Here is a 461,373-nt window from a genome sequence, read left to right as displayed (position 1 = left end):
TCTTGATATTATGTCTTGGCTGACAGAGGATAATCTGCGGCATCTGCTGGAACAATATCGTTCGTTTGGGCCCTTTCCGGGCATTGCGTTAACGTTTATGAAATCATTTATACCACCACTACCAACTATTGCGATCGTAGGGCTAAATGGGGCCGTATATGGTTTATGGTTAGGTTTTTTGTATTCTTGGATCGGTCTGGTTGCAGGTTGTGTGACTACCTTTTGGATTATCCGCAAAGTAGCCTCCCATCGTTATTTACGAAAATGGGCAGCGCGGCCCAAAGTAGCCAAAAGCATGACATGGGTACGGCAAAGCGGATTTAGCTATGTTTTTCTGCTTAGTATATTTCCGGTAGGGCCTTTTGTTGTGATTAATATGGCAGCGGGGCTTGCCGGGATGAGGTTCCGTTCGTATCTTCTTGCGCTCACGGTGGGCAAAGCGATTATGGTATTCGCAGTTTCATACATTGGCAACGATCTGGAACGTTTCATTCGCCAACCGTGGGAGATTATCTATGTTCTGTTGTTTATCGGGCTGTCGTTATGGGGAGTCAAAGCCATCGAAGCGCGTTTTGCTAGAACAGCACAGGATGGGAACAAGATAGCTTAGTATAGTATCAGAATTAACTTGAATTCCTAAATCTAAATAGAATAAAGGAGGAAATGATGATGAAATATCGTAAGCTTGGCAGTACAGGAATGAATGTCTCGGTGATTGGCCTAGGGACTTGGCAGTTTGGCGGAGAGTGGGGCAAGGATTTCACTCAGGCTGAAGTCGATGCCATGTTGGATAAGGCTGGGGAGCTGGGGATTAACCTGATTGATACGGCAGAATGTTACGGAGATCACTTGTCGGAGAAGTTCATCGGGGATTATCTGGCGCGCCGCAAACGCGAGGACTGGGTTGTAGCTACGAAATTTGGCCATCATTTTCAAGGGCATTTGCAGCGGGAACAGCTATGGCGTGCTGAGGATGTGCTTAAGCAGCTGGACGACTCCCTACGCGCACTCCAAACAGAGTATGTCGACCTCTATCAATTCCATTCCGGAACGGATGAGCAGTTCGATAATGATAAGCTGTGGAGTATGCTCGACAGACAGAAGCAAGCCGGTAAAATCCGTCATTTAGGCGTGTCGATCAGTGCATCGGGCTCGGGGGTGCATCAGACCTCTGCGGCAGCGGATGTGCAGGCAGAGGCCATACAAGTAGTATATAATCGGCTGGATCGTCAACCTGAAGAAGAGATTCTTCCGCTGTGCATCGAGCATCAATTAGGTGTGTTAGCTCGCGTTCCGTTAGCCAGTGGTTATTTGAGCGGCAAGTATAAGCCAGATGCGATTTTTGCTCAGGGTGATGTGCGAGCGAACCATAAAGAGGATGTAAGACAAAAGCAGCTGCGCGCAGTAGCAGAAATTGCTGCCAATGAAGTGCCATCAGGTCTGGATATGGCGCAGTGGGCTTTGGCTTGGTGCCTCCAGCATTCCGCAGTAACCAGTGTAATTCCGGGCTGCAAAAATGTAGAACAAGTCATCTCCAATGCCAGTGCTGCCGATTTGGACATGGTGAAGGGCAACGTGTGATAAGTTAGAATGTTACACGGTGAAGAGTTCTTGGAGCTTCATCTCGGGTGAATGCTTCACGTAGATATGATTCCAGCTGTTCGTGGAAGTATCGTAAAGATAGTCCTGCTTCCATTGCTGGACATGGGTCGCAATACTCCTTACAGCGGATACAATTCTCTCTACTTCCTGATTAGTCATAATGGGATGTAGAGAGATGCGAATCCACCCTGGTCTGAAGGATTGGTCGCCGCTCATGATTGCTCCGGCAATCTGAGCGGATTGCGTCCACCCTAATCCGAGCAGGTAATGTCCGTATGGACCTGCACAAGAGCAGCCGCCTCGAGCTTGTATGCCGAAACGGTCATTCAACAGCTGGACAGCAAGGTTGTAATGAATATCGCGCAGTGTAAAAGAGACGATTCCATGACGTTCTGTATGATCTCCGGCCAGCAGTGAGCACTCCGGTATGTCGCTGAGTCCTGCCAATAATTGCTGACACAGCTCGTGCTCTCTCATCACCATATATTGACCGTTTCCATTCATCTGCTCCTTCAGCTTCACGCAAAGTGCCGTGCGAAAAGCCTGTAAAAACCCCGGTGTTCCCCCGTCTTCCCGCATCTCAATCGCATTAGTGTAGCGGCGTCCTCCCCAAGGGTTGACCCAGGCTACTGTACCTCCACCCGGTTCGTCAGGAATACGTCCATTGTTCAGCGCTTCATCAAAGATTAGAACGCCGTTTGTGCCCGGCCCACCCAGAAATTTATGCGGAGAAAAAAAGATCGCATCAAGCTTCTCCAATGGGGAAGGTGGGTGCATATTGATAGGCACGTAGGGAGCACTGGCGGCAAAATCCACAAAACACACGCCCCCATGACGATGCATAGCAGCCGCTAGCTTTGCGTAAGGCGTCTGAATTCCAGTCACATTAGAACAAGCTGTAAATGAACCAATCTTGAAACGGCGATTGGGGTATAATCGCAGCTGGTCTTCAAGCTGCTGGGGGTCAATATTTCCGTCCTTTCCGGCGGGAATGGTAACGACGTCACCAAGCCCCTCCTGCCAAGGAAGAATATTGGAATGATGCTCCATATGGCTGGTGAAGATAACGGGGCGATCTTCCAGCGCGCGGTTATTATGTTCCTGTAGCCATTCCGGGAGCCTTAATCCCATGATACGTTGCAGCTTGTTCACGGCTCCTGTTGTTCCATTGCCGCAGAAGAGCAGTACATCCTGAGGGCCGGCATTTACATGGTTCTTAATGATTTGGCGAGCTTCATTATAAGCCTGCGTCATGATTAGTCCGGTGGTGTTGGAATCTGTATGTGGATTGCTGACGTAGGGACCGAAGGCTTCCTGCAACTTGCGTTCGATCGGTTCATATAGGCGCCCGCTTGCGGTCCAATCGGCATACAGAAGCGGTTGTCTGCCATATGGGGTGGTGATCTGATGCCGAATGCCGATGGTGTGACCACGAAAAGTATCAAAATGGTCTTGTAATGAAGCGGGCGTCTCTGCAGAAGAGGCGTGGATGATGTTTAGCACGGATATTCCCTCCAGCCCGTACGCCGTCAGTGCTAAGTTAATGGGGTGTATTTTCGGCGTGCCAGTAGTTTCTATGGCAACAGTATATGCCTGCATGGGGGATTGGGTTAAAGCCTAGTCAGACTTTAAATAAATAACTGTACATCACTTTCTAAAGCATCTTTTAAATATGCCGCAGCATCGATGATTTCGACCTCTGGCAGCAGTTCCTCGGGCTTAAAGCCCATGATCTCCACAGAAAGCTTGCAGGCATAGAATTTGATGTTTTTTTTACGAGCCCCTTTTAGAAAATGAATCAGCTTCGGTGCGCCTTGTTCCTCCATCATTTCCTCCAGCATCATTCGTCCCAGCCCGCTGAAGTTCAGATGAGAGAGCGGCAGCTGCCCAGGACCCTTCGGTGTAATAACATCCATCAGCTTCTCGTAGATACTCTTGTCCTCAAGGGTCATTTTCTCCGGATCACGCACCAAAAATAGACCCCAGAATGAAAAGAACATGGTAACCTCGACATCGATATCTCTTGCGGCATTCGCTAGGATCAGTCCAGCCATCGCTTTGTCGTATTCCCCACTGAACATTAGCAGATTGATTTTTTTGCTCACCCTGATAATCCTCCCGTTACTTTTATTAGAATGTCATTAGTATGGTTGTGGTGGGGAGAACTATGCGAAGAAGCTTTCTGAAATTATAAAAAAAGCCCCCTTTCGGGAGCTTGAGATTTACTAATGTACTTCAGGATCTTTACATTCTGGATCTGCATTGCGACTGATGTCGTAATAACGGGCGGACAGCCAAATAGCTCCGGTAAATAACACGATGAGTCCAAGGACGATAGAAAAGCGCCAATCGCCTGCCTTGAAATTTAATTGAAGCACCGTTAGTACCAGTGAAACTTGGGTCCAAACCAGTGTTCTTTTGCGAAAAGCCGCAATATCGCCAACCATCTTCGGGATATTCCGAATGATCAGATAGGCAATAACTGCGAGAATAAGGGCGAAAATAGCAGTTACCGCTAATTCAGAAGAGGACAGGACATGCATAGTCTCAGCATCCTTTCGGCTTGCAAAAGTATTAGTTTCAGATCAGAACAATTTCTATTTTTTGAAGATGCCCAGCGGAGCTCCAATTGGTAAGAAGCTACGGCCGAAATGAGCGTTTAGCACGGATGCTCCACATCCGTAAAGGGACACAATACCAATACCAAGCTCAGCACAAGCAGCAAGCTTATGGAAGAATTCTGGAGCGATCCCAAAGGAATCAAAGGTTAGTCCGATAAAAAGAAAATCTATCAATACAAAAATGATAAGCAGAACTCTATTTGCCTCAACGGCACCAATCGTCATAAAGAGTGTGAAGATCAAGTAACCCAAAAATACAAATCCGAGCTGCTTAGGATCTACAGCCTCCGCAAGCGTTGGACCAAATACGCCAAGCTTGATCAGCCAGCTGCTAGCCATGCCGAACCAAAAGAAAGCGTAGGCGCCAAAGGCGGTCATACCAAAGGTATTGTTGTGCTTAGCATCCTGAATGGCGGCGAATAGCTGCGCGAATGCTCCCAGGAAGATAGCCCAAGGAATAACATAGCTAAGTCCTGTTGTAAATTCAAGCTTCTGTGAAGAAGCGACCAATGTGACAATAGCCAGTCCGAATAGCCCGATGGCGCTAGGGTCGGCAGTGACGATTTTGACAGATTGGGTGTTAGGGGATTGCGCTGACATGACAGTAAAAGCCTCCATTATTATATATAGTTTTACGCTCTTAAAAACAGCCCGTAAGGGGCGCTGTTCATAGGCTTGCCTATCATATCATATCGGTATGTGCTTGCCTATAAAACAACACTCATTTTTTGTCGTAAAATAGGGGTCCTGCGTGAAATAAGGAATTGTTTACATTTTTATCTTCCATTATCAAGTTACTTGACCAAACAAACGGAAATATTATGTCAAGAATAGACATTATATGCAGTGATAATCTTCACAATCTATCGAAAATTGATGTATAATAGTCAGTGATAATTATTATCAAATCATATGAAAAAGGCGGTAAGCTTGAAGTGAACAAATGGACATTATTTACCAAGGCGACCCGGTTTTGGAGTTTTTCTGTTATGCTCATCCCGATTGTTTTGGGGACCGTTGGGGCATATGTATGGGAAGGGACATTCCATCCGGTTTTATTTATTCTTACATTAATAGGGGCGATTTCGGCGCATTTGTTCTCCAATATGGTGAATGATCTGTGGGACTTCCGCAACGGAACCGATACAGAAGCAAAGAATTCCGCTGGTGAAATCAGCACAAACTCCGGGCTACTGACAGGTGGGATCCTCTCGGAGTCTTTTTATGCAAGGATGACCTGGAGTATGCTGGCGATTGCCCTTATCTGTGGTGGGATTCTTAGTATATATAGCGGTTGGAATATCCTCTGGTTTGTACTTGTTGGTGCTTTAATCGCTTATTTCTATGTGGCTCCGCCACTGCGTTATGGCTATCGCGGCAAAGGTTATAGTGAGATGGCCATTTTTATTGCTTTTGGGATTATGCCTGTATTAGGCTCCTATTTCGTACAAACCGGTCAGTTTAGCATGAAGCCTGTAATTCTCTCGCTGCCTGTCGGATTTTTAACTACATTATTGTTGTTTAATCACCATTTCCTACATTGGAAAGCGGATGAGCAGGCGGGTAAGCTTACGCTTGTTGTAGTATGGGGAGAACAAAAGGCACTTGTATTCTCACGTGTACTTCTTTTCACTGGCTACGCTTCGGTGATAGTCTGTGTGCTGTTGGGTGTACTTCCTGTTTACGCACTGCTGGCGCTGGTTACAGCTTTCTGGCCGCTGCGCATTTACAGTAGTCTCAAGCAACATAATGCTTCGCCGGCTTATATCCCGCTGATGGGTGCTTCACAAAAAGCCTCCGTACGCTGCGGAGTAGTAATGGCAATAACTTTATTAATTCAAGGCTTGATCTGATACTAATAGATGGACTACAGAAGGAGTGAGCTTTCATGGAAAAGAAGGACAAGGTATTGATGGCAGAAGAACAACAAGTTAAAGGCAATCGCATGGTTCTTGGGGATTTCCACTCCATTTTAGAAGAAGGAAAGGTCTGGAAGACGGGTGGATTTACACTGCCTGACGGATCATTTTGGGCTTACCGTGAGCCGGAGGCTGTAGTTATCGTTCGTAATGACACCCTGTATGTACGTGCGAAGTTATCTCGCGAGAATCATCAAGTGCAAATTCTGGACAATGCCAAGCACATGTATTATTCAGCCAAGCCAGTGGAGATTCCGGAAGCAGGAGAGATTAGCATTGAGCTGCAAATTCGTTGCCGTACACAAGAAACTGCACCTGGAGATCTGTATGATGGATATGTATCGCTGAACCTGCTGGATTTCACGACAGGCGCTGCGCTTGATTTCTTCGCGGGAAATGATAAATACGCTAGTGTATATGGTATTTTGCCGTTCCCGGGTGTACAAGTACCAGAAAGCACTGGAACGAAATACTTCTGCATCTTTAAAGAAGATACGGATTTCAAACCACGGGAATTCAATACGTACCGTATTACCTATCACCGTGGCAATGATGAGGCTGTATTCTATTTGAACGGCAAGGAAGTACGCCGCGAGAAAAATATTCCGCTTAAATTCAATAACTTCACTGTAGCGCTCGGAATTATGACAGAGAAGGATCTGAGTCCTGAAGGCAGTGTGTCTGTACATGGACAAACAGTTATTGCAGAATGGTCCCCAGTGACGGTTACAACAACTGAACAGTAATGCCTTGCAGGCTCATTTGACAGATAAGGGTGTATGGTGTGAATATTAAAAGCTTTCTAAGATTTGTGGAGCTGCCGACGAAGGTAGCCAGTATTATTCCGTTTCTAATGGGAACGTTGTACGCCCTGTACCGGTTTGAGGATTTTTACGTACTGCGTTTTGGATTGATGTTCGTGTCTTTGCTTAGCTTCGATATGGCGACGACGGCGATTAACAACTATTACGATTTCAAAAAAGCTTCTAAAACCCACGGCTACGGCTACGAGACACATAATGCGATTGTTCATTTTAAGCTAAAAGAGCGCACCGTCGTGGCGACGATTGTGATTTTGCTGGCGCTGGCAGCAGGGGGCGGGATTGCGCTTGTCACTCAGACGGGTTTGCTGGTCTTTTTGCTGGGTGGACTGTCGTTCTTGATCGGTATACTTTATTCGTTCGGGCCGATTCCCATCTCGCGGATGCCGTTAGGTGAGCTGTTCTCCGGTTTGTTTATGGGCTTTGTTATTATTTTTATCTCTGCCTATATCCATACGGATGAGCATGTGGTTTCACTGCTGCTCCAGAACGGCTGGGTCAGCTTGAATATCAACATCGTGGAAGTGCTGTACCTTTTCTGGTTTTCCGTGCCCGCTATTTTGGGGATCGCAGGGATTATGCTCGCTAATAATATTTGTGATATTGATGAGGATGTGGAGAATCGAAGGTATACGCTTCCGGTGTACATTGGCCGCCGCAATGCGCTTGTGCTTTTTAAATATCTCTACTATGTCTCTTATCTGGATCTTGTAGTGCTGCTGATCTTAGGGATTAACCCTATTCTGGTTCTGTTGATTCTACTTACGCTGATCCCGCTGCGCCGAAATATTGCCTTGTTCACAGAGAAACAGGAGAAGGCGAGTACCTTTATTCTTGCCGTCAAAAACTTCGTATTGATGAACCTTGCGCGTATAGTTGTGCTGGGTGCGGCTGTGCTGTTAAATGCACTAATATAAACATTCATATTTTATAAAAAAGCAGTGTCTATCGGGGTTGGAGCTCCTTTTGGCACTGTTTTTTTGCAATTTGCAGGTTTCTTTCTGTTAGAGAAACGTTTCATTCTATGATAAGGTGGCTTTAAGTATAGTAAGTAATCTATAAGGAAGAAGGTTAGCAACGATGGTGCAAAAACTTCGCTGGGGAATCATGGGCTGCGCGCAGATTGCGACAGGTTCAGTGATGCCGGCTATAATGGATTCGGAGACGGGAATGATCACAGCGGTAGCCAGTCGCGGTTTAGAAAAAAGCAGCGCTGTAGCCGCAGAGTTCGGAATAGATAAAGCTTACGGCAGCTATGAGGAATTACTGGCGGATAAGGATATTGATGCAGTGTATATTCCACTGCCAAATCACCTCCATCGGGAATGGGTAATCCGTGCGGCGGAAGCTGGCAAACATATCTTATGTGAGAAACCGATCGCGCTGAACAGTGAAGAAGCGGCTGAGATGGTAAAAGCTTGTAATGATGCTGGAGTCCATTTGGCAGAAGCTTATATGTATCGGCATCATCCTCGGATTGCGGAATTGCAAGAGATTATCTCTAGCGGTGAAATTGGCGAATTACGCTCCATTCGAGGCACTTTTACTTATAATGACGCTACAGATACCTCTAATATTCGCTTTAAATCCGCTTGGGGCGGCGGCTCGCTTTATGATATCGGCTGTTATCCGCTAAGTGCAGCACGACTGCTGTTCGGAGCTGAGCCGGAAGCCGTGACAGTACAGGCTATGTTCTCTCCGGAGCATGACAATGTAGATATGATGGCTTCAGGGCTGGTAGAGTTTCCGAAGGGGCTAAGCCTGATTTTTGATTGCGGGATGTGGGCATATAACCGCCAGCTGTTAGAGATTCTGGGGACCGATGGAATGATTGAAGTGCCTATGCCTTTTAATGCTAGAGATGAGGATGCCGAATTTTTTGTGCATACGGGAGAAGGGGTAAGACGGGTTGATGCCACCGGGGCGAATCCCTATACACGGGAGGTCGATGATTTTGCCGCCGCAGTATTTACAGGAAAAAAATTATTTGCACCTGAGGATGCAGTGCTGGGCATGCAATTGATCGAGACTTGTCTAGCTTCTGCTAAAAAGCGGGAAAGAATTAGTATGCTATAAGAAGATGAATCCAATATGAATCTATGCAAAAAAAACCTCCGGGCGCTCTCCTTTACGCAGCTTCCGGAGGTTTTTACAGTTTCAGCTTTTAAACAGTGCTCAAGAGAATATCATCGTCATCATTGCTATTAAACGCTTCGCGGTCAAATTCACCTTCGGAATTAGCTACTAACAGAGCTGTTACAGCTGTTCCAGTTGCGTTTACAGCGGTACGGCCCATATCGATGAGCGCTTCAACACCTGCAACGATAGCGATTCCTTCAAGCGGCAGGCCGAGAGCAGTTAAGACTACCGTGGTGGAGATTACGGCAGGTCCAGGTACGCCAGCTACACCAATGGAAGAAATAATACTTACTAATACCAGTGTAATATAGTCGGTCCAGTTCAGATCAATACCGAATACTTGAGCGGTAAATACAGCCACAATAGCTGGCCAAATCCCACCGCACGCATTAAAGTTCACAGATGCCCCTAACGGTGCGATAAAGCTCGCGATCCGTGGGGAGACATGAAGCCGCTTCGTAATAACTTCGAGATTGACCGGAAGTGTTGCATAGCTGCTTCTGGTTGTGAAGGCAACAGTAATGGTTGGATACACTTTGCGGAAGAAACGAATTGGATTCACCTTCGCTACTAATAGAACCAATCCGCCAAAGATAAGTACAAAATGTATAATCATTGCTACGTACGAGGTTATAATTACACTGCCTAGCTCCTGCAACGTCTCCCAGCCATAACGTGCGGTGATTCCGGCAATCAGTGCGAATACGCCATAAGGGGTCAGGCGAATAATGAATTTCACAACCTGATGCAGTATCAGTGTTAGGGATTCAATAAGATCACGTACAGGTTTGACTGCTTCGGGTTTCTTGGAGCCAATCTTGATTATAGCTACTGCTAAGAAGATGGCGAAAATGAGTAGAGGCACAACCTTACCCGTAGCTGCTTCATTAACAGGGTTAGATGGAACAAGATCGAGGATAACCTGGGAGAAGGTCGGGATTTCCCGGGCTGCAAAATCTGCGGGTACATCTTGTTGTATACCTTGGCCGGGATTGAACAGCAGCGCAACCGATAGGCCGATAATAGAAGCGATGCCAGTTGTTCCGAGGAACCAGGCGAAGGTTTTGATCCCGATTTTGCGTAGATACTCCAGATTGGTTAAGGAAGAAATACTGTTTAATACGAGTACGAATACTAAAGGAATGACGAGCATGCGGATCAAGCTGACATAAATGCTGCCGAATGTGCTAATAGCTTTGGTCTCTAAATCGAAGTATTGAAAGAATATACCGGCAATAAGTCCGATGCCAAGTCCGATGAGTACCCGGGTGCCAAATCCAATTCGTTTACGTGCCAGTAGAAACAAAATTGCAAACACAAATATGGAAGCGACAAATCCATACCAGTTCGTTTCGATGGCGGATAATAAGTTGTTATCTATGTTCACTATCAATACCCCCTTAAACCTAGTTTTTTAATGTGATTAATCCTATTGAGATCAATCTATATAGAATTTATAGTAAAGTCAATGTAATTATATGTTAAAAATAATTAATTCCGATAAAAACCATGTGAAAAATAAAAATTGATTGACAAGGCACTATGGCATGAATAATATGGAACTTAATCACAAGCCAATTGGAATCGACTGGACAGCCGGAGATTCAACGAAAGACGCGTAAATTGCGTCCCGTTGAGTCTCTTTTTTTTAACTTTAGAGAAGGGAGAGTTACGGATTTAAGGTACAAGAATGTAATGAAGGGGTCTCTTATTTTATTTGAAAAGGATGGTACACATATGAAAAAGCTTTCGATCTCTTTGGTTGCCGCCGCTATCGTCTTCTCCGCATTGACGTATGCCGCGGTATCCGCTAACAAAAAAACAGCAGAGGCAGCACCCATTCAAGAGAGTAGTAATACAGCAGTAACCGCAGCAGCTTTACCAGTAGCTACTTCTGCAGCAGCAGTTGTTGTTCAGGCAGAAGCTACTGCAGCTCCTGTAACAGAAGCTGTCCAGCCGGAAGCTTCGGCTCCAGCAGCAGAGACAGTCACGGCAGAAGCTACTGCGGCCCCAGCAGCTGTTGATTCTGCGGCGAAGGTTGTTGCTTCAGCAGCTCCAGAAGCGGGCGCAGCTCAGCCTAAAGCAACCGCATCCCCGGCTGCGGACACCGCTAAGACGGCAACAGCTGCAACAACGGTATCTGCATCTGTTAAACCGCAAACCAGCGCGGCAACGCCTGCGCCTACGACTGCTCCAAAAGCAAACGTAACCGCTAAAGCCGTTCAGCCGACCGCAGCTCCTGTTGTATCTGAACAGCCTAAGGAAACCGCCGCTCCTGTAGCAAAAGCAACGGAGACACCTTCCAAAAAAGCTATAACCTTCTCTACAACAGAGGTAGTTAAAGCGACCCCGGCTCCGGTAGTTGAGTCTTCTCAACCGAAAACATCGTCTTCTGCACCTGCATCCACGGTCAGCGCACCAGCAGCTGCTCCAGCGGAAACGGTTCAGGCACCCGCACCGGCACCAGCCGCTGAGGAAGAGGTTTGTCCTTGATGAGCAGCAGGCTCATTCAGGATTCCTTTCAGCCCATTCATCCCATAAACCTATTTAAGGCGAGGTGCACATAATGATACGACCATTAACCTTCAAAAAAATTGTAACGCTGCTGCTGGCAGCCTCCCTGCTAATCCTGCCTACTCAGGCAGGAAGAGCTTATGCTAATCCGGATACCGCAGAAGCGATAACCTCTTCCCAAGGCGGCGTTAACCAGTTTGACTATTTCAGTCATGTCTATGACCGTCTAAATGATGCTAACCATGTATTTAAAACAGCGACGTATGAAGATATCGTTCATCTTTTTGAGAGTGAAGGCACATACGCTGTTCTGGTTGGCGGCGCTTGGAGCGAGAATACACAGGCCGATATCGGCTTTATCAACGAGGCAGCCAAGGAATACGGCATCTCTACGATTTATAACTTTGATACTAAGCTGGACGGGGACACCCTTCAGATTGCAGACAGCAATAATAAATTTGCTTATAAATATGTTGATCTGGTCAACAAGTATTTGAAGAATTTAAATCTGTCTTCCAAAGATGATCCAGAACGCAATGTCAGCTATACCAATAAAAACGGGGAAGTTGTGACTGCTAACAAGTTCGAGTCTCCATTCTTATTGGTATACAACAAGGATCACAAGGATGCACAGGGAAATAGTGCTCCTGTCGTATCCTACCTGGATAAGAGCTATTCGTGGAATGAGTTCCTGACGAACGGAACACTTGATGCGGCGAAGGTTAATGCGTATAAAACATCAGTAAGTGAGGTGCTGGGTGCCGCTTCCCGATATGACACTATCGACGAGTCGGCTTATATCAAGGCTGCATTTAATAAGAACTATGAAGGGGAAAATGAGGGAAAACCTACGATCTTCAACGAAGCGGATGGCACGCTTGTTTATGAACATGTGACCTATCATCAGCTGAAGCAAATTTTAGCGAGTGAGGGAAACTATGCAATTTTGTTAGGCGGGTCGTGGTGCCCTAACACGCAAGCGGTGATTAAATATATCAACGAATATGCCAAAAAACATAATATCAATAAGATCTACTTCTTCGACACTAAGTTGGATGCTGGTGTGACCGTTGCTGAGCCTAATAACAACAGCGGCACTAAGGGCAGTGCAAATCCGCATAATAATAATGAGCTTCAGATTAGAACCACTAATCATCCGTATGCGCAGCTTTATGTTGATCTGGTTCGTACTTATCTGACCAATATCAAGACCGAAAACAATTCAGCTGCCAAACCAACTGTAATTAGTTATGTAGATGGACTTGGAAACACCGTGAGCGGAGACAGACTTCAAGTTCCATATCTGTTCACTTATAACAAGGACAACAAGGATGCAGGAGGCAAAAACTCACCGATTCTAGGGCATGTTGAACTTATGTACAGCTGGACGAATATCCAACCGGATTACGTGCAGGCTAATTACCCAATCGGAGCCAGATACAATAACACTACAACAGCGCTGGATAAAATATTCTCCAGACTCGAAGCTGTACCGGCAGGACTTACCGGTGTAGCACCAACAGCGGCCGACAATAAGGATGGGCAAATTGTAGGCACCAGTGCAGCATTGGAATTTAAGCTTGCTGGAGACGAGGCTTACACCCCAGCTTCGGGATCAGCCATTACAGGGCTTGCACCTGGTGTTTATAAGGTAAGATATGCCGCTACATCGGGCTATCAAGGGCCAACTTCCGCAGCTGGACCCACAATCATTCCTTATAATGCTGGCGAAGACGTAAGTGTGGAAGTTCCTGCTTACACCCATCAACAAGCAGCCCCGACAGGACTGGTAGGCGTAGCACCTACTTCTGAAGCTAATGATGATGGGCAAATTACGGGTTCTGCTGAAGGACAGGAGTATAAAGGCGTTGGAGAAGCTGATTATAAGCCTGTAACAGGTACAGCTATCACTGGTCTTACTCCGGGCTTCTATAATGTGCGATATGCGGCAAAAGAGGGATACAGCGTAGGTAAAGACGCTACAGTTGAAGTCCCGGCATATGGTGAGCAAGCGGCACCTACAGGATTAGTAGGTATAGCACCAACCAGTGCAGCCAATGACGACGGTAAAATTATAGGAACTACGAAAGCGCTGGAATATAAGCTGTCTACGGTTACCGATTATGTCTACGCATCAGATGTAGAGATCGTTGGACTGGTGCCGGGTATCTATCAGGTAAGATACGCAGCTAAAGAAGGATTTAACGCGGGTAGAGCAGCAGATGTAATCGTTCCAGCATTCACTGCGGAACAAGCAGCTCCAACTGGGTTACAGGGAGTTGCTCCTACCTCAGCAGCGAACAATGATGGAAGAATTACGGGAACCACGACAGCCTTAGAATATAAGCTGTCGAGTGTAACTAATTATGTGTATGCACCAGATAAAGAAATCACAGGATTAATACCGGGCACGTATCAAGTGAGATACGCAGCCAAAGAAGGTTATAAGGCAAGTCCAGCGACTGACATTGTTGTTCCGGCCTATGTGCCTATTTCAGATCCTGGAACAGGTGGAACAGGTGGATCGGGTGGATCGGGTGGCAATTCTACACCGAGCACGACTACACCAACACCATCGGCAAGCCCTCAACTGGTTGCTACGGCAACAGCAGGGAGTACCGTGAACCTATCAGCAACAGCAGCAACTAAAACGGATAAAACCACAGGAGTGACTACTGCAACGATCACAAAAGAAACGGCTGCTGAATTCGTGAGTCTCGCTAAGAAGGCAGAAGCTGATGGGAAGAAAGCTGTTCTTGAAATTAGTGTTGCAGCTACTTCAGATACTCAAACCGCTGAACTTACTCTTCCAAGAAGCATAATTAATGAGTTAGCCGCCGGAACGAAGGCGGAGATTACCATTGATTATGAGAATGTGGGTACGATTACGTTTGATGCCAAATCATTGGCAAGCATTAGTGCAGCTTCAGATGCCGGAGACATCATTATTAGAATCGCGAAGGTGTCATTAACGGCAGAAGGCAAGGCTGTTCTCGGAGACAGACCAGTTTATGACTTGTCGGTTATAGCGGGTGAAAGCACGATTTCCACCTTCGGTGGGGGCAGTGTTCGTGTCAGCGTACCGTACGTGCTGCAAGCGGGAGAACGGTCAGATGCGGTTATTGTGTATCACATTAACAGCACTGGAAGTTTGGACAATGTACGTGGAAATTACAATGCCGCTAAGGGAACTGTAGATTTCGTAACCACACATTTCTCCCAATATATTATTGGATATAATCAAGTGAGCTTTGCAGATGTTCCAGATGCCTCATGGTATAGCCATGCAGTAGGTTTCTTGGCAGCACGCAGTATCACATCTGGTACGGATGCTGAGCATTACAGTCCTAATGCCGCAATAACCAGAGGGCAGTTCATCGTCCTGTTGCTTAAGGCATATGACATCGCACCAGATGAGGTTGCCGCAGATAATTTTGCAGATGCGGGCAATACGTATTATACGAATTATCTTGCTGCAGCTAAGCGCCTTGGGGTAGCAACGGGTTCGGGAGATAATCAATTCCAGCCAGAGGTTCAGATCACTAGGCAGGAGCTATTTACACTCTTGTACCGCTCGCTTGTAGCGCTAGGTGAACTGCCATCTGAGAAAACAGCGGCCACGCTTTCCGGCTTTAGTGATGCTGGACAGATCGCTGGTTATGCACAAGAAGCCCTTCAAGCGCTGGTAGAGAGAGGTGTAGTGACCGGAGCGAACGGTAAACTCAATCCGAAGGAAGTCACTACAAGAGCAGAAGCAGCACAGGTTATTTACAATTTGCTATCCAAATAATCAGCCACTAAGACATAGCGGACGTCACGTAAGTAGCGTTCAACTATGAGTGCGGCGACTCGGTTTGGCTAAGACAGCAGAGCAGCGATTCCTCTTTTATTGGAGTATCGCTGCTCTGTTTTTTTTGTTTGTTAGCTGGCTGGTTGCCCTTGCCCTGTCCGCTTGCACGCTTGCCCTCTTGCCCGCTTGATTCAGCAGCTCATTCATTATCGGCGCGGCTTTCGGACCCAGATGACGTTATTTTCCACATTCCAGCCTTTGGGGCATAGTTTCGGACTCCAGCGACGCTATCGCTTAGAAAAAGGTGCGTTTATGGTGTTTTTCATGCTGATAGCGACTATGGGGTCCTTTAGCACTCCAAATGTGGTAAAAATCCGCGTATAAGGTCAGCTGTGTCCGATAGCGTGCTCGCTCTCTTACGCAAAAATGCTACCCCACCAAACGGACTCTGATCTTAGCCCGGTTTACTAAAATAAAGGGGGTGCCAACAGCCATTTCGTGGCATCGGTGGCGCTGCCTTTCGCTATAAATCTCTAGGGGGTGGCCTAATGGCCACTCTTTTTTTAACTAGACATAAGATTAGCAGACTAAATCATGGAAGAGGATTCTACTAAATGATACAATTATTGTAATTACATAAAGTAGTAATATTTCACATTATTGATTAGTTACTAGAAAGGGGACTGAGATATGGGTTTAGCTGACGATCCGGTCATAGCGATTTCAGGTTTATGGATGAACTATACAGACCGAATGGTGCTAAAGGGAATTGATCTTAAGGTATATAGAGGACAAATTATTGGTTATATCGGCCCTAACGGGGCAGGTAAGAGTACAACGGTGAAGATTATGCTCGGTTTGGTAGAAGGATATAACGGTAAAGTGGAGATTTTCGGTAAGGATATTGCTGATGGAGATGTTTCTTACAAGAAACGTATAGGTTATGTGCCGGAGGTAGCCGAATTATATGATAGCCTCACTGCAAGAGAGTATCTAACCTTTGTTGGCGAGCTGTATGGGCTAGGTCGTGCGGAGGCGGACTACAAGGCCAAAAAATTAACCACACTGCTAGGTTTGGAGAAGTCTTACGATATGCGGATTTCTTCGTTCTCAAAAGGGATGAAGCAAAAGGTGCTGCTTATCTCCAGCATGCTGCATGACCCCGATATTTTATTCCTGGATGAACCGCTGAGTGGTTTGGATGCTAATAGCGTGATGATAGTGAAGGAGATTTTTGCATCGCTGGCGGCACGGGGGAAGACCATTTTTTACTCCTCACATATCATGGATGTGGTTGAGAAAATCAGTAGCCGGATCATTTTGATTGATGGCGGGGATATTGTGGCGGACGGAAGTTTTGCGGAGCTGAAGGAGAAAGGCCGCGAAGGGACGCTTGAAGATATTTTCAATCAATTAACCGGATTTGATAAATACCGTGATATCGCTGGTGAATTTGTTGCGGTCATGCAAGAGCAAGAGGTATCCTCTTATGACTGATTTCTTCGTGCTGAGGCTGTTGGATAAGCTGCGGGGTGCATTTATAAGATTTGGAGTCGATTATGACACCATGCGGAGTATTCTGCAGATCAAACTGACCATGGACGGAAGAAGAACGCCTACAGCGCTTGCAGGTATGCAGAAAAAGGAGAACGTTAAAGAAGGTTCGCCTTTGCGATTGCAGTGGATTTACTTACTGTTTGGTTTAATATTAATTCCGCTAACGCTATCCAATGATCACTATATGCTGCAAATGAGCTTAACCTTTGGGATCATTATGTTTTTTGTCTCCACAACCCTGATCTCTGATTTTTCTTCAGTAATGCTTGATTTACGTGATAAAAATATTCTTTTTTCCAAACCCGTCAACCGAACCACCTTAAATATGGCCAAAAGTATACACGTTCTTCTCTACTTAGGGACAGTTACATTGTCGATCACTGGTCCATCTTTGGTATTTAGCCTATTTAAGCAGGGGATCGCTTTTTTTCTGATGTATGCGGTGACAATTGTCTTGTTAGACTGTTTTATCCTCGTAATAACTGCACTGCTCTACCTGATGATCATGCGGTTTTTTGATGGGGAGAAGCTCAAGGATATTATAAATTATACGCAAATCCTTCTAACGATCGGAATAATGGTGGGCTATCAATTCATCTCCCGGTTGTTCAACCTCACTGAGCTTGGCGCTGCTTATCATCCTGCTTGGTGGCAGTACTTTATTTTTCCGGTTTGGTTCGCGGCTCCGTTTGAACTGTTGCTTGGTGGAGCGAGAGAACCCTATTACTTCATTCTCTCATTGCTGGCTTTGATAACCCCACTTGTACTGATCGTAGCTTATATTAAGCTGATGCCGCAGTTTGAGCGGAATTTGCAAAAGCTGGCGGAGCAAGGCTCCGGTGGAAAAGACAAGGGCCAGCTCGCAGAGTGGCTCTCGCGCAGAGTATGTAAGGAACCGGCAGAGGGGATTTTCTTTCGGTTTACTTGGTCCATGATGAAGAATGAGCGCGATTTTAAGCTGAAGGTCTATCCTGCACTTGGCTTTTCTATCGCATTCCCGTTTATTTTTATATTTGGTATATTGCAGAATAGTTATGATGGTTCCCTTAAAGGTTCAAAAGTGTACTTGTTAATCTATTTCTGCACGATGTTAATGCAGACTGTAATACAGATGCTACGCTACTCTACAAGTTATAAAGGAGCTTGGATTTATAGGCTGATTCCTTTACCCGATAGCACACCTATTTACCGTGGGATGCTTAAGGCGGCGCTGCTGCGGCTAGTCTTACCTTTATTTGCTGTAGATGCGGTATTGTTCATTCTGTTGTTCGGTGTGCACATTGTACCTGATTTAGTAGTGGTATTATTCGCCATGCTGATTTTCTCAGTCATCTGCTTTCGTGTTTATCCGCGGAGCTTACCTTTTTCAGAGCGTTATGAGGCAGCCAAACAAAAGGATTACACTGGAGTCGCCTTCATGCTTATGTTTTTGCTGATGGGGATGGCGGGTATTCACTATGTCTTCACTTTATTTACCGGAGGAATTTACATCTATCTGTTAGTTCTGGTAGTTTTGAATCAATGGTTATGGCGAAAGACCTTCCCCAAAACCCCATCAACCACAGGTCACATATCCAACTTTCCGGGGTGAGTGAATGCGTCAAATATGGACATTTTTTGCCGACATAAAAAAAGGGTATAAATTCCAGTATTTTCTTAGACAATCGGCTGAATACAAGGTAGAATACATCTAAAGTTGCTTTTCAGGGATAACCTATAATCTTTACGCACTCTTCCATTTATCTGATATTCGTGTACTGATTTTTTACTTGAGAAATACGCTGCAGCGATTACGGTATTCAAAACCGGTGAAGAGGTTAACTAATGGATAAAATGGGAATCCACTATAACGTTTGGATTGTTTTACTATCATTTGCGCTAGCGGCGACTGCAGCTTATTCCGCGCTGAATCTGATCTCGCAAGTCCCTCGCTCGTTTGGGAAAGTTCGTCGCTTATGGTTAATATCGGGGGCATGTGTACTCGGCAGTGGCATATGGTCGATACATTATGTAGGGATTATGGCGAGCCGTTTTCCTTTTAGCGTGAATTATTATCCAGGCAGGGCTGTATTATCGTTATTGGTTGGTGTATTGTGCTGCTATTCGGCATTCCGGATTACGTTTGTGCCACGTTTAAGAAAAAGTTGTTTAATAGTTAGTGGTGTTCTACTGGGCAGCGGGATCTCTGCTATGCATTATATCGGGATGTCCTCCATGAAGATCGCAGCGGAGATCCATTATGAGATATGGACTCAGACATGTGCTGTAATCCTCGTTATGCTCTCGTCTTTTATCGGATTATTTCTATTTCACAAGTTTAAAGACTATGTGGGTTTTAACCGCTGGAAGTTATACTCTGCTCTCTTTATCGGATTTTCGGTAACTGGATTGCATTATACGAGTGTAAGGGCGACTCATTTTGAATATAACGGTCTGTTAGGCAATACAACTTTTTTTATGGAGACTGATGTTATTCTCTTAATGGGAGTATCCTTGGTAACGCTATTTATGCTTGCGATTTCTGGTGGTGCTGTATTTCTGGACCGGCATGTGCTGGAACGGATGGCTTATTATGATCCACTAACTGATCTTCCGAACAGGCATGGCCTGGTACGTTATTTTAAAGATGAATTTTTCGGGAGTAGATCCGGTGCCGTATTTTTTGTGGATCTGGATCGGTTTAAGTCGATTAATGATACGCTTGGACATGATATAGGGGACTTGTTACTGCGAGAGGTCGCTATAAGATTAAGACGATCTGTAGGAAGTAAAGGCAAGGTCTTTCGTTTGGGCGGAGATGAATTCCTGATCGCTCTTCCAGATTGTACTGTGGAGGATGCGCAAGAGGAAGCAGAGCACATTTTATATGAGCTTAAGAAATACTACAGTATTCAAGGTAATGAGCTATATGTTACTGCAAGTGTGGGGATCAGTATGACCCCTATGCATGGAACTGACCGCTCAGCGTTAATGAAGGCAGCCGATACAGCTCTTTATACCTCTAAGGATTCGGGTAAGAATAAATTCAGTGTGTTCGATCAGGAGATGAACCGCCATCAGCTGAGACGGATGTCGCTGGAGAAGGATCTTCGTAAAGCGCTGGCACGCTCCGAGTTTATGGTTGTTTACCAGCCGAAATGGGATTCGTATATGAACGTTACCGTGGGTCTTGAAGCACTGCTGCGTTGGCGGCACCCTGAACATGGGATAATTTCTCCCGCGGAATTCATTCCCATCGCAGAGGAAACGGGACTAATTGTCCCCATTACCTATTGGATGCTGCATGATGTATGCAGCCAGAACATGCTTTGGCATAAGGAAGAGATAGCAAATGTCGCAGTCTCTATTAATATGTCAGCGCGGATGTTTGAGGGCGGGGGCTTATACGATGTTGTAGAAGAAGCACTCACACGTTCAGGCCTAGAACCACATTTCCTTGAACTGGAGATTACAGAGTCCATTGCGATGAATAACATGGAAGAGACGGTTGCGCAGCTATCCAGACTTCGGGCACTTGGGGTAAGGGTATCACTGGATGACTTTGGGACAGGCTTTTCGTCCCTTGGTAATTTAGATGAGATTCCAGTGAACACACTCAAGATTGATCAAGTGTTTATTCGTAAGAGCAAGATGCATTCCAAGAAAGCTATTATCAGTAATATCATTGCGATTGCCACCAATCTTAATATGGAGGTCGTGGCGGAAGGTGTGGAGACACCAGAGCAGATTGAGCTGCTGCAATCCTTAGGCTGCAGAGTGATGCAGGGTTATTATTATGGGCGGCCAATGCCGGTGCATGAGCTGGGCCAGTGGTTTATAGCGAATACAGCAGTATCGTAGCAGATGATCTCAATACATAGAACAAGGGGCTAGCGTCCAAGCAGAATTTCTCTGCTTGGACGCTAGCCCCTTTGCTATTAAGAAACCTTAAATCGTTCAATCAGAATTTGCAGCTTCTCAGCTAGTGAGGACAGGAAAGCTGCTGCAGACTCAACTTCTTCCATCGCGGCAAGCTGTTCTTCTGAGGAAGCGGATAATGTCTCTGCACTGCTGGCTGTCTGATTAGCGACATTTACGATATTCTGAAGGGTTGTAACGAGACGGTCGGAAATTAGCGAAAGCTGTCGAACTGTTCCGGAGATCTGCTGACTTTGTGAGGCCATTCCCGAGACAGACATTTCTATCTCCGAGAAGGACTGGCCTGCCGTGGCAATCATTTCTCTGCCGTGCTCCATCTCTTCTGTAGAGCGTTTCATTGTTTCTCCTGCTTGATCCATCTGATTCACGATGATGTTTACCAGCTGGCCAATTTGCGCAGCGGAATGGGCTGAGCGCTCAGCAAGCTTACGCACGGAATGGGCAACGACCGCAAACCCTCTTCCTTCTTCTCCAGCTCTTGCGGCTTCAATCGCTGCATTTAGGGACAGGAGATTGGTTTCCTCTGCGATGCTGGCAATAGTACCCACGATATTTTCGATTTCTTTGGAATAACCACCCAAGGTTTCAATAATGATTGCTAGGTCGGTAATGCTGTCACTTACGACTCTCATCTGCTGTGTGGTGGAATCCATTGCTTCACGGCCTGTACGGGCTTTATTAGCGTTGCTGACCGCATTATTCATCGCGTTATCTGCATTGCCTGCAATCTCTGTGATGAAGCGAGACAGGTCTTGTACAGACTTATATTCGCCCTCCATATTCTGCAGCTGTGAATTCGCGCTATCCGCAAGCTCAATTGTAACATTGACGCTGTACTCACCGGCCCGGTTGGTTTCCTGTGCACTGGCAGAGAGCTCTTCGGACGAGGAAGCTACCTGCATGGAAGTCTCATTGACCTCGGTAATAAGCAAGCGCAGGCTTTGGGTCATGTCATTAAAATTACGGGCTAATGTACCAATCTCATCCTTGCTGTTGAATAAAATAGGATTATGAGTAAGGTCGCCTTGTGCAACAAGATTGACCCCTTTAGACAGCTTCGTTAACGGACTTATCATTCGGCGGATTAACAGATAAGCTGCTACGATAGCTATAACCAGAATGGAAGCTCCGATAATAAAGGGCTGAACTATGATATCTTGGGTTCTTTCTTGAATTATGGAGCCATCGAAATTAATGGCCATCAGCGCAACTATAGGTTTGGATGGATCATGATCCTGATAGATGGGGCCGTAACCTGTCTTAAGTGAGGTACCTTCGTATGTATAAACCTTGGAGTAGGAGGAATGCTTATGCTCAGTAATCATTTGCTTATCTTCATCTGAAAAATAAAAAGTATCGCCTGCTTTATAACCTCTAGCCTGGAAGCTTGAATCTGCGGCAAGTACTTTTCCGTCTAAGGATAAGATGAATGCCTCTTTAAAAATAGCCTTATGTGCCACAATCCAACCGATTCGATCCTCTACAGCCTCCAGTTTACTTTGATCGCCTGCCAACAATGCGGAAATATCTGCGGGGTCAATCAGGCCGGTTGTAATATTAGCGCATCCTACCAATTCGATACCTGCGGCTTCGTCTACTTGCTTATAAGCTGTACGGTATCCGAAGAACCCGATGGATGATCCTACAAGAAGTAAGACGATGAACATCATCCAAGTTAATTTAGTTGCTAATTTCATTCTTCGCACCAACCTTGACAAATTATGTTCTCAGTGATAATAGCTCTCACCTCTACGATTATATCGCATTGATATGCTCATAACCTTACATGGAATATAGTATTTCTGTGTCGGAAATTGGAGATTCGTGGAAGTTTGCGCTTTCCAGCATGCTTTCAATGGTTTAGTAGACAAAACCATTGAATCATTACCAGTTCTAGTGGTACGCTTGAGTTATTAAAAACGGATTGGGGTTGAACAAATATGCCACATCAAATAGATCCGTTAATTGATCGTCTTGGACTATCCATGTGGAGAGTACAGCGTAAGATTATGTCTCAAATGTCTTTGCACAAAGAACTCGGACTTACGGTGCCTCAGATGGGTCTGTTAAATATGATAGCGAAAGAAAAGAAGTCGCGGGTGGTACAGCTGGCAGAAAGTATGGAGGTCAAATCCAGTGCAGTGACGGTGATGCTGGACCGTTTGGAGGTGCTGGGTTATATCAAGCGTGAGCCGGATGGGAAGGATCGGAGAGCGGTTGTAGTAACGATCACCGAGAAGGGTCAGCAGGTGCTGGAAGAAGGACATTTCCGGTCCAAAGAACTGCTGGCGGAGCATTTGTCCATACTGAAGCCCGAAGAACTACGCAACTTTGCAGAGTATTACCGTATGATCGAGGATCAGGAGCGTTAGTCAGCTAAGCTTCGGAATGGATATCTTTATAAAAAACAGCAGAGCAGCGGTTCTCCATTATTGGGGAATCGCTGCTCTGCTGTTTTTGTTCGTTGGTTGCCTACGCCCTGTAATTTATTGTTTAGGTTGTTTGTCGGGCAACTGAGTGATATAGCTGTGGGAAAGCTGTAAAAGCCTCAAGGCACGGTTATATTCGTCCTCAGTGGCACTTGGTGTTGTTCCATCGTTATAAATAGAGTACTGAGTGTTGTCTTCAAAGCTGTTACCAGGAATAAGCAATCCTGAGCTGGCAATGAATGAACCAGAAGGTAAATAATATCGTTCTGGCAGCAAATTATAAGTCTGACTGAGTAGATCTTGACCAAAATATACGTTATTCTCTAATGAAATCCCAAGCAGACTTGCAGCGGTTGGCATGATATCCACTTCTCCGCCTACTTCATCAATGGTCTGCGGCGCTACGCCATCACCTGCATGAATAAGCAGAGGGATGTTCATCATATCCGCATAACTGTATTCATGACCATAGATTTCAGTCATCAATTCTTTATCATCATGATCGAGGGAATAAATCGGCAATCCCATATGATCTCCATAAATCATGATTACACTATTGTCCCAGACACCTTTCGCTTTAAGCTCTTCTACAAAATGTCCAAAAGCATCATCCGCATAGTTCTGGGAACGGATATAGTCACCAACAAAAGTACCTTCATAACGCTCTGGCAGCTCCATACGGTATTTTTCTTCCGGAATAGTAAAAGGGTGATGCGCTGACATTGAAATGACTTGAGCGTAAAAAGGCTGCTCCTGTTGGTCCATTTCTTTTAGTTTGTCGGCTGTCTTACTGTAGAGCGTATCATCAGAAGCGCCAAAGAAAAAGACATCATCTTCACCAAAAAATTTGCGATCATAATAATGATCGAAGCCCAGGGAGTCATACAGCTCGCCGCGGTTCCAGAATTCTACGACATTGGTGTGGAAGGTTGCAGTCTGATAACCATTTTCTTTAAGCACACGTGGCAGACTCGGCAGTACCTTATCTACATAGGACATCGTTGCCGCTCCACGTGGAGGGATGTAGAAGGAAGTATTAACTACGAACTCTGCATCCGACGTATTCCCTTGACCAACCATTTGATAAAAATTAGGGAAGTAAAGACTGTCCTTCATCACCTTGTTCAGGTTCGGTGTAATTTCTTGACCGTCTAATTTAAGTCCTAGCAAAAAATTCTGGAAAGATTCCATTTGAATAATAATAAGGTTCTTATCTTTCGCGATGCCTTGAAGTGGAGAACTAGCCGTAGTATTAATCCCCTTCAATTTGTTGATGGCATCTTGTGTAATGTCACTTGAATTGACTAGCTCAGGCTCTTCTTTAGCGAAGATCGTATAGGCTTCATAATTAAGAATTCCCATTTCCTGGGCTTTCTTAATTTCGTTCATGCTGGCCTTATTAGGCAAGATGTTGAACAGGCATAAAGCAAGTGAGACTGCAAACAGAACGCTGTACTTAAGTTTTCCGCCACGGCGGCGGTTGATATTCTCTTTCTTATAGACCCGGCCTTTTTTATTAAAGAAGAAATAAACTCCGAGAATAATGATGTCTGTAAAAATCAGCAGGTAGTATGGATCCATTAGTGAGAATACGCTGTTGCTGACGGCGGTGACTTGATTCACCTGCTCCGCTGCATGGTAAGTCACAATAACACCATAATATTTAAAATACATAATGGCTGCGAAGAAAATGGCTGTCACTAATAAATTTACGGTCATGTAATATCCGAGCTTGCGCTTGGAACCAAAACGTTCAATGATACAGAAGAGCGCCCAAGCAAAGGGGATTTCAGTTAATAATGATTTCCAGGGCAATATATCGTCAAAGATTACGCCCCATGCCAAGAAAGCTTTTAGAATAAAAATTATTGTGAAAAACACAAAAGGTTTAACGATCCACTGTTTAAAGTTAAAGGATGACACAGCTTCGCCTTCTTTCTACATGATAAAACGCTATTTCCCGGCTAGGAAGAAACAGCGCCCCAGACAAAATAATTCCATAGTAATAAAATTTATTATGCAGGGCTAGCTATAGAATGTCAAAAATCGAGATCCTAAGTATAAGCTTAGCGGAGCGCGTAAAGTTAAACACATAGGGTTGAAGCTGACGCTCTTGCTCTCATGCAGGGTTATACAACGAATTCAGGACTAAAATGGTGATTGGGAGCAAAAAGAATATATGGAAAATTAAAGGATGTGATGCCGGATGGGCTCTACAGTAGCTTTATCAGTTAGAACTCTCGTTGAATATGTTTTTCGCAGCGGAAGCATTGAGCCTGGCTTTCATGGAACGGGCGCTATGGTCGAAGGCACAAGAATTCATCAGAAAATCCAAAAGCAATATAAGGAAGGTGACCGCAAAGAGGTTTATTTGAAAACGGAAATTCCTTATGGAAACCTGCTTTATGTTGTAGATGGGCGTTGTGATGGATTGCTTGTCTCGGAGGATGGGAGCTTTACGGTCGAAGAAATCAAGTCAACCTCCGGACTGCTGGATTTACTGGATGAGGGACATGAGGTTCACTGGGCACAGGCGCTGATGTACGCATATATGATAGCTCTGGAGCAAGAGCTTTCTTCTATTCAGGTTAAGCTTACCTATGTCCACCGGGCCACTGATGAGCAAAAAAGCTTGTACCGAACGTTGTCTTTTGAAGAGCTGATTTCATTTGTGAATGACACAGTAGCTAGATATGCTCCGTACGCCGAGATGATGGTTCATCATGAGGCTAAGAAGGAGCAGAGTCTTCGGGAGTTGAGCTTTCCGTTCTCCTCTTATCGAAAGGGACAACGTCATTTTGCAGGAGCCGTATATAAGTCCGTCGTGGAAAAGGTCAGTCTGTTCGCTCAAGCACCCACAGGTATTGGGAAAACAATGTCGACGTTGTTTCCTGTCCTTAAAGCGATGGGCGAAGGACAAGCTAAGGGATTGTTCTATTTAACGGCAAAGACGGTTACCCGTTTTGCCGCGCAGGAAGCCATCTCGCTGTTGCTAACGCAGGGACTTCAGCTGCATGTCATCACTATTACCGCTAAAGAGAAGGCCTGTTTTCGCGAAGAGGGGGTTTGCGGTAAGGATTCCTGTCCTTATACGGATGGTTATTATGACCGGATCAACGAGGCGTTGATGGATCTGTTAGAGCACGAGACGCTCATGAGCAGAGACACCATTGCACTGTATGCTCACAAACACAAAGTGTGCCCATTTGAGTTCTCATTGGATGCGGCCTATGCCTGTGATGCTGTGATCTGCGATTACAATTATATATATGATCCTCGCATCAGTCTGAAACGGCTAACAGAGGAAAGAAAGAGAGAAACGGTACTTCTAGTAGATGAAGCACACAATCTGGTAGACCGGGGACGGGAAATGTTCTCCGCCTCTTTGCTGAAAGCCCCTTTCCTGGAGATCCAGCGCCAATATAAAGAAATGAACCGGAGTTTGAGTAAAACCGCTAAATCGGTGAATGCTTTTTTCATCTCCCTTCGCAAAATTTGCAATGAAGAGGGGCAAGGGCAGTGGGACTCGTTCCCGGAGGAGCTGCCGGCTTTGCTTGAGATATTTTCTTTGGAGGCGGAACAGGAACTTATTCACCCCAGCTCCAGTATTGTCTCACTGAATGGGGAAGGAGAAGGGGAAAATGTCCTCTTGGATACCTATTTTGCAGTTCAGGGCATGCTCCGCACCTTTAAGACCTATGATGAACGCTACATTACCTATGCGGAGGTTCGTAGAGGGGATGTCTATCTCAAGCTATTCAATTTGGATCCCTCGCATCTGCTTCGGCAGATGTCCAAGAGCTTTCGCAGTCAGATCCTGTTCTCAGCTACACTTTCTCCATTATCTTACTACCGGGATATGATTGGTGCGGCGGAGGAAGATTACAGTCTAACCGTTACTTCCCCTTTTCAGAAGGAGCAGTGGGAAGTAACCGTCTTACCTGTCTCCACACGTTATCATGACCGGGAAGCTTCCCTAGTTCCGTTGACTAAAGCACTAAGCCAAATGGTCTCCAAGAAGGGCAATTATCTGGTGTTTTTTCCTTCGTACCTCTATTTACAAAACGTATATCAGGCCTTTACGGAGAATTACCCTGAAATCCGGACATTGATGCAGGATACGGGCATGAGTGAGCAAGCTAGAGAAAGTTTTTTAGCTGCATTTAGTCCAGACAATGACGAGACGTTATTGGGATTTGCTGTACTTGGAGGAATTTTTTCAGAAGGTGTGGATCTGCCAGGGGATCGCCTCAATGGGGTTATGGTTGTTGGCGTTGGCCTGCCACAGCTTGGTCTTGAACGCAATCTGCTGCGTCAATATTTTAATGCCAGAGGAAAAAATGGCTTTGATTATGCCTATGTCTATCCGGGAATGTGCAAGGTACTGCAAGCCGGAGGCCGGTTGATTCGCAGCGAGACGGATACGGGCATTATCGTGTTGGCTGATGACCGTTTTTTGCAGAGTCCATATATGCATTTGCTCCCCGAAGAATGGAGAGATTATCTTATCCGCTCGTAAGAGGTTATAATCTACGAAAGGGTATTCATAATCAATCGGCAGGGGGAAATAATATGACATTAAAAGTGGGTATTGTGGGTACGGGTTGGTTCTCTAAGGTACATGCTGATTTGCTGGCAGGGATGGATGATGTCCAGTTGCAGGCAGTCTGTGGAAGCAGTAAAGCCAAAGGCGAAGATATGGCACGTCCATACGGAGCTGCTGGATATGGTGATATTACAGAGATGTTGGATGCAGAGACGCTTGATGCTGTTTATATCTGTGTGCCTCCACAATCTCATGGTGCGATTGAACGTTCATTAATCAAGAGGGATATTCCTTTTTTTATAGAGAAGCCGCTTAGTATGACTACTGAAATTCCTGCGAGCTTGCTGCAAGATATTAAAGAACATAATTTATTGACCTCGGTAGGTTACCATTTCCGTTATCAAGAGAATGTCAGACGGCTCAAGGAAACACTACGTGGTGATAAGATCGGTATGGTTATGGGCCAGTGGATGGGCGGCATGCCGGGCGTAGCTTGGTGGCGTGATCAGGAGCAATCCGGAGGACAGTTCACCGAGCAGACTACTCATATCGTCGATTTAGTGCGTTATCTGGCAGGAGAGGTAAAAGAAGTATACGGCATGTTCGGAAACCGAATTATGCATGAGCAGCATGAAGGTGTGAGCGTAGCCGATGTAGGTACCGTATCTCTGAAGCTTGAGAATGGAATCATAGCTAATATTTCAAATACATGTGTACTGCCTGATCCGGTGGGAAGTGTAGGACTTAGTTTCTATAATGATCGGGGATTGCTGGATTGGAACCCGGATCGTCTCTTGGAAGTGCGAAGTGGCAATAGCACCGAATTTGAAAACACAGGAAATCCATATTTAGTGGAAAGTGAAGCTTTTCTGCATGCTGTACGGACAGGTGATCGTTCACGTATTCTCAGTGACTATGAGGATGGATTCAAGACGCTTAAAGTAACCTGCGCGGCTTACGATTCAGCACAAAGTGGACTTCCGGTTAAATTCTAGGTTTAGATCTCTTAAAAAAAGGACATGTCGCCTTAGATGTGCTAAAGAGACATGTCCTTGGCTCAAGCTGGGTTAGCCTAGTGGAGGAATACCGCGAGTAAAGCTGGCGCCACACCTATGGATAACAGCGCGGACAGAATCATCGCAATACTGGAGATGGTTCCGGTCAGTGAACTAAGCTCGAAGGCCTTGGATGTTCCTGTACCATGCGCAGCGGTTCCCAGCGATACACCACGCGCGATTTCATTGTCAATGCGGAAGATGCGGAGCACTGTAGGGCCCATCATTGTACCGAGTATCCCGGTAATGATGACGAAGACTGCAGTAATACTCGGTACACCGCCGATACTTTGCGAGATGCTCATAGCGATCGGCGTAGTCACCGAACGTGGAACCAGACTGGCTGCCAGATCGCCGCTGACATGCAGCCATTTGGCGAGCAGAATAGAAGAGATCACCGCTGTTATCGTCCCTGACAGCACGCCTGCCGCAATTTCGGCGGCGTGCTTTTTGAGCACCTTGAAGTTTTTATGCAAAGGGATTGCAAAGGCCATAGTTGCCGGTTGCAGCAAATCCGTCAGCCATTTGCCTCCCGCATTGTAAGAATCATAAGTAATGCCTGTGATGAGTAAGAAGATAATCATAAGCACTGGTGTAATGATCAATGGAGAGGTGTACACTTTGCCACTAGAAGCATAAATGCGTTTCGCCAGTAGATACACAGCAACCGTAAGACCGAAGAATAACAGAGCGTTTAACATGATCCTTTCCGCTCCTTTGCTTTGTAAATTCTACTGGTAAGTAATCCGGAACTGGCCATTACAACAATCGTACCCAAAATGACCACCGCGAGGATTCGTAAACCATCAGTTTCCAGAATATTCGCGTATTTCATTACGCCAATAGCAGATGGAATAAAGAACAGCAAGAGCTCAGCCAGTAGCCAAGAAGCACCAACTTCAACCCAATTCAGATGAATGACACCAAACTCAAGCAAAAGAAACAATATAATCATTCCGAGTATGCTTCCGGGAATAGGGATATGCAATAATGGGGTTACAGCATTGATTAGTAATGAGAATAGGGTAAGTCCTGCTACCTGCAGCAAGCCTATAACAATCTTTTTCATAAGGCTTCGCTCCTTTCATGATAATGAAAGTTTACATCAATTGTTTTCATAGGTAAAATGAATAGATTGAATAAATGACATTCCTTTTGTCTATGTATCGGAGGTTGGAAGATGGATATCCGACAATTAGAATATTTCGTCCAAGCAGCACGAATGAAAAGCTTTACTCGGGCTGCCGAATCCTTATATATTTCTCAGCCAACGATCAGTAAAATGATCCGGAATATGGAGATCGAGCTGGAGGCGGATTTGTTTTACCGTGAAGGGAAAAGTGTCCGGCTTACAGATGCGGGGGAAATTCTGTTCACCAAAGCGCAAAATATCGTGGAGTCGTTCGCCAGCTTGTCTTCTGAGCTGGATAGCTTACGAAATTTGGAGCAGGGCCACATCCGCATCGGTCTGCCTCCAATGGTAGGGGCGAGCTTTTTTCCTTCGGTGATTGGTCAATTTCATAAACGTTATCCGCAGGTTACTATTCGTCTGCATGAGGATGGCGCGAAAAAAGTGGAAGAAGATGTAGAAACGGGCTTGCTGGACATCGGAATGGTTGTGCTGCCTGTAAATACAGCCAAACTTCATTGTTTCACTTTTGTTGAAGAGAAGCTGAATCTTATTTTACCTGTAGGACATCGGCTGGCCGGTGCAGACTTTGTTCCGTTAAGTGAACTGGCCGAAGAGGAGTTTGTGCTGTTCCGGGAGGATTTTACGCTGCATGATCGGATTATTACGGAATGTGTGAAGGCGGGATTTCAGCCTAAGGTAATCTATGAGAGCTCCCAATGGGACTTAATTAGCCGCATGGTGGCTGCCGGTATGGGAATCGCATTGTTGCCAGAGACCATATGCCGGGATATGGATCGATCACGGTTAGTTGTTGTGCCTTTGACGGATCCGGTAATTCCGTGGCAGCTTGCTATGGCGTGGCGTAGAGACCGTTATTTATCTTTTGCGGCACGCGAATGGATTTCTTTTGCAAAGGGACTTTTGCGAGAACAGTATCCCAATGAGCTCCCTGACCAGCATGCGGAGGACTCTGAATAAATAGTAATTCCGTTTTTGTTAGAAGCTCTACAATTTTTCTTTTTTTTGAAAATATGTTTTTTGGTATCATGACTTATGATAGGAGAAGATGTTGATAGAGAGAAGGAGAGAGATGTGACACAAAATCCAAATTCCTCCAAGAATAATCATAGAAAAGATTATAAAGAAGATGAGCTACTTGTAACTATAGAGAGTCTTAGATGTGAATTGCTGGAGGTTGCAGAGCAACGGAGTCTTAGTGACCGTGCTGTTTTAGAGCTCAGTGAGCGATTAGACAGCTATATTTTGCTGGCACAAAATAAGATGATGGAAAATTTGCGCAACCGGAAAGCCGGCATTACATCCTATAGTAGAAGTTCCAAAACCGCCATCACTGTTAGCTAAACTACCAACGACATAGTATTATAATACTATGAAGATGTTACTGATCTAGAGGAGCGTATTAGGCTCCTCTATTTGTCGTACAATCTATTTGTTGTACAATCCATAACTTTCACCTATAATGTCAATTAATAGAATCTTTTCAAGTCAAACTTTGGGGGTGCCGAGTGGAGGGAAAGTTAACAACTATACGCTCAGAAATTGAGAAAAATTTGTCCCGCTCCGGCCATAATCTCGCCTCATTTTCAAAAATTTGTGGCCTGAATCGAGGCAGCCTCAGTGCAATTCTGCATGGAAATCCGCCGAAGCCTATGTCCTTGGGACAAGTAGATGCAATTATAAAAGCCTTTGGTTTTCCAGAAGGTTGGTTATATCCTCTATATGTTGATGAATGCTTCAATGATGAGAAGGTCTCACGCCGTAGAGTGGAGCCTTTTTTGATTCGTTGTGCTGAATTGGGCAAACAGAATTGCATTGATGAAACTATAAGCAGGTTATTAGAGTCTACCAAGCCGCTGGATATCATTTATTCTGTTGCTGATAAATTATTCAATAAAGGCAAAGTTCAGGAATCCATGTTTTTTTACAAGATTGTAGTAGAGAACGAGTCGGATAGTTATAGTGAACGTCTCGCGATCAGTCATTATCGTAATTTTAAATTTTTGCAAACACTTGATATGGAGGAGAAGCTACGCGCAGTCATTAGCTTTAGTCCTTTTAGGGGACGCCTTCCGGAAAATTTGCAATTAGATGGTTTATTGATGCTGACACAGCTATGTTTCGCTCTTCGCAGATGGGAAGAAATGGAGATCTATGCTGATGAGTTGAGAGCTTTAGCCAATGCAGTTTACCGCCAAGAACTGCGGAGGAGCGGAGACAAACGAAGAGAAGAACTCTGTACGGAACGTCCGCTCGTTGTTTATTATGGACACGGATATTTACTTAAAGCAATTTCGTTGACGAAGCAAGGTCAATATGAAGCTGCGAAGAAATATACCGCTGGTTATGCAGACTTAGGCTGGTTTGAGATGTTGGATGAAGTAGGCCAGCAAGCTGTAGAACAATTCCGATTATTTGCAGTTGGGAACAGTTTCACACTGGAAATGCTGGAGGGGAACGTAAAGGTTGTACCGGACTATGTAGCTTTTTTGGCTGAGCACCCCGGAGAAATATTGCCAGGACTCATTATTATTATGGAATCGGCTAATCATTACAGATTTTCTGTAGATGATGTGCTTAAACGTTTTGCACGGGAAATGTTACGATTTGAACAGTTTGAAGATCCCATTAATATTGACCGATTATATCGGTTGTACTATCAAATAGCCATGTATCTAATAAACAATGGACAATATATTACGGGTGTGGACTATATCATACAGTCTTTAGAGTTATCTATTAAGACTAATAATGGAATAGACTTCATTAAGTGCGTGACCTTATTTGAGACCAATAGGGACTATGCAACTCTAAATCAACAGGAGAAATACAGAAAGCTGATAAGGGAGGTGAGAAAAGATGAAAAAATCACTATTGATGATGGCAGGCATTTTAGCATTGTTTAGCTTCATCATTATCGGCCCAGTTGGTTCCGGAAGTAATGGACCAATCACAACTTATGAGCACGGAGCAGGATTCTAAAGGTTATCCTTGGCAATATTTTATATACAGATACATATACGCATAACTACTCCCTTGCACTCGTGCTGGGGAGTTTTCTTTTTCGTAATAATTGATAGCGTATTCATAATTTGACAAAGCAATCCGGCGAAAATATAATTAGGTAGCCTAAATAATATAGTGTTTAATAATTAGTTGACCTAACTAAAATAGAGGTGAAGGAAATTGGGATAAACGGAGGAAATACAGAAAATACTGAAAATTCAGTCGCACACGGGCTTTTTGCGGCGATGAAACGCCTGCATAAAGCTCAATGGCAAAAGGGCGTTGAGGGCCACAAGCCAAGTGAGATGACTTTAATGATATGCATTGAAAAATGGAATCATTCTGATGAAGAGGGTCTTAAGGTGTCTGAAATCAGCCGACTACTTGGATTCACTCCTCCTACCATCACGCAGCTGATTAACAGTCTTGAAGCGAAACAGATGGTGGAAAGACACGCGGATCCTTCGGACCGAAGAGTTGTACGCGTAAAATTGACGGAACGTGGAAAAGAACTCACACGAAAAGCGGAACATTATCGTGATGTGATGCTTGATAAGCTTGTACAACACTTAGGCGAAAAAGACACTAAACAGCTCACTGAGCTATTGCTTAAGGTACATGAATACGTTGAGGATAATCCACCACCTGATTGGGATAGGCTACAAATGAACGGAGATGAGAAGCTTGATTAAATTATTTAAACAACTGAAGCCTTTTAGGGTAGCTATTGGTGCTGTATTAATCCTTGTATTTTTGCAGTCCATGGGTGATTTATACCTTCCTACTCTGATGTCTGACATCGTCGACAAAGGGATCGTTCAAGGAGATCGCGCTTATATTTGGAAAATAGGTAGTTTCATGCTCATGGTTGCAGGTGGCGGTGCTTTATGTTCGGTAATTGCCAGTTACTTATCGGCAAAAGTGGCGGCTGGGTTTGGTAAAATCACGCGTGCTCGAGTCTTTAATCATGTAGAGAATTTCACTCTGCATGAATTCGATAAGTTAGGTACAGCATCTTTGATTACACGTACAACAAATGATATTACACAAGTTCAAACCGTACTTACTATGATGTTGCGCATGATGATCGGGGCACCGATGATGATGATTGGTGGTATCATCATGGCAGTATCTGAAGATGCTAAATTATCATTGATTTTTGTAGTCGTTATTCCTGTACTTGTTGGGGCGATCTTCTTTATTGGGATGAAGGGTCTGCCACTGTTTAAAGCCATTCAGATTAAGCTTGATAAATTAAACCTAGTGCTGCGTGAGCATCTGACAGGTATTCGTGTTATTCGTTCTTTTAACCGGATTGATCATGAGAATAGACGTTTCACCGAAGCTAACCGTGATCTTACGGATACAGCTATCAAGGTCAACAAAATCATGGCCGGCCTGATGCCGCTGATGATGATTGTAATGAACTTTTCTATGATTGCTATTCTTTATTTTGGTGGAATTCGAATTGGTGACGGCGATCTGCAAGTTGGGTCCCTGATGGCATTTATCCAATATGCGATGCAAATTATGTTCTCTCTGATTATGGTATCGATGATGTTCGTGTTAATTCCGCGTGCTTCAGCTTCAGCCGTGCGTATCAATGAGGTACTGGATATGCAGCCTGAATTTACAGATCCTACTGAGAGTGAACTGCATACAACAGCTCAAGCTACTAAAAAAGACGGACGCGATTCTTTACGTGGTTTTGTTGAGTTTGAGAATGTATCTTTTTCCTATCCAGGGGCAGAACAGCCTGCACTTTCGAAAATTAGCTTTAGTGCTCGTCCGGGTGAAGTTACCGCAATTATCGGGGGTACCGGATCGGGTAAATCTACGCTGCTCAGCTTGATTCCAAGGTTCTATGATGTTAATGAAGGTGCTGTACGTGTAGACGGAGTGGATGTGCGTGAGATGACACAGGAAGAGCTGCGGAGCAAAATCGGTTACATCCCTCAAAAAGCAGTATTGTTCTCGGGTACGATTAATGAGAACATCCGCTACGGTAAAGAGGATGCTACGGATGAAGAAATCATTCATGCATCCAAGGTGGCTCAAGCCTACGATTTCGTATCCGCGATGAAGGAAGGGTTTGACTCGGAAATTGCCCAAGGCGGGAATAACGTCTCTGGTGGTCAGAAACAGCGGTTGTCCATTGCTCGGGCGCTTGTGAGAAAACCTGAGGTGTATCTGTTCGACGATAGCTTCTCAGCTCTTGATTTCAAGACAGATGCCAAACTTCGCGCGGCTCTCAAAGCTGAAACTACGGAATCCACCGTATTGATCGTAGCTCAGCGGGTTAGCACCGTTATGGATGCGGACCGGATTATTGTAATTGATGAGGGTGAAATTGCTGGAATGGGCACTCACCGTGAACTGCTCGAGAGCAGTGATGTGTACCGCGAGATCGTATCCTCGCAGCTGTCAGAGGAGGAAATAGCATGAGCGAACAAAACAGAGAACATAAGCCTGCAGCTCCCCGCGGCCATAAAGGTCCGGGTGGACCGGGTGGCGGTCCTGGAATGAGGATGCCGGCAGAAAAGGCTAAAGATTTTAAAGGTACACTTCGTCGCTTGATCAAATATTTACGCCCACGTATGGTTCAATTGATTATTGTACTAATTATGGCGATTGCCAGTACGGTGTTCAGTATCTTCAGTCCGAAGGTTATGGGTAAAGCTACAACCAAACTGTTCGAAGGTGCTTACGGCAAATTGATGGGTGTAGAGGGTGCCTCCATTGATTTTGGATATATTAATGATATTCTGATCCTGCTCGCGGGATTGTATCTGCTTAGTGCTTTGTTTAGTTACATTCAGCAATATGTAATGGCTGGAGTAGCGCAGAAGGTAGTTTATGACATGCGTGAGCAGATCAACAGCAAGCTGGAGCGTTTACCTTTAAAATATTTTGACTCCCGTACACACGGGGAAATTCTCAGCCGTGCTACGAATGACGTGGATAACATCAGTACCACGTTGCAGCAAAGTTTAACGCAGCTGATTACCTCAATCGTCACTATTATTGGTGTTATTGTGATGATGCTTACCATCAGCCCATGGCTGACTTTAATCACGATTACTACGTTGCCACTCAGCTTTATTGTGATTATGGCGATCTCCAAACGTTCGCAGACTTATTTTGTGAGACAGCAGAAATCGCTTGGTCAGTTGAATGGTCATGTAGAGGAAATGTATACAGGGCACCGGATTATTAAAGCTTTCGGCCGCGAACCGCAGTCGCTTAAAGATTTTGATGAAATAAACGATAAGCTATATGATTCTGGCTGGCGCTCCCAATTTATGTCGGGTATGATTATGCCGCTTATGATGTTTATCGGTAACTTGGGTTATGTGCTTATCTGTGTTGTGGGTGGTATTTTTGTTACTAAAAAAATGATTGATGTCGGGGATATCCAAGCCTTCATTCAATATTCACGTCAGTTCACCCAGCCGATTGCACAAACGGCTAATATTGCTAACATTATTCAATCCACCATTGCTTCCGCAGAACGTGTATTTGAACTTCTGGATGAAGAAGAGGAAGTCAAAGAAGTTAATACTACACTTGTGAAGCTTGATGAAGGTGCTCCGGAAGGCTCCGTTGAGTTCCGTCATGTGAAATTCGGCTATAAAGAGGATGCTATTCTGATTGAGGACATGAATATTGAGGTTAGTCCAGGTCAGACTATAGCTATTGTCGGTCCTACTGGTGCTGGTAAAACCACTTTGATTAACCTGTTGATGCGCTTCTACGAGCTTAACGATGGGGAAATTATCATTGATGGCGTCAACATTACCGATATGAAACGGAGTGACCTACGCAGTAAATTTGGTATGGTGCTTCAGGATACCTGGCTCTTCAACGGTACGATTCGTGATAACATTGCTTACGGTCGTGAAGGTGCATCAGAAGCTGATGTGGTGCGGGCGGCCAAGGCTGCGCATGCTGATCACTTTATCCGCACACTTCCGCTTGGCTACAATACGGTGTTAAATGAAGAAGCTTCTAATATTTCACAAGGACAGAAGCAGTTGATTACTATTGCTCGCGCTATTCTTGCTGATCCATCGATCCTCATTCTTGATGAAGCAACGAGCAGTGTCGACACACGGACTGAATTGCTGATTCAAAAAGCGATGAATGCGCTGATGCAAAACAGAACAAGCTTCGTTATTGCCCACCGTCTCTCGACGATTCGTGATGCGGATCTCATTCTTGTCATGAACCAAGGTAGTGTAATCGAGAAAGGCAACCACGAAGAACTGCTGGCACAAGGCGGATTCTATGCGGATCTCTATAACAGTCAGTTCTCTGAAGGGGATTTGGACGTAGGCTAAATTGAAGTGAAGAAAAAAGTATAGTTAATCATAAACCCCTCTTTTCACATGATGCTGATTTTTTATGTGAAGAGAGGGGTATTTTATATGTGATGAGGTGCTTTAATTTTTCTGAAAAATAAAAAAAGTTTGATTAAAAATTAAAGCATATATATGATAGAATAAAAAATGACCCGCGGCTCATTTTTAAGGCTGCAAGGTAAAGGAGAGGATGAAGGGAATGTCAGGCTACGGAAAATGGGTGGCAGGAAAAAAGACGAAGTGGATTACTCTTCTCGTATGGATAGTGCTTGTAGGTGCACTTACCCTGTTATGGCCTGCAGTGAATTCTCAGGTTGCTAATAATGCGCCTAACCTCCCAGATGATTCACAATCGGTACAGGCAGCAGCTATTGCAGAGCAAGAATTCCCTAGTGGAAGTGGAGTGCCTGCGCTGCTCGTATGGCATAGAGAAGGCGGGCTTTCACAAGATGATTTATTACATATCACTGCTGTGTACAAGAAGTTGGAGCAGCAACCATTGCCCCATCAGAATTTTGTTCCACCATTAGGACAACTGCCGCCACAAGCATTACAAGCCTCGTTATCTGAGGATCTTAGTACGCTGGTAACCCCAGTGCTTTTTGATAAAACGGCAGATAGTGATCAGCTCGGCGAAGCTGTGACAGAAATGAAGAAGATCATAAACACGGAGACGGGCGGAGACTCCTCTGCTGCTAAGGTAGATGGAAAAGACCTGAGTTTACGTGTTACAGGTCCAGTGGGCATCTCCATAGATGCTACAGGGCTGTTCAAAAACGCAGACGTTTCCTTGTTAATTGCTACGGTTATGCTTGTTCTGGTGTTCTTATTGGTGATCTATCGTTCGCCGATATTGGCGTTTATTCCGCTTATTGCGGTTGGGTTCGCTTATGGCGTAACTAGCCCGATTCTTGGAAAAATGGCGCAAGAAGGCTGGATCACAGTGGATTCACAGGCGATCTCGATTATGACCGTTTTGTTATTCGGAGCTGGTACGGACTATTGTCTGTTCCTGATTTCACGGTTCCGGCAGTTGTTGAAGGTAGAGGAGAGCAAGAGTCGTGCCCTTCTTCGCTCCATTACCGAATCTTCAGGTGCAATTGCTATGAGCGGCTTCACCGTCGTGCTCGCGCTGTTCGCATTATTGCTGGCTAAGTATGGAGCTTATCATCGTTTTGCCATTCCATTTAGCGTGTCGATCTTCATCATGGGAATTGCCAGTCTAACCCTCGTACCAGCACTGCTGGCGATCTTCGGACGGACCTCGTTCTTCCCATTCATTCCGCGCACACCGCAAATGGAGGTAGAACGGGCTAAGGCTAAAGGCAAACCTGTTCCTGAACCCAAGGTTTCCCGTAAAAAGGGCATTGGCGGCTTGGTAGTAACCCGGCCTTGGGCTATCGTAGGTGTGACCGTTATCGGCCTGGGGATTCTGGCTTCATTCTCCAGTGGCATCAAATTTACGTATGATATCCTATCCTCTTTTCCTAAAAATATGGAGTCCCGCGAAGGGTTCGACCTTATTGGCAAACAGTTCTCTCCCGGAGAATTGGCTCCAGCGAAGCTGATTATTGATACCCAAGGAAAAGCGAGTGGAGAGGATCTAAAGGTCATTCTTGGCGGACTTACCTATGTGGACACGGTTTCCGATCCGCAGCAGGGGGCAGTAAACAAAGATATTGTTGGTTTTGATATTGAATTTAAAAGCAATCCTTATTCACTAGAAGCGATGGGGCATATTCCTACCCTTCTTGCTACCGCAGAGCAGGCATTAATCGATGTAGACGTTGCGAACCCTGCGGATCATGTGTGGGTAAGCGGACAGACGGCAACACAGCACGACACTAAAGAGATTGGAGATCGGGATACCGATCTGATTATCCCCGTGGTCATCGGAATGATCACCTTACTGTTGTTGATATATCTGCGTTCAATAGTGGCCACCATCTATCTGGTCGGCACCGTTATTCTCTCCTTTTTCTCAGCGCTTGGCTTAGGCTGGATTATCATTCACTATGTGATGGGAGCAGATGCCATTCAGGGAGCGATCCCACTGTATTCCTTTGTTTTCTTGGTGGCACTTGGAGAAGACTACAACATCTTCATGATCTCGAATATCTGGAAAAAGCGTAAAACCATGCCGCTTAAGCAGGCTATCGCGGAAGGTGTGAATGAGACCAGCTCGGTAATTACCTCTGCCGGCCTCATTCTGGCAGGTACATTTGCTGTATTGGCAAGCTTGCCGATTCAGGTGCTTGTGCAGTTCGGTATCATCACCGCTCTTGGTGTTCTGTTGGATACCTTCGTGGTTCGTCCGTTCCTTGTACCAGCTATTACGACGCTCTTTGGTCGTTGGTCGTTCTGGCCGGGTAAACATCAAGAGGTGGAGACTCCTCAGCCAGATGTAAGTAAATAATGAGTTTATAAACAACAAACAGGGATGTCCCAGAGCCATATTGGCTCCGGACATCCCTGTTTGTTTTAGGCTTAGGTCCAGGACATCGCTGGATAATAGTGCTGCTTGTACCAACTAACTGAACTGTATCTAATAGGCTAATCAATAAGTCTGCTGGACGATAATCACTCTAAGTTTTTACTGTAGCAATTAGCATTTAGAAGCGATAACTGTGTTAATTAGCGTGCTGTAACGGTTAACCCAGTGTTAAAAGACAATTAGCGCGCTGTATTGGCTAGCCCGGCGGTAAGAGTTAACTAGCGCGCTGTATTGGTTAACCTAGCAGTAATAGTTAATTAGTTACTGTGCTTATCGGACAACAATCCCGTACACACTGCTGGTCCAATCTAGCTACAACTCCGATTGGTTAGTCCTAATACTTAGTTACCAGGCGTGCGGCTGATCATTAGCTCATATTTATCGATGGAAGCACCCAGGATTGCGTCATTACCACCAGCACCACGGTGCGACTGACGGAAGGACTCGCTGGAGGTCCAGCCTTTGAACGCATCCTCATTCTCCCATACGGTGCAGATTTTTAATTCCTCGATACCTTCTTTGGCATTTCCGCGCCATACCTCCATACGTACAAAACCAGGCATATCCTGTACACCATTATTTCCTCCGAAACGTTGAGCAATAGCTTCGCCATGACCTTCTTTTACTTTAATAGTATTAGTTACTACCAGCATGATAGATAAACCTCCGATCAGAAAGTTAGTATATTCTCAGGCCATTGTGAATCGAAAAAATATAACATGAGAACCTTGGAAATTAACATCAAGACCTCAAGGTAACATCGTGATTCTCAAAAGCACAGTACACCCGAAAGTACGGAGCAATGGTATATGACACAAGGCACAAGACACAAGGACAAGGCGCAAGGTACAAGGTACAAGACACAAGGACAAGGCGCAAGGTACAAGACACAAGGACAAGGTACAAGGTACAAGGCACAGAACACAATACACAAACCACAAACCAACTAACAAAATAAAAGACCACCCCAAAAGACACAAGAACGCGGGCGCTTAATTGCACTTTGTACACTTAAATTATCCGTCACACCAGAAACGATCGAATAAGTGTATTCTCTGCAACTAATTTGTGCGAATCTGGTGAATCGACGAGAATAGCCTTTTTTTAACTGTATAGAGTGCAATTAAAATATGATTTATCCTCTAATTACGCTGAATAGATGTACAAAGTGCAACTATTATCTATTTAAACGTTAAGTATTGTGCAAACTCAGGTACCTGCCAAAAATCCAAGTGTCTACTGCAAGTAAAGTGTCTATCGCAAGTAAAAGTACTATCGCAAGTAAAAGTAACTACTGCAAGTAAAGTGCCAACTCAACCGTAACGTTACTCTAAGCCAAAGTGCAACTCAACTCCAAAGTGTTTACTCAAAACCACCATTCCAGCTAGCACCTAATTGCAGTCCCGGTTACCTAATATAGCCCACAAATGAAGTTACATTGCAGAATGTGCAACAGAATAGCCTGAATGTTGTCTGAATAATGCAGTCTGTTGCATTCTGTACAATAGAATCAAGCCCCAATCGCCTAAAAGGAGGGGAGCCACTAAATTGATTGCACAAAGTGCAATCACCCTAGATCACCCGGCTCCCTCCGCGTCCAGCGCGATTTTATTGCGGATTGGTGGTCCATAGTCCTGCTGTTTTTAGGAAGACGCGATCCGGCAGCTTCAAAGCTGTCAGTGCCAATTCAGCAACATCTTCAGGTTGCATCATGCGATCTTCATCACCGATTTTGAGTCCAGCATTGGAAGCTAGGCCAGTGTTGACCGTGCTTGGAGTCAAGGCTACGACGCGAATATTGTGTTTGCGCACTTCTTGTGCGAGGGCTTCGGTCATGCCCATGAGAGCGAACTTGGACGCGCAATAAGCAGAGCCTGTCGCGAAGCCGCGTTCTCCGGCTGTGGATGAAATATTGATGATATTTCCGCCATTTTTCTCAATCATCGCAGGCAGTGCAGCACGGGTTACGTAATAAGTGCCGTAGAGATTAACTTGGATGTGGCGCTCCCAGTCTGCAGGGTCCATTTCTACTAAAGTGCCGAATTTTGCGATCCCGGCATTGTTGATTAATGCATCAAATGCTCCCAGCTCATTTTGCAGGGAAGCAACAGCACGTTCAGCTTCTTCGCGTACGGCGATATCGGCCACGGCAATACTGACTTTAACGTCATATACTTCCGTTAAGGCTGATTTTAGCGCTTCGAGATCACCTGAAGTTCTGGAGATCAGGCCTAAATTAGCACCTTCCTTAGCCAGTGCCATAGCCAAGGCTTTTCCGATCCCTTTGCCTGCACCAGTAATTACAACACTCTTTCCTCTCAAATCCATCTCTATCGTCACTCTCCTTCAAACTTTTTTGAAGCAGCTGCTTCATTCAAGTCTTATTATACCTGAATGCTATAGGGCAATTACAATCGCCCCTTAGAAAAGGGAATGCAATTTTTCATGAATCCGAACTGCCTTTTCATGAAAAGTATTATTCATGGAGTTTCGTCAGCGGTACCGAAGCAGGGCCCTCTAAAACTTCGCCATCGTAGGAGAAACGGGAGCCGTGGCAAGGGCAATCCCAGGAACGATCCCCGTTGTTCCATTCGCATTCACAGCCCATATGGGTACAGGTTCTATCCACCAGATGAAGTTTACCTTCTGGATCCTTATAAGCTCCTACACGTTTGCCATCATGGAACACAACGGCTCCTTCGTCAGCTTCCAAATCAGTTGTCTTTTTATGGACGATTTCCACTTTGCCCGCCACGAGCTCTTTTGCCACATTGGCATTTTGCACGATGAAGTTTTTTAGGCTGGTGCCAGCTTTGAAGCGGGACGGATCGTACAATTCGGTATACGGATTATCTTTGCGCTGAATCTGATCCGAGATGATCTGTGCGGCCAGCGTACCGCTTGTCATGCCCCATTTTCCAAAACCTGTGGCGATATAAATCTCTGCGTTGTCCGAAATCTTGCCGATGTAGGGCACTCTGTCTAGGGTGATTAAATCCTGTGCTGCCCAGCGGTAAGGGATTGTTTTGATGCCGAGCAGATTTCCTGCGAATAGCTCCAAGTTCTCATAATGTCCTATCGTACAGATGCCCTGGCCTGTCTTATGATTGTCTCCCCCGACAATGACCAGATTCCTGCCTTCCCACTCTACTGCACGCAGAGAACGGGTGGGTTCGCTTGCGCTTAGATACATTCCACCCTCAAAATCCGTTTCAGGCTGGATCGCCAGACAGTAGGAACGTTCAGCATGCAGCCGCGAGAAATATAATGCTCCTCCATCGTAGAAGGGGAAATGAGAAGCTGAAACGGCGTAGCGGCAGGTGATCCGATACTCGTCCTTTTCAGTAAAAAGCGTAAGCTTATCGTTCTTCTCCACCTTATCTGCCATCATCGTATGCTCATAGATTACGCCACCTTTATCCTGAATGACCTTCAGCAGGCCCTTCAGATATTGCAGCGGGTGAAAGCGGGCTTGTCCTGGTAATTTAATGGCACCACTGGCCATCAAAGGGATAGAGACGTTATCTAGCCACTCTCCGGGCAGACCCAATTGTTCATAGGCTTTATACTCTTCCTCCAGTTGTTTAAGCGTCTTATGATCTTCAGCATCCGCGTACAGAAAAGCTGCCTCATGTTTCATGCCGCAGGATACTTCAAGTTCCTCAGCAGTATTCTGGATCCAATTCATAGCCTCGCTGTTCGAACGATAATAGAGCCGGGCTTGTTCCTGCCCAAAATGTTTTATCAAATGATGATAGATTAGCCCGTGCTGTGCTGAGATTTTTGCACTGGTAAAACCCGTAGTACCACTTAGAATTTCCCCTGCTTCCAAGAGCGTGACTCTGTAGCCTGCTTTGCTGAGGAGATAGGCTGTTGTAATGCCTGTAATTCCACCGCCTACCACTGCCACATCTGTAGAAATATCTTCAGCCAGCTTTGGAAAAGTCGGTAAATCCGTGGTATCTCTCCATAATGATTCCGGAAATTGTGGAAGACTTTGCGTTATCTTACGGTTTGGGTCCATCTATTATCCCTCCATCTGTACAATCCTCATCTCATTTATTACCACAGTCCTGTGAAAAGAAACTCCCCGTTCAATTGTGCAGTGCATGAATTCAAAGAAACAGTGCCAAAATAAGGGGGGATCCGGGACGTAAAGGACAAATAGGAGGGATGATGTTCCATGTCAGTTCAACAGGATAAGGACAATATTTCTCTGGAATGGATCAAAGACCAGCTGAACGGGTTCGCGGATTTAATCGATAAGACGATCGTTACCTCTTTTGGGCAGGTCGACCTACTTTATATCAAAAGCGTTGCGGATTCGCAGATCCTCAGCCGAAATGTAATCACACCGTTCTATGAGATGGAGAATATCAACGCTTACCAAAATTACATTATGACGTATCCGGGCAGTGAAGAGGCGACTACGAGAGATAAAGCGATCGAGCTTTTGCTCAGCGGTTATATTCTTCTGGGCTTGAAGGATACGTTCTGTTTCTTTGATGCTATGAATACGGAGATTAGTGGGGTTAATGAAACATCTGCAGAAAGCATTTCTCAGGGACCTTCAGATGCACTAACTGAGGATATTGCAGTGAATATGAACATGATTCGTCGGCGATATCAATCCACCAATCTCAAAATGGAGACCATGGTCATCGGCGATGTCTCCAAAACAAAGATAGCGATTCTATACGATGACAGTCGGGTGGATAAGAATGTTTTAAAGGAATTACGTGAGAAAATGGGGACGTTAAAGGTTGATATTTTGCAGGCTACAGGCGAACTTGAGAAGTTTATAAGCAGTGATAAATTAAGAATACTCCCGAAGTCCATTATCACCGAAAGACCGGACAGGGTTGTGTTTAATTTGTCTGAAGGAAAAGTAGCGATAATGCTTGATACTACGGGTTATGCGATAGTGCTGCCGTCTATTTTTAATGACTTTTTCACATCCATGGATGATAAAATCCAATTTCCTATCGTGGGGCGTTTTCTGAAGCTTTTGCGGATTATCGGTGTAGGCATGACACTTTGGCTGCCTGCGTTCTATGTAACCCTCACCTCGTATAATCCAGAAATTATTCGGGTGCAGATTGCACTGCTTATTTCGGGTAGTCGTGCAACAGTACCTTATCCATCTTTTGTGGAAGTGCTTTTAATGCTCATGATGATGGAGTTTCTGACTGAGGCGAGCTTACGGCTCCCCAAGGCGATTGGTCCAACGGCTACAACTGTAGGGGGGCTTATCTTGGGGCAGGCAGCGACGGCAGCAGGACTTGTAGGGAATATCATGATTATATTGGTTTCAGCTGTTGCGATATCCAATTTTCTAATTCCGCTGAATATGATGAGCTTGTCCATACGTGTGCTGAAGTATATTTTTCTTTTTGCCGCAGCTTTTTTAGGATTGGTTGGGGTAGTGGTCTGTGTCGTGGGATTTGCCATGTATTTATGCAAACAGCGCAGCTTCGGACAACCTTATTTCAGATTGTTTTTTCTCGATAATCTCGGCAAGAAGAAGGGTGGAGAGCATTGATGGCCAAAAGCCGTTATTTCTACTGTCTTTTTCTGATGAACAGCCTGATCAACATCATTAATTTTGTTCCAAGGGAACTAATAGACAGACGTTTTGGTGGTGCTTTGATGTCCATCCTAATCGGAACGATCTTGGGCACTTTGTTTGTCTATATATTTACTGTACTGATTGCTAAATTCCCCGGCAAGGGATTTCCGGAAATATTTGACTCTTTGCTTCCTAAGAAGTTAGCCAGACTCTTATTGGTCCTTTTTGCTGGCTTATGGTGTGTGGCCGGGGGAGTTACATTGCTTTCCTTTGTAGATATCACGCTGCGGTTTATCAGTCCGGATTCGAATCCCTATACGGTTGTGATCAGTTTTTTAGTCTTGGTCTGCATCTGCTGTCGCTTCGATTCTTTATCACTCTTGTATGGGCTTGAAATCATTCTCAGCGTAACCTTACCGTTAATTATTTATGGCCTCGTAAAAGCGTTAATCAATCCGGACTTCAATTGGGATTCTGTTCTGCAGGTCACTACATACTTCTGGCATAAGCCGGACCTAATGAGCCTTTCGGCGGCCACCTTTTCGTTTAGTGGTTACTTAAACCTGGCCATATTTAATCGGGTATTTCATGGACTGAAGCTGAAGCATGTCTGGATTTTAGGGGTGGAGGGACTGTTCGTATTGCTCTTGACTTTGTTAGTTCCCATCGGTTATTTCGGAACCGTTGCTATTGATAAACATGTGTATACATGGTTCTCGACGGCCGACAGTATTCGGATGGAATCCTTTATTATTGAACGGATGCTGTTTATTTTTTATTTTGCCTATTTGAGTTTGTCTCTGGTAAGTGTAATTGTTCATTGGCATGGAGGTTTAGAGCTTTTTAAAGGTGCCCTTTCATCTGTAAAAAAACATTCCCCAAAAGCAGAACGCTGGAAAGAGTGGGGCATTCTAAGCTTGTTTAGCGCGATGGTTCTGTCCTTAATGGGGCTGGATCAATATCAGCTTAACATGTTTGGTGCCTGGTTTCTGCAAATTCGCTGGTTTGGTGAGATGTTCATCATCGCTCTGCTGTTTTATTGTTATCGCAAAGTTAGGAGGGGGAAGCTGTGAGAAGAGTACTTGCTGGAATTGGGATTACCTTACTCCTTCTTCTTCCTGGTTGTGACTTCAAGGAGATTGATTTGCGGATTTTCGTGTTAGCAATCGGCGTTGACCAAGGTGCAGAAGAAGGGAATTTTAAGATTAGCTTAAAGCTTGCCATCCCTCAGGGGGATGTTACCAAGATTGATGAGAAGATGCAGATCTTGACGGAGGAGTCTCCAAGCATTTCGGAAGCCCTCCGTAGAATGAAATCCAGAGTGGAAAAGGAGCTTGATTACTCCCATTGTAAATCAATTATTTTGGGGGAGGAGGTTGCCCGTAAAGATATTCTCCATGTTATGGATTGGGCCGTGCGACGTAGAGATATACAGCTTATTATTAATTTTGCAATAGGGCGTCCGGAAGCACTTCAAGTGCTGAAGGTAAGACCCGAATCAGAGCGTATCCCATCGAATTCTCTTATCCTGGCTATGAGTGGACAAGGCACGGAGTCTCCATTTATTTCTAGTGTGTATTCCTATCAGCTGATGAGAAATGTTTTTGAGGAGGGGATTGATCCGATCCTGCCGATTATCGAGACTAAAGGGGAAAAGGAGTTTTTAATTGATAAAATTGCTCTGCTGAATAATGAGAAAATCAAAATGGTTCTTACGCCAAATGAGACCCGGCTATATAATCTGCTGTCACGCCCGAATCTTAGGACTAACTTACCCGCCCATTCCGAGGGAATTATGTTTCAATATTACACAGAGAGGTCATCCTCGCACTATAAAATCGTGACACCAGAGCAAGGGAAAGCTACTATTCGTTATCATATTAAGATAAAAGGTATTCTCGAAGAGAGTAGTAGCCCAGATCTGGTGACTCATAGCATGCTGGAGAAAATTGCAGTTGCTGGGGGAAAAGAACTGGAAGAGGATATCTTAGCATTGCTGACCAAAATTCAAGCAAGTGGCCTTGATCCCTTTGGTTGGGGGCTGCATTATGGAGCAAGACACTTTAATAACGATACGGAAATGAAAGTGTGGAAGGAGCTCTATTCTAAACTTGATTTCCAAGTGAAGGCTGATGTAGATATTAAATATTCAGGAATGATTAGGTAGCTTGTAAAGTAACATGTGGATAAAAATGGGATTGACGTTCCCATCCACAAGATTTATACTTGATCTAAAAATAAGTTAGAGGATGATAGGAATGAAAAGTCTAAATTTGACCTCCCAACGTCAAGCCGTTTACGATATCGTCCTTAATTCACATGACCATCCTACTGCTGCGGAAGTGATGAATCGGCTAGTAGAGCAGGGACATAGCTTAGCATACGGTACTGTATATAACTCTCTGCGTTATCTTTCAGATAAACAAATGATTCGTGAGCTTAAGCTTGGTGAAGCTGCCAGCAGATATGACGCACGTATGGATGATCACCAGCATATCATTTGTGAGGTTTGTGGAGCAGTAGATGAGGTTATGAATCAAGTTCCGCGTGAATGGATGGATACAGTGGCCAAGGATACCGGTTATACCATTGGTCATGCCCATGTAGTATTTGGGGGCGTCTGCCCGAACTGTAAGAACAAAAAGAATAATTAGGATAGAGGTGCCGGAGCCCTGTGCCGCGGCAATAATAAGTATATCGGAAGAGACCGCTTTCATTGAGGCGGCCTTTTTTGTTGCATTTATATGACAATTCTCAAAAAAAATGAGAAAAACGAAGAAAGATAGGAGGAAAATCGGTTCCTAAAACAGATATAAAATTATATATTAAGTCTGGTAAATGTATCCTTGCCTAAGACTCAGATGAGAGAGAGATGATGACATCTATGAAAAAAAATGCGGGTATGACTATCCGTACCAAGTTAATTCTTACATACCTAATAATACTGCTGCTGCCCAGTATTATAATAGGCTGGCGAACCTATCAAGCTGCCAGCCAGGAAGTGGAAGATCAACTGGTGAACAATGCTACCGAAAGTGTGCTGGCCGTAAATGAAATCATTAACTCTAATATTCAATCCAAAATAGATGCGATTTCTTATTTTGCCGCGGAATTTTCATCTGAGGGGATCAACAGTGAGGGATCTGGGGGGACTTCCTCTGCTGTAAAAGCCAGACTGAAGGAATATGTGGCGCTGCATCCGGATGTACTGGACATTTATGTGGGTACAAGCAATGGCAAGGCTATTCATGCTTTAGATGCTAAGCTGCCGGAGGGTTATGATCCAAGGCAGGAAAGCGCCTATATTAATTCTCTGAAGCAAGGGAAAGGGGCTGTGATTTCTCCTGCTTTTCAAACCGTAAATAAGGAAACCGCGGTTGCGATATCAACGGTTCTTATGGGCGGTGATGGGGTGATCACAATGAATCTCAACCTGTCTACTTTAGGGGAGCTGACCTCAATTAAGGTAGGGAAGGAAGGTTATATCCTCATCGTTGATAACAGCAAGAAGTTTCTAGTTCACCCTACAGAGGCTATCGGGCAGGAATCGTCCGATGATTTTGTAAAGAAAATGTTCGAGAAAGAACAAGGGGTCTTCGATTATGTTTTCAAGGATACGTCCAAAAAGATGACCTTTATGGTCAATGAACTGACGGGTTGGAGAATCGGAGGTACGATCAGCATTGATGAGGTTAACTCAGCAACTAGTGGAATCCGCGATACAGCTCTGCTTGTTATTGTAGTTTCCGTTCTGCTTGCGCTGGTTGTGATCTATTTTAATATTCAATCGATTTTGAGACCGCTTTTCCGGCTGCGGAAAGCAACTGCAGTGATAGCCAAAGGTGATCTGTCGGAAGACATGGGTGTTTTCCGTAAAGATGAAATAGGGCTGCTGGCAGAGAATTTTCAATTAATGGTGATTAGCTTGCGCGAGATGATTATTGGCGTGCAGGAGATGACAAGCAATGTATCCTCCTCAGCGGAAGAACTGACGGCTAGTGCGGATCAGACTGCCCAAACGATTGAGCAGGTAACCATAGCGATTCAGGACGTAGCAGCAGGGACGGAGCGACAGGTGGTTAGTGTACGAAAAGGAATGGAGAGCACTGCTGCTACAGCCAGCGAGGTCGAGCAGATTTCCACATATATGGAGCAAGTATCTACAATGATGGACAAGACCTCACTCTCAGCATCAGAAGGCAATGATTCGGTTATCAGCGTAGTGGACAAAATCAATGGTATCCATGAAACGGTCGGAGAGCTAGGCAGTGTAATTGACAAACTGAATGAGAGAACCAGTCAAATTGAGGGTATTGTTGGCGTTATCACAGGGATTGCCCGCCAGACCAATCTGCTGGCCCTCAATGCTTCCATTGAGGCAGCCAGAGCCGGGGAACAAGGGCGTGGATTTGCGGTGGTTGCTGCCGAGGTGCGTAAGCTGGCAGAGGAATCAGAGAGATCCGCACATTTGATTGCCGAGCAGATTACCGCTATTAATAGTGAAATGCTGCTGGTAACTCATACGATGGAAGACACCAGACAGCGTGTATCCGAAGGCATTGAGGCTGTGGATACTTCCGGCCGTTCTTTCTCCCGTATCCGAAGAGCAGTAAAGAGTGCCGCGGAGAAGATTGAAGCCATGGGCGGGGTTGTGCAGACCTTATTGGTGGAGTCTAATCATATGGAGAAGGCTATTGGGGAAATTCGCGGCATATCGGAAGAGGCGGCTGTGAATACGGAAACTATCGCAACTGCCGCACAAGAACAGCTTGCTTCTGTAGAGGAGATGGCATCTTCGTCTACCGACCTTAGCCGTCTTGCAGAAGAACTGCAAAAGCTGGCGAGCCGCTTTAAGATACACGCTTCTGGCAATAAGAATGATTTCTGATAGGAGAACCGGCTTTTTATCTTCCCTTTTCAACTCCTTTGCAAGTATACTGATAAACAATAATGTTGGGTTAGGCAATGGAGAGAGGAGAGATAATAGGAAATGGCAGAGCAATTAAAAGGGTTCACTGTCGCCTTGGCGGGTCCACGCAAATCGGAAGAAATGGCCAAGTTGGTTCAGAATATGGGGGGGACGGCAGTATGCCGACCTGCTCAAGGGACTGTATTTCTTGATGATGAGGCATTGCTGGAAGGTTTGAATGCATGGATCAATCAGCCTCCCTACTTGGCGATCCTGACTACAGGGATGGGACTTGATGCTCTCTTCGATATGGCTGAGCGAATGGGGATCGAAGAACGTTTCTTAGAAGTACTTTCTGGTTCTATTATTGCCGCACGGGGTTATAAGACAGTGAATGCTTTGAAAAAAAGAGGACTTACGCCGGAGGTTCGTGACGACGACGGAAGTACAATCGGATTGATTCGTGGGCTTCAATCCCTGAATTTGCAGGGGAAAGAAGTCGTTCTTCAGCTGCACGGAGATCCAGCTCCTCATATGCTTGCATGGCTGCAGGAGGCTGGGGCTACTACCCGCCAAGTGTTGCCTTATCGCCATACCCCACCTGAGCCGGGCGAACTGGAAAGATTGCTTCTAGAAATCATATCAGGCAAAATTGATGCCGTGGCTTTTACGAGTGCACCACAGTTTCGTTTCCTCTGTCAATTTGCCCGGGAACAGGGAAAGCTGGACGAAATGCTGAAGTCTTTCGAGGATAAAGTGCTTGCTGTTTCTGTAGGGCGGATTACCTCTGAGGCTCTTAAAGAAGAGGGCGTACAGCGTATCATTATGCCTGAGCATGAACGGATGGGAAGCATGATTGTAGAGCTAGGCAAATATGTGGCGGCGAATCGCTAAGTCACAAGTTGCGTCAGCTTTACACGAATGACGTTATCACACAGAAGCATTCCCGCCTGTTATCATGGCCGGGGATGCTTTTTTACCCGGGAAAAATAAGTCCAAAGAGCAATATACCTGCCATCTGCATGGACATTCGCGGCAGTTTTCCTTAGAATATAGGCAACATGTGACGAATAATAACAACGAATAAGGAGGAGGATCCCATGGACAAGAGAAAATGTCTATTACTTGGTGATTACACCCATCCCCGGTTTCATCCACTTCAAGGAGTGGACCAACAAATTAGCGAGATCTTAAATGATTTATTAACCGTGCAATGTTCAGAAAATAAAAAATTAATGCGCATTGAGCATTTAGCAAGTTATGACCTATGTATCGCTTACAATGAATTGTGGAACGAAACAGTCTCCCCTCAACAAACGGCTGGTTTGCTCAGCTATGTAAGTGGAGGAGGAGGACTCATTGTTCTTCATACGGGAGCTTCGTTGACGAAACGTAACGAGCTTGCTCAGCTAATAGGGGGTCGTTTTAACGGACACACGGCTTACGAACCGATGAACTTCAAGGTGCTGGAGCATGACATCACCGAAGGTGTGGAAGATTTCCAATTGGATGAGGAGCCATATCATTTTGAATTTGACCCGTTCACAGAGCGGACTATTCTGCTTCAATATGAATCGGAGGGTCAATGGATTCCAGCTGCATGGTGCCATAGCTACGGTTTAGGACGAGTAGTATTCCTAATGCCTGGTCATCATGAACCCTCCTTCCGTCATCCGGCACTACGTAAACTAATTCTACAGGCGGCTACTTGGGCTGCCCGTATTCCGGTCACTAACTAAGGAATGTTGTGTTTTTTTTGAAATACGTACACAGTGGGGTATACTTTAATCATAAACTCCGTTATGTAATGAAACGGAATCTTTGGGAGGAAAGTGCCATGAGTGATTTGTTTAAAAAAGCGATCTCTTTAGGAGTGGGCCTCACCATTGTCAGTAAGGAAAAAGTAGAGAAGGTTGTTGAAGAACTAGTGAAACGCGGGGAGCTTGCTCCTTCGGAATCTAGGGCTCTCGTCGATCGGTTGATTGAACGTGGTGAGGAAGAACGAGGCATGTTCAAGTCTGCTGTACAAGAGCAAGTACAACGCGTGCTGAAGGAAATGAATGTGCCTGTACAAAACGATATTGCCGAGCTGGAAGGGCGAATTGCAGTATTGGAGCGCCGGTTGGCCGAGCTAGAGGGAATTTCCCATCTAGAGGGAACATCGGCGGAAACGCGTTCGGACTAAATGGCAGTACGCATTAGACATGCCGGACGTTACCGGGCAATCGCCATGGCGCTTATGCGCCATGGTTTTGGCTATATGGTGGAAGAGCTGGGGCTCTATCACTTACTATCCCTTCCACGTCGTCTTGTAACGCAGGAAGCACACACAAGCCTTACGCTCGGGGAGCGGATTCGGCTGGTGCTGGAGGATTTGGGTCCAACCTTTATTAAGCTGGGACAACTCGCCAGTACCCGTTCAGATCTGCTGCCTGATTCTATTATTCAGGAATTGGTAAAACTACAGGATAATGTGCCTCCTTTTCCTGTCGACCGCGTGCGCGCGATCATTGAGCAGGAACTGGATCAGCATATGGATGAAATCTTTAACTCTTTTGAGGATACGCCACTTGCTGCGGCATCCATTGGTCAGGTGCATAGGGCTGTACTTCACAGTGGACAAGTCGTAGCTGTTAAAGTTCAACGTCCTGGTATTCTGCGAACGATGAGCAGGGATTTGGAAATTCTCAAAGATTTAAGCACGCTTGCTGAAAAGCGGCTCAGCTGGGCGAGGCAATATCAGCTGTGCCGTATGGTAGAGGAGTTCTCTAAATCGCTGCTTGGCGAGCTGGATTATAGCCAAGAGGGGCGTAATGCAGAGAAAATCGATCAGCAGATGGATTATGAGGGAGTGTACATCCCGGATATCTATTGGGACTATACGTCAGCACGAGTGCTGACGATGGAATATGTGGTAGGGACAACGCTGAGTCGTCGCGATGAGCTGTTGAGTAACGGCGTTAAGCTTAAAGCCATCGCACAGCAACTTGTGGAGATGATGCTTAGACAAATCTTCATTCATGGTTTTTTCCATGCTGATCCTCATCCGGGCAATGTTATACGGATGGGTGATGGAAAGCTGGCTTTGATTGATTTTGGCATGATGGGTCGGCTGAATGAGGAGATGAAGGAGCAGCTATCTGCACTTATTATCGCTCTAATGCGCAAAAATACGGATGCAATGGTCCGGGCAATTTTGCGTCTTGGAGTCATTCCTGAGGATGCTGATCGAAGCGCGCTGCATGATGATATGGATCGGCTGCGGGATGAATATTATGATGTTCCATTTAGCAAAATGAGTATAGGCAAAGCCCTGAATGATCTGTTTGGCATAGCGCGAAAACATCGTCTAGTGCTGCCGCCAGATTTGACGATGTTAGGGAAGACAATGCTCACGCTGGAGGGAGTTATCAGCAACTTAGATCCAACCATCAGTATTTTGGAAATGGCGGAACCCTTTGGGCGGGAACTAGTAAAGCAGCGCTTTAGCGGCAGTCGTTTGCAGCGCAAGTTTCTGGGAGGCGTAGCGGATTTAACAGAGAGTCTGCTGGAGCTTCCTGGGCAGGCTAAGCAGTTATCCGCGCTGATCAGTAAGGGAAAGATTAAGGTGGAGATTGTGGCACCCGAGATGCAGAATCTGGAGCGTAAGCTGGACCGGGTAGGTAACCGTTTAGCATTCAGTATTGTGATGCTCGCGTTTAGCATCATCATGACAGGACTCATTATTGGTACTGCGATGCGTGGACAGCCTTCAGTGTTATGGAATTTCCCTACAGTGGAGATTGGCAGCGTGGTGGCACTTCTGATGTTCTTATGGCTGATCTATGCGATTTTTAAATCGGGAAGGTTCTAGCTTAAGGGATTTGAATAATTATTCTTCAGCAGTTTCACACAAATGCCTTTCTATCAAGTACAATATAAAAGATAACTTTCTAAGCTTAACTTTACTTCTATTGTATAAAGTGGAATGGAACGCAAATGGAGTGCCGTCTTAACGTCCGGTGGATCGCTGCTGCCCAGAAACCGAACTTTGACCGCACTCTTTTAACGGGTCAAGGGATACATGGGACGGAAGGATGCCGGTGACGGTGTTCTTCCGCTTTTGTTTGAATATAGCTGAATCTGAAGCATATGCCCCAGAACAGGTCAGCCTATGCAGGCTGCCTCATACAGGGCTTTTGAAGACGGAAGTTAAGAAAGAGATGTAATCAAATTAAACCGAGAAAATAGTGAGGTGGAGAATTTGCCGGGATTTAAAGATTTAGGAGTTTCAGAATTACTGTGTACATTGCTTCAAGGTCAAGGCATTGTTAAGCCTACGCCAGTGCAGCAGGAAGCCATTCCGCCATTGGTGCAGGGTTTGGACGTAATAGCTAGAGCGAAGACAGGTACAGGGAAGACTTTGGCCTTTTTGCTGCCAATTATGGACAAGATCCATACGGAGCGGGCTTATCCTCAGGCGCTGATTATGGCTCCTACACGTGAGCTGGCTTTGCAGATTACAGAAGAGGCACGCAAGCTGGCGCGTCATACGGATATCAAAATATTGGCGGTTTACGGTGGTCAGGATGTAGAGAAGCAACTGCGCAAGCTGGAAGGCGGCAGACATCTTATCATCGGTACACCGGGCAGACTTTTGGATCATATGCGCCGGGAGACGCTGGATCTTAGCGGCGTAAAAATGCTCGTTCTGGACGAAGCCGATCAAATGCTGCACATGGGCTTCTTGGAGGATGTTGAGACAATCATTACGGCTGTGCCTTATCGTCGTCAGACTATGTTGTTCTCCGCGACAATGCCTGATCCGATTAAACGTCTCGCTGCTAATTACATGAAAGAGCCACTGGATATCATCATTAAGAGTGGTTCTCCAATTCCGCTGGATAATATCAAACAGCAAGTAGTGGAATGCTCGGACCGTAATAAAGAAGAAGCGCTCAAATCCCTCATTGAACGGGATCGTCCTTACTTGGCTATTATTTTCTGCCGGACGAAACGGCGGGTATCCAATCTGAACGAAGCGCTGCAAGCAGCCGGTTATGAGTGTGACGAGCTGCACGGTGATTTGTCCCAAGGTAAACGTGAAGGCGTGATGAAAAGATTCCGTGATGCGAAGCTGCAGCTGCTAGTAGCGACAGACGTAGCAGCTCGGGGTCTGGATGTTGAAGGTATTACTCACATCTTTAACTATGATATGCCGCTTGATGTGGATAGCTATATTCACCGGATCGGACGGACTGGCCGTGCTGGAGGCAAAGGGCTTGCAATTACTTTCGTATCTCCACGTGATCAAGAGGGTCTGGATTTGATCGAGCATGGCATCTCGCAGCGGCTGGATCGCCGTCGTTACGAGAAGGATGAATTCGGCGTTGGCGAATTCATCCCTGTGCAAGGCGGCGGACGCCACGGCGGTCGCCAAAGCGGCGGCGCTGAGGCAGCGCGCACGGGCCGCGGGCCGAAGACCGGCGGCTCTGGCCGCGGCGGAGCTCCGCGCGGCGAAGGCGGAGCGCGGCAAGGTGGCCGTGGCCGCGGTAAAGAAGCAGGCGGCTGGGGCGCGCCTGCAGAAGGACGCCGCGGTCGTTCCGATGCGGCGGCTGGCAAGCGGGGCGGCAGCGGTTATGACGCTGCTGCTCCTAAGGGCGGCGGCAAGGCTGCCGGTGTAGTGCGAGTAGGCGGCGGCTATGGCGCCTTCGCCTCCAGAGGCGAAGCGTCTGCCAGCGGCAACGCGGCAACGCCTAGCACCGGTTCGCGCGGTGCGAACCGGAAGGGCGGACCAAGCACTGGCTACAGTGAGAACGTAGCTAGAGGTGCGGACGGCGGTGCCTACACTGGAGGCACTCCACGTGGCGGCTTAGGCAGCGGCTATGGTTCAGGCCCGTCTAGAGGCGGCAAAGGTGGTAAAGGCAGCAAAGGTGGATACGGCGGTGCCAAGGGTGGCGCTGCTGGCAAAGGCGGCCGCAACAGCGGTGGTGGATCTTCACGCGGTGGCCGTAGCAATGGATCCGGTGGCTTTAAAAGCGGCGGTCGCGGCACTTCCAGATAAAGTTAGTAGAGTTTTATAGATGAAACTTGTTACCATAGGGTAGTTAGCGCTGAAGCTAATGACCTATGGTAACCTTTATTTTATAGCGTGGAACATATTGATTTTTATTTTTAAATTAGGTTCTTAGTGAAACATTTATGAAGGAAAGCCTGTCTAATAGATAAATAGAATGTTCGGCTTCGAGGAGGAAGAACTTACAGATGTCAAAAAAATTTAAAATTATAATCTTGTTAATTGTCGTTATTGCTGTCGGTTGGGGAATAGGAAAGTACACGTCTCCTTCTGCTTCGGAGAGTAACGGTTCTAATATAAATGTGGGGGATAATCTTCAAGGTGAGCCTGGGAATACGGGGGAAAGTGATGGAGGGGGGATTACAGACCCGGCAGTAGCTGATCCATCTGATACTCCAGATTCATCTAATCCATCTGAACCCTCTAATCCGCCTGAATCAGGCGGTGATAATGCGGGTAGTGTTCCAGATCCTATTTCTGCAGAGCCTGATAGTATTACAGTGATGGTAAATAAGCAGTACGGCTTGCCTGATAATTATAAACCAACGGATCTTGTCTATCCTGATGTCCGTTTTACATTCAAAGAGAAAATCGAAAAGCGTATGATGCGAAGTGAAGCTGCCAAAGCCTTGGAGAAGATGTTCGCAGGTGCAGAGGAAGACGGAATTTATTTAGCAGGCGTTTCTGCATACCGGTCACAGGCAACCCAGACGACTTTGTATAACCGTTATGTGGAGAGAGATGGGGAAGAAAAAGCCCGTACTTACAGTGCAGTCCCCGGCTACAGCGAGCATCAGACCGGGCTGGCTATTGATGTCTCGGGAAGTGATGGAAAATGTGCCGCCGAGAGCTGTTTTGGTGGGACGAAGGAAGCCGAGTGGTTGGCCAAGCATGTAGGGGAATATGGTTTTATCATCAGATATCCTGAAGGTAAGCAAGACATTACCGGATATAAGTACGAGCCTTGGCATATCCGTTATGTAGGCAAGGACATTGCAACTTATATCAATGAGAAGGATATTACGTTGGAAGAATATTATGACGCAATTCCGGTATCGAAATAACACAGACGCAGAGAGCAGTCCTATGAAATGGGTAGGGCTGCTTTTTCTATGGCAATACAAAGAGTTCAGAAGTTGCATTCCCTTACAGTTCGGGTAAGATACGTAGTGTAGTCCAAGTACAAGGAAGGAAGGGGAATAAAGATGTCGATCTACAATTTTGCCGGCGTTACACCTTCGGGTAAAGAAGTGCCGTTTGCGGAGTATGAAGGTAAGGTGCTGCTGATTGCTAATACGGCTAGTAAGTGCGGACTTACACCACAGTATGGAGACCTTCAGAAGCTATACGAACAGTATAGCGATCAAGGACTTGTAGTATTAGGATTCCCCTGCAACCAGTTTGCGGGTCAGGAGCCAGGTACGAGTGAAGAGGCTGAGGAATTCTGTCAGATTAATTATGGAGTTACCTTTCCGGTCTTCGCCAAAGTTGATGTTAATGGACCGGATGCCAGCCCGCTTTTCAATTATTTGAAGGAGCAGCAGCCTGGTGCTGGAGACAGCAGCGACATTAGCTGGAATTTCACGAAATTTCTTATTGATCGCAGCGGCAATGTAGTGGCTCGTGTGGAGCCCAAAGAATCGCCGGAAACGATGAAACAACATATTGAGTCACTCCTGTAGACCCTTTATGGGGTTAGTTGCAGAGTGATCTTCCAAGTATCCCTTCGACTCGGTTTCGACCGATGCTCGCGGGGATTTTCTTTTTTTAAAAGGATTAATGGAGATTGCCTTGAATTTTTATTGTGATAAATTATACTTGACGCTTTAAAAAGACCATGTATCCTTTGAAGAGAATATAGCAACTGTGCGAACATGCATAAAAAAGTGGAGTACAGCAGGATAATAACGGCAGGAGGGTTTTATACAAGCATGAAGTTAATTACAGAGGTAGCAGCACAAGCAGGGATCGACGAGCAGCATCTGGAACTATACGGCAAATATAAAAGCAAACTCTCGCCATCCTTATGGGAGGAAATGAAAAACAAGCCAGATGGCAAGCTGGTTCTGGTCACTGCGGTGAATCCCACCCCTGCTGGCGAGGGTAAGACCTTAACAACCATCGGGTTGGCGCAGGCAATGAATGCAGCAGGTGTGAAGACTGTGGCTGCTTTACGTGAGCCGTCGCTCGGGCCTTGCTTAGGGATGAAGGGCGGCGCAACAGGCGGCGGGAAGTCGCAGATTGTTCCGGCTGATGAGATTAATTTGCACTTTACCGGTGATATTCATGCGGTAACTTCTGCACATAATTTATTGTCCGCAATGATTGATAATCATATCTTCCAAGGCAATGAGCTGGGACTGGATCCGCAGCGTATCGTTTGGAAACGTGTCATGGATATGAATGACCGCAGCCTGCGCAGTATTGTGACTGGGCTCGGAGACGGAAACGGAGCCGTACGGGAAAGTGGCTTTCAGATTACAACGGCTTCTGAGATTATGGCTGTGTTATGCCTATGCGATAGCCTCATTGATCTCAAGAAGCGTTTGAACCGTATTCTAATTGGTTATGACCAAGAGGGACAACCGGTGACAGCCGAGCGAATCGGGGCCGTTGAAGCGATGACAGCGCTGCTTAAGGAAGCAGTTAAGCCAAACTTGGTACAGACTCTGGAAGGTACGCCTGTTATTGTGCACGGGGGTCCGTTTGCGAATATCGCTCATGGCTGCAGCAGTGTTATTGGCACTCGTTATGCCCTTAAGCTAGGGGATGTTGTGGTCACCGAAGCAGGCTTCGGAGCGGATCTTGGTGCAGAGAAATTCATGGATATCAAATGCCAACAGGCCGAGTTAACCCCTTCTGCTGCTGTTCTTGTCGTAACTGTTAAGTCCTTGAAATATAACGGTGGTGTGCCTAAAGGTGAGCTTCTAACCGAGAATCGGACGGCGCTGCGCGCGGGATTGGTGAATTTAGAACGCCATGTAGAGAATCTCGGTAAATTTGGAGTCCCTGTTTTAGTTGCCATTAATCATTTTGAAGGGGACAGTGAGGGCGAGATTAACGATGTACTGGAGGCCTGCCGCAATTTAAACGTGCCGGCTGCAATCTCAAAAGTATGGGCGGAAGGTAGTGCAGGTGGACAGGAGCTGGCTTCTGAGCTGAACAAGCTCTTGAATAATAGTGGCACGAGCCACTTTGCTCCTTTGTATGAGAAAGATCTCGACATTTCATCCAAAATCAACAAAATTGTCCGTGAGATTTACCGCGGGGCAGAAGTGAACTTTTCTCCGGCGGCTAAGCGTAGTCTGGCGGTTATTGAGCGGCTTGGGCTAAATGATCTTCAAGTATGTTTGGCGAAGACGCCTTATTCCTTCTCCGACCAGCCTAGACTCCTCGGAGCACCGGAAGGTTTTACGATTGGTGTCCGAGATATTACTCTTTCGCTTGGTGCAGGCTTTGCGGTAGTTATTACAGGCAATATCGTTACGATGCCAGGTCTGCCAGCTAAGCCAGCTGCTGAGGGACTATGGATGGACGAGGACGGAGAGATTCACGGTCTGGTGTAAAAGTGTTTAATAAAGGGCTTCTCCTTGTTGTATTAGAGGGGAAGCCTTTTTTATGCTTCCTTTGGATTCCTGCAAATGCAGATCATAATGTACCTCTCACGTGGCAAAGCTAATGAGGTCGTCGCATTCGGCAGCAGTGGCGGAAAAAACTTAAAATTGTGAACAATTTGAGGATATAGGCGGAAAAGACTTGTAATGTGATAAATATCACAATATAATCAATTTATAAAGTGAAATAAATCACAACTAACCCATTGTTGATCAGATTCCATCATTGATCGGTCATGCAAGTCAAATATATAACCCGATTGTCCATTTGAAGGAGGAAGAAATAATGAAAGTAGCTGTCATTGGATGTACCCATGCCGGAACCGCCGCAATTGTGAATACTGCTCAGCTTTACCCAGATGCCGAGATTACTGTATATGAGCGTAATGATAATATTTCCTTCTTATCCTGTGGAATTGCCTTGTATGTAGGTGGAGTGGTTAAAGACCCAGAGGGGCTATTCTATTCTTCACCAGAAAAGCTTGCAGAGCTTGGCGTAAAGACCAATATGCGTCATGAAGTAACTGCAGTGGATACGAAGTCCAAAACATTGCGTGTACGCAATCTGGAGACAGGCCACGAGTTCGCTGACACCTACGATAAGCTGATTATGACTACAGGTTCATGGCCGATTGTGCCGAAGCTTGAAGGATTTGAACTCGAGGGGATTTTACTTTCCAAGAACTATGATCATTCCAACACTATTATAGAAAAAGCTAAACAAGCGAATAAAATCACCGTCGTCGGCGCTGGATATATCGGCGTTGAACTGGTGGAAGCTTTTCAAATGAATGGGAAGCAAGTTACGCTAATTGATGGTGAAGATCGCATTCTGAGTAAATATCTGGATCAAGAATTTACTGCACCGATCGAACAATCTTTTCAGGATCATGGGATTAAATTGGCACTGAATGAGAAGGTCAGCTCTTTTGCGGGCAAAGATGGTAAGGTAACAAAGGTTATTACAAGCAAAGGAGAGCATGAAACAGATCTGGTCATTCTCTGCATTGGTTTCCGTCCTAATACTGAACTCTTAAAAGGTCAAGTCGATATGCTGCCTAATGGTGCCATTGTGGTCAATAACTATATGCAGACTAGCTGCCCAGATGTATATGCCGCGGGCGACAGCTGTGCGATTCACTACAACCCTACAGGCAAACACGCCTATATCCCACTGGCAACCAATGCTGTGCGGATGGGAACCTTAGTTGCACGCAACTTGGTAACAGAGACCATTCCTTATATGGGTACACAAGGGACTTCGGGCATTAAGATTTATGAAGATAATATCGCTGCAACAGGGCTTACTGAAGAAGGAGCTAAGGCTGAAGGAATGGACGTGGAAACCGCCATGATTATTGATAATTACCGTCCAGAATTTATGCCAACCTTTGAGCAGGTTCAGTTAAAAGTAGTGTTTGATCGCGCCACACGCCGTATTCTCGGGGCACAAATTATGTCCAAGATGGATCTGACGCAATCGATCAACACAGTGTCTGTATGCATTCAAAATCATATGACAATCGACCAACTAGCCTTTATCGATTTCTTCTTCCAACCGCATTACAACAAACCTTGGAACTTCCTGAATACAGTGGGTCTTCAAGCACTGCCGACAACAGTACCAAGCAAAGAGGCTGTAACGGTTTAAAAAGGAACGTTGTTCCTGAGTGATTTATTGAGGAAAAAGACAACCTTATAAAGCTAGAGAAGCAGCGATCCTCCTGTAACGGGAGGATCGCTGCTTTTTTTGTTAGGTGCAGAATGATTAGCTGCATAGGTAGGTACAATCCAATGGCTTCGGCGATGGTAGCGAGCCAAATGTGCTCGAAAGTTACAGTTAAGGTCATTTGAGTCCGATGTCCGATAGCAAGCCAAATGTGCTCAAAAGTTACGTATAAGGTCATCTGAGTCCGATCGTGCTGAATCACCGCCCTCCTTAGAAGTTTTCGGACTCAGAAGCCGCTATATAGCAAATAATCGCTGTTTGAGTATGATTTCGGACTCCAATGCAGCTATTGCATAAAATGAGGTACAACTAGTGTGTTTTTGGTGGCAATAGCGACTATGGGGTCCGATGGCAAGTCAAATGTGCTCGAAAGTTACGAATAAGGTCATCTGAGTCCGATCGTGCTGAGTCAACGCCCACCGCAGAAGCTATCGGACCCAGAAGCCGCTATTTGGTAATTAATCGCCTATTAAGCGTGATTTCGGACTCCAATGCAGCTATTACATAGAATGAGGTACAGCTAGTGTGTTTTTGGTGGCAATAGCGACTATGGGGTTCGATAGCGAGCCAAATGTGCTCAAATGCTACCAATAGGGTCATCTGAGTCCGATGTCCGATAGTAAGCCAAATGTGTTCAGAAGCTACGGTTAGGGTCATCTGAGTCCGATCGTGCTGAGTCAACGCCCACCGCAGAAGCTTTCGGACTCAGAAGCCGCTATTTAGCAATTAATCGCCTTTTGAGTGTGATTTCGGACTCCAATGCAGCTATTACATAGAATGAGGTGCAACTATTGTGTTTTTGGTGGCAATAGCGACTATGGGGTCCGATAGCGAGCCAAATGTGCTCGAAAGTTAAGATTAGGGGCATCTGAGTCCGATCGTGCTGAGTCATCATCCCTCCGCAGAAGCTTTCGGACTCAGAAGGCGCTATATAGCAATTAATCGCCTTTTGAGCGTGATTTCGGACTCCAGTGCAGCTATTACATAGAACGAGGTACAACTAGTGTGTTTTTCGTGCTAATAGCGACGATGGGGTCCGATAGCAAGCCAAATGTGCTCGAAAGTTAAGATTAGGGGCATCTGGGTCCGATGTCCGGGTGTGGGCCAAATATGCTCAAAAGCTACGATTAGAGTCATCCGAGTCCGATAGAATGCCGATAGTGAGGTATGACTACAGTGAGGTATAGCTACAGTGAGATATAGCTGCATATAAGGACAACTGTGTCCGATAGCTGCTGCGTACGCTCAAATGTAATCCAACGAAACAAGATATGCTGGCTTAGTCGGTCATACATAAACTTCTATTTGTGCACAGGTCGCAGTAAATTTGACATGTCAGTGAAAACTTTCACTTAGTTTTCTCAAAGTGATAATTATCACGTTAATGTGTTTTACGACACGCTACAATGTTCATAAAGGAACAAATTTGAAGTAAATAGATGAAGGAGATAGGAACCATGGCTTATAGCAAACCGCAGCAAATTGCCGAAGTAACTGTAGAGAACGGCATAAAAAAAGCTCATAATCCGCTAAGTACCGTACTTATTCTGGGCTTTTTGGGAGGAGCGTTTATTGCGCTCGGGTTTTTATTGGATATTCGCGTCATTGCTGGCGCACCACAGGAATGGGGTTCCATTGCTAACTTTATCGGGGCAGCAGTCTTCCCCGTTGGGCTGATCATGGTACTCCTTGCGGGTGGAGAACTGCTGACAGGGAATATGATGGCCGTGCCGCTCGCTTTTATGGCTAAGAAGATTTCTTTTTGGGAAGTTGTGAAGAATCTTTTGCTCATTACGATTAGTAATCTGGCAGGGGCATTATTTGTAGCTTATTTCTTCGGTCATGTGGTGGGTTTAACTTCAGAGGGTGTGTATTTAGAGAAATTGGTGGATATGGCTGGTCATAAAATCGATGCAGAATTCTTTCCGGCATTTGTTTCGGGTATCGGCTGTAACTGGCTCGTTGCGCTGGCAGTGTGGCTCTCCTATGGAGCAGATAACTTCAGCGGCAAAATCCTTGGTATTTGGTTCCCAACGATGGCCTTTGTTGCGATCGGATTCCAGCACGTTGTAGCTAACATGTTCCTAATTCCAGCAGCTATTTTTGAAGGTTACTATTCATGGGGGCAATACTTCACTAACTTTGTTCCCGTCTGGCTCGGCAATCTAACGGGTGGAGCAATATTTGTCGCAGCTGCCTATTGGATGGCATACTTGCGTAAAGCACCTACGGCTATTCAATCCGTAGATAGCATGTCCGGCAGCAGTGTCAAAAAACACGCTTAAGCTCGTCTTATAGAGCACTCCATAGAACATTCAAGGTCTGCCTTATTGGTGGCGTTAATGTTTTAGGGGTGCTTTTTGTTATGTAGACACAAAAAAATCCGCCGTGATATATCCGCGCTCGGGGGAACGAAATCGGATCACGGCGAATTTTGAAGGGGGAGTGTTTCTAGGCTCTATTACCCCGTCTTTCTAAAAGCGAATCAGTTTCTTCTTGTTTAGTTTGCTTTACGGACGACAGCCACGGCTTTAAAATAAGAATAGATATTAGAGCTAGGAAGGGCTGCGGACGTGAACCCCAAGGGAGACGGGATAATTCATGCGATATGTGCGTTTTATTCTCTAGATTTCATGCGTACTTTATCGCGATAAAACGTCAATGTGTATGCTTGCTCATAACCCTGTTTTGGGATAATACTGGATGAATTAATGACACATATATAACAGGGGATGTACACTACTTATGAAGTTTTTACAGGCATATCCAAAAGAAGTGAAAATATTTCTAATTGCCAGCCTAATTAATGCAACAGGTAGTGCGCTGATGTGGCCGCTCGTTACGATGTATGTATTTGATGAGCTTGGACGCAGCATGTCAGATGCTGGACTGGTGATTCTTATTCAATCGGTTGGTGGGATCGTGGGTCAACTACTCGGGGGCTCACTCTATCATAAGGTAGGCGTTAACCGGCTGATTGTCGGAGCGCTCGCCATGAATGCTTTGGCACTGTTCACCTTGCCGGCAGCTAGTAACAACTGGACGTTATTTATGGTTGCAATGGGACTGGTAGGATTATTTAATTCCTTATCATTACCTGCCATTCAGGCATTTATCGGCTTTCGTTTCACGAAGCAGCGTGGTGAGCTGTTTAATGTTATTTATGTCGCCAATAATATTGGTGTAGCACTGGGTACGGCATTAAGTGGTTTTTTGGCCGATATTTCCTATATGCTAAGCTTTGTAATGAATGGTGTAACTTCGGCGGTATTTGCGGGTTTCTTTTTTATATATCTGAAGAAAATCGGTGGAGAACCTGCGCATGAGGTAATGGGGCATCAGAAGAATGAACCAGAGAAACAATCCACGTGGAAGCTAATGGGGCATACTCGTATTTATCTTTATATGGGGATCGGTTCTTTGTTCCTGCTTCTCGGTAACTCTATCTGGAATACAGGGGTATCTCCGTTCATTATTTCAGAGGGCTGGCCTAAGAAAACTTATGGTTTTCTCTGGACACTGAACGGTATTTTGATTTTTGCAGCTCAGCCATTGGTAACAATGATTAAGCGCTGGTTCGCGTCTACCTCAACGGCGCAAATGACTGCAAGTGCCCTGTTTTATTTGGGTGGCTATGCGTTTCTTTTGTGGATGCCTAATTATCCTGGCTTAGTGCTCGGAATGGTGCTTGCTACACTGGGAGAAATGCTGATTTCTCCAGCGATGCCATCCTTTATCTCGGATCATGCGGGGCGCAGCGCACCATTTTATTTGGGACTAAGCGGAGGGATTGGTGCAGTCGGGAGAGTCATTGGCCCTTACTTCATGGGCAGACTGTATGATAGCGGTGGTTTGGCACCAACAGCCTGGCTGGCCTGTGCGATGGCGCTGCTGTCTGTAGGATTTTTCGTCATCCATTCTTTAGTCAATCGTAAAGGCCATTCGTTAGAGCGGTCCGTAAGATAACTATACACAGTGGATTCCAACATCTGCTGTGAATTCTATAGAGGTGCAAGGCAAGGGGTGTACATCTTATGAAACAAATCAACAAGGCAAGGTTAACTATTAGACCATCAGAGATTAAAGACGTGCGAGAACTGATTGATCTGGACCATCTGATTTGGACAGAGGACACTAGCCCGGGACCTATGTTGTGGCGCTCACAAGAGGATTTCTTGCTGAATGCTCCTCCGGGCTCTCAGCTCGTAGCGCTGCAAGATGACAAGCTATGCGGATATGTCGGGTTTGGCTGCCCTAGTAGAATGGAGAGCAACCGGCATGTGTGCGAGGTTAATATTGCTGTTCATCCGAACTATCAACGTTTAGGCATCGGCCGGCAGCTCATGGAAGCCATTAAGGAACATGCTGCGGCGCATGCTATTCGTAAGCTTCGCCTGCGTGTATTATCCTGTAATGAATCAGCGATTTCTTTTTACCGGAAATGCGGTTTTGTGGAAGAGGGACGTCTGCGGGAGGAGTTTTATCTTGGCGGCCGTTATGTGGATGAGATATTTATGAGCTGTATGCTGACAGGAGGAAATGGATATGGAGATCGTCTCGCTTAATGTCGGTCGGCCGGTGACGGTGGATTATCGGGGAAAACCTTTGGAGACCGGAATTTATAAAACGCCTGTAGAAGGATCGGTTCGGCTGCATACCAATGGATTTGTTGGAGATGGTCAGGCAGATCTTAAACATCATGGAGGTCCTGACAAGGCGGTGTGCGCCTATCCCATTGAGCACTATCCTTATTGGGAACAGCAGCTGGGAAAGAAACTGGAGTACTCGGCTTTCGGAGAAAATATCACCACAACGGGTCTGCTGGAGACAGAGGTGTGTATTGGCGATGTATATGAAATAGGCACCACTTTGCTTCAGGTTAGCCAGCCAAGATATCCTTGCTTCAAAATCTCACAAAAGCATGGACCCGCAGATCTTCCGGCTCAAGTTCTGGATACAAGGTATAGCGGATTTTACTTGCGTGTACTTCGTGAAGGAATGATTTCAACCGGCGATGCAATTGTCAAAAAAGAAAACGGAGACAGCAATGCTTCCGTGGCGCATGTACTGCATTTAATGCAGGTTGGGCTGCAAGAGGAAGCTGCTCTGGCAGAGCTTGTGGAGCTGGAAGCCCTCTCAGCCGTAGTACGGAACAAGTTTCGAAAACAGCTGGGTATGCCAGAGATCTAATCTTGGTCTGCTCAATAAAATAAACCTGGGGGCGTATGCCAGCCAGGTTTATTTCTGCTTGTGTGTTTGTTTAACTTTGCTTACGTAACTTAGCCGAGCAGCTGCCACTCACTACGCAATAAACCATATACGGCGTGATTCACGTAGCCATCGGGCAGCTTTTCTGCCTGTCTGATCACACCTTCGAGCACAAAACCAAGCCGTTCAGGAATTGCCCGGCTAGTTACGTTGGCGGTCGCGCAGCGAATTTCTACCCGCTGCAACTCCATTTCCAGCAGTGCGTAGTCTACTAGAACTCGGCAGGCGCTGGTCATATAACCTTTGCCTTCATAGCCATCACCAAGCCAATAACCAATCCCTACGGAACGGTTATGCCAGTCAATCTGGTGATACCCAATGACACCGGCGAGCTCGCCGCGGACCCAAAGTCCAGCAGTGAAGGCGCCATTGTCGGTGCCTTGTTTTATAGCATTTTTAATGAAATTAAGGGTGTGATCCTGTTCCGTAACGGCATCAACCCAAGGAAGCCATTGCCTAAGTCGTTCCCGCGAGCGCTCCACTAACGCGAATATGTGCCTAGCATGCTCAGGCATGAGTGGCTTTAAGATAAGCTCTTCGTCGATGACATAATTAAACAAGCAGTTGCCTCCTTTTCGGCACAAGGCCTTATGTATGATTATGGATTTTTTCTTATGATTATCATGCTACTCTATCGCCCGCAGAGAAGTCAAAAGGTCTAAAGATGCTAAAAATTGATCCAGGCCATGTGCCCCCTTTTATTGAACAATCTACAGTTAACGGGTATATTAGTAGGAAACATGTTTATACAAGAAGTAGTGTAACACTACAGAACGAAAGGTTGATAGCTGTGGAGAACCGTACTACCCCCTCCAATTTTATTAAAAATGTTATTACCGAAGACCTCCGTACGGGTAAAGTAAAAGAAGTTGTCACACGCTTTCCGCCGGAGCCGAACGGTTACTTACATATCGGACATGCCAAGGCGATTTGGATTAACTTTACACTGGCGGACGAGTTCGGTGGCAAGACTAACCTAAGATTTGACGACACGAATCCTGCCAAAGAAGATACGGAATATGTGAACTCCATTCAGGAAGATGTAAAGTGGCTGGGTTATGAATGGGAAGAGCTGCGTTTTGCATCGGATTATTTTGAGGAAATGTACAAACGTGCCGAATTATTAATTACTAAAGGTAAAGCTTATGTAGATGACCTCAGCGCGGATGAAATTCGCCAATTGCGGGGAACGCTGACAGAGCCAGGACAGAACAGTCCACATCGTGAGCGCAGCATCGAAGAGAATTTGGATCTGTTCCGCCGTATGCGGGCAGGGGAATTCAAAGATGGTGAGAAGGTTCTTCGTGCCAAGATCGATATGGCATCACCAAATATTAATCTGCGTGATCCTGTCATCTATCGGATTACTCATGCGCATCACCATAATACAGGGGATAAATGGTGCATCTATCCGATGTATACGTTCGCTCATCCACTTGAGGACGCTATTGAAGGAGTAACTCACTCCCTTTGTTCGCTTGAGTTTGAAGATCAACGCCCATTTTATGATTGGGTCGTAGCGGAATGTGAGATGCCTTCAGTTCCGCATCAATATGAATTCGGCCGTCTGAATCTCGCTCAAACCATGACTAGTAAACGTAAGCTGAAGCTGCTGGTAGACGAAAAACATGTGGATGGCTGGGACGATCCGCGGATGCCAACGATCTCCGGCCTGCGCCGCAGAGGATATACGCCGGAAGCGATTCGTAAATTCGTGTACGAAGCAGGGATCTCCAAGAGTCAGGGTCTAGTGGACCTGCAAATGCTGGAGCACTTTATCCGGGAAGACCTTAAGTTAACTGTGCCTCGCACCATGGCTATACTTCGTCCGCTTAAGGTTGTTATCACCAATTATCCGGAAGGCCAAACAGAATGGCTTGAAGCGGAGAATAATACAGAGAATGAAGAAATGGGTGTACGCCAAATTCCGTTCTCTCGTGAGATTTATGTTGAGCGCGACGACTTTATGGAGAATCCGCCCAATAAATATTTCCGCTTGTTCCCCGGCAATGAAGTACGCCTGAAGCATGCTTATTTCATCAAATGTAATGAAGTCATTAAAGATGAGAATGGCGAGGTTGTTGAACTGCATTGTACGTATGATCCGGAAACAAAGAGTGGCAGTGGATTTACAGGCCGTAAGGTAAAAGGTACTCTGCACTGGGTAGAAGCTAGTCAAGCTGTGCCTGCAGAATTCCGTTTATACGAGCCACTGATTTCTGCTGAAGAAGTAGATGAAGCTGCAGAAGTTGAAGGTCTGGATTCCACGGTAGAGAAAGCGGAGCCTAGCTTCTTGGATCAGCTTAATCCTAAATCCATTGAAATCTTACAAGGTTTTGTGGAACCCGCGCTTAAGGACAGTGTGGCTCAGGATAAATTCCAGTTCTTCCGTCATGGCTATTTTAATGTAGATAGCAAATATTCGGCGCCTGGGCATCTCGTATTCAATCTTATCGTTTCACTGAAGAGTTCATTTCAGCCTCCAAAACAAGGCTAACACTTGATTCGTTCAGGTTCTTTATAATAAAACAGGCTCAAACGTCCCGTTTAGGTACGTTTGAGCCTGTTTTTTATATTTTCGCTTATAATATTTCGATGTGAGAGAGTTCTTCCTCATCCTCTGTAGGGGGCCGGTAGCCTCCACGGTTTACAAAGAGCCACATGAAAGTAAAGCCTAGCGTTCCAAACAGTGTCAAGAAGACACCCGCTTGATACATGCTCTGTGCCCCTAGATTTTGATACATCCACCCTCCGAGAACTCCTCCAACAATACCGGCTATACCGCTCCAAGTCAGTGTGTAGAGCGCTTGTCCTGAAGCACGGTAAGGTCTTGGAATAAGAAGCATGGTCAGTTGAGTGCCTACATAGAAGAAACCACCAAATGTTATGCAGTGTAAAATTTGAATGAGCACTACTTGGAGGGCTGTAGTCGCGTCCGCCATGAACCACCATCGTAGTACGAATAAAGCGCTAACCAGTGCAAGCCAGCCGAGCAGAACAGATATTTTACGTTTAAGGAATCGGTCGCAGAGAACAAATACACCCACTTCCAAAATAGAGGAGAGGAATACTGCGAGACCAATCATTCCCTTGGAGCCGCCTAGGTCCGTAATATACAAAGACATGAATGTAGTGTTCATGGTGTTCGGTATGGAAACTAGGATACCAAACAATATGAAACACAAGAAAAAGGGATTATAAATTAGTTTGCTGAAGCCTCTATACGGCATAGGAGCCATGCCAATGGTATGGTTAAGTTTCGGTAATGCAAGAATGGATAACATTGATGCACATAGTAAGCCTGCAAACAGATAGGACAAGATAGATACACCAGCCCAATCTAGGACCAATCCGGCGGCAATTGCAATTAGTGCCCACCCCAATGAACCCCAAAGCCGAAAAGAACGGAAGCGATAGTTAGTTCCGTCAATATAGCTGAGAATCATCGTATTGCTCTGAGCAAATAACGGTCCTTGGAAGAAATAGAACAAAAGAATGGAGATGTAGATCATCTCATATGTATTTGCCCGAAACATAAGCTGGGATAACACTAATGTTCCGATTAACATAAGCAAAACGATTCGCCGGATATTCTGGTATCGGTCAGTCCAGATCGCCCAGAATGGATTTGCAAAGATGGATACTAGCGCACCCATAGAGAATACGGCACCGATCTCTAATTTGTTCATCCCTACATCCAGCAGGTATAGTTGAAAGAAGCTGGAGAAGAGGACCATGGTTCCGTATACAAAAAAATTGAACCATTTTAAAGACGTGAAAGAAGATGGATAGTTAACGCCTTTCCGCAAATGCGTCACTCCTTTCCCACTAGATGTCTTGCATGGATATACTGACCAATATTAGGCCCTTCTATCACTGTAACACGTGTTGAAAAGGGATACAAACTTCCTTTTTTACTTTTTTACATTTTTTTAACGTTTATTTAAATTTGATCCGCTAAGTGACAAAAAACGCATATAACAAGTTTGCAGGTGGCAGAAATGTTAAGAGATCGCTCCTCCTTACTAGGAATATGCCTGAGGATTACCCTATCTACGTCGTACAAAAGCGGATCAACGGGTTTAACTTCAGTTTACAATTCAGGGCTAGGATGGGGTTAAGCGAAACAGAGATGATACACTCTTCTCGCAGAGTCACCAAGAAAAGGGGAGTTTTTGCATGAGAAAATCCGAAGCTAAGGGGAAAACGGCGCTGAAGCCATTCCTCACATTATTAAAAGAGACCAAGCCTTCATACGGCTTATTGGCAATAGCCATTGCACTAAGCATGATCTCGACATTGGTTAGTCTGGTGATCCCAATGTTCACCAAAAATCTGGTGGATGGCTTTTCTTTGGCCTCCGTCAGCAAGCTGCAAATTGCGGGTATAGCGGGTGCTTTTATCGCGCAGACGATCGCCGGGGGAATTTCCATCTATCTGCTGAATTACGTGGGCCAGAAGATGGTTGCAGGTCTACGTGACCGGTTATGGCGTAAATTTTTAGTATTGCCAGTAGCTTATTACAATGATAATCGAACAGGAGAAAGCGTCAGCCGGATGACGAATGATACAGGGATCATCAAAACGCTGATTTCTGAACATCTGGCCAGCTTATTTACCGGAGTGATCTCCATTGTGGGCTCCATTGCTGTGCTGTTATTTTTAAATTGGAAAATGACGCTTGTTCTATTCACCGTTCTTCCACTATCTGCGTTGATTCTGGTGCCGCTTGGACGGCAGATGTACAAAATCTCCAAAGGTATGCAGGACGAAACAGCCTCTTTTACCGCGACACTTAGTGGTGTATTGTCAGAAATCCGTCTGGTGAAATCCTCGGGTGCAGAGAAAAAAGAGTACGAAGCAGGCAAAACCGGAATTATGAACCTGCTCTCCTTTGGTATTCGTGAAGGCAAAATCAGCGCTATGATCAGTCCACTTGTCTCTTTTGTTTTTATGATGTTACTTGTGGTCATTATCGGTTATGGCGGAATGCAGGTATCTTCCGGGGCTTTGACAGCTGGAGAGCTGGTAGCCTTTATCCTGTATCTTATTCAGATTATTATGCCGCTTACTCAATTGACCACGTTCTTTACACAGATTCAGAAGGCTAAAGGGGCATCAGAGCGCATTATTGAAACCCTGGCAGCAGAAGAGGAGGTATATGAGGGCCAGGAAGAGGCGAACGGTGCAGAAGGTCCTATCTCGGTAGAAGATCTAAGCTTTGGATATAAAAATGGTGAGAATGTGCTAACCGATGTAAGCTTTCGGATGCTTCCGGGTCAGGTGACGGCTATTGTTGGACCGAGCGGGGGCGGCAAGACTACATTATTTTCACTGCTCGAACGATTCTATGAGCCTCAGAAAGGTATGGTTAAGTTAGGTGATAAACCAGTGTCAACCTTCTCTTTACGCTCATGGCGGAAACTGATCGGGTATGTCTCACAGGAAAGCCCATTATTGGCAGGTACGATTGCTGAGAATTTAACCTATGGATTGGATCGCGACGTTAGCATGGAGGAGATGCGTGCAGCAGCAGCAATGGCTTATGCAGATGGCTTTATCGATGAGCTTCCTGAAGGATATAATACGGATGTTGGTGAGAGAGGTGTGAAGCTCTCAGGTGGACAGCGGCAACGGATTGCTATTGCTAGAGCGCTGCTGCGGAATCCAAAGATTCTTATGCTTGATGAGGCTACCTCCAGTCTGGATAGCCAATCAGAGTCCGTAGTACAGAAAGCACTGTCCAATTTGATGAAGGGCCGGACTACGATTGTAATTGCGCACCGTTTGGCTACTGTTGTAAATGCTGAGCAGATTATTTTTATGGAAAAGGGCCAGATTACCGGGATGGGAAGACATGAAGAACTGCTGGAAAACCATGAGCTGTATCGTGAATTTGCCACCCAGCAGCTGCAGATGAATAACCTTGAGATTCAAGACAATAAAGAGGAGGCTCCAGTGATACATGACAAAAATACTAGTAGCGGACGACGATCCGCACATCCGCGAATTGGTAGAAGTATTTCTGAGAGCTGAGGGGATGGATGACATCTATGGAGCTTCTGATGGACTGGAGGCTCTTCAGATTCTGGAGAGCCATAACATAGACTTAGCCATTATTGATGTGATGATGCCCAATTTGGATGGCTGGGAGCTGTGCCGGAAGATGCGCCAAACTTATGATTTTCCGATATTGATGCTGACGGCTAAGGGTGAGACCTCCCAAATTGTGAAGGGCTTTGAACTGGGAAGTGATGACTATCTCGTCAAACCCTTTGAGCCAGTGGTGCTTATTGCGCGAGTAAAGGCGCTGCTCAAACGTTACCAAATCTCTGCTGCACAAAGTGTGGGGATCGGCCGGCTGCGAATGAATCGTAAAACCTACGAGGTATCCTCAGAGTATGGAGAAGTCACCTTGCCGCTTAAGGAATTTGAGCTGTTGTTTAAGCTGGGCAGCTATCCGGGGCAGACATTGACTAGAGACAGGCTGATCGAAGAGATATGGGGTTATGATTTTGAAGGGAATGAGCGGACGCTCGATGTGCATATCAACCGTTTACGCGAACGGTTCGCTCCAGATAAATACGGGTTTGTTATTCGTACCATCCGCGGATTAGGCTATCGGCTGGAGGCAGAGGCATGAACCGGTTTAAGGAGCTTCTTAAGCGGATTGGGATGACTTTTATTTACTTCGGTGGCGTTGGGATTAGCTGGAGTGCAGCTTATTTCTTAATGAACTGGATATATGGCAGGGTTGGACGCCCCTCTTCGGAGTATTTGACCCAGTTAATCGGCGTGATGGTCGGAATTGTGATTTTGTTCATGATGGCATTGGTAACCTCCAAGTTATTCCGGGGCTGGGAACGTGTTTTTTATAAATCAATTATCGAAGGTTTAGGGCGTATTGCTAAGGGTGATTTCAATGTGGTACTCGATAATACTAAGGACTATGGTGATTTTGGTGAGATTGTAGAGAGCATCAACGTAATGGCCAGCGAACTGAGTCAGATGGAGACCATGCGTCAAGACTTTATCTCTAATGTATCGCATGAAATTCAATCTCCGCTAACCTCTATTCGGGGGTTTGCTCTTGCGCTGCAGGATGAAACTTTGAGTGTGAAGAGCAGGAGGCACTACCTTAATATTATCGTGGCTGAGAGTACCCGTGTATCTGGGCTCAGTGATAATTTATTGAAGCTGTCCGCGCTTGAATCGGGCAATTTTCCGTTTGAAAATCAGATTTACCGCCTGGATAAGCAGCTTAGAGATACGATTCTGGCTTCTGAACCACAGTGGTTGGAGAAAAATATAGAGGTAGAGGCTGAACTGGAAGAAGTGAATGTATCTGCTGTAAAAGATTTAATGAGCCAGGTCTGGACCAATCTACTGCATAACAGCATCAAGTTTACTCCGCAGAACGGTTACATCCATATTAGCCTTCGCATGGTGGATGAGCAGGTAGAGGTGGAGATTCAAGATAGCGGGATTGGCATCTCGGAGGAAGATCTGCCTCGGATCTTCGAGCGTTTCTATAAGGCAGATAAAGCTAGAACCGCAAGTGGTGGCGGTAGTGGACTGGGTCTGTCACTGGTTAAAAAAATCGTTGAGCTGCATGAAGGTAAGGTAACTGTACATAGTCGTCCGGGGGAAGGAACCGCCTTTAAGGTGAGCTTGCGAGTACGAAAGAAATAAACTTGCTGTATGTGAAAAACAGCTGAAGCTGGTATTCTGGGTGGATTCGAGGATAACACCTTCCGTCCTGAGAATAATGCCACAAGAGCCGAGGCAGGAGCGACTATTTATAAGCTGCTCGAAGCTCTGTCTCTCTAATAGTGATTGAATAGTTCATCGCTAAGCTTTAAACCAAACGCCGCTTTCCCAGATTGTTCAGTGGGAAAGCGGCGTTTTTTGTATTTATGAAATTAAAAGAGGAACTATAATACCGGGATGGACGTTTATCCACCAATTTGAGACATGCGCCGAGCTGTCGGCGTGTGGCTTTGTGCTTTTTTCTCCAGAGCTAAGGCCATTTCATGGTTATGAGGTTTGTTGCCCAGCGCTTTCCGGAATAAGGCCTGCACAGCAGCAGGATCGCTTATTAAAGGACGGACATTGTATTCATCTGCCCAATACAGGCAAGCTTTGATGTGCCCATCTGCGGTAAGTCTCAGGCGGTTGCAATTATCGCAGAAGTGATCGCTCACCGGATGAATCAGGCCGAATGTACCAGGGGCTCCAACAACCCGCCGATTCTGGGAAGGGCCATTCCCGGAGGGCATTTCTGCTGCTTCCGTTTCCCAACCAGCCTCAGTACAAGCTTCTACAACCCTTTCCAGAGGCAGATAAGTTTGGCGCCAAGCATCAGTAGCACTGCCAATCGGCATGTATTCTATAAAGCGTACATTTAGAGGACTCTCCAGCGTAAGGGAGATGAAGTCTTTGATTTCGTCGTCATTAATTCCTTTCATCAATACAACGTTAAGCTTTATCGGTTGAAGTCCGGCGGCTTGTGCGGCCTCGATCCCCTTTAATACCTTGGCGACTTCACCGCCACGAGTAATCATAGAAAATCGATCCTGCCGTAAAGAGTCTAGGCTGATGTTTACCCGTGACAGACCAGCCTCTTTTAACAGCGCGGCTTTGGCTGGAAGCATTAAACCATTTGTAGTCAGCGAAATATCTTCTATACCTGGAATCGCGGATATCATCGCAACAAGCTTTTCCAGATCTTTGCGGACAAGAGGTTCTCCGCCAGTTAGTCGTACTTTACGTAATCCAAGAGGGGCTAGCGACTTAACGACTGCGGTAATTTCCTCGTAACTTAGAATCTCGTCCTGCGGTTGGAATTGCATCCCTTCCGCTGGCATACAATAGATGCAACGCAGGTTGCAGCGGTCGGTAACCGAAATGCGGATGTAATCGTGTAAACGTCCAAAAGGGTCCGTCAGCGGCTCCATGGCGTTGCTCCCTTCCTTTAAATCTGGCTGATAAATTGCTCTTAAATTTTCTCGTATAAACGCCTAACGTCACTAACAGGATAGAACGCGAAGATGTTTATACTTGTTTAGAATTTTAAAGATTGCTTGGATTCACGTCAATGAGCAAAGTTCTGGACGACAGGGTTTCATTACATAAAACTGGACAAACTAGATAAGAAGATAACGCATATTGAATAACGAAAAGTGTGACAAAAGTACGACAAATAAAGTTTTTAGACATAGAATGCTCACGGAAAGCGCTTTTAATTTCCGATATAATCTAGGTGCGGATTAGTTTTAACGTTCACTTTTGCGAAAACAGATAGGATACCGGAAACCGCACGTCGGTAATGTGTGTGACGGAGAGTGACCGGGAAACCATTGAGGAGGATTTGCAAAATGAGTACACATACTGTTCCATCGCTCACCGTTCCGGAGGCTTTTAGCCGTTGGTTGGAAAGTCGGGGATTAATATATCAGCTTTTAGTGGATTTTTTGGGTAGAAAACCATCACTCTCTCTAGTGGCTCAATGGAGCCGCCATCGCCAGATGAGTGTAGCGGCAGAGATGACAGAAGGCGGTCGGGAGCTGAAGCGCTATTTGAGTCAGGAACCGAACAAGCTGCCAATGATATGCGAGAAAGAGAGCAAAGAATATAAACGGCTTATGCAAGAGCAGTCCGTTAGTTCTTTTAAATTGCGCGAAGCAGCGATTTTAGGTCGTTCGGAGGATTTCTGCAACGTGCTTGCGGATGTGTACACCTCCGCTGGAATTGTATTCAATAAGTGTAATGGTGAAGCCGATGATCATATTGCTATTGAGCTCGAATTTATGGCAGTCATGCATGAGCGTATGCTTTACAATAGCTTTTCAATAAGAAGTGCTATGGAACTGCTTGATATTCAGGAATCCTTTTTGGAAAAGCATCTACTTCAATGGACACCGCAGTTCTGTCAGAAACTGAATGCAGCAACAGATAGTCCGCTATATCTAGGCCTCTCTCATATGCTTGAGGAGTTTCTGCCACTTGATCTGCAAATGCTTCGTTCCTGGAGAGCTTCATTGGAGAGTAGTGCAGCTACAAGCATTTAATATTAGAAAGCCCGACCTAATTGATAGGTCGGGCTTTTGCGTGCTATTCAAGTAGATATGAAGCTTTAATAGAAGCTCTGTAGAAGCACAAATAGAAGTACCATGTGAAGCATCCTAGTGATGATCTAGTTAAACTCCGATAGAAGTAGAGGCTGACACACCAACTGAAGTAGTAATTGAAGTACCAACCGAAGCGTCTTATTGTTGCCCAACTGAAGCACCGATAGACTAATTGGGGAATTTCTCCCTGAAATTCTGGGATTTTCAGTCATCAGACTAATAATTAGGGAAAACCTCCCTAAAATATAGCTGATTCGGTGGTAATTAAAGAAATCCCCTTATTATCAGGGAGGAAATCCCTAATTTCGTTCATTTAGAGAAAATATTGGCTTTTTTAAGGGAATTTTTCCCTAATTAGTTTAAGATCCACTCCGCACATCGCCCAAACACAGAACGCAGTAAACACAAATGTACGCCGTCCAAACGACCCACGCAGATCACCCGCTGTATGCCGCGAACCCCACCATAAATCGCACATCGTCCACCGCTCTTCGTATATCATCCAGCGCTCACGGTACATCGTCTGCCACCACAATGCTGCAAATGCTCCACCGCCTGTCGCCACAAATACCGCATATCGCAAACCCCCCACCATAAATTGCATATCATCCAGCACCCACAGTACATCAGCTATCACACATCACGTATTTTTCACCGCTCAACTCTCTCCACTCACCACCCAACCTAATGACGTTGAACATTGGCACAGCACACAGTCTATTGACCAAAGTAGGAATCCGCTGTGCAGTCTTTTACTAAAAAAAAGAAGCTGCCTCATAAGTAGAATTCACTACTTTGGAGACAGCCTCTCGTGTGAGCCTATTTACTTGTTCACATCATAGTTCTAATCAATTACCTTTTTGCTGCGGAATTTCATCAGGAATTCATACACGACTGGCACTACTACAAGTGTCAGCAGCGTGGAACTGACCAAACCACCGATTACGGTCACGCCGAGCCCCTTAGAGATAATTCCTGCACTATTTTCAAGTCCAGTAACCAATGGCAGCAATGCACCAATCGTTGCAAGGGCAGTCATCAGGATTGGACGTAAACGTGTGCCACCTGCTTCAAGCAAGGCTTGACGCGTAGTGAGTCCTTCTTTTTCCTTATGAATAACGCGGTCGATGAGGACAATCGCATTCGTTACTACGATACCAATCAACATCAGCGCACCCATGAGCGAGGACACGTTTAAGGTTTCCCCAGCGATCAGCAAGGCAACGAGTACCCCAATCACTGTGAAAGGAAGTGAGAACAGGATAGCGAATGGTGCTAATCCACCGCCAAATGTAACCACAAGCACGAAGTATACGATGGCAATAGCGGCCGCCATAGCAATTCCTAATTGACCAAACGTATCATTGATCTGCTCGGTTACACCGCCGAAGGTAACAGTTACACCATCAGGCAATTCCATAGCATCTACTTTTTCTTTCACGCTGTTCGAAGCGCTATTCACGTCACTCGAAATAATTTCGGCAGTAACATCTACCTTCATTTTACCGTCCATACGAGTAATCGAGTCAGGGGAGGAGCCATTTTCAATTTTAGCGACTTGCCCGATTGGCACGGAGATGCCTAGTGGCGATGTCAAAGTAGCCTCTTCCATTTCTTTAATGCTCTTGTACGTTTCTTTATCTGTTTCGATATAGACTTTGTAGTTCTTGCCGTCCAATTCTACTTCTGTGAGCACTGGACGCGTGCCTGCTGGACTCAGCTTCATCGCAATTTGTCCGGCTGTAAGTCCAAGGGAGCTAAGCTTCTGTTGATCCGCTACAATCGTATATTGATCGTATGCTTCTTTGAGACTTGTTTCCGCGTCTTTGAAATTAGTGGTGTCAGCCTGTACGATTGAGGCAATCTCATCCGCGACCGGCTTCAGCTGATCCAGTTCATCTCCGAATACATTCACGGTTAGAGTGCTTCCACCCATACCTCCACTCATCAGAGCGGACATGTCACCCCATACACCATCTGGCACTTCTGCGGTCAAACCTTCAATAAGTTTCTCTTTAACAGCTTCGAAATCAGGAGTATCACTATCATAAACGATGAAAAATAGTCCTGAATTGCTGGATCCACCCATACCCATCGGGCTTCCACCGCCGATGGAATATTGCATTTTGTCTATATGCTTCTGCGCTAAAATGTATTTTTCAGCTTTCAGACCTTGTTCTTGAACTTCCTCAATCCGTTGTCCAGCCTTTGGTGAATAAGTAAGCATTACAGTTTTATCCTCTTGGGATGGCATGAAGCTTACACCAATAGGCTTGATTAAGAATAAGCTGCCCGCAAGGAGAAGAACGGCAACTCCAAACGTAACGAGTTTATGAGAAAGACACCAGTTCAGAATCTTTTGATAACCAGCAGAAAGTTTGTCTGGTTTCTCGCTGTGAGTTTTTTTACCTTTCAATCCATTACGGAACAACGAGTGAGCCATTGCAGGAACTAGGGTAATCGCAACTACTAATGAAGCGAGCAGGGCGAAGACCATGGTTAGAGCGAAAGGCAAGAACAGCTCACCAACCATACCACTAACCAAAGCAAGTGGTAAGAACACCGCGATGGTTACAATTGTAGAGGACATGATAGGCACGAACATTTCACGCGTGGCTGCACTGATTAATTCTCTGCCCTTCAGTTTCTCACCAGATAAGGAGAGCCGTCGATATATGTTCTCTATAACTACAATCGAGTCATCGACTACCCGCCCGATCGCGACCGTCATCGCTCCAAGTGTCATCATATTAAGCGTAATGTTCATCTGCCGCAGACACAGCACTGCAATCAGCAGGGATAATGGAATAGAGATGATAGAAATAATCGTCGAACGAATATTCCGCAGGAACACCAAAATGATAATTACTGCGAATAAGGCACCAAACACAGCTTTGGACAACATCGTATTTACGGAGTCCTCAATGGGCTTACCTTGGTCAAGCAGAACAGTAAGGTCAATGCCTTTATATTGTGCTTTTAATTCTTCAGTTTTGTCTTTAACGCCATTTACAACATCAACAGTGTTGGCATCATTGGCTTTGACAATCTGAATACCGATCGATTCTTTACCATTTGTACGGGAGATGGATTCGGAATTCCCCACAACCTCAATCGTGGCCAACTCTCCGAGCTTCACGGTTGGAAGTCCCATACTTGCAGCTCCGCCAGGAGCAGCATTTCCAGCACCTGCACCAGCAGCTCCGTTAGCAGCACCAGCGCCGGTAGCTCCAGCACCTGCAGCACCTGCAGCGTTAGCGCCAGTTGGCATTACCGGTATGGTCACATTTTTAAGATCTTCAACGGTAGTGATGTTGCCGTCCACGACAACTGCCTTTTGAGCCTTGTCCATCTCGAATAGTCCTAGTGGAACACGGAGGGAAGAGCCTTGAATGATACCTTTAACGGTATCTTCAGTCAGTCCATATTGGCTGAGCTTATCTTGATTGAATTTAAGTGATACTTCTTTGACGTATTGACCAGAGATTTGAATAGAAGCCACACCCTCAACATCCTCTAGGGCTGGGCGAATATCGTTCTCAGCAATACGTGTCAATTCCTCAAGGTCCTGGGTATCTCCATTGGAAAGACTGAGCGAAACGACAGGCATTGAGCTAAGGCTAAAACGGGAAATGGAAGGCTTCTGCACATTGTCTGGCAATGAGACCTCATTTAGCGATTCGCGCACTGCTGCTGTAGCATTATCCAGATTTGTTCCGTAATCGAATTCAATTTGGATACTGGAGGCATTCTCCAGAGAAGTGGAGGTGATCGTCTTTACACCATCCACATTGCGGAGCTTTTGCTCCAACGGTTTGCTGACATCATTAACGACGCCTTCTGGTGCGGCCCCCGGATAAATGGTTGTTACGCTAAGATAGGGTATACTAATATTAGGCAAGGTTTCTTGCTTCATCGTCAGTCCGCTATATAAACCGGCAAACACAATAATTATCGTCAGAAGCCAAATGGCAAATTTGTTCCTGAGCGAGAAATTAATTAAGCTTTTCATAAGTTTCGTTTCTGCTCCTCTCGGCCCTTTTCTTTACGAAATAAGGCGCCATTATAAAAATTCATAATACTCACTATCCATGACTTTCTCTCTACCGAACTCTTCTTAGAGTCAATTAACGAAATACACATGAATTGTGCGGAATTGAGGCAATTAGCTTCCTCAGCTCTTCTAATTCTGCTGTGAGCTCAGAGCAGGATTGGAGGTTGGACAGCATCCCCTGAATGATTGCTTTTCGTGGGTGAGGTATAAGCACTTCACCTTCCAGAATATTGAGCGATTCCAGCAGATCGGCTGCTTCTTCGGATTCTATACTATTTAATTTACTGACCACAGTCTTCATTTCTTTAATGAGCTGTAATGGATTCTTTCGTTTATTCTCCTCATTCTCCGCCATCCAGTTCGCTAAAGTAGCAGAGTTGATTAGTGGAACCTGTTTACTAGTGAGTAAGCCAGACACAATCATATCCATTAGATTCATTAGATGATCTGCCATATCGGCAATGGGTACCTGCGTATCCTTACGAAAAATAACCGCAATATAAGACTTGATGAGACCATGTCCGATCATACATAAATCTCCGGTATAGGGAACGACGTCTTTTCCATAGAGCAACTCCATCTTCACCTGGAACCATCTTAAGAAGGAAGCGTTGTTTCTCCGCAGCCAGTCCGGGACTTCAGTATCAAATCCTTTGCCCGCAACCTCCTGAATTTGACGCTGCAAGAACTCGCGCAATTCGTACACGTGACTTAGCAGAATTTCTATCTGATTCCTAAGCTTCTCACGTGGTGTTCGTCGGGTTTCCTGTTCTTCACGTAACAAGGGATCACGAATCATCCGATAACAATAAAGGAAGATACTGCGCTCCAGTTCTTCTTTTGATTTAAATACCAGATACAAACTGCCCTTCGAAATCCCACATAATTCAGCGATCTCTTGCATGGATGTGGACGAGGAGCCTTTCACAGCGAATAACTGCATGGCGATCTTAATAATTTGTTCCTGCTTGTCAATAGTTTTATCATTCATTAAAGGATTAACCTCCTTTCTGACTACTGGGTTCTATAATTGACTAGTTGGTCAAAATTATTATATTCCATCCAACCAGGCAATACAAATATCGGAACAGAAGGGTTACAGTTTTGTCGTAAATAGACTTTTGCACAGTAATTAGCTAGGAAGAAAAGGGTTCTTCATGTAATATATAAAATGTGTCAATTTCGTGTTGCTTGTATGAATAAGAAGGTAGGTAGAGTATGAGAAGAGGACTTCAATCTATAATTATCATTGGGGCATTCATAGCATTTTATTATTTTGGTTTCGGCATTTTTGGGAGTACTGCGGGAACGATTATTAGTATCTTCTCCACTCTGACAGTTATTTCGATTAGCTTGGCTATTTTTATGGAGAACCGTAATCCTTCTACAACAATGTCATGGATCTTATTGCTTGCGTTGATCCCGGTGCTGGGACTGGTCTTCTATTTTCTATTTGGGCAAAATGTGTTCAAACGCCGTAAATATGATAAAAAGGCACAAAGAGACCTTATGGCCTACGAAAGAATTGAGAATGACGCTTTACGTACGCACCAAGATTGGTCAGTCTTTGATCCCTCGCGCCAAAAACTGTTGCTGTTATCCAAGACTTTAGCACGTACTCCTATATCCTTTGCATCAGAAACTCGTATCCTCACTAATGGTGAAGAGACGTTTGGTACGTTATTGTTGGAGCTCCGTCAAGCTAAGCATCACATTCATATGGAGTATTACATCTTCCGGGCGGACCACATTGGAACACGCATTAAACAAATTCTGATCGATAAAGCTCGTGCCGGTGTTGCAGTCAGATTTATGTATGATGCCGTTGGCAGTTTTCAGCTTTCCAAAGCTTTTTTGAAGGAAATGAGTGACGCCGGAGTTCAGGTGGCTTCTTACGGAAATTCAACATCCTTTTTTTCCAGCCGTGTGAATTACCGGAATCACCGTAAAATTGTTGTGATCGACGGAGATGTCGGATTCATGGGTGGTCTCAATGTAGGCGATGAATATTTAAGCCGCAGTAAGACTTATGGATTTTGGCGTGACACACATATGTTGGTTAGAGGCGAAGCGGTACGGACGATGCAAATTATTTTCCTGCAAGATTGGATGCACACTACGGGTGAAAAAATACTGGAGCAAGACTACCTCACTCCACAACTTCGCTTTATGACAGGTGATGGAGCCGTACAGATTATTGCTAGCGGACCGGATAACGAACGTCGTGCGCTCAAAAACATTTTCTTCTCCATGATCACTTCTGCCGAGAAATCGGTGTGGATTGCCAGTCCATATTTTATTCCTGATGAGGACATCTTAACTGCACTGCGTGTAGCCGCTATTTCTGGTTTAGATGTGCGATTGTTATTCCCGGCTAAGCCGGATAAATGGATTCCTTTTCTGGCTTCACATTCTTATTTCCCGGCGTTGCTGGAAGCTGGCGTGAAGATTTATGAATATGAAAAGGGATTTATCCACTCTAAGCTGCTTATCGTCGATGGTGAAATAGCAACAATCGGTACGGCCAATATGGATATGCGCAGCTTCCACCTTAACTTTGAAGTGAATGCATTACTAATTCAGACGGAGAGTGTTGCTCGTATTGTGGCTGATTTTGAGCGGGATTTATTATCTACCAGCTTAATTGAGCATGAGGAATTTATGAATAAGCGTATGGTGATCCGTATACTGGAATCTGCTGCTCGACTTATGTCGCCGTTACTATAACCAAAAACCACCGCAGAGGGTGTTTTGCCTCATCTGCGGTGGTTTTTGCTTTAAAAAGTAGTTAAGCCCAAGGTGGTCTGCAACCGGAACAGGATATATTTGAACCAGGTCACTTCGCCCTGATAAGCCTCAAAAGGTAGGGTATACTCATGGTCCTCGTTATTCCACAGTCGATTGAAGTAGGCTTCCATCTGGGCATAAAGAGGCTGATCTTGTTTTACAGATACCCACAGATTATTCTCCAGGTTGTAGTCATCCAGATTGCGTGTCGTGAAATTGGTGGAACCGCCAAGAATGATGGAACTTCCAGTCTGTTTGGCAATGAAAAGCAGCTTCGAGTGATATTGTTCTTTGGTCGTGTTGTACCAGCGAATAGAGATTTTTCCGTTCGTGCGCTTGTTCAGGTTCATGGCAACTGGACGGTTAGGAATGCCGATTTTATCACGGCCGAAGGCGTTCTGATTGGGGTCCAGTATCAATCTTACCGTAGCCCCTCGTTCGGTAGCTTCTACCAATTCATCGAGAATTGCATCATCGGCAAGGTAGAACATACCCATCCAAATGGTGTCACCCTCCTGTGCAGATTGGAGGGCTTGTCTTGCATATTTATATACCTTTCCTTCCGTTAAATAGCGGACTCCCATAGATTCTTCAGAGTGCTGGTCCTTATCCTTGGTGAAATCCGGCTCATAAGTGAGCAATGGCCCTGCATCCGAAAGATTGACCGCGGCCTGTTCCGTCTGGAGAATATCAGCAATAATTGGACCTTGTACTTCCAGAGCGATATTGGAATGATAGGCGCTGGCATCATGGATATTTCCTGAGGAGATTAGAGCGCTATTCTCACTAACAACCACCTTACGGTGATTAGCTTTTACATTGAGTAGCTTCAAATAAGAACGAGCAGTAATATCCGGTCCGCCGCTGGCCATAAGATTCGGAATCCGGCCTTCGCCCGACTGTCCGAACCATTGAATAAAGGTACGCCAGACAGCAGAATAAGCAGGCGTAGAATCGCGTAGAGCATTTACATCAGTCATAATCACTTTAATCCCTGCAGACTTCATCTCTTCCAGGAGATGATTAGGTGCAGAGTTGTAATTGGTATTAACCTCATCCGTAATGAAGACGATCTCCATCTCAGGATAAGTAGTTTTTTGTAAAATAAGCTTGTCCGTCAACATTCGACTGACTGGAGGAAATGACTGATCTTTATGGGTATAATCATTGAAAAGAAAGAGGTCAATCACCAAAAATTCATCGGACTCCTCGATAATTTGTAGAATCCTCGAAAGAATCTGACTTTCTTGAGTGCCCGTGGCTGTACCGTCCGAATAGGTTAAGTCGTGCCAGAAGGATACATGATTTGTTTTGTATATGGGGCTTTCAAAGGAAATACCGCTGGGTAGAGGTTTGTGCGTCTGATAAATCATTACGCCGGTTAACCAAAGGAGTAGAATGACGAAAGCCCATAACACCCGTGTACGGCGGCGTGAAGTGGAACGTTTCTTCGTAGTTAAACCGGGAGCGTAGTTTATATCTTTAGGTTTATGGGGGTGAACGGGTTGCTGACGATCTGAATTCATGGAAGTTCCTCCTGAAATTATTGCAGAGCACTTCCTTAGGATTGTGATGCTCCGGTGTATTACCAACCTATTAACACCTAGTGGAGCGAAATGAAGCAGCCCAAATATCCTTAACATTAATAAATAACATTCAGCTAGCTATAATGAGTTTGAACGATTAGTACGAAGTTTATGAAATTAATGATTACTAAGCCGGAGAATTGTAATCGCTAACCTCATATTGTAAATTCATCTGTAGGGATATGTTATAATAAATCGAGTTTGGGAATAGGAGGAACGCAGCATGAATCATACGCCAGAAGAGGCCGTGCCATATGATGCGACTAGGCAGTCTGGCGCAGATCATGGCAAGGACCTGCCGGCTGTAGAGGCTTCTGACAAAAGATCTTTATTGCCTACATCGAAGACAGGCGAACGCAAAATTGAACATGTACGCCTTTGCCTAAATGAAGAAGTAGGTGGCGTCGGTGTGACTACAGGGTTTGAACATTACAGATTTCAGCATAATGCTCTTCCAGAGCTGAATTTTGACGATATATCATTGCAGACTACGTTTTTGGATCGCAAGCTGCGTACACCGCTGCTCATCAGCTCGATGACAGGTGGCAGCGCAGCTACAGGAGCGATTAACGCCCGGTTGGCCACAGCTGCACAGCGTCGTGGTTGGGCGCTGGGTGTAGGCTCGGTCCGGGCGGCAGTGGAGCGCTCTGAGCTTACGGCGACCTTTTATGTGCGGGATCAAGCACCTGATATTCCGGTTATCGCCAATATTGGTGCTGTACAGCTGTCCTATGGTTTTGGGATTGAGGAATGTCGCCGGGCTGTGGATATCGCAGGTGCTGATTTTCTTGTACTGCATCTGAATGGGCTGCAAGAGGTCTTTCAACCGGAAGGGAACACTGGTTTTGCCTCTTTGCTATCCCAGATAGAGAAGGTATGCCGTGCACTTGAAGTCCCTGTAGGTGTGAAAGAAGTAGGCTGGGGCATTGATGGAGATGCAGCTGCACGTCTTTATAATGCAGGTGCGGCTTTTATTGATGTTGCGGGTGCAGGCGGGACATCCTGGAGTCAGGTGGAGAAGTTCCGCAGTGTAGATCCTATACGGCGGGCAGCGGCGGAGGCTTTCGCAGATTGGGGTACTCCAACAGCTGATTGTATCACAGAGGTGCGCGCAGTTTCCCCGCAGGGCGCTTTGATTGGCAGCGGCGGACTAAAACATGGCGTGGATGCAGCGAAAGCACTGGCACTTGGAGCTGATCTGGCAGGCTTTGGCCGCAATCTGTTAGGGCCGGCTGTCGATTCTGAAGAGGCGCTGGATGCTGCATTGGCACAGGTTGAGCTGGAGCTAAAAATAGCAATGTTTGGTATTGGCGCTCCAGATTTAGCAACTTTACGTGGTACTTCCCGTTTAATACGTAAATAGGATGGTAAATATTGAAGCGAGGAAGTGAGTAAGATTATGATTAAACTGGTCCATATGGATGAGTCGGCCTTTCAATTTTTCTTAGGTCAAGCTACCCGGGATTATGCGGAAGATAAGATCAGCGCCGGTGCTTGGGATCCGGAGATCGCGATGAAGCTGTCTGAGGAAGCCATAACACGCTCTTTGCCAAAAGGGCTGCACACAGATGGTGCTTATCTATATTCTATAGTAGAAATAAGCAGTGATGAACAGGTTGGTTATATCTGGTTTAACGTAAGTGAAGGCCGAGGCGGCCGCGAGGCTTTCATTTATGATTTTTATGTTTTTGAACCGTTCCAGAGTAAGGGTTATGGCAAGCAGGCTATGATCGCACTCGATGAAGAAGCCCGGGAGATGAATGTTACCAAAATCGGGTTACACGTCTTCGGCCAGAACAATCGCGCATTTGAGTTATACAAAAAAATGGGATATATCGTAACTGACATCACAATGTCTAAAGATCTATAGTCCATAAGTGTGAGGACCTCGAAAGAGGTCCTTTTTTGTTGTTCTACTGAATTATTATGTAAATAATTGTGATAAATATATTTGATTTAGGATGATTAGGAAAATATGATTAAAAAATAAATTCCTGAAAATGGATTAAGTCATAAAGAGAGAAAAGGGGGGATTAAGGTGAGGCCAAGGACTGTATCGTGGGTGGTTGTTTCTGCAGTAGTATTACTATTACTGGTCAGCTGCAACAGTGGCGATTTACCAGGAAAGAAGAAATCTGAGTCTGAGCAAGTCCAGGCAAGTCCGGTTGCACCGCTAGCCTCTTCAGCTGTAGTTGAAGATCAATCAGAAATAGCTTTGCCTTCATTGACGGTAGAACAAAGGCTAGAGGATTTTGATTACATGTGGAAGATTATTGAGGAGAACTATCCTTTCTTAGAGGTGAATAAACGTCTCAATGGAGAGGATTGGCTTGCAAAAAAAGAGGAATACCGCAATAAAATAGCAGCCGTGAAATCGGATGATGAGTTTTTGAAACGTATGAGATTTGTCCTTAGCAGATTAAACAATGGGCATACAAATTTTATATCCAAGGAAGAATACCCCTGGTATCTACATACGTATGCTCAGTTAGGTTTTGGTTTTGAGCCTTGGGTCAACGTGTTTCAGCAGCCTAACGTATTGGCCCGTTACAACCAGAAACCTTTAGCGGAGCAGCAAAGCTCTAATGATATCAATAACGATATGCATAATGGTGGAGATGGAGTAGGAGATGTAACAAAAAAGACTTCTGGGAATGTAAAAAAAGTCATTATAGAGCCCGATCGAATCGCTTATCTCGGCATGCAAAGCTTTGACGGGAGTCTCATGGAGATGGACAGCTCCGAGATCCATGATTTTTTAATAGAGGTAAAGGACTATAAGACATTAATATTAGATATCCGCGGAAATGGGGGAGGAAACAGTAATTATTGGAGAATTCATCTTGTCCCTATGTTGATCAATAAACCTATCGAATACAATACATACTTACTTTATACAAGAGGCAAATATGCGGAGACCTTTATGCAAGCACGTCAGATTACAAAGGGGCAACAACCTATTGCTGGCATCAAAGATGAGCAACTGCCCAAGCTGCCAACCGAAGCTTTAAAGATGTTTAAGACATATAGAAAAACAAATGATGTAGTAACCCCTAATAAATCTGTTGGATTTAAAGGGAAAATCTATTTGCTGGTAGATAGCTCTGTGTATTCATCATCGGAAGGTCTTGCAGCCTTTGTAAAAGGCACCGGGTTTGCAACGGTTGTAGGCGGCAGGACAGGTGGGGATGGACTAGGGATAGATCCGCTTGTTGTTGCATTGCCTAATAGCGGTTATCTCTTCAGGTTTTCCTTTGAAATGGGTCTGAATTCTGATGGAAGTTGTAATGAAGAGGTAAAGACTGTGCCTGATGTGGAGGTTGATCCGGATAAATCTAAGCCATTACTGGACCAGCCGGCGATAAAAAAGGTATTAGAGCTTGCGCGTTCGGACACATCTGCCTGACATCCGGTGTTGCTGGCGAATATGTTCTAATATATAATGGTTTAGATCGTATAGCTTATTCGGATGATCAATTTAGCTGAAAATAGGAGTTGTCATATAAATGGCTTTGAAAGCTGGAATCGTCGGTCTTCCTAACGTAGGAAAATCCACATTGTTTAATGCGATAACGCAAGCGGGTGCAGAATCCGCTAACTACCCTTTTTGTACCATTGACCCTAACGTTGGTGTTGTTGAAGTTCCAGACGAACGTCTTGATAAACTGACTGAGCTGGTACAGCCGAACAAGACCGTACCTACTGCTTTTGAATTTGTTGATATTGCTGGTCTCGTGCGTGGTGCCAGTAAAGGAGAAGGACTAGGCAACAAGTTCCTGGCCCATATCCGTGAAGTAGATGCTATCGTGCATGTGGTTCGTTGTTTTGAAGATGAGAACGTTACCCACGTTGATGGAAAGGTAAATCCGATCAGCGACATCCAGACCATTAATCTGGAGTTGATTCTTGCTGATATTGAGAGCATTGAGAAGCGGATTGAGCGTTCCCGTAAGAATATCAAAGGCGGCGACAAGAAATACGCTCAAGAAGTTGAGCTGCTAGAACGCGTCAAAGAAGTGCTCTACGAAGATAAACCTGCACGTAGTATAGAATTGTCTGATGACGAGAAGCTTATTATCCGTGATCTTCATTTGTTAACATTGAAGCCAGTGCTGTATGCGGCGAATGTAAGTGAAGATGAAGTGGCAAGTGCTGAGGACAATCCTTATGTACAGCAAGTTCGCGATTTTGCAGCTACTGAAGGTGCAGAAGTTGTTCCGATCAGTGCTAAGGTGGAAGCAGAAATTGCTGAGCTTGAAGGTGAAGATAAAGCTATGTTCCTGGAAGAGCTGGGACTGGAAGAATCCGGCCTTAACCGGTTGATTAAAGCGGCTTATAAACTGCTTGGCTTGTATACGTATTTCACAGCAGGCGTTCAGGAAGTTCGGGCGTGGACGATTCGTCGCGGCACCAAAGCACCTGGAGCTGCCGGTGTAATTCATACAGATTTCGAACGGGGATTTATCCGTGCTGAAGTAGTGGCTTACGCGGATCTTGTGGCAGCTGGTTCCATGAACGGTGCGAAGGAACGTGGTCAACTGCGTCTTGAAGGTAAAGAATATTTGGTGCAAGACGGCGACGTAATGCATTTCCGTTTTAACGTTTAAGAAGGTTTAAGTGTACGAATGATATAGGGGTCATCTCGAGCAGTGGGAGTTTCTATTGCTGGGATGATCCTTTTTAAAAATATAAGCTTTTTATTAAGGTATTGTGCGTACGGAACTGTAGCCATTTCACAATATCTTTGGTATAATATAAAGTCGTATATCTATTTTTATGACAGTACAAATTTGATGTTATATTTGCGAATTTGAAATTGAATCAGGAGAGGTGAATTCCCTTGTTGGACCGATTGCAATCCCTGGCGGACCGCTATGAGAAGCTCAGTGAACTGCTTTGTGATCCGGATGTTGCAAACGACAGTAAGAAACTGAGGGACTATTCCAAAGAACAATCAGACCTACAGCCCGCATTTGAGGCGTATACTGAATATAAGAGTGTAATGGAAGAGCTTGAAGCTGCTAAGCAGATGCAAGGCGAAAAGCTTGATGATGAGATGAAAGAAATGGTTAAGATGGAAATTGATGACCTTTCCAAACGTCAAGTGGAGCTGGAAGAGAGAATCCGCGTGTTGCTGCTGCCTAAAGACCCGAATGATGATAAGAACGTAATCGTTGAAATTCGTGGTGCAGCGGGTGGAGATGAAGCAGCATTGTTCGCTTCAGATCTTTACCGGATGTACACTCGTTATGCTGATGCACAAGGATGGCGCGTTGAGTTAATGGATGTTAACGCGAGTGATCTTGGTGGATTCAAAGAGGTAATCTTCCTTATTAACGGCCGTGGTGCATACAGTAAGCTGAAATACGAAAGTGGTGCGCATCGCGTACAACGTATCCCAGCGACCGAATCCGGAGGTCGTATTCATACCTCTACTTCTACGGTGTCCGTGATGCCGGAAGCTGAGGCTTTTGAGATCGAGATCCATGATAAAGATATTCGCGTGGATACCTTCTGTTCAAGTGGTGCAGGCGGACAGTCTGTAAATACGACCAAGTCTGCAGTACGTGTAACCCATGTACCTACAGGCATCGTTGCTACCTGTCAGGACGGTAAGTCACAGAACTCCAATAAAGAAAAAGCGCTGCAAGTGCTTCGTGCCCGTATCTCTGATATGAAACGGCAGGAAGAAGAAGCGAAGTATGCTGGTGAACGGAAGAGTAAAGTAGGTACGGGTGACCGTAGTGAGCGCATTCGGACGTATAACTTCCCGCAGAGCCGGGTTACAGACCATCGTATTGGCCTGACACTGCACCGTTTGGAGCAGGTTATGAACGGAGAAATCACTGAAATTATCTCAGCCCTTTCAATCGCTGAACAAGCTGACTTGATGGATAATATGGATAATGGAGAATAATGCTTTGAACGATGGCGTATATGTCATGTCGGAAGTCAAAAGCATCCGGGAAGCCTTTGCGGAGGCTTCTTCTTTTTTGAGCCGGAGCGGCTGCAATGAACCGCAGCGCAGTGCACAATTGCTGCTGGAGCATGTGCTTGGAGTGTCTGGCGCAGCTTATTATATGGCGTTGGCAGATCCTTTTCCAGCAGCGGTTAAGGAAGCATTTGAGGCGGGAGTTACCCGCCGGGGCGCTGGTGAGCCGGTGCAGTATATCATCGGCGAGCAAGAATTTTACGGGCGGCCTTTTGAGGTGACGCCTGACGTGCTTATTCCGCGGCCGGAGACGGAGCTGCTTGTCGAGGCGATTTTACGTTACGGCGCGGAGCTTTGGCCGAACGGCGTTGTAACGCCGGGCGAAGCGGCGCTGGATAGCGCGGGCGGCGCTGCGGCCCGCAACGGAGGCGCCGCAAGACCGCTGGCCGCCGTCGATATCGGCGCCGGCAGCGGAGCGATCTCCGTCACGTTGGCGGCGGAAGCGCCGGCGTGGCGGGTCTGCGCCGGCGATATTTCGCCGGCGGCTCTGGCTGTGGCCGAGCGCAACGCTTTGCGCAATGGCACAGCTGTGGACTTTCGGCTCGGCGATCTGCTCGAGCCGTTCGCGGGGATGGAGACGGATATTCTCGTCTCCAACCCGCCGTACATCCCCGGTGAGGATATCGCCGGGCTGCAGCGTGAGGTGCGCGACCATGAGCCGCGCACTGCGCTGGATGGCGGAGCGGACGGGCTGGACCCGTACCGCCGTATGATGGAGCAGCTAACGCTGCTCCCGGCACCGCCGCGCCTGATCGGCTTTGAGCTTGGCTTCGGTCAAGCTGAGCAAGTCGCTGCACTCCTTGCGGCAGCGGGCCATTGGACCGAGATTATCACCATTAATGATCTGGCTGGAATCCCGCGTCATGTGCTAGGCATAACGAGATAATATTGCCTGCTATGCAGAGGGTTCATTTTGTCCGGGGTAGAGAAATTGTATTTTCAATCCGACTTCCTTTACAATAGAATTTAGCAGGATTTCTTAGGGGATCATAAAGAAAGCCCAGATATAGAGTAGGGAGGCAGAGCGTGCTTCAGAAGATTAAAAAGATTGATGGTGCTATTGTAGTCGTTCTGTTATTACTCATGGTTGTCAGCATCTTCGCCATATATAGCGTTACTCATGGAAGAGAGAAGCTGGACGGACATCATATTCGTATGATGATGTATTATGCTATTGGTTTTGTGGCTTTTATTGGAATGACCTTTTTGGACTACAGAATTTTAGTGAAATATGCGATATATATTTATTTATTTGGGATAGGGATGCTGGTGCTCGTCAGCTTTTTGGGCGAGACCAAAAATAATGCGCAAGGCTGGTTGACCCTGCCTGGGGGTCTGAGTCTGCAGCCTGCTGAGCTGTTCAAGCTGATATTGATTCTTTTTCTGGCGGCCATGCTTGTCCGCAAGAATAAGAGTAAGCTTCTGTTCTGGCGGGATGTTGTGCCACTCGGCCTTCTGACCTTGTTTCCATTTCTTATTGTTCTTACCCAAAATGACCTTGGGAATGCCTTGTCTTACGTTGTGATTCTTGCGGGTCTGTTGTGGATTGGCAATATTAAATACACGCATGCATTAATCGGGCTGGTCATCGTGGCTAGTTCTGCGATTGCGGGAATTATGAGTTATATCCATTATCACGATGAAATTAAAACCTTTCTTACGGATATTGGGCGATCTCACTGGATTGAACGTTTTGATCCTTGGCTTGTTCCCGAAAAGGCAACAGAAAAGGCTAAGTATCATACCACCAATGCTAGAATTGCTATTGCTTCTGGAGGAATGAGTGGTGATGGCTATATGAAGGGAGATTCCGTTCAAACGAATCGTGTGCCATATACCTACTCGGACTCCATTTTCGTGCAAATTGCCGAGGAATTCGGTTTTGTGGGGGCGGCGCTGCTGCTGCTGCTGTACTTTATCCTCATTCACCGAATGATTCTGATTGCGCTGGAGTGTAAGGATAGAGCCGGGCCGTTCTTGATTGTCGGAATTGTCGCCATGATGCTATATCAGATTTTTGAGAATATCGGCGCATTTATCGGCTTGATGCCTTTGACTGGTATTACGCTACCTTTCATCAGCTTCGGGGGTACATCACTGCTCATCAATATGGCCAGCATCGGGCTGGTAATGAGTGTGCGCCTGCACGGGCAAGAAGTAGAAGAAGATTTTCCTAAACCTACTCCTTATGCAGCTGCCAAACAGGTGTAACCACGAAATAAAATAGAACCGTCAGGTCCTTATTGTTTAATAGGGGGCTGGCGGTTCTTTTTGATGGTGGACGGCTTCGTCGGATTGGTGTAATACGTAATACGGACCGTTTCAGGTAAGCTGGCTGGAAGTAATTCGTATTCGTATTCGTATTTGTATTTGTATTTGTATCCTGACTCGGACTCAGATGCCCTTATATTCGAATATTAACTACTTATTGGATAGTATCGGACCGCAAAGACGTTATTTGATCAAAAAGACTGGATTTACTGCAAAATGGCAAGTAATAACGACTCTGGAGTCCGCAAAAGTTCCCGTGGAGCAATAAATCCATAAATAAAGTCTACTGAGTCCGATAGGTTTGGATTATAGAGTAAAATCACGTCAGAGTGTAATTTTAATAGAAAGATATTTTATAGATTGGCTACATAAATTTGGAATTATATTGACGAATGTTTTACAATAGAAAGGAACGACTTTCCCTGAGAGAGGAGAGTTGAAACCTTAACAGAGTAAGGGGCTTGCAGATGCTTCAAAAGTTCAAAAGGATTGATAAGGTAATTGTTACTGTTCTGATTTTGCTGATGGTGATTAGTATTTTTTCAATATACAGTGTAACTAATGGAAGAATAACGCCTCCGATGAAATTGGATGGCTTTCATTTACAAATGCTTAAATACTATATTTTAGGTTTTGTGGTTTTTATTGTGCTCGCTTTTGTGGACTTTAAGATATTTGTTAAACATGCACTTTATATTTATCTCTTGGGCTTAGTCTTGTTAGTGTCGGTTAGTTTTATTGGTAAAGTAGAGAACGGTGCTCAATTGGGACTTGAGATCGGTGGACTTAGGTTTCAGCCTGCCGAGCTGTTTAAATTGGTATTAATTCTTTTTTTATCATCGATCTTAATTCGAAAACAAGGGTCTACCTTAACCTTCTGGAAAGGAATTGTTCCTCTCACCATTCTTACGTTCATTCCATTTGGAATAGTGATTATGCAAAATGATTTGGGAAATGCCCTTAGTTACATCGTAATATTAATTGGACTTTTATGGATTGGGAACATCAAATTGTCGCATGCGCTCATCGGCTTGCTTATAGTGGGTGGGATTGGTCTTGCTGGGATTTTGAGCTATATAAACTATCATGATGAAGCAGTCAATTTTTTTGAAGGCATTGGTAAGGATCATTTAGTGGAGCGGTTTGACCCTTGGCTGGTACCTGATTTAGCGACAGATAAGGCAAGCTATCACACGAAAAATGCCAAATTAGCTATAGCCTCCGGGGGAATGAGTGGAGAGGGATATATGCAGGGCAGCTCTGTGCAGAATAATCGTGTCCCATATACCTATTCGGATGCGATATTCGTGCAGATTGCCGAGGAGTTTGGATTTGTGGGGTCTGCGCTGCTTCTCTTGCTCTTTTTTATTTTGCTGCATCGGATGATATTGATTGCTCTCGAGAGTAAGGAGCGTAGCGGACCATTTCTAATCATTGGAATTACGGCTATGCTGTTGTATCAAATTCTTGAGAATGTTGGAGCTTTTATCGGCCTGATGCCGTTGACAGGAATAACACTTCCGTTTATCAGTTATGGAGGCACGTCTCTTCTGATTAATATGGCCAGCATGGGGGTCGTGATGAGCGTGCATCTTTATGGGCAGGATGTGGAGGAAGATTTGCAGCTGCATAAGGAGCTGGCATTGAAGTTATAAATTTAATAGATTCATAGGTTTGCAGTCTCTTATCTCCGGGCATACTACTAGCATGAGAGTTAAGAGGAGAGGGGCTGCAACAAATGAACGATAATCATATGAATAAAAGAGATTCCTTACGTGTAACTTTTAAGTATACTGCCATTTTAATTTGTTTTTTTATGGTCCTCATGATGGCTTGGGAAGGTCAAAAAACCGATGCTGCAGTAGCTGAAGTATCTATTCCCCAAGAATCTATCCGGTTACGTATTCTAGCTAATTCTGACGGAGCGCAAGATCAGCTGGTGAAACGGCAAATTCGTGATAAAATTGTGGAGCAAATGAACCAGTGGGTATCTGCTCTTGAGGATCCGCAGAGCTTGGAGCAGGCACGTGCTCTGATTAGAAATCATCTGCCGGAGCTTAATGCGCTGGTTGGATCAGAGCTGGAGAAACGGGGCATTGAATATTCCTACAAAGTGGAGCTCGGCGTGGTTCCTTTTCCCACTAAATTATACGGTGGTACTGTCTATCCTGCTGGGGAGTATGAAGCTGTGCGGGTCACACTTGGTGCGGGCAAGGGACAAAATTGGTGGTGTGTACTGTTTCCTCCGCTTTGCTTTATCGATGCAGGCTCCGGAGATGCGGCAGCGCCTGCTGCTGACAAAGGTACAAAAACAGTGTCCGCTGCTGGTGCGGATAGCAGTGCTAAGGTGAAATCGGCAGCTGCAAAAACAGTGCAGGCTGATTCCACGGCAGGAAGTGCTTCATCAGGAGAAACTGCTGCTGAGCCAGAGGTACGGTTCTTCGTCTGGGAGCTGCTGCAAAACCTTTGGAACTGGATCAGTGGATTATGGTCGTAAGACCCCAGATATGTTACTATTTTATAAGCAGATCTATCACGGCTCCCTACTGGGGCCGTTTTTTTGCTAAAGATAAATTATATCTTCTAGAAAGCCTGTGATGAGAATGAATGAACACAATAATCCTTTATTCGCCGTTCAGCGGCGGAGTGGAAATAGAGATGAGACTGTATACTGGAAGTTGAATTCTGTTGAGGGAACGAACTCTGAGGTATTTCAGCCGAATGAAGCTGACAAGCTGGCGATAGCGGAGGCAGCAACAATGCTTCGCGAAGGCGGAACAGTGGCTTTTACAACCGAAACCGTCTACGGGCTAGGGGCGGATGCCCGAAATACGTCGGCAGTTGAGGCTGTTTTTGCGGCAAAAGGCCGGCCCTCTGACAATCCGTTAATTGTACATATTGCGGATACGGCAGCTTTGGACGAGCTTGTTGCAGAGATGCATCCTAAGGCGGCCGCGCTGATGGCAGCTTATTGGCCTGGTCCGCTGACAGTTGTGCTTCCTGTTCGTGAAGGTGTACTGTCGCCTTGTGTGACGGCGGGTTTGGATACGGTTGGTGTGCGGATGCCGGATCATCCGGTAGCTCTGGCGCTGATAAGTGCAGCGGGTTGTCCAGTTGCGGCGCCCAGCGCTAATCGTTCGGGTCGACCGAGCCCGACATTAGCTTCACATGTGATGGAAGATTTGGCTGGATACATCGATGGCGTCCTTGATGGTGGTGCTGCTGGAGTTGGACTAGAGTCAACAGTGGTACAGGTACAGCCTGACGGAAAAGTTGCTGTGCTGCGCCCCGGCGGGATTACTTCGGAGCAATTGGCTGCAGTGGTGGGAGCAGAAGCTGTAAGCTCAGAGCCCGGTAATGCTGAGGCAACTGTTGCCGCTACCACTACTGTCGTGGCTGATTCGGGGGCTGTAAAGACTCCCGTTGCTAGGTCTGAAACCGTTAAGTCTGCTGCTGGTTTCAGTACTGCTGGCGACAGCTCGGCGCCGCGCGCGCCGGGCATGAAGTACACGCACTACGCACCGCGCGGCTGGCTTGGTGTAGTGCGCGGCTCTTCCCCGCAACGCGTGGCGGACGAAGCCGCAAGTCAACTTCAGGCGGCGCAGCTAAACGGCGAGGTCACGGGCCTGCTCCTCTTTGAGGAACATAAGGCCCTTTATCCCGCCGATCCTGCCGCCTGCGTTCTTTCCCTCGGCTCGTTATCCTCGCCGGAGGAAGGGGCCCGCTCCCTATATGCCGCTTTGCGGCGTTTCGATGAAGCGGGAGCGACTTACATCTTAGCCGAGGCTTGCCCGTATACCGGCCTCGGCGCTGCCATCATGAACCGGCTTATGAAAGCCGCCGGCGGATCCGTCATCGACGCCGGATAACCACGGCGTTGCTTTTTCGTATATGACTCCCATATGAAGTCATGATTACCCCCTTGTCCGCATATCGTTGTTGTACAAGATATTTCGGACTTGGGGGGTTAAGCATGGGCTTAGGAGATGTATATACCGAATGGGGGCAGATTGTTACCATTACTATAATGGCGGTTGCATTAGGGATGGATGCCTTTTCGCTCGGTGTAGGGATCGGGATGAAAGGTATTCGTCTGCTGCATGTTCTGCAAATGAGTCTGCTCATTGCTGTTTTTCATATGCTGATGCCTCTCCTGGGTTTGTTGACAGGAAGTTATGTCGGACACTTGTTAGGTCAAGTAACGACTTATGCTGCTGGAGGTCTTCTAGTTCTTTTGGGCGGGCATATGGTGTACAACTCCTTTCGTCCGGATACGGGAAGCTCGCGAGCTATGGATCATCGAACCTTGTGGGGGATGATACTTCTTTCGCTCAGTGTGAGTATTGACTCTTTCTCCGTGGGTGTATCACTAGGGATGTTTGTGAATGGAGTGCTTTTGACCATCTTAGCCTTCGGTGCCTGCGGGGGACTAATGTCGATTCTAGGGTTGCTAATTGGACGGCATGTCAGTCGTGGTCTCGGGGATTATGGAGAAGCACTAGGCGGTGCAATACTTCTGGGGTTTGGCTTGCTATTCATCTTTTGATACAATAACGGCATTAGAATATTTAATTTCATGGGGGTGCAAAACATGCTGCATATTTTATTCGTCTGCACCGGAAATACATGCCGAAGTCCTATGGCTGAGGGGCTTTTACGAAAGCTCGCGAAGGAACGTGGAATCGACCTGGAAGTGCGGTCTGCAGGTGTATCCGCCATTTCCGGTACTTCTATATCAAGACATGCTGCAGCTATACTGCAGGAAGAAGGAATTCATGATTCAATGGAGTCGTCACAATTGACAGGTCAAGCTGTCGCTTGGGCCGACCTTGTGCTGACCTTGACGGGTGGGCATAAGCAGCATTTGCTGCAGTATTTTCCGGATGCTGTAACGAAAACCTATACATTGAAGGAATACGTGCATGATGAAGATGCGGTGACGGAAGATATCAAGGAATTGGACAGCCTTTACGCAGATGCGGAGTTGAGCTTAGCCCTTGGTGGTGAACCGAATGCAACGGATCTGCAGCGGATGATTGAGATTCGCCAGCGTATTCCGAGCTTCGATATTTCTGATCCATTTGGTGGCACGCGTGAGGACTATGAGCTAACTGCTGCTGAGATTCGCACTGCGCTATTCAGTTTGCTGGATAAGCTGGAAACCTTCCGCCATTTGTAAATGGTTGATTTTCAGTTCACTTTGCTTTAAGATGAAGTTACAAATAATCGGTTCCGATGTAACTGGCGACAAATGTGGATCAAACCACGATGGAGCATCGGAATAAACGGCCGGTCGCCTGGGCAAAAGAGCAAATCCGCAGCTACCTGCGGACTGCTCTTTTTTGTTTAAAATAAGCTTGTTTGAAGTTTGAGGAGGTAGAGTGATGGACGAAGTTGTAGAGCTATCATTAACTGATGCCACCGTCACTGTGTTAAGGGAGTTGGCGGAGGCTGGTAACCTTGGGTCAGGCAAAATTGTTGTCATCGGAGTGAGCACAAGTGAAGTTGCTGGTGTCCGGATTGGAACTGGTGGTGCACTTGAAGTTGCAGAACAACTGCTTGAAGGTGTTCGTTTAGTAGCAGCGGAAAAAGGATTTCATCCCGTGTATCAGTGCTGCGAGCATTTAAATCGTGCACTTGTAATGGAACGCTCTCTACTAGAGTCACTTGGTCTGAAGGAAGTATCAGCTGTACCTATACGAGGTGCTGGAGGTTCGATGGCTACGGCTGCTTATCACGCTATGAAAGATCCTGTTTTGGCGGAAACGATAGAAGCTCATGCTGGTTTGGATATTGGCGAGACACTGATAGGAATGCATTTACGGCGGGTAGCCGTTCCTTTCCGTCCGACTCTACGATACATTGGAGCAGCCAGAGTGAATGCGGCATGGACCAGACCCCCACTAATTGGCGGTGAACGTGCGGTATATCGTGCTCCAGAACAAAGTGGTTCACAGTTTTGTGATTAATGAACTTTAGTTTTATATTTTTTGCAGAAACGAAGACCTAAGTCTCTTTATAGCGGGCAAATCGTTTCTACTTAAATACAACATATCTACACACACTAGGGAGGAAATAAGAACATGGAACAATTGCGTAAGAGTGACCCGGCAGTACTGGAAGCGATGGAACTGGAACTGAAACGTCAGCGTGCCAACATTGAGCTTATTGCCTCAGAGAATATCGTTAGCGAAGCCGTAATGGAAGCTATGGGCTCCGTGCTTACGAACAAATATGCAGAGGGTTATCCAGGCAAACGATATTATGGTGGCTGTGAAGATGTAGATATCGTTGAGAACCTTGCTCGTGATCGTGCAAAAGAATTGTTTGGCGCGGATCATGTCAACGTACAACCACATTCCGGCGCTCAAGCAAATATGGCAGTTTATCTGGCTGCGCTTAAGCCTGGCGACACTGTTCTTGGAATGAATTTGGCTCACGGCGGTCATTTGACACACGGTAGCCCAGTTAATGCTTCAGGATTGCTTTATAACTTCGTTGCTTATGGAGTACAAGAAGATACTTTCCTAATTGATTATGATGAAGTACGTAAAGCAGCCTTCAAGCACCGTCCAAAAATGATTGTAGCTGGTGCCAGTGCCTATCCGCGTATTATTGATTTCGAAAAACTTGGCGCTATCGCCAATGATGTGGGTGCGCTATTTATGGTAGATATGGCCCATATCGCAGGATTGGTTGCTGCTGGTCTTCATCCGAGCCCGGTTCCTCATGCTCATTTCGTTACAACTACTACGCATAAGACTTTGCGCGGTCCCCGCGGAGGTATGATTATGTGCAGACAGCCGTGGGCAGCTGCTATTGATAAAGCGGTATTCCCTGGTTCCCAAGGTGGACCTTTGATGCATGTAATTGCTTCAAAAGCAGTCGCATTTGGTGAAGCATTGCAGCCATCCTTTAAGACTTATGCTCAAAATGTAGTGAAGAACGCTAATGTTCTTGCAGAAACGTTGATCAGTGAAGGGGTTAACATTGTATCCGGAGGTACAGATAACCACTTGATGCTGCTGGATACCCGTAATCTGAACATTACCGGAAAAGATGCGGAAAAAGTACTAGATTCCATCGGGATTACTGTGAATAAAAACGCAATTCCATTTGATCCTACAAGTCCTTTTGTAACAAGCGGTATTCGGATTGGTACACCTGCAGTCACATCCCGTGGTATGGACGAGCAGGCAATGGTCACTATTGGACGTATCATTGCTAATGTTCTAAAGAATCCGAAGGATGAGGCAAACTTGGCAGAATCTGCCCGTCAAGTGGCTGAGTTGACTGACCAATACCCTCTTTATCCAGAGTTGAAATACTAAATTTTTGCTTCCAATAAGAAATGATTCTGCCTCCATTCATACCCTCTTCCGGGTTTGATGGAGGCTTTTTTGTTGCATATTGTTCACAAATATTACTGCAGTTAATAGATGAAATTGAATGAAATTAATCTTGAAAGTTCATGGAACTTTCAATAAAATTAGTGAAAATAATGTGAATAGTATGAAAAAGCCAAAGTTGCACAACATAATCTAGGTTTTATAAGTGATTGGTTTCCTAATTAAGCCAATCATTACCTTTAAAAACAAGGAAATACAAGGGAATATGTTCAATGTGAGTTCAAGTACCATTCTGAGGTGAAATGCAGCGGCGGGAGTGCTATAATAGACAGGATTTAGCCACTGAGAAGCAAAGCGCTTTCTATGGCTATAGACAAGACTTACAATTACCGGAGGGACAGTAAATGGGAAAATTGGTGATTTGCGATCATCCTTTAATTCAACACAAACTAACATTTATTCGCGACGTTAGAACAAACACGAAGGATTTCAGAGAACATGTTGACGAAGTTGCCACATTGATGGCTTATGAGATTACACGTGATATTCCACTAGAGACAATTACGGTACAGACACCGGTCACTGAGACGGAAAGCAAAGTGATTTCGGGAAGAATGCTGGGGCTTATTCCTATTCTTCGTGCGGGTTTAGGTATGCTTGAAGGTGTACTGAAGCTTCTACCTGCGGCTAAAGTAGGACATGTAGGGCTTTTCCGTGATCCAGACACTCTTCAACCAGTGGAGTATTATATCAAGCTTCCAACTGATGTACAGGAACGTGAGTTGATAGTGATTGACCCAATGCTTGCTACAGGCGGATCCGCAATTGCTGCGATTACCTCACTGAAGAACCGTGGTTGTACACAGATCAAAATGATGAACTTGATTGCAGCGCCAGAAGGTGTTGCTGCAGTTCAGGAAGCTCATCCGGATGTTGATATTTATGTAGCAGCGCTTGATGATCATTTGAATGAACATGGTTACATCGTGCCAGGCCTTGGTGACGCTGGTGACCGTCTTTATGGAACCAAGTAATAAGTAATTAAGTATTAAGTATAGTAATGCGAGAATATTTGATGAGAGGGTAGGGGTTATGTCCAAAATCAAAGTAATGACTATTTTCGGAGTGCGCCCCGAGGCGATCAAGATGGCTCCTCTGGTTCTTGAACTGAAGAAGCATCCTGAGCATATCGAATCAATAGTATGTGTAACAGCGCAGCATAGAGAACTGCTCGATCAAGTGTTGGAAGTGTTTAATATCACCCCTGATTACGATTTGGATGTGATGAAGGACCGTCAGACCTTGAACGAGATTACTATTCGTGTGCTTGAAGGTTTGGAACCTGTACTGAGGGAGGTTAAGCCTGACCTCGTGCTGGTGCATGGGGACACCTTAACAACGTTTTTATCTAGTTACGCTTCCTTCCTGCAGCAAATTCAGGTTGGGCACGTAGAAGCAGGACTTAGGACATGGAACAAATTGTCTCCTTATCCTGAAGAGATGAACCGTCAATTAACAGGTGTATTAGCCGATCTGCATTTCGCTCCAACCGATTGGTCAGCTAGTAATCTGAGACACGAGAACAAAAAAGAATCAAGTATTTATATCACAGGCAACACCGTAACTGATGTGTTTCAATATACCGTACAGCCGGATTACCGGCATCCTGTTTTGGATTTTGCTTCAGGAAAAAGACTTATTTTGATGACCGCTCACCGCAGAGAATCTCAAGGTGAACCGCATCGTAATATCTTCCGAGCTATTAAAAGAATCGCTGATGAATTCGAAGATGTCGCCATTGTTTACCCTGTGCATCCGAGTCCTGCCGTTAAGGAACCTGCACATGAGATACTGGGAGGACATCCAAGAATTAAGCTGATTGATCCGCTGGATGTCGTGGACCTGCATAATTTTTATCCGCATACCCACTTGATATTGACCGATTCCGGCGGTCTGCAAGAGGAAGCTCCTTCTTATGGAGTGCCTGTTCTTGTGCTTCGTGATACAACGGAGCGTCCCGAAGGGATAGAGGCTGGAACGCTGGAACTTGTGGGCACGGACGAGGAGAAGGTGTATCAACGGACACATGCTCTTTTGACTGATAATGAGCTCTATCAGTCGATGAGTCGGGCCGCCAACCCGTATGGAGATGGCAAGGCTTCCCAACGAATTGTCAATGCGATTTTGCACCATTTTGGTGTTAATAAGGAACGTCCTGAAGAGTTTCACAGAATGTTCACAAAAAATAAATAATTTCAATTAAACTAATATCTGATCTGATTAAAATCAACATACAGTGAAACTGTACGGTTTATATGGTTTTGGAACGTTTTGCTGTGATTATTTTCATGTTTTCAAGGGTTTTTAGGCAATGTTCAATGAATTGACAAAGACTCAGGAAATTCAGTAAAATTAGTTGGGATTGTAGCCCATGAAAGAACAAAATAGCAAGGACAGCTTGTTACAGACCGCGCTTGTCATTGGAAGTGCAGGCACTTTGCTTGCCGCTTACATTCTTATTGGTTTTTTTGCGGCAAGATGGCTGAAAGACCTGATGGAGGGGCCAAAATATTGGCTCGCCATTGGCACTATAACTGGAATGATTCTGGGAATTGTGAATGTCGCCTTGTTAATTAAAAAATTTTTGGGGGAGCAGAATGGATAATATGACTCCCATGATCAATACCGTCACTAGAGTTACGCTCGTCCTTATGGCAGGACTCTTAATGGGCTGGGTGCTTCATCATGAGACCCGGGCAATTACACTGGGCATGACTCTGGGTCTGGTGGCGGGATTGGTAAACTTTCGTTATCTGGCCGTCAAGGTTCGACGGGTTACGCAGTCGATTGCGAGCAACGAAGGGAATGCCTTCAGCCTCGGTTTTGTTACACGGATTAGCTTCGCAATTTTGGTCACCATGTTCTCGGTCAAGATTGAGCATTTCTCCCTGGTAGCAACTGTTTCGGGCGTATTCATTCCTCAGCTTCTCGCCATTCCTGCGGGGATATATCTGAGTGTGAAGAATAAGCTTTAACCAGATTAAAGAGAAAGGGGGATGATACTATGCATGACATGCCGAAAATATTTGTCGGGGGAATACCGATAGATTTATCCGCCGTGTTGATGCTTCTGATCAGTTGTACAGTGGTATTTGTTCTGGTTATGCTTTCGGTTCGTAAGCTTTCCGTTGAAAATCCATCCAAGCTTCAGAACTTCATGGAATGGGTTGTGGAATTTGTAGAGGGTGTCATAAGCAGTGCCATGGATCTGAAGAAAGGAAAACCTTACATATCTTTAGGGTTGACATTGATTCTGTTTATCTTTGTTTCCAATCTACTTGGATTGCCTTTCTCCGTTGTAACTGAGGCGCATGGACCTGTAACAGTGTTTGGCCACGTGATTGAAGCAACTAAGAACTTGGCGAATGGTGAGCATGCAGAAATTTTATGGTACAAGTCGCCAACTGCTGACATTAATGTCACTGCAGGATTGGCAATCATAGTATTTGTACTGATGAACTTTCTGGGCATTAAGCTCAACGGCAAACATTATTTCAAACACTACATCGAGCCGTTTCCAATCTTTTTGCCACTGAACATTATCGAAAACCTGGCAAAACCTGTAGCGTTGGCTATTCGTCTATTCGCTAACATTTTCGCCGGAGAAGTACTAATTACAGTCATTTTGAAGCTGGGGATTCTCAGTATTCCGTTCCTGGCTGTATGGCAGGGCTTCAGTATTTTCGTCGGGGCACTACAAGCGTTTATCTTTACGATTCTGACGATGGTTTATATCGCACAGATGACGATTCACGAAGAAGAAGCACATTAATGAACTGCTGCGAAGAGAACGGCTATCGTCTGATTTTCCTTCGTGGGAGATATCTTATATCATTAAACACAAATATGAACCGAAATTAAAGGAGGATATTTACAAATGGAATTTTTAGCAGCAGCAATAGCGGTTGGATTGGGTGCACTTGGCGCAGGTCTTGGTAACGGTATGATCGTTAGTAGAACAGTTGAGTCCATCGCTCGTCAACCAGAAGCGAAAAATGCTTTGCAAACAACAATGTTTATTGGTGTAGGTATCGTCGAAGTTATTCCGTTGGCAGCAACAGTTATCGCATTCCTGATTATGTTTACTTAATAAACCGTAGTTACGGTTTGGCGGGGACGGCCGATGCCATCCGCGCCTTACTTTTGTATACGTCCGCATGACGCGGTAACGGAAGGGAGTGACCTCAGTGGATATTGTTTGGACAAACATAGTATTTTCAATTGTCGCCTTTGGGATTTTATATTTCTTGCTTAGCAAGTATGCGTTCAGCAAACTTTTTGCAGTTATGGAGAAGCGCCGTGAGCTGGTAATGCAGCAAATGGACGAAGCTGCGAAGACTAGAGAACAAGCGGTCGCGTATGTGGAAGAGCAGAAGCAAGCGCTGAACAGTGCACGCCAGGAAGCTCAACAGATTATTCAACAATCGCAAATCACAAGCAATCTACAGGTAGAACAAACTTTGGCACAAGCCAAAGCAGATGCAGCACGTGTCAAAGAAGAGGCTGTGCGCGATATCGAGAACGAAAAGAACAAAGCAGTGGAAGAGTTGCGCAGCGAAATTGGAACGGCATCTGTTCGTATTGCTTCCAAACTTCTTAAGAAAGAAGTTAGTGCTAGCGGCGAGCAGGAGCAACTTGTGAACCAATACCTCAAAGAGGTAGGAGGCCAATCATGAGCCGCGATACGGTAGTTGCCAAGCGCTACGCTAGAGCATTGTACAGTGCAGCGGTAGAGAAAGGGATTACCCTTGAAGTAGAAGAAGAGCTCAAGGCAGTGGTTGGGTTATTACATTCCGACCAAGAGATAAAGCGGTTTATTCTTGCACCGCGCATCTCGGAGTCCGACAAGCTGAAAGTGCTGCGCACAGCGCTTCAAGATAAGCTCTCTCCCATCGTGATGAACATTGTAGAATTGTTAGTAGAGCGAGGCAGAACCGATATTTTTGCCGATCTGCTGGATACGTATATCAAGATTGAAGGAGACGCTCTTGGCATTGGTGATGCTAAGGTATACTCTGTTTATTCTTTAAGTGAAGAAGAAAAAGCAGCTGTAGCTGCAGAATTCGGCCAACTCGTAAACCGTAAAATCCGGATTACGAATGTGGTGGACCCAAGCCTGTTGGGAGGACTGAAAGTTTATATCGGCGATAAGCTGTATGACGGCAGTCTGTCTAACAAATTGGAGCGTCTCGAGAAATCCTTTAATGATAAGCATAGAAGATAGGGGTGAGGATATTGGGCATCAGACCTGAAGAGATCAGCACTTTGATCAAAAGTCAAATTGAGGAATATAAAGCCGATATCGAAGTTGCCGAAGTCGGCACCGTCATTCAAGTCGGCGACGGTATCGCCCGTGTCTACGGTCTGGAAAACGCAATGGCAGGCGAATTGCTAGAGTTCTCCAACGGAGTAGTGGGCATGGCGCTCAATCTGGAAGAAAGCAACGTCGGTGTTGTTATTCTGGGTGAGTACAAGGAAATTCGTGAAGGCGATCAAGTAAAACGTACAGGACAAATTATGCAAGTTCCTGTTGGTGAGGCTCTGCTCGGCCGTGTAGTTAACGCACTTGGTATGCCGCTTGACGGCAAAGGCCCAATTGCTACAACTGAATTCCGTCCTGTAGAAAATAATGCACCAGGTGTTATCGATCGTAAATCGGTACATGAACCGATGCAAACAGGTCTTAAAGCCATTGATGCGATGGTACCAATCGGTCGTGGACAACGCGAACTTATCATTGGTGACCGTCAAACAGGTAAGACTGCAATCGCAATTGACGCGATTATCAACCAAAAAGGCAACGGCATGAAATGTATTTATGTTGCCATTGGTCAAAAGCAATCCACAGTAGCACAGGTTGTAGAAACTCTTCGCCGTCATGGCGCTTTGGAATATACAATCGTTGTAACTGCATCGGCTTCCGAGCCGTCCCCATTGTTGTATATTGCTCCATACGCAGGCTGCGCAATGGGCGAATACTTCATGTACAAGGGCGAGCACGTACTGATCATTTACGATGACCTTTCGAAACAAGCTTCGGCTTATCGCGAATTGTCCTTGCTGCTTCGTCGTCCACCGGGTCGTGAAGCATTCCCAGGTGACGTATTCTACTTGCACTCCCGTCTTTTGGAGCGTGCAGCTAAGCTTAGTGATGAGCTTGGTGGTGGTTCATTAACCGCACTTCCATTTATCGAAACACAGGCATCTGACGTATCAGCTTACATTCCTACGAACGTAATCTCGATTACAGATGGTCAAATCTTCCTTGAATCCGATCTGTTCTACTCTGGTCAACGTCCGGCGATCAACGTCGGTATCTCCGTTTCCCGTGTAGGGGGCTCCGCTCAAATCAAAGCGATGAAGAAGGTAGCCGGCTCGCTCCGTTTGGATCTTGCCCAATATCGCGAACTTCAAGCCTTCTCACAGTTCGGCTCAGATCTTGATAAATCTACACTTGCCCGTCTGAATCGCGGGGCACGTATGATGGAAGTTCTGAAACAAGGTGTGAATCAGCCGTTGTCTGTTGAGCATCAAGTGCTTAGCTTGTACACAGCTGTAAAAGGATATTTGGATGATATTCCAGTTAAAGACGTAAAACGTTTTGAAAAGGAATTCCTTGCTTACATGGATAGCAGTGCTGCTGATGTAGCTCAATCCATCAGGGATACAAAAGATTTGACAGCTGATAACGAAGCCGCTCTAAAAGCAGCGATTGATACCTTTAAAAGAGGTTTCGCTACTAGCTAATATAGATAGACTTTAACGGATTTTACTAAGTGAGCTTTGGCTCTGCCGAAGCTCAGGCTGTGCTTATGAAGTAGCTTTGACTCCGTCAAAGCTAAGATGATGCTTACGAAGTTAGCTTTGACTCCGTCAAAGCTTTAAGGTGGTGAAATCATGGCAAGAAGCATGCGTGATATTAAACGTCAAATTAAGAGTGTTCAAAACACAAGACAGATCACAAAAGCGATGGAAATGGTAGCCGCATCCAAGCTGAGAAAAGCTCAGGAGAAGGCAATTGCCGCCCGTCCTTATGCTGAGAAGCTAAAAGAGGTTGTATCGAGCATTGCTGCTGGCACAGAAGGTGTTCAACACCCTATGCTGGTTAGCCGCCCTGTGAAGAAGACTGGTTATCTAATCGTTACCTCTGATAGAGGGCTTGCAGGTGGTTACAACGCTAATATTTTGCGTAAGGTGACGATGCTCATCGCGGAGAAGCATAAGTCCAAAGATGAGTACGCATTGTTTGTTATTGGTCGTAAGGGCCGTGACTTTCTACGTCGCCGTGAATATCCGATTGTACAGGAAGTTACTGAGCTATCGGATGCGCCGAAGTTTGCTGACATCAAGTCTATCGCGAATTCGGCAGTACAGCAGTTTGTAGATGGTACGTATGATGAGTTGTATGTTTGTTACAATCAATTCGTCAATGCTATCACCCAGATCCCAACCGTTGAGCGACTGTTGCCTATGGATGGAGTAGGGAATCAAGAGCATCATGAAGCTTCTGCAAACTACGAATATGAACCTTCACCGGAAGGCGTGCTAGAAGTATTGCTTCCAAAGTACGCTGAAACTTTGATTTATAGCGCAATTCTGGATGGCAAGGCCAGTGAGCTGGGTGCGAAAATGACAGCTATGGGCAGTGCAACGAAGAACGCGTCGAAAATGATCGGAGAACTTACCCTTACGTACAACCGTGCCCGTCAGGCGGCAATTACGCAGGAAATTACCGAGATCGTGGCCGGAGCGAACGCGCAGTCTTAAAATACAAGAAAAGTTAAACCGAGTGCTTAACTTGTCTTGTATTTTACGAGAAACAGTGCCGCTTGCTTAGGGTACATAGTTCCTTAAGAACGGCACTGTAAGTTCTTCTTACAATATAAGAAAGTATAGGTTTTACACTATACAAAATGCTTATATTTCTACGAGAAACGGTTGTCATCTTTATATGACGACAACGTCGTTTCTTCTTGATGTAACAGCTTTCGAGGAGGGAAAAGAAGATGAACAAAGGACGCGTTGTAAGCATTATGGGTCCGGTTGTCGATATTGAATTTGAACGCGGCCAGTTGCCCGAGATTTTCAACGCTATCAAAATTGAAACCGTCTTGGACAATGGTCGTCAGCTTAACCTAACACTTGAGGTTTCCAATCACTTGGGAGACAATCTGGTACGTTGTATCGCGATGTCTTCTACTGATGGTCTGGTTCGTGGACTGGATGCGATCGATCAAGGAGGTCCAATTTCGGTTCCTGTAGGGGAAGCGACATTAGGCCGTGTATTTAACGTACTTGGTAATCCAATTGATAACGCTGGTGAAGTTCTTGCTGAGAAAAAGAACCCGATTCACCGTCTCGCACCAACATTTGACGAATTGTCAACACAAGCGGAAATCCTGGAAACAGGTATTAAAGTTATCGACTTGCTCGCACCTTATGCTAAGGGTGGTAAAGTCGGCCTCTTCGGCGGTGCCGGCGTAGGTAAAACAGTAACAATCCAAGAATTGATTAATAACATTGCCCAAGAGCACGGTGGTATTTCCGTATTCGCAGGTGTCGGTGAACGTACTCGTGAAGGTAATGACCTTTATCACGAAATGACGGATTCCGGCGTTATTAAGAAGACAGCAATGGTCTTCGGACAAATGAACGAGCCTCCAGGTGCACGTCTTCGTGTAGCTTTGACCGGTTTGACCATGGCGGAATATTTCCGTGATGTGGAAGGCCGCGATACGCTGCTCTTTATCGATAATATATTCCGCTTTACCCAAGCGGGTTCCGAAGTATCCGCTCTTCTCGGCCGTATGCCATCCGCGGTTGGTTATCAGCCGACTTTGGCTACTGAAATGGGCCAGCTGCAAGAGCGTATCACATCGACTAAAAAAGGTTCCGTTACATCGATTCAAGCAATCTACGTACCGGCGGATGACTACACTGACCCTGCTCCGGCTACAGCGTTTGCTCACTTGGATGCAACAACTAACCTTGAGCGTAAAATTTCCGAGAAGGGGATTTTCCCAGCGGTTGATCCACTGGCTTCCAGCTCGCGTTTGCTAGCTCCAGAAATTGTTGGCGAAGAACATTACAACGTAGCACAAGGTGTTAAACAATTGTTGCAACGTTATACCGAGCTTCAAGACATCATTGCCATCTTGGGTATGGATGAATTGAGTGAGGATGATAAGGTTATCGTAGCTCGTGCTCGTAAAGTTGAACGCTTCCTGTCGCAGCCGTTCCACGTGGCTGAACAGTTCACTGGCTTTAAGGGTAAATATGTACCAATCAAAGAAACTGTACGCAGCTTTAAGGAAATCCTGGATGGTAAGCATGATGATCTTCCAGAAGCAGCTTTCCTATTTGTAGGTACGATTGAAGAAGCAGTAGAAAAAGCGAAATCGATGTAACCTGAGCTTAGCTAATGCTTTCGATGCAAGCTTTACTTCGTAAAGCTTAGTGCATGCTTTCGAAGCGAGCTTTACTATGTAAAGCTTTAAGGAGGAATGGAAGTGAATACCTTTTTGTTGGAAATTGTCACGCCGGAGCATCTCGTTTACTCCAAGCAAGTGAATAGCTTGATTGTAAGAGGGGTCGAAGGCGAGTTGGGTATTTTGCCGGGACACATTCCGCTTGTGACTCCACTTCAGGTTGCTCCGTTATCCGTCAAATCGGACGGTGTTACGATCTCCATCGCCGTTCATGGCGGATTCGTTGAAGTGCATAAGGACAAAGTAACTGTGCTGGCTGAAAGTGCCGAGCTGCCAACAGATATCGATGTTGAGCGCGCCGAAGCGGCTAGAGAACGGGCTCAGCGCCGTCTCCAGACTCGGAGCAAACAAGATGATATCGATCACCGCCGTGCGGAATTGGCGCTGCAACGCGCTGTTACACGGATTAAAGTGTCCACTGGAAAAGGACAACAGTAGGAAAAAAGCAGTCAAGCCTTATGGGTTTGACTGCTTTTTTATTATAGTAATCTATTGAAAAAGGTTAAAATTTCTTCATTATTTTGGATAATGGCGCTGAATTGTTTAAAAATTTGTAAAAGTACTGGATTCTTTTGCCCTTCACAAGTATGATATAAGAGTCGATTTCCGAGTAATACGAACACGGAGGGTTAGCATGGAGGATATATTGTCGGGTGGGTTGTCTAGTGCAGTTGGAACCAGCAGTATGGTCTCAATGATTGTATCTTTGCTCAGTGTTGTATTATCTTGGTGGGCATTGCAGAACCTTAAGCTCGATTTGGTCATAAGATATCCCAAGAGTCCTCAGGGAAGGCTGCTGCACTTGCTGTTGGCCATTGTACTTGGTCGTTTTGTAGCGGGGTTCTTCCTGGATTACCTGAGCTGGAGTGGGATGATCCGATATATGTTTTAAGGGGATGTAGTTTGGTTATAAGTGTCTTAGGTCGCAGTGGTCAAAAGGTGTCGAATAATAAGGTTTTATTATGTCAACACTGAACTTTAAGGAACATGCCCGAGTAAATGGGCGTATTGATGGAGTAGAGAACTTTTTTGCAATTACTTTAATCTAAAAAAATAATTTAAGAAATAATGGACGCGGAGGGAAACCGAAAATGAGCAAATTTATCGTCCGCGGTGGCAACAGATTGACCGGGAGCGTGAAAGTTAGCGGCGCAAAAAATTCCGTATTACCGATCATAGCCGCCTCTCTATTGGCAGAAGAAGGAGTAAGCGTCATTGTAGACGCACCTCCGCTTGATGATGTGATGACGATATCAAAAATGTTGGAATCTCTGGGTGCAGGGGTTACATATCAGAACGATATTATCCAGGTGGATGCTACAAACATCACTTCCTGTGAAGCACCTTATGAATGGGTTCGAAAAATGCGGGCGTCTTTTTTAGTCATGGGCCCACTGTTATCTAGACTTGGTCAGACAAGAATTTCCCTGCCAGGCGGCTGTGCCATTGGTACACGACCGATTGATCAGCATTTGAAAGGGTTTGAAGCACTGGGTGCGGAGATTAGTCTCGGCCAGGGCTACATTGAAGCGAAAAGCAACGGACGCCTGCGCGGTGCCAAAGTGTATTTGGATGTAGCAAGCGTAGGTGCGACCGAAAATATAATGATGGCAGCTACACTAGCTGAAGGCGTGACCGTTATCGAGAATGCGGCTAAGGAGCCTGAGATTGTAGACCTAGCTAATTACTTGAATGGTATGGGCGCTATCGTGCGTGGTGCGGGAACAGGCGTTATTCGTATTGAAGGGGTAGAACGTCTGCATGGGGTCAAACATCATGTAATCCCTGACCGTATCGAAGCAGGTACGTACATGGCGGCTGCAGCAATTACCGGTGGCGATGTATATGTGGAAGGCGCAATTGCAGATCACTTAGGTCCTGTTATTGCTAAGATGGAAGAAATGGGTGTAACCATTATTCCCGACGAGAACGGTATTCGTGTAATCAGTGACAAGCCTCTCAAAGCTGTTGATTTGAAGACTTTGCCGTATCCAGGTTTTCCTACGGATATGCAGTCGCAAATGATGGCATTATTGCTGCGTTCTGAAGGTACCAGTGTCGTTACAGAAACCGTATTTGAGAACCGGTTTATGCATGTGGATGAATTCCACAATATGAACGCTGAGATTAAGATCGAAGGTCGCTCGGCGATCGTTACAGGTAATGCACAATTGGTCGGAGCTAAGGTTTGTGCTACGGATCTGCGTGCGGGAGCTGCGCTTATTTTGGCAGGTCTGGTTGCTGAAGGCACTACTGAAGTAAGCGGAACTCATCATATTGACCGCGGGTATGTTCATTTGGCTGAGAAGTTGTCCGGACTGGGTGCGGAAATTTGGCGCATTTCCATGGAGGATACTTCAGCGCAAACCGTGAAGGATGAAGTTCTTAAACCGGAAGTATCCAAGAGTGAATCGACTAAAACCGAAGAGGTTAAACCACGCTTTCAGGTTCAACCAACTTGGGTATAATATCACTCATTAAGAGAGACCAGGCTGCAGATTGCAGCTTGGTCTTTTTTTATGGAATCCTCATCTGATGGGGATTTTTTTGTGCGCAATTTAATAGCCTGCGGTCTAGTAATAGATTGAGGACAGGAACTCTCTTTCTCTCAAATTGTGTTCTAGCAGTTGCTGTAATTTCATATCTATAAGAATCGCCAGTGATTCACGGAAGGAGCCATAGAGATGAAAGATTTCCGCTACTTGCGAAGAAACAAGACAACGCGCTGGCATTCGCGTCCCCTTGCTCCCCGGCGCAGGCGACTCATTCCCGTCGCCTGGCTCGCAGCGCCTTTCCTGGCGGCGCTGCTGATTCCGCTGGCGGTTGTCCCGCTACACCGGGGACAACCGGCGCCTGTGGCCGTGCCGGCGGTCACGGCCCCTCCGGCGGCGCCGGAGACGGCTGCGCAGGAAGCGCCGCAGCCGAACGTCTCTGTCTATTTGTCGCACAGCGGACAAATAGAGACATTGCCGCTGGAGGACTACGTCCGCGGCGTGCTAGCGGCCGAGATGCCGGCCGACTTTGAGCTTGAAGCGCTCAAAGCGCAGGCCGTAGCGGCCCGCACCTTTATCATGCGCCGCCTGGTGGCTGGCGACAGAAGCGGCGTACCCGTTCCGGAGGCGGATGTAACCGATACGGTAAGCCATCAGGCTTACATATCTAAGGACACGCTGGAACGGCAATGGAAGCTCGGCGGAAGAAGCGCCGACCTCGCAAAGCTGCAGCGCGCGGTCCTTGAGACGCGCGGAGTGATTATGACTTATAAAGGGCAGCCGATAACGGCCTCCTTTTTCGCCTCCAGTGGAGGATATACTGAGAACTCAGAAGAGTATTGGAATGCAGCGATTCCCTATCTGCGCAGTGTGACGAGTCCTTGGGAGAAAGAGATTACCCCAAACTATGCGTTGACTAACACTTTTACTGTTGCTGAGATACTTACTAGATTGGGTCTAGACGATAAAGTCATTCCTGCCTCCAAAGAAACTACTAATTCAGGAACTACAACGAAGATTTCATCATCTTCGAGATTACCTATGGAAGTGTTGTCTCTTACCACTGGACATCGGATTAAAGAGATCTCAATTGGAGGCTCTATATTTACTGGACGTGAAGTGAGGGAGAAGCTAGGCCTACGATCCAGCCAATTCAGTTGGAGCCGTAAGGGGAATAAGATCTTGATCACGACCTTCGGAAATGGGCATGGGGTAGGGATGAGTCAGTGGGGGGCAAATGGGATGGCCAAAGAGGGTGGAACAGCTACCCAAATTCTCAAACACTATTATAGTGGTATCTCATTTACACAAATCTCAACTCTTCTGAAAAAATAACTTGAAAGATACGTATAAAAGAGAAAAGCCCGGTAACACTGGTTACTGAGGTGATAACCATATGAATGAACAAGACAAAAACAAAACAAACCAAGATGAATCTCTCAAAAAAACTCAGGGAGATTTACCTGGTGCAAAACCTTCTTCATGGAACAGACTGGTATCTAAACGTTGGGTATTCCCAGCAGTCTACACGGCGGCAGCGGCAATTATACTAACCTTGGTGTGGGTCTATCAGGATGCCGGCCAAAAGCCGCTCAACCAGGACACTGCCGCCACTTCGCAGCAAGTAGGAACTTCCGCTAATGAAGCTGGTACAACAACCGGAGGTCCAGATGCACTTGAAGTTGTTGCTTCAACGGAAAGTATGACTTGGCCAGTAGCTAATCCAGGTGAAGTAGAAGTAGTTAAGCCGTATTATGATGAGAATGGTACAGAGGACAATCACGTTGCCGCTATGGTGCAATATAACGACAAATTTATTCCTAATGTCGGAATCGATATTGCCCGTGAAGACAACAATACGTTCGATGTCAAAGCAGCACTCAGCGGTGAAGTGACCAGAGTGGAAGATGTTGCGGTATTAGGTAAAGTGATTGAAATTACCCATCAAGGTAATTTGAAGACTGTATACCAAAGTCTTGGTGAAACAAAAGTTAAACAAGGCGATGTAGTGAAGCAGGGAGATACTCTTGCCACAGCTGGTCGCAGTGAGATCGAAAAGAACCTTGGAAATCATGTACACTTTGAAGTGTACGAAGATGGCAAAGTAGTCAATCCATCGGATTTACTGCCACAGCGATAAAAATTTCTATAGCAGGGGGCGAAAGCCCCCTATTTTTTTGTGTATATAGGGATTTTTAAGGTTATGTTTGTGATGAGCCTTTTGTTTACGCGGGAAACGGTTGTTGACCTAAAGGGACAGCGACGGCTTTTCATCATGCTAATAACACGGGTTATTAGGTTGTCCATTAAATAAAATGAGCCCTCCATAGCTTGTCATGTCTTGAAAGCGCGAATATATAAGCCCGCCCCTCATATAATGTACCAAACTATCCACAGTTGGGAGGCGGGAGCGTGCACGATTACATCAAGGAACGTACGATCAAAATCGGACGCTGCATCGTGGAAACCAGGCATACGGTCCGGACCATAGCCAAGGAATTTGGCGTTTCAAAGAGCACGGTGCATAAAGATTTAACTGAGCGTCTGCCAGAGATCAACCCTGATCTGGCCGATCAGGTGAAGCACATTCTCGAATATCACAAGTCCATCCGACATCTTCGGGGGGGAGAAGCCACAAAAATCAAATATAAAAAATCGACGGGGAAAAAACGTGAGGTTGCTGTAGCATCAAAGCCATGAGATTTTCGGAAATTTAAGGAAATATTCAGCTTTAATACATTGTGTACTTCCCCTAAAGTATGGTATTTTTAAATTTAGTACTAACTGCTGTTTTTTCAATTAAAATAACACTTTGGGGGCTCTTTCATTATGTTTAGCAAGGATATCGGAATCGACCTCGGCACGGCCAATGTGCTCATACATGTTAAGGGAAGGGGAGTCGTTCTGGATGAACCTTCCGTGGTCACACTTGAAAGTGATACGAAGAGAGTCCTTGCGGTGGGAGAACAGGCACGTCGCATGGTTGGACGTACACCTGGAAATATTATAACAATCCGTCCTCTCCGGGATGGTGTCATTGCAGATTTTGAAATCACAGAAATGATGCTTAAGTATTTTATCGACCGCGTTGGCGGCCGGTCCTGGTACGCACGGCCCCGTATTCTGATTTGCGCCCCTACAAATATTACATCTGTGGAACAGAAGTCCATACGGGAAGCGGCGGAGCGGAGCGGGGCTAAGGAAGTTTTTATGGAGGAAGAGCCAAAAGCCGCTGCAATCGGAGCGGGAATGGATATTTATCAGCCTAGTGGGAACATGGTCGTCGATATCGGTGGCGGAACGACGGATGTAGCCGTACTTTCTATGGGCGACGTCGTTACCGCTTCTTCGATTAAAGTCGCAGGAGACAAGTTCGATGAGGCCATTTTAAGATATATTAAACAAAAGTATAAGCTGTTAATCGGCGAACGTACGGCAGAGGATATTAAGGTTACAATTGGCACCGTGCGTCCAGGCCTGATGCAGGCTGAAATGGATATTCGTGGTCGTGATATGGTAAGTGGACTCCCTCAGACGCTCACTATTACTTCAGGCGAGGTAAAAGAAGCACTATGGGATCCGGTTTCTTCTATTGTGGCAGCTGCTAAGTCCGTTCTGGAACGTACACCGCCTGAGCTATCAGCAGATATTATTGACCGGGGTGTTGTTCTAACTGGCGGTGGCGCTTTACTTAATGGATTGGACGAGCTCCTCTCGGAAGAATTACATGTTCCGGTGTGGATAGCGGAAGACCCGATGCATTGTGTAGTTAAGGGAACAGGAATAATGCTGGATAATTTGGACAAGGTCGTTAAGAAAAAGTTCTAAGCAGCCGATATAAAAGGTAGCAAAAGATTCGGAAGGGGACTACCTTCATGATAAGAGGATTATATACAGCCGCTGCAGGTATGGTTACACAGCAGCGTAGACATGATACGGCAACACAGAACATCGCTAACTTGAATACAACGGGGTACAAGCAGGTTGACAGTGTCAATCATGCTTTTCCGGATGTATTGATCTCTGCTATGAGTAATGGCAATACCAAGCCAGTGGGGCGTCTTAACACTGGGGTTTTTGCAGAACAGTCGATATCCCAATATTTACAGGGTGATTTAAGGGAGAGCGGCAAGACCATGGATTTTGCTTTATCTACGGATCTGCAAGTAGCTGATCCTGTGACAGGTCAAAATATCTCCTTTGATGGTTCGGGCAAATATGTAAGCCCTGAGGGTGAGGTTGTTTATCGTCCACAGGCCTTCTTTACTGTACAGGATGCTGAAGGGAATAATCTGTATACGCGAAATGGGAGCTTCTCAATAAACGCGGCTACAGGAGAGGTACTGAGCAGTGGTGGCTTCAAGGTTCTTGATTCCACAGGCAAGCCCCTTGTCTTGACAGGAAATCAGGACACCCTTAAAGTGGACGGGCAGGGTAATTTGCTTAATCCAGTAACAGGACTTCCGACAGGGACCAAGCTTGGTGTGAGTGTAGTAACAAAGCCACAGGAGCTTGTACGTGACGGTAATGGTGTATTTCACGCTGATGATGTAGAGGCGGCAGATATCCGTTTCTCTAACGGAACAGATAACATGCAAGTACGCCAAGGTTACTTGGAAAGCTCCAATGTAGATCCTACTCAGGTTACTGTGGATTTGAATGCCGCCTATCGGGCTTATGAAGCGAACCAGAAGATTGTTCAATATTATGATGGCAGCTTGCAGAAGGCTGTAAGTGAAGTTGGCAGGGTTTAGGCAGTGCTTAGGAAATGAGCTTTACAGGTAGAGCTTATAGGAGGTTTGATCTATGAACAACTCAACGATTAGTGCAGCAGTCTCCATGTCGAGCCTTCAGCAGCGGCTTGATATTATAGCGGATAATCTAGCCAACATGGATACCAATGGTTATAAGAGCAAGCAGGGCTCTTTTGAGGACGTGCTGACTCGTGTACAACAGCAATCGGATGATTATGACCAACCGGGCCGTTCTACACCCCTAGGCTTTAATATGGGTTTTGGGACTTATGTGCCTTCGATCTCAACGAATTGGGAAGAGGGTCCCCTTAAAGAAACAGGGAGTCCGACCGACTTAGCCATTCAGGGCAACGGGCTTTTTGGTGTTCAGGTCAATGGTACTACGGCGTACACACGTCAGGGTGATTTTCACTTTATTCCTGACACGACTGATGCCAAGATGATGGTATTGGTTGATAACACAGGAAACTCCGTTTTAAATACAGAGGGCAAACCTCTAACGGTTCCTGTAGGTGTGAATGCTGCTATCGATGAATCCGGTCGTGTGTTAACGAAAAAGACGGAGAATGGACCTGTTCAGGTAGCGGGTACTATAATGATAGTAGAACCTAAGACACAGAATGCCTTAAAGGCTGTCGACGGGAATTTCTATATGCTTGCAGATGGAGTTACAGCACAGCAGGCTTTTGTACAAAGAGCGGCAGGCGAGGCATCTGGAATTGGAGTGCGCTCAGGATGGCTGGAGCAGTCGAATGTCGATATGACCTCAGAAATGACAGAAATGATGCAGATTCAACGCACGTATCAACTCGTAGCTCGGGCACTTTCGTCCAGTGATCAGATGTTTGGTCTAGCCAATAACATGCGCGCGTAGAGGTGAAGGAATGGATCGACAGGAAAAAGTTAAATCGGAAGAGAAGAAAGAACCCTCTCCACGAGGGATCTCCAAATGGACCATGATACAATGGGTTCTTATTCCCTTGCTTCTCGTAGCTGCACTTGGAGGCGGCCTGGCCGTCGGTTACGTTGTCCTGGGTAAGAAAGAGTTAAGCGATGCTCTGCAGTGGAGCACGTGGAGACATGTATATGATTTGGTTTTTGCTCCATAAATGAAGATGATTTAACCACTCCCTTGTTATACAAGGGAGTTTTCTTTTTTATGCTGAAAAATGTATAATGGTGGGGGGCCTCGGGCAGCAAAAAGGGCCCTCTCCGCCATGCTGCCGCATCCGGTGGAGAAAGCCCCTTATCTCAACCTCCACTTCTGCAGTTGGTGAAGGATAAATATAGTTTTTACCGAACCTGCCTAATTTTATGCATTTCGGCAAAGAATAAAAGAAAATGTGCAACATCCGAAAGGAGTTTTGTCATAATGCTGGATATCAACCAAATTCAAGAAATCATCCCCCATCGGCCTCCATTTCTGCTGGTGGACAAAATTATCGAGATTGAAATGGGCAAAAAAGCTGTAGGAATCAAAAATGTAACGATCAATGAACCGTTCTTTGTAGGTCACTTTCCGGGCTATCCGGTAATGCCGGGTGTACTGATTACAGAAGCCCTTGCACAAGTGGGTGCGGTTGCTATCCTGGGAGTAGAGGCTAATCGCGGCCGAATCGGTTTTTTAGCTGGGCTGGACGGATTCCGTTTCCGTGGTCAAGTGGTACCGGGCGATACACTTACTCTTGAAGTAGAGATCACCCGTCTTAAGGGCAGCATCGGAAAAGGACAAGCTACTGCTTCCGTTGAAGGTAAGGTTGTAGCCTCTGGAGAAATTATGTTTGCTCTGAGCTAAATATTTTATTTTTTTATAAATATATCTAAAGGAGAGATTCATATGACTCAATTAAGTGCAAAAGCGGCAGACACATTATCCCGCTGGTTGCAGGACCCTTCTGTTGACGAGGCTACAAAGGCAGAGCTTCGCGCTCTGGAGAATGAGCCACAGGAGCTTGAAGAGCGTTTTTACAGAGACTTAGAGTTTGGTACAGGCGGCTTGCGTGGGGTTATTGGTGCGGGCAGCAATCGTATCAATCGTTATACTGTTGGCAGAGCTACACAAGGCTTCGCTAATTATATTCTAGAAAAGCATACTGGAGAAGGCAGACCTTCGGTTGTTATCGCGCATGACTCTCGCCGCTTCTCGCCTGAATTCACACTTGAGGCTGCTCTCGTACTGGCTGCTAATGGTATCGAGGCGCATTTGTTTACTTCCCTTCGTTCAACACCACAGCTGTCATTCAGTGTGCGTTATTTGAAAGCAACGGGTGGTATTGTAATCACCGCGAGCCATAACCCTCCTGAATACAATGGTTATAAGGTCTATAATTCGGAAGGCGGACAACTTGTACCACACGAAGCCGAAAAGGTCATTTCTTACATACTAGAGGTTGACACTTTTGATGGTGTAAAGCGGATTTCGCAAGAAGAAGCTGAAGCTCAAGGGCTGTTGCACTGGCTAGGAGAGAAGGATGACGAAGCGTTTACTGATACTGTTGCTGCGGTCAGTCTTGCAAGTGAAGAGATTGCCTCTACGCTTGGAAAAGACTTCAAAATCGTATACACTCCGCTGCATGGTACAGGTAATTTGCCAGTCCGCCGTGTACTTGAGAAAATCGGCTTCACCCAGGTGCATGTTGTACCTGAGCAAGAGCAGCCGGATTCTGAATTCTCTACAGTGAAATCTCCGAACCCGGAGGAACGTGAAGCTTTTACGCTGGCTATGAAGCTGGGCGAAGAGTTGAATGCTGACCTTTTGATTGGTACAGATCCTGATGCAGACCGTATGGGTGCGGTAGTTCGCGACAATGAAGGTAAATTTGTTGTTCTGTCCGGCAATCAATCCGGAGCACTGATGATTCATTACTATTTGAGTCGTTTGCAGGAACAAGGAAAGCTGCCTCGCAATGGTGCGGTTGTAAAGACTATCGTTACTAGCGAAATGGGGGCTGCTGTAGCTTCTCATTATGGTGCAACTGTATTTAATACGCTGACTGGCTTCAAATATATTGGAGAAAAGATGACGCAGTTCGAACAATCCGGAGAATACACATATCTTTTCGGATATGAAGAAAGCTATGGTTATCTTGCAGGCAATTATGCTCGTGATAAGGATGCTGTTCTTGCTGCTATGCTTATCGCTGAAGCAGGTGCTTATTATAAAGCTCAAGGCAAAACATTATATGATGTTCTTCAGGAATTGTACGAGCAGTTCGGATACTTCTTGGAAAGCTTGGAGTCCCGTACGCTGAAAGGCAAAGATGGCGTTGCGCAAATTCAAGGAATCATGAATGATTGGCGTTCTAATGCACCACAAGAAATTGCTGGATCTGCCGTAACAGAAATTCAAGATTATTCCCTGGGCTTAAATGGACTGCCGAAGGAAAATGTACTGAAGTATTTGCTGGCTGACGGATCTTGGTTCTGCCTGCGCCCTTCCGGCACAGAACCTAAGATTAAAGTTTATTTTGCAGTAGTGGGTGACTCCCTGCAGAATGCTAAGGATAAGGTTGCTGCACTGTCGAAACAAGTTATGGCTCGCGTTGACGGGGGACAATAATAAATATAGAGTGCCTTCTATATTGTGAATTATATTTTATGTAGAAACGGGTACCGTCTCTAAAAGGATGACGATCCGTTTCTACTTTTGTTAAAAGAGTTTTTAAAGCGAAAGAGGAGGTACTTTTGGTGCGGCAAAAATGGCAACGTTGGAATATTACTTCCCGAAAGTGGCTGTGGATCATAGTTGTGGTTGGCGTTATAGCAGCCTTGCCTGTGGTCTATGATCGACTGCAGATGGAGAAGTCTTCCAAGACAGTAGAATTTGTATTTGATTATCGTGATCTGGTTGATGTAGCCAGCTATCGTGCAAATCCACAAGATTATATTTCCAAGCAGTTAGATCGCCTTAAAGACGCGGGTGTTCAGAGTATGGCGATTTACGAAAGCACACTGGAAGATTATCGTAAGGCGCGTCGTCTGATGATATGGGGTGCGGCTGATATAGCTAATCTTACGGACACGATCATTCCTGAAAATGAGAACTATACCTATATTCTTTTTACCAGTGCTGATTACAGCGATACTTTAGCGCCTGTAATTAAAGAAGCATTTAGTAATCTTGGGATTAATTCAAGAGACTGGAGTTTCCGCGGACAGCAGGGTCTTATCATTGAGACCCCGCTAGAAGATGCTACATTGAAGCCGCTCCAGCCCGATCCATTTACATTGGAGATGCTGCACAACAAGGGATTCAGTATTGTACCTCGTCTTGTGGATTCTCTGACTTATAATGAAGCCACGGTAAAGAAGCTGTTGGATCGTTATGAGGAATTGGGTGTTAAACGGATTCTATTTGAAGGTGAGTCTGTTAAAGGGTTTAATGATGATGCCGATACTGGCAGTATCACTGACTTTGCTAATCTCCTTAAAGAACGTGGAATGGGGATTGCAGCAATTGAGAATATTAAGAAACAGCAAAAGGGCTTTAACAGGCTCGCTTATTTGCTGGATTATAATGTGACACGTTTATATTCCCTTAGTGAGGGAGATTCTGCCTTAGATCCAAAAGTGATTTCGGACCGTTTCGCTCTGGCAACAAAGGATCGGAATATCCGCATGATCTACTTAAACACGATTCCTGCAAGAAATACTGCTAAGGCACAGGTAACAGATACATTAGATAATCTTATTACCAGCCTAAGCGAACCAGGCGGAGCTGTTGAGCAGATTGAAGATAATGGATTTAAGTTGGGACAAGCTACGGCATTTGAGGTTGTAGATTCCTCTTATCAACGTTACTTTAAGTTAGTTGCGGTGGTTGGAGCAGTGTCTTTAGTGGCTCTGCTGGTCTCTTACTTCATTCCACAGCTCACGCTTGCTGCCTGGGTGTTAGGTCTGATTGGAAGTGCAGGCCTGATGCTAGTGAAGCCTGAAATGTTTGAACAAGCGCTCGCGCTTGCCGCTGCGATAAGTGCACCAACGCTTGCCGTTGTGCTTGCCATTCGTAAGGTTAATGAAATGGGGCCACCTCTACGGAGCAATCCCCTTACCTATAAGGCTATGAGCCCGCAACGCCGGTTTACACATAGCTTAGTGCTTTATTTTAAGACTTCACTGATCTCTTTGAGCGCTGTGCCGTTTATGATAGCACTGCTTAATAATGTTACTTATAGCCTGGTTCTCAACCAGTTCCGTGGTGTCAGTCTGCTTCATATGGCGCCTATCGGTCTTGTGGCACTTTACGTACTTTTGTATCGCGGGGATTTTGTCTTTAACAAGACAGGTAAGCTGCTGCGGACACCAATCACATTTGCGATGATTATCATTGCCTTTGTTTTGGCGGTTGTTGGCTATTATTACATGACCCGTACAGGTAACGGTGGCAGTGTGAGTCCGCTGGAAATGGTTTTACGTACATTCTTGGAGAATACGGTTGGCGTTCGACCGCGTAATAAAGAGTTCTTGCTAGCGCATCCGTTATTAATTCTTGGCGCATTCTTGGCCTTTAGATATCGGAATGCAGCGTTTATCATGATTATTGCTGTAATCGGTCAGCTCTCCATGGTGGATACCTTTGCACATATTCACTCGCCAGTTCTGATCTCGCTCATTCGTGGCTTGCTCGGTCTTGGATTAGGACTGATCATTGGTGTGATTGCCGTAATCGTATGGCAAATTGCAGAAGGGTGTTGGAAACGATGGTCGCCACTCCTAAAAAGATAGTTATTTCCGGTTATTACGGTTTCCATAACAGCGGGGATGAGGCGGTACTGCAATCTATATTGATTGCACTGCAACAACATTCTCAAGCTGCAGGTATAGAGATCGAACCCATTGTCTTGTCCATCGATCCTGAGTGGACTAGCGCCACATATGGAGTGAAATCTGTGCACCGGATGAAGCTGGTTGAAGTCCGTCAAGCTATTTATGAGAGTTCTGGTCTGATCAGCGGTGGAGGTAGCTTGCTGCAAGATGTAACAGGAAGCAAGAGTATTCCTTACTATTTAGGTATTATCAAGCTTGCGCAGTGGATGGGTAAACCGACCTTTATTTATGCGCAAGGAATCGGACCTGTGAATCGTAAGCTTTTCCACCCATTAATCAAATCAGTGTTTCGCAAATGTACCTATATCTCTGTGCGGGATGAACAATCCCGCGAGCTTTTACTTTCTATGGGATTAGAACAGAAGAACATAGAGGTTGTTCCTGACCCGGTGATGGGCTTATCTTTACCTGATGATACTGATGCTGCTGAATTACCAGAGTCTTCAGATTCACTTCCGGTAGTAGGTATTTCGGTACGTTATTGGGAACAAGATCGCAAGGAGCTGGACGCTCTTGCTCAAGGCTTGATTAAGGCGAATCTTGAGAAACCATTGCATTTAAGATTCCTTCCGTTTCATCTTCCATCTGATATTGAAGCCTCACGTTATGTGATGGAGAAGCTGGAAGAAAATATAAGCCAGCATGGGGGTCAGGTCAGTATTTGTGAAGATGCCAGTCATCCGCAACACATGCTGCGGGAAGTAGGGCAATGTGAAGTGCTGATCGGAATGCGTCTTCATAGCCTGATTTATGCCGCAGGGCGGCGAGTTCCGCTGATTGGTATCTCTTATGATCCGAAAATTGATCATTTTCTAGACAGAGTTCGGTGTCAGCCTGTGGGCACGACCCAATCATTAGATGCTGGACAAGTTGCTGCTGAGATAGGCCATCTTTTGGAAACAACAGAGGGATGGAGAAATGAGCGGGAGACGATCCTCTCCTCGTTGATTCAAGAAGCAGGGGCTCCAGCACGGCAAATCGTAGAATATTTCCACCATAAAGGATGATCTAAAGTGAAAGCAGAAAGCGCGGTACCTACAGTTCCTATTTTTGGGATTAGAGTCTCCAAGGTGGATATGGCAGCAACTGTTGCTTATTTGACAGAGGCGGTTCATACCCGTATCCCGCATCAAGTGATTACAGCTAATCCGATTATGGTTATGGCTGCTTTGGAAGATCCAGCTTATATGGAGATAATGAAGTCAGCTGAATTGGTTGTCCCAGATGGAACCGGTGTGGTATGGGCTGCTAATTATTGTAAGGAGCCTGTAACCGAACGGGTAGCTGGGTTTGACCTGTTACATGAATTGATGCAACAGGGTGAAAGATATGGATGGAAGGTATATCTCCTTGGTTCTACACCTGAGGTGATTCAGGAAACCGCTGAAAGGTTACAATTGCAATATCCGCGTGTTATTATTGCAGGATATCATGACGGTTATTTTGGTCCGGAATCGGACGATGAAATTATTGCTGGAATTGTTAAAACCAATCCTGACTTATTATTTGTGGCCAGAGGCGCGGATAGTCAGGAACCATGGATTGCAAAACACAAATCCAAGTTAGGTGTTCCGATCATGATGGGGGTCGGCGGCAGCTTTGATGTAATTTCTGGCAAGAGCAAGAGAGCACCAAAAGTTTTCCAAAAAATGAGAATTGAATGGTTGTACCGTTTATTAAAAGAGCCTACGCGGTACAAAAGAATGCTTGCGTTGCCGAAATTCGCATTAAAAGTGGTGCGTGAGAAAGATAAAGTAACAAAAGTCTAGTCAAATGCCGATATTCACCTAGAAAATCAGATGAATAGCCTAAAAAAGGGATTGGAATTTGTTTTTGTAACAGCGTATAATTCAATGCGGTAGAGAAATGGGGGTCGACTGATCAAATGTTAATCATATACATCGCTGGATTTATCGTATGCATGGGACTCGCACTTGGCCTCACACCTTTGGTGAAAAAATTCGCCATTAAGATTGGTGCGACAGATGTGCCGAATGCTCGTAAAGTGCACACGAAAATTATGCCCCGCCTTGGCGGATTAGCTATTTTTCTGGCGTTTGTGTTAGGCCTGCTTGCCGTATTGCCGATTATTCCATATGAGTTCACTCCGCGGGAGGCCAACTTCATCAAAGCGCTGCTGTGTGGCGGCGGACTGATTGTACTTATCGGAGGGTTGGATGACCGATTTGAATTATCAGCAAAGTTGAAGCTGCTGGGCCAAATTGTCGCAGCATGTATTGTAGTTTTCGGTTTTGGTATTACTGTAGATTTTGTGAATATTCCATTTAACAATACGTATTCTTCATTGGAAAGCTGGATTGCTATCCCGCTTACGATTTTCTGGATTGTTGGTGTCACCAATGCTGTTAACCTGATTGACGGGTTGGACGGGCTTGCTGCTGGTGTATCAGGGATTGCGATTGCTACGATTGCGGTAATGGCTTTCTTGATGGGTAACACGATGGTTGCCATGTTATGCCTGTTGCTTCTGGGTAGCATAATCGGATTCTTGTTCTTCAACTTCCATCCCGCCAAGATTTTTATGGGGGATACGGGATCGCTGTTCTTAGGCTTCTGCTTAGCTTTACTTGCTTTGCTAGGGTTTAAACAGATTGCCGTGGTTTCGTTTATTACACCTTTGCTTATTATTGGTGTACCGTTGTCGGACACGTTCTTTGCGATCGTGCGCCGTAAGCTGCAGAAGAAACCAATCTTTGCACCAGATAAAGGTCACTTGCATCATTGCCTTCGCGAGCTAGGCTTTAGTCATCGTCAGACTGTGCTCATTATTTATGGTATTGCTGCATTTTTCGGAGTTTTAGCTGTTATTCAATCCTCTGCCGCTCTTTACGAGGCGAACTGGGTTACCTTTGTAGTCATCTGCATCATGCTCTTCTTCTTGCAGATCGGTGCGGAAGTTACAGGTTTGATCGGTAAGACTAAACGTCCGCTGATTGATTTCTTTTTAAGAATTCGTATGAAGGCTAATCCGGAAAGAGGTTCCAAATCTTAATTTATTAATGGTATTATTCTAATATTTTCTATAACTAACAAAACTCATCCCTTTTCGGATGAGTTTTTTGTTGTTTTCCCTAAAAATATCGCTTCCTATGACCGATAAAGAACAAAGTGAAGGTTTACGAGAATTTATACTCAAAGGAGAGATATAACACATGCAACGCTTTAAGAGACCGTTCGTTTGGCTGATGCTGGCGGCTTTGATCGTTTCTATGTTCCCAGGTAAATACACGCCCATAGCGGCAGCGGCTACCACGAGCTCCACGACTTTCTTCAGTCCGGATGATCTCACATTACGGAATACTGTTCTGTTGAAACAGGATGTTGTAGCAACAACAGCTAATCCTAATCCTGAGGGACTTATTGACCGTTCTAGTGTTTACAAAGTAAGTAGCCCTACCTTTTCAATTACAGGAACCTACTCTCAGGTAACATCTTCCACGATGAAGGTTACTGTGGAGCAGCTTACAAAAGATAGTCAATCTAATAAATGGGTAACAGATGCTACTCACCTGACTACGGGAGCGGTAACAACAGATACCAATAGCCCAGATAACCGTTTTGTAGCATCTGGTCTTGTTTTGTATACAGGTTTTAATAAGGTGACCTTTTCTGGTATGCAAGGGAATCTCCAACGTTCAGAATCATTTTATGTTCTTTACGATAAAGTTCCCTATGTAACAGAATTGAAAATCTTGGGTGGTCCTTCTGCGCTTAATTTAAATGAAGGAACACAAGTTGTCGTACCAGTATCTACAGTTACTCTTCAAGGTAAAGTAACGAATGCCACTAAAGTCAGTGTCTCCGTGAATGGAGGAACTGCACTACAAACTTCCCTATTGGAAGACGGAACATTTTTCACACCCGCGCTGAACTTGAGTCCGGGATTAAGTACGCTTAAGATTGTTATTCAAAATGCTTCGGATTCAATAACAATAGACAGATCCGTATATTTCTTTGATAAGGATCAACCGTACGCTTCTTTGAACATCAACCACGACAATGCGGACTATAATATCTTAAATGATAATGTGCCTACGTTGACTGCTGATTTGAATGTTGCAGGTTTTACTGGACAGATCTTAGTTCCATATAACGTGGCTCCGTTTGCAACAAATGCTGTGCTAACTCTTAATAAAGGTAATAGTTCCGAAAAAGTTGTAACGATTAGTGCTGTGACAGAAGAATTAACAATTCCTGGTCCTGATGGCGTTACGCCAACGTATAAATTGGTTAAATTTAAGACTGCAGCTGATTTAGAAATCTTGGCGGGTGTAAATGACTTTAAATTGTCTGTAGATTATGGCAGCCACAGCAGTTCTCATCTTTATTCATATAAATTTTTGAAAAATGAGACTGTTATAACAGAAATGTACTACCTTCCTGGATATACAGGCTCAGGTGATCTCACCAATATCTCTAAATTGCCTTTGAATGGCCAACAGTTAGAGACGGATAGTTTCTATATAATGGCGAAGACAAATAGATCAACAACCCCGGCAGATATAACTGCAAACTATTTGCCATTGAGTAATAAACCACTATCCATAGATTATGTAACTGCAGGCACAGGAACAAATGAATATATTTATAAAATATCAGGGTTCTCTAATGGTCAACAAAAGGTACAATTCCGTTATAAAGGATCAGAATCCTTCTATAATGCTGATATTTCATATGTATCGAAAAACTATATATATGTAAGTAATCTGCAAGATGGTCAGACCTACGAATTCGATTCCAGTGTAGAAAGAAAACTTAATGTTTCTGGGGAATATATCGGGTTCGAAAATATAGAAAATGCACAAGTGCAAATTAACGGCACAGACAGTAACTCATTAACTAGCAATCCTTTTAAGCTTGAAGTAGAAAAAAACTCAACAGTAAATAAAACAACTTTTAATTTCACTGTGACAATCAGTCAGACGGGACCACTGGTATACGGTGAGAATAAAATCGTATTTACTGGAGTCTCAAGAGATAATGCTGGTAACCAACGTATTATCAAAAAAGAACTTAAAATCTACATCATTGATACCAATATTTCTGGGGTAAAACAATTCCATCCTACTTTAGGGGATAATCGTTTACCATTTACAACTACAACCCTTTCTAATGAAGTCGAGCGTAATGCCATGCTGGCATTGCCAGCTGAAATTGTATATAAGGATGAAAAATATACAACAAGCAAAGATAAATTCGACTTGGTACTACAAGGTAGTGGTGCTACAACGCTGAATCTTTATCAGGGCTCTACTCTGGTGTTTACTTCGACGGGGCAAGATAAGCTGCTAATTGACGGTACGGAAACCGCTGGACCTATTGGCCCTAAACGTTATCCTGATGAAGTGGCTGCAAATGGTTTGTATTATGACTACATTGGCAGTGCTAAAAACTTTATTTTAAGATTACGTGACATTAAGTTTGATGCCCCAGGAAGTCAAGTTTATACCCTAGAGCTTATTAACAAAACAGGGGCAAGAACTACACAACGTCTTGAAGTAGTGCGGGAAGTTGCTCCATATCGTCTTTTGTCACCTGTAGCGACAGTAGGTGAGCAAATTGTTGTTAACAAAAACTTTGTTCGTTTTGATATTGAGGCTGAAGGTGCCACTAAAGTAATAATTGGCAAAGAAGAAGCAATTAAACGTACGGATTTGCCAAATCAAGATCGCTTCACCTATGATTATGTGGGTTTAAAAGCAGACAAATCGAATCCTATTAAGATACAAGTGGTTCGTGCTAACTCCACAATAAGCGATACCATAAATGTGTATTATGCCAGTGCTGTGCAGATTGATACACAATATATGGCGGAGAAGGTAGCTACGAAGTATAGTGTCTTTAATAAAACCTTGGAATTGAACTTCCCTAAAGGTACGATTATGAAGGGATATACTAGCTCTGGTGCTGCAAAATATTATCCTAATACAAAACTGTTGTTTGGTATCGCGGATCCCGCTGATGGCGTTGTTGAACGTAAGAATGATTACGGGAACATTATCAACGTAACGGGTAGTGACGACAGAACCGAAGGCGGGGGCGGGCAGCTTGTGATTCCACAGGATCTTGCTCTACGCTTTACATCAACCGTCTCTACTAATAACTTTTCGAGAGTATCGGATATCTATTGGCTTAGTGGTGGTCTAGGAAATGATGGCGTTAATCTTGAGACCAACGGGGTTACCCCACATTTCGTGGATGCAAGTGGAAAGACTGGATACTTTACACAGTATAGTCAAACGAGAAAAATCGTACCTTCCCAACGTGGTGAATTGACGCTTACTTTCAACTCCAGCATTGTGGATGAAGTGGGATCGACTATTACAGTATTCCGATATACAGATTCAGGTAAGTGGGAGAACTTGGGCGGGGTCGTAGATACGAAAAAACATACCATCACCGTTCCATTCGATGAATTTGGTTATTACACTGTTATGAAGCTGCGCCGTGGTTTTGTTGATATTACGAATCATCCTTGGGGCAGAAATATAATGAATGGATTGTATTCCAAAGGATTCATGACTAACCTTCGAGCAGATGCATTCGGGGCGGATGATTTGACCACTCGTGGTGAATTCGCTACATTGTTGGTGAAATCATTAAGTATTCCTTTGAACTATGATGCTAATAAACAAACCTTCTTTGATATTGTGCCAGAAGCCGTAGCGGCCACATGGGATTTCAAACACATTGAGACAGCTGCTAGGGCAGGTATTGTTACAGGCCTCAGTGATGGCTTCTTTGGGCCTGATCAAGCCTTAACACGTGAACAAGCTGCAGTAATGATAGCTAGGGCGTTGAAACTCAAGATGTCTTTGAATGACAGTAAACTGCTGGCAAGCTTAAGCAAATCATTTGTTGATACAAGTAACATGGATTTCTACTCACGTCCTGCAATTGAAGCTATATCTAAAGCTAAGATTATGGAAGGAAGCGCTGTGACCGTTACAGGCCAAAAGAAGCCCGTCTATAACTTTAACCCGAAGGGTAAGTTGACTAGAGCAGAGGCCGGTAAGATTACTGTGGCACTCTTACAGAAGAGTACAAGCATCTTCCCTAAGAACTTTAACTAAAGAATAAAAAAAATGCTCCGGCTTGCGAAAAGTATTCGTAGGTCGGAGTTTTGATGTAAAGATAACAATTACCAGCGACATAAATTTTGTAATCTGCACCGATTTACGATACAATAATGTAGAAAATATTATTTTCTGAAAGGTGAAAGCCATCGATGAAACCGATTTTATCAAAAGCACAGTTGGATTACATGAAAGCCAAGAATATGTTTGAGAATAGAGCAAAAGTGTTGGAGAAGGAAATTGCAGCTAAACGGGCACTACAGGAGATCACTCAAGAGGTCATGGAAGAACTGGTGCAAGCAACAGGATTCCACGATTCATACAACGAGCTTGTTGTTGCTGAGAACGCTCTGATCGAATGGTCTCATACTACAATCAAGCATGAGAAGAGCTACCGCGAGAACCGCGCAGCTATTGATGCAATGTATGACAATGTGAACTCAAGTCCTGAGAAACGTCAGGAATTGATCCAATTATCTATGAAGATTCGTTAGAAACAATGTAATAGAAGCAAGCGTCGGCGACGGCGCTTTTTTTGTTTTTTGTAGGAATGTTTAAATTAATAGTACAAGTGTTAATGATTCTTAGTAAATATTGCATAATGACGTTTAGAAAGCGACTATGATATACTATTTTCCGTAGGCACCCATGATTAACAATAGTTAGTAGATCATACATATGTATCTTCTAATGGGATCACACCGGAAAATATAAAAAAGAAGATTTTTTTTGAGAAACCGCAACTTTTTCAAATCTTCTGCGTTTAAGGTGTAGAGTCATTTACACAGGGGCTGAAATTAACCGCTGGTAAAGCCAATTTCAACAAATGGAAAAATTAGCTTTACGTGACTTGAGGCACATTGTATAATACTTAGGTATAATTAGGAATCTAGTATTGTCATGTCCTAAAATCGTTTACCAGTTTCTGTGATACCCGTCACAGACATTATTTATACTTAATTTGCTCAACTCTGGAAAGGGGGTGCATCGGCTAATGAGTGATATGAGCTACTCAACTAAAGAAAAATCCCAGTTTATGAACGTCCAAGGAGGAGAAAAAAAGGTTATGAAGAAAATTTTATCCGTAGCATTATCTACAGCAATGGCATTCTCGATGTTTGCCTCTGTAGCGTTTGGTGACGCAGCAACAACTCCGCAACAAAAATTTGATGCTTTGGCAGCGAAAGGTATTCTCAATGGATACCCAGATGGTCAAGCTCACCTTGAAAAAGATCTTACTCGCGCTGAATTCGCGAAGATCGTTACTAAATTGTTTGATCTTTCAGAAGTGACTAACAAATTGTCTTACAAAGACAAAGGTTACAATGCTTCTAACTGGGCAGTTCCTTACATCGAAGCTGTTACTGCAGCTAACTTGATGCAAGGTAAAGATACTGTTAAAGGTATCTTTGACTACAACGGTAAAGTGACTGTTGAAGAAGTATCGGCTGTATTGTTCCGTGCTTTGAAACTGGAACAACCAACTACAACTGATAACTCTGCATCCGCATGGGCTAAAGGTTACGCTCAAGCAGTAATCGACGCAGGTTTGGTTGCTAAAGACACTAACTTCAAAGCTAACGCTAGCCGTTCTTTGGTAGTTGAAACAGCTTATGCTGTTGATCAAAAGCTTACAGTACCACAATTGACTGTAGCTTCTGCTGAAGCAGTAAGCCCAACTAAAGTAGTTGTTACTTTCTCTGATAAAACTACTACAACTGTAGAATTGACTACTGCTCTTGTAGCAGGTGTTGAAACTACAATCAACTTTAAACACCAAGAAAAAGATTTCACTGCAAAAGTAACTTTACAAGCTCCTAAAGTTGTTTCTGTAACTGCTCCAAACTCTAAACAATTGGTTGTTAAATTCAACCGTGCTGTTGATGGAGATACAGTTGCTGAAGATGGAAAATTGATCAAAGATGTAGTTCAAGTAACTGCACTTAGTGGTGCTCCAGTTGTAACTGCAGCGGGCGCAGAAGTATCTTTCAGCACTGATAACACTGAAGCTACTATCACTTTCCCAGGACTTGAGTATTTGAAAGGTCAATACACTGTTGTTGTTAACGATAAAATCAAAACAACAAGTGGTGAAGTAGTTCCAGCTTTCACTAACATTGTACCTGTTGCTGATACTGTGGCTCCTACAGTAGCTACTGTAAATGCTGTTGCTAAAGCAACTACAAACAAAGTATATGTTAAATTTAGCGAACCAGTTAAACCAGCGGGTATTATCGCTTATGTTAACGGTGCGGCTGCAACTGTTCAAAGAGATACTTATGACACATTTGTTTTGACTACTGGAAACTTGAATAGCGGTACTACTTATGATGTATCTCTGACTAACGTTTCTGACTTCGCAGGTAATGTTGCGAACCCTAACCCAATCAAAACTAGTGTTACTGTAGTATCCGATGTAGCAGCTCCTGTAATTAAGAGCGTGACTCCAGTCGGCGATCGTTATGTTGAAGTTAAATTCGACAAAAAGGTAAACAGAGATTCCCTAGTAGGTAATGTTCGTTTACTTGATGCTAACGGAGAAAGCAAAGGTGTGTTCTATGTGAGCACTTCTTCCGATAGCGACACAATCAAATTGAGATCCCCATTGAGTGCATTGCCTACATCTGGCACATTCACAGGATCCATCGTATTTGGTCAATCCGTACGTGACACTCTTGGTAACACTTTGAGTGCAGCTGCGACTCAAGCAATTACATTCACTAAGGATACTAGTGCTCCTGGTGTAACTTCTGCAACTTATTCCAACAAAGGTTTGGTAATTAAGTTCAATGAAGAAGTAATTCTTGATACTGCTGGAACTAACAACAGACAAATTCTTGTTATCAACAACAAGACTGGTCAACAAGCTGCAACACTGAATGTTAGAGCTGGTTCCTTGTCTGCTGATAAGAAAACATTGACTTACGCTGTTTCCTTGTCTGGTGCAGACTACACTGTACGCCTACCACAAGGTTTGGTTACAGATGATTCATTCTCAACTAATCCGTTTGCATCAACAACAGTTGCTCTAGCTATTGAAGCTGCAAATACTAGTGATGTAACAAGACCAGAAGTAGTTAGCATTACTCCGCATGACAAAGATGCGGCTGGTACTGTAATTGCTGATGTATACTACGACGTAGTTGTTAAAGATTCTGGTTCCGATGCAAGTGGTTTGAATGTAGCTACTTTAACTGATGTTAACAGCTATACTTTGAACAGCAAAGCATTGCCACTTGGTGCTTACCCAGTAATCACTTCAATTGGTACAGGTGATGATGCAGCTGCTCCTAAAACAGCAACTGTAAGAGTCTACATCCCTGGTAACACAATCACCAAAACAGAAGACTATACATTCCAAGTCTTCGGTATCGCGGATAAAGCTGGAAACGGAATTATTGCTGTTGAGAAGAAATCCGAACTTACAGACCGCGTTAAACCTACATTGACAACTGCTGCTGTTTCTAGTGGTGACAACACTGTATTGGTTATCGGATTCAGCGAAGATGTTAAGGCTTCTACAGTTCAACTTGCTGATTTCGAATTCTCGATTAACGGTGTTAGCCAAAACGCAGACAAATCCAACGTTAAACCTGCAAGCATCGCTCCTGGTGCTGGATCTGACGCTGGTAAGTTCTATGTAACATTCGACAAATTGGATGGAACTACTGGTAAACAAAACCTCAACGCTAACGATGTTAACTCCATCGAAGTTAAGGTTAATGCTAGTGCGAACATCACTGATGATGCTGGTAACAAGATCACAACTGGTACTGTAGTTACTGGTAAATAATCATTGCTTTAGGATTACCGAAGCACAGAATAGCCTCTTCGGAGGCTATTCTTTTTTTATAGGTTTTTATCCCCAAATAATGAGGAGGAACTTCTTTGAAATCGGTATGGAAAGTAACAACCGCCGCTGTATTGCTGGCTGGTGGTGTATGGGCTGGATCTTTGCTAAATATTACTGCTGAAGGTGCAGGTGTTGGTTCTCAGCCTGGCACAACCGATGATCCTGTAGTTACGAAAAGCTACGTAGATCAGCAAATTCAGAAAGTACTTTCGGGTGGTACAGTAACGACTCCGGTAGCAACTGCTACACCTGCGCCTAGTGCAACCACAGCGCCAGTAGCTACACCTGGTCAAAATAGTAGTAATGAATCTGTGATCGTTGATGTGAAGCCTGGCCAAACTTTAATTGCTTCTGCAGGCGCTGAGTTTATCGTTCGCGCGGGTAAAGCAGTAATCGTTTCACAAGATGCGAATGGTGTGGCCGATTTAACAGATGGTAAAGATCTTACAAATGGACTAGCTGCACCATCTAACCACTTATTGTCCTTCCCTCGTGATGGTCGTGGTATAGCTGTTCAAGAGGGTCAAACCCTTGGTCTTGTTGTGATGGTTCGTGGTGGATATACCCTGAAATAATGTGTAATGATATATATTCATAATGCCCGTAAACGGATTTAATCATACCTTCAAACTGTTTTCCAAAGTTACAAATCATTGGCGCGATTGAAGATTAAGTGATGGACGCACAATATTCCTGTAATCTTACAAATTCACAGGAGGTGCTGTAACATGGCACGTAATAATCGTACAGTCGTACCTGAAAGTCGGACAATGCTGAAACAAATGCAATATGAAATTGCAGCTGAATTTGGTTTATATGGGGCTCATTATGGAGGCGGGGCAGACACGGAGTTTGCTTCTGAGTTAGGAGCAGTCGGAGGTAGTGGTTCTGGCCGTAGTCAGTACCTTGGGCATCTGAGTTCAAGGGATAATGGGTCTGTTGGAGGAGAAATTACGAAGAGACTCATTAAGCAAGCTGAACAGTCTCTTTTTCAATAATATCAGGGGTTAGGATGCCCGTATTCCTTATCTGATATTGCTTTTTTATAGCGTGAAATCAATATTCATACTCTCATGGGGGGCTCTGTGTTTAATTGACACCACCCCCTAAATAAGATAATATGACTTTTGAGGAAAGCCTTAGACCTTTTCCATATGGAAAAGGTTCATTTTTTGAAGAGTTTAGTGAATGCAGGCATCAAATTTTGCGAAAATCCTTCATAAAAAGAAATCAGGCAAACCTGAATTATTTATATTATTTAGTTTTATTATTTGGCCTGTTATCATTAAGGAATCCCTTATACAGTGTCAGACTAACCATATGGGAGGTTGTTATACTTGTCTATTAAAGGGCGTCATTTGTTTACTTCTGAGTCCGTTACGGAAGGGCATCCGGATAAAATCTGTGACCAGATTTCCGACGCAGTATTGGATGCATTTTTAGTTAATGATCCTAATGCACGTGTAGCCTGCGAAGTAGCAGTAGCAACAGGTCTTGTACTTGTGATCGGGGAAATCAGTACCAAATCAGAGTATGTTGATATTCCTGCCATCGTACGCAATACCATCAAAGAAATTGGATACACACGTGCAAAATATGGTTTCGACTATAATACATGTGCTGTGTTGAGTTCTCTTAACGAGCAGTCCGCTGATATTGCCCAAGGTGTTAACTCTGCTTTAGAACACCGGGATCCTGCTCAAGTAGCTGAAGAAACAGCTAATATTGGTGCAGGCGATCAAGGACTCATGTTTGGGTTTGCTACGAACGAGACACCTGAACTGATGCCACTGCCGATTGCTTTATCACATCGTATTGCACGTCGTTTATCTGAAGTTCGTAAAAATGGAACCTTGGACTATCTTCGTCCAGACGGCAAAACACAAGTTACGATTGAGTATCAAGATGAAAAACCTGTACGCGTAGACGCTATCGTAGTATCTACACAACATGCAGAGGAAATTTCTCTTGAACAAATTCAGGCGGATATTAAAGAACATGTTATTTTGCCTGTTGTTCCTGCGGAACTGCTTGATGCAGAAACCAAATACTTTATTAACCCAACCGGACGTTTTGTTATTGGGGGTCCTCAAGGGGATGCTGGTCTAACTGGCCGTAAGATTATCGTCGATACATACGGCGGATATGCTCGTCATGGCGGCGGAGCATTCTCAGGTAAGGATCCAACTAAAGTGGACCGTTCTGCGGCTTACGCGGCTCGATATGTAGCTAAGAATCTTGTAGCTGCTGGTTTGGCCGACAAATGTGAGATCCAACTTGCCTATGCCATCGGTGTAGCTACTCCTGTCTCGATAAATGTGGATACATACGGAACAGGTAAAATCAGTGAAGAGAAAATGGTTCAACTGATCAGCAACAACTTTGATCTTCGCCCTGCGGGCATCATTTCTATGCTTGATTTGCGTAAACCGATTTACAGACAAACTGCAGCTTACGGTCATTTCGGACGTACTGATGTTGATCTTCCATGGGAACGCGTAGATAAAGCAGAATTGCTAAGAGATCAAGCAGGGTTGTAATTCATCATACGGTCTTATAATATGTTAACCCGCAAGTTGGCCATGGTGTCAGCTCTGCGGGTTATTTTGCGTGCGAAAACGAGCAAGGCTAGTGAATCTAACCATAGAGAAGTAGACTACTAAACTTTGCCAGCCTTTTAGCCGAAATATAAGAATATACATAAAGACGATAGTATGGCTTGAGAGGAGTCTATCACGGAATGAAAAGAAAAATTTCAATATGGACGGCACTTATTCTAGCGGGAGAGTTAGTACTTGGTTCGGGTTATCCTGCTATTGGAATAGGGAATTCAGCAGTGTACGCTGCATCAGAGTTTGGTATAACAGTCTCGCCAGCGCCTGGAGCAAGTTATGTAACTATCGGATCATCTCTTAGACTGAGCTTTGATCGTCAAGTAAACCCGCAGTCAGGTGAAATTACCATCACGGGTCAGGGTGATAGCTCACCTTTTTTAACGATTCCTATTGGTAGTTATGGTCTAATTGGTAGTTCAAAAGATTACGAGCTTAAGCTAAATCAACAGTTTACTTCAAACAAGACTTATACAGTGACAATCCCTAAGGGGTTGTTCAAGGATAATGATGGTAATGAGTCAGGTGTTACTTCATGGGCATTTACCACTGCGCCTGAGAGTAATACAGCGATTACGGCAGGTAACTTTTCACCTGCTAATAATACAAGAGTGGATGCAGGAGCCCTTAAGGAGCTAAGTCTAACCTTAAATAAAAACCTGATAAAAGGTGGAGGTTCCATCCGGATTTTGTCGTCTGCAGATAATGCAACCGTACAAGAGTTCAAAATTAAGGATGATGATACTAGAGTCAACGTTCAGACTGATGCTAACTCTACTACAGTTAAACTAACATTGGATAAAACATTGGCCTCCGGAAGTAACTATTATGTTCTTATAGATTCTTATGCTTTTAAGGATGTTGATAATCGAACGTATTCCGGGATTTCAAGCGGTGATGTGTGGAGCTTCTCTACTAAAGGTGTGGCAGAGATTCCAGTGACTCCTGCACCGGCAAACGGATCAGGTGGGGTGTCTACCACTGGTGCCCTACAGCTTACATTTGATCGTCCTATGATGCCTGCAGCTGGAACCATAACAGTATCTCCAGGTGCTGCTAACGATGCTAGAACGAGATGGCTCAATGTAAACTCCCCGGCCGTTACAGGAGGAGGCAGCAGAACTATAACATTGCTTCCAGCATCTGCAGCATCACCCTTGCTAAACAGTACGCAGTATACGGTGACGATACCGCAGGGAGCTTTTTACGATCAAGACGGAAATGTATTTCCAGCTTCGGGTGCGTATACCTGGACATTTACAACGGCTTCTTTGACAGGACTTAACGTAAGTGCGCTAAATCCAGCTGACCGGAGTGAATCCATAGCTAACAACAGATCATTTTCTGTCACATTCAATCGTAATGTGAATTATAACAGTGCTGTGGAAAATGGTGTAGCGCTTTATAAAAGTGGTGGAGCACTGGTTGCGGTTACTGTTAACCGGAGTACAACTGCTGCAAACGAATATGTAATTACGCCTAAAACAGCTTTAGATAGCGACTCAACCTATTATATTGATATTGCTAAAGGAGCTTTTGTAGATGCTATTGATGCTAGTGTTATCTATGATGGACTAAGCGGCAAAAGTTCATGGAGCTTCCGGACCTTGTCTCAGGATAAAACAGCTCCACAGCTCACATCTGCATCACTCGAGAACAATCGGACCATTCGTTTAAAATACAATGAGAGTCTCAACTCTTCCATTGCACTGTTGATCTCAAGTTTTAGTGCTACGGTGAATGATGAGAGTCGTACAATTGAAAGTGTCTATATTCAAGGGGACAGCGCCTATGTGGTGCTAAGTACTGGGGTAGCGGTTGGACAGAACGTGAAGGTTAGCTATACAGGGGGTCTGCGGACCATTCAAGATCCAAGCGGAAATGCAGCCAGCACTTTTAGCTCAAAGCAGGTTACTAACACGATCGAGTCCTCCATGCCTACACCCAAAGATGGACGGATCACAGGTAGAACTGTAGCGTTGAATTTCAATGACTCCTTAAAGGCAGTTTCCTCTTACGCACATAGTCAGTTTCTAGTGACTTCAGATGGGGGATCCCTAGGGGTCAACTCCATAAGCTCCAGCGGGAACACTGTATATTTAGGGTTAAACAGCGATGCTTCTAATGGCCAGACCGTTCGTGTCTCCTATTATGCAGGCTCTTATCCTTTGCAGAATTCTTTTGGACAAAATATTGCGGATTTCACAGATTTCTACATTCGCAACAGTAACGATACAATTCCACCCGTGTTCCAAAGTGCAACCGGAGGTGGCAATAAAATCCTTCTGAATTACAATGAAGGCTTGTCAACGACAAACCTCCCGATGAACAGCCAGTTCTCTGTGCTTGTTGGCAGCACTCCTAACTATGTTACGAATGTATCCGTCAGTGGCTCACAGGTCACGCTAACGCTCCAGAGTGCTTTGACGGTGAATCAGAATGTTACGTTATCCTATGTTCCGGGGACTACCGGAATAAGCGATTTAAATGGAAACCGTGCAGCTTATATTAACCTGCAGCCTGTGTCCATCTCGGAAAATAGCGGCACTAGCATACCTGAGATTAGTTCTGCCACCATCAATGGCGACGAGCTTACGGTTACATTCAGTAAAAACATGCAGGCATCTGGTTCCCTCTATGCTAATCAGTTCGGAGTTAGAGCAGATGGAAGCAGTATGGGTGTACAAAACTACACTTTGTCAGGGGATATTTTAAAAATAACAACATCCTCAGCAGTAAAAACCGGGCAAACTGTTGATTTGTCTTATATGTCAGGTTCAGGTACGATCAAGGATTTAAGTGGTAATATACTGTCCTCCTTCTCTTCACTTTCTGTTAAGAACCTAACCGGCGTGAGCACCGGAACGGGAAATCGTCCATCCTATCTAGGGACGATTGCAACAAGTGAGTTTGGAAAAGAATACGCGCTGCTGAAGAGTGACTCTTCACAAATCGTGGATGACCGTTCGTTATACAATCAATCTGTCAAAAGATATACCTTAAACACAGATCGCCTGACGGCCAGTTTTGAATATCTGTATAAGGCAAGTAGTGATACATTAGCTTTTGAGGTGCCTGCTACGGAACAATCGGCCTATGTGACTGTTCCTTTAAAGCCTTTGCTTGATGCTGTAAATCGCAGTAAAACCACAAAATTTATGATACGTTATGGCGATCACTTATATAGCGTAGGACTAGACGATATCGATATGAACGGATTAGCGACAAGCTTGATTGCAGACAGTAAAAATATCTCGCTGGTGTTCCGCTTAGAAAAGGTTCCGGCAGGTACGTTCTCCCCATTTGAGCAAAAGCTAAAAACTATGGGGATGCAGAGCGTTACTAGTCTTATGGATGTCCGGGTGACTGCGATAGTAAGCAGCAATTATTCTAATGCTAAGGCATTATCGGTACCTGGAGAATACACTGTGCGTACAACTTCTTCATTGAACAATGCGCAGACATCTGCTGCTAGACTGGATCTTTCCTATTACGATGCAGCCTATCTGCCAACAAAAGTAAGTACGGTAGGTAGCTATACGATTATTCGTGCTCGTACGGAGGGTAATCAAGTGTTAGGAACCTTTATATCAACCCGGGCCTTTTCAGATATGAGTAGACATTGGAGTAATTCAATCGTAGCTGAGCTTAGTGCAAAGACTATCATCGATAGCAGTTACGGGACTACATTTGGTCCAGAAAAAAAGATTACCCGTGCAGAGTTTGCAGTAATGCTTAGCCGGGGACTTGGTTTGCTAGGCGATCGCGAGACCGCACAGCGCTTCCGGGATGTGCAGCCTTCCACACAAACGGGAGACTATATTGGTGCAGCAGCTAAGGCAGGTATTATTACAGGCAACACGGATGGCTCCTTCCGGCCTAATGATAATATCACTCGTGAGCAGATGGCAATCATGATGATTCGGGCAATGGAATACACCAAACATCCTATTACGTTAAGCGGCACTTCTGCCTCAACACTGGCACGCTTCAAGGATAAGTCCAAAATTCAGAATCAAAGTGCAGAATTCGTAGCTAAAGCTGTACAATCGGGGATTATTTTGGGAATGACCACAAGTGAGTTCCAGCCTCAGGGTAATGCCACTCGTGCACAAGCTGCTGTGATGTTGCATCGGATGCTGAAGCAAACAGATTATTTGTAGAATAAATAGATTGGTAAAGCCTGGCATTCTGCTGGGCTTTTTTTATGTTAATAGTTTGTGTTAAGAGACTCTATAAAGCTTGAAATCTCTCAATTTCGCAACTTTTTCGCTTATTTTCAGTCTATTAAAAGAGTACTAGAAAAATAGGAACCAGTTTCCAGACTTTTGATAACGGACTTGAAGAGTAAAAAAGAGATGGGAGAGTTACGTCGAAATGAATGAAGTTTTCATGGAGAAGAAGAGTAGAGAAGTTGTTCGGGGAATGAAATTATCATCTACTAAAAAATGGGTTGCCGCTTCATTGGCAGGTGTGTTGTGGATTATGCCGGTAATTGGCAGTGAAGGCTTAGCTATGTTTGGTCATAGTTCCACACCAATTGCTGCCGCAGCCACATCTAATTTTAAAGTAAGCAAGCTGGGAGAAGAAGTAATTACTTCGGGCGCCATTATGATGAAATACAAATATACGGCTACACGTTCAGGAGCGAGCGCTTCTGGCTTGGCGGATGTTATTCGCGTTGACCTCAACAATCCATATGTTTCTTTAGATGTTATGACAGGTAAAGGTGGAAACCTGACAACACGTCAAAGTACTGGCGGGATGGCTAAGGAAACTGGAGCCGTGGCTGCAGTAAACGGAGATTATTTTAATACAGGCGGGGAAGGTGCTCCGATTGGTGGACAAGTATCCAGTGGAGTATTGGTATCCACCCCTTCGCAATTGGATGGAATGTATGCCTTTGCAGTGACTAAGGACCGCAAGCCTCTTATTGATGAGTTCAGCTTTGAAGGAATGATAACCGCACCTGACGGCGCACAGTTTGAGATATCCGGTATCAATAAAGGTGCTTATAGTCCTGAAGGTGGAAGCTCTACTTATAGCCATGCTAATGCAATGTATATCTATACGGATGTATGGACCGCACTCGATCGTCCCAAAAACAGCTCAACCACACCGACAGAGGTGCTCGTTGAGAACGGCGTAGTTACTCAAATATCTGAAAATGCTGCGCTTCCTACAGCGGTTCCAAAGGGAGCTTATATTTTGCGGGCCCATGGCTTAGCCGCACGGTATGTTACTGCCCATCTGACTGTTGGACAACCGGTAACAAGTGTGTACTCCCTGAAATCCAAGACTACGCAGCAATCGCTAGATCCTGCTAATCTGCAAACAATGATTGGTGGACATACGATTCTTGTAAATAACGGAAAAGCAGCAACGTTTTCTCGCTCGACTAGCAGTATTGGCGGTTATCGTGCACGTACGGCTTTAGGATACTCTCAGGATGGACGTTATGTATATATCATAGCTACTGAAAAAAATGGCAACAGCTCAGGAATGTCATTGACCGAGCTGCAATCTTTTATGACCAATATTGGAGTCTGGAAAGGGCTTAACTTAGACGGAGGCGGCTCTACAACGATGGTAGACCGGCCTCTCGGTGAAACCTCAGCCACACTAACCTTTAATACAGAGTATGGCACAGAGCAGCGCAGCATCGTTAACGCGCTTGGTGTTTATACTAACGCACCACAAGGTGAAGTGAAAGGAATTAAAATTAGCGGAAGCACTTCACTATTAGTTGGACAAAAGGCTACTTATTCGTTAAAAGGTTATGACACTTACTATAACCCTATAGATGTAGCAGCAGGCAATCCTACTTGGACATCAAGTGGAGGAAGCGCAACTGTAAGTGCAGGAGAAGTAACGGCAGTGAAGCCAGGCACCGTTACCTTAACGGCTAAAAGCGGCGTAGCAAGCGCTTCTACAACCCTTACAGTCTTGGGTGGAGATGATCTATCCAGCATGAGTGTAGGCACTGCTACAGCGCCACTGACAGCTGGGACAACTGTATCTGTCCCTGTAAAGGCCGCTACGAAGAGTGGAGCAACCATAAGCGTTCCAGATTCAGCGCTGAAGTGGGAGTTTGTAGGCTTTAAGGGAGTCGTGCAAAATGGCAAGCTTACTGTAAACTCTGTGGATGCAGGGGTTACTACAGGTTACGCTATTGCTCGTTATGATGGGTTTAGCACAGCGGTTGTATTATCGACAGCAGCAGCTACAACATGGGAAGATTTCGAGAAGGTAAGTTATCCAGTCAACTTTACTACCAATGTGCCAGCGGTACAGGGGACTGCAACAATAGTAGACGGATCGGCTGAAAGAGTAGGGTCCAAGGTGCTGTCACTCAGTTATGATATGACGGCTGGCAGCGGTAAAATGTACGCTTATGCTCAACTTAACGGCACAAGTGGAAAAGCCGTTCCAGCGCTTGCAACTTCGATGTCAGTTGATGTGATGGGCGATATGAGCTTAAATTGGCTGCGTGCTGAGTTTGTAGACAATAGTGGAGCTACAGCCTATGTAGATCTTGCGAAGATTATCGATTGGAACGGTTGGAAGAACATAAACATCGACTTGTCAGGATCAGGGATTAAATTCCCGGCTACGCTGAAGAGACTTTATGTAGTCAATGTAGAGGAAGGCCAAGATGAACGGGCGAAGACAGGTACCGTTGCTTTTGATAATATCACCTTCACAATGCCTTCACTTTCCAGTGATGCAGGGTTACCAAAGGGTACGGCTTCGATGAGCATCGGCTCCAAAGCAATGACCGTAAACGGAAATAAGAAGGCTATTGATGTAGCTCCAATTGTGAAAGACGGCAGTACTTATGTGCCGATCCGTTATGTGCTGGATGCTTTTGGAGGGAATGCTACCTGGGATCAGGTGAATAAGAAGATCATGGTGTTGCGCGGAGCCAAGGCACTGGATCTGACGGTAAATAAAAAGGAATACCTGTTAAATGGTAAGCGACAAAGTGCTGAAGTAGCACCTATTATTTTACAGGGTAGGACTTTAGTACCTCTGAGACTGGTTTCTGAACAGTTAGGATTAACTGTAAAATGGGAACAGAAAACGAAGACCGTAACTATCGAATCGTGATATGTTAATATATAAGGAAAACCTTAATACGATCCGATAGAAAAGGGGCAAGCATCCGTGGAATTTCAAGCCGATGCGATTGATCGCGTTATTAAAAATACCATCGACGTGATGGAGAGCAGCAAGTATCAGATTTTTGAAATATTGCAGGTTGCACGTGATGAACTTGCTGCACTCAACAAGGAACTGCAGCGGGTCATGGACGAAACGGATGAAACATTGAAAAAGGTAGACAAGCTGGAGCTACAGTATCACCGCTCCAGAATCCGGCTGACAGAGGTCAGCCGGGACTTTGTCCGCTACTCAGAGAAGGATATCCGTATTGCTTATGAGAAGGCTACGGAGCTTCAGCTCGAACTCATGATGACACGTGAGCGAGAGGTCTATCTTCGAAGCAGACGTGATGAATTACAAATGCGAGTGCGCAGTGTCGAAAATTCTGTAGAGCGTGCAGAGTCAATTGGTTCGCAAATGAGCGTAGTGCTCGAATATTTGTCGGGAGAACTAGGCCAAGTGACGAGAATTGTCGAATCTGCGAAGAACAGACAGATGATCGGACTCAAAATTATCCTGGCTCAAGAAGAAGAACGGAAGAGAATTGCCCGGGAAATTCATGATGGTCCCGCTCAAATGCTGGCAAATCTAGTCCTTAGGACGGAAATTGTAGAAAGAATGCTGGTAAAGCAGGAATTTGGGCTGGTGCAGGACGAAGTAGTAGATTTAAAAGGGCAGGTACGTAACAGCCTGGAAGAAATGCGTAAGGTTATTTTTAATTTACGACCGATGGCTCTCGATGATTTGGGCTTGATTCCGACTTTGCGGAAATATGTGCATGATTTTGAAGAGAAGACGAAACTGCGGACGACTTTGGAAACCCGGGGACAGGAACACCGACTATCTTCAGCGATGGAGGCGGCGGTATATCGTCTGGTTCAGGAAGCATTGTCTAATGCAGCAAAACATGCCTACCCAAGCTTCGTATTGGTGGAGATTACATACCAAGCGCAGTTAATTAAGATTGTGATTAAAGATAACGGATTAGGCTTTAATGTACAAAAGTTAAAAAATCAGCAAGGTAATCGGGAAAGCTTCGGGTTAGTAGGTATGCGGGAACGTGTAGAACTGCTTGAAGGAAGAATGGAAATTGTATCAGCCGAGAATCAGGGGACAACAATCGTGATCCATATTCCGACGAATGTGGAGAAGGGGAAGGAGTAGTGTGATGGAGAACTTAAACTCTAGTAAAACGCCCATTAAGGTTCTTTTGGCGGATGATCATCAGCTTTTTCGTGAAGGGCTGAAACGCATTTTGAATATGGAGGAGGATATCGAGGTCATAGGGGAGTGCGGCGACGGTATTCAGGTATTAGAGTTTTGTAACGGGACTAAACCGGACATCGTATTAATGGACATCAATATGCCTGTTGAGAATGGCGTAGAAGCCACTCAAAAACTTCGGGAAATGTTCCCGGAGGTTAAGGTAATTATTTTATCCATTCATGATGATGAGAGTTATGTATTTGAGACCCTACGTAAGGGCGCCAATGGTTATTTATTGAAGGATATGGAGGCTGAATCCCTTATTAATGCCATTCGTTCGGTCTGTGAAGGACATGCCTTTATCCATCCAAAGGTTACTGGAAAGCTTATCAATCAATTGCGGCGTATGACTTACCTTAACGAGACTGGCGTAACTACAGATACAGTGGTGAAGGAAGCTGGTGTTAAATTTATTGCTGGTGACAACAATCCTCTAACCCGTCGTGAAGCAGAAGTGCTTCGTCTAATGGCTGAAGGTAAGAGCAACAAAATGATCGGTGAATATTTATTCATTAGTGAAAAAACAGTTAAAAACCATGTTAGCAGTATTTTGCAAAAAATGGAAGTGGATGATCGGACTCAAGCCGTTATTAATTCGATTAAATACGGCTGGGTAACCTTGTAGAAGCTTCACAGTAATACGTTACATAAAGGAAAGAAATTAAGTAGACACAGCTTGCTTCCCTGATGGGTATTCTAGGCAGTCACCGACCTTTTAATGCCGGCATATAGTGTTGGTATACAGAGGAGGTGCATCTCCATGGTAGCCCAGTTGATATGGATTGCGGTTGTTTATGTATCCGCTGCAGTGATGATTCATATGTTGCATAACCGGCAGAAGGTGCGTAAAACACCGCAGTCCGGAAAATGGATTCATTATATTTTTATTACCCGCAATCATGAATCTGTTGTGGAATGGTACATTCGGGCACTGACATTTCAAGCTCTTCTAACCGGAAAACGATTGCGAGTAACGTTCATGGATGATGGTTCGAGCGATGGAACACTTGGGATAGTTTCCAAAATGGCCGCTAGTGGCTGCTCTATCGATCTTGCAACATCTATGTACTCTCTTCAGATGAGTGAAGAATTGCAGCATGAAGGAATTGTAGTAGACTTGCGGCTGTCAGGGCAGTCTGTATCGCTGCCTTTTATGGGGATGGCAGGAAGTAGGGGATGCGAATCAAAGCGCAACAGATCTTAAGTAAATATGTAAGTAACGGGTGAAGCACACTCTCCAAGAACTGGGGGAGTGTGCTTTTTGCGTTTGGGGAGACGGAGTCGTGAATTCGGGATCAAATATGGAGTTGCTAAGTACAAGCGAAAGGTAGGAGGGATTATTATGCAAGTCGCTGTATATGCTGTGGAATGCAAGGGGAGCTGGAGGGTTGAAATTTCATTAGATCTTAGCGTGGATAGATGGTGGTGGTCTGTAGCTAGACCGGAGAAGAAAGCTGGGAGTTCCTTAGCGGCGAATAGTTTGGTTCTGCTTTCTTCTGCGTTGCCGCTAGGTTGGGCTGTGAAGCTCCGGGACAACTTTAAACAAAGAAGCGTAATGGGCACCTGGGGGATTAAGGAGTGGGGGCAATATATTAATAGTATGCTTGAGGCTGAGTTGAGAGAGGAGAAAGAGACAGGGGGACTGTGGGAGGCACAGTGGCTGAATGATGGAATATTCATATGGAAGCCTAATGAATCAAGTTTCGGAATAGATCAGGACAATAAGAAGAATGAAAGATACGATTGGTGTGAAAAAGAGGATTTTCAATCTGGATTACTAGAATCGGATTCAGAACAATTATTGGGGGCTGTGGCTGGGCGCTCTTTATTGGAGCCGGAAGTAGAAGCGCTGCTGGCAGAAGAATTGCCAGAGCTAGGGGGATGCTGGCGCCAGGCGGCACAACTGGCGCATCTACAGGGGCGGCTGATGCTTACAGCCGCCGTAGGCAATGCAGCCCCCGCTGCGCATGGGGCGCGGGCCCGCCAGCTCCCTGCGGGTGCTGGCGTTATGATGCGTGCGGCGGCTAGGCTGCCGCACTTATTGTGGCGCGGCGCTGTCGCTCGCCGCGCGGTTTCGCGCTGCCTGCGTTGCGGCAGCGTGCCCACCGGCCGCACGGCATGCGCCGCGTGCGGGCTTATGGGCTGCGCCTATTGCGAGGCCTGCCTCGCGCTTGGGCGCAGCCGGGCTTGTGCGCTGCTGCTGCGCAGCGCAGCACTTCCGGCCGTGCGGTGCACGGCCGCCCTTGACCCCGCCGCGGCCGCAGGCCGGTGGGGGCTGAGCCCAGCGCAGGCGGGAGCCGCTGGCGCTGGGCTGGGTTTTCTGGCGGAGGCGCGCAAGCGCTCCGCCAGTACCTGCCCAGAGCGGTTTCTGCTCTGGGCGGTAACGGGAGCGGGGAAGACGGAGATGATCTTCCCGCTCCTAGAGGTTGTGCTCGCCGCCGGAGGGCGGGCGCTGGTAGCGACGCCGCGCCGCGACGTCGTACTTGAGCTCGCGCCGCGGCTCGCCCGGGCTTTTCCGGCGGAGGACATCGCCGTACTTTATGGCGGCAGCGCAGATCGCTGGGTGAGCGGTCGCTTAACGCTCGCTACCACCCATCAGCTCCTGCGCTTCCATCAAGGTTTTGATCTCGTAATCATTGACGAGCTGGATGCGTTTCCCTACCACAATGATCCTATGTTGGCCTATGCCGCTGAACAAGCCTGTAAAGTGGACGGCTCTTTCATTTATTTATCAGCTACGCCACCACAAGAAATGCAGCGTTTGGTCCGGTTAGGCAAGCTTCCACATGCCAGAGTGCCTGTCCGCTTCCATGGTCATCCCTTGCCTATCCCGCAGCATTTGAGTATGCCCTCTGTTCTAACCTTTCTGAAGCGTGGAAGTTTGCCAAGATCGCTTATACAGAATCTTCAAAAGTCACTGGAGCGAAAAGCACAAATTTTTCTGTTTGTGTCTCGCATAGCTCATATCGAAGGCTTGCTGATCCTACTTCGTCGTAGCTTTCCTGGCGTGGTTATCGAAGGCACCTCGTCCAAGGATTCATTTCGGGCAGAGAAGGTGACTGCTTTTCGCAACCATATCATCTCTTTGTTAGTAACTACTACGATCCTGGAACGGGGAGTTACCGTGCCACGCAGTGATGTGTTTATTTTGGATGCAGACAGTGGTCTTTTTGACGAAGCCTCTTTGGTTCAGATGGCAGGCCGTGCTGGTCGTTCTAAAGACGATCCTGACGGGCATGTTGTATTTGCCTCCCCTCAGTGGAGCCGATCCCAGCGTGGAGCGATTGCTCAGATTCGTACTATGAATATCATCGCTCGCCGCCAAGGATATATTCGTAAAGGTGGGGCTATATGAATACCAAGCTTACAGGGTTACGAAAATCTCTGTCTTTCCTCCTTACCCCCTCCGTGCCTCAATGTCTAACCTGCGGGAAGTACAGCCCACAGTCCTCACAGTTGCCTGGTATCTGTAAGAATTGTGCGGAATCCATTCCTTGGATACGCATTCCACGTTGTTTGATATGTGGGCGGCATGTAGGCTGTCCAGACTGTACTCGCAGCGCTGAGCCCTCACCCATTGTATGTAACCGGAGTGCGGTAGCCTACACTAATGAGATGAGAGAATGGCTCGGTCAATATAAATATCGCGGGAATGAACGATATGCCCCTCTGCTTGGTCTCATGCTGGATAGGGCATATTTAACCCTAAAGGAGGAGAAGCAACAGGGGGCTCTTTCATCCCAGAAGGCATCGTTTTTTCATCTTATTCAACATAAAAGGTACAAAAAAAACAGCCTTTGGTCAGCTGATTTATTAGTTCCGGTACCTGTCAGTGATTCAAGGCTTCTAGACCGGGGGTTCAATCAAGCGGAAAGATTGGCCGATGTTCTATCTCATCATAGGAAGATTCCTCAGCTACCGCTACTAATTCGTACGCATCATACGGTTAAGCAGAGCTTTAAAGGACGTGCGGAGAGACTGGCAGATATGAAGAATGCTTTTGGAGCGAATCCGGCAGTCTCCACACCATTTAAGGATTGGCTGAAAGATAACTCACCTATAAGCCGTCCTATTCGAATTATTATTGTTGATGATATCTATACAACGGGAAGCACGATTCGTGCTTGCGCCGAAATTCTAAAACAAATGGTTTCAAACTATGATTATGCTACAGAAATCTATAGCCTAACCTGGGCGCGTTCCTAAAGCGAAAATGCATGATTGTGAACAGCTATATCTATTTCATTAAGGATTAGTTGCGGTTGGTAGCGTTTCTTCTGTCCCATAGACGAATTCCTTGCAATCATGTAATCTAGGAGCATAAGAATATTATGCATTGCACAGAATGTACGGAGAGGAGCGGCTGCTTGTTATGAATCTAGACAATTGTCCAAGGTGCGGCCGGTTGTTTGTCAAGAATCTTATGGGGTTGTGCCAGGCCTGTATCAAAGAGCTGGAGCATGAATATGAGATCTGCGTGAATTATTTACGGGAAAACAAAGGAACCAACATTCAGGAGCTCTCCGATGCTACGGGGATTTCTATTAAAGAGATTACCCGCTTTATTCGAGAAGGCCGGATTTCTATAGCTAATGCACCCAATATGATGTACCCTTGCGAAGTGTGTGGTACACTGATTCGGGATGGCCATATGTGTGACAGCTGTCGTAGCCGGCTCAGGAAAGATCTCACGAATGCTGTCAAGGAAAATTCTGCTGAGGATACTACTAAAAAGACATCTGATGGTGCATATCGTGCCATAGATAAGCTGCGTGACCTATAAAATCTGCAAAAAAACGTTTGCAGCTATAAAGAATGTTTCAGTCTACGCCGATAAACTTAGTAAAGATTATCGGCTTTTTTATATTAGAAGGAAGGTGGAAGTTATGAAAATTAACGAGACCGGACGAATTAACGCGATTAATCCGTATCAACGCAGCGCGGAAGCGCAAAGGCAGGAACAAATGAAGAAAAGCACACGCAAGGATGAGGTTTCGATCTCTGATGAAGCGATTCAACTCTTGCAAGCACAAAACACTGGCAAGAATGATCCAGAACGCGCACTTAAGATCGACAATCTAAAGCAGCAGGTCTCCGCAGGTACCTATCAAGTTGATGCATCTAAGCTAGCAGAGAAACTCGCCCCTTACTTTAAGCAATCCTCCGAGAATTAGGTGAAAACATCCATGGCATTGACGACATTAATAGAACTATTGGAGCGGCTAGATGGAGTGCATGTTCAAATGCTGGATCTGGCCGCTGAGAAGAAACAGACAATTATGGATAACAAGGTGGATGCGTTAATCGACATCCTTAATCGTGAATCCAAGCTAATGAAGGTAATTGGGCAGCTCGAGGAAGAGCGAATATTAGCCGCATATACCGTTTTGCAAGGTGTGGGTATTCGTTCCAACCTGAACCTGAATCTAACGGAGCTGTCCAGGCTTATATTTGACCCTGAAGACAAGGCACGACTGCTGCATATTCAGCAGAAGCTTTCAGGCACTTTGCATCGCCTGAAAGAAGCCAATGACCTAAATCAGAAGCTGATAGAGCAGTCGCTTACATTTATAGATTATTCTTTGGATCTGTTGGTCGGAAGACCAAATCAGGATATCACTTATCATCGTCCGTCCGACAAAGGTAACAACGTAAATCGGTCGGGGATTTTTGATGCACGAGGTTAGAATTGTACTGATGAAGTGTTCTGCCGGAGCAGAACATAAGGAGGAGTAAGAAGCATGACATCCACATTTCACTCGATAGAGACGGCGAGACGCAGCCTTTTTACTCAGACCGCAGCTCTTAATACAACTGGACACAATATCGCTAATGCGAATACCGAAGGTTATACTCGTCAACGTGTTAATATGCAAGCCTCTTTACCTATTGAAGCGTACGGATTGTTAAAATCTACCGTTCCAGGTCAAATGGGTACAGGGGTGGAATTCTCATCTATCGATCGGATTCGAGAAATGTTTCTGGATGATCAGTACCGTGGTGAGAACGCTGCTTTCGGCAACTGGAGTCTTCAAGCAGATACGCTCTCTAAGCTGGAAGCTATCGTTAATGAGCCATCGGATACAGGCATTCGTACAGTTCTGGATAACTTCTGGAAATCTTGGTCGGATCTAAGTAAGAACCCTGAAGATCCAACAGCCCGTAAGATTGTAGTGCAAACTGCACAATCTTTGACGGATGCTATGAACTATATGAGCACGCAACTGAATAATCTGGAGCGGGATCTAACCACTAATATAGATGTTAAAGCAAAAGAAGCTCAGGGTTACCTGACCGCGATCGCAGATCTAAATAAATCCATCTATAAGATTGAGGGTATGGGGGATCATGCGAACGATCTACGTGATCAACGCGACCTGATGGCGGACAAGCTCTCCAAAATTGCTAATATTACTGTTGTAGAGACGGAAGCAGGTTATAACATTTCTTTAGGGGGACAACCTCTCGTAGAGGGTGGAGAAGTAACTACAACCGTAGATGGCGCGTTTCTTAATAATGCTTATGCCTCCGGAACCTTGAAGGGCGGCGAGGCTTACGGAATGATTTTTTCCAATAATACCTATGTTGCCGATTACAAGAAACAGCTCAATGATTTGGCGAGCACTATTGCTACAGGTGACGTTGAAATTACAGTGCCAGCTGGCTCCAATCTTCCTGAGGGCACAGTGTTGACTAGTGATGCCAAGATTACACAAGCTGACGGTACCGTAGTTACTTTGACCGCTGGTCAGGCCATGCCTAAGGGCGCAACAATGTATGAGGACGTCAAGACCATTGTCAAAGGGTTTAACGGACTTCACAAGTTAGGTTACGCGATGGATGGAAGCGCCGGACGCGATTTCTTTGTAACATCAGGCGAGGCTGGAACGATCAAGCTGAATCCGGAAATTGCAGCTGACGTAAACCTATTTGCAACTTCATTACGTACAACTGTTGATGCGAATGGAAATACGCAAGTCGTTAAAGGAAATAACACCTTGGCACTTCTATTGACGAACCTGAAGGATAGTAAATTTACTAAGCCAGACGGTAGTGTGAGCAACACTGTTGGTGGGCTTTTCAGCTCTATGGTTGGTCAACTTGGTATTCAATCCCAAGAGGCTGCACGTCAGACGGATAACTCAGATTATCTCGTAGAGCAAGTTAACTCCCGTCGTCAATCAGTCAGCGGTGTATCACTAGATGAAGAAATGTCGAATATGCTAGTATTCCAGCATGCTTATAGTGCCGCAGCGCGTTTTATGACTACTTTTGATGAACTGCTCGACAAATTGATCAATTCCACCGGCACAGTCGGCAGATAAAAAGGAGATATAGCGTATGTTGAGAGTAACCTCTAACATGATGAATTCACAGCTTCTGCTTAACCTAAATCGCAATGCACGTACAATGAACGATACACAATTACAGCTTTCCAGCGGACGCAAAATCAACAAGCCTTCCGATGATCCAGTAGGGATCACGTATTCCCTGCGCTACCGTGCGGAGCTTTCCTCTAATGAACAATATACTAAGAATGTAGATAGTGCTCTTTCGTGGCTTGATTACAATGATACAGTGCTGGGTCAAGCTGGAGATGTCGTTCAAAAGATTCGCGAACTGTCCGTACAAGCAGCGACAGGAACTAATCCACAATCCGCACTAGACAGTATCAATGCAGAAGTATTGCAATTAAAAGACCAACTTGTGGATATTGCTAACAGTACGTTGAATGGTAAGTATATCTTTAATGGCGAGCAATACAACACGAAACCTTATGATTTCGTTAAAGGTGCAGATGGCTCATATGATGTATCTAAGCCAATTACTACGGATACTGGGCAGATTCAGTTTATCGTAGGTGAAGACGTGCGAATGCCCATTAGCACGTCTGGTAATGAGATATTTGGTAATACGGGGGATACAGATAATCTGTTTACAATCATTAATAAATTATCAGATGCTTTGAAGTCTGGTGATTACTCTGGGGTTTCGGCACAACTTGGTTCAATTGATACACGTATGGAATCTATTTTAACGGCTCGGTCGGAAATAGGAGCGAAGACTAACCGCGTGGAGCTAATGCAAGACCGACTAAGTGATTTGAATATCAACCTAACTGATCTTCAGGCTAAGACTGAAGATGCTGACTACGAAGGTTTGATAATGCAGTCAAAGATACAAGAGAACATCTATAATGCCTCCTTGTCTGTGGGTGCAAAGATTATTTCCACAACACTCGTAGACTTTATAAGATAAACGGAGGTGGTTCTCGTTGCTTCGGCCGATATTGCAAATCCGTCAGACACCTGCTGTGATTGGGATTGATGCTGACCCCGGCGCATATTCGATAACCCAGCCTAAGGCTGAGATCAATGTAACAACCACCCCTGGGCAATTTACGGTTCACTCGACTCGGCCTGAGCTTACCATAGATCAATCACGAGCGTGGGAAGCCTATAATGGTGGAAAGATGCTGGATATGAACAAGCGTATCTATTCCGGAATTCAACAGTTATACCTTCAGGGCATTGCGAGAAAGGTTGAGCAAGGCAATCGAATGGCTCAGTTTTTTAGACCTGGTAATACAATTGCGGAAGTATACGGTATGGATACAGAGCCAAATTCGTTTCCAGAGATTCGAGGCCCGGCATCCTACGATAATGTTGATATTCAAATCGAAACGAGAGCTCCGCAAATCGATTTTCGAGCTGTGAAAGTCGACATTCAGGTGGAAAGACGTAATCCGGAAATTGAATATACTCGTGGAAAGTTAAATATATATATGCAGCAATATGCTTCGATTCAGTTTATTCCACCAGAATTGAATGTTCAATTGTAGCTCCTTAAGCTGTAGATGTGCCAGAAAGCGCCTCTATAGCTTTTGTGCTATATAATGTAATAGAATCTCGTAAGAAGCTAGTTTTGCATAGCAAAACTTTTGAGGAGTGAACAACTTGATTATAGAAACACTATCTTGGGGCAAACTAGAAGTGGATACGGAGCAGATTTATCATTTTTCTAAAGGTTTACCAGGATTTGACGATGAAACAGACTTTATCTTAATTGAGATGCCTGAGACGCCCTTTGCGTATTTACAGTCTATAAGAGAAAAGGGATTATCGTTTCTGCTAGGCGATCCGTTTGTTTTTTTTCCATCTTATGAATTCGAACTGCCTGATGATGAGGCTGAAGAGTTAGAAATCGACACAGAGGTGATCGTCCGTTGCGTGATTACACTGAAGGAACCAGTCGATCACTCTACAATTAATCTTCTGGCACCCGTTGTATTGAATCCGGTAGTCCATTCGGGAAAACAAATTGTTTTGCATAGAGCCCCTTATCATACGAAGCATAGCCTTCTGCAAGATCAGTCGGTTATAGATGGAAAGGAAGGTGGATGATATGCTCGTACTTTCCCGTAAAAAAGGGGAGTCTATTGTCATTCAAGATCAGATTGAGCTGACAATCTTAAGCGTAGATGGTGACACGGTAAAAATTGGTATTTCTGCACCAAAACATGTCGATATTTTTCGTAAAGAGGTATATCTCTCGATCCAAAAGGCTAACCGTGAGTCTGTCGCTCCTCAGCAGTCTGATTTGAATGCATTGATCCATCGACTTCGTGGTGTAAATAAGAATGAATGATTGACATGTAGCACACACATAATCCAAAACCTGGGACTTCGTAATCGCTGACTCGGGTTTTTTATTTTATTTTGGAGAATTTAACCAAGAAATTTCAAAAAAACTTTGATTTGCTCTAAACAGTTGGGTGCATACCGTCGATATATGTATTAGACGCTGAGCCAGCAGGGCGGCCGACCTTAATGGATCAGCGTTTACCACATGGATGTGGAACTAATTTAATTTCAGGGAGGAAATATCAAATGATTATTAACCACAATATCGCAGCTTTGAATACTCACCGTCAATTGGGTGCAAACACTGCAGCAACTAGCAAGAACATCGAGAAATTGTCTTCCGGTCTTCGCATCAACCGTGCAGGTGATGATGCTGCTGGTCTGGCAATCTCCGAAAAAATGCGTGGACAAATCCGTGGTTTGGATATGGCTGCAAAGAACTCTCAAGATGGTATCTCTTTGATCCAAACTGCTGAAGGTGCATTGAATGAAACTCATAGCATTCTTCAACGTATGCGTGAGTTATCTGTTCAATCTGCAACTGATACAAATACAAACTCAGATCGTTCAGAACTTCAAGAAGAAATGAACCAATTAGTGAAAGAAATTGATAGAATTTCGACTACAACTGAGTTCAATACTCAAAAGTTGTTGAATGGTTCTTTCAAGGGAACATTCCAAATTGGTGCGAACCAAGGGCAAACTATTGACTTGTCAGTTGCAGCAATGGGTTCCGCGGCACTTGCATTGACTGCAAGTTCTACTGTTGAGTCTGGTGTTGCATCAACAGGTTTTGCTGATGGAACATATACTGTTGATGGTACGGATGTTAAAGATGCTAGCGGTACAAAAATTGGTACAATAGCTGGTGATACTGTAAAAGATGCGGCTGGTACTGTACAAATTACCTTCACAAAGGGCACACCAGCAGATGGTTCAACTATTGTTATTAAAAACAATCAAGCTGAACTTAGACAAGAATTAACTGCCGCTGGATCAAACTTGTCTTCAGGTAATTATGAAGTCCAAGGCGCAAATGTAATACGAGATGGACAAATCGTAGGTAAGTTTGCTGGTGGTAATATTACGGAGTTAGATGGCAAAGCAGTCACTATTGCTAACACCGACTTAGGAATTAAAGGTGCGTTGGCGGATGGTTCTAAATTCACAATTAATAGTGCTGATATCTCTACAAGAGAAAAGGCACAAGGTACAATTACCTCTGTTAATAACGCTATCGAATTGGTATCCAAAGAACGTTCTAAACTAGGTGCTGTTCAAAACCGTCTAGAGCACACAATCAACAACTTGGGAACTTCTTCCGAGAACTTGACTGCAGCTGAGTCCCGTATTCGTGACGTTGATATGGCTAAAGAAATGATGGAACAAACAAAGAACAACATTCTTGCACAAGCTGCACAAGCTATGTTGGCTCAAGCTAATCAACAGCCACAAGGTGTTCTTCAATTGCTTCGTTAATTTCTATGATTCAATTAGAGATCCTGTATTCAGCAGGATCTCTTTTTTTATTTAATTATAGAAGGGAACTCAATGGTGAGATACTTCGATGTGATGAGAAAGATAATAGAGTTATTGCACTGCTTGTATTTTATGATGTGGTATCAGCGATAGATCAGATGGAACGTTCGATATCTATATGTGACATAGATATTGATACCACGCAAATAGAAGAATATTTAGAAATTTTATGGGTATTATCGAAGAGGTTGTATCAATATTGGAATATCATAATTGCGATCGAGCTAAATGTGTGATTCATAACTTCTTCTTGCCCAATTATCAGGATTTAAAAAAAGAGCTAGAAAGCATCCTACATATATATATTATTTCTTAATTCTGTAGAAATCTATCAATTAATCTTAGACAGTAATTAACTTCATTTGATCGGTCGATCTGCCGATAATAAGTCTACAAGGATTTCTAAACTAGAGGGAGAAATAAATTATGACAGAAAAAAAACGCATGGTTCTTGTTCCAAGTTATTTAGAGAAATTCGCTTGTATAGGATCAGCATGTGAAGATACTTGTTGTGTAGGGTGGCGAGTGGACATTGATCAAAAAACCTATAAGAAGTATAAAAATGTAGGCGATTGGGAAATTAAACCCCTTTTAAGCAAGCATATAAAACGTAATCGTTCCAATCCTTCGGAAGGGAATTATGCAAAGATAGTGATGAAGTCAGATACTGCATGCCCACTTCTAAATGAAGATAAACTATGCTCTATACAAAAGGAATTAGGAGAAGATTACCTTTCTAATGTATGTAGTACTTATCCTCGTGTCACAAACCAAGTTAATGAAATTTTAGAGAAATCCGCTACTTTATCTTGCCCTGAAGCTGCCCGGTTAGCTTTGTTAAACCCAGAAGGTATTCAATTTAATGAGATGGAAGAATCAATACACTCCCGAAATATGATTAGTAAGAAGTTGAATACTAATAGTAAAATTGCTATTCAGAAAATGGAAAGCTATTTTTGGGAGCTTCGTATTTTTACTATACAAGTATTACAGAACCGGAGTTATTCCTTAGCTCATAGAGTTACAATTCTTGGAATGTTCTACCAGAAGATACATGGGTATATTAATGAAGGGAACTTAAGTGGTATTCCACAGCAAATAGCATCATATACTATTTTGTTGGAGGATGGTAGTTTCAGAGAAGGTTTATCGGGTATATCTAGCTCTGTAGCAATTCAAATGCAGCTCTTAAAAGAATTAGCCGATGTCCGAGTATTCCACGGAATACAAAGTAAACGCTATATGGAGTGTTTTGGCGAAGTACTTCATGGAATTCAATACACTAAGGATTCAACAGTTGAGGAAATTGCAGAAAGATACCAAAAGGCATACGATGAACATTATGCTCTATTTATGTCAGAACATGAATATATATTAGAAAATTATTTAGTGAATTATGTGTACAAAAATTTATTCCCAAGAACAAGCGATGGAAATGTCTTTGAAGCATATATTATGCTTGTTGTTCACTATTCCCTAATCAAATTACATTTAATTGGAATGGCTGGACACCATAAGGAAGCTTTTGGCTTTGATCATGTTATTAAATTAATTCAATCATTTTCCAAAACAGTTGAGCACAATCCATTGTACTTGCGTGATGTAATTGAATTACTTAAGAAAAATAGCTATACCTCTATGGCTTATATGGCTATTCTAATAAATAACTGAATGAAGTATGTGCACCATAACGAGGCTTCTCCGTAGAGAAGCCTTTTCTGGCTTTATAAGATAAAGCTATAATGACAATCATAGATGTATTTTTAAAACGATATGTTGAAACAGTGCATCATAAAATATCAAAAAAAACTAAGAATGGTTTAGCAAAATGGCACCCAAAAAGATAATTTTTATGATTGTATTAATCTACTGTACAGAATAACCGATAGATATAGTATAAATAACACTTATATAGGGGGTTCCAGTATGGATGTTCGCCTTTCGAATTCTGGAAGTTATACAAAAAAAATAATGGATACGGGGGGGACATTATCTGCAACTCCTATGAATGAGCACAAAGAAGAAACTATCAAGTTAGGACAACTACGTAGCAATGTTGAATTAAAGAAGTTGGAGTCCCAAGGGTTCTCTGTCTCTACCGGAGAAGAACAGGTTATAAAGGCATTAGATAGAGCCCTTAAAGCATTGCAGGGTCCAACGACTACGTTTGAGGTCAGTGTACATAAGCAAACCAATGCCATCATGGTAAAGGTGCTCAATAAAGAAACTGGAGAATTAATTAGAGAAATTCCTCCTGAGAAAACACTGGATCTTGTTGCGAACATGATGGAAATTGTAGGTATAATGATTGATGAAAGAATATAGGAGCGGAGGATGATTACATGGTAACTCGTGTCAGCGGGATAGTTTCCGGACTAGATGTTGAAAGTCTCGTTAAGCAAATGATGGCGGCCAAACGTATACCTTTGGATAAGTTAAATCAACAAAAGCAGACGCTTCAGTGGCAACGTGACAACTATCGTGAGATTAATAGCAAACTTATCGAATTTCAAAATACAAAGTTAAAGGCTTATGATAAGTCGTCTGCATTAAATACCCAGACATCTGTTGTCAGCGGGAATACAACTGCATTGAAGGCCGATGCAACCGCAGATGCAAATGGGATCCCAATGAAAATGGAGATTACTCAGTTAGCAAAACCAGTAACTAGGGAAACAGGAGCTATAACATTGACGGATGGAACTAAGATTACATCCGCCTCTAAGCTAAGCGCGCTTACTGGCGCTTCTGCTACATCGGCCTATAATATTACAATTAATGGAACAGAATTCAGTTTTTCCAAGGATGCAAGTATATCTGATGTTGTTTCAAAAATTAATATAAATACTAAAGCCAACGTTACAGCTGTATTTGATGAGGTCTCAGGTAAGTTTTCGATAGCTTCAAAAACTTATGGTTCTAATGTACTCACACTAAGTGCGAACACAGTAGTAGATCCGGATCCAAATACAGCACCAGATACGAGTAGCAATAGCTTGATTGATTTGTTTGGATTAACTGGTCCCAATACTGATTTTAAGCAAGCTAAGGTTAAGGTCCTTGATAATACTGACCCAACTAAGTTCACAGAATTAAGTTTTGATAGTAATAATTTTATATTGAACGGTGTGAGTTTTACTTTACTTTCAACGACAGTTACCGGGAATCCAACAACAGTCACTACTCAATCAGATTCGACAAAGTCTTTAGAAACTATCACTAGTTTTGTGAAGGACTATAATGATTTGATAAGCATGTTACAAAGTAAAATCGACGAAGAGAGGTATAAGGATTTCACACCTCTATCTGATGAGCAAAAGAAAGAAATGACGGATAATGATATTGAATTGTGGGAGAAGAAAGCAAAAAGTGGATTGCTGAGAAATGATGAGATTTTGAAGTCGGCTATATCCTCGATGCGGTATGAACTTTCAAACAAATTGGGAGATCTCAGTTTGATTGGTATAACAACAGGTTCATATAGTGAAAATGGAAAACTATATATTAATGAAACTAAATTAAAAGAATCACTTTTAAATAATCCACAGAAAATCATTAATTTATTTCAAGGTGGGTCTGGTGCTGATGGATTATTCGATAAATTAATTACTACTGTTGGAAATACTTTAGATAGAATTGTGACTAAAGCAGGAACCTCAAAGTTTTCATCAGATGTAACTATGGCCTTTAAGACAGATAGTTTAATGGGAAAGCGATTGACTAATTATAATACTAGGATCGCAGCACTTCAGACGCGCCTTGCTAACATGGAGACAAACTACTACAAACAGTTTACGGCCATGGAAACAGCAATGAATAAATATAACTCTCAGTCTTCAGCATTGTCTGGATTTATGGCACAATAACCGATAGAGGTGAATATACATGATGACTTCTCCATATGACAAATACCGTCAGTCGTCAGTTCAAACATCAACTCCAGCACAGTTGGTAATCATGTTGTACGACGGAGCGATCCGCTTTGTAAGAACGGCAATTGATGGACTTACAAAACAAGATTTTGAGAAAACAAATCTTAATTTCGGTAAAGCCCAGACAATTATGAGTGAACTGATGTCGACATTAGATCATTCTTATGAAGTTTCTAAGAATTTGTTCTCACTTTATGAATATACTAATCATCTTTTAATTGAAGCCAATATTCGCAAAAGCCCAGAAAAAGCAGAAGAGGCTATTGGCTACTTAACCGAGCTTCGGGAAACTTGGCTACAAGCATCGAAGATCGCTGTGGGTCAGGGACAGGCTGAAAGTGCTCATGGATGAATTAATCCGGAGTTTGGATCAACTCACCCGGGAGATCGAAGAGCGTCTTCAAGAGACTACCTATGAGGAGTTAGAGGCTTTTGTAGACGAACGCCAGAAACTTGTCGATTCTATTGCAGAAGAAGCAACTATTTGTCGAACGACGCTTGCACAGAAGCAAGAAATAAATCGAATCTTGGAACATGATAATGTGATCTTAAATAGAATGAACACTTTACGTTTGGAAGCTCAAGACTGGCTGCAGAAGCGGAATCAGGCCAAAACACAACGCAACGCCTACGAGGCCGCCTACACCCCAGATAGTTTTCTTATGGATCGCAAAAAATAATTTATCGGTGTTTCACTATAGGAGTAGACGGGTATTAAATACCGTCTGCTCCTTTTTTTGATCATTGTACCGAATCTATTTCTTGTTTATGGAAAATTTAATAGTTTATTTTACGTGGTAAATTATTGAATGTAAACATTTTCTTTTCCAATTGACAATAAAGAAGTTACGGTGGTATAGTCGAATTGTGAGCAAGACTCACGTTCATCTGATGACGAAGGGAATGTTTAATCAATGGAAGGTAAAGTAAAATGGTTTAACGCAGAAAAAGGTTATGGTTTTATCGAGACTGCAGACGGTGGCGACGTATTCGTACACTTTTCCGCGATTCAAACTGATGGTTTCAAGACATTGGATGAAGGTCAATCCGTAGAATTCGATATCGTTGAAGGTGCACGTGGACCACAAGCAGCTAACGTAATCAAATTATAATCATCCGGCGAAGCCGAACTACATATAAGTAGATGGTTAGCAATTTAGACAGCGCTAGCAGGGATCTTGGAATCTTCCAAGATCCTTTTTTTGTGCGTTCATATGTGTCTAGTATAGCCAATCCTAGTAAAGAAAATAGCCTATTTTGTAAATTCATTTTATGGAAAATGTTAGAACTCTGCAAAAGGTGGGTAATAGATATACGTTGAGCTGTTTATCTTACCTCGACACACACTATGTTAGCCTAGGTTACTACATTCACGAAGAAATTCAATATAGCCTAAGCTATCAAAACAATTAGGAGGGTGATTAGCAGGATGAAGAAGATGTGGCGCGGTCTTATGACCGGAATATTAGGTACTAGTATGTTATTGGGGTCTCTCGGCAGCGTATCTGCTGCAGCTGTACCTAAGGATATTCAAGGCCACTGGGCGCAAGGTCAGCTGCAGGAATGGCTAGATAGAGGTTACCTTGGAGGCTACCCAGATGGAACGGTAAAACCAAACAAAGCAATTACGCGTGGTGAGTATGTGACTATGGTAAATCGCCTGTTAGGGTTTACAACTAAAGCAACAGTAACTTTCAAAGACATGAAGAGCACAAACTGGAATTACAGTGAAGTGGCTAAAGCCGTGGAAGCTGGATATATCGGAGGATACGAGGATAATACGTTCCGTCCTAATAATCCGCTTACAAGAGAAGAAGCAGCTGTAATTACTGCAAAATTACTTAAATTGAGCACCAATACAACTTCGAACAAATTTAAAGACAATGCACAAATTGCAGCATGGGCAAAAGGTGCTGTAGCAGCCGCAGTGGAAAAGAAGATTGTTAACGGTTATCCAGATGGAACCTTTGGTCCTAAGAGATCGTTAACACGTGCCGAGGCTGTAGGTATTATCAATACTTCAGCTATCTATTATCCTGGTAGTGGCACAGGTGGTGGTGTAACACCTACACCAACTCCAACGGCTACTCCGACACCAACAGCTACACCAACCCCAACTGCTGCTCCAGGTGGTAGTACTGGCGGAGGTTCTGGCGGTGGTAACGGTGGCGGAAGTAGCACAGCGCCAACAGTAAGTGGGGCAACCTACGGTAATGTTGGTTCGGTCACAGCGGATGTATACCTGACACCTTCCGTAACTGGTGCAGTATACTATGTTGTAGCTCCTTATAATGCTGATGTAATTGCTCCAACTGCATTACAGGTGGAAAAAGGACAAATTAGTAACGGGACTGCAAGTGGTATCCATGGTAGTGTTGCGACTGTAGCTAACACAACGGTTACATTCTCTGTTTACGGATTGAATCCTGGTACAGAATATGCAACATATATCACGCTTGCGGATGCAGCTGGTAACTTGTCTACTGTAACGACAGTTCGGTTGACTACTGCTCAAGCTACTGCTAGCTCGATTTCGCTTTTTGAGCCGGGACAAGTTAGTACAGTTACAGCAGATGTATATGTTAAATATGGTGTAACAGGTGGCGATACAACCCCAGTTAGATATGTAGTATTGCCGGCAAATGAGAAGGCACCTACTGCAGCACAGATTGCTTTAGGCCAAAATGGTAGCGGTACTGCATTGGCTGCTCCATGGACTAACACGCTTACGTTTGCTCCTGGTGTAAAGCATACACAGACTTTAACTGGTTTAGCAGCAAATACTGCCTATAAGGTATATGTTATTGCAGGATCGGGTTCTCAATGGTCCCCTGTAGAAATTATTCAAATTCATACCAAATAGCCTGACCTTATGTGATTTCATTCGGAGAATATAAGAGTGGAATCCGTACTATAATAACGACAGGTTTACTTTTGGTCCGGTAGGGCGATTGGTTGCTCTTACCGGACTTGTTTTATTTGTGAACGCTATGACAACATTTGTTATCTAAATGTAAGGGCTGTAAGGAATTGCTTTTTACTTAGCGCTTACAATTTGGTATAATGAAGGTGTAACTAAAGGAGGAGTGGCCATGCAATTCACCATTCGAGGTCAACAAATTGACGTGACCGACGCTTTGAGAGAGTATGTTGATAAGAAGCTCAGCAAACTTGAGAAGTATTTCGAAGCACCCCCTACCTCTGAAGGGTCTGTGACGCTTGGCGTAGTTCGCGGCCTTCATACGGTGGAAGTAACCATTCCGCTTGCTGGCGTGACGCTTCGTGCGGAAGATCGCAGCGATGACATGTATGCTTCCATAGACGCCGTTGTGGACAAGCTGGAACGTCAAATTCGCAAACACAAAACGAAGCTGAATCGGAAGTTCCGTCAAGAGGGACTCAAAACGCTGTTTGTGGATGGAGCTAGTGCCGCTGTTGCTGTAGAAGAACAAGATTATGATGATTTAGAAGTGGTTAGGAACAAACGCTTTACGATGAAGCCGATGGATGTGGAAGAAGCGATTCTTCAAATGAACATGGTAGGACATAATTTCTTTGTGTTTTCCAATATCGACACCTCGGAAGTTAGCGTAGTTTACAAACGTGATGATGGTAAATATGGACTGATTGAACAGGGCTAAGATACGATGATGCCAGTTATGCTCTAAGTATAAAGGGCCTCGAGAGTTAGTCAGGACTTAAGAAATTTAAACCGAGCCCCTATTCGCTTATAGCGAATAGGGCTCTTGTGCGTATATATGAAAAATGTGGCTGTTACACCTTGTATTGCGGCATCTCTTACAAACTGTTACAATTTATGAAGCAGCGGAATCGAATTTATAAATGGCCCTTTCAATTTTGTGAGGATGGGCTCGGTTCCACCATCTGTGTTGCATGAAAGGGGTTAACCATGCTAGGACTTGTAAAGAAAATATTCGGAGACACAAACGATCGTGACGTTAAACGTCTCATGAAGACAGTCGATGTAATTAATGGATTGGAGCCGGAATTTGTAGCATTATCCGATGAAGCTTTAAAAGCTAAGACGGAAGAGTTCCGCGCCCGTATTGAGAAAGGCGAAACCTTGGAAGAAATTCTTCCTGAGGCGTTTGCAACCGTACGTGAAGCTTCCAAACGGACGCTTGGCATGCGGCATTTTGATGTACAGTTAATTGGTGGTATGGCTCTGCATGAAGGCCGAATCTCCGAGATGAAGACTGGTGAAGGTAAGACTCTAGTAGGAACATTGCCGGTGTACTTGAATGCTTTGCTTGGTAAAGGCGTACACGTTGTAACGGTCAATGACTATTTGGCTCAGCGCGACAGCGCACAAATGGCACAAATCTATAACTTCCTGGGCATGACGGTTGGGGTTAACCTAAGCGGTATGGACCATGCTGATAAACAAGATGCTTACGCCTGCGATATTACGTATGGCACGAACAACGAATTTGGTTTCGATTATTTGCGTGACAACATGGTGCTTTATAAAGAACAAATGGTTCAGCGCCCTCTTTATTTCTGTATTATTGATGAAGTGGACTCCATTCTTATTGATGAAGCACGTACACCTCTTATCATTTCCGGACAAGCTGAGAAGTCTACTGAATTGTACTTTGCAGCAGACCGTTTTGTGAAAAAGCTTAAAGCTGAAGAAGACTACACAGTTGATATCAAAGTGAAGTCCGTAGCCTTGACTGAAAAAGGTGTAGCTACTGCTGAACGCGCTTTTGGTATTGAGAACTTGTATGATCACAGTCATGTAACCTTGAATCACCATATCGTCCAAGCCCTGAAAGCAAACGTAATTATGCGTCGTGACGTAGACTACGTTGTTAACGAGGGTGAGGTCGTTATTGTTGATGAATTTACGGGACGTTTAATGTCAGGCCGTCGTTATAGTGACGGTTTGCACCAAGCGATTGAAGCGAAGGAAGAAATCGAAGTACAGAATGAGAGCATGACGCTTGCTACGATTACTTTCCAGAACTATTTCCGTATGTATCGCAAATTGGGTGGTATGACAGGTACAGCTAAAACTGAGGAAGAAGAGTTCAAGAAGATTTATGGTCTTGAAGTTCTTCAAGTCCCTACGAATAAACCGAATCAGCGCGTAGATATGCCAGATGTCGTCTACAAGAGTGAGAACGGTAAGTTCAACGCTGTTGTGGCAGAAATTGTAGAGCGTCATAAAAAGAACCAACCTGTACTTGTTGGTACAGTGTCGATTGAGAATTCAGAGCTCGTATCTGAAATGCTGAAGCGCAAAGGCGTTAGACACCAAGTGCTTAACGCGAAACATCATGCTGCGGAAGCTGAAATCATTACACATGCAGGTCAGCCAGGTACAGTTACGATTGCTACCAACATGGCTGGTCGGGGTACAGATATCGTTCTGGGCGAAGGCGTGACAGATCTTGGAGGTCTGCATATCATTGGTACAGAGCGTCATGAATCACGCCGGATTGATAACCAGCTGCGTGGTCGTGCGGGTCGTCAAGGGGACCCAGGTTCTACACAATTCTACTTGTCCCTTGGTGATGAGTTGATGAAGCGTTTCGGCGCTGACAACGTTTTGAGTATGATGGATCGCCTTGGGTTTGAGGAAGATCAGCCGATTGAGAGCCGCATGATTACGCGTGCTGTGGAATCTGCTCAGAAACGTGTTGAAGGTAATAACTTTGATATTCGTAAAGTCGTATTGCAATATGATGACGTGATGAATCAACAGCGTGAAATTATTTATAAACAACGCCGTGAGATTCTGGAGTCTGAAAATATTAAAGATATCGTACTTGAAATGATCAAGCCAGTTATTGAACGTATTGTTCACGCACACTGCAGTGACGATATTCCTGAGAACTGGGAGCTGCAAGAAGTTGCTGATTACGTAAACAGCAAGCTGCTTGAAGAAGGTGCTTTGACTCGCGATATTCTGTGGGGCAAGGAAGCAGAAGAGATCATTGAGTACATCTTTGAACGTGTACTTGAGAAATATGCTGCTCGTGAAGAACGCCTGGGTTCAGAATTGGTACGTGAATTCGAGAAGGTAATCGTGCTGCGCTCCGTAGATAGCAAGTGGATGGATCATATCGATGCGATGGATCAATTGCGTCAAGGGATTCACCTACGTGCTTACGGTGGTACAGATCCACTTCGCGAGTATCAATTCGAAGGCTTCGAAATGTTTAATACTATGACGGCTACGATTCAAGAAGAAGTAGCTACTTATATTATGAAGGCTCACATCGAGACAAATCAGGAGCGTCAATCCGTTGTAGAGGAAAATAAAATTTCCACTAACAGCGAACCTGCTGAGAAACGTCCGGTACATGTTGAGGCGGCGGCTGGTCGTAATGATCTTTGCCCTTGCGGAAGTGGCAAGAAGTACAAGAACTGCCACGGTCAAAACGCATAAGACAAACGTTTAGTAACGCTCATATTCAGGTGTTGAAGATGTAAGTCTTTAACCCTGATCTCTATGGGTATACTAACCATAAAGAGCGGCTGGGCCCGGGGGGATCCCCCGTTTACGGCCCAGTCGCTTTTTTTGGATATTTAGCACTTGAGTGAATGTGGAATGGAGAGAAGGTTTGGAACTGGAGAAACGGAGTGTTCGCCTTTGTTTCGGGATTCCAACCGCTATGCGGTTATCAATTCAAGGAATCTGGAAACAACAGCGATCGGAAGTCCAATCCTTCTCGGAATGGCTGAACATTCACTCATTACTAACTTTCCAATAGCGAAGACCGTAACAACCAATTTTGAAAGGTGAAGTGACCTATGATAGAACCAAATGTAAAGCAGGATCTGCGTGAAATAGGCAAGAAACTAACTGACCTTAGGGGGTCTCTTTGACTTAGATCTTAAGCAAGAGATGATCTCGAACTTTGAAGAAAAAATGGCTGCTCCAGGCTTCTGGGATAATCCAGAGCAGGCACAGAGCGTGATCGGCGAGATGAATGCGGTGAAATCGTCCGTGGATCAATACGAGAAGCTGCAACAAGAATACGACGATGCTGCGATGATGGCGGAGCTTGCGGATGAAGAGGGCGATGAAGGTCTTGCGGCAGAGATTGGGGAGACGATCAGCAGTTTAGGCAGCAAAGTGGATGAATTCGAGCTGCAATTGCTACTTAACCAGCCGTATGACAAGCTGAATGCTATTCTTGAGCTCCATCCGGGTGCGGGCGGTACAGAATCCCAAGACTGGGGCCAGATGCTGCTGCGGATGTATACCCGTTGGGCTGAAAAACGAGGATTTAAGGTTGAGGTGCTGGATTATCTGCCGGGTGATGAAGCGGGAATCAAGAGTGTTACACTGCTCATCAAAGGCTTCAATGTATATGGATATCTGAAAGCTGAAAAGGGTGTACATCGGCTGGTGCGGATATCCCCGTTTGACTCTTCAGGCAGACGGCATACCTCTTTTGTATCCTGTGATGTAGTTCCGGAAATTACAGATGATGTAGAGGTTGAGATTCGTACGGAGGATCTTAAGATCGATACGTATCGTGCAAGTGGCGCCGGTGGACAGCATATTAATACCACAGACTCCGCGGTACGGATTACTCACTTACCTACGGGTGTGGTGGTAACCTGTCAGAACGAACGTTCACAGATCAAAAACCGCGAACAAGCGATGAAAATGCTGCGTTCCAAGCTATATGAGCGCAAACTGCAAGAGCAGCAGCAGCATTTGGATGAGATTCGCGGCGAGCAATCCGATATTGCTTGGGGCAGTCAGATCCGTTCCTATGTATTCCATCCGTATAACATGGTTAAGGATCACCGTACTTCCGTGGAAACGGGGAATGTGGGCGCTGTGATGGACGGAGATATTGATGCATTCATTGATGGTTACTTGCGTAGCCAGATCAAGATTGAGGCAGAATAAAAGAGAGTTTCGGAGAAACGGATACCATTCAAGGATTAGGATGGGATGGCCGTTTCTTCTTTCGTAGAGCAAGATGACACTTTAAGGAGAGCCTTTGAAATGCAAAAAGTCAATTCACGTAATAAACCCCCACTGATTCCTCTGAATGGGCCACTCCGACATGTGGTGGATACGATGTTAATTTTGCTCGGATCGCTAGTTACAGCGCTGGGGTTTAATCTTTTTTTTCTGCCTAATCATATTGCTTCTGGTGGTGTATCCGGTCTGTCTGTATTGGCTGAAGCTTGGTTTGGGGCTGAACCGGCATTTACGCAGTGGGCGCTTAATATTCCGTTGTTTGTACTCGGGGTAATCTTCTTGGGTAAACAATACGGAGTTCGCTCGCTGCTTGGGAGCTTTGTGTTGCCGCTCTTTATCTTGTTGACAAAAGATTTGCCTGCACCTACCACCAATCCACTCTTAGCTTCCATTTATGGCGGTATCTGTGTGGGGGTGGGGTTAGGTCTTGTGTTCCGCGGACGGGGCTCGACAGGTGGACTTACTATTTTGGCGCAGATTATTCAAAAGATATCCGGTCTCAGCTTCTCGATTTCCGTAGTGCTGCTGGACGGGACGGTCATTGTGCTGGCTGCTTTTATACTCGGTATGGAACAAGCGCTATATGCACTGATCGGTCTGTTTGTTACAGGTAAGGCCATTAATGCGATAGAGGTAGGCTTCCGTTATACAAAGGTGGCTTACATAATCTCGGACAAGACGGAAGAAATATCTGAGGCGATTTTGAATGATCTGGATCGGGGTCTGACGAAGCTGGATGCACATGGCGGTTATACTGGTGATGAGCGTACGGTGTTGATGGTTGTAGTAGGCCAGAATGAGGTTTCCAGATTAAAAGCGATTGTTCAATCGGTAGATACTAGTGCTTTTGTGATTATAACTGAGGCGCATGAGGTGCTGGGTGAAGGCTTTAAAAGAGAAGTGTAATTTCTCCGAAAGGAGAAGCTACGCTTCTCTTTTTTTGTAAATAGAATTATATTTAGGAATAAAGAAAGTTAACACTATGTGTTGTATTTATATTAATTGAGTCGTATAATAATACATATTTCTAAGACGGTATGCATTATATTATTTATTATAATTCATGATAAGCAGGAAGTGGGGATGACAGTGGAAGGCAAGCTGAGAGCGGCGATTGTTGGATCAACGGGTTATGGGGGCGTAGAGCTGATTCGGCTGCTACAAAGTCATCCTAAGGTAGAGATTACTTCGGTAATTTCCTCATCAAGTGCAGGGGATGCTATAGAGGAAGGTTTTCCGCATTTGACGGGCATCATTGATCGAAGGCTGGATGGCGTTGACCCGGCTCAGATGGCTGAGCGGGCGGATGTGGTATTTACGGCGACGCCGTCGGGTGTGAGCGCAAAGCTGGTACCGCAGCTGCTGGAAGCTGGACTTAAGGTCGTGGATCTGTCCGGTGATTTCCGATTGAAGGATGGTGCAGAGTATGAGCACTGGTATAAACATCCCGCTCCGGCTGATGAATATCTAGAGCAGGCTGTATACGGACTTTGCGAGGTGTTTGGAGAGCGTGCGGCTGGGGTAGATTTTATATCTAATCCAGGCTGTTATCCTACAGCTACACTTCTTGGACTAATTCCTGCAATTCAGGCAGGTTGGATTAAACACGACAGTATTATTATTGATGCTAAATCAGGAGTTACTGGAGCAGGACGCGGAACAAGCCTGATGGTGCATTATGCAGAGATTAATGAGAACTTTAAAGCTTATAAAATCAATAAGCATCAACATATACCAGAAATTGAGCAGACGCTCACAGAGGTTGCTGGAGAAAAGGTAACGGTAACGTTCACCACACATCTCGTGCCGATGAGCCGGGGAATTATGAGTACGATGTATGCAGGGATGATGGACAATTATACGGAGCAGGATTTTGTGAATTTATACCGTGAATATTATGCGGGCCGGCCATATGTGCGGGTGCGTGATGTAGGTGTGATTCCGGCGACAAAAGAAGTTAGCGGCTCTAATTATTGTGATATCGGATTTGCAACAGATGCTCGTACAGGGCGGGTGACCATAGTCTCCGTCATTGATAATGTTGTAAAAGGTGCGGCAGGGCAGGCAATACAGAACCTTAATTTGATGATGGGATGGGAGGAAACCCTTGGCCTCGGCTACACACCTGTGTATCCATAAGGATCAGCGGTACAAATAATATGAGCGAGATTGAGTTATTTACCACATTGGAGGGTGGAAGTATCACTTCACCTAAGGGTTTTAAGTCCGGAGGATTGCATTGTGGATTAAAAAAAACAGATCGCAACGATCTCGGAGTGATTCTGTGTGAAGTTCCGGCAACGGCTGCGGCCGTGTATACGACGAATGTTTTTCAAGCGGCTCCGCTTAAAGTGACTCGGGAAAGCCTTTCGAACGGAGTATTGCAGGCGGTTATCGTGAACAGCGGGAATGCCAATGCCTGCACAGGCGAACAAGGCGAAGCAGATGCTTATGAGATGCGCGCTGCTGCGGCTCAGCATTTAGGTGTGGCCGTTAATGATGTGGCTGTTGCTTCGACTGGAGTTATCGGTGAACTGTTGAAAATGGACTGCGTACGTAACGGGATTACTGCAATACCAGAGAAGCTGGACGGAGGAGCTGTTGGCGCGGAGGAATTCTGCCAAGCTATTCTTACCACTGATTTAGTTAAAAAAGAGATCGCCGTGAAGGTGCTCGTTGGCGGTGTAGAAGTTACAATTGCCGGAGCTGCAAAGGGTTCAGGGATGATCCATCCTAACATGGCTACCATGCTTGGCTTTATGACCACGGATGCTGATATTGCAGTGGAGGATTTACTTAGTCTTTTGCGTTCAGCTACGAATGTTACTTTTAATATGATTACAGTCGATGGAGATACTAGCACCAATGATATGTTAGTGTCGATGGCGAGTGGGCTTGCCGGTAATGAGAAGCTGACAAGGCTGCATCCGGATTGGGACGCTTTTGCTGCTGGATTCACTTATGTGTGCCAGACGCTTGCCAAAGCGATTGCTCGAGATGGCGAAGGTGCAACTCACCTGATTGAGGTTCAAGTGAATGGGGCTGTTCATGATGAGGCGGCGGCAGCGATTGCTAAGACAGTGGTTGGTTCTAGTCTAGTGAAATCTGCTATTTTTGGAGCGGATGCGAACTGGGGACGGATTATTGCTGCGGTTGGACGCGCGGGTGTTCCGGTATCGCCGGAGCATGTGAACATTTCGTTAGGGGATATTGAGGTGCTTTTGCACTCGAAGCCAGTTGCTTTTGACGAGGAAAAGGCTTTGGCCTATTTGCAAAAAAGTGAAACTGTGCTGATCACTGTAGATCTGCATGATGGAAGCGGAAAAGCAACGGCTTGGGGCTGTGACTTAACTTACGATTATGTGCGTATTAACGCCGCATATCGCACTTAATTTATGGCGTGTTAAGCCCATAAGGGAAGGATATCGATTATATGACGCTAAATAGCGAGCTTGAACTTATAGATGTTTTAGATGGTAGTGGATTGTTTGTAATGAAATGCGGCGGCAGTACGCTTGCGGCTCTACCTGATTCTTTTTTTGAGGATTTGCGAGATTTGCAGGAGGAGGGCATTCAGCCAGTAATTGTTCATGGTGGAGGGCCAGCCATTTCCGAGAATCTAGCGAAACTGGGCATTGAAAGCAGCTTTGTGAATGGCCTGCGAGTAACCACCGAGGAAGTACTAGATGTTGTAGAGATGACGCTGGCAGGGAGTATAAACAAGGCGATTGTCCGGCGAATTCAAGGGAGTGGCGGTCTAGCTCTGGGGCTTTCGGGCATCGATGGCAATATGATTATTGCTAAACCAGTGGCGAACAGCGCCGAAGTAGGTTTGGTAGGAGAAGTAACGGAAGTTAAGGCTGAGATCATAACTGGTATTGTTGGGATGGGTTATATTCCTGTCATTGCACCTATCGGAGTAGATGCAGCAGGTCAGCGCTACAATATTAACGCAGATACGGCAGCAGGGGCAGTTGCTTCCTATGTGGAGTCTCCCAAAATGATCGTCGTCACAGATGTACCAGGCATCATGAGTACAGTGGAAGGTGAAAAGATTGTGCTTCCCTCCGTTACTGTACAGGAAATCGAAGCCTTGATCGAAAGTGGGGAAATCTACGGTGGCATGATCCCTAAAGTGCGGGCAGCTATCGATTGCATTCAGGGCAGCGTATCAGAGGTTATCATTGTGGATGGAAAAGAACCGCGGGTGCTTAGTCGAGTACTGCAAGGTGAAGCGATAGGTACACGTATTATTCGTTCGTAGAATCATAGATGAATACAAATTAGAGGCGCAGCCTGTTCACAGGAGCAGCCGATGGGAGAGTGACTTAGAATGAGCAAGCTTACACAAGCGGAGTTGGATTCGCAAGCAGGGGCACAGCAGACCGATACAGTAGGATCAGGTACACCGGATGTTACAGCAGGCAAGCTGAGTGCAGTGTTCCCTTCTTACGCCAGATATGATATCAGCTTAGTTAAAGGCAAGGGTACCTGGGTATGGGATGATAAAGGCAATAAGTATCTGGATTTCACCAGTGGATTGGCTGTGACCAGTCTAGGTCATGCTCCTGAAAAAGTCGGCGCTAAGCTGAAGGATCAGATTGATACGCTCTGGCATGTCTCGAATCTGTTCCATATTCCGGGACAAGATAAAGTTGCCAACCTTCTGACAGAGAATAGCTGCGCTGATCAAGTATTTTTCTGCAATAGCGGGGCAGAAGCGAATGAGGCTGCTATTAAGCTGGCCCGCCGTTACCATCAGAAGATTAAAGGTGTCGACCGTTATGAGGTTATCACATTCGAACAATCCTTCCATGGACGTACACTGGCAACACTAACAGCTACAGGCCAGCAAAAGGTAAAAGAAGGCTTCCTGCCGCTTCCAGCAGGTTTCAAGACCGTACCCTTGCATGATCTCCCAGCGTTAGAAGCTGCTATCGGAGATCATACAGCTGCTATCATGCTGGAGATGGTACTTGCAGAGGGTGGCGTGCTTGAGGTAGAACCTGAGTTCTTGAACGCTGTAGTGGCCTTGTGTAAGAAACACGGATTGCTTCTGATTGTAGATGAAGTACAGACAGGTATGGGACGTACAGGCAAGCTGTTCGCTCATCAGCATTATGGAATTGAACCGGATATTTTCACCTTGGCAAAGGGGATTGCTAGTGGGTTCCCGGCAGGTTTAATGCTTGGCAAAGGATATTTGCGTGAAGCCTTCTCAGCGGGCAGCCATGCGTCCACCTTCGGGGGAACACCGCTAGCAACAGCTGTTATGGCAGCGACGATTGAGACGATGCTGGAAGATGAGCTTCCACAGCGCGCCGAAGAAATGGGTAAATACCTGACAGGTCTTTTGAAAGAGAAGCTGGCGGACTGTTCTTTTGTGAAGGATATCCGTGGTAAAGGGCTGTTGATCGGGATTGAATGTCAATCCCCAGTGGGCGATATTGTACTGGCTGGACAAAAGAAAGGCCTGTTGTTCGTGACAGCCGGTCCTAATGTTCTTCGTCTGCTGCCTAATCTATATGTAAGCAAAGAGGAGATCGACCAAGCGGTGGACATCCTATGCGAACTCATTCATACTTATGCTAAACAAGCAAACGGGGAGGTAAGCTCATGAGTCAGGGCGTACAGAGTAACAAACACACCATTGCGCAGCAACTGAAAGGCCGTGATTTACTGGAGCTGAACGATTACAGCCCGGAGGAAATTACGTATCTGATTGAATCGGCGATTGAGCTGAAGAAGAAGCAGAAAAATGGCGAAGAATTTCAGCCGCTGAAGGGGAAAACGATTGGTCTTATTTTTGAAAAATCCTCTACACGTACGCGTGTGTCGTTTGAAGTTGGAATGTATCAGCTGGGAGGGCATGCCCTTTTCTTGAGCAAAAATGATATCCAGCTTGGACGCGGAGAAACTGTTGGTGATACAGCGCAAGTAATGTCGCGTTATCTCGATGGAATTATGATCCGTACCTTCGGCCATGACAAGGTTGAAGATCTCGCTCGTTATGCTTCTATTCCCGTAATCAACGGTCTTAGTGACCTGGCACATCCTTGCCAAGTGCTGGCGGATTATCAAACGATTTATGAGCACAAAGGAAAGCTCAAAGGCCTGAAGCTGGCTTACATCGGCGATGGCAACAATATGGCGCATTCCTTAATGATTGGCGGAGCTAAGCTGGGCGTGGACGTATCTATCGCCGGACCGGAAGGTTATGAGCCAGATGCAGCGGTTGTCGCAGAAGCTCGTGAGATCGCTAAAGAAACCGGAGCGAAGATTGTGGTCACTCGCAGCCCGCAAGAAGCTGTACAAGACGCTGACGTCATCTATACAGATGTATGGGCGAGTATGGGCTTCGAGGAGGAGCAAAAGGCACGTGAAGCGGCATTCAAGGACTATCAGGTCAATGAGGAGCTTGTAAAAGGCGCTAAGAGCGATTATCTCTTCCTGCACTGCCTGCCAGCCCACCGTGAGGAAGAGGTCAGCACAGGCGTGATTGACGGCCCTAACTCGGTGATCTTTGATCAGGCTGAGAACCGCCTGCATGCGCAAAAAGCTTTAATGGCTGCGTTGATGAGTTAAGGAATTTAAAAAATATAAAATATAAATCACTATATAAATTGAATTAATGTTGGGCGAAGTTAGACTTTGGACGATGGAGTAATGGAGCGGAATTTTTGGAACTGTAGGAGCGTAGCGTTCGCCTTTATCATCAGATTTCATCTGCACAATGCGGTTTGAAATAAAAGAAATCTGATGATAACAGCGACCGGAAGTCCAAATATTCAGTGTAATTGCGATTTATCGTCAGAGTGCTGGCAAAGGCACGTTTATTTTAATTTATATAGCCCACACGAAAGGAAGTTGCCACACCATGGCTAAAGAAAAAATTGTACTCGCCTATTCCGGCGGATTGGATACATCTGTTATTTTAAAATGGCTTAAAGAAACTTATGACGCGGAGATCATCGCCTTCACAGCCGATATCGGCCAAAAAGAAGAGCTCGACGGTCTGGAGGAAAAAGCACTCGCTACTGGCGCATCGAAAGTATACATCGACGACCTGCGCGATGAGTTCGCTAGCGATTTCATCTACCCGATGTTCCAATCTGGCGCACTTTATGAAGGCCAATACTTGCTCGGAACTAGTATTGCTCGTCCATTGATCGCTAAGCGCATGGTAGATATCGCCATCGCTGAAGGCGCAACGGCTATCGCGCACGGCGCGACAGGCAAAGGGAATGACCAAGTCCGTTTCGAGCTTGGCGTAGCTGCATTGGCTCCGAACATTAAGGTGATTGCACCTTGGCGTCTGGAAGAGTTCCGCAATCAATTCCCAGGTCGTGCGGAAATGATCGCTTATGCGGAAGCTAATGATATTCCGGTACAAGCCTCTGCGGCGAAGCCGTATTCGATGGACCGTAACCTGCTGCACATCAGCTATGAGAGCGGCGTATTGGAAGATCCTTGGTTCGATCCAAGTGCACCAGAGAACAAAGGAATGTTCCTGCTGAGCAATGCTCCTGAGGATGCTCCGGATGAAGCGGAATATTTGGAGCTCGAATTCGTTAAGGGAGACTGCGTAGCCCTGAATGGTGAGTCTTTATCCCCACTTCAAGTTATGGAGAAACTGAATGATCTAGGTGGTAAACACGGCATCGGACGTGTAGATATGGTTGAGAACCGTTTTGTCGGCATGAAGAGCCGTGGGGTGTATGAGACTCCAGGTGGAACGATCCTCTTTGTCGCTCATCGCAAAATGGAGTCCATCACGATGGACCGTGAAGTTATGAACCTGCGTGACAGCCTGATCACCCGTTACAGCACTTTGGTGTATAACGGTTTCTGGTTCGCTCCAGAGCGTATTGCACTGCAGGCTCTTGTGACGCAAAGCCAACAAAATGTAACGGGTACTGTTCGTATTAAACTGTACAAAGGCAATATCATTGGCGCTGGAGTGAAGAGCCCAGTCAGCCTATACAACCCTGAGATTGCAACGATGGAAGCTGATCCTACACAAGCTTATGATCAAGGGGATGCCACTGGTTTTATCCACTTGAACGCATTGCGCCTTAAAGTTTCTACAGGTGTAAATGGTGCTTCTAAATAGTACGATAACATAAACTTAAACGGGCAACCCCGAAGGCCGTTCCTCCCGTCAGGATAGGAGCGGCCCTCTGGCGTCCAAGAGGAGGAAACAACAGGTGAGCAAGCTTTGGGGCGGACGGTTTACTAAAGGAACGAACAAGCTGGTGGAGGAATATACGGCTTCCATTGGCTTTGATAAGGCTTTGGCCAAAGAGGATGTGCAAGGCAGTCTGGCACATGTCACGATGCTGGGCAAATGCGGAATCCTTCCACAAGAAGACGTGGAAACAATCAAACAAGGTCTGAACAAAGTGCTGGACAAGGTCAATGCTGGAGAGGTTGTTTTCTCAGTATCGGATGAAGACATCCATATGAATATTGAAAAACATCTGATCGAGGAAATCGGTCCAGTTGGTGGTAAGCTGCACACAGGACGTAGCCGTAACGATCAAGTGGCGACGGACATGCACCTTTACTTACGTGGCCGTGTAGTTGAGCTAGTTAGTTTGCTGCATGAGCTGCAGGAAGCTTTGATCGAACAGGCAAAAGACAATGTGGAGACCATCATCCCTGGTTATACGCATTTGCAACGGGCACAGCCGATCCTGTTTGCTCACCACCTGTTGGCTTACGTATCGATGTTCCGCCGCGATGCAGAACGTCTGACGGACAGCTACAAACGGATCAACGTGCTGCCACTCGGAGCAGGAGCGCTTGCTGGAACGACCTTCCCGATTGACCGTCATTTTGTAGCGGAACAACTGGGTTTTGACAGTGTGTATGAGAACAGTCTGGATGCTGTCAGCGACCGCGATTTCATCGTGGAGTTCTTGGCGAATGCTTCCCTTATCATGACACATCTATCCAGACTCAGTGAGGAACTGGTCCTGTGGAGCAGCACAGAGTTCAGCTTTGTAGAACTGGATGATGCTTTCTGCACAGGCAGCAGCATTATGCCGCAGAAGAAGAACCCTGACGTACCAGAACTGGTACGGGGCAAAACAGGCCGCGTTTACGGCAACCTGATTGGTTTGCTGACGGTGCTGAAATCATTGCCACTGGCGTACAACAAGGATATGCAGGAAGACAAAGAAGGCATGTTCGATACGGTTACTACGCTGACTGGTGCACTACAATTGTTCGCACCAATGATCTCCACTATGAAGGTGAACAAAGGTCGTATGCGTGAAGCTGTGAACACGGATTTCTCGAATGCAACGGATATCGCCGACTTCTTGGTAGGCAAGGGTCTTCCTTTCCGCCAAGCGCATGAAGTAATCGGGAAAACGGTACTCTACTGTATCAATGAAGGCAAGTTCCTCTTGGATCTGACGCTGGAAGAGTTCAAGCAATTTTCACCGCTTTTCGACGAGAATATCTATGCTGTTCTTCAACCGGAAGCTGTAGTTAACGCTCGTAACGTTTATGGCGGCACAGCCACCGTTCAGGTGAAGGCTGCAATTGAACGGGCGGAGCTGGCATTGCACGAAGCTAATGAATGGGTTGTACAACACGGGGATGCTATATTGTAAACCGTGTCCATATCAAATCTCGCCTCAGTCCTTTATAGGTGGCAGGCGGGATTTTTTTTATTATCTAAATGAACTATGACTGGATTAGCAGTATTCTTTACGGTTATCCTTAGGTTAGGATAGGAGGGTTCGTAGATATGAACAGAAAGCAAACCCTAGACGAGCTTAGATCGGAATTAAAAGTAGGCAATCATATTATTGGAGTAGCCACCGGTGCTGGTATAACGGCAAAGTATGCGAAGCAGGGTGGAGCTGATTTCATTCTGATGTTAAACTCGGGTAAATTTCGCCAGATGGGGAGGAGCTCTCTCGCTGGTATTTTACCATTTTGTAATAGCAATGATATGGTGATGGACTTTGCATCTAGAGAGATCATACCGTTGGTCAGAGATATCCCTATTATTTTTGGCCTCAATGCAACTGATCCGACAAAAGATATGGAATCCTATATAAGTGAAATAAAGAATAGAGGCTTTGCCGGCATTAATAATTACCCCACGGTTGGTTTAATAGATGGTCAATTTGGAGAAGCGCTCGAAGAAGAGGGGAATGGTTATCTACTTGAAGTAGAAGCCATAAGAATAGCCCATGAGAAGGATTTGTTTACCATTGCCTTTGTATTTGACGAAATCCAGGCAGCACAGATGATTGAGGCTGGAGCGGACATTATTTGTGCACATCTAGGTCTAACAGAAGGCGGGTTATTAGGCGCTAAGAAAGTATTCTCTCTGGAAGCGGCCAAGGTTAAAGCGGACAAGATATTTAATACATGCAATGAGTTAAAGCCAGATTTAATTAAGCTGGTTTACGGTGGTCCGGTGAAAACGCCAATTGATGTGCAATATATGTACAGCAATAATCAAAACTTGATGGGATATATCGGTGGCTCTGCTTTTGAAAGAATTCCATCGGAGAAGTCCATTACGAATATAACCAAAGCTTTTAAAGTGTCGGGGACGCTGGATGAAGATGATTTTATGGTCAAAATGTTAGATGGCATCACAAAGCACTATGATTATGTTGAATTTGTAAAAGAATACGTAGCTCAAAATTATATGAATGATATCTTGTTTGCAGATTTAGCTAAGGTGGCGCATGTATCCCGAAGTTACTTGAGCAGTTTGTTCACCAAAAAAGTAGGATGCAGCTTCCAAACGTATCTTGTGCAATTTCGGATGGATAAGGCGGCGGAAATATTACATAGAGACCATATCCAGTTATCTGAGCTAGCGCCATTAGTTGGATACCAGGATTATGCGCAGTTTAGCAAAATGTTCAAGAAGTATAAAGGGTACTCTCCAAAACAATATAAATCTAACATAAACACAAAAACATAAGACATAAAAGCGTTTTCATCTATAAATCAAAGAAGTATGATTAACTCATAAGTTGATCATGCTTTTTTTTTGAAATATAAGAAAGCATAAGTTTCACATTATACATTATGCTTATATTTCTTGTTGCAGATATTTGAAGAGGAGGTTGAAGAAATGAAGACGATTGCTATTGCCGGAACTTTTGACACCAAGGGTGAAGAATATCTCTACATTAAAAATTTATTGGAAAGCTTGGAGCTGGGTACGTTTACAATTCATACAGGTGTGTTTGAGCCCACTTTTACACCGGATATCTCTAATAGAGAAGTAGCAGCAGCCGCGGGTGTAAGTATAGATGAGCTCGTTGCCAAAAAAGATAGAGCACTAGCAACAGAATTATTAGCCAAAGGTATTGAAAAATTAGTACCTGAATTATATAAGCAAGGCAAATTTGATGGAATTATCTCCTTTGGGGGCACTGGAGGCACTTCACTTGTAACACCGGGTATGCGGGCATTACCTATTGGTGTACCTAAAGTGATGGTTTCGACCGTAGCTTCAGGGAATACTGCTCCATATGTAGGCACTAGTGATATTGTCATGATGCCATCCGTAGTGGATGTTGCCGGACTGAACTCTATTTCAACAAAGATTTTTACTAACGCAGCTTTCGCCATCGCCGGTATGCTTAAATTTGAGAATAAACAAGTGATAGAGAAAAAACCATTAATAGCTACAACAATGTTTGGGGTAACAACCCCCTGTGTGACGGCAGCCCGTAACTATCTTGAAGCTAGAGGATATGAAGTGCTTGTATTCCATGCAACAGGTGTAGGTGGCCAGTCCATGGAAGCGCTAATCGAGGCTGGTTTTATTGAAGGTGTATTGGATCTGACCACAACAGAATGGGCGGACGAAATTATTGGCGGCGTGCTGAATGCTGGACCTCATCGGTTAGAAGCTGCTGGTAAACATCATATTCCACAGGTTGTCTCGGTAGGCGCGCTTGATATGTGCAACTTTGGCCCTTATGATACGGTACCAGCCAAATTTGCTGGACATAAGTTTTATAAACACAATCCAACAGTTACTCTGATGAGAACAACAGTAGAAGAAAATGAAGCCATCGGCAAAAAGCTTGTCGAGAAATTAAATATGGCCAAAGAGAAAACGGTGTTAATGCTGCCGCTTAAAGGGATATCCGGCATTGATGTTGCAGGGGAAGCTTTTTATGGGGTAGAGGAAGATCAAATGTTATTTGATACTTTAAGAAATGGTGTAAACAGAAATGTTGTAGAGGTTATCGAAATGGATTGTGCCATTAATGATGTGGAGTTTGCAGAAGCAGCAGCGCAGAAGCTAATAGATCTCATGAGCAAATAAGGCTTTTATAAGATAAATAAATATTTAAATGGAGGCGTTACACATGAACAAAAATACAAGAACTGAAATCATGGCGAAGTTTAGAGAAGAAGTGGCAAATGGAAAGATTCTTTTAGGCGTGGGGGCTGGCACTGGAATTACTGCAAAAAGCAGCGAAGCTGGCGGAGCAGATATGCTGATTGTTTATAATTCAGGAAGATACAGAATGGCAGGCCGTGGATCACTGGCAGGGTTATTATCTTATGGGGATGCCAACCAAATTGTGGTCGAAATGGGCTCGGAGGTATTGCCTGTTGTAAAAAACACCCCTGTATTAGCAGGCGTATGCGGAACAGATCCATTTAGAGTAATGGAGGTTTATTTAAAACAACTTAAGGAACAAGGTTTTAGCGGCGTACAAAATTTCCCAACCGTAGGTTTGATCGATGGCGTATTCAGACAGAATCTAGAAGAGACCGGCATGGGATATGGTTTAGAAGTAGATATGATTAGAGCTGCGCATGAATTGGATATGCTCACCACTCCTTATGTATTTGATCCTGAGCAAGCAAAAGCCATGGCAGAAGCCGGCGCAGATATTTTGGTGGCACATATGGGCTTGACTACCAAAGGTACAATTGGAGCTAAGACTGCTCTTACATTGGATGATTGTGTAGAAAGAATCGAAGCGATTATTAAAGCAGGGAAAGCAGTAAATCCAGATATTATGGTAATTTGTCACGGCGGACCGATTGCAGAGCCAGAAGATGCGGCGTACGTAATTGAACGGACAGAAGGCATAGACGGATTCTTTGGTGCATCGAGTATTGAAAGATTTGCTGCTGAAAAAGGAATCACAGAACAGACTGGATTATTTAAAAAAATCACCAAACAAGCATAATTGCCTTCGGCGTTCTTATAAGGACGGTAAGCAATTAAGCGAGAAGAACCCTCCGAAGAGGGCAATCTGAGTAGAACAGATATTAAGGTGCAGCTTATGGCTGCATCTTTTTGTGGTCTATTAAGTACAGCTAGTTACTTTTTAAAGGTAGCCATGCCAGCACATCGCGGATTTTGGCATCCCAGTATCCCCATTCATGTGTCCCCGGACCTTCTTCATAGGTTAAAGAAAGTGAGGTTGCCTGGCAGGCATCGCGGAATCTCAAGTTATCGGTATATAGGAAATCTTCTGTGCCACAGCATTGATACAACGCTGGTTTTGGTCCCGTGGAGCGGTTCACTTCCTCAAGCAGCCAAAGAAGGTCTTCCGGCGTTCCAGCGGTATCTTCTTTTCCGAAGATCATTTCGTATTCTTTGCTTTTAGTGGTAGCACCTTCCCCGTTCAAGAAATTATGCGCCATATCAAGTGCTCCAGACAAACTCGCTGCTGCTGCAAAAGATTCCGGTTTACGCAGTCCCAGCTTAATCGCTCCATAACCACCCATCGACAACCCGGCTACAAAGTTCTCCTCGCGTTTATCGGAAAGCGGGAAAAATGAGCGCGCCAGCATCGGCAACTCCTCACTAATGAAGGTCCAATAACGGCCCCCCATGGCCATATCTGTGTAGAAACTGCGGTGCACATTTGGCATTACCACAGCTATCCCCATCTCCGCTACATACCGTTCTATGGAAGTCCGGCGCAGCCAGATCGAATCATCGTCAGACAAGCCATGCAGTAAATACAAAGTAGGGTGAAGATCACCTCTTGTTACATTACTCATCCCGATTTGTGTAGTTGTTTTTTGCGGCAAAATTACAGTCATTGAGGTATTCAAACCTAGTACTTCAGAATAAAATTTGCACTCTATTAAAGCCATTTCATTCATCTCCTCTCTTTCCAAATCATAGCATAGACCAAAAGGGAGAGATATTGTAGAAATATCTGAATTATAAGGGGTTTGAGGATTGCTGTAGCTGGATATGAGAGAATATAATGGAAGTAGAAAATTTAGGAAAAACGTGCAAATACGAAAAGTATTTTCATAGGCGAGAGGCGGAAAGTAGGATGAAACCGGGCCTAAAGCAGGAAAAAGGATTTACATTAATCGAAGTGCTGGCAGCTATAGTTATTTTATCGATAGTTTCTCTGGTGCTTACGTCTTACTTTACTAACGCCATGAGTTACTCTAAATCGAACCAGAACAAAACGATTATGGTCAATCTGGCGCGGAATGCACTGTTTTATGTGGAGAAGCAGGATTTTAAGGCGATGAAGGAATTTTTTACGCAAGGGGAAGATGCGATAGAGGCTGAAAAATGCACCATAGTTAATTGCAGCTATAGTAATCTATTCTCAAACATGACAGCTTTGGCAAATGTTCTGAATCCAACAGTTAATGATATTCGTTATAAGATCAATATTATCTATCAACCGGAATTAGTCGATCATCCGTCCACTACTCCAATTGATAAATCAGCTGTAAAGGAGTATTTAATACCCGTTAAAGTTGAGGTAAGACGAGTAGAAAATAATGAACAGCCCGCTTATAACGTAATGTTGGAGGGATACATAACTGATGAAAGAATTCGCTAAACGACTTAGGTCGGAACAAGGTTTTACTTTGGTGGAATTAATTGCGGCACTGACTGTATTTGCTATGATAGTCGGTCTAATCTCTGGAGTTACTATGTATGGATTTCGCAGCTATCATAAAATCTCAGTTCAGAACGCTTTACGGGACGAAGCGGATCTGATCATGTCCTCTATTATTACTGAACTCTATACATATAGTCCTGAACGGCTACAAAATATATCTGGTGGAATTGAACTAATAAAAGACGGGAGTTCTCCGCGTGTGATTCGGGTATCAGGAAATGAAATTGTTATAAATGGTAAGGAAAGTGGAGCGGAATCTGGTTCTCCTATCGCGGTACAATCGAATATGGCAGGTTCTATCATAACTGCTTCCACATCAGATGGTAGATCATGTAATGTAGCCTCGCTATGCAATTCTGGTCTGATCCAGATTAAGTTGGTATTAAAGTATAAGGGAAATGATTCGGATAAGATGGAATTGGAAAGCCAATTTGGATTTTAGGAGGAAAACAGAGATGTTGAGGCGGGCAAGCCTTCGATCGGAACGAGGTTCGGCTTTGGTACTTGTGATGTTTATCGTCCTGTTGCTCACTATTTTAGGAGTTACGGTGCTTAGTGCTACGATTGGAGGAGCTAGGCGTACCGAAACTCGTGAGAATGATGTACAAAGCCTTCATTTAGCGCAGAAATCGATTGATGAGGCGATTGCCTATATTACAGCAGATTTAAATCAGAAAATACAAGTTAGTAGTAATACTACTCAGGCACAGTTTGATCAAGAAATAGAGACATTTTTAAGGGGCCTCAATTCTAATAAAGGAGCTTTTGTTACCGATACAAGTTTACAGGGAGCTAGCAATGAAATCACGGGAATTACTCTCGATGGCAGTTCTACAAGTAGTAAGCATGTAGTTACGATTAAGGCCAATGCAACGGTAAACGGCGTGTTAAGGACGTTGCAACAAAAGGTTGTGATTACGACATTCCCAGATTTTTTGAATTATTCATTGGGTTCTGAGGGAACGATCTATTTGAATGGTGCTCCTTATATTCAGGGGAATATTTATGCTGGAAATCAATTAAAAGTTAGCCAAGTGGCTAAGTATAGACATAACGCAGATTTGGAAAAACGCAGTCTATTTCCGTTAGTCGATGGAGAAGCTCATATTCAATCAATGAACGATCTGCTTTATTCCAGAACGGGTGATATTTTTGAAAAGGTGCCGACAATTGATGATGCCGACTATTCTTCACTAGATAATAGGGTGAAGACGATCGTTGAAAAAGCAAAGATCAAAAAGAAAACGACGTTTGTCCAAGTGAATGTGGAGGATTCCTTCCTAGATAAAGTTGCTGAAGCTTCAGGGTCGGCTGGAAATAAGAAGGTATTCAGCGATAGATATTATGAAGTGGCTGGATCAAATAGTAGTGAAGAACCCACTGCTAGAGGAACAAGATTAATTAACACGCTTCAGCAACCCGGAGGCATTTCCACCTTATGGATGCCTATGTTAGAAGATTTTGAGGACATTGCAACTGGTGATACAGATGAAGAGAAGGAGCAGGAGAAACATAGACTTTTCGAAGAAGCGAAGCTATCACTGAAGCAAAACCTTGAGAGATTGGAGAGAAGCACGATCTTTATAGGGAATCTAAAGTTGGATGGAGTAATGTTAAATCAGATAAGGGATATTTCTAAGCTTAATCTAAGCACTGGGGCTCATTGGCTTATTGTAAACGGTGATTTAACAATAGATAGTTATTCAACGGCCATTGTCCAAAGCAACATTTTGGTGACAGGGAATTTATATATCAGAGGAAAAGCTGAATTTGATTCTACTATGTTTGTGCTTGGAAAAACTGATATTGTGGATGCCACGATATCAGGAATACCAACTGCAGGTAGCGGAAGTAAAGAACTTGTATTGATCTCAAAGGGAGCTATACTTATTAATCGGGTTGAAGAGTTTAAAAATGAGGCTACAAGATTAAGAGCCTTTTTTTATACGGATAGTACGGCAGAGTTGTACGGTGTGGGCTCTATATTTTCACTGGATGGTGGCTTTTTTGCTAAAGGAGATTTGATTATCAATGCGGTTGTTGGCAAAGTCAAGAAGGAGACAGGATCTGCAAACTTTAATTTTGATATCCAGACGGAGGTTGAGTCTCCTCGTTTTATTGTTAATTATAATGAACAAGTATTCGAAGATCAAAATGTGGGACTGCCACGTGTGAATCAAATAAACATTAATGTAGGTCCCATCGAATTGTCGCCTTCTGGAAATTAAAGGATAATATGAATTATAAAAGCAGCCGATCAACTTCTGATCGGCTGCTTTTACATAATATAGATTTTGATGTGATTTAGTAGCGATTTTCTATAGTATCTTGTGTTCCAATAACCGTTATCGTATAAAACGCTTCAACTGTCTTTTTACTTTGGGTAATATAATAAGCTCTAATAATAGCCTCTCCTTTACTGATACCACGATAGACCCCATTCTGTTCTTGCAGAACAACTGGTTTAGAAGCATCCTCACTTGATTTGTTACTTACTATCTCCCATTGCAGTTTGTGTAAAATGCTATCAGGTAGATTTCCATAAGGAGTTATCCATAAGCAGGGTAGCAAATCAAGGGATTCCCCGACTGCGATTTTTCCTGATTCCGGGTGGAATAATAGTCCAGGATCAAGAGGCACACTTATTGTATGAATATTGCTGATAGTACCAGCGGCTTTGACCTGGATCTGAATATTTTCATGAGAACTTAAGCCCTTTAATATAACGTTCTTCGTGGAAGTTGTTATAGTTGAGACAGGAGTAGGATTATTCGCAGCGACAAATCCAGCATATTCAAGATCATTCCGGTTAACCAAACTCCATTCATACTGCTCTTTACTTGCGCTGTCAGGATCAGTAATTACCTCTAAATTAATTGTTTCTTCCTGGAAAACACTCTTAGATCCTTTGATTGTTAAGGACTTAAGTCCAACAGTTATTGTTTTGAAGGTATTAACGCCACCTGTATTCAAATCAGTAGTTACAGTAAGATTTACAGTATATACCCCTGATTTTGTTGCTGTAAGATGAGCCTGGTCGTTATCACTATTAAGAGCTACATCATTAGTTGGTAATCCATTTGCATCCACGACGCTCCATGAAAATTGGGTTCCCGTTTCTTTTGTTAAGTAAGTAGCGTTGAAATCTATTTTCTCATTTACAAGAGCACTGTTAGGTCCAACAATATTTAATTGTGGATCGAGAACAGTAACAGTAGCTTTTCTAGAAAGATTACTTCCATCGTTAGCAGCTACTGTAATTTCAGCAGAGCCAACCTTTTTACCAAACACGACGCCTAATGGACTAATACTAACAATATTATCGTTGCTTGATGTCCAGATCAGTTGATTAAATTTCTCCGACGGCTTGATAGTCAGAGAAAGCTTTTGGCTATCTCCTAATAAAAGTTGTGCTCCACTTAACTCTAAAGTAGTTATTCTGTCGATGGCAGTAATCGTCATCTCAGAAAATTTAATGATCGTACGCACTAGCGGATTAGAAGACGGTGTCGGCGTTGATGATGGTGTTGGTGTTGGTGTTGGTACAGGAATTGGTCCCGTATAGGGTAGGATATCAATATAGCATGATGCAGTACTCAGAGAAGCCGCAATTACATTGCCATATACATTCCCATTGCTGATGTTTAATGCTGCTTTAGGAGCCAGGATCGACCCTTTTATTTCTACCCCCGATATATTGACCGTTGTTGCATCTGGAAAGTTATATAGGATGTTGTTACCTGTTGTATTCTGCGGCAGATTAAAGGCTTTATGAACATTAACAGTTGGACCAGTAATAGTATAAATCATAGTAGAGCCTGAAGAAGCGGTAACATCAGTCCATCCTGCCTGATTAAAATAATCTGCTGTAAAGTTAAATATGTTGACTGAATGATCTCCTTTAATATATAAACCGTTATATTTTAGCTCTGTTGTTCCATTTTGCGGAACCGCAGCTAGTTGATTCGATAGATTCACATAATATTGTTGAGCTGACGCAAAATCGATAAGTGTATCGGTAACCTTCCTGTATGTTCCTGAGATGATGCTGCCACTATCAACTTTATTGAATTCTCCTTGGTGAATGATATTTCCATATACAGTACCATTGGTGAAATCTAGGTTACCACCAGTTACTATAGCATAAGGTACTTTGTTGCCGTTGGACATGTTAATGTCCACGCTACTGGTAGTAGTATCACCCCCAGCTGCCAGATTACCCCTCAAAGAAGCAGTCACTGTGGCTTTTCCAAATATAAAAGCATTATAATCACCAGCAATTCCAAGCCCGGAGCCAGTTGCAGAAACCGATGGGTTGAAATTAGAAGTAGCGCTAGATGATGGACTAGCCGTGACAACTGCTGTCGCCGTTGGAGTAGGAGATGCAGAAGGAACAGCATGAATATCTACGAAGTCAACTAAGGCATTATTGAATATATATCTTGCTGCTACATTTGCTGATACATTAATAGTGAATTTGATGGGTTCATTAGAATCGGGTTGGAACGTCTTAATCCCATTCACGTTCTTCAATGTATAAGTAATGTTATTAAGCGGCTTCTCTAATGTTAGTCCTGTTTCTACACTACCAGAAGGATTAGTCATCCCATCAGGTAAACCTGATGCTTCAAGTTTAATGTTCGCTGGTAGAGTATCACGGAAAATAATATTAGAAATTCTTTGATGATCGTAGGCTTGATCGATAGTACTTACTTGATCAAAAGGAATAGGCTTGGCTTGAATGATATAAGTGATAGTAAAAGGTTCGTTTTTTGCTACTTCGCCGCTAGTGCTAACATTGGTTGACAATTCCCGTGATAATTCAAGATTCGATCTTGCCTCCGAAATGGTAATATCAATATTTTTGGGAGCTGCATAAGCGCCTTGCTTATCACGCGCTGTAATTTCTATTGTGAGTTCACCACCGCTCGGCAGAGGGTTTGGAAATACCTGATGAATAGTTTCTCCTGAAAGAATTGCCTTCTCTGCCATCCCTGTATTAGGTAGATAAGTATCCCCGGACTTAAAACGAATAGTTGTAAATAAATCACGATCTTTTAAATCGGGGTCTTCGACAACATAATCTATTAATAGTTCATTCTGGTAAGAAGGCTTTATTTCACCTTGCTGAGGTGTTGATACAGTGATCTCTGGCGCATGATTTGCACCAATATACGCGCGATACATTGTATTGACGAAGAGCTTTTGCTCCCATTCCGGAAATTTAATGCTGGATGTTCCGAATACATGACCGGTACCTGAGTAAGTGACATTTCCTTTTGAGTATGTATAATAGTGGTTCCAGCTATCATCGATATCGCGCGAACTCCCGGTTATGTTATACCATGGGATGACCGAAGCATCCTCCAGATCCAAAGTGAAGTATTGATTATGTGTAGTTGCTACTTGTGGTGGAATAATATTTGTCTGCTCATTATTTGCATTGATAGTACTTAAGTAGAAAGGGTACTGGGTCAGCAAGCCATCATTGATTGGTTTGACTGTAGTTGAGGGACTAGGAGCGTTTAAACCTAAGTTTGTTTCCGGGTCGATCTGACCCGTGATTTTTTTGAATTTTTTAACCCAATTACTTTTATTTTGATATACCGTATCATGTGTGAACATAACGCTTTGTTTAGTAACCTCGGTAAAATCAATAACAGCCTGGGTTGCAAGGTCACTTAACGGGGCTTTGTCATTATAAACATCGCGAAATCCAAAAATGAGCATATCATATACGCCGTTTAATCCATATTTATTATCTTTGGCATACTGAGTCGCAATATCGGTGTTGAATTCGGAAATGGTCTTGGTTGTAATTTTTAACTCGTAGCTGCTATTACTTAGGAAGCTTTGCGTCATATTTTCAGGATTGCGTAAACTACTGCTTCTTTCATTAGCAGCGATAGTAGGCAACACCTGAAGAATATTAACGATTGTTTTCTTGCCAAGGAAATGAATCATACCACTATCAAAGTCTTTTAATTTGTTCGGATTTAAGTTATCTACGATTTCTAGCTTCCAATATAGAAGCCCGGAGTATGTATTAGGAAGCTTGTATACAATTTCACCATTAGGATCTTGATTTAAAGTCTGTACAGCTACGACGTCATTTTCAGTCATTTTAATCGACTTATCTACACTGACATACAATTTAGCTAGAATGGGACGTTCGTTGAGATTATTTACATTTGATACGTTGAATTTAAAACTAAGATTATTTCCGGGTTTATAAACATGTTCCTGATTCTGGCTGTAATCAATAATGTTAGCTTTATTAGTAATTTGAATACGAGGGCGTTGCTTTAAAAGATCCTTCTGAGCAGAAGGATCTTTTTTCAAATTTTCGATCCATGTATTTAACTCATTGTTATCGACGAACTTAACATTTGATTTGGGTGTTAATGTCCGGTAGGTATTGAAGGTGTTGTACAATATTCCGCGCTGGTTAGTTGTTTGCATATCAAACGGCTCTTTGTTGAGTAATACGTAAAGTCCTTTATTAATAAAATAATCGGTGATTTCTTTCGCTTTTAAATTAGTTATGTCATTCATAACTGCTTTGGTATTATGATCTTTTCCGGAGACCCCACTTGTACTGTAAGTTCCCTTCCCGATATATACTGCATCATATCTCCCGTCCAGATCATCCCGCAGCGCCACAAAGCGCTTCATACTCATCGTGTCAATGGTAAGGTTAGATATTCCCGTTTTTAGAGACGCAAGCTCACTAACCCCATTCTCCGTAACCTCCAGCATACGAATTTGGTATTCATTTGAACTGGCATCGACATTCATAAAGTGATTTTTGATCGGCAGAACAAGCAGAAGGAGAAGCAGGGTAGTTACTGTAAAAATAAAAACTTTTTTGTTGCTGGCAAGTTTCATTGTCATCTCTCCCTGATTGTTAACTATTGGCAGATATGGTCGTATTCCGTCTCGTATATGCTAGATTCCGACAGCCTTTTTCATTCCGTGTCGTTGTAAAATTATCCAATCTATGTTATATACATTCTAGGACATTCAGCATTGATAGACAACATAAATCTATTGAAATATACCTATTAAATTATAACTAAAGTCCTAGTTAGATTGAAAAATACTCAAAATTTACAAATTTATGGAAGGCGTATTTATGGTAATTATATCTTTCGTTTTCGAGCGAATTTTGCTGGGATTTTGATTTCTATTTTTATAAAAAATATCCATTATTTCAGCCGGCATAAATAACGGCATACGGAGATGAATAGACTTGGCTATCGCGAAAAAGAGACTGGGCGACTTGCTGGTAGAAAATAATATTATTTCGCAGGACCAATTGCTTGAGGCTCTCGCGGAACAGCGTAAGAGCAAACGTAAGCTCGGCGATCTGCTAATCTCTCAAGGCTATATTACGGAGCAGCAGTTGATTGAAGTGCTTGAATTTCAACTCGGCATCCCGCATGTCAGTTTATTTAAATACCAGATAGATCCCGCAATCACGCAGATAATCCCTGAAAGTATGGCTAAGCGATATCAGGTGCTTCCATTCTTAAAAGAGGGCGGCAAGCTGATGGTTGCGATGGCGGACCCGCTGGATTATTTTGCGATAGAAGATTTACGTATGAGTACTGGCTTCCGGATCGAACCCGCTATTTCTACGAGAGATGAGCTGCAGCGGGCGATTGCGCGTCACTATGGCATGCGCGATTCTATGAATCAGATGCTGGTAGAACTCCCGACACAGGAAGAAATAGAAGAGACAGAGATTACAGATGAGGACTCCCCAATCGTACGTTTGGTCAACCAGATGATTCAGCAGGCAGTTGCTCTGCGGGCGTCTGATATACATATGGATCCAGGTGAAAATAATTTAACCATCCGCTACCGCATTGACGGAACCTTACGGACAGAGCGGATTATTCCTAAGCAGATGCAGGGCTTTATCACCGCCCGTCTGAAAATAATGGCCCGCCTGAATATTGCAGAACGGCGTTTGCCGCAGGACGGGCGGATCAAAATGCAGTTCGATTACAAAATGGTAGATATTCGTGTGTCTTCATTACCAACGATGCACGGAGAGAAGATTGTGCTGCGGTTGCTAGACTTAAGCACAGGGGTCAAATCCATAGATGCTTTGGGATTCAGTGAGGGGAATGCAGAAGCTTTTAAGGAGATGATAGCTCGTCCTTATGGGATTTTGCTGATCACAGGACCTACCGGTAGCGGAAAAACAACAACTTTATATTCAGCGTTGAATCAACTTAATGTAGAAAGCGCAAATATTATCACAGTCGAAGATCCAGTGGAATACCAGCTTGAAGGAGTAAATCAGGTGCACGTAAACTCGGCTATTGGACTAACCTTTGCAGCTGGGCTACGTTCGATTCTTCGACAAGATCCGAATATCGTAATGGTTGGTGAAATACGGGATGCGGAAACTGCAGAAATTGCTGTTCGCGCCTCATTAACGGGTCATCTAGTATTGTCTACTTTACATACAAACGATGCGATTAGCTCCGTCTCCCGATTGCGGGATATGGGGGTAGAACCTTATTTGATCGCTTCTTCGCTGATTGGTGTGGTAGCACAGCGGCTGGTGCGCAAAATCTGCACTGACTGCAAAGAAACCTACAAACCATCTGAACAGGAAGCAATTATGCTACGTAGCTTAGGACTACCTGCGGAAGAATTACAGCGTGGACGCGGCTGTGGTAGCTGTAACAATTCTGGCTATCGTGGACGAATAGCGATTCATGAAGTACTCAGTATTGATGATCACTTACGGCAACTCATTACAAACACTGCCTCAGTAGAAGAACTGCGTGCAGCAGGTAAAGCGCGTGGGCTTGTTCAACTGATGGATGACGGACTGCTCAAGGTCAGTCAAGGAATTACAACGCTTCAAGAAGTCATGCGCGAGACGGTCTCACATTAGAGGTTAACAGGGATTTAGCATTCTAACTTAGGGGGAGCGGCTAATGCCAACGTATACGCGGGATATTAGACAACTATTACAAACGGCTTACTCCTCCAAAGCTTCTGACTTACATATTTCCGTAGGATCACCGCCGGTTATTCGGATGGATGGAAAGCTGCACTCGCTTGAGGGTGAATCCGTGGTTGCTGAAGAAGCGGCAGATATGGCCAAAACGCTACTTGGTAATGAACGAATTGAAGCATTTCGGAATGCGGGCGAGTTGGATTTTTCATATCCGCTTGATGGTGGGGTAAGATTCCGGGTGAACGTTTATCGTCAGCGGGGCGAGGTTAGTATCGCCGCCCGGGCCATTCCTGCAGAGATTCCGAGTCTGGAACAGCTGTCGATGCCTTCGATTTTAACTACTTTGTCGCTTAAGCCACAAGGTCTAATTTTGGTTACAGGACCCACAGGCAGCGGCAAATCTTCTACGCTTGCAGCTATGCTGAATTATATTAACCAGACGGAGAGCAAGCATATAGTGACGTTGGAAGATCCGATAGAATTTCTACATAACCATGGAACCTGTCTAGTAGATCAACGTGAAGTGGGAAGTGATACGGCTAGTTTTGCTAATGGATTACGTGCTGCCTTACGTCAGGACCCGGATGTTATTCTCGTTGGTGAGATGCGGGATTTGGAGACCATTTCAGCAGCGGTTACGGCCGCAGAGACAGGTCATCTTGTGATGGCAACCTTACACACCACAGACGCACCACAGACGATTGACCGAATTATCGACGCTTTTCCGGGCCATCAGCAGGGACAGGTTCGTTCACAATTAGCATCAGTGCTGCTGGCAGTAGTCAGTCAGCGGTTGTTCCCAAGGGCTGGAGGTCGGGGGCGTTTATGCGCTACGGAAATTTTGATCAATACACCAGCCGTAGCCAATCTTATTCGTACCGAAAAAACACATCAGATCAAAAATGTAATGCAAACCGGGCGCTCACAAAGCATGCACACCTTGGACATGAGCATCCGTGACTATTTATCGCAGGGGCTTATTGATCCAGCAGCAGCTAAGGCGTTTATGGCGGAGGTGAGCAGCTGATGCCTCTTTTTGAATATCAGGTGAAGACATCCGCGGGCAAATCTATCAAAGGGAAACTAACAGCAACCGATAAACCTACGGCGATGGAGGAGCTACGCAAGCGGGGACTTACGGTATTTTCACTGATTGAACGCAAAACCTCAATTTTATCGATGGACATTTATATTGGTAATCCCGTTAAGCCGCTTCATTTCATCATTTATTGCAGGCAGTTTGCCACGCTTATGCGGGCGGGGGTATCGATTGTGGATGCAACGCGTATTTTGGCAGAGCAGACCGAGAGTAAACCACTGCGTAAAGCGTTAGTAGATGTTAATTCCAGCCTGATGCGCGGGATATCGTTCTCACAAGCCGTTCAGGATCATAAAAAAATCTTCCCGCAGCTATTTGTCAGCATGATCCGTGCCGGTGAGGAATCCGGTGATATCGAAGGAACGTTGGACAGGTTGGCTATGTTTTTTGAGAAACAGCACACCACAACAGAAAAGATAAAGTCAGCGCTTACGTACCCAATTACCGTAGGGGTTATGGCGATTGCCGCGGTTATCTATCTACTTTGGGCGATTGTGCCGCAGTTTGTAACGATGTTTGAATCGATGGATGCCGAGCTTCCAGCAATTACACAGATGGTCTTGGCACTTAGCAAAAGCATTCAAGGTCAATGGTATTTCTGGATACTCGGAGTACTTCTCCTAGTGATAGCTTTTCAGATTACAAAACGTACGGAAAAGGGTGCTTACGCCCTTGATTATGCCAAGTTAAAAATTCCTGTGTTCGGCAAGCTGAATCAAAAGGGCTCTATTGCTCAGTTTACGCGTACTTTTTCTTCTCTTTATGCCAGCTCTGTACCGATCCTACAGTCCTTGGTGATTGTTGAGGAGGTAGCAGGAAATAAGGTCATCGGGAAATTCATCCGTAGTGCAGGGGATTCGCTGCGACAAGGAAATCCACTATCTGAGCCGCTAAAAAAAGCCTGGGTCTTCCCGCCACTAGTTACGCAGATGATAGCGATTGGCGAAGAGACAGGGGCGCTCGACACGATGTTGTCCAAGGTAGCTGACTTTTATGAGATGGACGTTGAGAATACCGTCGACCGTTTGAAGTCGCTGCTTGAACCGCTGCTGATTGCTTTTTTAGCTGCTGTTGTAGGTGTCATTGTGGCTGCCATTATGCTGCCAATGTTCAGTCTGTACGGAAATATGTGAACCTCTTGGTTCCTTGTATATTTTGAGAGGGGTGACGCCGGGGAGGCGGGGCAAGATCCACGAACTTACGCTGGCGATTAGACGACGATGGACGAGCTGTTTCCGTAAGCACAAGAAAGATGATGCTGGATTCACTGAAATAAAGGATATAGGTCTTATCATCACACATCACTTAGAGGGGGAAATCAAATGTTAGCACAAGCGATTAAGAGAAGATTAAGCAAAGAGGAAAATCAAAAGGGGTTTACGCTGATTGAGTTGCTGGCGGTTATCGTTATTTTGGGGATTATTGCGGTTATTGCTATACCTATGATTGGTGGAATTATTAATAAATCAAAAACGGATGCAGATTTAGCAACTGCTCGACAGCTTTATGATGCATCTCGTATGTATATTATGGGCGAATTAGATGGAGATTTTAAAGATAAGACAGTAACTCTTGAAGCACTTAAGGATAAAAAATATATTGATCAGACTCTTGTTTTGCCTAGTACAAAAAAATCGTTAGATGGTACAAAAACAACAATAGTATATACTTCGGGCGGAGTACTTCAAAAAGTAATATTAGATCCAGTTCCTACGGGTGAGAGTGGTGAATATTCAGCTGATAAGGTGCTTAGTGCAGAGCCAGCAGCGTCACCAACACCAACACCAAAAAATTGATCTGGTGGCTAACAGGAATATCTAATTAATATCTATAAATTTAAACGTAGAATCTATCCTAAGGAATCGGACTTCCCGATTCCTTTTTTAAAATCCAGAAGCTAACAGAGGACAGCCATGACGATATTTATCGCAAGTTACATCACATTACTGGGTCTGATTCTAGGCTCCTTCTATAACGTAGTGGCGCTACGGGTGCCGGTCAAGGAATCTTTGCTTAATCCGCCGTCACATTGCCCGAACTGCAACACGCGGTTGAAAGCGTGGGATTTGTTTCCGGTGGTAAGCTACCTGCTGTCAGGAGGCAAATGCCGATACTGCGGCACAAGGGTATCGCCATTATACCCGCTTGGAGAAGCGGCAACGGGTTTGCTTTTTTTATGGGTGTATTTGCAATTCGGCCTGACGGGTAAGGGAATCATCGGGTTCATTCTTGTGAGTTTAGCGGCTATCGTGACGGTTGCGGATTTGAAGTACATGCTGATTCCCAACAAGGTATTGTTGTTTTTTTTACCGCTGCTGCTGATTCTTGTACTGCTAATTCCGGAAGGACCGCTATGGCATCACCTGCTAGGAGCTGTGCTTGGGGGAGGGGTTCTTATCCCTTTTGTTCTATTAGGTGGCATGGGGGCTGGAGATGTGAAGTTATTTGCGCTGCTGGGCTTGGTGATTGGCTTTCCGAATGTGATTTTGGCCTTTTTTGTGGCTTGTCTGCTTGGGAGCGTGGTGGGCGGACTGCTGATGCTGCTCGGTGTAATCAAACGTAAACAGCCGGTACCCTTCGGCCCATGGTTAGCTATAGGAGCTTTAATTAGTTTTGGATATGGCTCATACATCATCAGCGCGTATCTCTCGCTTATCGGATAGGAGGACATTGATCACATGCTTGGATTAGGCCCCAAAGTGGCCGGACTTTCAATTGAAGCTGCCGGAATCCGTTATATTAGTTTTAAGAATAAACAGTCATGGGAAGTCCGTAAAAAACGGTTTCTCCCGCTCCTTCCAGGCATGATCATTGAGAATCAGGTGGCGGATAGCGAGGCGCTTTATGATCGGGTAAGGCAGTGGGTGAAGAAGGAAGGGTTACGGGGCAGTAAGGTTTCTTTGTCCATTCCCCCTTCACAGATCATTATCCGTAAAATGAGTATTCCTAGTACCAACGACAAACAGGTAGAACAACTCGTGAAGCTGGAAGTGGAGACGGGACTGCATTTACCTTTTGAAAATCCTGTCTATGACTATGTAACGCTCGAAGTGGATGAGGAGCAAAGTCACCTGCTCGTATTTGCTGCTCCGCGAAAATCGATTCAGGATTACGTAGAAGTTCTGGAGCGGGCGGGTCTTCGGATAAGCAGTGTCGAAATTTCGGCAACCGCCTTGGCGCGTGCTATAACCACTGGGCACGGGGAGAGCTTTGCGGAGACGATGCTGATTAATATGGAGCCATCGGTAATGGACATTTATATGTTCAGAAACGGGAATCCGGTCTTCATTCGTACGATAAACTTACTTGATCTACATAAAGGAAGAAATTTAGCGGGAATGGATCTTTTGACAGACAGTGAAACCTTGGCAGAAACAGCTGTCGCTGTAGAAGAACATTTATCGCCCGAGCAAATGGTGGAAATCACTGCGGAAATCTCCCGTATGCTCAGCTTTTATCAATACAGCTTGCATGACGGTTCCACTCGTATCAATAATTTAGTGATTACGGGCACTCCCTCAATTCGTAAACAACTGGACCTAGAGCTCCAGCAGTCCCTAGCAGAACTTGAAATAACACCAATAAGTCTGGAACAGATGGCTAGTGCTGCTGTTTCTGACCCTGAACTAAATGATTACCGCGTAGCTGCCGGGACCGCTCTAAAAAATAGCATCAACACGGATACGATTGATTTATTGCCGAGAGAAGATCGGGAGACGTTGCTATTTCCTTATGTCACGATGGGGCTTGTAGCGATCTGGCTGCTGGGGATGATCGGAACGGGGATTTATTTTTCGGCCAATAAGGGTCAGATTTCTAATGGTAAAGAAGAGCTGCAAGGCCTGCAGGATCGCAGTTTAATGCTCCAAGTAGAGCTCGCGAAGCTTAAGAACAGCGGACCTGGACAGCTAGATCGGAAAGCAGCCATCACAGTACTTCAGGACAATAAGGTGATTGCAGTCCCTATCTTGGACGAATTTGTGGAAGGATTACCTAAGGAGGCACTAATCCGTGATATTAACTATACCTACCGGACATCTATAGATCTGACTGTAAATGTATCCACTATGGAGGATGCGTCCAACTATTTAAGACAACTTCGCCAAATGTCTTTTACGACCGATGCCTCTATTCAAAAGCTTACTGAAGGAGCCGAAGATGCCATTTCATACAATACGTATACGGCTATTTATAAAGTGAACTTAGCAGCGGCTAAGCAGCAGGCAAATAATACAGATGCAAGCCAAGGGGAGGTGATCAGCGATGGAACAGATCAATAAGTATCGCTCGCCGATTGTTCTGGGAGTGCTGATTTTGTTCCTGATATTGTTTGCGTTCTATATGCTGGGTGTTCAGCCGACCAATAAGGAAATTTCCGCACAGAGCAGCGAGATCGGTCAGTTGGAAAAGGAAGCAGAAGTCCTCCAAACCAAAATCAATGAGCTGAAGGGCAGCGGCACTGAGGGAGATCTAGAACAGAAGGAATTACTGGGGAAACTCCCAAAGGGCGATGACAGCGAAGGTCTGATTGTTGATTTGCGGGAGGTTAGCACGTCCTCACAAGCGCGGCTAAAGGATCTTAGTTTTGTTTTGGATGAGGCTAACCCGATTCAGCAAATGACAGGTTCAGCTGAGGTGTCATTCCCGACGGTCAAACAGATCAAAATGACTGCAGTGGTGGAGGGGACATATTCGGGGATACGGCAATGGATGGATGAACTACAAGCCTTACCCCGTATTGTGAATGTGGACTCTTTCAATTTCCAGCAATCCTACGAGGATCGTACTAAGAACAATACGGAGAGTATTTTGACTGCTAACGTAGCTTTTACAGCGTATTATGAGGCCACCTCAGCAGCATCCAATTAGGGTTCTTGTCCTACTTTATTTAACTATATTACTCCGCTTTTCCTGTGAATCAGGAGGGTGGAGTTTTTTTATATTTTCAAAAGAGTTGTAATACGTTTTCATTCCTCTGTTTATTGGGTATTTTAGCTTGCGGGGTGCATAAGCTGAAACAGTGGCGATCGCCTGTATTTTTCAGATGAAAGAGGAGGAACTTCAGATGAACAAAAAATGGATGCTTGGTTCGTTGGCCCTATCCTTAGGCCTTTTATCAGCAGGTAGCGGAGTTATGGCAGCTTCATCATCAGTGGGAAGCTCGGCAATAAAAAATGTGGCTGTGATTGGCACAGGAAAAGAAGGCCCAGCTACTATAAACAATTTGACGGTAAAAAGTGTGGTACCGCTTGTTGTACATGCCAGAGCAATCTATTTCTATACTAGCCGTGGGGGCAACTTTTTCCCGATGGAAACCTTCATGTATAAAGCGCAAGAGTACCGTTACCTTTCCAATGATATTGGGACAAAGGCGAAGCTGATGAATTACATAAAAAAAGCCTACACGCATAATGCAGCAGCTTATTATGTGCAGACTCAATTTTTGGAGCATGAAGGTAGAATGTCACAGGTGAATGCGGATCTTGGAAACTCATTAATGTTTGAAAAAGCCACCGCCCGAATGCTCTCCAAAACTGCAACAACCGCTGAATTTGACTTAACAGTTCCTTATTCGAGCGGGCAGGAAGGCAGTGAGTCGGTGTATGTGAAGCTGAAAAAGGTGAATGGATACTGGAGAATTGATACGTCACCGGATATTCTTTTTTGAGGAAGGGTTAGGGTAGAAGAGGAAGGGCAAAGAGGCTCTACGCTTGGGCGCGGATAAGGTCAGAGGTATAAGCAACACCAGCGAATTTACCTTTGCGAGTGATAATGACACAATCATTTTTCATAGGGTCTGGGCGGTTCATAGCGAGGCTCAATACCGTATCGAGTGGAGTGGAAATGTCAAGAATGAGCGGGGTTTTGTTCATAAGCTTCATGGCAGGTTCTCTGTAGAACAGATCTACTCCGGATCTTCCTGTAGCTTTTAAAAAGAAACGTTCGCTCATCAACAATCCGAGGGGTTCATTCATAGCATTGCAGACGACGATACATTTGGATTCTGGATGCTGAAACATGACGCGAAGGGCTTCTCTGCAAGTGCGTGAGGCAAAAATAGCAGGAGCACTGCGGACAATACCAGTAAGATCATTTACAAGAGCTGTTGTCATAGGATGTTCATCCTTTCTGATTATGGGTCTACTTCTAATGTACCCCTGAATCGTAAATTTCAAAGCCGGGTAACGTAAGCTACAGGTAAAATAGATTGCTGGCAAGAATAACCGGTCAGACCTTAGGGGCTCTGACCGGTTATTTGTTGTTAGCTATTCACTGCGGACCCCGTCCTCCACCAGCTGCTTTCGGGGGACATCGGGGATTATGGATTTGCTCACGCCTCCACGATTAATGGCGATTAATCGTTTTTGTGCGTAATATACGTCGCGGGACAGTTTATTCACCTCAGTGGATTTACCGTCAACATACTTTGTAATGTAGGTTTCTACAATATATCCGGTTTTCCCATTTTGAATAACGCGTGAGCTGCCACGAGGCAGTGAAGAATCGTTTACGTATTTATCGACTGGAGGGAGTACTTCTACTGTTTTTGAATGAACTTTGTAAGTGACATTTTGCGGAAACGTGCCGAACAGCTTTATGGTCAGTGATTTACCCTGCACAGCTGCTTTAATTATGAGATATTTGCCAGTCGTATTGCGAAAACGAAAGTTGATATAACCTTCAGCGAATGTTGCGTCCTGACCTTTGGGCAAGTAGTTGACGGGCAAGGAATGATTACGGCGTTCCACAATTTCTAGCCCTATACGCAGTGCGGCATTGTAAAGAGTGCTCGACACTTGGCAGATCCCTCCACCAACACCTGCTTGCAGCTTGCCGTTCACAATCACCGGCGCTTCACGGAAGCCGTAATTCACCTTTGCTTTTTCTATAGCTTTTCCATAATCAAAGACGGCTCCAGGCGGGAGAATGGTTCCATCCACAGCTTTGGCAGCAGCTTCCACGTTGTAGCTTCGTCCAGGTCCACTTGCACCTAGAGAGGTGCTGAACTGCATTACTTTTCGCTCGATACCTTGTTCCTTTAATTTCTTTAAAGTTATGTCAGGCTGCAGAATTAACAAAGGGACCTCCATCGTGATTCCCTTCTCCAGCAGGGTATTTAGATGATTAAAGCTGGTGGGGGCAGTTGCTCCTAAGGAAGTCTCCAGAGCTGTCCAATCAACCTCCAGGGAAGTTTTCTCAGAAGTATATACGATTCGGTCATCGCCTGTAATTCGCCGCGTAGCGTCCACTGGTTCACCAAAGGACTCCTTCTCCCAAGTGGGACTTAGAATTTTCTGGAATTGTGCGATTTCCAGATGAGTTTCAAGCTTCCACAGCTGAGGGAAGTTATAGCGTGCCTTTACCCGCTCCCAAAGGGTTCCTTCGGCAAGCTCTTTTAAGCCCTGCTGAAAAGCAGCGGCTTCATAACTCAACCCAGTCTTACTAAGAGTTAGGGGTAAATCTGCATTGCCCTCCACTTTTAGCACTAGAGGGACGGATTCGAGGGCACGCAGCCGCTGATCCAGCTGGGAGCGGACCTCGGTGATGGTCATGCCTCCGACCTGCCAGCCGGCAAGGGTTGTACCCTTTGGAAGCGTGGTTTTGCTGCCATATAGATGAAGCCCTCCGTAAATGCAGGAGCCGATAAGGAGGAGTGCGATGACCACTATGAGGGCAGCATGGATTTTTTTCATAATTAATCTCCTTTTGGGGATTTGGATTGTGCTAAGCAGGCGCGGCCCTGTAACAAAACTTAAAGAACACTTCGTGGGATACCGATAATAAATTAGTAAGAAACAAGTAGTCTCTAATAAAGGGAGTTACGACATCTGATAACAGGCACCGTTAGGTGCTTTTTTATATGTATATGTCCAGTCACTACAAAACTTTCGAATAGTCGTGCAGTTACGGGGTACTCAATCAGTTACAGATTTGTTACAATAGATACATTGCGGAAATATTGAAGTTTATGGAAACTTGAGGTGGACAATGTCGATTCGCACAAGTGGAAAATGTCATAATTGGGAAGTGAGAAAATGATTGAAATGCAAGATGTATGGAAAACGTACCCTAACGGAACTCACGCACTGCAAGGAGTTTCAGTGAAAATCGACCGCAATGAATTCGTGTACGTTGTCGGCCCTTCCGGCGCGGGTAAATCTACTTTTATGAAATTGATTTATAGAGAAGAAGTGCCTACCAAAGGACAGATTTCGGTGGGAGGTTTCAATATAGGAAAGCTAAAACCACGCAAAATCCCTTATGTCCGCCGTAATATCGGCGTTGTATTTCAAGATTTTCGGCTTTTGCCCAGAATGACGGCATACGAGAATGTAGCTTTTGCTATGGAAGTTATTGAAGCGCCGAAAAAAGTCATCAAGAAACGTGTGAATGAGGTTCTTGATTTGGTTGGGCTGAGAAGTAAAGCGAATCGTGAGCCCTCACAGCTTTCTGGTGGTGAGCAGCAACGGATCGCTATTGCACGGGCTATCGTCAACAATCCTTCTGTTATTATTGCGGACGAGCCTACAGGTAACTTAGACCCCGAGACTTCATGGGGCATTATGCAGCTGCTTGACGAGATTAATTTTCGCGGAACAACGATTGTAATGGCTACCCATAACAGAGATATTGTGAACAAAATGCGCAAACGGGTGCTTGCGATTGAGAATGGAAACATTGTCAGAGACCAAGCGAGAGGGGAATATGGTTATGAGTTTTAAAACCTTCTTGCGACATGTGCGGGAAGGCTTTAAAAGCGTATTCCGTAATGGCTGGATGTCGATCGCCTCAATCACTTCGATTGTTGTTTCTCTTTTTGTTCTAGGTGTATTTATTCTTCTTGTCCTCAACGTAAATTCTGTAGCTGATGAGGCAGACAGTCAGGTACAGATCAAAGTGCATCTAGCTTTGAATACAGATCAGAAGATGCGCGAAACCCTGCAGACTGAAATTGGCAATATGCCGGAGGTCAGCAAGATTACGTTCATCTCCAAGGAACAGGGACTTAAAGATCTCCGCGCGGATATGGGCGAGGAGGCAGCAGAGCTTCTGGAAGGGTTCGATGAAGATAATAACCCGCTTCCAGATACCCTTCAGGTAGAGGTTATTGAACCTACAACCGTTGCTTTTGTGGCTGAGAAGATTCAAGCCCTTAACAAGACACATACCGAGCAGCCTATCTACAAAGTGAAATATGGCAAAGGCTCGATTGAAACATTGTTTAAAATCACGCGTGCCGTACGCAACATTGGATTTATTTTTGTAGCGGGGCTGGCACTTATGTCTATGTTCCTCATCTCCAATACTATTCGGGTAACGATTCTTGCCCGGCGTAAAGAGATTGGGATTATGAAGCTGGTAGGCGCGACAAATTATTTTATTCGTTGGCCTTTCTTTATAGAAGGGGCATTAATTGGACTCATTGGATCATTGATTACTTCGGGCGTTTTATATGCCGGTTACAAGGGTTTGGAATCTTCGATACAGGGAGATCCAATGCTAGGATTGCAGCTGATCCCTTTCAGTGATATTTGGCTGCTGCTCGTGGGTCTGTTAGTTGGACTAGGCGTGCTAATCGGCGTCTGGGGAAGTACGGTTTCTATTCGTAAGTTTTTGAAAGTTTAATTTAAGAGTGAAGGATGGGGAGTGCGAGTTGAAGAAGATTGCCGCCGGACTAGCCGTAATGTTACTAGCTGTCACTATATTCCAACCCTCTGATGGATATGCCAAAAAAACAAGTGTTGCCGAGATCGATAAGCAATTAAAGCAGCTGCAACAAGAGGTGCAGGAAGCTAAGGCGCAGCAAGAGAAAGCGGAGTCCCAAACGCAGGAAGCGCAGCACTATAAGAATAAGACAAATATTAATTTACAATATGTATTGCAGCAAGTGGATCAAGTTAAAGGTAAAATGACCGAAATCTCTAACAAAATTTCCGATACAGAAGAATCCCTTAACGTTACAGCAACGGAATTGGATGAAGCAGAGGCACGAGTGGCCTCAAGAGAAGAACTCTTAGGATCCCGTGTCCGGTTGATGTACACGGATGGAGCGGTGTCTTACCTAGATGTTTTGCTCTCATCGACAAGCTTCTCTGATTTTCTGGGCCGCACCGATTCGCTTAAGATGATTGTGGATCAGGATCAGGAGCTGTTAGTCCAACACAAGCTGGACAAGCAGACAGTTGTAGAGAAGAAGCAGGAGCTTGAGGGGCAATATGCTCAAGCCAAGCAGTTATACACCTCCTTGGAAAATCAGAGAAGCCTGCTGAAAGAGAAGGAAGCGGAGAAGCAGGAGCTTATCGCATTTTATGATAAGCAGATTCAAGAAAGCGATGATCTAAGTGAAGAGCAGAACGAGAAGCTGGTTAAGCTGGCGAGCGAACGTTCTGCTTTGGAAACCCAAAAGGATAAGATTAAAGCTGAGGAAGCGGCTCGCAAAGCAGCAGCCGCCAAAGCAGAAGCAGCACGCCGGGCAGCAGCAGCGGCCAAGAAAGCTGCAGCTAGCAAGGCAAGCAGCAGTTCAAGCTCCAGCTCCTCAACCGCGTATGCTGGTGGAGATGGACCCTTCCTGCTGCCTGTAGGTTCGGCAAGAATCTCTTCCTCCTACGGACCACGGACACACCCAATTACGGGTGAGAAGGGGAAAGTACACACCGGGGTAGACTTTGCAGTTCCACAAGGAACCAATATTCATGCGGCTGATTCCGGAACGGTAATCGTAGCTGAATGGTATAGCGGCTATGGATATTGTGTAATTGTTGATCATGGCGGCGGAGTTTGGACCCTCTACGGACATATCCGTAAAGGTGGTATCAAGGTTAGCCCTGGGGATAGAGTCAATCGTGGGGATGTGATTGCTGAATCCGGTTCTACAGGTAATTCGACGGGCCCCCATCTCCATTTTGAAGTTCGGATCGACGGCAAGACAGTAAATCCGATGCCTTATCTCTAATTTTTAAGAACTTATAACTCATATTATTTGAACGTACGGCATATACTGGAAGAGATACCGTACCTTTCAGGACGGACTTATGGAGTTGTTTGCGAGATGGACAAGAAGGGACGGTGGGAACATCATGTTAAAAAAAAGCACAGCGGCGTTTATGATTATCGCCGCCCTGCTATGCGGTAGTCTGGTGACCTTGGGCGTGACGGGTTATAGTCATGTTATTGGACAAGCTGCAGGAGAAGGACTGGCCTCAGCATTGCAGGTTACTGGCCTTCAGCAGAAGGAATCCCAGAAGCTTGGAACTGCTCTCAGTCTGATTGAGAGCAATTACTACGAGACAGTAGATCGGGAGAAGCTGATAGACGGTGCTGTCAACGGTATGATGGAAGCGCTGGGCGATCCTTATTCCAACTATATGGGTAAAGAAACAGCTGAGAAATTCGAAGAAAGCATTGAGGGTTCCTTTTCAGGTATCGGTGCGGAGGTCTCTTCGGATAATGGCAAGGTAGTCGTGGTCTCTCCGATCAAGGGCTCACCTGCTGAGAAAGCTGGGATTCAGGCCAAAGATGTTATCTTGTCCGTTAACGGTGAATCGCTGGAAGGTATGGAGCTGAATGCAGCTGTTGCCAAGATTCGCGGTCCTAAGGGCAGTAAGGCCACTTTGAAAATACAACGTTCCGGCGCTGTAGAGCCGCTGGAATTTGTTCTTACCCGGGATGATGTGAAGCTCGAAACAGTCTACGCTACCATGGAAAAGGACAATGTGGGCGTAATCGAGGTTACGCAGTTCTCCTTGAATACCGCAGAACGATTCAAGGAAGAGCTGGAGAAGTTAGAGAAGCAAGGCATGAAGGGACTTGTTATTGACGTCCGCAATGATCCAGGTGGTGTTCTTCCGATTGTTATTGAAATGGCAGAGCAATTTGTTCCAGCTGGCAAATCTATAGTGCAAATAGAATACAAAGACAAAAAACGCGAAGTTAGCACCTCAAAAGGATCGAGTAAAGCTTATCCAGTGGTCGTGCTGATGAATAAAGGTAGCGCAAGTGCTTCGGAAATATTGGCGGGTGCCTTGCAGCAGTCGGCAGGAGCTAAGCTAATCGGTGACAATTCTTTCGGTAAAGGCACCGTGCAGACGAGCTTTGACAAACAGCTAGGAGACGGCAGCTTGCTGAAAGTTACCATTGCCAAATGGCTTACGCCAGACGGCACATGGATCCACGGCAAGGGAATTAAACCGGATATCGCGGTAGCGCAGCCGGATTACTTCTCGGTGGCTCCAATTAACAAAAGCGTGGCGCTGCAATATAATATGAACAATGCTGATGTGAAGAGTGCACAGACGATGCTGGACGGTTTGGGTTACAAGCCTGGACGTAAAGATGGCTATTTCGATGCTGGCACTAAGGACGCAGTGAAGAAGTTCCAAAGTACAGCAAAGCTCCAAGTCACAGGCATAATTGACGCCAAGACAGCGGAGGCGCTGGAAGCGGCGCTGATCAAGGTCATTCAAGACCCTGCTCACGACAACCAACGGAATAAAGGGATTGCTGAGATTCAGAAGGAAATTAAGGCGGCAGCGTCGAAAAAGTAAGAAGGCTGAATTCAGCCTTCTTTTTTTCTTTTAGATAAGAAAATGCCAACCGACGTAGAGGAATTAGAATATATACAAATCAGTCATCGGACGAAAAGGAGTGTGACGAACAGTTTGAATGTGATTCAGGAACTGTTAGGAAGCTTGGGCACTGCGTTCTTACACTTATTGATCCAGCCGTATTACTACATTGCTATTATATTTATTGCGTTATATTACCGTAGGCAGGTGGCATTAGAACGAAAGCTGATACATGTAAAATTACATAGCTGGGGTCAGGAAACGTGGCGGACGGTATGGAGTGGTCTAGTCATGGGTTTGGTCGTCTCTATAGCAGCCGTTCTGCTAGGAATATCGTTATCAGGTACCGCTGTAGCCTGTATTTGGGTAGTTAGTCTCGTGTTGTCGCTACTGCGTGTGCGGTATTTGTGCTTTGCGTATTCTATAGGCTTGTTAGGTATCATTCAGTTTGTAATTTCTTTCTTTCCAGATGCTTTAGATAGTGGAACGGTAGGGAATATTACCACCGCCATAAGGGAGATGGATATTCCTGCTTTGCTAGTGTTAGCTGCGCTGCTGCACATGGCGGAGGCACTGCTGGCCCGCAGACAAGGGGCCAAGCTTGCAACGCCGCTCTTCCTGAAGGGAAAGCGCGGCATGGTCGTTGGCGGCTATCAGCTGCAGGCCTTCTGGCCGCTGCCGCTGTTCCTGCTGCTCCCTTCGGGTGCAGGAACGGATTTGCCATGGCACTCGCTGCTCGGCGGCAGCCTTGGCATCGTCTCTTTGCCCGTCATCATCGGCTTCAGCGAGATGACGCAGGGCATGCTGCCCGGGCGCAAGGCGGCCCGCACTGCAGGACGACTGCTGATCTACAGCATCGTCCTGCTCGGCTTAAGCCTGCTTGCCGCTTGGTGGAGCCCGCTGACCCTGGTCGCGGCGCTCGCAGCCATTGTGCTGCACGAAGGGTTAAGCTGGTACAGCGCTCTGGAAGAGCGCAGCATCAGCCCCATCTTCGTGCATCCACCGCGCGGCCGCAAAGTGCTGGCCGTGCTGCCGGGCAGTCCCGGCCAGGAGCTGGGCATCCTGCCCGGCGAGATCTTACTGAAGGTCAACGGGGTCCTGTTGACCGATGCGGCGCAGCTACATGAGGCGCTGCGCATGAATCCAGCGTTCTGCAAGCTGGAGGTGCTGAACCGTGAAGGGGAGAGCAAATACCTTCAAAGTCCAATCTATGATGGGGATCACCATCAGCTCGGTATTATTTTGGTGCCGGAGACGGATGGGATGATTACCGCTGAGGCGAAGCCTTCCAGCATCTACAGCATCATCGGGATGAAGACAGGCATACGCAGCCGGAACCTTCCGGACGGCCAACTTAAACGAAAAAAAACCACTGAAGCCAAGCAGGAATCAGCGGAAGGATAACTAGAAGATGCCCCATAGGCCATGAAATGGTGAATGGGGCATCTTTGTTTTTGATTAGAGGATAATTTCGCGTGCGTGAAGCCACTATCGGACCCAGTTGACCCTAATCGCAGCATTTTCGCTTTTTTACAATGGTAAGGGACCCCAAAGCCGCTATTGGCATCAAAAACACCCCAGATGAGCCTCTTTCTGAGGAATAACGTCGCTGGGGTCCGAAACTCTGCTCAAACGCCGATAAAATTGTAAATAGCGTCGCTGGAGTCCGAGCCCGCCCGCGCCAAGGAGTAACGTCACTGGATTCCGTAAGAAAAACTAACTTTGGCGGTTGGCCTATTCACAGGCTTTATGTTACTAGTTCAACCCCGCATGTTCTTCAAATAAAAAATTGCAATTTGCGTACGATCGCGGAGCTCTAATTTGCTTAATATATCCGTTATGTAATTTTTGACGGTACCCTCGCTTAAAAAAAGCTGTCCGGCGATTTCTTTGTTGCTATGCCCCTCAGCGATAGAAGACACTACAGCCAGCTCTGTTTTGGTCAATCCGAATGATTCCAGTGGCTGTATCTGTGGCAATTCTTGCCGTGCCGTAGGCTGCAGAAAGGTTGCCAGCTTGCGGGCGATATCAGGGTGGATAAGCATGTTCCCATCAAAAACCGTTTTAATGCCCTGGATGATCCGGTCTGGCGGTATGTTTTTGAGCAAATATCCACTAGCTCCGTTACGCAGTGCTTCAATGATATATTCATCGTCATCGAAAGTGGTCAGCATCAATATCGCAATTTGCGGAAAAGCCTGCTTAATCTTCTCCGTTCCTTCAACGCCACCGCAGCCGGGCATGCGGATATCCATCAGAGCTACATCGGTCTTTAATCCTTTTTGAAGTAATTCCAAGGCCTCGTTACCTTCACAAGCTGCTCCGGCAACTTCAATATCTGGGTCCATACCTAGCAATACTTGCAGACTTTGGCGAATAAAGGGGTCGTCATCAACAATCAACACTTTAATCATTAGCATGGCTCCTTTCGTTATACAATCTCATCTTGCTTATAAATGGGCAGCCGTGTAACGACTGTAAAATGTGGCGCCTGCCTTAGTTCGAGTGTTCCGCCGATCAGATGAGTGCGCTCGTACATTCCTTTCATCCCGTCTCCACCACTCCCCAATAATTTGCGGAGCTTCTCTTCTTCTGGAAGTGATCCATTGTTGCTAACCTCCATAGTGATTCCTGCTTGCGCGTAGTCAATTTTGATCCGGATGGACGTTGCTTTTCCATGCCGCAAGGCGTTGGTTATAGCTTCACGGGCGTTTTTGTACAGGATTACTTGAATACTGGGATAGAGTGGATAAGGTATGCCCTGTACTTGGTATGAGGTCTCGATCCCCGTCTCACGTCCAATTTCTTCGAGCAGCCGGTCTAACGCATACGCTCCCTCAAGCTTCGGAGTGTAGTTGATACGTTTAACTGCGGACCGCATATCGTCCATGCTGGCCGACAGCTGGTCACGAATCAATTCCATCATTTGCATTCCGCTCTCGGGAGAGGTAGGCAAGGTCTGGAGGGCGGCCTCCATCATCATTTTAATCCGGATTAGCCGGTGGCCGATATCGTCATGGAGCTGTCGTGAGATGCGGACGCGCTCTTTGGATTGGGCAGACTCTTCTACTTGCGCGCTGAACTCCAGCAGGCGGTTGCGAGCTTCGTCGAGTTCGAAATGCTTTTTGCGCAACTCATCATATAGAAGAAGAGTGTCTTCGCGCCTCTGGCCAGCTTTTAATAATAGCTTATTTAGGTAGGCAGTGAGCAGAAATGAAAAGTTAATGTAAGTCACTACGAGCGATGGAGAATTCTTGAGTGCAACGTTCAAAGCTATCAGATGTACACCTGTGAACACGTAAGGCACTGCTTTAGGCTGGAATCTGGAATAATAAAGCAGTGCTGATATAGCGGGGAAAATCATCATGCTGCCATATTGATAACATAACCAGGCTGTGAACAAGATTTCGATGATACTAATCAAAGTGTGAATGGATCGTGGGAGCTTTGGTACCATCACCACAAGGAATAGAAGCATCAGGATATGCAGCGTGAAGATTCCATAATCGTTATATTGATAGACATAAATAGTAATAAACGCAGGGATTAAGATGAGTCCGTAACGCAATAAATTTAGCTCTCTGGGCACGCCTTAGTCATCCTTTATGTTTTTTAATAATCTTAGCATATTATCCCACTACTTCAGGAGATGACTTTAGTCACCTTCAAAAAATGACCTTTCGTACATCCGTAAAAATTCAACCTAGAATAAAATTGAAAATATAGAAGCACACACGACAGGGGAGATAAGAGATGGCAATCGCGGTGTTGACCGATGTGGTGAAACGGTATGAGAACAAATTAACGGTAGATCATGTGAATGTTACGATCCAAGCAGGAGAGATCTTTGGTCTGCTGGGGCCGAATGGGGCGGGCAAAAGTACAACTATAAGTATGATTTGCGGCCTGCTAAAGATTGATAGTGGAGACATTGTTATTGATGGGTTATCAGTCTCTTCGTATGCACTGGAGGTTAAGAAAAAGATCGGCTTAGTTCCGCAGGATTTGGCTTTGTACAATACAATGACAGCAGCTGAAAATGTAACTTTTTTCGGAAGATTGTATGGCTTGCGGGGGAAATTGCTAAAAGAGCGGGTGGCGGAAGCTCTTGCTTTCACAGGACTTAGTGACCGGGCCAAAGAAAAACCAGCCACCTTCTCCGGAGGGATGAAAAGACGTTTGAATATCGCCTGTGCCATCATGCATCATCCAAAGCTGATTATTATGGATGAGCCGACCGTAGGGATTGATCCGCAGTCTCGTAATCATATCCTTGAGTCGGTCAAAGAGCTCAATCGGCTTGGCTCAACCGTCATCTACACTAGTCATTATATGGAAGAGGTTGCAGCCATTTGTGATCGGGTAGCGATTATGGATAAGGGACATATCATTGCTTGTGGTACGGAAAAGGAGCTGCGGGAACGGGTTTCTCAGGAAGAAAAAATAGTGGTCAAAGCAACGAACATCACCCCGGAGCTAATCAATGAGCTTAGTCTACACCCGCGGATCACGAGAGTGGAAAGTAAAGAGGGAACGGTAGAAATGTATCTCCCCTCCTCACAGGATGAGCTGCAGGATATCTTATTTATTTTTGCTAAACATGAAGGGGTTATTGGTTCTTTAAATATAGAGGAGCCGGATCTGGAGACATTATTCCTTAGTTTGACAGGACGGACATTGCGCGATTAAAGGAGGGAGAGAACGCTTTGAGAAATATTTGGACAATTATGATTTATGAGCTTCGCAGGCTGTTTATTTCACGCTCAATCATCATTAATATGTTTCTGCTACCGCTGCTTTTGATCTTTCTGCTGGGTGCCTCCCTTTCCAGTGTAATCGGTGATAAGGCAGCGTCTGAGATTGATCCAGTACGTGTTGGTATAGTTAATCTTTCTGGAGAAGGATATGAAAGCTCGGCGATGATAGACAGCTTTTTGAAGACGCCGGAGCTTAAGGATATCATCATTCCGGTCAAAGTAGGGAGCCGAGAGACAGCGGAAAGCGGCTTGCGTACCGGAAAATATGGTTATGCGGTTATTGTTCCTCCAGGCTTCGATAAAAAAGTACAAAGCGGTGATACTGCACAGCTAGAGTTTATTCTGGGTAAAGATCGGACAGATAATATGGTTGCGGGGACGGTATTCGATAACTTTTTGAACAATATTAACTATAAGCAGTCCGTAGCTATGACGCTGGGTCCAGAAGCTTTGACCGTTACTGCACCAAGTTCGGGGGAGCAGCCTTCTGTTAAGGTTGGGGCGCTCAGTGAAGGTGGCCGATCCTATACAGCCTCCCAATTCTATGCGGTATCCATGATGCTGATGTTTCTGCTATATAGCGGTTTGACCGTCAGTACCTCTCTTTTTAATGAAAAAGAAAATCATACCCTCTTCCGAATAACTTCAATGCCGGTAAAAGGTTCTGAGCTGTTTATTGGTAAAATGTTAGGTGTAGGGGTTGTAAGTGTAGTGCAGTGTGCAGCGATTATTATCCTGACTCACTTGTTGTTTGGCGTAAATTGGGGCAATCGTCCGGGCTTGCTGCTGCTCTTCTGTCTCTTAATGATCATTGCTTCCATGACGTTATCGATTGTCATTTCAATGTTTAGCAAAACTAAAGCAAGTGCAGGAAGTATTATTAATGTTATCACTGTGGTCATGACCTTTATTAGTGGAGGGATGGCTCCACTTCCGGAATCATGGGTGAACTCCGTCGGGGCATTTACCCTGAATCACTGGGTGCTACAAGCTGTTCTAAAAATGATGCTGCATGCAGAGGTCTCAGAGATTTTGCCGAATCTGCTGGTCATGTCGATCATATGTCTAGTTCTATTCAGTGGAGCGGTTATCTCGTACCGGAAGGTAGGTTACCATGGATAAGATCTTAACGATTGCTTGGAATATGGTGAAAAGAACGATCGGTTCTCGGAATGGGCTGCTTACGTATATTCTTCTGCCCTGTATTGTCGTGTCGGTGATAGTAGCAATTAGTGGAAGTATGGGTGAAAGACCGGCTACTATTTTATATTCGAATATGGATGATGGTGCAGCAGGTAAACATTTGCTTACCGAGCTGGAGAATACCGGTGATTATAAGCTTGTAGAGAAGACAGATGAGGCTAATTTGAGGGAGAGTATTATCGATCAGAACGGAGAAGCCGGTGTTTTGATACCGCAAAACTTCACCTCCGCACTGCTTGCTGGAGAAGAGCCGCAAATTAGTGTGTATGAGCTTAAGGCTACCGAAACATCAATTATGGTAAAAATGAAAATCAGTGTAATTGCTGATGAAATGCGAAACACTGCTGGACTAATTGGAGCAGCTCGGGCTGAGGCTACTGGCTCGGACTCACAGTTTGCTGCCGTAATGCAGAGAGCAGAGCAACATAGTGTAGGCAGTATAAGAACAGATTATGATTTATATCCAAAAGAGGGCTTAAGCATCGTCACAGGATTTACTTTGATGTTCTTAATGGGGCTGGTTACAAGTTCAGTGTCGCTTATTATGGATGATCGAAGAGAAAGAACGATGAAACGTATGTTCAGTGCCCCGGTTCGTTCGTATGAGATTGCCCTCGGTAATTTTCTGGGAAGCTTCATCGTTGGGTTAATTCAAATCATTGTAATACTTGCCTTAGGCCGTTATGTGCTGCAGTTTGACTTTGGGTTACCGCTCTACTTGTATTTCTTGGTTCTTGCAGCATTTATGCTCGTTTCCATGGGTTTAGCTAGTACGGTAGCAGGTCTGATTCGCAATCCCAATAATACGGGCATGCTTAATTCGCTGATCCTGACCCCGACATGTATGCTTGGAGGCTGCTTCTGGCCGTTATCCATTATGCCGGACTATATGCAGAAGGCAGCTAATTTTGTACCGCAAAAATGGGCGATCCAAGCGATCGATATCGCTGCCACAGGTGGGGGCTGGAATGAATTATGGCTGCCCTTTGCCATCTTGGGCCTTATGGCCGCCGTGCTGCTGGCGATTGGTTCTGCTATTCTTCGTCCGAGTGAAGCCGGAATTAACGCTTAAGAAATTTCCAGAGAATATAGATATGCATAGCTTGGACTACTCTATTCAGGTACAATAATAGGTATCAAATGTCCCTAGTTCTTAATATGTGCAAAAGAGGGGATTTCTAGGAGGATGAGCAGATGAGCAGCAATAAATTGGCTTGGACATGGCGGGTGAAGGAAGAATGTTTAGAGGAGTATGTAGCTATGCATTTAAATCCTTGGCCAGAAATTTTGGAGGAGCACAGTAAGGCTGGTATTTCTAACTATTCCATCTTTCAGAATGGCAATCAATTTTTTTACTGTTATGAGTGTGAGGATAGTAAGGCGGCTTTTGATTACATTGCCAAAAGTGATGCCTGCAACCGCTGGAATGCGATTACCTCTAAGATGGTTGAAGGGTCATTTGATTTCAATGATGAGGTGCCTATGCAGCCCTTACGTGAAGTGTTCTATCTGAAATAAGTAATTGCATTCTAGAACAAATCAAATGTGCATAATTATATTATCGGCGCATCTGGTTTACAGTTATTTTAAATATAGGTATAATATAATTTATAAAGTTAAATTGAATAATTATTTGTTTTTTGGAGGAGCCTGTCAACAAGGGCTCCTCTTTGTCTTTTTTTGGCTTGGAGAAGCTCCTGGTTGGCAGTTCTTATATACAACAAGGGAGTGGATAGAAAGATGGAGTTTGTTTTATATCTTATGCTGATCATATTGTTCACCAAAGTAGCTGGTGATCTATCTGTGCGGCTTGGGCAACCAGCTGTGCTAGGCAAGCTTATTGTGGGAATCATACTGGGGCCTGCGGTACTGGGCTGGGTTCAGGATGGAGAGTTTATTCATTATATCTCTGAGATCGGTGTTCTACTGTTAATGTTCATAGCAGGGCTTGAGACGGACCTGGATCAATTGCGCAAGAACTGGAAATCAGCTTTTGCAGTAGCCGTCGGTGGAATTATATTACCCTTTTTGGGTGGGTTCGCCTTAGGAGAAATGTTTGGTTTTGCTTATCATAATGCATTGTTTATGGGCGTTATTCTTAGTGCAACATCGGTCAGCATATCGGTGCAGGTGTTAAAAGATATGAATAAGCTGAACACACGTGAAGGCTCTACAATTCTGGGGGCTGCTGTAGTAGATGATATTCTGGTTGTTATTTTGCTCGCTGTTCTGATGAGCTTTTTCGGTACAGGGGCAGACGTTTCTATTGGTCTTCTAATTGGGAAAAAGGTGTTGTTCTTTGCCGTAGCGATTGTTGCCGGCTGGTTTATTGTTCCTCGGGTCATGAAATGGATGGCTCCGCTGAAGGTGACAGAGGCAGTTATCTCAGCAGCGTTAATGATTTGTTTCGCATTCGCCTATTTTGCTGAAATCATGGGGATGGCAGGAATCATTGGTGCCTTTGCGGCTGGGATTGCTATCTCGCAAACCTCCTTTAAGCACACGGTAGAATCCAAGCTCGAGCCGATTGCTTATTCGATTTTTGTGCCGGTCTTTTTTGTAAGTATCGGACTTAGTGTTTCCTTTGAAGGGGTAGGCAGTCAAATAGGCTTCGTGATCTTGCTTACGGTGGTTGCCATTCTGACCAAGCTGTTTGGTGGCGGTCTGGGCGCGCGTCTTACAGGCTTTGATAACCACTCGTCTGCCATTATTGGGTCAGGGATGATTTCACGGGGGGAAGTTGCGTTGATCATTGCCGCCACAGGGCTGCAAAGCGGCTTGTTACAGCAACAGTATTTTACTTCGGTCATTATTGTTGTCATTGTAACTACACTTGTAACGCCGCCACTATTGAAATTTATGTTCCGTGATCCAGTACGTGCGGAAGGGAAATAAACCATAACAAAAGGGAGTCCTGTTGGCCATTTATATGGCTAACAGGGCTCTTTTTTTATGCTCACGTTCCAGTTGCCATCATCAAGAAAAAGTACGGGGATCTGTCTGCAGAAGGGGAAAGTTCCCCGTCTTAAGACTGAGTACGAAACCAGCCGTAGGGCTGTTTTGACTTCAGCCAAAAATGACTAAACTAAATCTCGGGATGGAAATTAATACATAATCAAACAGACATAAGGGGAGTGCCAGAAATCATGTGGAGTGGAAGGGGAAAAAGAAAATGAAATGGTTAACAAAATGGTCGTTCGGTAACAAGGCTGCGGTGGGGCTTTTAGTAGTCATGGCTCTTGTGGTGGGAGGGATGAGCTACACTTCGTTACCGATGGAATTTATGCCAGAGGCGGATAATCCTCAAGTGACTGTAACTGTGCTGGGTCCTGGCCAGGATACACATGCTATGGAGACTAATGTAACGAAGCCGATAGAAGCTGGAGCAGCTTTTGTGAAAGGGAAGAAGGAAATACTGTCCACTTCCGGAGACGGATATGCGCAGGTGAATATTTTTTATGATTCGAAAACGAATATGAAGGATGCTGCGCAGGAGGTCCAGAAGGTCGTCGATTCATTGAAGTTCCCGGAAGGGGTAATGGCTCCTTTTGTACTTCAGTTGAATACCTCCATGATTCCTGTATCCCAGGTTACCCTTGCTTTTGACGAAGGCCTGACTAAAGAGAATCTTAAGCTTGCGGAAGAAACTATCATTCCAGAGATGCAAAAAGCGGAAGGGGTAGCGAACGTTGCTTTATATGGTAAGGTAACTCCGCAGGTCAGTGTTAAGCTGGACCCAAAATTAATGGCTGAGAAGGGAGTCACGACTCCACAAGTATTAGGTTTACTTCAAGGACGTAATGTATCGGCATCCCTTGGGGAGCAAACGATTGGTGGGCAAACCGGCAATGTTAACGTAGTTTCTACGATAGATAGTATGGATACTTTAAAAAAGCTTCCTGTATCTGCGGGCGTTAAGCTGCAGGATATCGCTGCTGTCGAATTGAAGCAGGATCAGGAAAGTGTCAGCCGTTCGAATGGGAAAGACGTTCTATTCGCCATAGTGACCAAAGAGGCTAATGCGAATGCAGTCAGTGTCGGAGATAACATTCAGGCTGCCGTAGATCATATTAATAAAACTATTCCTAATGCAGAAGCAGCAGTGGTGTTCAGTACATCGGATATGGTAGTTACCTCGGTGAACAGTATGATGCGTGAGGTATTGCTAGGTGCATTATTTGCGACGATCGTGATTCTGTTGTTCCTGCGTAACCTGCGGGCTACTCTGATTACGGCAGTATCCATTCCGCTTTCGTTAGCGGTCACCTTATATCTGCTGAACATTTCCGGCATAAGCTTAAATATCATTACACTCGGGGGAGTCGCGGTTGCGGTAGGCCGCTTGGTCGATGATAGTATCGTGGTGATTGAGAACATTTACCGTAGGCTGCAAAAAGAACCCCTTTCCCGTGAAATGATTATTAGCGCAACTGGGGAAGTGGCTAGAGCGATTACCTCATCAACCATCGCTACGGTAGCAGTATTTCTGCCGATGGGTCTCTTACGTGGTAGTTTGCAAGCTTTCTTACTGCCGTTTGCTTTAACAGTGACCTATTCATTGCTTACTTCACTCGTAGTAGCTTTGACGGTTGTTCCTCTTTTAAGCTCATGGCTGCTGAGAAGGACATCAATGAAAGAACATGAACCTTCTAAATGGTTTATCCGCTTTCTGGACTGGAATCTTCGCCGTAAATGGGTTAGCTTATCGTTGGGTCTCCTGCTTCTGATTGGCTCCATTGCTGCTTATGTGACTATGCCAAAAGGGGCACTCGATGCTTCAGATGCCAGCTATGTTTCTGTTCAGATGAATTATCCGAAGGATGTTCCTGTCAAAGATATTTTGGAAAAGGGAAAGCAGTTAGAACAAGATTTGATGAAGCAGCCACAAGCAGAAACGGTAATCATGCAATCAGGGAATAGTGCGGACGCCGCTAAGTGGGGGAATGTTACCTCTGAAACCTTAGTGGACTATACCGTTGTTATGAAAAAAGGTGCAGATGCTCAGGCTTTTATTGATCATGTTCGTGAGGTAAAAGATTCATACACTGGAGCAACGCTTGTTGCCAACCAAATGAGCATGATGGGATCCAGCTCTACCAGCGAATATATTGATATTGTCGGAGATAATCTTACGGATATTACTAATGTAGCAACAGAAGTTACTGCTAAGCTGAAGAGCGTAGAGGGGATTCAAAAAGTCAGCAGCAATATGGAGGATACGAAACCTGTATTTTCCTTTAAGGTAGATCCGGCGCAAAGCAATGCGCAGGAGATTTCGATGCAGCTGTCAGCGATGCTTAATCCGATTCCAATGGGGCAAATTGAGCTCGATGGTGACGCAGCAGGTGTAGTGTTAGATCCTATGGTTCAGCCGCAAACGGAGCAGGATTTAAAAGCACTGACGCTCATGACGGCTGAGGGGCCGAAGCCACTGTCTCAGCTCGCAACTTATGAGGTTCGGAATGAGCCTGCAATGTTGTTCCATAAAGATGGGAAGCCGTATGTACGAATTACAGCAGAGGTTGATCCGAAGAAGGTATCTGAGATCGGTGCGAATATTAAAAAAGAAACCGATAGTCTTACACTTCCGAAAGGCGTGACCTTATTTGCAGGTGGAGCGTCAGTTGATCAGTCAGAGGATTTCAACGACCTGGGTATGACGGCATTAATCTCCATCGGGTTGGTGTATCTGATTATGGTACTCACCTTTAAAACCCTTCGGGCTCCACTGGCGATTATGTTCTCCTTGCCACTAGCGGCGATTGGTGCAATTGTTGGACTTATCGTGTCCGGTGTAACGCCTGACTTCACTGCTCTGTTCGGGGCGTTGATGTTAATAGGTATTGTTGTTACGAATGCCATTGTGCTCATTGACCGGATTAAGCAAAATGAAGCCAATATGAGTATTCACGAGGCTATTCTAGAAGCTGCCGGAACACGGATGCGTCCGATTCTCATGACGGCGATTGCCACCATTTGCGCCATGACACCGCTGCTGTTCGGCCATGCCGAGATGGGCAGCATCGTCTCGCAAAGCTTGGCGATTGTGGTCATTGGCGGCTTAACCGCAGCAACACTGCTTACGCTGATTGTAGTGCCGGCGATTTACGAGTTGTTCTACTTCCGTAAATCGGCAAAAGAGCGTAAAGGAGCAGAAAAAACTAATGCTCCGGCACTTTAAATAAGCAAACGGCAAGCCTCCGGGTTAATGGGGCTTGCCGTTTTTTTGTTTTGTTACAAATCCTTATAATTATGGAGTTAACTTGTCTACACTAATCGGATAGGTCTGATCCAGCATCCATTTGCCTGCTTTGGATTTCTTCAGCGTTGTGACAGAGGTGGAGCGGTTATCCTGAAACTCAGGACCCTTAAGCTTGATGCTCGTCTGAACCATATATACGGCTGTGGTATCCTGGGTATAATGAATGATTTTGGCAGATTCCAGAGTGAACTTTAGATCATAGACTGTGAAAATTTGGCTGACGAGCTGTTTGGTTTGTTCGAGAGCAGGGGACTCAGGATCAATAGTAGATAGCACACCTTGAATATTCTCTGCATTGGTATAGTCCAAGTTGCTCTTAAGCACAGCTAATATATCCGTTTCATCCGACTTCGTCACAGCTGGCTTAGCGTTCAGCAGTTTATCTGGGAGTATATATTGTACGCCTTTAATCTGCAGGTTGTTGATTTTCCAGTCTTCAGTGCTGGCAGTACGCGTTAAGCTATAAATATATTCAGAGGTATTGTCTAAGGTGAATGGACCGCTGAGGTGTGTAGTCGTTTCAACGGCGTGAACCGTAGCCTCTGTGGGTTGAAGGCTGATAACCTCTAATTGATCAAGTGAAGTGGTCGAATCGTATTGTTCCATTTGGCTCTTAATCTGTGGCCCGATGACCACAAGAGGAGACTTGCTATCGATTAGGCTCATGAACCCTTCATAATTCTCATTGTTGGTATAGGTTACGTATTTTTCAAAAAAAGCATTGATTTCCTGCGGGTTTACCTGGTTAGTCTTGCCTGTAATGGTTACTGTCTTCGAGTGTGCATTCCAGGAGACTTCATTACCTGTAGCCTCCCCAACGAAGCGCAGCGGAATGTAAGTGGAATTATTGATGAGCTTAGGGGCAACAGAAAGTTGGGTTATTACACCATTGACACTGGCCTGCTTGCTGCCTAGTTGCAGTGTAATCGTAAGCCCTTCCTTAGTACCCGTTATGGTACCTGTGGTTTGATTCCAATCGATTGAAAGTCCTAGTTTTTCAAAAACCGGGCGAAAAGGAACGACAATTGTACCATTATCATTGAAGGGAGCCTGTCCCTTCAGTGCGAGCTGTTGCTGATTGATCTGAATGGAGATTGGCTTCTCTGCGGCATGGACAGGCCATGCGATAGCGGTAGAAAGAAGAGTTGCTGCGATTATGCTGGATATGGTTTTCATCTTGTGATTTCTCCTTTGAGTTATGAATGATAATTTAATGGTTATTAGAGGATGACTCCACTAAGAGCCAGAGTAACCTTTGCTTGGAATAAAGCGTACTTTACTTTTTGCTTATCGAATTGCCGATTTAAGTTGAGTAAATCGAGCTTGTTCTGATCTGCCTGAGCCGCTGAGATTAACCCGCTATTTAGGAGAGTATCATTATCCTGGGAGACGCGTACGAGTTCCAATTGCTGCTCTTTTAGTTCTGAATATTCAAAATCAATTTCATTTGCTTCCGGCTTATAACTAGCCAGTTTTTCTTCGAGTTGTTGTTGTACTATATTTTTGTGTGCAATCTGGCTAGACCATAGGACTGAATAATAAGTGATGAGTTCAGCATCGGAAGCTTTAGCTGCATCAAGATTATCTTTGGCGAGTGTGATTCGTGCATCTTCCTCGCGTAAATCATAATTGCTAGAGAGGCTGACTACAGTGTTCCAATTCACAGGCTCTGGTGCACTGGAGATGACATCATCCAGCAGGACTTCTGAATAGGATGATAATCCTAACTCAAGCTTAAATTGTTCTAGCTGAGCTTCATAACTCCTAAGGTTACGTTCAAAAGCAGATTTTCGTTCCGCATTTTTACGATTAAAATCGTCCAAACTTCTCTTAGACAGTAGACCATGCTCGTATGATCGCAAGGTATCCACAGAATGTTGAAACCAATATTGGCTTTCTTGTTTGTCATACTCAATCGTTTTTTTTAGAGAAGAGAGTTGATAATATTTCTGCACAGCGTAGTAGCGGATGAGGGCTTCTGTTTTTTGAAGTCGTAACTGATTAATTACTTTATCTGTTTCTAATGTGCGCAACTGGTCACGAAATTCCTTGAGCTGCGCTGTTTTAGTCTCTTGATTGTAACTGTTTTGGCTTTCAGTCTGAGCGCTAACCCATTGATTCAGAGATGTGTTAATCATAATTTGAATGAGAATGGATTGATTAACCCCTGCCTGTTCTTCTTTACTTAAATCAGAGTAACCAGGAATACTACTGATAAAAATATCAGGATTTACTGGCAGCAGTCCGCTAGTTATGACTACATTTTTTTGTTCCAGCTTTTTCTTTTCAGATGATACATACGAGAATTTGGAATCCGTTTCTGCAATATTCCATTGTGAGAGCTTGATATCTACATAGTTAGTTAATGCTAGCTGGATTGTTTCTTCCATGGAAAGCAATTTTGTTGCACTAGATACCTGCGTATCAGCATGAGCTGTAATGGAATGCGGCAATAGAAGTAATAAGAAGGAAAGTATCAAGAGAGCTGTTTTCTTTAACATTTAGCTGGCAACCTCACTATTCCTTTAAGTTGATTTTTTCAAGAACAAAATCAATGATCTTCTTGGAGTCGGTAATAACAGAGGCTTGCGCTATCATCCCTACACGAAGCTCTCCACGTTCACCTCTGCGATTAACAAGTGGGTCATTGGATATCGTTGCTTCCACCAAATAGTAGCTTAGACCGTCTTGCTGAACAATTGAATCTGTGCTGATAGATGTAATCGTACCTTTTTGGGAACCGAAACTTTGTTTAGGGAAGGCTGAAAAGCTGAAATCAACTTTATTGCCAATCGCTATTTTTCCTGCTTCTGCGTTAGGTACGGCGATGCTCATTTTATATTTTGACTCGTTGCTAGGAATAATGGAGATCAAGGCTTCGCCGGATTGTACCATGTCCCCGATGTTGGTTTCTTTTAAAATATTAATGGTCCCAGAAATTGGTGCTATGAGCAGTCTTTTGTTTCGTTCAAGCTCAAGTTGCTTAATAGCCTCTTGCAGCGTAATTAAGGTTCTTTTATTTTCTTCTATTGCTGAATGAATCTGTACAATACGGTCAAGTTTCAACTTTTCCAATGAGGTTTTTTCGGTTGACCGGTTAAGTTTCTCTTGATTCAGTAGATCATTTTGCTGCTCAGCCAGCTGTTTCTTTTGCATTTCTAAAGTTTTTCGTTCTGAAACTGAGGGATCATGCCCATTTATTAGCAAATCGAGGCTGACCTCTATCTCAACCAATTGTTGATTGTAATTGGTGATATTGCTTTCTGCGCTGAGCACGGCTTCGGTTTGGAATTGGTTGATTTGCAAATATGAACTTTCATATAGATGCTGTTCATCTGTAATCTGAGATTGAGGCACAAGGCGGTCCCCCAAGCTGAGCGAACGGTTGTAGATTTCTTTTTTCTCAGCAGATTGTTTAGATAGTTGCACATATTTAATTTGGTATGTATTATATTGTTCCGTCCGTTTGGTATCTGTAGATGGAAGCAGATTTTGATTCTCTTTGATGGATTGCACAAGCAATTTCTCGTTTGTAATTTCAACATTCAGCAGTTTCTTTTTTCGTTCCAGTTCAATTTTATTTTGAAGAGATTTATCCAAACTGGATTCGGCACTAAAGGCAGAAGATTCTTGCAAACCTATATTCTCGTGAATGGCAGCTGTAAGCTGATCCTGGGTTCCTTGATAGGTCTGCTGCTGCTGGCTGTATTCAAGGAGAAATTGTTCTACCATGTCATAATAGTAAACTTCGTCTGCATGTTCAGAAGAAAATTGATTGTTTAAATTGCTAATGCTTTGTTTATAAAGCTCGAGATAGTGCAGTTTCTTAGTGAGCTTATTGATTTCGGAGTTACGATTGGATAATTCTATATCGAGTTCTTTATGCTCAAAGGAAATTAACTGCTCGCCCTGCTTAATTTGCATCCCTTCATGGATATATACCTGTTCCACTTTTCCCACAGATGAAGTCTGAATGGTACTGACTTTTTCATTGGGCCTAACTACAGCAGAGGCTTTGGCGACTTCATCGATCTGGCCAAAATAGGACCAGACCAACGCAGACCCCAATAGAATAAATAAGATAAGTATGAAAATAGAAATCACAGGACTGGTCTTGGATTCCATGATTTCTCTGCTATCGGTCATTTCTGATAAGTTATGTATTTGTGCGCTCATACGAGAGACACCTCGCCTACTCCTGCAGCAGCATATTGAATGGTGTGATCTTGTTTTTGTTCAACCCCGGGGAGTTGATCTTTCCACAAGCCGTAGTACTTTCCACGGTAATCTAGAAGCTCCTGATGTGTCCCACACTCAATAATCCGCCCCTGATCCATGACATAAATTCGGTCACAACGCATGATTGTACTCAAACGGTGAGCGATAATAATCGTAGTCATGTCTTCAAAAGCATTGATCGTCTCCGATACTGCCTTCTCCGTTGTAGAATCCAGGTTACTAGTGGCTTCATCCATAATAAGAATATCCGGCTGTTTGAGCACCGCTCTGGCGATAGCCAGTCGCTGCTTCTGTCCTCCGGAAATATTGGTCGCATTCTCTTCTAACAAAGTGTTGTAGCGGAGTGGAAGCTGATTGATGAATTCGTGAGCCTGTGCGGTTTGGCAGGCGGTAACAATCAGTTCCAAATCCATATCCTGATCGACACCCAGACATAGATTTTCCCGAATTGTTCCGCTAAAAAAGAAAGTATCCTGTGAGATATATGCGATCCGCTGTCTTAAGCTATCTAAATGAATATCTTTAATGTTGTAGTTGTTAATTAAGATATCGCCTTCTTCGTGTTGGTAAAATTGCATAATTAATTTGATTAGTGTGGTTTTACCCGAGCCGCTCTCACCGACAAAGGCAATTTTCTCACCCTGTCTAAGTGTCAAATCGATATCATGAAGTACAAGGGAACGTGTACCGTATCTGAAGCTGACACGATCAAATTTAATATCACCTTTTAATGAAGCAGGTTGAATCTTCTTGTCCTCATCATTATGCTTCTCCGCTTCCAAATCAAGAATTTCTCCTAATCGGTCAGCAGCGACAATGGCCGTTTGCAAAGTGGGCTGGAGGTTGATTAAGTTCTGGATGGGTTGCAGGAAGTAAGCCAATAACGAGTTATAGGTAATCAATTGGCCCATTGTCATATTGCCTTTTATCACTTGTCTTGCTCCGACCCACAGTATGGCTACTCCTCCAACGAGTTGTACAAAACTCTTGAGGGAGGCTTGAATGTTATTGAAAAGACCAAAACTGAAGACAGATCTCAGAAATGAGATGAACTTCTGTTCAGTTTCATAGCCCACTTTCGATTCTGCATGATAGGCTTTAACTGTCTCGATACCATCTATTGATTCAACAATATAGGAGGTGAGCTGAGCATTTTTTTCCATCTGTTCGCGGTTTAAACGGTCAAATGGTTTGTGGAAGCTCCAAACCAATACCAGATACATTGGCACCATAAGTATAGTAATTCCGAATAAAAGAGCACTTTGCGAATATAGAATAATTCCACCGGCAATAACCATGATAATATCGATCATGATGGTTAGTGTTGCGCTGGAAATGGCATCTCGTACTTTCGAAGCATCCATAAGCCTTGATATTATTTCTCCTGTCTTACGTGTACCAAAAAAATTCATTGGGAGCTTTAACACATGGTGGTAATAGCCAAGTATGAGTGAAATATCGAGTTTTTGGCTCAACGTCAGTAAGATATGGCTACGAAAGGCATTTAATAATATTTGAAATATGTAGAGAATGATGACTCCAACAGATATTATGTTAAGTGTCTTTTTTAATCCAAAGGGTAGAATTTCGTCTAAAAGAAATTGGAAATAGAATGCAGCAAGTATACCTAAGATAGTGTAGAGTATAGATGTTAGAAAAATTCCTCCTAGCATTCTTTTTTGAGGAATCAGCAATCCAAAGAAACGAGCAAATAGACCTTTTGTTTGGTCCCCTTTTTTGAATTGAGGAGTGGGTACCATTAAGATAAGGACACTTGTCCAGATTTGGAAGAAATCTTCCGGTGTATATTTAACTATGCCTTGGACTGGATCCGCAACAATTATTTCCTTATTTGATATTTTATGGATTACAACATAGTGTAATAATGTCTGATCTATAATGACATGGGCAATAGCGGGAAGTGGGAAGTTTTCGAAGAAGGCTTCATGGCTTCCCTTGACTCCTTTTGCTGTAAACCCAAGTTTTTCTGCTGCTTTTATGAGTCCATATATATTGGTTCCCATTTTATCAGTTCCGGCTACTTCACGAATTTTAGTGATTGGATATTTGAGACCGTATTGTTTGGAGATAGTTGCTAGACAGGCTGCACCGCAGTCTTTAATATCAAGCTGTTTAATACAATAGTATTTCTTAAACAGAATAAACCCCACCTACTATTAGTGATTTGTACATATTCATTGGGATCAACAATATCTTATCCATGTAGAGAATGATTTCGTAACTGAAACAAAATCTTTTTGTAAATAAGCCTCACTAGAAGATTGCTTCTCTGACCTAATAGAAATCATAATAAGCTCCAAGTGAATGATATTTATTCTCTTGGAGCTACTAAATATTCAGGAAAGTGTTTTATATATTTTTATTAGCAATTCCTGCGGAAATTACAATGATACTAGATGTAGTTAAGGCAGTATAGCCAAAGGCGCATGCTGCTACTACTGGAAGACTAACTGGTGCTGTTGCCGCAACTGCTATTAAAGTGGCTCCAGCAATAACTCCACCTATACCAGTTGCAATTTGTCCCCAAAGAGCACCGCCCTGAATATCGTACAATTCAGATCCTTTTAATAATTCAAAACCACTACTTGAAATTTCCAATTCAATCCCCCCTTATCCAAATATTGCGACTCCTACGCCTGCTACTGCAGCAGCTAAACCTAATGCAGGAAGAGCTGGTACTGTGGCAATTGCTCCTAAGATTGCGCAGCTACTAGCGATTGCTGGTACTCCAGCAGCAGCAACCCCAACGCCCACTACTGAAGAGGCTACGCCGACTGCTTTAGTTAACCAGCCACCACCATTAAGATCCATCAACGAAGATAAATCAAGTTCTTCAAACGTACTATGATTAAAACTGAGTTCCATTATGTCACCTCCTTTAATCATGATTTATATTAAATCGGGAGTGAATGATCAAATGAAAATCCCTGATTTAATTCCATATTCATTTTTCGTGTTTGGCTAGAAAATTCAATCCAATTAATATGAGAGCGATAAATCCTGTGAAACAAAAGGGTATCCATATGGGACCATTAGTAATCCTATTCATTTTGGCTATCAATATAATTCCTGAGCAAATAACTGAAAAATACACCTTCCAAAGCTTAATATTTTGATTTCCCAGTCTAAGCTTATTCCATTCACTGATGATAAATAGATTCAAAATCAAAAGAGTTCCTAATACAGTAATTGTAGTATCTTGAAAGGTATCGATATAATAAATAAAACTCAAGATAGTGAAAATTAATGTGATACTAAAACAGAAAATCACTATTTTTTTTTTCATAGCCGGCTCCTCATTTTTATAAAATAGATGGATTTACACCTACATAAATGTCAATAATCATTTTTTCTAAGGAAGCTTCAGAGTTATCTGAAGTGTACACATTATAAAATGCTGTGATTTGTTGAAGTCCCTTATCTGATATGTACTTTATAATAGATTCATATGTACTTTGTACTCCAACAGGGTTCCCCATGAATCTGCAGGATAGGGCATTAACTAAGTGGAAAATTTTTTTGTGTTTATAAGTTTGATCTGATGGAAAAGGCTTATTGAGAGGAATCATAATCTCCATGTCCATTAAATATTCCCCATTAACAATCTCCGCCGAGAATGTGCTCGTAATAAGGGGTCCTGCTTTCACTGCTTGATATTTTTCTATTATTTTTGCAGTTTGAGCTATTTCTATTTGTAATTCTTCTTGATTCATCTTCTTTCTAACGGAAAGGACATTTTCAAGCAAAATTTCTTGATTTTTTTGAATTTCAAACAATTCAGCACCTCCTAAAAAAGATCATAACTATGTGAATTTTCACAAACCTATCGTAATTGTTAAACTCCCTGATGAGTGGATTAATAACTTTATAGTAACTAGAATATCTATTAAGATACATATCCCTCAGTACATATTCCCTTTTGAGTTAATCTGTGCTAAAATATATTTTTTTTACAATAAATCCACTTTATTTAACAATTTTTTATCTTTTTGATCTAACACAAACCTCACGACTTATGTCATTGTTTTCTTTTGAATGGAGTGTTATGCTCTGTTTAATTAATACCATAAGTTGGGAGAATGGTTTGTTTTGGATATTCTTGAATGTGAACGAGCTTGGTTTACGGTAGATGATTTAGATAAAAAATCTAATAATTCCTTGTGTGAATTTTGCCAACCTTGGAGTAACCTCAAAACAGAAAAATCCTTTTCTATAGAAGAGCTGGTTCCCTACGAGGTATTGGTTGAAGTACTACATTCAGAATTGGCGAAAGTAACGGAATTTCTCTTATTGCCCTTTGTTTTTTTCTTAACAGATCAAGCCGGCAATATTATTAATATTGTTACTCCTTTCGAAGCGTTTCAGAAGAAAGTAGATCATTTTGGAATTAGGAGTGGAACTAACCTTTCGAAGCAATTCTCTGGAGTAAATGCAGTTTCACTAGCGATGGAGGTTAAATCAATTGCAGTAGTGCGTGGAGAAGAGCATAGTATGCCAATGTTTAAAGAGTGGAATTGTGTATGCGCTCCTATAATGATAAATGGTTGTATATGTGGATATATCGACATTTCATTTGAAGCCGAGAGGCAAATTGGCTTTTCGATTCTCTTTATTAAACAATTATCCGAAAAGATTGTTCTGAAGTTGAAGGAACGAAGCCCAAAGTTAATTGAGTACAGATTTCAGGAAAAGTGTGATTCGTATCGATTATCGCCCAGAGAAAGGGAGGTAGCGTATCACTGGTCACTAAGAAAAGGTGCGTTGCAAATTTCCAATGACCTTAATGTGAAAGAGGGGACTGTGCGGAATATCGTTAAGAGTATTTATAGTAAGATGGATATCAGCGAGAGATGGGAATTGATAGAAATACTTAAGTTGTAAATTTTGATGATAAACATCAAAATACTCGTTTGTACATAAGATATAAAAGCCATCCTCCGAAATTAATCAACAACGGAGGATGGCTTTTATCTGTCTAGAACATTTTTTTGATAAGTACTTAACCGCAAGAACAATTCAAAACTGGCTTACGCGCAGCCTGTGTCTCATCCAAACGGCTAATCTCTGTGGTATGCGGTGCGTTGATTACAATTTCTGGTGTCTCCTGCGCTTCTTTCACAATCTGAATCATCGTATCGATGAAGCCGTCGAGCGTTTCTTTACTTTCGGTTTCCGTCGGCTCGATCATCATGCATTCCTCAACAGTCAGAGGGAAGTACACGGTTGGCGGGTGGTAGCCGAAGTCGAGCAATCGTTTAGCAACGTCTAAGGTGCGCACGCCATATTGCTTGAGGTTTTTGCCGGACATCACGAATTCATGCTTACATACACCCGGATATGGGATTTCAAAATACGGCGCCAGACGGTGCATCATATAGTTCGCATTCAGCACAGCATTTTCGGATACCTCACGCAGTCCGTCTGGACCATAGGTCCGGATATAGGCATAGGCACGAACCAGAATACCAAAGTTTCCATAAAAAGCTTTCACGCGTCCAATAGATTCAGGACCACCGAAGTGAAGTGAGAAGCTGCTATCTTCATTCTTTACCACAGTAGGTTGTGGCAAGAATGGAATGAGGATAGATTTTACGCCGACTGGTCCGGCTCCAGGGCCGCCACCGCCATGTGGGGTGCTCATTGTCTTATGCAAGTTCAGATGCACAACGTCAAAGCCCATGTCGCCAGGGCGGGTAATGCCCATAATGGCATTGGAGTTGGCTCCATCGTAATAGAGTAAGCCCCCTGCTTCATGCACGATCTCAGCAATCTCGACAATTTGGGTCTCGAACAAGCCGAGTGTGCTTGGGTTAGTCAGCATCAGTGCGGCTGTGTCGCTACCGACGGCTGCCTTCAGTGCTTCAAGATCGACCATTCCTTTATCTGTGGAAGGGATCGTGATCGTTTCAAGTCCTGCTGCTGAGGCACTAGCAGGATTGGTTCCGTGCGAGGAATCCGGCACGATAACCTTAGTACGCGTCTCGCCGCGACTTTCATGGTAGGCGCGGATCATCATGAGGCCGGTCCATTCACCATGAGCACCTGCGGCAGGCTGTAAGGATACTGCATCCATGCCCGTCAGCGCGGACAGATCATTTTGTAGGGTATACATTAATTCCAGTGCGCCTTGAATACTTTCTTCTGGTTGGTAGGGATGAATTTTGGCGAAGCCGGAGAAGCGGGCAACATCTTCGTTAATCTTCGGATTGTATTTCATCGTGCATGAACCGAGTGGATAGAAGCCATTGTCTACACCAAAGTTGCGACGTGAAAGAGAAGTGTAGTGGCGAATGACATCCACTTCCGATACTTCTGGAAGTACGACGGGTTCGCTACGGAGTAAATCCGATGGAATTAGGGATTCCAAGGTTTCTTCCTGCGGCACATCGCATAGTGGCAAAGAATAGGCCGAACGGCCAGGACGGCTTAATTCAAAAATTAGACTTTGCTCCGGTTTCATAAACAGCCCTCCAGTGCGCTAGCGAATTGGCCGATTTCGGTTTTGCTTCTTTTTTCCGTTACGGCAACCAGCATATGTCCAGCAAGTTCAGGATAATCACGACCCAGATCATAACCCCCAAGATAACCTTCCTTCAGCAGCTTCGAATTAATAGAGGCCACACTGCTGCCTTCAGGAAGCTTCACGACAAATTCGTTAAAGAATGGGGAGGAGAAGGCAAGTTCAGCACCTGTTAGTCCGCTGAGTTTATTAGCAGCGTAATGGCTTTTGCGAATATTTAGCTCGCCTACTTCACGCATGCCTTCTTTGCCCATAACGGACAAGTAGACGGATGCGCAGAGAGCCAGCAGCGCCTGATTGGAGCAGATATTCGATGTCGCTTTTTCACGACGAATATGCTGCTCACGCGCTTGAAGTGTAAGAACGAAGCCACGTTTACCGTTACGGTCTACCGTTTGGCCAACGATCCGGCCTGGCATGCGGCGCATCAGGTGATCAGCTACGGCAAAGAATCCGCAAGTTGGACCCCCGAGAGAAGCTGGAATACCAAGTGGCTGAGCATCACCCACTACGATGTCGGCTCCAAGTTTGCCCGGAGTTTCAAGTACACCTAGAGCTATTGGGTTCGCGCTGACTACAAGAAGACCTTTAACCGCGTGAATCAGCGGCTCAACCGAGCGAAGATCCTCGATGCTGCCGAAGAAGTTAGGCGATTGAATAAGCACTGCGGCAGTATCTCCATCGATAGCTTCAGCGAGTTTAGCTTGATCGGTAACACCGTCTTTATAGTCAATCTCCACCACCTCCAGACCCCAAGCATTAGCCGAAGTACATAGCACTTGGCGAGCCTCAGGATGAACGGTACGGGAGACGATTAATTTTTTGCGTTTGGTAGCACCAGCCGCGAGAACCGCTGCTTCGGATAAAGCTGTAGCGCCATCATACATACTGGCATTGGCAACTTTCATACCGGTTAGTTCGCAAATGTAGGATTGGAATTCGAAGATCGCTTGCAGCTCACCTTGGCTGATCTCCGGTTGATAAGGAGTGTAGGCAGTGTAGAATTCAGAACGGGAAATGACATGGTTGATGACCACAGGGATGTGATGATCGTATAATCCGGCGCCGAGGAAGCTGGCGTGAGAATCAAAGTCGGCATTTTGGTCAGCCAAACCTTTCATGTGGCGCAGCAGGGCGTATTCATCGAGTGGTTCAGACATCGGCATAGTGCCTTGGTAACGTACCGCTTCAGGAATATCGGAGAACAGCTCATCTATAGACTGAATCCCGACGGCCTCCATCATCTCTACGCGGTCCTGTTCTGTCATGGGCAGATAACGGTGCTTCATTAAGGTTTCACTCCTTGGCTTTTTTAAAATATAAGAAAGTACAATTTTCACGCTATACTTTATCCTTCTATTTCTCGCTTAAAAGCTCACCGTCCTTATATGGACGCTAAAGGCGTTTATACTTGTAAAAAGGGGCCTTGATCACTACAGCCTTAAGCTGCTTGCCGCGTATCTCTACGTAAACCTCTGTGCCTATTTCACTGTAAGCAGCATCAATCAAAGCCAACCCCAGGTTCCGTTTCAGCGTAGGGGACTGTGTTCCGGTTGTGACCTCACCAATCTTAACCCCATCTGCCCAAACAGGATAATGGGAGCGTGGAATGCCTCGATCAATCATTTCTAGGCCGACAAGGCGACGGGGAATCCCAGCTTCTTTTTGCTGTATTAGTGCATCGCGTCCGATAAAGTCTATTTTGTCCAGCTTCACGAAGAACTGTACTCCTGCTTCAAGCGGGGTGATGTCAGCGGATAGCTCCTGACCGTACAGTGGTAATTTTGCCTCAAAACGCAGGGTATCCCGTGCACCCAGTCCAGCAGGTGTTAATCCGTGAGGCGCGCCTGCAGCAAGCAGTCCGTTCCATAACGTTTCTGCACCTTCCAGCGAAGCGTAGATCTCGAAGCCATCTTCACCGGTATAACCCGTACGGGAGATAAGTACCTCTACACCGCAAACGGTGGCGCGTTCGATGAAATGGAAAGGCTTGAGTGTTGAAATAGGAGCATCAGTAACTTCCGCGAGAATGGTCTCTGCCAGAGGACCCTGCAAGGCGAGCAAAAGCGTCTCGTCAGAGACATTAGTGAGCGTGACTTCGCCGAATTCAGAGGTCAAATGCTCTTGCAGCCACTGGAAGTCTTTGTCGATGTTGGAGGCATTAACGACGAGCATATAATGCCCTTCGCTTAGGCGATACACGAGTAGATCGTCGACAACTCCGCCATTTGGATAACAGAGCAGTGTATATTGTGCCGCACCATCCGTGAGACGGCTGACATCATTGGTTGTCATTTTTTGCAAAAAGGCTTCTGCACCGCTCCCAATCACCATGAATTCACCCATATGCGAGACATCGAACAGCCCAGCCTGCTGGCGAACGGCTTCATGCTCTTTTACGATACCTGTAAACTGTACTGGCAGCTCCCAGCCACCGAAGTCAATGCATCTGGATTCCGCATAAGCGGAATAGAGATCATAAAAAGGTGTTCTTCTCAAAGCATCCATGTCGTCACTCCCCTTGATCTGATCTGATTACATACGAAAAAAGGACAGGCAGAAGCAATCATGCATAAATGCACAAATCGCTTTCTGCTCTGTCCTTTGTACCTGAGAGTTACCCTGCCGTAACTAGCTTGCAGGTTTCCCCGTTGGTGATCTGACGCATCTAGCCTTGCGTCTGATGCTCTCCAGAGATACGTCCGACAAAGGTCCTTTTGCCTGAGAGATTCACCCCTGTTAGGGCTTACTCCTTCGGCGCCGTCTTCAAGTGAGACAGTCTCTCCCTATGCCATCATCCGCAACTATATTTATTTCAAATATAAGAAAGTATATGGTTCACATTATACATTATCCTTATATTTCTCCGAGAAACGGTTATTGTCTATAAAAAGACGACAACGTCGTTTCTTCTTGTATGTCTCCATTAAACGGGTATAGTCGGGCGCTGTCAACAAGAAAACGTCGAAAAAATGACAAATTTAAATTTCCTGTTAGTAATATTGACATTGTGAGCCGGGATAACTTAGGCTATAACTAAATTTAGAACTCCAAATTGGAAATGAGGCGGCTTGAAATGAGTGAAGTATTAGACAACCTTCTTTACAGCGAAGAGCATGAATGGGCACAGCAAGTAGAAGGACGAGTAGTACGTGTTGGGATTACGGACCATGCTCAGCATTTATTAGGCGACATCGTATTTGTTGAGTTTCCTGAGGTAGGATCAACCATTTCGGCCGGTGACAGCGTAGGCAGTATCGAATCCGTTAAGACGGTATCGGAATTGTATTCGCCCGTCTCTGGGACGGTTACCAAGGTGAATGATGGATTAGAAGCTAGTCCGGAGCTTATCAATGATCAGCCATATGGCGGGGGTTGGATTTTTGAGATTGAAGTTGATGGAGAATATGCTGATGCTGTAAAAGGTCTGTTAGATGCAGCCGGTTATAGCGCGTTAGTTGCTGAATAATTGGAAATTGGGGACGGGAAATAGTCTGATCAAGTGTGATGTTTTTAGCAGCAAGTTTCTGTGATTTGGGGACTTGCTGTTTGTGTTTCTTATGTAGATTGTGCGAGTATTCGTAAACTCAATCGAATGGTTTGAGGGTCTAGTGGAGTATGGAATTAGGGAAAACCTCCCTCATTTTAGACGATTATAGCGTGAGAGTTAGGATTTTAGGGAATTCCTCCCTAATTATCTCGGTAAAACCACTATATCAGACTAAAAAGAGTAATAATCAGGGAGAAATTCCCTCATTCCGCGATTGGATACGATATTAGGTGAAAAATCAGGGAGGTTTTCCCGAATTAAATTAGGTGAAACCCCATTATTGGTCAATGTGGCAATTGAAATGGCCTTAGCCGCCGAACTTAGCTCTGAGCACAAACAACTATATTTTTATTCCACCTCTTGAAGCTGTCGAAGGACAATGATCTCTACGCGTCGATTTTTCTGTTTGCCTGCTACCGTAGTATTATCTGCTGTTGGTCGGGTATCGGCATAACCTGCATATTGAAAAGTGTCCGGGTTCAGTCCTTCATTATCTAAGAAAAAGCGCAGCACAGAAAGCGCACGAGCACCCGATAGCTCCCAATTGTCGTTATAACGTGAAGCTGATGACACTGGTGTATTATCCGTATGTCCTTCAATGCTGATCGTTGCCCCGATATCTTTGAATAAGCCAGACAACTGCTGAAGAGCAGGAAGGGCTGGTGACTTCACATCTGCTTTACCCACATCAAAAAGAAAACGGTCGCTGAGCGTGATTTCTATGCCCTGCGGTTTGTCGGCTACAAATATTTGTTCACCGAGATTATTCTCCTCCACATAGTGGGTGATCACACCCATTAACTCAGCAAGCTTCGCCTCTTGTTCTCGAAAAGCCAACTCCCGTGCTGAAGGTGTTTCATTCTCCGTTTGTTTATCAGAACCGTCATTTGGTTTTGCAGTTGCGTTCGCATTCCCATCTGTACTCTCTGGTTTGTTGTCAGGGGTCTTTCCAGCATCTAAAATACCATCTCCGCCTTCAAGAACAGTGCTGCTCGACTTGAAAGTCTGGGATAAAGAGCCGGTTACGATATTGTATTTGTCAGTGTCCAGGCTGCTCATCGCATACAATATAACGAAAAATATAAGTAAAAGCGTAATTAGATCTGCGTAAGTAATCATCCAACGATCACGGCTTTCTCGATTCTCTACCCGCCGTTTGCGCCGGTCTCTTTGTCTCATATAAAACCTCTTGCTTCTGCACGGTCATCTGTGGTGGTATCTGAAATGAAGGAGTTCAGTTTTTTACGCACCAGCAGCGGATGATCCCCGTTTTGTAGAGAAAGAATGCCTACTAGCAGCATCTCCATGCTATGCAGCTCACTTTGGCTGCGGGATTTGATTTTGGAAGCAATGGGTAAAAATATTAGATTAGCGATGGCTACTCCGTACAGTGTTGCAGTGAACGCTACTGCGATAGAGGTACCTAGATTTGATGGGTCTGTAAGGTTGCCCAGTACCCTAATGAGTCCCATAACTGTACCGATGATCCCCATCGTTGGAGCATATCCGCCAGCGGCTTCAAAAATCTTGGCGTAGCTTTCATGCTTCAATTCTTTCGCATCCATTTCCAATTCCAAAATCTGTCTTACCTGCTCAGGGTCAGTGCCATCGACGATAAGCAACAGTCCTTCGCGCGTAAAGGAATCGGGATGTGCTTCCGCTTGTTTTTCGAGCATTAAAACGCCGCCGCGGCGGGCCACTGTGGCCATTGCGATAAGCTCTTCTGCCTTCTCTTCATCACGTTCAGGATTGCGGCCAAAAGCCATGCGCAGAGCGGTGGGAATGGAGCGTAGCTTAGCTGCCGGGAAGCTGATCATTACGGCGGCAATCGTACCTCCAAATACAATCAAAGCTGCATTAAGCTGCAGCAGTCCGGAAAGGCTTCCGCCTTCCCAGAGGTAGCCGCCGATTAGCGCAGCCAGTCCGGCCACTAGGCCGATTATTGCGGTAATATCCATGCTTCAAGCTCCTAACATTTCTGTGTATTATGGTTTGCATCGATCTAAGCAACACTGTATAATGAACGGGAACACATATTCTTATCTTCCATATTTTTTACTATCGTATGGAGAGAGAAGATTCAGACAACAATTATAATATATTAATCTAGTTTAGACGATAGAGGGGAGACGGGCAAATGAGTGATATTGTCGTCAGTACGAAGACTTTTGAATTGGAGTCCGAGTATACACCCCAGGGCGATCAGCCTCATGCCATAGATGAATTACTACAAGGCATCCGGCAGGGTAAGAAGCACCAGACGCTGCTGGGAGCGACAGGTACAGGGAAGACCTTTACTGTCGCGCAAGTTATTTCCAAATTAAATCGCCCCACGCTGGTTATTGCGCATAACAAGACACTGGCTGCCCAGCTGGCAAGTGAGTTTAAGGAGTTTTTCCCGAATAATTCGGTAGACTATTTCGTCAGCTACTACGACTATTACCAACCAGAGGCGTACATTCCCTCCTCCGATACTTATATTGAGAAAGATTCCAGTATTAACGAAGAGATTGATAAACTTCGCCACTCCGCGACAAGCTCCTTGTTCGAACGGCGTGACGTTATTATTGTAGCGAGTGTGTCTTGTATTTACGGTCTCGGTTCACCAATGGAATACGGAAGCTTGCTGTTGTCCTTGCGGGTTGGGATGGAGAAGCCGCGCAATGAGATTCTGAGCAGACTGGTGGATATTCAATACCAGCGCAATGATATCAATTTTGTACGCGGAACATTCCGTGTACGTGGTGATGTGGTTGAAATCTTCCCGGCATCTCAGGGTGAACATGCGATTCGCGTTGAATTGTTTGGCGATGAGATTGAGCGGATCACTGAAATTGATGTTTTAACGGGTGAATTGATCGGTGAACGCGACCATGTCGCCATTTTTCCGGCTTCTCACTTTGTTACCAAGGAAGAAACGATGCGTGTAGCAATAGTCAATATTGAACGGGAGCTGGAAGAGCGGCTGACCGTGCTTCGTGACGCAGGCAAGCTCCTGGAAGCGCAACGTCTGGAACAACGGACACGTTACGATATTGAGATGATGAAGGAAGTGGGTTTCTGTTCGGGGATCGAGAACTATTCCGGGCCGCTAACCTTCAGGGAGCCAGGAGCAACTCCATATACGTTAATGGATTATTTTCCTGATGATATGTTAATTGTCGTAGATGAATCCCATGTTACCCTTCCGCAAATTCGGGCGATGTATAACGGTGACCGGGCGCGTAAGACAGTGTTGGTAGAGCATGGTTTCCGTCTGCCTTCTGCACTGGATAACCGTCCGCTTCAGTTCGAAGAGTTCGAAGATAAAGTGAACCAGATCATATACGTCTCCGCGACACCTGGACCTTATGAAATGGAACACTGTGAAACTATGGTGCAGCAGATTATCCGTCCGACTGGGCTATTGGATCCAATCATTGAGGTTCGTCCTACAGAAGGCCAAATCGATGATCTGATTAGCGAAATCCGTGACCGGGTCGAACGTGATGAACGTGTACTCGTTACCACTTTGACGAAGAAGATGTCGGAGGATCTGACAGACTACTTTAAGGAAATCGGTATTAAGGTTCGTTATATGCACTCTGACATCAAAACACTGGAACGGATGGCGATCTTGCGGGATCTTCGTCTCGGTACGTTCCATGTACTGGTAGGGATTAACCTCCTGAGAGAAGGTCTCGACTTACCGGAGGTATCTTTAGTTGCAATTCTCGATGCCGATAAAGAAGGGTTCCTTCGTTCCGAACGTTCACTAATTCAGACGATTGGCCGTGCGGCTCGTAACTCTGAGGGTCGTGTAATCATGTATGGTGATCGGATCACTGATTCGATGGAGAAAGCGATGAGCGAAACATCGCGCCGTCGCGCCATTCAGATTGCTCATAATGAGAAACATGGCATTACCCCAACCACCATTAATAAAAAAGTGCGTGACATCATCGAGGCAACGAAGGTTGCTGAGTCTAAAGCTGATTATCTCACAGGTGTGGGTGGCAAGATGAATAAGAAAGAAAAACAAAGTCTGATCCAGCGTCTGGAAGCTGAAATGAAGGACGCTGCCAAGAACCTGCAATTTGAACGCGCGGCAGAGCTACGTGACGCATTGCTGGAGCTTCGGGCTGAGTAACAAACCATTAATGCATCACCGATATTTAAAATAGGTATTGAACGGTGCTGTCCTAGACCGTTCTTTTTGAATCAATAGAGGGTCGCGTATCCAGTAATGTTTATGGCACTTAAACGTATCCCGCAGGGACAGCGCCCGCAATGTACTTGGCACTTACGCGTATCCCGTAGGGACAGCACCAGGCAATGTACTTGGTACTTATGCGTATCCCGCAGGGACAGCACCATGCAACGTCTATGACAGTTGCATGTACCTGTCTTTAGTTAGTGCGGTAACGTCCAAGTGGTCCCGTAGGGATAAGCGCTCTGAGCATTATAGTCACTAAGTTACGTCCCACCATACTCCTTCTCCAGAAAATGCGGGTGTCCAGAGGGTGCAACCCTTGGGGCCCTCCCTTGGAAGGGAGGGTTTGGGAGGGATCGAAAGGCTTTGAAAAGGCTTTGAGAATATTTTGAAATAAAGTTGAAATAGTTTTTTAAAGGAGAGGTTCCGTTGGCGAACGAAAATATTGTAATTAAAGGCGCGAGGGCGCACAATCTCAAAAACATCGATGTGACGATTCCACGTGACCGTTTCGTCGTGCTGACGGGACTGAGCGGCTCAGGTAAATCATCGCTTGCATTTGATACGATTTATGCTGAAGGACAACGGCGTTATGTTGAATCTTTGTCAGCTTATGCACGTCAGTTTTTGGGACAAATGGAGAAACCAGATGTGGATTCAATTGATGGTTTGTCCCCGGCGATATCTATAGATCAGAAGACAACAAGCCGGAACCCACGCTCCACGGTAGGTACAGTTACGGAGATTTATGACTATTTGCGGTTGCTCTTTGCACGTATTGGTCATCCCCATTGCCCAGAGCATGGTATTGAGATTACCTCCCAGACCGTTGAACAGATGGTAGACCGGATTATGCAGTATCCCGAGAAAACTCGGTTGCAGATCCTGGCGCCAATCATTTCAGGACGTAAAGGTGAGCATAAAGGACTCTTCACAGATATCTCTAAGCAAGGCTTCGTACGTGTGCGTGTGGACGGGGAACTAAGAGATCTGTCTGAGGATATTGAACTAGAAAAGAATAAAAAACATACAATAGAAGTTGTGGTAGACCGGATCGTTGTTAAAGACGATGTGGAGACCCGGCTGACGGATTCACTGGAGACGGCGCTTAAGCTTTCGGGCGGTAAAATCCTTGTGGATATCATCGGCCAGGAAGAGCTGCTTTTCAGCTCTAACTTTGCTTGTCCAATTTGTGGTTTTAGTATTGAAGAGTTGGCACCACGGATGTTCTCTTTCAACAGTCCGTTTGGAGCTTGTACAGAGTGTGATGGACTTGGCATGAAGATGGTGGTCGATCCAGACCTGCTTATTCCTGATGCTGAGAAATCCATCGAAGAAGGTGCTTTTTTAGCTTGGACTGGAAGTACTTCTAATTACTATCCGCAATTCCTAAAGTCGGTTTGTGAACACTTTAAAATTCCACAGAACGTTCCGGTAAGCAGTCTGACACCTGATCATATGAATAAATTACTGAACGGTACAGGCAGTGAGAAGGTCCGCTTCCGTTATGAAAATGATTTCGGTCAAAAGAAAGATGCGATGGTTGCTTTTGAAGGGATTATACCTAACCTCGAGCGGCGTTACCGTGAAACTGCTTCGGATGGTATTCGTGAATTTATCGAAGGGTTTATGAGTGCTAAGCCATGTCATGTATGTAAAGGTAAACGTCTGAAAAAAGAAATATTAGCTGTGACTATCAATGATCATAATATTTCTGATGTTACGGACCTTTCAATAGGAGACTGCCAGCATTGGTTTGAAGAGATAAAATTGAGCGAAAAAGAAACAGCCATCGCCAACCTCATTCTAAAAGAGATCTGCAATCGGCTTGGATTCCTTGTGAATGTAGGCTTGGATTATTTGACGCTTAGCCGTGCAGCGGGTTCGCTTTCCGGTGGTGAGGCGCAGCGTATTCGGTTGGCTACTCAGATCGGTTCAAGTCTCATGGGTGTATTGTACATTCTGGATGAGCCAAGTATTGGCTTGCATCAACGGGACAATGATCGCCTGATCTCTACGCTTGCGCATATGCGTGATTTAGGCAACACGCTGATTGTTGTAGAGCATGACGAAGATACGATGATGGCAGCGGATTATATTATTGATATTGGTCCGGGCGCAGGTATTCATGGTGGACAAGTTATGGCTCAAGGGACGCCAGAAGAGATTATGAAAGATCCAAATTCATTAACGGGTGAATATTTAAGTGGACGTAAATTTATTCCGGTTACCGCTAAACGCCGTCCTACCGATGATCGATGGGTAGAAATACGTGGTGCTAAAGAGAATAACCTGAAAAATGTGAATGTGAAGATTCCATTAGGTGTATTTACAGCGGTGACAGGTGTATCGGGTTCCGGTAAATCCTCGCTTATCAACGAGATTCTTTACAAGAGTCTGGCACGGCAGCTGAATAAGGCTGTGAAGGTGCGTCCTGGTCAGCATAAAGAAATTCGTGGACTAGAAAATCTCGATAAGGTTATTGAAATCGATCAGTCACCAATCGGGCGGACACCGCGCTCCAACCCAGCAACTTATACAGGTGTATTCGATGACATCCGTGACCTATTCTCCAAGACAAATGAGGCTAAGGTACGTGGTTTCCAAAAGGGACGCTTCAGCTTTAACGTAAAAGGCGGACGTTGTGAAGCTTGCCGTGGAGACGGGATCATTAAGATTGAGATGCACTTCTTGCCGGACGTATACGTCCCTTGCGAAGTATGTAAAGGCAAACGGTATAACCGGGAAACACTAGAAGTGAAATATAAAGGCAAAAACATTTCAGATGTGTTAGAGATGACGGTAGAGGACGCAACAGAGTTTTTTGTAAATATCCCGCGTATCCATCGTAAAATGCAAACACTGATGGATGTAGGACTTGGTTATATTAAGATTGGTCAACCGGGAACCACTTTATCCGGTGGTGAAGCACAGCGGGTAAAATTGGCTTCTGAGCTCTACCGTCGCAGCACGGGTAAAACACTTTATATTTTGGATGAGCCTACGACAGGTCTGCATGTAGATGACATTGGTCGTCTGCTTGAGGTATTGCATCGTTTGGTGGATTCCGGAGAATCGGTTCTTGTTATTGAACATAATCTGGATGTAATCAAGACAGCGGATTATATCATCGATATGGGACCGGAAGGTGGTAGCGGCGGTGGTACCGTCCTGGCAACAGGAACACCGGAGAAGATCATTACTGTCACAGAGTCTTACACAGGTAAATATCTGAAGCCGGTTCTGATTCGTGATACAGAGCGGACCGAAGCGCTTATGCTTGAGACGGCGGAAACCAAATAAACAGTAAGTAATATAACCTATGTATAAATAAGGCCTCGGTATCTTGCCGGGGCTTTTATTGTAGGTTGTAAGCAATAATTTCTTGAAGGGAAACATCTGACAACTAACAGCTAATAGCTAACCTCGTCCTCTAGAATGGAGTCAAAGCGACTTAAGGCGTTGTAGGATTATCTGGTAATTGTGCGAAAGATGGCTCATAGATATATGATGTGATATTTCTAGCAAAAGTTATACGAATTCTATAGAAAAAATGGATTTAATAATAGGCAAGGTAGGCATATGTAGGACATGTTCGTAGTAAGATTCAATGAGGAGTATTCTGTTGATAGGGTTAACAAGTAATTGATTAACGTTAGGGCCAAAAGTTCCTTGAAAACCGAATAATTAATCATCATATCACTCTATCAAATAACTGTTTGTTAGATTAGGGAAAACTTCCCTGAAAATCCGAGTTTTTAGATCATATAAGGTGAAATCCGGGAAAACCTCCCCAATTATCGGGTGAATTTACTCATATACCCGGTTTTCTAATGATTTTTAGGGAGGAATTCCCTGATAACCACAAAATGAACTGTTAATCGGACAATTTTAGGGAGAATTTCCCTAATTCTTTAAAAACCTAAATTTTGAGCTCAGAATGTTAAGTTCTAAGTTCTAAGTTCTAAGTTCTAAGTTCTAAGTTCTAAGTTCTAAGTTCTAAGTTCTAAGTTCTAAGTTCTAAGTTCTAAGTTCTAAGTTCTAAGTTCTAAGTTCTAAGTTCTAAATTTCAATTCACTGCTCAATTTATCTCATCTCTAAAGCGGTTAACGGACTTTCTATTGTAACCTTCACGACGAAAGAGTTGACTGGGCTCACAGCACTTTTCACTATGTTGCACTCAATTGTCAGTGATCAATCTCATCAATATTACGGATTTTGCAGGGATAAAATATATTTTTTGCGACAAATACATAATTTTTCTACAAAACCTATTGCATCGCCCAAATGGTAGCGATAACATAGAAGGTGATATGGGGATTACTGGATCTTGCTTGACAACATTTTTGAGGAGGTAAGGTTATGCTGCTTGCAGAAGTTGCCGCGCAAGGACCGTCTAAATTTCATACCTTTGATGTGTTTATGATTTTATTTACCATCTTGATTTTGGTCGGGGTTGTTCGACTATTGAAAGCTCCCCAGAAGAACAAATTTGCCATTGGTTTTGGAGCCGTTAGCTTGCTGGTTTTTGTGATCTCTGACTATGCCATGGTGATGCATTGGTTAAGTTAATGAAAGAACTAAATTGAACAGCTTTGCACCAAAAGACTCCTTTAACGCCATGGGCGCATTGAAGGCGTCTTTTTTCAAATAATATAATGTAAAATTTATCCATGAGCAAAGAGAGGGTCTGGTGAGGAATGAGGAGTATTGGGGAGAAGCTGGTGAAGAAAGGATTGGGTCTATTACTGTGCGGCGTAGTGCTGTCGGGAGTATGGAGTCAGTCGGTGTTTGCTTTTGATAGTACTAGTAAGGTGGTTAGTAAAGCAGCGGCAGAAGATCCGATACCTGGAATTATTAAAAGTATCACTCCCTCTGTTGTGGGCATTATCGGCAAAGATGAGAGTGGCGGGAATAGTGGCCTGGATGATCGGTACAATCTGACGCATGGCTCCGGCATCATTGTGAAATCGAACGGATGGATTATAACCAATGCTCATGTAATCAAGGATCTGCAAAATGCCATAGTAGTCACTTCGGACTCCAAAACCTACAGCGTTAAAGAAACATATCTGGATGAAGTTAGTGATCTGGCGCTGATCAAAATCAATGCCACCCATTTAAAGCCCGCCAAGTTTATTCCAGCGAATAGCAAAACAGTGGTTGGGGAGAAGGTTATTGCTATCGGAACACCGATTAGCTTTTCTCTACGAAATTCAGCGACTGTAGGCGTTATAAGTGGTCTTAACCGTGAGGTAGATGCGGCTTATCGTCTTATCCAGAGTGACACAGCGATTAATCCCGGAAATAGCGGAGGGCCGCTAGTAAATATGAAAGGTGAGGTGCTGGGAATCAACAGCCTGAAATACTCAGCGGTGGGTGTGGAAAATATGGGGTTTTCGATTCCAGCGAATACTGTGCAGTATATTATGAACCAGCTTTTAAAATATGGTGAGGTCCAGCATCCGAGTCTGGGGCTAGAGCTGGAGGCAAGCTGGTCTACGGTTGTGGGATTGCCAACGCTGGACCCGCTGTCCGTCACGAAGGTGGTGTCTTCAGAAGCACTCAAGTCAGGGATTGCTGAAGAGGACGTCTTATATAGCATCGACGGGCATCGTGTGGTCTCACTAGTTGATATTAATGAATTGTTCAAAAGCTACCTGCCGGGAGCAACTGTGCGGCTGGTTATGCAAAGCGATGGGGATATCGTCGTCCGTAAACTCGTGCTCACTCAAGGTGATCCGTTGTTAAGCGGAGATGATTATGAAGCGGATGAGGACGAGCATGCGGAAGAGTGATCAGTAAACTGGAGAGGGGGACGGTAAATGGGCTTAAAAATTTTAAAGCAAGGATTTTGTGCGATGTTAGCCGTATTACTGCTTTTTTCTATATTACCCATACAAACAGTATTAGCTTCAGAAGGAGACAAGCTACAGCTGAGTCTAAAAGTTGGCAGTACTTCAGCTACGGTGAATGGTAAGAAGGTGGCTATCGAGCGGCCTTATAGGGAGAACGGAACGGTTATGGTCCCGCTTGGGGTTTTTAAAAAGACGTTTGGCAGCAATGTTTCCTTAGAGCAGAACGATGTTGTAAAAGTAACCTACGGTACTCATTCAGGGGTGATGACGATTGGGAGTGATATCGCTTGGAAGGATGGAATCAAAGTTAAACTGGGCTCAGCGCCCCGGATGGTTTCAGATGTGCTGATGGTACCGCTACGTTTTGTGGCTGATGTGTTAGGTGCGACCCTTACTCAAGGGAGTGGGGGTGAGCTTATGGTTACCCTAGTTCCTGTAGACAACGAAGAAGATACGCCAGAGGATACTGGGATTGACAGCGATGTTGGTAAGACTCAAATTGGAAACAGCTATTTTCAATGGACATTGAATTATCCCTCTGGGCTGATCGCTGGAAATAGCGGTGGGGATGAAAGTGCGGCTACCTTTTCAAGTGCGGACAATCTATATTATGTGGAGATTCATGTAATTGACCAGGCGGTTGCGGTAGATGCGGAAGGGCTGCTGGAACAGCTGGTTCGGGAGGTCGAGGCAGGTGGGGAGTTGATATTGGATCGGGAGTCGTTCCCCAAAGCCGCGATACCTTATGCTAGATTGATCAGTAAAGATTCCAGTGGAGCGCTCTGGGAAAGTAGACTGTTATATGCTGAAGGTCGACTCTACGAGATTTATTTGACGGATAACAAAGCAGTTAATTATAAAGATTTTGCTAAATACACAGGATTACTTAACTCTTTCCAGCCTTCTTTTGATACTAAAAACAAAAAAATCCGTGATCTTTCTACGGTCAAAAATGGATTGCGTGACGCGTACAATGAGGACTATGGGATTTCGCTACAGGTTCCCGCAGATTGGAGTAAGGACGACCAGCATCTCTATTACGAGAGTAAGCAGGGAAGTCATCTGAGTGTGGCGGTTACCTCGGCACCTGCTGGTTCTACACTAGAGAGCTGGGCTGAAGATCTGAAAACGAAAACTAAAGAGAACTTTGTAGCGGATGCTTATGTTCTGAAAGACAGCAACAAGTCGGAGATCTCCGGTGTATCTGCACAAATCAATGAGCTGCAGCTAAATTACGGCAACGGTGTTACTACAGAATATCAAGCTCTCATACTCAAAAATGGGTATCGCTATTATTTTGAATATGTAACAGCTGCTGGGCAAGATGACGATAAGGCAAAATTCAAAGCCATCATATCCTCTATTGATATTGATTTTGATCTGCTGAAGGAGAACTTCGGGCGACTCGCTAGTGATGATTATAAGACGCTCAAAAATAAGACATTAACCAAAGTATCCAAAACCTACGGTTATGCCATTGATATTCCAAGTTTATGGACACCTTATCAGGATATTTTTGAGACGCAGTCGATTGAATATCGCTTCAGCGGAGGACGTCTACAGATCAACTCAAAATCCGAGGGTTCAGTGGATTATACAGTTAATGTTCTCAAAGATGCTTATCAAAATAAAAATAATGATCCCAAAGGCCCTCGTATAGAAAGTGTAGTGGAGTCTACCTTTGCGGATGTCCCTGCTACGATCATAACTGCACATCAAATCAAAAATGGCATCCCTTTTCGCAGCAAGCAGGTTGTTTTCGGCAAAAATGATGTGGTCTACACGATTACCGTTACGCTGAATGATGCCAATGCCACTGCAGAACAGCAGGCTCTATTAGACAAGACGTTACAATCGTTTCGGTTTACAGGCAGCAAGTAGTTAAAAGAGTACCAATGTCGTAGCTGACACACGAATAGAAGCGTATAATTCAATCAGACGAAGAACGTCCCAGTTGCCGATTTGGCTTGGGGCGTTCTTTTTTTGTATAAAGAGGGAAAAGGGATTGGACCCAATGTTATCCAAGTTGGGCATAATGTGAATAGCTAAAGGGTGGATTAGTGTATTCGATTTGATACAACATTCTATTGTATGTCACGATATTCCTAGTGAATTGTTGTAAATGTTGCAACTTTTTGTGCCAGTTGTCGATACTAGAGTGTGAGAATGATGCTTTATGTACAACATTTAGTTGTCGAAGCGCTGAATTGGGCAATAAAGTTGCATGTTCTACAACATTCATGGAGTAAAGAGCAAGAAGTCAGCTTCCTGACAGCATTATGACTTTTATTCTATATAAATGTTGGTAAACGCATAGCGCTCAAGTGTGATATTTGATACAATTATCAAGTTAATCAACTAGAAATGACCCGTCAAATGGCGGTTTGGGAGGATATAAATGAAAGAGCAACAAATACGCAGAGAAGACGTGGAGCTATTGGCACCCGCAGGTGATTGGGACTGCATGCGTGCAGCGGTAGCAAACGGAGCGGATGCTATCTTTTTTGGCGTAGAGAAGTTTAATGCACGGGCCAGAGCGAACAACTTTCGCATGGACGAGCTGTCGGAAATTATGGCGTTTTTGCATAGCTATGGTGTGAAGGGCTTTTTGACCTTTAATATACTGGTTTTTGAAAATGAATTGTCTGATGCAAAAGAACTGATTGATGCATGCGTGGATGCTGGCGTGGACGCAGTAATTGTACAAGATTTAGGTTTGGTCAAAATGATCCGCGAAATCTCACCGGATTTCCCGATTCACGGATCGACACAGATGACCATTACTTCGCCGGAAGCGGTCGAGTTTACTAAACCTTTTAGTTTGGAACGTGTGGTATTAGGTCGTGAGAACAATCTGAAACAAATTCGTACGATCGGGGAGCAAGCCCGCCTGCCGATGGAAGTATTCGTACACGGTGCTTTGTGTGTTTCCTACTCCGGTCAATGTCTGACCTCTGAAATGTGGGGCGGACGTTCTGCCAACCGCGGTGAATGTGCGCAGGCTTGCCGCCTGCCTTATGATCTGATGGTGGATGGTGAGGTAAAACCTATGGGAGACGTAACTTATTTGCTCTCTCCTAAGGACCTGGCAGCAATTGATCTAATGCCTGAGCTGATCGAGGCGGGTGTGACTTCTTTTAAAATCGAAGGTCGCCTCAAAAGCCCGGAATATGTAGCGAATGTAGTTAGTAAGTATCGTAAAGCGATTGATCGGTATTTTGAAGGCGATCTGTCTAAACCTTCGAAGGAGGAGGTGCGTGAGCTGCAACAAAGCTTCTCCCGCGGGTTTACACATGGTTTCCTGGATGGAACGAACAATAAGAAACTGGTAGACGGGACTTTCCCAAAAAGCCGTGGTGTATATTTGGGGACTGTTGAGCAAATTCTGCGTGACGGAGTGGTCTGCCGTATTCATGCACCGCTTAAGCGTGGGGACGGAATTGTTTTTGACGCTGGGGATCCGACGAAAAAAGAAGAAGGCGGTCGTGTCTACGACCTTCGTCGTAAAGGTGTGAAGCTGGAAGGCGAAGCCGGAGAAGGTTGGATCATCGACATCGTAGCCGGTCGTAATGATGTAGATCTTCGTTGTCTAAATGTCGGTGACCGCATTTGGAAGACAAATGACCCTGCGTTAGATAAGGCGCTGCGCCAGACTTATGAAACCGAAAAGCCGTACCGGGTATTTCCGGTACATGTTAGAGTGCAAGGCTGCGTCGGCGAGAAGCTGACGACTTGGTGGACGGACATTCAGAAGAACGTTACCGTCCGTGTGGACTCGGAGCTCGCGCTGGAAGCCGCGCAAAAGCGTCCGATGGATACCGCGCTGCTGGAAGAACAATTCGGCCGCCTGGGCGGGACCGTGTTCCAGCTTGACGCGTTGGAGTCGCATCTGCAAGGCGAAGTCATCGTCCCTATGCGCGAGCTGAACAGCATCCGCCGCCAAGCGGTGGAGCTGCTTGCGGGCGAGCGCCCGAAACCGCCCGTCTACGTGAAACGGGCGATCGAGGTTTACGGCGACGCCACCCGCAGGGGTGTCGCTCCGCAGCGCGCTGGTGAAGCGGAGCTCACCGCGCTGTGCCGCAGCCTGCCGCAGGTGCAGGCTGCGCTCGAGGCCGGCGTGAGAAACATCTACGCCGACTTCGAGTTTATCAAGCAGTTCCCGGCAGCGGTAGATGCGGTACGGGCTGCAGGGGCCAGCATAGCGCTGGCCACGCCGCGCATTCATATGCCGGGCGAGAACGGCTACCACGCGAATATTCTTCGCTTGCAGCCGGATGCTGTGCTCGTGCGTAATACAGGCGCGTTGTATTATTATCTGCGCCGCCGCCAGGAGCAACCGGATGCTGTGCATCCACGCCTGATTGGCGATTTCTCATTGAATATCGCCAATCATAAAGCAGTGGATTTGTTCCTTGAGGCAGGCTGTGACATAGTAACGCCATCCTATGACTTGAACATTCAACAGATGGTCGATCTGCTTGAGCACAGCGATACTTCCCGGATGGAGGTCGTTATCCATCAGCATTTGCCGATGTTCCATACTGAACACTGTGTGTACTGTACCTTTATGAGTGAAGGCACTGACTATACGAACTGTGGTCGTCCTTGTGAAGAGCACCGTGCTTCTTTGCAAGACCGTATTGGAATGTCACATCCAGTTCGTGTGGATGAAGGCTGCCGTAATACCGTCTATAACGCTGTTGAGCAGTCTGGTGCGGAGTATTTGAACAATTTCCGTGACCTAGGAGTATCTTCATACCGTGTTGAGTTCTTGGAAGAGACGCCAGAGCAAGTGGCTGAGGTAATCAGCCTCTACAGCCGCGCTCTGCGTGGTGAAATCTCTGGGACGCAGGTATGGAAGAGCCTAAAGGCTACTAACCAACTTGGCGTAACGCGTGGGCAATTGGTGAACGCGAAGTAATAAGAGTTAAGAGTTAAAGATAAGGGCTAAGTAACTACCAGGTAGATGCTGGTATTGCTTAGCCCTTTTTATTAGATTTGATCTCGTCCTCATCCTAATTTGCATATACTAAATAGTAGTATATTATGGGGTCAGCAAAGTATTTAAAATAGCAATAAATGATTATAATTCCTGCCCTCTTATTTCATTGGAATAGATATACAAATATAACAAACACTCTGACATAAATGTGCTGTAACTGCTATAATTGAAAGAAATATGCCGTTTTAGGGTACTTACAGATATGTAATTGAAAAGAGTATACGATAGAAGGAGTTAATGTGATGAAGATCCGTAAAGCGATTATTCCCGCCGCAGGTCTCGGCACTCGTTTTTTACCTGCAACTAAAGCAATGCCTAAAGAAATGCTACCGATTGTAGATAAACCAACGATCCAATATATTGTTGAAGAAGCAGTCGCTTCCGGGATCGAGGATATTATTATTGTAACGGGGAAAGGCAAACGTGCGATTGAAGACCACTTTGATAACTCATTTGAACTGGAATTTAACTTGGCTGAGAAGCAGAAGTGGGAGCTGCTTGAATCCGTTCGCAAATCTTCCGAAATGGCCGATATCCACTACATTCGTCAAAAAGAACCAAGAGGTCTCGGACATGCGATTTGGTGTGCACGTAAATTCATAGGAAACGAACCGTTTGCTGTCCTGCTAGGCGATGATATTGTTGAAGCGAATAAACCTTGTCTCAAACAGATGATAGATGTTTATGACGAGTATAAATCTTCTATCGTGGGTGTTCAGCCTGTTCCATGGGAAGAAGTATCACGGTATGGTGTTGTAGATGCTTCGCCTTTGGCAGAACGGGTATATAAAGCTAATCGTCTAGTAGAAAAGCCAAAGAGAGAAGAGGCTCCTTCTAATCTAGCAATTTTAGGACGATACATCTTAACTCCACGTATCTTCGATATGCTAGGTGAGCAGCAGGTAGGTGTAGGTGGAGAGATTCAACTTACTGATGCGATAGCACGTCTAAGCGAGGTTGAACGAATTATTGCCTATGACTTTGAAGGTAAACGTCATGATGTTGGTGAGAAAATGGGCTTTATCCAGACTACCATTCATTATGCACTTCAACACGAGGAGCTTAAAGATGACTTGCTTCGTTATATGAAAGAGCTTGTCGAGAGCGAAGCAGCTAAGGTCGGGCTATAAGTAAATCTCATATAATCTAAAAAAAGGCGCGCCGCTGTTATTACAGTGGCGCGCCTTTATGGTTTCTTTCTTTTATTAAAATTGTGAATTTGTAATGGCCTCAACTTGTGCTGCTTCCGCAGGATCAGCTGCGATCAGCGAATCGTATAGTGCCTGATCCTCGCCACCAGTTTTCGCCAGTGCAGCAAGGTACCAACGAGCAATCTCACGATTGGTTGCATCAGCGAAATCTTGGCTTAAGACTGTTTTTAAGATGGAGGCTGCAATTTGTATCTTTCCAGACATATATTGCATTTTCCCTACCTTCAGTGTCACATCCGGAGTAAATGTCTTCGAAGGATCATTATCCGCAAGTACATGATCGTAGGCCAAAAGCCCAATAACAAAGCAAGCTTTCATGTTGTCTATTCTATCTGGATTATCTTGTTGTGCATAAGCTGCCTGCCCCAAATCAAATGAACGGCTGATGAGTGAACTGTACCAATTTATATCCCATGGAGTTTCACTGTTCATAATATCCGTGTAATTAGCATCTGAATTAAGCTTGAGAGTGGTCTTCGCCGCATCCTCTTGTCCGGATAAAAGTTGCATTTTGCCAACGTTTAAAGCAATAGTTGGCGTTACTGAGAAAGGACGCCCTTGCAGTTGTTCTGGTGGAAGAGTCTTCAAATGTTCTATTCCAGCAAGAACGTGATTATATGCTTCTTGCACTTCATTGAAATACTCTTGTTTCTTTGTCTCATCCTTTTGATTAAGTGCTTGCTGACCTAATGCAAAAGAACGGCTGATGAGAGTATCATACCAACTAATATCCCAATTGAACTTATCAGCATTATCGAGGTAAACATTGTATGCAAGGTCACTTTGACCCTTTAAATCATAGTAGCCCGCCATTTGAGCTAAAAGATATTTGTTGTAAGGCTCATCTTTTAGCGCTCGAGTTAATACATTATTTGCTTCAACAAGAAATTGCTCATCTTGCGTTTGTTTGAATACCGTCATATCAATGGCAGATAAAGAGATAGCTGATTCAGGATGATTAGGGCGGGTTTTTAAAGCTTTAACCAACGGCGCTTTAATTTCTTCATAGGAAGTGCTCACTCTAATTAGATTCTTACCCTTTAGAGCAGCATTACTGGAGCCAATATAGCTGATCGAAAGGAATAACAAGAATACAGTACCTATTGTGAGAGCTGCGAAATACCCAAGCCGAATACCGGCTTTATTCCAATTTTTTCTTAACTTTTTACTGTCCATCACAACTGCCATCCCAGCCAGTCCAAGGAAGACGAGTATCCCCATAAAGGCATAACTCATGTTGAAATCAAGTAAACTGTGCACAAGAATCGATAAAGCAATGATTAGATAGAAGAAGCCATTCTCAAAATCATTTTTATCCCGTTTTACATACCCGCGAATATACTTATAGAAAATATACAGAATGAAACCCATAAATACGATAAAACCAAGAATCCCAACCTCGATTAAAAATTGAAGAAAGAAGTTGTGCACCTGGCGGCTAGTATAAGGGTTATTCTGATAATGTTCATATAGTGAGGACCAGCCTCCACCACCAGCACCAAGGATTGGATAATCCTTTACTACCTTCATGGCATCTTTATAAAAAGTAATCCGTTCAAGTACACTATGTTGTTGGAAATTGATGTTCTCAAGACGAGTTTCCATATTATCAGGCAAGATGCTTTTTGCACTTGTACCGATAAGTAAGAAAGCTACAATAGCTACTAGAGCGACAGATCCGAGTGGGATCCAAAGACCTGTCAGTTTACGTGACGACCAATTCTTTAGTTTTGCATCCAACCGTGGAGCGACAAAACGCTGAATGAGCCAAGATAGAGCAGCTACAACTAGTGAAGCTCCTAATAGATATGCCCAGCCTTTTAAAGCGGAAGAAGAAGTGAAATTTGCGTTTAACTCAATTCCTAGGTTAGTTACGGGTGTCGTAATGAGCAAAGATACAATACCAGCTACTCCTAGATGCAGAATCCAAAGGATTTGCTGTGCGGGTTTTAGGAATAGAAGCAGAAGTATGAATACTACGGGTAGCAAGACTAAGCCACCGCGAGATAAGGTTAACAAGATCGACACAATGATGGGCACTAACATAAAGCCATGAGTCAAGGTTCCATACCATTTTTTAGAGCGAATAAGCGCGAATATTGCTACAAAGAGAAAAGCCATTAAGAATGCAGCGTATGTATTCGCATACTGAAAGATCGAAGTCAGCCGGAGTCCATTAGAGTCACTCATAACTGCATCTAAATAGATATCATTTCGTACGGTATTTGAGAACCAGCCTACCAGAGCACCAGCTAATTTACTGCTGCCTAGCCAATTTAAGAGTCCAAAACCTACTATAAAATATGCAATCGCCATTATAGCATTTTGAATGACAACATTTACTTGCTTTTGCTTCAAGAGATAAAAGGCTATAATGAAGACTGCAACATACATGCTCTGAATAAACAGCATATTCATCGACGTATAATGCGAAACTGCGACAAACAATGATAAAGCGTAGGTCAGGGGCAGTAATATAGAAGCAGAAGCTACTAAGTCCCTCTGTTCATCAATTTTGAATTTTTTGTAGTATAAGCCAAGGCATACTAGCAGCAAAAGGCCGCTTAGTAATGAAGATACATAAATTGGCTTCTCGAAGTCTAATTGCTGTCCGTTAAATAATCCCACTTGAAATGGGGCCCAACACAAAAATAAAATGAAAGCAACAACTAATGCCCATATCGGACTTGCTATCTTTTCAACATTTCTCGACTGAGCGGCGTTTTTACCGTATACTGGTTTCGACACGTTATAATCTCCTTTTCCTGTAGGTACGACAATATTTTAGCATATTAGATAATCATTGAGCTACTTTAATCAGATTCTATGATGTTAATTACTATAAGTGAATGAATAACTTTATCTAGATACTATATGGGGGCTCTATTAAAAAAAGCGCCCCAGACTACAGCTATGTAGCCAGAACGCACTCCAAAAATTAGTATACAAAATTATGCGAAGAATTTTTGAACAGTGGGGCACCTTCATCCTTTGCAGAAAGCACTGGTTGAATATGAATTGGCCATTTGATGCCAATCTCAGGATCATTCCATAGGATACCGCCATCGCATTCCGGTGCGTACAGCTCATCGCATTTGTACTGAACTTCCACGTCATCTGTGAGAGTCATAAATCCATGAGCAAAGCCCTTGGGAATCAGCAATTGTTTCTTGTTATCAGCGGTAAGCTCAATGCCGAACCATTTTCCATATGACGGGCTTCCGCGTCGAATATCCACCGCTACATCAAAAATCGCCCCCTTAGTACAACGGACAAGTTTAGTTTGCGCTTTGGGATTAACTTGGTAATGAAGTCCACGTAGTGTGCCATTGGTGGCAGAAAAGGAATGATTGTCCTGCACAAATTGCAGTTGTAGTCCTTGTTCCTGAAATTTGGCTTCACTGAAGGTTTCCATAAACCAACCTCGATGGTCCCCAAAGACAGCGGGTTCTATAATAAGCACTCCTTCTAGTTCTGTTGGTGTGAATTTCATGGTTCACTCTCCGTTCTTTAATATTGAATTTTACCGATGGCTACTTTAATCAGGTATTGACCGTAACCAGTTTTACTCAGTTTTTGCCCGCACTCTAGCAGATGCTCCTTCGTAATCCATCCGTTAATATATGCGATTTCTTCCGGAGCGGAAATCTTAATTCCTTGATGATCCTCAATCGTACGGACAAAATTGGTCGCGTCGACCAGACTCTGATGAGTTCCGGTATCAAGCCAGGTGAAGCCACGTCCCAGTAATGCGACATCTAGTTCGCCTATTTTCAAGTAAGCTTCATTAATTGAGGTAATTTCAAGCTCTCCTCGACTGGAAGGCATTACTTCCTTAGCCAGCGAAACTACCCGGTTATCGTAAAAATACAAGCCAGTAATGGCATAGTTCGATTTAGGATGTTCCGGCTTTTCTTCCACACTCAGCACTTTGCCGTTTCCATCAAACTCAACAACGCCAAAACGCTCTGGATCTTGCACATGATATCCGAATACTGTTGCACCATGTTCCTTAGTAGCGGCTTGCTTTAAAAGCTTGGTCATTCCATTTCCATAATAAATGTTATCGCCCAAGACCATGGCAACGGAGTCGTCACCAATGAATTCTTCGCCCAAAATAAAGGCTTGAGCCAATCCATCAGGGCTAGGTTGTACAATGTATTGTAGAGAAATACCAAACTGTGATCCATCGCCGAGCAGATTTTGAAAACGTGGCGTATCCTCAGGGGTTGAGATGATTAGGATGTCTTTAATGCCTGCTAGCATTAATGTGGATAGAGGATAATAGATCATTGGCTTATCATAAATCGGCAACAGTTGTTTACTGGTTACCATTGTAAGCGGATAGAGGCGCGTACCGCTTCCTCCAGCGAGAATAATACCTTTCATGACTCGTATCGACTCTCCTTAGTATATATAAAAATTGTAAAATATGAGATCTTTTTAGTATCTTGGACATTCCATTCTTATTGTACGCCGGAAATTCTTGATTTGTCTATTAAACAAGAAGTTATACATAATATCAAGCTTCAAAAGGAAGAAAGTGATTAAGTGGAATATGCTAATTGACAGGTGGATACTGTGATATTTGATAAAGTTAATCAGTTGAGCAAATGACAACGATCCGCCATCCAGCGGTTTAGGAGGATATAAATAAACAAACAAGGAATACGCAGGATGGATGTAGAACTGCTGTCACCGGCAGGCGACTGGGATTGTAAGCGTAGGGCGGTGGCCAATGGGGCGAATGAAATCTTTTTTTTTTTTTTGCTTAGAAAAATTTAATGCCCAGGCGAGAGCAAACAATTTCCGCATGGACGAGTTGCCGGAGATTATGGCGTTCCTGCATAGCTATGTGTGAAAGGTTTTCTGACCTTTAATATAGCGGTGTTTGAAAAAGAGCTTCCCGATGCCAAAGAACTGATCGACGCTGGTGTGGATGCGGTTATCGTGTAGGATTTGGGTTTGATGCGCATGATTCATAAGATTTCGATTGACTTGACAATTCATGGATCTACTCAGATGACAATTCCTTCGCCGGAAGCATTTGAGTTTACCAAACCGTTCGACATAGAGCGCATGGTGCTTGGGCGTGAGGACAATCTGAAGCAGATTCGCACGATTGGCGAGCAGGCTCGTATGCCGATGGAAGTGTTTGTACACGGTGCACTTTGTGGCTCTTATTCTGGACAGTGTCTGACTTCGGAATCGTGGGGCGGTCGTTCTGCGAATCGCTGGGAATGTGCGCAGGCCTACCGTTTGCCGTATGACCTGATGGTGGACGATGAAGTGAAGCCGACGGGCGATATTACTTGTCTGCTCTGTCCGAAGGCTCTGGCGGCGATTGATCTGATGTCGGAGTTAATTGAAGCAGGTGTGACCTCTTTTAAGATCGAAGGCCGATTCAAGAGTCCGGAATATGTAGCCAATGGGGCTAGCAAATATCGTAAGTAAAGTCATCGATCGCTATCTGGAGGGTCAATGGGCGACGCCTTCGAAGGTAGTGATGCGTGAGCTGCAGCAGAGTTTCTCGCGCAGATTTACGCATAGTTTCCTGTAAGGGACGAATCACAAAGAACTCGTGGACGGCAGTTTCCCAAAAAGCCGGGGTGTAATACCTGGGCACAGTAGAGCGAATTTACGTGATGGCGTAGTCTGCCACATTCATGCCCCTTTGGAACGTGGGGATGGCATTTTGTTTGATGCTGGAGATCCGACGAAAAATGAAGAAGGTGGGCGCGTATACGATTTGCGCGGCAAAGGCGTGTATTGGCATATTAGAAAATAGAAGTCAAACGTAGGTCATTTGAGTTTGGCATAATAGGATCCTAATATTTTCTTTAATAACGGTATTAGAAAACCAGCCAACCAGACCACCGGCAAATTTCCAGCTACCAATCCAATTCAGTAGTCCAAAGCCGATAATGACATATACGATCGTAAGTACATCTTTCTGAGTGACAAAATTTAGTTGCTTTTGCTTCATGAGGTATAACGCTATAATGAATACTGTGGTATACGCACATTGCACAAACAGCAGATTCATCGCCATCTAGTGTGACGCCGCGTAGGTAACAGTTAGCAGCAAGAAAAAGAAGGGTAATAGGTCGCGTTTTTCCTCCTGCTTTATTTTATTGTAGTACAATCCCATACATACCAGCAGCATGACGCCGCTGAACAAGGTGGTGAGATAGATAGGTTTCTCATAGTCCACCTGCGTCCATTAAATAACCCTACCTGGAAGGGGTACCAGATTATTAACATAATAAAATCCAAACTCAAACCCAGACGGAACTGGGGATTTTTTCAAACTTCCTCGACTGGGCAACGTTTTTACCGTATACTGGTTTCGACACGTTGATATTTCCTTTTCTTATAATTAACGACAATGTATTAACACTTTCAAATGATTCACTCTATATTTAGGTTAGTTAATCTCAGATTATTGGGTTGTTAATATAATATAAAATTTCAGAAAGGATGCAAATTCAGGTGTTCAATAGTAATTTTTTGATTGTATTTGCTAATAGTCACTTCATAAATATTAAATCGAAAAAATGTCGACACATAACACGGTATGCTTTGTAGTAATAATGTACTTTTAAACTGTCAGTATTATTATGTTGCTGATGGTAAAAACGGCTTTTTTGGCTGATTCTATTAATTAGGGATGGAATGAAACATGAAAATAAAGGCAATACACTCATTGAGTAAATATAATTTTCTTCTTGCGCAGTTAGTTCAAAGAGATTTCAAGACTAGATACAGGAGATCTATTTTAGGAATTTTGTGGAGTTTATTAAATCCGCTTTTAATTATGGTGGTACAGTACCTGGTGTTTTCGACGTTATTCCGGTTCGATATACCTAACTACTCTGTGTATTTGCTTAGTGGTATTGTAATATTTAATTACATGACAGAGGCAACCTCTCAATCTATGACATGTATAATCCAAAATGCATCATTGATTAACAAAGTATACGTACCGAAATTCATTTATCCATTTTCTCGGGTATTATCATCAGGTGTTAATTTTCTTTTTTCGTTATTAGCACTGTACCTAGTAATAATTTCAACTGGAATGAGTATAACATATTCGCATATTGCAATGCTCTTTGCTATCGCATGTCTATTTCTCTTTATCTGTGGAATATCTTTTATGTTGTCTTCAATTATGGTTTTCTTTCGAGATACGCAGTTCCTTTATAGTATTATAATTACTATTTGGTCATATCTAACTCCAATTTTTTATCCTGAGAGCATACTTCCAAATTACATGCTATATATTCTTAAATTTAACCCTATGTATCATTTTATAAGATTTATAAGATTTATTATTCTATCTGGGGGGATTCCTGATCTTAAGGCCTGGGTATTCTGTTTATTATTTGCTTTGGTATCATTCGTTTTAGGAGTACTTGTATTCAATAAAACTCAAGAAAAATTTATTCTGTATTTATAAGGAGAACTAAAGTGATCGATATAAAAAATGTTTCTATGAACTTTCGATTAGCTAACGATCGTATTCTTAGCTTGAAAGAATATGTCATTAAGAGAGTATCAAACAAATTAACATATAAGCATTTCCATGCACTAAGTGATGTGTCTTTTTCAATTCAAAAAGGAGAAGTCATAGGTATTATAGGTAATAATGGGGCGGGTAAAAGTACACTTTTGAAAATTATTTCAGGCATTCTAACGCCAACTAAAGGTAATGTGAAAGTTAGTGGAAATATAGCTCCTATGCTAGAACTTGGAGCTGGGTTTGATATGGACTTAACTGCAAGAGAAAATATTTTTCTGAATGGCGCAATACTTGGGTACTCAAAGCAATATTTGACTGAGAAGTTCAGTGAAATTGTCGATTTTTCAGAGCTTAATGATTTTTTAGATGTGCCAATTAGAAATTTTTCATCAGGTATGATAATGAGACTTGCTTTTTCAATTGCTACTCTTGTAGATCCAGATATTCTAATCGTTGATGAGATATTATCTGTTGGAGATGCAAAGTTTCAAAAAAAGAGCGCGAAAAGAATGTTCGAACTAATGAGTGGTGGTACTACGGTCATCATGGTTTCTCATAGTATAGAACAAATCCGGCAAATGTGTTCACGTGTTATTTGGTTAGATAAAGGCAGTATAAGAATGATTGGTAATTCCATTGAAGTTTGTAAAGCGTACTTAAGTGAGCAAACAGATACTCCCCCATCAAGTATGTCAAATAATAGTTATACCGAAAACTTATATTCGCCTACACAGATAACAAAGATAGATAATCAATATTTCATTGTGGATTGTTGGCATCACAGGGTTATCTATAACCCCAATATATCAGATACTATTGCTGGATGGACTATGCTTTGTGATAACGTACACACCCCTCACTCCATTGCTAGTGACGGTGAACTGCTGATTTTAGATGATACAGGTAATAATGCTGTACAAGTGTACAAGAAAAAATTGCAAACATATGAGTTTTCACAAACAATAAGAAATATTGGATACCAGCCTAATAAGATTATTTATGATAAAGATAAAAAACTTTTTTACGGTATATCTGCATCATCACAACAATTGTTTGTATTAAAAAACAATAATGGTGAGGTAGAAATAGATAATGTAGTACGATTGGATTACTTGAAAAATTCTTATGTCAGATCAATATCTCTCATCGAAAGTAAACTTTATTTTGTTTCCGGTCCAGGGGAGATTCTTGTTGCTAATACAGAAGATATGTCATTTAATCTAATAAATAAATACCCAGTCCCTTTCGAACTTCAGGGAATGAATGACTTGATTAAAATTGATTCATATTACTATATAAGTGTGTATCAAGACGGATCTGGGAACATCGCCCCAAAATTAGTTAGAACAAAAGATTTAAATCTACTAGGCGTTAATTATGAGGACCTTTATGATAAATTACAAATGAAAGGGGTCCCTTATAATTTTTCCCAAATTGAAGATAGAGTCTATGTCACTGAAATAGATTCATACTCTTCAATAAGATCTTTCAAATTAGTTGAGGATGAAATATATGACATTCAGGTTCACTATAATATAGGTGCCGCTGATGATGCGTCGATCCATAGAAGAGGATATTCATGATAGTGATGTAGCTGTGCTACAGAAAGGAGTAACATGACTAAACTTAACTTTGATTATTATAATCCTAGTATGGACGAGGTATATTCAGATGGGTCGATTGAATTAGAATTACTTAGGAAGGTGAAAAATAAGGATTTTGATTGGTATAATTCGAAAGAATGGCCTATAATTTACCATCTATCTCACCTCCGACAAAATATTTTAAATTGGTACTCTTTTGAAAAAGGATGTACTATCTTAGAAATCGGTGCTGGATGTGGTGCTATAACTGGACTCCTTTGTGAAAAAGCAAGTAGGGTTGTAGCTGTTGAGTTAACGAAAACAAGAGCAGAAATAAATTACTACCGTCATCAAAATATTGAAAATCTAGAAATAGTGGTTTGCGATTTTCAGAGTCTACCTCCTGACTGGAAGTTTGATTACATTATAATAAACGGTGTTCTTGAATATGCAGCATATATGTTTACAGGCAATCAACCATATAATCAATTTCTTGAAAAGGCTAAGCAACACTTAAGTTCATCCGGAAAGATGCTGCTTTCTATAGAAAATCGCATTGGTCTAAAATATATTTCAGGCTTTAGAGAAGACCATACTGGTGAGTTTTTTTCTGGAATAAATAACTACAATAATAATGAACGTGTTCGAACTTTTACAAAAGGCGAATTGACAAATTTACTAAATGAGACGAATCTTAGTGCAATTAAATTCTTTTATCCGTACCCTGATTATAAGTTCCCAACGGAAATATTTACGGATACGACTATAAATGGAATTGTGCCTTCTAGTTCTCATTTTCCGCTTGATATGCCAAGGGTGAAACTTTTTGATGAAAATAATCTACACAAAACTTTAATGGATTCTAATTCTATGGATATCTTCGCGAATTCTTTTTTAGTGGAAATATCCGCTACACAACAAATACCTACTCAAATAGACTATGTGAAGATTAGTGCTAATAGATCTGAAGAGTTCAGAATATTCACCTACTTTGATTTAAACAACAATAAAGTCTATAAAAAAGGCCTTAATGCAAAAAGTCAGGATCACCTGAACCGAATGTTGCATTATAGTGACTATTCGTACGATTCTAATCAAATTAAGAATGCAACATGCTATAAAGAAGTGGATGGAATTAGTATGTTATTTTATACTATTGAAACTTTAGAGGATAGATTGGTTTCTAAATGTACCGATACTAACACTGGAGATTTTATTCATGAGATAGTAAAGTTGCGAAATGCGCTGTATGAAGGCGTTCATCCTAGTGATTTTACATGCAATAATGATTTTGTGGGAATATTTGGTGGGGAAAAACCTGAACAAAATTTACACTGGTCTTCAAACTCTAATCTCGACTTAATATCAGGAAATATCTTTTTAGAGGGAGATTTATATAAGGTTATTGATTATGAATGGCATATGCCATTTCAGATTCCTCTTGAGTTTACTCTTTGGAGGACTTTAAAGCAGTTTAAAGATAACCATAAAGATATCATTGATAGATCAATTGTTGATAACTTCATATACGATACTCTAAATATTACTCGTGCCACCGAGCAATGTTTTTTTTCATGGGAAGAAAATTTTATTCAAAACTTCGTGAAAATTCAAGATCTTTATATTTTTGCGAATGATGAGATACCCGTCGATCTTAATGCTGTTTCAACTCGTTACTTAAAAGACCATTCTATTGAAAGTACGCTATTTTATGATCATGGTGCCGGGTTTACTGATCATGATTTCGAACGCTGTGTAACTACATCTACTGATACTGGATTTTCAGTTACGTTCAAAGATAAGTCTATAAATAATGCGGAAGCACTACGCTGGGACCCACTAGAAGGAAATCCCGCATTAATATATATACAGAGTATAGAAACAGATGGATCTATAAAAGAGATTACTGCTATCAATGCTGAGCGAGTTCTTAATAATTCTGAGTATGAATTCACAACATATGATCCTCAGTTTCTTTTGCAAGGTGATTTTACTAATGCAACATATATTAAGATCAATTTCACATGCGAAATACTTGATTGGACTATTGGCTATCAACTTCAAGAGAAAAAAATGTATGTAAATAATCAAAAAATAAATGAACTAGTGAATCACAAGGAAATCTCAAAGATAAATAAAAAAATACTAGAAGAAAAGTTGGAGGAAGTTTCAACACAACTTAATGTGACAGTTGATTCATTAACCAATTCTCAAAATGATTTGATTGAGACGCAAAAGAGTTTAGAAAGTGTACAAAAAACGTTAGAAATTAACCAAAATAAGTTAGCTAATACTCAAGAGGAGTTGAATATAAAAAGTAATAAGTTAAATAAAATACACTCACACTTGAAACATCATAGAATAAAATCCATAGTTAAAATATTGTTTTTTGGTGAGATTACTAGGGGGGAATAATTTGAGTAAAGTCAGTGTAATTATGCCTTGTTATAACGACGGTGAATATATTGAACAGGCAATAAATTCAGTACGTTCACAAACTTATAACAATATTGAACTTATAATAATTGATGATGGTTCGACGGACCCTAATACAATTATTACACTGAATAAGTTCAATAATACTGATATTATTTTGTTGAGAACTGATAATACCAGACCTGCAGCTGCAAGAAATGCAGGTATAGCTCATGCTACTGGTAAATATATAATGCCAGTTGATGCTGATGATATCATCGAACCAACCTACATCGAGAAAGCTGTCAAAATTATAGAATCAAATAAGAAAATTGGTGTGGTTTACTGCTATGCTGATTTATTTGGTGATAGAACTGGGAGATGGAGTCTTCCGAACTACTCACTAGATGCAATGCTGCTTGATAATGTTGTGTTTGTAACATCGCTCTTTTACAAAGAAGATTGGGAAAAAGTTGGGGGTTTTAAAACCACCATGTATCATGGTATGGAAGATTATGATTTTTGGCTTTCCATTATAGAACTAGACAAAGAAATCTATCAAATTCCAGAGGTACTGTTTAACTACCGAATTAAACCTAAATCGCGGACCACAGAGTTTATGTCTAACGCGGAAATTGTTAAACAGACCTATCGTTCAATTTATAACCAACATCCTAAACTTTATGAACAGTATACTAATGAGTACGCAGTTATACTAAGGGATGCTTTGATAGAGCAAATATTTCTTAATCGAGCTCTTCAAGAGGGCATAGCTATATTAGATAAATTAAAAAGCATACCATTATTAAAGTTAATAATAAAAAAATATATCATGAAGAGGTAAACGATGATCATATTCACTTCTATTTGTGCAAATTATTTGCATAAAGCCCGTACATTGGCAAAGTCAGTAAAGGATAATATACCAAATTGTAAGTTTATCATATGTCTAACTGAACAAGAGATGCTTCCTGAATTCAATTACGAGTATTTTGATGATATCGTACTATCGAAGGATGCTTGGGAAGGAAATTTCAATCGATTTATATTTAAACATACTATTGTTGAAGCTTCTACAGCTGTCAAAGGCCAATTTTTTAAATATCTTTATGCTAACTACGAGGATGAGACTCAATTTATTTATTTAGATCCAGATATATATGTGTATTCAGATTTTATTGAACTTAAGCAGCTATTGATAACTCGACCAATAGTACTTTGTCCGCATTTGCTTCAGCCAGGTAATATTGATATGGAACTCTCTAGCACATCTCATGGTGTTTATAACTTAGGATTTCTTGCTGTAAACAGAAGTGAAGAGGCCCAAAGCTTCATAAACTGGTGGGCAGAGAGATTATACTTATTTTGCTATGATGACATTGCGAGAGGAATTTTTACTGATCAAAAGTGGATTGATTTGGCACCGTGTTTTTTTGATGTGGAAATATTTAAACATCATGGATATGATTTTGCGCCGTGGTCACTATTGAATTGTGATATGACTGAACAAAGTGGACAATATTATGTAAAAGGGGACCCCCTAAGATTTATACACTACTCAGGATTTGGTAGTTCTGCTGAAAAATGCATGAATGATTGGCTTCCTAAAGGGCCTCACCCCTTCAAAGATTTGTATGATAAATATGCATATTATCACAATTTAAATAATTCTGATAATATCTCTAAAACAAAATGGACTTATGCATATTATAAGTCAGGCGAGAAAATAAATGATTTGGTAAGAATGGATTATCGTAAAGACTATGATTTGATGTTTAGTATTGAAAATCCTTTTGAAATGAGTAATGATTTTTTTAATAGTAAATTGAATTTAAATGTTAATTTTAAAAAATACAAATCATTATCATCGAAAGCAATAAGTATTATACGTTCAGAAGGCTTTGGTGCTTTCTTGAAAAAGTTGATTCGGAAAATTGCTAAATGATATTAGATCTTCAAAGTAGCTGAATGCATATTATAAGGAGTTTCTTCGGCGTAACGTAACAATTATAAAACCCGAGGTAACTCCTTATTCCATGTATTATGCCGGATATATTCACGTGGGTTGGGTTGGTTTAGTCTGCTTTTTTACGTAAATGGAAGGGTTCAGACGAACGAGAGTATGGGTAGAACAATCTACACATTGTAGCTCAAAGATACTAAAGGTTTTTTTACATGTGCTCATCCGAGGATGGCGACAATGGGTTGTGCTTATGATCAGCCGGAGACAGGGCAACAAACAACATTGTCATTCTGAGATGTGAACCAGGGAGCTCGATAGTTTTTTGAAATTACTCTTGCTATACTAAAGCGCGTTATCAAAAACGCAAACAATATATAACACAGGAGAATTTATGAAATATATAACTAAAACGCACAAAAAAGTTATTTTGTTTATTATATTAATAGTGCTAATGAATGTTGCTATATTCACATCCTTTAGACAATCAGTGAATTTATCCATTTACAGTGAAAATGATTCTAAAATTAGTTTTTTTTATGATAATGGTCACCCCGATTATCCCTTTGATGATTCCCATATGTCTCAAGAGTATTTTGTGAAAAGTAGCAAGGTGCAAAATGTGAAATTTCCATTAGATATAGTTAATTCTAATAAGCTGCGAATTGATTTTGGTGATAAATCAGGCAATTTTAAGATATATTCTTTGTCTATTCAAAAATCTCCTCTATATGAATATGTTATTAGTGGAAAAGTGTTTTTGGATAAATTTAAATTTAAAAACGATATTTCTCAATATTCTTTTGAAGACGGAACCGTTAACATCGCTAGTTCTGGTCCTGATGGTCATATTTACTCTACAGACACATATTCAAATTTACCAATAAAGTTCAAAAATTCATTCTTAATCAAAGAGCTTTTTATAGCTTGTATAGCCTTATTCATATTGTTTATTAATAAATTGCTCTTGATATTTCGTAGTTTACCAAAATTGCCGATTTACTATAAAACAATTAAAGAGAAGTTTGTAATCAAAAATACTTTTTTAAAAAATGCATTTAATTTAATTATAATTATATGTATTTCGATCATATCAGCGGTTATATTGGATGTTGTTATATTACGAAGTATCGCAAAAGTATCAGGGTTCTTTAACTTCGACACTGCTCATCGTTATTTTCTAAATTCTTACGTTTTCTCATTTGATCGAATATACTTCTTTTCATCATTTATTTTCATTATAGGATTAATAGTTATTTTAGGAAAATCTAAAGCACATAAGTATCGATATGTTTTGGCATTTATCTTGCTAATTCTTATGGTGTTAGGAAAATTCACCGGATCATCATTAGGGTTTTATGATGGAATGCTACAAGGCAATACTCCAAGCTATCAACAAAGCACATTACTAGGCAATCCCCAAGGAATCAGAGGTGATGAATGGGCCACAGAGAAACCCTATTACTTTGCCCAGACAAATGCAAATCCCACACTACAGTACTTCAATAAAAACTTGAGTTTTACTGGTACTGACATGGTTATTTCTGCATTTGCACCAGTTAAAGACATAACTGTAATCGCTCGACCTGATCTTTGGGGATTTATGGTAATGCCTAATGATTATGCATTTTCTTTCTATTGGACATTGCGGTTAATTCTATTATTCATGGCATCATATGAAATGGGAGTTCTTCTCACAAAAAAACAACGGTTTGGAATCATTACTGCAATTGTTATTACATTTGCTCCGCCGGTCCAATGGTGGCTATCACAAGCACTAATGCTTATGCTTATGAGTGGGCAATTTGCAATAGTTTTATTTAATAAGTACTTAAATTCTAAAAAGTTATTTGGTAAATTTATCAGTTTATCCGGACTAGCTTTATTCGCTTTAGTTTATATATTGACTATGTATCCTGCAACTCAGGTTCCTTTGGGTTATGTGTTTTTGATGCTTTTCATATATGTATTAATTGAGAATAAAAAGAATAAACCGTTCGCCTTTTCTCGATTACTACAATATGCAGTGATGCTTATACCAATCGCACTGGTTTTATATCATTTTTATTCAAATTCAAAACCTGCTTTGCATGTTATTATGAATACGGTATACCCTGGTTCTGATAGACCATGGATTAAGCTTCCTTGGGACTTTGAATTATATCAGTTTGTAAATATTTTTACTGCAAGTATTAAACAACCGGATTTTTTAAATGCGAGTGAGATTAGCCAATTTTTCACTTTTACTCCATTCGTTATCATAGTTGCTACAACCCTAATATTCAAAAATAAAAAGAAGTCTCTATTAATGTCCCTGTTATTGAGTGTTTCTTTATTTTTAATGCTCGTCTCGTGGATTCCTGAAGCGCCATTCTTCAACAAGATAACTTTATTAAGTTTTACCTATCCTGTTAGGATCACATATGCTTATGGCTACAGTTTCACTTTATTAATTGTATGTCTTCTTGCTCATTTGGAGGACAAACGGGAAAATTTATTCACAGGGAGAATGCCACTTATTTTATCTAGCGTTATATGCTTTCTAACACTTTGCATAATGACAAATAGCATAAATATTTTTAGTTATTTCAAGTCATTTTCTATCGGTACTATATTGATGATTTTAGTAGTTGTCTTACTCTCATATATGGGATTTTTGCTAATGAAGGGTAATTATAACTCTGTACAATCTTTTATTGTTTTGTATTTACTTCTTTCAGTTTGTTCTACAATTATGGTAAATCCTGTTACCAAAGGAACCGATTCTATGTTCGAGAAGACTACCATGGAGCAAATACGAAAAATCAATTCAGTGGATGCTGGCCGATGGATGGTTAGTGGTAGTCCCACTATATCGAATCTTGTAACGGCACAAGGAGTTGCAAGGACAACTGGAACATATTACTATCCGGATTGGGAAATGATGAGCATCATTGATAAAAAACATGAACATATCAATCTTTGGAATCAATTTGCTCATATTGATATGCGCTTAACTGATGGCGATTTAGAATTTTCACTTTTAGATCATGAAAGGAGTCTAAAGGTAAATGGTACTAATCGTATCATTTATACTCCAATTGAAACTGCTAGGGACTTAAAAATTAAATATATATTCACAATGATTCCTATCCCTCAAAGTATTATTGATAAAGGTGAAGTAACTTTATTGTATAAAGACAGTGTAGATCCGTGGTCAATTTATCGCATCAATTACTGAGATATTATTAAATGAAGTGATGTCAAACTAAGTGCGATAGATCATCCAGAAACGATTCGTGAGGTGACTTCCAGCGGAGAAGCTTCGTACTCAGTGCTCCTGATGCGTTTCTTCGAGTGTGTAGGCCGTCGTGTACCCTTTAATAGGGGACGGCCAAAACTCAATTATCGTGTGTCGTAAAGGATGACGACCAGGTCCCAAACCGATGTGCTGGCAGACATGCCCAGAGAATATTTGCATGGACCTTATCTTTTTTAGTTGGCGCACTTCATTTTACTAATATCTGAAATGTTTGTCGGTACTTAAGAAAATATCGTGAGGTGAAAGATAGAAATGAAAGTGTTAGTGATAATTCCCGCTTTCAATGAAGAAGGTAATATAAGGAAGTTAGTGTTTGAGTTAAATAAACTTAATGTTGATGTCATTGTTATCAATGATAAGTCTACTGATAATACTCTGAAAATTCTCAGTGAACTAAAAGTTAATTATATCGATCTACCATGTAATCTAGGAATTGGTGGAGCTGTGCAAACTGGATACACGTATGGTGTTAGAAATGGATATGATGTTGCTGTACAGGTAGATGGGGATGGTCAACACGATCCAAATTATCTACTACAGATAATAACTCCTGTTTTAAATGGAGAAGCCGATATGATAATTGGATCAAGATATATTGAGAAAGAAGGGTTTCAATCAAGTGTCGTGAGGAGAATCGGAATTAAATACTTTAGTTCGCTGATTAGATTACTTACAGGAATGAAAATAACTGATCCAACCTCAGGGTTTAGGGCGTGTAACTTGAAGGTTATGAATTACTTTGCTAATTATTATCCAACAGATTATCCTGAACCAGAATCTATAGTTGCTCTATTGAGACAAAATTATAGAATACTTGAAGTGCCGGTGATTATGTCAGAAAGACAATTTGGCTCATCTTCTATAAACTTAATGAGGTCAATCTATTACGTTATAAAAGTTTCATTAGCAATTCTTATTGATCGATTTAGAAAAAAGGAATTAGTAGAGAGCTTAGAATTACTAGGAGATGACATATGATTCCATTTAATTTGCAACTCATCCTAATTATACTTAGTAGTTTAATATTTGTTTCTTTTATAGTAAGAATCAAAGCTTATAAAATAGAGTTAAAGTACACAATTCTCTGGATTGTTATGACAATTATTAATATACTCATCGCCATATTTCCTAATATTGTTCTTTTCGTTTCGAAATTGCTTTCAATTGAAACTCCTGTGAATACACTGTTTCTATTCGGAATAATGACTTGCTTAATGATACTTTATAATTTGACATCTGAAATATCTAAGAACTCCATAAAAATACGCCAACTTTCCCAAGAAGTAGGGCTCTTGAAAAATGAATTAAAACAATTTGAAAATGAAAGAAAAATGGAGTGATTCTGTGAGGATTGCAAAGATAGAAATCATGAGACAATTTATTAAATATGCATTGGTTGGTGTTATTGGAACCATACTGCATACCTCTGTATTGATATTTTTGGTTGAAAAGGAAGGGTTTCAACCTCTAATAGGTTCATCAGCAGGTTTTATTTTATCACTAATTGTTTCGTATTATATTAATTTAAAATGGACATTTCAGCTGGAGAAAAAGAAATCTTTTTTTTACAAATACGTAATTGTATCATTATCTGGTCTTGGCATTAACCTTTTAATTATGTTCCTGTTAGTTAACTTGTTGGGAGTTTGGTATATTTGGGCTCAGGTTATCGTTATTATTGTTGTACCTATCTCTAATTTCACTTTAAATCGTTACTGGGCTTTTGCTTGAAAATCATTCTGAGGGTTAGGATTGTGGCTAAGAGGCGATTCAATAGCTGATTATCTACCCGACATTCGATGGCTGTTACATTCAATGGGAATGCCTTTTTATGAACGGGTGGATTGATGCTGGCTATGGAAGCGGTTAGTGTAATTGTGTCGATCGTTTACTGCTGCGTTTGTCCATCGGTATCGAATGGAACATAGATTGAACTTGAGAACTTCATACTCGAAACAGCAGTAGTTAATCGTTTCAAGAGGATAATGATTGATCAGTTATGTGAAGGCAGTGACATGAGAGTAGATGATGTAAATAAGATTTTCAAGGTCTAGGTGTGTCTGAGTTCGAATCCAAGATTCCCACAGGTCCTTTCTTTGCAATCGTTACCTTGAGTCGTTCTTTTTGGTCGTCGGAACGTTTTGAATGTCTTCGGGATATTGGCCAAATTTTAGGACTGAAAGTACGTGCTTGCAATAATCATTTGAGTACCCACTAAATGTATGAGAAGAACTTTCAAAAATATCTGCAATTTAGATTAACTTCTGACCTTTTAAATGTAAACGGACTGCTAAATCTCTTTCGTACATGTTGGCGTTTTCTGTGTCTTTCGTTACCATTGTCAGTTGTTCAATCTCGTTTTCGTAATTCATTTCAATCCCCGTATTTGCTTCTTTACTATTTTTCACCTCATGAAGATGATTTTTATATTTTATTTTTGAGTTCAATATATATAACTATATGTTGCAAATCGATATCGAACATCATAAATAAATAATATGAAGAAATAAATACAGAACTACAATCATTTCTGAAATTATCTTATATATATCATTAATGCTAAAAGCTCAAATATTGATTCAGGCGTACCAATCCCTGAAGTAGATCTAGTTTCGGTAGGCCGGCAGCGAAAGTACCGACTATGACTGCCATAACGGAGCCAAACTGTTTGGATCCTAAACTACGAGACTGGGCAAGTCCTTTACCGTAATGGCGAACGATATGACGCCCCGGTATTCCTCCTATTTCTTGATGCAGTCCAACGGGCCTATCCTGAGGGGGAATTGTGATGCTCCTAGATAATAGCCGAATTCAACATGCCACAAAAGAGCAAGCCTATTTGCAAAAGATACTCGGCTACAGTTTGTGCTCCTGCCGAAGTATTCTATGGAGCTCAACTTAGTTGAAGGGCTATGGAAATGGCTAAAAAGTGATATTGTCCACAATGTGTTTTACTAAAAAATTCTTCACACCCGCGTAAAAACGTGTCAACATCAATCCTATGGAGGTCATTGATCGTCTTTGGTGTACGCATGTAATTCAAAATTTTGGTCTATATATAATAAATATTCTCTTGAAATAGTAATCGACATATCATGAATGGGTGACACGTGTGTTGGGGTGTAGAGTTTATTTTTTAAATACTTTTACAATGAATTAATAATTAATCCTTTCTGCGTGTTAGAATAATCATACAAATTATTAAACAAATCTAAAAAGGTGGTAACCACATGAAACTCCTCATCACCGGCGGAGCCGGATTTATCGGCAGCAATTTTGTATTATACATGCTGCAACAACATCCTGATTACCAGATCGTCAACGTGGATGCATTGACTTACGCAGGTAATCTGGAGAACCTAAAATCGATCGAGAATCATCCGAACTATACGTTCGTGAAGGCCGACATTACAGATGTTACTGCGATGGATGAACTGATTAGCCAGGGTGTGGATGTCGTTGTCAATTTCGCGGCGGAGTCGCATGTGGATCGGAGTATTTTAGAGCCGGAAGTGTTTGTGAAGACGAATGTACTTGGAACACAAGTACTTTTGGATGCGGCGAAAAAATACAGTATCACTAAGTTTGTTCAAGTATCTACGGATGAGGTATATGGATCACTGGGTGCGACTGGATTATTCACCGAAGAAACTCCTTTGGCTCCTAACAGTCCATATTCAGCAAGCAAAGCAGGCGGAGACTTGCTAGTACGTGCATATCACGAAACGTTTGGACTGCCAGTGAATATTACCCGCTGCTCAAACAATTATGGCCCGTACCAATTCCCGGAAAAACTTATTCCGCTGATGATCTCCCGCGCACTTGCTGATCAAGCGTTGCCTGTTTATGGCGATGGAATGAATATCCGCGACTGGTTGTATGTTGAGGATCATTGCAGCGCGATTGATCTGGTTATTCACAAGGGTGTGAACGGCGAAGTCTACAACATTGGTGGTAATAATGAACGTACGAATGTGCATATTGTAAACACGGTATTGCAGGAACTAGGCAAGCCTGATTCTTTGATTACTTATGTTCAAGACCGTCCTGGTCATGATCGCCGTTATGGTATTGATCCAACTAAGATTATGAATGAACTGGGATGGAAGCCGAAACATACATTTGAAACAGGTATTAAAGAAACTATCCAATGGTATCTCAATAACCGCGAGTGGTGGACCCGTATTCAATCTGGGGAATACCAAAAATATGCTGAACAGCAATATGGTGATCGATTAGGTGACTCATTGTAATTTTGATACGGGGGTAAAATAGCTATGAAGGTACTTGTTACAGGTGCGGCCGGACAACTAGGTCAGGACGTAGTTTTACTGCTCCAGCATCAAGGTCACGAAGTGTTGGCTTGCGATCGTCAGGAGATGGATATTACTGATCTGGATCAGTGCATCCAAGTTATTGGCGGTTTTGGACCGGATGCGGTTATTCACTGTGCTGCTCATACGGCAGTAGATGCGGCAGAAAGTGATATTGATGCAGCTTATTTAATTAATGCTACTGGAAGCCGAAATGTAGCGCTAGCTTCTGAAAAAGCTGGAGCCAAGCTGGTGTATATTAGCACGGATTATGTGTTTGATGGTATGGGAGCACAGCCTTACCATGAATATGATAATACAGACCCTAAGAGTATATACGGCAAATCGAAACGTGCGGGTGAGGTACTCGTTCAATCCCTCTCCTCTAAGTATTTCATCGTACGAACATCATGGGTGTACGGCAAATACGGGAATAACTTTGTCAAAACAATGCTAAAGCTTGGTCAAGAAAAGCCAATGCTTCAAGTTGTCGATGACCAAAAAGGTTCGCCTACTTATACAGTCGATTTAGCTCGATTCTTGCTTGAGCTTGTTCAAACTGAGAAGTATGGTGTATACCATGCGTCAAATAGCGACTCTTGTACCTGGTTTGAATTTACACAGGCGATCTTTGTAGAGGCCGAGGATATTTTGGGTTTCAAATTCACTGCTACGCTTGAACCGTGTGCCACGGAACAGTTTCCCAGACCTGCACCACGTCCTCGGAATTCGGTGATGGAGCATCTGTCGATACGTACGAATGGTTTTGAGGACATTCGGCCTTGGCGTGAAGGCTTGAGAGATTTCCTCTTAGAGCTAAAAGAATAGAATAACACCAATTGAAACTCCCAAATCGTTTATAACGATGCGGGAGTTTTTTGTGTTCTTTCGTTATAATAAGAAGGAAGCAGGTAGTTAATTAGAAATTACAAAGTCGAGGATACTCATGAATAACAAAACAGTTAGTGTACATATCGTGACCTACAACAGTGCGGATGACATTATAGATTGCTTAGAGGCAGTAATGGCACAGGATTATCCTATTGAGAAAATTGTTGTTGTGGATAATGCGTCTTCGGACGATTGTGCAGAGAAAGTGAATATGTTCTTTAACGCGATCGATAAAGGGGCTTTTTCAAGTAATTCACTAGAGGATTTAGAACCGTTCAATTCACAAGCTAACATGGAAGCGCCCACGAGCCTGCTACTTATCCAAAATCAAAAAAACACAGGCTTCGCCCCAGCTCATAACCAAGCTATAGCTACTACAGAAACAGATTATGTGCTCGTTCTCAATCCGGATTTGACGCTGGCTCCAGACTATATCTCTAGACTAATCGCACAAATGGAAGCCAACCCGCAGATCGGCAGCGCCACAGGTAAGCTTTTGCTAAAGGTTGATCACGGATCAGTAGATAGCACTGGTCTTCAGATGAACAAGGCACGTCGTGCGTTTGACCGTGGTGCGGGTGAGCCAGCAGACCAATGGACACAGTCGGGGACAGTATTTGGCGTTTCTGGGGCTGCGGCGATGTATTCTCGGCGGATGATTGAAGACGTTAGTGTTGGTGGGGAGTTTTTCGATGCAGATTTTTTTGCCTATAAGGAAGATGTGGATGTGGCTTGGAGGGCGGAGTTATTCGGCTGGCGGGGATATTATGATGCTGAGGCAATTGGGTATCATGAACGTGGGTGGAAAACGTCTGGCCGCAGTACCAAACCGATGTTTATCCGACGAATATCTTACATTAATCGCTACAAAATGATCTACAAGAATGAATCGGCTCGAACTATGCTGAAGACAATCTTGGTTTCTCTTCCCTATGAAATTGCCGCTCATGGTTATATGCTTCTGAGAGAGCCAAAGTTAATCGTAGCATGGAAATCCTTTTTTACTCAGCTCCCAGCGTTGAAAAAGAAACGAAAATATATACAGACCGTCGTAAAAGAGAGAAAGAAACCCGTAAATTGAACAGTATCTGGTAAAACCTCCCTGAAAGGTCATCTCCTCTCAGGGAGGTTTTATGTTATAATAATTGTCGGTAGATTACTATATTTGTCAGGAGCGTTACGCAGTGAATGTAGATGTAAGCATACTTATTGTCAATTACAACACGTGTCGCCTGACGATGGACTGTATCAGGTCGGTATATGACTCAGAAACGAACTATTCCTATGAGATTATTTTGATAGACAACAATTCCCATGATGATTCGGTAGAGATGATTGGTAGAGAGTTTCCAAGTGTCATGTTGATCGCAAATAACGACAATGTCGGTTTTGCCCGTGCAAATAATCAGGGGATGGAAGCTTCATCCGGACGGTATGTACTATTGCTCAATTCAGATACGGTGGTACGTAGGGACACGCTGGAGACGATGATCTCCTTTATGGATGGTCGGTCCGATGTTGGGGCGTCAGGATGTAAGATTATTTTGCCAGACGGGTCGCTGGATAAAGCGTGTAAGCGTGGATTTCCTACACCGTCAGCTTCCTTCTATTATGCTTTTGGTTTCAGTAAGTTGTTTCCGGATCGACCGAAGTTTAACGGTTACCAGTTAGGTTATCTGGACCCTGATCTTGATTACCCGATAGATTGTCTGGTGGGTGCGTTTATGCTGCTGCGGCGGGAGACGATTGATCAGGTCGGCGGATTAGATGAAGAGTTTTTTATGTACGGTGAGGATTTAGATTGGTGCTATCGTATTAAAGAGGCTGGGTGGGAGATTTATTATTATCCGAAGACCTCCATCGTACATCTTAAGGGCGGCAGTGCCAGACGTAGACCGTTCAAGATCGTCTATGAATTTCATAGGGCAATGATTTTATTTCATCGTAAGCATTATAGTAGGAAGTACAACAGTATTATAAATGGAACAGTATATGCTGGTGTTGGTGTGAAATTTGCTCTGTCCCTTTTGCGGAATGCCCTAATCTTTCCTAAAGCAGTTCCATCACCTGCACAGAGTCTTAACTCTGCTACGGAAACAGGCGCTCGTAATGATAAGAATACTGAGGTGAGATTATGATTCGGCGGAATCAGAAATTTTTGACACAGCTCTATATGGTTGCTGACTTTCTTGTCATCCAACTGTCCTTTTTAGCGGCTTGGTGGATCAAGTTCAAGAGCGGATGGATGGAATCCTATAACACGCTGCCTGTAGAGTCTTACGCTTATTGGAGTATGATTTATGGTGCAGTAGCTGTCTTAATCGGTATCCTTTTATCGCTTTATTTGCCTAAGCGTAAGAAACGTTTTGTCGATGAATTTATTAAGATTTTCCAAGTGCATATCATGAGTATTTTCATCCTGCTCGGTCTAATGTTCTTCGTGAAAGAAATTGACATCTCCCGTACATATCTGGCTATTTATATGGGGTTTAATGTTCTTTCCATTATGCTTTACCGTTATGTGCTGAAGAAGATGCTTAAATCTTTGCGGGAAAAAGGATTGAATCGTCAGTTCGTACTTATCATCGGTGCAGGTACACTCGGCAAAAGATTCTATAACAATTTGGAGCAATATCCAGAGCTCGGTTATGAAGCCATTGGCTTTTTAGACGATTACCATACTTGGGACGGGATTGAGGAGCAACGGTATAAACCGATCTTGGGAACGGTCGATCAGTTATCCGGAATGCTGGAGATGCTGCCTGTGGATGAGGTTATTCTAGCCTTGCCGCTCGATGCGCATTCTAAATATCCTTCCATTATTGCGGCCTGTGAAAAAGCAGGGGTACGCACATTGATTATTCCGGATTTCTTTGATTATTTACCGGCGCGTCCTTACTTTGATAACTTCGCAGGTATGCCAATGATTAATGTTCGTGATATTCCACTGGATATGACGGGGAATAAGATGGCAAAACGTTTGTTTGATATCGTGTTCTCTCTATTCGCGATTATTATGATATCTCCCGTGATGCTGATCGTAGCTCTCGGCGTACGTCTTACCTCACCGGGACCGATTATATTCCGGCAGGAACGGGTGGGACTTAATCGGCGTAATTTTATGATGTATAAGTTTCGTTCAATGAAGATGCAGCAGGACGGGGAAGAAGATACAGGTTGGAGTACGCGGGAAGATCCTCGTAGAACTCGATTTGGAACCTTTATCCGTAAGACAAGTCTGGATGAGCTTCCGCAATTTTTTAATGTGTTACTGGGTCATATGAGTGTAGTTGGTCCACGGCCAGAACGACCATTTTATGTAGAACAATTCCGTGATGAAATTCCGAAGTATATGGTGAAGCACCATGTGCGTCCAGGAATTACGGGCTGGGCACAGAGCAATGGGCTGCGCGGGGACACTTCAATTGAGGAACGGATTAAGCACGATATTTTCTATATCGAGAACTGGTCCTTACTGTTCGACATTCGAATTATTTTCAAAACGATTCGCAACGGCTTCGTTAACAAAAACGCATATTGAGACCTGCACTTATTTAGATTTGTGAAATTTTAATAATACCCCGTTTTGCCACTGGCAGAGCGGGGTATTAATTTTCTAATCTAAACTTTGTAAAGGAAACTCACAACTATGAATAAGAAAAAGATTATTGCAACCGTAGTAATGATTGTCGCACTAATAATGATTCTTGTAATAACGTTGAACAAAGAGGAAGAGCAACCCGTGAGCGGCTTTGAAGCGCACAAAATCGTTGCACATGCCATGGGGGGAATCAACGGCTATACGTATACCAATGCTTGGGAGGCATTTGTCGCTAACTATGAACGGGGCACTCGCGTATTTGAAGTTGATTTTTTGCTATCGAAGGATGATCAGTTGGTTGCTCGGCATGAATGGACAGGCAATATGAGCAAGCTTTTAGGTCAGTTGGAGGTTCTCCCTGCTAATAAACAGGGTGTGGCACTAGATTACGAGGAATTTATGGACAGCCCCATCCTGAATATATACTCTCCCCTTGATATTGAGAAGGTGCTTGATCTAATGCAGAATTATCCAGATGCTTATATCGTTACGGATACCAAAGAAATCCAACCGGATCTTATAGAGAAGCAATTTACATTGCTGACCCAAGCGGCGCAGCGTCGGGATCCAGCGTTGTTGGAGCGGATAGTTCCACAGATCTACAATCAGCCGATGCTTGATGAGATCAATAAGGTGTATTCTTTTCCAGAAGTGCTTTACACCCTGTACCAATCTAAGGATACGGATGAACAAGTTATTGAGTTTGTTAAAAAAACAGGTGTGGATATTACGATGCCAGTTAACCGGGCCACCAAGAGTTTTGTCAAACAGTTAAAAAATATCGGAGCTCGTGTATACGTTCATACAGTGGATGAAGAGGATGAGATTAGAGAGTTATCTCGTATGGGTGTAGACGGATTTTATAGTGATTTTGTGCCTGAAAATGATTTGAATAACCTCAAAGGTATACGCTGAAATCTTTCTCCACTCATTACCACTAATATATCCCCACAAAGTGATGCTTTCCTCAGATGCGTATTCAGGTACTTTGCAGGGACCCCAAATTTATATACGAAAAAATGTTCGTATTTTTGTTCGCTTTAAATTGACACACCTCCTGTGCTGGCATAGACTAGATCTATATCTTTTGCGGCGGCAGGAGTGTTTTGTCTTGCCCAAATGACAATTAAGGATGATTCTCATGAAATCAGTACAGCAAATGATCAAACCTTGGCGGCATGTGTTTAAGTTGGACCCGGATCGTATGATTTCTGATGAGGATTTGGAGGCCGTTTGCTTGTCCGGCACGGATGCCATATTGATAGGGGGCTCTACAGGAGTAACCTATGAGAATACAGTAGATCTCTTATCAAGAGTAAGACGTTTTGAGCTGCCCTGTGCACTCGAGGTATCCGAACTTGAAGCTGCTGTACCCGGATTTGATCTTTATATGATTCCTATGGTGCTAAATACACCCGATCCAGCTTGGATTGTAGGTCATCATCGTCGAGCTATAGAGCGTTATGGATTTATGATCCCATGGGATCAGCTGCTAACGGAAGGTTACGTCGTTTTGAACAGTGATTCTTCAGTTGCGCGGATTACAGGGGCCGAGACAACCATTAATGCTGAAGAGGCGGCTGCGTATGCCCAGGTTGCGGACAAGCTGATGTCACTGCCAATAGTCTATCTTGAATATAGCGGTAGATTTGGGGAGATGGAGACAGTACGTATAGTGCGTGAGATGGTGGAGCAAGCCCAACTATTTTATGGAGGCGGCATTACTTGTGAGGCGGAGGCCGAGCAGGCAGCAGCTCTATGTGATACAGTAGTTGTCGGCAATATTATTTATCGGGATGTAGAGCAGGCAATTCGTACGGTATTAGCTGTCAAAGAAACTGCGCAAGAGCAGTTCGAGTAGTGATTAGCTTATAGATACTTATGATTTGTAATTTCATTTTTAGAAAGGAGCATGTTACACATGCAACTTATTAACATACAAGACGCGGTCAGCCGATTGAATCCTCCACAAAGGCAGGCTGTCGAGACTACTGAAGGCCCCCTTTTGATTATGGCTGGTGCGGGCAGTGGGAAGACGAGAGTGCTGACTCACAGAATTGCCTGGCTGATTGCCAATCGAAAGGCGCCGCCTTGGGCGATTTTGGCGATTACATTTACGAATAAAGCTGCGAGGGAAATGCAGGAACGTGTATCTAAGCTCGTTGGACCTGAGGGAAGAGATATTTGGGTATCTACCTTTCACTCCATGTGTGTTCGGATCTTGCGGAAGGATATTGAGCGGATTGGATTTACCTCCAACTTCTCGATTCTGGACTCTACAGATCAGTTATCAGTCATTCGTAATTGCATGAAGGAACTGAATATTGATACGAAAAAATTCGAACCGAAAGCTGTACAAGCCATAATTAGCGCATCTAAGAATGAACTGATTACTCCGGCGCAGTATGAGCAAAAAGTCGGTGATTATTTCGAAGGTTTAGTTGCTAAGGTTTATAAAATGTATCAAAGACGTTTGAGAAGCAATAACTCGCTTGATTTTGATGATTTGATTATGAAGACTATCGAATTATTTAAGGAAGTTCCCGAGGTTCTGGATTTTTACCAAAAGAAGTTCAAATACATCCATGTGGATGAGTATCAGGATACGAACAGAGCACAATACATGTTGTGCCGCATGCTGGCAGACAGCCACCACCGCATTTGTGTGGTAGGGGATAGTGACCAGTCGATCTATCGCTGGCGTGGTGCGGATATTACGAATATTCTTAATTTTGAAGAGGATTATCCGGAAGCGAAGACGATTCTGCTAGAACAGAATTACCGTTCAACCGCTAATATCCTGAATGCAGCCAATGGGGTAATCGCGCTTAATAGTGGCCGTAAACCGAAAAAGCTGTGGACCGATTCCGAGGAAGGCGCCAAGATTAAGGTGTACCGGGCGGATTCCGAGCATGACGAAGGATATTTTGTAACCGGAGAAATCAGCAAAAATGTGAAACAAGGTCAAGCCTACCAGAATCACGCGATTTTGTATCGGACGAATGCTCAGTCACGGGTAATAGAGGAAATTCTGATCAAATCAGATATTCCATATCAAATCGTTGGCGGGATCAAGTTCTATGATCGTAAAGAAATCAAGGATCTGCTGGCGTATCTGCGTTTATTGTCTAACCCTGATGATGATATCAGCCTGACGCGTATTATTAATGTTCCTAAGCGTGGATTAGGAGATACAACGGTTGGTAAGCTGGCAGCTGCGGCTGGTGAACGTGGTGTTTCTATTTTCCGCGTTCTGCAAACGGTCGATGATTTGGGCTTTGCTGGACGGACGCGGAATATGCTAGTAGAGTTCTACGATATGATTGAAGCTCTGCATCGTATGGTGGAGTTCTTGTCTGTAACCGAATTGACGGAAAAAATACTGGAGATGTCGCAGTACCGTTTGGAGCTGCAAAATGAAAATACACTCGAATCACGTTCGCGGCTAGAGAATATCGATGAGTTCTTATCGGTGACGATGGAGTTTGAAAAAAACAATGAAGACAAGTCGCTGGTCTCCTTCCTCACGGATCTTGCACTTATCGCAGATATCGATAGTGTGAACGATGATGAAGAGGATCGTAGTGATGCGGTTGTGTTAATGACGATGCACAGCGCCAAAGGTCTGGAGTTCCCGACGGTATTTATCGTCGGAATGGAAGAAGGCGTGTTCCCACACAGCCGTGCCTTTCAGGACAACGACGAGCTGGAAGAGGAACGCCGGCTTGCGTATGTAGGGATCACCCGCGCGGAGAAACAACTGTTTCTCTCTTGTGCGCGGATGCGCACGCTCTTTGGGCGGACGACGGCGAACCAACCGTCCCGCTTCTTAGAGGAGATTCCGGAGGAACTGAAGGAAGATACCGTTAAGACTCAAGACCGCTTCCAGCGCGGAGGCGCGGAGGTAGGCGGTGCTTACGGCGGACGCGGCTTCGGCAGCGGTGGCCGTGGGAACTTTGGCGGCCGAGGCGGAGCCGCCGGAGCTACACCGGCAGGCGGCGGAAGCACGGCGTCAGCGGCGGCAAGCAAGAGCAGCGTGACCGTGACCTCCGGAGGCGCACAGCGTGCTACCGGAGCAGGAGCTGCAGCAGCTGGCGATTACAAAGCGGGTGACAAGGTCTCCCACGGCAAATGGGGCACCGGCACCGTTGTATCTGTTAAAGGCAGCGGGAATGACACGGAGCTGCAGATTGCTTTTCCGGCACCAGTGGGTGTCAAACGTCTGCTTGCGGGGTTTGCGCCGATTACCAAAGTGGAATAATAGCAGACAACGATTAACGAACGGATATTTAGACCACGCTAACTTTAGGAAACTTATTGACGGAGGGATGTACCTGCATGGATGCTATGCATGTGATGGAAGAGCTTGTTGCGGAATTAAATAATTATAATTACCACTACTACACGCTGGATGCACCGCTAGTCAGCGATAAGGAATACGATGTTTTATACGACAAGCTTGTAGCACTGGAGGCTGAGAGTGGCTTCGTGCTACCAGATTCGCCTACACAACGTGTAGGTGGAGAGCTGCTTAAGGGCTTCACGCCGCATCGGCATCTGGCACCGCTTTGGAGTCTGGATAAAGCACAGAATATTGAACAGCTGCGCAGCTGGAATACCCGGGTGCTCCGGTTAGTGAATGAATACAATCTTAAGAATCCAGACAACCCTCTTCCTGATCCTTGTTATGCAGTAGAACTGAAGTTCGATGGCTTAACGCTGAATTTAACCTATCGTAATGGTGTTCTCGAACAGGCATCGACGCGTGGCAATGGTGTAGTTGGCGAAGGAATACTTGCACAGGTGAAGACCATCAAATCCGTTCCATTGACGATTCCCTTCAAGGATGGGGTCATTGAGGTTCAGGGTGAAGGGATTATGAATCTGTCTGTGCTGGCTGATTATAATACAAGGGCTGCAGAGCCGCTGAAGAATGCGCGTAATGCAGCAGCAGGTGCACTGCGTAATCTTAATCCGAAGACTACTGCGGACCGCCGTTTGAACGCTTTTTTCTATAATGTAGGCTTTGCAGAAGGTGCGGAGTTCGCTGATCATCAGGAAATGATGGATTTTCTGCGGAATAACAAATTTAAAGTGAACCCATACCTGACCTACTGCAATGATTTTGATGATGTAACTGAGCAGCTTGCTGGAATCGAGGAGAGTCGTTCGAGTCTCGATTACCTCATTGATGGGGCTGTAATTAAGGTCACGGATTTCAGAATCCGTGAGGTGCTTGGATACACTGACAAGTTCCCGCGTTGGGCAGTAGCTTATAAATTTGAAGCCGAAGAAACGACGACCGTGCTGGAGTCTGTTAGCTGGAATGTAGGTCGTACAGGTAAAGTGACTCCGCTGGCTCGGGTTGAGGCTGTAGAGCTTGCTGGAGTTACCGTTCAGAACTGCACCCTGAATAATGTGGGTGATATTGAGCGCAAAAACTTGAAATTCGCCTTAGGTTCGCGGGTCTTTATTCGCCGTTCCAATGATGTTATCCCAGAAATTCTCGGCAAGGTAACAGAGGAGAATGACGGTGGAGAGATTATTTTCCCTGAGGATTGTCCAGCTTGTGGATATCCGTTAGAAATGCGCGGAGCACATCTTTTCTGTAACAATAAACTGAATTGTAGGCCGCAGATTATCAGTCGGATCACCCACTTTGCTTCGCGTGATGCGATGGATATTGAGACATTCAGTGAGAAGACGGCGGGTCAGCTCTATGATGAGCTTAATGTACATGACTCTGCGGATCTGTATGAACTGAACTTTGAGCAGCTCGTACAGCTGAACCGTTTTGGTGAGAAAAAAGCACAGAATTTGCTGCAAGCTTTAGAAGATAGCAAAGGTAGAGATCTTGCTTCATTTCTCTTTGCGTTAGGGATCCCTAACACAGGTAAAGCAACGACGAAGATGTTGGCTGATCATTTCCGCGATCTGGATGCCGTGATGCAGGCCAAAGCCGAGGAGCTCGCTGAGTTACCAGACATTGGTGGGATTGTCGCCGAGAGCATTGTCAGCTTCTTCGCAGATCCAGTTGTAGTAGCTAATGTTTCCCGCTTGCGGGCGTTGGGTGTGGAAGCGAAGGCTCCTGAGGCGCCACGTCCTGTTAGTACCGATTCCTTCTTTAGTGGCAAAACGGTCGTATTGACCGGTTCCTTGCAAAAGCTTACCCGAGATGAAGCAGCTGAACGTCTGGAAGCACTCGGAGCAAAGGTGTCCGGAAGTGTGTCCAAGAAGACAGATTTAGTTATCGCTGGTGAAAAAGCTGGCAGTAAGCTGGCTAAAGCGCAGCAGTTAGGCATTCAGGTCATTGAGGATGAAGATGAGCTAATTCGCTTGTTGGATATGTAAGTAACAAACTATATTCGATTCCAAAAGGTTCCGGGTTCCATTTCGTTTAAGTGCGAGAGGAGCAGGGGCCTTTTTTGCGTGGATACAACTAAACGTTTCTTTTTTAGAAAAAAATTCGGATGATCTGCTAATATATAGGCTATAGATATTTATTACTATATTTGAAAGGAAACCCTTCCTGTGAAGAGAGAAACGATATTGTTAGTAGATGATGAGAAGGAAATTGTAGAACTGTTAACGATTTATCTCTGTAATGAAGGCTATAGACTGCTAAAGGCTTATGATGGAATGGAAGCGCTGGAATGTCTGCAGAAAGAGGAAGTTGATCTAATTATTCTTGATGTCATGATGCCTAAAATGGACGGGTTAGCTGCATGTATGAAAATCCGTGAAGAGCGGAAAATGCCAATTATCATACTATCAGCCAAAAATACAGATATGGACAAAATCTCCGGCCTGAGCCTCGGGGCAGATGACTACGTGGGCAAGCCGTTTAATCCCTTGGAGATTGTGGCACGAGTAAAATCACAGCTGCGCCGTTATCACGGATTTAATAAGGATAGTAATACGTTGGGAAACGACAGCAAACTAAGCTTTGAGGATCTGACTATAGATACGTCTAAGCATGAGGTGTATGTAGACCAGCAGAAGATTAAACTGACTCCGCGGGAATTCTCTATTCTAGAGCTTTTGGCGAGACACCAAGGTCAAGTGCTTAGCTTGGAGCAAATTTACAATAAGGTATGGAATGAACCTTTTCTAGATGGCGGTAACACAGTGATGGTACATATTCGTAATCTCCGAGACAAAATCGAAATCGATTCGAAACGCCCACGTTACATACAAACCGTCTGGGGAGTTGGCTATAAATTGGACGGACCTTCCTGAAAGGATTAGGTGAGGCTTCTTGAATTCTAAATATATAACGACGATTCGCTGGAAGTTTATGTTCGCTTTTTTGCTGAGTGTGCTTTCAGGCGCTTTGCTGCTTATGGCAGGGTACCAACTCGTCAACTTTATGATCTATCTAAATCCGGCTTCAGAGTCGGCGCCCTATTCACGCATACTGCGCTGGATTATTAATCATATTGGTTCTATGCCACTAATGACAGCAGCGGGTATTATCAGCTTTTTATTATTCTTTTTTATCTACACTCGTAAAGTTGTGCTGTATCTGGAAGAGATCACAAAAGGGATTCGAGAAATTACAAGCTCCGGGATGTCCCATAGAATTGAAGTCAGAACCACGGATGAGCTGGGTGTGCTGGCTGAGAATATTAATGAAATGGCTGAGCGTTTGCAGCACTCCATAGAGGAGGAACGTAAAGCTGTAAATGCAAAAAATGACTTGATCACAGGTGTTTCCCATGATTTACGCACCCCGCTTACCTCTGTCTTGGGTTTTCTGGAATACATCGAACAAGATCGATGTCAGGAAGAAGCGGAAATACGGTATTACGTGGATATAGCCTACAACAAATCCCTGGTGCTGCGTAAACTGATCGATGATCTTTTTGAATACACACGTGTAAATAGTGGAGAGTACCCTTTGGTTATGCAGAGATTGGATTTGAAGGCTTTCATACGGCAGCTGGCCGAGGAGTCGGTTCCTGAACTAACAAAGGCGGATATGGTCTATGAGATCGAGGACGTTGCTGATGAGTTATGGATAGAGGCTTCGCCTAAAGAATTAGTACGTGCTTATGAAAATCTGATTACTAACGCGATCCGTTACGGCAGAAGCGGCGGAAAATTGGAGATAGGTTTCAGTAAAAAGGAAAAGGATGCTGTGGTCCGTATTAGCAACTTTGGAGACAGGATTGCGGAAAGTGATATCCCTTTTATTTTTGAACGATTCTATCGGGCAGAAAAGTCGCGTTCACAGCATACAGGTGGCTCAGGGCTTGGACTTGCGATTGCCAAAAGTATCATCGAACGCCACAATGGCGTTATTTATGTAGAAAGTACATCTCTTCGCACGGATTTTATTACCCGTTTCCCATTCTTCATAGAATCTTAAGAAAACTCTGGCGGGTTCTTAAGATTTGGAAGTTATCCTTGTGGCACAAGGAGGGAACTACCATGCCAAAACTTCGGACGGTTCGTATCAGCTATTTATATATTTTTATGGGTTGCGCTCTTTTGAGTGCTGCCTTTCTTTTTGTTGTCCAGCGGGCTGTCGCTTTGCTGTATTCTCATTATTCGGGCCAATCAGAAGCCTTTTTTGTCCGGCTTATTCATTGGGTTATTAATCATTTGGGTCAAACCCCTAGTGCCATCCTTCTATTTATTCTAGTCTTCGGTGGGCTGTATGTTCTTCGTTCACAGAAAATAGCTGATGATTTGCGCTCGCTAGTGGTGGGAACCTCGGAGCTGGCAGACAAAGGAGTCGCTCAGAACATCAAGGTTCTTTCTGGAGGAGAAATAGGTGAAATTGCTGCTAACCTCAATCGAATGCAAAGAATAGAAGTTCCAGATAGGGATGCAAGCTCAAAGCGGATAGAGGACACACCAGCAGTAGCTTTATTAATAAGGACTAGGGCGATACTTCGCACCCTCCGTGAGGTTGAAGAGGATGAGGCGGAAGTACATACACTTCTTGCAGCAGCGAATGATGAAGTGCGCAGTATGGAGCGGTTCCTGGAGAACCTGATTATCGAATCATGAGCAGATGGAATGCACGCACCCGGATATTGCGAGTAGGGTACCTATTATTTGATGTGAGTGTTATTAGTACGGTATTGGCGCTTTTGATTTTTTTTTATGTATACCAGTATGGGGGGATCGTACTTAACCGGCATGAGGATAGGCTGCAATTGCCAGAATCAAGCATCATCACAGCTTCAGATGGAACAGTTATACGAATGACTCCGCTACCGAGCTCGGGTTATAGGCTTACAGCAGAGCTTGAGGAGATGCCGGCTTTATTGATAAATACCTTTTTAACAGTAGAAGACCGCCGTTTTTATAGCCATCAAGGGGTCGATTATAAAGGGATATCACGCGCTTTCTTAAAAAATATCTTGGACATGAGTTTATCAGAAGGTGGCAGTAGTATTACTCAACAGCTTGCTCGCAATCTTTATTTGAACAGAGATAAGAACATGCTGCGTAAGTTAAATGAAACCTCTATTGCTTTTGCCTTGGAGCAGCGACTGACGAAACGTGAGATTTTGCAGCTGTACCTCAATCAGATTTATATGGGGCGGGGACAATATGGAGTAAAAGCAGCAGCGAAGCGTTACTTCGGCGTGTCTGATCTGAAAAAATTGGAGATCTGGCAAATAGCCACTCTGGCGGGAATCCCTAAAGGCCCCTCTATTTATAACCCAGTAGACAATAGTGCATTATCTAAAACGAGAAGAAATCTAGTGCTAAAGATGATGTTCAATCAGCGACTAATCACGTATGAGCAAATGCAGGAAGCTCTGAATAAACAATATCAGCCTCCAGCTGCGGTCGAAAATGGGGTTGCCGGAGTGTATTATGTGGATGCCGCCCTTAAGGAAGCGGCTCAGATCACAGGGAAATCCGTAGAGGAGCTTCGTACAGGCGGCTACACTATAGTTACAGGTTTGAACATCAAAGCACAGCAGGCACTTGAGCAGGCCGTTCTCAAAGAGGCTTCATTTCCACCTGACGGAAAAGATCAGCAGGTAGAAGCAGCTATGACCATAATGGATCATCGTACAGGAGAAGTAGTGGCGTTGATTGGTGGGCGAGATCAAAACGAGGGCAATTTGAACAGAGCTATTATTGATGCACGTCAGCCTGGTTCCAGCTTTAAGCCGATCATTGATTATGGACCTGCACTCGAGAGCGGGAAATTCAACTCGAATAGTGTGCTGTCCGACCGTAAAGTTGCTTATGGCAGCTATAAGCCTGAGAACTTGAACGGTATATACCAAGGTCAGGTTACAATGAATACAGCTTTGAAAAAGTCCATCAATGCACCAGCTGTTTGGCTATTGAAGCAGGTTGGAATCTCTTCTGCGCGGCAATTTGCCGCCAAATTAGGAATTGTACTGACGGAGGAGGACAATCATTTATCTATAGCTTTGGGGGGGCTTCATAATGGGGTTTCTCCACTAAAAATGGCCCAGGCCTACAGTGTCTTTGCTAGTGGAGGCAAATTTAATGCGGCTCATATGGTGCGCTCCATAACGGATTCAAAAGGGAAGGTCTTGTATACTCATCCCTCTGAATCACGTCAGGTAATCTCGCCGCGTACCGCAGAAGCGATGACGGCTATGTTACGCAATGTTGTTAATGAAGGAACAGGGAAAAAAGCGCAGATGAACAGACCAGTAGCGGGAAAGACCGGTACGACCCAATTGGACTTGGCTGGCGTGAGCAAGAAAGCCAATCGGGATCTTTGGTTTGTAGGCTATACTTCGGAGTGGACAGCTGCGGTATGGATGGGTTTTGATCGTACGAATCAGGATAATTATATGACTGAAGGCAGCGGGAAGGCTGCCGCTCTATTTTCTACAGTAATGAGTAAAGCCTTAAGTGATCATTGAGAAGTTATTGCGCCGCCCATTCTTCTAATTTCTCATCTCTAGGAAGCAGCAAGGCAAGAAACCCAAGCAGCGGGAGGAAGCCGCAAGCGATGAACACTTTAGCAATCCCGATACTATCAATGAGGTTGCCGAGGACTAATGAGCCGATCCCGCCGAGTCCAAAAGCAAGTCCCGTGATCAGACCTGAAACTGTGCCAATGTTGCCCGGATATAGCATTTGAGCATAAATGACGGTAACGGAGAAGCTGGACAGAAGTATGAAACCGCCAATCAGCAGCAATACAGCCGCCCATAATGGACCTACAAAGGGTAGAGCAAGCGCAAAGGGGACGGTTCCCACCATTGACAGTAAGATGAGATTACGCCGTCCAAAACGGTCAGCCAGCGGACCCCCAAAAAATGTACCCACTGCGCCAGCAGCCAAATACATAAAAATATAGATTTGGGCTTTATCCAGTGTCATTTGATATTTGTCCATTAGATAGAAGGCGTAGTAGCTACCGATAGAAGCGCCATACCAAGACCTAACAAAGACTAGGAATACAAGAATAATCGTTGCTGTTCGTATGCTTTTTCGGCGGGCGGGGTCGATTGCTCGTGCTGTTGATTTTTTATGAAAGGTATAACCGGCATCTAGCATTTCTCTATACCAGCGAGCTACATAGGTCTGAACAGCGATTCCGGCAGCCGCGACGATCGTGAAGCCTAGGGCACCAATCTGGCCAAAGGGGATGAATACCCATTTCGTAAGCATTGGACCAAGGGACTGTCCAGCATTGCCGCCCACTTGAAAAATAGATTGCGACAATCCCTTTCGCTGACCTGCGGCCATATGAGCAACACGCATACCCTCTGGGTGGAAGGTGGCTGAACCGAATCCGATCAGGATAACCGAGAATAAGACCAGAAAATAGCTATTGGCATAAGCCAATAGAAGTACACCTAAAAATGTGCTGCACATACCTAGTGGTAATAATATAGGACGGGGTTTACGGTCTGCAGCATATCCAATGACGGGTTGGATTACTGATGACGTCATATTTAAAGCGAATGAGATCCATCCAATCTGGGCGAAAGAGAGCAGTAGATTATCTTTGAGAATAGGGAAGATTGCTGGAATGACTGCCTGTATAGAATCATTAAATAAATGAACAAAACTGACAGCTAACAAAATTTTATAAATCGTTGCCTGCTGCAGATTACGCTGCTCCTTGTCCTTGCTGTCTACCGTGGACGCAGCGTCTGTAGGTTTGGTCTTCATTTTGACTCCTCTCTGTACTGTTAGTTAGAAGGTAAGATTGGCGAATACGATAAATTCTATTTAGCCACAAATAATGGATGAATGGTATCAATTTGTGTTGTATCGAAGTTATTTATACGAATGATTTTTTTATTTCAAAAAAAGCTTGCAAACTCAATGACAGCATGGTATATTATCTCTTGTGCTTACGACGCATCGCACATACGAAACACAAGCGATGAAAAAATAAGTTGACAATATAGAAACAAACATGATACACTCTAATTCCTGTGCAAGAGACATTGAATGTCGAAATGCTGGGAGCAAGTTCTTTGAAAACTGAACAAATGGAACACGTTAATTTTTAAAGAGATTCATTTAATGAATCGTCAGTTTCAAAATGAGCATATCGCTCTTTTCAATACTAATTGGAGAGTTTGATCCTGGCTCAGGACGAACGCTGGCGGCGTGCCTAATACATGCAAGTCGAGCGGAGTTACTTTGAAAGCTTGCTTTCAAAGTAACTTAGCGGCGGACGGGTGAGTAACACGTAGGCAACCTGCCCTTCAGACTGGGATAACTACCGGAAACGGTAGCTAATACCGGATAATTTCTTTTTTCTCCTGAGAGAAGAATGAAAGACGGAGCAATCTGTCACTGAGGGATGGGCCTGCGGCGCATTAGCTAGTTGGTGGGGTAACGGCCCACCAAGGCGACGATGCGTAGCCGACCTGAGAGGGTGAACGGCCACACTGGGACTGAGACACGGCCCAGACTCCTACGGGAGGCAGCAGTAGGGAATCTTCCGCAATGGGCGAAAGCCTGACGGAGCAACGCCGCGTGAGTGATGAAGGTTTTCGGATCGTAAAGCTCTGTTGCCAGGGAAGAACGTCCGGTAGAGTAACTGCTACCGGAGTGACGGTACCTGAGAAGAAAGCCCCGGCTAACTACGTGCCAGCAGCCGCGGTAATACGTAGGGGGCAAGCGTTGTCCGGAATTATTGGGCGTAAAGCGCGCGCAGGCGGCTATTTAAGTCTGGTGTTTAAACCTTGGGCTCAACCTGAGGTCGCACTGGAAACTGGGTGGCTTGAGTACAGAAGAGGAAAGTGGAATTCCACGTGTAGCGGTGAAATGCGTAGATATGTGGAGGAACACCAGTGGCGAAGGCGACTTTCTGGGCTGTAACTGACGCTGAGGCGCGAAAGCGTGGGGAGCAAACAGGATTAGATACCCTGGTAGTCCACGCCGTAAACGATGAGTGCTAGGTGTTAGGGGTTTCGATACCCTTGGTGCCGAAGTTAACACAGTAAGCACTCCGCCTGGGGAGTACGGTCGCAAGACTGAAACTCAAAGGAATTGACGGGGACCCGCACAAGCAGTGGAGTATGTGGTTTAATTCGAAGCAACGCGAAGAACCTTACCAGGTCTTGACATCCCTCTGAATCTGCTAGAGATAGCAGCGGCCTTCGGGACAGAGGAGACAGGTGGTGCATGGTTGTCGTCAGCTCGTGTCGTGAGATGTTGGGTTAAGTCCCGCAACGAGCGCAACCCTTAACTTTAGTTGCCAGCAGGTAATGCTGGGCACTCTAGAGTGACTGCCGGTGACAAACCGGAGGAAGGTGGGGATGACGTCAAATCATCATGCCCCTTATGACCTGGGCTACACACGTACTACAATGGCCGGTACAACGGGAAGCGAAGCCGCGAGGTGGAGCCAATCCCATCAAAGCCGGTCTCAGTTCGGATTGCAGGCTGCAACTCGCCTGCATGAAGTCGGAATTGCTAGTAATCGCGGATCAGCATGCCGCGGTGAATACGTTCCCGGGTCTTGTACACACCGCCCGTCACACCACGAGAGTTTACAACACCCGAAGTCGGTGGGGTAACCCGCAAGGGAGCCAGCCGCCGAAGGTGGGGTAGATGATTGGGGTGAAGTCGTAACAAGGTAGCCGTATCGGAAGGTGCGGCTGGATCACCTCCTTTCTATGGAGAATCGTCTTCTGCAATGAAGACATTCAAATCGGAAGCTAAGCTTCCAAAACTAATTAACGTGTATCCATTTGTTCGGTTTTGATGGAATTTGCGGGGCCATAGCTCAGCTGGGAGAGCGCCTGCCTTGCAAGCAGGAGGTCAGCGGTTCGATCCCGCTTGGCTCCACCAACAAACTTCATCTATTTGTTATGTCTATACACTTGATCCTTGAAAACTGGATACCGAAACGAATTTGCGTTTTAGAACATCTTTTAGCAACTTGTGTAAACAAGTAAATGTTATTAGTGAGATTTTTCTTCGGAAAAATCAAGGTTAAGCTAATAAGAGCACACGGAGGATGCCTAGGCGCCAGGAGCCGACGAAGGACGTGGCGAACAACGAAACTGCCTCGGGGAGCTGTAAGCAAGCTTTGATCCGGGGGTGTCCGAATGGGGAAACCCAGCTGTGGTAATTCGCAGTTACTCATACCTGAATACATAGGGTGTGTAGAGGCAGACCAGGGGAACTGAAACATCTAAGTACCCTGAGGAAGAGAAAACAATAGTGATTCCGTCAGTAGCGGCGAGCGAACGCGGAACAGCCTAAACCTAAGAGCTTGCTCTTAGGGGTTGTGGGACGTCTCACATGGAGTTACAAAGGAATATGGTAGGTGAAGAGGTCTGGAAAGGCCCGCGATAGAGGTAAAAGCCCTGTAACCTAAACTGTGTTCTCTCCGAGACGGATCCCGAGTAGTGCGGGGCACGTGAAACCCCGTATGAATCCAGCAGGACCATCTGCTAAGGCTAAATACTACCTGGCGACCGATAGTGAAACAGTACCGTGAGGGAAAGGTGAAAAGCACCCCGGAAGGGGAGTGAAATAGAACCTGAAACCGTGTGCTTACAAAAAGTCAGAGCCCGATCTATGGGTGATGGCGTGCCTTTTGTAGAATGAACCGGCGAGTTACGTTTAACATGCAAGGTTAAGCCGAGAAGGTGGAGCCGCAGCGAAAGCGAGTCTGAATAGGGCGATTTAGTATGTGGACGTAGACCCGAAACCGTGTGATCTACCCCTGTCCAGGGTGAAGGTGCGGTAACACGCACTGGAGGCCCGAACCCACGTACGTTGAAAAGTGCGGGGATGAGGTGGGGGTAGCGGAGAAATTCCAATCGAACTCGGAGATAGCTGGTTCTCCCCGAAATAGCTTTAGGGCTAGCCTCGGTATAAGAGTAGTGGAGGTAGAGCACTGATTGGGTGCGGGGTCCGCAAGGATTACCAAGCTCAGTCAAACTCCGAATGCCATATACTTATTGCCGGGAGTCAGACAGTGAGTGCTAAGATCCATTGTCAAAAGGGAAACAGCCCAGACCATCAGCTAAGGTCCCCAAGTGTGTGTTAAGTGGGAAAGGATGTGGAGTTGCACAGACAACCAGGATGTTGGCTTAGAAGCAGCCACCATTGAAAGAGTGCGTAATAGCTCACTGGTCGAGTGACTCTGCGCCGAAAATGTAACGGGGCTAAACACACCACCGAAGCTATGGCTAGATACGTATGTATCTGGGGTAGGGGAGCGTTGTGTAGGGGTTGAAGGTGTACTGAAAAGAGCGCTGGACACTACACAAGTGAGAATGCCGGTATGAGTAACGAAAAGATCAGTGAGAATCTGATCCGCCGAAAGCCCAAGGTTTCCTGAGGAAGGCTCGTCCGCTCAGGGTAAGTCGGGACCTAAGGCGAGGCCGAAAGGCGTAGTCGAAGGACAACAGTTTGAAATTACTGTACCACCGTAATCCGCTATGAGCGATGGGGTGACGCAGGAGGGTAGTGACGCGGACTGATGGATGTCCGTCTAAGCAGTGAGGCTGATGTGTAGGCAAATCCGCACATCATTAAGGCTGGGCTGTGATGGGGAGCGAAAATTGTAGTAGCGAAGGTCATGATCTCACACTGCCAAGAAAAGCCTCTAGCCAGGAGAAGGTGCCCGTACCGCAAACCGACACAGGTAGGCGAGAAGAGAATTCTAAGGCGCGCGGAAGAACTCTCGTTAAGGAACTCGGCAAAATGACCCCGTAACTTCGGGAGAAGGGGTGCCCCGGTAGTGTGAATAGCACGAGGGGGCCGCAGTGAAAAGGCCCAAGCGACTGTTTAGCAAAAACACAGGTCTGTGCGAAGCCGCAAGGCGAAGTATACGGGCTGACGCCTGCCCGGTGCTGGAAGGTTAAGGGGAGTGGTTAGGGGTAACCCGAAGCTATGAACCGAAGCCCCAGTAAACGGCGGCCGTAACTATAACGGTCCTAAGGTAGCGAAATTCCTTGTCAGGTAAATTCTGACCCGCACGAATGGCGTAACGACTTGGGCGCTGTCTCAACGAGAGATCCGGTGAAATTTTAATACCTGTGAAGATGCAGGTTACCCGCGACAAGACGGAAAGACCCCATGGAGCTTTACTGCAGCTTGATATTGAATTTGGGTACGATCTGTACAGGATAGGTGGGAGCCGTAGAAATCGGAGCGCAAGCTTCGGTGGAGGCGCCGTTGGGATACCACCCTGATCGTATCTAGGTTCTAACCTAGTGCCCTAATCGGGTACGGGGACCGTGTCAGGCGGGCAGTTTGACTGGGGCGGTCGCCTCCTAAAGAGTAACGGAGGCGTTCCAAGGTTCCCTCAGAATGGTTGGAAATCATTCGCAGAGTGCAAAGGCATAAGGGAGCTTGACTGCGAGACCTACAAGTCGAGCAGGGACGAAAGTCGGACTTAGTGATCCGGTGGTACCGCATGGAAGGGCCATCGCTCAACGGATAAAAGCTACCCTGGGGATAACAGGCTTATCTCCCCCAAGAGTCCACATCGACGGGGAGGTTTGGCACCTCGATGTCGGCTCATCGCATCCTGGGGCTGAAGTAGGTCCCAAGGGTTGGGCTGTTCGCCCATTAAAGCGGTACGCGAGCTGGGTTCAGAACGTCGTGAGACAGTTCGGTCCCTATCTGTCGTGGGCGCAGGAAATTTGAGAGGAGCTGTCCTTAGTACGAGAGGACCGGGATGGACGTACCGCTGGTGCACCAGTTGTTCCGCCAGGAGCATGGCTGGGTAGCTACGTACGGACGGGATAAGCGCTGAAAGCATCTAAGCGTGAAGCCCCCCTCAAGATGAGATTTCCCAATTAGTAAGACCCCTTGAAGACGACGAGGTAGATAGGTTGGAGGTGGAAGTGCAGCAATGCATGGAGCTGACCAATACTAATCGGTCGAGGGCTTATCCTATACTTAGAATGCAAATTCGTTTCGGATTCAGTTTTCAGGCGATTAAGCCTGAAATACGCTTAGAAATTTATTGTCACTTCTGGTGATGAACCGAATTTCACGCGGCAGCGTCTGTTTCACAGACGCATGTTTGGTGGCGATAGCGGAGGGGTTCCACGCGTACCCATCCCGAACACGACCGTTAAGCCCTCCAGCGCCGATGGTACTTGGACCGAAGGGTCCTGGGAGAGTAGGACGTTGCCAAGCACAAATAGACCACTGTTGATAACTCGACAGTGGCTTTTTTGCGTCTATTATAGATTGTGGAAAACTTGTGGATAATTCATTGGAATTTGCAGAAAACTTACACACATGTGGATAGATGATTAAAAGGCAAAAAATCACCGAATGGTGTGGATTAAGTACATATTTATGTAGATCTGTCAACAGAAAACCTAAGTAATACACGGGTTGCTGTGGATATAGTCAGATTTATGTGGATAAAGGGATTGATAAGTGGATAATTATTTTAACTTGAATAGGACAAGATTACAAGACTATTTTTGAAACTGCTTAAAGCTGTGGATAACTAAAAAAAGTTCGAAAAATATCCTTATAATTCGCACACAATACACTCTCTTGTTATACTAACCATAAAAGTAAATTCATAAATGGTGAGGTGAGTTTTGTGGATATCAGACAGTTGCACTCAGAAGAGTTTGATCTAAGCATGGATTTATCTGAATATGCTTTTCAATACAAGCTGCCTAGTGAGAAAAGGGCTAATGCTAAGGAAAGATTTAAAGCAGAACGCGTATGGGGTGCTTTTGAAGAAGGTACTTTGGAAGCCAAACTTACTCTTCTTCCATTCCAAGTGTACATACAAGGTAGATTAGTACCTATGGGAGGGCTCGCTGGGGTAGCGACATGGCCAGAGAATCGCAGACAGGGTCATGTGGCAAAGCTCCTAGCGCATACGCTGCAAACGATGAATGAGGCGGGGCAGACATTATCTTTTCTGCATCCGTTCTTGATCCCCTTTTATCGCAAATTTGGTTGGGAAGTTTATTGTGAATATAAGAAATACTCCATTCCTGTTGCCAAGTTTCCCAAGAAGGTTGAAGTTGAGGGCAAGGTAAGACGCGGTGTTAAAGATATCGGAGTATTGGACAACTTATACAATCGTTTTGCAGTTAGATATAACGGAACACTTAAGCGTGATTTGGACTGGTGGGAGAACTCTGTTCTGGATGATGAAGGTCAGACTGCGGTATTTTATTCACAGCTTGGGGAACCTGAAGGATACGTATTATATAAGATAGAAAATAGAGAACTGGTCATTGATGAATTTGTGTTTTTGAACGAACAGGCCCGGCAGGGGCTGTGGACATTTCTTGCGAATCACGATTCAATGGTGACCGGTGCATCGCTAAAACTGGTGCCATCCGATGATATGTTACCCTTTTTGCTGCCTGATCCGCGTATAGAGCAGGAGAACTATCCTTATTTTATGGCGCGTATTGTGAATGCTAAAGTATTTGTGGAGAGTTATTCTTTTAAGCGTCACAGCAGTCAGAAGAAACAGGTTATTTATATTGAAGATAAATATGCACCATGGAATGACGGGTTGTGGGAATGGACGGTCTCCGAAGAGGGAGCAGCAGCTTTCTTGCGTATAGAGGGTGAACGGGATGCAGCTGACTTAAGCTGTGATATTGGCACGCTGACGATTCTAATGTTTGGATATAAACGCCCTGCAGAGCTGGCTCGTTATGGACTTGTGACTGGTAGTCCGACGGCTCTGGAATGGCTCGAAGAAATCATTCCGCAAGCTGAAACCGCACTTTTTGATCATTTTTAGAAAATAATTAGGCTCTCCCCTTCGAAAGATGCTGGGAGAGTTCTTTATTTCCGAATACATTCGCTGAAAAAAGTGAAAAATAAGAGAATCCTCTTGGAATTAGCACAGAATATGTTATAATATTAAAAAGTCAAAGAAAGTCAAAGTCAACGCACCTGATGACATACAGTGCGATCCTCTGAATTCGTGAAGTTTTCTTCAGACTTATATGAATGAAGTTCACTAATGAATGTCATTAAGGATGCGGGCCGCAACCGATATTATGAAGCTTTAAAGAGCACTGGAGGATGAGTGATGCGCAATATCTCTGATATTATTGAACAATATCTGAAGAATATTTTGCATGAAAGTCCCGAAGGTACGGTGGAAATCCAGCGAAATGACCTGGCGGACCAGTTCTCATGCGTACCGTCACAGATCAATTATGTTATTAGTACACGCTTTACACTGGAAAAAGGCTATGTGGTGGAAAGTAAGCGTGGTGGCGGGGGATATATTCGTATTCAACGTTTTGAATTGCCGCCCAACGTGGCACTGCATGCCCATTTAAACCATACTATAGGTGGCGGGATAGATCAGAACGCTGCCGAAGGGTTGATTTATCAACTGGAGGAAGCTGGTTTTCTAAGCAAGCGTGAGGCGTGTCTTATGCGCGCTGCTGTTTCTCGGGATTGCCTAACGGTTAAGATTCCATATCGGGATGAGATTCGGGCCAAGATTATGAAGGCGATGTTAATCTCTTTGTTAGGCAAATAATTGTCAATCATAAGGGAGGGGCTTTCGCTTATGCAATGTCAGGAATGTGGCGTCAAGCCAGCAACACTCCATTTCACCAAGATCGTGAATGGAGAGAAGACAGAATTTCATATCTGCGAGAGCTGTGCGCGGGAGAAGGGTGAACTGATCCCGGGAACTGCTGGAGGATTCTCCATTCACAGCTTGCTGTCCGGTCTGCTTGATCTTGAAGGGGCCGGTAAGGAAAAGACGGCTGCTACGAAGACTACGCAGAGTCTGCAATGTGAGAATTGTGGGATGACGTACTCGCAGTTTAGCAAATTGGGTCGTTTTGGCTGCAGCTCCTGTTATAAATATTTTAACAGTGCACTGGACCCGCTCTTTAAACGGGTGCATGGCAGCACTTCGCATGTAGGCAAGATTCCCAAACGTGCTGGAGCACAGATTGTGTTCAAACGGCAAATTGATGAATTGAAGCTGGAATTACAGCAAAGTATCGCACAGGAGGAATTCGAAACTGCGGCAGAGCTGCGGGATCAAATTCGCCAACTTGAAAAAGAAATGGCACAAGAGTAAAGTCTTTGATATATAGGGGGGATATGACATGTCAAGTCTCCGATTTACTGAACAAGCGCTTAGTGATTGGATGCGCTCGGGAGGCAGTCACTCCGAGATTGTAATTAGCAGCCGTATGCGTATTGCACGTAACTTAGAGCATCTTCCATTCCCTATGCTTGCTTCCTTAGAGCAATCGGAAGAAGTATTAGAGCTGCTGGCCCCTGTGTTTCATGGGGAAACTGCTGCCGAATTCGGATCTTTTCAACTGATAAAGCTTGCTGAAGTGAATGAACTGGACAAAAAGGTATTGGTCGAGAAACATCTCATCAGTCCTAATCTGGCTAATGATTCACGTGGTGCAGCTGTGATATTAAATGAAGATGAGTCGGTCAGCATCATGATTAACGAAGAAGACCATCTGCGGATCCAATGTCTGTTCCCGGGTCTTCAGGTAAGAGAAGCATGGGAACGTGCGACAGCCATCGATGATATCTTCGAATCGGCTGTTAATTACGCTTTTGATGATAAAAGAGGATACTTGACCAGTTGTCCCACCAATGTGGGTACAGGGCTGCGTGCCTCAGTAATGCTGCATTTGCCAGCACTAGTAATGACCCAACAGATCAATCGCATATTGTCAGCAGTGAATCAAGTGGGATTGACTGTAAGAGGAATTTATGGTGAGGGCAGCGAAGCAGTAGGGAACATCTTTCAAATTTCCAATCAGATTACTCTCGGTCAAACGGAAAGTGAAATCATCGAGAACCTTCACAGTGTAGTCACCCAGATTATAGAGCATGAACGAAATGCCCGTGAAAGGCTGCTTGTAGATTCCGCTTTAAGAATTACAGACCGAGTGAAAAGATCTTATGGGATTTTGTGTTATGCAGCTCTAATGGAGCTTAAAGAATCCGCACAACGGCTGTCTGATGTGAGACTTGGGGTCGACCTTGGCATACTGGAAGGCCCTTCGATTTCCGTGCTTAATGAGCTTAACGTTAAGACACAGCCAGGATTTCTGCAAAAAATGTTCGGTGACGAGATGAACGCTACTGAACGGGATATGTATCGGGCGAAACTGCTCCGAGAAACACTGGGAACACAACATTAATATAGATATTTATTATTCATGGAGGTGCAGGAGATATGATGTTTGGAAGATTTACGGAACGCGCACAAAAAGTGCTAGCGCTAGCGCAGGAAGAAGCTGTTCGTTTAGGACACAACAATATTGGCACAGAACATATTTTGCTAGGACTTATTCGTGAAGGAGACGGCATTGCTGCTAAAGCATTAATCGCTTTGGGTCTGGGTCTTGAGAAAATCCAGGACGAAGTGGAGACACTGATTGGCAGAGGCCAAGAACAACCTACGAACATTGCTTATACTCCTCGCGCCAAAAAAGTAATCGAGTTGTCGATGGACGAAGCCCGCAAGCTGGGACATACGTATGTCGGCACTGAGCATATTCTGCTAGGACTTATTCGTGAAGGAGAAGGTGTCGCGGCTCGTGTGCTTAATAACCTCGGCATCAGCTTGAACAAAGCTCGTCAGCAAGTGCTTCAGCTTCTGGGAAGCAGCGAGGCTGCATCCAGTCATAGCGGAACACCTGCTAATGTCAGCACACCGACTCTAGACGGCCTAGCACGCGATTTGACGGCTTATGCGAAGGATGGCAACCTGGATCCAGTTATCGGTCGTAGCAAGGAAATTGAACGTGTTATTCAGGTACTGAGCCGCCGGACGAAGAACAACCCCGTGTTGATAGGTGAACCTGGGGTTGGTAAAACAGCTATTGCTGAAGGCTTGGCCCAAAAGATCATTAATAATGAAATTCCAGAAACACTGCGCGACAAACGCGTAATGACGCTCGATATGGGTTCTGTAGTGGCTGGTACTAAATATCGCGGTGAGTTTGAAGACCGCCTCAAGAAAATCATGGATGAGATTCGCCAAGCGGGGAATATCGTACTCTTTATCGATGAGCTTCATACGCTGATCGGTGCTGGTGGCGCAGAAGGTGCTATTGATGCATCTAACATTCTTAAGCCGGCTTTAGCCCGCGGAGAACTTCAGTGCATCGGTGCGACTACGCTGGATGAATATCGTAAATATATTGAAAAAGATGCAGCTTTGGAGCGTCGTTTCCAACCAATTACGGTGGATCAGCCGTCTCCAGAAGAAGCGGTACAAATTCTATTTGGACTTCGTGATCGTTATGAAGCACATCACCGTGTGAAAATTACGGATGAAGCTATCGTGGAAGCTGTAAAGCTGTCTGATCGTTACATTCCGGATCGTTTCCTGCCGGATAAAGCCATTGACCTTATCGATGAAGCAGGGTCTAAAGTAAGGCTTCACTCTTACACTATCCCGCCAAATCTGAAGGAACTAGAAATGCGCTTGGATGATATCCGCAAGGAGAAGGATTCCGCTGTTCAGAGCCAAGAGTTTGAGAAAGCGGCTGCCCTGCGTGATACGGAGCAAAAAATCCGTGAAGAGCTTGATACGACTAAGAACCAGTGGAAAGAAAAACAAGGACGCACGGATTCTGAAGTTACTCCTGAAGATATCGCACAGGTTGTAGCAAGCTGGACGGGGATCCCTGTAAGCAAGCTGAAGGAAGAAGAGACCGACCGTCTGCTTAACATGGAGGCTCTGCTGCATGAACGAGTGATTGGTCAGGACGAAGCTGTTAAGGCTGTCAGCCGGGCATTGCGCCGGGCGCGTGCGGGTCTTAAAGATCCGAAACGTCCAATGGGCTCGTTTATCTTCCTCGGTCCTACGGGTGTAGGTAAAACTGAGTTGGCACGTGCGCTTGCTGAAGCTATGTTCGGCGATGAGAATGCGGTCATTCGTATTGATATGTCGGAATACATGGAGAAGCACTCCACGTCCCGTTTAGTTGGTGCCCCTCCTGGATATGTCGGCTATGAAGAAGGCGGCCAATTAACAGAGAAGGTACGTCGTAAACCATACTCTGTAGTACTGCTTGATGAAATTGAAAAAGCGCATCCGGAAGTATTCAACATTTTGCTGCAAGTGCTTGAAGATGGTCGCCTTACCGACTCTAAAGGCCGGGTAGTTGACTTCCGTAATACACTTATCATTCTGACCTCTAACGTAGGCGCACAGGCAATCAAGAAGAATTCGACACTTGGATTCACGGCTGTGCAAGATGCAGGAGCAGAATACGGCAATATGAAGGGCAAGGTTATGGAAGAGCTCAAGAAGAGCTTCCGTCCAGAGTTCTTGAACCGGATCGACGAAATCATCGTCTTCCACTCACTCGATGAGAAACATATCGCTGAGATCGTTACGTTGATGTCTGATGAGCTCCGCAAGCGCCTGCGTGAATATGATGTTGATTTCGTACTCACGGATGCAGCGAAGGCCTTCTTGGCTAAAGAAGGTTATGACCCAGCCTTTGGTGCACGTCCATTGCGCCGGGCAATTCAGAAGCATATTGAGGACCGTCTTTCTGAGGAATTGTTGAGAGGAAATATCCAAAAGGGTGATTCCCTCAATATTGATGAGGTCGGCGGAGAACTTGTGGTGACTAAAGTGGACGCTCCAGTAGCGCCAGCGCTTGAAAAAGAAGTAGAATCCGAATAAAATAAACAAGGCTTTCGCTCCTTATTTATAGAGGAGCGGAAGCTTTTTTTATTGGAAATAGATCAATTTTAAATATACATTTAATGCAAATACCGAATGACCTTTCGTTAAAGGGGTAGAAATGGTAAACTTTCATTAGAAGAAAATGATCCGAATTGTAAACAGTTCGGACCGTAAGGAGAACAAATGGCTAAAGCAAAAACAAAATTTTTTTGCACCGACTGTGGATACGAATCGCCAAAATGGTTCGGGAAATGCCCAGGGTGCCAGGCTTGGAACTCCATGGTGGAGGAAACGGAAAGCGTAGTCAAAACACAGGGAATGAATGCCCCTATTTTTCATAGTAAAGAAAAGGCACAGTCGATCATAAGTATAGAAAGTGACAAGGAACCGCGCATACTGACAGGTATAGGTGAGCTTAACCGTGTTCTCGGTGGGGGGATCGTACCAGGATCGCTGGTACTAGTAGGGGGAGACCCAGGAATCGGTAAATCTACGCTCTTATTACAGACCTCGCATGCCCTTACAACACAGGGATTGCGAGTACTGTATATCTCGGGCGAAGAATCGGTAAGGCAAACTAAGCTGCGCGCGGATCGCCTCGATGCGTTGTCAACGGAGCTTTATGTACTATGTGAGACAAATATGGAAAGCATAGAAGAAGCGATCGAACAAATCCAGCCACAATTTCTTGTCATCGATTCTATTCAGACCGTATTTATGCCAGAAGTAACGAGTGCGCCAGGCAGCGTGACCCAGGTTCGGGAGTGTACGACAAGATTTATGCGTATCGCTAAGATTCGTGGAATTGCAACAGTTCTCGTTGGTCATGTTACCAAGGAAGGGGCTATTGCTGGACCACGGATGCTTGAACATATGGTGGACTGCGTGCTGTATTTTGAGGGTGAGCGGCATCATACGTATAGACTTTTGCGGGCTGTAAAAAACCGCTTTGGCTCTACGAATGAAATCGGCATTTTCGAAATGGGTGAAGCGGGGCTTACCGAAGTAGAGAATCCATCGGAGCTCTTTTTATCGGAACGTCCGCTTGGCGTGGCTGGTTCTACTGTGGTGGCAAGTATGGAGGGAACTAGACCTGTGCTTGTAGAACTTCAGGCACTTGTTGCTGCCACCCACTTCCCTTCCCCACGGCGAATGTGCACAGGCATGGATCACCAGCGGATGGCACTTATTATCGCTGTACTCGAGAAACGGATGGGCATGTTCCTGCAGAATCAGGATGCATACCTTAATGTTGCCGGGGGAGTAAAGCTGGATGAACCGGCGATTGATCTAGCTGTAGCTATTAGTATCGCCTCCAGTTTTCGTGATATTTCAACAAAACCTTACGACGTTTTCTTCGGAGAAGTAGGACTTACCGGTGAGGTAAGAGGCGTTTCGCGCGCGGAAATGCGCGTTAAGGAGGCCGCAAAGCTTGGCTTCCGGCGGGTGATTATGCCTGAGAAGAGCATGAAGGGATGGAAGCACCCGCAAGATATCCAGATTATTGGCGTCAGTACCGTAGCAGATGCACTATCGGTCGCGTTAGATTAGGGGGCACAGGGATATGAAAGAATATAACCAATTAGAGAATATGAATGATCTGCTCAGACTGGCGGCACCGGGTACACCTTTTCGGGAAGGTTTGGAGAATGTGCTGCGCGCTAAGACAGGGGCACTTATTGTCGTAGGGTACAGTCCTGAGGTGATGGACGTAGTGGATGGCGGATTCTCCATTAACTGCGATTTTTCGCCCAATTATTTATATGAGCTAGCTAAAATGGACGGAGCTATTATTCTAAGCGAGGATTTAAAGCGTATATTGTATGCTAATACACAACTTATACCGGATTCCTCTATCTCATCCATCGAGACGGGGATCCGTCACCGGACCGCGGAGCGTGTAGCGAAGCAAACGGGTAAGCTGGTGGTTTCCATTTCACAACGCCGCAATATCATCACGCTTTATCAAGGCTCGATACGTTATGCACTCAAAGAGATCGGCGCTATTTTGGCAAAGGCTAACCAAGCGATTCAGACACTCGAGAAGTATAAAGCAGTGCTCACGCAAGGACTGACGAATTTGTCAGCTTCAGAATATGAGGGCATTGTTACCGTTGCTGAAGTAGTGGGTGTTATCCAGCGTGTAGAGATGGTTCTGCGCATAAAAATGGAGATCAAACGTTATATCAACGAATTGGGCAACGAAGGACGCTTGATCAGCATGCAGATGGAAGAACTGGTTGGAAATACAGAGGAAGAAGCATGGCTTCTATACAGAGACTATGCTAAGGAAGAGCAGGAGGATAAAATCCGTGAAATTATCGCCGGTCTCAAACGGATAAGCGATGATGATCTGATGGATGATAACCATATTGCCCGTATACTGGGTTATTCTTCTACGGCAATTACCTCTGAAGAAGTGGTGACTCCACGTGGTTATCGCCTGCTTAACAAAATTCCGCGGCTTCCGAATGTGATCATTCACAATCTGGTGGAGCGGTTTGAAATGCTGCCTAATTTGATGTCCGCAAGCATTGCTGAATTGGATGAAGTGGACGGAATTGGGGAGGTGCGGGCCCGTAATATTCAGGATGGGCTCAAACGTTTACAGAAGCAAGTTCTTATTGACAGGCAAATGTAAATAACATACAATCACGTAATATTGGGGACGTTAAAGGCCAAAGTTAGAAAATTGAGGTGAAGAAATGATACAAAAATCAATTCCGAGTCTTTTTACGATAGGTAATTTGATGCTCGGAATGTTTGGTATCATGATGGCGTTTGACGGTAAGATTAGCATGGCCGCTATCATGGTTATTATTGCTATGCTGTTAGACGGCTTAGATGGTCGAGTAGCTCGCGCTCTAAAATGCGAAAGCGAATTTGGCAAGGAGCTGGACTCCTTATCTGATGTCGTTTCTTTCGGAGTCGCACCGGCCGTTATTTTGTACGTCTCAAGCCTGCAGGATTTGAACTCTGCATTAGGCTGGACAGTAACTGCGATTTTTCCGGTGTTTGGTGCTTTGCGCTTAGCCCGTTTTAATGTTCGTCCGGGGGTTCCGGGTTATTTTATCGGTTTGCCAATTCCTGCTGCAGGTGGTGTACTGGCCACATTAGCTCTTTTTAATAAAGATGTTTCGGCTCCGTTTATGATCGTTGCTACACTGCTCTTATCTTATTTGATGGTCAGCACTGTTAAATATCCTAATTTCAAAAAGATTGGATTGCCGAAAAAAGCGGTGGTTGGAGCGCCAGTGGTTATTGTTGTTGCAGTGGCTGTAGCTGTAGTGTTCCCAGAGCAAATCGCTAAGCTGATCTTTGTCTTACTTGGAATTTACGCATTATACGGCTTTAAGCAAAATATTGATCGGTTGACTGCCAGACGCCGTCATCGTCGTCGTAGCCGTTCAGAGGATAAAGTGTATCACTCCAAGAACGGTTAATCGGTCCATAAGGTAAGGTAACTGAATAAATTATGACCAAAGGTTTTGTCTTCCCTAGGGGATGGCAAAGCCTTTTTGCATTTCCAGCACTAACCCAAGTTTATCGTCTTGAAAATTGGAACATACTGGTGAGGAATAGATCCATTTAGGATGAATAAAAAGGAGGTGCGTTAGGTTATGTGGAAAAAAGTGATTTTGTCTTTTGCCTTAATATGTGGTGCTTGGTCAGGTTTTTCGCTATACCATGCGCTCGAAAGAGGATTCCCCAAGGGGATGGAAAAGCTGGGTGAAAGCTTACCTGTAGAAGGAAGCATTTTATTTACGGTGCTGGGTGCCATTATTTTTTTGTTTGCGGGGTCTTTATGCGCGGAATGGGGAGGTTCAAAACTTCGGGAGGCGGTTCACTACTGTTCGCGTATTCCAATGAATGAATTAGCTGCAAGTGCAGCTGGGCTTACAGGGGGGCTTCTGTTATCTCTTCTGTTATACCCTGCAATGATCTGGCTTGGGAAAGCTGGGCAGCTGCTGCAAGTGCCAGCTACGTTAGCTTTTGGATATCTGGGGCTGCGGATCGGTTTGGAGAAAAAAGAGGAGCTAGCTGCACTGTGGACATCTGGACGCTGGGGTCAAGCGGCTGAGCCGGAAGGCCGCGGGCTTGAGGAACATAAAATCCTCGACACAAGTGTTATTATCGATGGAAGAATCGCTGACATTTGTAAGACGGGATTTATTGAGGGAACCATTGTCATACCTGAATTCGTACTAGAAGAGCTCCAGCATATTGCTGATTCTTCGGATTTGTTGAAGCGGAACCGGGGACGGCGTGGGCTTGATATTCTAAACAAAATTCAAAAAGAGCTTGATGTGAAGGTATTGATCTATGAGGGAGATTTTGAAGAAATCTCTGAGGTTGACAGTAAGTTAGTGAAGTTGGCGAAGGTACTGCAAGGTAAAGTAGTCACTAATGATTTCAACTTAAATAAGGTTTGCGAATTGCAGGGCGTTTCCGTTCTGAATATTAACGATCTGGCGAATGCTGTGAAGCCAGTAGTGCTGCCCGGTGAGGAAATCGTAGTTCAGGTCATTAAGGATGGCAAAGAGCATGGGCAAGGTGTAGCCTACTTAGACGATGGAACGATGATTGTTGTAGAGGGCGGACGGGAATATATCGGGACTACGATGGAGGTTCTGGTCACTAGCGTGCTGCAAACTTCGGCCGGACGAATGATATTTGCTAAGCCAAAACTTTTGGAAAAAGCGCAATAAGTGAAGATAAAGTGTATGGGGACTGTCCTATGGGTTGGAAATGCCCGCCAAACACGTTATGATGGGATTATACGTGAAAGACAGGAGCCAGATTAATGTCAAACAGTGTGGGCGTCGTCATTGTGGCGGCAGGCAGAGGAACGCGAATGGGAACTGCGGAGAGCAAGCAATATTTGTTACTGCAGGGGAAGCCGATTATCGTTCATACGCTGGAGGTATTCCAGCAGCACGAATTGATCTCTGAAATCGTGCTCGTAACCGGTGAAGAGGATGTTGAACGCTGCCGGGAATGGATACAGCTCTATAAGCTGGACAAGGTTAAGGCTATAGTAACTGGTGGATCTGAGCGTCAGCATTCCGTACATAAAGGGTTGTTGAAACTTACGACACAGTGGGTAATGGTACATGATGGTGTTCGTCCGTTTGTACAGCCGAATGAAATTGAGGCTTGCTACGAACGAGCGAAGCAGATGGGTGCTTCGGTTCTTGCTGTACCCGTCAAGGATACGATCAAACAGGTGGATAATGAAGGACAAGTACTGTCTACGCCGGATCGGCGAAGTCTGTGGGCGATTCAAACCCCGCAGACTTTTCGTCTTTCTGATTTGCTGGAGGCTTATGCAGCGGCGGAACGGGATGGCTTTCTGGGCACCGATGACTCCAGCTTGGCGGAGCGTGCGGGGATTCCGGTTTCTGTGGTAGAGGGAAGCTACAGAAATATTAAGATTACGACACCTGATGATTTGGATTATGCAGAATTCACAGAAAGAAACAGGGGAGAGGGACAATCATGATCGCTGTAGGACAAGGATTTGATGTGCATCAGCTGGTAGAGGGCAGGCCTTGTATTATTGGGGGAGTTACGATTCCTTACGAAAAAGGATTGCTTGGGCATTCCGATGCAGATGTACTGCTGCATGCAGTTAGTGACGCGATTCTAGGCGCACTTGGACTTGGTGATATCGGCAGACATTTTCCGGATACAGATCCAGCCTTTAAGGACGCAGATAGCTTGAAGTTATTAGAAGAGGTATGGGCACTTGCTCGTGAGCGAGGATATAAGCTGGGAAATATCGATTCAACAATTATCGCCCAAAAGCCTAAGATGGCTCCATACATTCCACAAATGACCGAGATTATCGCACGTGCGCTTAATGCCGACCCGTCCAAGGTGAATGTTAAAGCTACTACAACTGAGCAGCTTGGTTTTGCCGGACGCGGCGAAGGAATTGCCGCACAATCTATTGTCTGTCTACTCCAAGATGTGATATCATCTTGAGATGGTCTAAGTAGTAAATTAAGTTCAACCATATGAAGCGGAGGGAATACAATGACGGATGAAGTCCGGGTGCGTTACGCACCGAGCCCTACGGGACATTTACATATAGGTAACGCCAGAACGGCGCTGTTTAACTATCTGTTCGCCCGTAATAAAGGCGGTAAATTCATTATCAGAATTGAAGATACAGACGTAAAGCGCAATGTCGCTGGTGGTGAAGAGAGCCAGCTTAAGTATTTGAAATGGCTGGGTATGGATTGGGATGAGAGCGTTGATGTGGGCGGAGAGTACGGACCTTATCGTCAGACAGAACGTCTTGACTTATATCGTGTACATTGGCAGGATTTGCTGGACAGAGGTCTGGCTTACCGCTGCTATTGCACAGAGGAAGAGCTGGAAGCGGAACGTGAAGAACAGACTGCTCGCGGAGAAACGCCTCGTTATTCTGGCAAACATCGTGATCTGACTGAAGAGCAACGTCTAGCTTTTGAAGCTGAGGGACGAGTTGCCAGCATTCGCTTCCGTGTGCCAGAAGATCGTACGTATGCGTTTGATGATCTCGTAAAAGGCAGTATTTCTTTTGACACAAAAGAAATGGGTGACTTTGTTATTGTGAAGAAGGACGGAATTCCGACCTATAACTTCGCGGTAGCTGTTGACGATCATCTGATGGCTATTACCCACGTATTGCGTGGAGAAGACCATATTTCCAACACACCCCGCCAGCTTATGATCTATGAAGCGCTTGGCTGGGAGCCACCTTTATTTGGTCACATGACGCTTATTGTTGGCGACAACCACAAGAAGCTCAGCAAACGGGATGAATCCGTTATTCAGTTTATCGAGCAATATGATGAATTGGGTTACTTGCCTGAGGCTCTGGTTAACTTCATTTCTCTGCTTGGCTGGTCTCCAGAGGGAGAAGAAGAGATCTTCAGTAAAGAAGAACTTATTTCTATTTTTGATGCGGACCGTTTGTCCAAAAGCCCGGCTGTATTTGATAAAAACAAGCTGGCGCATCTGAATAATCATTATATTAAGCATGCTGATCCTAAACGGATCTCTGCGCTAGCTATTCCACATCTGCAAAAAGCGGGTAAAATACCTGCTGAGCTGAACGAAGAGCAACAAGCATGGGCGGAAAGCCTTGTCGCGTTGTATCAAGAGCAGATGACTGCAGCTTCTGACATCGTGGCGCTATCGGAACTGTTCTTCCGCAGTCACCTAGAGTTAGAGACGGAAGCAGCGCAGGTTCTGGCTGAAAGCCAAGTCCCTGAGGTATTGTCTGCTTTTCTGGCTAAGGTTGAAGCCTGTCAGGATTTCAGTGCAAGCAACATGGCTGTTCTGATTAAGGAAGTACAGAAAGAAACAGGTCATAAGGGCAAAGCACTCTTTATGCCAATTCGTGTGGCTCTGACCGGACAAACGCACGGACGTGATCTTAATATAACCATTGCTTTGCTCGGCAAAAATCGCGTTATCGAACGTTTGAAATCACAAATTAAGGGCGCTTAAGGTCGTATTTCATACGACTAAACCCCCTTGTCAGTATCTTGTCTTTTGCGCTAAGATAGAATTATATGATAATAGCTGTGATCAGGAGAAGTACGTCCATTGAAGACAATTGCCAGAGAGAATAACCGAGAAAGGGACACCCTTTCGGGCTGGGAGTTATTCATTTGTCCGGGGCAGAACATGCGCCTGTGAGCTGCACGGTTGAATGACCTTTTTAAGGCTCATTAGATCGCGCCGGGAACGTCGCCGTTAATGATGCCAAGTGGAATGAAGAAATTCTGCCGTTTGTTACAATAGCGGCTCATTTGATTCGTTCAAGCAGAGTGGAACCGCGGTTAAACGTCTCTGCAGCATTATGCTGCAGGGGCGTTTTTTGTCTAAATATAAGCAAAAATAATTTTCATACAATACTCTTTGTCTTATATTTCTACGAGATAACAAACCAAGCGAACACTCACAGCATATGTATGATAAGGATGATGGGCCTGGAGACAATACCTTTCTTGTGTACCTGTAAACAGGAGATAAGGAAGTTAAGAAGAGAGGAACCGTGATGTTTAAGCATATTAAGTCGGACATTCGGGCGGTATTTGATAACGATCCTGCTGCCCGCAGCTGGTTCGAGGTTGTCTTCACATATGCCGGCTTGCACGCCATTTGGGGTCACCGGATCGCCCACTCTTTTTTCAAACGCCGCTGGTATACAATGGCTCGTATGGTTTCGCAGTTTAGCAGATTTATGACTGGTGTTGAGATCCATCCCGGAGCTGTCATCGGAAACAGGCTGTTTATCGACCATGGTATGGGGATTGTTATTGGAGAAACCTGCGAAATCGGTGATGATGTTATAATCTATCAAGGGGTTACGCTTGGAGGAACCGGAAAAGAAAAAGGTAAGCGACATCCCACGGTTGGCAACAATGTAGTTATTGGTTCCGGTGCGAAGGTTTTAGGATCTTTTCGTATTGGTGACAATTCAAATATAGGTTCGAATGCTGTTGTGTTGCGTGAAGTGCCTAACAACAGTACAGTAGTAGGGAATCCAGGTCGTGTGGTAAAACGTAATGGAGAACGGGTATCCGATCGGCTCGATCATACGAAGATGCCTGACCCGCTTGTCGATTCACTGCGGTTTTTGCAGAAAGAAATCGAAGAAATTAGGGAAAAGCTTGGCGCAGAAGATAAACAAAAAACCGCACAGCGGATAGCAGAAGCTCAGCAGTATATTGGTGACTATGAAATTTAAGCATCCCGGTATTAAGGAATCCGGAAGAACAGAAAGGGCTGGAATAAGGATGGCTTTACAAATATATAACACAATGACACGCAGCAAGGAGCAGTTTGTGCCCCAGGAGCCGGGCAAAGTTAAGATGTATGTGTGTGGTCCAACCGTTTATGGATATATGCATATCGGAAATGCTAGACCTATAATTGTTTTTGATATGGTCCGGAATTACTTGGAGCAGTTAGGTAATGAGGTGCGTTATGTTACGAATTTCACGGATGTTGATGATAAACTGATTCGCAAAGCCGAAGAAATGAACACTACTGTAGCAGAGGTAGCGGAAACTTTCATTGCTGCTTACCGTGAGGATCTGGAAGGGCTTGGTGTTAAACCGGCAACCTTGAATCCCCGTGTAACGGAAAGCATGGCGCTGATCATTGGATTTATTAAAGAGCTTGAGGAAAAAGGATTCGCATACGAAAGCGGTGGCGATGTATATTACCGCACTTCAAAATTTGAAGACTACGGTAAATTATCTCGTCAGAATCTGGATGAGCTGCAGTTTGGTATCCGTGTTGAGGTGGACTCACGTAAGGAAAAACCGGAGGATTTTGTGCTTTGGAAAGCAGCCAAACCTGGTGAAGTGCACTGGAGTAGCCCTTGGGGAGACGGACGTCCCGGCTGGCATATTGAATGCTCGGCTATGGCGCGGGAGTTCTTGGGGGATACGATCGATATCCATGGTGGTGGACAAGATTTGCAGTTCCCACATCATGAATGCGAATGCGCTCAGACTGAAGCTCTGACTGGTAAACCACTCTCTAATTACTGGATGCATAATGGATTCATCAACATCGGTGATGAGAAAATGTCGAAATCGCTCGGTAATGGCTGGCTTGTAAAAGACATCCGTGAGCGTTTTAAAGCAGGAGCTATCCGCTATTTCATGCTATCGACCCATTACCGCAACCCGTTGAATTTCTCAGAGGAATCTATGACTTCCGCCGAAAAGAGCGTTGAACGGATCACGCTTGCAGAGAGTAACGTTAAACATCGGCTTGAACTCGCTGCTGATGGTGCTCAAGGTGAAGTCAACTCAGAGATTAATGATAAGCTGTCGGCTATAGTGGCCAATTTCCATGCTAGAATGCAGGATGACTTTAATACGCCTGATGCGATCACGGCTATGTTCGATTGGGTGAGTCTGGCAAACCATACGCTTGCGAATAACGAGGCTGCTCCTGCTGATTTTGCTGCATTACTGCAAGCTTTTGGCGAAATGAATGCTGTGCTGCGTTTGACGCCTGAACTGGAAGAGGAAATTGCAAGTGAAGAAGTTGAACGGTTGATCGCCGAGCGGGTTGAAGCTCGTAAGAATAAGAATTGGAGCCGGTCTGACGAGATCCGTGATGAATTAGGCCGCTTGGGCATATTGCTTGAGGATACTCCACAAGGAATGCGGTGGCGTCGTAAATGAGTGAGGAACGCAAGTTTGATAACGGATGGTTTCCTTATGAGCCTTCCAAACCTGCGCGACTACTTTCGCCTATTGTTCTAGCTTATGTAGGAGATGCTATCTATGAGGTGGCTGTTCGCCAGTATTTAGTATCTCTTCCGAATTTGCGTCCGAACCATTTGCATCGTTCTGCTACAGGGCTGGTATCTGCTAAAGCACAGTGTGCAATTCTGAACTTTTTGGAGCCTAGTCTCACGGAAGAGGAGAAGGATGTCGCCCGTCAGGGGAGAAATGCGAAATCGGGAAGTGTTCCTAAGAATGCGGATGTGCTTGAATACCGTCATGCTACAGCTTTTGAGTGCTTGATTGGTTACTTGTACTACACAGGACAACAGGAGAGAATAGAAGAAATTGTGCACAAGGGTATACAGTTTATGTTGAAACAGCCGTGATAGGCTTTGGCGAAATAGAAAATAGGAGAAGTGAACATGGAAGAAGAATTGAAGACTGAAGAGGAAATATTGGCAGGGAAGCATTCTGTGCTTGAAGCGCTTCGTGCTGGTCGTACATTAAATAAAATATGGATCGCAGAGACAGCCCAGAAGCATCTGACAGCACCCATCGTTGCCGAAGCCCGGAAAGCGGGAATTGTCATTCAGCATGTGGACAAGCGTAAGTTGGATCAACTGGCACCAGGTGTGCAGCATCAAGGGGTGGTTGCACAAGCAGCACCATTTGCCTATGTTGAAGTGGATGATTTGTTAGCTATAGCAGAAGCCAAAGGAGAACCGGCATTCCTTATTTTGCTTGATGAAATTGAAGATCCTCATAACCTGGGCTCGATTCTGCGGACGGCGGATTGTACTGGAGTACATGGGGTAATCGTACCTAAACGCCGTTCGGCTCAGATAACTGCGACCGTGTCCAAAACATCCGCGGGTGCTGTGGAGTATGTTCCGGTTGCCCGGGTTACAAACCTGGGTCAGACCATTGACCGTCTAAAAGAGCAGGGAGTCTGGGTAGTAGGAACAGACGTGGATACCGAACAGAATCTATACCAATCCGATATTTTCACGGGTCCGGTAGCTGTTGTAATCGGCAATGAGAATAAAGGAATGGGACGCCTGATTCGTGAAAAATGTGATGTGCTTCTTAAGCTGCCGATGGCCGGAAAGATCAATTCATTAAATGCCTCTGTCGCCGCAGGAGTCATTATGTATGAAGTGATACGCCGCCGGCAACTGCAGGGATAGCTATGGCCGACTGGCGCGATGTGCTGCTTGTGGATGGATATAACATGATCGGTGGCTGGCCGGAACTTGTGGCACTGTCCCAGATTGGTATGCAGGAAGCACGCGACCGCTTGATGGATTTGCTGGCAGATTACCAGGCTTTCTCTGGACGAAGAGTTATTGCTGTTTTTGATGCATACCGTGTTCCGGGGTTGGGAAGGTCTTTTGTCCAGGGTAAGGTCCAGGTGTACTTCACCAAGGAAAAAGAAACCGCAGATGAATGCATTGAGCGACTGGTTGGGGAATATAGCAATCGGCGCCGGCAGATCTATGTGGCTACGAGTGATTTTATAGAGCAGCATATTATTTTTGCACAAGGTGCATTGCGAATTTCGGCAAGGGAATTGCATCTGGAAATTGAAGAGAATCAAAAACAAGTAAAAAAAGCTATCGAACCTGGCGGTGTCAGTTCTACTCGTCATTCTTTGGAAGACAAACTGCCTCCCGATGTGCGCAGTAAGCTGGAAAAATGGCGCAGACAGTGAGATCGAGGAAGAATCAGGAAATATTTTATTCCAATTTATGCTATTCTAGATTGATTTTGGACAAACTCCGGTTGACGGTGGAAGGTAACATAATATATACTGATCCTATATTTCGCGAAGTAACGATGTGTCTTGCGTTGCAGCCGGGGGGATTCTTGGTGAGTGTCGACCTCAAGGAAATAATGCTGTCTGAGTATGATTTCATAAGTGATGAAGATATTGTCGAGGCTTTCCGTGGTGGCGACAGTGGCGCATTAGAACACTTGATTAATAAATACCGTAACTTTGTACGTGCTAAAGCCCGCTCTTATTTCTTGATCGGGGCAGACCGTGAAGATATTGTACAAGAAGGAATGATTGGTCTATACAAGGCTATTCGTGACTTTAAAGGTGACAAGCTCTCTTCATTCAAGGCTTTTGCTGAGCTCTGCATTACACGACAGATTATAACGGCTATTAAGACGGCCACTCGTCAGAAACATATTCCGCTGAACTCTTATGTTTCCTTGGACAAGCCCATTTATGACGAAGATTCTGATAGAACACTTATGGATGTCATTTGTGGAACACAGGTTCTAGATCCAGAAGAGCTAATTATTAATCAAGAAGAATTCATTGGTCTTGAAGATAAGATGGCGGAGATTCTAAGTGACTTGGAGCGCAAGGTTCTGATGTTGTATTTAGACGGAAGATCCTATCAAGAGATTGCTGAAGATCTTAAGCGGCATGTGAAGTCTATTGATAACGCTCTACAACGAGTAAAAAGGAAATTAGAAAGATATCTAGAAGTACGTGACAATTGATGATATAATGAACAAGAGAGGGCTCGGACATCGAGTTCTTTTTTTTAGTCTTTTTGAAATCACTCGGATAGAATTAGGTGCTTGCACCATAAATTTCTATTTGAGCCGATTTTAGTCGTTGCCGTTGAAGGTAGGTTTATACACAGACGGAATACCCCATAATGGTAAGGAAGACAGCGAAGTGTGAGGAAGAGATAGACCCAAAGACAGGGTACGGCCATATGACTACTAAACCCGGAATTACCCAGTGCAGAACGGAATTCTTTCGTTGACACAGACCTTGACATTATGCTAAAGTGTTTTAGGTAGGCCTAAATTCGCGGCTTTTTTTTAGGATCAATATTTGCGTCTTCTAATGTGAATTAGAAGGACGTCTCGGGAGGTGCACATCATGCGGGTAATTATCACTTTGGCTTGTACAAGTTGCAAACAAAGAAACTATGCGACTACCAAAAACAAGCGAAATCACCCCGACCGCATGGAGATGAAGAAATTTTGCAAGTATTGTAACTCGCAAACTCCTCATCGCGAAACCAGATAGTCTGTGGAGGTGTAGTCGGCATGAAACGTAGTTTCAAGTCTATGTTTTCCTTTTTCACTGAGAGCTGGAGTGAACTCAAAAAGGTTCGCTGGCCAAGTCGTAAAGAATTGACCAACTATACATTGATCGTTCTCGGTACGATTGTAGTTGTCGCTATTTACTTCTGGGTTCTGGACATCGGTATTTCCGCTGTGATTGAAGCGATTATTTAGAGAGGTCCCAGGTGGCTTGATATGGAAAAAAGATGGTATGTCGTTCATACCTATTCTGGGTATGAGAATAAGGTCAAAGCCAATTTGGAAAAGCGCGTTGAGTCCATGGGCATGGAAGACAAAATATTCCGCGTTCTTGTTCCTATGGAAGAAGAAATCGTAAACAAAGACGGTAAGAAAAAAACCGTTATGCGTAAAGTTTACCCCGGATATGTTTTGGTGGAAATGGTTCAGACTGATGATTCCTGGTATGTTGTCCGCAATACTCCGGGCGTTACTGGATTTGTTGGTTCGACAGGCTCAGGGTCTAAACCAACAGCTTTGCTTCCGGAAGAGGTAGAACAAATTCTGAAGCATATGGGCATGGTTGAACCTAAAGCGAAGATTGATTTCGAAATCAAGGAATCCGTACGTATTATGGTTGGTCCGTTTGCGAATTTTGTGGGCTCCGTGGAAGAAATTTTGGCTGACAAGAGCAAGATCAAAGTGCATGTTAACATGTTTGGACGGGAAACCCCGCTAGAGTTGGATTTCACTCAAGTGGAGAAAATATAACATAAGCTAGGGTTTCTTGTGGGAGAGCGCTATTGGCGTTCGAAGACCACTATTTTTGCAAGGAGGTGTCACTCATGGCTAAAAAAGTTATTAAAATGGTGAAACTGCAGATTCCTGCAGGGAAAGCGAATCCAGCGCCTCCAGTAGGTCCGGCGTTAGGTCAAGCAGGTGTCAACATCATGGCATTCTGTAAGGAATTTAATGCTCGTACTGCCGACCAGGCTGGCTTGATCATTCCGGTTGAAATTACAGTATTTGAAGACCGTTCCTTTACTTTCATCACTAAAACTCCTCCGGCTGCTGTTCTGCTTCGCATCGCTGCTAAAGTAGAAAAAGGATCCGGCGAACCAAACAAGAAAAAAGTAGCAAAAATCGGCCGCGCTGCGGTACGTGAAATTGCTGAAACAAAAATGCCTGACCTTAACGCTGCAACTGTTGAAGCTGCAATGCGTATGGTTGAAGGTACTGCCCGCAGTATGGGTATCACAATCGAAGACTAGTAGTTTTCGAAGAATCGGTCATTCGTGACCCGCAAGTATGTGGGAGGAATTTCCGCTAACACCACAAAGGAGGAACATTTTCATGGCTAAACATGGTAAGAAATACCAAGAAGCTGCTAAGCTGATCAACAGCGAAGCAACTTACGAGCCTTCAGAAGCTGTAGAGCTTGTGAAAAAGGCAGCGACTGCTAAGTTCGACGAAACCGTTGAAGCAGCAGTTCGTCTGGGTGTAGACCCGCGTAAACAAGACCAAGCAGTTCGTGGTGTTGTTGTCCTGCCTCACGGCACTGGTAAAACACAACGCGTGCTTGTATTTGCAAAAGGTGAAAAAGCGAAAGAGGCAGAAGCTGCTGGCGCTGATTTTGTTGGTGATCAAGACATGATCAACAAAATTCAACAAGGCTGGTTTGAATTTGATGTCTGCGTAGCTACACCTGATATGATGAGTGAAGTCGGTAAACTGGGTCGTCTGCTTGGTGGTAAAGGTCTTATGCCTAACCCTAAAGCTGGCACAGTTACATTCGATGTTTCCAAGGCTGTGCAAGAAATCAAAGCCGGTAAAATCGAATACCGTCTCGACAAAGCAGGTCAAATTCACGCGCCAATCGGCAAAGTGTCCTTTGATGCTGCACAATTGAACGATAACCTTAAAGCTCTTATCGACGCTTTGAACCGTGCGAAACCAGCTGCTGCTAAAGGTGTATACCTTAAAGGCATCTCGATTTCTTCCACAATGGGTCCTAGCGCTCGTGTGAACACAACCGTCTTCAGATAATTAAGGGTTGACTCTTTGAGTCAATTTTGATAATCTATAACAGTTGTGAAACTTAAGGTATCAATCTTAACCTTGAATATGCTTACCGTAGACAGTAGGTGCCTTAGTGCTTAATTTCCTACCGAGGTGTTGTGATAGAAACAAGAAGTAACGAGCTCGCTCGTATAACTTTCGTTTTATCAAGCCTTCGTGATTCTGCGGAGGCTTTTCTACTGCCTGCGTAGGAGCGGTGAAGCTTTCCTTGGAAAGAACGCCGACACATAAATTTTCAGGAGGTGTATACATTGGCAAATGCAAAAGTAATTCAAGCAAAACAAGACGCGGTTGACGTCGTTACTGCAAAACTGCAAAACAGTCTTTCGACTGTTGTAGCTGACTACCGTGGATTGAACGTTTCCCAAGTGACTGAACTGCGTAAGCAACTTCGTGAAGCTGGCGTTGAGTTTCAAGTCCTGAAGAACACATTGCTACGTCGCGCAACTGCTGCGGCTGAGTTGAGTGAATTGGATGAAGTTTTGACTGGTCCAACAGCTATCGCATTCAGCACAACTGATGCAGTAGCACCAGCTAAAATTTTGAACGATTTCGCCAAGAAAAACGACGCTTTGAAATTGAAAGGCGGCGTAGTTGAAGGTCGTGTCATTGACGCGGAACAACTGAAAGCACTGGCTGAGCTTCCATCCCGCGATGGTTTGCTGTCCATGCTGCTTAGCGTACTTCAAGCTCCAATGCGCAACTTCGCGCTTGCAGTTAAAGCTGTTGCTGAAAAAGAAGAACAAAGCGCGTAAGCCTTTGACTCTTGCAGCATAATCAATACCACAAATAAATTTAAATATAAAATGGAGGTTCAATCATGAGTAAAGAAGCAATCTTGGAAGCAATTAAAGGCATGAGCGTATTGGAACTGAACGACCTGGTTAAAGCAATTGAAGAAGAATTCGGCGTAACTGCAGCAGCTCCAGTAGCAGCTGGCGGTGCGGTAGCAGCAGTAGCTGAAGAGCAATCCGAATTTGACGTAATTTTGACAGGCGCTGGCGCTTCCAAAATCAACGTTATCAAAATCGTTCGCGAAATCACTGGTCTTGGCTTGAAAGAAGCTAAAGATCTTGTAGACAACGCACCAAAAGCAATCAAAGAAAAAGTAAGCAAAGACGAAGCCGAAGCTACTAAAGCAAAATTGGAAGAAGCAGGCGCAGCTGTAGAAGTGAAGTAATTCCTTCTATTACTGAAAACCCCTTGAACTTGTTCAAGGGGTTTGTTTTATAAATAGAGTTAGTAGGGCGTTTATACCAACTGCTAACATAATAGGAAAGGGAGGAAAGAGATGTCGCAACATTATTATTCGCAGCAGCCGGAAGTACGTCATGACAGACGTAGCATTGATACCGTACTAAGAGGCAAAAGCTTTCGTTTTACGAGCGATGCTGGTGTATTCTCTAAAGGAGACATCGATTACGGTAGCCGAGTTCTTATTGAAGCTATGATAATTCCGGACGGTTCAGCGGTGCTTGATGTAGGTTGTGGTTATGGGCCGATTGGCATAAGTGCAGCATACCTAGCTCCCAAAGGACATGTGACCATGATTGATATTAACAGTCGTGCGGTAGAACTGGCGCGTGAGAATGCTCAGCACAATGGAATCCGGAATGTTACGATAATGGAAAGCGATGTGCTCGGTGCATTGAATGAGCAGCAGAAGTTCGATGTGATTCTAACTAATCCTCCGATTCGTGCAGGAAAAGCTGTAGTGCATAAGATTTTTGAAGATGCTTATGAACATTTAAATGAGGGTGGCTATCTGTGGATTGTAATTCAGAAGAAGCAGGGCGCTCCATCAGCAGTGGCAAAACTAGAAAGCTTGTTCTCAATGGTGGAAGAAGTGGGGAAAGACAAAGGCTATCGTATTATTAAAGCGCAAAAATAAAATACAATAGGTTATTGACATGTGATAGTGATAATGGTATTATTATAAAATGTCAGTATTAAGATAGGCTCCATGTCTTTAGTTTGCTGAAATGTCAAGCAATATATTGTCGCCCGGCTAGCGCATGCCGCACGGCAAGTTTTTGCGAGTTGGTTGTCTATGCTCTAACGTAGCAAATGCTGCGTGGTAATAGATAATAGCGCATAAACTATTGCTTGGTGACGTATAATATGTACGTTTTGGGCAAATCTACTTGATAAGGAGTATTTTGGTCATGGATAAATGCGCTCTTTTTTCGAAGATTTCGATAAGGGCTTTTCTTTTATTTATGACTGAATCCTTGTAGTATGGTTCCATTATACGGTTCCAAACAAGGGTTCGCAATCAATTTTTAAGTGAGTAGACATGAGGGGTGAGTAAAGTTGGCAGGACATCTTGTTCAGTATGGTCGACGCACTCGGCGGAGCTATGCGAGAATTAACGAGGTACTCGAGGTCCCGAACCTGATCGAGATCCAACAAAAATCTTATGATTGGTTTTTGGAGGAAGGATTGCGGGAAATGTTTCAGGACATCTCGCCGATCCAGGATTTCACAGGTAATTTGGTACTAGAGTTCATTGATTACAGCCTGGGTGAACCGAAATATACGGTTGACGACGCTAAAGAGCGGGACGTAACGTATGCGGCTCCTCTGCGTGTAAAGGTGCGGCTCATTAATAAAGAGACCGGTGAGGTTAAAGAGCAGGAAGTGTTCATGGGAGATTTCCCGCTGATGACGGAGACCGGCACTTTTATTATTAATGGTGCGGAACGGGTTATTGTCAGCCAGTTGGTTCGCTCTCCAAGCGTCTATTTCAGCACAAAAGTGGATAAGAACGGCAAAAAAACCTACACCGCCACAGTAATCCCGAACCGCGGAGCCTGGTTGGAACTAGAAACCGATGCTAAGGACATTATGTATGTTCGTATCGATCGGACTCGTAAAATTCCTGTTACCGTACTTTTGCGTGCTCTCGGTTTCGGTAGTGATGCCGAAATTCTGGAATTGCTTGGCAATGATGAATATATTCGCAATACGCTGGATAAAGACAACACGGACTCCACGGAGAAGGCGCTTATTGAGATTTATGAGCGTTTGCGTCCGGGCGAACCGCCGACACTAGACAATGCCAAAAGTTTGCTGGTTGCGCGTTTCTTTGATCCAAAACGCTACGACCTAGCTAATGTAGGGCGTTACAAAATCAATAAAAAGCTACACATTAAGAACCGTCTTTTCAATCAACGTCTTGCTCAGCCTTTGGTTGACGACTCTACTGGAGAAATCCTGGCAGAATCCGGCCAAATGGTCGATCGTAGACTGCTTGATGAATTGATTCCATATTTCGAAAAGAATGTTGCCTTTAAAAACTACCGTGTTACTGGCGGAGTTATGGACAGCGAAGATATTCCTCTTCAAACAATTGACGTATTCTCGCCAATTGAAGAAGGCCGGGTTATTAAGCTGATCGCTAACGGCAACATCGACAAATCTGTTAAGCATATTACTCAAGCTGATATTATATCCTCAATCAGCTACTTTATTAATTTGCTTCACGGAATTGGCAATACCGATGATATCGACCACTTGGGTAACCGTCGTCTGCGTTCTGTAGGTGAACTCTTGCAGAATCAGTTCCGTATCGGTTTGTCCCGGATGGAACGTGTTGTACGTGAAAGAATGTCGATTCAGGATGCTAATGCGATTACGCCTCAGGCTCTGATCAACATTCGTCCGGTCATCGCGTCTATTAAAGAGTTCTTCGGTAGCTCCCAGCTGTCTCAATTTATGGATCAGACGAACCCGCTTGCGGAACTTACGCATAAACGTCGTCTGTCCGCCCTCGGACCTGGTGGTTTGACACGTGAACGCGCGGGCTTTGAAGTTCGTGACGTCCATCACAGTCACTACGGTCGGATGTGTCCAATTGAAACGCCGGAAGGTCCAAACATCGGGTTGATCAACTCCTTGTCCACCTTTGCGCGCATCAATGAATACGGCTTTATTGAAGCTCCGTATCGTTGGGTGGATCCGAAGACTGGTAAGGTGACTGAGCAAATTGACTATCTGACTGCTGATGAGGAAGATAATTATGTAGTTGCTCAGGCTAACGTGTTGATCGAAGAAGATGGCACCTTTAAAGAAGATATGGTAATCGTTCGTTACAACAAAGACTCAGACAACATTACAACGATGCCAAGTAATCGTGTCGATTACATGGACGTTTCGCCTAAACAGGTTGTATCTGTCGCTACGGCGCTCATTCCGTTCCTTGAGAACGATGACTCCAACCGCGCACTGATGGGATCTAACATGCAACGTCAAGCCGTTCCGCTTCTAATTCCAAAAGCTCCGCTGGTCGGAACAGGGATGGAACATAAATCCGCTAAGGATTCTGGCGTATGTATCGTTTCCAAGTATGACGGTATTATCGAACGTTCTTCAGCTAATGAAATTTGGCTGCGTCGCGTTGAGACTGTCGAAGGCAAGGAAGTTAAAGGCGATATCGTTAAATATAAATTACACAAATTTATGCGTTCTAACCAAGGTACCTGTATTAACCAACGTCCTCTAGCTAAAAGAGGGGACATTGTTAAGAAGGGTGATATCCTGGCAGACGGTCCTTCCACAGAAATGGGCGAACTTGCTCTTGGCCGTAACGTAGTCGTTGCGTTCATGACTTGGGAAGGTTACAACTACGAGGATGCGATCCTGTTAAGTGAAAAGCTGGTTAAGGAAGATGTATATACTTCGATTCATATCGAAGAATACGAATCTGAAGCTCGCGACACTAAACTGGGGCCTGAAGAAATTACGCGCGATATTCCGAACGTCGGCGAAGAAGCTCTGCGCAATCTTGATGAGCGCGGAATCATCCGCATCGGTGCGGAAATCAGCGCTGGTGACATTCTGGTGGGTAAGGTTACTCCTAAGGGTGTAACTGAACTGACAGCAGAAGAACGTCTCCTGCACGCTATCTTTGGTGAGAAAGCTCGTGAAGTACGGGATACCTCTTTACGCGTTCCTCATGGTAGTGATGGTATTATCGTGGACGTTAAAGTCTTTACACGTGAGAACGGCGATGAGCTGCCTCCTGGTGTAAATCAATTGGTTCGTGTCTACATCGCTCAGAAACGTAAGATTTCTGAGGGTGACAAGATGGCCGGACGTCACGGTAACAAGGGTGTCGTTGCCCGTATCCTGCCAGAAGAAGATATGCCGTTCCTTCCGGACGGTACGCCAGTACAGGTTGTTCTTAACCCTCTGGGCGTTCCTTCTCGTATGAACATCGGACAGGTGCTTGAGGTCCATATTGGTATGGCCGCATTGCGTCTGGGAATTCACATTGCAACGCCGGTATTTGACGGAGCGCGTGAGTACGACGTGTTTGATACGATGGAAGAAGCAGGTATGCAGCGTAATGGTAAGACCGTACTGTATGATGGCCGTACAGGTGAACGCTTCGAACGTGAAGTTACTGTTGGTGTCATGCACATGATCAAACTGGCGCACATGGTTGATGATAAGATTCACGCCCGTTCAACAGGACCTTACTCACTAGTTACGCAACAACCATTGGGTGGTAAAGCTCAATTTGGTGGACAGCGTTTCGGGGAGATGGAAGTGTGGGCGCTTGAAGCTTACGGTGCTGCATATACATTGCAAGAAATTTTGACCGTGAAATCCGATGACGTGGTTGGTCGCGTGAAGACGTACGAATCCATTGTCAAAGGTGAAAATGTACCGGAACCAGGTGTTCCTGAGTCGTTCAAGGTATTGATCAAAGAACTGCAGTCCCTGGGTATGGATGTTAAGATTCTTAGCGGTGACGAGCAGGAAATTGAAATGAGAGAATTGGACGATGAGGACGAGACGTCAGGCGACAAACTAAGCCTCAATTTAGAAGGTTCAGAAGTCGGAGTAGAATAATCAAGCTGGAGCTTAAAAGTTCCATTTTATAAAGGACCGCACGCCCTCTTTTGATGTAACAGTCAGAAGAGGGCAAAGCGGTACTAAATCAGGATTAGGTTAAGGAGGGTTGCTCCTTGTTGGACGTTAACAATTTTGAATTTATGAAAATCGGACTCGCTTCTCCGGAGAAGATTCGTTCATGGTCCCGCGGAGAAGTTAAGAAACCGGAAACCATTAACTATCGTACATTGAAACCGGAAAAAGAGGGTCTTTTCTGTGAGCGTATCTTTGGACCACAAAAAGACTGGGAATGTCATTGCGGTAAATACAAACGTGTCCGTTATAAGGGCGTAGTCTGCGACCGTTGTGGCGTTGAGGTTACCCGTGCTAAAGTTCGTCGTGAACGTATGGGTCACATTGAATTGGCTGCTCCGGTATCTCATATCTGGTATTTCAAAGGTATCCCAAGCCGCATGGGGCTTGCACTAGATATGTCTCCAAGATCACTTGAAGAAATTATCTATTTCGCATCTTATGTTGTAACGGATCCAGGTGAAACTCCACTGGAAAAGAAACAACTTCTGTCCGAGAAAGAATATCGTAGCTACCGTGAAAAATACGGTTACGGTTTCCAAGCCGGCATGGGTGCTGAAGCTGTTAAAAAGCTTCTTCAAGATATCGACATCGATAAAGAGCTGGAATTCCTCAAAGAAGAACTGCGTACGGCCCAAGGCCAACGCCGTAACCGGGCGATCAAACGTCTGGAAGTCATTGAAGCATTCCGTAACTCCGGCAACAAGCCTGATTGGATGATCATGGATGTTCTTCCGGTTATTCCTCCGGAGCTTCGTCCGATGGTTCAATTGGATGGTGGCCGTTTTGCTACGTCCGACTTGAATGATCTCTATCGCCGTGTTATTAACCGGAACAACCGTCTGAAAAGACTGCTTGATCTCGGTGCTCCTGACATTATCGTGCAGAACGAAAAACGGATGCTCCAGGAAGCTGTCGATGCTCTCATCGATAACGGCCGTCGGGGACGTCCGGTAACCGGTCCTGGTAACCGTCCGCTTAAATCGCTCAGCCATATGCTGAAAGGTAAACAAGGACGTTTCCGCCAGAACTTGCTCGGTAAACGGGTTGACTACTCTGGACGTTCCGTTATCGTAGTAGGACCGTACCTCAAGATGTATCAATGCGGACTTCCTAAGAAAATGGCGTTAGAATTGTTCAAACCTTTTGTTATGAAAGAATTGGTTAATAAGGGCCTTGCCCACAACATAAAGAGCGCGAAACGTAAAGTTGAACGCGTAAGTCCTGAAGTTTGGGATGTACTCGAAGAAGTAATTAGAGAACACCCAGTACTTCTAAACCGCGCACCAACACTTCACCGTCTCGGTATTCAAGCATTTGAACCGATCTTGGTGGAAGGTCACGCTATTCGTCTTCACCCACTCGTATGTACGGCGTACAATGCCGACTTTGACGGTGACCAAATGGCGGTGCACGTTCCTCTGTCTGCAGAAGCTCAAGCGGAAGCACGCATTCTCATGCTTGCATCTGGTAATATCTTGAATCCTAAAGACGGTAAGCCAGTTGTAACACCTTCCCAGGATATGGTCCTTGGTACTTTCTACTTGACCATGGATAACAAGGAAGAAAAGGGTAGTGGTATGATTCTGCGTACCGTTAACGAAGCTGTATCAGCTTACCAACGCGGAACTGCAGGACTTCATGCTCGTGTTGCTATTCCGGCTAAAGCACTTGGCAAAACATGCTTTACGGAAGAACAACAAAATGCAATGTTGATTACTACGGTCGGTAAGATCATTTTTAATGAAATCTACCCAAGTAGTTTCCCTTATATCAACGAAGCAACCAAAACTAACTTGCTGCACGGCACACCTGAGAAATACTTTATCTACGAAAAAGGCGCGAACATTCGCGAGTTGATTGAATCCGCTCCAGAAGCCAGTGCTGTAGGTAAAGAATATCTGGGTCTGATTATTGCTCGTTGTTTTGAAACTTATCACACAACCAAAACTTCTATGATTTTGGATAAAATTAAACAGCTCGGATTCACTTACTCCACACGTTCTGGTGTTACAGTTGCCGTGTCGGACGTTATTGTCCCTGAGGAGAAAGTTACGATCCTGAAAGAGTCTGAAGCTAAGGTTGATGTGGTTGCTAACCAATATCGCCGTGGTTTGATCACCAATGACGAACGGTATGACCGTGTTATTGAGATCTGGTCGAAGACTAAGGATGATCTTACGAACATCCTGCTTAAGTCGATGGACCGTTTCAACTCTATCATGCTCATGGTCGACTCTAAAGCGCGTGGTAACAAATCGCAGATCACTCAGTTGGGTGGTATGCGTGGTCTGATGGCAACACCTTCAGGTCGGATTTTCGAATTGCCAATCAAGGCAAACTTCCGTGAAGGTCTTACCGTCTTGGAGTACTTTATCTCCACTCACGGAGCGCGTAAAGGTCTTGCCGATACCGCACTTCGTACCGCTGACTCAGGGTATCTGACTCGTCGTCTTGTTGACGTTGCCCAGGACGTTATTGTCCGTGAAGAAGATTGTGGAACCGATAAAGGCTTCACAGTTAGTCGTATTCAGGATGGTAAAGAGGTTATCGAAGATCTGTATGACCGTATTGAAGGTCGTTACTGCTTCGAAACTGTTCGTCACCCAGAAACAGGCGAAATCATTGTTCACCGTAATGATTTGATTGACTCCGATAAAGCGGAGGCAATTGTAAACGCAGGTGTAACTAAGCTGCAAATTCGTTCTGTACTGAGCTGCCGTGCCCGTCATGGGGTTTGTAAGAAATGTTACGGACGTAACTTGGCAACTGGTAAACACGTTGAGATTGGTGAAGCAGTTGGTATTATTGCCGCACAATCTATCGGTGAACCAGGAACCCAGCTTACAATGCGTACGTTCCATACCGGCGGTGTTGCCGGTGATGACATCACTCAAGGTTTGCCGCGTATTCAGGAGTTGTTTGAAGCTCGTAACCCTAAAGGTCAAGCTACAATCAGTGAAATCGATGGCGTAATCAAGGAAATCCGTGAAACCAAAGACCGTCGCGAAATCGAGGTTCAAGGTGAAGCTGAATCCAAGACTTATTCCATTACTTATGGTTCACGTCTACGTGTTAGTGAAGGCCAAGAAATCGAAGCCGGCGATGAGCTGACAGACGGTTCGATTGACCCTAAAGAAATGCTGCGTATCAAAGGGATCCGTGGGGTACAAAACTACATTCTGCAAGAAGTACAGCGTGTATACCGTAACCAAGGCGTTGAGATCAATGATAAGCACATTGAAGTTATGATCAAGCAAATGCTTCGGAAGATCCGTATTATTGACGCAGGTGACACAAGTCTGTTGCCAGGTGCATTTGCGGATATTCATGAGTACGAAGGTGCTAACAAGGAAGCTATCTTGTCTGGTAAAGAGCCTGCTGTTGCTAAACCAGTCTTGCTCGGTATTACCAAGGCGTCTCTTGAAACTGATTCCTTCTTGTCAGCTGCATCATTCCAAGAAACTACTCGTGTCCTAACAGACGCTGCTATCAAAGGTAAAGTAGATAAGTTGCTTGGACTTAAAGAAAATGTTATTATCGGTAAGTTGATTCCTGCAGGTACTGGGATGAACCGTTACCGTAACGTTAAGCTAAGTGATCCAAATGCAGAAAGCGAACTTGAATCATTAGAGACGGTTCCTGCTGAATAAATTAGCAATCATGGTAGTGTGCTCATGTCATACCTACTCATAGGTGTGGCATGAGTGTTCTGCTGTGTATAATTTCTATAAAAATTGTTGCTGAATTTCTTGACACCATCTATTGATAATGCTAAAATGTCTAAGGTGCGTGAGTAGCCATGTTATCCTTGTTCATTGGAGGTAAAGAGAATGACTGATGATAGAGGACTACAGGATGCTCAGGTCAAGATCGGTACCAAACAAACCGTCAAGGCGGTAGAGTTGGGCCTAGCCGCAGAAGTCTATGTGGCAGAGGACGGAGATCAAAGGCTTACTTCCAGGATAGTTTTGCTTTGTAACAAACAAGGTGTTAAGATCACATATGTGGATACGATGCTGAATTTGGGCAAGGCCTGCGGAATAGAAGTTGGCGCTGCGATGGCAGCCGTCTTAAAACAATAGCTACAGAAATGTTTTTGTACTGGGGTGAACACCAGCGGCAAGAACTTTTCATTTGTCTTTTTATGAACCGCCTGGGTCTGTGGGCTTAGAGTTCTTAAATCGACTATCATTTCAGGAAGGGGGTGGCAACAACATGCCAACAATTAACCAATTGGTTCGTAAAGGCCGTCAAGCCAAAATCGAAAAATCTAAATCTCCCGCTCTTCAAAAAGGGTATAACGCCCTCAAGCGTGAGGCTACAAATTTGAGCGCTCCGCAAAAACGCGGTGTGTGCACTCGTGTAGGCACAATGACTCCACGTAAACCAAACTCAGCGCTTCGTAAATATGCCCGTGTTCGTTTGACGAACCGTCTCGAGGTAACAGCTTATATCCCGGGTATCGGACATAACTTACAAGAGCACAGTGTTGTATTACTTCGCGGAGGTAAAGTAAAGGACCTTGCAGGGGTTCGTTACCATATCGTTCGTGGTGCTTTGGATACAGCAGGTGTAGCTAACCGGATGCAAGCTCGTTCTAAATACGGTGCAAAACGTCCTAAAGCTAAGAAGTAAGATAACAATATCTGAATAATAAACATTTAAGAAAGGGGGATATCCATGCCACGCAAAGGTCCAGTTACAAAGAGAGACGTATTGCCAGATCCGTTGTATAATAGCAAGTTGGTTACTCGTTTGATTAACCGCATTATGCTGGGTGGTAAAAGAGGTGTCGCTCAAAGCATTCTGTACAATTCATTCAAATTGATTGAAGAACGTACGGGTAAAGATCCGATGGAAGTTTTCGAAGCTGCCATCAAGAATATCATGCCGGTTTTGGAAGTCAAAGCTCGTCGTGTCGGTGGTGCTAACTATCAAGTACCTATCGAGGTTAAACCAGAGAGACGTACTGCTCTGGGATTACGTTGGCTCGTAAACTACTCTCGCAACCGCGGTGAGAAGACTATGGAAGAGCGTTTGGCGGCTGAGATCATCGACGCTTCCAACAACACAGGCGCTTCTGTTAAGAAACGTGAAGATACACACAAAATGGCTGAAGCAAACAAAGCGTTCGCTCACTACCGTTGGTAGGATTAAGGTCATTCAAATAACTTATATTTTGAAGGGAGATCCATTTCATGGCTAGAGAGTTCTCCTTAAAAAATACACGTAACATCGGGATCATGGCGCATATTGATGCTGGTAAAACAACTACCACAGAGCGGATTCTTTTCTATACAGGCCGTACGCACAAAATCGGTGAAGTTCACGAAGGTGCTGCTACAATGGACTGGATGGAGCAAGAACAAGAGCGCGGAATCACGATTACGTCCGCTGCTACGACTGCTGCGTGGAAAGGTCACCGCATCAATATCATTGATACCCCAGGACACGTTGACTTCACTGTTGAAGTTGAACGTTCCCTGCGTGTATTGGATGGGGCAGTTGGTGTATTTAGTGCAAAAGAGGGCGTTGAGCCTCAGTCTGAAACCGTATGGAGACAGGCAGACCGTTATAACGTTCCCCGGATTGCATATGTAAACAAAATGGACATTATCGGTGCGGATTTCCTTAACGTAATCGAAACTATGCGTGATCGCCTTCAAGCCAACGCAGTTGCTATTCAATTGCCAATTGGTGCAGAAAGTGATTTCACTGGTATTATCGACCTAGTTGAGCAAAAAGCACACATGTTCAGAGATGATCTGGGCCAAAACATCGAAGTAACGGATATTCCGGAAGAATATTTGGCCAAAGTTGAGGAGCTGCGTCTCGAGTTGATCGAGAAAGTTGCTGAACTTGATGAGGATCTGACTATGAAGTATTTGGAAGGCGAAGAAATTACAATTCCGGAAATTAAAGCTGCAATTCGCAAAGGCGTAGTTGAAGTTAAATTGTTCCCTGTAATTGCTGGATCTTCCTACCGAAACAAAGGGATTCAGCTTATGCTGGATGCTGTTGTTGATTACTTGCCATCTCCTCTTGACGTTCCAGCTATTACTGGACATCTTGATGACGGTACAGAAGCTGTTCGTCACTCTTCGGATGAAGAGCCGTTTGCAGCTTTGGCATTTAAAATCATGACAGACCCTTATGTTGGTAAACTTACGTTCTTCCGTGTTTACTCAGGCGTACTTGAGTCCGGATCATACGTAGTTAATGCAACTAAGAACAAGCGTGAACGTATTGGTCGTATCCTTCAAATGCATGCGAACAGCCGTCAAGAAATTTCCATCGTGTATTCTGGCGACATCGCAGCTGCTGTTGGTTTGAAAGATACCAGTACAGGTGATACACTGTGTGATGAGAAGAATCCAGTAATTCTGGAATCAATGAACTTCCCTGATCCAGTTATCGAGATCGCTGTTGAACCAAAAACTAAAGCTGACCAAGATAAAATGGGCGTTGCTCTCGGAAAGTTGACTGAAGAGGATCCAACTCTTCGTGCTCACACTGATGAAGAAACAGGCCAAACAATCCTGGCTGGTATGGGTGAACTTCACTTGGACATCATCATCGACCGTATGCGTCGTGAGTTCAAAGTAGAAACCAATGTGGGTAAACCACAGGTTGCTTACCGCGAAACGTTCAAGGCACCTGCTCGCGTCGAAGGTAAATTTGTACGCCAATCTGGTGGTCGTGGTCAATACGGTCACGTATGGGTTGAATTTGAACCCCTCGAACCAGGTACTGGTAGCAAATTCGAAAGTAAAGTTGTGGGTGGCTCGGTTCCTAGAGAGTACATCGCTCCTGCACTTGCGGGTATTGAAGAACAAATGAAAAACGGCGTACTTGCTGGCTTCCCGCTAGTAGACGTTAAAGCTACCATCGTAGATGGTTCTTATCATGATGTCGATTCCAACGAAATGGCATTTAAAATTGCCGGTTCGATGGCACTCAAAGCAGCTAAAGACAAGTGTAAGCCTGTCCTGCTTGAGCCAATCATGAAAGTAGAAGTAACTGTTCCTGAGGAATATATGGGTGATGTAATGGGTATGCTGAACTCCCGCCGTGGCCGTATCGAAGGTATGGATTCCCGTGGTGGAGCGCAAATTATCCGTGCTAAGGTGCCTCTTTCCGAAATGTTCGGATACTCTACAACACTTCGTTCTGGTACACAAGGACGTGGCGTATTCTCAATGGAGCTTTCTCACTATGAAGAAGTTCCTAAATCCATTGCGGAAGAGATCGCTGCAAAGAACAAAGGCGCTGAATAATTACCAGTTTTAACTTGCCGTCCCGGGTATAAACACTCAGTCATCTAAGATTACACGTATGCGGGCGGCTCAAATATAAGGAACCCCACATTAAGGAGGAACTGTTCAAATGGCAAAGGCAAAGTTTGAACGTAACAAACCGCACGTTAACATCGGTACTATTGGTCACGTCGACCATGGTAAAACGACTCTGACTGCTGCAATCACTACTGTATTGTCCAAAACTTACGGTGGCGCAGCTATCGCATTCGATCAAATCGACAAAGCTCCTGAAGAGCGCGAACGTGGTATCACAATCTCCACTTCCCACGTTGAATATGAAACTCCTAACCGTCACTACGCTCACGTAGACTGCCCTGGTCACGCCGACTATGTTAAAAACATGATCACTGGCGCAGCGCAAATGGACGGAGCTATCCTGGTTGTATCCGCAGCTGATGGCCCAATGCCACAAACTCGCGAGCACATCCTGTTGTCCCGTCAAGTAGGCGTTCCTTACATCGTTGTCTTCTTGAACAAATGCGACATGGTTGAAGACGAAGAGTTGTTGGAATTGGTTGAAATGGAAGTTCGCGACTTGCTTAGCGAGTATGACTTCCCAGGCGACGATACTCCAATCATCCGTGGTTCTGCTCGTGAAGCTCTGCAAAACCCAGATGGCGATTACGCTAAAAAAATCATCGAAATGTTTGAAACAATCGATGAGTACATTCCACTTCCTGAGCGTCAAACTGACAAGCCTTTCTTGATGCCTGTCGAAGACGTATTCTCCATCACTGGCCGCGGTACTGTGGCAACTGGTCGCGTAGAACGCGGAACAGTTAAAGTCGGAGAAGAAATCGAAATCGTTGGTATTCACGAAGATACTAAGAAATCCGTAGTTACGGGCGTAGAAATGTTCCGTAAATTGCTGGATTCCGCTCAAGCTGGGGACAACATCGGAGCATTGCTTCGTGGTGTTGACCGTAACATGATCGAGCGTGGCCAAGTATTGGCTAAGCCGAACTCCGTTAAACCACACACTGAGTTCACTGCTCAAATTTACGTTCTGACAAAAGAAGAAGGTGGCCGTCACAAGCCTTTCTTCACTGGATACCGTCCACAGTTCTACTTCCGTACAACTGACGTAACTGGTATCATCAACTTGCCAGAAGGTACTGAAATGGTTATGCCTGGTGATAACATCTCCGTAACCGTACAACTGATCTCCCCAATCGCTATTGAAGAAGGTACTAAATTCTCCATTCGCGAAGGTGGCCGTACAGTTGGTGCTGGTAGCGTAGCTTCTATCCAAAAATAATAATTCGACTTCTATCTGCGGGTAGATTCCGAATTACAAACACCCCTGATTCTTCTTGCGGAGAATCAGGGGCTTTTTTTTTTCTGAGAATGATTTATTATTCGACAAAGATTGATAATCAAAGCATACTATTATGATCTTTTTCTACATAATTCGTCAAATTACAACAATCGATTGTTTACAATTATACTAATCTTAGAGTAAAATGAAGGAGATATAATAATGTAAAATAATAGGAGTTGTGGGAGGGTGTTAATATGGGGAAATGTCCTTTTTCCTTCATGCATGCGTTAACTGCACGTAATAATAATGTGGATTCTCCTGCCTCTCGTTCCTTAGACTTCAAGGATCAGAATCATTCTGTTGCGGAGTCTTTTCATAAACTGGAAGGACATGGCGAACTTAACGAGCAGATGAGGATGATTGATCTGACTGAAGCAGATCTGAACTTACTACGCAGGGTGAAACCTGTTGTTGAGCAGAATATAGACTATATCATTGATCAATTTTACAATTCTGTATTAGGTGTAAATAAACTCGAAGCTATTATTTTGGAACATAGCAGTATAGATAGGTTAAAAACTACTCTGCGTGGTCATATCCTAGAGATTTTTAATGGAAAGGTTGACGATGAGTACATAGCAAAGCGTCTAATGATCGCTAATATTCATAAAAGAGTAGGACTTGAGCCTAAATGGTACTTATCTGCTTTTCAGAATCTTCAGAACGTATTTATACGCGTTATATATAATGAAACAAACGATGACAATATACGCCTTCGAGTGGTTCAGACGGTGACTAAACTGCTTAATCTCGAGCAGCAATTGGTGCTAGAAGAATATGAGAAGGAGAATATAAGAGAGAAGGAGGAGCAATATTTATTAGCGAAAAATGAATTGAAACAAAAAATTTCAGAGTTTAGCGTTGAACTGATAGATTATAGCATCGATACTAATGCTGCTGTGAAGCAGCTAGTGGCAAGCAGCAATGAAGTAAGTAGAACATTCCAACGTACGGCTTCATCCGCTCTGGAGTCACAGGGATTAGCTGCAGATGGGCATGAACACTTGGACGATTTGACTGAGCAAATTAATCTCATATATCAGACCACCAGTGAGATGGAAGACTCGATCATTGAGTTAAGCGATTCCTCTAAACAAATTCAAAAAATCGTGAACTCAGTAAGGGAAATTGCTGATCAGACTAAAATCCTCTCACTTAATGCAACGATTGAAGCCGCAAGAGCTGGTGAGCATGGTAGAGGGTTTAGTGTGGTTGCTCAAGAAGTTAGCCGGCTTGCGGAGGATACTAAGAATACTGTGATTCAGATCGTAGAGCTAACAAATAAATCAGGACTCCTCACTCAGCAGGTTGTAGAAGAGATTCGTAAGGTGCAGGACTTAACTAAGAATGGGAAACACCAATCGGTCGAGACTAGTCTTTTGTTCTCTGATATTGTAGACGCTATGCGTAGCAGTACACAGGAGATTGTAATAGTGGAAGAAGAAATAAGAACCTTAATCCAAACCATTGAGGGGATCGGAACTGCAACGGCTCAGACTGCTTCCTCCGCAGAAATTTTTAAGTCTGCGACAGAGAATCTTTAACATATATATAGTAGAAGAACAGCGCATGAAAAAAATATGCGTTGTTTTTCTATTTTTGCTTGCAATACTGCTGCCTATTATATATAATAATAAATGTTGTTCTGAGACGTTGCGATGATGTGAGAGGTTACTGACACACCCGGCCCCTTTGCCATGGGGACGAGGTCAGAAAATTTTCACGGAGTATGTCCGATACCAAATTGGGCGATAGAAGGAGGGACTAAAATGGCAAAGCAAAAAATTCGTATTCGCTTGAAAGCATACGACCACAGAATTCTTGATCAATCCGCTGAGAAGATTGTTGAAACAGCAAAACGTTCGGGTGCAGGTGTGTCCGGGCCGATTCCGTTACCAACTGAGAAGCAAATCATTACTATTCTCCGTGCGGTACACAAGTACAAGGATTCCCGTGAACAGTTTGAACAACGGACTCACAAACGTTTGATCGATATTGTGAACCCAACACCACAAACTGTGGATGCCTTGATGCGCTTGGATCTACCGTCCGGTGTAGATATCGAAATCAAATTGTAATTCTATTTTAAGTAACTTAGGAAAAGAAAAGAGGTGTCAACATTGAAAGGTATCTTAGGAAAAAAACTCGGTATGACTCAAGTGTTTACTCCAGAAGGTAACGTAATTCCTGTTACTGTTATCGAAGCAGGACCTTGTGTAGTACTGCAAAAGAAAGACCTGAATATCGACGGATATGAAGCAGTGCAATTGGGCTTTTCTGATAAAAAAGAAAAACGCTCCAATAAGCCTGAACAGGGTCACGCCAAAAAGGCAAATGCAACACCTAAGCGCTACGTTCGTGAAATTCGCGGTGTTGATCTCGGGTCTCTCGAGGTTGGACAAGAGCTGAAGGCTGATATCTTTGCTGAGGGCGAATTTGTTGACGTAACTGGTACATCTAAAGGTAAAGGTTTCCAAGGTAACATCAAACGTTGGGGACAAAGCCGCGGACCAATGGCACACGGATCGCGTTACCACAGAAGACCGGGTTCCATGGGTTCTATCCAAGCTAACCGTGTTCCTAAGGGCAAACGCCTTCCAGGACATATGGGTCACACGACTATTACGGTTCAAAAGCTTGAAATTATCAAGGTTGATGTTGAACGTAACGTATTGCTGGTTAAAGGCGCTATCCCAGGTCCTAAAAACAGCTTCGTGAAAGTTAAACAAACCGTTAAGAAATAATTATTGAAGAAAGGAGGAACATGAAATGCCAAAAGTAACACTTTTTAATATTAGTGGCAACGAAGTTGGTGAAGTGGAACTGAGCGATACAGTATTCGGTATTGAACCGAATGAGCACGTTCTACATGAAGCTGCGCTTATGCAAAGAGCTTCCCTACGTCGTGGTACACACAAAGTAAAAGGACGTTCTGAAGTTCGTGGCGGTGGACGTAAACCTTGGAAACAAAAAGGTACAGGTCGCGCTCGTCAAGGCTCCATTCGTTCTCCGCAATGGAAAGGCGGCGGCGTTGTCTTCGGACCAACACCACGTAGCTATTCCTGGAAACTACCTAAGAAGGTTCGTCGTTTGGCGATCAAATCCGCTTTGTCCTCGAAAGTACTCGAGAATGACATTATCGTATTGGATAGCTTGACAATGAATGCTCCGAAAACGAAAGAATTCGCAGCAATCTTGAACAATCTGAAAGTAGATCGTAAAGCGTTGATCGTAGCTACTAGCTATGATGATAACGTAGCACTTTCCGCTCGTAACATCCCTGGGGTGAAATTCGTAGCGGCTGACGGCATTAATGTTCTTGACGTACTGACGTACGACAAACTGATCATCACTAAAGAAGCAGTTCTGAAGGTAGAGGAGGTGTTCGCGTAATGAAAGATCCTCGTGATATTATCAAACGTCCGGTGATTACGGAACGTACTTCCGACTACATGAGCGAAATGAAATACGCTTTTGAAGTGGATATCCGTGCTAACAAAACCGAAATCAAAAAAGCTGTCGAGGCTATTTTCAAAGTAAAAGTAACAAATGTGAACACAATGCGCGTACCTGGCAAACTGAAACGTTATGGTAAATATTCTGGTTACACTCCAGAGTGGAAAAAAGCCATCGTTAAGCTTAGCCCGGACAGCAAACCGCTTGAATTTTTTGAAGCGGTAGAATAATACTCTGTTGAAGTAAGGAGGGAACTACAGTGCCAATCAAAAAGTACAAACCGACCTCTCCGGCAAGACGCGCTATGTCCGTGTCTACGTTTGAAGAAATTACAACAAACCAGCCAGAGAAATCGTTGCTTTCTCCGCTGTTCAAACATGCGGGACGCAACAACCAAGGTAAAATTACGGTTCGTCACCATGGCGGCGGACATAAACGTAAATACCGTATTATCGACTTCAAGCGGACTAAAGACGGCATACCAGGTAGCGTTGCTACAATCGAGTATGACCCGAACCGCACATCTAATATTGCTTTGATCCACTATGCTGATGGAGAGAAACGTTATATCATCGCTCCTAAAGGTCTAAGAGTTGGGGATAAAGTAGAGTCCGGTCCTGCGGCCGACATCAAAATTGGTAACAGTCTTCCACTGGAGAACATTCCAGTAGGTACAGTTATCCACAACATTGAGTTGAAACCAGGTAAAGGCGGACAATTGGTTCGTGCAGCTGGTACAGAAGCTCAATTGCTTGGTAAAGAAGAAAAATACTGTTCCGTTCGTTTGTCATCCGGTGAGGTTCGTAAGATCCTTAGCGTATGCCGTGCAACTATCGGTTCCGTAGGTAACGAAGATCACGAATTGATCAAAATCGGTAAAGCTGGACGTAGTCGCTGGCTCGGCCGTCGTCCTGAAGTTCGCGGGGTAGTAATGAACCCTAACGATCACCCACACGGTGGTGGTGAAGGTCGCGCTCCAATCGGACGTAAATCGCCAATGTCTCCATGGGGCAAACCAACCCTTGGTTACAAAACGCGTAAGAAAAACAAGGCATCTGATAAATATATCGTTCGCCGCCGCACTAAATAAGACGCTTCTGGCAAGTTAATAAAGCGCGAAGCGTCGATTCGCGGTTTGAAGAACCGGATGAAGGGAGGATTCACACATGGGTCGCAGTTTAAAGAAGGGGCCGTTTATCGATGGCTACCTGCTTAAAAAAGTTGAGGAACTGAACGAGGCTGAGAAAAAGGTTGTAGTTAAAACTTGGTCCCGTCGCTCAACCATTTTCCCTCAGTTTATCGGACATACGTTTGGTGTATATGACGGCCGTAAACACGTGCCTGTATACGTAACAGAAGATATGGTAGGTCACAAGTTGGGCGAGTTCGCGCCAACACGTACTTACAAAGGCCACGCGGGTGACGATAAGAAAACAAGAAGATAATAATAAGGTCTCTGTTTGAAAGGAGGTTAAACAATGGAAGCAAAAGCACATGCAAGATCGGTGCGAATTTCCGCTCGTAAAGCGAAACTGGTTGTTGACTTGATTCGCGGTAAGCAAGTGGGGGAAGCAATTGCTATTCTTCGCCACACTCCGAAATCCGCTTCTCCGGTCGTTGAAAAGTTGCTTAATTCGGCAATTGCGAATGCTGAGCATAACTATTCTTTGGACGTGAACAGTTTGTTCGTTAGCGAGGTTTTCGTTAACCAAGGACCTACTATGAAACGTTTCCGTCCGCGCGCCATGGGCCGCGCAAGTCGGATCAATAAACGCACGAGCCACATTACACTGGTGGTATCTGAGAAATAAGGAGGGATAACACGTGGGTCAAAAGGTAAATCCAATCGGACTCCGAATCGGTATTATTCGCGATTGGGAATCTAAATGGTATGCAGGAAAAGATTTCGGTACTCTTCTGATGGAAGACGTCAAAATCCGGGAATACCTTAAAGGCAAATTGAAGGATTCCGCTGTTTCCCATATCGAGATCGAAAGAGCGGCTAGCCGCGTGAACGTTACAATTCATACAGCTAAACCAGGTATGGTTATTGGTAAAGGCGGAGCAGAAGTAGAAGTACTTCGCAGCGCAGTTACAGCAATCGCTGGTGGAAAAAAAGTACACATCAACATCAATGAAATCAAGCACCCTGAATTGGATGCAATTCTTGTAGCTGAGAGCATTGCTCAACAATTGGAACGTCGTGTATCGTTCCGTCGTGCCCTCAAACAAGCGATTCAAAGAACTATGCGTTCTGGCGCAAAAGGGATTAAAACTCAAGTGGGCGGACGTCTTGGCGGAGCTGAGATTGCTCGTTCAGAAGGTTATAGCGAAGGAACAGTTCCACTTCATACGCTTCGTGCCGATATCGATTACGGAACGGCTGAAGCACATACAACTTACGGTCTTATCGGCGTAAAAGTATGGATCTACCGTGGAGAAGTTCTTCCCCCAGCTAAGAAACAAGCTGCTCAGGAAGGAGGCAACTAATCATGTTGGTACCAAAACGCGTAAAACACCGCAAGCAACAACGCGGACACATGAAGGGTATGGCAAAAGGCGGTACTGAATTGAACTTCGGCGAATTCGGCCTGGTTGCACTTGAACCGTCTTGGATCACTAACCGTCAGATCGAAGCTGCTCGTATCGCGATGACACGTTATATCAAACGTGGCGGTCAAGTTTGGATCAAGATTTTCCCAGATAAACCTATTACTCAAAAGCCTCTCGAGGTTCGTATGGGTAGTGGTAAAGGTAATGTTGAGAAATGGGTAGCCGTAGTTAAACCGGGCAAGATTATGTTCGAACTCGGAGGCGTGTCGGAAGAAATCGCTCGTGAAGCGATGCGTCTTGCCGCTCACAAGCTGCCTGTAAAGACTAAGTTTGTGAAACGTGAAGAATTGGGTGGTGAAGCAAATGAAAGCTAATGAACTTCGCAACTTAACCACTGCTGAGATTGAACAAAAGATCGCTGGATTCAAAGAGGAACTTTTTAATCTCCGTTTTCAATTGGCAACTGGCCAATTGGACAACCCAACTCGGATTCGTGACGTGCGTAAGGAAATAGCTCGTGCTAAAACCGTGATCCATCAAAGAGTGCTTGGGATTAGTTAAGTGAGACGGATCGCAGATCCGTATTCAGGAAGGAGGCTAACTAATGAGTGAAGAACGTAATGCACGTAAAGTGCTAATCGGTAAAGTGGTCAGTGATAAAATGGATAAAACCATCGTAGTTGCTGTTGAAACCTATAAGAAACACAATTTGTACCACAAACGCATCAAGTCTACGAAGAAATTCAAAGCACATGATGAGGGAAATGTTGCAAAGATTGGCGATACCGTAAAACTCATGGAAACTCGTCCGTTGTCTAAGGACAAACGTTGGAGACTAGTTGAAGTGGTAGAAGCAGCGGTTATCATCTAAGATAATCAAGAGAGTTTTTCCGGAAGGAGGAAATTATAATGATTCAACCATTTACACGTTTGCATGTGGCTGACAACTCTGGTGCGAAGGAACTGATGTGTATCCGCGTACTGGGTGGTACTGGACGCCGTACAGCAGCAATCGGTGATTTGATCGTTTGTTCCGTTAAACAAGCAACACCAGGCGGCGTTGTCAAAAAAGGTGATGTTGTTAGAGCGGTAGTTGTTCGTACGAAACGTTCCGTTCGTCGTAAAGATGGATCTTACATCGCATTCGACGAAAACGCAGCTGTTGTTGTTAAAGACGACAGAAGCCCTCGTGGAACACGTATCTTTGGACCAGTTGCTCGCGAACTTCGCGATAAAGACTACATGAAGATCGTTTCCTTGGCACCGGAAGTTATCTAATAAACACGGCACCAATAAGTTGAAGGTTAGTTATAGGAGGTGTAATAAATGCCTAGAGTGAAAAAAGTTCTGGAATCCCATAACAATAAACTGCACGTGAAGAAAGATGACGTGGTGCTTGTGATCAGTGGTAAAGACAAAGGCAAAAAAGGCCGTGTCATCGCTGCTTATCCTCGTGAAAACCGCGTTCTGGTAGAAGGCGTCAATATGGTGAAAAAACACCAAAAGCCGAACCAGCTGAATCCACAGGGTGGAATTATTGAGCAGGAAGCTTCGATTCATGTGTCCAACGTAATGCACATCGATCCGAAGACCGGCAAAGTAACCCGTATCGGTTACAAAGTTTTGGACAATGGTAAAAAAGTTCGGATTGCTAAAAGATCCGGAGAGATTATCGACTAATCTAGCCCTTAAGAAAGGAGGTTAAATCTTCATGGCAGCAAGAATGAAAGAACGTTTTCTTAACGAAATTACACCTGCTTTGATGCAGAAGTTTAACTATACAACTGTTATGCAAGTGCCTAAGATCGAGAAGGTTGTCATCAACATGGGTGTGGGTGACGCTGTTCAAAACTCCAAAGTACTTGATGCTGCAGTTAATGACATGCAGTTGATCGCTGGTCAAAAACCAGTAATCACTAAAGCTAAAAAATCCATCGCTGGTTTCAAACTACGCGAAAATATGCCGATTGGGGTTAAAGTAACACTGCGCGGAGAGCGTATGTATTACTTCTTGGACAAATTGTTCAACGTAACACTTCCACGTGTACGTGACTTCCGTGGTGTTTCCACTAAAGCCTTTGACGGCCGTGGTAACTACACACTTGGTCTTAAAGAACAATTGATCTTCCCCGAGATCGAATATGACAAAGTGGATAAAGTCCGCGGTATGGACATCGTTATTGTAACGACTGCTAAGACGGACGAGGAATCCCGCGAGCTGCTGGGTCAGCTGGGAATGCCTTTCGCAAAATAAAGTCGGTTAATCCATTTTCTCCGAAAATGTTTAGGAGGTGTCAGGCTAAGTGGCAAAAACTTCGATGAAAGTTAAACAACAACGTACGCCTAAGTTTAAAGTACGTGCATATACACGTTGCGAACGTTGTGGTCGTCCACATTCGGTACTGCAAAAGTTCAAAATTTGCAGAATTTGTTTCCGTGAATTAGCTTATAAAGGCCAGATCCCTGGCGTGAAAAAAGCAAGTTGGTAAGAAGTTTATAAACGGGAAGGAGGTTTACACACATGACTATGTCTGATCCTATTGCAGATATGCTTACTCGTATTCGTAACGCTAACATTGTGCGTCACGAGACGGTAGAAATGCCTGCTTCTACTATGAAGAAACAAATCGCTGACATTTTGAAGCGTGAAGGTTTCATCCGCGATGCGGAATTCGTTGAAGATAGCAAACAAGGGATTATCCGTATCTTCTTGAAATACGGCCCTAACCAAGAGCGTGTTATTTCTGGTTTGAAAAGAATCAGTAAACCAGGCCTTCGCGTATACACGAAGAGCAATGAAGTGCCTCGTGTACTCGGTGGTCTAGGAATCGCGATTATCTCCACATCTAAGGGAGTTATGACCGACAAAGAAGCTCGTCAATCAAAATCTGGCGGAGAAGTTGTCTGCTACATTTGGTAATAAACGTCACAAGATAAGGAGGTGCAACACATGTCTCGTATTGGTCGCAAACCAATCGCAGTACCTAGCGGTGTAGATGTCACTTTGGACAACGCCGTTATTACAGTAAAAGGTCCAAAAGGTTCTTTGACTCGTGAGCTTCATAAAGACATGAAGGTTACAGTTGAAAATAACGAAATTACCGTTGTTCGCCCGTCGGATAACAAATTGCATCGTTCACTTCACGGCACAACCCGCTCCGTTGTCAACAACATGGTAGCAGGTGTGACTGAAGGTTTCTCGAAATCTCTGGAACTGGTTGGGGTCGGATATCGTGCAAGCAAATCCGGAGATAAAATCGTTCTGAACGTTGGTTATTCCCACCCGGTTGAAATTACACCGGAAGCTGGTATCGAGTTCGAAGTTCCTGCGAACACGAAGATCATCGTTAAAGGTATCGATAAAGAACGCGTTGGCGCATACGCTGCTAAAATCCGTTCCGTTCGTGAACCAGAACCGTATAAAGGTAAAGGTATCAAATATGAAGGCGAGCGTATCATCCGCAAAGAAGGTAAAGCTGGTAAGAAGAAATAACCAGTTTAAACTTAATTGTAAGATACCCCGTGCATCTTAAAGTGAAGCTGTTTACGGCAAACTGAAGGGAGTGAAAGGGAAGTCATGATTACAAAAGAAGATAAAAACAAGGCTCGTCTCAAAAGACACCTGCGTGTTCGTAAGAAGATCCAGGGAACTACTGAGCGTCCACGTTTGAACGTATTCCGTTCTTCGAAACACATCTACGCTCAACTGATCGATGATGTTAAAGGGGTTACTATCGTTTCCGCTTCTACACTTGATAAAGATCTGAGCGCTAACATCGGTAATGGCGGTAGCGTTGAAGCTGCAGCGAAAGTTGGCCAATTGGTCGCTGAGCGTGCCAAAGAAAAAGGATATGCAGTGGTCGTATTCGACCGCGGAGGTTACTTGTACCATGGACGGATTCAAGCATTGGCTGATGCAGCTCGTGAAGCTGGTCTTGAATTCTAGAATAATTCTTAAAAGGAGGTTAACGACTTGCGTGTAGATCCGAACAGTTTAGAACTGACAGAAAGAGTTGTACACATTAACCGTGTTGCAAAAGTTGTAAAAGGCGGACGCCGTTTCAGCTTTAGTGCACTTGTTGTTGTGGGCGACGGCAACGGCTACGTCGGTGCTGGTATCGGTAAAGCCGGCGAAGTTCCGGATGCCATCCGTAAAGGCATTGAAGACGCCAAGAAAAACCTGATTCACATCCCAATCGTAGGAACTTCGATTCCCCATCTCGTTACTGGACACTTCGGCGCAGGACGCGTGTTGCTGAAACCAGCATCAGAGGGTACTGGCGTTATCGCTGGCGGTCCAGTTCGTGCGGTATTGGAATTGGCAGGCGTTGGCGACATTTTGACAAAATCACTGGGTTCTTCGAATTCCATGAACATGGTCAATGCAACTTTGGAGGGACTTTCCCGTCTGAAACGCATTGAAGAGGTCGCGAAACTTCGCGGCAAATCTGTCGAAGAATTGCGCGGTTAAGGAGGGGAACGTCAATGGCAAAATTGCAAATTACCCTCGTACGTAGTGTAATCGGACGTCCAGAAACACAACGTGTTACTGTTAAGACGCTCGGCCTGCGTAAACTCAACACGACAGTGGTTCACAATGACAGTCCTGCAATTCGCGGAATGATCAATAAAGTGAGTCACTTGCTATCTGTAACTGAAATTGAAGGCTAATCGCCTCGCATAAATTAACAAACATAAGGAGGTGCAAACGATGAAGTTACATGAACTTGCTCCAGCTCCTGGTTCCCGCAAAGAACGCAATCGCGTTGGTCGTGGTCCTAGTAGCGGAAATGGTAAAACTTCCGGTCGCGGTCACAAAGGTCAAAACTCACGTTCTGGCGGTGGTGTTCGTCCGGGCTTCGAGGGTGGACAAAATCCGCTCTATCGTCGTCTGCCTAAACGTGGTTTCGTCAATCCTACCCGTAAAGAGTATGCGATTGTGAACCTGGAAGATCTGAATAGCTTTGCAGAAGGAACTGAAGTGACTCCGCAGTTGTTGCTTGAAACTGGTGTTGTCAAGAATTCCAAAAGCGGCATCAAGATTCTCGGCAACGGTGAGTTGACCGTAAAATTGACTGTACAAGCAAATAAGTTCTCTCAATCTGCGGTAGAGAAAATCGAGGCTGCCGGCGGTAAAACCGAGGTGATCTAATGTTCAAGACGCTTAAGAATATCTGGCATGTTGAAGATTTGCGCAAAAAGATCCTGTTTACCTTGTTCATTCTGATTATCTACCGTATCGGTTCGTTTGTTCCGGTTCCTGGTGTGAACAAAGATGTACTGCAAACAGCAAATCAGAGCGGTGACGCTTTGATGGGACTCTTGAACACCTTTTCGGGCGGAGCGCTCAAAAACTTCTCGATATTTGCGATCAGTATTTACCCGTACATTACAGCATCCATCATCGTGCAATTGCTGTCGATGGATGTTGTTCCTAAGTTTGCTGAATGGGCTAAACAAGGGGAGCACGGGAAAAAACAATTGGCGCAAATCACTCGTTACGGTACAGTGATATTAGCCCTGATCCAAGGTTTTGCTACGTCGATAGGGTTTAACCGGATTTATGGAACTCAAATGATGCCGAATGCGACATTTGCTGATTACTTGCTGGTTGCCATTATCTTGACGGCGGGTACTTCTTTCTTGATGTGGCTTGGTGAACAGATTACCGAAAAGGGAATCGGGAACGGGATTTCGATCCTGATTTTTGCGGGAATCGTCGCCGCCATTCCGGGGTATATCACAAGTACGGCTAACTCAAGTTTTATTCAGCCGGATCAGGTGTTCCTGAATATTCTTAAAGTCGTTATCGTGCTGATTGTGATTGTAGCGATTATTACAGCAGTTATCTTCGTACAGCAAGGTATTCGGAAGATTCCTGTTCAATACGCTAAACGCGTAGTCGGCAATAAAATGTACGGTGGACAGAATACACATATCCCATTGAAAATTAATGCGGCAGGTGTAATTCCGGTAATCTTCGCCGTATCATTGCTTCAGTTCCCAGTTGTTCTCTCCAGTTTCTGGTCAACACATGCCTGGGCACAATGGATTACCAAATATTTGGCAACCGATGCTCCGCTTGGTATGCTTCTGTATGTAGTGATGATCATCGGGTTCACGTTCTTCTATACGTTCGTGCAGATGAATCCTCAACAGATGGCCGATAACATGAAGAAGAATGGTGGTTACATCCCAGGTATCCGTCCTGGTAAAGCTACAGAGAAATATCTGACTAGAGTAATGTCTCGTTTGACTATGTCAGGCGCGTTGTTCCTAGCTTTGATCTCTGTACTACCGATGTTCTTCGGTGCTATATCTGGATTGCCCAAAGAAGTTCGAATTGGTGGCACTGCGCTGCTTATCGTAATCGGTGTGGCATTGGATACTATGAAGCAGATCGAGAGCCATTTGATCAAACGCCATTACAAAGGCTTCATCAATAAATAGGTGATAGGTTCCGGTGAAGCTTAAGTTTTTATTCTTCCCGGCACCTATTATGCTGTTTCTTGCTTGGTGGCGAACTTTTGGGGGGAGAGAGAAATCGTGAACATTTTATTCATGGGCCCTCCTGGGGCAGGCAAGGGAACACAAGCGGCAGAAATCGTTAAAGAATTTGGTATTCCTCATATTTCGACAGGAGATGCTTTCCGTTTGGCAATCAAACAGGAAACTCCGGTAGGATTGAAGGCCAAATCATTTATAGATCAAGGTTTGCTTGTACCAGATGATGTGACCATTGGGATAGTCGAAGAACGGCTGCAGCAGTCCGATTGCGAAAAAGGATTTCTATTGGATGGTTTTCCAAGAACTCTTTCGCAAGCGGAAGCGCTGGATGATATTCTTAGCCGTTTGAACACTTCTTTGGATCATGTCATCAACTTGAATGTTGACCGTGGATTGCTAATGGCGCGTCTTACTGGACGTCGTATCTGCAGCGTTTGCGGAGCATCCTACCATTTAATCTTCAACCCGCCGAAGCAAGATGGCATTTGCGACATTGATGGCGGTGAATTATATCAACGTCCGGATGACAACGAAGAAAGTGTAGGCAAGCGCCTGGATGAGTATGATAATAAAACAGCGCCGCTGCTTGCGTTTTATGATAATAAAGGTCTTTTGCGTCAGGTAAACGGGGAAAACGAAATTAATGTCGTTACTTCTGAAATCGTGTCTTTAATGCGGGGTTAATGTAATGATCATTTGTAAATCCGAACAGGAACTTGCCTTTATGAGGGAAGCTGGTCGAATTGTTGCCGAGAGTCACCGTCTTATTGCTCAGGCCATTGAGCCTGGCATTACAACGGGCGAGCTCGACAGAATCGCCGATCAATACATTCGCAGTCAAGATGCTGTGCCGTCTTTCAAAGGCTACAACGGTTTTCCTGCCAGCATTTGCGCTTCAGTCAACGAACAATTGGTGCATGGATTTCCAGGTAAACGTAAACTGATCGAAGGCGATATTGTTACGCTGGATATCGGTGCAGAGTACCGCGGTTATCACGGTGATTCCGCCTGGACCTACGGTGTGGGCAGCATTTCCGAAGAGGCTCAGCGTTTGCTGGACGTTACGGAAGGCTCCTTGTACGCGGGACTGGCGTTAGTTAAGCCGGATGTGCGCTTGTTTACAATCTCCCATGCTATTCAGCAGTACATCGAAGAGGCTGGTTTCTCAGTCGTACGTGAGTATGTTGGTCATGGTATTGGGGCAAAACTGCATGAAGAACCGCAAATTCCGAATTATGGCATAGCGGACCGCGGACCACGTCTGAAACCGGGTATGGTGCTCGCGATTGAGCCGATGGTAAACGCAGGAAAGAGACATGTCAGAACACTGGAAGATAACTGGACTGTCGTTACGGTTGATGGCTCACTATGTGCTCACTTCGAGCATACAGTAGCAGTTACTCCGGACGGCATGGAAATTTTCACAAAACTGAATGCGTAGGTGATCTCCTCTTGAATACTGTGAGCAGCCCGCAGGTTGGTCAATTAGTGAGAATTCTCAAAGGCAAAGATGCCGGAGAGGCAGCCGTTGTTATCGCAGTTGTTGATAGCAGATTTGTATACATTGCAGATGGAGACAAACGTAAGTTTGATGGGCCAAAGAAGAAGAATATTCTTCATCTTGAGCTCATACCCTTCATCAGCAGTGAGGTTGTGGACAGTTTGAAGGAAACTGGGCGGGTAACAAACGGAAAGCTGCGATTCGCAGTCATGAAGTATGCTGGACCCACCGGAATAAGTGCTGATGAGAAAGGAGACTAACTGTGGCTAAGGAAGATGTCATTGAAGTAGAAGGTACTGTCCTTGAACCGTTGCCAAACGCAACGTTTAAGGTTGAGCTTGAGAACGGTCATCAAATACTTGCCCATGTATCCGGTAAATTGCGGATGCACTTTATCCGTATTTTGACCGGAGACAAAGTGGTCGTGCAGTTATCGCCTTATGATTTATCAAAAGGTCGTATAACTTACCGTAAATAGATGGGAACTACGAAAAAAGTTTTGCTTCGCAAAACTTTGAGGAGGTAATTAACATGAAGGTAAGACCTTCTGTAAAGCCCATTTGCGAGAAATGTAAAGTAATCCGCCGCAAAGGGACTGTTATGGTGATTTGCGAAAATCCGAAACACAAACAAAAACAAGGTTAAGAAGGGGGTGTAGCGTAAAATGGCTCGTATAGCTGGAGTGGATTTGCCACGTGACAAACGCGTTGAGATCGCCTTGACTTATATTTTCGGAATCGGTAAAACGACTTCTCAGAAAATTCTTAATGAAACAGGCATTAGCGCTAATACACGTGTCCGTGATTTGACGGAAGATGAAGTCAGCAAACTGCGTGAAACGATCGACAAAACGGTTAAGGTTGAAGGTGACCTGCGTCGTGAAATTTCCTTAAATATTAAACGTCTTACTGAGATCGGCTGTTACCGCGGTGTTCGCCACCGTCGTGGATTGCCTGTTCGCGGTCAACGTACTAAAACGAATGCCCGTACCCGGAAAGGCCCGCGTCGTACGGTAGCAAACAAAAAGAAATAATAAGGGGGGATAAGAGACAATGGCTAAACCGAAAAAAGTCGTACGTACCAAACGTCGCGACCGTAAAAATATCGAATCCGGCGTGGCACATATTCGTTCCACGTTCAACAACACCATCGTTACCATCACGGATCCTCACGGAAATGCAATTTCCTGGGCAAGCTCCGGCGGCCAAGGATTTAAAGGTTCCCGTAAGTCCACTCCATTCGCAGCGCAAATGGCAGCTGAATCAGCAGCTAAAGCAGCTATGGAGCACGGCATGAAGTCGGTTGAGGTTATGGTTAAAGGACCGGGCGCGGGCCGCGAAGCAGCCATCCGTTCCCTTCAAGCTGCAGGGCTTGAAGTTAACCTTATTAAAGACGTAACTCCGGTTCCTCACAATGGATGCCGTCCGCCTAAGCGTCGTCGCGTATAGTGAAATCAGTATTGTGAATGTGGTATAATTCTGACGCATCTGCTAATAATAGGTGTTTAGGCATACTACATGATGCACCTGATGGGGTGACAGTTTCATATAGGAGCGACGTTGAAGGAGGGGTAAACTCGTGATAGAAATCGAAAAGCCGAAGATTGAGACCGTAGAAGCTAATGATGAAGGTACCTATGGGAAATTCGTAGTTGAACCGCTGGAACGTGGGTATGGCACGACTCTGGGGAACTCGCTTCGCCGGATATTGCTTTCTTCGCTTCCAGGAGCCGCAGTGACTTCGGTCCAAATTGACGGCGTTCTGCATGAGTTCTCGACCGTTCCAGGCGTAATGGAAGATGTGACGGAAATCATTCTGAACCTTAAAGCCTTGTCTCTGAAGATTCATTCAGACGAGGAAAAAGTGTTCGAGATTGATGCTGAAGGGGAAGGCATCGTTACCGCAGGTGATATCCGTGCGGACAGCGATGTTGAGATCCTCAATCCGGATCTTCACATTGCAACGCTGGGACCTGGTGCGAGACTTCATATGCGTATTTTTGCAGGCCGTGGTCGCGGCTATGTCCAAGCGGACCGGAACAAACGTGACGATCAGCCAATTGGTGTTATTCCAGTTGACTCCATCTACACTCCAATTTCACGCGTTAACTACGGCATAGACAATACACGTGTTGGTCAAGTGACCAACTACGACAAATTGACGCTTGAAATTTGGACGGATGGAAGTATCAGACCGGAAGAGGCTGTAAGCCTCGGAGCCAAAATTTTGAACGAGCACCTCGTTCTGTTCGTAGGTCTTACGGACGAAGCGAAAGACGCCGAAATTATGGTTGAAAAAGAAGAAGACAAAAAAGAAAAAGTACTTGAGATGACAATCGAAGAGCTTGATCTTTCTGTTCGTTCCTACAACTGCCTCAAACGTGCTGGTATTAATACCGTACAAGAGCTTACCACGAAGACTGAAGAAGATATGATGAAGGTGCGTAACCTTGGTCGCAAATCTTTGGAAGAAGTTCAGGAAAAGCTTGAGGAACTTGGTTTGGGTCTCCGCACAGAAGAATAGCTGCAGATTGCTTTAGTAAAGGAGGGAAAACACAATGGCATACCAAAAATTGGGCCGTGATTCCAGTGCGCGTAAAGCGTTATTTCGCGACATGGTAACGGATCTGTTTTTATACGAGCGCATCCAAACAACGGAAGCTAAAGCGAAAGAAGTTCGTTCTATCGCTGAAAAGCTGATCACTAAAGCTAAAAAAGGTGATCTTCATGCTCGTCGTCAAGTAGCTGCATTTGTTCGCCGCGAGACTGTTGATGGTGAACAAGATGCAATTCAAAAATTGTTCTCTGACATTGCTCCTCGTTACACTGAGCGTCCAGGTGGATACACTCGTATCCTTAAACTAGGACCTCGTCGTGGCGACGCTGCGCCTATGGTTTATCTTGAATTGGTAGACCGCGCGTAGTATCACAAGTATTGATTTCCGATGCTTCCCTTTCATCCAGCCCTCTTTGGAGTAAAGATGGGGGAAATATCAGCGTTATTGTGCTGCAGAGGCGCAAGACTCTGCTGTACTAATAACCGTGGGAATCACCTTGGTTCAATTGAAGGAGCTCCCGCAGGGGCTCTTTTTTTTGAAATTAAGGATCCTATAGGACTTGTAGTTCTATATATGAAAAATGGATGCCGTCCTTCTAGGGACGGCGAAGCCATTTCTTCAAATAGAAGATCAGACAGTGCTTCGATCGACGTTCTGCTGACCGGTTTAAAAAGGAGAACGGAATGCGCAATCTATTGATGAAGGTCAATTATGACGGAACGAATTATGATGGCTTTCAGACCCAGCCTCAGGGCAATACGATTCAGGATCGGCTGGAGCAAGCCATACTCCATCTGACTGGTGAGAAGCTGAAGATTACTGCTTCAGGCCGCACAGATGCCGGAGTACATGCCTATGGCCAGCCTTTTAACTTTACAACCTCCTCTCGAATCCCAACTGAACGTTGGTGTCTAGCGCTTAATGCCCGGCTGCCACAAGACATCGTGGTTACAGAGGCTAGGGAAGTTCCGCTAACGTTTCACTCTCGTAGAGGGGCTAAGCGTAAAACTTACCGATACACGATTAATGGCAACAGGTTTCCAGATCCGTTTCAACGGCGCTGGCAGCTTCACCATCCAGTGAAGTTGGATATTCCTGCGATGCAGCAAGGCTTAACGCAAATTATAGGGACACATGACTTCACTTCGTTTGCATCACGACGGTCTACGAAGACTTCTCATGTACGAACGATCTTTGAAGCTCATATGGAAGTTGATCGCAGTATGTGCCGACCCTCTTCATCAGATCAAGGAGTTATCCATACTTATATAACGGGTAGTGGATTTCTTCAGCACATGGTTCGCATTATTATGGGGACTTTGATCCATGTGGGGGAAGGTAAAATACCTGCTGATAAGGTTGCTGAAATATTGGCAGCATGTGATCGATCACATGCTGGTCCAACAGCTGTGGCCATGGGGTTAGCTTTGTGGAGTGTTGAATATGACGAGATTGAAAGTGAATAGTTTTTTCTATAAATTTCTTCCTAATTAATAGGCTAAATGTTTAAAAATCACTTGCACTTGTTATGTTTATACTGTAATATAAAAGTTGTGTTTTCTTGATGGCTATCCCACAGCCCCGATCAGGAAAATGCCAAAAAAATGCTTTGCTTAACTCACATAATCGTAATTCAATGAGAAACAAGATATACGAAACAGAAGATTTTCGTACGAGAACAAGGAGGAAACATTCATGCGTACCACCTATATGGCGAAGCCGAACGAAGTTGAACGCAATTGGCACATTATTGATGCCGAAGGCAAAACACTCGGTCGTTTGGCCAGCGAAGCCGCTGCTTTGATCCGTGGCAAACACAAACCGCAATTCACTCCACACGTTGATACAGGAGATTTCGTTATCGTAATCAACGCTGAGAAAATTCACTTGACCGGTAAGAAATTGCAAAACAAAAAATACTACCGTCACTCGATGCACCCAGGTGGTTTGAAAGTTACTAATGCTGAAACTCTGCTGAATACTAAACCAGAACGCGTAATTGAATTCGCGGTTCATGGTATGATTCCTAAGACTCGTCAAGGGGACCACATGAAGCTGAGATTGAAAGTATATGCAGGCGCCGAGCATCCACATGCAGCACAAAAACCTGAAGTTTACGAACTTCGCGGATAAGAATAGAGGAGGACAGTTTCATGGCACAAGTACAATACTATGGGACAGGTCGTCGTAAACATTCGGTAGCACGTGTTCGCCTTGTACCGGGTGAAGGACGCATTGTCATTAACAAACGTGAGATGGACGAATATTTCGGTGTGGAAACACTGAAAATGATCGTAAAACAACCTTTGAACCTGACTGAAACACTGGGCAACTACGATGTAATCGTTCTTGCACATGGTGGCGGCATTTCCGGTCAAGCTGGAGCAATTCGTCACGGTATCTCCCGTGCATTGCTTAAAGTTGACCCTGAATATCGCGGTGCATTGAAGAAAGCCGGCTTCCTGACTCGTGACCCACGTATGAAGGAACGTAAGAAATACGGCTTGAAGGCTGCACGTCGTGCGCCTCAGTTCTCGAAACGTTAATATCTACAGAATTCAACCCTTGGCCTTATGGCCGAGGGTTTTATTTTTTATTGCCCCTTTCCACAAGAAATGGGCTTTTTTTGCATCTATTTACTAATTCTAACGGTTGAAACGCATTGACTTCCTCAGTAAAAGTTATATACTATTTCATATAGAATTAGTTGGTTTTATTACTTCTTTTACCTCATTTATTCATACGATTAATATTTTGGATGGAGGAATACCTTAATGAACCTGCTCGAGAAAGAGGATTTAATCAAAGTTAAGGCCGAAGAATTAGAAACTGCTTCACCCGAGGAAATTATCCGCTGGGCTGTAGAAACATTTCCTAACATTACTTTTGCCTGCAGCTTTGGTGCCGAAGATGTAGTGCTAGTTGATATGCTTCACAAAGTTAGTCCGTCTACAGACGTCTTTTATCTCGATACAGATTATCATTTTAAGGAAACCTATGAGACCAGAGATTTGATGGCGGATAAATACGGGCTGGAGTTCGTACGAGTGTCTCCACAAATCACTCCGCAGGAGCAAGCACTTCAACACGGTGATGCGTTATGGACAGTAGATCCTAACCAATGTTGTGGGATTCGTAAAGTAGAGCCGCTGACTCGTATCCTATCTCAATATGAAGCTTGGATTACAGGCATTCGTCGTGACCAAGCGCCTACCCGTGCTAATGCCAAAAAGGTTGAGTATGATTATAAATTTGGTTTGGTTAAGTTTAATCCAATTGCGGATTGGACAACTGAGGATGTATGGAACTATATTCGTGAAAATGATGTAATTTATAACCCTCTACATGACCGTAACTATCCAAGTATTGGCTGTGAGCAATGTACACGTCAGGTTATGCCTGGTGAAGATCCGCGTGCTGGACGTTGGGCTGGATCAGAGAAGACTGAGTGCGGATTACACAAGTAAGACCTATCCCCGTGAGAACCCAGAAGGAGAGACGATAATGACTTCAATACGTCCGCATGGCGGAACATTAGTTAACCGTGTAGTAGAGGGTACAGAAAGAGAAGAATTGCTGCAGCTTGCACGTGAATATAAGGCGATTGCCGTGAACACCTGGACTTTATCTGATTTGGATCTAATAGCGGTAGGTGCATTTTCTCCACTAACTGGATTTTTGAATGAACAAGATTATCACTCCGTAGTCAAAAACATGCGTTTAGAAGATGGCACAGTGTGGAGCATTCCAATAACACTTGCTGTAGAAGAGGATGTGGTCTCTGGTTTAGCTATTGGAGACAAAGTATCTCTAATCGGTGAAGAGGATGGCGAGATCTACGGTTTATTGGATATTGAGAGTATTTATACGGTTGATCAAAACCTTGAAGCGCAAAATGTATTCAAAACAACAGACCCTGAACATCCAGGAGTAAGTAAGCTGTTGGCCCGCCCGGCTACCTATGTAGGAGGACCAATTACAGTGCTGAATAGACCACAGCCAGAAAAGTTCGGAGAATTTTATTTTGACCCTTCAGCTACACGTAAGATATTTGCAGACAAAGGCTGGAGAACAGTTGTAGGCTTCCAGACGCGTAACCCAGTTCATCGTGCACATGAATATATTCAGAAGTGCGCTATGGAGGTTGTAGACGCTCTGTTCTTAAACCCGCTTGTGGGTGAGACGAAGTCTGATGATGTACCGGCAAATGTACGAATGAAGAGCTACCTGGCGCTTTTGGAGAATTATTATCCTGAGGATCGTACCTTTCTAGGTGTTTTCCCGGCAGCCATGCGTTATGCAGGTCCGAGAGAAGCGATTTTTCATGCTATGGTTCGCAAAAATTACGGCTGCACCCATTTTATTGTCGGACGTGACCATGCGGGCGTAGGCGATTACTACGGAACTTATGAAGCACAAGAAATTTTCGCGAATTTTACCGCTGAGGAACTTGATATTACTCCATTATTTTTTGAACACAGCTTCTTCTGTAAAAAATGCGGAAATATGGCTTCCAGTAAAACCTGCCCGCATCCTGGCGACGATCATATGATTTTGTCGGGTACAAAGGTACGGGCTTTGCTTCGGGAGGGTCAATGTCCACCTCCTGAATTTACGCGACCTGAGGTTGCGCAGATTCTAATTGAAGGCATGACTCAAGAAGTAACAGCTTAATCATCGTTAGCTAGTACTATTTGGCCTTCTTGTCCCATATAGATGAGTATTATCTATCGGGACGAGGGGGTCTTTGTTATGTCTGGCCGAAAACACAGTAAAGTCTCGGTCTGGATCTCATGGAGCAGTATCAAAAAATGTATGCTGGGCGCGACACTGCTGGCTATAATGATCGGCATTATAGCGTATGACATGCCTACTGCCAAAACGTTAAATTATTGGAGTCTGCCTTTGTCTGGTAAAGTGATCGCTATTGACGCTGGACATGGGGGAGCAGATGGAGGGGCAGTTAGCCGGGAAGGGCTAATTGAGAAAGACATTAATCTTGCGGTCTCTCTTTATTTACGTGATTACCTGCAACAGGCAGGGGCTATTGTTGTGATGACCCGTGAAGGGGATTATGATTTAGCTCAGGAGGGCACTAAGGGCTATTCTAAGCGCAAGACTGAAGATCTTAAGCAAAGAGTAAGAAGCATTGAAGAGAAGGGCGCAGATCTTTTTATAAGCGTTCATATGAACAGTGTGCCTTCGAACCGGTGGAGCGGGGCGCAGACCTTTTACTATCCCAATCACAAGGATAATAAAGCTATAGCAGAGTTTGTACAGAGTGAGCTGAAGACTACCCTGGAAAATACTGATCGTGTAGCTAAGACTGTAAATACTGTTTATCTATTAAAAGCATTAAAAATACCTGCGATCCTTGTAGAGGTCGGTTTCTTGTCGCACCCTCAGGAATCAGTTCTGCTCGGAGATGATGTTTATCAACGCAAGGTAGCGACTAGTATATATCGTGGCATTCTTCGTTATGCTTCCGAGTAGCCGGGACTACTCATCAGGAGATGGGTAATGCTATAATAGACAAAAACTCCGGAAGAATTCTCCTCCGGAAAGGAAACAGAGGTGCTTTCCATGCTGACTAGGGAACATATCCAGGAAATACTGCAGTCATTAACAGACCCGGAAACCGGAAAAAGCCTTGTGGAACTACAGCTGATCCGTGACATTATGATTAAAGAAGATCGTATTTCTTTGTCAATCGTATGTCTGGATCCTGAAGAGCAAAGTCGCATGGACCTAGAACAACAGGTTCGTGAGTTGCTTGAAGCGGGTGGAGTCACTAATGTACATATCCGGCTGCGTGATGCAACCGATTATGAACGTGCTCTGCTTCGCGGAGAGAGTGCTGGGGAAGAGCCATTGGCTGATGAACCGGGGAAACTTAAGGGACATGCAGCAGGCCTTGACGATCATGAATTAATCAATGAGAACTCTGGTGTTAACTTTATCGCCATTGCCAGTGGTAAAGGCGGGGTTGGAAAGTCTACGGTTACTGTGAATTTGGCAGTAGCTCTGGCTAGAAAAGGTAAAAAGGTTGGATTGATTGATGCGGACATTTATGGGTTTAGCATCCCTGATATGATGGGAATCGAAGAGGGCCCCGTTGTAGAAGAGGGAATCATTATGCCTGTGGAACGTTTCGGAGTGAAGGTCATGTCTATGGGCTTCTTTATCCGTGAGAATAGTCCGGTAATTTGGCGGGGACCTATGCTTGGCAAAATGCTGCGCCAATTCTTTGGTGATGTGGGCTGGGGAGAACTTGATTATATGCTGCTTGATCTTCCTCCAGGTACAGGTGATGTGGCGCTTGACGTACATCAGATGCTCCCTCACAGCAAAGAGATTATTGTTACGACCCCTCATGCTACCGCAGCGTTTGTGGCGGCTAGAGCGGGCTCTATGGCTCTGCAGACAGAACATGAGATTATTGGAGTCATTGAGAACATGGCTTATTATGAGTGTAAAGACTGCGGTAAAAAAGATTATATTTTTGGCAGAGGTGGAGGCGCGCGGCTTGCAGAGACACTCCATACGGAGCTGCTTGCACAAGTTCCATTGGGCGCACCGGACAACCATATTTCTGAACCGGATTTCTCACCTTCTGTATACAAGGAAGACACACCAACTGCCTTGTTGTTTGCTGATATCGCCGATAAGCTGATTGCGAAATATGAGCACTAATTATTGTGCATAAAAAGAGGCCATCCCACTTTGTTAGGTGGGATAAGGCCTCTTTTTTGTTATGTGCTTGAATCATCGCCGCTACCGCTGCCACTTTCACCACCGCTGCCGCTGCCTTCCTGTTTATCGCCGCTTTCGCCGCCCTTTTTCTGTTCCTTTGGTTCGAGCTCGTCCTGAACGACCTTTTTAAGTAAATTCAATACCTCCATCCGGAATAATGGAGTCTGCATAGATTCCTGGATGGTCTTCATGGATTGCTTTCGGTAGTCAGGTGTTTTGGTTAGATTAAGAAACATGGTCATCATTTCTGGAGACTTCATGATTTCTTCGACGGATTTTTGATATGTGGGATCTTTAATTAGTTGCAGGTGCAATTCTTTGCTTTGTGATTGAATGGCTTTAGCAAAATCGCCTGCAAACTTGGGATCAGTCATAATTTTCTCGATTTCCTTTTGATATTCCGGTGCAGTGAGGGTATCTTTAACAGCGGTTTTTATATCCTCTGTTGTTTGAAGTGGCATCATTTTCATACTCATTCCGCTGGTGCCTCCAGAACTGGAATTTGATAATGATTCCTCAACTGCTTTTTTTCCATCTTCACTTTTTAATATATCAATAACCATGGTCTTCATTTCTTTATAACTGCCCTGACCAGAAGAAGAACTGCTCTGCTCACTTCCGCAAGCCGTTAAGGCCATAACAAAGCTTAAAGCCAAACCCACAGATCCGATAAATCTCCATTTCATTGGCGCTGCCCTCCTTTATTAGGATTCTCCAGTTGTATTATGCCGCATTAACACACATTTATGTTGCTGATTAATGGTGTTTTGTCGGTATCCTTGGTAAAATAAATCTGACATAGGGGAGGTGAAGTGGCTGACTATAAAAAAATGGTTTTATTTATTTTGGACAACCCTTCTAATAGGAGCGGGCGGAGCAGTAATCGCAGGTCTGGCACTGCAATTCGTGAACGGTCGAATTGATTTCAAAAGTGTCGCTGATTTCTTTTTATACCCGCTGATACTATTCGGCTACGGTATGCTTGTCAGTGTTTATGCGCAACTTGGTTTTTTTGCTTATCTAATTTTGAATTACATGGGCAATGGTGTTTTCCCACCAAAAATTTGGAAATACATACAACTGGTGCTTTCTGTGCTCGCATTGCTTGAACTGATTTTTTTGCGTACCGTCGTTGGCGGGGAAAGAAGTGTCTTGTCTGATCTAATATTAGGAATCTTTATTTTGTTAGCTGCCATTATTGTGTCTTATTTCAAAGTGAAAAGTACAAACATCTCAGCTTGGATTCCAACCCTCTTTTTTATGACAGCTATTTCAATTGTGGAAATTATCGGCGTGCTCCGTATAGGTGTTGATAGTGCGACAGTGTTTATTGTTGTTCCGCTTATCGCCTGTAATGCATTCCAAATTTTGATGCTTCACCGTATTCTCAAGCCGGCAGCCGGATAAAGGCTGGGGCGAATTCAGCAAATCATGAACCCCGTGCTCTGGCCTTCAGAAGACGGGGTTTTTTGCTCTAGAATGTATCCTAACGATTAAAATCCGCTGGAGGAGGTTAATCTTAAAGAACAATAGAGCGGATTCTTTGTGTGTAGCAACGCTCACAAAACTAAGTAGATGCTTCCGAAGCGAGTTTTGTACGTAGTAATACAAAGCGTAGCATCGCTCACAAAACTTTCAGGAGGGGAATATATGGACATCAAGCGCTATATGATAAAAGACACAAATGAAATCCAGCTTAACAAGCTGGACCCGGACGATACAGGTAATTTTAAATCAAAAAAAGAAGCAGAAGCCAAAACAGAGCAGTTAAAGGAACGGTTGGCAGAACTTCAAGATATTCTTTTTGCACAGAAAAAGCATTCACTGCTAGTAATTCTGCAAGGGATGGATTCCAGCGGTAAGGATGGAACGGTTAAACACATTTTTTCAGGGATCAATCCACAAGGCTTTATAGTGACCAGCTTCAAGAAACCTTCTCTGGAGGAAGAAGCTCACGATTTCTTATGGAGAGTGCATCAAAAGACACCCCCTAAAGGCTACATCTCTGCATTTAACCGCTCACACTATGAAGATGTATTGGTACCGCGGGTACATGGGGGACTGAAAAAGGATGACTTGAAGCGCCGCTTTCGTTACATACGGCAGTTTGAGGAGATGCTGGTGGAAGAGGGAACGACAATTATCAAGCTTTTTCTGCATATTTCAAAAGAAAAGCAGCTTAAGAAAATCAAAGAACGGCTTGAAGATCCCAAAAAACACTGGAAATTCGACGCAAGTGATCTACAGGAGCGGGAGTTTTGGGATGATTACCAAGAGGCATATGTAGATGTTTTTAAGGAGTCTAGTATTGATAAAGCACCCTGGTACTGGATACCAGCCAATCATCAATGGTACCGCAACTATTTGGCCTTATCCATCGTTGTAAAGACACTGGAGAGTCTGGATCTGAGCTATCCGAAGCTGAATACCCCCACACCCGACATATCGGAGCTCATTTCCCCGCGTCATTAATATTTGGATAAGACCAACATCTATTGCGGTACCTAAGATTGGGAGGAGCGTTACAGCCCAGCAGCATCCTCTAAGGCACTATTTAGTGAGGCCGAGTCACGAACCTCTTTACCCTCTGCGTTGCTTTGGCTGATCAGCTCAGAGACGGTAACGAATTCATAACCTTGTCTGCGGAGCTCATCGATAATTTGCGGAAGAGCTTCGTGAGTTTGTTTGCAGGAATCGCTGGCATGCAGTAGAACGATATCACCAGGATGTGCTTTAGTCGTTACACGCTTCACAATATTGTCTACACCTATGTTCTTCCAGTCTAGAGAGTCTGTGTCCCACTGGATGACTTTGTAACCAAGATCATTGGCCACTTGCAGAACTCTTTTGTCAAAATCACCATTAGGCATACGAATTAGATTGGGTTCTTTACCGGTTAATTCTGTAAGCACAGTGTGAGCTGTTGTGATCTGAGTGCGAATCTCTTCGTTACTTAGAGTGCTGTAATTGACGTGTTTATGGCCATGACTGCCAATTTCGAATCCTGCGTTTTTGATGCTTGTTACAATATCGGGGTGAGTCTTACTCCATGGTGACGATAGGAAGAAGGTGGCTTTGTCCACTTTCTTGTCTTCAAGTACCTTCAAAATTGGTTCGGGTCTCTTTTCCCCCCAGCTAATATCGAAGGTTAGGGCAATCAGCTTCTTCTCTGTTGGCACACTGTAAATGGCAGAAGGTCCAGCCTCAGAAAAAACGGTGATATTACCCCTCTCGACATAGACAACTCCAGCAGCAAGAAGCACAGCGGCGAAGATATAGATGAACCTTTTGATCTTTTTGCCGCTGAATACATAAAAAGAATTCATTAATGACAGCGCTCCTCTCCCATGCGAAATGCTTGTTTGTTCTAAATGTATGCTCGTACCGCACGGTTATGACCTAAGAAACAGAGATCACAATTTCAGGAGGTATTTATGTTGTCGTTCTTCACGTTTGTTAAAGATATTAAATCGATCCGCAAGGCTTTGCTGCTGTCCTGTCTGCTCTTCGTAATAGGAGCGGTTGTTGGCTGGGTAGCCACAAGTAGTCTGGAAAAACTATTGGTTCAGCAATTGGAAGGGCTAAGTGAGATCAGCGGAAACTTAAGAGACACCTCTAATCCGCAATGGAACTTCTTTGTATTTATATTTCTGAATAACGCCATCAAGGGCGTGGTTATTATTTTCCTGGGAGCGTTGTTCGGCATATTGCCAGCTATATTCTTATTTATAAACGGAGCGGTAATTGGCTACTTGATACATTTATCCGCACTGCAAGGACAGGATTTGTTCGATTTAATCGTAAAAGGATTACTGCCACACGGGATTATAGAGATTCCGGCAATCATTATCGCGTGTGCCTTTGGACTGCATTATGGCGGGAAAGTGATTTCAAGTTTATTTCGATCTACAGATAGAAAAGAGGAGAGAAGCGCAGACTGGTCTGCTTTCATGCGTCAAACACTTACGGCTTCCATATGGACTGTAATCCTGTTATTTGTTGCAGCCATTATTGAAAGTACAATTACTTTTTCACTTTTATCATAAAACTTCCGGGAATAGAGCATAACATTAAGGGCGTTCATCCAAGGATTGCCTAAAGGTAAGGAGTATATAATCGACACGAAACCATAAAGGGAATTTTTAATAATTATGGTTATAAAAAGAGGACTCCGGTTAATCTAGTGTAAGAGGATCTTAAGGCAGCTTTCTCCATGAGATGTACTTACTGATTATGCAAAAAGGTTTTGGGGGTTTAGAGAAGGTGTTAATTGCAACTTCATGAAGGAGGCCAAGCATATGTTGGGAATGTTGTTTAACGAAAAGGAATGCAAGGAACTGGATTATGTTTTGAGAAAAGAACTAGATGAGATGCTGTTAGATTTGAGTGATCAGCGCTTGGACCAAAATATCAGGCACGCCATCGCTAATAGATATAAGACTGTATTCCGGATGTATGCTCGCTTCGCTCCTCAGAAAGAGCTTTCCAAGTATGCATGGGGTGGACGTTCTTCTCAGTATAAACACTGAAGATATACGAGAATTGCTACAGTTTTATAAAGTTTTCAGATTATTTAATAAAATAGCTTGACTAAAAAGGAGTGCTCATGATAAATTATATCTCGCGCTCCTTTTGCTTGTGTAAAAGGGAAGCGGAAGGCAAGAAAAATTGAAAAAAAAGATTTTTCAAAAAAAAGACTTGCCAAACAGCTTAACACTGTGATATATTATAAAGGTCGCCGCTGATAAACAACGACGACGAAATGAGAGACATTGATCTTTGAAAACTGAACAACGAGTGAGTAGGAAATCACGCAAGTGAGGTCCAAAATTAGAGAATTAATTTTCTCGTCAGATGTTTCAAAATGAGCATTTCGCTCTTTTCAATACTAATTGGAGAGTTTGATCCTGGCTCAGGACGAACGCTGGCGGCGTGCCTAATACATGCAAGTCGAGCGGAGTTATTTTGAAAGCTTGCTTTCAAAATAACTTAGCGGCGGACGGGTGAGTAACACGTAGGCAACCTGCCCTTCAGACTGGGATAACTACCGGAAACGGTAGCTAATACCGGATAATTTCTTTTTTCTCCTGAGAGAAGAATGAAAGACGGAGCAATCTGTCACTGAGGGATGGGCCTGCGGCGCATTAGCTAGTTGGTGGGGTAACGGCCCACCAAGGCGACGATGCGTAGCCGACCTGAGAGGGTGAACGGCCACACTGGGACTGAGACACGGCCCAGACTCCTACGGGAGGCAGCAGTAGGGAATCTTCCGCAATGGGCGAAAGCCTGACGGAGCAACGCCGCGTGAGTGATGAAGGTTTTCGGATCGTAAAGCTCTGTTGCCAGGGAAGAACGTCCGGTAGAGTAACTGCTACCGGAGTGACGGTACCTGAGAAGAAAGCCCCGGCTAACTACGTGCCAGCAGCCGCGGTAATACGTAGGGGGCAAGCGTTGTCCGGAATTATTGGGCGTAAAGCGCGCGCAGGCGGCTATTTAAGTCTGGTGTTTAAACCTTGGGCTCAACCTGAGGTCGCACTGGAAACTGGGTGGCTTGAGTACAGAAGAGGAAAGTGGAATTCCACGTGTAGCGGTGAAATGCGTAGATATGTGGAGGAACACCAGTGGCGAAGGCGACTTTCTGGGCTGTAACTGACGCTGAGGCGCGAAAGCGTGGGGAGCAAACAGGATTAGATACCCTGGTAGTCCACGCCGTAAACGATGAGTGCTAGGTGTTAGGGGTTTCGATACCCTTGGTGCCGAAGTTAACACAGTAAGCACTCCGCCTGGGGAGTACGGTCGCAAGACTGAAACTCAAAGGAATTGACGGGGACCCGCACAAGCAGTGGAGTATGTGGTTTAATTCGAAGCAACGCGAAGAACCTTACCAGGTCTTGACATCCCTCTGAATCTGCTAGAGATAGCAGCGGCCTTCGGGACAGAGGAGACAGGTGGTGCATGGTTGTCGTCAGCTCGTGTCGTGAGATGTTGGGTTAAGTCCCGCAACGAGCGCAACCCTTAACTTTAGTTGCCAGCAGGTAATGCTGGGCACTCTAGAGTGACTGCCGGTGACAAACCGGAGGAAGGTGGGGATGACGTCAAATCATCATGCCCCTTATGACCTGGGCTACACACGTACTACAATGGCCGGTACAACGGGAAGCGAAGCCGCGAGGTGGAGCCAATCCCATCAAAGCCGGTCTCAGTTCGGATTGCAGGCTGCAACTCGCCTGCATGAAGTCGGAATTGCTAGTAATCGCGGATCAGCATGCCGCGGTGAATACGTTCCCGGGTCTTGTACACACCGCCCGTCACACCACGAGAGTTTACAACACCCGAAGTCGGTGGGGTAACCCGCAAGGGAGCCAGCCGCCGAAGGTGGGGTAGATGATTGGGGTGAAGTCGTAACAAGGTAGCCGTATCGGAAGGTGCGGCTGGATCACCTCCTTTCTATGGAGAATCGTCTTCTGCAATGAGGACATTCAAATCGGAAGCTAAGCTTCCATAATAGAACCTTCGGGTTCGAACACTCACTCGTGTTCAGTTTTGAAAGAGCAAGTCTCTTTCGCATGCGTTTGGTGGCGATAGCGGAGGGGTTCCACACGTACCCATCCCGAACACGACCGTTAAGCCCTCCAGCGCCGATGGTACTTGGACCGAAGGGTCCTGGGAGAGTAGGACGTTGCCAAGCGGACAACCAATTCATTGGTTGATTCACAATGTTATATATGTTATATGGGCTTTTAGCTCAGTTGGTTAGAGCGCACCTCTGATAAGGGTGAGGTCGGTGGTTCGAGTCCACCAAGGCCCACCATATAACATTATAGAGTGATTTTATGGGGCCATAGCTCAGCTGGGAGAGCGCCTGCCTTGCAAGCAGGAGGTCAGCGGTTCGATCCCGCTTGGCTCCACCATAAATTTTTAAATGAATAACTTTTTTAACTTGATCCTTGAAAACTGGATACCGAAACGAATTTGCGTTTTAGAACATCTTTTAGCAACTTGTGCAAACAAGTAAATGTTATTAGTGAGATTTTTCTTCGGAAGAATCAAGGTTAAGCTAATAAGAGCACACGGAGGATGCCTAGGCGCCAGGAGCCGACGAAGGACGTGGCGAACAACGAAACTGCCTCGGGGAGCTGTAAGCAAGCTTTGATCCGGGGGTGTCCGAATGGGGAAACCCAGCTGTGGTAATTCGCAGTTACTCATACCTGAATACATAGGGTGTGTAGAGGCAGACCAGGGGAACTGAAACATCTAAGTACCCTGAGGAAGAGAAAACAATAGTGATTCCGTCAGTAGCGGCGAGCGAACGCGGAACAGCCTAAACCTAAGAGCTTGCTCTTAGGGGTTGTGGGACGTCTCACATGGAGTTACAAAGGAATATGGTAGGTGAAGAGGTCTGGAAAGGCCCGCGATAGAGGTAAAAGCCCTGTAACCTAAACTGTATTCTCTCCGAGACGGATCCCGAGTAGTGCGGGGCACGTGAAACCCCGTATGAATCCAGCAGGACCATCTGCTAAGGCTAAATACTACCTGGCGACCGATAGTGAAACAGTACCGTGAGGGAAAGGTGAAAAGCACCCCGGAAGGGGAGTGAAATAGAACCTGAAACCGTGTGCTTACAAAAAGTCAGAGCCCGATCTATGGGTGATGGCGTGCCTTTTGTAGAATGAACCGGCGAGTTACGTTTAACATGCAAGGTTAAGCCGAGAAGGTGGAGCCGCAGCGAAAGCGAGTCTGAATAGGGCGATTGAGTATGTGGACGTAGACCCGAAACCGTGTGATCTACCCCTGTCCAGGGTGAAGGTGCGGTAACACGCACTGGAGGCCCGAACCCACGTACGTTGAAAAGTGCGGGGATGAGGTGGGGGTAGCGGAGAAATTCCAATCGAACTCGGAGATAGCTGGTTCTCCCCGAAATAGCTTTAGGGCTAGCCTCGGTATAAGAGTAGTGGAGGTAGAGCACTGATTGGGTGCGGGGTCCGCAAGGATTACCAAGCTCAGTCAAACTCCGAATGCCATATACTTATTGCCGGGAGTCAGACAGTGAGTGCTAAGATCCATTGTCAAAAGGGAAACAGCCCAGACCATCAGCTAAGGTCCCCAAGTGTGTGTTAAGTGGGAAAGGATGTGGAGTTGCACAGACAACCAGGATGTTGGCTTAGAAGCAGCCACCATTGAAAGAGTGCGTAATAGCTCACTGGTCGAGTGACTCTGCGCCGAAAATGTAACGGGGCTAAACACACCACCGAAGCTATGGCTAGATACGTATGTATCTGGGGTAGGGGAGCGTTGTGTAGGGGTTGAAGGTGTACTGAAAAGAGCGCTGGACACTACACAAGTGAGAATGCCGGTATGAGTAACGAAAAGATCAGTGAGAATCTGATCCGCCGAAAGCCCAAGGTTTCCTGAGGAAGGCTCGTCCGCTCAGGGTAAGTCGGGACCTAAGGCGAGGCCGAAAGGCGTAGTCGAAGGACAACAGTTTGAAATTACTGTACCACCGTAATCCGCTATGAGCGATGGGGTGACGCAGGAGGGTAGTGACGCGGACTGATGGATGTCCGTCTAAGCAGTGAGGCTGATGTGTAGGCAAATCCGCACATCATTAAGGCTGGGCTGTGATGGGGAGCGAAAATTGTAGTAGCGAAGGTCATGATCTCACACTGCCAAGAAAAGCCTCTAGCCAGGAGAAGGTGCCCGTACCGCAAACCGACACAGGTAGGCGAGAAGAGAATTCTAAGGCGCGCGGAAGAACTCTCGTTAAGGAACTCGGCAAAATGACCCCGTAACTTCGGGAGAAGGGGTGCCCCGGTAGTGTGAATAGCACGAGGGGGCCGCAGTGAAAAGGCCCAAGCGACTGTTTAGCAAAAACACAGGTCTGTGCGAAGCCGCAAGGCGAAGTATACGGGCTGACGCCTGCCCGGTGCTGGAAGGTTAAGGGGAGTGGTTAGGGGTAACCCGAAGCTATGAACCGAAGCCCCAGTAAACGGCGGCCGTAACTATAACGGTCCTAAGGTAGCGAAATTCCTTGTCAGGTAAATTCTGACCCGCACGAATGGCGTAACGACTTGGGCGCTGTCTCAACGAGAGATCCGGTGAAATTTTAATACCTGTGAAGATGCAGGTTACCCGCGACAAGACGGAAAGACCCCATGGAGCTTTACTGCAGCTTGATATTGAATTTGGGTACGATCTGTACAGGATAGGTGGGAGCCGTAGAAATCGGAGCGCAAGCTTCGGTGGAGGCGCCGTTGGGATACCACCCTGATCGTATCTAGGTTCTAACCTAGTACCCTTACCGGGTACGGGGACCGTGTCAGGCGGGCAGTTTGACTGGGGCGGTCGCCTCCTAAAGAGTAACGGAGGCGTTCCAAGGTTCCCTCAGAATGGTTGGAAATCATTCGCAGAGTGCAAAGGCATAAGGGAGCTTGACTGCGAGACCTACAAGTCGAGCAGGGACGAAAGTCGGACTTAGTGATCCGGTGGTACCGCATGGAAGGGCCATCGCTCAACGGATAAAAGCTACCCTGGGGATAACAGGCTTATCTCCCCCAAGAGTCCACATCGACGGGGAGGTTTGGCACCTCGATGTCGGCTCATCGCATCCTGGGGCTGAAGTAGGTCCCAAGGGTTGGGCTGTTCGCCCATTAAAGCGGTACGCGAGCTGGGTTCAGAACGTCGTGAGACAGTTCGGTCCCTATCTGTCGTGGGCGCAGGAAATTTGAGAGGAGCTGTCCTTAGTACGAGAGGACCGGGATGGACGTACCGCTGGTGCACCAGTTGTTCCGCCAGGAGCATGGCTGGGTAGCTACGTACGGACGGGATAAGCGCTGAAAGCATCTAAGCGTGAAGCCCCCCTCAAGATGAGATTTCCCAATTAGTAAGACCCCTTGAAGACGACGAGGTAGATAGGTTGGAGGTGGAAGTGCAGCAATGCATGGAGCTGACCAATACTAATCGGTCGAGGGCTTATCCTATACTTAGAATGCAAATTCGTTTCGGATTCAGTTTTCAGGCGATTAAGCCTGAGCATTTACGCTGTAAATGCCCGTTTGGTGGCGATAGCGGAGGGGTTCCACGCGTACCCATCCCGAACACGACCGTTAAGCCCTCCAGCGCCGATGGTACTTGGACCGAAGGGTCCTGGGAGAGTAGGACGTTGCCAAGCGGATATTCCCTGATAGCTCAGTTGGTAGAGCACTCGACTGTTAATCGAGTTGTCACAGGTTCGAGTCCTGTTCGGGGAGCCATGCTCTCATAGCTCAGCAGGTAGAGTGCTTCCATGGTAAGGAAGAGGTCACCGGTTCGAATCCGGTTGAGAGCTCCACAGATTTGCAAGGCCCGTTGGTCAAGGGGTTAAGACACCTCCCTTTCACGGAGGTAACATGGGTTCGAATCCCATACGGGTCACCAACTTTTACTTGTACTTACCCTTAGAGGGTCCCATAGATATGGAGGCTTAGCTCAGCTGGGAGAGCATCTGCCTTACAAGCAGAGGGTCGGGGGTTCGATCCCCTCAGCCTCCACCATAATCTTCCTAAGAGATTATGGGCAACATAGAGGTACCATCAATGGGGATTAGCCAAGCGGTAAGGCAACGGACTTTGACTCCGTCACTCATAGGTTCGAATCCTATATCCCCAGCCAAGTGCGAGCCATTAGCTCAGTTGGTAGAGCACCTGACTTTTAATCAGGGTGTCGAAGGTTCGAGTCCTTCATGGCTCACTTTTATTATTATCATGCGCGTGTGGCGGAATGGCAGACGCACCAGACTTAGGATCTGGCGTTTCACGACGTGGGGGTTCAAGTCCCTTCACGCGCACCACTTATTGCGGACGTGGCTCAGCGGTAGAGCATCGCCTTGCCAAGGCGAGGGTCGCGGGTTCGATTCCCGTCGTCCGCTCCATAATTTTGCGCCCTTAGCTCAGCTGGATAGAGCGTTTGACTACGAATCAAAAGGCCGGGAGTTCGAATCTCTCAGGGCGCGCCATTTTTATTATTAAGCAATTATAGTATTTATAACGGGATGTAGCTCAGCTTGGTAGAGCACCTGGTTTGGGACCAGGGGGTCGCATGTTCAAATCGTGTCATCCCGATTTTCACCTTTGCGGGTGTAGTTCAATGGTAGAACTTCAGCCTTCCAAGCTGATAGCGTGGGTTCGATTCCCATCACCCGCTCCATAATTTTATAGTAACGGGATGTAGCTCAGCTTGGTAGAGCACCTGGTTTGGGACCAGGGGGTCGCATGTTCAAATCGTGTCATCCCGATACTCAGCTTAATCGCTGCTCAAAAGCTCTTACTTCGGTAAGGGCTTTTTTGTTATGTATTGAATAAACATATAAATACAGTCGAAGAACGTATGTTCTATTATTCCTCCAAAAAAAATCGGACTTCCGGTGGAATTCCAATCCGTAGATAATAGTTTCTCCATGATTCCTCTTGTTCGGGGCTTCTGCCCGAAGAAAGTAATTTTACAGCAAAGACATTAGCTTGACGTTCAAGCTTCCCAGGAGAGAAATAGGAGCTTTCCTCCAGAAAAAAGCGATTGATCCCCTTGTGAAGCCGATCATGCCCTAATTCATGCGCACAAACGAAGCGCTGCCATTCTACAGGCAACTCATTATGAATGACGATAAACCTTCTTCTTAGTTTTCGATAATATAATCCCTTTGTGCCAGTCCCCAGGTTCATGAAACGAATTTGAATGCCTAGTGCTGCGGCAAGCTCGAACGGGCAGTTGGTTTTATATTTTTTAATCAGACTATTGATCAGTTCATCCATGTTCTTCACCTGCAGCATGTTAGTATAGTTATTTAGTGTCTTTGGATTTTTTTCTCTTATTCATATGTTTGGCTTCCCAGAACAATCCGGTTAGTACATCTTTTATCCTCTGTTTATCTTCTTTGTCTAATGGAATCCCATCAAACATCAGCTCTCCATCATCCTCTAGCATTTTTCGAAAGTCTCGTTTATCTTTGCTTGTAGCCCAATCTGGGACAGCCTCATCGCTTGAAAGAGTCTGGTCCTGCAAATACCCTGCCTGATCCATTAGCTCCTCGTAGGGGACGCCAGTGGCCTCAGCAATTTTGCGTAACGTGGTTGGTTTAGGAACCCCTCTTAATCCATTCTCAATCCGGGAAATTTGCGAACCGCTAATTCCGGCTGCTGCTGCTAATTGATTAATGGTGAGTCCCTTTGTTTCCCGAAGATGCTTCATATAATCCCCGAATTCCTGTTTCATCTCAACTCACTCCTTATTGGCTGTAACCTTATGATAATAATATAAGCCATTTTTGCCAATAGGTAAACAACAAAGCGTATATTATTGCCAAAAGGCAAGATAATGGAGGGATATACGCTCTTTTTCGATAAAAACAGCCTAAAACGGGGTTTTACGAGATTGGTAAAGAAGTGGTATATTATAGAAAAAATACGAACAGAATACGAACAAGATTTATTTTATCACATTGGGCTGGAAAATTCCGCAAATTAAATCTCATTCAGTTAAACCCAAAAGGAGTGCATAAATGATGAACATATCAACTTTACCAGAGTTGGACCGTCGCCGAACCCAGGTCGCTATAGAGAGCATGTTGGAGAAATACCGTATTTTTAAGACCGTTACATTTGAAGCTAAGGAAGCAAGCACAACCTATTCATACACAGAAAGATTCCATGGTCCTACTAACACTGTAACTGATCAGACTGCTGCGATAGCTTCTTATAATGTGGACATCCCCGCCGCAAGGAGGGCTTACTGTTCCGCAATAGACTCTGTGGTAGAGAGACTCGATACGAGAGAACAGCAGCTGGTACGGGAAAGGTATATGAGAAGAGACGAGATGTACGATTATACGATTTACAATCATGTGTTTGATCCACCGGTAAGTAAGGACACTTACGTGAAGATACGCTCGAAGGCTTTTTACAAGATGGCATTAGCGTTAACGGATCTCGGTTTACTATCTCTGCAAACTTTAGTAACAACAGCGCCTAGGGTAAAGAAAGAGAAAATGAGTATTACTTAATAGAAATAGAATAGTGTGATTAGTAAAGAAGACTGTATCGTCCGAGCGGATGATGCGGTCTTTTTTTGAATTATAAGAAAGTATAAGTTTCAGGATGTACTTTATCCTTATAATCCCGCACAAAAACTTGCCGTCCATAAAAGGAGGGACGAAGGCTCTTAAGCTTGTCTTCAATTATGTTCCTCCGAAAAACCGCTCTATACCATCCAAAAGCTAGCCAAAACCTCGTCCGTTTACCCTCTCCGCAAGGAAAATATGGGGGTATGATTATAACATGGCAAATGAAGCAAAAGAACACCGCAAGAGCATGAATGCTCTGCTAATAGTTCCGCCCTAAGGGTGATGAGAACAAACCTAGCGGTGAAAGATTCTTCTCGCATTTGCCTAATGAAGAAGGGATATTATCCAACCTCGGATAGTATCCTTTTTTCTTAAACTAGTTGAGGGGGTGTCTGCTTAATGTTCATGCAGTTGAAGGTTAACACCATCAAAGATCGACGAACGATCGCAGATCAGAAAGGAATGGAGTGATGTCGGTACAACAATTGCGAGAACACATTACAAGTACACTTGAATGGTATTTTCCTGATGTGCCTGTATATGTAGAAGGAGAAAAACCTCAAACAGCCTATTTTCATCCCGGACTGATCTCAGCAACACTGGATCGGCAGCGGGAGGGCAGGTATTTAGCGGTCTACCGTTTTGGCATCCGTTATGAGCAAGGCAATTTGCTGGAAGCTGAGAGAATGGCAGATAAGCTAAGTGAGGCGATGGCAGGAATGGAGCAGGATGGTGGAGCTTTTCGTGTAGTTAGGCAAGCGTGGGAAGCTGGAACTGAAGGGCATGGGCCGCTGTTTACAGTTGACTATATGTTGTATTTGCAAAACGACAAGCCTGACAGCATTAAGATGGGACAAATGATTGGAGGAGAACGATTGAAATGAGTACTAAAGGGAGTAACGGGAATGGGTTCAGTAAGGAACAGATTGTGAATTCCTCACTTTTTACGCCGAGGGAAAAGGATATATTGAACGTTATTTTGCAGGATGGCAAGAACTATACGCTCGAAGAAGCAAAGCAATCTATGGGATTGTTCAAAAATAAGGAGGTAATGAACTAATGGCAGGCGGAACATGGACAACGCAAAATAAGGTGCGCCCTGGGGTGTACGTAAATGTAGCATCAAATCAAGGTGCCATCGGCAAAATGGGAGAACGCGGGATTACGGCATTGGCGCTTGCCCTATCTTGGGGAGAACCGGGAGTAATCATGAAGATTACCCCGCAGGATGATGTGAATAAGCTGCTAGGAGTTGATTTGGAACATCCAACTCTATTGCCAGTGCGTGAAGCGCTGAAACGGGCGGGAACCTTGCTGCTCTATCGATTGAATGAAGGCGTTAAAGCGGCAGTCACAAATAACGGTCTTCAGGTAACAGCTAAATATGGCGGTGTACGCGGAAATGATCTTTCGATTGTGATTGAGAAAAATATAGAGAATGTTGCTCTTTTTGATGTAAAGACGTTGCTTAATGGAACAGAACTGAACAAGCAAACAGTTGGAACGGCTGAGGAGTTGGTCGCGAACGATTATGTTCAATTCCAGAAAAATGGTGCAGAAGGCTTGAAGCTAATTGCAGGCATGCCGCTTACAGGGGGGGCTAACGGAACCGTGACGAATGGAGCACATAGTGACTTCCTGTCTGCTCTTGAGGTGCAAGAATTCCAAACAGTGGGTCTAGTATCGCAGGATAGTGCTCTCAAGGCACTCTACAGTTCTTTTGTGAGACGGCTTCGGGATACAGAAGGGAAAAAGGTACAGGCTGTACTATCCGATTATGCGGCTGCAGGTCATGAAGGTCTGATTAGCGTGAATAATGGGGTAGTACTGAGCGACGGAACTACGATTGATAACGTCAATGCCGTTGCTTGGGTAGCTGGTGCTACAGCAGCAGCAGCTGTTAATGAATCGCTGACTTATCAGGGTTATGATGATTCGTTGGATGCTGATGTAAGACTTAGCCATTCTGAGACTACAGCTGCGTTGCTAAAAGGAGAGCTTATCTTTACTTACAGTGGCGGACGGGCTGTGGTGGAACAGGATATTAATACATTTACCGCATTTTCACCGGACAAAGGCAAAGCATTCTCCAAAAATCGTGTACTTCGCGTGCTGGATGGAATTGCAAATGATATGAAGCGTATTTTTGAGAACTACTATATCGGTAAGGTCGCGAATAATGAAGATGGCCGTGCTCTTTTCTGGTCACAGTGTGCGACTTATATGAATGATTTGCAGGATATGGGTGCGATTGAGGGCTTTAACGCGCAGACAGATGTTGTAGTTGTGGCTGGTGCAGATAGTGACAGTATCGTGCTGGATGTGGCTGTGAAACCGGTAGATTCCGTAGAAAAAGTATATATGAAAGTGAAGGTGGTTTAAGATGGCATTTTTAAAAGCTAGTGATACGATTTCCGGCCAGGAGGGCCGTGCTTATGCTGTGATTGGTACGCAAACCGAAGAGATGTTCTATGTGAAAACTCTTGAGGCTACAGTAGAAAAAACAAAGGCAGAGGTGAAAACACTGGGCCGCCGGGGTGTTCAGCATAAAGCGACTGGATGGTCGGGCAGCGGTTCGATGACGATTTTTTATATGACTAGTCGTTTCCGCCAGATGATGCTCGATTATATGAATACGGGTGTTGATCAGTACTTCGATATTGAGGTTACGAACGAGGATCCATCGTCCAGCGTGGGGGCACAACGGATTATTCTAAAAGGGGTGAACCTCGATAGTGTCATCATGGCCTCACTCGATACAGAGTCAGACGCTCTGGAAGAAGAAGTTAGCTTTACCTTTGAAGATGTGCAGATTGTGCAAGCTTTTGGTGCTCCGGCAGGTTCCGGGCTTTAATTAAGACAACTAGATAGAATGGAGTAAGCAAGACCCGAACGTAGAATGAGCGACGGGTCTCTTCTCTGTCTATTGGCAGCTAGTAGCAGGAGAAGTATCTAAATAAATAATTCTAGGAGGAAGACAATGAGCGAATTAAGTTTGTTTTTTGCCCAAAATGTAGCATGTGACACGACCGAGGAGTTTGTGGTATCCCAGCGTTTTAAGGATAAGGAAGGAAATGCGGTGGCCTGGAAGCTGCGCAGTATGACTGAGGATGAGAATCAGGAATGCCGCAAGACCGCAACCCGCAAAGTCAAAGGGAAAAACGGAGTGTATACCTCTGAAATTGAGCCTAACGATTATATGGCGAAGCTGATGACCTCAAGTGTAATGCATCCGGATCTAAAAAATGCTGAACTGCAGCGTTCTTATGGCGTACTTGGCGCTGAAACACTGCTGCGTAAAATGCTGCTTCCGGGTGAATTCGCGGCGTTGGGTGAGCGGGTGCAGGCCTTAAATGGTTTTGGCACGGACATGAACGAGCTGGTGGATGAAGTAAAAAACTAATCAACGAGGGCGATAGTGAAGCCAATTTTGCTTATTACGCCCTCCATGAGCTGCACATTTTACCCCATGAGCTGATGAAGCTGTCTTCCCGCGAACGCGCCGCAATATATGCGATGATTGCTGTTCGTGTGGAGAAGGAGAAGCGCGATCAGGCACGGAGTAAGGCGAGGAAGAGATAGTTAGGGGGTGAGAGAATGGCAGGTGTACAAAATAATATAGCTGGAATACAGCAAGTTTCCAATCAATGGATCAATGATATAACCAATCAGATTACAACACAGGTCTCGGCAAATATTTCAAATTCCTTTTCAGCAACCTTAAACCGTATCAGTATGAAAATAGTCAATAAACCCGTGTACAACATCACTAATAATTACAGTGCAGCTTATACCAGAATTCAAGCTTCTATTGGAGGTGCGGTTCAGGCTCAGGAGAGACTGAATGATGCGGCTGATAGAGGGGCTGGAGGAGCTGAAAAGCAAGCAGGAACCTGGGAAAAGCTTACGGGGGCCTTTGAAAAGGCTAAGGGTATGGTGGAAAAAGTTAAGGGTGTCATGGAGAAGGTGCTTGTGCCAGCTGCTGAGCAGCAAAAGTGGGAAGATCTTTTCAAAGCAAAAACCGGAAATGCTGATGTTGGTGTAGCTATGTTTGATAAATTCAAGAAGAGAGCGCTAGAAACCGGACAGGACGTCAGCAAGTCTATGGAAAGTGTCTTGTCGTTTTATCCTAAAACACAAAATACGGACCAGCTAGATAAGCTAATGGATTATTCCACAAGGCTTAGTATGATGTCTCCAGAAGGTAAGGATATTGGCGATACTTCATCAGCTATTAATTCTGCATTTGATGGAGACTCTAGTGACTTAGCATCGATGCTTCAGGTAGATGAAGAGGAGCTTGGTGGACTCGACCTAGTAGCCAGTACGGGGAACATGGGCGCTTTTTTAAGTACTTTGGGAGATATCATGACAACGGCAGGTATGACGAGTACTTCGCTGCAAACCATGATGGATTCACCCGTAAATCAGTGGCAGACACTTCTTGGAAACTATAACAATTCCTTAGCTGGCATGGGACAAGGGGCACTTGCAGCATTTTCTCCGCTGTTAAGCATTCTTAATGATGCGTTCTCAGAAGGTACCTTTCAGCCTATTATCGATGGGATGGCCATTGGATTGGCTATTATAGCACAAGGTTTTTCACAAGTTGTACAGGGAGCCTTATTCCTTTGGAGTGTTCTTAGCAGCACGTTGCCTTATGTAGTACCCATTCTTTTGGGAATTGTTGCTGGGATTATTGCTTATAAAATTGCTATGGGTGCAGCAGCAATCGCAACAAATATGTCAGCAATTGCGACTGGGATCGCTACCGCAGCGCAAGGGATTTACAACGCTGTGTTAAATGCCAATCCTATTGCGCTTGTAATTGGACTTGTTATTGCACTTATTGTGGCTTTTTTAGGAATTGTTGCAGCTCTTCAGCCAGTAAGAGATTTTCTTGCCAATATGTTCAGGGCTCTCGGACAGATCGTTGCAGATTTTGTAGGTTATGTGATTGATCTATGGACCGGATTTATTAATGGTATCATTGATGCTGCCAATTTTTTATTAGGTGGTATTAATAAAGTAATTGGGGCTGTTGGTAAATTTATAGGTATAGAATCAGAGATTAATCTTCATCTTGAACGGGTTGACAGCAGTCAATTTAAACAGAACGTGGAGATGAGCATTGAAAATACTTTTGATACGGCTGCGAAATATACGCAAGAATTTGATGTTAACAAATTTAAAGAAAGCCTAAACGTAGGGGGGAATACGAATAACGAGACTACAATCAATCAATGGAATACTACTCATCAAGATGATTCAACGAAACCTCCGAAATCGCCTACCATTCCTGAGGTTCCAGTAGTTCCTGTGACGAAGACTCCTGCGTTAAATACGCCTTCCGCTGTAGGTTCTTTTCAAAATGCAGGAGTACCTGGTAATCTGAACACCGTCAACCGTGTGAACGAGCTCGGCTCCATCAACGACACCGTAGACATCTCCAGTGATGATCTGAAAATGCTCCGCGAGCTGGCCGAGATTCAGGCGATCCAGAATTTTGTGGAGCTTACGCCGACGGTGCAGGTGACGACCGGAAATATTAACAATGCCGGAGACATTGATACGATTATCAACAAGATCGGGCAAAAGCTGAACGAGGAGTTTGTCTCTACGGCGCAGGGGGTGTATACGTAACGTGGAAGAGTACGGGATTTTTTTGGGTTTTAATAATCAGGAGGATGCAATCCGGCTGCCAGTCAATCCAGAGACCTTGGAAATCAAGGAGAGTGGAGATGGAAAAAGCTATACCATTATCGATCTGGGTGAGATCAATACGATTGCTTATCCGAAGCTTACGGAGATCACGATTGAAAGTATTTTTCCGGCACAAAGGTATCCGTTCGTATTGGTGCAGGAGGACGGGCTGAAGAGACCTTTTGAATATGTGGAGCTTATTAAGAAATGGATGACGAGTCGTCGGCCCATTCGGTTTGTGTTCTCCGGTGTGAGGTATCCCGATGATACGAAAAAGGATAAAAAGAAGTTAAACAAACCACAGAAATGGCTAGAGGAATCTTCAATTAGTGAGGATGCATCTTTAGAAATTGATTTTGCTGTGAATATGGCTATGAGCATCGAAGGTTTCACTTGGAAGCTTAGTGCGGGATCGTCAGGGGATATTGAATATTCGTTATCTCTCAAAAAGTACGTATTCTATCAGGCGGTAGCTGTGAAGGTTGTTAAAGGTGAAGTGAAGGCGGAGCAGAAGCGGGCCAATGAAAAGGCAAAGCCTACTACCTATACCTTAAAAGCTGGAGACAGTCTATGGAGCATCGCTCAAAAAAACCTAGGAGATGGCTCGAAGTACAAAGCCATTCAGAAGCTTAATGGCATTCCGGATAGTGAGCTGAAAAAGCTGCCCATCGGTAAAGTCATCAAGCTGCCGTAGGAGGATGTTATGGAACTGCTAGTGAAGAATAAGGAAGGGAATCTATGGGATATTTCTGGCATCGTCTCAGATATTTCTTGGAAAACTGCACGGTCAGGTAAACCGTCAACGCTAGAGTTAACGCTTGTGGACAACGGAATTTATCAGCTCCCCAAGTTCGGGATCAGCAACGGTGATATTATTCAGTTCAGTAAAGATAATGTAGATGTATTTTACGGATTTGTGTTCAGCATTGATACGGGCTCGGATCAGGAGATTAAGCTGACTGCCTATGATCAAATTCGTTATTTGCTGGGCAATGGTAGTTATGTTTTGCAGGATGTTACGGCTAGTGATGTGATCAAGAAAATAACAACGGACTACGGATTAAAGACAGGTGTGCTGGAGGAGACAGAGTACCGGATTCCTTCTTTAATTGAAGATGACAAAAAGCTGTTGGACATCATTATGGGAGCCATCGGCAGTGAGCTTCAGTTTAAGGGGCGGCTGATGGCTTTTTACGATGATTTTGGGAAGCTGACGCTGCGTAAACCGGATTCTATGCTGCTTAACCTGGTGCTGGGAGCGGGGCATTATCTGTACGATTATTCGCTCAAAAAAAGTATTGATGACGATACGTACAACACGATTTTTCTGTACAAGGACAACGAGGCATCGGGCAAACGCGATTTCTATCCGGTCAGTGACAAGGACAATGTGAAACGCTGGGGTATCCTGCACTTGTATCAAAAGGCTGATGACAAAGCGAATGCTGCACAAATTCAGGAGAAGGCAAACAATCTGCTGAAAATGCACAATCGTGAAAAGCTTAGTCTCTCCATACAGGCGATTGGTGATATGCGTGTAAGAGCAGGCAATTTCATTTATGTCCTATTGGATGAATTCGAGACTCAATTGTTTCTGGTGGACCAATGCAGCCATAAGATTTCTGGAGGGGAGCATACAATGTCCCTCGATATTAAGGTGGTGTAGAAATGATGTTAGATATTATTAAAAAAGCAAGTCTAGGAGCCGTGGGAAGTACAAATCCCGTGGCTTTTTCTTATGGAACGGTAACGGTGGCAGCTCCTTTGCAGATTCAGGTGGATCAGCGGTTTGTTTTATCGGGGAATGCGTTAGTGCTGCCTGAATCGGTAATGGAAAGCAAGATCGACATCGAGGGCAAAGAAGTAATACTTCGGCGAGGATTAGCGAGTGGGGACCGCGTATTAATGGTTCGAATGCAGGGCGGACAAAGCTACATTGTTCTGGATCGGCTGGTGAGTCCGATATGATCCCGGCGATTGGAAAAGCTGGACCGATAACGGCCCTGCTTGAGGGGGAGGTCAACCTTGAGCGTGGGGAAAGTCCTAGTCTTACGTACCGAATGGATTGGGAGAGAAAAAGGATTACAGGCCAAACGGATGGACTGGAAGCAGTTCAACAGGCAGCGGCAAAAATTTTGCGAACCGATCGGTTTGAACATCTGATTTACAGTTCGGATTACGGAACAGAGTGGCGGTTGGTGCTTGGCAAGGATCGGCTGCTGGTTAGAGCTGAAATCAGACGTATCGTTAGTGAGGCACTACTTCAGGATGAACGAATCCTTAGCTTAGAGAATATTGTTGTTTCGTTTACCGGAGATAATCTAACTTTTGACTGCAAGGTCGTCACACGTTACGGAAATTTTCAGCTGAGAAAGGAGTGGAATGAGGATGTATGAGGATCAGACGTATGAGGCTCTTTTGGAGCGGATGCTGGACCGGATTCCATCAGGATTGGATAAACGCGAGGGCAGCATCATTTATGACGCGTTGGCTCCAGCAGCCGCTGAGTTGGCACAGATGTATATTGAGCTGGATGTGAATAATAATCTGTATTTTGCAGATACGGCTACCGGAGAGTACTTGGAGCGAAGCATCTCCTGGTCAGGCATTGTAAGGCGTGAAGCCAGCAAGGCACAGCTGAAAGGGATTTTTTATAAGGCGGATGGAGGATTGTTGGATGTTCCACTCGGCAGCCGCTTCTCACTCGAAATGCTGAATTATACGGCTGTGGAGAAGTTATCTCCTGGAGTGTATCGCTTGGAAAGTGAAACCGCTGGGGAAGAAGGAAATCGATATTTTGGCTCTTTACTGCCAGTGGATTATATTTCAGACCTAGCGCGCGGAGAAATAGCTTCTCTTCTGATCCCTGGGGAGGACATTGAAACGGATGATGCGCTACGCCAGCGTTATTTGGATTCAGCCAGACGCCCAGCTACTAGCGGAAATAAATATCACTATATGGAGTGGGCACTGCAAGTTCCGGGTGTGGGAGGCGCACGTGTTTTTCCATTATGGAAAGGTCCTAAAACTGTGAAGGTGATTATTGTGGACGCCGAAAAAAAACCTGCATCCGAGCTGTTGGCGGCTCAGGTGCAGCAATACATTGATCCGGTCTCAGGAGCGGGTGAGGGACAAGCACCGGTAGGGGCTGTGGTGACTGTGGCGCCGGCTGCGGGCAAAAACATCAGTATAAGCGCCAAGGTAACCCTTGCTTCTGGCTATGCACTGCAAGCTGTAAACCAAGGCTTTCAGGTGATGCTTGAGAAATATCGCAAGGAGAAGGCTTTTTCAGCAACCTATATCAGTCAGTCTGTCATCGGGGCATTATTGCTTGCTACTGAAGGAGTCGCGGATTACACAGAGCTGAAGTTGAACAGTGGAGCGGGCAATGTGATGTTGAACGAAGAAGAAGTACCGTTGTTCGGTAACGTTCTACTGGAGGTGTAGCATGGGTTATCCAGAGCAAATTGATATTTTTCAAGAAAAACTTAATAAAAAAGCAAACGGTAGCAGCTATGTTATCGAAGAGAGATTACCGCTTGTAAATGGCGTTTACAGTGGTCTTCTAGCGCATGACAATATTAATAATCAGACCATTGCGGTGTACACAGGGTCACAGTATTCCGGGATCGAGCTACGCAATTTCACTGTGTCTTTTCCGGATGAGGCGCCCTGGCGGCGGTTGATTAAGATTTTTGCCGATGTGCCTGAGGTATATGTTACTTACGAAACCCCCGGTGATACGGTTGAAGCAGAGGATATTAACGGTTTGCAGGTGAGTCTTACCGCTGTCCAAACTGAAATAGAGCGTTATAAGAACAAGGGCCAGATTGACGGAGGATCATTTAGAAGAGAGGTGTAAAATGGCACAGACCATACAAATAAAGCGGGGTACAAAGGCTGAGCTAACGAGTTATGGCGTGTTGAAGGCAGGTGAGCTTGGTTTTTGCAGTGATACTAAGGAAGTTTATATTGGTGACGGCACGTCCAATTCCATGGTCGGCAGGGCGCTGTCAGGGCCAGAAGCTTCGCGTCCGGTTGCAGGATCCGTTGGTCGTTTGTATTACGTGACTACGGGTTCGAATAGCGGATATTTATATTTTGATGATGGGGCAGCTTGGCGGCGGGTGAATGCGCAGAAGCTTACCGATCTGACAGGTACAATTGATGATATCGCTGATGGAGCAACCTATGCGAAGGTGCTTAAAGCGGATATTAGTGCGGGACATATCAATAAAGTATCGGATGGCACAAACGTAAAGACTGCCGCTGAGATCAAGACTCACATTGATGATGTGGCCAAGCACCGGACAATCAATGATGCAGGGACTACAATTACAGACTTGTGGTCTGCGCAAAAGATTAAAAATGAAATTGAGCTGGCTAAGCATAACATCGAACCGCAAGCATCGGTAAAAGACCAGAACCTGCTGGCTCCACCTGCCAGTCCGGTTGAAGGTGATCGTTATATTATTCCAGCAGGGGCAACCGGGGGATGGGCGGGCAAAACGAATCAAATTGTTGAATACCAATCTGCCGCTTGGGTATTTTATGTTCCTGCCGTCGGTTGGACCGCTTACGTCGATGATGAGCAGAAAATTTACAGCTGGAACGGCAGCGCATGGGTACGTACCGGTGGTGCACTACAGACCATTACAGCCGGGAACGGGCTGATTGGTGGGGGTCAAGCCGATGCTGTGACGCTGAACATTGGTGCGGGTAATGGGATCACGGTCACTGCAGACGCGATTGCGGTTACCGCTGGAAAAGGAATCACCGTGGATGCAGCTGGTGTAGCTGTAAGTGTGGATGGAAGCAGTATCGTTTATGATGCTGCGAATGGCAATAAACTTACCGTGGCCAGTATTGATGGCGGAACATTCTAGGGGGCGGGACAATGGCTCTAAAAACATTGATTCAAATACGCCGCGGCTTGGAAAGCTCCATTGGAGCGCTGGCTATTGGTGAGCTTGGGTATTGTACAGACAGTGGCAAGCTGTACATTGGTTCTGCCGCTGGTAATGTCTTGCTGGTAGCCGCGCAAAGTACCGGGGATATGCTGAAAAGCATTTACGATACGAATAACAATGGCAAGGTGGATTTTGCGCAACAAGCGGATAGTGTAGCTTGGGCGGGGGTAGCAGGTAAACCAGTGGTATTTCCTCCGGCGGCGCATACACATGATTATTTGCCCAAAGGCCCCCTAACCTGGAATCAACTGAAGGGGGTGTAGAGGATGAGTTACGGCAGCTCTTTATACAGCGAATTGCAATATTCCGCAGATAAAGATTCGAGCCATCCGGGTGAAGTCGAGGCGCCTGATCTAATGCAGTATTTACCGGATTATTATAAGGATGTCCGCGAAATGGAGAAGCTTCAGGAGACCATCGGGCTAGAAATTGGTGGACTGAAGGTAGGTACTATAGATGTACTGGATCAGGCGTTTATTGAAACGGCTACAGTGAGCCTTGGGCGCTGGGAATCCGAACTTGGACTCAGCAGCGATCCATCCAAGTCTTATGCCACTCGTCGAGAGATGATTAAGGCAAAGCTGCGTGGAAATGGAACGACCACACCGGAAATGATTCAGCGGACGGCGTCAGCTTTTTCAGGTGGAGTGGTTGAAGTAAAGGAAGTGCCTGAAGAGTACCGTTTTGAGATTCATTTTGTGAGTACACTGGGGATTCCTCCGAATATGGCAGGGTTGATTCAAATCATCGAAGAGATTAAACCTGCGCATTTAGCTTATGAATTTGTGTTCAGCTATACCTGGTGGGACTCTGTTAAGGCTTTGACTTGGGAGAGTGCTCACAGTAAAACATGGAACGAATTAAGAACTTATAGATAGGAGAGTGACATATGCAAACCACAGGAAATTTGGGCTTAAAGAAGCCAGAGGGAACAGATATCGTTGATATTGCCGATCTGAACGGGAATATGGATATTTTGGACAATGCAGTGAATGGTAAGGTCGATAAAGTTACTGGCAAACAGCTATCTACGAACGACTACACCGCAGCTGAGAAAACGAAGCTGGCGGGGATTGCTACGGGAGCGAATAATTATGTGCATCCTAATCACACGGGGGATGTCACTAGTACTGGTGATGGAGTTACGGCTATTGCGGCTGGGGTGATTGTAAACGCCGATGTTAATGCTTCAGCCGGAATTGATGCTTCGAAGATTGGAACGGGAGTGGTCTCAAACGCGGAGTTTGGGTACTTGGATGGGGTTTCTAGTGGGATTCAGGGGCAGTTGAATGGTAAGGCGCCGTTGGTTACTACGCCTCAGCAGACGACAGCGGATATTACGTACTACGTACGGACGGACGGGAATGATAATAATACGGGATTGGTGAATACGGCGGGTGGGGCGTTTAGGACTATACAAAAGGCGATTAACAGTATTCCTAAACATGTTCTTCATAGCGCTACTATCAATGTCGCTGCCGGTACGTACGCCGAAGATATCTCTTTTGCAGATGTGAGTGGTGGCACGGAAGTATGGCTTAACGGAGGAACAAGCTACGAGACGGCCGCAAACTTCAAGGTTAAAAGTATGACCTTTTACGGTGTTAGTAATCAAGTAGTTGTAACTGGATTCACAGCAACTTCTACAACGAGAGTCGGATTTTTTATTAATAACTCGATATTTATTCAGATGCTATATTGCCGTATATTAGCAGATGGCAAGGCAAACTCCGTTGGAGGATTCGAGGCTAGTAACCATTCTGGTTTGCGACTTTACGGCTGTGAAGCTTCTAATCGTAATGCAGGCATCGTCAGTAACCAAGGATCAACGGTAATATCCAGAAATAGTTTTGGGACCTCAAATACTATTGGACTTTCAGCATACGACGGTGGCACAATAACAAAAAAAGACGGTCAGCCCGCGGGCACAATAAATGAACAGATTGACGCAGGTATCATAACTAGGGGTGTACTTAACCCATGGGGAGATAACACGATTGATACACGCCCCTTTGCAGCAATGTATATGGATGCCGGTGGCGACGTACCTTTAACTGCCGGTGTAGATAAAAAACTTTTTTTTAACGGTGTGCACATGAGTCAGAAGGGAGTAGCTGAACCTTCACAAGGCGGTTTCTATGCGCCCGAGAGAGGGATTTATGAATTATCTGTTCGGGTTGGATTTGGGATTACGACGAGTGTTACAAGCGGTGTTGCAATTAAGATCTATATAAACGGAGTTCTAAACTGCACATTGAGCGAGGGAGCTATCACAACTGCACTTATAGGCTGTACCCTTAATGGTAATACTACTTTGGTTTTAAATCCAGGAGACCGTGTTCATATCTATGCCGTTGCCCTTCACAATTCAAATGTTTCATGGGCTTCTCAGTACACATATGCCACTCTTGCGAGAGTGGCATAACTAATGGAGGTGACTAAAATATGGATTTAATGAAGAACTTGCTATTCCTATTTCCAGATAGTCAGTTGGGAGTCGATTTCACTTTGAGAGACGACGGCCCAATAGTAAAGTATCTTAAAGAACCTTTGCTTACGAAGCATGTACAGACGCCTGGTGAGACTACGGAAGAGGTAGATTGGATAGAAGGCGTACATTATATACTTCGTCCAGCACACCTCGCAGAGTTAGAAGAGGGCGTAGATTATGAAATAGAGGAACGCGGCCCATACATCGCAGCCTGGAACCTAGAAGTCCCGCAACCAACGGAAGCAGAACTGGAAGCGGCGTGGGAAGCATATCTAGAAGCAGAAGCTAACAAACCACCAGAATTAAACGAAGTCGAGCAACTCCGTGCTGAGAATACTGCTTTGCAAGACAGGCTTCAAGATGTCGAAGTCATTATGGCTGAACTACTCAGCATATAAACCCAAAAGGAGGTGAGTTGTAATCATGACAATGGATTCATTAACAGCCGCCAAAATTCGGTTGATGGCTAATGCCTGCATCACTCGTTTTGATCGTGAGGAGGGTCCGATAGAGAATATCATTTCATCCTATAACATGCAGCCGGATAATGAGACTTTGGTTAAGGATCAGATTATCGAGAAACGATCAGATATTCATTTTGCTGAAAACGATTCGACTGAGCAAGCTTCATCAGCCAAATAATTAGCACGCATCCACAGAGGAGCTTGTTTTTTTGTGCCCTCGGTGGTGCCGGGGGCTATTACGCATCAACATCATTACAGAAAGGAGCGGACGAATGGGCGAAGGGGATATTGCGCAATTGGAGAAGCTGCTGCCGCTGGCAGATAAGTATGGGCTGGCTTATATTGTTGCTTTCATTTTGATGATCGTACTGATGGTGTTATTGCGTGCGATTGTCAAAGGGAACCTTGTACCGCGAGAAATGCTGGATCGGGCAGAGGAGGATCGGGATCGTCTGCAAGCGATTTTGGATAAGGAGCGCTCGGAGTTTATGCAGCCCACACTGGACGTCTTAAAGAAACTGAAGATTGACCATACGGAAGACAGGGGGAGTTAGGAATGCTGTCACAATGGATTCGGCGGCTGCTTCTCCCCCGGCATGTTGATAAAGAGATGGAGCTCCGCAGAGCCTCTACCAGCGTTACACTGACCATAAGTCATTATAAAAATGTCTCGCAGGAAATTCAGGAGGAGATTGATCGTAACCGGTTCGCCAAATATTTAGTTTATGATCGAGGGGATCATGATGCACATGATTGAATTTTTATTATTGGTGCTATATGGCACTACTACGGCCTGCGGATTATACATTATTCATCGCCACAGGCAATATTTTTACGAAAGATTCCAAAAAGGTGTGGTCAGCGTGTTTATGCTGGCTATGCTTTTTTTCTTATTGGCTTATACATTCAATATGCTTATCGTTCTACTATTCCGTTTGGCAGAATTACTAGGAGTGGACATGGCAACATGGCTGACTTGGCTTAATTATAGCTGGGCTATTGCCCAATTCGGTACAACTGGTGGAATTATAATATTAGCGATACTGACACGTTCGGGGAAATACGACCAATTTATTTATCTGAAAAAGATAGACAGAAAAGAGGAACTTCATGCTGACAATAACTCAGGTAAAAAATAAATCAGCCCAACGCCTAACAGGACTACACCCCGTAGTCCGTTCCGCTGCTACTGCTCTAATCGAACGTTGCTACAAACTCAATATCCCCATTCTCATTACGCAGGGACTTCGCACAATTGCCGAGCAGGATGCTCTATATGCACAAGGGCGCACTAAGCCCGGAGCGATTGTAACCAATGCACGTGGTGGATATAGCTATCACAATTTTGGATTGGCCGTAGATTTTGCTCTTTTGCTGCCGAATGGATCTAGTGTGTCTTGGGATATGTGCCGGGACGGCAATAACAACCAGATCGCAGATTGGCAGGAGGTTGTGAGGGAGGCAAAAGGGCTGGGCTTGGAGTGGGGAGGCGACTGGACAAGCTTCAAGGATTACCCACATTTTCAAATGGCGTTTGGGTTAACACTCACACAGTTGCGAGCAGGGACAAAGCCCTCAACATCTGCGGTGGAGTCAGCGTATAAGGTCATCAATCGGAAGGAGGAGGAAGAATTGAAGAGTGATGTTATTGCTGTCGTAAAGGTTAACGGGGTTAAGGTTGCAGATGGAGTGCTTGAAAAAGGCATCACCTACGTCCCTGTACGTGTTATTGCAGAAGCGCTGGGTGCTCAGGTAGGTTATGATTCTGCGACTCGAACGGTTGAGATTACAAGTACCCATTAAGGAGGGGAAAAGGATGGAAACTGGAACAATCTTAGATGATATTATGGCGTTCGCCTCTATATTAGCAGTATTCGTACTGGCACTGGTTCAGTTGGTCAAAAATAGTATCAACATCCCGCGTAATGCAGTACCGATTATCGGACTGGTGATAGGTTTGCTCATCGGCGTAGTAGCGTATCCTTTTACCGAACTCGATTTAGTGCTTCGCCTTTGGGCTGGGGGCCTTGCAGGTTTATCTGCGACGGGGTTGTTTGAACTAGCTTTTAAGGATCGCCCGGGGACGACGAAAGAGTAAATGGATAATAGGTACGAATCATAAAAAAGGGCTGTTCCAAAAAGTCTGAAAAAGACCTAAGGAAGAGCCCCATTGTTTTTCTCATGATGTTACATAAATAAGATTCAGAACGAAAGCGTGCTGCCGGGTTGTAAAGAATATAGTCCTGTGAAACCTTCTCCTTTTAATATAGAAGCTACTTGGTCGATATGTGGTTTGGGAGCATGGACGAGCACTGTCCGGTGGCTGGGAATCGTTTGGAGCATTTTGCGAATGTCCGGCAAGCCTTGATGGACTTTATAGCGGATAAGTGAGACTGTACAGCGTACGCTGCTAGATTCTTCGATCATAGCTTGCTTAACGAGACGATGTCCAAAGCTTCCTGCCGCTAAATGTCCCGTAAAAATCACATGGTTGTCAGGAGAAACAGAGAGTTGATGAAAGTATTCTTGCGCTTTTGCCGACTGCATCATCCCGTCATTGGTGAATACGATAGCTCCCTTAAGATTCAACATTGCCTTCGCGCGTTCGTCCGAATTAGATACAACACACAAGTTTTTTCTGTTAAAAAGCGCATTTGCGCGCGGAATAGCGTCCTCTTTCAGCCATTCCACCTTGTCGCTTAATGCTCGTAAAGGAGCGACGAGTGCTTCTTCAACGATCAATTGATGATCTGGAAAACATTCATTTGCCCATACGATCAATTCCTGGCTTCTGCCATGGATAGGCACAGGAAAGAGGACTGTACCCTCTTTTTGCAAGGTGTTGTGGATGGCTATCTCTAATTGCTGTAATTTTACAAGCTGCTCATCAGGATCTGCCCCATAAGCAGCATCGATAATGGACAGATCAGCCACATTTTTAGCTTCGGCTTCCATAATTGCTGGGGTGTCTGCCGTGAGCAGCTGTGACTCCTCCGTATAATCCCCTGAGAAAAATACAGTTTTGTCCTCCCATTCTAGGCCCAGCCAAACCGAACCTGCTAAATGCCCGCTACGTCCCCATTGAACTCGAAGGTTAGGCGCAAGCGTCAGCCAAGTTTGAGGGGAGACATACTCCTCTAAATACTTGAATTGAATAGCTTCTTTATCCGTTTCCTCATAGGGGAGCGGGGCGGATTGAGCTGCCACATATTTATCCCAGGCCTCGAAATAATCAGGAAGCTGTAATGAGGTGGATCTAGTAGTCCATACCTTACCTCTGTATCCGTGTTTATAAAGTAAGGGCAGCGCTATGGAATGATCCTCATGAGCATGAGACAGAAATACTGCCTGCAAATGTGGAATAATATCCGTATCAAGTAGGGGGTATTCACCGGGGCCTTCTTTTTTTACGCCACAATCGAGCAGGATGCCATTTCGTGAATCCTTGCCCTGCAAAAGATAGGAGGAACGGCCATGCTCTCCGGCCCCTCCCCAAATCGTTAGTCTGCTCATTGTTGTCTCCGCTTTCTATCTGGGCTTAAATATTCTAAGACTAATAGTAGTATGGTGGTGATACCTACTGAAATTACAGCCATGGCCATCCCCATCGCTACCGCACCTTGTTCAAACTGGGCAAAAATATAGGTCGCTGATGTCTGCATTGAAGGCGGAAGAATGAGTAAGGAGGCTACCAGTTCCCGATTGGAAATGGTGAAGGTCATCATCCAGCCAGCCACCATCCCCGGAAGGATGAGGGGAAGCAGGATACGGCGGAACACATACAGCTTACTACCTCCGAATACTTGTCCCGCTTGCATCAGAGAGGAATCGATCTGCCCATAGCTTGCTTTTACATACTGAACAGTATAAGGAAGGAAAAGTACGACATAAGTCAGTACAACCATCCAGTAGGTATTATAGAGCGGGATAGGCATCCAGCGGGCATTCCACAGCAGAATTAGCCCTACTACAATTACAATTCCCGGGACTGTATTTGGAAGCAAGCTGAATAAATCTGTAATTTTCTGCTTGAATGTAGCCCCTTTTCCTACCGTTAAGGCAAACCAAGTCCCGAGAATAACAGCGATACTGGAAGCAACGATAGCTAATGTAAAGCTATTTAATAAGGCCTCAAATCCTTGCGAACCCGGGGATAACAGCTCTTCATAATGTTTTAAGGTTAGATTGCTCCAGGATACACCTTCTCCCCGAAGCTTCAATAATGAGGCTGTTATGATAGAGAAATAAGGAATGCCGATGGATGCCAGAAGCAATAGAAGAACATAACCCCAGCTAAGAAACCCTACGATTCCTGTACTCTTATAACGGTTAGTACGAGTTCCTTTTCCACCGATCAGACGGTAAGAGTAGCGGCTGCTAATTACAGTTTGGATGTACCACATGACAAGGCAAACTCCGAGCAGCAAGGAGGCTAGTGAAGTAGCCTTACCGAAATCAATCGGCCAACTGGAGATATATTTATGGATCTCAGAGGTCAGAACGTAAAAGCCGATCCTACGGCCAAAGGTCGCAGGGGTACCGAATTCAGCAATTGTTTTAACGAAGATGAGCAGTGCTCCAAGCCCATAGCTAGAGAGCAGTAAAGGAATAATCACTCTTTTAAATCTGTAAAAGAAGGGGGCGCCGTGAACAGAGGCTGCTTCCTCCAGATTGCCCCCGATCTGCAAAAGCGCATTGCGCAGCAGCAGATACAGGAAGGGGAACAGGTGAAGGCTCATGATCAGCACCATACCCCCATAGCTAAAGAAATACGGTGTAAGCACGGAGGAGGAGGGCAGAAATTGCTCCATATACCCACCCGTCTGCATAAACAACATCCAGCCCATAGAACCAATGTAAGGCGGCGTCATAAATGGAATTAACAGCACGACATCCAGCCAGTTGTGGCGCCCTAAGTCGGTTTTTGCCATAATCCAGGCTAGAGGCAGCGCAAACAAAGTAGTTAGCAGAATAACGCTTACCCCAAGCCCGATAGAATTCAGCAGCACCTCTACTAGGTCATTGCTCCCCATAATGGTTCGTAGTGGTGCGGCTATGTCGAGATGCCCCTCTGGATAAATACTGGTCCAGAAAATGAGCAGGAGTGGCAGCAGCACGAGCACGGTTAGTATAAATAAAGCCAGTCCACCGCTCACCCATTTAAATGAGCGCAAAGAGTTAGTATTCATTACGCTTATTTAAAAATTTGTGTGAAGGTCGAGGAAACTTCATCGCTGTGCTCATTCATCCATTCCCAATTCACATCAAATGTTTTGATTTCTTCAAGATTGGCACGATTTTCTGCCTTCACGTCAGTTCTGCCTGGCAGCAAATAGGCTTTGGCAACAAGGGCTTGCGCTTCATCGGAGAGAAGGTAGTCGATAAAAGCCTTAGCGTTATCTACATTCGGGCTTGTCTTAATGATCGCAGCCGGACGAGGGCTGATTACAGTTCCTTCAGCAGGGTAGACGATATCCACAGGTTCTCCGTCAGCTTTTGCTTTATAAGCCATGTAATCTACGCCAGCAGCAACGACGGATTTAGCACCGGTAATCACCGGATCAAGTGCCTCTTGATTGGCGCCTGACATAGCTACTTCATTGCTTTTATATTGTTTAAAAAGATCCCAGCCACTGTCCCCCTTAGCACTTAAATACCCAGTCATGAAATCAAGAGCCGAGCCGGAAAGTGAAGGATCGGGGATATTGACTGCACCCTTCCATTCCGCTTTGCTGAGGTCATCCCAGGAGGTCGGCGGTGAGCTTACTTTTTTGGTATTGTAGACGATACCGAGTGCGGATGCACTGTAACTGAAATAGTTACCTTCATCTGTATCTGACCAATCGCTAACCAGCTTGTCTGCATTAATCGCTTCTTTATATGGAAGTAATAATCCGTCGTTTTTCATTCCTTGCATGGACGGAAGAGAGGCGAGGACAACAACATCAACGACCGGATTGGATTTTTCTGCTTCCATGCGGGCAAGTATTTTTCCTGTAGTGCCTTGGAACATTTCAACTTTAACGCCAGTTTTGGCTTCAAAGCCGTCTTTGATTTTATTGGCTAAACCTTCAGGGCCTGCACTGTAAACGACAAGATTGCCGCTTAGTGTCTTTTCTGTTGGTTGTGGGGCTTCAGTTTGCGTCGCCGCCGCAGTATCGGTTTGGTTGTCGCTTGCGTTAGCCGCAGGGGTGTTCGAGGAGCCGCAGCCCACTAGAGTAATACCAAGTGCAGTTGTTAGAAGAAGTGAACTTAACCCTTTTGTCTTTTTCATTTGATTCAATGTAATTGCCTCCCTAATATTGTTGTGTGCATCTTGCTGCATGGAACAGCATCATATAGAGCCATTCCATGCAGTGGACGCTTAATTCAGATGATGAATTTGGTGCTCTGAAGCGTACAGCTGAATCTTTTCCCCTACAGGTAGGCGCCGATCATGATAAGCGGTCCAAGTCCCATTGTGCTCCATGTTCAGAATGATCTCATAGCGATCCCCCATATAACTCACATGCTGAATAGTCCCTGTAAAAGGAAGAAAGGAAGCATCCTCCTGAGACCAGCGTAAATGTTCTGGACGCAGCATCTGTTTATCCGGAACGATCCAGTTGGATTTTCCAATAAAGTGTGCCACAAAGGGATGACTCGGTTTACGATAAATGTCCTCAGGAGATCCACTTTGTAAAATAGTGCCACCTTGCATTACAACTACTTCATCTGACATAGACATCGCCTCGGTTTGATCATGCGTCACATACAGGGCTGTAATGCCCATGTTTTTCACCAAGGAGATTAACTCCAGCCTCATTTCATCTCGCAAGACCGCATCTAGCGCACTTAATGGCTCATCGAATAATACAAGCTGAGGGCGCATGACTACGGCTCGGGCAAAAGCAACCCGCTGCTGTTGTCCACCGGACAGCTGGTGTGGAAAACGCAGCTCTAACCCCTCCAGCTTGACCGATCGAAGTGCCTCCTGTACCCGAACCCGTAAATTCTTTTTTTGTTTGGAAGCTCGAAGTCCGAAGGCTACATTCTCGAACACAGTCAGATGCGGCCAGAGGGCGAAATCTTGAAAAACCATGCCAAAGTTACGGCGATGAATAGGGTGGCTAATTCTTTTGCTGCCTGAAAAAATAAACTCATCATCGATCAGAATTTCTCCTGCATCCGGTGTTTCCAGCCCAGCAATCAGACGGAGTAGTGTCGTCTTTCCACAACCTGAAGGACCGAGTAATGTCGTAAAGCTTCCAGCGGGAATCTTCAGATCTGCAGCCTTTAAGGCATGCACATCTCCGAATTTCTTTTCCAATCTGTGGATTGTAATTTCCTTCATTCTATCTACCTGCCTGTTCTTAAGCTTGTTCTTAGTGTAAAGGTAAAGAATTCCCGCTATATTTGCTGAATGTAACTGTGATATTAACTTTTTTGCCGATTTATTTTAACATTCATAGAATTCTTCTATGTTACCGTTTAGGAAAAGGCGAGGGAGTGGAAGAGAATGAACCTTAATCTAATGAAGCTGGAAATTGTAGAACTGCTGAATAAACATAAAAAAATTACCACGGTAGCAGATAAACTTGGACTAAAGCAGCCCACCGTTACGTATCATTTGAAGAATTTAGAGCAGCAATTGGGGGAGAAGTTATTTGAATCCAGAATGGATAAAATGATTCTTACGGAGAGTGGTAAAGCTTTTCTTCATTATGCAATCAAAATCAATGCGCTTGCTGCGGAGGCGGAGCGGGTGGTAAAAGAGTTCAGTCAGGCAGGCCGGGGGACGCTGAAAATTGGTGCCAGTTATGTTCCAGCTACATATATTCTTCCAAAAATATTGGGGCTGTTTGGCGAACAACATCCGGGGATTACCATTTCTTTATCGGTTAAACCTTCACCGGTGATCAAAGAAATGCTTGCCAGTCATGAGATTGATCTTGGTATCTTGTCTACGGAATCTTTTTATCTGCCTGATCTGCATACTCAAGCCTTATGTGAAGATGAGCTTGTCCTTGTTTTTGCACCTACACATGATTTTGCCGGATTTTCTAATTTAAACTCGGCGATGATCGCTTCAGCGAGCTTTATTTTGCATGACAAGGAATCAAGCACACGCCATTTGACGGATAAATGGTTTGAACGAGAGGGAAAAGAATCAAAACCGCATATTTTGCTCGATTCACTGGAGGCGATTAAGCAATCGCTTATGAGTGGACAGCATGTCTCATTTATTTCACGACTTGCTGTGGAGGACGAGGTAGCCAGAGGAAGATTGCTAATGCGAGCCATTCCGGATTATAATTTTGAAAGACATATTTATTATTCGTATAACCGTGATCGTCATTATTCTCCTTTAATTGGACTGTTCATTGACCAGCTCCGCACAATCCGAATATAAGCATACATAGAGAATATACGATAGAGCCATTATATATATGAAAGAATACATAAAATATAAGGACTGTATAAATTCAGAAATTGGTGTATAATCTTAGGTGCTGTGTCGCTTTACAGCACAAAAAAGTTGCAGATTTTCAAACGGTTTTATTGTATGATATGAGGAAGCTTTAATAGACGATATTTAGACAGACAAACTTAACACATTGATCCGGAAGAGAATGGGGGGAGCAGCATGACCGAACTTACGACTACCGTCAGCAAAAGCAACTCTAACAATCTGCTGCGACGGGACGTACGGTTCTTGGGGAACATTTTAGGAGAGGTCTTGGTTCACCAAGGCGGTAACGAACTGCTAGAGATCGTGGAGAAGATCCGCGAGACCAGTAAATCGCTACGCTCACTATTTTTACCTGAACTGCATAGTGAATTTAAGGAGTTAATCAATTCTTTGGATCCGGAGAACCGTCATCAGGTAATAAGAGCGTTCGCCATTTATTTTCAATTGGTGAATATTGCCGAACAGAACCACCGGATTCGCCGTAAACGTGACTATGAACGTTCAGCTGGGGAGACAGTTCAACCCGGTTCTATAGAAAGCGCTATTCAAGAGCTTCGTGAACGTGATTTCTCTCATGAGGAAGTCAACGAGATTATTGAAGGATTGTCTCTGGAACTTGTAATGACGGCACATCCAACGGAAGCCATGCGCCGTGCGATTCTCGATATTCATAAACGGATATCCGATGATGTTATGGGTCTTGATAACCCTACTCTAACTTTCCGTGAACGTGAACAGCTTCGCGAGAAGCTATTGAATGAAGTGATTACGCTTTGGCAAACGGATGAGCTACGTGACCGCAAGCCAACAGTACTCGATGAAGTGCGCAATGGAATGTACTATTTCCATGAGACTATTTTCCATGTATTGCCGGATGTGTATCAAGAGCTTGAACGCTGTCTGAGCAAATACTATCCTGGACAGAATTGGCATGTGCCAACCTACTTGCGTTTTGGATCATGGATTGGTGGAGACCGTGATGGTAACCCATCGGTAACCTCAACAGTCACTGCGCAGACTTTACGCATGCAGCGTAAGCTGGCCATTCGTGAATATCAGCGGATTATGCGTGAACTCATGAAATATCTAAGCTTTAGCACAAGTATTGTTAAAGTGACGCCTGAGCTAGTAGAATCCATCGAAGCTGATCGTGAGATCATTAACCTAGGCAAGATGGAAGAATGGCGCAATGACAACGAACCTTACCGAATTAAACTTAGCTACATGATCTCTAAGACACAAAATGTTTTGGATGATGAGAAAAAAGATACTCCTGAGCGTTATGCTACACCTGAGGAGTTCATAGATGATTTGAATGTCATTGACCGCAGTCTACGACATCACTATGCCGACTATGTGGCCGATACCTATATTAAAAAGCTAATCCGCCAAGTGGAGCTGTTCGGATTCCATACGGCAACTCTTGACGTGCGTCAACATAGCCAAGAACATGAGAATGCCATGACAGAAATTTTGGCGAAGATGAACATTTCGCCGGATTACTCTAAGTTGACGGAGATCGAGAAGATTGATCTGCTGGAGAAATTGCTGAATGATCCACGTCCGTTGACCTCTTCTTACCAGACTTACACTGAAAGTACAGAGGAGTGTCTGGCGGTTTACCGGACGATCTTCGCATCGCAGGAAGAGTACGGCAAACAATGTATCACAAGTTATCTGATCAGTATGGCGGAAGCTGCAAGCGACATTCTGGAGGTTATGGTCTTCGCCAAAGAGGTAGGACTATTCCGCAAGGATAACGACGGTACAGTTGTATGTACCCTGCAAGCTGTGCCACTTTTTGAAACGATTGATGATTTGCATGAAGCACCGCAAATTATGCACACACTGCTCAGTATGCCGATCTACCGTGATGCGGTAAGAGCAATGAATGATTTGCAGGAAATCATGCTTGGATATTCAGATAGTAATAAAGATGGCGGCGTGGTTACTGCTAACTGGGAACTGCGTGTTGCCCTAAAAGAAATTACAGCGACAGCCGATCAGTTCGGAATCAAGCTGAAGTTCTTCCATGGTCGTGGTGGAGCGCTCGGCCGTGGCGGTATGCCACTTAACCGCAGTATTCTTGCTCAGCCAGCTTCGACAATTGGCGGAGGGATTAAGATTACCGAGCAGGGAGAAGTGATCTCCTCCCGTTACTCGATGCAGGGGATTGCTTACCGCAGTCTGGAGCAAGCGACATCTGCGCTTGTAACTGCAGCAATTAGTGCGAGAGTGCCACAAGCGGATCTTTATGAAGAGAAATGGGAAGAGATTGTTGCCCGGATTTCTGAAGTCTCGCTGAACAAATATCAGGATTTGATCTTCCGTGATCCAGATTTCCTGACTTATTTCAAAGAATCAACACCTCTGCCTGAGGTTGGAGAGCTTAATATCGGTTCCCGTCCTTCCAAGCGGAAGAACAGCGACCGTTTTGAAGATCTGCGTGCAATTCCTTGGGTATTTGCATGGACACAAAGCCGTTATTTGCTCCCAGCCTGGTACGCTGCTGGAACCGGACTGCAGAGTTTCTATGAGGGTAAGGAAGAGAATCTGAAGATAATGCAACATATGTATGAGAACTTCTCATTCTTTACTACACTGATAGATACGCTGCAAATGGCTATTTCAAAAGCGGACTTGATTATTGCTAAGGAATACGCCAGCATGGGCAAGAACGAGGAAGCACGTCAACGGATATTCGGCCAGATTGAAGATGAATTTAATCTGACCTCTGAGCTGATCCTGAAGATTACAGGCCAGCAGGATATTCTTGATAACGTTCCTGTGATTCAAGAGTCTATCAGACTCCGTAATCCATACGTTGATCCGCTTAGCTACCTGCAAGTTCAATTGCTATCCGAGCTTAGAGCGCTCCGTGAAATCGATGGAGATGATAGCGAACTGCTTCGCGAAGTATTGCTTACCATCAACGGCATTGCCGCCGGTCTTCGGAATACCGGCTGATATAGTCTTAACAACAAAAAGTCCGCCCTATTTGGGGCGGACTTTTTTTGCCTAATACAAGTTGTTGTGATCATAAACTGTATATTGCTGCTGTGAACTTTACTTGTTCCTAAATATTGGAGAGTCAAACCCGATATTTTTTTTATTACCCTACCCAAGTAACCGAGATGTAATCGGAGGTAAATAAAGTGGCACTTATTACTTCGGTGATGGAGCAGCGTAGAGAATATTTGGAACTGTAGGAGCGCCAGCGTTCGCCTTTATCCTCAGATTTCGACCGCTATATGCGGTTTATAATCAGGAAATGTGAGGATAACAGCGACCGGAAGTCCAAATATTTCTCGGAGCCGCACTTAATCGCCTATACCAAGTTGTCCAGTTTTTAACTCAGTTTACATAGAAGGTTACAATACAATCCTTGATTTTTACACAAACTTGAATTACGATTTAATTGCTTGTACCGTGGATATTTGCGAAGAAATACCAAGGGCGGCAAGTCTGGGGGAGTTAACAGGTGGAGAATTTGGAAGGCAGATTGACAAAGCTCGCCTTGAAGGGCGACCAAAGGGCATTTGCCGAGCTTGTGGAACTATATAAAGACAAAATATATCATTTAGCTTACAGGATGTTGAACAATCGCCATGAGGCGGAGGATATTGTTCAGGAGACCTTTTTGCGTGTGTATAGGAATTTGGATCGTTATGATGATAAACAGAAGTTCTCCACATGGATTTACCGGATTGGAACGAACCTCTGTATTGATAGATTGCGTAAACGAAAACCAACCTATTCGCTGGATGCTGAAATGAACGATCAGGAGGGCCTTGATGGATACTCGTTGATTCCGAGCGATAATGTGACACCTGAGACCGAACTATTGCTCTCTGAGACGCAGGGGCTAATCTATGAGGCGATTGACAGTCTGCCTGTGAAATACAGGTCGGTGATGATTCTGAGGTACCTGCAGGATCTGTCACTTCAGGAGATTAGTGATGTCCTGGATATGCCCGTGACCACGATTAAGACGCGTGTACATCGAGGCCGTGAATTTTTGCGTAAAAAATTAGGCCCAAAAATGTAAAAATAGATTTTTTTTTATGAAACATCTTTTCGAGAGCGACGTATGTAAGTTAAGCAAGTCTTATGTGTCCTGACCCTTTGTCTTAGGATAATTAAATAGCACTCATGAAAGGATTGGCTCCTATGGAATGCAAACTGGCCGTCTCTATGATGCATGACTACTTGGATGACGACTTGCCCGAACAGCAGCAGAGGGAATTGAAGGAGCATCTTCTATCCTGTCCAGATTGCCGTGCAAAGTTTAAAGAATTAGAACAGACAGATATGTTGATGTTCTCCCTAATGCATCAGAATCCTGTAGCTTCAGATGATCTTGTGAGCCGGATAATGAGTTCATTGCCAAAGACTAAGAAAGAAAAAGCCTTTATTACCTGGATCAAGAGACACCCTGCACTTACAGCGGCATCTCTATTCCTTGTCGTTATGCTGATGAGCACCGTAACTTTTTGGAGTCCAGACAGACAGCTTGTAGTTAGAGGTGTTGATTTGGATCAAGTGGTCATCAAAGGGGATACTGTAATTGTACCTTCCGGCAAAATAATTACCGGAGACCTTACCATAGAGAACGGTAAAGCACAGGTATATGGAGAAGTGAACGGCAACGTGACAGTCATTGACGGATCTCTATATCAGGCTTCAACAGCTCATATTTCTGGGCAAGTCAAAAGCATAGACCAGGCAGTAAGCTGGTTCTGGTATAAAGTGACGAACATGTTCTCTGAAGTTGCCTACCGTTAATGCGGGCAGTGGTTACCTTGAGCAGGAATATTAATTAGCGCCTCTTTTTCCGGAAAGATGGCGCTTTTTTGTTTCCTTAAATTGGGTGGTTTCGGAAAGGATTGAGGGACTAAACTTGCAACTGAAGCCCGAACGTTATAACCTAGATATGATACAGAGCTAACAGACATTTTACATAAACCCAGCTAATTTGAAATGACGGGGGTTTTAGGCAATGAGTTATTTTACTGAGCTAACATGGAAAGATTCCATTAAAGATATAATTGATATCCTAATCGTCAGTTACATTATTTATAAAGTGCTTAATATGGTACGCGGGACGCGGGCGATTCAGCTTTTAAAAGGGATACTGGTTCTGGTCTTGATTTGGGCGGTAAGCACAATCTTGGACTTGTATACACTTAAATGGCTAATGAATCAAATGTTTACATTCGGGGTCTTAGCTGTCTTTATCATTTTCCAGCCGGAACTACGAAGGGGACTGGAGCAGCTTGGACGGGGCAGATTTTTCGGACGGGCTGGAGAAAGTGACGAAGAGATCAGTAAGTTAATCGGCGAAGTGATTAAAGCCGTGAATTATTTATCTCGCAGAAAAATAGGGGCGTTAATCGTTTTTGAGCGGGAGACGGGGCTAAACGAATATACAGAGTCAGGTATACCCATGCGTTCCCTGGTCAGCTCAGAATTGCTCATTAACATTTTCATCCCCAATACACCTCTGCATGACGGAGCCCTTATTATGCAGGGAAATCAGATTGCTGCGGCTGCTTGTTACTTGCCTTTGTCCGAGAATCCTTTTATCAGCAAAGAACTGGGAACCCGTCATCGCGCTGCTATAGGAATAAGTGAGGTTGCGGACTCGGTGTCTGTCATTGTCTCAGAGGAGACAGGGCAGATTTCCCTTGCAATTAATGGCCAGATCGTGAGAGACATTAAGGAAGAATCCATGATATCGAAGCTCCATCAAGAGCTTAGTGTAAGTTCATCGCTGAAGGAGAAGGGTTCAACTTTCTGGAAACGGAAGGGGGACAAGAATCATGGATAAGTGGATGAACAATAACAATTTCAATAAGATTCTGGCCCTTGTGTTCGGGATCATTTTGTTTACGATGGTTCATGTCGATACTGCGCCTTCTGGACAGACAACAGTGGATATTAAAACAAAAACTATTGAGAATGTGAAGATTGAAGTGACCGGCCTTGACGAGGATAAATATGTCCTTGAACCTTTGGCTGTCGACAGTGTGAGTCTGGAGGTAGCGGGTAAAAATTCCGATATCTCCTTTCAGTTCTCGGATGACTATAAAGTAATGCTTGATCTGACTAAGGTCGAACCTGGAGATACCACGTTGCCACTTTATTATAAACTGCCAAAAGGTGTATCCCTGGTAAGAATGAATCCTAAAGAGGTTACCGTACATGTAGAATCACGGAATACAAAGTCTTTTCCCATATCCTTGGTTACGAAGGGGAAACCTGCAGAGGGCTACCAAATAGGCACCCCGGTCCTGCAGCCTACAGATACTGTCGAAGTCACACTTGCTGATAATGAACTGAGCAAGGTAGCTAAGATACAAGGAACCATTGAGCTTAACGGTGAAAATGAGACATTTAAAGAGAAAAAATTGAAGCTACACGCTTATGATAAGGATGGAAATGAAATTAAAAATGCTGTAATTGAGCCTTCTACTGTATCCGTGGAATTGCCGATTACCTTACCGTTTAAGAGCGTGCCGCTGGAGATTGGTTTTACTGGACAACTCCCAGATTCTCTCGTATTATCCAAAGTGACACCTGAGCAGGAAGCAGTCGTAGTGTATGGACAAGCAGAGGCTTTGGCAGCTTTATCAGCCTATGAAGCCACTGTTAACCTTAGTGCAATAGATTCTGCTGGAACGAAACAAGTAAAGGTCGATTTGAAGCCTCCGGCTGGAACGGAGAAAGTCATGCCCGAAGCTGTGAATGTTTCATTAACCATCTCAGAAATTGCTGAGCGGACGATTGAGGCGGTACCTGTCAAGCTTCAGGGTGTGGGGGATGATCTGGAAGGAAGTATTGTTAATCCTTCAAGCAAGGAAATAGCGCTTACCTTAAAGGGTGCGCCTGCTTTACTAGATCAACTTGATAAGAAAGATATAGGGGTTGTGGCTGATGTTAGCGGTCTTTCGGCTGGAACTCACGAGGTTTCTTTGCGGGTATCGCTGCCCCAGTTTATCGCACTAGCCAATTCAGGGGTGCCTCTTACTGTGACCGTGCAGCTGTTATCACCTGCAGCGCCAGTTCCTACACCTCATCCAGATACGGGGGGGGTAACTACTACTCCTGAGCCAAGTTCTGAACCTGTTATAGGTGATGAGGAACCTACGGAGAAGCCCACTCATAGCGGAGAGGCTGGAGCAACACCAACGCCTGTACCAACGGATACCAATCCGGAGAATAACGGCACAGCTAACACAAGTACGAATTCCGAAAATCCTGTAGGTACGGGCGGGACGTAATCTTTTGAGCCCAGAGGTACACCAAAATAGTATGCAAATCATATGATAGTACATTAAGCTAACGTAGCGTATTCAAAGGAGAAAAATAATGGGGAAGTATTTTGGAACAGACGGTGTGCGGGGAGTAGCAAACCGTGAATTGACTGCAGAAATGGCTTATAGCATTGGCCGTTGTGGAGGATATGTACTAGCGGGTAACTTGGATAAACCGAAGGTTGTTATCGGAATGGATACACGTATTTCCGGTCCTTTATTGGAATCCGCGCTGATTGCGGGCTTATTGTCTATTGGAGCTGATGTAATCCGTATAGGCGTAGTTAGTACACCTGCTGTTGCCTATATTACGAGATTGTTAAAAGCAGACGCAGGCGTCATGATCTCAGCTTCTCACAATCCGGTAGAGGATAACGGCATTAAGTTCTTTGGTGGGGATGGCTTCAAGCTAACAGATGAAACCGAACTGCAAATTGAAGAGCTTATGGATGCGGAGGTAGATGAATTGCCTCGTCCTATCGGTTCAGGTTTAGGTATGGTTACCGTAGATAATGATGCTAAGTATCTTTATCTGGAATATTTGAAAACTACCATTTCTCAGGACTTTAAGGGAATTAAGGTTGTACTGGACTGTGCGCATGGCGCAGCGTATGAGCTTGCTCCAAGACTGTTCAGAGAGCTTGGCGCTGAGGTGATCTCTATCGGGGCTGAGCCAGATGGATTGAATATTAATGATGGATTTGGTTCGACACATCCAGAGACTTTGCGTGAAGAAGTCTTACGTCATGGAGCTGATTTGGGACTTGCTTTTGACGGAGATGCAGACCGCTTGATCGCTATTGATAATAATGGTGATGAAGTCGATGGTGACTTTATCCTTTGTATTTGTGGCGATGCGATGAACCGTGCAGGTAAGCTGAAGGATAGCACGATTGTATCAACCGTTATGAGTAACATCGGATTTTATAAAGCTACCGAGAAATTATCCTTGAATACCGCTAAGACAGCTGTAGGGGATCGTTATGTTATGGAAGAAATGCGTCGTGGAGGCTTTAATCTAGGTGGAGAACAGTCTGGACATGTTATTTTCCTGGATTACAATACTACTGGTGATGGTATTCTTACAGCTATTCAGCTGGTAGACACGCTTAAGGCTACAGGCAAACAGCTTAGCGAAGTTAAGAGTATGATGACTAAATACCCGCAGGTGCTGGTTAATGTTCGTGTACAGGATAAGACTAATTACCCTAATAACGTAGCTATAGAAGCGGCTATCGCTGAAGTAGAAGGCAAGCTAGGCGACAATGGCCGTGTGCTTGTACGTCCGTCAGGTACGGAATCTCTAATCCGCGTTATGGCAGAGGGACCGGATAAGGCAGATCTAGATCTTTATGTGAATCAAATTGTGGAAGTAGTTCAACGCGAATTGGTATAATCCATTACCTTAACTATAAGGCTGGTGCAGTGAGCGAGAGCGATTCGGACTCGTTGCACCAGTGTTATTTTATTTTAGGATTGGATCGTTTGAACTGGTTTTGTAAAATTTAGGTTGGTGCGCCATTGCCAAAGTACTACAAGGTGCATATAATAGATTAAGTGTCATTCTAGAAGGAAAGCGGGGATTGTGAGGTTAGCAATAGCAAGCGCCAGAGCTTGGTCTAGCGCGGGGGAGAAGGGAAAGCTGCTTACTTGTTATGTATAGGCTATGGCTTGAACGGATCACGGCAGACGTAAGCTGACGAGGTGGAGGTGTTCGAAATGTTCGGCGGGGACCTCCCGGTGATGCACCAGAACCGTAAATGGATACGGAAAATGAAAGGGCGACCTTTCACACAACGTTTTCATGGGTGCAACAAATTATATTATTCATGTGTGCGCGCATCAGAAGGAAACACGTTATTTCTGCCACGGCAGAGGAGAAGGCTGTGCATTTCATGAACATTAGAATGTAAGTGACAGTTTATTTTGTTGATCCTAAAATACAACAGAATATTTGCTTTTTCTCAAAAACATGCCGCACGGCACGTTTCTTTCCTTATGCCGCCACATTACGATAACTCGGACGGGGGAAATTATAATGTGTGGTATTGTAGGATATATTGGTAATCAGAATTCGCAGGGGATCTTGGTTGAGGGCTTGAAGAAATTGGAATATCGTGGATATGATTCCGCTGGTATTGCTGTATTTACCCAAGAAGGACTACAAGTAGTGAAAGCTCAAGGCCGTTTGGCGAATCTGCAGTCGAAGCTCCAAGACAGCCCGCTGGCAGGTAGCGCAGGTATCGGACACACACGCTGGGCGACTCACGGTAAACCATCCGATGAGAACTCACATCCACATACGGATAACAGCATGAAGTTCTCGGTAGTTCACAACGGTATTGTCGAAAACTATCTGGATCTGAAAGAAGAGCTGATCGCTGGCGGATGCCACTTTGTCTCTGAAACAGATACAGAAGTTATTTCACATCTGATTGCTCGCGAATATGACGGGGATATCGTGAAGGCTGTACAAAAAGCGATTACGTTCATGCGCGGTGCGTTTGCATTAGGCGTCCTGACTGAATATGAACCAGATAAACTGGTGGCTGTGCGTCAAGCTAGCCCGCTCATTATCGGTCTTGGCGAAGGAGAAAACTTTATCGGGTCAGATATTCCTGCACTGCTTGAATATACCCGTAACGTATATATTTTGAATGACGGCGAAATGGCTGTGCTGACAAGAGATGCTGTCGAATTGATGACGATTGAAGGCAATTTTATTTCTCGGGAAATGATTACTGTCGATTGGGATGCAGTTACCGCAGAAAAAGGCGGCTACGAGCATTTCATGTTGAAAGAAATACACGAGCAACCTAAGGCTTACCGCGACACAATGCGTGGTCGCATCAATGCGGAAGGCAACAAGGTTGTATTGCCTGAATTGAACATGACTGAAGAACAAATCAAGAACATCCGTAACATTCAAGTCGTTGCTTGCGGAACAGCATACAACGCAGGTGTGGTAGGACGTACTATGATCGAATCCTTGGTTCGTATTCCGGTTGAGAATGATATTGCTTCGGAATATCGTTACCGTTCACCAATCGTGACTCCAGAAACTTTGGTTATCGTAGTCAGCCAATCCGGTGAGACTGCAGATACTTTGGCAGCTCTGCGTGAAGCACAAGCTAACGGGGCACACGTATTGGCGATCACTAACGTAGTGGGCAGCTCTATTGCTCGGGAAGCGAACGATGTGTTGGTAACCTTGGCGGGTCCGGAAATTGCAGTAGCTTCGACCAAAGCTTACACTTCACAATTGATCGCATTTGGATTGTTTGCTCTTTACTTGGCTGAAGTTCGTGGAACACAAACCGAAGCACAGGTTACTAAGATTCTTGCAGCTATGCAATCTCTGCCAGAGCAAGTGGAAGAGATCCTAGCTCAAAAAGAAGCGATCAAAGGTTATGCTGAACAAATTTCTGAGCACAAAAACTTGTTCTTCATCGGCCGCGGTGTAGACTATGCAGTTGCTCAAGAAGGATCCTTGAAGCTGAAAGAAATTTCTTATATTCACTCCGAAGCTTATGCTGCAGGTGAATTGAAACACGGTACATTGGCTCTGATCGAAGAAGGTGTTCCAGTTATTGCCCTGGCAACTCAGGAAGCTGTACTTGAGAAGACCGTCAGCAACATCAAAGAAGTGAAAGCTCGTGGCGCAGACGTGCTGGCAATCACTCACCAAGAGCATTTGACTGACCTGCTTAGATCAGTTGATCAAGTGTTCGTGATTCCAAAGACACTTCCAATGCTGACAGCAGCTTTGTCCGTAGTGCCTCTGCAATTATTGTCTTATTATGCTTCTCTTGCGCTGGGTCATGATGTGGATAAACCACGTAACTTGGCGAAGAGTGTTACTGTGGAGTAGGTTTGGTGATATAAAAGTATAGTTGTGTTCAGTAACATTAAAGTTTGTGTCTGCGACAATATAGTTTGTGTATTTACAATAAGTTTGTGTTTAGACAATATAGTTTGTGTCTGAGTAGTTTATTAAAAGTTGATCATGGCTAGAATTAATCTTATGACACCTAGAATAGCAAACAACTTATATCTAATGGCTCTGTCCTTTGTTACTAAAGGACGGGGCCATTAGTCGTTTTCCAGAAAAAAAGATAAAACAGAGACCTCACTCAGTGGACAACTTTATGGAATGGAGGAGTTTTATGACTAAACGTGCTGATAGAAAAGTAAAGTTACAAAACAATTATCTCAAAAAAGGGAGGGGGCAAGGTGTTGGGGAGAACTATCTTCCGTTTATTCAAGCACATGATAATAAAATTGCCTCAGAGGGGTGGTTAACACGACATAAAGGGTGGAAAACAAAACGAACACACCATACCTTGTCGGAACATGAAAGGAGATATTTGTATTATTGTGAATGGTTAGATGGAATATCTGATATTCGAGAGCAATGGCCGCTTCTCCCCTTAGAAAAAACAATGGAGATCGCTGAACAACTTGGTATTATACATCCGCATTTAGATGGTAAATCTGTGATAATGACAACGGACTTTATGTTGACGCTGCGAACAATATATGGATTTAGAAATGTTGTACGAACCATAAAACCTAAAGAGAATTTAACCGTTCGTACTTTAGAGCTCTTTGAAATTGAAAGGATTTACTTTGCAGAGTTAGGTATTGACTGGTGTATTGTTACGGAAGATAAAATTCCATATTTCCTTGTGAAAAATGTTGAATGGATGGCACATGCGAAATATTTGGATACACAACAAGTAGTTAATGAAGAGCTTATTGAATTAATAGCAGATGATATATACGAGATTTTTATCAATGATGCTGCTAAAACATCGATCATGAACCTCTGCATTCGAACAGATAAAGCAATTGGACTGACGAAAGGCAGTTGTATGTTTATCCTGCAGCACATGTTAGCGAATAAAAAATGGGAGACTGAAATGAACAAAAAAATTATTAGAGAAAGTGAACCACTGAGAATTTTTAAGAGCGACATTCAGAATAAAATAATTCACCTAGCTTAAAAAGGAGATGGTTATTTGTGCAAATAGTAATTAATTCAATCGTTGAGTATCTGAGTGAGGATCTAAAAGTTACTGAGATATTACGTGTATTGTGGATTGATAACAAACAGGAAAATGCTGTTGTCGTAAGCATCGATAACCCCCAGAAATTGTCGTACCCTTATTTCGTGAAGTGTGAAGATATTTTAAGTGATTTAAGCGAGAGGATGTGCAGGTTAACTGAGCTAGAAGTTGATATGAGAATTGTTTCACCTGATGAAGATTACCTAAATAAGTACAAGGAAAATAGAGATCGACGTTGGAATCTTATCAAGGATATTGTACAAAAAGAACCAGATATTTACTTATCTAAAAGTAGAGGGAGATTAATTGAGGAGGCACATTTAGCTTCTGGAAAACCTAAAAAGGTTATAAGGGATAATTTATTGAAATACTGGTTTTACGGTAAGTCAATAAATGGCTTACTTAATAATTATTTTGATTGTGGTATTCCGGGTAAAGAGCGAGTGTACAAGAAAAAAACTGGTCCAAAAACTACAACTAGACCCATGATAACAGAAGCAGATAAAGAAATATTTAAATCGGCTATAAATGTTTTTCACATTCGGTTAGGAATGAATATTACTAAAACGCATGAAAGAATGTGTGAGACGTATTATAAACGTGGTTATTATCGAAAATACGGAGTTAGAGTTCCGATTGTTAATCCAGACGAAAGCCCTAGTTTACGTCAATTTCGTTACTGGTACAACAATGAGTATCCGAAAGCCTCCCAATACAGAAATAAATATGGCAAAAGGCGCGCAACCATGGATACACGACCAATGGTTGAAGATGCATCCGAAAAGGCAATATGCGTTGGTGCAGTGTTTGAGGTAGATGCAACTAAATCAGACATTTTATTAGTGTCTTTTGATCGTAAGACAATACTCGGTAAGCCACTATTATATGTCGTAATGGATGTGTTTAGTAGATTAGTTGCTGGTTTTCATGTGAGTTTATCAAATGCTTCGTGGTTTGAATCTATGGTAGCAGCAGAAAATGCAGCAACTGACAAAGTGGAATTTTGTGCACGTTATGGTATCCAAATTAGTGAAGAAGACTGGCCATGTCACTATTTACCAAGAAATCTAGTTGGTGATCGCGGAGAGTTGAAAGCGCAACTATCAGAAAGGTTTGTCAATATAGGAGTGGATGTCTTAAACGCACCATCCTATCGTGGTGATCTAAAACCTTTTATAGAATCAAACTTCCATATAACTAATGAGACGATTAGACAATTATTATCTGGCTCCACAGAAGCTGGAGCACTTGAACGAGGAGACTATAATCCGGCTAAGGAATCGGCTTGGACTATCGAAGAGTTTAATCACTTTTTAATTGTATATTTTTTAACCTATAACAAAAGTGCTTTGAGTAAGGAGTTCACAGCTACAAAAGATATGTTCACTGATCAAGTTGAGCTTACCCCATTAAGTGTTTGGAAGTGGAGTAAAGGGAAGAGATTACTTCATCAACGATCTAAAGATGAGTTGCGTTATAATCTATTGCCCCGTGCTTCAGCGAAAGTATCTCGTCGTGGTATTGAATATAGAGGGCTTAACTATACTTGCAGTAAAGGCATTGAAGAGGGATGGTTTGTGGGGAACGGACTTGGAGTAGGTGGGAAAACTGATATTGAAATCACATATGACCCAAGAAGTTGTAGTAGTATCTTTTTTAAGTATGGAAAAGAATTACTACAGTGTTTACTTACCGGAAAATCCAAGGAATTTGAGGGATTACATTTTGATGAGGTGGACAAAATCATGGAATATCGTGATAACCAAATCAAAGAACAGGAAAAGCAAGAAAAACAACACCGTGCTGAGTTACATGCCTTTACAGCAGAACTTGATAAATCAGCAACGGAGAAGACAAAAGAAGCTACAAAAGACGTAAGTTTCTATTCTAGAAATCAGAACAAACGTGAGACTAGAACAGCAGATAGCAAAGTTTGGGGGGCAATGGGAGCAATGACTAGCGTATCACTGGAACCGGTAAGTGCAGATAAAGATTCTACTACAAATGAGGATAATATCATACAATTCCCAACTTCCAATGACTTGAATGAGAATGCGCTTACCACTGAAGAAGATAGAAAATCACTATATTCAAGAAAGATTCAAGAAAAAAGAAAGAGAGATGCGGCGGATGAATAACGAAGGGGTTTCTGGGCTAAAAGGAACACATGTTATGGCAAAATATAATGAGCAAGTCCATCCAAGAAATCAAGGTAACCCTTTTATTGAAGCTTTACCAGAGCGTATCGAAGAAGATGAATTTATTGATGCGCTCTATTCAACCCCGCCGCTTGCTTCAAAGTATTCAAAATTATGCACTGAAGATCGATTAGAATTCGTACAACAAATCAAACCGGACTTCTGGTTGCCGCTTCCTAATCACTATGAGAAGTATCGCAATCTGTATTCGATGATAAAAATAGGCTATCAGTCAAGAAATCCAATGCACGCGATGTATAATCGTCAGTTTGCTATTGGATGGGATGAAATATATAAAGCTGGGGTAGACGAAACTGGTGCAAATTTAGCCGGAAACATTTCTACAGCACAAAGTCTCGTTGAGATTGCTATTAACGGGTATGGAAAAACTCAATTATACGAGCGAATATTAATGCAACTATTTCCCCAAGTAATTCATCATAGTGAATATCAAGAAAGAATGCTACCAAAGACTCAACTCGTTTGGATAAAAGTGGAATGTCCATTTAATAAATCAGTTAAGACATTTGTAAGAATGTTTTATTCCGAGGTAGATAAAATATTAGGGACTGATTACTATAAAAAATATGCTGAGAAACCTGGAGATGCCGGTAAACTAGCCGAGAGAATGGTAACCACAGTTGCTGAAACGCATCTCGGTGTATTGTTTATTGATGAAATTCAAAAAATACAAACAGCTTACTCTGGTGGTAAAGATAATATGATCGATTTTATTACTCAACTTGTAAATACAATTGGAGTTCCAGTGGTCTTAATCGGCTCATTTAAAGCGCTTTATTTATTCAAAAATTCTTTAGCGAATAGCCGAAAGTGCTTACCAAACGGCGATGCTGAGAATATATCCGGTTATTTACTTGAGGATAGTTGGGACTGGAATCATTTTATTGAAAACCTCTGGGATATTCAATACACAAGAACATATACGGAAATCACACCAGAACTAAAGGCAGCAATGTACTATTTTTCTTTAGGAATTCCCGATATAGCAGTCAAGCTTTTTATTCATGTGCAATCTCGTACCATTGTAAATGGTGGAGATGAACGTATTCGTGTAAGTGTTATTCGTGAGGTAGCAGAAAAAAGTCTTAAATTGGTCCAACAAATTTTTGATAGAATACGATCAGGAGATCCATCCGCATACGCAGACTTAGAGGATATTAAACCCGATTGGGCTCCTCTCAACGGATATCTAAAAGAGGTATCTCATAGGATTACCGTTCACGGAAGCTTAGCAGAAGATCATGCACGAATGCTCCAAAAGAGAAAAAAAGAAGAAATATTGATTGAACTGACTAGATTTGCACTGCAATTAGTTCAATCTTCAACAGAAGCAGAATCGATAGCTAATAAAGTCTATGATGCCAGTTCTGGGTTAGCTGATTTAACATTAATGTATAGTCAAATAGCACAACTTGTTATGGAGAATAAAGATATCTCAGAAAATACAAACAGAAAAGATAAGATATCAAACGGGGAAATTCCCAAATCCCAAAAAAGGAAGCCATTAAAACCAGCGATGGCAAAAGATGATATCCGTTATGTTGTTCAGATGGGGTATAAACGGGGGCTAACGACAGAAGAGGCGCTTGAAGAAAAAAGATATATAAGAGCAGTGGACGAACTGCTAGATTTGATATCACTATAAAATAGTTGATGGAAGGATGATCAAATTGGATAGGATACTTTCGTTCGTGGAGCCTTTTCCTGACGAAGATTTCCGAAGTATAGTCTATAGGTATTATTTGCATTCCGGAGATTCTGAATTTATACATACCCAAAGTAAAATCTTCGGGGTACGTTCTTATAAACAAAAGATATTCCCAAGAGGGCTACAAACAATGTTGAACAATTTACCTATTGGACACAAATTTACGGTAGAAAAGTTTCTCAATGAGCACACATGGTTTGGATTATATAAAGTGTTTCTTACCCAAGAGAGAATTAGTCAAATGTATCAGAATATATTGCATGGGGTCAATAAAGGAAGTGCGAAAGGGCAGCTTCAAATATCTGGGGTACAGGCTATTTTATCATCCGAGATTAAATATTGTCCTACTTGTGTGATAAATGATGAAATTATGTATGGTGAAGTTTATATGCATAGAGAACATCAATTGTCTTTTTTACAAATATGCCCCACTCATCTTGTACCTCTGTATATCAGATGTACCAAGTGTATGAGTAAATACGGTGATAATCAGACAGGCCTTTTACTTAAAGGAACAAGATGTAAATGTGGTAATACCCTTCCATACGAACAAATAGAAATCAACTCTATGCATAAAATGCAAATAAAGTTATTCAATGATATTGCCTTCGTTAGAAATAATAATTTGAAACTGAATGTTGATACAGTTATTTTAAAATTTACTCAGGAACTTTTTGCTCATAATTTTATTACTCCGAGAGGAACAATGAAAAAAAACGAAATTCTAACATTCTATAAAACTAACACAAAATCCTTAGATTTTAAGGAGTTGGGATATGACAAAATGGATATGGATAGTAAATACTTTAAGAATAACTTATTTAATCCGAAACAGATGGTGAATTATATTCTGTTTTACTTTTTGCTAGCTCAATTATTATCAGGTTCTTTTAAACTACTAACAGCGTCTGAGAATAGGTATGCTATAAAAATTCCCTATGGAAATGGACCATGGGCTTGCCAAAATTGCAAATGCCCTTTATATGGTATTGAGAGAATTAGTCATTGTGTTCGAGATGTGAATGATCGTTCTAGGATATATTCGATCAGGTATTATTGTGATAACTGCAATCATGTGAGTATTATTAAAGGAGATGATATAGATTGTATTAAGAACAAAATTAATAGACATGCTAATAATAGACAAATTGTAGAAATGTGTGCAGCCTATCAAGAAGTGGCAGTGGCACCTAAAGCGAATTTTGAATTCAAGCTAGAAAAGAAGAGAATGAAAATGATTGAATTATTAACTAATCGTACGTGTAGAACACGTAGTGAACTAAAAAAACAATCTGCATATCTTTATGAATGGCTGATGAAATATGACAAGGAATGGTTGGAATCAAGAATACCTTCGAAAAATAACCCTCATAAAAGAAAATTGAATTTTAGTGCAATTGATCGGGACTTACAGTGTAAGATACGTGAAGCAGCTAAGAGTATCTCTTCAGATTATCATTTACCCATCCGTAGAAAAACAATTCTTAAAAAATTAGCACCCTTAGATAGAAATAGGTTCAGACATTATAATCGTGATCAGTTACCTTTAGCTGCATTAGAGATTGATAAGTATGTTGAAACAAAAAAACAATTTTTAATTCGTAGTATACCAAGGTATCATCTTAAAATTTCAGCTAATAACAATAATGGAATGACAGTAGGTCAATTTAAAAAAAAAGCCTCTGTAAGTTTCTATTTAAATAGTGATGAAGAAGTTGATGAACATATTCGGAAATTTCTTTTTGAAAATAAGTGTTTAACAAAATAATATGAACTCTTTATCTGCGAGGCCTTAGAATAATATCAAAATAAAAATTATGAGACGTAGGAATTATTCATATATGTTGTGGGGAAAATATTCTTAATGCCGAGTAGTAGGAGTGAAAGCATTATGATAAATTTCCCTTTTTTATTTCCTGATGAAATACTGTATAGTACATTAGCAAGATATCATAGAGATTCAGGAAGTGAAAATCATAAACAAACAGTAGACGATTTATTTGGTGATAGGAATGTATGTGCAGCATTGTTGTTTCCATCTCACCTAGCCGCTCTTTGTAGAAATATGCCAATAGGAAGTAAACTTACACCTGGAGAATTAATAGCTAATCATACATTTTTTCCATATTATATGCCTTTTCTTTCTCATGAAAAGAATTTAGGTTTGGAGGAGATAATGATCTTGGACAAAGGGGCTAGTGCATATATGCATTTAGGAAAGCCAGCCTCGGCAGTAAAGGTAGAAGAAAATCTAAAATATTGCCCGAACTGTGTTGATCAAGATCGTGAAACTTATGGAGAAGCATATTGGCATAGATCGCATCAGGCAGAGGGTGTTTTTATATGCCATTATCATAACAATGTTCTGATTAGAAGCAATGTATCTCATGCTAAGCAAAGAAATAAACATGTGTTTATTTCTTTAGAAAGTATTTTGGAGGATACAGTCGGACACCAACAGATTTCAATACAGCCGCACTCTTTTGAGATAATAGATTATATCGCTAAACAGACCTATAATCTATTAAATTATAGGTTTGAACCACTTGGATTAAAAAATATTAATCAGTTTTATGTTATGAAATTACAACGAATGGGTTTATCCAATCATTCAGGAAGAATTAGATGGGCGGATTTAATTCCTGCATTCACTCAGTTTTTCGGTAAAGAGTTACTTATGAGTCTTCAAAGTTACATTGCACCTTCGCAAGAAGCGACATGGTTACATAAGTTACTTCGAAAACCACGAGTTACATGCCATCCATTAAGGCATCTACTGGTACTTCAATTTCTGGGTGAGACTGTTGAAAGTACATATAATGGAATATGCCATGATAAGCTATCTTTTGAGCCTTTTGGAAAGGGTCCCTGGCCATGTCTTAATAAAGCTGCAAAACATTATAATGACTCGGTTATCCAATCGTGTGAAGTTACTAGAGACTCCAAAACAGGGAAGCCTATTGGCACGTTTTCATGTTCATGCGGGTTTGTCTATTCGCGTAAGGGACCAGATCAAACCACGGATGATCGTTTTAGAGTTGGAAGAGTGAAAAAATTTGGAGAAGAGTGGAGCGAGAAATTAAGAGTAATTGCTCATGAAGATATTCCTTTGAGGGAAATGGCCAGAATACTTGGGTGTGATCCGAAGACGGTGGTTAATAATTTGACTAACAAAGATATCATTGCTGTAACTAAGATTGAGAATCAGCATGAAATTATGGTATATAGAGAAAGATGGAATGGATTAAAAAAGAAAAATAGCCATGCATCAGTAACTGAGTTAAGGAGACTAGATCAGGCTGGATATACATGGTTGTACAGACATGATAGAAAGTGGCTGACTGAAAATACGCCGATTAAGAAATACGAGGCTATTCAGAAAGAACGAGTTAACTGGAAAGAACGGGATGTTGAACTTGCTAAAGAGGTAAAAAATACTGCTGATGCTATATTAAATGAAAAGCATACTAAACTTATCAGAGTTACAAAGACTGAAATAGGGAAAAGGATGGGGAAGTTACCTCTGCTATTTAATATGTTACATAAACTACCTGAGACATCAAATCAGCTAGATAATGTACTGGAGTCGATAGATCAATTTCAAAGTAGGCGAATTGAAATCAGAGCATTAGAATCAATGAAAACAAATACCGTTATTAAGCATTGGGAGCTCGTTCGAGCTTCTGGTTTAAAGGTGGAATTTATAGGAAGTCATTGAGAGCTTCTTAATGGTTTATCTGTTAAATAATTCTAATGTTTTAACGTGGTACCCTCTCACTAGCCAAATTATAACCTTGAATTTGATGTGGTTTCTCTTCGCTGATGCCTATAGCAAAATCGATAACTTTGTCCTGGGCGCTTCCAAGATAGAGTTTCAGATTCAATCCATTCAGGCAGATAGTGATGTAGCGATTGGACAGTGATCGAGACTGCTATTTCTGAATATCCTCGAGGGCTGTGGGCGCTAATATACTGTGTTGGCTGTTCTTCAGCTTGGTACCTTAGGTGCTTTTCACAAATCACACTTACATCTAAAAGAGTCTTCCCCGAATATGGTTCACTTTTTTTAAAGTGTCTACTATCCGGGGTTCAGTTCAACTATTACTATGTAGTTTTATTTTCTTACTTTAAGTACAGAGAATAAATGTCCAGGATGTTATACAAGCCATCCAACAATTCCTTAACTTCTGGAGTTCTTTCTGAATGTACATATTGATCTGAGTAAGTATACGTTGTTGGAGTCATCGAGCTGTGGGAGGTTATGAAATAGTTATCTGGCAAGTCAAATGTTTTATTGATCTTTTCGATTTGTTTATTGTACAGTTGGGAGTCAAAACTTTCACCTTTGATGATCTGATCAATGATAGGTCGGGAGATGTCTGATAGTTTGGACAAAGACAATTTAGAATAGCCTTTCAGCCGAAGAAAAGTTACCAAGTTTTTAGCAATCATTTCACGATAATCGTAAAAATTTAAGCTCATGTTATGACACCTCTTTAATCATTAGATAAGAGTAACTGCTTTAAAAATAAAGAGATTATTGTGGTTGATTGGATCCCCTTGCTCAATAATCAATGTGGTAAATATATTTACAATAGCTTCTCCATAATCATAACATCTATGAAAGCATCATCCATAACGCCTTGTTTCTCAAAAACTCCAACCTTCCTGTAGCCCCTTTTCTGATACAATCCTTGACCTCCTTGGTTGAAGGGAAAGGTAAAAAGTACGATTTTATAAAATTCTTGCTCTAGTGCTGACTTTTCCAAGGATTCGAGAAGGGAGTTTCCTACACCTTGTCCACGAAAGTTACGATCAATGTAAACAGAGAGGTCTGCAACACCGTTATATGCGCAGCGAAGGGAATAAGGGTTAAGAGAGGCCCAGCCGATCACTTCGTCTTCTCTTTCAGCCACTAAGATGCTATAGCGTCCTTGGTGATCTTGGAACCATCTGTTCATGTAATCTAAACTTTTTCCCTCGGTTTCAAGCGTAGCGATCCTATCTTCGATACCCTGATTGTAAATCCGAAGAATACTATTCAAATCCTCTAATGTTGCTTGACGAACATTGAGTGTAGAAATCATTGTGAACCATCCCCCTAAATAAAATGATATTATTTTCTCGCCTAAACACATAGATACGATATTAGTTGGATATCGGAATCACATATCCAATCCTTAATCAGGTTTGCGATTCAAACATTGGGTTCAATTACAGCTCAGTAATCCACCATTTTATAATGCGAACTTAAATTAATTTGTAATATGAAAATATAACTGAAGAGAAATCAGCCGTGTAGTGGAGATATTATAACCACCTACGTTGCAGAAGATTTTATTCAGCACGCATAAGCGGCGAGTCATTATTTGAAATATCTCTCGCCCATTTTCCATTATTTTCATCTCATACATAAGTTATAATCCTAAAACTTGCAAAATGCAACTAAAAATTGAAATGGGTAAATCATGATTTTGGATGTCAATATTATATAAGTAATGTGGTTTTATTTAGTTTTTTTACATTGCGATAACATAAAGAGTGATTTGAATATAATGATTTAATTATATAATGATATACAAATAGAAAGGGGTTGAGAAAATGCAACAACCAATTCATCTTTATTTTCTCTGTATCCAGAATCGTTGCCGAAGTCAAATAGCGGAGGCTTTTGCTAGATATTATGGTGGTGATCATGTGGTCGCTGAAAGTGCGGGGCTTGAATCCGGAGATATCCATCCTTATACCATTGAAGTCATGAAGGAAATAGGAATTGATATTTCAAACAAAAGCTCAAAAACAATTGATATGAAAACGTTTATGCAATCGAAAGTCATTATAAAGTTATGTGAACAAGTTAATGAAAAATGTCCAATCGTGCCCTTTGCCATCAAAAACGTTCAATGGAATATTACTGATCCGTTAACGCATGATGGTCTTCTGAGAGATGTAAGAGCTGCAAGGGACGAAATCCAACAGAAAGTTATTGCACTATTGAAGGAAATGAAAATACCAGTTAACGAATAAAGATCTTTGTATCGATATCGGGTGTAGTATCATCGTACATTCAGTTGTGAACATGTGGGATGAGCTAATTTAAAAAAAACAGTTTATCGAACGATTATTCACGGCAAACCATAAGAATAAAAAGAGGTTCTCGAATTAAGGGGATTTATCTACAGAAATAGCTTTTCTTGATTTTGAAGGAATCAAACAATAATATATGGTTATATATTTATATATTATTTTGTTCGTAATCTTGAGGGGACTGTGTATATGTTCGATATGGAAATGGCTGAAAAACTGAAATTATTAGGTGACAAAACCAGACTCACAATAATGGGACTATTGAAAGATAAAGAATGGTGTGTGTGTGATCTAGCGGGAATCTTAGATATGACTCAGCCCAATGTCAGCCAGCATTTAAGGAAATTAAAAGCGTTGGGAATGGTTAAGGAAAGAAGACGTGGACAATGGGTATACTATTCACTTGATGTGGCTGATAAACCCTATATTCAAACCGTTCTAGATACCTTACCCGATACTCAAACGCTGCTTTCTTTGTTAAAAGAGAACTATATTGAAGCTGATTGTGATTAATCGAACGATTTAAGACTAATGAAGGGATACTCAGAGTCTGATTGGTATATTACCTCTTGCTTATATAAGCATATGATTATATAATGATGAGGGAAAGGAGGAACGAATTATGAGTTTTTCTCTAGATGATTTGGATGAAATATCATTGGTATTAAAGCTTTTGGGGGATAAAACGAGGTTGACCATGGTGAAATTGTTGGAGAAGCAAGAATGCTGTGTATGCGAACTTGTCGAAGTTTTCAAAACGAGTCAACCGTCTGTCAGTCAGCATTTACGCAAACTAAAGGATGCAGGTCTGGTAAAGGAAAATCGGAAGGGTCAATGGATTTTTTATTCAATTAATTCTAATAGTAATCATAATGAATTAATTCAGAAATTGCTGTCCTACGTTCCTTCACAAGACCATGAATTGGAAGAGCTCGATAAGAAAGGTCTTAGAATTTCTTGTAATTAATACGTGCAAGGATCTAAGTGATAAGGAAAACTTATCAAAGGAGATTGAACAATATGAGTCAAAGAGAAAAAAAGTTGTCTTTCTTGGATCGTTATTTAACCTTATGGATCTTTGCGGCAATGGGAATTGGGATTTTGATCGGCTTTTTGATACCTAGCTTTTCGGAAGGTTTATCGAAGATGCAGGTAGGTTCGACTTCAATTCCTATAGCCGTGGGATTGATTCTGATGATGTATCCACCGCTCGCTAAAGTGAAGTTTGAGAAACTGGGAAGAGTATTTAAGGATTGGAAAGTACTACTGCTCTCCTTGGTGCAGAACTGGATTATCGGTCCAGTACTAATGTTTCTGTTAGCCATCTTATTTCTGAGCGATATGCCGGAATACATGATTGGATTAATCATGATAGGTTTGGCTCGATGTATCGCTATGGTTCTCGTATGGAGTGATCTGGCAAAAGGCGACCCGGAATATACAGCAGGTTTAGTGGCTTTTAACTCCATATTCCAAATTATTTTTTATTCCGTCTTTGCATATTTGTTCATCACTGTAATGCCCGGATGGTTTGGCGTACAGGGAGCAGTCGTTGATATTACGATGGGGCAAATTGCGGAAAGCGTAATGATTTACTTGGGTATTCCATTTGCAGCTGGAATATTGACGCGAGTGATTGCACTGAAGACAAAGGGTGAGGCTTGGTTCGAGAAGGTTTTCTTGCCAAAGATTGGTCCTCTTACTTTGATTGCCCTTTTATTTACAATCGTGTTGATGTTTTCACTTAAAGCAGATTTAATGATTCAGCTACCTATGGATGTCGTTAGAATCGCTATACCATTATTAATATACTTCGTCATTATGTTTTTCTTGTCCTTCTGGATGTCCAAAAAAGCGGGAACTTCTTATCCGGTAGCAGCCTCACTTTCTTTTACTGCAGCCAGCAACAATTTTGAACTGGGTATTGCAGTGGCCATCGGTGTGTTCGGATTAAATTCAGGGGCGGCATTTGCCGCTGTTATCGGACCGCTTGTTGAGGTGCCTGTTCTTATCGGGCTTGTAAACGTCTCATTATGGTTCGGGAAGAAGTACTTTAATAAACCGTCACCTGCTGCCTAAACAAAGCATCAAAAATATAGTTACTATTACCTTCAATATAAAGGAGATTATCTTTCATGGAAAAGAAAACAATTTACTTTTTGTGTACTGGAAACTCTTGCAGGAGCCAGATGGCTGAAGGCTGGGCAAAGAAATACCTCAGTGATGAGTGGAATATTTACAGTGCAGGTATCGAAGCACATGGTCTTAACCCTAAAGCAGTGAAGGCTATGAATGAAGTAGGTATTGATATCACGTCTCAGACATCCGATATTATTGATTCAGAGCTATTAAATAACGCTGATCTGGTGGTTACCTTGTGTGGAGACGCTGCTGATAAGTGCCCGATTACACCTCCAAAAGTGAAACGGGAACACTGGGGATTTGATGATCCTGCGAAAGCGCAAGGAACTGACGAAGAGAAATGGGCTGTATTCCAGCAGGTCCGTGATCAGGTCGGAGCACGAATTAAACAATTTGCTGAAACCGGCGAATAAGGAATAGTCCAGCCGGGAGAAATCCCGGCTTTTTTCTACAGAAAGGAGATTAAATAAATGAACTCTATTGAAATCTATGATCCAGCGATGTGTTGTTCCACAGGAGTATGTGGTCCGAGTGTTGATCCGGAATTAATTCGGATCTCTGCAGTGGTGCATAACCTGAAGAAAAGGGACGTCTATGTTTCCCGTTATAACTTGTCCAGTGAGCCGGCTGCTTTTGTTGCGAATGAAGTTGTTAAACAATTACTGACTGATGAAGGACCAGATGTATTGCCTGTAATTATGATAGATGGTCAGGTCGTTAAGAAACAAGGTTATCCTACTAATGAAGAGTTAGAGAACTGGACAGGGATTCCGGCTTCTGAACTTACGATGAAGCCTAGAGTGCGTTTAGAACTAAAAGTGAAGTCACAATAAACGAAAGAAGGGTCAACATGTCTATTCGGTTCGATCCACATACCATCCTGAAAACGCCATATTTTTTCTTTACAGGTAAAGGTGGCGTTGGGAAGACTTCAACTGCCTGTGCAGCAGCAGTTGCCTTAGCGGACGCCGGTAAACGGGTTCTGCTCGTGAGTACCGATCCGGCCTCTAATTTGCAAGATGTCTTCGGCCGGGAGTTGTCTAATCAACCCGTCGAAATTGAAGGTGTGCCCAATCTTTTTGTCGCAAATTTAGATCCGGAGTCCGCTGCGGAAGAGTATAAAATGAAAGTTGTTGCCCCGTATCGTGGAGTCCTACCTGATTCAGTTATCAGCACCATGGAAGAACAGCTATCTGGGGCATGTACCGTTGAAATTGCAGCTTTTGATGAATTTACGACGCTGCTTACTAATGAACAATTAAAGTCTCAATTTGATCATATTCTGTTTGATACCGCACCTACAGGTCATACACTGCGTTTATTACAATTGCCATCGGCGTGGAGTGGATTTCTGGATGAAAGTACGCATGGTGCATCTTGTCTGGGGCCTCTGGCTGGTTTAGAATCCAAAAAAATACTATATAACGAAGCCGTCCGCACCTTATCAGATGGTGAAATGACGACCCTAATTCTGGTTACCCGTCCGGAACAATCTCCGCTAATGGAAGCAGCACGTGCATCGTCAGAACTTCGGGGAACAGGTATCAAGAACCAAATGCTGGTCATTAATGGTTTGCTGTTATCACACAGCGAAGAGGACCCTGTATCTAAAGGGTTTTATAAAAGACAGCAGCGGTCTTTGGAACAAATGCCGGCTGAACTCCAGGAACTGCCGAGTTATGTTATTCCATTAGCTCCATTTAACGTGACCGGGCTTGAAAGCTTACGTAATCTCTTTCAATCGGCTCCGTTGGCATCTGCTGAAAAAGTAACTGCCGTGGAGATTGGCCGTTCCATTCCGGATCTTGGTGGTTTGATTAATGATCTGGAGGAAAGTGGTATTCGTGTGATCTTTACAATGGGTAAAGGTGGCGTAGGGAAATCCACAGTAGCTTCTGCGATTGCTGTAGGGCTTGCAGAACGTGGACACCAGGTTCATCTCAGTACGACAGATCCTGCCGCCCATCTAGAGTATGTGTTTGGAGAGAATTCTGATCGCATCACACTCAGTCGGATCGATCCCAAAATCGAACTGGAGAGATACCAAGCTGCAGTCATTCAACAAAATTCAGAATCGCTAGATGATGAGGGACTCGCTTTTCTAGAAGAGGATTTAAGATCGCCATGCACAGAAGAAATCGCTGTATTTAGGGCTTTTGCTGATTTGGTTGAACATTCAGAAGAGGAAATCGTAGTGATTGATACGGCGCCGACAGGGCACACCCTATTATTGCTTGATGCAACTCAGGAGTATCATAAAGAAATTGCCCGTTCCTCTGGATGGATTCCAGATTCCGTTCAACATTTGCTCCCTCGTCTTCGTAATTCGAAGGAAACCAGTGTCGTAATCGTCACGTTAGCGGAGGCAACGCCTTTTTATGAAGCCTCTCGTTTGGAAAGTGATTTGGAGCGTGCCGGCATTCCAACAAAATGGTGGGCCATCAACCAAAGCTTTGCTGCTGCAGGAACAAATGATAAAGTCCTAAATGGGCGTGCTCATGCCGAGCTACAATGGATTAGTAAGGTTGAAGAAATCTCTAATGGTCATGCGGCAATCATTCCTTGGCAACCGGACGAAATTACAGGGTATGAACAATTGAAAGCTTTGACGGGAAAGTATCTTAAGATAGGAAAGAGAGTGAACGAGGAAAAATGACGATTACGGATGAAGCGAAGCAGTTTATTGAGAACATGATGAAGGAGGCAGGCGTCTCTACTTTGCGGTTTGCATATTCCGGGACAGGATGCTGTGGACCCAGTTACCAATTGTCGCTTGAGAAGCCGCAAGAAAATGATGCGGTGAGTGTAGTAAATCATATTCAAATTGCGGCAGATTCCCGGGTGGCTGACCAAATCAGCGGACTTGTTCTTGATTTTGTAGAGGACGAGCAAGGCGCAGGACTAACTATGAGTGGCGGCAGCGACTGCTGTTAAGCCGACAGGAGAGAGCAATTATGGCAAATTACCACGCACTTATCGAGAATAAAGTATATATTGGTGGAGAGAACGCTTTGCTTGAAGCCCTTAAAGAGAATGAGATTACAGATGTGTTTGATCTGAGAGATAACGGAACGGAGGCAGAAGGCTTTCCAGCCGAAGTAACCCGTCATCACTTCCCAATCGTAGAGGATGAAGCAGGCCAAGGGTCTTATGTGAAAGCAGCTATTCAGGCAGTTACAGACGCAGTGAACAGTGGAAAGACGGTGTATTTTCATTGTGCAGGTGGGCGTAATCGTACAGGAACAGTAGCCACTGGAGTTTTACTTGAACTAGACATGGCTTCTACTGTGGAAGAAGCGGAAGCTTTGGCCAAAGAAAAACGTCCTGACATCAACATCAAGCAAGAAATGCGTGATGTGTTGAGAGGGTTTTATGTCAGCAGGAAATAAAGTATTAGACTGAATATCTTTATTTCATTCGGCTTTTCGAATTGTCATACCGTCAGACCCCATAAATAAGTTCTCAACTTACCATAAAAATTGAAATAGCGACAGCAAAGGACGATAAAATAAAGTCCTTGACTGTCGCTATTTCATTGAACTAACTTTCCCCGTTAGTGTAATATTCTTAGCTTCAATTTTCATTTACCTTTAGATCTCTATAAATATAATTTGGCACGAAATTGATATATAACAGTTCTGCGATCAATTCAATAACTGTTTGGGTTACTATCACTGACGCTGCTATTGTAGCCATATTTTCTGGTAAGGTAAGGGCCAGAGGAAGTACAACAAGTGAATTTCGTGTTCCTGCGCTAAAAATCAGTGCACGCCCATCTGATGGTCCGATACGAAAAACAGATGCTATCGCTCGAGAAATAACTGGTGAAACAATATGAAATAATACATAAATTGGTATCACGGCAATAATGATATTGAAATCCTTTACAATCCTATCAATCTGAGAGCCTATCACCAAAAAGAGTACTAATGCCATAAGAGGGACGGGGAGCCACGCAGTGTAGTCCAGTGCTTTAATACCTCGTGTACTTTTTTTAGCTGAAAACTGAATAACTAAAGCGAATAGTAAAGGAATTATGATTAAGTAAACAAAGGCTTCAATAAAAGGACCAATTCTAACTATTTGTGATGCCTCATTGCCAATGAAGAGCCAAAGATAAAAAGGTAGCATAATCATTTGGACAATAAAAAGTATTGGGGTAGAAGCAAGAATTAACTTTTCATTCCCTTTACCCAATTGGGTAAATACTATGACATAGTCTATACATGGAGTTAGAAGTACCAAGCAAACTCCAATTAGAACTGGGCTAGGCTGAGGAAAAACCTTGATTAATAAGAATACAAGCAAGGGAATTAAGATAAAGTTAACAAGTAATAAGGCTCCTATGAAGTTTCCATTATTGAGTGCTTCCTTTAATTTAAGAAATGGAATTTGACTAAACATACTAAATAAAAGGACAGCAATCACAAAGGAAACAAAGGGTTCTAGGAAGCCACCTATTCGTGGACTTATTAATCCCACAATCCCTCCAACAATTAAGGCTACTGCGTACACGGCAATTTGCTTTTTTTCTAAACTTTCCCTTGAAAGCACCTATCCACTCTCCTCATATTGTAAGAGTTCTTCTAATGTCTGTTTATACGTATTTTTTTATTTCTAGGTTTTCTCCATTGATAATAACTATGAATAAACCAATTTTATTACGAACGGGCAGGATAGCTCAATAATATTTGTTTAAAGAATTAATTCCTAGTTCCTTTTTTTCGCTCTCATTCAAGTGGATACTTGAATGAGAGCGAAAAAAAGGGTATATTATATTCAAACGGATACTTGAATGATAATGGAGTGAGAAAATGAATAAAAAAGATACTTGTGAGATTTATTGTTTCGATGAAGAAAAGGTGACTCGAATACGCGGGGATTTACAAACTATTGATATATCTAGTGTTTCTCAATTGTTTAAAGCAATAGCTGATGAAAATAGAGCGAAAATTACCTATGCATTGTGTAAGGATGAAGAGTTATGTGTTTGTGACATAGCTAATATTATAGGGTCAACGGTTGCTAATGCTTCTCATCACTTGCGAACACTTCATAAACAAGGGGTTGTGAGGTATCGAAAAGAAGGGAAATTGGCATTCTATTCATTAGTTGATGAACACATTAAACAGTTAATCATTATTGCTTTAGCACATAGTAAGGAGGTTAGGATAAATGTCTGATCAACAAACGAAATTATCCGAAGAAGAAATGAAAACCTATAGGGTTCAAGGGTTTACCTGTACAAACTGTGCAGCTATCTTTGAAAATAATGTTAAAGAACTACCAGGCGTACATGATGCAAAAGTGAATTTTGGAGCATCTAAAGTTTATGTTAAAGGTACGACAACAATTGCAGAATTAGAAAAAGCTGGAGCATTTGAAAATCTAAAGATTCGCGATGAAAAAGAACAAAGAGTAGAACGTGAACCATTTTGGAAGCAAAAAGAAAACATTAAGGTGTATATTTCAGCGATAGTGCTTGTTATTAGTTGGTTTTTAGGAGAGCAATATGGGGAAGATCATCTTCTTCCGACGATTGGTTTTGCAGCGTCCATTTTAATTGGTGGATACTCACTATTTATTAAAGGTCTAAAAAACTTAATCAGATTAAAATTCGATATGAATACCTTAATGACCATTGCGATTTTAGGAGCTGCGGTAATTGGTGAATGGGGTGAAGGAGCAACAGTTGTTATTCTTTTCGCGATCAGTGAAGCATTAGAGCGTTATTCAATGGATAAGGCTCGTCAATCTATTGAATCATTGATGGATATTGCTCCAAAAGAAGCGTTAATTCGTCGTGGAAATGAAGAAATGATGATCCAAGTTGATGATATTCAAGTTGGAGATATTATGATCGTAAAGCCTGGTCAAAAATTGGCTATGGATGGAGTTGTCATTAAAGGTAATTCCACATTAAATCAGGCTGCGATTACGGGTGAAAGTGTTCCAGTAACAAAAACAATTGATGATGAAGTGTTTGCAGGAACATTAAATGAAGAAGGTCTGCTCGAAGTTCAAGTATCAAAACGAGTTGAGGATACTACGCTTTCTAAAATTATTCATCTCGTAGAAGAAGCTCAAGCAGAACGAGCACCTTCTCAAGCGTTCGTCGATAAATTTGCTAAATACTATACACCAGCTATTGTTATATTGGCTCTGTTAATCGCTGTTGCTCCTCCTTTACTATTTGGCGGTGATTGGAGCGAATGGATTTATCAAGGTTTAGCTGTATTAGTGGTCGGTTGTCCGTGTGCATTAGTTGTTTCAACTCCGGTTGCCGTCGTTACTGCAATAGGAAATGCTGCAAGAAATGGTGTTTTAATTAAAGGTGGTATCCATTTAGAAGAAGCAGGAGCCCTTAAAGCGATTGCTTTTGATAAGACAGGGACATTAACAAGAGGTGTTCCTGCAGTAACAGACATAGTGACGTATAGTGGAAATGAAAATGAATTAATGAGAGTTACTGCGGCCATAGAAAAAGGATCGCAGCATCCTCTCGCTTCTGCCATTATTAGAAAAGCAGAAGAAAATGGATTGAACTATAATAGTCTCTCAGTTGAAGAGTTCCAATCTATTACAGGTAAAGGCGTAAAAGCAATAGTAAATAATGAAAAGTATTATGTGGGAAGTCCAAATCTTTTTGAAGAACTGCATCAAACAATTGATAGTTCAATTAAAGTAAAAATCACTAATATGCAAACAGAAGGAAAAACTGTAATGGTTTTAGGAACGGAAAAAAAGATCCTTTTATTAATTTCCGTAGCAGATGAAATAAGAGAATCTTCCAAAGAAGTCATCAGTAAATTGAATTATTTTGGAATCGAGACAGTGATGCTGACAGGTGATAACCAAAGAACCGCCGCAGCAATTGGAAAACAAGTAGGTGTTTCTGATATTAAAGCTGACTTACTACCCGAAGATAAGTTGAATTATATTAAAGAACTTCGAGCAAAGCATCATAGTGTGGCAATGGTCGGGGATGGAGTGAACGATGCACCAGCACTTGCGGCTTCCAATGTTGGTGTAGCGATGGGTGGTGCTGGGACTGATACAGCCTTAGAAACGGCTGATATTGCATTAATGTCTGATGATTTAAGTAAACTGCCATATACTATTAAATTGAGCCGCAAAGCTCTTGTCATCATCAAACAAAATATTACCTTCTCTTTAGCAATTAAATTAGTGGCATTACTGTTAGTTATGCCTGGTTGGTTAACACTTTGGATAGCGATATTTGCCGATATGGGTGCAACATTGCTTGTGACATTAAACAGTTTAAGGTTATTGAAAGTTAAAGAATAAATGTAATTATGTAATTAAAGAAGTAATTTATTAATGTAACTTTACACGATAGTTAAAAATAAAGGGTTCCACATATTAGTTATCCATAATATGTGGAACCCTTTATTTAATTTTCTTGAGTTTATGTTATAAAAATTTACAGTCTAAAATATTTGGTTCTTCTAACGTTTTACCCGTCACAATCAAAAAAAATTACCATGTGAAGACTTCATCCAAATGCATATAGTCTTTTTCTGCTTGATTGTTGCAACATACAACAGTTGTGTGTTACATTTTAGTGGGAGGGATGAAGATGAAAAGAAAAGGAATACATCAACCAACCATTGAGGATGCCATTGAAATTAGTGGAATTGAAACACTGCATCCTGGAGGCTTTGCTTTAACTAAACGCACTGCAGAGATTGCAGAGCTTAAACAAGGGATGCGGGTTTTGGATGTATCCAGTGGAAGAGGAACTCAAGCAATATTTTATGCAGAGAACTATGGGGTTCAGGTGACTGGATTAGACATCTCCCTAAAAATGATCGAGTACGCCTCGAACTCTGCTAGATTGGCCGGTATGACGGGCCATGTCTCCTTCCGTCAGGGAGATTCTCAGGCTTTGCCCTTTGATGATGATACCTTTGATGTGGTGATTAACGAATGTGCTGTTGGAATCCCGGATGATTCTGAACAGGTTCTTAATGAAATGGTGCGCGTTGTGAAACCTGGTGGTACCATTGTGATCCATGAATCCATCTGGAAAAAGCAAATGAGAGAGAGTGAGAAGGAAGAACTAGCTGAAAGGTACGGAACGACTCCTTTGGAATTTGAGCAATGGAATGAAATGCTGAGAAAATCGGGTGTCGTTAATATTATTGCGGAGTATGAAGAATGGTCACAACCGGAAAAATTCTGGAAGGTTCGAAAAGATCGAGATGTTAAGCATCATTCGAAGCTGCTTACTATACCCGAAAGACTGATAACCTTGAAACGGATTGTGCAGAAGCATGGAGTGAAAGGTGTATTTAAGGTCATGGAGAACGAGAAGATTTTTTTTAAAGCTGTACTAGATGGCAAGATAGGATATAGCCTGTATAAAGGGGTTAAAGGTTCGTAATATTTCTCTATTCATTATTGAGGTGAAACCATGGAAAATGTAGATTTACTTAGGAATTTAATGAGAGCTTTCGATAAAAACATTGGTGCTCTAGAGAAAACACAACTTATGTGTTGCGGAGCAACGATCGGACAATGCCATGCTATTATGGAAATTGGACTTGCGGGTGAGATCTCACTCATAGATCTGGCTAATATACTTAATCTGGATAAGAGTACCATGAGCAGAACTGTAAATAACTTAGTAGCAGATCATTGGGTTGAAAGAATTATTGATCCGAACAATAGGCGTTATGTGAAGCTGATGCTTTCAACCAAGGGACAAGTTTTAAATGAACAAATTAGTGCTGTTCTTAATGCATACTTTGGAAAAATTATGAATGATATACCGGAGAACAAACGGGAGCAGGTTACAGAGAGCCTAGAACTGTTGATCTATGCGTTAAATAAGAATAACTGCTGTTAACTACATTCTCGGTTAAAAAGAAAGGATGAACAACAATGTCCAAAGTTGTAGATACCATTGTCATTGGTGGTGGGCAGGCGGGTCTCGCATCCGGTTATCATTTGCAAAAGGCTGGACTGGATTTCATGATCTTGGAAGCCGGTGATCAGCCGGCGGGGGCTTGGCCACAATATTATGATAGCCTTAAGTTGTTTTCTCCTGCACGATATTCGTCATTACCAGGTTTCGCTTTCCCCAAAGATTTAAACGAGTATCCATTACGTGATGAGGTCATCTCCTATCTACGTGTATACGCTGAAAAGTTCAAACTTCCATTAATGGTAAATAGCAAAGTGGAACGAGTCGAAGCTGTCAATGGCGGCTTTGATATCATAACTTTAAATGGCAAGAGATATCGAACCAAATCGATTATTAGCGCATCGGGTTCTTTTCATCGTCCATATATTCCTAATCTTCCTGGAACTGAATCTTTTCAAGGAAACCTTCTTCATTCGTCCGAATATAAACGACCTGAACCGTTTCGTGAGCAGCGTGTTATCGTTGTGGGACGGGGAAACTCGGGCGTTCAAATCGCAGTAGAACTGGCCGATTATGCCACCGTATCTCTAGCTGTTCAACATCCAGTCAAATTTACTCGTCAACGATTTCTAGGGCTTGATCTTCATTTCTGGTTGAAGATGACTGGAGTTGACACATTTCCTTTCTATCGAATCGGCAAGGAACCTCCAAGTCCCATTTCAGTATTCGACCTTGGTGGATACCGTAAGAAAATAGACAACGGCAATCCGAATCAAAAACAAATGTTCTCAGGTTTTTATCCTGAAGGTATCATCTGGGCAAATGGAGATAGGGAACCAGCAGACAGTGTGATATTTGCTACGGGCTATCGTCCTAATATTCCGTTTCTTCATCAGACTGGTGCGCTTGCTATGGATGGCAAACCTCTGCATGTAGCCGGTGTGAGCACGGAAGTTCCGGGGCTGTATTATGTAGGGTTGGCTAATCAACGCTCATTTGCCTCAGCTACGATACGAGGCGTAGGGGCAGATGCTAAATATGTTGTACAACATATAACACGGTTCCTTGGAAAACAATAAACCACTTCTTAACAAATTTTATTGATGGTAAGAAGTGGTTAGATATATTATTTGCAAAATGCAAATAATAATACTATAATGAAAATATCGATAAGGAACTAAACTATTCGATTTTATATTTTTTAGGTTTATATGAATGCTCTGAAAAGAAATCTTGTTTGTTTTTTTCTCATTCATTATTTGCATAATGCAAATAATTAGCTGAACCGAACTTAGGAGGTGAAAGTAATGACTAATGATTCAGTGAAGCAAACAGATGAAACTTGTTGTCCAGATGCCCAACCAAATGTAAATATCAAGAATGAACAATCGTGTTGTTATCAATCCGAAGATAAGGGCTGTTGTCCTACCGATGAGAATTAGTTGTTGGTATTTATGGTTAAATCATTGATTTGAATCGAAAAAGGAGACCACTACCATGAAAAAAATTGATGTGTTTGATTCAGGGGGATGTTGTTCAACCAACGTTACAGATCCCAAAGCTAAAATGAATTCCATTCGTTTCTCTGCAGCTGCTAATAATTTATTTGTAAAAGGATATGACATTAACAGATATAGTTTATTAAGCCATACAGAAGTATTTAATTCTAATGAACAAGTAAAGACGCTAATGGATGCTGATTTAAATAATCTACCGATTACGCTAGTTAATGGAGAAGTAGTTAAAACTCATGATTTCCCATCTAATGAAGAGCTTGCAGAATGGCTTAATATTTCCGTCGAAGAGATATTAAAAAAACAAACGGTGAATATTCAAATCAAAGGAAAATAATTAAAACTACTTAGGAGGTACTACAGATGATTCCATTATTTGATGTTAATAAAATTGATATTACACCTTATTTATTTTTCACTGGCAAAGGTGGAGTTGGTAAAACCTCAACAGCATGTGCAACAGCTATTTCCTTAGCAGATCGAGGAAAGAAAGTTCTATTGGTAAGCACAGATCCTGCATCCAATTTACAAGATGTATTTAATACGCAATTAGATATGCATTACAAGGAAATACCTGAGGTTCAAAATCTTTTTGTTGCAAATTTAGATCCTGATCAAGCGGCTCAAGAATATAGAGAAAGCGTAGTTGGTCCCTATCGTGGGAAGCTCCCTGATGTGGTCATTCAACAAATGGAGGAACAACTTTCCGGATCATGTACAGTAGAAATCGCATCGTTTAATGAGTTTTCTACACTGTTAACGGATAAGAAAATCCAAGCTGAATTCGATCATATCGTTTTTGATACAGCACCAACTGGACACACTTTAAGATTGCTGCAACTACCCAATGCATGGAATGAGTTCTTAGAGGATAGTACAGAAGGAACCACAAGTATGGGATTGCTTGCTGGGCTAAATGAACGGAAAGATGTATACGAGCAAACGGTTAAGGTATTATCTAATCCCAAACAAACGTCGTTAGTGCTCGTCACAAGAGCAGATACTGCACCACTAGAAGAAGCCGCTCGTGCTTCAAAAGAACTAGCTGAAACGGGTATTCGTAATCAAATGCTTATCATTAACGGATTACTGAATCATCCTATGTTATCCGATGATACTGCTGCAGCTTTTGCTTCTCGTCAAGAAACAGCTTTAAATAGTATCCCAGAAGTATTAAAATCACTTCCAACATGGGCTGTACCACTGGTTCCGTTTAATATTACGGGTGTTAGAAATGTGCGTAAACTTTTTGATGAAACTCAAATGATCCCAGACCACACGTCGGAACTTAATGACGTTAATTACCCTCATCTGACGACCATTCTTGATGATATTATGGAGCGTAATCAACGAGTTGTTTTCACGATGGGTAAAGGGGGCGTTGGTAAGACAACGGTAGCTAGTGCAATCGCTGTTGGATTAGCAGAACGCGGTAAAAAGGTGCATCTTACAACAACAGATCCAGCTGCTCATCTGGATTATGTTATGCATGAAGATATTAAGTCCCTTATCTCAATGAGTAAGATTGATCAAAAAGAAGAAGTTGAAAAATATAGAGATGAAGTTCTAACAAGAGCACGTGAAACCATGGATGAGCAAGGTGTTGCATACGCAGAAGAAGAACTAAACTCTCCGTGTACCGAAGAAATTGCAGTATTTCGTGCTTTTGCTAATATCGTTGAGCGTGCGAACGATGAGATTGTCGTTATTGACACAGCTCCATCAGGTCATACACTTCTTCTACTCGATGCTACCGAATCTTATCATAAAGAAATTGCGAATTCCTCTGGTGAAGTCCCTGTATCTGTTCAAAACTTATTACCTCGATTACGGAATGAACAAGAAACAAGTATTGTTATTGTAACTCTTGCAGAGACAACACCGGTTTATGAGGCAGAACGATTGTCTGTGGATCTACAACGTGCTGGGATTACGCCAAAGTGGTGGGTCGTGAACCAGAGTATGATCATGACGCATACCCAAGATCCAATTCTTCACACAAGAGCATTGGGAGAACAACCATGGATTCAGCGCGTGAATGATACATCCAATGGAAAATTTGCTGTTATTCCAATGCAAAATCAAGAGATTATTGGTTATAAAGCACTTAAACAATTAGTAACAAGCTAAAAAGGAAATGGAGGAAGAAGCTATGAAGATTACGGATAGTGCTAAGGTATTCATTGAGAACATCATGAAAGATAATGAAGGAAAGATCCTTCGTATATCCCAAACAAGTTCAGGATGTTGTGGTCCAAATGTAAACTTTGCATTGGATGATGCGAAAATAGAGGATCAGGTTCAAATCATTAATGATATTCAAGTTGTGATAGAGCCAGAGACAGTTACTGTCTTAAAGAACATTATTATAGATTTAGATGAAGAGAATTTAGTGATACTGAATGAAGGATCTAGCTGCTGTTAAATTCCAGTATGTAATACTTGCAAAATGCAAATAATTAAAGTATAACTAAGGGAAAGGACAGGAGGGAAGTCACTTGGAAAATTTGCGGGATATGTTTCAGATTATGACTCGGCGATTTGGAGTACTGAATAAAGTATGCTGTACGGCTGGTGGAATTGATATCTCTCCCATACAGAGCCACATCCTATATGAAATAGATAAACAGCATAATCCTAACATCCAACAAGTAGCCGATACACTTGGAACAGATATTACAACATTTAGCCGTCAGATCCAAAGTTTAGTTAAAATGAAGCTTGTACAAAAGACACCAGATCCTAGTGATCGTCGTATCTATGTCCTTTCCCTAACCGTTGAAGGAAAGTTTATTGCTGAAACGATTGATCAACAAATGAATTCATATTTATCGGAAGTATTTTCGCATATGAATGAATTTGAGCGGCAAACCGTGATTCGTTCTATTCAATTGCTTAATGATTCTATGGCTAAATCAAAAGTGTGTTGTTCACCATAAGGATATGAAACATTCATATCGTTGTATTTTGCAAATTCATAACATCTAAGATTTCAATTAGTGATGAAATTCTGTTGATTAGCCAAGGAATTAGTACGCCTTACAACGTATGATCCTGCAGTTCAGATCGATCACATAGCAGTTGAAGTTATCGAAGCATGATCACTTAAATAAAATTGATTAAATACTATTAGAGAATCGTAACGTCACAAGGAACCAAAGACTTTTATTAGTGGGTAAGCACTGATAGAAGTCTTTTATTTGGAGAGTTTCAGAAAAATCAAATAGGGGTTGTATGTGCAACTTTCTTATATAAATGTAGGGTTGCTTTGATCAGCGCTCATTGAGATACAAGAATAATATCAACTGAGAGCTGAGTGTTTCTTATGGGAATTAAATAACGTAATTTAAGTGATACTATAGATTAAAAGTGGATCTGATCACAGAGTAATGAGTTAACTCAAAAAAACGGGTGGTAATTTCATGATCAATTCGAGACACATGCTGAATAGACCCTATATTAAAGAAGTCATTCGTGAACTTAAGCTTATGGGACATGAGGATGATCGTGCTAAAGAGATTTTAATCAAATACTATAGACCGATAAAGAGAAGTTGGGGTTTTGGGCCGAATGCTTACGATTTTGCTAAGGAAATTGATTCTCTTGATAAAGCCGTAAATCGAGAATTCGACTCTTCTGACCCTAATCAGATCTTTATAGGGCATTTGAAAAGGCGGATAAACTCCAAAAATTGAAGGAATTGAGTCCGGCTCAGATAGAGAGTTGGATCAACACCAATCTTATCAGTCCGATGAACGTTACCCGAGTTGTGCTCCCATTCATCCATAAAGCACGCTCAGGTCATATTATCTCTATTTTTGGCTGCGTAATCCGCTTCTTACTCGAAGCCGTTATCGAGCCTGGGTTCTTCCGCACAGAGCTAATGGAACCGGAATCTACCACTTGGCCTGAGTTGTTCATCGATAACTATGCTGAGCCCACAGCAAAACCTCGGAATCTGAATCGATGAACGTTAAACAAGACAGCTATCTAGGTAAACTCGTGAAAGCAATCCTTATCATTCAAGTGATGAGAAGCTACCATTACGCTTATTGCAGATGCCGATTTGATTGCTGCGTTTGGCAGAAGGTTGATGAGCTTCAGGTAAAGGTTGAAGTTTGCTGTTATTTGTCATTTAGCATCTCATATGAGTAAAAGTTCAGTAAGAACTGAATGATATCTTCTATAGAATATCGCAGCTACCTCCGAGGTTAACTTGGGGTAGCTGTTTTTGATTTAGCGGAAGAAACAGAATTTAAGCTTGGTCTTGTTCGCCGTTACCAATGCAAATGGATTGAAAGCTTTAATGGTAGTAGCTTCACTTAAACAGTATCAATTTTTGAAAGGTGGAGACAATGGCTTATTAAGAACTACAATTTCAGAGAGGATGCCTAACATGAATTATGATGAGGTTTATAATCTGCAGTTACAGTTACTCAGTTTATACGAAAAAAACGTGCGGCATTTTGGGGCTAATAAAAGGCAAATTGATTATTATAAACAGCAACTTTTCATGTTTGCCGAAGATAAGGTTCAGCGAATTTTTGTCTTAAATCAGTTGTTGAAAATTCATGAAAAAACTCGTGAAGCTCTAGTCAAAGATTGTGCAGACCGATACTTTTCAAGGAATGGATGTGATGATGCTGAATCCAGTATGTAACGGAAGAAATGCATACTTAATAATTAAAGGATAGGTTGTAACACGCGACTTATCTTGGTATAAGACTATAGCAATATGAGATCTTGTATTTTTATGTTTGTTGTAAAGCGATTGATATGACTGGGCTAAGTTTTCCTATGTTCACTCCGACTAGTCTTGGATGGTTATTCATGTTCACTGTGATATCTGTAATGGAAAATTGGATCTTACAGAGGACTGGGATTAAAATAAAAATTTAAACAGAATAATCCTAATATAAGAACGCGATGCCATTTAGGTATCGTGTTTTATTTTGTCTATTTGTGGATAATCGTGGTTTTCATGGAAGGGAGGGCTGAGCTTTTGTCGAATTATTTATATATGTTAATTGAGATATTTCTATTAGTTGAAGTTTCAATTTGATACTTCGATTATCTTAATATGGAATCTTCAGCATTATAGTAATGAAAAAATTCACATGGTTATCTTTTCTATTAAGGGGAGAAGCAAATGTATATAGCAAATATAAAAATAGAAAATTACAGAAATTTTAAAAATAAAACCGTTATTTTCAACGAGGGTATCAATGTTATTATTGGGCATAACAATGCTGGGAAGACAAATCTTATCAAAGCTTTAGCTCTCGTTTTAGACTCGAATGGAAAAAAGAGATTAGACATACATGATTTTAATAAGAGTATTTCGCTTGATGAATTGAAATGTGCTCCTCCTAAAATAAGCATAAGCGTGACTATAAAACAAAGCGATAATGAAGACCTTAATTCTGACGACCTGGTGACAGTAGCCAACTGGTTGACTAAGCTTGATGAGCCTTATGAGGCAATGCTAATTTATCAATTCTATCTTCCAGAGAAGGAAACGGAAAGGTATATAGCAACCATTTCTCATGCGACTGATAAAGATAAAGCTTGGAGAATAATTCAACAGGAGTTCTTGAGACTTTATATCTATAAGATATGGGGAGGCAATGTTGTTAATCAAACCGCTGCAGATAGCGAATCATTACAGAAGTTTGATTTTCAATTTTTGGATGCAATCCGAGATGTCGAAAGAGATATGCTCTCAGGTAGGAATACTTTACTTAGAGATGTCTTAGATTTCTTTATGGATTACGATATTAAATCTGATCCTAAACGAACGGAGATAGAAAAATTAGAAGAAATTAAGCTAAAAAAACAATCCTTTTCTGATACCGCTGATATACTTTTAGAAAATCTCTCACAGAGAATGTTACTCGGTAAACAACAGATATTGTCTTATGCCGAAAATACAGGGGCATCCTTTAATAAAGCCAAACCCACGTTTGAAGGGAATATATCTGATGTTGAGTTGTTCTCAGCCTTAAAGTTAATTGTAGAATATGAAACGGGTATAAAAATTCCAGCAACTCATAATGGGTTAGGCTACAATAATTTGATCTTTATGTCATTGTTGCTGTCTAAAATGCAGGTGAATTCAGATGGAAGCTATTTAGGAAGCAATGCGAAAGTTTTTCCTATTTTAGCGATTGAGGAACCTGAAGCTCACTTACATCCAGCTATGCAATATCAATTTTTGAAATTTTTGCTGAAAAATAAGGAAGACAAAAAGGTAAGACAAATATTTGTCACCACCCATTCAACCCATATTACGTCTTCCGTCTCTTTAGATGAGATGATCTGCTTACATAATGAGATTGGGGAAACAAGTGTAGGTTATCCGGGGAAAGTATTCAATGAGAATGAAAAAAGCAAAAAATATGTTCAGCGTTTTTTAGATGCAACTAAATCAGATATGCTTTTTGCACAGAAAGTCATTCTAGTAGAAGGAATAGCTGAACAACTATTATTACCAATTTTAGCAAGATATCTAGGTGTCCCATTAGAAGAGAAACATATTGCTGTAGTTAATGTCGGTGGAAGGTATTTTGAACATTTTCTCTATTTATTTAATTCTAACAATCCTTATGCAATACATAAAAAGGTAGCATGTATAACCGATAGAGACCCTGAGAGAAAGAAGAAAGGTACAAAAGGTGAAAACTATAGCAAGTGCTATCCTTATGAATATGGTGTCCAAAAGGATATATATGATTATAAGCAAAATCCCTCTTTTAACTTGTATCCTCGTGATGGGCATTCTAATATAGCTGTCTTTTCTCAGGATGCAATTGAAGGAAAGACATTTGAGTATGATTTAATTTTACATAACCCTTCTCTAGAGATGTTGATTACTGATTCGATTAAAAATCAAGATGAAATAATGAGTTTAATGAAGTTGTTTAGGGATGGAAAAGATTTATCTGAATATGAGCAGAATTTTAGAAAGAGCGTTGAGAATAATAGAATGCTGGAAAGTATACGCTTAAATACCTCTTGGAAAAAAGATCAGAAGTCGAAAGGTCTTATTGCATCTCGTTATCTTAATTCTGTTGGAAAAGGGGAAAACGCTTTGGAATTAGCTTCTGTACTCACAGATAATCTCTATAAAATAGGAACAGCTGATTTTCAAGAATTTAAGGTTCCAAACTATATAAAGGAAGCCATCGCATGGATAATTCATTGATAGAAATAGACTCTAACTCTCTGATACCTCTAGAAAATCATTTTCGTGTAGCAGCTGGGCCCGGGGCTGGTAAAACCTACTGGCTTGTACAACATATTAAGAACGTTTTGTATCATTCATTGAGATTAAGCAAAACTCGAAAAATTGCTTGTATAACCTATACCAATGTAGCAGTAGAAACCATTTTAAACCGCTTAGGTACTAATGTTAATCAGGTAGATGTCTCAACGTTACATAGTTTTTTATATAAACACATTGTGAAACCTTACGCCTCATATCTGGAATCCGATTATGAATTGAATGTAAATGAGATGGATGGGCATGAAGAAACAGTAGTGCATCTAAAGAAAGTAAAGTGTTGGATTGAGAATCACTCCAATGTCGATCAATTAAAACATCCTTATACAGTGAACCAATTAATAATGCGTAAAGAAAATACAATACCTCTTATCAGATGGTTACATCACTTAAATTATCAATTTAATATGCATGGAGACCTTACACTCGTTGGAAATCGTAAACAAGCATATAGAATAGAAAGAAAGGGTGATAAAGAAGAACGTAAGTATCTTAATAAAATCTGTCTAGATGTACTAGAAACAGATTTTCTAGCATACAAAAAGCTTTATTGGTCTAAAGGTATTGTTGATCATTCTGATGTGCTTTTCTTTAGCTATCAGCTTCTTAAAAAGCACCCATTTATTTTAAAAGTTTTACGAGCCAAATTTCCCTATTTATATATTGATGAATTTCAAGATACAAGTCCGATACAAGTGGAAATTTTAAGACTTATAGGTGCCGAGGAAACAATTGTTGGTATCATCGGTGATGCTGCACAATCCATTTACAGCTTTCAAGGTGCTGATCCTGATCAGTTTGCATCTTTTTCGTTTCCCAATCTTTCTGAATACGTTATGAGGGATAATAGAAGAAGTACAAACCCCATTATTGATTTATTAAACTTAACCCGAAAAGATATACAGCAGAATAAGTATAGAAATATGGAGGGGGATAAACCCAAGCTTCTACTGGGAAAAAGAATAGCTGCTTTATTAAAGGCAACTGAACTTTGTAATGAAGAAGAGCTGTACACCTTATCACGTGACAATCCTACATCAAATGCTATGAGAAAATATTCATTGAGGGATGTAATTAATGACAAGTTGATTGAAGAACTCTTAGAAGTAGATAAACCAACTAGCAGCAACAAGTATAGAAGCCGAGTAGTTGTTACTTGCTTGAAATCCGTAGAATATGCTCGCGATGGAAACATGAAGAAGGCAATACAAGAACTTGAGGGCATCGAAAAAGATAGCAACAATAAGGAAGGAAGAAGAAAGTTCGCGTTGAAATCACTTTTCTTTCTTTTAAACGAATACGATACATTTAAAAATAAGTCTCTATATGAGTTTTACTTATTTGTGAAAAATACTATAAAAACTGAAATATCTAATTTTGGGAAAGGTGCAGCTAGAACATTTTATGAAAGCTATACATATGAGCAACTAGCTCTATGTGTAAATATTATTGATGATAAAAGTAAGCACAGAACTATTCACAAATCAAAGGGAGACGAATTTGATAATGTATTGATTGTTTTAGAATCATCAGTTGAATTGAATGTGTTTATTAAGCCCAATTTAAAAAATAATGAAGAACACAGAATTAGGTATGTAGCTTTGAGTAGGGCGAGAGAACGTATTTTTGTATCTGTTCCATACATAGATGAGAACCTCCACTCAAAGTTGGAGGGAGTTTTTGAAATAATTAATGTATGATGATTGACTCAGTCAGTTTAAAGTACGTGGAGAAGTGAGCGAATCATTTCATCTTTACGATACTTCAAGCAATTGGAGTAATTGGCCTCCAGAAATGAGATAGTGAATTCGTAACTCGTTATTAAAAGATAAGGATATTAGTAAGAAACAAAAATTGTTCTAAATGAGTAAGTCACGCTTATCTATAGCGATATAATAACTTGAATGGAGTTTTTTTATGGATGAATTTCACATTAGACAAAAAATAAAAGCGCATATAGAAGGTCAAATCGACGAATTTTTCGATGGCTACTTTTGTATGTATAAAGACAATATTGGATTTCTGTTATTTTATCATTTACTTGCTGTTGAGAAAGAATTTATCGATTCATACCCAAATCAAGGGAATGTTGAGTTTTATCGTAGTGCAGTTAGTTGGTTTATTAATCGAAGCATTTCGAATTTAAAGAATATTCATCTGGATTTTGTATTTAATTCTGATGATTTTGATTACTATTGCAATAATATATTACCGAAGATTTATAAAGCTTATTCAGATTTTAAATTCTTGAATGAAATAATGGATATGCATTCTTTTGTAAAAAGTCGACTTACTGAAGTAAATAAAGGTGTTTATAAACTAACTAGTTCAACAGTATGGGGAGGGTTTATTAAAGAATATTTATATTACAATGGGATTCACGATGAAGAAACGATGATTCGTGAGAGAAAAATGAAGAGCAGGCCAGTACTATATATTGCTAAAAAAATAAATGATTCGAAAGAAAAAAAATTAAATGGTGACATAAAAAGAATTAATAGATTAATGATTGACATTAATAAAGATTTATTTAGTCTATGCTATCAAAATACAAAATTGGATATGGATAAAATAGAAGGTTTTAAGAGTGAAGCCATCAGTAGAGACAAAAATTTATTAGAATTCATTGCGTCGTTATATTACTTCTCACAAATCCAATTAGAAGTATATAAGCTCTCATTACTTGAAAAACCTCATTACAATAGTTTACTAATATCTTTTGAAAAAGATTATTTAATTCAGAAAATTAATAAGATCACTAATCTTAATATAAATTATATTGAAAAGTGTATTTCTTATTTTACTTTTGATGGTCGTGGGACATTATTAGAATTCCCTTTAATAGAATATAACAAAAAAATATATTTTGTTCCTTCCTCATTTTTGTTGAGCGACCTGCAATTCACTTTAACTAATGGGCATTATTTTAAAGATGTAAAAGTGATTAGACGAGATGAATCTGTATCAAAAACTATAGTCTCAGAAATTAAAAATAGTGTGGAAGATTACAATAACATCTTAGTTGCTGAAGAAAAATATTATGAATTTTTTGATGAGAAGGGAAAAAAAGAAAATAGTGATATAGATGTCGCTATCTACGATCGGAGTTCAAACACATTACTTATTATAGAGTGTAAATGGAAGGAAAATCATTATATATCAGTTTTGGAGGAGAACTACGTAAAGATACTCGACACATTAAACAAAGCTTACAAGCAGCTAAATAAGCATCAAGTTTTTTTAGGGAAGAATATTGATAATGTGAATATGATCCTTGGACTTAAGGGATCTGAAAAATTAATTGAATATCCTCGTATTTTTTACATAGCTGTCGATAAAAGAAGTCAACTATATATTGATGATAAATATCTTGTTCCTCTGTATGGTCTATTGACTTTATTTAATATATACAATAAGTCAAAGCAATTAGAGTTAGAGTTAGTAGTCGAAGAGCTAGTAAAGCAGAATACCAAGGTGGAATATATTTACAACGAGGAATCTCAAAGAGAAATCTGTATTGATAACACTATTACTGTATACACAGATGATCTTTACTCAAACTATGTATGAGAAGGAGTTTTATCATTCTGATAAAAACAATAATTTCTTTCATAGTGCTGAATATATGTGAACTACATGCGACTCACTATATAGAGTTGAAATACATACAAAAATGAATTTAGGACCATACTGGTCTAGGGAACCGTTAAACCTCTCCTCCATAAAAGATGTTGAACGTTAGGAATATATAGAAACCAACTTTAATGTGAAAATCAGACACAAACTTTAATGTCACCATGTATTCAATGCCCTATTCCTAGACACCAACTATATTGTAAGTTTAGATAAGGGATAAAAACCTGGAATCCGTTGATTTTACTGGTTTTTTTGGACACCAACTATAATGTCACCGAACAGTTGTTGTCAAAAAAAAATAAAGTATTAGACTGAGATGCTTCATTAAGCTAACTGGCAGGATAGTTTGAATATCCAATATACGGTATTATTTAAATTATATCGTTAGTAGTACTTTTTATATGCATCGGATACATTCAGTTCCAAAGGATGGTTCAAAACAGTCAAACAAAATCATGAAGGTATAAGCCGCTGTAATGCGGCTTATACCTTATTTTGATGGAATTCACGATCAAGCTTAATTTTGGCCCTCGGGTACATCATAAGATAATCGATTTACGGGTCGGATTAACAACTTTATCAAGGTGATTTTCCATTACAAGAGGGAGGGATATTGTATCGGTCATAGGCCGGTGGAATAGTCGAAGAGGTAGGACCAGAAGTTTCAAAAGTGAAACAGGGGTTATCCCTTTCAATATTGTATCTGACTTCATACGAGCTAATATTTAACTACTGGCTACTCAGAAAATTGTAAGGTAATATCGCCGTTATTTGTATAAGCAGATAATTTTTTTGAACCATTCTCTTTATTGGCAGGCAAATTGCTATCTCCTTTCTTTACCTTGCTTAAGATCGCGAAATCATCATATGACCCTAGAATTGAACCGCTAATATTTCCGTTTTTTGTTTCAAGGGTTATAGCCGTCCCTGCATTCAATTTGTCCAGTTGGATATTTCCGTTATTTATGTTTACTTCCACTGTCCCCAAAAACGCGATTGTTGGTAATACAATACTTTCATTTGATGTTTTTAAAGTCAAATTTTTTAAAGTTGCATTAGGTATCCATACCTGAATAGTTCTGGTTACTTGCGAGCCTTTTCCTCCGATATAGTCATTCCATTCCTTATTACTGTCACTTACCATTGATAGTTCTTTATCATCAGATAGATCAATCTTGTAAAAATCTTTCTCACTTTCATAGTAAACAATATGAATTTGTTCATCTTTAGATTGGAGGATAGTTATTTTTTTGTCCTTTACATCAATTGTTAAGGTATCAATCTTTTGGGCAGGGATGATGTAATTTTTTTCCTCCATGGAAGTGGAGTGGGAGGAGCATCCTGCCAATGATATCAATAGTGTCACCAATATGCCTATAGTAGTTAGTAATTTTTTTGCAGTACTTTTCATTATAAAATGCTCCTTTGTTAAATCATTTTTCTTTTTAATATAGCCAGTCCTACGAATACCAATCCTAAGCTGCTCTGCAAAAAAAATTGCGATATGCAACTAAGCATTAGAGCTAAACATAATGATCTTGAAAAAGTCTACCCAAATATGTTGCAAGAGTTGGATCGGATCATTTTTGTATTTCGTTGCGTTTATCAGTCGCATATGTTTTAATCATCATAAACTTTTGTGTTACAAAAAGGTCAAGAGGGTAGATATGAACAACTATTTTACAATTAAGCAAGCAGCAGAAATCGTAGAGATGACCAGTGAGACCTTGCGGCACTATGATCGTATTGGGTTAGTCAAGCCATGCCATAAAGATGAATTGTCGGGATATCGATACTATTCCGAGCAGGAGCTCGTAAAGCTGCAAACCATTGAACTGCTCAAAGCAATGGATCTTACTTTAATGGATATTAAAGATATATTGCAGCAGAATGATCTCTCTAAAGTAATTGAATTTCTAAAACAGGCAGAAAAAAGAGCAGACGATAAAATTGCTCGTCTGCAGTATGCAAAATCGAAAATTAAACGTGCTTATCTACATTATGAAAATAAGTTCCACAACGGTTATAGTCAAAGTGAAAATTACTTTGTCAGACACATAGAGGAAAGGGTAATTATGCTTTCGAATAAAATGGAAAGCCCCACACTTAAGAATTTATGGGACTATCACAGACATTTCTATCAACAAATTGAGACTTCTCTGCATTCACAATTTCTGTTTGAAGATATGGCGGGAATGTTCACGACTGAAGGAATAACACGGTTATTTGCTGTTTGCTTGAAATATCCGTCTTTAGAGGGGGTAACTGTGCTACCAGAAGGGGACTATCTGTGTGCAAACTGTACCGAAGAGAATAAGAATGCTGTATTACAAAATTTACTTGAAAGGGCAAAGACGGAATACGATGTGTGTCCAGATTTTGTTCTTCATAACATTATTGTGACTGGAATATTGCAGTGGGATTATCAGATACAACTGTTCATTAAGAAACGCAAATGTTAGATTAAAAACAAAGGAAAGGTTTAGGAAAAGAAAATTGTTTGATTAAAAGTCGCTAATTTAGTGGCTTTTTTGATTAAGGAATCACGTTTCTTGCCCCAGGCTGAGGACAAGAACGTTATACTTCACCGATTAGCTAAATATTTAACTATAGTTCAATGTTATCTATTTAGCTAACTGGCAGATTTACGCTATAAGCCTCTTAGGATTAGTATGCTTAAGTGAAAAAAGTATTCTCATGAATTCTCTAATGTGAATAAATACAAATTCCACTTCAGTTAATCCATTTTCTATACATATTTTTAATAGTATATTGAGGTAAATAAAGTGATTATACACTTTGATAAATCCGAAATTGCTTTGTCGGTATTATTTTATGGCTTCGTAAGGATTGCAAAACCATCGAAATATGGGAGTTTAAAACAGATGTTGTGCTGTAGTTAGTTTTATGAAAGGAAGGTATAGGGGTGAGTATTTATTACGCTTCAAGCCAAGAGGATATCACTAAGGATGCACTCTAAGAGTTATTTCTTTCGGTAGAATGGGAGTCTGGCAAGTATCCAAACGAGATTTTACAAGCAATCGGAGGGTCTCATTCAATTGTTACCGCTTGGGAAGGAGGAAAGCTTGTCGGTTTAATAAATGCTTTGTCAGATGGTGGTTTAACGGTATATTTTCATTATATGCTTATTAATCCGAGTTATCAGAGTATAGGTATAGGTAAGGAAATGATGAATATAATGCTTGATAGATATAAAGGGTGTAAAACAAAAGTATTAATTTCTTATCCTCATGCAGTGGATTTCTATAATAAATTTGGCTTTAATACAGAGGATGGAGCTACACCAATGTTTATCTCAGAGTTGATATGATTAAACTAACGGGTCACGATAGTTTAATCGCAACAAGAAGGCAGCCGATCAGAGGATCAGCTGCCGTTTTTATTGAATTAAAAGGGCAGGATAACTAAGTAATTTCGCGAATACTCAACAGATGGAATTATCACAAAGTTCCCAAATAAGACGTTATAAGAAATCGGCGAGAAACTATAAGGAGCAGAAAACATGAAATGCCCTCACTGTAACAACGAATTAAGTGAACTTCCTTTATGTTACGGAAGTGAAGCACCATATTATTTTTACACTGTACCAGAAGAGAAAAGAACAGAATTAATTAGAGATTTTTGTGTAATTGATGAACAGCATTTCTTTATTAGAGGACATATTGAAATACCAATAATTGATAGCAAAGAGAAATTTATATGGAGTGTGTGGGTTTCTCTTAGTGAAGAAAACTTTCTGAAGTCTAATGAATTATTGCACGTAGAAGGAAGGGAGACGGAAGAACCTTATTTTGGTTGGTTATCGACTGAACTTTCAATATATCCAATAACTACATTATCGTTAAAGACAATGGTGCATACACAAGAGGTTGGTGCTGTTCCGTTAATAGAATTAGAACAAACGAATCATCAACTTGCAGTTGAACAAAGAGAAGGAATTACAATGGAGAGAGTTAAAGAAATTGCTCATTTAATAAATCATAGTCAGTAAGAGAAGAATTTGAAAGTATAGTCGAAGAAGCTGCCGACATCTTATTAAATCATATCTACGCCGCTCTGCTTGGTCTGCTAAGGATTTTCGGTGAACCGTAATTAGCAGACAACCCTGCAAGGCTAAACTCGGTGCGTAATGTCGTTTAAGCTAACAGGAGACTTTTGTTCAATGAAACAGAGACAGTCTAATATTTTATTTTCTGCTGACAATGACACGTTAGTCCCGATGATGTGAATAATCATCGGGACTTTTTTATTCAAAAGGCAAACTTTCGGAGGGTATATTCTTGAGGCAGGCTAAGCTAACTGAAGTTTTCTTTCATAAGTTGTCGCCCGTGAAACACTCAACGTCACCCCGTACTCCTATAAGGGAGTTAACGAGTGGCGTTTTTTCATGCCCAATTCTACAGATGTAGTATCAACAAGGCGTGCCCTAAATCATTACACCTATAAAGATCACGGGTTAAATTGCAATCAATTTCAGCTGATGGAAAGTTAGCTTTACATACACACTTCAATGTGTTATTCTTACGGAAAGTTAACTTTCCATAATTGCTTCAGGAGGTAAGATATTGAAAAACAGGCTTGAAGAGATTAGAAAAGAAAAAGGTATTAAACAAGAAGAACTAGCGGATAAATTGGAAGTATCCAGGCAAACGATTGGTTCACTTGAAAATGGCCGGTATAACCCATCCATCATTCTTGCATTTAAGATTGCGCGATTTTTTGAAATGAGTATTGAAGATATTTTCATTTACGAGGAGGAGCTGGGTAATGAAAACGGCGAGTAAATGGGTGCTCTTAACAATTGCAGGTGCTATTATGGTTTATATGGGTGGATTTATTTTAATCGACGAGAAGCTAAAAGGAATTTCCGGTTTGCTCATTGGTGTGGGTTCAGTCCTTGCAGTGCTTGGAGTAGGAAATATGGGGTATTCGTTATGGCTTAATAAGCCTCAGAACAAAGTAAAAAATGATGAGAAAGTTAGAATGAGTAAAATTGAGGCTAATGACGAACGGAAAATAAGAATAAGAGAAAAAGCCGGTTGGAAAACTAATATTGTTAACTTTTACATCCTAATGGCTCTAACTGTTGTATTTAGTTTAATGGGAGTAGATCAAACTGTAGTCACTGTGTTATGTGGTGTTTTTGTTTTTCAAATCTCCTTAGGAATCTTCCTGTTTAATTATTATGCTAAGAGAATGTAATTGGAGTGACGTAACATCAATTAGACCATTTGAAAATATTTTTTTAGGAGAGAATGACATGGAAGTATTTGCAGAATATTTAGCGCAAATTGATAACCCGCAACATCGGGAAAGAATGGAAGAAGTTTTGACTTGGGTAGCCAGAAAATTCACTGATTTAAAGCCAAAAGTTGCGTGGAATCAGCCTATGTTTACCGATCACGATACTTTTATTATTGGCTTTAGTGTATCCAAACATCATTTGGCGGTTGCCCCTGAAATTGCAGGAATTAATCGTTTTTCTGATGAAATTGTGCAGGCAGGTTATGATCACACCAAGCAGTTGTTACGCATCCGGTGGGAAAGTCCAGTTGATTTCTCATTACTTGAAAAAATGATCGAGTTTAATATTTTGGATAAGGCAGACTGTTCAACTTTTTGGCGGAAATAAAACGTATTATTTAGCGTTCAATTCATTTTAAGCAAATTTATATGTGGAAGCACCGTAGGACAAGTCACTTTAATACGTGATTTGTCTTTTTTATTTGAATTCTCAGCACAAAATATTCAATATTTTGGAAGGTGGATGGAATGTTGAAAGCGAATTTATACACGTTAGTTCAACCTGTTATGCGGAGACAATCCTAGGAGGCTAAGACTATGACTCGGTGCTGGAACGCTCTAAGCCACTAGTATTCCTGAACGCGGAAACGTTTAAGAGGTCAGGGTATTGCTGCGATTCTAGATGTCAGAAGAAAATGTATTACGCATTTGCAACTGCAAGTGTCGTAAACGCAACCTCAATCATATAGCATAGACTCCATTGTTTTTCTATAATTAAGGCAAGATATAGCAAAGGAGAGCAAGCAAATGTCTTTCAGTGAAAAATTGTTGCAACTTAGAAAAGAAAAAGGTTATTCCCAGGAAGTGCTGGCCGAAAAACTGTGCACAACCAGACAGGCAGTCAGCAAGTGGGAAAACGGACAGGGGTACCCCGAAACCGAAAAATTGCTAATGATTGGAAACCTGTTCGAGGTGTCCATTGATTATTTGCTAAAGGAGGGCGAGGTAAAGGGCGGCGTTGAAGAGCGTGGGTATTATGTCAGCCAAGAGATGGCGGAAGGGTATTTGATTCATCAGCGAAAGTCATCCAATCGCATTGCGACAGGTGTGTGCCTTCTAATTATGTCTTTTTTGCCGTATTTGATGCTTCGGAAGGAACAAGTCATTTATTCTTTTCTTATTATCATTTTGTTGGCGGCAGCGGGTGTCGTTGTTCTTGTGTCCGCCATACTGAAAGACGAGGAAAGGTACCATGTGCTGGATAAAGAGGCTCTTATGCTGGATCAAGGTTATGTGAAGCAATTAACAGAACGTTTGAATAGATTGAAGAGTAGGTACGCAGCTGTGATCATTGTGGGTGCTGGCATGTTGGCGGTAGGTGGAATGGGCTTTTTGCTAGAGAGAAAGGGGATCTCCAAAGGCGTGTTAATCCCTTATTATCCTATTTGCGTCATTTTGATTGCTATAGGCACATATGTAATTATTCGAACATCTACTTTGTTGTCCTCCTATAGTCTGCTGATCTACAATGAAAAGCATATTAATCGGAGGAATGACGGCTTTTGGAGAAAAATAAGAAAAAAGTTGGCAGAATAATAAGTTAGGCTCTTGAATCAATGTATAATATTTGGCAGATGTCTATTGTTAACAATATATAACGAATCCTGATAAAGAAAGCAAATAAGTTAAGGAATATTATGTTAATGGGGAACTTTAGTTCAATGAAACAGCGAAAGTCTAGGATTTTATTTTCTCGTCCATTGCTGTCGCTGTTTCAATTTCTAGGGTCAGTTTAAAACTTATTTTATGAAGTCAGACGGTATAACAATTAGAAGAGCAGCGTGGAATGGAGAGCCTATAAGACGCTAAAGAGTTTGATGATACTAAATTCATACAACAAGATTAATCTATGGGGCTATCGCGGAGATAATAAACAATGCAAGGAGAGAACCTATGAAAAAATTAAGGACAATCATAGTTCCGTTATTCTTAATCTTTTTATTGGGATGTAGTGATGAGGAAATTAGCGATAATTCAAAAAAAGAATATAGCAAAGCTGAACAATTTATTACCGATATGGGCTATCTGATCATTAGTAATGAAGGAATTGTTTCTGAATATTTATTAGATAAAAAACTGCTGACGGAAATGCCATACATACAATATTGGAGTGTTCAAAGTGTTGATCCAATCGATTATATAGGTAAGGAAATAACTACAAGTAAGTTAATCGTTAAAAACCACCCCTTAGATAATGAGAAGGATAATACAAAAAAACAAACCCTGATTTTTCTGCTAGAAGCAGACGATGAAGTGATAGGAGGCTATAGTTTTCCTGATTTCGATGAATTACATATGGGCTGGGTTTACACCATTGATGGAAAAACACTCGAAGAATTGACCGGAGAAGCATTTCCGAATTGGTCAAAAGAATGGAATTTAAGATATAAATAATGGCTGGGGAGTATTTATAAAGGAGCAGATATGAAAAAACTAATCCTAGTGCTTGTAGCTGTGGTTATTATTTCGAATGCGATATGGAGTTATTTATATTTCAATAAAGAGTTCGAAACAAATTTAAACACTGGTGTTCAAGTATATACGCTTAAGGGTACAGGGGATACATGGGATGTTTTAGATTACAAAATAATAATTTCATCTAGCAAAATTTTACGGGGACATGGGAAGTTAGTGTTCAAGGGAGACCCAAGCGCTTTAGTGAATAGTAGCTATTATAAGTATGAAGTCAATGAAAAAAACACTAATAATAAGGATGAAACAGTTCTTGTAAATGAAGCTAGGTCAACGGATGGACCCGTTTCAATATTAAGTAACACTGATATCGGGTCTATAACAGGTCCGTATTCGTATGACGAATTAAATAAAAATAGACAAAATTATGAAAACACCACTTTATCTATTACATGGAATGATAATGAAGGGGAGATTCATTCCGAAACAATAAGTTTAGATATTGAGAATGAAATTTCTCTTAAGGATGATCTTTAAGGGTGATAAGTCCAAGAGACTAAGATTGAATCTCTACGGACTGAAGGAAGATCGTCTACGCCCCAAAAGCCTGCCGGTATTTCACAGGAGACATGCCTTCAAACCTTCTGAACACTTTAATAAAATAGCTGGATTGGGCAAAACCGGACTGAGTCGCAACCTGAGCAATGGAGAGTCCTGTGGAAACCAGTAAAAGCTTGGCTTTAGCCAGCCGACAATCGGTTAAATAACGGTTTGGAGTTTTGCCCATAACCACCCGGAACAGCCTTAGAAAATGATAGCTGCTGTACCCGGTCAATCTTGCCATCGATTCCAGAGACCAAGGGCTGGCACATTCGACATGAATGATATCTGCAGCACTCCGGATGGACTGTCTAACCTCGTGCGGTACTGAGCCGTGAAGCGGCTCGGAGTTCTGCAGCAATTTAACTAGAAGCTCATACAGCAGAGCAGATAGTCTTGGCTCGCTACGGGTCACGTAGGAAGCGCTCAGTAGGTACATTTCCTCGAATAGCTCGTCCAGCTTAGCATCCAAATCAAAAGTGAACAGGTATGCACGGGACTGGTCCACTTCCTCTAATAAGGGGAGGACGATTTCAATATTAAAATGAACCCATCGGACATCCCAAGGCTCGCCTGGGTCAGAGCCGTATTGCTGATAAGCCCCTTTTGGGTACAGAAAACCTCGTCCTCTACTCATCGGAATACGTTCGCCCTCATGGAATACATAACCCTCCCCACCAAAGATCAAATGCAGGTTATAACTCCCCAGAAACCCTTCGCTTCTTCTCTCTGTATGTTGTGGAAAGTGAGTGTAATGTCCCAAAAATTCAGGATAACAGACATATTTTGAAAAAGCCGGTGTCGGCAAATACCATTGTTTCTTCATGTTTGGCAGCACCCATTTCTGTAGCGCAACAGAGCGCAAGTTGGATTAAGGCAATAAACGCAAGATTGTTATATGATAGCAATATTTTGTTATATAAGACCTCTTATCATTGATACTACAATAGAATTATAAAATATTGAAAGCATATTTTTAATACTTTGGAGGTAATGATGAAGAAACCTGTCGCAACTGAAAAATTCGAGCTTGGCGTTTGTTATTATCCGGAGCACTGGCCAGAAAACATGTGGGAGGACGATTATCGCCGGATGCGTGAACTCGGCTTTACGATCATTCGGATGGGGGAGTTTGCTTGGTCTATTTTTGAACCCACAGAAGGGGAGTTTCAGTTCGGGCTCTTTGATCGGGCGATTGATCTAGCACATAAATATGGTCTTCAGGTTGTACTTGGTACTCCGACGGCAACGCCTCCAGCTTGGTTGACTGATAAATATCCAGAAGTATTAAATGTAACCTACGAAGGTGTTACACTTCAGCATGGCATGCGCCGCCATTATAATTACAGCAGTCCTAAATACCGGGAACTGTGTGCACGTATTGCAGAACAAATGGCTGAACATTACGGCAATCATCCGGGTGTAGTTGGCTGGCAAATTGATAATGAGCTCAACTGTGAGATCAGTGAATTTTATTCGGAGAGTGACCATAAGGCCTTCCGGGAATGGCTACAGCAGAAATATGTTACGCTTGAGCATTTGAACGAGGCATGGGGAGCTGTTTTTTGGAATCAAAGCTATAGTGACTGGTCTCAGGTCTATCTTCCACGTCCGACTCCAGTACCGAAGCAACCCAATCCTCATCAGGCATTGGATGAAAAACGGTTTATTTCGGACAATACAATTTCTTTTGCCAAAAACCAAGCGGATATCATTCGTAAACTTGCCCCTAAGCAATGGGTAACCACGAACGGTCTGTTCGGTCATCTCGATAGCCATGAAATGACGGATGAACTGCTGGATTTCTTCAGCTATGATTCCTATCCTCAGTTCTCTACTATTTTTTATGACCCGAATGAGCGGAATCCGCTGAATGATAGAGGCTGGGGACTGTCGTTATCTGTTGTTCGTTCGATATCCCCGAATTTCTGCATTATGGAGCAGCAGTCGGGCCCGGGTGGCTGGGTGAACCGGATGGATATGCCTTCTCCAAAGCCCGGGCAGATGCGGTTATGGACTTATCAGTCGATCGCTCATGGGGCAGATATGGTGTTATATTTCCGCTGGCGGACAGCTACGATGGGCAATGAAATTTATTGGCATGGAATCAATGACTATCATAATCAGCCTAACCGGAGAGTGCGGGAAGCGGGGCAGATCGGTCAGGAGCTGGCAGCAGCAGGTCAAGCGTTTGTCGGTACTCGTAATCAGGCTAACATTGCTATTGTTCGTGATTATGACAATGAGTGGGATGGAGAATACGATGTTTGGCATGGCCCGTTTATGTGGAAGAGCAATAAGGAGTGGTACAAGGCGCTTCAACGGAAGCATATCCCGAATGACGTACTCTATTTACGCAAAAAAACAACGCTGGAGGAGCTTGCAAGGTACGACGTGCTTATCTATCCTCACCCAGCGATTATGACAGATGAGACAGCAGCACTGCTGGATGAATATGTTCAGCAAGGCGGCAAACTGATCTTCGGCTGTAGAACTGGGTATAAGGATGAGCGGGGTCAATGTTATATGCGTCCTTTCCCAGGTGCTGCTAAGGATCTATGCGGGATCACAGTTGAAGAATTCACAATGGTTAAGGGCAGTCGTCAGCCAACAACAATTAGCTGGTCGGGCGCGGCCGAAGTCGTTACGGGAGCAGATGACTTTAATGATATTCTCAAAATAGAGGAAGCTTCGGTTGAAGTGATGGCGGTTTACGCTTCTGATTATTATGCGGGAAAACCGGCGGTAACTAGAAATCGTCGCGGCAAGGGTGAGGTTTGGTATTACGGAGCCGTATTTAATGAACAGGCAGCGGCTGAGATCATAAATTTAATGGATCTACAATCGCCAGCAGATTGGCTGGAGCTCCCAGAAGAGGTAGAGCTGCAAGTCCGTACCGGAGCTTCTTCCAGTTATGCTTTTTTGCTTAATTATAGTGAGACTCCTGTCACGATCCATCTTCGTGAGACCAAAACAGATTTACTGAGCGGCACAACATTGTCGGGCGAGGTGCTTCTGGAAGGATTTGGGGTATTGGTGTTAAACTAACGTATACATTGATCTCACATTTGAGTAGATTTGGATAATTCTCTCTTTTCGGTTATACTTTGAAGTAGCAATTATATAGTCACGGGAGCTTGGTGGGACCAGGCTGAGAGGATAGTTATAACTATCGACCGTCAAACCTGATCTGGATAATGCCAGCGGAGGAAATGGAGCTCTATTTCTATTTGTCTACTCTAAGGCCGCATCTTATACAGATGTGGCCTTTTCTATGTGTGGGGAGTAGACCGTCTCCGCTTGATCAAATCACCTTATAGGAGGAATTGAGATGACAAGCGAATTGAACAACGATCCAATCAATCTATCAGCTTTTCCAGCAAGTCAAAAAGTGTATGTAAAGGGTTCACGGCCTGATATTCAGGTGCCTATGCGGGAGATCTCACTTAGTCCAACTGCGGGCATAGACGGCGAAGAGGAGAATGCCCCAATTCATGTCTATGACACAAGCGGGGCTTACACGGATGCTAATATTCATACTGATATTCGTCAGGGGTTAGAGCCCAATCGTCTAAGCTGGATTGAGGAACGAGGGGATGCGGAAGCGTACGAAGGAAGAACCGTGAAGCCTGAAGATAACGGGAATGCAACGGGAAAAGCTGTGGCGGAAGTGTTTCCAGCGCTCCATAGAAAACCTTTGCGAGCGAAAAAGGGGCGTAATGTCTCTCAAATGCATTATGCACGCAAAGGGATTATTACTTCGGAAATGGAATACGTTGCGATTCGTGAGAATGTGACACCGGAATTTGTAAGAGATGAAGTAGCCCGCGGCCGCGCCATCATTCCAGCAAATATCAATCATCCAGAGAGTGAACCAATGATTATTGGACGCAATTTTTTAGTGAAGATCAATGCCAATATAGGAAATTCCGCAGTATCCTCATCCATAGAGGAAGAGGTAGAGAAGATGAGATGGGCCACCCGCTGGGGTGCAGATAATATAATGGATCTCTCCACAGGTAAAAACATCCATACGACACGCGAGTGGATCATCCGTAATTCTCCTGTTCCTATTGGCACGGTGCCTATCTATCAAGCGTTGGAAAAAGTGAATGGGAAAGCGGAAGATTTAACATGGGAAGTGTACCGTGATACGCTCATTGAGCAAGCGGAGCAAGGGGTTGATTATTTTACCATTCATGCGGGGGTTCTGCTTCGTTATATCCCGTTGACTGCACAACGTATGACAGGCATTGTTTCAAGAGGTGGCTCCATCATGGCGGCATGGTGTCTTGCGCATCATCAAGAGAACTTTTTATATACACATTTTGAAGAGATATGTGAAATCATGAAGCTGTACGATGTTTCTTTTTCCCTAGGCGATGGATTACGTCCGGGTTCGATTGCTGATGCGAATGATGAAGCACAATTTGCCGAGTTAGAGACGTTAGGTGAATTAACAGCTATAGCTTGGAGTCATGATGTACAGGTGATGGTAGAGGGTCCAGGACATGTGCCGATGCACTTGATTAAAGAGAATATGGATAAGCAACTTGAAACCTGTAACGAAGCCCCTTTTTATACATTAGGTCCACTGACTACAGATATTGCGCCTGGTTATGATCATATTACCTCTGCTATAGGTGCAGCGATGATTGGTTGGTTCGGTACAGCAATGTTGTGTTACGTAACTCCGAAGGAGCATCTTGGCCTGCCTAATAAGGAAGATGTACGTGTAGGGGTCATTACTTATAAAATAGCGGCTCATGCCGCAGATTTGGCGAAAGGGCATAAAGGAGCACAAGACCGGGATAATGCTCTTTCGAAAGCCCGTTTTGAATTTCGTTGGCGTGATCAATTTCATTTATCGTTAGATCCTGAGCGAGCGCTAGAATATCATGATGAGACATTGCCTGCGGAAGGCGCTAAAACAGCTCATTTCTGTTCCATGTGCGGGCCGAAATTTTGCAGTATGAAGATCTCTCATAATATCCGTAATTCGACGAGAATTGAATCAGGAATGCAAGAGAAGGCAGAAGAGTTTCTCCAAGGCGGGAGCCTCATTTATAGATAACTTTTTCTGATAAAAAGAAATATCTAAAAGAAGTCGTCATTGGCGGCTTCTTCTTTTATACTTTGAATAGATAGGAGTTGATGAAATGGAAGCGATTCGTTCAGAGGAAGCCATTTTAGAGGATTTAAGTAATAGTTTCTATCATTTTTTTGGATTGAAAGTCCTTCATGCTACCCCAATAAAACGTGGCTGGTTAAATCTTAAGTGGAAAATCACAACGGAATCAGGACCATTTCTACTTAAACAATACAACAAAAAAAGATATAAATTGTATAACCCAGAAGAACTGAGCTTCGCCTTTTCTCAACAGAAAAGATTGTATCTACAGGGACTCCCATGTCCCGAATTGTTGGCTTATAACCATAAAGTTTTACTGGAATCAGATATGGGAGAGACGTTTATGGTTATGGAATATTGTGAAGGGCGTGTCATAGAGCCGGGCAAAATTAACATCCTTCAAATGTTTGATTTGGGTCGTGCCACAGGTAAAATGCATCGTTTATTAAATGATGGGACCCTTAGTTTGAAAAGAACCCCACAATTTATTCCCCAAAGCCCTGAGGAACGTTTAGAACATTGGAATGTACTCCTACAACAATCAAAGGAAATGGGCAAAACTTCAATCATCACTGACCTAGAGATACAACTGAGAGCGACTGAAGAAATAGATCCGGAAATATTCGAAGGACTTGTAGCTGGATGGGCACATCGTGATTTATGGGTTGATAATCTTTTATTTCAAGATAGCCAATTGTCTGCAATTCTAGATTTTGATCGGTTCAAATATGATTATCCGCAGCTAGATGTGGCGCGAGCAGTGATGTCATGTGCTTTAGATGAAGATTTAGATGGAGCACTAGCTTCAGCATTTATTGACGGATATCGTGAGGAACGAACGGTGGAGCAGGGGGATTTAACAAAATCATTGCAGTTGTTGTGGTATATGGAAAGCCCGTGGTGGATTAATGCCGCGATGGACAAACATAGTGTACCTCCAAAACGTTTTGCAAAAGAAATGAATTGGCTGGCTAAGAACCTGAACAATTTACCTGCTATCTTAGGGAACTTATAGTGAAAACGATTGAATTATAGCCTAAAAGATGCATTGACCAGCAAAAGTTTGGCGCCTATAATCTTAACAAGGAAAATTCATCAGATATTGAACCGTTTGTAAACGCATACAATGATTTTTTTCCTTATTAATCATTGAAGGAGGAGATTAAAACTATCAAGTATTTCTTTTTTTCTCATTTTTGCAAACGTTTGCACCCCACGATAGCGCTTAAAATCGTAAGCTGCACTTAAAATTATGAGGAGGTTATTTACTTGGTATCCAAACAATCCAGGCGTTATATTTCGTGGTTAATTATTTTTTCGCTCATTTTTAGTTTATTTGGTTTATCAGGTGGAGCATCGGCCAGCAATACGGATCATACAGTCACCTATACCAATCCTACAGCGGCAGCTGTGACCTTACATTGGACTACGAATAACTGGGCTAATACTACGGACACGGTGATGACCAAAAATGGAACCACGTTCACCGCCAACCTCAATGTTCAGGAAGGTGCCACCCTAATTTATTGTTATCACATCACGGCTCCAACGGATAGTTGGGACAATAACGGCGGGAAGAACTGGACGGTGGTTATTCCGGTTGCCGGGAAATACGAAGCAGAGAGTGCATCCCTGTCTGGTGGTGCAAAAGTAAATACGAATCACACCGGATATTCGGGCACTGGTTTTGTTGATGGATATACAACTACAGGAGCAGCCACCACTTTTAACGTCCAGTCTTCCGCAGCAGGGTCCTATAATGCCACGCTTCACTATGCTAATGCATCCGGCAGTGCCAAAAAGGTGTCCATTTATGTCAATGGAATAAAGGTTACACAGACAACATTAGCGAACCTGGCCAACTGGGATACATGGGCAGACCAAACAGAAATGCTCTCCTTACAGGCAGGAAATAACACGCTTGCTTATAAATATGACTCGGATGATAGCGGGAATATTAATATCGATTATGTGACCCTTTCGGCCGGAGCTACACCAACACCTACGTTAACTCCTACACCAACGCCAACAGTTACCCCAACACCTACCATAACACCCACACCAACGCCAACACCTACGGTAACTCCTACACCAACGCCAACAGTAAATCCTACACCAACAGTAACGCCAACACCTACCGTAACACCCACCGTAACACCCACACCAACGCCAACAGTGACGCCAACACCTACACCAACTTCAGCGGGGCTAACCGTTCACTTTAAGAAACCAGCAAGCTGGAATGCAGCGATCCGCATCCATTACTGGAATCTGAATCCGGCAACCGTTCCGACTAGTGGAGCATGGCCGGGAATACTGATGAAATCGGACGGAAACGATTGGTATAGCTATACTGTTCCAAATGCTACAGGTGCAAGCCTGATCTTTAATGACGGCAATGGCAAACAGACGGCTGACTTATCTCGCAGCATAAAAGAGGGCTGGTATAACTCAGATAATGTATGGTATGACGCCAATCCAGACGTTCCTAAGGTTCCGGTGATAACCGTCTCTCCTGTGCCCAAAACCTATGATTCTGCCCAAACGGTGACACTATCCAGTACAAATAGCGGCGATAAAATTTATTATACGACCAATGGCTCGACACCTACGACAACCTCAACGTTGTATACGACTCCAATCCAAGTACCTTCATCTTTGACTATCAAAGCATTCGGCGTTAACTCTATAGGGCAAGCGGGTAATGTAGGCTCTTTTGCTTATGTGATTGATCTGAATGCCGATTTGCAAGCTCCGATTATCACTGCGAATCTGCCTGTTGGGAATTCGAGCTCAGCGGTTTCCGTATCTTTTAATATAAAAGACAACAAGGCGGCAACAACTACAGCATATTACACAGATAATGGTACGGAACCAACAACGAGTTCAAAAGTCTATATCTCAGGCAATGCACTGACATCTCTTGCAGGACCGTCTATCTTAATTAACAAGACGACAACCTTAAAATTTCTTGTGATCGATGGTGCCGGAAATGAAACCAAACAGAGTTTTGTTTATAACATTGGTAATAAGGGCGATTTTCGTGAAGATACGATTTATTTTGTAATCACTTCCCGGTTCTATGACGGTGATTCCAGTAACAACGAGCATGCATGGGAGGATGCCAAGGCAGGAAATCCGGACTCTGATCCAGCTTGGAGAGGGGATTTCAAAGGACTGATTCAAAAGCTCGATTACATTAAAGCCCTAGGCTTCAGTGCCATCTGGATTACACCTGTGGTGCAGAATGCCAGCGGTTATGATTATCATGGGTACCATGCAATTAATTTTGCAAAAATAGATCCAAGATATGAATCCGCAGGGGCTTCTTATCAGGATTTGATCAATGCGGCGCACGCTAGAGGGATAAAGGTTATTCAAGATATTGTCGTCAATCATACCGGTAATTTTGGAGAAGAAAATCTGTTCCCGATGTTCAAAAAAGATCCGGCGGCGGCGGACACCGTGAGTAACATGCTCAAAATTACGGATAAGCTGCCAGCTAACTATGATTCCATGACCCCTGATCAGCAATATCAGGCAAGACTTGCCTTAATGAAGACTGCGGAGACTAACAATAACATTTACCATACGGAAAAAAGTCTTTCTTGGGAGTCTTATACCGTCCAGACAGGACAGATTGCGGGAGACTGTGTGGACTTAAACACAGAAAATCCTCTAGTGAATCAGTATCTAATCGACAGCTATAATCAATATATTGATATGGGTGTGGATGCTTTCCGGGTCGATACTGTAAAGCATGTAAGCCGGTATATTTTTAACAAATATTTTGTGCCGGCATGGAAAACAAGAGGGGGCTCAGACTTCTTTGTCTTTGGGGAAGTGGCTACTCGGTACAGAGATGTGTGGAACAGTGGAATCCCGGCGATATCAACACCATTTTATACTTGGAAAAGCTCAAAATCCTATCCGGGTGACGGTCAAAATGATTACGCTTCCAACAAGCTATCGGTGGAACAAGAGTGGGCAGATAACTCTACTACAGCAGGACAGCCTACCTCGAACAATGCTTTTTTAACAGGAAATACTTATCATACGCCTGACTATTCGATGAAATCGGGTATGGATGTTATTGATTTTCCAATGCACTGGGCCTTCAAGACTGCTCAGGAAGCATTCAGTATGAGAAGCGGTGATCAATTCTATAATGATGCTACCTGGAATGTAACTTATATTGACTCTCATGACTATGCACCTGACCAGGCACCAGAAAATCAAAGATTTGCCGGCACACAGGACACTTGGGCTGAGAATCTCGCTCTGATGTTCACCTTCCGAGGAATACCTGCGATCTATTATGGTTCTGAAATTGAGTTTAAAAAAGGATCAGTCATAGATGTAGGTCCAAATGCACCGTTAAGTACAACAGGCCGTGCTTACTTTGGCGATCATATTGAGGGTAGTGTTACTGTTCAAGATTACGGTAAATATACCAATGCTACTGGCACACTTGCAGACTCGTTAAATTATCCTCTGGCGAAACATATCAGACAACTTAATTTAATCAGAAGAGCTGTTCCTGCTTTGCAAAAAGGCCAATATTCTACAGAAAATGTATCAGGTGATTTGGCATTTAAAAGAAGATACACTGATAGTAGCAAAGGAATCGATAGCTTTGCTTTGGTTACGATCTCAGGAAATGCAACATTCACCGGAATTCCTAACGGAACTTATGTGGATGCGGTCACTGGTGATACGAAAACCGTTACCAACGGTGTGATCACAATCAACTGCTCCGGTAAAGGAAATGCGCGTGTATATGTATTGAACGGTAGTGGTGGAATCGGAGAGTCAGGAACCTATCTGAAGTAGACCCTTGTATCCATTTCATAGTTAAAAAGAAGCAACATCAGCCCGGATTCCGCAACTGGTGTTGCTTCAATTTCATATATGTGGAGAGATATTATGCATACTATAGACGTCGATTTAGTAGCAAGATTAATAAATGAACAATTTCCTGAATGGTCCGATTTAGAGATCAGGTCTGTAAAATTCAGTGGGCATGATAATCGGACTTTTCATTTAGGTGAACAGATGAGTGTGAGATTACCAAGTGCAGCCGCTTATGTTCCTCAAGTGGAGAAAGAACAACTATGGTTACCTTTTTTAAAGAAAGGACTGACGTTACCTATTTCAACACCATTAGCAAAAGGGACACTACCAAAGAATATCCTTGGCCTTGGTCTATTAATAATTGGCTAGAGGGAGAGACTTTATCCCATGAGAACATTAATGATCTCAATCAATTTGCGAGAGACTTGGGAAGCTTTTTAATTGAATTACAGTCTATTGATGCTAGTGGGGGACCTTTAGCCGGAGAGCATAATTTTTATAGAGGTGGGTCCTTAGCTGTATATGATGAGGAATCTAGAAATGCGATTGAGCATAATAAAGATATTTTTAATGAAGGTCTATTGAAAAAGATCTGGGAACTGGCATTAGACTCTGAATGGGAGTCAGAACCAGTTTGGGTTCATGGTGATATCGCACCTGGAAATATATTAGTCAAAGACGGACAGCTTTGTGCAGTCATTGATTTTGGCATATTAGGGGTGGGTGATCCTGCTTGTGATGCTGCAATGGCGTGGACTTTTTTTGATGAGGCTAGTAGAAGAATCTTTAAAAAGGTATTAAACATGGATGCACAAACGTGGAATAGAGCAAGAGGGTGGGCTTTATGGAAAGCACTGATCACCTATAATGGAAATCGATATTCTAACCCAACAGTAGCGGAAGAATCCTTGAATATTATCAATTTAATAGTAGAAGACATCGAATTGTAGAAATTGAACTACATAAAACATGTAAACTAAACCATAATAGTCAATAAGTACGAATGAGCATCAGTCAGATGATAAAGTGTTGTATTTAAATCCGAAAGAAAGGAATTTGTATGAACATTTAGCGACTGACAACGATTATCATATTAGAATTATTATAAATAACTTGACAGGCCTTAATTTGGTTAATTATAATAATTATAAATAGTATCCACTCTATTCATAAATTAAACCCAAAGGAGATTAAACAATATGTCATTAATCGGAACAGAAGTACTACCATTCAAAGCAAGCGCATTTCAAGATGGGAAATTTATCGATGTTACAGAAGAAAACTTCAAAGGTAAATGGAGTGTAGTTTGCTTTTACCCAGCTGACTTCACATTCGTATGCCCAACTGAACTAGAAGATTTGCAGAACCAATATGAAACCCTCAAACAACTAGGTGTTGAAGTATATTCCGTTTCTACTGACACACACTTTACACATAAAGCATGGCATGAAAGCTCCGCAGCAATTGGCAAGGTGAAGTACATTATGATCGGCGATCCTTCCCATGTGGTTTCCCGCAACTTTGATGTATTGATCGAAGCTGACGGTCTTGCTGATCGTGGTACATTCATCATTGATCCAGACGGTGTTATTCAAACTGTTGAGATTAATGCTGGTGGTATCGGCCGTGATGCTAGCGCTCTTGTTAACAAAATTAAAGCAGCGCAATATGTACGCAATCATCCAGGTGAAGTTTGCCCAGCGAAATGGTCGGAAGGTGCAGAAACTCTTAAACCAAGTCTCGATCTTGTAGGTAAGATTTAAGGAGCGAAAGCTAAATGAAACTAGATCAAGAAATAAAAGCTCAACTAGCGCAATACCTAGAACTCTTGGAAGGCGATGTAGTACTGAAACTCAGTGCAGGCGCTGACGAGGCATCACAAGAGATGACTGAACTAGTTGATGAAATTGCCAAAATGTCAGCTAGGATTACGGTGGAAAGAACCGAACTATCTAGAACCCCAAGCTTTAGTGTAAATCGTGTGGGTGAAGATACGGGTGTAACCTTTGCCGGAACTCCGCTTGGACACGAATTTACTTCATTAGTATTGGCTCTGTTGCAAGTTAGCGGAAGAGCTCCTAAGGTTGAGCAAAGTGTAATTGATCAGATCAAAGGCATTAGTGGTGAATATAAGTTTGAAACTTATGTTAGCCTGAGCTGTCATAATTGTCCTGATGTTGTACAAGCACTGAATCTTATGAGTATCTTTAATCCGGGCATTACCCATACGATGATTGACGGTGGAGTATTCAAAGAAGAGGTAGAAAGCAAAGAAATTATGTCTGTTCCAAGCGTCTACCTTAATGGTGAATTTTTCGAAAGTGGTCGTATGACGGTTGAAGAAATTTTAGCTAAAATGGGCAGCAGTGTGGACGCATCAGAGTTTGACAATAAAGCTCCATATGATGTGCTTGTTGTCGGCAGCGGCCCAGCTGGTGCAAGTGCAGCCATTTACGCGGCACGTAAAGGTATTCGTACAGGTATTGTTGCTGAACGCTTTGGCGGACAGGTTAACGACACGCTTGGTATCGAGAACTTTATTAGTGTGAAGTACACTGAAGGTCCTCAACTCGTAGCTAAACTTGAAGAGCAGGTAAAAGAGTATGGCATTGATGTGATGAAATTGCAGCGTGTCAGACGTCTAGACAAAAATGACTTAATTGAAGTTGAACTCGAGAACGGCGCTGTTCTAAAGAGTAAGACGGTCATTCTGTCTACAGGTGCTCGCTGGCGGAATATGGGCGTGCCTGGTGAAGCTGAATTCAAGAACAAAGGTGTAGCCTACTGCCCACACTGTGATGGTCCTTTGTTTGCAGGCAAAGATGTTGCAGTTGTTGGCGGCGGTAACTCAGGTATTGAGGCAGCTATTGACCTTGCAGGTATAGTGAAGCATGTAACGGTTCTGGAATTTGCTCCAGAGCTCAAAGCTGATGCTGTACTGCAAGATCGTCTTTACAGCCTTCCTAACGTTACTGTTCTTAAAAACGTGCAAACTAAAGAAATTACCGGAACTGATAAGGTAAATGGTATTTCTTATGTTGATCGTGCGACAGAAGAGACTCACCATGTTGAATTGCAGGGTGTATTTGTACAGATCGGTCTGGTTCCAAATACAGAATGGCTAGGTGACACAGTTGAACGTACTCGCGTAGGTGAGATTGTTGTAGATAGCCATGGTGCTACTAGCTTACCAGGAGTATTTGCTGCTGGTGACTGCACTAATAGTGCTTATAAACAAATCATTATCTCGATGGGATCCGGTGCAACTGCAGCGCTAGGAGCATTTGATTATCTGATCCGTAACTAATCGATATTATTAGTAACAGCAAGAGAACGAAAGCCCTCACTTTTCACAAAGTGGGGGCTTTTTTTTATGTTATCCGTCTTTTGTGAGAGAGAAATGGGTGTTTGTAAACTTTTTTGGAGGATTTTATGAAGATTTTCGCGAATACATATCTAAAATATGAATTAAGCAAAATTAAATATTTAGATTAAATGCATGTATGTAAGGCATGATCTGCTTAGACTTGGTGCGCTATAAATAACGTTTTGCTGGAATGGAGACTATATTTCTGTGATTAACAACATTGAATCTTTAGACAAATTTATCTCACTTATACCTATTATAAAATTATCGATCCCGGCTGATTTATCAATAGCGATATGTGATTTGGAACGGTTCGTTGCTTATTTTCCTGGCGACACCATAAATTTAAACATTAACGAAGGACAATCTTTAAACAAAGAAGAACCGCTTTACTTAGCGATACAAGAGAATCGTACCTTGAAGTCCGATGTTCCAGCCCACTTTTATGGATTTGAGTTTACAGGTACAGCAACACCTCTTCACGATCAAACGGGACAAGTCATTGGCGGGATTGCAGTTCAGATTCGAAGACAAAGTGAATTAAAAGCCATTGTAGAACAAATCTCGGAATCATTATCCCAAGCCAATGAGCAAATTAATAATATTTCCTATGGCGTAAGTTCACTTTCGGATCACTCTCAGGAACTACTCATTCAATCTCAGCAGGCTGGAAAAGATGTAGAGAATACAACAGAAGTCCTATCCATTATTAACAGGGTTGCTGATCAAACGAATTTACTTGGGCTGAATGCTGCAATAGAAGCAGCGCATGCAGGTGAGAAAGGTAGAAGTTTTGAAGTCGTAGCCAAGGAAATCCGGAAATTTTCAAGGGAAACCGTTGCCTCAACGCAAAACATAAATAAAACCATGTTACAGATCAAGGGAATTACGAATCAAATGGCTAATTCGATAGAGAAGATAGCAGCTATCGGCCAAGAACAGGCGGCGTCTGTTCAGCATACTTCTACATTTATTGAGGAAATAAAGATAATGTCCCAAAAACTTAACGAGTTTGCTAATAAATTATAAAAAGAGATTCAGTAGCAGTATTTTTGTCGCAATAAAAGAAAATTTTAAACGTATATTTAAAATGATGAATGGTATAGTAAGATAGTAATGAGTAATCAACATAGGAGGAATAAATTATGTCAACGCCGCACAATGCAGCACAAAATGGTGAAATCGCCAAAACAGTATTAATGCCAGGAGATCCTTTGAGAGCGAAGTATATTGCAGAAACCTATTTGGAGAACCCAACCCAATTTAATACGGTACGTAATATGTTTGGATATACAGGAACTTATAAAGGCAAAGAGGTTTCTGTAATGGGTTCGGGAATGGGAATGCCAAGTATCGGTATTTATTCTTATGAACTATACAAAAACTATGGTGTGGAAAACATCATTCGTATCGGTAGTGCTGGAGCATACACAGATAAATTGAATTTATTTGACGTGGTGTTGGCGGATAGCGCGTGGAGTGAATCTACATATGCCTATGTGCAAAGCGGTGTAGAAGGAGATATCCAGCTGCCAAGTAAAGAATTGAACGAAGTCATTGAAGCAGCGGCTACACGTATTAACAAGCCAGTTCTGACGGCGAGAATTCATTCCAGCGATGTATTCTATCATGAAGACAATGTGCCTGGAGTTAATGAATTTTACAATGAACATGGCTGTGTTTGTGTAGAAATGGAGAGTTATGCGTTGTTCCATAATGCGAAAGTGTTAGGTAAACAAGCTGCATGTATTCTTACCATTTCTGATTCGTTAGTTACTCATGCTGTAACCACGGCAGAAGAAAGACAAAATTCTTTCAACGGCATGATGGAAGTAGCTTTAGAAGCAGCGATTTCTATTTAATAAAAAAGATTAAGTAGCTTAAAAAGTTCTACGAGCAAAAGCTTGAGAGCCTATTAAATTCAGGATTAAGTCCTGATATTTAATAGGTTTTTTTCTCATTTGTAAGGTTGTGGAAATGGATAGGTGAAGCGTGTAAATTATTGTTGTTTTTAATCAAAATTTAATGTTAAATTCGTAATATTTCTCTCGGATTATACCGATATAAAAATCAAACCAAATGGCTACAAATCTTAGAAAAGACATCTAATCTCCATATGGTGGAAGTATTTATATTTTGGTGTAATGCCAAAGGGGGAAAATTGTGATTAAGCGGAGTGGCAATCTTTTATTAGCAATAAGTTTAGTATTCTCTATCGTCAGTTCTCTGTTTATGCCTGCAGTAATTTATGCAGCACCCAGCAATAGCAATATCATAGATCAAAGCTCCACATCAGCTGGAAATTTGAGCAGTGTTGCATTTGGTAACAATGTTTTTGTAGCGGTGGGCCAAGGAGGGATATCTACATCATCAAATGGCGTAGATTGGTCTATCTCCAATAAGGCGGGGAACCCCAAACTAACTTCTATTGTGTTCGCTAATGGGCTGTTCTTAGCTATTGATGGTAGCGAAAAGGCAGTATACAATTCACTCGATGGTGAAAATTGGACAAAAAAAACGTTAGCTATCACTCCGGAAAGGTTGAAAGCGGTCAATGGAAAGTTTTTTGTATGGCAGTCAGTATATATACCTGGCACCAATCCACCTTCTTATAATGTAACTCTTCTACAATCCTCGGATGGCATTAACTGGACAGACACAGGAATCACTTCTACCAATGCAATATTCGGAATGCAAAGCTTAACGGATATTGCTTATGGCGACAACAAATATGTGGTCTCTGCTAACAATGCTGTCTATTATACCTCAACGAATCTGATCAATTGGACAACGGTTACCTTAACCGATCTTGTGATCAACCACTATAATTCTAGCTGGCCTTATGTTACGAATGTAATCTATTTAAATAATCGTTTCTTTAGTTATATCGTGACTCCTTATGCTAAAAAAGTATTCACCTCTACAGACGGTGTTAACTGGACCGTTGATGCCTCATGGGATAATAAGCAATTTTATGGGGGAGGTTCTTTAAATGGGAGCTATTTGTTGTTTGGGCAGGGCGTAATTTATAAATCTCCTGCGGCTCCGCTGGACAGCAGCCAGTGGACATCTTCGGATACCCATACAACAATGATGGTGAACAATATGGTTTACGGAAATGGCAAATATGTTGCCTCAGGGGGCAGCGGCTTGCTGGTTTCTTCTGACCTCTCGGCGTGGAGTAATGTCAGCGGTAATCTGAAAAGTATTGCTAAGGATGGTAATGGCAATTATGTTGCCGTCTCATCCGGGGAATATGGCTCTATTTACAAATCTACTAGCTCCGCAGTATGGAACGATGTCACACCCTCTAAGCTGCCGGGAATGAATGCGGTCACTTATGGAGCAGGGAAGTTTATTGCAGTTACAGATAAAGAAAACTACAATCTTAACGCCAAAGTGGTGACCTCGACCAACGGTGACACTTGGACTACGACAGATACCGGAGTGCAGGACAATCTGACAGGTATTGCTTTTGGCACAAATCAGTATATTGCAGTTTCCGATTATGGCGGAATTTATTCTTCAGTTAACGGAACCTCATGGACAGAGAGATTTAAAAATGGGGATTTTGCATTTAATACAGTAGCTTACTTGAATAATCAATTTGTAGCTCTTGGGATGAAATACAATAGTACTACTTATGAGCAAGAGAGCGTTGTTATCGCAAAATCATCGGATGGAATACAGTGGAATGTGCCCCTAGAGATTGGGTTCCCCAATACTTCTTTAAAGGGAATTGCCTATGATGGCAGAGCTTATATTCTGGTTGGAGAAGATACAATTAGCCAGCAGGCAGTAATTCTAACCACTGAGGATTTGGTAACTTTTACGAAGGTTACAATATCAGCTAGCGCACTAAATAATATCAGCTTTGGTAATGGAAGTTTTCTGGCTGTTGGATTGAAGGGGGAGTTATTCTCTTCGGCAGACGGATCCACGTGGACTCAGGAAACATCAGATCTTACTTCTAATCTTAATGGCATTATTTACGATGGTACTAACTTTAAGGTCGTGGGGGATTATTTCACTAAAATGACCTTGAACCTAGGACCTACTCTTGCATATAACATCACCGCCTCAGCGGCGACCTTGACGCCTGTCGTAGGTGTAGATAATGGGATTACGCTGACCGTGAAGAATTCGCTGGGCGATACGGACACTCTGTTTACCGGAACAAAAGAAGTGACGGTAACGGGTTATGGTGTTGCACCGGACGGAACGTACGGAAGCTTAGGAAGCACCGCTTTGGCAGCTTCACCGAGCAAGATCAACGTTGATTTCGTTGCGGGTGTAGCACAGGTGAACCTGAAGCTGAACAAAGCGGGAGCACAAGCTGTTGTGTTCAGCCAAGCAGGCGTAGCCACGCCAGCGGCAACGGCGCTGAACATTGCACCTGTCGCAGGTAGTACAGCGACAATGAAACTGACCACAGGCGTAAGTGCGCCGCAGGCCAATGGCGGCGCTTTGCGCAGCGACCAGTGATAACACTGCTGGATCAGTTTGGAAATGTAAACATTGGCGACAACAGTACGATTGTTACTGTTTCGAAGAAGGACGCAGGGAGCTGGACATTGACGGGAAATACGACATTGACGGCAGTAGCGGGCGTCATTTCCTTTACGGATCTGGGAGCCACGAATGCAGCTGGAATCACCGGAGCCCAACTGGCATTTGATGCGACAGGACTTCCACAGATCACTAGTGTAGCGTTGAATCTTCCACAACCACAGGGAGCGCAAAGCATCACTGCCTCAGCGGCGACGTTGACACCTGTCGTAGGTGTAGATAATGGCATTACGCTGACCGTGAAGAATTCGCTGGGCGACACGGACACTCTGTTTACCGGAACAAAAGAAGTGACGGTAGCGGGTTATGATGTTGCGCCGGACGGAACGTACGGAAGCTTAGGAAGTACCGCTTTGGCGGCTTCACCAAACAAGATCAACGTTGATTTCGTTGAGGGCGTAGCTCAGGTGGATCTGAAGCTGAACAAAGCTGGCGCGCAAGCGGTTATGTTCAGCCAAGCAGGTGTAGCCTCGCCAGCGGCAATGGCGCTGAACATTGCACCTGTCGCAGGTAGCACAGCGACAATGAAGCTGACCACAGGCGTAAGTGCTCCGCAAGCCAATGGCGGTAGCTTCGCGCAGCGCCCAGTAATTACTTTGCTGGATCAGTTTGGGAATGTAAACATTGGCGACAACAGTACGGTTGTTACTGTGTCGAAGAAGGATGCAGGAAGCTGGATGTTGACGGGAAATACGACATTGACGGCAGTAGCGGGCGTCATTTCCTTTACGGATCTGGGAGCCACGAATGCAGCTGGAATCACAGGAGCCCAACTGGCATTTGATGCGACAGGACTTCCACAGATCACTAGCGCTACCGTGAATCTTCCACAACCACAGGGAGCACAAAGCATTACCGCCTCAGCGGCGACTTTGACACCTGTCGTAGGTGTAGATAATGGGATTACGCTGACCGTGAAAAATTCGCTGGGCGACACGGACACTCTGTTTACCGGAACAAAAGAAGTGACGGTAACGGGTTATAATGTTGCGCCGGACGGAACGTACGGAAGCTTAGGAAGTACCGCTTTGGCGGCTTCACCGAGCAAGATCAACGTTGATTTCGTTGATGGTGTAGCTCAGGTGGATCTGAAGCTGAACAAAGCTGGCGCGCAAGCGGTTGTGTTCAGCCAAGCAGGCGTAGCCACGCCAGCAGCAACAGCGCTGAACATTGCACCTGTCGCAGGTAGTACAGCGACAATGAAACTGACCACAGGCGTAAGTGCGCCGCAGGCCAATGGCGGCGGCTTTGCGCAGCGACCAGTGATAACACTGCTGGATCAGTTTGGAAATGTAAACATTGGCGACAACAGTACGATTGTTACTGTTTCGAAGAAGGACGCAGGGAGCTGGACATTGACGGGAAATACGACATTGACGGCAGTAGCGGGCGTCATTTCCTTTACGGATCTGGGAGCCACGAATGCAGCTGGAATCACCGGAGCCCAACTGGCATTTGATGCGACAGGACTTACACAGATCACTAGCGCTACCGTGAATCTTCCACAACCACAGGGAGCGCAAAGCATCACTGCCTCAGCGGCGACGTTGACACCAGTTGTAGGTGTAGATAATGGCATTACGCTGACCGTGAAGAACTCGCTGGGCGACACGGACACTCTGTTTACCGGAACAAAAGAAGTGACGGTAACGGGTTATGATGTTGCGCCGGACGGAACGTACGGAAGCTTAGGAAGCACCGCTTTGGTAGCTTCACCGAGCAAGATCAACGTTGATTTCGTTGAGGGTGTAGCACAGGTGAACCTGAAGCTGAACAAAGCGGGAGCACAAGCTGTTGTGTTCAGCCAAGCAGGCG

At 43.8% G+C, this 461,373-nt stretch carries 393 protein-coding genes, 15 tRNA genes, 7 rRNA genes, 3 pseudogenes, 3 riboswitches and 1 other annotated feature (2 of these 422 running past the window's edge); of the genes and pseudogenes, 363 read left to right on the top strand and 55 right to left on the bottom strand.

Going from position 1 to position 461,373, the window contains the following annotated elements:
• Together MKX34_RS30770 and MKX34_RS30765 are read left to right on the top strand one after the other, a co-directional pair.
• Positions 1 to 610, top strand: partial view of a TVP38/TMEM64 family protein gene (locus MKX34_RS30770; RefSeq protein WP_036682051.1) — the 3' portion only. Its footprint begins 8 nt before the window's first position; 610 of the gene's 618 nt are visible here — the last part of the coding sequence; the start codon falls outside the window, past its left edge; the stop codon is at positions 608 to 610.
• A gap of 59 nt (positions 611 to 669) precedes the next feature.
• On the top strand, positions 670 to 1,581 hold the full coding sequence (locus MKX34_RS30765; protein ID WP_036682049.1) for an aldo/keto reductase: 912 nt from the start codon (positions 670 to 672) through the stop codon (positions 1,579 to 1,581).
• Between the two features lie 12 nt (positions 1,582 to 1,593).
• On the opposite strand, the gene MKX34_RS30760 is transcribed toward MKX34_RS30765, so the two are convergent.
• The 4 genes from MKX34_RS30760 to MKX34_RS30745 form a co-directional block, all read right to left on the bottom strand.
• Positions 1,594 to 3,105: an aminotransferase class V-fold PLP-dependent enzyme gene (locus MKX34_RS30760; protein WP_036682047.1), complete on the bottom strand. Its 1,512-nt coding sequence runs from the start codon at positions 3,103 to 3,105 to the stop codon at positions 1,594 to 1,596.
• A gap of 125 nt (positions 3,106 to 3,230) precedes the next feature.
• Entirely contained in the window at positions 3,231 to 3,707 is a 477-nt protein-coding gene (locus tag MKX34_RS30755) for a DsrE/DsrF/DrsH-like family protein (RefSeq protein WP_036682046.1), read from the bottom strand.
• A gap of 120 nt (positions 3,708 to 3,827) precedes the next feature.
• Positions 3,828 to 4,145, bottom strand: a complete 318-nt coding sequence (locus tag MKX34_RS30750; protein ID WP_076297031.1) for a hypothetical protein — start codon at positions 4,143 to 4,145, stop codon at positions 3,828 to 3,830.
• A gap of 54 nt (positions 4,146 to 4,199) precedes the next feature.
• A complete protein-coding gene (locus MKX34_RS30745; protein WP_036682044.1) occupies positions 4,200 to 4,823 on the bottom strand; it encodes a GPR1/FUN34/YaaH family transporter in 624 nt (207 codons plus the stop codon).
• Positions 4,824 to 5,158: 335 nt separating this feature from the next.
• Here MKX34_RS30745 and MKX34_RS30740 point away from each other — a divergent pair, with 335 nt between their 5' ends.
• From MKX34_RS30740 to MKX34_RS30725, 4 genes are all read left to right on the top strand, one after another.
• Positions 5,159 to 6,076 carry a prenyltransferase gene (locus tag MKX34_RS30740; protein ID WP_036682043.1) on the top strand — a complete coding sequence of 306 codons (918 nt, stop codon included), beginning with the start codon at positions 5,159 to 5,161 and terminating at the stop codon, positions 6,074 to 6,076.
• A gap of 35 nt (positions 6,077 to 6,111) precedes the next feature.
• Positions 6,112 to 6,888 (top strand): DUF6081 family protein, encoded by a 777-nt coding sequence (locus tag MKX34_RS30735; protein WP_244886404.1) that lies wholly within the window; start codon positions 6,112 to 6,114, stop codon positions 6,886 to 6,888.
• 38 nt (positions 6,889 to 6,926) lie between these two features.
• On the top strand, positions 6,927 to 7,880 hold the full coding sequence (menA, locus tag MKX34_RS30730; RefSeq protein WP_036682041.1) for a 1,4-dihydroxy-2-naphthoate polyprenyltransferase: 954 nt from the start codon (positions 6,927 to 6,929) through the stop codon (positions 7,878 to 7,880).
• Between the two features lie 163 nt (positions 7,881 to 8,043).
• Positions 8,044 to 9,039 carry a Gfo/Idh/MocA family oxidoreductase gene (locus MKX34_RS30725; RefSeq protein ID WP_036682038.1) on the top strand — a complete coding sequence of 332 codons (996 nt, stop codon included), beginning with the start codon at positions 8,044 to 8,046 and terminating at the stop codon, positions 9,037 to 9,039.
• A gap of 88 nt (positions 9,040 to 9,127) precedes the next feature.
• Here MKX34_RS30725 and MKX34_RS30720 read toward each other — a convergent pair whose 3' ends face one another.
• A complete protein-coding gene (locus MKX34_RS30720) occupies positions 9,128 to 10,483 on the bottom strand; it encodes a dicarboxylate/amino acid:cation symporter (protein ID WP_036682429.1) in 1,356 nt (451 codons plus the stop codon).
• Positions 10,484 to 10,839: 356 nt separating this feature from the next.
• Here MKX34_RS30720 and MKX34_RS30715 point away from each other — a divergent pair, with 356 nt between their 5' ends.
• The 5 genes from MKX34_RS30715 to MKX34_RS30695 all read left to right on the top strand — a co-directional run bounded on the left by MKX34_RS30715 (position 10,840) and on the right by MKX34_RS30695 (position 20,803).
• Entirely contained in the window at positions 10,840 to 11,595 is a 756-nt protein-coding gene (locus MKX34_RS30715) for a hypothetical protein (RefSeq protein ID WP_076272921.1), read from the top strand.
• A gap of 73 nt (positions 11,596 to 11,668) precedes the next feature.
• Positions 11,669 to 15,406 (top strand): S-layer homology domain-containing protein, encoded by a 3,738-nt coding sequence (locus MKX34_RS30710; protein ID WP_076297032.1) that lies wholly within the window; start codon positions 11,669 to 11,671, stop codon positions 15,404 to 15,406.
• 690 nt (positions 15,407 to 16,096) lie between these two features.
• The gene (locus MKX34_RS30705) at positions 16,097 to 16,903 is read left to right on the top strand and encodes an ABC transporter ATP-binding protein (RefSeq protein WP_036682032.1); all 807 of its coding nucleotides are present in this window, start codon (positions 16,097 to 16,099) and stop codon (positions 16,901 to 16,903) included.
• Positions 16,896 to 18,554, top strand: coding sequence for a hypothetical protein (locus MKX34_RS30700; protein WP_076099700.1), 1,659 nt, complete (start codon positions 16,896 to 16,898; stop codon positions 18,552 to 18,554). The genes MKX34_RS30705 and MKX34_RS30700 overlap by 8 nt, the downstream gene beginning before the upstream one ends.
• A 233-nt stretch (positions 18,555 to 18,787) precedes the next feature.
• Positions 18,788 to 20,803, top strand: coding sequence for an EAL domain-containing protein (locus tag MKX34_RS30695; protein ID WP_038573706.1), 2,016 nt, complete (start codon positions 18,788 to 18,790; stop codon positions 20,801 to 20,803).
• A gap of 77 nt (positions 20,804 to 20,880) precedes the next feature.
• Here the strand turns inward: MKX34_RS30695 and MKX34_RS30690 are convergent, their stop codons facing one another.
• Positions 20,881 to 22,578 carry a methyl-accepting chemotaxis protein gene (locus MKX34_RS30690; RefSeq protein WP_038573703.1) on the bottom strand — a complete coding sequence of 566 codons (1,698 nt, stop codon included), beginning with the start codon at positions 22,576 to 22,578 and terminating at the stop codon, positions 20,881 to 20,883.
• A gap of 243 nt (positions 22,579 to 22,821) precedes the next feature.
• Between MKX34_RS30690 and MKX34_RS30685 the strand changes: the two genes are divergently transcribed.
• Entirely contained in the window at positions 22,822 to 23,253 is a 432-nt protein-coding gene (locus tag MKX34_RS30685; protein WP_051491215.1) for a MarR family transcriptional regulator, read from the top strand.
• Between the two features lie 114 nt (positions 23,254 to 23,367).
• Here the strand turns inward: MKX34_RS30685 and MKX34_RS30680 are convergent, their stop codons facing one another.
• Entirely contained in the window at positions 23,368 to 25,233 is a 1,866-nt protein-coding gene (locus MKX34_RS30680) for an LTA synthase family protein (protein WP_038573700.1), read from the bottom strand.
• Positions 25,234 to 25,516: 283 nt separating this feature from the next.
• On the opposite strand from MKX34_RS30680, the gene MKX34_RS30675 reads away from it, so the two are divergent.
• The gene (locus MKX34_RS30675) at positions 25,517 to 27,829 is read left to right on the top strand and encodes a helicase C-terminal domain-containing protein (protein WP_076297033.1); all 2,313 of its coding nucleotides are present in this window, start codon (positions 25,517 to 25,519) and stop codon (positions 27,827 to 27,829) included.
• A gap of 53 nt (positions 27,830 to 27,882) precedes the next feature.
• Entirely contained in the window at positions 27,883 to 28,851 is a 969-nt protein-coding gene (locus MKX34_RS30670) for a Gfo/Idh/MocA family oxidoreductase (RefSeq protein WP_038573694.1), read from the top strand.
• 77 nt (positions 28,852 to 28,928) lie between these two features.
• Here MKX34_RS30670 and MKX34_RS30665 read toward each other — a convergent pair whose 3' ends face one another.
• A complete protein-coding gene (locus MKX34_RS30665; RefSeq protein ID WP_036682019.1) occupies positions 28,929 to 29,612 on the bottom strand; it encodes a CidB/LrgB family autolysis modulator in 684 nt (227 codons plus the stop codon).
• Positions 29,606 to 29,980: a CidA/LrgA family holin-like protein gene (locus MKX34_RS30660; protein WP_036682017.1), complete on the bottom strand. Its 375-nt coding sequence runs from the start codon at positions 29,978 to 29,980 to the stop codon at positions 29,606 to 29,608. The genes MKX34_RS30665 and MKX34_RS30660 overlap by 7 nt, the downstream gene beginning before the upstream one ends.
• A gap of 111 nt (positions 29,981 to 30,091) precedes the next feature.
• Here MKX34_RS30660 and MKX34_RS30655 point away from each other — a divergent pair, with 111 nt between their 5' ends.
• From MKX34_RS30655 to MKX34_RS30625, 7 genes are all read left to right on the top strand, one after another.
• The gene (locus tag MKX34_RS30655; protein ID WP_036682015.1) at positions 30,092 to 31,021 is read left to right on the top strand and encodes a LysR family transcriptional regulator; all 930 of its coding nucleotides are present in this window, start codon (positions 30,092 to 30,094) and stop codon (positions 31,019 to 31,021) included.
• 75 nt (positions 31,022 to 31,096) lie between these two features.
• Positions 31,097 to 31,405, top strand: coding sequence for an aspartyl-phosphate phosphatase Spo0E family protein (locus tag MKX34_RS30650; protein ID WP_081382514.1), 309 nt, complete (start codon positions 31,097 to 31,099; stop codon positions 31,403 to 31,405).
• A gap of 164 nt (positions 31,406 to 31,569) precedes the next feature.
• Positions 31,570 to 32,967, top strand: a complete 1,398-nt coding sequence (locus tag MKX34_RS30645) for a DNA-binding protein (protein WP_076105042.1) — start codon at positions 31,570 to 31,572, stop codon at positions 32,965 to 32,967.
• A gap of 270 nt (positions 32,968 to 33,237) precedes the next feature.
• Positions 33,238 to 33,759: a MarR family winged helix-turn-helix transcriptional regulator gene (locus MKX34_RS30640; protein ID WP_051491214.1), complete on the top strand. Its 522-nt coding sequence runs from the start codon at positions 33,238 to 33,240 to the stop codon at positions 33,757 to 33,759.
• A complete protein-coding gene (locus tag MKX34_RS30635; protein ID WP_076272917.1) occupies positions 33,752 to 35,512 on the top strand; it encodes an ABC transporter ATP-binding protein in 1,761 nt (586 codons plus the stop codon). Before MKX34_RS30640 ends, MKX34_RS30635 begins: the two co-directional genes overlap by 8 nt.
• Positions 35,509 to 37,407 (top strand): ABC transporter ATP-binding protein, encoded by a 1,899-nt coding sequence (locus MKX34_RS30630; protein ID WP_076099696.1) that lies wholly within the window; start codon positions 35,509 to 35,511, stop codon positions 37,405 to 37,407. Before MKX34_RS30635 ends, MKX34_RS30630 begins: the two co-directional genes overlap by 4 nt.
• A gap of 211 nt (positions 37,408 to 37,618) precedes the next feature.
• Complete coding sequence (locus MKX34_RS30625; RefSeq protein WP_076274840.1) at positions 37,619 to 39,844, top strand: MMPL family transporter; 2,226 nt, start codon at positions 37,619 to 37,621, stop codon at positions 39,842 to 39,844.
• Positions 39,845 to 40,263: 419 nt separating this feature from the next.
• Here the strand turns inward: MKX34_RS30625 and MKX34_RS30620 are convergent, their stop codons facing one another.
• Positions 40,264 to 40,575, bottom strand: a complete 312-nt coding sequence (locus MKX34_RS30620; protein WP_036681985.1) for an antibiotic biosynthesis monooxygenase — start codon at positions 40,573 to 40,575, stop codon at positions 40,264 to 40,266.
• A gap of 156 nt (positions 40,576 to 40,731) precedes the next feature.
• Here MKX34_RS30620 and MKX34_RS30615 point away from each other — a divergent pair, with 156 nt between their 5' ends.
• Positions 40,732 to 40,872, top strand: a complete 141-nt coding sequence (locus MKX34_RS30615) for a hypothetical protein (RefSeq protein WP_179089309.1) — start codon at positions 40,732 to 40,734, stop codon at positions 40,870 to 40,872.
• 658 nt (positions 40,873 to 41,530) lie between these two features.
• On the opposite strand, the gene MKX34_RS30610 is transcribed toward MKX34_RS30615, so the two are convergent.
• Together MKX34_RS30610 and MKX34_RS30605 are read right to left on the bottom strand one after the other, a co-directional pair.
• Complete coding sequence (locus MKX34_RS30610) at positions 41,531 to 42,250, bottom strand: 3-ketoacyl-ACP reductase (RefSeq protein WP_036681981.1); 720 nt, start codon at positions 42,248 to 42,250, stop codon at positions 41,531 to 41,533.
• 148 nt (positions 42,251 to 42,398) lie between these two features.
• Positions 42,399 to 43,946: an FAD-dependent oxidoreductase gene (locus tag MKX34_RS30605; protein ID WP_076105041.1), complete on the bottom strand. Its 1,548-nt coding sequence runs from the start codon at positions 43,944 to 43,946 to the stop codon at positions 42,399 to 42,401.
• Between the two features lie 159 nt (positions 43,947 to 44,105).
• On the opposite strand from MKX34_RS30605, the gene MKX34_RS30600 reads away from it, so the two are divergent.
• The 18 genes from MKX34_RS30600 to MKX34_RS30515 all read left to right on the top strand — a co-directional run bounded on the left by MKX34_RS30600 (position 44,106) and on the right by MKX34_RS30515 (position 66,988).
• Positions 44,106 to 45,464 (top strand): spore germination protein, encoded by a 1,359-nt coding sequence (locus tag MKX34_RS30600; RefSeq protein WP_076105040.1) that lies wholly within the window; start codon positions 44,106 to 44,108, stop codon positions 45,462 to 45,464.
• On the top strand, positions 45,464 to 46,564 hold the full coding sequence (locus MKX34_RS30595; protein WP_076105039.1) for a GerAB/ArcD/ProY family transporter: 1,101 nt from the start codon (positions 45,464 to 45,466) through the stop codon (positions 46,562 to 46,564). Before MKX34_RS30600 ends, MKX34_RS30595 begins: the two co-directional genes overlap by 1 nt.
• Positions 46,561 to 47,658 carry a Ger(x)C family spore germination protein gene (locus MKX34_RS30590; protein ID WP_038573684.1) on the top strand — a complete coding sequence of 366 codons (1,098 nt, stop codon included), beginning with the start codon at positions 46,561 to 46,563 and terminating at the stop codon, positions 47,656 to 47,658. Before MKX34_RS30595 ends, MKX34_RS30590 begins: the two co-directional genes overlap by 4 nt.
• A gap of 91 nt (positions 47,659 to 47,749) precedes the next feature.
• Entirely contained in the window at positions 47,750 to 48,145 is a 396-nt protein-coding gene (locus MKX34_RS30585) for a transcriptional repressor (protein WP_036681969.1), read from the top strand.
• A 248-nt stretch (positions 48,146 to 48,393) separates the two neighbouring features.
• Positions 48,394 to 50,379, top strand: a complete 1,986-nt coding sequence (locus MKX34_RS30580; RefSeq protein WP_339204059.1) for a methyl-accepting chemotaxis protein — start codon at positions 48,394 to 48,396, stop codon at positions 50,377 to 50,379.
• A 102-nt stretch (positions 50,380 to 50,481) separates the two neighbouring features.
• Positions 50,482 to 51,294 (top strand): uroporphyrinogen-III synthase, encoded by an 813-nt coding sequence (locus MKX34_RS30575; RefSeq protein ID WP_036681965.1) that lies wholly within the window; start codon positions 50,482 to 50,484, stop codon positions 51,292 to 51,294.
• A gap of 206 nt (positions 51,295 to 51,500) precedes the next feature.
• Positions 51,501 to 52,139 carry a ThuA domain-containing protein gene (locus tag MKX34_RS30570; RefSeq protein WP_036681964.1) on the top strand — a complete coding sequence of 213 codons (639 nt, stop codon included), beginning with the start codon at positions 51,501 to 51,503 and terminating at the stop codon, positions 52,137 to 52,139.
• A gap of 98 nt (positions 52,140 to 52,237) precedes the next feature.
• Positions 52,238 to 52,585: a phasin family protein gene (locus MKX34_RS30565; protein WP_036681962.1), complete on the top strand. Its 348-nt coding sequence runs from the start codon at positions 52,238 to 52,240 to the stop codon at positions 52,583 to 52,585.
• Entirely contained in the window at positions 52,586 to 54,253 is a 1,668-nt protein-coding gene (locus MKX34_RS30560) for an AarF/UbiB family protein (protein ID WP_076099692.1), read from the top strand. It abuts the gene before it with no gap.
• 390 nt (positions 54,254 to 54,643) lie between these two features.
• Complete coding sequence (locus tag MKX34_RS30555; RefSeq protein WP_076099691.1) at positions 54,644 to 56,443, top strand: DEAD/DEAH box helicase; 1,800 nt, start codon at positions 54,644 to 54,646, stop codon at positions 56,441 to 56,443.
• Between the two features lie 200 nt (positions 56,444 to 56,643).
• Positions 56,644 to 57,519: a M15 family metallopeptidase gene (locus MKX34_RS30550; protein WP_076105035.1), complete on the top strand. Its 876-nt coding sequence runs from the start codon at positions 56,644 to 56,646 to the stop codon at positions 57,517 to 57,519.
• Between the two features lie 141 nt (positions 57,520 to 57,660).
• Positions 57,661 to 58,137, top strand: coding sequence for a glutathione peroxidase (locus MKX34_RS30545; RefSeq protein ID WP_036681956.1), 477 nt, complete (start codon positions 57,661 to 57,663; stop codon positions 58,135 to 58,137).
• Between the two features lie 249 nt (positions 58,138 to 58,386).
• A complete protein-coding gene (locus MKX34_RS30540; RefSeq protein ID WP_038573673.1) occupies positions 58,387 to 60,021 on the top strand; it encodes a formate--tetrahydrofolate ligase in 1,635 nt (544 codons plus the stop codon).
• Positions 60,022 to 60,355: 334 nt separating this feature from the next.
• Complete coding sequence (locus tag MKX34_RS30535) at positions 60,356 to 61,720, top strand: FAD-dependent oxidoreductase (RefSeq protein WP_038573671.1); 1,365 nt, start codon at positions 60,356 to 60,358, stop codon at positions 61,718 to 61,720.
• Positions 61,721 to 63,255: 1,535 nt separating this feature from the next.
• Positions 63,256 to 64,083: a formate/nitrite transporter family protein gene (locus tag MKX34_RS30530; protein ID WP_036681949.1), complete on the top strand. Its 828-nt coding sequence runs from the start codon at positions 63,256 to 63,258 to the stop codon at positions 64,081 to 64,083.
• 460 nt (positions 64,084 to 64,543) lie between these two features.
• Complete coding sequence (locus tag MKX34_RS30525; protein WP_036681946.1) at positions 64,544 to 65,764, top strand: MFS transporter; 1,221 nt, start codon at positions 64,544 to 64,546, stop codon at positions 65,762 to 65,764.
• A gap of 68 nt (positions 65,765 to 65,832) precedes the next feature.
• On the top strand, positions 65,833 to 66,363 hold the full coding sequence (locus MKX34_RS30520) for a GNAT family N-acetyltransferase (RefSeq protein ID WP_038573668.1): 531 nt from the start codon (positions 65,833 to 65,835) through the stop codon (positions 66,361 to 66,363).
• Positions 66,344 to 66,988: an MOSC domain-containing protein gene (locus MKX34_RS30515; RefSeq protein ID WP_081383983.1), complete on the top strand. Its 645-nt coding sequence runs from the start codon at positions 66,344 to 66,346 to the stop codon at positions 66,986 to 66,988. Before MKX34_RS30520 ends, MKX34_RS30515 begins: the two co-directional genes overlap by 20 nt.
• Before the next feature lie 89 nt (positions 66,989 to 67,077).
• On the opposite strand, the gene MKX34_RS30510 is transcribed toward MKX34_RS30515, so the two are convergent.
• Entirely contained in the window at positions 67,078 to 67,626 is a 549-nt protein-coding gene (locus tag MKX34_RS30510) for a GNAT family protein (protein WP_036681941.1), read from the bottom strand.
• Positions 67,627 to 67,856: 230 nt separating this feature from the next.
• Here MKX34_RS30510 and MKX34_RS30505 point away from each other — a divergent pair, with 230 nt between their 5' ends.
• Positions 67,857 to 69,563, top strand: a complete 1,707-nt coding sequence (locus MKX34_RS30505; RefSeq protein WP_038574952.1) for a glutamine--tRNA ligase/YqeY domain fusion protein — start codon at positions 67,857 to 67,859, stop codon at positions 69,561 to 69,563.
• A gap of 85 nt (positions 69,564 to 69,648) precedes the next feature.
• Here the strand turns inward: MKX34_RS30505 and MKX34_RS30500 are convergent, their stop codons facing one another.
• Entirely contained in the window at positions 69,649 to 70,884 is a 1,236-nt protein-coding gene (locus MKX34_RS30500) for an MFS transporter (RefSeq protein ID WP_305953522.1), read from the bottom strand.
• Between the two features lie 361 nt (positions 70,885 to 71,245).
• On the opposite strand from MKX34_RS30500, the gene MKX34_RS30495 reads away from it, so the two are divergent.
• Genes MKX34_RS30495 through MKX34_RS30485 form a run of 3 tightly spaced genes read left to right on the top strand, consistent with a single transcriptional unit; the run spans position 71,246 to position 74,758 of the window.
• Positions 71,246 to 73,102, top strand: coding sequence for an ABC transporter ATP-binding protein (locus MKX34_RS30495; protein WP_038573659.1), 1,857 nt, complete (start codon positions 71,246 to 71,248; stop codon positions 73,100 to 73,102).
• Positions 73,032 to 73,709, top strand: coding sequence for a response regulator transcription factor (locus MKX34_RS30490; protein WP_036681932.1), 678 nt, complete (start codon positions 73,032 to 73,034; stop codon positions 73,707 to 73,709). Before MKX34_RS30495 ends, MKX34_RS30490 begins: the two co-directional genes overlap by 71 nt.
• Entirely contained in the window at positions 73,706 to 74,758 is a 1,053-nt protein-coding gene (locus MKX34_RS30485) for a HAMP domain-containing sensor histidine kinase (RefSeq protein ID WP_036681931.1), read from the top strand. The genes MKX34_RS30490 and MKX34_RS30485 overlap by 4 nt, the downstream gene beginning before the upstream one ends.
• A 263-nt stretch (positions 74,759 to 75,021) precedes the next feature.
• Here the strand turns inward: MKX34_RS30485 and moaA are convergent, their stop codons facing one another.
• On the bottom strand, positions 75,022 to 76,023 hold the full coding sequence (moaA, locus tag MKX34_RS30480) for a GTP 3',8-cyclase MoaA (protein ID WP_036681928.1): 1,002 nt from the start codon (positions 76,021 to 76,023) through the stop codon (positions 75,022 to 75,024).
• 420 nt (positions 76,024 to 76,443) lie between these two features.
• Between moaA and MKX34_RS30475 the strand changes: the two genes are divergently transcribed.
• The gene (locus MKX34_RS30475) at positions 76,444 to 77,136 is read left to right on the top strand and encodes a molecular chaperone TorD family protein (RefSeq protein WP_036681926.1); all 693 of its coding nucleotides are present in this window, start codon (positions 76,444 to 76,446) and stop codon (positions 77,134 to 77,136) included.
• 394 nt (positions 77,137 to 77,530) lie between these two features.
• Here MKX34_RS30475 and MKX34_RS30470 read toward each other — a convergent pair whose 3' ends face one another.
• The 3 genes from MKX34_RS30470 to MKX34_RS30460 form a co-directional block, all read right to left on the bottom strand.
• The gene (locus MKX34_RS30470) at positions 77,531 to 77,833 is read right to left on the bottom strand and encodes a hypothetical protein (RefSeq protein ID WP_076297036.1); all 303 of its coding nucleotides are present in this window, start codon (positions 77,831 to 77,833) and stop codon (positions 77,531 to 77,533) included.
• Between the two features lie 207 nt (positions 77,834 to 78,040).
• Positions 78,041 to 81,208 (bottom strand): efflux RND transporter permease subunit, encoded by a 3,168-nt coding sequence (locus MKX34_RS30465; RefSeq protein ID WP_038573655.1) that lies wholly within the window; start codon positions 81,206 to 81,208, stop codon positions 78,041 to 78,043.
• Between the two features lie 115 nt (positions 81,209 to 81,323).
• Complete coding sequence (locus MKX34_RS30460; protein WP_036681609.1) at positions 81,324 to 82,241, bottom strand: TetR/AcrR family transcriptional regulator; 918 nt, start codon at positions 82,239 to 82,241, stop codon at positions 81,324 to 81,326.
• 227 nt (positions 82,242 to 82,468) lie between these two features.
• On the opposite strand from MKX34_RS30460, the gene cls reads away from it, so the two are divergent.
• Positions 82,469 to 83,977 (top strand): cardiolipin synthase, encoded by a 1,509-nt coding sequence (gene cls / locus MKX34_RS30455; RefSeq protein ID WP_036681607.1) that lies wholly within the window; start codon positions 82,469 to 82,471, stop codon positions 83,975 to 83,977.
• 50 nt (positions 83,978 to 84,027) lie between these two features.
• Here cls and MKX34_RS30450 read toward each other — a convergent pair whose 3' ends face one another.
• Positions 84,028 to 85,563: a phospholipase D family protein gene (locus MKX34_RS30450; RefSeq protein ID WP_052097373.1), complete on the bottom strand. Its 1,536-nt coding sequence runs from the start codon at positions 85,561 to 85,563 to the stop codon at positions 84,028 to 84,030.
• A 283-nt stretch (positions 85,564 to 85,846) separates the two neighbouring features.
• On the opposite strand from MKX34_RS30450, the gene fni reads away from it, so the two are divergent.
• The 84 genes from fni (at position 85,847) to MKX34_RS30030 (ending at position 182,139) form a co-directional block, all read left to right on the top strand.
• Entirely contained in the window at positions 85,847 to 86,986 is a 1,140-nt protein-coding gene (gene fni / locus MKX34_RS30445; protein WP_080742651.1) for a type 2 isopentenyl-diphosphate Delta-isomerase, read from the top strand.
• 36 nt (positions 86,987 to 87,022) lie between these two features.
• Positions 87,023 to 87,493 (top strand): GNAT family N-acetyltransferase, encoded by a 471-nt coding sequence (locus tag MKX34_RS30440; RefSeq protein ID WP_235219460.1) that lies wholly within the window; start codon positions 87,023 to 87,025, stop codon positions 87,491 to 87,493.
• Between the two features lie 168 nt (positions 87,494 to 87,661).
• The gene (locus MKX34_RS30435) at positions 87,662 to 89,029 is read left to right on the top strand and encodes a S41 family peptidase (RefSeq protein WP_143763750.1); all 1,368 of its coding nucleotides are present in this window, start codon (positions 87,662 to 87,664) and stop codon (positions 89,027 to 89,029) included.
• Positions 89,030 to 89,129: 100 nt separating this feature from the next.
• A complete protein-coding gene (ychF, locus tag MKX34_RS30430) occupies positions 89,130 to 90,230 on the top strand; it encodes a redox-regulated ATPase YchF (protein WP_036681604.1) in 1,101 nt (366 codons plus the stop codon).
• Positions 90,231 to 90,463: 233 nt separating this feature from the next.
• A complete protein-coding gene (gene prfA, locus MKX34_RS30425; protein WP_036681601.1) occupies positions 90,464 to 91,540 on the top strand; it encodes a peptide chain release factor 1 in 1,077 nt (358 codons plus the stop codon).
• Positions 91,530 to 92,501 carry a peptide chain release factor N(5)-glutamine methyltransferase gene (gene prmC, locus MKX34_RS30420; protein WP_038573653.1) on the top strand — a complete coding sequence of 324 codons (972 nt, stop codon included), beginning with the start codon at positions 91,530 to 91,532 and terminating at the stop codon, positions 92,499 to 92,501. Before prfA ends, prmC begins: the two co-directional genes overlap by 11 nt.
• Positions 92,502 to 92,641: 140 nt before the next feature.
• The gene (locus MKX34_RS30415; protein ID WP_038573650.1) at positions 92,642 to 93,826 is read left to right on the top strand and encodes an FtsW/RodA/SpoVE family cell cycle protein; all 1,185 of its coding nucleotides are present in this window, start codon (positions 92,642 to 92,644) and stop codon (positions 93,824 to 93,826) included.
• 527 nt (positions 93,827 to 94,353) lie between these two features.
• On the top strand, positions 94,354 to 95,541 hold the full coding sequence (locus tag MKX34_RS30410; protein WP_038573648.1) for an FtsW/RodA/SpoVE family cell cycle protein: 1,188 nt from the start codon (positions 94,354 to 94,356) through the stop codon (positions 95,539 to 95,541).
• Between the two features lie 83 nt (positions 95,542 to 95,624).
• Entirely contained in the window at positions 95,625 to 96,383 is a 759-nt protein-coding gene (spoIIR, locus tag MKX34_RS30405; RefSeq protein ID WP_080742650.1) for a stage II sporulation protein R, read from the top strand.
• Between the two features lie 106 nt (positions 96,384 to 96,489).
• Positions 96,490 to 97,755: an L-threonylcarbamoyladenylate synthase gene (locus tag MKX34_RS30400; RefSeq protein WP_076297079.1), complete on the top strand. Its 1,266-nt coding sequence runs from the start codon at positions 96,490 to 96,492 to the stop codon at positions 97,753 to 97,755.
• Positions 97,756 to 97,859: 104 nt separating this feature from the next.
• Complete coding sequence (locus MKX34_RS30395; protein ID WP_038573646.1) at positions 97,860 to 98,432, top strand: manganese efflux pump MntP family protein; 573 nt, start codon at positions 97,860 to 97,862, stop codon at positions 98,430 to 98,432.
• Between the two features lie 45 nt (positions 98,433 to 98,477).
• On the top strand, positions 98,478 to 99,065 hold the full coding sequence (locus MKX34_RS30390; RefSeq protein ID WP_036681588.1) for a low molecular weight protein arginine phosphatase: 588 nt from the start codon (positions 98,478 to 98,480) through the stop codon (positions 99,063 to 99,065).
• Between the two features lie 48 nt (positions 99,066 to 99,113).
• Positions 99,114 to 99,196: riboswitch (ZMP/ZTP riboswitch) on the top strand.
• A 74-nt stretch (positions 99,197 to 99,270) separates the two neighbouring features.
• Entirely contained in the window at positions 99,271 to 99,855 is a 585-nt protein-coding gene (locus tag MKX34_RS30385; protein ID WP_038573643.1) for a TIGR01440 family protein, read from the top strand.
• Between the two features lie 114 nt (positions 99,856 to 99,969).
• The gene (glyA, locus tag MKX34_RS30380; protein WP_038573642.1) at positions 99,970 to 101,217 is read left to right on the top strand and encodes a serine hydroxymethyltransferase; all 1,248 of its coding nucleotides are present in this window, start codon (positions 99,970 to 99,972) and stop codon (positions 101,215 to 101,217) included.
• Positions 101,218 to 101,639: 422 nt separating this feature from the next.
• Positions 101,640 to 102,269 carry a uracil phosphoribosyltransferase gene (gene upp / locus MKX34_RS30375; protein ID WP_036681583.1) on the top strand — a complete coding sequence of 210 codons (630 nt, stop codon included), beginning with the start codon at positions 101,640 to 101,642 and terminating at the stop codon, positions 102,267 to 102,269.
• 58 nt (positions 102,270 to 102,327) lie between these two features.
• Positions 102,328 to 103,488, top strand: coding sequence for a UDP-N-acetylglucosamine 2-epimerase (non-hydrolyzing) (wecB, locus tag MKX34_RS30370; RefSeq protein WP_038573641.1), 1,161 nt, complete (start codon positions 102,328 to 102,330; stop codon positions 103,486 to 103,488).
• A 178-nt stretch (positions 103,489 to 103,666) separates the two neighbouring features.
• Complete coding sequence (locus MKX34_RS30365; RefSeq protein ID WP_036681579.1) at positions 103,667 to 103,900, top strand: AtpZ/AtpI family protein; 234 nt, start codon at positions 103,667 to 103,669, stop codon at positions 103,898 to 103,900.
• Positions 103,893 to 104,270, top strand: a complete 378-nt coding sequence (locus MKX34_RS30360; RefSeq protein ID WP_036681578.1) for an ATP synthase subunit I — start codon at positions 103,893 to 103,895, stop codon at positions 104,268 to 104,270. Before MKX34_RS30365 ends, MKX34_RS30360 begins: the two co-directional genes overlap by 8 nt.
• A gap of 29 nt (positions 104,271 to 104,299) precedes the next feature.
• Positions 104,300 to 105,067 (top strand): F0F1 ATP synthase subunit A, encoded by a 768-nt coding sequence (gene atpB / locus MKX34_RS30355; RefSeq protein ID WP_036681575.1) that lies wholly within the window; start codon positions 104,300 to 104,302, stop codon positions 105,065 to 105,067.
• 105 nt (positions 105,068 to 105,172) lie between these two features.
• Positions 105,173 to 105,385, top strand: a complete 213-nt coding sequence (gene atpE / locus MKX34_RS30350; protein ID WP_036681574.1) for a F0F1 ATP synthase subunit C — start codon at positions 105,173 to 105,175, stop codon at positions 105,383 to 105,385.
• A gap of 97 nt (positions 105,386 to 105,482) precedes the next feature.
• Positions 105,483 to 105,971, top strand: coding sequence for a F0F1 ATP synthase subunit B (atpF, locus tag MKX34_RS30345; RefSeq protein WP_036681571.1), 489 nt, complete (start codon positions 105,483 to 105,485; stop codon positions 105,969 to 105,971).
• Positions 105,968 to 106,519, top strand: coding sequence for a F0F1 ATP synthase subunit delta (locus tag MKX34_RS30340; protein ID WP_036681568.1), 552 nt, complete (start codon positions 105,968 to 105,970; stop codon positions 106,517 to 106,519). The genes atpF and MKX34_RS30340 overlap by 4 nt, the downstream gene beginning before the upstream one ends.
• An 11-nt stretch (positions 106,520 to 106,530) precedes the next feature.
• On the top strand, positions 106,531 to 108,042 hold the full coding sequence (gene atpA / locus MKX34_RS30335) for a F0F1 ATP synthase subunit alpha (protein WP_036681566.1): 1,512 nt from the start codon (positions 106,531 to 106,533) through the stop codon (positions 108,040 to 108,042).
• A 150-nt stretch (positions 108,043 to 108,192) separates the two neighbouring features.
• Entirely contained in the window at positions 108,193 to 109,062 is an 870-nt protein-coding gene (gene atpG, locus MKX34_RS30330) for an ATP synthase F1 subunit gamma (protein WP_036681564.1), read from the top strand.
• Positions 109,063 to 109,301: 239 nt separating this feature from the next.
• Entirely contained in the window at positions 109,302 to 110,702 is a 1,401-nt protein-coding gene (gene atpD / locus MKX34_RS30325; protein ID WP_036681562.1) for a F0F1 ATP synthase subunit beta, read from the top strand.
• Positions 110,703 to 110,804: 102 nt separating this feature from the next.
• Positions 110,805 to 111,221, top strand: a complete 417-nt coding sequence (locus tag MKX34_RS30320) for a F0F1 ATP synthase subunit epsilon (RefSeq protein ID WP_036681559.1) — start codon at positions 110,805 to 110,807, stop codon at positions 111,219 to 111,221.
• Positions 111,222 to 111,417: 196 nt separating this feature from the next.
• Positions 111,418 to 111,675 (top strand): DUF1146 family protein, encoded by a 258-nt coding sequence (locus tag MKX34_RS30315; protein WP_036681556.1) that lies wholly within the window; start codon positions 111,418 to 111,420, stop codon positions 111,673 to 111,675.
• Between the two features lie 199 nt (positions 111,676 to 111,874).
• The gene (gene murA / locus MKX34_RS30310) at positions 111,875 to 113,251 is read left to right on the top strand and encodes a UDP-N-acetylglucosamine 1-carboxyvinyltransferase (protein WP_036681554.1); all 1,377 of its coding nucleotides are present in this window, start codon (positions 111,875 to 111,877) and stop codon (positions 113,249 to 113,251) included.
• 216 nt (positions 113,252 to 113,467) lie between these two features.
• Positions 113,468 to 114,610, top strand: a complete 1,143-nt coding sequence (spoIID, locus tag MKX34_RS30305; RefSeq protein WP_076297037.1) for a stage II sporulation protein D — start codon at positions 113,468 to 113,470, stop codon at positions 114,608 to 114,610.
• 61 nt (positions 114,611 to 114,671) lie between these two features.
• Entirely contained in the window at positions 114,672 to 115,415 is a 744-nt protein-coding gene (locus MKX34_RS30300) for a M23 family metallopeptidase (RefSeq protein WP_036681550.1), read from the top strand.
• 272 nt (positions 115,416 to 115,687) lie between these two features.
• A complete protein-coding gene (gene spoIIID, locus MKX34_RS30295; RefSeq protein WP_036681548.1) occupies positions 115,688 to 115,975 on the top strand; it encodes a sporulation transcriptional regulator SpoIIID in 288 nt (95 codons plus the stop codon).
• 129 nt (positions 115,976 to 116,104) lie between these two features.
• Entirely contained in the window at positions 116,105 to 117,103 is a 999-nt protein-coding gene (locus MKX34_RS30290) for a rod shape-determining protein (RefSeq protein ID WP_036681546.1), read from the top strand.
• 47 nt (positions 117,104 to 117,150) lie between these two features.
• Positions 117,151 to 118,029 carry a flagellar hook-basal body protein gene (locus MKX34_RS30285; protein WP_038573634.1) on the top strand — a complete coding sequence of 293 codons (879 nt, stop codon included), beginning with the start codon at positions 117,151 to 117,153 and terminating at the stop codon, positions 118,027 to 118,029.
• Between the two features lie 52 nt (positions 118,030 to 118,081).
• Entirely contained in the window at positions 118,082 to 118,903 is an 822-nt protein-coding gene (locus MKX34_RS30280; RefSeq protein WP_038573632.1) for a flagellar hook-basal body protein, read from the top strand.
• Between the two features lie 10 nt (positions 118,904 to 118,913).
• Complete coding sequence (locus tag MKX34_RS30275) at positions 118,914 to 119,138, top strand: DNA-directed RNA polymerase subunit beta (RefSeq protein WP_036681538.1); 225 nt, start codon at positions 118,914 to 118,916, stop codon at positions 119,136 to 119,138.
• A 263-nt stretch (positions 119,139 to 119,401) separates the two neighbouring features.
• A complete protein-coding gene (gene fabZ, locus MKX34_RS30270) occupies positions 119,402 to 119,824 on the top strand; it encodes a 3-hydroxyacyl-ACP dehydratase FabZ (protein WP_036681536.1) in 423 nt (140 codons plus the stop codon).
• A 42-nt stretch (positions 119,825 to 119,866) separates the two neighbouring features.
• Positions 119,867 to 121,588: a phospho-sugar mutase gene (locus MKX34_RS30265; RefSeq protein ID WP_036681534.1), complete on the top strand. Its 1,722-nt coding sequence runs from the start codon at positions 119,867 to 119,869 to the stop codon at positions 121,586 to 121,588.
• Between the two features lie 128 nt (positions 121,589 to 121,716).
• Positions 121,717 to 123,753 (top strand): DUF5693 family protein, encoded by a 2,037-nt coding sequence (locus tag MKX34_RS30260; protein ID WP_076297038.1) that lies wholly within the window; start codon positions 121,717 to 121,719, stop codon positions 123,751 to 123,753.
• On the top strand, positions 123,729 to 124,862 hold the full coding sequence (gene csaB, locus MKX34_RS30255) for a polysaccharide pyruvyl transferase CsaB (protein ID WP_036681529.1): 1,134 nt from the start codon (positions 123,729 to 123,731) through the stop codon (positions 124,860 to 124,862). Before MKX34_RS30260 ends, csaB begins: the two co-directional genes overlap by 25 nt.
• 6 nt (positions 124,863 to 124,868) lie before the next feature.
• Entirely contained in the window at positions 124,869 to 125,624 is a 756-nt protein-coding gene (locus MKX34_RS30250; RefSeq protein WP_036681526.1) for a WecB/TagA/CpsF family glycosyltransferase, read from the top strand.
• A 116-nt stretch (positions 125,625 to 125,740) separates the two neighbouring features.
• Positions 125,741 to 126,868 (top strand): MraY family glycosyltransferase, encoded by a 1,128-nt coding sequence (locus MKX34_RS30245; RefSeq protein ID WP_036681523.1) that lies wholly within the window; start codon positions 125,741 to 125,743, stop codon positions 126,866 to 126,868.
• A 160-nt stretch (positions 126,869 to 127,028) separates the two neighbouring features.
• Positions 127,029 to 130,949, top strand: a complete 3,921-nt coding sequence (locus MKX34_RS30240) for an S-layer homology domain-containing protein (RefSeq protein ID WP_076297039.1) — start codon at positions 127,029 to 127,031, stop codon at positions 130,947 to 130,949.
• Between the two features lie 155 nt (positions 130,950 to 131,104).
• Positions 131,105 to 131,446, top strand: a complete 342-nt coding sequence (locus MKX34_RS30235; RefSeq protein WP_076201899.1) for a hypothetical protein — start codon at positions 131,105 to 131,107, stop codon at positions 131,444 to 131,446.
• A gap of 500 nt (positions 131,447 to 131,946) precedes the next feature.
• On the top strand, positions 131,947 to 134,745 hold the full coding sequence (locus MKX34_RS30230) for an Ig-like domain-containing protein (RefSeq protein WP_076201897.1): 2,799 nt from the start codon (positions 131,947 to 131,949) through the stop codon (positions 134,743 to 134,745).
• A 95-nt stretch (positions 134,746 to 134,840) separates the two neighbouring features.
• Entirely contained in the window at positions 134,841 to 135,380 is a 540-nt protein-coding gene (locus MKX34_RS30225; protein ID WP_076297040.1) for a hypothetical protein, read from the top strand.
• Between the two features lie 153 nt (positions 135,381 to 135,533).
• Complete coding sequence (locus tag MKX34_RS30220) at positions 135,534 to 135,803, top strand: alpha/beta-type small acid-soluble spore protein (protein ID WP_036681516.1); 270 nt, start codon at positions 135,534 to 135,536, stop codon at positions 135,801 to 135,803.
• Between the two features lie 339 nt (positions 135,804 to 136,142).
• Positions 136,143 to 137,345: a methionine adenosyltransferase gene (gene metK, locus MKX34_RS30215; protein ID WP_036681514.1), complete on the top strand. Its 1,203-nt coding sequence runs from the start codon at positions 136,143 to 136,145 to the stop codon at positions 137,343 to 137,345.
• 200 nt (positions 137,346 to 137,545) lie between these two features.
• The gene (locus tag MKX34_RS30210; RefSeq protein ID WP_076297041.1) at positions 137,546 to 141,580 is read left to right on the top strand and encodes an Ig-like domain-containing protein; all 4,035 of its coding nucleotides are present in this window, start codon (positions 137,546 to 137,548) and stop codon (positions 141,578 to 141,580) included.
• Between the two features lie 214 nt (positions 141,581 to 141,794).
• Positions 141,795 to 144,527 (top strand): stalk domain-containing protein, encoded by a 2,733-nt coding sequence (locus MKX34_RS30205; protein WP_081382510.1) that lies wholly within the window; start codon positions 141,795 to 141,797, stop codon positions 144,525 to 144,527.
• Positions 144,528 to 144,584: 57 nt separating this feature from the next.
• Entirely contained in the window at positions 144,585 to 145,745 is a 1,161-nt protein-coding gene (locus MKX34_RS30200) for a sensor histidine kinase (protein WP_036681511.1), read from the top strand.
• A 4-nt stretch (positions 145,746 to 145,749) separates the two neighbouring features.
• Positions 145,750 to 146,472, top strand: coding sequence for a response regulator transcription factor (locus MKX34_RS30195; protein ID WP_036681509.1), 723 nt, complete (start codon positions 145,750 to 145,752; stop codon positions 146,470 to 146,472).
• Between the two features lie 135 nt (positions 146,473 to 146,607).
• Positions 146,608 to 147,051 carry a glycosyltransferase family A protein gene (locus MKX34_RS30190; protein ID WP_076123908.1) on the top strand — a complete coding sequence of 148 codons (444 nt, stop codon included), beginning with the start codon at positions 146,608 to 146,610 and terminating at the stop codon, positions 147,049 to 147,051.
• Positions 147,052 to 147,189: 138 nt separating this feature from the next.
• Entirely contained in the window at positions 147,190 to 149,202 is a 2,013-nt protein-coding gene (locus MKX34_RS30185; RefSeq protein WP_076297042.1) for a helicase-related protein, read from the top strand.
• Complete coding sequence (locus tag MKX34_RS30180; RefSeq protein WP_256717638.1) at positions 149,199 to 150,053, top strand: ComF family protein; 855 nt, start codon at positions 149,199 to 149,201, stop codon at positions 150,051 to 150,053. Before MKX34_RS30185 ends, MKX34_RS30180 begins: the two co-directional genes overlap by 4 nt.
• A gap of 166 nt (positions 150,054 to 150,219) precedes the next feature.
• Complete coding sequence (locus tag MKX34_RS30175; protein WP_038574933.1) at positions 150,220 to 150,630, top strand: TIGR03826 family flagellar region protein; 411 nt, start codon at positions 150,220 to 150,222, stop codon at positions 150,628 to 150,630.
• A 103-nt stretch (positions 150,631 to 150,733) separates the two neighbouring features.
• Positions 150,734 to 151,021 (top strand): flagellar biosynthesis anti-sigma factor FlgM, encoded by a 288-nt coding sequence (gene flgM, locus MKX34_RS30170; RefSeq protein WP_036678454.1) that lies wholly within the window; start codon positions 150,734 to 150,736, stop codon positions 151,019 to 151,021.
• Positions 151,022 to 151,033: 12 nt separating this feature from the next.
• Entirely contained in the window at positions 151,034 to 151,534 is a 501-nt protein-coding gene (locus tag MKX34_RS30165; protein WP_036678457.1) for a flagellar protein FlgN, read from the top strand.
• A 54-nt stretch (positions 151,535 to 151,588) separates the two neighbouring features.
• The gene (gene flgK, locus MKX34_RS30160) at positions 151,589 to 153,172 is read left to right on the top strand and encodes a flagellar hook-associated protein FlgK (protein WP_076273696.1); all 1,584 of its coding nucleotides are present in this window, start codon (positions 151,589 to 151,591) and stop codon (positions 153,170 to 153,172) included.
• A gap of 16 nt (positions 153,173 to 153,188) precedes the next feature.
• Positions 153,189 to 154,106, top strand: a complete 918-nt coding sequence (gene flgL, locus MKX34_RS30155; RefSeq protein ID WP_076140720.1) for a flagellar hook-associated protein FlgL — start codon at positions 153,189 to 153,191, stop codon at positions 154,104 to 154,106.
• Positions 154,107 to 154,122: 16 nt separating this feature from the next.
• Positions 154,123 to 154,689 carry a DUF6470 family protein gene (locus tag MKX34_RS30150; protein ID WP_076140722.1) on the top strand — a complete coding sequence of 189 codons (567 nt, stop codon included), beginning with the start codon at positions 154,123 to 154,125 and terminating at the stop codon, positions 154,687 to 154,689.
• A gap of 115 nt (positions 154,690 to 154,804) precedes the next feature.
• Positions 154,805 to 155,251: a flagellar assembly protein FliW gene (locus tag MKX34_RS30145; RefSeq protein WP_076140724.1), complete on the top strand. Its 447-nt coding sequence runs from the start codon at positions 154,805 to 154,807 to the stop codon at positions 155,249 to 155,251.
• Between the two features lies 1 nt (position 155,252).
• Positions 155,253 to 155,495 carry a carbon storage regulator CsrA gene (csrA, locus tag MKX34_RS30140; protein ID WP_076140726.1) on the top strand — a complete coding sequence of 81 codons (243 nt, stop codon included), beginning with the start codon at positions 155,253 to 155,255 and terminating at the stop codon, positions 155,493 to 155,495.
• 242 nt (positions 155,496 to 155,737) lie between these two features.
• Positions 155,738 to 156,970 carry a flagellin gene (locus MKX34_RS30135; protein WP_076140728.1) on the top strand — a complete coding sequence of 411 codons (1,233 nt, stop codon included), beginning with the start codon at positions 155,738 to 155,740 and terminating at the stop codon, positions 156,968 to 156,970.
• 486 nt (positions 156,971 to 157,456) lie between these two features.
• Positions 157,457 to 158,701: a flagellin lysine-N-methylase gene (fliB, locus tag MKX34_RS30130; protein ID WP_076297043.1), complete on the top strand. Its 1,245-nt coding sequence runs from the start codon at positions 157,457 to 157,459 to the stop codon at positions 158,699 to 158,701.
• 255 nt (positions 158,702 to 158,956) lie between these two features.
• Positions 158,957 to 159,355 carry a flagellar protein FlaG gene (locus MKX34_RS30125; protein WP_076140733.1) on the top strand — a complete coding sequence of 133 codons (399 nt, stop codon included), beginning with the start codon at positions 158,957 to 158,959 and terminating at the stop codon, positions 159,353 to 159,355.
• A gap of 17 nt (positions 159,356 to 159,372) precedes the next feature.
• A complete protein-coding gene (gene fliD / locus MKX34_RS30120; protein ID WP_076140734.1) occupies positions 159,373 to 160,896 on the top strand; it encodes a flagellar filament capping protein FliD in 1,524 nt (507 codons plus the stop codon).
• A gap of 19 nt (positions 160,897 to 160,915) precedes the next feature.
• On the top strand, positions 160,916 to 161,314 hold the full coding sequence (fliS, locus tag MKX34_RS30115; protein ID WP_076140736.1) for a flagellar export chaperone FliS: 399 nt from the start codon (positions 160,916 to 160,918) through the stop codon (positions 161,312 to 161,314).
• Positions 161,315 to 161,327: 13 nt separating this feature from the next.
• Complete coding sequence (locus MKX34_RS30110; protein ID WP_141118437.1) at positions 161,328 to 161,642, top strand: flagellar protein FliT; 315 nt, start codon at positions 161,328 to 161,330, stop codon at positions 161,640 to 161,642.
• Between the two features lie 234 nt (positions 161,643 to 161,876).
• A complete protein-coding gene (locus MKX34_RS30105) occupies positions 161,877 to 162,074 on the top strand; it encodes a cold shock domain-containing protein (RefSeq protein ID WP_019915069.1) in 198 nt (65 codons plus the stop codon).
• A 317-nt stretch (positions 162,075 to 162,391) separates the two neighbouring features.
• The gene (locus tag MKX34_RS30100) at positions 162,392 to 163,825 is read left to right on the top strand and encodes an S-layer homology domain-containing protein (RefSeq protein WP_051491023.1); all 1,434 of its coding nucleotides are present in this window, start codon (positions 162,392 to 162,394) and stop codon (positions 163,823 to 163,825) included.
• A gap of 229 nt (positions 163,826 to 164,054) precedes the next feature.
• Entirely contained in the window at positions 164,055 to 164,603 is a 549-nt protein-coding gene (gene raiA / locus MKX34_RS30095) for a ribosome-associated translation inhibitor RaiA (RefSeq protein ID WP_036678506.1), read from the top strand.
• Between the two features lie 269 nt (positions 164,604 to 164,872).
• On the top strand, positions 164,873 to 167,380 hold the full coding sequence (secA, locus tag MKX34_RS30090; protein ID WP_076107034.1) for a preprotein translocase subunit SecA: 2,508 nt from the start codon (positions 164,873 to 164,875) through the stop codon (positions 167,378 to 167,380).
• A 365-nt stretch (positions 167,381 to 167,745) separates the two neighbouring features.
• A protein-coding gene (gene prfB, locus MKX34_RS30085) for a peptide chain release factor 2 (RefSeq protein WP_141118438.1) occupies positions 167,746 to 168,859 on the top strand; the annotation gives its coding sequence in 2 pieces (ribosomal slippage) (positions 167,746 to 167,817 and positions 167,819 to 168,859; 1,113 coding nt in all).
• A 99-nt stretch (positions 168,860 to 168,958) separates the two neighbouring features.
• Positions 168,959 to 169,843: a YitT family protein gene (locus MKX34_RS30080; protein WP_036678511.1), complete on the top strand. Its 885-nt coding sequence runs from the start codon at positions 168,959 to 168,961 to the stop codon at positions 169,841 to 169,843.
• Positions 169,844 to 170,026: 183 nt separating this feature from the next.
• Positions 170,027 to 171,076 (top strand): N-acetyl-gamma-glutamyl-phosphate reductase, encoded by a 1,050-nt coding sequence (gene argC / locus MKX34_RS30075; RefSeq protein ID WP_218642118.1) that lies wholly within the window; start codon positions 170,027 to 170,029, stop codon positions 171,074 to 171,076.
• Between the two features lie 20 nt (positions 171,077 to 171,096).
• Entirely contained in the window at positions 171,097 to 172,329 is a 1,233-nt protein-coding gene (argJ, locus tag MKX34_RS30070) for a bifunctional ornithine acetyltransferase/N-acetylglutamate synthase (protein WP_076297045.1), read from the top strand.
• A gap of 41 nt (positions 172,330 to 172,370) precedes the next feature.
• Entirely contained in the window at positions 172,371 to 173,201 is an 831-nt protein-coding gene (gene argB / locus MKX34_RS30065) for an acetylglutamate kinase (protein WP_076107038.1), read from the top strand.
• Between the two features lie 69 nt (positions 173,202 to 173,270).
• The gene (locus tag MKX34_RS30060) at positions 173,271 to 174,557 is read left to right on the top strand and encodes an acetylornithine transaminase (protein WP_036678520.1); all 1,287 of its coding nucleotides are present in this window, start codon (positions 173,271 to 173,273) and stop codon (positions 174,555 to 174,557) included.
• The gene (gene argF, locus MKX34_RS30055; protein ID WP_076144657.1) at positions 174,554 to 175,522 is read left to right on the top strand and encodes an ornithine carbamoyltransferase; all 969 of its coding nucleotides are present in this window, start codon (positions 174,554 to 174,556) and stop codon (positions 175,520 to 175,522) included. The genes MKX34_RS30060 and argF overlap by 4 nt, the downstream gene beginning before the upstream one ends.
• Before the next feature lie 292 nt (positions 175,523 to 175,814).
• The gene (locus tag MKX34_RS30050; RefSeq protein ID WP_076137265.1) at positions 175,815 to 177,050 is read left to right on the top strand and encodes an argininosuccinate synthase; all 1,236 of its coding nucleotides are present in this window, start codon (positions 175,815 to 175,817) and stop codon (positions 177,048 to 177,050) included.
• A gap of 94 nt (positions 177,051 to 177,144) precedes the next feature.
• The gene (gene argH / locus MKX34_RS30045) at positions 177,145 to 178,560 is read left to right on the top strand and encodes an argininosuccinate lyase (protein WP_036678523.1); all 1,416 of its coding nucleotides are present in this window, start codon (positions 177,145 to 177,147) and stop codon (positions 178,558 to 178,560) included.
• Positions 178,561 to 178,697: 137 nt separating this feature from the next.
• Positions 178,698 to 179,897 (top strand): phosphoenolpyruvate hydrolase family protein, encoded by a 1,200-nt coding sequence (locus tag MKX34_RS30040; RefSeq protein ID WP_036678524.1) that lies wholly within the window; start codon positions 178,698 to 178,700, stop codon positions 179,895 to 179,897.
• Between the two features lie 153 nt (positions 179,898 to 180,050).
• Positions 180,051 to 181,259, top strand: a complete 1,209-nt coding sequence (locus MKX34_RS30035) for a Tm-1-like ATP-binding domain-containing protein (protein ID WP_076297046.1) — start codon at positions 180,051 to 180,053, stop codon at positions 181,257 to 181,259.
• Between the two features lie 43 nt (positions 181,260 to 181,302).
• Positions 181,303 to 182,139 (top strand): phosphoenolpyruvate hydrolase family protein, encoded by an 837-nt coding sequence (locus tag MKX34_RS30030; RefSeq protein ID WP_042192344.1) that lies wholly within the window; start codon positions 181,303 to 181,305, stop codon positions 182,137 to 182,139.
• 130 nt (positions 182,140 to 182,269) lie between these two features.
• Here MKX34_RS30030 and MKX34_RS30025 read toward each other — a convergent pair whose 3' ends face one another.
• Positions 182,270 to 183,058, bottom strand: a complete 789-nt coding sequence (locus tag MKX34_RS30025; protein WP_076123851.1) for an alpha/beta hydrolase family protein — start codon at positions 183,056 to 183,058, stop codon at positions 182,270 to 182,272.
• A gap of 188 nt (positions 183,059 to 183,246) precedes the next feature.
• On the opposite strand from MKX34_RS30025, the gene MKX34_RS30020 reads away from it, so the two are divergent.
• Genes MKX34_RS30020 through MKX34_RS30010 form a run of 3 tightly spaced genes read left to right on the top strand, consistent with a single transcriptional unit; the run spans position 183,247 to position 186,065 of the window.
• Positions 183,247 to 183,774 (top strand): type II secretion system protein, encoded by a 528-nt coding sequence (locus tag MKX34_RS30020; RefSeq protein ID WP_076107047.1) that lies wholly within the window; start codon positions 183,247 to 183,249, stop codon positions 183,772 to 183,774.
• Entirely contained in the window at positions 183,758 to 184,279 is a 522-nt protein-coding gene (locus tag MKX34_RS30015) for a type II secretion system protein (protein WP_076107049.1), read from the top strand. The genes MKX34_RS30020 and MKX34_RS30015 overlap by 17 nt, the downstream gene beginning before the upstream one ends.
• A 13-nt stretch (positions 184,280 to 184,292) precedes the next feature.
• Complete coding sequence (locus tag MKX34_RS30010) at positions 184,293 to 186,065, top strand: hypothetical protein (protein WP_076297047.1); 1,773 nt, start codon at positions 184,293 to 184,295, stop codon at positions 186,063 to 186,065.
• A gap of 76 nt (positions 186,066 to 186,141) precedes the next feature.
• Here the strand turns inward: MKX34_RS30010 and MKX34_RS30005 are convergent, their stop codons facing one another.
• A complete protein-coding gene (locus MKX34_RS30005) occupies positions 186,142 to 190,725 on the bottom strand; it encodes a DUF5057 domain-containing protein (RefSeq protein WP_076297048.1) in 4,584 nt (1,527 codons plus the stop codon).
• 364 nt (positions 190,726 to 191,089) lie between these two features.
• Between MKX34_RS30005 and MKX34_RS30000 the strand changes: the two genes are divergently transcribed.
• The 8 genes from MKX34_RS30000 (at position 191,090) to MKX34_RS29965 (ending at position 199,587) form a co-directional block, all read left to right on the top strand.
• Positions 191,090 to 192,754 carry an ATPase, T2SS/T4P/T4SS family gene (locus MKX34_RS30000; RefSeq protein ID WP_038573557.1) on the top strand — a complete coding sequence of 555 codons (1,665 nt, stop codon included), beginning with the start codon at positions 191,090 to 191,092 and terminating at the stop codon, positions 192,752 to 192,754.
• A 43-nt stretch (positions 192,755 to 192,797) separates the two neighbouring features.
• Positions 192,798 to 193,847, top strand: coding sequence for a type IV pilus twitching motility protein PilT (locus MKX34_RS29995; protein WP_076179802.1), 1,050 nt, complete (start codon positions 192,798 to 192,800; stop codon positions 193,845 to 193,847).
• Positions 193,847 to 195,052, top strand: a complete 1,206-nt coding sequence (locus MKX34_RS29990; RefSeq protein ID WP_076179803.1) for a type II secretion system F family protein — start codon at positions 193,847 to 193,849, stop codon at positions 195,050 to 195,052. The genes MKX34_RS29995 and MKX34_RS29990 overlap by 1 nt, the downstream gene beginning before the upstream one ends.
• Positions 195,053 to 195,241: 189 nt before the next feature.
• Entirely contained in the window at positions 195,242 to 195,715 is a 474-nt protein-coding gene (locus tag MKX34_RS29985) for a type II secretion system protein (protein WP_076297049.1), read from the top strand.
• A 117-nt stretch (positions 195,716 to 195,832) separates the two neighbouring features.
• Positions 195,833 to 196,582 carry an A24 family peptidase gene (locus MKX34_RS29980; RefSeq protein ID WP_076297050.1) on the top strand — a complete coding sequence of 250 codons (750 nt, stop codon included), beginning with the start codon at positions 195,833 to 195,835 and terminating at the stop codon, positions 196,580 to 196,582.
• A gap of 15 nt (positions 196,583 to 196,597) precedes the next feature.
• Positions 196,598 to 198,199 (top strand): pilus assembly protein PilM, encoded by a 1,602-nt coding sequence (gene pilM, locus MKX34_RS29975; protein WP_076297051.1) that lies wholly within the window; start codon positions 196,598 to 196,600, stop codon positions 198,197 to 198,199.
• A complete protein-coding gene (gene pilO / locus MKX34_RS29970; RefSeq protein WP_076297052.1) occupies positions 198,183 to 198,788 on the top strand; it encodes a type 4a pilus biogenesis protein PilO in 606 nt (201 codons plus the stop codon). The genes pilM and pilO overlap by 17 nt, the downstream gene beginning before the upstream one ends.
• A gap of 196 nt (positions 198,789 to 198,984) precedes the next feature.
• Positions 198,985 to 199,587: a DL-endopeptidase inhibitor IseA family protein gene (locus tag MKX34_RS29965; RefSeq protein ID WP_051491029.1), complete on the top strand. Its 603-nt coding sequence runs from the start codon at positions 198,985 to 198,987 to the stop codon at positions 199,585 to 199,587.
• A gap of 37 nt (positions 199,588 to 199,624) precedes the next feature.
• On the opposite strand, the gene MKX34_RS29960 is transcribed toward MKX34_RS29965, so the two are convergent.
• Both MKX34_RS29960 and MKX34_RS29955 read right to left on the bottom strand, forming a co-directional pair.
• Positions 199,625 to 200,032: a CBS domain-containing protein gene (locus MKX34_RS29960; protein WP_076140758.1), complete on the bottom strand. Its 408-nt coding sequence runs from the start codon at positions 200,030 to 200,032 to the stop codon at positions 199,625 to 199,627.
• Positions 200,033 to 200,185: 153 nt separating this feature from the next.
• On the bottom strand, positions 200,186 to 201,613 hold the full coding sequence (locus MKX34_RS29955) for a VanW family protein (RefSeq protein WP_076297053.1): 1,428 nt from the start codon (positions 201,611 to 201,613) through the stop codon (positions 200,186 to 200,188).
• Positions 201,614 to 201,955: 342 nt separating this feature from the next.
• On the opposite strand from MKX34_RS29955, the gene ftsE reads away from it, so the two are divergent.
• The 5 genes from ftsE to MKX34_RS29930 all read left to right on the top strand — a co-directional run bounded on the left by ftsE (position 201,956) and on the right by MKX34_RS29930 (position 207,889).
• On the top strand, positions 201,956 to 202,642 hold the full coding sequence (gene ftsE / locus MKX34_RS29950) for a cell division ATP-binding protein FtsE (protein ID WP_036678556.1): 687 nt from the start codon (positions 201,956 to 201,958) through the stop codon (positions 202,640 to 202,642).
• Positions 202,632 to 203,546, top strand: a complete 915-nt coding sequence (gene ftsX / locus MKX34_RS29945; RefSeq protein WP_076182150.1) for a permease-like cell division protein FtsX — start codon at positions 202,632 to 202,634, stop codon at positions 203,544 to 203,546. The genes ftsE and ftsX overlap by 11 nt, the downstream gene beginning before the upstream one ends.
• A gap of 28 nt (positions 203,547 to 203,574) precedes the next feature.
• Positions 203,575 to 204,873, top strand: coding sequence for a peptidoglycan DD-metalloendopeptidase family protein (locus MKX34_RS29940; protein ID WP_076107069.1), 1,299 nt, complete (start codon positions 203,575 to 203,577; stop codon positions 204,871 to 204,873).
• Between the two features lie 124 nt (positions 204,874 to 204,997).
• Positions 204,998 to 206,464, top strand: a complete 1,467-nt coding sequence (locus MKX34_RS29935) for a S41 family peptidase (RefSeq protein ID WP_076107072.1) — start codon at positions 204,998 to 205,000, stop codon at positions 206,462 to 206,464.
• A gap of 450 nt (positions 206,465 to 206,914) precedes the next feature.
• Complete coding sequence (locus MKX34_RS29930) at positions 206,915 to 207,889, top strand: PDZ domain-containing protein (RefSeq protein ID WP_232061470.1); 975 nt, start codon at positions 206,915 to 206,917, stop codon at positions 207,887 to 207,889.
• A gap of 356 nt (positions 207,890 to 208,245) precedes the next feature.
• Here the strand turns inward: MKX34_RS29930 and MKX34_RS29925 are convergent, their stop codons facing one another.
• Positions 208,246 to 208,899, bottom strand: coding sequence for a response regulator transcription factor (locus MKX34_RS29925; protein ID WP_076297054.1), 654 nt, complete (start codon positions 208,897 to 208,899; stop codon positions 208,246 to 208,248).
• Between the two features lie 17 nt (positions 208,900 to 208,916).
• The gene (locus tag MKX34_RS29920) at positions 208,917 to 210,074 is read right to left on the bottom strand and encodes a sensor histidine kinase (protein ID WP_076297055.1); all 1,158 of its coding nucleotides are present in this window, start codon (positions 210,072 to 210,074) and stop codon (positions 208,917 to 208,919) included.
• Positions 210,075 to 210,238: 164 nt separating this feature from the next.
• Here MKX34_RS29920 and MKX34_RS29915 point away from each other — a divergent pair, with 164 nt between their 5' ends.
• From MKX34_RS29915 to MKX34_RS29890, 6 genes are all read left to right on the top strand, one after another.
• The gene (locus MKX34_RS29915) at positions 210,239 to 211,174 is read left to right on the top strand and encodes an ABC transporter ATP-binding protein (protein ID WP_036678569.1); all 936 of its coding nucleotides are present in this window, start codon (positions 210,239 to 210,241) and stop codon (positions 211,172 to 211,174) included.
• Positions 211,175 to 211,191: 17 nt separating this feature from the next.
• Positions 211,192 to 212,364 carry an ABC transporter permease gene (locus MKX34_RS29910; RefSeq protein WP_051491030.1) on the top strand — a complete coding sequence of 391 codons (1,173 nt, stop codon included), beginning with the start codon at positions 211,192 to 211,194 and terminating at the stop codon, positions 212,362 to 212,364.
• Complete coding sequence (locus MKX34_RS29905; RefSeq protein ID WP_036678572.1) at positions 212,357 to 213,517, top strand: ABC transporter permease; 1,161 nt, start codon at positions 212,357 to 212,359, stop codon at positions 213,515 to 213,517. The genes MKX34_RS29910 and MKX34_RS29905 overlap by 8 nt, the downstream gene beginning before the upstream one ends.
• 122 nt (positions 213,518 to 213,639) lie before the next feature.
• Entirely contained in the window at positions 213,640 to 213,963 is a 324-nt protein-coding gene (locus MKX34_RS29900; RefSeq protein WP_038573529.1) for an L-rhamnose mutarotase, read from the top strand.
• A 222-nt stretch (positions 213,964 to 214,185) separates the two neighbouring features.
• Entirely contained in the window at positions 214,186 to 215,340 is a 1,155-nt protein-coding gene (locus MKX34_RS29895; protein WP_036678577.1) for a cation:proton antiporter, read from the top strand.
• Between the two features lie 277 nt (positions 215,341 to 215,617).
• Positions 215,618 to 218,626 (top strand): efflux RND transporter permease subunit, encoded by a 3,009-nt coding sequence (locus tag MKX34_RS29890; RefSeq protein ID WP_076297056.1) that lies wholly within the window; start codon positions 215,618 to 215,620, stop codon positions 218,624 to 218,626.
• Between the two features lie 69 nt (positions 218,627 to 218,695).
• Here MKX34_RS29890 and MKX34_RS29885 read toward each other — a convergent pair whose 3' ends face one another.
• The 7 genes from MKX34_RS29885 to MKX34_RS29855 form a co-directional block, all read right to left on the bottom strand.
• Positions 218,696 to 219,883 (bottom strand): copper amine oxidase N-terminal domain-containing protein, encoded by a 1,188-nt coding sequence (locus MKX34_RS29885; RefSeq protein WP_076297057.1) that lies wholly within the window; start codon positions 219,881 to 219,883, stop codon positions 218,696 to 218,698.
• 44 nt (positions 219,884 to 219,927) lie between these two features.
• Positions 219,928 to 221,208, bottom strand: a complete 1,281-nt coding sequence (locus tag MKX34_RS29880) for a hypothetical protein (protein WP_076140769.1) — start codon at positions 221,206 to 221,208, stop codon at positions 219,928 to 219,930.
• Between the two features lie 16 nt (positions 221,209 to 221,224).
• Positions 221,225 to 222,883: an HlyD family efflux transporter periplasmic adaptor subunit gene (locus MKX34_RS29875; protein ID WP_038573521.1), complete on the bottom strand. Its 1,659-nt coding sequence runs from the start codon at positions 222,881 to 222,883 to the stop codon at positions 221,225 to 221,227.
• A complete protein-coding gene (locus MKX34_RS29870) occupies positions 222,880 to 225,117 on the bottom strand; it encodes a peptidase domain-containing ABC transporter (RefSeq protein WP_244886399.1) in 2,238 nt (745 codons plus the stop codon). The genes MKX34_RS29875 and MKX34_RS29870 overlap by 4 nt, the downstream gene beginning before the upstream one ends.
• Before the next feature lie 199 nt (positions 225,118 to 225,316).
• On the bottom strand, positions 225,317 to 225,565 hold the full coding sequence (locus MKX34_RS29865) for a hypothetical protein (RefSeq protein ID WP_036678593.1): 249 nt from the start codon (positions 225,563 to 225,565) through the stop codon (positions 225,317 to 225,319).
• A gap of 12 nt (positions 225,566 to 225,577) precedes the next feature.
• Positions 225,578 to 225,832: a hypothetical protein gene (locus MKX34_RS29860; RefSeq protein ID WP_036678596.1), complete on the bottom strand. Its 255-nt coding sequence runs from the start codon at positions 225,830 to 225,832 to the stop codon at positions 225,578 to 225,580.
• A gap of 437 nt (positions 225,833 to 226,269) precedes the next feature.
• A complete protein-coding gene (locus MKX34_RS29855) occupies positions 226,270 to 226,743 on the bottom strand; it encodes a hypothetical protein (protein ID WP_051491031.1) in 474 nt (157 codons plus the stop codon).
• Positions 226,744 to 227,056: 313 nt separating this feature from the next.
• On the opposite strand from MKX34_RS29855, the gene MKX34_RS29850 reads away from it, so the two are divergent.
• On the top strand, positions 227,057 to 227,848 hold the full coding sequence (locus tag MKX34_RS29850; protein WP_038573519.1) for a helix-turn-helix transcriptional regulator: 792 nt from the start codon (positions 227,057 to 227,059) through the stop codon (positions 227,846 to 227,848).
• 118 nt (positions 227,849 to 227,966) lie between these two features.
• Here MKX34_RS29850 and gcvPB read toward each other — a convergent pair whose 3' ends face one another.
• The 3 genes from gcvPB to gcvT form a co-directional block, all read right to left on the bottom strand.
• Positions 227,967 to 229,427 (bottom strand): aminomethyl-transferring glycine dehydrogenase subunit GcvPB, encoded by a 1,461-nt coding sequence (gene gcvPB, locus MKX34_RS29845; protein ID WP_036678605.1) that lies wholly within the window; start codon positions 229,425 to 229,427, stop codon positions 227,967 to 227,969.
• Complete coding sequence (gene gcvPA, locus MKX34_RS29840) at positions 229,424 to 230,776, bottom strand: aminomethyl-transferring glycine dehydrogenase subunit GcvPA (RefSeq protein ID WP_076297058.1); 1,353 nt, start codon at positions 230,774 to 230,776, stop codon at positions 229,424 to 229,426. The genes gcvPB and gcvPA overlap by 4 nt, the downstream gene beginning before the upstream one ends.
• Positions 230,777 to 230,882: 106 nt before the next feature.
• A complete protein-coding gene (gcvT, locus tag MKX34_RS29835; protein WP_038573515.1) occupies positions 230,883 to 231,995 on the bottom strand; it encodes a glycine cleavage system aminomethyltransferase GcvT in 1,113 nt (370 codons plus the stop codon).
• A 191-nt stretch (positions 231,996 to 232,186) separates the two neighbouring features.
• Positions 232,187 to 232,285: riboswitch (glycine riboswitch) on the bottom strand.
• Between the two features lie 278 nt (positions 232,286 to 232,563).
• Here gcvT and gcvH point away from each other — a divergent pair.
• Positions 232,564 to 232,956 carry a glycine cleavage system protein GcvH gene (gene gcvH / locus MKX34_RS29830; RefSeq protein WP_036678614.1) on the top strand — a complete coding sequence of 131 codons (393 nt, stop codon included), beginning with the start codon at positions 232,564 to 232,566 and terminating at the stop codon, positions 232,954 to 232,956.
• 429 nt (positions 232,957 to 233,385) lie between these two features.
• Here gcvH and MKX34_RS29825 read toward each other — a convergent pair whose 3' ends face one another.
• Positions 233,386 to 234,216: a flagellar motor protein MotB gene (locus MKX34_RS29825; protein ID WP_076107091.1), complete on the bottom strand. Its 831-nt coding sequence runs from the start codon at positions 234,214 to 234,216 to the stop codon at positions 233,386 to 233,388.
• Positions 234,213 to 234,995: a flagellar motor protein gene (locus MKX34_RS29820; protein WP_036678620.1), complete on the bottom strand. Its 783-nt coding sequence runs from the start codon at positions 234,993 to 234,995 to the stop codon at positions 234,213 to 234,215. Before MKX34_RS29820 ends, MKX34_RS29825 begins: the two co-directional genes overlap by 4 nt.
• Positions 234,996 to 235,174: 179 nt before the next feature.
• Here MKX34_RS29820 and uvrB point away from each other — a divergent pair, with 179 nt between their 5' ends.
• From uvrB to galU, 7 genes are all read left to right on the top strand, one after another.
• Positions 235,175 to 237,166 (top strand): excinuclease ABC subunit UvrB, encoded by a 1,992-nt coding sequence (gene uvrB, locus MKX34_RS29815; RefSeq protein WP_036678623.1) that lies wholly within the window; start codon positions 235,175 to 235,177, stop codon positions 237,164 to 237,166.
• 492 nt (positions 237,167 to 237,658) lie between these two features.
• Complete coding sequence (gene uvrA, locus MKX34_RS29810; RefSeq protein ID WP_036678625.1) at positions 237,659 to 240,532, top strand: excinuclease ABC subunit UvrA; 2,874 nt, start codon at positions 237,659 to 237,661, stop codon at positions 240,530 to 240,532.
• A gap of 1,059 nt (positions 240,533 to 241,591) precedes the next feature.
• A complete protein-coding gene (locus MKX34_RS29805) occupies positions 241,592 to 241,801 on the top strand; it encodes a DUF2759 family protein (protein ID WP_036678627.1) in 210 nt (69 codons plus the stop codon).
• Positions 241,802 to 241,965: 164 nt separating this feature from the next.
• Complete coding sequence (locus MKX34_RS29800; RefSeq protein WP_256717641.1) at positions 241,966 to 243,027, top strand: trypsin-like peptidase domain-containing protein; 1,062 nt, start codon at positions 241,966 to 241,968, stop codon at positions 243,025 to 243,027.
• A 27-nt stretch (positions 243,028 to 243,054) separates the two neighbouring features.
• Positions 243,055 to 244,968 carry a stalk domain-containing protein gene (locus MKX34_RS29795; RefSeq protein WP_076297060.1) on the top strand — a complete coding sequence of 638 codons (1,914 nt, stop codon included), beginning with the start codon at positions 243,055 to 243,057 and terminating at the stop codon, positions 244,966 to 244,968.
• A 517-nt stretch (positions 244,969 to 245,485) separates the two neighbouring features.
• The gene (locus MKX34_RS29790; protein ID WP_076297061.1) at positions 245,486 to 248,008 is read left to right on the top strand and encodes a U32 family peptidase; all 2,523 of its coding nucleotides are present in this window, start codon (positions 245,486 to 245,488) and stop codon (positions 248,006 to 248,008) included.
• Between the two features lie 323 nt (positions 248,009 to 248,331).
• The gene (gene galU, locus MKX34_RS29785; RefSeq protein ID WP_036678633.1) at positions 248,332 to 249,219 is read left to right on the top strand and encodes a UTP--glucose-1-phosphate uridylyltransferase GalU; all 888 of its coding nucleotides are present in this window, start codon (positions 248,332 to 248,334) and stop codon (positions 249,217 to 249,219) included.
• A 75-nt stretch (positions 249,220 to 249,294) separates the two neighbouring features.
• Here the strand turns inward: galU and MKX34_RS29780 are convergent, their stop codons facing one another.
• From MKX34_RS29780 to rfbA, 3 genes are all read right to left on the bottom strand, one after another.
• The gene (locus MKX34_RS29780; protein ID WP_076297062.1) at positions 249,295 to 252,048 is read right to left on the bottom strand and encodes an O-antigen ligase family protein; all 2,754 of its coding nucleotides are present in this window, start codon (positions 252,046 to 252,048) and stop codon (positions 249,295 to 249,297) included.
• 190 nt (positions 252,049 to 252,238) lie between these two features.
• Positions 252,239 to 252,793 carry a dTDP-4-dehydrorhamnose 3,5-epimerase gene (rfbC, locus tag MKX34_RS29775; protein WP_076205752.1) on the bottom strand — a complete coding sequence of 185 codons (555 nt, stop codon included), beginning with the start codon at positions 252,791 to 252,793 and terminating at the stop codon, positions 252,239 to 252,241.
• Positions 252,794 to 252,810: 17 nt separating this feature from the next.
• Positions 252,811 to 253,689: a glucose-1-phosphate thymidylyltransferase RfbA gene (rfbA, locus tag MKX34_RS29770; RefSeq protein ID WP_076297063.1), complete on the bottom strand. Its 879-nt coding sequence runs from the start codon at positions 253,687 to 253,689 to the stop codon at positions 252,811 to 252,813.
• A gap of 288 nt (positions 253,690 to 253,977) precedes the next feature.
• On the opposite strand from rfbA, the pseudogene MKX34_RS29765 reads away from it, so the two are divergent.
• A pseudogene (locus tag MKX34_RS29765) lies at positions 253,978 to 255,067 on the top strand (peptidase U32 family protein); the annotation flags it as partial.
• Positions 255,068 to 255,091: 24 nt separating this feature from the next.
• Here MKX34_RS29765 and MKX34_RS29760 read toward each other — a convergent pair.
• Positions 255,092 to 255,346: a hypothetical protein gene (locus MKX34_RS29760; RefSeq protein ID WP_143766390.1), complete on the bottom strand. Its 255-nt coding sequence runs from the start codon at positions 255,344 to 255,346 to the stop codon at positions 255,092 to 255,094.
• A 636-nt stretch (positions 255,347 to 255,982) separates the two neighbouring features.
• On the opposite strand from MKX34_RS29760, the gene MKX34_RS29755 reads away from it, so the two are divergent.
• The 21 genes from MKX34_RS29755 to MKX34_RS29655 all read left to right on the top strand — a co-directional run bounded on the left by MKX34_RS29755 (position 255,983) and on the right by MKX34_RS29655 (position 285,763).
• Entirely contained in the window at positions 255,983 to 256,762 is a 780-nt protein-coding gene (locus MKX34_RS29755) for an ABC transporter permease (protein WP_076205764.1), read from the top strand.
• 11 nt (positions 256,763 to 256,773) lie between these two features.
• Positions 256,774 to 258,408 carry an ABC transporter ATP-binding protein gene (locus MKX34_RS29750; RefSeq protein WP_081383987.1) on the top strand — a complete coding sequence of 545 codons (1,635 nt, stop codon included), beginning with the start codon at positions 256,774 to 256,776 and terminating at the stop codon, positions 258,406 to 258,408.
• A 33-nt stretch (positions 258,409 to 258,441) separates the two neighbouring features.
• Complete coding sequence (locus MKX34_RS29745) at positions 258,442 to 260,823, top strand: class I SAM-dependent methyltransferase (RefSeq protein WP_076297065.1); 2,382 nt, start codon at positions 258,442 to 258,444, stop codon at positions 260,821 to 260,823.
• A 1-nt stretch (position 260,824) separates the two neighbouring features.
• The gene (locus tag MKX34_RS29740; protein WP_081383164.1) at positions 260,825 to 261,667 is read left to right on the top strand and encodes a glycosyltransferase; all 843 of its coding nucleotides are present in this window, start codon (positions 260,825 to 260,827) and stop codon (positions 261,665 to 261,667) included.
• A 3-nt stretch (positions 261,668 to 261,670) separates the two neighbouring features.
• Positions 261,671 to 262,768, top strand: a complete 1,098-nt coding sequence (locus MKX34_RS29735) for a hypothetical protein (RefSeq protein WP_076205773.1) — start codon at positions 261,671 to 261,673, stop codon at positions 262,766 to 262,768.
• A gap of 505 nt (positions 262,769 to 263,273) precedes the next feature.
• Positions 263,274 to 266,003: a hypothetical protein gene (locus tag MKX34_RS29730; RefSeq protein WP_339204009.1), complete on the top strand. Its 2,730-nt coding sequence runs from the start codon at positions 263,274 to 263,276 to the stop codon at positions 266,001 to 266,003.
• Positions 266,004 to 266,336: 333 nt separating this feature from the next.
• The gene (locus tag MKX34_RS29725; protein ID WP_076282460.1) at positions 266,337 to 267,062 is read left to right on the top strand and encodes a glycosyltransferase family 2 protein; all 726 of its coding nucleotides are present in this window, start codon (positions 266,337 to 266,339) and stop codon (positions 267,060 to 267,062) included.
• Positions 267,063 to 267,404: 342 nt separating this feature from the next.
• Entirely contained in the window at positions 267,405 to 267,815 is a 411-nt protein-coding gene (locus MKX34_RS29720) for a GtrA family protein (protein WP_076297067.1), read from the top strand.
• Positions 267,816 to 269,314: 1,499 nt separating this feature from the next.
• Positions 269,315 to 270,337, top strand: a complete 1,023-nt coding sequence (gene rfbB, locus MKX34_RS29715) for a dTDP-glucose 4,6-dehydratase (protein ID WP_076297068.1) — start codon at positions 269,315 to 269,317, stop codon at positions 270,335 to 270,337.
• Between the two features lie 24 nt (positions 270,338 to 270,361).
• Entirely contained in the window at positions 270,362 to 271,225 is an 864-nt protein-coding gene (gene rfbD, locus MKX34_RS29710; protein WP_038573485.1) for a dTDP-4-dehydrorhamnose reductase, read from the top strand.
• Between the two features lie 118 nt (positions 271,226 to 271,343).
• Complete coding sequence (locus tag MKX34_RS29705; RefSeq protein WP_076297069.1) at positions 271,344 to 272,369, top strand: glycosyltransferase family 2 protein; 1,026 nt, start codon at positions 271,344 to 271,346, stop codon at positions 272,367 to 272,369.
• 103 nt (positions 272,370 to 272,472) lie between these two features.
• Positions 272,473 to 273,426 carry a glycosyltransferase family 2 protein gene (locus MKX34_RS29700; RefSeq protein ID WP_076297070.1) on the top strand — a complete coding sequence of 318 codons (954 nt, stop codon included), beginning with the start codon at positions 272,473 to 272,475 and terminating at the stop codon, positions 273,424 to 273,426.
• Positions 273,423 to 274,829, top strand: a complete 1,407-nt coding sequence (locus tag MKX34_RS29695) for an undecaprenyl-phosphate glucose phosphotransferase (protein WP_076107105.1) — start codon at positions 273,423 to 273,425, stop codon at positions 274,827 to 274,829. Before MKX34_RS29700 ends, MKX34_RS29695 begins: the two co-directional genes overlap by 4 nt.
• A gap of 108 nt (positions 274,830 to 274,937) precedes the next feature.
• Positions 274,938 to 275,804, top strand: a complete 867-nt coding sequence (locus MKX34_RS29690; RefSeq protein WP_076297071.1) for a phosphatidylinositol-specific phospholipase C/glycerophosphodiester phosphodiesterase family protein — start codon at positions 274,938 to 274,940, stop codon at positions 275,802 to 275,804.
• Positions 275,805 to 276,030: 226 nt separating this feature from the next.
• Positions 276,031 to 276,750, top strand: coding sequence for a heptaprenylglyceryl phosphate synthase (locus MKX34_RS29685; protein WP_143763752.1), 720 nt, complete (start codon positions 276,031 to 276,033; stop codon positions 276,748 to 276,750).
• 60 nt (positions 276,751 to 276,810) lie between these two features.
• Positions 276,811 to 279,150, top strand: a complete 2,340-nt coding sequence (gene pcrA / locus MKX34_RS29680; RefSeq protein ID WP_036678664.1) for a DNA helicase PcrA — start codon at positions 276,811 to 276,813, stop codon at positions 279,148 to 279,150.
• A gap of 77 nt (positions 279,151 to 279,227) precedes the next feature.
• Positions 279,228 to 281,240 (top strand): NAD-dependent DNA ligase LigA, encoded by a 2,013-nt coding sequence (gene ligA / locus MKX34_RS29675; RefSeq protein ID WP_036678665.1) that lies wholly within the window; start codon positions 279,228 to 279,230, stop codon positions 281,238 to 281,240.
• A gap of 180 nt (positions 281,241 to 281,420) precedes the next feature.
• Positions 281,421 to 282,128 carry a response regulator transcription factor gene (locus tag MKX34_RS29670; RefSeq protein ID WP_036678667.1) on the top strand — a complete coding sequence of 236 codons (708 nt, stop codon included), beginning with the start codon at positions 281,421 to 281,423 and terminating at the stop codon, positions 282,126 to 282,128.
• A gap of 19 nt (positions 282,129 to 282,147) precedes the next feature.
• On the top strand, positions 282,148 to 283,260 hold the full coding sequence (locus tag MKX34_RS29665; RefSeq protein ID WP_036678670.1) for a HAMP domain-containing sensor histidine kinase: 1,113 nt from the start codon (positions 282,148 to 282,150) through the stop codon (positions 283,258 to 283,260).
• Positions 283,261 to 283,322: 62 nt separating this feature from the next.
• Complete coding sequence (locus MKX34_RS29660) at positions 283,323 to 283,907, top strand: HAMP domain-containing protein (RefSeq protein ID WP_036678672.1); 585 nt, start codon at positions 283,323 to 283,325, stop codon at positions 283,905 to 283,907.
• Complete coding sequence (locus MKX34_RS29655; RefSeq protein ID WP_076297073.1) at positions 283,904 to 285,763, top strand: PBP1A family penicillin-binding protein; 1,860 nt, start codon at positions 283,904 to 283,906, stop codon at positions 285,761 to 285,763. The genes MKX34_RS29660 and MKX34_RS29655 overlap by 4 nt, the downstream gene beginning before the upstream one ends.
• Before the next feature lie 4 nt (positions 285,764 to 285,767).
• On the opposite strand, the gene MKX34_RS29650 is transcribed toward MKX34_RS29655, so the two are convergent.
• Complete coding sequence (locus MKX34_RS29650; RefSeq protein WP_036678676.1) at positions 285,768 to 287,024, bottom strand: MFS transporter; 1,257 nt, start codon at positions 287,022 to 287,024, stop codon at positions 285,768 to 285,770.
• 404 nt (positions 287,025 to 287,428) lie between these two features.
• Here MKX34_RS29650 and MKX34_RS29645 point away from each other — a divergent pair.
• The 76 genes from MKX34_RS29645 (at position 287,429) to MKX34_RS29270 (ending at position 352,207) form a co-directional block, all read left to right on the top strand.
• Positions 287,429 to 288,986: ribosomal RNA gene (locus MKX34_RS29645) — 16S ribosomal RNA — on the top strand.
• A gap of 101 nt (positions 288,987 to 289,087) precedes the next feature.
• Positions 289,088 to 289,163, top strand: a tRNA-Ala gene (locus tag MKX34_RS29640).
• Between the two features lie 142 nt (positions 289,164 to 289,305).
• Positions 289,306 to 292,232: ribosomal RNA gene (locus tag MKX34_RS29635) — 23S ribosomal RNA — on the top strand.
• 129 nt (positions 292,233 to 292,361) lie between these two features.
• Positions 292,362 to 292,478, top strand: a 5S ribosomal RNA gene (gene rrf, locus MKX34_RS29630).
• The 16S, 23S and 5S rRNA genes sit together here with 1 tRNA gene alongside, the layout of an rRNA operon.
• 421 nt (positions 292,479 to 292,899) lie before the next feature.
• A complete protein-coding gene (locus MKX34_RS29625) occupies positions 292,900 to 294,072 on the top strand; it encodes a GNAT family N-acetyltransferase (protein WP_036680463.1) in 1,173 nt (390 codons plus the stop codon).
• 294 nt (positions 294,073 to 294,366) lie between these two features.
• Positions 294,367 to 294,828, top strand: a complete 462-nt coding sequence (locus MKX34_RS29620) for a CtsR family transcriptional regulator (RefSeq protein ID WP_036680465.1) — start codon at positions 294,367 to 294,369, stop codon at positions 294,826 to 294,828.
• Positions 294,829 to 294,858: 30 nt separating this feature from the next.
• Positions 294,859 to 295,383, top strand: coding sequence for a UvrB/UvrC motif-containing protein (locus MKX34_RS29615; protein ID WP_036680467.1), 525 nt, complete (start codon positions 294,859 to 294,861; stop codon positions 295,381 to 295,383).
• Positions 295,384 to 295,411: 28 nt separating this feature from the next.
• On the top strand, positions 295,412 to 296,476 hold the full coding sequence (locus tag MKX34_RS29610) for a protein arginine kinase (protein WP_036680469.1): 1,065 nt from the start codon (positions 295,412 to 295,414) through the stop codon (positions 296,474 to 296,476).
• Positions 296,477 to 296,511: 35 nt separating this feature from the next.
• Entirely contained in the window at positions 296,512 to 298,980 is a 2,469-nt protein-coding gene (gene clpC / locus MKX34_RS29605) for an ATP-dependent protease ATP-binding subunit ClpC (RefSeq protein WP_036680471.1), read from the top strand.
• 186 nt (positions 298,981 to 299,166) lie between these two features.
• Positions 299,167 to 300,534, top strand: a complete 1,368-nt coding sequence (gene radA / locus MKX34_RS29600) for a DNA repair protein RadA (protein ID WP_036680472.1) — start codon at positions 299,167 to 299,169, stop codon at positions 300,532 to 300,534.
• 13 nt (positions 300,535 to 300,547) lie between these two features.
• A complete protein-coding gene (gene disA, locus MKX34_RS29595; RefSeq protein WP_036680475.1) occupies positions 300,548 to 301,624 on the top strand; it encodes a DNA integrity scanning diadenylate cyclase DisA in 1,077 nt (358 codons plus the stop codon).
• A 64-nt stretch (positions 301,625 to 301,688) separates the two neighbouring features.
• On the top strand, positions 301,689 to 302,426 hold the full coding sequence (pssA, locus tag MKX34_RS29590; RefSeq protein WP_036680477.1) for a CDP-diacylglycerol--serine O-phosphatidyltransferase: 738 nt from the start codon (positions 301,689 to 301,691) through the stop codon (positions 302,424 to 302,426).
• 177 nt (positions 302,427 to 302,603) lie between these two features.
• A complete protein-coding gene (locus MKX34_RS29585; protein WP_036680481.1) occupies positions 302,604 to 303,692 on the top strand; it encodes a PIN/TRAM domain-containing protein in 1,089 nt (362 codons plus the stop codon).
• Positions 303,693 to 303,787: 95 nt separating this feature from the next.
• Positions 303,788 to 304,486 carry a 2-C-methyl-D-erythritol 4-phosphate cytidylyltransferase gene (ispD, locus tag MKX34_RS29580; protein WP_036680484.1) on the top strand — a complete coding sequence of 233 codons (699 nt, stop codon included), beginning with the start codon at positions 303,788 to 303,790 and terminating at the stop codon, positions 304,484 to 304,486.
• Positions 304,483 to 304,971 (top strand): 2-C-methyl-D-erythritol 2,4-cyclodiphosphate synthase, encoded by a 489-nt coding sequence (gene ispF, locus MKX34_RS29575; RefSeq protein WP_036680486.1) that lies wholly within the window; start codon positions 304,483 to 304,485, stop codon positions 304,969 to 304,971. The genes ispD and ispF overlap by 4 nt, the downstream gene beginning before the upstream one ends.
• Before the next feature lie 51 nt (positions 304,972 to 305,022).
• Positions 305,023 to 306,486 (top strand): glutamate--tRNA ligase, encoded by a 1,464-nt coding sequence (gltX, locus tag MKX34_RS29570; protein WP_036680487.1) that lies wholly within the window; start codon positions 305,023 to 305,025, stop codon positions 306,484 to 306,486.
• 553 nt (positions 306,487 to 307,039) lie between these two features.
• Positions 307,040 to 307,732, top strand: coding sequence for a serine O-acetyltransferase (cysE, locus tag MKX34_RS29565; RefSeq protein ID WP_036680489.1), 693 nt, complete (start codon positions 307,040 to 307,042; stop codon positions 307,730 to 307,732).
• A gap of 49 nt (positions 307,733 to 307,781) precedes the next feature.
• Complete coding sequence (cysS, locus tag MKX34_RS29560) at positions 307,782 to 309,188, top strand: cysteine--tRNA ligase (protein ID WP_076296941.1); 1,407 nt, start codon at positions 307,782 to 307,784, stop codon at positions 309,186 to 309,188.
• A complete protein-coding gene (locus MKX34_RS29555; RefSeq protein WP_038573467.1) occupies positions 309,185 to 309,619 on the top strand; it encodes a Mini-ribonuclease 3 in 435 nt (144 codons plus the stop codon). The genes cysS and MKX34_RS29555 overlap by 4 nt, the downstream gene beginning before the upstream one ends.
• Positions 309,620 to 309,655: 36 nt before the next feature.
• Entirely contained in the window at positions 309,656 to 310,420 is a 765-nt protein-coding gene (gene rlmB, locus MKX34_RS29550; RefSeq protein WP_076296936.1) for a 23S rRNA (guanosine(2251)-2'-O)-methyltransferase RlmB, read from the top strand.
• A gap of 2 nt (positions 310,421 to 310,422) precedes the next feature.
• Complete coding sequence (locus MKX34_RS29545; protein WP_036680494.1) at positions 310,423 to 310,944, top strand: NYN domain-containing protein; 522 nt, start codon at positions 310,423 to 310,425, stop codon at positions 310,942 to 310,944.
• A gap of 158 nt (positions 310,945 to 311,102) precedes the next feature.
• Positions 311,103 to 311,747, top strand: a complete 645-nt coding sequence (sigH, locus tag MKX34_RS29540) for an RNA polymerase sporulation sigma factor SigH (protein ID WP_036680496.1) — start codon at positions 311,103 to 311,105, stop codon at positions 311,745 to 311,747.
• A 391-nt stretch (positions 311,748 to 312,138) separates the two neighbouring features.
• Complete coding sequence (rpmG, locus tag MKX34_RS29535) at positions 312,139 to 312,288, top strand: 50S ribosomal protein L33 (RefSeq protein WP_076099620.1); 150 nt, start codon at positions 312,139 to 312,141, stop codon at positions 312,286 to 312,288.
• Between the two features lie 20 nt (positions 312,289 to 312,308).
• Positions 312,309 to 312,500 (top strand): preprotein translocase subunit SecE, encoded by a 192-nt coding sequence (gene secE, locus MKX34_RS29530; RefSeq protein ID WP_036680497.1) that lies wholly within the window; start codon positions 312,309 to 312,311, stop codon positions 312,498 to 312,500.
• 21 nt (positions 312,501 to 312,521) lie between these two features.
• Positions 312,522 to 313,055 carry a transcription termination/antitermination protein NusG gene (nusG, locus tag MKX34_RS29525; protein WP_036680499.1) on the top strand — a complete coding sequence of 178 codons (534 nt, stop codon included), beginning with the start codon at positions 312,522 to 312,524 and terminating at the stop codon, positions 313,053 to 313,055.
• 74 nt (positions 313,056 to 313,129) lie between these two features.
• Positions 313,130 to 313,555 (top strand): 50S ribosomal protein L11, encoded by a 426-nt coding sequence (rplK, locus tag MKX34_RS29520; RefSeq protein ID WP_036680502.1) that lies wholly within the window; start codon positions 313,130 to 313,132, stop codon positions 313,553 to 313,555.
• Positions 313,556 to 313,637: 82 nt separating this feature from the next.
• Complete coding sequence (rplA, locus tag MKX34_RS29515; RefSeq protein WP_036680504.1) at positions 313,638 to 314,330, top strand: 50S ribosomal protein L1; 693 nt, start codon at positions 313,638 to 313,640, stop codon at positions 314,328 to 314,330.
• A 67-nt stretch (positions 314,331 to 314,397) separates the two neighbouring features.
• Positions 314,398 to 314,550 (top strand) — a sequence feature (ribosomal protein L10 leader region).
• A 64-nt stretch (positions 314,551 to 314,614) separates the two neighbouring features.
• Positions 314,615 to 315,118 carry a 50S ribosomal protein L10 gene (gene rplJ / locus MKX34_RS29510; RefSeq protein ID WP_076099619.1) on the top strand — a complete coding sequence of 168 codons (504 nt, stop codon included), beginning with the start codon at positions 314,615 to 314,617 and terminating at the stop codon, positions 315,116 to 315,118.
• 65 nt (positions 315,119 to 315,183) lie between these two features.
• A complete protein-coding gene (gene rplL / locus MKX34_RS29505; RefSeq protein WP_036680508.1) occupies positions 315,184 to 315,543 on the top strand; it encodes a 50S ribosomal protein L7/L12 in 360 nt (119 codons plus the stop codon).
• 111 nt (positions 315,544 to 315,654) lie between these two features.
• Entirely contained in the window at positions 315,655 to 316,254 is a 600-nt protein-coding gene (locus tag MKX34_RS29500; RefSeq protein ID WP_038573463.1) for a class I SAM-dependent methyltransferase, read from the top strand.
• A gap of 422 nt (positions 316,255 to 316,676) precedes the next feature.
• Positions 316,677 to 320,222, top strand: coding sequence for a DNA-directed RNA polymerase subunit beta (gene rpoB / locus MKX34_RS29495; RefSeq protein ID WP_038573461.1), 3,546 nt, complete (start codon positions 316,677 to 316,679; stop codon positions 320,220 to 320,222).
• Between the two features lie 116 nt (positions 320,223 to 320,338).
• Positions 320,339 to 323,950, top strand: a complete 3,612-nt coding sequence (gene rpoC, locus MKX34_RS29490) for a DNA-directed RNA polymerase subunit beta' (protein WP_076130019.1) — start codon at positions 320,339 to 320,341, stop codon at positions 323,948 to 323,950.
• Between the two features lie 180 nt (positions 323,951 to 324,130).
• A complete protein-coding gene (locus tag MKX34_RS29485) occupies positions 324,131 to 324,382 on the top strand; it encodes a ribosomal L7Ae/L30e/S12e/Gadd45 family protein (RefSeq protein WP_038573459.1) in 252 nt (83 codons plus the stop codon).
• 133 nt (positions 324,383 to 324,515) lie between these two features.
• On the top strand, positions 324,516 to 324,935 hold the full coding sequence (gene rpsL / locus MKX34_RS29480; RefSeq protein WP_036680518.1) for a 30S ribosomal protein S12: 420 nt from the start codon (positions 324,516 to 324,518) through the stop codon (positions 324,933 to 324,935).
• A gap of 45 nt (positions 324,936 to 324,980) precedes the next feature.
• Positions 324,981 to 325,451, top strand: coding sequence for a 30S ribosomal protein S7 (gene rpsG, locus MKX34_RS29475; RefSeq protein WP_036680520.1), 471 nt, complete (start codon positions 324,981 to 324,983; stop codon positions 325,449 to 325,451).
• A gap of 47 nt (positions 325,452 to 325,498) precedes the next feature.
• The gene (gene fusA, locus MKX34_RS29470; RefSeq protein WP_036680521.1) at positions 325,499 to 327,577 is read left to right on the top strand and encodes an elongation factor G; all 2,079 of its coding nucleotides are present in this window, start codon (positions 325,499 to 325,501) and stop codon (positions 327,575 to 327,577) included.
• A gap of 109 nt (positions 327,578 to 327,686) precedes the next feature.
• Complete coding sequence (gene tuf / locus MKX34_RS29465; protein ID WP_036680523.1) at positions 327,687 to 328,877, top strand: elongation factor Tu; 1,191 nt, start codon at positions 327,687 to 327,689, stop codon at positions 328,875 to 328,877.
• Between the two features lie 257 nt (positions 328,878 to 329,134).
• The gene (locus MKX34_RS29460) at positions 329,135 to 330,484 is read left to right on the top strand and encodes a globin-coupled sensor protein (RefSeq protein WP_076296937.1); all 1,350 of its coding nucleotides are present in this window, start codon (positions 329,135 to 329,137) and stop codon (positions 330,482 to 330,484) included.
• 225 nt (positions 330,485 to 330,709) lie between these two features.
• Complete coding sequence (gene rpsJ / locus MKX34_RS29455) at positions 330,710 to 331,018, top strand: 30S ribosomal protein S10 (protein WP_017692074.1); 309 nt, start codon at positions 330,710 to 330,712, stop codon at positions 331,016 to 331,018.
• 42 nt (positions 331,019 to 331,060) lie between these two features.
• Positions 331,061 to 331,684 carry a 50S ribosomal protein L3 gene (gene rplC / locus MKX34_RS29450; protein ID WP_036680532.1) on the top strand — a complete coding sequence of 208 codons (624 nt, stop codon included), beginning with the start codon at positions 331,061 to 331,063 and terminating at the stop codon, positions 331,682 to 331,684.
• A gap of 25 nt (positions 331,685 to 331,709) precedes the next feature.
• Entirely contained in the window at positions 331,710 to 332,333 is a 624-nt protein-coding gene (gene rplD, locus MKX34_RS29445; RefSeq protein ID WP_036680536.1) for a 50S ribosomal protein L4, read from the top strand.
• On the top strand, positions 332,333 to 332,626 hold the full coding sequence (rplW, locus tag MKX34_RS29440) for a 50S ribosomal protein L23 (RefSeq protein ID WP_036680537.1): 294 nt from the start codon (positions 332,333 to 332,335) through the stop codon (positions 332,624 to 332,626). The genes rplD and rplW overlap by 1 nt, the downstream gene beginning before the upstream one ends.
• Before the next feature lie 29 nt (positions 332,627 to 332,655).
• Positions 332,656 to 333,486 carry a 50S ribosomal protein L2 gene (gene rplB, locus MKX34_RS29435; RefSeq protein WP_036680541.1) on the top strand — a complete coding sequence of 277 codons (831 nt, stop codon included), beginning with the start codon at positions 332,656 to 332,658 and terminating at the stop codon, positions 333,484 to 333,486.
• Positions 333,487 to 333,562: 76 nt separating this feature from the next.
• Complete coding sequence (rpsS, locus tag MKX34_RS29430; RefSeq protein ID WP_036652940.1) at positions 333,563 to 333,841, top strand: 30S ribosomal protein S19; 279 nt, start codon at positions 333,563 to 333,565, stop codon at positions 333,839 to 333,841.
• Between the two features lie 33 nt (positions 333,842 to 333,874).
• Positions 333,875 to 334,207: a 50S ribosomal protein L22 gene (rplV, locus tag MKX34_RS29425; protein WP_036680546.1), complete on the top strand. Its 333-nt coding sequence runs from the start codon at positions 333,875 to 333,877 to the stop codon at positions 334,205 to 334,207.
• 13 nt (positions 334,208 to 334,220) lie between these two features.
• Complete coding sequence (gene rpsC, locus MKX34_RS29420) at positions 334,221 to 334,886, top strand: 30S ribosomal protein S3 (RefSeq protein WP_038573452.1); 666 nt, start codon at positions 334,221 to 334,223, stop codon at positions 334,884 to 334,886.
• A gap of 2 nt (positions 334,887 to 334,888) precedes the next feature.
• Positions 334,889 to 335,323: a 50S ribosomal protein L16 gene (gene rplP / locus MKX34_RS29415; protein WP_036680552.1), complete on the top strand. Its 435-nt coding sequence runs from the start codon at positions 334,889 to 334,891 to the stop codon at positions 335,321 to 335,323.
• A complete protein-coding gene (gene rpmC, locus MKX34_RS29410; protein WP_019908232.1) occupies positions 335,313 to 335,510 on the top strand; it encodes a 50S ribosomal protein L29 in 198 nt (65 codons plus the stop codon). The genes rplP and rpmC overlap by 11 nt, the downstream gene beginning before the upstream one ends.
• A gap of 43 nt (positions 335,511 to 335,553) precedes the next feature.
• Entirely contained in the window at positions 335,554 to 335,820 is a 267-nt protein-coding gene (gene rpsQ / locus MKX34_RS29405) for a 30S ribosomal protein S17 (protein WP_036680554.1), read from the top strand.
• Positions 335,821 to 335,858: 38 nt separating this feature from the next.
• Positions 335,859 to 336,227 carry a 50S ribosomal protein L14 gene (gene rplN, locus MKX34_RS29400; RefSeq protein ID WP_036680556.1) on the top strand — a complete coding sequence of 123 codons (369 nt, stop codon included), beginning with the start codon at positions 335,859 to 335,861 and terminating at the stop codon, positions 336,225 to 336,227.
• Between the two features lie 48 nt (positions 336,228 to 336,275).
• On the top strand, positions 336,276 to 336,629 hold the full coding sequence (rplX, locus tag MKX34_RS29395) for a 50S ribosomal protein L24 (RefSeq protein WP_076099615.1): 354 nt from the start codon (positions 336,276 to 336,278) through the stop codon (positions 336,627 to 336,629).
• A gap of 31 nt (positions 336,630 to 336,660) precedes the next feature.
• Positions 336,661 to 337,203: a 50S ribosomal protein L5 gene (rplE, locus tag MKX34_RS29390; RefSeq protein WP_036680558.1), complete on the top strand. Its 543-nt coding sequence runs from the start codon at positions 336,661 to 336,663 to the stop codon at positions 337,201 to 337,203.
• Between the two features lie 49 nt (positions 337,204 to 337,252).
• Positions 337,253 to 337,438: a type Z 30S ribosomal protein S14 gene (locus MKX34_RS29385; RefSeq protein ID WP_013312154.1), complete on the top strand. Its 186-nt coding sequence runs from the start codon at positions 337,253 to 337,255 to the stop codon at positions 337,436 to 337,438.
• A gap of 32 nt (positions 337,439 to 337,470) precedes the next feature.
• On the top strand, positions 337,471 to 337,869 hold the full coding sequence (gene rpsH / locus MKX34_RS29380; RefSeq protein ID WP_036680560.1) for a 30S ribosomal protein S8: 399 nt from the start codon (positions 337,471 to 337,473) through the stop codon (positions 337,867 to 337,869).
• Between the two features lie 30 nt (positions 337,870 to 337,899).
• Positions 337,900 to 338,442: a 50S ribosomal protein L6 gene (rplF, locus tag MKX34_RS29375; protein ID WP_036680562.1), complete on the top strand. Its 543-nt coding sequence runs from the start codon at positions 337,900 to 337,902 to the stop codon at positions 338,440 to 338,442.
• An 84-nt stretch (positions 338,443 to 338,526) separates the two neighbouring features.
• Positions 338,527 to 338,895, top strand: a complete 369-nt coding sequence (gene rplR / locus MKX34_RS29370; RefSeq protein WP_036680564.1) for a 50S ribosomal protein L18 — start codon at positions 338,527 to 338,529, stop codon at positions 338,893 to 338,895.
• A 27-nt stretch (positions 338,896 to 338,922) separates the two neighbouring features.
• The gene (rpsE, locus tag MKX34_RS29365; RefSeq protein WP_036652980.1) at positions 338,923 to 339,420 is read left to right on the top strand and encodes a 30S ribosomal protein S5; all 498 of its coding nucleotides are present in this window, start codon (positions 338,923 to 338,925) and stop codon (positions 339,418 to 339,420) included.
• A 14-nt stretch (positions 339,421 to 339,434) separates the two neighbouring features.
• Positions 339,435 to 339,620 (top strand): 50S ribosomal protein L30, encoded by a 186-nt coding sequence (gene rpmD / locus MKX34_RS29360; RefSeq protein WP_036680567.1) that lies wholly within the window; start codon positions 339,435 to 339,437, stop codon positions 339,618 to 339,620.
• A 40-nt stretch (positions 339,621 to 339,660) separates the two neighbouring features.
• Positions 339,661 to 340,101 carry a 50S ribosomal protein L15 gene (gene rplO, locus MKX34_RS29355; protein ID WP_036680569.1) on the top strand — a complete coding sequence of 147 codons (441 nt, stop codon included), beginning with the start codon at positions 339,661 to 339,663 and terminating at the stop codon, positions 340,099 to 340,101.
• Positions 340,101 to 341,399, top strand: coding sequence for a preprotein translocase subunit SecY (gene secY / locus MKX34_RS29350; RefSeq protein ID WP_076105929.1), 1,299 nt, complete (start codon positions 340,101 to 340,103; stop codon positions 341,397 to 341,399). Before rplO ends, secY begins: the two co-directional genes overlap by 1 nt.
• A 96-nt stretch (positions 341,400 to 341,495) precedes the next feature.
• On the top strand, positions 341,496 to 342,140 hold the full coding sequence (locus MKX34_RS29345) for an adenylate kinase (RefSeq protein ID WP_038573451.1): 645 nt from the start codon (positions 341,496 to 341,498) through the stop codon (positions 342,138 to 342,140).
• Between the two features lie 4 nt (positions 342,141 to 342,144).
• Positions 342,145 to 342,897, top strand: coding sequence for a type I methionyl aminopeptidase (gene map / locus MKX34_RS29340; RefSeq protein ID WP_038573450.1), 753 nt, complete (start codon positions 342,145 to 342,147; stop codon positions 342,895 to 342,897).
• Between the two features lie 11 nt (positions 342,898 to 342,908).
• A complete protein-coding gene (locus tag MKX34_RS29335; RefSeq protein WP_036680581.1) occupies positions 342,909 to 343,217 on the top strand; it encodes a KOW domain-containing RNA-binding protein in 309 nt (102 codons plus the stop codon).
• 2 nt (positions 343,218 to 343,219) lie between these two features.
• On the top strand, positions 343,220 to 343,435 hold the full coding sequence (gene infA / locus MKX34_RS29330) for a translation initiation factor IF-1 (protein ID WP_036652996.1): 216 nt from the start codon (positions 343,220 to 343,222) through the stop codon (positions 343,433 to 343,435).
• 53 nt (positions 343,436 to 343,488) lie between these two features.
• The gene (gene rpmJ, locus MKX34_RS29325) at positions 343,489 to 343,602 is read left to right on the top strand and encodes a 50S ribosomal protein L36 (protein ID WP_003322638.1); all 114 of its coding nucleotides are present in this window, start codon (positions 343,489 to 343,491) and stop codon (positions 343,600 to 343,602) included.
• A gap of 19 nt (positions 343,603 to 343,621) precedes the next feature.
• Positions 343,622 to 343,990, top strand: a complete 369-nt coding sequence (rpsM, locus tag MKX34_RS29320; RefSeq protein ID WP_036680583.1) for a 30S ribosomal protein S13 — start codon at positions 343,622 to 343,624, stop codon at positions 343,988 to 343,990.
• Between the two features lie 19 nt (positions 343,991 to 344,009).
• Positions 344,010 to 344,405, top strand: coding sequence for a 30S ribosomal protein S11 (gene rpsK / locus MKX34_RS29315; protein ID WP_019908251.1), 396 nt, complete (start codon positions 344,010 to 344,012; stop codon positions 344,403 to 344,405).
• A gap of 130 nt (positions 344,406 to 344,535) precedes the next feature.
• Complete coding sequence (locus tag MKX34_RS29310; protein ID WP_036680585.1) at positions 344,536 to 345,480, top strand: DNA-directed RNA polymerase subunit alpha; 945 nt, start codon at positions 344,536 to 344,538, stop codon at positions 345,478 to 345,480.
• 34 nt (positions 345,481 to 345,514) lie between these two features.
• Positions 345,515 to 345,880, top strand: coding sequence for a 50S ribosomal protein L17 (rplQ, locus tag MKX34_RS29305; protein ID WP_019908254.1), 366 nt, complete (start codon positions 345,515 to 345,517; stop codon positions 345,878 to 345,880).
• A gap of 317 nt (positions 345,881 to 346,197) precedes the next feature.
• Positions 346,198 to 346,980, top strand: coding sequence for a tRNA pseudouridine(38-40) synthase TruA (truA, locus tag MKX34_RS29300; RefSeq protein WP_036680587.1), 783 nt, complete (start codon positions 346,198 to 346,200; stop codon positions 346,978 to 346,980).
• A 229-nt stretch (positions 346,981 to 347,209) separates the two neighbouring features.
• Entirely contained in the window at positions 347,210 to 347,647 is a 438-nt protein-coding gene (gene rplM / locus MKX34_RS29295; protein WP_036680589.1) for a 50S ribosomal protein L13, read from the top strand.
• A gap of 20 nt (positions 347,648 to 347,667) precedes the next feature.
• On the top strand, positions 347,668 to 348,060 hold the full coding sequence (gene rpsI, locus MKX34_RS29290; RefSeq protein ID WP_025706574.1) for a 30S ribosomal protein S9: 393 nt from the start codon (positions 347,668 to 347,670) through the stop codon (positions 348,058 to 348,060).
• A 228-nt stretch (positions 348,061 to 348,288) separates the two neighbouring features.
• Entirely contained in the window at positions 348,289 to 348,981 is a 693-nt protein-coding gene (locus tag MKX34_RS29285; protein ID WP_036680616.1) for a phosphoadenylyl-sulfate reductase, read from the top strand.
• 37 nt (positions 348,982 to 349,018) lie between these two features.
• Entirely contained in the window at positions 349,019 to 350,188 is a 1,170-nt protein-coding gene (sat, locus tag MKX34_RS29280) for a sulfate adenylyltransferase (RefSeq protein WP_076296938.1), read from the top strand.
• 78 nt (positions 350,189 to 350,266) lie between these two features.
• Positions 350,267 to 351,007: an N-acetylmuramoyl-L-alanine amidase CwlD gene (cwlD, locus tag MKX34_RS29275; RefSeq protein WP_038573445.1), complete on the top strand. Its 741-nt coding sequence runs from the start codon at positions 350,267 to 350,269 to the stop codon at positions 351,005 to 351,007.
• 90 nt (positions 351,008 to 351,097) lie between these two features.
• Entirely contained in the window at positions 351,098 to 352,207 is a 1,110-nt protein-coding gene (locus tag MKX34_RS29270) for an Mrp/NBP35 family ATP-binding protein (protein ID WP_076296939.1), read from the top strand.
• 59 nt (positions 352,208 to 352,266) lie between these two features.
• Here MKX34_RS29270 and gerD read toward each other — a convergent pair whose 3' ends face one another.
• Positions 352,267 to 352,953 carry a spore germination lipoprotein GerD gene (gene gerD / locus MKX34_RS29265; RefSeq protein WP_036680627.1) on the bottom strand — a complete coding sequence of 229 codons (687 nt, stop codon included), beginning with the start codon at positions 352,951 to 352,953 and terminating at the stop codon, positions 352,267 to 352,269.
• 130 nt (positions 352,954 to 353,083) lie between these two features.
• On the opposite strand from gerD, the gene MKX34_RS29260 reads away from it, so the two are divergent.
• Complete coding sequence (locus tag MKX34_RS29260) at positions 353,084 to 353,674, top strand: KinB-signaling pathway activation protein (RefSeq protein WP_076296942.1); 591 nt, start codon at positions 353,084 to 353,086, stop codon at positions 353,672 to 353,674.
• Positions 353,675 to 353,917: 243 nt separating this feature from the next.
• Positions 353,918 to 354,739, top strand: coding sequence for a PPK2 family polyphosphate kinase (locus MKX34_RS29255; RefSeq protein WP_052097348.1), 822 nt, complete (start codon positions 353,918 to 353,920; stop codon positions 354,737 to 354,739).
• A gap of 50 nt (positions 354,740 to 354,789) precedes the next feature.
• Here MKX34_RS29255 and pdaB read toward each other — a convergent pair whose 3' ends face one another.
• Positions 354,790 to 355,593 (bottom strand): polysaccharide deacetylase family sporulation protein PdaB, encoded by an 804-nt coding sequence (gene pdaB, locus MKX34_RS29250; protein ID WP_036680629.1) that lies wholly within the window; start codon positions 355,591 to 355,593, stop codon positions 354,790 to 354,792.
• Positions 355,594 to 355,701: 108 nt separating this feature from the next.
• Here pdaB and MKX34_RS29245 point away from each other — a divergent pair, with 108 nt between their 5' ends.
• The 20 genes from MKX34_RS29245 (at position 355,702) to MKX34_RS29150 (ending at position 363,536) form a co-directional block, all read left to right on the top strand.
• Positions 355,702 to 356,313: a stage II sporulation protein M gene (locus MKX34_RS29245; protein ID WP_076296940.1), complete on the top strand. Its 612-nt coding sequence runs from the start codon at positions 355,702 to 355,704 to the stop codon at positions 356,311 to 356,313.
• Between the two features lie 252 nt (positions 356,314 to 356,565).
• The gene (locus MKX34_RS29240; protein ID WP_036680631.1) at positions 356,566 to 356,796 is read left to right on the top strand and encodes a hypothetical protein; all 231 of its coding nucleotides are present in this window, start codon (positions 356,566 to 356,568) and stop codon (positions 356,794 to 356,796) included.
• A gap of 360 nt (positions 356,797 to 357,156) precedes the next feature.
• A 16S ribosomal RNA gene (locus tag MKX34_RS29235) occupies positions 357,157 to 358,714 on the top strand.
• A gap of 124 nt (positions 358,715 to 358,838) precedes the next feature.
• Positions 358,839 to 358,955: ribosomal RNA gene (gene rrf / locus MKX34_RS29230) — 5S ribosomal RNA — on the top strand.
• A 46-nt stretch (positions 358,956 to 359,001) separates the two neighbouring features.
• Positions 359,002 to 359,078 (top strand) — tRNA-Ile (locus MKX34_RS29225).
• A 24-nt stretch (positions 359,079 to 359,102) separates the two neighbouring features.
• Positions 359,103 to 359,178 (top strand) — tRNA-Ala (locus MKX34_RS29220).
• Positions 359,179 to 359,317: 139 nt separating this feature from the next.
• Positions 359,318 to 362,244, top strand: a 23S ribosomal RNA gene (locus MKX34_RS29215).
• Between the two features lie 74 nt (positions 362,245 to 362,318).
• Positions 362,319 to 362,435 (top strand): 5S ribosomal RNA (gene rrf / locus MKX34_RS29210).
• A gap of 6 nt (positions 362,436 to 362,441) precedes the next feature.
• Positions 362,442 to 362,517, top strand: a tRNA-Asn gene (locus MKX34_RS29205).
• Position 362,518: 1 nt separating this feature from the next.
• A tRNA-Thr gene (locus tag MKX34_RS29200) sits at positions 362,519 to 362,594 on the top strand.
• A gap of 11 nt (positions 362,595 to 362,605) precedes the next feature.
• A tRNA-Glu gene (locus MKX34_RS29195) sits at positions 362,606 to 362,680 on the top strand.
• 40 nt (positions 362,681 to 362,720) lie between these two features.
• A tRNA-Val gene (locus tag MKX34_RS29190) sits at positions 362,721 to 362,796 on the top strand.
• Positions 362,797 to 362,839: 43 nt separating this feature from the next.
• Positions 362,840 to 362,914, top strand: a tRNA-Gln gene (locus MKX34_RS29185).
• 5 nt (positions 362,915 to 362,919) lie between these two features.
• Positions 362,920 to 362,992, top strand: a tRNA-Lys gene (locus tag MKX34_RS29180).
• A 16-nt stretch (positions 362,993 to 363,008) separates the two neighbouring features.
• Positions 363,009 to 363,092 (top strand) — tRNA-Leu (locus MKX34_RS29175).
• Positions 363,093 to 363,098: 6 nt separating this feature from the next.
• Positions 363,099 to 363,173: transfer RNA gene (locus MKX34_RS29170), tRNA-Gly, on the top strand.
• Between the two features lie 7 nt (positions 363,174 to 363,180).
• Positions 363,181 to 363,257 (top strand) — tRNA-Arg (locus tag MKX34_RS29165).
• A 32-nt stretch (positions 363,258 to 363,289) separates the two neighbouring features.
• Positions 363,290 to 363,363, top strand: a tRNA-Pro gene (locus tag MKX34_RS29160).
• An 11-nt stretch (positions 363,364 to 363,374) separates the two neighbouring features.
• A tRNA-Gly gene (locus MKX34_RS29155) sits at positions 363,375 to 363,448 on the top strand.
• A 14-nt stretch (positions 363,449 to 363,462) separates the two neighbouring features.
• Positions 363,463 to 363,536, top strand: a tRNA-Pro gene (locus MKX34_RS29150).
• A 100-nt stretch (positions 363,537 to 363,636) separates the two neighbouring features.
• Here MKX34_RS29150 and MKX34_RS29145 read toward each other — a convergent pair.
• Positions 363,637 to 364,050, bottom strand: a complete 414-nt coding sequence (locus tag MKX34_RS29145; RefSeq protein ID WP_036681396.1) for an ImmA/IrrE family metallo-endopeptidase — start codon at positions 364,048 to 364,050, stop codon at positions 363,637 to 363,639.
• Between the two features lie 28 nt (positions 364,051 to 364,078).
• A complete protein-coding gene (locus MKX34_RS29140; RefSeq protein ID WP_076147395.1) occupies positions 364,079 to 364,510 on the bottom strand; it encodes a transcriptional regulator in 432 nt (143 codons plus the stop codon).
• Between the two features lie 286 nt (positions 364,511 to 364,796).
• On the opposite strand from MKX34_RS29140, the gene MKX34_RS29135 reads away from it, so the two are divergent.
• From MKX34_RS29135 to MKX34_RS29020, 24 genes are all read left to right on the top strand, one after another.
• Positions 364,797 to 365,297, top strand: a complete 501-nt coding sequence (locus MKX34_RS29135) for an ArpU family phage packaging/lysis transcriptional regulator (protein ID WP_094902361.1) — start codon at positions 364,797 to 364,799, stop codon at positions 365,295 to 365,297.
• Between the two features lie 530 nt (positions 365,298 to 365,827).
• Positions 365,828 to 366,241, top strand: a complete 414-nt coding sequence (locus MKX34_RS29130; RefSeq protein ID WP_076141912.1) for a DUF6838 family protein — start codon at positions 365,828 to 365,830, stop codon at positions 366,239 to 366,241.
• Positions 366,238 to 366,417, top strand: coding sequence for a hypothetical protein (locus MKX34_RS29125; RefSeq protein WP_036681241.1), 180 nt, complete (start codon positions 366,238 to 366,240; stop codon positions 366,415 to 366,417). Before MKX34_RS29130 ends, MKX34_RS29125 begins: the two co-directional genes overlap by 4 nt.
• Complete coding sequence (locus tag MKX34_RS29120) at positions 366,417 to 367,739, top strand: phage tail sheath family protein (RefSeq protein WP_076296482.1); 1,323 nt, start codon at positions 366,417 to 366,419, stop codon at positions 367,737 to 367,739. The genes MKX34_RS29125 and MKX34_RS29120 overlap by 1 nt, the downstream gene beginning before the upstream one ends.
• Before the next feature lies 1 nt (position 367,740).
• Positions 367,741 to 368,211, top strand: coding sequence for a phage tail tube protein (locus tag MKX34_RS29115; RefSeq protein ID WP_036681245.1), 471 nt, complete (start codon positions 367,741 to 367,743; stop codon positions 368,209 to 368,211).
• A 126-nt stretch (positions 368,212 to 368,337) separates the two neighbouring features.
• Positions 368,338 to 368,760 (top strand): phage portal protein, encoded by a 423-nt coding sequence (locus MKX34_RS29110; protein WP_076296481.1) that lies wholly within the window; start codon positions 368,338 to 368,340, stop codon positions 368,758 to 368,760.
• 194 nt (positions 368,761 to 368,954) lie between these two features.
• The gene (locus tag MKX34_RS29105) at positions 368,955 to 371,000 is read left to right on the top strand and encodes a hypothetical protein (protein WP_038573435.1); all 2,046 of its coding nucleotides are present in this window, start codon (positions 368,955 to 368,957) and stop codon (positions 370,998 to 371,000) included.
• A gap of 1 nt (position 371,001) precedes the next feature.
• Positions 371,002 to 371,754 carry a LysM peptidoglycan-binding domain-containing protein gene (locus tag MKX34_RS29100; protein ID WP_038573433.1) on the top strand — a complete coding sequence of 251 codons (753 nt, stop codon included), beginning with the start codon at positions 371,002 to 371,004 and terminating at the stop codon, positions 371,752 to 371,754.
• Between the two features lie 9 nt (positions 371,755 to 371,763).
• A complete protein-coding gene (locus tag MKX34_RS29095) occupies positions 371,764 to 372,726 on the top strand; it encodes a hypothetical protein (RefSeq protein WP_036681255.1) in 963 nt (320 codons plus the stop codon).
• Positions 372,727 to 372,731: 5 nt separating this feature from the next.
• Positions 372,732 to 373,028 (top strand): DUF2577 domain-containing protein, encoded by a 297-nt coding sequence (locus MKX34_RS29090; RefSeq protein WP_036681399.1) that lies wholly within the window; start codon positions 372,732 to 372,734, stop codon positions 373,026 to 373,028.
• Positions 373,025 to 373,456: a DUF2634 domain-containing protein gene (locus MKX34_RS29085; protein ID WP_076099869.1), complete on the top strand. Its 432-nt coding sequence runs from the start codon at positions 373,025 to 373,027 to the stop codon at positions 373,454 to 373,456. The genes MKX34_RS29090 and MKX34_RS29085 overlap by 4 nt, the downstream gene beginning before the upstream one ends.
• Positions 373,449 to 374,507 (top strand): baseplate J/gp47 family protein, encoded by a 1,059-nt coding sequence (locus MKX34_RS29080; RefSeq protein WP_036681258.1) that lies wholly within the window; start codon positions 373,449 to 373,451, stop codon positions 374,505 to 374,507. The genes MKX34_RS29085 and MKX34_RS29080 overlap by 8 nt, the downstream gene beginning before the upstream one ends.
• Before the next feature lies 1 nt (position 374,508).
• Positions 374,509 to 374,922: a hypothetical protein gene (locus MKX34_RS29075; RefSeq protein WP_036681259.1), complete on the top strand. Its 414-nt coding sequence runs from the start codon at positions 374,509 to 374,511 to the stop codon at positions 374,920 to 374,922.
• A 1-nt stretch (position 374,923) separates the two neighbouring features.
• Positions 374,924 to 375,946, top strand: a complete 1,023-nt coding sequence (locus tag MKX34_RS29070; RefSeq protein ID WP_076138348.1) for a DUF2793 domain-containing protein — start codon at positions 374,924 to 374,926, stop codon at positions 375,944 to 375,946.
• Positions 375,947 to 375,957: 11 nt separating this feature from the next.
• Positions 375,958 to 376,293, top strand: coding sequence for a hypothetical protein (locus MKX34_RS29065; protein ID WP_076179430.1), 336 nt, complete (start codon positions 375,958 to 375,960; stop codon positions 376,291 to 376,293).
• Positions 376,294 to 376,296: 3 nt separating this feature from the next.
• Positions 376,297 to 376,908: a putative phage tail protein gene (locus tag MKX34_RS29060; RefSeq protein ID WP_036681263.1), complete on the top strand. Its 612-nt coding sequence runs from the start codon at positions 376,297 to 376,299 to the stop codon at positions 376,906 to 376,908.
• A gap of 11 nt (positions 376,909 to 376,919) precedes the next feature.
• Positions 376,920 to 378,455, top strand: coding sequence for a hypothetical protein (locus MKX34_RS29055; RefSeq protein WP_076273167.1), 1,536 nt, complete (start codon positions 376,920 to 376,922; stop codon positions 378,453 to 378,455).
• A gap of 20 nt (positions 378,456 to 378,475) precedes the next feature.
• Positions 378,476 to 378,919, top strand: coding sequence for an XkdW family protein (locus MKX34_RS29050; protein ID WP_038573424.1), 444 nt, complete (start codon positions 378,476 to 378,478; stop codon positions 378,917 to 378,919).
• Positions 378,920 to 378,944: 25 nt separating this feature from the next.
• Entirely contained in the window at positions 378,945 to 379,163 is a 219-nt protein-coding gene (locus tag MKX34_RS29045; protein WP_076296480.1) for a hypothetical protein, read from the top strand.
• Positions 379,164 to 379,257: 94 nt separating this feature from the next.
• Positions 379,258 to 379,539, top strand: coding sequence for a hypothetical protein (locus MKX34_RS29040; protein WP_036681272.1), 282 nt, complete (start codon positions 379,258 to 379,260; stop codon positions 379,537 to 379,539).
• Positions 379,540 to 379,541: 2 nt separating this feature from the next.
• Positions 379,542 to 379,742, top strand: a complete 201-nt coding sequence (locus MKX34_RS29035) for a hypothetical protein (RefSeq protein WP_036681274.1) — start codon at positions 379,542 to 379,544, stop codon at positions 379,740 to 379,742.
• Positions 379,735 to 380,124, top strand: coding sequence for a hypothetical protein (locus MKX34_RS29030; RefSeq protein ID WP_076215764.1), 390 nt, complete (start codon positions 379,735 to 379,737; stop codon positions 380,122 to 380,124). The genes MKX34_RS29035 and MKX34_RS29030 overlap by 8 nt, the downstream gene beginning before the upstream one ends.
• Positions 380,096 to 380,788, top strand: a complete 693-nt coding sequence (locus MKX34_RS29025) for a M15 family metallopeptidase (protein WP_076296479.1) — start codon at positions 380,096 to 380,098, stop codon at positions 380,786 to 380,788. The genes MKX34_RS29030 and MKX34_RS29025 overlap by 29 nt, the downstream gene beginning before the upstream one ends.
• A gap of 13 nt (positions 380,789 to 380,801) precedes the next feature.
• On the top strand, positions 380,802 to 381,083 hold the full coding sequence (locus tag MKX34_RS29020; RefSeq protein ID WP_076296478.1) for a holin: 282 nt from the start codon (positions 380,802 to 380,804) through the stop codon (positions 381,081 to 381,083).
• Between the two features lie 104 nt (positions 381,084 to 381,187).
• Here MKX34_RS29020 and MKX34_RS29015 read toward each other — a convergent pair whose 3' ends face one another.
• The 4 genes from MKX34_RS29015 to MKX34_RS29000 all read right to left on the bottom strand — a co-directional run bounded on the left by MKX34_RS29015 (position 381,188) and on the right by MKX34_RS29000 (position 386,318).
• Positions 381,188 to 382,498 carry an MBL fold metallo-hydrolase gene (locus tag MKX34_RS29015; RefSeq protein ID WP_076147414.1) on the bottom strand — a complete coding sequence of 437 codons (1,311 nt, stop codon included), beginning with the start codon at positions 382,496 to 382,498 and terminating at the stop codon, positions 381,188 to 381,190.
• Complete coding sequence (locus tag MKX34_RS29010) at positions 382,495 to 384,174, bottom strand: iron ABC transporter permease (RefSeq protein WP_076296477.1); 1,680 nt, start codon at positions 384,172 to 384,174, stop codon at positions 382,495 to 382,497. The genes MKX34_RS29015 and MKX34_RS29010 overlap by 4 nt, the downstream gene beginning before the upstream one ends.
• 5 nt (positions 384,175 to 384,179) lie before the next feature.
• Positions 384,180 to 385,259 carry an ABC transporter substrate-binding protein gene (locus MKX34_RS29005; RefSeq protein WP_076105570.1) on the bottom strand — a complete coding sequence of 360 codons (1,080 nt, stop codon included), beginning with the start codon at positions 385,257 to 385,259 and terminating at the stop codon, positions 384,180 to 384,182.
• A gap of 90 nt (positions 385,260 to 385,349) precedes the next feature.
• Positions 385,350 to 386,318 carry an ABC transporter ATP-binding protein gene (locus MKX34_RS29000; RefSeq protein ID WP_076099886.1) on the bottom strand — a complete coding sequence of 323 codons (969 nt, stop codon included), beginning with the start codon at positions 386,316 to 386,318 and terminating at the stop codon, positions 385,350 to 385,352.
• A 165-nt stretch (positions 386,319 to 386,483) separates the two neighbouring features.
• Here MKX34_RS29000 and MKX34_RS28995 point away from each other — a divergent pair, with 165 nt between their 5' ends.
• The 13 genes from MKX34_RS28995 (at position 386,484) to MKX34_RS28935 (ending at position 407,467) form a co-directional block, all read left to right on the top strand.
• A complete protein-coding gene (locus tag MKX34_RS28995; RefSeq protein ID WP_036681285.1) occupies positions 386,484 to 387,377 on the top strand; it encodes a LysR substrate-binding domain-containing protein in 894 nt (297 codons plus the stop codon).
• A gap of 234 nt (positions 387,378 to 387,611) precedes the next feature.
• A complete protein-coding gene (gene ppc, locus MKX34_RS28990) occupies positions 387,612 to 390,404 on the top strand; it encodes a phosphoenolpyruvate carboxylase (RefSeq protein ID WP_036681287.1) in 2,793 nt (930 codons plus the stop codon).
• A 514-nt stretch (positions 390,405 to 390,918) separates the two neighbouring features.
• Entirely contained in the window at positions 390,919 to 391,485 is a 567-nt protein-coding gene (gene sigW / locus MKX34_RS28985; RefSeq protein ID WP_036681288.1) for an RNA polymerase sigma factor SigW, read from the top strand.
• Between the two features lie 122 nt (positions 391,486 to 391,607).
• A complete protein-coding gene (locus tag MKX34_RS28980; protein WP_036681404.1) occupies positions 391,608 to 392,222 on the top strand; it encodes a zf-HC2 domain-containing protein in 615 nt (204 codons plus the stop codon).
• 214 nt (positions 392,223 to 392,436) lie between these two features.
• A complete protein-coding gene (gene cdaA, locus MKX34_RS28975) occupies positions 392,437 to 393,267 on the top strand; it encodes a diadenylate cyclase CdaA (protein WP_036681290.1) in 831 nt (276 codons plus the stop codon).
• Positions 393,260 to 394,720, top strand: a complete 1,461-nt coding sequence (locus tag MKX34_RS28970) for a CdaR family protein (protein WP_081383885.1) — start codon at positions 393,260 to 393,262, stop codon at positions 394,718 to 394,720. The genes cdaA and MKX34_RS28970 overlap by 8 nt, the downstream gene beginning before the upstream one ends.
• An 88-nt stretch (positions 394,721 to 394,808) precedes the next feature.
• On the top strand, positions 394,809 to 396,149 hold the full coding sequence (gene glmM / locus MKX34_RS28965; protein WP_036681292.1) for a phosphoglucosamine mutase: 1,341 nt from the start codon (positions 394,809 to 394,811) through the stop codon (positions 396,147 to 396,149).
• Positions 396,150 to 396,791: 642 nt separating this feature from the next.
• Positions 396,792 to 398,624, top strand: a complete 1,833-nt coding sequence (gene glmS, locus MKX34_RS28960; protein WP_036681297.1) for a glutamine--fructose-6-phosphate transaminase (isomerizing) — start codon at positions 396,792 to 396,794, stop codon at positions 398,622 to 398,624.
• A 295-nt stretch (positions 398,625 to 398,919) separates the two neighbouring features.
• Positions 398,920 to 399,759, top strand: a complete 840-nt coding sequence (locus MKX34_RS28955) for a TnsA endonuclease N-terminal domain-containing protein (protein ID WP_076296475.1) — start codon at positions 398,920 to 398,922, stop codon at positions 399,757 to 399,759.
• A gap of 17 nt (positions 399,760 to 399,776) precedes the next feature.
• Positions 399,777 to 401,960, top strand: a complete 2,184-nt coding sequence (locus MKX34_RS28950) for a transposase (RefSeq protein ID WP_076296474.1) — start codon at positions 399,777 to 399,779, stop codon at positions 401,958 to 401,960.
• Positions 401,953 to 403,686 (top strand): AAA family ATPase, encoded by a 1,734-nt coding sequence (locus MKX34_RS28945; protein ID WP_076296473.1) that lies wholly within the window; start codon positions 401,953 to 401,955, stop codon positions 403,684 to 403,686. The genes MKX34_RS28950 and MKX34_RS28945 overlap by 8 nt, the downstream gene beginning before the upstream one ends.
• A gap of 16 nt (positions 403,687 to 403,702) precedes the next feature.
• Positions 403,703 to 405,517, top strand: a complete 1,815-nt coding sequence (locus tag MKX34_RS28940) for a TnsD family Tn7-like transposition protein (protein ID WP_081383884.1) — start codon at positions 403,703 to 403,705, stop codon at positions 405,515 to 405,517.
• 123 nt (positions 405,518 to 405,640) lie between these two features.
• A complete protein-coding gene (locus MKX34_RS28935) occupies positions 405,641 to 407,467 on the top strand; it encodes a TnsD family Tn7-like transposition protein (RefSeq protein ID WP_076296471.1) in 1,827 nt (608 codons plus the stop codon).
• Positions 407,468 to 407,871: 404 nt separating this feature from the next.
• Here MKX34_RS28935 and MKX34_RS28930 read toward each other — a convergent pair whose 3' ends face one another.
• Positions 407,872 to 408,231 (bottom strand): hypothetical protein, encoded by a 360-nt coding sequence (locus MKX34_RS28930; protein WP_076296469.1) that lies wholly within the window; start codon positions 408,229 to 408,231, stop codon positions 407,872 to 407,874.
• A 107-nt stretch (positions 408,232 to 408,338) separates the two neighbouring features.
• Positions 408,339 to 408,833, bottom strand: a complete 495-nt coding sequence (locus tag MKX34_RS28925; protein WP_143763723.1) for an arsinothricin resistance N-acetyltransferase ArsN1 family A — start codon at positions 408,831 to 408,833, stop codon at positions 408,339 to 408,341.
• A gap of 517 nt (positions 408,834 to 409,350) precedes the next feature.
• On the opposite strand from MKX34_RS28925, the gene MKX34_RS28920 reads away from it, so the two are divergent.
• From MKX34_RS28920 to MKX34_RS28880, 9 genes are all read left to right on the top strand, one after another.
• The gene (locus MKX34_RS28920; protein ID WP_076296467.1) at positions 409,351 to 409,776 is read left to right on the top strand and encodes an arsenate reductase ArsC; all 426 of its coding nucleotides are present in this window, start codon (positions 409,351 to 409,353) and stop codon (positions 409,774 to 409,776) included.
• A 249-nt stretch (positions 409,777 to 410,025) separates the two neighbouring features.
• Positions 410,026 to 410,349, top strand: coding sequence for a metalloregulator ArsR/SmtB family transcription factor (locus MKX34_RS28915; RefSeq protein ID WP_256717613.1), 324 nt, complete (start codon positions 410,026 to 410,028; stop codon positions 410,347 to 410,349).
• A gap of 109 nt (positions 410,350 to 410,458) precedes the next feature.
• On the top strand, positions 410,459 to 410,803 hold the full coding sequence (locus tag MKX34_RS28910; protein WP_179089283.1) for a metalloregulator ArsR/SmtB family transcription factor: 345 nt from the start codon (positions 410,459 to 410,461) through the stop codon (positions 410,801 to 410,803).
• 53 nt (positions 410,804 to 410,856) lie between these two features.
• Positions 410,857 to 411,915 carry an ACR3 family arsenite efflux transporter gene (gene arsB, locus MKX34_RS28905; protein ID WP_042128004.1) on the top strand — a complete coding sequence of 353 codons (1,059 nt, stop codon included), beginning with the start codon at positions 410,857 to 410,859 and terminating at the stop codon, positions 411,913 to 411,915.
• Positions 411,916 to 411,971: 56 nt separating this feature from the next.
• Positions 411,972 to 412,391 carry an arsenate reductase (thioredoxin) gene (gene arsC, locus MKX34_RS28900; RefSeq protein WP_076296465.1) on the top strand — a complete coding sequence of 140 codons (420 nt, stop codon included), beginning with the start codon at positions 411,972 to 411,974 and terminating at the stop codon, positions 412,389 to 412,391.
• A gap of 57 nt (positions 412,392 to 412,448) precedes the next feature.
• Positions 412,449 to 412,811 carry an arsenite efflux transporter metallochaperone ArsD gene (gene arsD / locus MKX34_RS28895; protein WP_076296464.1) on the top strand — a complete coding sequence of 121 codons (363 nt, stop codon included), beginning with the start codon at positions 412,449 to 412,451 and terminating at the stop codon, positions 412,809 to 412,811.
• 17 nt (positions 412,812 to 412,828) lie between these two features.
• Positions 412,829 to 414,634 carry an arsenical pump-driving ATPase gene (gene arsA, locus MKX34_RS28890; RefSeq protein WP_076296463.1) on the top strand — a complete coding sequence of 602 codons (1,806 nt, stop codon included), beginning with the start codon at positions 412,829 to 412,831 and terminating at the stop codon, positions 414,632 to 414,634.
• Positions 414,631 to 414,912, top strand: a complete 282-nt coding sequence (locus MKX34_RS28885; RefSeq protein ID WP_076296462.1) for an iron-sulfur cluster biosynthesis family protein — start codon at positions 414,631 to 414,633, stop codon at positions 414,910 to 414,912. The genes arsA (MKX34_RS28890) and MKX34_RS28885 overlap by 4 nt, the downstream gene beginning before the upstream one ends.
• 20 nt (positions 414,913 to 414,932) lie before the next feature.
• Positions 414,933 to 415,367 (top strand): dual specificity protein phosphatase family protein, encoded by a 435-nt coding sequence (locus tag MKX34_RS28880; protein ID WP_076296461.1) that lies wholly within the window; start codon positions 414,933 to 414,935, stop codon positions 415,365 to 415,367.
• A 184-nt stretch (positions 415,368 to 415,551) separates the two neighbouring features.
• Here the strand turns inward: MKX34_RS28880 and MKX34_RS28875 are convergent, their stop codons facing one another.
• Entirely contained in the window at positions 415,552 to 416,532 is a 981-nt protein-coding gene (locus MKX34_RS28875; protein ID WP_076296460.1) for an arsenic resistance protein, read from the bottom strand.
• 260 nt (positions 416,533 to 416,792) lie between these two features.
• Here MKX34_RS28875 and MKX34_RS28870 point away from each other — a divergent pair, with 260 nt between their 5' ends.
• From MKX34_RS28870 to MKX34_RS28795, 16 genes are all read left to right on the top strand, one after another.
• The gene (locus MKX34_RS28870; protein WP_076296459.1) at positions 416,793 to 417,161 is read left to right on the top strand and encodes a metalloregulator ArsR/SmtB family transcription factor; all 369 of its coding nucleotides are present in this window, start codon (positions 416,793 to 416,795) and stop codon (positions 417,159 to 417,161) included.
• Positions 417,154 to 419,286: a heavy metal translocating P-type ATPase gene (locus tag MKX34_RS28865; protein ID WP_076296458.1), complete on the top strand. Its 2,133-nt coding sequence runs from the start codon at positions 417,154 to 417,156 to the stop codon at positions 419,284 to 419,286. The genes MKX34_RS28870 and MKX34_RS28865 overlap by 8 nt, the downstream gene beginning before the upstream one ends.
• A 292-nt stretch (positions 419,287 to 419,578) precedes the next feature.
• The gene (locus MKX34_RS28860) at positions 419,579 to 420,385 is read left to right on the top strand and encodes a class I SAM-dependent methyltransferase (RefSeq protein ID WP_076296457.1); all 807 of its coding nucleotides are present in this window, start codon (positions 419,579 to 419,581) and stop codon (positions 420,383 to 420,385) included.
• Between the two features lie 30 nt (positions 420,386 to 420,415).
• Positions 420,416 to 420,850: a MarR family transcriptional regulator gene (locus MKX34_RS28855; RefSeq protein WP_076296456.1), complete on the top strand. Its 435-nt coding sequence runs from the start codon at positions 420,416 to 420,418 to the stop codon at positions 420,848 to 420,850.
• 35 nt (positions 420,851 to 420,885) lie between these two features.
• Positions 420,886 to 421,947 (top strand): FAD-dependent oxidoreductase, encoded by a 1,062-nt coding sequence (locus MKX34_RS28850; protein WP_076296455.1) that lies wholly within the window; start codon positions 420,886 to 420,888, stop codon positions 421,945 to 421,947.
• A 228-nt stretch (positions 421,948 to 422,175) separates the two neighbouring features.
• Positions 422,176 to 422,310, top strand: coding sequence for a hypothetical protein (locus MKX34_RS28845; RefSeq protein ID WP_256717612.1), 135 nt, complete (start codon positions 422,176 to 422,178; stop codon positions 422,308 to 422,310).
• A 55-nt stretch (positions 422,311 to 422,365) separates the two neighbouring features.
• Positions 422,366 to 422,719, top strand: coding sequence for an arsenic metallochaperone ArsD family protein (locus tag MKX34_RS28840; protein ID WP_076296454.1), 354 nt, complete (start codon positions 422,366 to 422,368; stop codon positions 422,717 to 422,719).
• A gap of 26 nt (positions 422,720 to 422,745) precedes the next feature.
• On the top strand, positions 422,746 to 424,512 hold the full coding sequence (gene arsA, locus MKX34_RS28835; protein WP_076296453.1) for an arsenical pump-driving ATPase: 1,767 nt from the start codon (positions 422,746 to 422,748) through the stop codon (positions 424,510 to 424,512).
• 22 nt (positions 424,513 to 424,534) lie between these two features.
• Positions 424,535 to 424,807 carry a hypothetical protein gene (locus MKX34_RS28830; RefSeq protein ID WP_076296452.1) on the top strand — a complete coding sequence of 91 codons (273 nt, stop codon included), beginning with the start codon at positions 424,535 to 424,537 and terminating at the stop codon, positions 424,805 to 424,807.
• A gap of 73 nt (positions 424,808 to 424,880) precedes the next feature.
• On the top strand, positions 424,881 to 425,321 hold the full coding sequence (locus MKX34_RS28825) for a MarR family winged helix-turn-helix transcriptional regulator (protein WP_076296451.1): 441 nt from the start codon (positions 424,881 to 424,883) through the stop codon (positions 425,319 to 425,321).
• 483 nt (positions 425,322 to 425,804) lie between these two features.
• Complete coding sequence (locus MKX34_RS28820; RefSeq protein WP_076296450.1) at positions 425,805 to 426,077, top strand: hypothetical protein; 273 nt, start codon at positions 425,805 to 425,807, stop codon at positions 426,075 to 426,077.
• A gap of 5 nt (positions 426,078 to 426,082) precedes the next feature.
• The gene (locus tag MKX34_RS28815; protein ID WP_339203968.1) at positions 426,083 to 426,352 is read left to right on the top strand and encodes a hypothetical protein; all 270 of its coding nucleotides are present in this window, start codon (positions 426,083 to 426,085) and stop codon (positions 426,350 to 426,352) included.
• Positions 426,353 to 426,649: 297 nt separating this feature from the next.
• Positions 426,650 to 427,042, top strand: coding sequence for a hypothetical protein (locus tag MKX34_RS28810; RefSeq protein WP_339203966.1), 393 nt, complete (start codon positions 426,650 to 426,652; stop codon positions 427,040 to 427,042).
• Positions 427,043 to 427,531: 489 nt separating this feature from the next.
• Positions 427,532 to 429,586, top strand: coding sequence for an AAA family ATPase (locus MKX34_RS28805; RefSeq protein WP_076296448.1), 2,055 nt, complete (start codon positions 427,532 to 427,534; stop codon positions 429,584 to 429,586).
• Positions 429,571 to 431,364, top strand: a complete 1,794-nt coding sequence (locus MKX34_RS28800; protein WP_081383881.1) for an ATP-dependent helicase — start codon at positions 429,571 to 429,573, stop codon at positions 431,362 to 431,364. The genes MKX34_RS28805 and MKX34_RS28800 overlap by 16 nt, the downstream gene beginning before the upstream one ends.
• 217 nt (positions 431,365 to 431,581) lie before the next feature.
• Positions 431,582 to 433,234 carry a hypothetical protein gene (locus tag MKX34_RS28795; protein WP_076296447.1) on the top strand — a complete coding sequence of 551 codons (1,653 nt, stop codon included), beginning with the start codon at positions 431,582 to 431,584 and terminating at the stop codon, positions 433,232 to 433,234.
• 802 nt (positions 433,235 to 434,036) lie between these two features.
• Here MKX34_RS28795 and MKX34_RS28790 read toward each other — a convergent pair.
• Entirely contained in the window at positions 434,037 to 434,711 is a 675-nt protein-coding gene (locus tag MKX34_RS28790; protein WP_076296446.1) for a DUF4097 family beta strand repeat-containing protein, read from the bottom strand.
• A gap of 256 nt (positions 434,712 to 434,967) precedes the next feature.
• Between MKX34_RS28790 and MKX34_RS28785 the strand changes: the two genes are divergently transcribed.
• The 9 genes and pseudogenes from MKX34_RS28785 (at position 434,968) to MKX34_RS28745 (ending at position 441,574) form a co-directional block, all read left to right on the top strand.
• Positions 434,968 to 435,762, top strand: coding sequence for a MerR family transcriptional regulator (locus MKX34_RS28785; protein WP_076296445.1), 795 nt, complete (start codon positions 434,968 to 434,970; stop codon positions 435,760 to 435,762).
• Between the two features lie 557 nt (positions 435,763 to 436,319).
• Positions 436,320 to 436,631 (top strand): annotated as a pseudogene (locus MKX34_RS28780) (GNAT family N-acetyltransferase); the annotation flags it as partial.
• A gap of 192 nt (positions 436,632 to 436,823) precedes the next feature.
• The gene (locus MKX34_RS28775) at positions 436,824 to 437,312 is read left to right on the top strand and encodes a DUF2199 domain-containing protein (RefSeq protein ID WP_038573408.1); all 489 of its coding nucleotides are present in this window, start codon (positions 436,824 to 436,826) and stop codon (positions 437,310 to 437,312) included.
• Between the two features lie 574 nt (positions 437,313 to 437,886).
• Entirely contained in the window at positions 437,887 to 438,105 is a 219-nt protein-coding gene (locus MKX34_RS28770) for a helix-turn-helix transcriptional regulator (protein ID WP_038573407.1), read from the top strand.
• The gene (locus MKX34_RS28765; protein WP_076296444.1) at positions 438,089 to 438,523 is read left to right on the top strand and encodes a hypothetical protein; all 435 of its coding nucleotides are present in this window, start codon (positions 438,089 to 438,091) and stop codon (positions 438,521 to 438,523) included. Before MKX34_RS28770 ends, MKX34_RS28765 begins: the two co-directional genes overlap by 17 nt.
• Before the next feature lie 58 nt (positions 438,524 to 438,581).
• Positions 438,582 to 438,953: an iron chaperone gene (locus MKX34_RS28760; RefSeq protein WP_076296443.1), complete on the top strand. Its 372-nt coding sequence runs from the start codon at positions 438,582 to 438,584 to the stop codon at positions 438,951 to 438,953.
• Between the two features lie 419 nt (positions 438,954 to 439,372).
• Positions 439,373 to 440,161, top strand: coding sequence for a helix-turn-helix transcriptional regulator (locus MKX34_RS28755; RefSeq protein WP_076296442.1), 789 nt, complete (start codon positions 439,373 to 439,375; stop codon positions 440,159 to 440,161).
• 357 nt (positions 440,162 to 440,518) lie between these two features.
• Positions 440,519 to 441,019 (top strand): hypothetical protein, encoded by a 501-nt coding sequence (locus MKX34_RS28750; protein ID WP_076296441.1) that lies wholly within the window; start codon positions 440,519 to 440,521, stop codon positions 441,017 to 441,019.
• Between the two features lie 30 nt (positions 441,020 to 441,049).
• The gene (locus MKX34_RS28745; protein WP_076296440.1) at positions 441,050 to 441,574 is read left to right on the top strand and encodes a hypothetical protein; all 525 of its coding nucleotides are present in this window, start codon (positions 441,050 to 441,052) and stop codon (positions 441,572 to 441,574) included.
• A gap of 55 nt (positions 441,575 to 441,629) precedes the next feature.
• Here the strand turns inward: MKX34_RS28745 and MKX34_RS28740 are convergent, their stop codons facing one another.
• Positions 441,630 to 442,463 carry an AraC family transcriptional regulator gene (locus MKX34_RS28740; RefSeq protein WP_052097339.1) on the bottom strand — a complete coding sequence of 278 codons (834 nt, stop codon included), beginning with the start codon at positions 442,461 to 442,463 and terminating at the stop codon, positions 441,630 to 441,632.
• A gap of 170 nt (positions 442,464 to 442,633) precedes the next feature.
• On the opposite strand from MKX34_RS28740, the gene MKX34_RS28735 reads away from it, so the two are divergent.
• The 11 genes and pseudogenes from MKX34_RS28735 to MKX34_RS28685 form a co-directional block, all read left to right on the top strand.
• Positions 442,634 to 444,685, top strand: a complete 2,052-nt coding sequence (locus MKX34_RS28735; protein WP_076296439.1) for a beta-galactosidase — start codon at positions 442,634 to 442,636, stop codon at positions 444,683 to 444,685.
• Between the two features lie 71 nt (positions 444,686 to 444,756).
• Positions 444,757 to 444,865, top strand: a riboswitch (TPP riboswitch).
• Positions 444,866 to 444,968: 103 nt separating this feature from the next.
• Entirely contained in the window at positions 444,969 to 446,711 is a 1,743-nt protein-coding gene (gene thiC / locus MKX34_RS28730; protein WP_076296438.1) for a phosphomethylpyrimidine synthase ThiC, read from the top strand.
• Positions 446,712 to 446,796: 85 nt separating this feature from the next.
• Positions 446,797 to 447,783: a phosphotransferase gene (locus tag MKX34_RS28725; protein WP_076296437.1), complete on the top strand. Its 987-nt coding sequence runs from the start codon at positions 446,797 to 446,799 to the stop codon at positions 447,781 to 447,783.
• 254 nt (positions 447,784 to 448,037) lie between these two features.
• The gene (locus tag MKX34_RS28720) at positions 448,038 to 451,601 is read left to right on the top strand and encodes an alpha-amylase family glycosyl hydrolase (protein ID WP_081383879.1); all 3,564 of its coding nucleotides are present in this window, start codon (positions 448,038 to 448,040) and stop codon (positions 451,599 to 451,601) included.
• Positions 451,602 to 451,694: 93 nt separating this feature from the next.
• Positions 451,695 to 452,572, top strand: a pseudogene (locus MKX34_RS28715) (aminoglycoside phosphotransferase family protein).
• 249 nt (positions 452,573 to 452,821) lie between these two features.
• Entirely contained in the window at positions 452,822 to 453,385 is a 564-nt protein-coding gene (ahpC, locus tag MKX34_RS28710; RefSeq protein WP_036681373.1) for an alkyl hydroperoxide reductase subunit C, read from the top strand.
• A gap of 14 nt (positions 453,386 to 453,399) precedes the next feature.
• Positions 453,400 to 454,929, top strand: a complete 1,530-nt coding sequence (gene ahpF, locus MKX34_RS28705; RefSeq protein ID WP_036681374.1) for an alkyl hydroperoxide reductase subunit F — start codon at positions 453,400 to 453,402, stop codon at positions 454,927 to 454,929.
• Positions 454,930 to 455,196: 267 nt separating this feature from the next.
• Positions 455,197 to 456,018, top strand: coding sequence for a methyl-accepting chemotaxis protein (locus tag MKX34_RS28700; RefSeq protein ID WP_076099899.1), 822 nt, complete (start codon positions 455,197 to 455,199; stop codon positions 456,016 to 456,018).
• 116 nt (positions 456,019 to 456,134) lie between these two features.
• Positions 456,135 to 456,851, top strand: coding sequence for a purine-nucleoside phosphorylase (gene deoD, locus MKX34_RS28695; protein ID WP_036681380.1), 717 nt, complete (start codon positions 456,135 to 456,137; stop codon positions 456,849 to 456,851).
• A 301-nt stretch (positions 456,852 to 457,152) separates the two neighbouring features.
• Complete coding sequence (locus MKX34_RS28690; protein ID WP_339203959.1) at positions 457,153 to 459,474, top strand: hypothetical protein; 2,322 nt, start codon at positions 457,153 to 457,155, stop codon at positions 459,472 to 459,474.
• Positions 459,471 to 461,373, top strand: the 5' end (the start) of a protein-coding gene (locus MKX34_RS28685) for an S-layer homology domain-containing protein (protein WP_339203957.1). The gene runs 2,603 nt beyond the window's last position; the window shows 1,903 of its 4,506 coding nt (coding positions 1–1,903); the start codon lies at positions 459,471 to 459,473; its stop codon lies off the right edge, out of view. Before MKX34_RS28690 ends, MKX34_RS28685 begins: the two co-directional genes overlap by 4 nt.

Source organism: Paenibacillus sp. FSL R5-0636, assembly GCF_037974255.1.
GTDB lineage: Bacteria > Bacillota > Bacilli > Paenibacillales > Paenibacillaceae > Paenibacillus_AQ > Paenibacillus_AQ odorifer.
Note: the sequence above shows the minus strand (reverse complement) of the source record. Positions and strands in the feature narration are given on the sequence as shown.

What these genes read in the sequence shown, in the direction of transcription:
- MKX34_RS29105 (WP_038573435.1), top strand. Translation starts at nt 368,955, where the DNA reads ATGGCAGGTGTACAAAATAATATAGCTGGAATACAGCAAGTTTCCAAT.
- MKX34_RS29935 (WP_076107072.1), top strand. Translation starts at nt 204,998, where the DNA reads ATGTTAAAAAAAAGCACAGCGGCGTTTATGATTATCGCCGCCCTGCTA.
- MKX34_RS30195 (WP_036681509.1), top strand. Translation starts at nt 145,750, where the DNA reads ATGGAGAACTTAAACTCTAGTAAAACGCCCATTAAGGTTCTTTTGGCG.
- rpsM (WP_036680583.1), top strand. Translation starts at nt 343,622, where the DNA reads ATGGCTCGTATAGCTGGAGTGGATTTGCCACGTGACAAACGCGTTGAG.
- MKX34_RS29050 (WP_038573424.1), top strand. Translation starts at nt 378,476, where the DNA reads ATGGATTTAATGAAGAACTTGCTATTCCTATTTCCAGATAGTCAGTTG.
- MKX34_RS30605 (WP_076105041.1), bottom strand. Translation starts at nt 43,946, where the DNA reads ATGGACCCAAACCGTAAGATAACGCAAAGTCTTCCACAATTTCCGGAA.
- MKX34_RS30390 (WP_036681588.1), top strand. Translation starts at nt 98,478, where the DNA reads ATGCTGCATATTTTATTCGTCTGCACCGGAAATACATGCCGAAGTCCT.
- rfbA (WP_076297063.1), bottom strand. Translation starts at nt 253,689, where the DNA reads ATGAAAGGTATTATTCTCGCTGGAGGAAGCGGTACGCGCCTCTATCCG.
- fliD (WP_076140734.1), top strand. Translation starts at nt 159,373, where the DNA reads ATGGTAACTCGTGTCAGCGGGATAGTTTCCGGACTAGATGTTGAAAGT.
- MKX34_RS30205 (WP_081382510.1), top strand. Translation starts at nt 141,795, where the DNA reads ATGAATGAAGTTTTCATGGAGAAGAAGAGTAGAGAAGTTGTTCGGGGA.
- MKX34_RS29285 (WP_036680616.1), top strand. Translation starts at nt 348,289, where the DNA reads ATGAACCTGCTCGAGAAAGAGGATTTAATCAAAGTTAAGGCCGAAGAA.
- MKX34_RS30165 (WP_036678457.1), top strand. Translation starts at nt 151,034, where the DNA reads ATGGCATTGACGACATTAATAGAACTATTGGAGCGGCTAGATGGAGTG.
- MKX34_RS28910 (WP_179089283.1), top strand. Translation starts at nt 410,459, where the DNA reads ATGAGTTTTTCTCTAGATGATTTGGATGAAATATCATTGGTATTAAAG.
- MKX34_RS29660 (WP_036678672.1), top strand. Translation starts at nt 283,323, where the DNA reads ATGCCAAAACTTCGGACGGTTCGTATCAGCTATTTATATATTTTTATG.
- MKX34_RS29795 (WP_076297060.1), top strand. Translation starts at nt 243,055, where the DNA reads ATGGGCTTAAAAATTTTAAAGCAAGGATTTTGTGCGATGTTAGCCGTA.
- arsA (WP_076296463.1), top strand. Translation starts at nt 412,829, where the DNA reads ATGTCTATTCGGTTCGATCCACATACCATCCTGAAAACGCCATATTTT.
- murA (WP_036681554.1), top strand. Translation starts at nt 111,875, where the DNA reads ATGAGCAAATTTATCGTCCGCGGTGGCAACAGATTGACCGGGAGCGTG.
- fabZ (WP_036681536.1), top strand. Translation starts at nt 119,402, where the DNA reads ATGCTGGATATCAACCAAATTCAAGAAATCATCCCCCATCGGCCTCCA.
- thiC (WP_076296438.1), top strand. Translation starts at nt 444,969, where the DNA reads ATGACAAGCGAATTGAACAACGATCCAATCAATCTATCAGCTTTTCCA.
- MKX34_RS29140 (WP_076147395.1), bottom strand. Translation starts at nt 364,510, where the DNA reads ATGAAACAGGAATTCGGGGATTATATGAAGCATCTTCGGGAAACAAAG.
- MKX34_RS29805 (WP_036678627.1), top strand. Translation starts at nt 241,592, where the DNA reads ATGCTGCTTGCAGAAGTTGCCGCGCAAGGACCGTCTAAATTTCATACC.
- MKX34_RS30490 (WP_036681932.1), top strand. Translation starts at nt 73,032, where the DNA reads ATGACAAAAATACTAGTAGCGGACGACGATCCGCACATCCGCGAATTG.
- ispF (WP_036680486.1), top strand. Translation starts at nt 304,483, where the DNA reads ATGATCGCTGTAGGACAAGGATTTGATGTGCATCAGCTGGTAGAGGGC.
- rplD (WP_036680536.1), top strand. Translation starts at nt 331,710, where the DNA reads ATGCCAAAAGTAACACTTTTTAATATTAGTGGCAACGAAGTTGGTGAA.
- sat (WP_076296938.1), top strand. Translation starts at nt 349,019, where the DNA reads ATGACTTCAATACGTCCGCATGGCGGAACATTAGTTAACCGTGTAGTA.
- MKX34_RS30665 (WP_036682019.1), bottom strand. Translation starts at nt 29,612, where the DNA reads ATGTTAAACGCTCTGTTATTCTTCGGTCTTACGGTTGCTGTGTATCTA.
- MKX34_RS29915 (WP_036678569.1), top strand. Translation starts at nt 210,239, where the DNA reads ATGGCAATCGCGGTGTTGACCGATGTGGTGAAACGGTATGAGAACAAA.
- MKX34_RS29035 (WP_036681274.1), top strand. Translation starts at nt 379,542, where the DNA reads ATGCTGTCACAATGGATTCGGCGGCTGCTTCTCCCCCGGCATGTTGAT.
- raiA (WP_036678506.1), top strand. Translation starts at nt 164,055, where the DNA reads ATGCAATTCACCATTCGAGGTCAACAAATTGACGTGACCGACGCTTTG.
- MKX34_RS29690 (WP_076297071.1), top strand. Translation starts at nt 274,938, where the DNA reads ATGAATAAGAAAAAGATTATTGCAACCGTAGTAATGATTGTCGCACTA.
- MKX34_RS29745 (WP_076297065.1), top strand. Translation starts at nt 258,442, where the DNA reads ATGACTAAACTTAACTTTGATTATTATAATCCTAGTATGGACGAGGTA.
- rpsS (WP_036652940.1), top strand. Translation starts at nt 333,563, where the DNA reads ATGGGTCGCAGTTTAAAGAAGGGGCCGTTTATCGATGGCTACCTGCTT.
- clpC (WP_036680471.1), top strand. Translation starts at nt 296,512, where the DNA reads ATGATGTTTGGAAGATTTACGGAACGCGCACAAAAAGTGCTAGCGCTA.
- MKX34_RS30750 (WP_076297031.1), bottom strand. Translation starts at nt 4,145, where the DNA reads ATGCATGTCCTGTCCTCTTCTGAATTAGCGGTAACTGCTATTTTCGCC.
- pcrA (WP_036678664.1), top strand. Translation starts at nt 276,811, where the DNA reads ATGCAACTTATTAACATACAAGACGCGGTCAGCCGATTGAATCCTCCA.
- MKX34_RS29875 (WP_038573521.1), bottom strand. Translation starts at nt 222,883, where the DNA reads ATGAGCGCACAAATACATAACTTATCAGAAATGACCGATAGCAGAGAA.
- MKX34_RS30535 (WP_038573671.1), top strand. Translation starts at nt 60,356, where the DNA reads ATGAAAGTAGCTGTCATTGGATGTACCCATGCCGGAACCGCCGCAATT.
- cdaA (WP_036681290.1), top strand. Translation starts at nt 392,437, where the DNA reads ATGAGTTATTTTACTGAGCTAACATGGAAAGATTCCATTAAAGATATA.
- MKX34_RS29125 (WP_036681241.1), top strand. Translation starts at nt 366,238, where the DNA reads ATGAGTACTAAAGGGAGTAACGGGAATGGGTTCAGTAAGGAACAGATT.
- MKX34_RS30230 (WP_076201897.1), top strand. Translation starts at nt 131,947, where the DNA reads ATGAGTGATATGAGCTACTCAACTAAAGAAAAATCCCAGTTTATGAAC.
- MKX34_RS28805 (WP_076296448.1), top strand. Translation starts at nt 427,532, where the DNA reads ATGTATATAGCAAATATAAAAATAGAAAATTACAGAAATTTTAAAAAT.
- MKX34_RS29545 (WP_036680494.1), top strand. Translation starts at nt 310,423, where the DNA reads ATGGCCGACTGGCGCGATGTGCTGCTTGTGGATGGATATAACATGATC.
- MKX34_RS29460 (WP_076296937.1), top strand. Translation starts at nt 329,135, where the DNA reads ATGGGGAAATGTCCTTTTTCCTTCATGCATGCGTTAACTGCACGTAAT.
- gltX (WP_036680487.1), top strand. Translation starts at nt 305,023, where the DNA reads ATGACGGATGAAGTCCGGGTGCGTTACGCACCGAGCCCTACGGGACAT.
- rpsQ (WP_036680554.1), top strand. Translation starts at nt 335,554, where the DNA reads ATGAGTGAAGAACGTAATGCACGTAAAGTGCTAATCGGTAAAGTGGTC.
- MKX34_RS28865 (WP_076296458.1), top strand. Translation starts at nt 417,154, where the DNA reads ATGTCTGATCAACAAACGAAATTATCCGAAGAAGAAATGAAAACCTAT.
- MKX34_RS28930 (WP_076296469.1), bottom strand. Translation starts at nt 408,231, where the DNA reads ATGAGCTTAAATTTTTACGATTATCGTGAAATGATTGCTAAAAACTTG.
- MKX34_RS29620 (WP_036680465.1), top strand. Translation starts at nt 294,367, where the DNA reads ATGCGCAATATCTCTGATATTATTGAACAATATCTGAAGAATATTTTG.
- MKX34_RS28820 (WP_076296450.1), top strand. Translation starts at nt 425,805, where the DNA reads ATGATCAATTCGAGACACATGCTGAATAGACCCTATATTAAAGAAGTC.
- rfbC (WP_076205752.1), bottom strand. Translation starts at nt 252,793, where the DNA reads ATGAAATTCACACCAACAGAACTAGAAGGAGTGCTTATTATAGAACCC.
- MKX34_RS29725 (WP_076282460.1), top strand. Translation starts at nt 266,337, where the DNA reads ATGAAAGTGTTAGTGATAATTCCCGCTTTCAATGAAGAAGGTAATATA.
- rpsH (WP_036680560.1), top strand. Translation starts at nt 337,471, where the DNA reads ATGACTATGTCTGATCCTATTGCAGATATGCTTACTCGTATTCGTAAC.
- argF (WP_076144657.1), top strand. Translation starts at nt 174,554, where the DNA reads ATGAGTCAGGGCGTACAGAGTAACAAACACACCATTGCGCAGCAACTG.
- gcvPB (WP_036678605.1), bottom strand. Translation starts at nt 229,427, where the DNA reads ATGAAACCGGAGCAAAGTCTAATTTTTGAATTAAGCCGTCCTGGCCGT.
- MKX34_RS28830 (WP_076296452.1), top strand. Translation starts at nt 424,535, where the DNA reads ATGAAGATTACGGATAGTGCTAAGGTATTCATTGAGAACATCATGAAA.
- rpsJ (WP_017692074.1), top strand. Translation starts at nt 330,710, where the DNA reads ATGGCAAAGCAAAAAATTCGTATTCGCTTGAAAGCATACGACCACAGA.
- MKX34_RS28750 (WP_076296441.1), top strand. Translation starts at nt 440,519, where the DNA reads ATGAAAAAATTAAGGACAATCATAGTTCCGTTATTCTTAATCTTTTTA.
- fusA (WP_036680521.1), top strand. Translation starts at nt 325,499, where the DNA reads ATGGCTAGAGAGTTCTCCTTAAAAAATACACGTAACATCGGGATCATG.
- MKX34_RS30040 (WP_036678524.1), top strand. Translation starts at nt 178,698, where the DNA reads ATGAACAGAAAGCAAACCCTAGACGAGCTTAGATCGGAATTAAAAGTA.
- MKX34_RS28855 (WP_076296456.1), top strand. Translation starts at nt 420,416, where the DNA reads ATGGAAAATGTAGATTTACTTAGGAATTTAATGAGAGCTTTCGATAAA.
- MKX34_RS29070 (WP_076138348.1), top strand. Translation starts at nt 374,924, where the DNA reads ATGGCACAGACCATACAAATAAAGCGGGGTACAAAGGCTGAGCTAACG.
- prmC (WP_038573653.1), top strand. Translation starts at nt 91,530, where the DNA reads ATGGAGAATAATGCTTTGAACGATGGCGTATATGTCATGTCGGAAGTC.
- uvrB (WP_036678623.1), top strand. Translation starts at nt 235,175, where the DNA reads ATGAGTGATATTGTCGTCAGTACGAAGACTTTTGAATTGGAGTCCGAG.
- MKX34_RS29270 (WP_076296939.1), top strand. Translation starts at nt 351,098, where the DNA reads ATGCTGACTAGGGAACATATCCAGGAAATACTGCAGTCATTAACAGAC.
- atpE (WP_036681574.1), top strand. Translation starts at nt 105,173, where the DNA reads ATGGAATTTTTAGCAGCAGCAATAGCGGTTGGATTGGGTGCACTTGGC.
- MKX34_RS28915 (WP_256717613.1), top strand. Translation starts at nt 410,026, where the DNA reads ATGTTCGATATGGAAATGGCTGAAAAACTGAAATTATTAGGTGACAAA.
- MKX34_RS29090 (WP_036681399.1), top strand. Translation starts at nt 372,732, where the DNA reads ATGTTAGATATTATTAAAAAAGCAAGTCTAGGAGCCGTGGGAAGTACA.
- MKX34_RS29790 (WP_076297061.1), top strand. Translation starts at nt 245,486, where the DNA reads ATGAAAGAGCAACAAATACGCAGAGAAGACGTGGAGCTATTGGCACCC.
- argB (WP_076107038.1), top strand. Translation starts at nt 172,371, where the DNA reads ATGACGCTAAATAGCGAGCTTGAACTTATAGATGTTTTAGATGGTAGT.
- MKX34_RS30265 (WP_036681534.1), top strand. Translation starts at nt 119,867, where the DNA reads ATGACTCAATTAAGTGCAAAAGCGGCAGACACATTATCCCGCTGGTTG.
- csrA (WP_076140726.1), top strand. Translation starts at nt 155,253, where the DNA reads ATGCTCGTACTTTCCCGTAAAAAAGGGGAGTCTATTGTCATTCAAGAT.
- MKX34_RS29075 (WP_036681259.1), top strand. Translation starts at nt 374,509, where the DNA reads ATGGGTTATCCAGAGCAAATTGATATTTTTCAAGAAAAACTTAATAAA.
- rpsK (WP_019908251.1), top strand. Translation starts at nt 344,010, where the DNA reads ATGGCTAAACCGAAAAAAGTCGTACGTACCAAACGTCGCGACCGTAAA.
- rplR (WP_036680564.1), top strand. Translation starts at nt 338,527, where the DNA reads ATGATTACAAAAGAAGATAAAAACAAGGCTCGTCTCAAAAGACACCTG.
- MKX34_RS28740 (WP_052097339.1), bottom strand. Translation starts at nt 442,463, where the DNA reads ATGAAGAAACAATGGTATTTGCCGACACCGGCTTTTTCAAAATATGTC.
- rplX (WP_076099615.1), top strand. Translation starts at nt 336,276, where the DNA reads ATGCCTAGAGTGAAAAAAGTTCTGGAATCCCATAACAATAAACTGCAC.
- MKX34_RS28840 (WP_076296454.1), top strand. Translation starts at nt 422,366, where the DNA reads ATGAAAAAAATTGATGTGTTTGATTCAGGGGGATGTTGTTCAACCAAC.
- atpG (WP_036681564.1), top strand. Translation starts at nt 108,193, where the DNA reads ATGGCAAGAAGCATGCGTGATATTAAACGTCAAATTAAGAGTGTTCAA.
- pssA (WP_036680477.1), top strand. Translation starts at nt 301,689, where the DNA reads ATGATACAAAAATCAATTCCGAGTCTTTTTACGATAGGTAATTTGATG.
- pilM (WP_076297051.1), top strand. Translation starts at nt 196,598, where the DNA reads ATGCTTGGATTAGGCCCCAAAGTGGCCGGACTTTCAATTGAAGCTGCC.
- MKX34_RS30705 (WP_036682032.1), top strand. Translation starts at nt 16,097, where the DNA reads ATGGGTTTAGCTGACGATCCGGTCATAGCGATTTCAGGTTTATGGATG.
- MKX34_RS30035 (WP_076297046.1), top strand. Translation starts at nt 180,051, where the DNA reads ATGAAGACGATTGCTATTGCCGGAACTTTTGACACCAAGGGTGAAGAA.
- MKX34_RS30655 (WP_036682015.1), top strand. Translation starts at nt 30,092, where the DNA reads ATGGATATCCGACAATTAGAATATTTCGTCCAAGCAGCACGAATGAAA.
- MKX34_RS30650 (WP_081382514.1), top strand. Translation starts at nt 31,097, where the DNA reads ATGATAGGAGAAGATGTTGATAGAGAGAAGGAGAGAGATGTGACACAA.
- MKX34_RS30580 (WP_339204059.1), top strand. Translation starts at nt 48,394, where the DNA reads ATGACTATCCGTACCAAGTTAATTCTTACATACCTAATAATACTGCTG.
- MKX34_RS29245 (WP_076296940.1), top strand. Translation starts at nt 355,702, where the DNA reads ATGTTGTCGTTCTTCACGTTTGTTAAAGATATTAAATCGATCCGCAAG.
- MKX34_RS30660 (WP_036682017.1), bottom strand. Translation starts at nt 29,980, where the DNA reads ATGAAAAAGATTGTTATAGGCTTGCTGCAGGTAGCAGGACTTACCCTA.
- flgL (WP_076140720.1), top strand. Translation starts at nt 153,189, where the DNA reads ATGTTGAGAGTAACCTCTAACATGATGAATTCACAGCTTCTGCTTAAC.
- MKX34_RS30545 (WP_036681956.1), top strand. Translation starts at nt 57,661, where the DNA reads ATGTCGATCTACAATTTTGCCGGCGTTACACCTTCGGGTAAAGAAGTG.
- MKX34_RS28765 (WP_076296444.1), top strand. Translation starts at nt 438,089, where the DNA reads ATGAAAACGGCGAGTAAATGGGTGCTCTTAACAATTGCAGGTGCTATT.
- MKX34_RS30060 (WP_036678520.1), top strand. Translation starts at nt 173,271, where the DNA reads ATGAGCAAGCTTACACAAGCGGAGTTGGATTCGCAAGCAGGGGCACAG.
- spoIIR (WP_080742650.1), top strand. Translation starts at nt 95,625, where the DNA reads ATGAACGATAATCATATGAATAAAAGAGATTCCTTACGTGTAACTTTT.
- MKX34_RS30030 (WP_042192344.1), top strand. Translation starts at nt 181,303, where the DNA reads ATGAACAAAAATACAAGAACTGAAATCATGGCGAAGTTTAGAGAAGAA.
- rplK (WP_036680502.1), top strand. Translation starts at nt 313,130, where the DNA reads ATGGCTAAAAAAGTTATTAAAATGGTGAAACTGCAGATTCCTGCAGGG.
- arsB (WP_042128004.1), top strand. Translation starts at nt 410,857, where the DNA reads ATGAGTCAAAGAGAAAAAAAGTTGTCTTTCTTGGATCGTTATTTAACC.
- MKX34_RS29020 (WP_076296478.1), top strand. Translation starts at nt 380,802, where the DNA reads ATGGAAACTGGAACAATCTTAGATGATATTATGGCGTTCGCCTCTATA.
- MKX34_RS29240 (WP_036680631.1), top strand. Translation starts at nt 356,566, where the DNA reads ATGTTGGGAATGTTGTTTAACGAAAAGGAATGCAAGGAACTGGATTAT.
- fliS (WP_076140736.1), top strand. Translation starts at nt 160,916, where the DNA reads ATGATGACTTCTCCATATGACAAATACCGTCAGTCGTCAGTTCAAACA.
- rplV (WP_036680546.1), top strand. Translation starts at nt 333,875, where the DNA reads ATGGAAGCAAAAGCACATGCAAGATCGGTGCGAATTTCCGCTCGTAAA.
- secY (WP_076105929.1), top strand. Translation starts at nt 340,101, where the DNA reads ATGTTCAAGACGCTTAAGAATATCTGGCATGTTGAAGATTTGCGCAAA.
- MKX34_RS29080 (WP_036681258.1), top strand. Translation starts at nt 373,449, where the DNA reads ATGTATGAGGATCAGACGTATGAGGCTCTTTTGGAGCGGATGCTGGAC.
- MKX34_RS28945 (WP_076296473.1), top strand. Translation starts at nt 401,953, where the DNA reads ATGAATAACGAAGGGGTTTCTGGGCTAAAAGGAACACATGTTATGGCA.
- MKX34_RS28745 (WP_076296440.1), top strand. Translation starts at nt 441,050, where the DNA reads ATGAAAAAACTAATCCTAGTGCTTGTAGCTGTGGTTATTATTTCGAAT.
- MKX34_RS28955 (WP_076296475.1), top strand. Translation starts at nt 398,920, where the DNA reads ATGACTAAACGTGCTGATAGAAAAGTAAAGTTACAAAACAATTATCTC.
- glmS (WP_036681297.1), top strand. Translation starts at nt 396,792, where the DNA reads ATGTGTGGTATTGTAGGATATATTGGTAATCAGAATTCGCAGGGGATC.
- MKX34_RS30135 (WP_076140728.1), top strand. Translation starts at nt 155,738, where the DNA reads ATGATTATTAACCACAATATCGCAGCTTTGAATACTCACCGTCAATTG.
- rfbB (WP_076297068.1), top strand. Translation starts at nt 269,315, where the DNA reads ATGAAACTCCTCATCACCGGCGGAGCCGGATTTATCGGCAGCAATTTT.
- MKX34_RS30340 (WP_036681568.1), top strand. Translation starts at nt 105,968, where the DNA reads ATGAGCCGCGATACGGTAGTTGCCAAGCGCTACGCTAGAGCATTGTAC.
- MKX34_RS30745 (WP_036682044.1), bottom strand. Translation starts at nt 4,823, where the DNA reads ATGTCAGCGCAATCCCCTAACACCCAATCTGTCAAAATCGTCACTGCC.
- MKX34_RS30395 (WP_038573646.1), top strand. Translation starts at nt 97,860, where the DNA reads ATGGGCTTAGGAGATGTATATACCGAATGGGGGCAGATTGTTACCATT.
- MKX34_RS30765 (WP_036682049.1), top strand. Translation starts at nt 670, where the DNA reads ATGAAATATCGTAAGCTTGGCAGTACAGGAATGAATGTCTCGGTGATT.
- upp (WP_036681583.1), top strand. Translation starts at nt 101,640, where the DNA reads ATGGGAAAATTGGTGATTTGCGATCATCCTTTAATTCAACACAAACTA.
- MKX34_RS29060 (WP_036681263.1), top strand. Translation starts at nt 376,297, where the DNA reads ATGAGTTACGGCAGCTCTTTATACAGCGAATTGCAATATTCCGCAGAT.
- MKX34_RS30235 (WP_076201899.1), top strand. Translation starts at nt 131,105, where the DNA reads ATGAAACCGATTTTATCAAAAGCACAGTTGGATTACATGAAAGCCAAG.
- MKX34_RS30560 (WP_076099692.1), top strand. Translation starts at nt 52,586, where the DNA reads ATGGCAGTACGCATTAGACATGCCGGACGTTACCGGGCAATCGCCATG.
- MKX34_RS30450 (WP_052097373.1), bottom strand. Translation starts at nt 85,563, where the DNA reads ATGAATTCAGATCGTCAGCAACCCGTTCACCCCCATAAACCTAAAGAT.
- rpmD (WP_036680567.1), top strand. Translation starts at nt 339,435, where the DNA reads ATGGCAAAATTGCAAATTACCCTCGTACGTAGTGTAATCGGACGTCCA.
- MKX34_RS29000 (WP_076099886.1), bottom strand. Translation starts at nt 386,318, where the DNA reads ATGAAGGAAATTACAATCCACAGATTGGAAAAGAAATTCGGAGATGTG.
- MKX34_RS30675 (WP_076297033.1), top strand. Translation starts at nt 25,517, where the DNA reads ATGGGCTCTACAGTAGCTTTATCAGTTAGAACTCTCGTTGAATATGTT.
- MKX34_RS29980 (WP_076297050.1), top strand. Translation starts at nt 195,833, where the DNA reads ATGACGATATTTATCGCAAGTTACATCACATTACTGGGTCTGATTCTA.
- secE (WP_036680497.1), top strand. Translation starts at nt 312,309, where the DNA reads ATGAAACGTAGTTTCAAGTCTATGTTTTCCTTTTTCACTGAGAGCTGG.
- gcvT (WP_038573515.1), bottom strand. Translation starts at nt 231,995, where the DNA reads ATGGATGCTTTGAGAAGAACACCTTTTTATGATCTCTATTCCGCTTAT.
- fliB (WP_076297043.1), top strand. Translation starts at nt 157,457, where the DNA reads ATGACAGAAAAAAAACGCATGGTTCTTGTTCCAAGTTATTTAGAGAAA.
- MKX34_RS28995 (WP_036681285.1), top strand. Translation starts at nt 386,484, where the DNA reads ATGAACCTTAATCTAATGAAGCTGGAAATTGTAGAACTGCTGAATAAA.
- MKX34_RS28800 (WP_081383881.1), top strand. Translation starts at nt 429,571, where the DNA reads ATGGATAATTCATTGATAGAAATAGACTCTAACTCTCTGATACCTCTA.
- MKX34_RS30005 (WP_076297048.1), bottom strand. Translation starts at nt 190,725, where the DNA reads ATGAAACTTGCCAGCAACAAAAAAGTTTTTATTTTTACAGTAACTACC.
- MKX34_RS29960 (WP_076140758.1), bottom strand. Translation starts at nt 200,032, where the DNA reads ATGACAACAGCTCTTGTAAATGATCTTACTGGTATTGTCCGCAGTGCT.
- rplO (WP_036680569.1), top strand. Translation starts at nt 339,661, where the DNA reads ATGAAGTTACATGAACTTGCTCCAGCTCCTGGTTCCCGCAAAGAACGC.
- MKX34_RS28980 (WP_036681404.1), top strand. Translation starts at nt 391,608, where the DNA reads ATGGAATGCAAACTGGCCGTCTCTATGATGCATGACTACTTGGATGAC.
- MKX34_RS30475 (WP_036681926.1), top strand. Translation starts at nt 76,444, where the DNA reads ATGAGTACACATACTGTTCCATCGCTCACCGTTCCGGAGGCTTTTAGC.
- MKX34_RS29130 (WP_076141912.1), top strand. Translation starts at nt 365,828, where the DNA reads ATGTCGGTACAACAATTGCGAGAACACATTACAAGTACACTTGAATGG.
- ftsE (WP_036678556.1), top strand. Translation starts at nt 201,956, where the DNA reads ATGATTGAAATGCAAGATGTATGGAAAACGTACCCTAACGGAACTCAC.
- MKX34_RS29705 (WP_076297069.1), top strand. Translation starts at nt 271,344, where the DNA reads ATGAATAACAAAACAGTTAGTGTACATATCGTGACCTACAACAGTGCG.
- flgK (WP_076273696.1), top strand. Translation starts at nt 151,589, where the DNA reads ATGACATCCACATTTCACTCGATAGAGACGGCGAGACGCAGCCTTTTT.
- MKX34_RS29655 (WP_076297073.1), top strand. Translation starts at nt 283,904, where the DNA reads ATGAGCAGATGGAATGCACGCACCCGGATATTGCGAGTAGGGTACCTA.
- rplF (WP_036680562.1), top strand. Translation starts at nt 337,900, where the DNA reads ATGTCTCGTATTGGTCGCAAACCAATCGCAGTACCTAGCGGTGTAGAT.
- rplN (WP_036680556.1), top strand. Translation starts at nt 335,859, where the DNA reads ATGATTCAACCATTTACACGTTTGCATGTGGCTGACAACTCTGGTGCG.
- ychF (WP_036681604.1), top strand. Translation starts at nt 89,130, where the DNA reads ATGGCTTTGAAAGCTGGAATCGTCGGTCTTCCTAACGTAGGAAAATCC.
- MKX34_RS30285 (WP_038573634.1), top strand. Translation starts at nt 117,151, where the DNA reads ATGATAAGAGGATTATATACAGCCGCTGCAGGTATGGTTACACAGCAG.
- rpsI (WP_025706574.1), top strand. Translation starts at nt 347,668, where the DNA reads ATGGCACAAGTACAATACTATGGGACAGGTCGTCGTAAACATTCGGTA.
- MKX34_RS30175 (WP_038574933.1), top strand. Translation starts at nt 150,220, where the DNA reads ATGAATCTAGACAATTGTCCAAGGTGCGGCCGGTTGTTTGTCAAGAAT.
- gcvPA (WP_076297058.1), bottom strand. Translation starts at nt 230,776, where the DNA reads ATGAAGCACCGTTATCTGCCCATGACAGAACAGGACCGCGTAGAGATG.
- MKX34_RS30620 (WP_036681985.1), bottom strand. Translation starts at nt 40,575, where the DNA reads ATGCTGGTAGTAACTAATACTATTAAAGTAAAAGAAGGTCATGGCGAA.
- MKX34_RS29005 (WP_076105570.1), bottom strand. Translation starts at nt 385,259, where the DNA reads ATGAAAAAGACAAAAGGGTTAAGTTCACTTCTTCTAACAACTGCACTT.
- MKX34_RS29990 (WP_076179803.1), top strand. Translation starts at nt 193,847, where the DNA reads ATGCCTCTTTTTGAATATCAGGTGAAGACATCCGCGGGCAAATCTATC.
- ahpC (WP_036681373.1), top strand. Translation starts at nt 452,822, where the DNA reads ATGTCATTAATCGGAACAGAAGTACTACCATTCAAAGCAAGCGCATTT.
- MKX34_RS30515 (WP_081383983.1), top strand. Translation starts at nt 66,344, where the DNA reads ATGGAGATCGTCTCGCTTAATGTCGGTCGGCCGGTGACGGTGGATTAT.
- MKX34_RS30020 (WP_076107047.1), top strand. Translation starts at nt 183,247, where the DNA reads ATGAAACCGGGCCTAAAGCAGGAAAAAGGATTTACATTAATCGAAGTG.
- MKX34_RS30615 (WP_179089309.1), top strand. Translation starts at nt 40,732, where the DNA reads ATGACACAAGGCACAAGACACAAGGACAAGGCGCAAGGTACAAGGTAC.
- MKX34_RS29065 (WP_076179430.1), top strand. Translation starts at nt 375,958, where the DNA reads ATGGCTCTAAAAACATTGATTCAAATACGCCGCGGCTTGGAAAGCTCC.
- MKX34_RS29860 (WP_036678596.1), bottom strand. Translation starts at nt 225,832, where the DNA reads ATGGAACTCAGTTTTAATCATAGTACGTTTGAAGAACTTGATTTATCT.
- rplM (WP_036680589.1), top strand. Translation starts at nt 347,210, where the DNA reads ATGCGTACCACCTATATGGCGAAGCCGAACGAAGTTGAACGCAATTGG.
- MKX34_RS29955 (WP_076297053.1), bottom strand. Translation starts at nt 201,613, where the DNA reads ATGAAAAAAATCCATGCTGCCCTCATAGTGGTCATCGCACTCCTCCTT.
- MKX34_RS30240 (WP_076297039.1), top strand. Translation starts at nt 127,029, where the DNA reads ATGCAACGCTTTAAGAGACCGTTCGTTTGGCTGATGCTGGCGGCTTTG.
- MKX34_RS30570 (WP_036681964.1), top strand. Translation starts at nt 51,501, where the DNA reads ATGGACAAGAGAAAATGTCTATTACTTGGTGATTACACCCATCCCCGG.
- MKX34_RS29650 (WP_036678676.1), bottom strand. Translation starts at nt 287,024, where the DNA reads ATGAAGACCAAACCTACAGACGCTGCGTCCACGGTAGACAGCAAGGAC.
- MKX34_RS29145 (WP_036681396.1), bottom strand. Translation starts at nt 364,050, where the DNA reads ATGGATGAACTGATCAATAGTCTGATTAAAAAATATAAAACCAACTGC.
- spoIID (WP_076297037.1), top strand. Translation starts at nt 113,468, where the DNA reads ATGAAAGATTTCCGCTACTTGCGAAGAAACAAGACAACGCGCTGGCAT.
- MKX34_RS30585 (WP_036681969.1), top strand. Translation starts at nt 47,750, where the DNA reads ATGAAAAGTCTAAATTTGACCTCCCAACGTCAAGCCGTTTACGATATC.
- rplA (WP_036680504.1), top strand. Translation starts at nt 313,638, where the DNA reads ATGGCTAAACATGGTAAGAAATACCAAGAAGCTGCTAAGCTGATCAAC.
- MKX34_RS30125 (WP_076140733.1), top strand. Translation starts at nt 158,957, where the DNA reads ATGGATGTTCGCCTTTCGAATTCTGGAAGTTATACAAAAAAAATAATG.
- MKX34_RS28775 (WP_038573408.1), top strand. Translation starts at nt 436,824, where the DNA reads ATGAAATGCCCTCACTGTAACAACGAATTAAGTGAACTTCCTTTATGT.
- MKX34_RS30400 (WP_076297079.1), top strand. Translation starts at nt 96,490, where the DNA reads ATGAATGAACACAATAATCCTTTATTCGCCGTTCAGCGGCGGAGTGGA.
- MKX34_RS29500 (WP_038573463.1), top strand. Translation starts at nt 315,655, where the DNA reads ATGTCGCAACATTATTATTCGCAGCAGCCGGAAGTACGTCATGACAGA.
- MKX34_RS30625 (WP_076274840.1), top strand. Translation starts at nt 37,619, where the DNA reads ATGAAGGGAATGTCAGGCTACGGAAAATGGGTGGCAGGAAAAAAGACG.
- ftsX (WP_076182150.1), top strand. Translation starts at nt 202,632, where the DNA reads ATGAGTTTTAAAACCTTCTTGCGACATGTGCGGGAAGGCTTTAAAAGC.
- rplQ (WP_019908254.1), top strand. Translation starts at nt 345,515, where the DNA reads ATGGCATACCAAAAATTGGGCCGTGATTCCAGTGCGCGTAAAGCGTTA.
- pilO (WP_076297052.1), top strand. Translation starts at nt 198,183, where the DNA reads ATGGAACAGATCAATAAGTATCGCTCGCCGATTGTTCTGGGAGTGCTG.
- MKX34_RS28795 (WP_076296447.1), top strand. Translation starts at nt 431,582, where the DNA reads ATGGATGAATTTCACATTAGACAAAAAATAAAAGCGCATATAGAAGGT.
- MKX34_RS28935 (WP_076296471.1), top strand. Translation starts at nt 405,641, where the DNA reads ATGATAAATTTCCCTTTTTTATTTCCTGATGAAATACTGTATAGTACA.
- MKX34_RS30280 (WP_038573632.1), top strand. Translation starts at nt 118,082, where the DNA reads ATGAACAACTCAACGATTAGTGCAGCAGTCTCCATGTCGAGCCTTCAG.
- fni (WP_080742651.1), top strand. Translation starts at nt 85,847, where the DNA reads ATGAATCATACGCCAGAAGAGGCCGTGCCATATGATGCGACTAGGCAG.
- flgM (WP_036678454.1), top strand. Translation starts at nt 150,734, where the DNA reads ATGAAAATTAACGAGACCGGACGAATTAACGCGATTAATCCGTATCAA.
- cls (WP_036681607.1), top strand. Translation starts at nt 82,469, where the DNA reads ATGAGAAGAGGACTTCAATCTATAATTATCATTGGGGCATTCATAGCA.
- MKX34_RS28940 (WP_081383884.1), top strand. Translation starts at nt 403,703, where the DNA reads ATGATCAAATTGGATAGGATACTTTCGTTCGTGGAGCCTTTTCCTGAC.
- MKX34_RS28885 (WP_076296462.1), top strand. Translation starts at nt 414,631, where the DNA reads ATGACGATTACGGATGAAGCGAAGCAGTTTATTGAGAACATGATGAAG.
- pdaB (WP_036680629.1), bottom strand. Translation starts at nt 355,593, where the DNA reads ATGAATTCTTTTTATGTATTCAGCGGCAAAAAGATCAAAAGGTTCATC.
- MKX34_RS29695 (WP_076107105.1), top strand. Translation starts at nt 273,423, where the DNA reads ATGATTCGGCGGAATCAGAAATTTTTGACACAGCTCTATATGGTTGCT.
- MKX34_RS29925 (WP_076297054.1), bottom strand. Translation starts at nt 208,899, where the DNA reads ATGATTAAAGTGTTGATTGTTGATGACGACCCCTTTATTCGCCAAAGT.
- wecB (WP_038573641.1), top strand. Translation starts at nt 102,328, where the DNA reads ATGTCCAAAATCAAAGTAATGACTATTTTCGGAGTGCGCCCCGAGGCG.
- MKX34_RS28790 (WP_076296446.1), bottom strand. Translation starts at nt 434,711, where the DNA reads ATGAAAAGTACTGCAAAAAAATTACTAACTACTATAGGCATATTGGTG.
- MKX34_RS30695 (WP_038573706.1), top strand. Translation starts at nt 18,788, where the DNA reads ATGGATAAAATGGGAATCCACTATAACGTTTGGATTGTTTTACTATCA.
- MKX34_RS30410 (WP_038573648.1), top strand. Translation starts at nt 94,354, where the DNA reads ATGCTTCAAAAGTTCAAAAGGATTGATAAGGTAATTGTTACTGTTCTG.
- rlmB (WP_076296936.1), top strand. Translation starts at nt 309,656, where the DNA reads ATGGAAGAAGAATTGAAGACTGAAGAGGAAATATTGGCAGGGAAGCAT.
- MKX34_RS30710 (WP_076297032.1), top strand. Translation starts at nt 11,669, where the DNA reads ATGATACGACCATTAACCTTCAAAAAAATTGTAACGCTGCTGCTGGCA.
- MKX34_RS29255 (WP_052097348.1), top strand. Translation starts at nt 353,918, where the DNA reads ATGGACATCAAGCGCTATATGATAAAAGACACAAATGAAATCCAGCTT.
- MKX34_RS30025 (WP_076123851.1), bottom strand. Translation starts at nt 183,058, where the DNA reads ATGGCTTTAATAGAGTGCAAATTTTATTCTGAAGTACTAGGTTTGAAT.
- MKX34_RS28735 (WP_076296439.1), top strand. Translation starts at nt 442,634, where the DNA reads ATGAAGAAACCTGTCGCAACTGAAAAATTCGAGCTTGGCGTTTGTTAT.
- cysS (WP_076296941.1), top strand. Translation starts at nt 307,782, where the DNA reads ATGGCTTTACAAATATATAACACAATGACACGCAGCAAGGAGCAGTTT.
- MKX34_RS29965 (WP_051491029.1), top strand. Translation starts at nt 198,985, where the DNA reads ATGAACAAAAAATGGATGCTTGGTTCGTTGGCCCTATCCTTAGGCCTT.
- MKX34_RS29610 (WP_036680469.1), top strand. Translation starts at nt 295,412, where the DNA reads ATGTCAAGTCTCCGATTTACTGAACAAGCGCTTAGTGATTGGATGCGC.
- MKX34_RS28845 (WP_256717612.1), top strand. Translation starts at nt 422,176, where the DNA reads ATGACTAATGATTCAGTGAAGCAAACAGATGAAACTTGTTGTCCAGAT.
- rplP (WP_036680552.1), top strand. Translation starts at nt 334,889, where the DNA reads ATGTTGGTACCAAAACGCGTAAAACACCGCAAGCAACAACGCGGACAC.
- MKX34_RS28785 (WP_076296445.1), top strand. Translation starts at nt 434,968, where the DNA reads ATGAACAACTATTTTACAATTAAGCAAGCAGCAGAAATCGTAGAGATG.
- gerD (WP_036680627.1), bottom strand. Translation starts at nt 352,953, where the DNA reads ATGAAATGGAGATTTATCGGATCTGTGGGTTTGGCTTTAAGCTTTGTT.
- MKX34_RS30315 (WP_036681556.1), top strand. Translation starts at nt 111,418, where the DNA reads ATGGAGGATATATTGTCGGGTGGGTTGTCTAGTGCAGTTGGAACCAGC.
- MKX34_RS29615 (WP_036680467.1), top strand. Translation starts at nt 294,859, where the DNA reads ATGCAATGTCAGGAATGTGGCGTCAAGCCAGCAACACTCCATTTCACC.
- MKX34_RS30245 (WP_036681523.1), top strand. Translation starts at nt 125,741, where the DNA reads ATGTTAATCATATACATCGCTGGATTTATCGTATGCATGGGACTCGCA.
- rplW (WP_036680537.1), top strand. Translation starts at nt 332,333, where the DNA reads ATGAAAGATCCTCGTGATATTATCAAACGTCCGGTGATTACGGAACGT.
- MKX34_RS30100 (WP_051491023.1), top strand. Translation starts at nt 162,392, where the DNA reads ATGAAGAAGATGTGGCGCGGTCTTATGACCGGAATATTAGGTACTAGT.
- MKX34_RS29110 (WP_076296481.1), top strand. Translation starts at nt 368,338, where the DNA reads ATGAGCGAATTAAGTTTGTTTTTTGCCCAAAATGTAGCATGTGACACG.
- MKX34_RS30610 (WP_036681981.1), bottom strand. Translation starts at nt 42,250, where the DNA reads ATGGATTTGAGAGGAAAGAGTGTTGTAATTACTGGTGCAGGCAAAGGG.
- glmM (WP_036681292.1), top strand. Translation starts at nt 394,809, where the DNA reads ATGGGGAAGTATTTTGGAACAGACGGTGTGCGGGGAGTAGCAAACCGT.
- truA (WP_036680587.1), top strand. Translation starts at nt 346,198, where the DNA reads ATGCGCAATCTATTGATGAAGGTCAATTATGACGGAACGAATTATGAT.
- MKX34_RS30495 (WP_038573659.1), top strand. Translation starts at nt 71,246, where the DNA reads ATGAGAAAATCCGAAGCTAAGGGGAAAACGGCGCTGAAGCCATTCCTC.
- secA (WP_076107034.1), top strand. Translation starts at nt 164,873, where the DNA reads ATGCTAGGACTTGTAAAGAAAATATTCGGAGACACAAACGATCGTGAC.
- disA (WP_036680475.1), top strand. Translation starts at nt 300,548, where the DNA reads ATGAAAGAATATAACCAATTAGAGAATATGAATGATCTGCTCAGACTG.
- cwlD (WP_038573445.1), top strand. Translation starts at nt 350,267, where the DNA reads ATGTCTGGCCGAAAACACAGTAAAGTCTCGGTCTGGATCTCATGGAGC.
- MKX34_RS30300 (WP_036681550.1), top strand. Translation starts at nt 114,672, where the DNA reads ATGAATGAACAAGACAAAAACAAAACAAACCAAGATGAATCTCTCAAA.
- MKX34_RS29895 (WP_036678577.1), top strand. Translation starts at nt 214,186, where the DNA reads ATGGAGTTTGTTTTATATCTTATGCTGATCATATTGTTCACCAAAGTA.
- MKX34_RS30530 (WP_036681949.1), top strand. Translation starts at nt 63,256, where the DNA reads ATGGCTTATAGCAAACCGCAGCAAATTGCCGAAGTAACTGTAGAGAAC.
- MKX34_RS28970 (WP_081383885.1), top strand. Translation starts at nt 393,260, where the DNA reads ATGGATAAGTGGATGAACAATAACAATTTCAATAAGATTCTGGCCCTT.
- MKX34_RS29995 (WP_076179802.1), top strand. Translation starts at nt 192,798, where the DNA reads ATGCCAACGTATACGCGGGATATTAGACAACTATTACAAACGGCTTAC.
- csaB (WP_036681529.1), top strand. Translation starts at nt 123,729, where the DNA reads ATGGTCGCCACTCCTAAAAAGATAGTTATTTCCGGTTATTACGGTTTC.
- MKX34_RS30565 (WP_036681962.1), top strand. Translation starts at nt 52,238, where the DNA reads ATGAGTGATTTGTTTAAAAAAGCGATCTCTTTAGGAGTGGGCCTCACC.
- MKX34_RS28880 (WP_076296461.1), top strand. Translation starts at nt 414,933, where the DNA reads ATGGCAAATTACCACGCACTTATCGAGAATAAAGTATATATTGGTGGA.
- rplL (WP_036680508.1), top strand. Translation starts at nt 315,184, where the DNA reads ATGAGTAAAGAAGCAATCTTGGAAGCAATTAAAGGCATGAGCGTATTG.
- MKX34_RS30600 (WP_076105040.1), top strand. Translation starts at nt 44,106, where the DNA reads ATGTCAGTTCAACAGGATAAGGACAATATTTCTCTGGAATGGATCAAA.
- MKX34_RS30685 (WP_051491215.1), top strand. Translation starts at nt 22,822, where the DNA reads ATGCCACATCAAATAGATCCGTTAATTGATCGTCTTGGACTATCCATG.
- tuf (WP_036680523.1), top strand. Translation starts at nt 327,687, where the DNA reads ATGGCAAAGGCAAAGTTTGAACGTAACAAACCGCACGTTAACATCGGT.
- glyA (WP_038573642.1), top strand. Translation starts at nt 99,970, where the DNA reads ATGGAACAATTGCGTAAGAGTGACCCGGCAGTACTGGAAGCGATGGAA.
- MKX34_RS30440 (WP_235219460.1), top strand. Translation starts at nt 87,023, where the DNA reads ATGATTAAACTGGTCCATATGGATGAGTCGGCCTTTCAATTTTTCTTA.
- rpsG (WP_036680520.1), top strand. Translation starts at nt 324,981, where the DNA reads ATGCCACGCAAAGGTCCAGTTACAAAGAGAGACGTATTGCCAGATCCG.
- MKX34_RS29135 (WP_094902361.1), top strand. Translation starts at nt 364,797, where the DNA reads ATGATGAACATATCAACTTTACCAGAGTTGGACCGTCGCCGAACCCAG.
- rpmG (WP_076099620.1), top strand. Translation starts at nt 312,139, where the DNA reads ATGCGGGTAATTATCACTTTGGCTTGTACAAGTTGCAAACAAAGAAAC.
- arsC (WP_076296465.1), top strand. Translation starts at nt 411,972, where the DNA reads ATGGAAAAGAAAACAATTTACTTTTTGTGTACTGGAAACTCTTGCAGG.
- rpsL (WP_036680518.1), top strand. Translation starts at nt 324,516, where the DNA reads ATGCCAACAATTAACCAATTGGTTCGTAAAGGCCGTCAAGCCAAAATC.
- MKX34_RS29825 (WP_076107091.1), bottom strand. Translation starts at nt 234,216, where the DNA reads ATGAGACAAAGAGACCGGCGCAAACGGCGGGTAGAGAATCGAGAAAGC.
- nusG (WP_036680499.1), top strand. Translation starts at nt 312,522, where the DNA reads ATGGAAAAAAGATGGTATGTCGTTCATACCTATTCTGGGTATGAGAAT.
- MKX34_RS29905 (WP_036678572.1), top strand. Translation starts at nt 212,357, where the DNA reads ATGGATAAGATCTTAACGATTGCTTGGAATATGGTGAAAAGAACGATC.
- MKX34_RS29890 (WP_076297056.1), top strand. Translation starts at nt 215,618, where the DNA reads ATGAAATGGTTAACAAAATGGTCGTTCGGTAACAAGGCTGCGGTGGGG.
- MKX34_RS30520 (WP_038573668.1), top strand. Translation starts at nt 65,833, where the DNA reads ATGAAACAAATCAACAAGGCAAGGTTAACTATTAGACCATCAGAGATT.
- MKX34_RS30670 (WP_038573694.1), top strand. Translation starts at nt 27,883, where the DNA reads ATGACATTAAAAGTGGGTATTGTGGGTACGGGTTGGTTCTCTAAGGTA.
- MKX34_RS28920 (WP_076296467.1), top strand. Translation starts at nt 409,351, where the DNA reads ATGCAACAACCAATTCATCTTTATTTTCTCTGTATCCAGAATCGTTGC.
- MKX34_RS29485 (WP_038573459.1), top strand. Translation starts at nt 324,131, where the DNA reads ATGACTGATGATAGAGGACTACAGGATGCTCAGGTCAAGATCGGTACC.
- MKX34_RS29010 (WP_076296477.1), bottom strand. Translation starts at nt 384,174, where the DNA reads ATGAATACTAACTCTTTGCGCTCATTTAAATGGGTGAGCGGTGGACTG.
- MKX34_RS30460 (WP_036681609.1), bottom strand. Translation starts at nt 82,241, where the DNA reads ATGAATGATAAAACTATTGACAAGCAGGAACAAATTATTAAGATCGCC.
- atpD (WP_036681562.1), top strand. Translation starts at nt 109,302, where the DNA reads ATGAACAAAGGACGCGTTGTAAGCATTATGGGTCCGGTTGTCGATATT.
- MKX34_RS30725 (WP_036682038.1), top strand. Translation starts at nt 8,044, where the DNA reads ATGGTGCAAAAACTTCGCTGGGGAATCATGGGCTGCGCGCAGATTGCG.
- atpB (WP_036681575.1), top strand. Translation starts at nt 104,300, where the DNA reads ATGCATGACATGCCGAAAATATTTGTCGGGGGAATACCGATAGATTTA.
- MKX34_RS29885 (WP_076297057.1), bottom strand. Translation starts at nt 219,883, where the DNA reads ATGAAAACCATATCCAGCATAATCGCAGCAACTCTTCTTTCTACCGCT.
- MKX34_RS28725 (WP_076296437.1), top strand. Translation starts at nt 446,797, where the DNA reads ATGGAAGCGATTCGTTCAGAGGAAGCCATTTTAGAGGATTTAAGTAAT.
- MKX34_RS30595 (WP_076105039.1), top strand. Translation starts at nt 45,464, where the DNA reads ATGGCCAAAAGCCGTTATTTCTACTGTCTTTTTCTGATGAACAGCCTG.
- MKX34_RS30550 (WP_076105035.1), top strand. Translation starts at nt 56,644, where the DNA reads ATGTCAAAAAAATTTAAAATTATAATCTTGTTAATTGTCGTTATTGCT.
- MKX34_RS29025 (WP_076296479.1), top strand. Translation starts at nt 380,096, where the DNA reads ATGCTGACAATAACTCAGGTAAAAAATAAATCAGCCCAACGCCTAACA.
- MKX34_RS30365 (WP_036681579.1), top strand. Translation starts at nt 103,667, where the DNA reads ATGAAAGAACAAAATAGCAAGGACAGCTTGTTACAGACCGCGCTTGTC.
- MKX34_RS29685 (WP_143763752.1), top strand. Translation starts at nt 276,031, where the DNA reads ATGAAATCAGTACAGCAAATGATCAAACCTTGGCGGCATGTGTTTAAG.
- MKX34_RS30080 (WP_036678511.1), top strand. Translation starts at nt 168,959, where the DNA reads ATGCAAAAAGTCAATTCACGTAATAAACCCCCACTGATTCCTCTGAAT.
- MKX34_RS30210 (WP_076297041.1), top strand. Translation starts at nt 137,546, where the DNA reads ATGAAAAGAAAAATTTCAATATGGACGGCACTTATTCTAGCGGGAGAG.
- argJ (WP_076297045.1), top strand. Translation starts at nt 171,097, where the DNA reads ATGAGCGAGATTGAGTTATTTACCACATTGGAGGGTGGAAGTATCACT.
- map (WP_038573450.1), top strand. Translation starts at nt 342,145, where the DNA reads ATGATCATTTGTAAATCCGAACAGGAACTTGCCTTTATGAGGGAAGCT.
- galU (WP_036678633.1), top strand. Translation starts at nt 248,332, where the DNA reads ATGAAGATCCGTAAAGCGATTATTCCCGCCGCAGGTCTCGGCACTCGT.
- MKX34_RS28860 (WP_076296457.1), top strand. Translation starts at nt 419,579, where the DNA reads ATGAAAAGAAAAGGAATACATCAACCAACCATTGAGGATGCCATTGAA.
- MKX34_RS30105 (WP_019915069.1), top strand. Translation starts at nt 161,877, where the DNA reads ATGGAAGGTAAAGTAAAATGGTTTAACGCAGAAAAAGGTTATGGTTTT.
- MKX34_RS30715 (WP_076272921.1), top strand. Translation starts at nt 10,840, where the DNA reads ATGAAAAAGCTTTCGATCTCTTTGGTTGCCGCCGCTATCGTCTTCTCC.
- MKX34_RS29555 (WP_038573467.1), top strand. Translation starts at nt 309,185, where the DNA reads ATGAGTGAGGAACGCAAGTTTGATAACGGATGGTTTCCTTATGAGCCT.
- MKX34_RS29045 (WP_076296480.1), top strand. Translation starts at nt 378,945, where the DNA reads ATGACAATGGATTCATTAACAGCCGCCAAAATTCGGTTGATGGCTAAT.
- ahpF (WP_036681374.1), top strand. Translation starts at nt 453,400, where the DNA reads ATGAAACTAGATCAAGAAATAAAAGCTCAACTAGCGCAATACCTAGAA.
- rfbD (WP_038573485.1), top strand. Translation starts at nt 270,362, where the DNA reads ATGAAGGTACTTGTTACAGGTGCGGCCGGACAACTAGGTCAGGACGTA.
- arsA (WP_076296453.1), top strand. Translation starts at nt 422,746, where the DNA reads ATGATTCCATTATTTGATGTTAATAAAATTGATATTACACCTTATTTA.
- MKX34_RS30700 (WP_076099700.1), top strand. Translation starts at nt 16,896, where the DNA reads ATGACTGATTTCTTCGTGCTGAGGCTGTTGGATAAGCTGCGGGGTGCA.
- MKX34_RS29755 (WP_076205764.1), top strand. Translation starts at nt 255,983, where the DNA reads ATGAAAATAAAGGCAATACACTCATTGAGTAAATATAATTTTCTTCTT.
- MKX34_RS30050 (WP_076137265.1), top strand. Translation starts at nt 175,815, where the DNA reads ATGGCTAAAGAAAAAATTGTACTCGCCTATTCCGGCGGATTGGATACA.
- MKX34_RS28755 (WP_076296442.1), top strand. Translation starts at nt 439,373, where the DNA reads ATGTCTTTCAGTGAAAAATTGTTGCAACTTAGAAAAGAAAAAGGTTAT.
- gcvH (WP_036678614.1), top strand. Translation starts at nt 232,564, where the DNA reads ATGAGTGAAGTATTAGACAACCTTCTTTACAGCGAAGAGCATGAATGG.
- MKX34_RS29085 (WP_076099869.1), top strand. Translation starts at nt 373,025, where the DNA reads ATGATCCCGGCGATTGGAAAAGCTGGACCGATAACGGCCCTGCTTGAG.
- MKX34_RS30575 (WP_036681965.1), top strand. Translation starts at nt 50,482, where the DNA reads ATGGCAGAGCAATTAAAAGGGTTCACTGTCGCCTTGGCGGGTCCACGC.
- MKX34_RS29015 (WP_076147414.1), bottom strand. Translation starts at nt 382,498, where the DNA reads ATGAGCAGACTAACGATTTGGGGAGGGGCCGGAGAGCATGGCCGTTCC.
- MKX34_RS29760 (WP_143766390.1), bottom strand. Translation starts at nt 255,346, where the DNA reads ATGAATCTGCTGTTTGTGCAATGTGCGTATACCACAGTATTCATTATA.
- MKX34_RS30540 (WP_038573673.1), top strand. Translation starts at nt 58,387, where the DNA reads ATGAAGTTAATTACAGAGGTAGCAGCACAAGCAGGGATCGACGAGCAG.
- MKX34_RS30015 (WP_076107049.1), top strand. Translation starts at nt 183,758, where the DNA reads ATGAAAGAATTCGCTAAACGACTTAGGTCGGAACAAGGTTTTACTTTG.
- MKX34_RS30690 (WP_038573703.1), bottom strand. Translation starts at nt 22,578, where the DNA reads ATGAAATTAGCAACTAAATTAACTTGGATGATGTTCATCGTCTTACTT.
- MKX34_RS29720 (WP_076297067.1), top strand. Translation starts at nt 267,405, where the DNA reads ATGAAAGAAAAATGGAGTGATTCTGTGAGGATTGCAAAGATAGAAATC.
- MKX34_RS29040 (WP_036681272.1), top strand. Translation starts at nt 379,258, where the DNA reads ATGGGCGAAGGGGATATTGCGCAATTGGAGAAGCTGCTGCCGCTGGCA.
- MKX34_RS28870 (WP_076296459.1), top strand. Translation starts at nt 416,793, where the DNA reads ATGAATAAAAAAGATACTTGTGAGATTTATTGTTTCGATGAAGAAAAG.
- rplE (WP_036680558.1), top strand. Translation starts at nt 336,661, where the DNA reads ATGGCAGCAAGAATGAAAGAACGTTTTCTTAACGAAATTACACCTGCT.
- MKX34_RS30180 (WP_256717638.1), top strand. Translation starts at nt 149,199, where the DNA reads ATGAATACCAAGCTTACAGGGTTACGAAAATCTCTGTCTTTCCTCCTT.
- MKX34_RS29055 (WP_076273167.1), top strand. Translation starts at nt 376,920, where the DNA reads ATGCAAACCACAGGAAATTTGGGCTTAAAGAAGCCAGAGGGAACAGAT.
- MKX34_RS30185 (WP_076297042.1), top strand. Translation starts at nt 147,190, where the DNA reads ATGCAAGTCGCTGTATATGCTGTGGAATGCAAGGGGAGCTGGAGGGTT.
- MKX34_RS30290 (WP_036681546.1), top strand. Translation starts at nt 116,105, where the DNA reads ATGTTTAGCAAGGATATCGGAATCGACCTCGGCACGGCCAATGTGCTC.
- MKX34_RS29120 (WP_076296482.1), top strand. Translation starts at nt 366,417, where the DNA reads ATGGCAGGCGGAACATGGACAACGCAAAATAAGGTGCGCCCTGGGGTG.
- MKX34_RS30360 (WP_036681578.1), top strand. Translation starts at nt 103,893, where the DNA reads ATGGATAATATGACTCCCATGATCAATACCGTCACTAGAGTTACGCTC.
- MKX34_RS30485 (WP_036681931.1), top strand. Translation starts at nt 73,706, where the DNA reads ATGAACCGGTTTAAGGAGCTTCTTAAGCGGATTGGGATGACTTTTATT.
- radA (WP_036680472.1), top strand. Translation starts at nt 299,167, where the DNA reads ATGGCTAAAGCAAAAACAAAATTTTTTTGCACCGACTGTGGATACGAA.
- arsD (WP_076296464.1), top strand. Translation starts at nt 412,449, where the DNA reads ATGAACTCTATTGAAATCTATGATCCAGCGATGTGTTGTTCCACAGGA.
- rpmJ (WP_003322638.1), top strand. Translation starts at nt 343,489, where the DNA reads ATGAAGGTAAGACCTTCTGTAAAGCCCATTTGCGAGAAATGTAAAGTA.
- MKX34_RS29585 (WP_036680481.1), top strand. Translation starts at nt 302,604, where the DNA reads ATGTGGAAAAAAGTGATTTTGTCTTTTGCCTTAATATGTGGTGCTTGG.
- cysE (WP_036680489.1), top strand. Translation starts at nt 307,040, where the DNA reads ATGTTTAAGCATATTAAGTCGGACATTCGGGCGGTATTTGATAACGAT.
- MKX34_RS29900 (WP_038573529.1), top strand. Translation starts at nt 213,640, where the DNA reads ATGAGCAGCAATAAATTGGCTTGGACATGGCGGGTGAAGGAAGAATGT.
- MKX34_RS28760 (WP_076296443.1), top strand. Translation starts at nt 438,582, where the DNA reads ATGGAAGTATTTGCAGAATATTTAGCGCAAATTGATAACCCGCAACAT.
- MKX34_RS30630 (WP_076099696.1), top strand. Translation starts at nt 35,509, where the DNA reads ATGAGCGAACAAAACAGAGAACATAAGCCTGCAGCTCCCCGCGGCCAT.
- MKX34_RS29820 (WP_036678620.1), bottom strand. Translation starts at nt 234,995, where the DNA reads ATGGATATTACCGCAATAATCGGCCTAGTGGCCGGACTGGCTGCGCTA.
- deoD (WP_036681380.1), top strand. Translation starts at nt 456,135, where the DNA reads ATGTCAACGCCGCACAATGCAGCACAAAATGGTGAAATCGCCAAAACA.
- MKX34_RS30220 (WP_036681516.1), top strand. Translation starts at nt 135,534, where the DNA reads ATGGCACGTAATAATCGTACAGTCGTACCTGAAAGTCGGACAATGCTG.
- MKX34_RS29735 (WP_076205773.1), top strand. Translation starts at nt 261,671, where the DNA reads ATGATCATATTCACTTCTATTTGTGCAAATTATTTGCATAAAGCCCGT.
- MKX34_RS30010 (WP_076297047.1), top strand. Translation starts at nt 184,293, where the DNA reads ATGTTGAGGCGGGCAAGCCTTCGATCGGAACGAGGTTCGGCTTTGGTA.
- MKX34_RS30190 (WP_076123908.1), top strand. Translation starts at nt 146,608, where the DNA reads ATGGTAGCCCAGTTGATATGGATTGCGGTTGTTTATGTATCCGCTGCA.
- ligA (WP_036678665.1), top strand. Translation starts at nt 279,228, where the DNA reads ATGGATGCTATGCATGTGATGGAAGAGCTTGTTGCGGAATTAAATAAT.
- MKX34_RS29115 (WP_036681245.1), top strand. Translation starts at nt 367,741, where the DNA reads ATGGCATTTTTAAAAGCTAGTGATACGATTTCCGGCCAGGAGGGCCGT.
- MKX34_RS30275 (WP_036681538.1), top strand. Translation starts at nt 118,914, where the DNA reads ATGGATCGACAGGAAAAAGTTAAATCGGAAGAGAAGAAAGAACCCTCT.
- MKX34_RS30735 (WP_244886404.1), top strand. Translation starts at nt 6,112, where the DNA reads ATGGAAAAGAAGGACAAGGTATTGATGGCAGAAGAACAACAAGTTAAA.
- rpmC (WP_019908232.1), top strand. Translation starts at nt 335,313, where the DNA reads ATGAAAGCTAATGAACTTCGCAACTTAACCACTGCTGAGATTGAACAA.
- MKX34_RS29880 (WP_076140769.1), bottom strand. Translation starts at nt 221,208, where the DNA reads ATGTTAAAGAAAACAGCTCTCTTGATACTTTCCTTCTTATTACTTCTA.
- ppc (WP_036681287.1), top strand. Translation starts at nt 387,612, where the DNA reads ATGACCGAACTTACGACTACCGTCAGCAAAAGCAACTCTAACAATCTG.
- MKX34_RS30525 (WP_036681946.1), top strand. Translation starts at nt 64,544, where the DNA reads ATGAAGTTTTTACAGGCATATCCAAAAGAAGTGAAAATATTTCTAATT.
- ispD (WP_036680484.1), top strand. Translation starts at nt 303,788, where the DNA reads ATGTCAAACAGTGTGGGCGTCGTCATTGTGGCGGCAGGCAGAGGAACG.
- MKX34_RS28850 (WP_076296455.1), top strand. Translation starts at nt 420,886, where the DNA reads ATGTCCAAAGTTGTAGATACCATTGTCATTGGTGGTGGGCAGGCGGGT.
- moaA (WP_036681928.1), bottom strand. Translation starts at nt 76,023, where the DNA reads ATGGAGCCGCTGACGGACCCTTTTGGACGTTTACACGATTACATCCGC.
- MKX34_RS30465 (WP_038573655.1), bottom strand. Translation starts at nt 81,208, where the DNA reads ATGAAAAGCTTAATTAATTTCTCGCTCAGGAACAAATTTGCCATTTGG.
- MKX34_RS29985 (WP_076297049.1), top strand. Translation starts at nt 195,242, where the DNA reads ATGTTAGCACAAGCGATTAAGAGAAGATTAAGCAAAGAGGAAAATCAA.
- MKX34_RS29030 (WP_076215764.1), top strand. Translation starts at nt 379,735, where the DNA reads ATGATTGAATTTTTATTATTGGTGCTATATGGCACTACTACGGCCTGC.
- MKX34_RS30385 (WP_038573643.1), top strand. Translation starts at nt 99,271, where the DNA reads ATGGACGAAGTTGTAGAGCTATCATTAACTGATGCCACCGTCACTGTG.
- MKX34_RS29095 (WP_036681255.1), top strand. Translation starts at nt 371,764, where the DNA reads ATGGAACTGCTAGTGAAGAATAAGGAAGGGAATCTATGGGATATTTCT.